Source organism: Bacillus sp. GZB (assembly GCF_001975995.1).
Taxonomy (GTDB): Bacteria; Bacillota; Bacilli; order Bacillales; family Bacillaceae; genus Bacillus; species Bacillus velezensis.
Window position 1 is genome coordinate 1 of sequence record NZ_MTQG01000010.1, and the last position, 461,373, is coordinate 461,373.

The window sequence follows — 461,373 nt, forward strand, 5'->3', positions numbered from 1 at the left end:
CATTCCGCAAGGAAGTAAGATCCCTGAAAGATGATCAGGTTGATAGGTCTGAGGTGGAAGTGTGGCGACACATGGAGCTGACAGATACTAATCGATCGAGGACTTAACCAATTTGAATGTATGCTTATTGTTATCTAGTTTTGAGAGAATTTTTTCAAAAAAACTCTTGCTTTTTCTGAAATACATAGTATAATAATACATGTCACTAAAACGTCTGGTGATGATGGCGAAGAGGTCACACCCGTTCCCATGCCGAACACGGAAGTTAAGCTCTTCAGCGCCGATGGTAGTCGGGGGGTTCCCCCTGTGAGAGTAGGACATCGCCAGGCAGACTTCATTCCGCAGTAGCTCAGTGGTAGAGCTATCGGCTGTTAACCGATCGGTCGTAGGTTCGAATCCTACCTGCGGAGCCATTTATGGAGAGCTGTCCGAGTGGCCGAAGGAGCACGATTGGAAATCGTGTAGGCGGTAACCCCGTCTCAAGGGTTCGAATCCCTTGCTCTCCGCCACTAATTATCAATACATAACAAACGAAAAAATACCAGGGCCCGTTGGTCAAGCGGTTAAGACACCGCCCTTTCACGGCGGTAACACGGGTTCGAATCCCGTACGGGTCACTTATATGATGGAGGATTAGCTCAGCTGGGAGAGCATCTGCCTTACAAGCAGAGGGTCGGCGGTTCGAGCCCGTCATCCTCCACCATTATCATCGCGGGGTGGAGCAGTTCGGTAGCTCGTCGGGCTCATAACCCGAAGGTCGCAGGTTCAAATCCTGCCCCCGCAACCAAAAAAATGGTCCGGTAGTTCAGTTGGTTAGAATGCCTGCCTGTCACGCAGGAGGTCGCGGGTTCGAGTCCCGTCCGGACCGCCATTTATAAAAAGGCTCGGTAGCTCAGTTGGTAGAGCAACGGACTGAAAATCCGTGTGTCGGCGGTTCGATTCCGTCCCGAGCCACCATTTGCCGGTCTAGCTCAATTGGTAGAGCAACTGACTTGTAATCAGTAGGTTGGGGGTTCAAGTCCTCTGGCCGGCACTCTAAATGATGGAGGGGTAGCGAAGTGGCTAAACGCGGCGGACTGTAAATCCGCTCCCTCAGGGTTCGGCAGTTCGAATCTGCCCCCCTCCACCATTTTATAAATAGGGGCATAGTTTAACGGTAGAACAGAGGTCTCCAAAACCTCCGGTGTGGGTTCGATTCCTACTGCCCCTGCCACTATTTTATTTATTCATCTTCAGATTATGGCGGTTGTGGCGAAGTGGTTAACGCACCAGATTGTGGCTCTGGCACTCGTGGGTTCGATTCCCATCAATCGCCCCATTTTATCATTGGGCTATAGCCAAGCGGTAAGGCAACGGACTTTGACTCCGTCATGCGTTGGTTCGAATCCAGCTAGCCCAGTTGCATTTTTTTAAAAACAACAGCATAAGATGTATTAAGTTCTTTTACATGTTGCGGAAGTAGTTCAGTGGTAGAACATCACCTTGCCAAGGTGGGGGTCGCGGGTTCGAATCCCGTCTTCCGCTCCAAATTACGGCGGCATAGCCAAGTGGTAAGGCAGAGGTCTGCAAAACCTTTATCCCCGGTTCGAATCCGGGTGTCGCCTTTCTATTGCCGGGGTGGTGGAATTGGCAGACACACAGGACTTAAAATCCTGCGGTAGGTGACTACCGTGCCGGTTCAAGTCCGGCCCTCGGCACCAATTTAACTTTGAACGAACTATGTTAAATTGGTCATCAATTTTCACATTATAAAATATATATGAGAGTGATTTGCATATTGCAGATCACTTTTTTTATATAATAAAAACGTAATGACTATCAATATAAGTTTCTTGCTTGTATCGTATATACTGCATTACCATTAAAAAAACTTTGCTAAAATCGTTGACGTTTTATGAAATACATGTTATATTTATATACGTCGGTTGAACACGACGCATTACATGCCGGTGTGGCGGAATTGGCAGACGCGCACGACTCAAAATCGTGTTCCTTCTGGAGTGCCGGTTCGACCCCGGCCACCGGTATACAAAGGCTTCTACAATATGTAGAAGCCTTTTTTGTTGTATGAAAATATCCTCCAAAGCTTGTGAAAACATGATACGCGTGCAGATTGTATAAATCCGCTTTTTTCAAAGATACTAACAGCAAGTTCTTTGAAAGAGGTGTTTTTTATGGAAGGGACTTGGGCTTGTCTTATCCCATTTATTCTGGTCATTCCCATTTCAATCATTACAAAGCAAGTGCAATCCGGTCTGTTTGTCGGTTTGCTGGTCGGAAGCTATCTTTTGCATCCCAGCTTGCTTGGCGGGATTGAACATATGGTTCAATATATAATCAGTAATATTGTCGTCACCAATAATATTAGAATCATTGTGTTTCTATATTCATTTGCCGGTCTTGTAGGGATTATAAAGCTGACCGGCGGGATAAAAGGATTCGTCCATTTGATCAGTAAAAAAGTTAAAACCAAAAAAGGTGCGATGCTGCTTGCATGGCTGTCGACATTTGGCACGTTCAGTGAACCGGACTTTCGCATCGTCACAATTGCACCGATCATGAAAGCTTTAAGCAAGCGTCTGGACCTGTCGAAACAGAAAATTGCGTATGCCATTGAGTTTACGGCAAACCCTGTCATTGCCTTGATTCCGATAGCAACGGCATTTGTCGGCTACATGGTTTCCATTATCGGACAGGCCCTCAAAACGTCAGGAATAGATCAGCCGGCTTACACGGTTTATGTGAAAAGTATTCCCTTCAATTTTTTCTCCATTGTGATTATATTAGTCGGAATTTATTACTGCTTTTTTAAGAAACAAAAAGCGGACGAAAGCTTAGAAAAAACAGAAAAGAACGGACAAACTTCTGCTCGCAAACATAACAAAAACACGGAACCGATTCCGCGGAACAGCGGTGTGTTGCTTTCAAAAGGCTCAGGTTCATTCAACATGGAAACAGGGACGATCTCAGATATTCACGGTGGACATACGGGAATGTTCAAAAGTGATGAGCATGCTGACCAGCAGGAGGAGCTGGATTCGGCGCACCGTGCTTATATTAAGGAAACACCGATTCGGCCGTGGAATTTAATCATTCCGATCGGGCTGTTTTTGCTATTAACACTCTTTCTCAGCTGGTGGGACGGCCATTCAAAAGCACAAGGGTTTTTGAATGCTTTTATCAAAAGCGATATGCTTGGCGTCATGTTAACCGCATTATTGGCAGCGGTTATTGCAGCATTTGCTCTTTTTATGTTTCAGCGTTTTCATGCAGGCGAGCTTGTTACCCATTTTATTAAGGGCGGAAACGAATTGGTCAACGTTATTATTATGTTATCGCTGATTTGGGCCGTAACAGCAGTATCTGAAGACCTGGGATTCTCGAAATATGTTACTTCTCATTTAACGTCCTGGATCCCCCATATGTTTATTGCGCCGTCTCTTTTTATACTGGGGGCTGTTATATCCTATTTTATCGGGTCATCCTGGGGGACTTGGGGGCTTTTAATGCCGCTCGGCGTAACGCTGGCGGTTCAGTCACATACCAGCTTATTATTAGCGATCGGGGCCGTGTTTGCGAGCGGAACATTTGGAGCGTTTGCTTCTCCTCTCAGTGATAATACGGTGACAACCTGTACGGTGTTGGGGATCGATGTTGTGAAGTATGCCCGTTCGAAGCTTGTTCCGGCGCTTATCGCCGCTGGGATCTCCGTTGTGTTATACGGTGCGTTTTCATTTTTTAGATAACAAATACTTTTTGAAGGCGTTATCCGAAATTGGGATAACGCCTTTTTATGAGCTGTTATACTAGAGGAAAAAAGAGGTGATGACATTGAAGCAAATTATTGCAATGGGCGGCGGGGGGTTTTCCATGGAGCCGGATCATCTTGTGCTGGATCAGTATATTTTAGAGCAGTCGGCGCGGTCAAAGCCGAAAGTTTGTTTTTTGCCGACGGCAAGCGGAGATTCGGAGAATTATATCGGCAGGTTTTATCAGGCCTTTCAAAAGCTGCGGTGTGAGCCGGATCACTTATCGCTGTTTAAACCGCCGGGTTCTGATCTCAGATCCTTTCTCATGAAGAAAGATATTATATATGTCGGAGGCGGAAATACGCGCAATATGCTTGTCTTATGGAAAGAGTGGGGGCTTGACCTTATTCTTCGTGAGGCTTGGGAAAACGGCATCATGTTGGCGGGTCTCAGCGCCGGGGCGATTTGCTGGTATGAAGAAGGATTGACGGATTCAGCTGGAGACTTGAGAGAGTTAAGAGCTTTAGGATTTTTGCCGGGCAGCTTTTGTCCGCACTATGACGGAGAAGCGGAGCGCCGGCCGGTGTATCACCGTCTGATTTCAGAAAAGAAACTCAAGGAGGGCTATGCCGCTGATGACGGCGCTGCGCTTCATTATAAAGACGGTCAGCTGTTCCAGGCTGTCTCTTCCCGGGAAACCGCAAAGGGTTATCGGGTTTTTAATACCGAAGAAGGCGTTCGGGAAACAGAGCTTATGACTGTCCCATTATCTGAATTTTGATAATATGCTTTTTTTTGTACACAACTTGTGTTACGATGAGAGCGAAATCAATAGTTACTGGGGGTGCCCGTCTGAGCGGGCTGAGAGAGAAGCGGCGGCTTCTTAACCCTTTGGACCTGATCTGGTTCGTACCAGCGTGGGGAAGTAGAGGTTTTATTATTGTTGAGGACAACAATAATAGTTTCTTTCTGACTGCAAAACCGGGTTCTTCTTTGAACCCGGTTTTTTTATGCTGGTGCTGAGCTTGGTTCTGTTATTCAAATGATAAAGGAGAGATTTGTATGCAAAATCAATCAGTACAGCAAGCGAACATTTCCATTATGTCGAGTTTTTCCGGCAGTAAAAAGGTTTATGCAGAAGGTTCTTCGCCCGATATACGAGTGCCGATGCGGGAAATCAGTCTGAGGGCGACTACGGGGGCATTCGGGGAAGAGGAGAATGCGCCGGTCCGTGTTTATGATACGAGCGGGCCGTATACAGACCCGGATGTACAAATTGATATTCATGAAGGGCTGGGGGCGCTCCGCACAAAGTGGATTACCGGGCGCGAAGATGTAGAAGAATATAACGGACGGACCGTGAAGCCTGAAGACAACGGTTATAAAAAAGAAGATCATGCTGCCGAATACCCAGGCCTACAGCGGAAACCGCTTCGGGCCAAGCCGGGGAAAAATGTAACACAATTGCATTATGCGAGAAAAGGCATCATTACGCCGGAAATGGAGTTTATCGCAATTCGCGAGCATGTGTCTCCCGAATTTGTCAGGGAAGAGGTGGCGAGCGGACGGGCGATTATTCCTTCTAACGTCAATCACCCGGAAAGCGAGCCGATGATTATCGGCCGGAATTTTCATGTGAAAATTAATGCCAATATCGGCAACTCGGCTGTTACATCTTCTATCGAAGAAGAAGTCGAAAAAATGACGTGGGCGATTCGCTGGGGCGCCGATACGATGATGGATTTATCAACGGGAAAAGACATTCATACGACGCGTGAATGGATTATCCGCAACTGCCCCGTGCCTGTGGGGACGGTGCCGATTTATCAGGCGCTTGAAAAAGTGAATGGCATTGCCGAGGATTTAACGTGGGACATTTATCGTGACACATTGATTGAGCAGGCGGAGCAGGGCGTGGATTATTTCACCATCCATGCCGGCGTACTGCTTCGTTACGTCCCGTTAACAGCCAAACGCACGACGGGAATCGTATCCCGCGGCGGGGCGATTATGGCGCAATGGTGCCTCGCTCATCATCAGGAAAGCTTTCTGTACACGCATTTTGAAGAAATTTGTGAAATCATGAAGGCCTATGATATCGCTTTTTCACTTGGTGACGGGCTTCGCCCCGGTTCGATTGCGGATGCCAATGATGAAGCGCAATTTGCGGAATTGGAGACTCTCGGAGAATTGACGGAGATTGCGTGGAAGCACGATGTGCAAGTGATGATCGAAGGACCGGGTCATGTGCCGATGCATAAAATTAAGGAAAACATGGACAAGCAGCTGGAAATTTGTAAAGAGGCTCCTTTTTACACGCTCGGGCCATTAACGACGGATATCGCTCCGGGTTATGACCACATTACTTCAGCAATCGGCGCGGCGATGATCGGCTGGTACGGGACGGCGATGCTTTGCTATGTCACGCCGAAGGAGCATTTGGGGCTGCCGAATCGTGATGATGTAAGAGAAGGCGTCATTACGTACAAAATCGCGGCACATGCCGCAGACCTTGCTAAAGGGCATCCGGGTGCACAGATCCGTGACGATGCTCTGTCTAAGGCGCGGTTTGAATTCCGTTGGCGTGATCAATTTCATTTGTCTCTTGATCCTGAAAGAGCAATGGAATATCATGATGAAACGCTGCCGGCTGAAGGCGCAAAAACGGCTCACTTCTGTTCGATGTGCGGTCCGAAGTTCTGCAGTATGAGAATCTCTCAGGATATTCGTGATTATGCGAAGGAAAACGGACTTACTGAAGACGAGGCCGTCAATGAAGGGCTGAAAGAAAAAGCAAAAGAGTTTGCAGAGAAGGGAAGCCGCTTATATCAATAAAAGAAAAGATGAAGATGGAGTTTGCCCATCTTCATCTTTTTTAGAAAAACGGTGAACGGCGAAGCGGCGGAATGCTCTGCTCAAAGCGGAATATATTTTCGGGATCATATTTCGTTTTGACTTGACGGAGGCGGTGAACATTTTCTCCGTAATATGTTTGCAGCCAGTTTCTGATTTCTCTATCAGGCCAATTCACGTAATCTCCCATCGTTTCTCTTGATAGGGACGTTCTCAATCCTTCGATCCAGCGGACATTTTGTCTTTCTTCTTCAGCAGATGTCCAAGTTGTAATATATTCTTGGGCAATGATTGCGTTGCGATAGTAGAATGCCGTTTGGTCCGGAGCGATCCGTCCGGCCGCCCCGCCGAGAGATTGCTGCCAGACACTGGCGTTTTCGTTCGGAGCGTGCTCTAAATAGCGCTTTAAAGTGGAAATCGCGCGTGTTGATAATGGTTTTTCAATAAAGGATCCTGACCGCTTCATCTTTTGCGGCTGATTGCCTCCCGGGCTGTTAAAAAAGGCTGCCGCTTTAATAAATGGCACTGTCTTGACCATGCCGCTTGTCGGTTTTCCCGCTTTCATTAACGGAGCCAGCAGTTCTTTCAGCTCATCCTTTGTCCCGGTAAATTGACCGAGCGCTTCTATGCGGTTTACTTCCTTAGGCCAAAACTGAATTGATGAGGTAAGCCGGTTGTCTGTAAATGGAGCCCAGCGCTGCCATGTGTTAAATACTTCCTCAAAATCATCCCAGCCCCAAGTGACAGAAAAAACAGATACGCACGAGATCGGCACGGCTTTAAACATCATGGATGTGACAATGCCGAAGTTGCCTCCCCCTCCTCCCTGAGACGCCCAAAATAGATCAGAGTGCTTTGAACGATTGACTGTGATCAAGTCAGCACCCGCTTTTTCGTCTGCTATGATCATTTCGAGCTGGAGGAGACGATCGCAAGTAAGTCCGGCTGTCCTTGTTAAATATCCGATTCCTCCCCCGAGCGTCAGCCCCGTGATTCCCACATTCGCAATGGTTCCCGCAGGAAGGGTCAAGCCGTACCGCCAGAGTGTCCGGTAGACTTCCCCCAATTCGGCTCCCGCTTCAATCGAGACCAGCCGCTTATCCTCATTTACTCTTATTTTCTTCATTTCACTGAGATCAATGACTAGTCCGTCATTTAACAGGGAAAAATTTTCGTAGCTGTGTCTTCCGCCTCTGATACGGAAAGGCACATTGTTCTCACGTGCCCATCTCAGCGCATTGAGGGCGTCATGTTTATTTTGACAAAACACAATGATGTCTGGATATCTTTGCAGGCTTAAATTGATATTGGTTCTCGCAGCATTATAGTCCGGGTCATCTTTTTTGACGATGCGACCGGTCAATGTTGTCTTTTCCACATTCTCACTCACTTTCACTTGTAATCTGCTATGTTTTCTAGCATATGCGGAAAAATGAGAGAGTGTATGAGGAAAACCCCCGGAAGGAAACGATATTTTAAATTATAGTTGACAGGTAGGGATTGTGTGAATTAACATAATCATTACATATTTCCAAACGATGGCTGATCGGATCACCGAAGGCTCTTATCTTTTAAACAGATAAGGGCCTTTTTTGCGTGAAAGTCATTGAATGAAATGAAAAGCGGAGGGATGAAAAGTGGCGTTAAAAAAGGTATCACATGTGCGCAAACAGAGCAAAAAACGAAAAAAGTACAGAAAACGCACATTGAATTTCGAACTGCTTGTAGAGAAAAACAAACGGGAGATTATGAGAAATGAGGAACAGATGGAGCAGATTTATATAAAGATAGATGAAAAGCATGCGGGGGTTCGATAAAGATGAAGGAGAGAAAATGGAGGATAAAAACAACGGTACTCGGGCTGTCGGTATCCATCATGTTATCAGGGTGCGCGTTAGGGAGTGCTGGAGAAGAACCGTCATCTGCGGCGGATAAAAAGGATGAAACACGTATCGCCCATGTCAAGACAAAGGAATTTAAAGCTTCTCATCCGGCGGCGATTCCCGCTAAATCGAAAGCCAGAACTGACACTTTTGTTGCTGGGATTTCCGCGCCGGGCGGCGTGTTTCTGCCGTACTTTTACGAAAACGGCTGGGACGGAAATGCGACAGATCCTATTTTTGAACCGTTAGTCAAACTGGATAAAACGGGGAAGCCTGCCCCGGCTCTTGCGGAAAGCTGGAAAATTTCCAAAGATCAGCTTACATACACGTTCCGTTTAAGAAAAAATCTCGTTTTCAGCGACGGTTCACCGCTGACCGCAAAGGATGCCGCATTCACTTTAACACTGCTGCATGATCCTGCATACGCGGGCTATGAAGATATCACCACGGCCTATATTAAAGGCGGCAAGGCTTACAAAGAAGGAAAGGCAAAGACGATAGAAGGCATTCGCGTCCTTGATGACAGAACCATTCAAATCACGACTGAGAAAGTCAGTGCGAAGTCGCTGCTTCTTTTAGGCGGGCAGGTGCTGTCAGAAGCTTACTACGGAAAGAATTATCGATTCGGCAAACTGGACTATTTAAAAGAGCTTTATGCCAAACCGCTCGGAGCGGGGCCTTACCAATTTACAGAATATCTTCCGGGACAGGAAATACGCTATCAGGCTAATGAACACTATTATGCCGGAAAACCGAAAACGGAAAAGCTGATTTATAAAATTATCGATCCGTCAACTTCCCTTCAGCTGTTTGAAACGGGTGACCTTGATTACGCTTCTTTCTCACCTGATGATGATACGGTTCAGCACTTAAAAAGTCTCGGTTTTGCCAATATAAGCGTATCTGTCGTGAATGATTACGGGCTTGTGTACGTCAATCACAAGCGTCCGCCTTTTCAAGATAAGAAAGTGTCCCAGGCGCTTATTTACGGACTTGACCGTCAAAAAATCGTCGATGTCCGCTTTAAACGCTACGGAGAGGTCGCAAATGTTCCGGTGTCTCCGGTTTCGTGGGCTTATGATGACAAAGGTGTCAATCGGTACGCGTTTAACCCTGAAAAAGCCAAAAAGCTTCTCGATGAAGCAGGCTGGAAAACGGGCAAAGACGGTGTACGTGAAAAAAACGGCAAAAAGCTTGAAATCAGCTATTACACGTCTAAAGCGGATGATGATTTCATCCCGATCGCGAAAGAAAATTACGCGGACATCGGAATCGCATTAAAACCGGAAGTGATGGATTTTAATACGGAAGTAGCGAAAATAAATGACAAACAATATGACCTTGCCGCCGTTTCCACCTCGCAGATTCTTGATCCGAATGACACGGTGGAAAAGCTGGCTTCCGGCCATCCCAATAATGTAACGGGATATTCCAATCCGAAAGCGGACCGGCTGATAGAGAAAGGAGCCGGCACGCTTGATATCAGCAAAAGAAAAGAGATTTATCACCAGCTGTACCGGGAGCTCGGGGAAAACCCGCCTTACATTCTGATTCATTACCGTCAGAGCGCAAGGGCGGTCAGCGGAAAAATAAAAGGGCTTGAGCCTGACAATTATTCTGGAATCAGTTCAAGTCTCTCAAATGTCTCAATTCAATAGAACGGTTGGGCAAAATACCCGGTGCATCCTGGGGATTTTGCCCTTTCAGCGGAAAGGAGGGGCTTTTTATGAAACGGTATGCCGCAGAACGATTCATTCAAATGCTTGTGATCTTATTCGGTACGTCCTTTATTATTTTTTTCTTATTCGCCATGCTGCCGGGCGACTATATTGATTCCAATGTCAATCTGACTCCGGAAAGAGCGAAGGAGTTAAAAGCGCTTTACGGGCTGGATCAGCCGATTTGGCAGCGCTATGTGACGTGGCTCGGAAATGTGCTCAGCGGAGATTTTGGGTTTTCTTTGAAATATCAGGAGAACGTCCTGTCACTGCTTCGGAAATATGTCTGGAATTCGTTTTTTGTCGCGTTTTTGGCGTTGCTTGTCACATGGTCAGCCGCGATGATAACGGGTGTCATATCCGCTGTCAGGAAATACTCATGGTTTGACGGGAGCGTGACGTTTCTTGTTTTTGCTTCCATGGCGTTCCCGTCTTTTTTTATCAGCCTTCTGTTTATTAAGTGGTTTGGGGTGGATTTGAAAATATTGCCCGTCGGCGGGATGATTGATACCGGAAGCACGAGTACAGGTTTTTCGTACGTGCTTGAAGCCGCCAGACATATGATTCTTCCGGTCGTGATTTTATCTATGCTCGGCATCGGCGCGCTGACAAGGTATTTCCGCTCCGGCATGCTGGACGTGATCAGACAGGATTATATCAGAACGGCGAGAGCGAAGGGATTGAAAGAGCGCACCGTCATCTGGAAACATGCGTTGAAAAACGCGCTCATTCCGGCCATCACCCTGCTTGCTTTTGAACTGCCGGGACTGTTTTCCGGAGCCATCATTATTGAACAGATTTTCGGGTGGCCGGGTGTCGGACGTATTCAGCTGGAATCTGTGCATTATCGTGATTATCCGGTTTTGATGGCGTTTACCTTGTTTTTGTCTTGTTTAACGATTGTGGGGAACTTCTTGGCGGATATCGCTTATGCCGCGGTTGATCCGCGGGTCAGGCTGAAATAGGGGGTGTTCGGAATGAAAAAACAAAAAGGGGTGCCGCCTTCTCTTTGGAAGCAGACGTACCGCCGCCTGCTGCAGCATAAGCTGACGGTCGTCAGTCTTCTTTTCTTATGTTTTATGTTTTTATTGTGCTTTATCGGGCCGTCTTTTTCTCCGTACATAACAGATCGGACGGATATTTCAAATGCCAATCAGCAGCCGGGAATCCATCATTGGCTGGGAACCGACCAGTACGGGAGAGATGTGCTGACGAGGCTGATGCTGGCGGGGCAGATTTCTCTGACTGTGGGGCTTGCTTCAATGGTGCTGTCGCTTGTCATCGGTTCTTTACTCGGGGCTGCGGCCGGATTTTATCGGGGAGCCGCTGATATGATCATTATGCGCATCGCTGATATGCTCATGTCCATCCCGGGACTGCCGCTGCTTTTGATTTTGGCTGCGGTGATGTCGGAGTGGAAAGTGCCTTCTGAATACAGAATGTACCTGATTATGATGATGTTAAGCCTGATCGGATGGCCCGGTTTGGCGCGGCTTGTACGCGGACAGATTTTGTCGCTGAAGGAGCAGCCGTTTATGATGGCCGCGGAAGTTTTGGGGCTTAGTGATAAACGGAAAATCCTCTATCATTTGCTTCCCAATACATTGCCGTTATTACTGGTAGCGGCGACTTTGCATGTGGCGGGAGCGATGCTGAGTGAATCGGCGCTGAGTTTTCTCGGGCTTGGCGTTGCTCCGCCGACACCTTCTTGGGGAAACATGATGGAAGCGGCGAATCATTTTATGGATTTTACACTCCGCCCGTGGCTGTGGATTCCGCCGGGAACGGCCATTTTTCTGACCGTTGTGGCGATTCATCTGCTTGGAGACGGTTTAAGAGACGCTTTTGATCCTAAGGTAAAACGGCAGGTGAAAATGAAATGAAAAAACCGCTTTTAGAAGTAAGGCATTTGGAAACGGCTTTTTATACAGAGGAGGGGGCGGTAAGGGCCGTGGACGATGTCAGCTTTACGATACATGAGGAGGAAACGGTTTGTATTGTAGGGGAGTCCGGCTGCGGGAAAAGCATGGCGTCATTGTCCATTATGCAGCTTCTTCCCGAGACGGGGAGAATCGAACGGGGAGCGGTGCATTTTTCCGGACGGAACCTGTTGGAATTGAAACCAAAAGACATGCAGAAAATCCGCGGCAGCGAAATCGGGATGATATTTCAGGAACCGATGACATCTTTGAATCCGGTGTTTACGATCGGTGAGCAGCTGACCGAACCGATTCGCGAACATTTGTTGCTGAGTAAGAAAGAAGCGTGGCGGAAGGCCGTTGAACTGATCACGTTAGTGGAGATCCCGCATGCCGAGCAGGTTATGCACCGATATCCTCATGAGCTGAGCGGCGGCATGCTGCAGCGCATCATGACGGCTGTCGCGCTAAGCTGCGAACCGAAATTGATCATTGCCGACGAGCCGACGACAGCGCTTGACGTAACCATTCAGGCGCAGATATTGGATTTATTGCGGGATATGAAAAAGCAATTTCGCACGTCTATTTTATTCATTACTCATGACCTTGGCGTGGTTGCTGAAATGGCTGATTATGTGATTGTCATGTATGCGGGAAAAATTGTGGAGGAAGGACCGGTTGCAAAGCTGTTTTCTGATCCGAAGCATCCGTATACGAAAGGGCTGCTCGCGGCCAAGCCGGTTATCGGTCAAAGAAGGGAGATGCTGTACACCATTCCGGGGCAGGTCCCCGAGCTTGCGGACCTGTCGGGATCGTCTTGTTATTTTGCGGACCGATGTGAACACAGCACGGAAATATGCTGGAAATCGAGCCCGAATTTTACTGAATTCGGGAAGGGGCATCAGGCGGCGTGCTGGCTTTATAGAGAGGAGAAAGCGGATGAGTGATGTGTTGCTGGAGGTCAAGGGGCTGAAAAAATATTACGAGGAGCATGGGGGGATGAGAAAGACCCGCAAAAATCCCGTAAAAGCAGTTGACGGTGTCAGTTTTACGATAGGAAAGGGAGAAGTGTTCGGCTTAGCGGGAGAATCGGGCAGCGGAAAGTCATCAATCGGCAAGACCATTTTGAGGCTTCATGAAAAAACAGAGGGAGAGGTGTTTTTTCAGGGGCGTGATGTGTTTCGGATGAGCCGGCGCGAGCTCAAAACTTTCAGATCGGAAGCGCAGCTCATTTTTCAAGATCCGTTCAGTTCTTTAAATCCCCGGCGCCGGATCGGAGAAGCCATCGGTGAAGCGATGATCGAGCATCAATTGGCGGTAAAGCGGAACGCGCGTGATAAAGCGGCGGAAGTTCTTGAAGCCTGCGGACTTTCCGCAAACTTTATCGATCGATATCCGCATGAATTTTCCGGAGGGCAGCGGCAGCGGATCGTGATTGCAAGAGCGATGGCGCTCAAGCCGCAATTTATCATTATGGATGAACCCGTGGCGGCGTTAGATGTCTCCATCCAGGCGCAGATGATCAATTTGTTCAGCAGCCTTCAAAAACAGCACGGGCTGTCATATTTGTTCATTTCTCATGATTTAAGCGTGGTGGAGCACTTATGTACGAAGGTCGCCATTATGTATTTAGGGACGATTGTGGAATACGCGTCAAAGGAGGAGCTCTTTTCACGGCCGCTTCACCCTTATACGAAAGCGCTGTTATCAGCCGTGCCTGTTCCTGATCCCGGAGCGAAAAGGGAGCGGATAATTTTAAAGGGTGATATACCGAGCCCCTCTGATCCGCCTTCAGGCTGTAAATTCCGAACGAGATGCCCGGCAGCCAAGAAGATATGTGCTGAGAAAAGTCCGGCGCTGTCAGAAAAAGGGCTTCATCATTTTGCGGCATGCCACTTCGTGTAATTGAGAAAAAAACGGTTTTATTGATAATAAACAGGAAAAACCTGCCGGGCAGACCGGCAGGTTTTTTGATGTTATTTTGGTGATGGCAGTCCGAGTCCTTCGGCAACGCGTCTGCCGTACTCAGGATCAGCCTTGTAGAAGTGGCCGATCTGGCGCAGCTTAATTTCTTCTTTTTCCACAGGTTTCATCGCACTGACGATATTGGCGACAAGGCGCGCGCGCTCTTCCTCGCTCATCAGGCGGTACAGGTCGCCGGCTTGTGTGTAATGATCATGATGATTATAGCTTACACTGTCAGCGAAACCTGATACAGGATATGCCGCCTGTTTATCTTCAGGTGACTCTTTCGGGCCGCCGAAGCTGTTAGGCTCGTAATAGACGGAGCGGCCGCCGTTATCATCAAAACGCATTTGTCCGTCACGCTGATAGTTTTTCACTTCATTGCGGGAACGGTTGATCGGCAGCGCCTGATGGTTCGCGCCGACACGGTAGCGATGCGCGTCATGGTATGCGAACAACCGGCCTTGAAGCATTTTGTCAGGTGAGACGTCGACGCCGGGGACTAATGTGCCGGGAGAGAACGTCGCCTGTTCTACTTCCGCAAAGTAATTTTCCGGATTGCGGTTCAGAACCATGCGGCCGACTTCAATGAGCGGATAGTCTTTTTGAGACCATACTTTTGTGACGTCAAACGGATCAAAGCGATATGTGTTTGCGTCTTCTAACGGCATGATTTGAACATATAATTTCCATGCGGGGAAATCGCCGTTTTCAATCGCATTGAACAAATCTTCCGTATGGTAATCGGGATTTTCGCCCGCGATTTTTGCGGCTGTATTAACATCAAGGTTTTTCACGCCTTGCTCTGTTTTAAAGTGATATTTAATCCAGACGCCTTCGCCTTTATCATTTGTCCATTTAAATGTATGGCTTCCGAATCCGTGCATATGGCGAAGAGTCGCCGGAATGCCCCGGTCTGACATCAGAATGGTTACCTGGTGCAGGGATTCCGGCGACAGAGACCAGAAATCCCAAACGGCCGTCGGATTTTTCAGATGTGTTCTCGGATCTCTTTTTTGTGTATGGATAAAGTCAGGGAACTTGATGGCATCGCGGATGAAGAACACGGGTGTATTGTTTCCGACGATGTCGTAGTTTCCTTCTTCTGTATAAAACTTAACGGCAAATCCGCGCGGGTCGCGCACTGTGTCACTAGAGCCCAGTTCGCCCGCAACGGTTGAGAAACGGATGAAGAGCGGCGTGCGTTTACCGACTTCTGACAGAAATGCGGCTTTCGTATATTTTGTAACGTCATTTGTGACTTCAAAATAACCGTGTGCGCCCGCGCCTTTTGCGTGAACGACACGCTCGGGAACGCGTTCTCTGTTAAAGTGCGCCAATTTCTCAAGCAGATGGACGTCTTGTATTAAAGCAGGACCGCGATCGCCGGCCGTCATTGAGTTTTGGTTATCTCCGACAGGAGCGCCCCAGCTGGTTGTCAATTTATTTGAACTCATGTGATCACCTCTTTAGATTTATAAAAATATAATATCACCTATCAGTAAAAAGTCAATATTATTTTATAATGATTATAAAATAATTATTTTTATTATCGAAAAAAGAGTCTGGTTTTGAAAACCTACTTGACTGACGGGAATAATGAGTTTAAGATGAGAAAAAATAGAAACCGCTGACTTGGACACAAGAGGCTCTTATTCTTCACTGGATAAGGGCCTTTTTCTATTGTCAGGCGGTTAGGGAGGCGGCGATTGTATGCTTTTCCGGCAGCATTTTAAACCTGTCGATATTCACGGTCATCTGCCGTACAGCCTTTATTTTGGCAAAAACGATAAGACATTTTCCGATTATAACCGGGAGCGGTCAGAAAGAATGAATCTGACTTGGGACTTTCCTGATCCGCATGATGTTGATGGCGATGAGGGCGAAATCGCTTTGATGACAAGATGGGAGAATGAATTAGATAAGTACGGCATTGACGTGCTGAATTTTTTAACAGCAGAGAGCAATGACCGGATGGCGGCGTTTATTCAAGCCAATCCCGCGAGATTTACCGGATTTGCATATCATCCTTTGGAGCGGGAGGATGCGTATGAAGAGCTGAAAAGAGCGGTAGAAGAGCTCGGTCTGAAAGGATATAAACTGTTCGGGCCGCTGACAGACATCGATTTTCATGATCCGTCGCTGAAAAAGCTGTGGACTTATTTAGCTGACAAAAGGCTGCCTGTATTAATTCACTTTGGGCTTTTAGGAAGAGCGGGGGGCATTGTCAGCCATCGCAACATCAACCCGCTCTCCATCTATCGCGTCGCGAGAGAGTATGCTGATATACCGTTCATCATTCCGCATTTCGGCGCCGGATATTATCAGGAACTGCTGCAGCTGTGCTGGAGCTGCCCGAATGTGTATATTGACACGTCCGGCTCAAATCAGTGGATGAGGTGGATGCCGTACCCGCTTGATTTGGAAATTCTGTTTCGAAAGACATCTGAATTAATCGGTGCTGAACGGATCATCTTCGGGACGGATTCGAACGGATTTCCGAGAGGATATGTATACAGATATCTTCAGGAGCAGGTGAGGACCTGCCGGGAAATCAATATGCGGGAAGAAGATATAGAAAACATTTTCGGCAACAACGCGCGGACATTATTGAAAATCGCCCGTCAAGAAAAGGAAGTAAATACGTGATACAGCCGATGCGCTCTCTGGCGGGGTTATGCCGGAGGGCGTATTTTAATCCTTATAAAAAACAGTTGACAAGTCGGAATAATTTGAATTAACATGATATTCAAATTTAAAAACAAACGGGTTGCCGATCGGACCGCCGAAGGCTCCCATCTCTGCAAGCAATCGGAGATGGGGGCCTTTTTGTTTTTCGATCGCACGCGGCAGAAAGAGAGGGGAAGACAGATGGCTGTAACCATCAGCATACAAGAAAAAGCTTTTGAGCATGAAGGCCGGAAAACGCCGGTGCTGAATGATATTGAGCTGTCAATTGCATCGGGAGAATTTTTGACTGTCATCGGTCCGAGCGGATGCGGCAAAAGCACGCTTTTAAAATTGATTGCCGGTCTTGATACCGATTATAAAGGCTCTGTCACAATAAACGGCCGCAATGTGTCGGGACCGGGCATCCGGCAGGGATTTATCTTTCAGGAGCACCGGCTGTTTCCCTGGCTGACGGTAAAACAAAACATCGCTGCCGATCTCAATATGAACGACCCGGCCGTTCGGAAAAAAGTGGATGATCTGATTGAGGTTGTCAGGCTGCAGGGAGCGGAGAACGCTTATCCGCGCGAATTATCCGGCGGCATGTCGCAGCGGGTTGCCATCGCCAGAGCTCTTTTGCGCGAGCCGGAGGTGCTGCTTTTAGATGAACCGTTCGGGGCGCTTGACGCTTTTACGAGAAAACATTTGCAGGATGTGCTGCTTGATATATGGCGCGAGAAAAAAACGACGATGATTCTGGTCACGCATGATATTGATGAATCCGTCTATTTAGGCGATAAGCTGGCGATCCTCAGGGCAAAGCCCGGCCGGCTGCACAGCCTGATGCCGATTCAGCTTCCGCATCCGCGCAATCGGACGTCAGCGGATTTTCAGGCCGTCCGGCAGAAGGTGCTTTCGGATTTTGAGAAAACGGAAGACCTCCGGTTTGCGGATGGGTCCGGGATATAGAAGGGACGAAGCGAAGTGAAAAAAATCATCATTCTTTTAGCCGCAGCAGTCATGATATCAGCCGGATGCAGTGCAAACGGGACAGGAGGGAGCGGGAAAATGGTGAAAGAAATCCGGATCGGCATCCAGCAGAGTTTAAGCCCGCTTCTCATTGCCAAGGAAAAAGGCTGGTTTGAAGAGGCCTTCAAAAAAGACGGAATAAAAGTAAAATGGGTCGAATTCCAAAGCGGTCCTCCGCAATTTGAAGGTCTTGCCGCCGATAAGCTTGATTTTTCCCAGGTCGGCAATTCACCGGTCATTTCCGGTCAGGCGGCAGGAATTGATTTTAAAGAGATCGGGCTGTCTCAGGACGGGTTAAAGGCAAACGGCATTCTCGTAAACAAGGGCAGCGGGATTCAGAGCCTGAAAGAATTGAGAGGTAAAAAAATCGCCGTAGCCAAAGGCAGCAGCGGCTTTGATTTTCTCTATAAAGCTTTAGATAAAGCGGGGCTTTCCGCCGATGATGTCACCATCATCCAGCTTCAGCCTGATGAGGCGGTTTCCGCTTTTGAAAACAAATCAGTTGACGCATGGTCCATTTGGGAGCCGTATTTGTCGATTGAAACGCTGCAGCACGGGGCGGAAATATTGGCGAACGGAGAAAGCACAGATTTATATTCTCCCGGTTTCACGTTAGTCAGAACGGGATTTTCCAAAGAACACCCGGATGAGGTGGTCCGTTTTCTGAAAGTGTTCAATAAAGCAGTTACATGGCAAAAGGAACACAAAGATGAAGCTGTCTCCTTATATGCGAAAATCAAACATCTTGATCCGAAAGTCGTCAGAAACGTGCTTAACAATACTGAGCCTCTCAATGAACCGATCAATGATGATATTGTCAAAGCCCAGCAGGAAACCGCTGATTTTCAATATCAAACAAAAGCGATTCATAAGAAAATTCATGTAAAAGACGTTGTTGACAATTCATTTATTAAAAAAGCGCTTGAAACGGGGGATGGCAAGTAATGAAAGCAGAAGCATCAACGGCTGCCGGCGCAATAAGCCAATCAGAAAAGAAAGCTCTGGCAAGATCCCGGAAGTATTCATACCAATGGATGAAGGGGGTTGTACTCCCGGCTGCGGTCATCGCAGTATGGCAGTTTATCGCAAGTCTGGGCATCGTCTCGGCCACGGTGCTCCCGTCGCCTGTCGTCATCTTGCAGACGTTTCAGGAACTTCTTCTTTCAGGTGAACTTTGGGGTCATTTAGAGATCAGCTTATACCGGGCGGCTGCCGGATTTCTGCTTGGCGCTGGCCTCGGAATTGTTTTCGGGCTGCTGGTCGGTTTCTCAAAGCGGACGGAAGCATATCTTGATCCGTCTCTGCAAATGCTCAGAACGGTTCCGCACTTGGCCGTGACTCCTCTGTTCATTTTGTGGTTCGGATTTGATGAGACATCAAAAATTCTGCTGATCGCATTGGGGGCTTTTTTCCCCGTGTACATTAATACGTTTCTCGGAATCCGCAGTGTGGACGCGAAGCTGTTTGACGTCGCGCGGGTGCTGGAATTTAACTGGTATCAGCAGATGACGAAATTAATTCTTCCGGCATCTCTGCCGAATATCCTGCTCGGCATCAGGCTCTCTCTGGGCATTGCGTGGCTCGGTCTTGTGGTGGCGGAACTGATGGGATCGAGCGAGGGCGTCGGTTATATGATTATGGATGCCAGACAATTTTCACAGACAAATAAGGTGTTTGTCGGCATTATCATTTTTGCGGCTGTCGGCAAGCTGACAGATGCATTGGTCAGAATGCTCGAACGGAAACTATTAAAATGGCGGAACAGTTATGAAGGGTAACCTATTAAAAAAGGAGAGATTCATATGGAGATTCTTTGGTTTATTCCGACGCATGGTGACGGCCGGTATTTAGGGACGCAAACGGGAGGGAGGACGGCGGATCATCTTTATTTTAAACAAGTGGCACAGGCGGCGGACAGACTCGGGTATACGGGGGTTCTGCTGCCGACGGGGAGATCATGTGAAGACCCGTGGCTGACGGCTGCCGCTTTAGCGGGGGAAACGAGTGACTTGAAATTTTTAGTGGCGGTCCGTCCGGGACTGATGCAGCCGTCTGTCGCCGCGAGAATGGCGTCGACAATGGATCGGCTGTCAGACGGCCGTTTGCTCGTAAATGTCGTAGCGGGCGGAGATCCTTATGAACTGGCGGGAGACGGCATGTTTATCAGCCACGATGAACGTTATAAGGCGACTGAAGAATTTTTAACCGTCTGGCGCGGACTCATGCGGGGCGAAACGGTGACATATGAAGGGGACCATATCAAAGTGGAAAACAGCAATCTGCTGTTTCCTCCAAAACAGTCTCCGCATCCGCCATTATATTTCGGCGGTTCATCACAGGCGGGAATTGAGGCTGCGGCGAAACATACAGATGTCTATTTAACATGGGGAGAGCCGCCGGAGCAGGTAAAAGAAAAGATTGAAACCGTTAAAAAACAGGCTGCCAAGGAAGGAAGGACAATGCGTTTTGGCATCAGACTTCACGTGATTGTCCGGGAGACTGAAGAAGAGGCATGGGAAGCGGCTGAACGGTTAATCAGCCACTTAGACGAAGAGACGATTGTGAAAGCGCAGGCTGCGCTCCGGCGCGCTGATTCATCGGGACAAAAACGGATGGCCGATCTCCATAACGGTGACCGCTCGAAGCTTGAGATCAGCCCGAATCTCTGGGCCGGCATCGGACTGGTCAGAGGCGGAGCGGGCACGGCGCTTGTCGGTGATCCGAAGATTGTCGCTGCTCGAATTTTAGAGTATCAGGCACTCGGCATTGAGTCGTTTATCTTTTCAGGCTACCCGCATCTGGAAGAAGCTTATTATCTGGCTGAACTCGTGTTTCCGCTTCTGCCGTTTCAGAATGAACGGACTAAAAAGCTTGAGCGCAGACTGGGTGAAGCAATGGGCAACAACCATTTTGCAAGAGGAAATAAAGCGACAGTCTGATGACGTCGCAAGGCGGATAATTGACGGCGGGCGCTTTCTGCGGTTTCATTTCCGGGGAAATGCCGGCAGTGAAGGCGGGTATTCACCCGCCTTTTTAAGCGCTTAGCTTGCACGATACTCATATGGATGATATGATACAAAACGTAATTATTACGATTTGTTAGGAGTGCTGAAATGGCAAAAAAATCAAAAGTGATCAAAGAGCTCAAGCGGCAGAAGCTTGTTGAACGATATGCGGACATCCGAAGAGAATTAAAGGCAAAAGGAGACTGGGAAGCGTTGAGCAAACTGCCGCGTGATTCTGCTCCGGCCAGGCTTCATAACCGCTGTACGGTGACGGGGCGGCCCCGCGGATATATGAGAAAATTTAAACTGTCCAGAATCGCATTCAGGGAGCTGGCCCATAAAGGCCGGATTCCCGGGGTGAAAAAAGCGAGCTGGTAATGTAAAAAACTCCGGATCTGTCATGAACCGGAGTTTTTGCCGTGCTTATGAAAAGTGAAAACATAAGCCAAATGCTGAATCATCATCAGAATGAAAATCAAAAGAATTGGAAAAAAGGGTAGATGCGGCTGAATCAGCGGATAAAACAAAAGCAGAACGGCTGCGGCCGGCAATGAGAAGTAAACGGCGATATACGAGGAACGGCAAGCTTTAGCCGTCATCATTCGTTCTCTTTCATCCTGTTCCTCAAATTCATCGGGCACAAGCCTGTGCTTTTTGCCGTTTCGTTTTTTCTTTTCGGCATAGATATACAATGCGGCACAAACGGTAAACAGCAGAAACGGAGTGATATTCAGCTCAAATGAACCGCTCCCCTCCGTTTGGAAAAACTGAGCGATCCGCGGCGCCGCTTCCATTAAGGAAATAAGCGTCCAGCAGGCCAATCCGTAGAGTGCAAGGTGAAAACACGCTTTTATTTTCAAACTCATTTTTTCTCCTCCTCCAGCCAGAAAACTTCCTCCATCGGCAGGGAGAAAGCCCGGCAGATGTTAAGCGCCAATAAAAGTGAAGGCACATAATCTCCTTTTTCAATCGCTGCAATCGTCTGTCTGGTGGCTCCGGCTTCTTTTCCGAGCGTTTCCTGAGAATAGCCGAATCTGGCTCTCAGCTCTTTTACTTTATTTTTCATCATCAGGCGTACCTCAAGTTTTCTTCTTTTTCATATTGTATGATATATTTAACAAAATGTAAACCCAACTTAACATGTGGACAAAAAAAGAATTTTTTTCGACAAATTTTTTAACATTCCCTTGACGAAAAAAAAATATACATGTAATATTAGAAACATCAAATCGCTACTGACAAAAAAGAACTTTGATGCGGGTGTAGTTTAGTGGTAAAACCTCAGCCTTCCAAGCTGATGTCGTGAGTTCGATTCTCATCACCCGCTCCATACATACGTTATTAACGCAGTGTTTCGTTTCTCTGATAAACGAAGTATTGCGTTTTTTTATGTGAAAAAAGACACGAAAGGCGTGTCTTTTTATGAAAGCCAAGAGACGGTATGCGTGCCTCCGTGAATTTGTTCAAACATTTTTGTTAAGGATGATAGCAGCTCATCCGCCGCGTCGGCATGAAATGAAGGCGGGAAAAAGATCAGCTGCAGCATTTTCTTTGTGCCGGGCGTGACAGGGCGGGTATTGATATGTCCGGTGAAGTCGCCGAAAACGCCGTCCGGGCCGGAGAAGGACAGTACGCTTTCTTTTTCTCCGATCGTAATTGAAATTGGTTCATCTATTTCTGCGGCATCATACGCCATGATAGGCAATGAATATTTCAAGGAGAAAAAAAGTATGGTATCATGGGCTGAATTCACACTTTCAATGAATCGTTCCCGGGAAATATCGCCGAGCATAAGCTCCATCGGCGTTTTTTGTCCTGAAAAGGCGGGACTGAGCTGTTCCAATATACGCGCCCACTCTTTTACAAAAGGCTGCTCATCTATACCGCCGTCAGCATAATCAAAGTAAAGAGATTCTTGAAATAAACGGAGGCGGCCTTTCAGCATTTGCGGAGCAGGCCCGACTTCGATCTGTTCATATAAGACGGCTGCCGCTTTGATCCCCGGCACCCGTTCAGCAATAAGTGGATCTAAACTGATGTTCAAGTGTGTTCACTCCATTTCGGGATGATAAAACTCTATTATACCTGTGCGGGAGCCTGATCACAAAGAAAGGAGGCTGTGCAAAAAATGAATATTCATAAACTGAAAGAGGAATTAATCGAATACGCCAAAAGCATCGGAGTCGACAAAATCGGGTTTACGACGGCTGATACGTTCGACAGTCTGCGAGACCGGCTGATTCTTCAGGAATCACTCGGCTATTTATCCGGGTTTGAAGAGCCGGATATTGAAAAAAGGGTCACTCCGTCTTTGCTTCTCCCGAAAGCCAAATCGATTGTCGCCATCGCCCTTGCTTATCCTTCCAAAATGAAAGATGCCCCGAGGAGCACAAGGGACGGGCGGCGCGGCATTTTTTGCAGAGCTTCCTGGGGGAAGGATTATCATGACGTGCTGCGCGAAAAGCTTGATCTGCTGGAGAATTTTCTCCAAAGCAAACATGAGGATATCCGCACAAAGTCAATGGTGGATACAGGAGAATTGTCCGACAGGGCCGTGGCTGAACGGGCGGGAATCGGCTTCAGCGCCAAAAACTGCATGATCACCACGCCTGAATACGGTTCTTACGTCTATCTGGCTGAAATGATCACCAATCTGCCCTTTGAACCGGATGTGCCGATTGAAGATATGTGCGGTACGTGCACAAAATGTTTAGACGCGTGTCCGACCGGCGCACTCGTCAATCCCGGACAGCTTAACGCCCAGCGCTGTATTTCGTTCCTGACCCAGACAAAGGGATTTTTGCCGGATGAGTTCCGCACGAAAATCGGAAACCGTCTGTATGGCTGTGACACGTGCCAGACGGTCTGTCCGATTAATAAGGGGAAAGATTTTCATCTTCATCCGCAGATGGAGCCTGATCCGGAGATCGCAAAGCCGCTGTTAAAGCCGCTTTTGACCATAAGCAACCGCGAATTTAAAGAAAAATTCGGACATGTATCGGGATCATGGCGCGGCAAGAAGCCGATACAGCGGAATGCGATTTTAGCTTTGGCTCATTTTAAAGATGCCTCGTCTCTTCCGGAATTAACGGCCTTGATGCACCAAGATCCGCGTCCCGTCATCAGGGGGACGGCCGCCTGGGCCATCGGGAAAATCGGTGACCCTGATTATGCGGGGGAATTAGAAAAAGCGCTTCAAAAGGAGCAGGATGAGGAAGCCATACGGGAAATTGAAAAGGGACTGGAGCTGTTATCGGTTTCTGATAAGACTAAAACCGGCCGGTCCTGACATATGTATAGAGAAAAAGCACTTGGCCGGAGTTCAAGTGTTTTTTCTTTATAAAACAGTATGGTGGGTGGAGCGCTTGAAGCATATTATTGAAGATTTAGCGGAGGCCCGGCTTCATTATTTAATCAACGGAACCGAGATGAGGCACAATGGGCAGCCCGGCGATCTTGAGGTCCTGACGAGAAAAAAAGAGCTGTTTGAAAAACGGAAAGTTGACATCGTGAAAGCGAAGGCAAAAGCCGTCATTGTCAAAAGCAGCCTTGAGGACGACGGCACGTTATGCGTCATGTACACGATTCATTTCGAATATTTGTGCAAGGAGCATGACGGACACCTTTACTTAGAAGAGCAGATTGAGGAACGGACTGCATTTCTCTATGATCAGCTGTTGATTAAAGACCGGGAAGTAAAGAAAAAACCGGCGGGATTTTCTGACGGAAACAGCGTAATTGAATATGAGCGGAGTGAACGGGAAGATTTCGGGCGGGCGTTTCAATACGACCGTCTGGCTGCCGTGCAGTACGCGGAGAAGTTTTGGAATAAACGAAATCCCGCTTATAAAAATTTCAGCGATAATTGCACCAATTTTATTTCCCAATGTTTACATGCCGGAAAAGCACCGATGCGGGGGCATCCGAACAGAGGCTCAGGCTGGTGGATGAAGGCAAGCTCGTGGAGCTACAGCTGGACGGTCGCGCATTCGATGAAGATGTATCTGGCCCAATCCAAGGCAGGGCTTCGCGCGGTGCAAGTATCGAGAGCTGAAGAACTGATGCCCGGAGATATCATTTGCTATGATTTTGAAGGAGACGGGCGTTTTAATCATACGACGATCGTTGTCGCAAAAGATAAAAGCAATATGCCGCTTGTCAATGCCCAAACGTATGACAGCAGAATGAGATATTGGTCATATGAGGATTCAACGGCGTATACTCCTTCCATCAGATATGCGTTTTTTCATATTACGGATGATACGACAAAAGAGTAATTAATGATATAATGGTGGGCGGAATAAAAAACAGAGGTGAACATCGTGGCATTACATGTCGTTTTATATCAACCCGAAATCCCGGCCAATACGGGAAATATCGCACGTACTTGTGCGGCAACAGACACAACGCTTCATTTGATCCGCCCGCTCGGATTCTCAACCGATGATAAAATGCTGAAGCGCGCCGGACTCGATTATTGGGAGTTCGTCAACGTCGTATATCATGATTCATTGGAAGAGTTATTTGAGGCATATGAGAACGGAAAGTTTTTCTTCATTACTAAATTCGGCCAAAAGCCGCACACATCATTTGATTACTCAAATACGGAGGAAGACTTTTTCTTCGTATTCGGCAGAGAAACGAGCGGACTTCCGAAAGAATTGATCGAAAACAATATGGACCGCTGCCTGCGTCTGCCGATGACCGAGCATGTGAGATCATTAAACCTGTCCAACACGGCCGCGATTCTTGTATATGAAGCGCTGCGCCAGCAAAATTACAGAGATTTGACGTGAGAAAAAACGCCCGCATCCGGGCGTTTTTTTATTGAATAAAAAAGACGGACAGCAGCTGTTCACGGCATTTTTATATTTCCAGGCTTAACAACGTAACAGTGTTATGTTACAATACATTCATCGAAGGAGCTGGATTCATGGAGGAACAACTGATTTCTAAAAAAGAATTGCTGGAAGAAACATCAATTTCATACGGACAGCTGTACCGCTGGAAACGGAAAAATTTAATCCCTGAAGAATGGTTTATCCGAAAATCAACATTTACAGGCCAGGAAACATTTTTTCCGAGAGCGGAAATATTAAAACGCATCTCAAAAATACAGAAAATGAAAGAAAATCTGTCTTTGGATGAAATGAGAGAAATGCTGTCTCCGCAAATGACTGATGTCAATATAACGTCTGCGGAACTGCTTCAAAAAGGACTGATTTCAAAGGCTGCGCTGCAAGTTTATGGCGAAGACGGCGTGACATTCACGTCCCGCGCGCTGCTGTCTTTATATGTGCTTGAAGGACTTTTGCGATCGGGCAATATCAGCCTTGAGGAAGGAAAATTGGCGGCAGGGGTGCTGAAAACGTATGAGGCTTCCGAACTGAAAGCAAATACGGAGCTTGTCATGCTCCGAAAGCTTGGCGTAACGACGTGCTTCATCGCAGACGCGGAACATATTTTATTTGAACCGACTGTCAAAGTGGTTGAACGGGTGGCGCTTGCTGCGGCATCGGAAGAATTAAAAACGAAATGGATGCAGGAGGACCACCAATGGAAGTAACAGATAAATTAATCATCAACGGTTCAGGAAGTTCAAAAGGAGGCCGTTTTCATACAGTGGAGATCAACGGAAGCGGCACGGTGTCAGGTGATGTGGAGTGCGCGAGCTTTTTGTTTAACGGCAGCGGAAAAACAGACGGACATGTCAAGACGCAAACGCTGACGATCAGCGGTTCGGGGAAAATTTCCGGCAGTGCCGAAGCTGAATCCATCCGTATCAACGGAACGGGTGTCATTAAAGGTGATGTCAAAACGGAGCGGCTGAACGTCGCGGGATTTTCATCTTTCGGCGGCGGTGTGAAAGCTGATGATATTTTCATATCCGGGAAAGCCGGGATTGAAGGCGATTGCGAGACAGAGACGTTCCGTTCGGAAGGCAAATGCAAGATCGGCGGCCTGCTGAATGCCGATGAAGTCAGTATTAAGCTGGCGGCGGGAGAAAGCCATGTGAAAGAGATCGGCTGCCGCCATTTGAAAGTGATGAGCAGAAAGAGCGTGCTTACGCGTTTTAAGCTGATGCCGGCCCCGGTGCTGACAGCGGAGCTGATTGAAGGTGACATCATTGAATTGGCGGACACGAACGCGAAGACAGTCCGCGGAAATCATGTGCGGATCGGCGCAGGCTGCACCATTGGGACTGTGGAATACAGCGGCGATTTTACATGTGATCCTTCCGCTTTGGTTAACAAAGTCGTGAAACGATAGGAGGAACTGCGATGGAAACGACAAAAAAATTGAGTCATTTAAAAATGTACGGAGCCGGACACGCCTCCGGCGGCTCCTACCAAAATGTAAGCATTAAAGGGGAAGGAACTGTCGGCGAAGGACTTCAAAGCGAACGCTGCCGGATATTCGGTACGGGACTCTTTCTCGGAGATGCCGAGATCAACAGGCTGAAAATTTTCGGAGAGCATGAAGTTGCAGGAGATTTATCAGCACGTTCAGCAAATGTGATGGGCACATTGAAAGTCGGCGGCTCCATGCGTTTCGCCACGATGAGGCTGAAAGGACTTGCTGAAATTGGCGGCGGGGCCGCGGGAGAGCGGTGTCATTTAAAAGGAAGTCTCACCGTCGGCGGCGATTGCGAGACGGAGCTGCTTCATGTAACAGGATGTATCAATGTGGCGGGATTGTTAAACGCGGGGGACGTAAACATCCATTTGCGTTATGACCGAAGCCGCGTGAAAGAAATCGGCGGCACATCGATCACCGTCAGACGGAAACCCGGTTTTCTTAAACGGAAAGCCGGCACGCTTTCTGCTGAATTGATCGAAGGAGACGCAATTTACCTCGAATACACGGAAGCGGACATCGTCAGAGGAAAGCATGTGGAAATCGGCCCGGGCTGCAAAATCGGAAAAATCGAGTATCAAACAAGCTGCAAATCTCATGAAAAATCAACTGTCCAAGAACATATTCAAATATGAAACATTGTTATGTTGTGCAGGAAAGGGTGCTCTTTATGAAGAGCACCCTTTTTCCGTTATTTGTTTTCAGGTTTGCTGTCGTAACCCGCCGTAAAAATGGATACTAAAAAAGTGAGAATGACCCCAAGTAAAATGATCGTTTTCATCATTTCTCCTCCTCATTGCTTTTCCATTTGATGTCCGAGTCTGGATGAAACTGTATTTCTTTCATTATGAACGGTGCACCGGACCCTTGTCAATGACGGCCTTATAACGTCTTTATTTTTAAGAAACGAAAAGCATGTATTATCACGTCACCGCATAGATTGTAACAAAGTACCTTATTTCTAGTGCATTAACCATGATAGAGGAGGTTCTTATGGATATATTAAAGAAAATTGAAAAGTACAGAGAGGAAGAGCAGCGTCTCAAATGGGAAGGGACGTTCGCTGATTATTTGGAGATCATAAAAGAAAATCCATTGGTCGCGCAGTCTGCTCATTCTCGCGTTTTTAATATGATAAAAGACAGCGGAATCGAGGAGGATGACGGTAAAAAGACATACAGCTTTTTCTCGCGGGAGCTGTTCGGCCTTGAGGAATCTCTGGAACGGCTCGTGGAGGAATACTTTCACCCGGCTGCCAAGCGGCTCGATGTAAGAAAACGGATTTTACTATTGATGGGACCCGTCAGCGGCGGAAAGTCAACTCTTGTCACCATGCTGAAAAAAGGGCTTGAAGCCTACTCATTGACAGACAACGGCGCTGTTTACGCCATTAAAGGCTGCCCGATGCATGAAGATCCTCTCCATCTCATTCCCCATCATCTGCGCGACGACTTCTACAGAGAATACGGCATCAGAATTGAGGGCAGCCTTTCTCCGCTTAATGTCATGCGGCTTGAAGAAGAATACGGCGGCAGAATTGAGGATGTAAAGGTTGAACGTATATTCTTCTCGGAGGATAAACGTACCGGAATCGGAACCTTCAGCCCGTCTGATCCGAAATCACAGGATATCGCCGACTTGACGGGGAGTATTGATTTTTCAACAATTGCCGAATACGGCTCAGAATCAGATCCGCGCGCTTATCGGTTTGACGGTGAATTAAATAAAGCGAACCGCGGAATGATGGAGTTTCAGGAAATGCTGAAATGCGATGAAAAATTTCTGTGGCACCTTCTGTCACTCACGCAGGAAGGGAATTTTAAAGCCGGACGGTTTGCGCTCATCTCAGCCGACGAATTGGTTGTTGCGCATACGAACGAAACGGAGTACCGCTCGTTTATTGCCAATAAGAAAAATGAAGCCCTTCACTCCAGGATCATCGTGATGCCTGTTCCTTATAATTTAAAGGTGTCAGAGGAAGAACGGATTTATGAAAAAATGATTTCTGAAAGTGATGTTTCTGACGTACACATCGCCCCCCATACATTAAAAGTGGCCGCGATGTTTTCTATTTTGACCAGGCTGAAGGAACCGAACCGTTCTGATATTGATCTTGTCAAAAAAATGAGGCTCTATGACGGAGAAAGCGTTGAAGGTTACAATTCCGTTGATCTGGAGGATATGAAGAAGGAATTCCACGATGAAGGAATGAGCGGAATTGACCCGCGCTATGTCATCAACCGCATTTCCTCAACGATTATCCGAAAAAATATGGAATCGATCAATTCGCTTGACGTGCTGCGTTCCTTAAAAGAAGGACTTGACCAGCATCCGTCGATCTCCGCCGAGGACAAAGAGCGGTATATGAATTTTATTTCCGCCGCCAGGAAAGAGTACGATGACATCGCTAAAAAAGAAGTGCAGAAGGCGTTCGTCTATTCATATGAAGAATCCGCGAAAACTCTCATGGACAATTATTTAGATAATGTGGAAGCGTACTGCAATAAAAATAAGCTCCGCGATCCGCTGACGGGAGAAGAAATGAATCCTGACGAAAAACTGATGAGATCCATTGAAGAGCAGATCGGCATTTCAGAAAACGCGAAAAAAGCGTTCCGCGAAGAAATCTTAATCCGCATATCCGCCTATGCAAGAAAAGGAAAACGCTTTGACTATAATTCGCACGAAAGACTCCGCGAAGCGATTCAGAAAAAGCTGTTCGCAGACTTAAAAGATGTGGTGAAAATTACGACCTCAACCAAAACGCCGGATGAACAGCAGCTTAAAAAGGTCAATGAAGTTGTTGCAAGGTTAATAGATGAACACGGTTATAATTCGACTAGCGCTAATGAACTGCTGAAGTATGTCGGAAGCTTGTTAAACCGCTGATGTTTGATTTCATTGAGAGGCCCGTCTGTATAAGGACGGGTTCTTTTGGCTGTTTTTCGCAATTGTTTGTCAATTGGAGAGTCCGTCCGGCATAAGATGAAAATAAATCTTTTCGCCGGACTTGTTTCATAAACAGGACCAAGCCGGAATACACATGTAAAACGACCATAACGGTTAAGGAGGGGAATTCATGTCCCGTAATGACAGCGGAAATTTTTTGATTTCAGAGGAAGACTGGTCCCTCCATCGCAAAGGCTTTGACGACCAGCAGCGCCACCAAAAGAAAGTACAGGAAGCGATAAAAAACAACCTTCCGGATCTTGTCACTGAGGAAAGCATTATTATGTCCAACGGAAAAGATGTCGTGAAAATCCCGATTCGTTCGCTTGATGAATATAAAATCCGTTATAACTATGATAAAAATAAACATGTCGGCCAAGGCGACGGCGACAGTGAAGTCGGCGATGTCGTCGCAAGAGACGGCGCAGATAAAAAGCAGGGTGCCGGAAAAGGCCAGGGAGCCGGCGATCAGGCAGGCGAGGATTATTATGAAGCGGAAGTTTCATTGATGGATCTGGAAGAAGCGCTGTTTCAGGAATTAGAGCTGCCGAATCTGCAGCAAAAGGAAAGGGACAATATCGTCCATACCGATATCGAGTTCAATGATATCCGGAAAACCGGGCTGACAGGGAATATCGATAAGAAAAGGACGATGCTGTCGGCCTATAAACGAAACGCTATGACAGGCAAGCCGTCGTTTTACCCTATTTATCCGGAAGATCTGAAATACAAAACATGGAATGATGTGACGAAGCCGGAATCGAAAGCTGTCGTTTTAGCCATGATGGATACAAGCGGTTCGATGGGCGTATGGGAAAAGTATATGGCGAGGAGCTTCTTTTTTTGGATGACACGATTTTTACGGACAAAGTATGAAACGGTTGATATCGAATTTATCGCCCACCATACGGAAGCGAAGGTCGTGTCCGAAGAAGATTTTTTCTCGAAAGGCGAGAGCGGGGGCACCATCTGTTCCTCCGTTTACCGGAAGTCTCTTGAATTAATTGATGAAAAATATGACCCCGCCCGCTACAACATCTATCCGTTTCATTTTTCAGACGGAGATAACCTGACTTCGGATAACGCCCGGTGCGTAAAGCTCGTCAATGACATCATGAAAAAATCGAATCTGTTCTGTTACGGTGAGGTCAATCAATATAACAGGCACTCCACCCTCATGTCCGCCTATAAAAATGTCAAAGATGATAAATTTAAATACTACATCCTGAAACAGAAATCAGACGTATTTCAAGCGCTGAAAAGCTTTTTTAAAAATGAGGAAGCCGGTGTAAGCAAAGCATCGTATTAAATATAAAGCCGAGTGAAGAATCGTGGGCCGCGGTTCTTCGCCCGGCTTTTTTAAATTAAAAATAAAGAGAAAAAACGGCATAAAAAAAATCCTTAAAAAATGAAACTTTTCTCTTTACAAACCTTCTTTCATTTATTAATATTTTATCTTGTGAACTATTATTAAGGGAATGAGGTGAAAATACGGTGATTGAATCAGAGCTCGCTTTGCTCAGTTTTGAACAACTGTTTGATACTTCCAGATCGATTTACAAAAAGCAGAAAATGATTCTGGAGACAGTGCTTGAACCTTTTGATATTACAGTGCTGCAGTATCTGCTGATGTTCAAAATACATAAGAGCAAAAGCACGCAGCTTTCAAGGCTGGCTTTGTCGCTTGATCTGAAACCGGCGTCTGTCACGAGAATGACCGATATTCTGTATAAGCGCCGCCTAATGGTTCGGAGCGACTATCACGACGACCGGCGTGTTGTTATGATTCAGTTAACCGAAGAGGGGGAAGAACTTCTAAAGAAAGCTGCTGTTCAATATGCCGAAAAAGCGGCGGTCTTATACCGGCAGCTCAATACCGCTGAACTGCAGTACCTGCGCAAGCTTGCGGAAAGTTTAACGAAGCTTGCAAACGGCTGTGCAGTGAAAAACGGAAAATAAAAAAATCCCCACATATTTTTATCATCATTCCACAAAATGATAGAGGAAGAAACGAAAGGAGAAAACAAAATGAACAGAGGACGTTTAATTCTGACCAACATTATCGGTTTGATTGTTGTTCTTGCAATTATAGGCGGAGGTGCTTACTACTATTATCAAAGCACACACTATGTAAAAACCGATGAAGCAAAAGTTGCCGGCGACATGGCTGCTATCACAGCTCCTGCTGCGGGTAAAGTAACTGACTGGAACCTTGATGAGGGGAAAGAAGTAAGCAAAAACGACGTTGTTGCAAAAATCAAAGGACAGCAAAATGCTGACGTAAAAGCCATCATGGATGGAACAATCGTGAAAAACGAAGTGAAAAACGGCCAAATGGTGCAAGCCGGTACGACAATTGCCCAGGAAATTGACATGAAACACCTTTACATCACTGCAAACATTAAAGAAACAGACATTAGAGACATTGAAGTAGGAAACAAAGTAGACGTAATTGTTGACGGCGATCCTAATACAACATTTGACGGAACAGTAGAAGAAATCGGTTATGCGACAAATTCAACATTTGATATGCTGCCTTCTTCAAACTCAAGCGGCAACTACACAAAAGTAACGCAAAAAGTTCCTGTTAAAATTTCACTCAGCAACCCATCTGACAAGGTGCTTCCTGGTATGAACGCATCTGTAAAAATCTCTGAATAATACAGATCAGTCATCAAACCATGAAGGGAGGTTGTCTTAGGTGGCTAAATCAGATAATCAAGTAAAAAGTCCTAAAACATTGCTTATTGTGCTTATGGCCGGGTTATTCCTGGCGATCTTGAACCAAACGCTTCTTAACGTGGCGATGCCGCACTTAATGACCGAGTTCGGTGTGAGTGCGACGACGATTCAGTGGCTTACGACCGGATACATGCTGGTCAACGGTGTTTTGATTCCGTTATCTGCGTTCTTAATTACCCGGTTCGGACAGAGAAGCCTCTTTCTCGTAGCCATGTTCTGTTTTACAGCGGGAACGTTAGTCTGCGGAATCGCGCCTAACTTCTCAACCATGCTGATCGGCCGGTTAATTCAAGCGGTCGGCGGCGGTATCCTGCAGCCGCTGGTCATGACAACCATTCTGCTTATCTTCCCGCCTGAAAGCAGGGGGAAAGGAATGGGGATTTTCGGTCTTGCGATGATGTTTGCTCCGGCGGTCGGACCGACTCTTTCCGGCTGGATCATCGAGCATTACACATGGCGCATTATGTTCTACGGCCTTGTTCCGATCGGGGCAATCGTTATTATCATAGCGTTTTTCCTCTTTAAGAACTTGGTGGAACCGCAAAAAATCAAACTCGACAGCTTGGGTGCGATTCTATCCATTGTCGGATTTGCCTCATTGCTCTACGGAGTCAGTGAAGCGGGCAGCGACGGCTGGGGAGATCCGATCGTGCTGTCTACCGTCATCGTCGGTGTCATCGCGATTGCCGCGTTTGTCATTCAGCAATTGCGCTCTGAAAAACCGATGCTCGACTTCCGGGTATTTAAATATGATATTTTCTCACTTTCCAGTGTGATTAACATCATTATTACCGTTGCGCTTTACACAGGAATGTTCCTGCTTCCGATTTACCTGCAGAACTTAGTCGGCTTTACGGCGCTGCAATCGGGTCTCTTGCTATTGCCGGGCGCGATTGTCATGCTGATCATGTCGCCGATTTCCGGTATTCTGTTTGACAAAATCGGTCCGAGACCGCTTGCGATTATCGGGCTGGTCATCACGGTCGCAACGACATTCCAGTACACAAAATTGACAATTGACACACCTTACACGCACATTATGCTTGTCTATGCCATCCGCGCATTCGGTATGTCACTGTTGATGATGCCTGTTATGACAGCCGGAATGAACCAGCTTCCGGCACGGTTGAACAGCCACGGCACGGCGATGAGCAACACGCTGCGCCAGATCAGCGGTTCAATCGGAACAAGTTTGATCACAACGATTTATACGAACCGTACGACAATGCACTATTCGCAGATTGCGGATAAAACGAGCACGGCTGATCCGAGCTTCATGCAGTCGTTCCAAAGCGCGGTTTCGAATTTAATGGTCAACATGAACATGTCGCTTGATGCGGCGAAACAAACCGTTTATTCTTATCTCTACAAAACAGCTTCACTTAATTCCAACGTTATGGGGATTAATGACGCGTTTATGTGGGCGACGATCTTTGCGGTTATCGGCGTAGTCCTGAGCCTGTTCTTGCGTGACGTACGGAAAGACAAACAGCGGGCGAAGAAAAAAGAGGAGCTGTCATTGCTTCCGGCCCCTAAAGAAGTGAAGGAATCTTAATCATCTGAATGGGAGGTTTCCTGAATGAAAATTTACGTAGTGTACGATAGTGAAGGCGAACATACAAAACACCTTGCTGAAGCCATTGCCGAAGGAGCACGAGAAAACGCTGAGGCTGAAGTCCTGATCGACCATGTCGATCAAGCAGACATCCGCAAGCTGAAAGACATGGATGCCATTATCTGGGGATGCCCGGGACACTTTGGCACCATCAGTTCAGGCTTAAAAGCGTGGATCGACAGACTCGGCTATCTGTGGGCTGAAGGCGAGCTGATTGATAAAGTCGGCGCCGTATTCTGTACGACGGCGACAACACATGGCGGATTAGAAATGACAATGCACAATCTGATCACTCCTATGTTTCACCAAGGCATGATTGTTGTCGGGCTTCCCGGCAACGTTCCTGAAAACGCGCTGTACGGCTCTTACTACGGCGCGGGCGTCACATGCCCGGTTGACAGCGATGTGCTGATGACGGAAGAAGGCCTTCAATTAGGCCGTGCGCTTGGCAGACGTGTCAGCCAAGTCACAGGTAATCTAACTGCCGGACGACAGTAAGGAGAGGGTTATATGGCCATTATTATAGCGGTTATTGCTGCTGTCATTGTGATTGCACTTCTTATCACATTCAATGTCCGCAGCACTTCTGCAGGACAGAATGTCAAAGAAGAAAAGAGAGAAGCGATCGGCACTACAGCCGAACAGCCGGAAAAGCATGATCCGGCCGAGGAGCGCTCAGCCGAGCATGCTCCCGTCGTTGTAAAATCTGAATCTCCCCGTGAGAAAAAGAATACAATGGGCGATGATGTGTACCGTCAGGCGCTTCAGAAGTTTAAGACTTCTGAGACGGATCAGGAACCAAACGATCCTGATAGCGGCGGCAAAATGCAGGATAGCAGCTATCGTGATGCGCTGCTCTCCTTAAAAAACAAAAAGAAGTAATTGAAAAGGCAAATCTGCGTAATAGCGGATTTGTCTTTTTTTTATTGAAGATATTGTAATACATGATGATCTAGTGTACTATGTTACTCATACACTTGATCCGAATGGAGAGAGCAAGAATGACATCGTTTTTAGGTTTGCTGAAAAAAGATGCGAAAGTTTCATGGATTTGGCTCGCGGTGTGGCTTTGCGGCATGATTTGCTGGGCGTTTGCAGCCCACGTCATCGCTGCCCGTCAGAAAGAACCGCTCGTCATTTTCGGCTTTTTTGCGGCAATGGGGTTTTTTCAATTTCTTGTAGCGCCGCTGTTTATGTACTATCACCTTCATAAAGAAGGAAAAAACCAGCTGTGGCTTTACAATCCGAATGGAGGATTTTATCTGCTGGCTTCCAAGCTGACGGCCTCACTGCTGTATCAGTTGATCGGGCAGCTGGCGCTGACCGGCTACGGCATTTGGATGTACCGGATGCTTTCTGCAAAAGGAGCGCTGGAACACACCATTCCCCTGGCCGGCACATTAACCGGACTGAATGCTTACCTGCTGATCAGTTCAGCGTACTTATCTGTGATCGTGGCCGTATTTTGGACTGTTTTTCACTCATTAAAACATGTTCCCGTCCTCCGTTGGGTGATCTGCATCGTGCTTGCGTTTGTCTGGACCTATATTGACGATAAAATCATTACGCCTTTCACTTCATCTCAACATGATTTATGGCCGGTAAAAGTGTATGCGAATTTTGATTTTCATTATACAAAATTGACCGGATGGACGATGGAGCTGAAAGCCGTCCACATTTCGCTTTTCAGCTTCCTGGCAGTGATCGTGCTTGCGGCGCTCTGTCTCGCGCTGGCCTCTATGCTGCTGAATCGAAAGGTTGAGGTGTAATGATGGAGAATGAATTTCAGTCATCCAAGCCGATTTATCTGCAGATTGCCGATCGTGTATATTACCGGCTGATCCGAAGTGAGCTTTCACCGGGGGACAAACTGCCGTCCGTAAGGGAGATGGCCGTACAGATGAAAGTGAACCCGAACACGATACAAAGAACGTACAGTGAAATGGAAAGGCTGGGGATCGTGGAGACGAGAAGAGGACAGGGAACCTTTATAGCGGAAAGATCCGATCTGAAAGCGGAGCTGAAAGACAGGCTGACAAAAGACGTTTTCAAACGCTTTATTCAGGAAATGGCGGAACTGGGGTTATCTCCTGAGGAAATGCTCGACGGGATCAAACAATATGCGGAGGAAGCAAACGATGAATCTTGATTTTGAACGCGTAACAAAAAAATACGGCCGCAGGCTCGCGGTCAGCGATGTATCATTTTCATTGTCTCCGGGTAAAATCTACGGAATTTTAGGGCCGAACGGAAGCGGGAAATCAACAACGCTTAAAATGCTTGCCGGGCTTGCGTTCCCGACATCGGGCGCCGTCCGGATGGGAGACTGCGCAGTAAGCAGGAACATGCTGTTTCGTACAGCATATTTAACCGAACATGATATGTTTTCCGCCCGGACGACTGTCGGTGATATGCTCACATTTTATCATTCGCAATTCCCGGATTTTCAGCTGGAAAAAGCACATAACCTATTAACGGAAATGAATCTTTCAGCGAAGCAGAAGATAAAAGAGCTGTCCAAAGGCAGCCGGGGCAGGCTGAAAATCGTTTTGGCCCTGTCGAGAAAAGCATCCGTCATTCTGCTGGATGAGCCGTTTTCAGGTCTTGATCCGGCGGTCAGAGAGTCGATTGTCAACAGTCTCGTATCTTATATTGATTTTGACAGCCAGATCGTCGTCATCGCCACACATGAGATCGGCGAGATTGAGACGCTGTTAGACGAAGTGATGGTTTTCATAAAAGGGGAAATCGCTGAACGGCGCGAGGTCGAAGAAATTCGGGAACAAGAAGGAATGTCCGTGCTGCAATGGTACAGAAGCGTCATGCAGGCGCACGAAATAGAAGGGGGATTCTAATTGGAAACGGTATTAGAACTGCAACAGGTAAAGAAAACGATAAAAGGACGAACGATTATTCATGATCTGAGCTTCTCCGTCCGGGCGGGCGAAGTGTTTGGATTTTTAGGGCCGAATGGAGCGGGGAAAACCACTACGATCAGAATGATGGTCGGATTAATGAAACTGTCTCAGGGAGACATCGTAATCTGCGGAGAATCCATTACGAAAAACTATGCAAAAGCGGTCAGGCACGTCGGGGCCATCGTGGAAAACCCGGAGCTGTACAAATTCCTGAGCGGCTATAAAAATTTACAGCAGTACGCAAGGATGGTAAAAGGCGTTACGAAAGAAAAAATAGATGAGGTCATCGAGCTCGTCGGGTTGCAGGATAGAATACATGACAAAGTAAAAACCTACTCTCTCGGAATGAGACAGCGTCTCGGCCTTGCCCAAAGCCTGCTGCATAATCCTAAGGTGCTGATTCTGGATGAACCGACAAACGGCCTTGATCCCGCGGGCATCAGGGAAATCAGGGACCATCTGAAAAAGCTGACACGTGAAAAAGGAATGGCTGTCATCGTCTCAAGCCATCTGCTGTCAGAAATGGAGTTAATGTGCGACCGAATCGGCATTCTGCAAAAAGGGGAGCTTGTCGATATTCAAAAAGTAAGGGATGAAGGAAAAGAGGATAAAGATACATACTTCTTCCATATTGAACAAAGAGAAGAGGCTCTTGCCGTTCTGAGTCAGTTTGACTGTGTGAAGAAGACAAACGGCATTGAGATCAAGCTGTCAAAACAGGAAGTGCCTGATGTGATATCACTGCTCGTCCGTGAAAACATCCGCTTATATGAAGTGAAAATCATGACAAAATCTTTGGAAGACCGTTTCTTGGAAATTACCGGCGGGACGAAAGAGGAGGTTCAATATGTTTAAGCTGATCTATAATGAATGGATAAAAATTTTCAGCCGCGTCGGCACGTGGGCTATGATTGTAATTTTAGGCGTTTCGATGATCGGTTTTGCGCTTCTGTCAAACCATTTCACCTCCAGCGAAGCCAATCCGAATTGGAAACAGGAGCTCCAGGCTGAAAACAAAGAAATGAAACAGCAGATGAAGGAAACCGGAAATCAGACTCTCATTGATAACCTGAAACAGAATGTCGCGATAAATCAATACCGTATGGATCATAACATCCCCGAGGATACAGGGTACACAGTGTGGTCATACGTAGCTGATTCTTCGATGATGACTGTTTTGACCGGGCTGTTTACGATTATCATTGCCGCAGGCATCGTGGCGAATGAGTTCAACTGGGGGACGATCAAGCTGCTGGCTATCCGTCCGCTCAGCCGTTTTCAGATTTTGTTATCTAAATATATGACGGTGCTGCTGTTCGGACTGCTGATGCTTGTGATTTTATTTGCCGGCTCCGCTCTGTTGGGATTGGTCTTTTTCGGTACAGGCGGAGATACTGCGGCTGATGTTCATCTCGTATACAAAGACGGCCATGTTTTTGAGCAAAATATCATCGCTTTCCTCGCTAAAACATATGTCTATGAATCTGTCTCCGCTTTTATGCTTGCGACGATGGCGTTTATGCTGTCTGCGGTATTCCGGAACAGCTCGTTAGCAGTCGGATTTTCTATTTTTCTATTGGTTATGGGGAACACGGCGACGGTATTTCTTGCTGCGAAATTTGAATGGACCAAATATATTTTATTTGCGAACACGGATTTGTCGCAATATATGAACGGGACTCCTTTAGTAGAGGGGATGACGATGACATTTTCGGTTGTGATGCTTGTGATTTACTTCGTTATTTTTCTGGCGCTCGCATTCGGCGTCTTCTTAAAACGCGATATTGCCACCTGATATAAAAAAGCTGTTTTGCCTTTGCAAAACAGCTTTTCGTTTTAGATGAAAAAAAAACCTGCCGGCGTACACCGGCAGGTTTTTTAAACAATTTATGCTTTTGTTACGTTAGCAGCTTGTGGTCCGCGGTTTCCTTCAACGATTTCGAAAGAAACAGATTGGCCTTCTTCTAAAGTTTTGAAGCCTTCGCCTTGAATAGCAGAGAAGTGAACGAATACATCGTCTTGACCTTCTACTTCGATGAATCCGAATCCTTTTTCAGAGTTGAACCATTTTACTTTACCTTCTAACATGAAATTTCCTCCTAAAGCGACATAACGCTTAAATTCACTATTCTTGCTCTAAAACAAACTTCCAAGACGAAAACTCTTACAAAACTTTCTTCTTAAAGATAGTTCGAACAAAAATAATTACCTTTACTCTACCAGTAATTCGAAGAAAAAACAACTGCTAAATGTAACTTTTTTCGAAATAACATGTTTTAAGAGGAGAACGCTCTGATACGGAAATCTGATTTGAGACTAGAACAGCCCATTTTCAGCTGATAAAAACCGCTTTACAGCCTCTTAAGGAAGCAATTGACAACCCTTTTTTAAATCGGTATTGTATGTAATCATGAGCCCGAATATCATGGTGCAGCCTCTGTACATAAAAATAGATAGGGAGTAGGTCAACTTGAACCTGCGGCTTATAAACAGTCTGTTTCTTTTCATTTTGATCATATCACTTACTTCATGCCATTATCCTGACGGGAACCGGACAATTACTATCGGGATCAATGAATCTGATCAATCGATCTGGGAGTTTGTCGCGGAAAAAGCCGGTGAGGAAGGATTGCAGCTTTCTTTGGTAACGTTTTCGGATTATGCCGAGGCCGATTTGGCGCTTGCCGGCGGGGATCTCGACGCCAATGCGTTTCAATCCGTTTCTTATTTTCAATCTTTGCCGCCTCATGTGAAAAAGAAGCTGGCTCCTTTAGGAACGACATATGCGGCATCGCTGGGGGTGTATTCCAAGCAACATAAACGGCTGAAGGATATACCGGACGGAGCGGTCATTGCCGTGCCTGGTGAAGCGGCGGACTTCGGAAGGGCGCTTTTTCTCATGCAGGAGGCCGGACTGATGACATTGAAAAAGGGATTCACCGGTACGGGTTCAACTGATATGATCAAGGACAACCCGAAGCATCTGACCTTAAAAACGGAAACAAAAAAGAACGCATATCAGGCGGCGGAACATGCTGACGCAGCAGTTCTCAGTCAAAGCGAGGCGAAAAGAGCAGGATTTCATGCGGAGAAGGACGCGCTGATCCGATCGGCGCAAATGAAGGAAGCGTATATTCATCTGATCGCCGTCAGGGCTGAGGATAAAGATGATGAACGGATGCAAAAACTCCTGTCTTTGTATCAATCAGATGATACCGCGGCGTTTATTGAAAAAGAATATGAGGGCAGCCTGATTCCTGTTTTCCTGAAAGGCGGCTTTCTCACTGAAAAGAAAGAATGATTTCCTCTTCGGGCGATCATTCTTTTTTTTCAGTGCTGCACACTTGATTGCGCCCTGATGTTTTCGCTTTGTACAGCATCCGGTCCGCGATCAGGGGCAATGTCTGAGGATCCGATGTATTTGTCGGATAATGCGCGATGCCGAGGGAAACGGTCACGGGAATTGTATCTCCGCTCGTCAGCAGAATCGGGTTCGCGTCAATCGTGTGCCTGATTTCTTCTGCGAGGTGAAGCCCTTTTGTATACGTGCAATTGGGCATAAGCACGGCAAATTCTTCGCCGCCGATGCGGGCTGACGGGTCAGAACTGCTGAGTAAGAACCTCAGACGCGTCCCCAGTTCTTTCAGTACTCGATCCCCTTCATAATGGCCGTATTGATCATTGATCTGCTTAAAGTGATCAATATCCAAATAAATAAGCGCGAGCTGAGACGAGGGGGATTGAGACGCCCGATCGTACAGAACGCGCGAGACTTCCTCGAATTTTCTCTTATTAAAAATCCCCGTCAGAAAATCATAATTCGCTTGAAACTTGTATTGCTTGAACAAAAGGCGGGCATCGGCTTCGTGTTTGATGATATACAGCGACAGCATTCCGCCCAAGGTGGAAATAAGCCAATAATAAACGAGGGCCCCGGCAGGCTGTTCAGGCATAAGAAACAGCAGCGTCAGGGTGAAAATAACATTTGAAAAAAGCAGCATAACGAACGCCATTTTGTGATCCGGCTTTTTTCCTCTGAGGACGGCCGCAGAAAGTATCGCAATAACCCCGACGGCGGCGATGGAAAAAATGGCGCTTGTATTGAAATTGATCAGGATACGGCCTGCGACGATAATCGCAAAGGCGGCTGCCGTAGACACCCAGCCTCCGTAAAGAGCGGCGATGATAATGGGGATATTTCTGAGATCAATGATGGAATCGGAGTAAGAAAAGCCGAAAGCAATCAGAAAAACCCCTAAAAGCCCGCAGACCGTCCCCTTCAGTAATTGAAAGATCAGACGGTCTTCTTTATACGAAAGCGACTCTTTAAAAAGAAGGGTGAAGAGATAATTAAATGTAATTAAAATCGTTAAATTAAGAAACAGTTCCTTCAGCATAACAATCACCCTTATATAAGTTACTAGAGAAAGGGTGGAAAGAAAAGAGAAAAGTCTATAAAAATACATATTTTGTCAATTCTTACTTGACCGATCGGAATTCATATAATATAGTGTTAAAGGATAATGAGCAAGGGAGTGTTTACCTGTTTTGGAGAATTTATTTATAGTCTTACATGTTTTCATTATGCTTTTGCTTATAGCAGGTCTGTTTGTCATGCAAAAGAAACACGTTTCCTTTTCTAAACGTGTCTTTACCGCGCTCGGACTAGGCATTGTATTCGGTTTTGCACTGCAATTGATTTACGGGCCGGCTTCACATATCGTGACACAAACGGCCGATTGGTTTAATATTGCCGGCGGCGGTTATGTCAAATTGCTTCAGATGATCGTCATGCCGCTAGTCTTTATTTCTATTCTCGGCGCATTTACGAAGCTGAAACTGACCCATAACATCGGGAAAATCAGCGGACTGATCATCGGAATTTTGATCGCTACGACAGCAATTGCTGCGGCAGTCGGAATTGCTTCGGCGCTATCCTTTGATCTGAAAGCCGTTCATATCGACCAGGGAAGCACCGAGTTATCAAGAGGCCAGGAGCTGCAGCAAAAATCTGAGGATATGACGGCCAAAACGCTGCCTCAGCAAATCGTTGAGCTTCTGCCGGGAAATCCGTTTCTTGATTTCACGGGGGCCAGACCGACTTCCACCATCGGAGTCGTTATTTTCGCCGCTTTCCTCGGCATCGCTTTTCTGGGCGTGAAACGGAAACAGCCGGAGCACGCTGCGACTTTCAGCGGAATTGTCGATGCGGTATACGCGATTATTATGCGCGTCGTGACATTAATTTTAAGACTGACGCCTTACGGGGTATTGGCGATTATGACAAAGACGATCGCGACAAGCGACATCGACAGCATTACGAAACTGGGGATGTTTGTGATCGCTTCATACGCCGCGCTTATCGTCATGTTTATCATTCACTTGCTGCTGATTACGTTCAGCGGTTTAAATCCGATCACATACGTGAAAAAAGCATTTCCTGTCATGGTGTTTGCGTTTACGTCCCGCTCAAGCGCAGGGGCTTTGCCGCTCAATATTAAAACACAAAAAAGCATGGGCGTCCCGGAAGGAATTGCGAACTTCGCCGGTTCATTCGGCTTATCGATCGGTCAAAACGGCTGTGCCGGCATTTACCCGGCGATGCTCGCGATGATGATTGCGCCGACATTAGGGCAAAACCCGTTTGAACCGGGATTTATCATCTCCGTCATCGCCATCGTGGCAATCAGTTCATTCGGTGTAGCAGGCGTGGGAGGCGGCGCGACATTTGCGGCTCTGCTCGTCCTATCCGCTTTGAACATGCCTGTCGCGCTTGCCGGGCTGCTCATTTCAATTGAGCCGTTAATTGACATGGGGCGCACCGCCTTAAATGTCAGCGGCAGTATGACCGCAGGGCTGTTAACAAGTAAAATGACGAAGGAAACCGATACCGCGGTGTACAATGATTCCTCAATCGTCATTGAAGCTGAAGAAGCTTAAAACGAGGTTCATTCTCTTATAGAAAAATAATAGATAGAGCGCTAAAACGAAAAAATCCTTCATCGTTGAACGAATGAAGGATTTTTTCGTTTCTAATGATTTCCGGGTTCAATTTCTTCCAGCATATTCATCACGGTGCTGTCATTTAAAACATTTACCGCGCTTTCTTCGAAGTGAATCGGCTCGGTATAGTGAGGCTTCGGCGAAGTTTCTTTACTGCGGCTGCGGTCTGCCTGTCCGTCCGTATGGGATGAGCCGGAGTGATTGCGGGAAGTCTGCTCATGCTGCTGTCCGCCGGATTCCCCGCCGAAAGCCTGTTTGATCAGCTCGGCAGGCTGTAATGAGCCGGTTTGTGAATGCCGGGCTTTGTCCGTGTGCTGCTGTCCGCCGGATTCCCCGCCGAAAGCCTGTTTGATCAGCTCGGCAGGCTGCGTGGAGCCGGTTTGTGAATGCCGGGCTTTGTCTGTGTGCTGCTGTCCGCCGGATTCCCCGCCGAACGCCTGTTGAATCAGCTCAGCAGGCTGCATGGAATGTGTACCATCTTTATGCTGCATTCGGCCTGAAACCATTCCGGAGATTTTCCGGCGGATTTCGGGTGATAAAGCTGCAATCAGAATCGATGATCCGATCAGCAGCGCTGTCGGGCTGACGCCGCTTTTTTTTCTGAACAAGTTAAATCCCTCCTCATTCAATTGATTACGCTTACCTTTCCCTTTCCTTCTGATATTTATCCAAACCGCTCAGAATGCAAACGGCGTGCATAAATCCCGCCGAATAGAAAAACCTATACGTAAAGTGAGAAAGGAGGAATTCACATGATAAAAAAGCAAGCAGTTATCTCTGCCCTTCTTCTGCCGATGCTGATTACCGCAGGGTGCAGTATGGGGAACCAGGGAGAAGGAAAACGAAATGACAACCGCACCCAGAATGTAAATTACCGCAACACGCCTAACGACGGTGCGACAAATATGAATACAGTGAACCGTCATAACCAAAACACCGATCACAATGACAATCGTAACCTGAGAGTGGCTGATAAAGCCGCCGACAAGGTGACTGATTTAAAAGAGGTTAAAAATGCGACTGTGATCGTTGCCGGAAACAGCGCTTATGTAGCCGTTGTTTTGACAAACGGACAAAAAGGCGCCATCGCCAACCATTTAAAAAATAAGATTACCGATAAGGTGAAATCGGCCGATAAACATGTCCGGACTGTATATGTATCAGCGAACCCGGACTTCGTTGAACGTATGCAAGGCTACGGAAAACGAATCCAAAACGGACATCCTGTATCCGGTCTGTTTGATGAATTCGGCCAAATGGTGCAGCGTGTATTCCCAAACCCCAATAAATAAATGAATGGAAAAGCCGCATTTGATGCGGCTTTTTTATTTTATCTGCCGTCACGACCCAGCGCTCCTGAGCATAAAGTAAAGAATGAGATGAAAATTAAAGGATCGGGGAGGGGAGCTTGTTTGCATGACGGCATGGGGAAACGGGCGGCATTCACTCTGATCCTGTGCGGAGTCCTTGTCATATTGGCTGTCAGTTCAGCCGTTTCAGTAAGTATGATGTACGTCCTGTCAGGCCAAAACAGCCGCTCTGTTCCGACGAAGGAACAAGTGACTGAACACATGAATAAAGAAATTTACAAACATACAGCGATTTACTATACGGCGGATGAAAAACCGCTCTTGGATCTGACCAAGCTTACCCTGGACCACGCAAAGCGTATCAATCAAATCATTGTCGGCTATAAAGGTGCAGCGCCACTTGAACTCATTTTCTTTTCGGATGAAGCTGAAATGGAGCAATATTCAGGATTGAAAAATGTAGTCGGTTTTTATTCAGAACAGGAGCAGATGATGGGGCTTTTGCCTGAAGAGAAAAAACAGCTTTTGAAAAAAGATGAGCTGGCCGTTTTCATGTATAAGCAATTGATTATACATGAATATACACACTACGCCTTTCATCAAAAAACGCGGCAATTGGGGACGGATACGTCTGTATTTCCGCTTTGGTTTCATGAGGGGCTGAGCGAGTGGGTCGCGCATTATGATGTAGTCATTGATCCGATTGCATTTTCCGTCGTGCCGTTTGATCAATTAACGACCGACCGAAAATGGCAGAAATCGCGTATGGAATATGAAACAGATGTCTATTTGCAAAGCTTCTATATGATAAAGGACTTAACCGAAACATTCGGAGAAGGCATTATCTTAACCATTATCAACAAAACCGCCGAAACACAGGATTTTGAAAAAGGCTTTGAAGCGGCTACGAAAGAAAGCCTGAAACAATTTGAACATGATTTCACAAAAGCATATGAAAAAAAGAAAACGGCATTGGAGAGTCAGGTTTCCAACGCCGTTTTTTAATCAATGGAGGTTTTGCTGCTGCTGTCCCATTTGTCCTTTAATCGGAGGCATTTGCGGCTGTCCCTGGGCCGGTGCAAATGAATTCAGCATAGTCTGCATATCTTGTGCATTGAGCTGAGGAACCTGATAATAACCGTGTTTATTTTGGTATAAGAAGATTTCAAACGCCATTTCGACATATTGCTGAATTTGCGCGGAGAGCACTCTTCTTGTGACGGGATTGGTCATTTCAAGCGAGCTCATCGTCAAGAGAGAAGCTTGAGCTTTAATCAGGCCGAGCATATGGCCGCTGATCCCGAGATCTTTGACATCATTTAATGATTGATTCGGTTTTTTCGGCTGAGTCGGTTTTATACCGTAGACGGCCTGGTTCTGTTCCTTCATCATATATGTCGACGTTTCCTGAGAAGGCTTTTGGCCGGTCTTAAAGCATTCTGCCGTCAGATTATAGAGTCCGAGAATGAATTGATACTGGCGGTCAAGGATGTCGGCCAGCTGCTGATCCTGTATAAACTGTCTGAGCATCATAAATTGATCCAAAACACCGACTGTTCCGGCCAGCACTTCATGCATATCGAAAAGCTCATGTCCTCCGTGATTCACTTGCGGTGAACCCGGGATCCCCTGATTTACTGGCGGCTGCTGCTGATTCTGCTGCTGTTCCACTGGTTGTTTTCCTCCTTCATGTCAAATCATCATTAAGATGTGAAAAAAGCCGATCCGTTATACATCAAGACCTATTTCGTTACGTGGGGATTATTTACTATTTTGCGCCAACGAAGACAATCTTTACAAAAAAGTGATGTGATTTTTAAGAAAATAAGCTAACGTATTTCTTAGAAGACAGGGGGGAAATGAATGAAGAAAATAAGGGGTATGCGTCTTTCGTGCTGTCTGCTGACGGTTTGTTTTATGATGTTCAGCGTGAAAGATGCGGAAGCAATCGGACAAGCAGGATCACTGAATGAAGCTGGAACGGATAAAGCGTATAAAGAACGGCAGACTGAAGACTCCGGCCGTGTCCCGCTCAGAATCATCAGCATGAATGATCTGCACGGAAAAATTGATCAGCAATATGAGCTTGACCTTAACGGAGACGGTAAACCGGATGGCACTTTCGGGCGGATGGACTACGCCGCAGCGTACATTAAAAAGGCGAAAGCCGAGAAAGAACACGCCCTCGTGGTACATGCGGGCGATATGATCGGGGGCAGCTCTCCCGTGTCAGCCCTTTTTCAGGATGAACCGACAGTAGAACTGATGGAAGACATCGGTTTTGATGTCGGAACTGTCGGCAATCACGAATTCGATGAAGGAACGAATGAGCTTAAACGGATCATCAATGGAGGAGATCATCCGGACGGTAAGGGGACAAGCGATTATGACGGCCAAAATTTCCCGCTCGTCTGCGCCAACTGTAAACTGAAGTCAGGGGAGTCCTTTCTGCCGCCGTATGAAATCAAATACGTTTCGGGAATTCCGGTCGCATTTATCGGGGTTGTAACCAGATCGGCGGCAGGCATGGTCATCCCGGACGGAATTAAAAATATTACGTTTACGGATGAGGTAAAGGCTGTCAATGACGCCGCCGCTGACCTGAAGAAAAAAGGAATTAAAGCAATCGCCGTGCTCGCCCATATGTCTGCTGAACAAAATGGCTCAGCCATCACGGGAGAATCCGCAAAGCTTGCAAGCGGAACAGACTCAGAGATTGATGTGATTTTCGCCGCGCACAATCATAAAGTCGTAAACGGAGAAATCGACGGCAAGCTGATCGTGCAGGCATTTGAATACGGAAAAGCAATCGGAATCGCCGATCTTGAACTTGATAAAGAGTCGAAGGATATCGTGAAAAAATCAGCGGAAATCCAATATATCGATCAAAGTAAAATCAAGCCTGACCCGGCTGCGGCAGGCATATTAAGCAAATATGAAGAGAAAGTGAAACCGATTATCAGCGAAACGGTCGGGGAAGCGGCCCATGATATAACGGGCGGATATTCAAATGACGGCGACACGGCGCTCGGAAATCTGATTGCCGACGGTATGAAAGCGAAGATGAAATCCGATTTTGCGCTTATGAATGGAGGAGGCATCCGGGACGGCTTAAAAAAAGGGCCGATCACATGGGGAGACCTTTATAATGTACAGCCGTTCGGCAATGTGCTGACGAAGCTTGAAATCAAAGGAAAAGATTTGCGGGAGATCATTAACGCGCAAATTTCTCCGGTGTACGGACCGGATTACAGCATCAGCGGATTTTCCTATACATGGAACCCGGAAACCGGACAAGCGGTTGATATGAAAATGGCGGACGGTACAGACATACAGCCCGAAAAAGGATATACAGTAACAGTCAATCAATTTATGGCGACGGCAGCGGGGGCAAAATACGGTCCGATCGGGAAACTCGGCAAGAATCCGGTGACGGGGCCTGAGGATTTGGAAGCGACAGCAGACTATGTCAAAAGCTTTTCCGCACCGATTTCTTATCAGACCGACGGCCGCATCCGCAAGGCATCAGCCGCCGAAACACCTGATGACACCGGCAATCAGCCGGGAAGCGGGGAAACACCGGGCGGCACCAGGCCTGATAAAGGAGAAAAACCTCAAGCGGAAAAACCCGCTAAAAAACCGGATGCAGCAGAACAGCCTGATCAAACCAAAAAACCTAAACGTCCTGTCGTAAAAGAAACAGCATCTGATACAGTGCAGCCAATTCCCGAATCCCGTCCGGCGTCTGCCGCAAATTCGAAACAAAGCACAGAACAGACTGAAAGCGGCACACAAAAAGGCCGCCCATTGCCTGATACTTTAGCGGGCAGCCATCAGACGGCATTGGCCGGACTGGTGATCACGGGTGCCGGCGTATATTGGCTTTTCAGAAAGAAAAGGGGAACCCGCACACGATGAACAAACTGAAACATATTCCGCTTCTCGTCATCATCGTCGGTATCATCATCACATGTTACGGAAGCTGGAAGATCATTGATTCACATATGAAAACGAACCAATCGCTTGAAGAAGCAAAAAAAGCAACAGAACCTGTCTTGGAAAAGAAAAAAACAAAAAGCGCTGTGCTGACACAGCGCAAAAAAGAATTTCACCCCGAAACGGGTGAGGCAAGCGGCATTTTAGAAATCCCTGAAATCGACGCTGAGCTCCCGATCGTCGAAGGGACTGACGCAGATGATTTAGCAAAAGGCGTCGGACATTATAAGGACAGCTATTATCCGGGCGATCACGGCCAAATTGTGTTATCCGGCCACAGGGACACGGTGTTCCGCCGGACCGGCGAACTGAAAAAAGGAGACAGACTGAACGTGATTTTGTCTTACGGCACGTTTTCTTATAAAATCAGCCGTACAAAAATCGTCAGCCGGGATGATACATCTGTCATCACCCTTCAGCACAAGCGGGAGGAACTGATCCTGACCACTTGCTATCCGTTTTCTTACATTGGAAATGCGCCGAAACGATATATTATATATGCCGACCCGGTTTAAGAAAAATACGTTTCGGTAAAATGAGCCAGATCAGCCGGCATCGGCGCCTCGGCAACGATTTCTTCTCCTGAGATCGGATGGACGACACTGACTTTTTTGGCGTGAAGCGCCTGCCTGTGAAACAGCGTCCTGCTTCCGCCGTACAGCTCATCGCCCGCCAACGGATGGCCGATGCTTGCCATATGCACCCTGATTTGATGTGTTCTCCCGGTTTCCAGTTCAAGCTCTGCCAATGTAAGCTGCGCACCGGGATGATAGCCTTTCACTTTGTAATGGGTGACGGCGGCTTGTCCGCCGGGTGAGACGCGCCGTCTGACGGAATGTGACCTGTCGCGGCCGATCGGCGAGTCAACCTTGCCTTTTTTAGGCGTCACTTTTCCTTCCGCCGCGGCGATATAGGTGCGTTTTAATGTTTTGGTTTCGAGCTGACGGTCAAGGATTGCATGGGCCAGGCGGTGTTTCGCGAAAACGACCGCGCCTGACGTGTCACGGTCAAGACGGTGAACGTGGCGCACTTTCGCCTGCTCGCCGTTGATTTGAAAATGGTAAGCGATCAGGTTGCTGAGGGTGCCGGTCTGACCCTCTTCATTTGGATGAGTCGGCATTCCCGCCGGCTTATTTGCAATCAGCATATGATTGTCCTCAAATAAAATGTCCGGCTCTCCGTATTCAGGAGTCACCGAAGAACCCGTTTTTTCCTGAAGATCAATGAATAAGCGATCTCCGGTCTTCAGTATGATATTGTTTTTCGGAGATGTCCGATTGACCTGAATGCTTTCTTGGTTCATCCATTCCGTAATTACGGGTTTTGACGCCTGGAATTCAGATTTCAGGACTGAAAACAGCCATTGTCCGGCGTGCTTTTCCGTAATCAGGAGTTCCAGACCGCGGTCATTTTGTTTCATTTCATAAAGCTCCTTTTCAAGCGGAAAGCGGCTGTTTCAATAGGAAACACTTACCTTAGCTTTCGCGTTTTTTTCTATGCTATTCTTGATAAAGATTAAGGATATTCACATGGCAAGAAAGGTGATTGATGTGAGAATTGTGAACGCAGCGACTGACGGACAAGAAAGCGCGATACAAGAGCTTTCCTCTGAATTGTTTCAAAATGTCTTTCCTCTTTATTTCTCCGAACTGGAAATTCAGCGCTTTAAAAAAAGGGGCGTATTATCATTACAAAACCAACGTTACCAAGGAACTTTAAAAGAAGCGTTTCAAATTATGGCTTGTCTGCAAACGGTACATATCATGCTGTCAAAGCCGCACCTGGTATATGACGTCAAAGAGCGGGCGCTGTTTGATAAAAATTGCACTTTGCTGAACGAATGCGGAATGAATTTTCCGTTTACCTATGATGATTTCGAGACAGGTGCCGGATCAGAAGCCTGCGGTCGCAGAAGGCTGATCTGACGGGTGTAAAGAGCCTTTTTACAGGCTCTTTTTTGCTTCTTTGACATGATACCACAATTTCTTTCCTCTAACTCCCTTTATATTGAGACAAATCCCCGAGCATAATAAATGTCGAAAGGGGTGCTTTACAATGAGTTCAATCAAACAATCAATGACTACCCACGTGGCTACCGTTTCTCCCAATCAAACGATCCAGGAAGCGGCTGCGCTGATGCACCAGCATAATGTCGGAGCAATTCCCGTCGTTGACGGAGGGGAATTAAAAGGAATGCTGACAGATCGTGATATCGCATTGAGAACAACGGCTCAAGGCCGCGACGGCCAAACACCTGTTTCACACGTGATGTCTTCTGCAGTTGTATCCGGAAACCCGGAAATGAGTCTTGAAGAGGCGTCACATCTGATGGCCCAACACCAAATCCGCCGCCTTCCCATTGTCGATCAAAATCATCTGGTCGGGATCGTTGCGCTTGGAGACTTAGCGGTCGATCAGCGTTCAAATGAGTCTGCGGGAGCAGCTCTTTCCAATATTTCCAGTCAAAACACACAGTAACGGATGAAGAGAGCTTGCACTTATGCAGGCTCTTCTTTCCGTCAGAATGTTACATTTTGAATGCGAAAGAAATTCACGGTATAGTGTATACATAGGTCAGTACGTTTAGCTAAAGGAGCTGTAACCATTGATAAAAGCATTAATCTTTGATTTTGACGGGTTAATTTTAGATACAGAAACCCATGAATATGAAGTGCTGCAGGAAATGTTTGAAGAACACGGTTCAACATTGCCTTTATCCGTCTGGGGAAAGGTGATCGGAACGGCCGCGGGGTTTAAGCCGTTCGCATATTTAGAGGAGCAGCTGGGAAGAAAGCTCGATCATGATGAACTGACGGCGATCAGGCGCGGGCGCTTCGAACAGCGGATGAAGACGGAAACGGCGCGCCCCGGGGTGGAGGCTTATTTAGCCGCGGCAAAAGAATTAGGATTGAAGGTGGGGCTCGCTTCCAGCTCAGATTTTAAATGGGTGTCGGGTCATCTGAAGGAATTAGGCCTGTTTGATGAATTTGAAGTGATTCAGACGGCTGACGACGTAGAAGAAGTGAAGCCGAATCCGGAGCTCTATCTGAAAGCTGCGGAACATTTAGGCGTTGAACCATCTGAATGTCTGGCCTTTGAGGATTCGGTCAACGGCTCAATCGCAGCCAAACGGGCCGGCATGAAATGTGTCATCGTCCCGAATAAGGTAACAAGCGCCCTGTTATTTGAAGAGTACGATCACAGACTGGAATCGATGGCTGAAATGGAACTTGAATTACTCTTAAAGCGATTGAACGATCAAAACGAACCGGCAGGGGGAAGCAGCATTGTCTGAGAAACTTGATCTGACCCGTTTTGAAAAGAAAATGGTCATACGGAATATGGAAGAGAAAGATATTAACAAAATTATTGAGCTGCAAAAGGATTGTTTCCCGGGGATGGAGCCGTGGGAGCCTGAGCATTTAATCAGCCATCTCGCGCACTTTCCGGAAGGTCAGTTTTGCGCGGAGTATGAAGGGGAAATTATCGGTTCATGCTCAAGCCTGATCATCAATTTCGATGAATATGATGACCGCCACACGTGGCAGGACATTACAGACGACGGTTATATCACGAATCACAACCCGGACGGATTGAATCTGTACGGGATTGAGGTAATGGTTCACCCGGAATACAGACGGATGAAAATCGGACACCGGCTGTATGAGGCGAGAAAAGACTTGGCGAGACGATTGAATCTGAAAAGTATCATTATCGGCGGGCGGATTCCGAATTATCATAAGTATGCGGAAGAAATGACGGCGAGAGCCTATGTCGAACAGGTGACGCGCCATCAGATTTATGATCCGGTGCTTTCTTTCCAGCTGATGAACGGATTTACGCTCATGCGGATCAATCCGAATTATCTCCCGGATGACACCGCGTCCATTAAATATGCGACATTAATGCAATGGAACAATGTCGATTACCTGCCGCAGTCGAAGCGCTATTACAAATCGGCATTTCCGGTGCGCATCTGTGTCATTCAATATGAAATGAAAAAGATTTACTCCTTCGAGGAATTTGCCAATCAGGTTGAATATTATGTCGATGTGGCTTCCGATGCGAGATCTGATTTCGCGGTGTTCCCGGAAATTTTCACGACGCAGCTCATGTCATTTCTCGAGGAGCGTTCTCCGAGTCTGGCCATTCAGAGGATTACCGAATATACCGAGGACTATATCAGCCTCTTTACAGATCTCGCGGTGAAATATAACGTCAACATCATCGGCGGCTCTCACTTCGTTGAAGAAGAGGGGAAAATTTATAACATCGCCTACTTATTCAGACGTGACGGCACGATTGAAAAACAATATAAGCTTCACATTACGCCGAATGAGCGGAAATGGTGGGGCATCAGCGCCGGAGACAGGGTGCGCGTATTTGATACGGACTGCGGAAAGATCGCCATTCAGATCTGTTACGATATCGAATTTCCGGAACTTGCGAGAATTGCCGCGGATCAAGGGGCGAAAATTATCTTTACGCCGTTCTGCACTGAAGACCGCCAAGGCTACTTGCGCGTAAGGTACTGCTCTCAGGCGAGAGCGGTTGAAAACCAAATTTACACCGTCATCTCAGGTACGGTCGGAAACCTGCCGCAAACAGAAAATATGGATATTCAATACGCGCAGTCAGCCATTTTTGCTCCGTCGGATTTTGAATTTGCCAGAGACGGAATCGTCGGTGAAACGAATCCGAATATCGAAATGGTCGTGATCGGGGACGTGGACCTTGAAATCTTAAGAAGGCAGCGTGAAAACGGAACCGTGCGCCAGCTGAAAGACCGGCGCAAAGATATTTACCGGATTACGCACCTGAAATAAAAAAACGCCCGCTCCGCTTAAGGGGCGGGTTTTTTTATAAAAACACTTGCACCGGCCCCGGTTTCGGGATATGCTCTTGTAGCCCTTTCGCTTTCTGGGAGAAAGCGTTTTTTTAATTGCCGCCGCTTTATTGACTCGCCCATGCCGCGCCTTTATATTCTTATTAAGAGGAAAACTTCACCAAGAGAATCGGCGTCAGAAGCCGGGCAGCTTTCGATACAGTGCAATGATATTGAAAGGGAGATGAGCGGGGTGGAACATGTACAAAAAAATCAGTCACTCAAACAAAAGGATAAAGAGCTGATTTGGCACGCGATGAAAGGGGCGGAGCCGGATGACAGCATAATCGTCCAAAAAGGGGAAGGCGCCTGGGTTACGGATATTGACGGCAGACGGTATTTGGACGGCATGTCAGGACTGTGGTGCGTCAATATCGGATACGGGAGAAAGGAGCTTGCCGATGCGGCTTACAGCCAATTGAAGGAGCTTCCTTATTATCCGCTGACCCAAAGCCATCAACCCGCGATTGAGCTTGCGGAAAAACTGAATGAATGGCTCGGCGGCGATTATGTGATCTTCTTTTCCAACAGCGGATCGGAAGCAAATGAAACCGCGTTCAAAATTGCCCGCCAATACCACATTGAAAACGGCGATCACAGCCGCTTCAAATTCATCTCCCGGTACAGAGGCTATCACGGCAATACGATGGGGGCGCTCGCCGCTACCGGCCAGGCGCAGAGAAAATATAAATATGAGCCGCTCTCACAAGGTTTTTTGCACGCGGCGCCGCCTGATCTTTATCGGAATCCCGGCGATGCCGTCACATTGGAAAGCGCGCATGAAATCGACCGGATCATGACGTGGGAGTTAAGCGAAACGATTGCCGGCGTTATTATGGAGCCGATTATTACAGGCGGAGGGATACTGATGCCCCCGGACGGGTATATGGCAAAGGTAGAGGACATTTGCTGCCGCCACGGCGCGCTTCTGATCAGTGATGAAGTCATTTGCGGTTTCGGCCGCACGGGAGAGCCGTTCGGATTTCAGCATTACGGCGTTTCACCGGACATCGTCACAATGGCAAAAGGCATTACGAGCGCTTATCTGCCGCTGTCGGCAACGGCGGTAAAACGGGAGATTTTTGAGGCGTATTCGGGCGGTGAGCCGTACGGCCGCTTCCGGCACGTGAATACATTCGGAGGCAATCCGGCAGCCTGCGCCCTGGCTTTGAAAAACCTGCTATTGATGGAGGACGAAAATCTGATCGCCCGCTCCCGGGAGCTTGGAGAAAGGCTGCTCCGTGAGCTTGAGCCGCTCAGAGAACATCCGGCGGTCGGAGATGTACGAGGCAAGGGCCTTCTTACCGGCATTGAGCTCGTCAAGGACAAAATCACGAAGGAACCCGCTGATGCCGCCCTTGTGCAGCACGTCATCACCGCGTGCAGAGAAAAAGGCCTGCTTGTCGGGAAAAATGGTGATACTGTAGCGGGATATAATAATGTCATTCAGCTGTCTCCGCCTTTTTGCCTGTCGGACGAGGAGCTCTCTTTCATCATTTCGACCGTCAAGGAAAGCGTGATGAGCATTGATTTTTAATGTAAAGGAGTAAAACATGAGTTTTCACAACCAGCAGATTCTACCGGCTATCCGGAACATGAAGCAATTCGATGCATTTTTAGAGAGTCCGTTCTTATACGGCGTCATTTTAGATATCCACCTTGGTCAATTAAAAGGTGTCGTGAATGAAGCAAAAAAACACGGAAAACTTCTGATGGTTCACGTCGATTTAATTCACGGCATTAAGCATGACGAATACGGTGCGGAGTTCATTTGTCAGGATATCCGGCCCGCGGGCATCATTTCGACGAGATCATCAGTCATCGTCAAAGCGAAACAAAAGAAAATATACGCGATCCAGCGTCTGTTTCTCTTGGATACGAGCGCCATGGAGAAAAGCATGGAATTCGTCGGAAAGCATAAACCTGACTTTATCGAGGTTCTCCCGGGCATTGTTCCGACTTTAATCAGAGAAATTAAAGAAATGACGGGAATTCCTATTTTTGCCGGCGGCTTCATCCGCACGGAGCAGGACGTTGAAAACGCCTTGCAGGCAGGAGCCACGGCCGTGACGACTTCAGACACCGAACTATGGGCTAAATATGAACATTCTATGACAAAAAAAGATTGACACCGCTTACACCCATTGTTACAATAGACCTAGGTTAATACTATGTGATGGAGATCCGGAGACCCACAACAGCTCTTTACGGAAGCAATAAAGCGTAAAGCGGTTTGTTGTGGGTTTTTTATTCTCTATAACTCTGTCAAACCTGCTATTTTGTCATTTAGGAGGAATGATGATGACAGCATTTTGGGGAGAAGTAATCGGTACAATGCTGCTTGTTATTTTCGGCGGCGGCGTTTGTGCGGGAGTCAATTTAAAGAAATCGCTTTCATACCAATCCGGATGGATTGTTATTGTATTCGGCTGGGGATTGGGAGTAGCCATGGCGGCATATGCCGTCGGCAGCATCAGCGGCGCCCACTTGAATCCGGCTTTAACGATAGGCCTTGCGCTTGAAGGCAGCTTTCCTTGGAAAGAGGTCCCTGTTTATATTGCGGGACAGATGATCGGAGCAATGATCGGTGCGGTTGTTGTGTTCCTTCATTATCTGCCGCATTGGAAGGCGACGGATGATCCGGCCGCTAAACTGGGCGTTTTCTCGACCGGCCCGAGTATTCCTCATACATTTGGGAATATGATAAGTGAAGTCATTGGTACGTTTGTGCTTGTGCTCGGCATTTTGGCAATCGGAGCGAATGAATTTACAAAAGGGCTGAACCCGCTGATTGTCGGATTCCTCATCGTTGCCATCGGAATTTCTCTTGGAGGGACGACCGGATATGCGATCAACCCTGCGCGGGATTTGGGGCCGAGAATCGCTCACGCCTTTCTGCCGATTCCGAAAAAAGGGCCGTCAAATTGGAAATATGCCTGGATTCCCGTAGTCGGTCCGATCATGGGCGGTGCGTTCGGCGGCGTATTTTACAATGCCGCGTTTAAAGGAAATGTGACACCTAGCTTTTGGTTTGTAAGCGTTATAATGGTTGTAGTACTTTTCATACTCTATATTTATACCAAGAAATCTCAATCACAGAAAACATTATCAAATTCTAAATATATTTAAAAAGGAGAGCGGCATCATGGAGACCTATATTTTATCAATTGACCAAGGCACAACAAGTTCAAGAGCGATTCTTTTTAATAAAGAAGGAAAAATCGTGCATTCCGCTCAAAAGGAATTCACACAGCATTTCCCTCAGCCGGGCTGGGTGGAGCACAATGCGAACGAAATCTGGGGATCGGTGCTCGCCGTTATCGCGACTGTGATCTCCGAGTCCGGAATCAGCGCTGATCAAATTGCCGGCATCGGCATCACGAACCAAAGGGAAACGACGGTCGTATGGGATAAAGATACCGGAAAGCCGGTATACAATGCGATTGTGTGGCAATCGAGACAAACATCCAGCATTTGCGAAGAGCTTCGTGAAAAAGGATATAATGATACATTCAGAGAAAAAACGGGACTTTTGATCGACCCTTATTTCTCAGGAACGAAAGTCAAATGGATTCTTGACAATGTAGAAGGCGCGCGGGAAAAAGCGGAAAACGGAAATCTTCTGTTCGGAACGATTGATTCATGGCTCATCTGGAAAATGTCCGGAGGGGCGGCGCACGTAACGGATTATTCCAACGCTTCAAGAACGCTGATGTTTAATATACATGAATTAAAATGGGATGACGAGCTGCTTGATATTTTAGGCGTGCCGAAATCAATGCTGCCGGAAGTGAAACCGTCTTCTCATGTGTACGCGAAAACGGTTGATTATCATTTCTTCGGTAAAAATATTCCGATTGCGGGAGCGGCCGGAGACCAGCAGTCTGCGCTGTTCGGTCAGGCGTGCTTTGAAGAAGGCATGGGGAAAAACACATACGGCACAGGCTGCTTTATGCTGATGAATACCGGAGAAAAAGCCATCACTTCTGATCACGGCCTTCTGACGACAATCGCCTGGGGATTAGACGGAAAAGTCGAGTATGCACTGGAAGGAAGCATCTTTGTCGCAGGTTCTGCCATCCAATGGCTGAGAGACGGCATGCGGATGTTCCAGGATTCAAAAGAAAGCGAGACATACGCAGAGCGTGTGGATTCCGCTGACGGTGTTTATGTCGTGCCCGCTTTCGTCGGATTAGGCACACCGTACTGGGACAGCGACGTGCGCGGCTCAGTTTTCGGCCTGACACGCGGAACGACGAAGGAGCATTTTATCCGGGCTACGCTTGAATCTCTCGCTTATCAGGCGAAAGATGTGCTTGATGCCATGGAGGCTGATTCAGGTATCTCTTTAAAAACATTGCGTGTAGACGGCGGAGCGGTAAAAAATAACTTCCTCATGCAGTTCCAGAGCGACTTGCTTGATGTACCGGTCGAACGTCCGGAAATTAATGAAACGACGGCGCTCGGTGCTGCGTATTTGGCCGGAATCGCTGTCGGCTACTGGAAGGACAGCACTGAAATCGCTGATCAATGGAACCTTGATAAGCAATTCAAACCGGAAATGGAAGATGAAAAACGCGATGAATTGTACGGCGGATGGAAAAAAGCAGTAAATGCAGCTATGGCTTTTAAATAAGATAAAAATGTGGTATACTGAAAACAAGTTAATAGGAACGGTCCTGAGATGAGGAGAGACCACAGCACCAAAGTGATGACATGCGCTTTGGCTGTTGTGGTCTCTTTTTCTATACCGTGACAACAAGGAGGAAACGTAATGATGAATCACCAATTTTCAAGTTTGGAACGGGATCATATGCTGGAAGACATGACTAAAAAAACATACGATCTGTTTATTATAGGCGGAGGTATTACAGGTGCCGGCACGGCGCTTGACGCAGCTTCAAGGGGAATGAAAGTCGCTTTGAGCGAAATGCAGGATTTCGCGGCCGGCACATCAAGCCGATCCACAAAGCTTGTCCACGGCGGTTTGCGTTATCTGAAGCAATTTGAAGTCAAAATGGTTGCAGAAGTCGGTAAGGAACGTGCCATCGTGTACGAAAACGGCCCGCACGTCACGACGCCGGAATGGATGCTGCTTCCGTTTCATAAAGGCGGCACGTTCGGTTCATTCTCTACTTCCATCGGCCTGCGTGTGTATGACTATTTAGCGGGAGTAAAAAAATCAGAGCGCAGAAGCATGCTGTCTGCTAAAGAAACGCTGCAAAAAGAGCCGCTCGTCAAAAAAGACGGCTTAAAAGGCGGAGGCTATTATGTAGAGTACCGGACGGACGATGCGAGACTGACGATTGAAGTCATGAAAGAAGCCGTTAAATTCGGTGCGGAGCCTGTCAACTATTCTAAAGTGAAAGAACTGCTTTATGAAAAAGGAAAAGTTGTCGGCGTTTTAATTGAGGATCTGCTGTCAGGCAAGGAATACAAAGTTTACGCCAAAAAAATCGTCAATGCGACAGGTCCGTGGGTCGACGAGCTGAGAGAAAAAGACCATAGCAAAAGCGGAAAACATCTTCAGCACACAAAAGGGGTCCATCTTGTATTCGACCAATCCGTATTCCCGCTTAAACAGGCGGTGTACTTTGATACGCCGGACGGCCGGATGGTGTTCGCCATTCCGCGTGAAGGAAAAACATACGTGGGTACGACCGATACGGTTTACAAACAAAAACTTGAGCATCCGCGCATGACGGTGCAGGATCGCGATTATGTCGTCAGCTCCATCAATTATATGTTCCCGGAACTGAACATTACGGCGGACGATATTGAATCAAGCTGGGCCGGCCTCAGACCGCTTATTCACGAAGAAGGGAAAGACCCGTCTGAGATCTCCCGTAAAGATGAAATCTGGACATCTCAATCAGGCCTGATTACGATCGCCGGAGGAAAACTGACGGGCTACCGTAAAATGGCTGAGCACATTGTCGATCTTGTCCGCGACCGCTTGAAAGAAGAGGGCGGCCAGGACTTCGGCGGCTGCAAGACGAAGACGATGCCGATTTCTGGCGGACATGTCGGCGGCTCTAAAAACTTCGAGTCATTTGTGGAAGCAAAGACAAAAGACGGCTTGAAAATCGGTTTATCACAGGAAACGGCTAAGCAGTTAGCCATCAGATACGGCTCTAACGTTGAAAATGTATTCAGCCGGATTGAAGGTCTGAAAGACGAAGCGGAAAAACGTCAGATTCCGGTTCACATTTTGGCGGAAGCGGCTTACAGCATCGAAGAAGAAATGGCTGCGACACCTGCCGATTTCTTCGTCCGCAGAACGGGAAGACTGTTCTTCGACATCAAATGGGTGCAAACGTATAAAACGGCCGTGATTGATTACATGAGCGACCGATTCCAATGGAATGACGAAACGAAAGAAAAACACACTGAGTGGTTAAATACGCTGCTGCACGACGCGGTTGTCCCGCTCGAACAATAATAACCGGAGGGCTGTGCCGAAAAGGCATGAGCCCTTCTTTTATCTGTTTACATAAAGCATTTGGTTAAGTTATCAAGTGACACGGGCAGCCGCTTCATATTAAAATATGGTCATAAGCTGAAATTATAGGAGGACGAACATGAGTTGGAGTAAGAGTTACGAACGCTGGAATCAGGCCGAACAATTAGATTCAGAATTGAAAAAATTATTGGCGGACGCAGAAGGAAACGAGCAGCTGCTGGAAGATTTTTTCTACAAAAATCTTGAGTTCGGAACAGGAGGCATGAGAGGAGAAATCGGACCGGGTACGAACAGGATGAATATTTACACGGTCCGCAAAGCATCCGCCGGACTTGCGGCGTATATCGCGAAACAGGGGGAAGACGCGAAAAAAAGAGGGGTTGCGATCGCATACGACTCCCGTCATAAATCTCCTGAGTTTGCGATGGAAGCTGCAAAAACTCTTGCTTCCCAAGGCATTCAAACATACGTATTTGATGAGCTCCGCCCGACGCCTGAGCTGTCTTTTGCGGTGAGAAAGCTGAACGCTTATGCCGGTATCGTCGTGACGGCCAGCCATAACCCGCCTGAATATAACGGATATAAAGTGTATGGCGATGACGGCGCACAGCTGCCGCCGAAAGAAGCGGACATCGTCATTGCGGAAGTGAATGCCATAGAAAATGAATTAACGATTCAAGTTGAAGATGAACAGTCACTGAAAGAAAAAGGTTTGATTAAAATAATCGGTGAAGAAATTGATAAACCGTATACTGAAGAACTGACTTCCATCTCCGTACATCCCGAGCTTTCGGATGAAGTGGATGTCAGCGTCGTGTTCACTCCGCTGCACGGCACGGCAAATAAACCGGTGCGCCGCGGTCTTGAAGCACTCGGTTACAAAAACGTCACCGTCGTAAAGGAGCAAGAGCTGCCGGACCCGGATTTTTCAACCGTCAAATCGCCGAATCCGGAAGAGCACGCGGCATTCGAATATGCCATTAAACTCGGAGAAGAACAAAACGCTGATATTCTCGTCGCTACGGACCCGGATGCCGACCGTCTCGGCATTGCCGTAAAAAACAGCGAAGGCAAGTACACAGTGCTGACGGGAAACCAGACAGGCGCGCTTTTATTGCATTACCTGCTTTCCGAGAAGAAAAAACAGGGCGCCCTTCCTGAAAACGGTGTCGTCATGAAAACGATTGTCACGAGCGAATTGGGCCGCGCCGTCGCTTCATCGTTCGGATTAGATACGGTTGACACGCTGACAGGCTTCAAATTTATCGGTGAAAAGATCAAAGAATATGAAAAATCAGGCCAATACACGTTCCAGTTCGGGTATGAAGAAAGCTACGGCTACTTAATCGGCGATTTCGCGCGTGACAAAGACGCGATCCAGGCTGCGCTGTTAGCCGTCGAGGTATGCGCCTTTTATAAAAAGCAGGGCATGTCGCTTTATGACGCGCTGCTGTCCATTTTTAAAGAATACGGATATTACCGTGAAGGCTTGAAGTCATTGACGTTAAAAGGAAAACAGGGAGCCGAGCAGATTTCCGCTATCCTGACTTCCTTCCGAAACGATCCGCCGAAGCAGATGGCCGGAAAACAAATCACGCAGGCTGAAGACTATTCAACGGGAAAACGGACTGTATTTGCCGATCATCATGAAGAGGATATTAATCTGCCGAAGTCAAATGTCCTGAAATATTTCCTTGAAGACGGCTCTTGGTTCTGTCTTCGTCCATCGGGAACGGAGCCGAAAGTGAAGTTCTATTTCGCCGTGAAGGGAACTTCTTTACAAGACAGCGAACAGCGTCTTGCCGCATTATCTGAAGCCGTCATGAAAACAGTGGATGGCATAGTGGAAAAAACGAAATAAACAACAAACCGCCGGAAGCGACATCCGGCGGTTTTTTTATACGCCTCATCCGAAAGTATGAGGAAAATTCATGCTGAAAACAAAGGAATATACAGAAAAGAATTGATATAATATGGATAATTCTGATTGGCCGGAGTGAGGGAAATTGACGAAAACGACGGTAGAAACGTTAAAAACGTTAAAAGCGATTGCGGAAACCTTAAACCAAAGCCACGATTTAAAGGAAGCGCTTGATAAAGTGCTCCGCGAACTGCTCAGCCTGACCGGGCTGCAGACAGGGTGGATTTTTCTGATTGAGCCGGACGGATCTTATACGCTCGCCGCATCCGCTTATTTACCGCCGGCTCTCGGTCAGCGGGAAAATGCACTCATGTGCAGCGGGGAATGCTATTGTCTGACCAAATTCAGCAATGGCGGATTGACAAAGGCCGTAAACATAATGAATTGTAAACGGATTGAATTTGCGGAACAGACGACGAACTGCCGCGATACGGAGGGCATTACCCATCATGCGACCGTACCGCTTGAGGACGGCGGCCGGAAGTTCGGTTTATTAAACGTCGCCGCAAGTGAAAAGACATTTTTCAACGAAGAAGAATTGCATCTGCTTGAAGCGGTTGCATTTCAAATCGGAACGGCGATCCAGCGGATGAAATTGGCCGAATTTGAGCAGCAGAACGCCCTGTTGGTGGAACGAAGCAGACTTGCGCAAGAGCTGCATGATTCCGTCAATCAGATGCTGTTTTCTGTCAGCTTAACGGCAAAAGCCGCAAAGAGCTTTACAGATGATGATCGGCTCCGGCAGATGATTACGTTTATTCAAGAGCTGTCTCAGGATGCGCTAACAGAAATGAGGGCGCTTATTTGGCAGCTGAAGCCGGAAAGTTTGACGAAAGGGCTGTATGCGTCGATCAAAAGCTATGCCGCTCTTATCGGCCTGGAAGCCGTTTGTGAAATGGAGGATGAGCTGGAGCTTACGGATGAACAGGAACACGCGCTTTGGCGGATCGCCCAGGAAGCCTTGAATAACTGTAAAAAGCATGCGGGAACGGACCGGGTTATCATTTCCGCCGTTAAAAAACCGGATTGCGCCGAGCTTCACATTAGCGACCGTGGAGCGGGCTTCAGCGCTGATGCGCATGCTGTGCTCCCATCGCTCGGCGTGGCCGGCATGAAAGCGCGCGCCGAAGCAATCGGAGGCCGCTTTACATTGCAATCCGAGCTTGGCGCCGGAACGATTGTCTCCGTTCGGCTTCCGTTTCGGGACAGGAGGTCTGATTGATGAAAATTGTGATTGCTGATGATCATCACGTTGTCCGCAAAGGACTGCGCTATTTCTTCGCCACTCAGGAAGACATTGAAGTTGTCGGTGAGGCGTCCACCGGTGCTGAAGCGCTTCAGCAAGCTGAAAAGACGGAGCCGGACATCATTCTGATGGATTTATCAATGCCTGATATGGACGGCATAGAAGCGGCAAAAATTGCGGCTGAACGATTTCCGGACATCAGTATCGTCGTTTTGACGAGCTATTCTGATCAGGAGCATGTCATTCCCGCCCTTAAAGCCGGCGCAAAAGCGTATCAGCTGAAAGACGCCCAGCCCGATGATTTAGTAAAAACGCTCCGGGAAGTATATTCCGGACGTTACCGGCTGTCGGCGGATATTGTGCCTCATGTGCTGACCCATATGGTTCAGGATGATCAGGATAAGGAAAAATATTATCACCTGACCCCTCGTGAAAAAGATGTTCTTCAAGAAATAGCCAAAGGAAAAAGCAATAAGGAAATTGCGGCGGCACTGTTTATTTCAGAAAAAACAGTGAAGACCCACGTGTCCAACCTGCTGTCAAAGCTGAATCTTTCCGATCGGACGCAGGCGGCATTGTATGCGGTAAAATATAATATTTTTGGAAAGGCGGTAAAATCATGAGCATATTAGTGATCAGCGGAACACCGAGAAAAAACGGGCGGACTAGAATTGCCGCTTCTTATATCAGAGATCGGTTTCATACCGATTTTATTGATTTGAGCGAAAGTGATCTGCCGCTTTATAACGGTGAAGTAGAACAGAACGAGCTGCCTTCAGTGCAAGAGTTAAGGCGGCAGGTGAAAAAGTCGGCGGCCGTCGTCTTATTATCTCCCGAGTATCACAGCGGCATGAGCGGCGCTTTAAAAAACGCCATCGATTTTTTAAGCAGCGATCACTGGGCATACAAACCTGTGGCAATCATTGCCGCGGCGGGCGGAGGAAAAGGAGGCATGAACGCGCTGGCGAATATGCGGACGGTCATGCGGGGCGTTTATGCAAATGTCATCCCGAAACAGCTGGTCTTAGACCCGATTCACATTGACATGGAGCGCCGGACCGTATCTGAGGATATGGCGGTCAGCCTGAAAGAGATGATCGAAGAGCTGAATATGTTCACAAATACAAGAAATCCCGGCGTCTGACGCCGGGATTGTTTTTATGTCAGCATGGCTAATTGATCTTCATAAGCGAGCTCTGTCGCATGATCAATATACCCGAGAAGAGAATACAGCTCTTTTTCAAGCACCGCATGATCATATTCGAAATGATACGCGTGCAGAAAGTGCTCAATACGCTTTGATAATAAATCATCTTTTGTACGAACCATCAATATTAACAAATTGTCCCATTGAGATCGGTGTGTGTAATACAAGGCTTTGTCATAATCGGCATGATCCATCTAACGCTTCTCCTTTCAATGAGAAGTTCTCCGTTAGTTTATGCCGCTGAAGCCCGGATGCAACGGGGGAAAAGTTGGTGTCCTTATCACTGCGGCATAGCAATATGAGGGAGACATAAAATAAAACCGCATATCCGTCTCTTCTTTGGACACGCTAAGATTGACAAAAAACGACTCAGGAGAACATAAAGATGAAATCCCTTCCATTTGCGCTTGCCCTCTTGTTTTGCGGCATTCTCATTGCCTCTATCGCTGAAAAAGGGCATACAGAACACCTTGATCCATCAGTTGAAAAATGGGAGCAGCTCGCATGGAACCAGCTTGAACGTGAATACAAGGGGGCCGAGCTTACTGATTATTCGTACATGGGCCGTACAAAAGTGAACCGGGAACAGACGAAAGATGTGTTTCGCGTAACGGTGCAAACAGCAAAAGAAACGTTTTCATCCCGTGCTGAAGTGTATTTCCATCCGGTGACAAAGCATGTGATCAGTATTAATATTTTCAGACTGTAAAAAAAGCTGCACAGCCTAATTGAGGCCGTACAGCTTGTCAGATATCAGAAGAAACGTTTTGCGCCGAGGTAGCGCTGTTTCCAATAGGAATTGTTCATGCTGGAAATAACGACACCCGAATCGTTGGCATTAATAAACTGGCCGTTTCCGAGATAAATACCGACGTGGGAAGGTCCGGCTTTATAAGTTGAGAAAAAGACAAAGTCACCGACCGCCGGCTGGCTGACTGATGTCATCGTATTCCAGTAGCCTGCGGCTGAAAGTCTGGATACAGAAGTGACCTTATTGAGAACGTAATAAATGAAACCGCTGCAGTCAAAGCCTCTCGGCGTTGTCCCGCCCCATACATACGGTACGCCCAGTTGAGCTTTTGCGGCATCAATCATTACATTAATCTTCGCGCTTGTTGAACCTGTGCCGCCTGTGTTGCCGGACTGATTCGGTGTCGTGTTTGTCTGCTGTCCGGTAATCGTCAGCTTTTGTCCGATTTGAAGAACATCTGTTTTCAGATTGTTTTTCTCGCGGATCTGCTGGGCCGTCACATTGAACTTTTGGGCGATCACCCATAAAGAATCCCCGCTTTTCACGGTATATGTAGTGGTTTTCCCTGTATCTCCGGACTGGTTCGGAGTTGACGGTGAAGTCGAAGAGCCGGAAGATGACGTTTTTGTCAGCTTAAGCACTTGTCCGACCCGCAGCATGTCTGACGTCAGTTTGTTGATGCTTCTGATTTGCTGAACCGTCATGTTGTATGCGTTTGCGATTTTCCAGAGTGAGTCTCCGCTTTTTACTGTATAAGAGGACGTTTGCGTCTGGTTTTTATTTTGGTTTGAATTGTCTTTTGACGGCGTGTTTCCCGAAGAAGACGTTCCTTTTGTTTTCAGGACTTGGTTTACGTAGATCGTATCCGTTTTTAAGTTGTTTAATACTTTGAGTTCCGCAATGGTCATATTGACGCTGTTTGCGATCTTCCATAGTGAATCGCCGAGTTTGACTTTATACGTCCCGGAAGATGATGACTGCTTTTTGCTGCTGTTTGAGCTGCTGCCCGGTGTGGTTTTTTTCTGATCGGTGCTTGAGGAAACTTTCCCCGTCACTTGCAGCTTCTGTCCGGCGCGGATTAAGTCGCTTGTCAGACCGTTCAATTTTTTCAGTTCCTGTACGGACATTTTAAAATCAGATGCGATCAGCCACAGCGAGTCGCCGCTTTTCACTGTATAGACGCTTTTAGTCGTGCCGCTGTTCTTTGAAGATGGCTTTGAGCTGCCGGAATCTGATTTGCCGTTAGGAATGTTGAGCGTCTGCCCGATAGAAATAACGGTGGATTTTAGATGATTGGCTGATGTAATGGCATCCACGCTTGTATTGTAGTTTTGGGCAAGCTTCCATAATGAATCTCCGCTTTTAACCTTAATCGTTTGTGCTTCTGCCGGGGTTACAGCTAACGCAGACCCGACGATCGCAGATGCAGTCAAACCGACCGCTACCTTTTTTTTCATAATGAATCTCCCTTTTCCTGCGATGATTTTACTATCCCCATTCGTTGCAGCCGCAAGGTGAGGATATCAGTAATGATAATCTTTATATCGGCACTTGTCTGCAATCGTTTATCATATTAATAGAAATAGTCCTTTTTTCTTACGCCGGCATAAAAAAAAGAAGGAATGCGGACATTCCTTCAGCTTCTGAGCAGTCTCATAATCTCCTCTTTGTTTTTGACCAGATCCCTTAACGTATATTTGTCTAAAACGGCCAAGTAAGCTTGCAGGGCTTCATTCAGAAGGTTCTTTAAGTTGCAGGCGGGAGATATGATACAGAGATTTTTTTTGGAGTCAAAGCATTCTACGATGTTAAAGTCGTCTTCTGTATTTCGAACGACTTCTCCAATGTTTATGTCTTCCGGTGTCATTCCTAATCGGATTCCGCCTCCCCGGCCCCGGATCGTTTCGACATACCCGAGCTGGCCGAGGCGGTAAATGACTTTCATGAGGTGGTTTTTAGAGATGGAATAAGTATCTGCGATTTCTTTTATGTTGGAAAGTTCGTCGGAATGTTTGGAAGCCAAAAAAATCAAAACGCGTAAAGAATAATCGGTATAGTTCGTTAATTTCATAGAATGACCTCGGAAAAAGAGATTTTGCTTCTGTTACAGTCTATCATATATGAATCTAAAATGAAAAAAAAGGAATTTGCCCCTTTAACTCAAAAAAAAACGTGCGCTCCTTCTGAGCACACGTTTTTTTGTTAAGACATCGGCGGCTTACGATCGTCAGCCGATTGATGTTTTTCAATTTTGCGATCCAATTTTGCGAGATAACGGGAGGCAAATTCTTTTCCGCCAAGACCGAATGAAAGTCCGAAGGCAAGCGCGAAACCGCCCAGAATCAGAATAAACGCGGCATTTACGATCGTGTCGGCGACACCGAGCTGATCCAGCGCCATAAAGATTGAGAGAGTGATAATGGTATATTTCGCAAGCGGCGCCAGGAATCTGAATTCCTTTCCGCTCAGCATGCCGGCAAGCAGCCTGCTGACGAGCTGTCCGGCCAAAAGCCCGATTCCGAGAATAAATACAGCGGCCAGAACATTAGGCAGGTAAGCGATAATACCTGTTGCGATAACAACGAGAAATTCAAGATGGACAAGCTGCAGCGCCTCTGCCGTAAAGAGCAGGACGATGATGATCTGAACAATCATGCCGACCGTCTGAGAAAGCGTCAGCTTCGGGGTACCCGCCTGTTCAAAGCCCATTTTACCGAGAAGAGAGTCGAAACCGGCCCGGTGCAAGAGCCCGGATACAATGCTGTTGCCCCATTTTCCAATCCAGATGCCGGCGATGATCAGCACGATACCGATGATGATATTAGGGAGCATTGTGAAGACCGTGTGCAGCATGGCTGACGCCGGTTCAGAAATACCCGCCACATCAAGCCGGTCAAGCGCAGAAATGATCACCGGAATGAAAATCAGCACGTAGACAATCGTTCCGATGATTGCCGACAGGCTTGTATCCTTCAGATAAATAGAAAGCCCCATACGTGCGGCGAGCCTTTCCGTGCCGATACTCGCCAGAAAGTTTGTGACGATATCACGGACGAGACGGGCAACAAGCCAGCCGATTAAAACAATCAGCGCCGCGGCGAATACTTTCGGTATAAAGGACAAAACGCTTTGGATCATATTTGTAAACGGCCCTGATACTCCTTTGATTTGGAGAGCGGCCAAGACGCCGGGCAGGAACAAGAGCAAGACGAAGTAGAAAACGATTCGTGAAGCGGCCGTAACGGATCTGCTCATCTCCGCTTCTTCAGAAACCATTGTCCATTTTCTGAACCGGCCGTTTTCAGCGAGTTTCATGCCCGCTTTTTTGACGAGATAGCTGAAAAGCGAAGCGGCCGCCCAGCCCAACAGCAGAATCAGGCCGGCTTTTAAAATGCTCGGCACAGCCGCCGTTATCGCTGACAGCATGCTGACAAAAGGCGAAGCCACGGTTGTCAGATGCAGAATGTTAAAGAATAGAATAAAAACGATGATTAATGCGATAAAATAAATGACTTTACTGATGACTTTTTCTGAGGAATAGCGCGCCGGCTTTTTTTCGGCGAACAGTCTGTCGTCAATTTTTGTTTTTTGCAGGCCTTTGTATACGGCTTTTTCAATGATTTTGGCAATGCCCCAGCCGATAAGCAGGACGAGCAGTGCAATGACCAGATTCGGGAGTTTGCTGAGATACGTCGTAAGCATGTCTGCTGTATTCAAGTAGAATCGCTCCTTTTCTTTTTGGGGTATGGTGTGTGTTTTACCCACTTACATATAAAGCAAACGGCGCGGATGTGCCGAAAGTTTTCAGCCGGAAACCGGTCTGTTATTTCATCTTTTGAGAGGAGGGGTCATACATTATAAATAAGTCCAAGTAGGGGGGATTCGGTTGAACGCGGAGGAGACAAAAGGTTTACAGCGGGCAATTGAGGAAATAACCGACATTGCGAAGGGTTTCGGCCTTGATTTCTACCCGATGAGATATGAAATTTGCCCGGCTGAAATTATTTATACATTCGGCGCGTACGGCATGCCGACGAGATTCAGCCACTGGAGTTTCGGCAAACAATTTCATAAAATGAAACTCCATTATGATCTCGGTTTGAGCAAAATTTATGAACTTGTCATTAATTCCAACCCTTGCTACGCTTTTTTGCTGGACAGCAATTCGCTGATCCAAAATAAATTAATTGTAGCCCATGTTCTTGCCCATTGTGATTTTTTCAAACATAACTGCCGCTTTCAAAATACGAACCGGGACATGGTTGAGAGTATGGCGGCTGCGGCGGAGCGGATTAAGCATTATGAAAGAATTCACGGGATAAAAGAGGTGGAGTCCTTTTTAGATGCCATTCTGGCGGTTCAGGAGCATATCGATCCGTCGCTCGTCAGGCCGAAGCTGCTGTGGAGCGTCGATGACGAAGAGGAGGACGAAGAAGAAACCGCACCATCGCCTTACGATGATTTATGGGGAATGGGTAAGCCGAAGCAGGTGAAAAAGAAAAAAGGGAAAAAACCGTTTCCGCCCCAGCCGGAAAAAGATATTCTGCTGTTTATCGAAGAACATTCGCGGGAGCTTGAACCGTGGCAGCGTGACATTTTAACCATGATGAGAGAAGAAATGCTGTATTTCTGGCCGCAGCTGGAAACGAAAATCATGAACGAAGGCTGGGCATCCTATTGGCATCAGCGGATTATCCGCGAGCTTGACCTGACTTCAGATGAAGCCATCGAATTTGCGAAGCTGAACGCAGGCGTCGTTCAGCCGTCAAAAACGGGAATCAACCCGTATTATTTAGGGCTGAAAATTTTTGAAGACATTGAAGAGCGTTATGACAACCCGACAGATGAAATGAAAAAAACAGGAGTAAAGCCCGGTTCCGGACGCGAGAAAATGTTTGAGGTCAGGGAAATTGAATCGGATATATCATTTATCCGCAATTATTTGACGAAAGATCTCGTAATGCGTGAGGATTTGTATTTATTCCAAAAGCAGGGCAGGGACTATAAAGTGATCGACAAAGAATGGAAGGCCGTGCGAGATCAGCTCGTGAACATGCGGGTCAACGGGGGATTTCCTTACCTGACCGTCAATGACGGGGATTACCTGAAGAATAATGAGCTTTATATTAAACATTGGTATGAGGGAATTGAGCTTGATCTGAAATATTTGGAGAAAGTGCTGCCGTATCTGTACCAGCTGTGGGGCAGGAGCGTGCACATCGAATCTGTTCTTGAAGACAGAGAAGTGATGTTTTCGTATGACGGCAAAGGAGTGCACCGGAGATATCTGTAAAAGAAGAAAGGATGCGGGGAACCCCCCGCATCCTTTTTTATTTTCCGTGTCTTAGGATCTGAAAGATCTTTTTGGCCTGATCCGTGTTGTTTAAAAGCCCCGTAAATGACTCTCTTCCCGGACCGTATGCGTAAACGGGAACTTCTTCGCCCGTATGATCGCCGGTTGTCCAGCCGCTGTTGGTTTTCGCATTAAAGAGCTTAATGATCGCTTTGTAGACGCTCTTGTCAGCATCCTGTTTTGAGGCCGTTTCGATCTGTTTGATTTCCGCTTTTGACCATTTCAGGTCTGTATAACGCGCAAGCACGGAAGATACGGATTTACCCGCTTTGATTTGGTCAGCCATAAACGCCGGTGTTTTTTTGGCGGCAAGAATCGGTTCAACATGCCAGTTTTTATCGTCATTCGCGCCGATCGTCAATCCGCCGGTGGTATGATCAGCCGTGGCAACGACAAGCGTATGTTTGTCCTTTTTGGCAAATGCGATTGCTGCTTTATACGCTTTTTCAAAATCCTTCATTTCACTCATTGCGCCGACTATATCATTGTCATGTCCCGCCCAGTCAATTTGGCTGCCTTCGACCATTAAGAAAAACCCTTTTTTATTCTTGTTCAGCCTGTCGATCGCTGCCGTTGTCATGTCTTCTAATGAAGGGACGGCGTTCGAGCGGTCGATTGCTTTGTCGAGTCCGCCATCGGCAAACAGGCCGAGAATCTTCTTGTTACGATCCTTTTTGAGCTCCTGTTTTGATGTCACGTAGCTGTATCCCGCTTTTTTGAAATCCTTTGTTACATTGCGGTCTTTACGGATAAAGTTTGACTTGCCGCCTCCAAGGAGCACATCGACTTTCTGTTTTCCGTTGATGCGGTCATCAAAGTAGCTGCTTGCGATGTCATCCATGTTCTTTCGGGATTTGTTATGGGCTCCGAATGCCGCAGGGGTGGCGTGCGCAATCTCCGAAGTTGCGACAAGTCCGGTGGATTTCCCTCTTTGTTTCGCTTCTTCGAGGACGGATTTTACCCGCTTTCCTTTTTTATCGACTCCGATCGCCGCGTTATACGTTTTCACGCCTGTGGCCATGGCCGTGCCAGCCGCCGCGGAATCGGTAATATTGGAATCAGGATCGTCAGGATAAGTCATCATCATACCGGTGAGATTGGGATCGAATGCCGTCAGTTTCATACCATCCGAAGGCTTTCCTTTGTTAATGACCGAACGGTAGGCGTTCATATAGGGAGCGCCCATTCCGTCGCCGACCATGAAGATGACGTTTCTGATCTCGTTTTTGTCAGGCTGTTTTTTTGCCGCAGCCTGTTCGGAGTGCTGAAGCACCGCGCCCGCAATCAGACCGGCTGTCAGTACAGATACGGCTGCCGCCGGCAGAAGTTTTGATCGAACCTGTTTAAATAGACTCATTCTCACTCGTCCTCCTTTAATCGTGTCTGCATGTCTAATGGTAGGGGGTGTTTGTAAAGAGCGCCTGTTTCTCCTGTAAATTTCAGGTGAAACATTGTTAGAAATGTAAATTCCGGTGTAACTTATGTTTTCAAGAAAGAGTGAAAACCATTCACTTTTTTGAAAAAGATGAGGATTTTTTTAACAAGGAGTTATTTGGAAAGTAAACTGCTTTGTTTTTCCAAAATACGATGATCACAGGAAAAAAACATGACAAATTGACTCGTTTTTCGTCACGTTTGAAATCAAATTGAAATATTTAATACCCTTAAAAACTTTTTTCTAAAACGAATTAGTAAGAAATTTGTCACGGGAAGTCAAGTCTATTTCTAGTGGAAATTGAACCTTATAATAGGAAACAGATAAAAACTTTAAAAAAGAGACACATAAAATAGATAGAATCATTCAGGGAGGAAAATATGAAAAAGCAACTTGTTACAGCAACAACGGCAGTGGTTTTGGGAACGACTTTGTTTGCGGGCGCGGCATCTGCGCAAACGATTAAGGTAAAAAAAGGCGATACATTATGGGGACTTTCAAATCGGTATGGAACGTCAATTAATTCCATTAAATCTGAGAACAAATTAAAATCGGATATCATTTACATCGGTCAGACGCTTTCGATTAACGGAAAATCATCCTCAGGTTCAAGCTCAAGCAGCAAGTCATCATCGTCTACATATAAAGTCGTAAAAGGCGACAGCCTTTGGAAAATTGCGAATAAATATAAAATGACGGTAAACCAATTAAAAAGTTTAAACGGTTTAAAAACGGACCTGATCCGCATAGGACAAGTTCTTAAAGTAAAGGGATCAACTTCCGGTTCAACGTCTTCAGGATCTTCGTCATCAAAGCAGCCTTCATCCAGCCATAATGCTGCACAGACGAGCCTGAATGTAAACAAGCTGATTTCTGATGCGCAATCTTTAATCGGCACGCCGTATGTATGGGGCGGAACAACGACTTCCGGCTTTGACTGCAGCGGATTTATCTGGTACCTGTTAAACAAACAGACGAGTGTCGGCAGAACAAGCACTGCGGGATACTGGAGCTCAATGAAGAGCGTGTCCAGCCCGTCAAGAGGAGACTTCGTCTTCTTTACAACATATCAGGCCGGCCCTTCACACATGGGTGTGTACATCGGAAATAACAAGTTCATCCATGCCGGTTCTGACGGCGTCACAACAAGTGATCTGAATAACAGCTACTGGAAGCCGCGCTACCTGGGCGCGAAAAGATTCTAGCAGTGAGAGAAACCCGTTCATCCGAACGGGTTTTTTATTTAGACGGGGCAGAGCTCCATTTGTTTCACCTAAAAATGAAAATGTGATAAAAAATCTAAAAAGGTTTTCTTTTTTTCATTTTCATAGAGGGCGATGGCGTACGCGCCCGCGCTCGGCATCTGGGCGAATTCGCACGGAATTTCAATCATGCTGCCTGCGGCGAGTTCGGACCGTACCGCTGACAGCGGCAGAAATGAGACGCCCAGCCCCTCTTTAATAAATCGTTTCGTAATATGCGTCTGTGTCACCTTCATTGTTCTGACGAAAGGGAACTGTATTCTGACCTGGCGGAGCAAATCATCCCAATAGTCAGGATGGTTATGGGTCAAAAGCAGATATTGTCCGAACAGGTCTTTCACTTCATCCGCCTTCCCTGTCCCGGGTTTTCGGCCGGGTGGCGCGACGAGGACAACTGGGTCATTGTACAGGGGACGGCAAGTGAGGGAAGATGATTGCACCTTTAAGCAGCTCAGTCCGATATCGGCTGAGCCGTTTCTGATTTGAGAGGCGATTTCTTCCGATTCGAAAATGGTGACCGTCATTTCGGTTTCTTTATTGTCCTCTGTATAACGCTTCATGACAGACGGGAGAACGGTGTCGGCGATAAGCGGCGAAACAGCGAGTGTCAGCGTGTGCGAGTAGCCCTGGCGCACCCTGTGCAGCTCCGCCATGCTGTTTTCATAGTCTTCCAAAAGTCTCATGGCAAACGGCACGTATGCTTTTCCTTCTTCCGTCAATTGTATTTTCCGGCCGCTCCGCTGAAACAGCTTGCAGCTGATTTCTTTCTCTAATAATTTTATATGAACGGTGACGGTCGGCTGAGATAAAAAAAGCGTTTCCGCCGTTTTTCTGAAATTCTCGTATTTTGCCGCGGTGACGAAGGTGTGAAGCCATTTAAAATCCATAGATGCACTCCTCTGATTAAAAGTTTTAATTAATTCCCTTAAAAATATTCATTATTTTTTAAATATTATATTTACTATAATAACAGAAAGAGGATAAGGGGGAATGAAATTGATTTATCGTGGATTGAAAGGGATTACTTGTGCAGAAACGGCGATCAGCCACATTGACGGAGAAAAGGGGCATTTAATATATCGCGGCTATGACGCGAAGGATATCGCATTGCAATTCAGTTTTGAAGAAGCGGCGTATCTCATTTTGAACGGGGCGCTTCCTGATGAGCGGCAATTGCTTGCGTTTCAGGAAGAACTTGCAGCCGAGCGCGGGCTTCCGAAACATTTGATCGGCTTACTGGAAACGCTTCCGGATGAAATGGACGACATGGCGGTGCTGAGAACGGCTGTTTCGGGTTTGGGCACAGATTCATTTACATATCCGCCCAAGCCGGAAGAAGCGATTAAACTGATTGCCGTCACACCGACGATTATTGCGTACAGATACCGCCGTAAACAAGGGCAGGAAGCGCTGTCACCTGAGGCGCGATACGGACACGTTGAAAACTATTTGTATATGCTGACAGGCAGGCAGCCGTCCGCAGCCCAAAAGAAAGCGCTTGAGACGTATATGATTCTGGCGATGGAGCACGGGATGAATGCATCGACTTTTTCGGCGAGAGTCACCGTTTCGACTGAATCGGACTTAGTGTCTGCCGTCACTGCCGCACTGGGTACGATGAAAGGGCCGCTGCACGGAGGCGCTCCTTCAGGTGTCACGAAAATGCTTGAAGACATCGGGGAAAAAGAAAATGCAGAAGCGTATTTGACAGCGAAGCTTATGAGGGGAGAACGCCTGATGGGCTTCGGGCACAGGGTGTACAAAACAAAAGACCCGCGGGCGGAAGCGCTGCGCATAAAGGCTGAAGAAGTGGCAGGAAATGATCCGTCGCTTGACTTGGCGCTTTATGTGGAGAAGGAAGCCATCCGCTTGTTAGAGCAATATAAGCCCGGACGGAAGCTGTATACGAATGTGGAGTTTTACGCAGCGGCTGTGATGCAGGCCATTGATGTCGACAATGATTTATTTACGCCGACCTTTTCAGCAAGCAGAATGGCAGGCTGGTGCGCACATGTGCTTGAACAGTCCGCTGACAACATGATTTACAGGCCGTCTGCGAAATACACCGGCGCTTTTCCCGAAACGGCTCAGCAGCTTTAATTACCGGCATATTTGTCCGTTTAACTCCCCGCACTGCGTGGTATCGTCTCAGTAATACCAATTGCAGGAGTGTGAGAATATGAATCCGATGGACAGACAGACGGAAGGACAAAAGCCGCAGGTGCAAAACCGCCAGCCCGGCATTGAGTCAGACATGGAGCCAAAACCGCTCTTGGAGGACCCGGATGTAAAAGGATCGGGCAGATTAAAAGGAAAAGTCGCCGTCATCACGGGCGGAGACAGCGGCATCGGCGCAGCGGCTGCGATCGCTTACGCGAAGGAAGGGGCGGATCTTGCCATCCTGTACCTAGACGAACATGCCGATGCCGAGAGAACGAAAAAGCGTGCGGAAGAATACCAGGCCGAATGCCTGTTAATTCCGGGAGACGTCGGTGATGAGGCGCATTGTCAGAAGGCGGTCCGGCAAGTCTTAGATCACTACGGAAAAATAGATATTCTCGTTAATAATGCGGCTGAGCAGCATCCGCAAAACGGGATTCTTGATATTACGGCTGAACAGCTGGAGAAGACATTCCGTACAAACATGTTTTCTATGTTTCATATGACTAAAGCTGTGCTGCCTCATCTCAAAAGAGGGAGCGCCATCATTAATACAACGTCGATTACCGCTTATCAGGGAGACACATCATTGATCGACTATTCGTGCACGAAAGGCGGCATCGTTTCCTTTACGCGTTCAATGGCGATGTCATTGGCCGATCAGGGGATCAGAGTAAATGCGGTGGCCCCCGGGCCGATCTGGACCGCCCTGATTCCGGCAACGTTTACTGAAGAAAAGGTGGAAAAGCACGGTCTGGACACTCCGATGGGAAGACCGGGACAGCCTGCGGAACACGCAGGAGCTTATGTGCTTCTGGCTTCAGACGAATCTTCCTATATGACTGGGCAGACCATTCACGTAAATGGAGGCAGGTTTATTTCAACATAATAAGCAAGTCTTATCCCGCGCTTTTAAAAGGGCGGGATTTTTATTTGATTACATATGAATACGATTTTTAAAAAATAGAAGCCGCCAGCTGAATTACTAATGTTAATATTTCACAGCGGAGAATCCGCTGAGTTCTGTTTTATGAAAACTGAAATAATATATAGAATTTTCAAAAAAGTTATTTTCATTTTTATATTTTTCGCTATAATATGGTGTAGGAGAAAGGAATGATGTGCTGAAACATTTCATGCGAAAAATAAGAATTTAGTCATTATTGCTATTGTTGTCTGAATATTCTAACATATATTGATTTACAAGGAGTGAAGCAGATGAAGGGGAGCATATTCAGAAAGAAAAGCATTCAGGACCTGCTTGCCGCAACGGGCGGGGAAAAGTCGCTGAAAAGAGAGTTAGGGGCCTTTGATTTGACCCTTCTGGGGATAGGGGCCATCATCGGAACGGGAATTTTTGTATTAACCGGAACAGGCGCTGTCACGGCGGGGCCGGGGCTGACCGTTTCATTTGTCATCGCCGCTCTTGCGTGTTTATTTGCGGCTTTATCATATGCCGAATTTGCTTCAAGCGTCCCGGTTTCCGGTTCCGTCTACACGTTTACTTATGCGACACTGGGTGAACTTCTCGCATTTATCATCGGATGGGATTTAATCTTGGAATATATGCTCGCCGTCAGCGCGGTTTCGGTCGGCTGGTCCGGCTATTTTCAATCATTCTTGGCGGGCTTCGGCATTCATCTTCCGACCGCATTAACGGCCGCGCCGGGATCCATTAAAGGCACGGTCACATTCTTTAATCTCCCCGCATTTGTTATCGTGCTTGCGATTACATTCCTCCTCTACTTAGGCATTAAGGAATCGAAGCGGGTCAATAATATTATGGTCATTTTGAAGGTTCTGGTTGTTCTATTGTTTATCGCCGTTGCGGCCGTATATGTCAAACCTCACAACTGGCAGCCGTTTATACCGATGGGGTTCGGCGGTGTTTTCAGTGCCGCGGCGCTCGTTTTCTTCTCTTTTATCGGTTTTGACGCCGTCTCTTCCGCCGCTGAAGAAACGAAAAATCCGGCGAAGGATCTGCCGAAAGGAATTATCTTTTCATTAATCGTCTGCACTGTGCTGTATGTGACCGTATCGGCGATTATGACGGGCGTCGTTCCGTTTGCCCGCTTTGAAGGCGTTGACCATCCCGTGTCTCTCGTCCTGCAGATGGCCGGACAGAATTGGGTGGCCGGGATTATTGATATCGGTGCAGTGTTGGGAATGACAACGGTGATGCTCGTCATGCTGTACGGCCAGACGAGGGTGATGTTTGCCATGTCCCGTGACGGTTTGGTGCCGGGAGCGCTTTCAAAAGTCCATCCGAAGCATAAAACGCCGCACGTGGTGACATGGGTGTTCGGCATCCTGTCGGCATTACTCGGCTCACTCGTCCCGCTTGATGAGCTGGCGAAGCTGGTGAACATCGGCACGCTTGCCGCATTTGTCCTGATTTCAGTAGCGGTTATCGTATTGAGAAAGAAACAGCCTGATCTGCCAAGAGCTTTTAAATGTCCGGGGGTTCCCTTTATTCCGATATTATCCATTCTGTTCTGCGTATTTTTGATTATTAACCTTGGCGCCACCACCATATTCCGTTTCTTTATCTGGCTGATCATCGGTCTGGTGATTTATTTCTTATATTCGAGAAAGCATTCGAAATTAAACGGAGATTTGTAAGGAGCGGCACCCGCCGCTCCTTTTTATTTTTCGGAATAATGAAACATATTGAAATGGGCTTAAGTTATCGCAGCGAATAAGGGATAATATAGGGCGGAAGGGAAGTGGAAAGTCGTGTCTGACCAAAAAAGGGTTCAATGGGCCTCAAAAATAGGATTTATTATGGCCGCTGCCGGTTCGGCGATCGGCCTGGGAGCCATTTGGAAGTTCCCTTACGTAGCGGGTACGAACGGAGGAGGCGCTTTTTTTCTTGTATTCGTCCTCTTTACCGTGCTTTTAGGCTATCCGCTTTTGCTCGGTGAATTTATTTTCGGAAGACGGAGCCAGACAAATGCGATTGATGCCTACAAACAAGCCGCGCCGAAGTCGGTATGGCACCTCACGGGTTATGTGGGTGTGGCGGCCTGTTTTTTAGTTTTGTCTTTTTACAGTGTTGTCGGCGGGTGGATTTTGCTTTATGTGTTAAAAGCTGTTACGGGTTCTTTATCCGGGCTCACTCAGGAGCAGTACGGAACGGTGTTCGGGACGGTCATTGAAAATCCGATCCAGACTCTCGCCGCGCAGCTTGTATTTATGATCTTGACAGTGGCGGTCGTCGCAAAAGGCGTGCAGAAAGGGATTGAACGTGTCAGTGCGGTGCTGATGCCGGTTTTATTCGTGCTGTTTCTATTGCTTGTGCTGCGATCAGTCACGCTCGATCATGCCGTTGAGGGGATTAGATTTTTATTGGTTCCGCACTTTGAAGATTTGACGCCGGAATCCATCCTATATGCTTTAGGACAGGCGTTCTTTACATTAACGCTCGGCGTTTCGGTCATGGTGACATACAGTTCGTATCTGCCGAAAACCCAAAACCTTCCGGGATCGGCGGGTTCCATTGTTGTGATGAATGTGCTCGTCACGCTGTTTGCGGGACTGGCCATTTTTCCGGCGGTTTTTTCGTTCGGCTTTAAACCGGATGAAGGGCCTACACTGCTGTTTACCGTACTGCCGGCTGTGTTTGACCGGCTGCCGTTCGGCTCGCTGTTTTTTATCAGCTTTCTGGCGGTCTTTTTCTTCGCCGCGCTGACTTCGGCCTTTTCGATGGTGGAAATTATCGTAGCGACTGTCGGGAAAGGTGATGAAACGAAAAGGAAGAAGCTGTCGTGGACAAGCGGTCTGCTCATTTTCTTAGTCGGAATTCCGTCGTGTTTATCATACGGTGTTCTCGGTGATGTTCATTTGTTCGGAAAAACGTTTTTTGATCTAGCGGATTTCACAGTGAGCAATGTGCTGATTCCGCTCGGCGCTTTATTAATATCAATCTTCATCCCGCTGAAAATACCGAAGCGGGAGCTGTTCGCCGAGATGAAAAGCGGTTCCGCCATCGGCTATCGTTTCTTTCAGGTGTGGTATTTCCTTCTGAAATATCTCGTGCCGCTGGCTATCATCGTCGTATTGCTGCATTTAATCGGCGTTCTTCCATTTTAAAAAAACAGGCCCCCGTAAAAGGGCCTGTTTTTATGTTTAAAAACCGAATTGCAGATTCGTATCAACGGCAACGATCGTATATACACAGACAATGACGAAAAGGTTGAGGATGACACCGAGCAGTCCCGGGCCCGTCCGTCCTTTTTTAATAAACAGCTCAATGATGCCGAACGGCACGGCGGCCATCGCAAACGGCAGCATCTGATAAGAATAGAAAGTCACATTGCTGATGATTGCCACGTTCAAAAGCAGCAGCGACAAAATCGCGGTACCGACTGATATCCAGCCGAAAACATTATGCTCTTTAAAAATTCTTACCAATTCCATAATTCCACCTCACCGATGTTTGCTGCTTTTACTGTTTTGTTTTTCAGCAGACGTTCGATTTCTTTTGTCGGCCCCGTCACGACAGAGCCGTATACGTTCATTCCGTGATGTTCAACATAATCGATTCGGCTGCCCAGATTCATGTCTTTGCGTTTCGATATTGCATGAGCCCATTTTTTATGGCGGGACATAAATTCAAGGGCATTGATAAATTGTTCACGGTCTGTCTGTCCTTGCGTTTCGAAAGAGGACACCATCTTGGAATCTTTCCCGGGAAATCCTAACGGCTCGGCATAAGGACTGTCTTTCAGATTTTTCTCCGTTTCGACCGCGTTCCATAAAAACTTCACATCGTATTTTTTAAAAGTTGAATATACTTGAGAAGAAGGGTAGGCCCGGTCATAAGAAAGATAGACCTCCGCCACGCTTCCTTCAGGCAATTTTTTTAATGTCTGTCCGGCTTTGTCAATCGTGCGTTCCTTTAAGCCGGAAGGATGGGCGAAATAATGTTTTGACTGTGCCGCGTCTAGATCATAGTAGTTAACGGCAGGCGATTTGACCTTATCTAAAAACATTTCAATCCGTTCCCCGCCGACGGATTTCGTTTTTGTGCCGATCTGCTTTTGCAGCGGAAACTCTGTATTCATTCCAAACAGCTTCACCTGGCTTTTCAGTCCGGAGGTATCGACGAGGACGTTCGGCATGGTGGTCGCCACCGTCACGGCTGCGGTTTCCATTAATTGATTGCCGGTGCTTTCTTTTCCTCCCAGACCGTAATAGAGGTAGCTTCCCAAAGTGCAAAGCGGCAAAATCATCAAAGTGGAGATGACGGCGAGAACTGAAATCCGCAAATACGATTTGCGTTTTCCGTATGACAAAATGGCCTTCTGTTTTTCCGGGCTGATGCCGACGTCCCATTCCCGGTCGTCCTGCATTTCGCTTTCAATCAACTCCTGATAGACTTCAAGCTTTTCCAGCTCTTCTTCAAAGGCGGCCATTTCCCGGTCGCTCATTTCTCCATTTTTGTATTGGTAAAAACGCTTTTTAAATTCTTCATTCATCATTAACACCTCTATTATAAAGTGCTTTCAGCCGCTGTCTGGCACGAAATAAAACACTTTTAAAATTAGCCTCTGAAATATTCATAATATGGGATGCTTCTTTGTAATTCAGTTCTTTTAAATAATACAGTGTTAAGGCCTCCCGATAATTGTCGGGAAGTTCGGACATATACCCTGTCAGCACTTCCTTGATTTCAATCTGATGAGCCGGGCTTTGAACAGCCGTCTGAAAAAGGCTCCCAATTAAGTCATCGGAAATGGTCACTTCCTTTTTATGTTTTCTGACATAATCTATAAACGCATTTCTCGCCACTTGAAAAAGCCATGGCTTTACTTTGCTGTGGTCGTAGGAGTGAATGTGTATGTATGCCCTCATAAAGGTTTCCTGCAGCAAATCTTCAGCGAGATGCTTGTCTTTTGTCATGGAGAGCAGGAACCGGTAAACATCATTCATATACATTTGGTAAATTTCATCGATCGTCACTGCCTTTTCTCCCCTCTATGTTATACACGCATAAGAAAGGTTTAAAGTTGCACGTTCCATGCAAACGGCTTAAATTCATTTTCACCTCATCAAACACCATTTCTCTATAGTACCCAAAATCCGTCATAAAAGATAGAGATCGGCGGAGGAAAAATATATTTATTAGTACCAGGTAATAAAAAATATTGTTATAATAGAGAGAGAACACTTTTGATCATTACAACAAAGGAAGTGCGTTATGTATAAGTTTTGTGCAAATGCCATCAAATTCATTCTTTCTCTGCGCGGAGGAGTCAAAGTATACAATAAAGAGAATCTTCCGTCTGATAAAGGATTCGTTATCGCGTGCACGCATGCGGGCTGGGTGGACGTCCTCACGCTCGGTGTCGGGATATTGCCCCATCAGATTCATTATATGGCGAAAAAAGAGCTGTTTCAGAAAAAGTGGATCGGAAGTTTTTTAAAGAAGATTCACGCGTTTCCGGTTGATCGTGAAAATCCGGGTCCGAGCAGCATTAAAACGCCGATTAAGCTTCTGAAGGAAGGGAAGATTGTCGGGATTTTTCCGAGCGGCACGAGAACTTCTGAAGACGTCCCGCTGAAAAGAGGGGCCGTGACCATCGCCCAAATGGGGAAAGCGCCGCTCGTTCCGGCCGCATATAAAGGGCCGTCTACGGGAAAAGCGCTGTTTAAAAAGGGAAAAATGCGGCTTATCATCGGCGAGCCGATTTTTTTGGAGGACTTTTCCGATCTTGCGCCGAAGGAGAGGCTTGCGGCCATGACAGAAGAGCTGAATGCCAGAATTAAAGAGCTTGAGAAAAAACTTGAACAACTGTAAATGAAAAAAAGCTTGCCGTCTGTATCAGACGCGCAAGCTTTTTTGTTATGCTTCTTTTTGTTCGGCGGTTTCCAGCAGTTCATCAAACGCCAGTTTTTTCACTTCGATATATGCGACGTGGTGGCCGTCAATTTCATTAATGATAAATTCGCAGCCTTCTTCGATAATCGAGTCGTATTGTTCGACGTCGTATTTCTGGGTAAGGAACCAGCCGCCGATGGTGTCGACCTCGTCATTTTCTAAATGGATGCCGAGGAGTTCGTTCACTTGATCAATCAGAACCTTGCCGTCAAGCATGTAATGGCCGTCGCCGAGTTTGCGGATTTCATTGATTTCATCGATATCAAATTCATCACGGATTTCCCCGACGATTTCTTCAATAATGTCTTCAACGGTGACAAGCCCCGCGGTTCCGCCGTATTCATCCGACAGAATCGCCATATGAACCCGTTCCTTCTGCATTTTTACAAGCAGATCATGAATCGGTGCCGACTCAATCACATGGATGATCGGATTGACAAAATCCGTAATCGGCGAGTCGACTGATACTTCGCCGCTGATGCAGGCGGTCAGCACTTCTTTAATGTTAATAACGCCGATAATATTATCTTTGTCACCCTCTTCGACAGGGTACCGGGTATATTTTTCAATCTGAATGATATCCATCATTTCAGAAATTTTGATATCATGCGGCAGACTGACGATTTCCGTACGCGGAATCATGATTTCTTTTGCAAGTCTGTCGTCAAATTCAAAGATTTTGTTCACATATTTAAATTCAGACTGGTTGATTTCACCGCTTTTATAGCTTTCCGATAAAATGATGCGCAGCTCTTCTTCAGAGTGGGCAAGCTCATTTTCAGACACCGTCTCCAGACCGAACATCTTCGTTAAAAGACGGGCGGAGTTGTTCAGAAGCCAGATAAACGGGAACATGATGCGGTAAAACCAAATGAGCGGTTTCGAAAACAGCATTGAAACGGCTTCCGCTTTCTGGATGGCGACTGTTTTCGGCGCCAATTCTCCCACGACCACGTGTAAGAATGTAATGATCGCGTAGGCGAGAATAAATGAAATAATATGCGATAATGAGCTTGGTACGTTTATCTTTGTGAAAAGCGGATGAAGCAAGCGTTCAATCGTTGATTCGCCTAAGACACCAAGACCGATGGAAGTCAATGTTATGCCGAGCTGGCACGCCGATAAATACTCATCTAAATGCGTGGTCACTTTTTTGACACCGATTGCGGCTTTATTTCCTTCTGCTATAAGCTGGTCAACCCGTGAGCCTCTGATTCTGATTATCGCAAACTCAGATGCTACGAAAAATGCCGTCAGCGCGATTAAAACCGCGACTAAAATCAAATTCACAATGTCCAATTAGAACCTTCACTTCTTTTGGGAAGATGAAGGTAACACCTCCTGTTAGTAAGATAATGGTTTAACTTAACAGCAGCATAAATGATTGAAGCACTGCAAGCTTTTCAGGAGCCAGCCTTTTTTTCAGCTGGGCGCGCTCCTCTGGTTCAAGCTTTTCAAACCGATTCAAGATCACGGAGATGTTTTGATTCATGTGATCAATTTCCGATGCCAGATTTCCAATATCGTCAGGCAGGGCTGAAGAGGGAAACTGGTTCTCCAGTCGATCTTTTATATCAGACAGGGCCAATCGCTGCTTTTTACAAGCGACTATAAACTTTAACCGATTAAGTGCAAGTGTATCGTAGTAACGATAGTTCGAACAAGACCTGTCAGGCTTTAAAAGCCCGAGGTTTGTGTAGTAATCCACCGTGCGTTTCGTTACACCGGCAAGCTCTGCTAATTCACTGATGCGATAAGTCTCAGCCCCATCTAAATCCCTCCCCAACCATCACGTTATAGTTATGAGAATAGTTTAATATATGAAGGGGAGTTTGCACAAGTTTATTGTTTTCCGTCTTTCTCCTGAAACGGCGCGGCGGGCTGTCTGAAAAAGCGTTGACTGCGCCATGTAAATCTTTCATAATCATTGTAAATAGAAACGGAAGAAAAAGACAGAAGGGACAGATGACAGTGGCCGGTTTATCACGGGAAGTGACACAGAATCTGGAGAAAGGTTCATGGATACGCAAACTATTTGATGAAGGCGCTCGGCTGAAAAAAGAGTTCGGCGCCGATAAGGTATTTGACTTTTCGATAGGAAATCCGGTTGCGGAGCCGCCTGAAACATTTAAAAAGGCGCTTTGCGAAGCGGCTGAAACAGGGCGGCACGGATACATACAAAACCAGGGGCTTCCGGAGGCGAGAGAAAAGGTTGCGCGCTTTTTGTCAGAGCGGTTCCAGACAGAAATTTCCGCCAGGCATACAGTCATGACGGTCGGAGCCGGCGGGGCGCTGAATGTCGCGCTGAAGAGCATTTTAAACCCGGAGGAAGAAGTCATCCTTCTTTCGCCTTATTTTGCGGAATATAAAGCGTATGTTGAAAATTACCGCGGCAGACCCGTCATCTGCCCGCTGACTGACTCATTTGAGATTGATATTGAAGCGGTTAAAGGTGCGATCACCCCCCGTACGAAAGGACTGATCGTTAATACGCCGCATAATCCGACGGGGACTGTGCTCAGCCAGAAAAACCTTAACGAATTAGGCGCCTTATTAAAAGAAGCCGAAGAGCGGAACGGCCAAAGCATATTTATTTTATTTGATGAACCGTACAGCCAGCTGATCTACGGAGAAGAGCAGGCGAATCCGTTTCAGGCGTATCACCGCGTGATTTTAGTCAGTTCGTTCAGTAAAGATCTCGGCATTGCGGGGGAAAGGCTCGGGTATATCGCGGCAGACGCCCAAATGCCTGAGGGCGATCTTCTGACGGATGCGTTCGTTTTCTGCAACCGGACGCTCGGCTTTGTGAACGCTCCGGTCATGATGCAGCGCGCCGTGGCGAAAATGGATGATCTTTCGATTGACGCTGAACCTTACAGAAAGCGGAGAGACCTTATGGTGGACATCCTCACAGAAGCCGGCTTCGAATTTGAAATGCCGAAAGGAGGCTTTTTCGTCTTTCCGAAATCACCGATTGAAGACGAGGTGGCGTTCTGCATGCATGCCGCACAGAAATACAAACTATTGATCGTACCCGGCAGCGGATTTGGAAAAAGCGGCTATTTCCGATTATCTTTCAGCGTGCCTTCAGAACAGATCAGACAGTCGCGCGATATTTTCAAAGCACTGTATCAAGATTTTTCTTCATAGCTTCCAATACATAAAGATGGGAGAACGGACAAATGTCGAGGAGAAATAATGGCACGTCAGACATCAGCATTACAGGAATCGGAGTCTTAACCGCAGTCGGACAAGGCAAGGAGGCGTTTCTCGATGCGCTTATGGAGGGGCGGCACGCCTTTGATGTGATGAAACGGCCCGGCCGGCAGAAAGGCAGTTCGTTTATCGGCGCGGAGCTTAGCGAATTAACGCCGCCGGACGCGCTGTCCAAGCGCTTGTACCGAAGGGCCGCATTATCAGGAAAGACGGCGCTTATCGCTTTATATGAAGCGTGGCATGACGCTCAATTAGACGGCGCTGACCACAGCCGCACCGGTCTGATCATCGGCGGCTCGAATATGACGCAGCGCGAATTGCTGCAGACCTTTGAGAAAAACGGTGAAACGCCGCAATTTGTAAATCCGACTTACGGGCTTTCTTTTATGGATAGTGATTTGTCGGGGCTTTGTACGGAGCAATTCGGGATAAAAGGGCCGGCCTTTACGGTCGGCGGCGCGTCGGCAAGCGGCCAGGCGGCGGTTATCCAGGCTGCTCAAGGAATCAAAGGAGGCCTGTTTGACCGATGTATCGTGATCGGGGCGCTGGCCGATCTGTCGTACATGGAGTGTCATGCTCTCCGTTCTTTGGGAGCGATGGGCACTGATACATACGCTGAACGGCCTGAAGCCGCCTGCCGCCCGTTTGACCGGCATACGGACGGGTTTATATTCGGAGAGGCGTGCGGGGCGATTGTGCTGGAACGCGCTGAATCTGCCGAAGAGAGGGGCGCCCGTTCGTGGGCCGGCTTAAAGGGCTGGGGGATGGCTTCCGATGCGAACCGCAACCCGAATCCTTCAGCAGAAGGCGAAATGACGGTGATCCGCCAGGCGCTGGAGCGGGCCGGTCTTTCAGCAAAAGAGATCGATTACATCAACCCGCACGGCACCGGTTCACCGATCGGTGATAAGACTGAATGCCGGGCGCTTTCTGAAAGCGGCCTGTCGCACGCGCGGATTAATGCGACAAAATCGATTACCGGACACGGTCTGAGTGCGGCCGGAACGGTTGAAATCATTGCTGCTCTCTTGCAAATGCGGGAAAACAAGCTTCATCCGATCCGAAACTTAACGGAGCCGATTGACGATTCATTTCAGTGGGTGACCGACGGGCCGAGCGCCCATACCGTACACCATGCGTTAAGCTTAAGCATGGGATTCGGGGGGATTAATACGGCGCTTTGTTTAGAAAATCATTTCCGAAGCAGATAACGGCAGCCTTCTTTTTGAAGGCTGTTTTTTATATGATAAAAAAATCTGAAAATGATGAAAGAATGGAGTTGTGATACAATAAAATATACAAATGACAATCATGCTTTGACTTAGGAGGTGGCAGGATGGGGCCCTCTGTGTAGTCAATCACCCATTTCGTTCCTCTCGCTTAAGAAAAAACGATGAAATCAGGAGGTGACGTCCTTATCCTTCAATTCGGGATAAGGTGAAATGGACGATATTGACAGTTTGATTTTAATCGGTGTGCTCATTGCGTTAACGGCATTTTTCGTGGCGAGTGAATTTGCGATCGTCAGAGTGAGAAGATCCAGAATCGATCAGCTCATTTCAGAAGGGAACAGACGGGCGGTGCTCGCAAAGCGTATCATTACGGATCTTGATGAGTATTTATCCGCCTCGCAGCTTGGCATTACACTCACATCCATCGGGCTCGGCGTACTGGGAGAGCCTGCATTTGAACGGATGCTTCATCCTGTGTTTCAGGGCATGGGGCTGCCGGATTCTGCTGAGCATGTGATTGCTTTTGCGGCGGCGTACGGGCTGATTACGTTTTTACATGTCGTCGTCGGTGAGCTTGCGCCTAAAACGGTTGCGATTCAAAAAGCGGAAAAGCTGACGTTATGGATTGCCGGACCGCTTCGGTTATTTTACGTGTTCATGTTCCCGTTTATTTGGGTGCTGAACGGCTCCGCGAGAATTCTGACCGGTTTGGCCGGATTAAAGCCGGCATCTGAGCATGAAGGCTCCCACTCTGAAGAAGAGCTGCGGATCCTGCTGTCAGAAAGTTTAAAAAACGGAGAAATCAATCCGTCTGAATATACGTTTGTGAATAAAATTTTTGATTTTGATAATCGGATCGCCAAGGAAATCATGATCCCGAGAAAAGAAATCGCGGCTGTTTCCACTGATATGGACGTGCCGGAAATGCTTGATATGATGCTGAAAGACAAATATACGCGCTGGCCCGTAACGGACGGGGACAAAGACAGTGTCATCGGCATGATCAATACGAAGCATCTCTTTTCAGATCTGCTGTTTATGACAGAAGATGAAAAAGCGGAAGTATCCATCACGTCTTACGTCCGCCCGGTGATTGAAGTCATCGAGACGATCCCGATACACGACCTGCTGATAAAAATGCAGAGAGAACGGATTCATTTGGCGATATTGTCTGATGAATACGGCGGAACGTCCGGTCTTGTGACGACCGAAGACATCCTTGAAGAAATCGTCGGCGATATCAGAGACGAATTTGATGAAGACGAACAGCCGCAGATTCAAAAGCTGTCCGAACGCCATTATGTGCTGGACGGAAAGGTTCGGATTGATCAGGTGAATCATCTTCTCGGCGCAGGGATTGAAGAGGAAGTGGACACGATCGGTGGTCTTGTGCTGAAACGGAATATTGACATCTGTGCGGGTGAGTCGATACAAATCGGGGGATACACTGCCCTCATATTAGAAATGGACGGCCGGTTTATTAAACAGCTTGAACTCAAAGAAGAACAGGGCCGCCCGGGCGGTCAGGGAACAATAAACCGCCAGCTGCCCGTGCCTGAAACGGTCATGCTTCATAACGCAACCTTGAGCGAAAAATAAGCTCAAGGTTTTTTTAAATGGACATGATAATGAAGCCGCACCAGAACCCCAAAAGGCTTCCGGCTGCTGAAACAGCGATGTAGAGCAGGCTTTCCTTTATGCGATTGTTCATCATCAGCTGCACGGCTTCAATACTGAACGTGGAAAAGGTCGTAAACGCACCGAAAAAGCCTGTCGCGATGATGATGCCGGGGGAAGGATTATCCAGGCCCAGTCCGGTGAACATGCCGAGGCCGAAGGAGCCGAGCAGGTTGACCGCAGCCATTCCAAGCGGAATCGGAAAACCTTTTGTTCTTTCTGAAATTGTTTTACCCAGCAGAGACCGTAATACCGCTCCGATACCCGCTGCGATAAGCATCAGGACAATCGTCATGGCGTATCATGCCCCCTTCCCGCTGCGTGAAGGGCAATCCGCCGTCCCCAAAAAATGCCGGCGTATGCAAGGGCAAGACCAGCGAATAAAGTCGCGGCAGCATAACAAAAAGCCGCTGCGGGAGACGATTGCAGCAGAAAAATGGTTTCTTTTGCGAAGGTTGACATCGTCGTGAAACCTCCGCAAAAACCGGTTCCTAAAAAGGCGGTCAAAAGAGGGCGTTTAGCCCGAATAATGAAATAACCCGTAATAAGACCGAGTAAAAGGCTTCCCGCCGCGTTTTCGAGGAAAGTGGCCGCCGGGAAAGAACCGCTGTGAATGTGCGCGTTCATTTCAAAGCGGAGCAAAGCGCCAAGCGCGCCTCCGATAAAAATTGCGATGTATTGTTTCATATCAGCCATCCTTAGAAATAAAATCCGGAAAATCAGTTACAATGCCGTCAACTGCCATCATTTGCAGCTTTTCGGCCGTCTTTTGATTTCTGACCGTCCAGGCAAATACTTTCAGGCCGTGTCTGTGAGCGGTGGAAATCAAGAACCGATTCAGACGGGTATATTTAATATTGACATAATTTACGGCTGATTTGTAGGCGTTCAGCTGGCTTTTGGAAAACATCCCAAAGCTGGGTCTTGCAATAATTGCAGTCGGAACGGACGGATACATGCCGTGAAAGGTCTGAATCGACTTGAGGCTGAATGATTGAACGATAGGGTGGATGGAAAAGGAAAACCTGCTTAACAGCTGGCCGACTGCTTTTTCAAGACCGACTTGAGAAACGTGCCCTTTCAGCTCAATTAAAAATCCGATTTCAGAATGATAACGCTTCAGAACCTCTTCGAGCAGGGGAATCCGCTCCCCTTTAAATTCAGCCCCATACCAGCTGCCGGCATCCAGAGACTGCAGCTTCTTCAGCGTAAAATCTTTTACAAAACCGGAGCCGTCCGTCGTCCGGTCGACTTTGTCATCATGGATGACGACAATCTGACCGTCTTTTGTAAGCTGGACGTCAAGCTCAATGAAATCAGCGTTCATTTCGGCAGCGATATCAAATGCCGCAAATGTATTTTCGGGCGCGTAACCGGATGCGCCGCGATGAGCGATGGTATACAAGCTTGTCAGCTCCCCTCATGGGCATTTCTGTTATTATATCAGATTCGTATATGCACAGCGATTCAAACTGGTGAATGTGCAAAACAGTATTTTTTTGGAATAAAGATAGTGCTTTTTTCGGTTTACAATCCGCATTGATGATTTATAATGGCAAAAAGGAGGCGAGATCATGGGAAAAGGGAGATTGAAAGTGGAAGAAAGAATTAAGGCCGAAACCGATGCTGAAATCCAAAAAGCGACTCTCCTGAAACAGACACAATCAAAGAAGAAATAGTGCCTGACCCTGTTGTATCTGGCTGAAAGATGAACGAATGTGTGAAAACCCCGGCTGTGCTCTGATGCCGGGGTTTTTCAGGCTGCCTAAAGACATTAAAAGAAGCTGATGTCCGAATGTTTTAGTATAATAGATTTTCGACAAGACAAAGGAGCATATGCCATGATGACACAATTTCAGAGCTTTTTTACGCTTGACCATATTTCGCAGATCAGTATCAGCATCGGAATTTTAGCGGCTTTTCTCGTTTTGAGAAAACTGTTTGTCAAATACTTTTTTCAGCTCATTTACAAATTGGCGAACAAGCCGAAAACCGACATATTCAAGCAGATTGCCGTAGCGTTTGACAAGCCGGCCAGATGGTTTTTCGCGGCGCTGGGTCTGTTTTTGGCGATTGAGTATTCACCGTTTTTAGACGGGCAGATGGACATTGTCAAAAAATTGTACCGCTCTCTGATCGTTGCGCTGATCGCCTGGGGGCTTTGCAATCTGACATCGGCGTCTTCGTTTTTATTTCATAAAGTCAATCAGCGCTTTGAGCTTGATATGGATGACATTTTGGCGCCGTTTTTATCCAAGGTGCTGCGCTTTGTCATTCTCGCGCTCAGCGTCAGTGTGATCGCGCAGGAATTCAATTATGATGTAAACGGGTTCGTGGCCGGACTCGGACTTGGCGGATTGGCCTTCGCGCTTGCGGCTAAAGATACGATCAGCAATTTTTTCGGCGGCATTATCATCATTACGGAAAAGCCGTTTACGATCGGCGACTGGGTCGAGACGTCATCTGTGACGGGGGGCGTTGAAGATATCACATTCCGAAGCACAAGGTTCCGGACGGCGCAGGGGGCGCTTGTTACCGTACCCAATTCAACGCTTTCCATGGAAGCCATCACAAACTGGACGAGGATGACGAAGCGCCAGGTCACGTTTTCCGTTCGTGTTTCTTATGCGACGCCGATTGATCGTTTAGAGCGGTGTATCACAAGGCTCAGAGAAATGCTTCGTGAACATGAAGGCGTGCATGATGATACGATTATGGTTAACTTTGACGTGTTTGCGGACAGCTATTATAATCTGTTTTTCAACTTTTACACAAAGACCATTGTCTGGGCGGAAAGCCTGGACGTGCGGCAGGATATCAACCGCCGGATTATTGATATTTTTGCTGAGGAAGGCGTGGAGTTCGCCTATCCGGGCCAGAATGTATTCGTAAAACAGAAAAGCCACGATGATCCGGTTCATGTGAAGGATCATTCCGGAGAAAAAGAACGGGCATAACAGGCGCCGTTCTTTTTTCATGATATGATAAAAAGAAAAGGCGGTGGAAGAGTGGAAGCGTTTATGACATTGATCAATCAGGCGGAACGTATCGTGGTGCTGACGGGGGCGGGAATGAGCACGGAATCCGGCATTCCTGATTTTCGTTCGGCGGGCGGTATATGGACCGAAGACACCTCCAGAATGGAAGCGATGAGCAGGGAATACTTTGAACGCCGTCCGCGTGAATTCTGGCCTAAATTCAAACAGCTCTTTCAGATGAAAATGAGCGGAAGTTATGAGCCGAATGCCGGCCATACGTATTTGGCGGATCTTGAAAAGCGGGGAAAGCAGGTAGACATTTTCACGCAGAATATTGACGGGCTGCATAAGAAAGCGGGAAGCAGCAGTGTCTATGAGCTTCACGGTTCAATTCAGACCGCCGCATGCCCCCGCTGCGGAGCGCGCTACGGGCTTTCTCATCTGCTGAAGGACGAAGTGCCGGAATGTACGGCGGAAATCGGTGATCATGCGGTATGCGGCACCGTATTAAAAACGGATGTCGTGCTGTTCGGCGATCTCGTTCAGCATTTTGAAACCCTTTATGAAAAGCTTGATAAAGCTGATCTTCTTCTTGTGATCGGCACTTCGCTTGAAGTGGCGCCGGCAAGGTTTGTCCCTGAGGATGCGGGCCGGATTCCCGGTTTGAAGCAGGTGATTATTAACCTTGAGCCGACATATTGCGACCATTTATTTGATCTCGTCATCCATGAGAAGATCGGTGAATTTGCAAAACGGATCAGCGCCGCGACATAAAAAAGCCGGATCTATACAGATCCGGCTTTTCTTATTCATGGACGGGAATCATTTGATCCGTCAGAACATCAAAGGAGTAGCCCTGGGCTTTCAGTTTTTGGATCAGGCTAGGCAAAGCGTGCACCGTCGCAGGCAGATCGTGCATTAAAATGACATGCGGCCTGCTCGTATGAACGCTTTCCAAATATGCGAGCTGATTCAATACTTCCGGCACGTACCGTGCGTTTTTGTACTTCCAGTCTTCACTGTCTATCGTCCAGTCCCAGTACACGAATCCGCCTTTTTCGAGATTCTTAATCTGGGCATCCGTCAATGACGGTTTACTGCCGTAAGGCGTGCGGACAAGATCCGTTTTTACTCCGGTGATTGCCTCGAGTGTATCGCGTCCCTGCTGCATTTCGTTCAGCGGTGATGTCGGTGTTTGATAAAACAGGTGATTATCGTGCGTCACGCCGTGCAGGCCGAGCGCGATCCCTTCCTGCTTCGCTCTTTGCACGGAATGCTGATAGGCTTTCATCCGCGGTTCAAGCATAAAAAAAGTGGCCTTTGCGCCATTTGCCTTCAATACATTCAACAGCTGTTCAGTATATGGAGACGGCCCGTCGTCGAAGGTTAAATATACCGTTTTTTCCCCTGGGTCACGTTCTCTCTGCAAATGTTTCATTAAGACGTCGGGAGAATCATTTTTCAGCCGCAGGCTTTCTGCTTCATCCCGAAGCTGCCCGTTTGCGGTCACGGTGACCTGTTTGTTTTTTGCGGCGGAAGCGGAATATCCCATTATGACGATTACCAGAAGCAGTCCGCACAAAACTGCTAAACTCGTAAGTTTAAAAGCCAATGAAAACAGAGAAGGGGAAGCACCTTCTTTTGTGTTGCGCATAACAATCTCTCCAGTAGCATAAGTTTCTGCATAATGCCGATAACAGCGGAGGCTTGCGAAGTGCCATAAGTTAACAGCATATGTATGTCGAATCAAGTATACAGGAACAAAACTGGAAAAGACATAGAAAAGATGTCGAATAATAAGATTTTAAGAAAAAAATAAACTCCGCAGCCGGCTCGTTCAGTATGATAGAATAGTTGACAATAACAGCTGAGAATGCACATCACGGCAGATAACGATGAGGAGGGTTTTACATGAAGACATTAGTAAACGGCCAGTTGATTGATCGTGAAGAAGCGGCAGTTGATATTGAGGACCGCGGATATCAATTCGGTGACGGTGTGTATGAGGTCATCAGAGTGTACAACGGCGCCTTATTCGGTCTGCGCGAGCATATTGACCGTCTTTTCAGAAGCGCCGCAGAAATCGGCATCACCCTGCCGTTCTCCGCAGAGGACATAGAATGGGATCTGCAAAAGCTCGTACAGGAAAACAAACTCATTGACGGCGGGGTCTATATACAGACGACGAGAGGGAAGGCGCCGCGGAAGCACCAGTATGACGAAGGATTGGAACCGCAGACGACGGCATACACCTTTTCAGTGAAAAAACCGGAAAATGAACAAAAAGCCGGAGCGCAGGCCATAACGGCGGAAGACAAACGCTGGCTGAGGTGTGACATTAAGAGTCTGAATTTACTGTATAATGTGATGATTAAACAAAAAGCCTATGAAGCAGGCGCTTATGAAGCGGTGCTGATAAGGGACGGAGCGGTCACGGAAGGAACCTCTTCCAATGTATACGCCGTCATAAACGGCACTGTCCGGACGCATCCTGCAAATGAGCTGATTTTAAACGGCATTACGCGGATGAAACTGTTAGAGCTGATGAAAGAAAACGGGATTGAGGTGCGGGAGCAGGCTCTTACCGAAGACGAACTCAGGGATGCGGATGAAATTTTCATCTCGTCAACGACGGCTGAACTAATCCCGATCGTAACCCTTGACGGAAAACCGGTCGGAAGCGGAGTGCCGGGACCTGTAGCCAAAACGATTCAGGAGGCTTTTCAGTCGCACATTCAGCAGGAGCTCGGCGTTCAGTCATAAGCTGAAAAAAGGCCGGAACACATCCGGCCTTTTTGCTTCAGTCAGATAAAGAGAGATTCGATATGCTGAACGAGCACACGGGAGATCTTCTCTTTTGAAAGACGCTCAGGTTCAAGCATGGCATGCAGCGCCAATCCGTCGGCGATGGCGTACATTTTCTCCGCTTCGATCTCTTTATCAAGATTCGGTTTCAGAAGCTTATTTTCATCCAGCCAGTCAATCAGACCGCGGATATATGCCAAGATCCCGTCCTGCTGGGGTTGAAACTCTTCTCCCTTATGTCTGGCATAAGCTGTGAAAGCGAACCATACCTCCATTTCAGCCATCGTTTCTTCATCTGTCGGGATGATTTCAAGCATCAGACGCACCGCTTTTTCTTTCGGCGGCAGATCTTTCATGGCAACTTCGTTAATTCTGGCGGCCGCTTTTTCTTTTACGAGTGTCATCGCATACCCTAAAAGCTCATCCTGGGTGGTGAAATAGTGCCTCAGCGCGCCTAAAGAAAGACCCGCTTCCTGGGCGATGTTTCTCACTGTCGCTCCTTCCATTCCCCGCTCCAAAATCGTCCGCCAAGTGGCTTCGGCTATTTGTTTTCTTCTTTTTTCATGATCGATTATTTTAGGCATGGTTCCAGTGTAACAGGAAATATTTTTTCTTGCAATTTTGTAATACAGTTGTATTAAATAAAAAGCAGTGATACAATGCATTTTAGAAAACGATAAGGGGGAACCAGATTGAACGCGATTGCTTGGTTGATTGTCATTTGTGAGGCTGCTTTTTGGGCGGCTGTCATCTTTGGATTGGCGGCGCGCTATATATTCAGGCGGCAAAAGCTCGGAATGTTTTTTTTCGCTCTCATTCCTTTATTGGATGCCGTACTGTTTCTGGCGGCCGCAGCTGATTTATACAGAGGGGCGGCGGCGACTATGGCGCATGCGGTGGCGGCCATTTATATCGGAGTGTCTGTCGCCTTCGGGAAAAGCATGATTCAATGGGCGGATGAGCGGTTCCGCTATTATGTGGTCAAGGAAGGGGCAAAACCGGTCAAACGGTACGGACTGGATTATGCCAAACATTATGCGAAAGGGTGGGGAAGACATGTATTAGCATTTGTCATCGGCGGCGTTCTTTTATCCGGAACGGTATTTCTCATTCAGGACGCTTCCCGCACCGAAGCGCTCAGCGTACTGTTAAAGGGCTGGTCTGTCGTATTGTGCATCGATTTTTTGATCATGGCGAGTTTTTTTGTGATGCCGAAAAAAAGAAGAAACAGCCGGGAGCTGTAAAAAAAGCAGCTTTTGATTAAGCTGCTTTACAGAAAGAATTATTTTACGATAAGCACGGGAATATCGGATTTCGATGACAGTTTTTCACTGACACTTCCGAATAAAAGTTTTTTCAGCCTGTTCTGGTCCCGGCTCCCCATGACGATCAAATCCGCCGATATACGGTCGGCATGCTCGATAATGGCATCAGCGGGATCACCTTCTAAAATGTCGATATCCCCGTCAATCTGGCTGTCGTTCATCAGCATTCTCGCTTCCGCAACGATTTCTTCCGTACGGTCTTCATAAATCATCGGATCAGGGGAGATTCTTTCCGCCTGGAGCGGGTCAGGAACGCTTGCAATCCCGCCGCCGATATACGTTGCCCCGGCTCCCGGCCTCGGGGGATCAACAATCGTCCGGGTATCTTTTGCATTGTGGGAATGTACGACCGTTAAATCCGCGTGAAACGTTTTTGAAAGGTCTATGGCTTTTTGGAGCGCTTTTTTACTATCATCACTTCCGTCAAAAGCTGCTATCAACCGGTCCGCGTGAAACATCGGCCTCATCCTTTCAGTAAAAAAGGTTTGTTTTACAATACCCGAATGGCAGAAATGTAAAACCTGCGTTGACAAAAAAAGGATTTGTTTATATGATGAAGGAACAATATAGGGAAAAAGGAGGTATGGATCATGTCAAAACTAATGCTTGTCAACTCATCTTCAGCTGAATACCGGCGTGACTCCCATACAGCTTCCGTTTTCTGAACATTTGCTTAAAAACGGGGCAGTCGCGCATAAACGGCGGGTCTGTACCTTATTTATAATAATAAGAGGCATGGAGCTGAGGCTTCATGTCTTTTTTTATACAAAAAAATGAAAGAAAGACAGGTGTGATGCATGTGGCGGTATTAGCGAAAACAATGAAAAACAATCCGGAAAAGCTTGAGGGCGGCTGATTGATGAAAGGGGATGACGGTATTTGTTTACTGTATTAAAAAAGCTCGCGTGGTTTTTTAAAGCCTATTGGCTGCGCTATACGACAGCGATTGTTCTGTTATTGATTGTGAATGTCATTGAAATGTTTCCGCCTAAACTTCTCGGTAACGCGATAGACGATATGAAGGCGGGCGTGTTTACAAAAAGCGGGATGCTGTTTTACATATGTGTTTTTCTCGCATTAACGGCAGCCGTCTATTTACTGTCTTATTTTTGGATGTATCAGCTTTTCGGCGGGGCGAATGTCATGGAGAAGATTCTCCGTTCAAAGCTGATGGGAAGGCTTCTTCAAATGTCACCGCCGTTTTACGAGAAATACAGAACGGGCGATTTAATGGCGCGGGGGACAAATGACTTGCAGGCCGTCAGTATGACGACGGGCTTCGGGGTCTTAACGCTCGTTGATTCAACGATGTATATGCTGACGATATTTTTGACAATGGGGCTTCTCATCAGCTGGAAGCTGACATTTGCCGCGATTATTCCGCTGCCGATAATGGCGGCTGCGGTCAGCCTGTACGGAAAAAAGATCCATGAGCGGTTTACGGAAGCGCAGGATGCTTTCGGATCATTAAATGACAAGGTGCTGGAGTCGGTATCCGGCGTCCGGGTCATCCGGGCTTTCGTGCAGGAAAAAAATGATGTCAGCCGGTTCGGTGATATGACGGCGGATGTATACGAGAAAAATATGAAGGTGGCGTTTATCGATTCACTTTTTGAACCGACTGTGAAACTTCTCGTCGGCCTCAGCTATCTCATCGGTCTCGGCTACGGCGCTTATCTCGTTTTTCAAAACCGGCTGACGCTGGGAGAGCTGGTATCGTTTAACGTGTACCTCGGAATGATGATCTGGCCGATGTTTGCGATCGGAGAATTAATCAATATCATGCAGCGCGGAAATGCCTCCTTGGATCGTGTCAATGAGACGCTTTCCTATGAGCCTGACGTGACAGGACCCAAGCATCCCGCCGGCATCAAGGAGCCCGGGCGTCTTGTTTTTGAACAAGTGACTTTCACGTATCCGAGCGGAGCGGGCCCGGCGGTGTCCGATGTATCTTTTTCCGTTGAAAAAGGGCAGACGCTCGGCATCGTCGGGAAGACGGGAAGCGGAAAGACGACGATTATTAAGCAGCTGTTGCGTGAATATCCGCCCGGTGCGGGAGCAATCACATTTACAGGCGTTCCGATTCAGGAGATTCCGCTCGAGGAGCTCCGCGGGTGGATCGGCTATGTGCCGCAGGATCATATTTTATTTTCAAAGACTGTAAAAGAGAACCTGCTTTACGGCCGGCAGGATGCAAACGAAGAGGAAATCGGCAGCGCGCTGAAAGATGCGCATTTTGAAAACGATATCGGTATGCTTTCCGACGGGCTTGAGACGCTTGTCGGCGAGAAGGGCGTAGCGCTCTCTGGCGGACAAAAGCAGCGCATCTCAATTGCGAGAGCGCTTTTGACTGATCCTGACATTCTCATATTAGATGATTCGCTTTCTGCCGTAGACGCGAAAACGGAAGCCGCCATCATTGACAGCATCCGTAAAAAACGGCGGCATAAAACAACGATTATCACCACCCACCGGCTCTCGGCAGTTGAACACGCAGATCTCATTCTCGTCATGGATGAAGGCCGGGTGTCTGAAAGAGGCACGCACCGGGAGCTATTGGCGCAGAACGGCTGGTATCGAAAACAATATGAGAGGCAGCAGCTGTCCTCTCTTGAAGAAGGGGGGACGGGCGCATGAAGACCGGAAGAAGATTATGGAATTACGCGCTTCAATATAAGAAGCTGCTGATATGGGCGGTCGTCCTGCTCATTATTGCGGTCGGCACTGAGCTGACCGGCCCGTTTATCGGAAAAAAAATGATTGACGACCACATTCTCGGCATTGAAAAAACATGGGTTAAAGCCTCTGCGGACGATCCGGGCGCCGTCAGGTTCCGGGGGCATGATTATGTCAGGGAGGACCGGCTCAAACCGGGGGCGGACAAAACCGGAGAGGCGCACATTTATCAAGTCGGTGCGGGCTACTATTTTGTTGACCGTCCCGTCAGTTTTGACGGAAACCGTTCGGTGTCTGACGGCCGGCTGACGATATCAAACGGTAAAGAAAGCAGGTCATATCCCGCCATTACGTTATCAAGACAGGAGATTTTTCAATTTTACCGTCCGGAAATAAAAGGATTGCTGACGTTGACCGCCATTTACGCGGGACTGCTCATGTTTTCCGTATGTTTTCATTACGGCCAGCATTATCTGCTGCAGATGGGAGCGAACCGGATCATACAGCGCATGAGGCAGGATGTATTTTCACACATTCAGAAAATGCCGATCCGCTACTTTGATAATCTGCCTGCCGGAAAAGTCGTGGCCCGCATTACGAATGACACAGAAGCGGTCAGGGATTTATATGTAACGGTGCTGTCGACATTTATCACAAGCGGCGTTTATATGCTCGGCATTTTTACAGCGCTGTTTATGCTTGACGTCAGGCTGGCCGCCGTTTGCCTGCTGATTATTCCGATTTTAATGGTCTGGTCGGTTGTGTACCGCAAATACGCATCCGTCTTCAACCAAAAAATCCGTTCCATTAACAGTGACATCAATGCGAAAATGAACGAGTCCATTCAAGGGATGCCGATTATTCAGGCGTTCCGCCGAGAGAAGGAAACGATGAAGGAATTTGAAGAATTGAATGAAGCTCATTTCCGCTACAAAAACAAAATGCTGTCCTTAAATTCCCTCATGTCCCACAGTCTTGTCAATGTGTTGCGTAATCTGGCGTTTGTCGGGCTGATCTGGTATTTCGGGGGCGCGAGTCTGAGTGCGGCCGGAATTGTTTCAATCGGTGTTTTATATGCATTTGTTGATTATTTAAACCGTTTGTTCCAGCCGGTTACGGGGATTGTCAACCAATTTTCAAAGCTTGAATTGGCCCGTGTCTCTGCCGCCAGGGTATTCGAGCTTTTACAGGAGGAGGAAACGGAAGAAGAAGGCGCTCCCGCAGACAGAAAGGCGAAAGGAACTGTGGAATTCCGCGATGTTTCTTTTGGATATCGAAAGGGAGAAGAGGTGCTGAAACACATCAGCTTTACAGCTGAAAAAGGGGAGACGGTCGCCCTCGTCGGCCATACGGGGTCCGGCAAAAGCTCCATCCTGAATCTTCTGTTCCGTTTTTATGATGCTCAAAAAGGGGATATTCTGCTGGATGGTCAGAGCATATACGGCATGTCAAGGCAGGAGCTGAGGTCGCATATGGGCATTGTGCTGCAAGACCCGTATCTTTTCTCGGGCACGATCGGCTCCAATGTAACACTCGATGATCAGCGTATTTCTCTGGAGCAGGCGGAAGAAGCGCTTCGCCAAGTCGGTGCCGCAAGCCTTCTGCAATCTTTGCCGAAGGGCATCAGAGAGCCCGTCACCGAAAAAGGCGGCACACTGTCCTCAGGCCAGCGTCAGCTGATTTCTTTTGCTAGAGCGCTTGTGTTCGATCCGGCCATTTTAATTTTGGATGAGGCGACGGCGCACATTGACACCGAAACAGAAGCAGTCATTCAAAAAGCGCTGCAAGTGGTTCAAGAAGGGCGCACGACATTTATTATCGCCCATCGGCTTTCCACGATCAGACACGCAGACCAGATTCTCGTGCTGGAAAAGGGCCGCATCATTGAAAAGGGAAGCCATGACGAATTAATGGCGCAAAAGGGGCAGTACCACCAAATGTATGAATTGCAGAAAGGAACTGCGAAGTCCGCGGTGTAATCGGAAAGGGTGAATCTAAAGATTCGCCCTTTTTTTCATTCAGTAAGCCAGTCCCACCCGTTTTCTGACAAACTGAGGGCTGATCAGCTCACGGTACAGAAAATGCGCCGTGTCTCCGACGGTGATTTCAGCGCCGTCTTCAGGAAGGCGATCCTGTTCGAACCGGTAAACTCCGGCAGCATCTCCGTCAGGAAGGTAGGTGGGACAGATGATCGTCCAGTCAAGATCCTCTGCCAGCAGCATCTCGTATACGCGGGCGTGTTCCTTTGCGGCTTTTGTTGATTTTCGTTTTGATTCTGCCGATTCAAAACGGTATTGATCAGGCATAAGCCGTGACTGAAGGATACCCGCGGTGCCGATCGTAATCAGACGCTGAACATGATGCCGTTTCATGCCGTCTATTATATGGGTCATAGCGGCTGAAAGGGTATCGTCACCGTCCGTGCCGAGACAGCTCACGACTGTGTCCGCTTTGGAAATCAATCGGCTTACATCTTCCCGCCGCCTCGCATTCCCTGTTATGATTTGTTTTTCAGGAATGGGAAGGACTGTTCTGGCTGATCTGACAAGAGCGAATATCTCCATATGTCCATGTTTCTGCGCTTCTTTTATAAAAGCCTGTCCGACTCTTCCCGTTGCTCCGAGTAAAGCGATGTTCATGTAAAAAACCTCCTCGCCGCTCATTATATCATTCAAAGCAGCGGGGAAAAGAATACCTGTGAATAAACGGGAAATGGTGGGCAACATATTCATTGACCAAAGAAACACTTACGAACTGAAACAGCTCCCAATTGACTGAGGCAATGAATGACATGTTTTCCCTCCTTTTTTCCTAGGGTATGTGGAATAGGAAAAAAGGGTGACGGCATAAAAAAAGACGCGGTATCCCGCGCCTTCTGTAAGCCATTTATTGAGTTATTGTACGCCTTGGCCGCCCATGTTCTGCTGTGCGAAAGATACTAAGCGTTTAGTGATTTCTCCTCCGACAGAACCGTTTGCACGAGAAGTTGTTTCTCCGCCAAGGTTTACGCCGAACTCAGAAGCGATTTCGTATTTCATTTGGTCGATTGCTTGAGCAGCGCCGGGTACTACTAGGTTGTTTGAAGAGTTGTTGTTTGCCATTTGTATGATCTCCTTTATAAAGTAATATGGTTGGGTTTGCTGGAATTGCACCAGCCGATGGTTTTCGGAATGAAAACCATTGCCAGCTCGGCTTCACCCAATGCTTGTTTGCTGCTTTGTACTACGTATTATGGTAAAGCAAACGGCATCTCATTCGGAAAACGGTGTGGTAAATAGCGGAAGGAAAAAGAAAAGCCCAGCCTGGTGCGGCTGAGCTTTTAGCTTTCAGTCATATATGTGATAAAGCATTAATTCATGCAGCTCTTTTACGAGAGCCGGTTCTTCTTTTCCCGGATGTGTGTGTCCCCATTCAATGTCTCCGGACTTATGGTAAATCCCTTCGTAATGCGTACCTTGCCAGTAAAATGAAATCCGCCATCCTGGCAGTTTCTCTTTTTTGAATAACGGTTTCCAGCTGAAGTGCGAAATCATGACGTTCACGCTCCTTATGGGAAATGTTGATCTTGTTCATTGTAGCTCATCGTTCATTGCCTGTCCCGGGTAAACCTAAAAAAAGACAGCCTCACCGCCAAAGTTTTTCCGGGGCGGTGATGGACCGTTCTGATAAATACGACGCGTATTCAAAATTTCTCCGTTTTGTCAGGTAATCGACCGATCTCAGCTTCGGATGGGAAAAAATGCTGCGCCCGGGGCGGGAATTGGCTTCAAACATCCAAACTTTCCCTGAATGATCGACGCCGAGGTCAAAACCGATTTCGCCGATAAAACCTTCAATGTGCTCATTTAACACTCGGCTGACCGCCAAGGCGGCTTTTGAAAGTTTCCGCATCATGCCGACTCTCTCTCTCGGATCGCCGTATAATTCAGCTAACGTCATGACTTCTCCGCCGGTTGCCAGATGCGTCGTGATGCTGTTTTCACCTGAAATTTTTGCCGCAATGGCCGTCACTGTCCATTTCCCCTCGGCGTTTTTATTCGTGTGCACCCTGAAATCGACGGGGCGCCCATCCAGCCGGATCAGGTCAATGCCTTGCTGAATTAAAAATGCGGACGGGTCATTGTTTTCTTTAAATGCTGTCATGAAGGATGCCGCATCTGAATACTCTGCCGTCACCACCGTTTTTTCCTCATTCGTGTGTTTGACAGATAAGCCGGCATCTGTTTTTTCCACCTTGTAAATCCCCGTGCCGAGTGCGCCGTCTGCAGGTTTGATATAGACGGTGTCAAACGTGCTGCATAACGTCTCTAACGCTTCTGCATTCGGGTGCAGGACAGATTTTGGCAGAAGTGAAGCGGTGAGGCTGTTTTTTTCCAGAAGCTTATGAATGTCCCATTTATTAAAGAATTGCGGATTAAACCACGGAATCTGATAGTCATTCATCAGCCTCTGTTTTGTCTGCTGTAAAAGCGGAACTCCTTCTGTTTTTCGGCTGGGGAGCCTGTCATATACGACATTCGGAAGCGGGACGGCCGTCCGTTTCCAGCTGTTTTCTTTATAAATCAGCGCTTGGACGGTGCCTTCTTCCCAGTTGATCTGATGGGCCCCGAAAACGAAACAATATCCGTTCGCCTGTTCATGAAGAGAGAGCATCTTGGAAAAGAAGGCTGTACGGTCTCTTAATGGGCGGGACGGCGATGATGTGAACCCGGCTGTGAAAACGCCGATCAGCGGTCCGATGTGCACCGTCTGGCCGTGTATGAGAAAGTCAGCCCGGCTTTTATGCGGTATCAACAGCTCCTCAAACAAATCTTCAGAAAGGAGCGCGCTTTTTTCAAGTGATTGAGAAAAGGCTACACGGCATTTGACAACCTTGGTCCCGAAGGCAGCGGATAAAAGCCCTTCCCGTTTCATGGAGGAGGGGAGAAACAGCGTATTTTTGCTTTTTTTATCGATGCCGACAATCATCCCTTTATGATTCACGCGGTAATACTCCTTTCCGGCTTTCCTGTGACTGAAGTTCGCGGAAGCGTCTCAGCGGACCCGTATACAAATCCTCTTTCGCCTCCGGAGCCACGCTTAAAATAGCTTTCCGTCCCGGCTTTGAATTGACATCCAAAAGCCAGATGCGTCCGTCTTTGGCATAACAAATATCGAGCCCCAGCTCAAACAGCGGTCCGAACCGTTCATCAAGGAAATAAGGGACGGATTGGGTGATCGAAAAGACATCATCCAATAAAACGGCCTGCTGCTTTCTCGGAATTTCCTCAAACCATGTGTCAAACTTAATCGGTTCGGATCCTCCGGGCAAATGAGATAAAAGACCGTTCTGATAACCCCTTCTGACCGCTTTTCCGACCGTTTCCCAAACGCCTGACTCAGTTTTACGCATGAAAATGCGGATGTCGCACGGATGCCGCTCTTTATCCTGGATATTTAAGTAGGATTGAAGCAAATAGCGGTGCTGCAGCACTTTTTTGCACCAAGACTTAAAAGACACGTGATTGGAAAATGATTTTGTTTGTTTGTTTTTTCCGATATAGTAAGTGGCCGTAATTGATTTTTTGCCTGTTTCAAGCAGGATGATGCCTCTGCCTCCCGCGCCGAAAGCGGGCTTAAGTATACATGCTTTTTCCTTGGCTAAGTATGATTGCACCTGTTCATAGCGGCTGACTTCGGCCGTTTCAGGAATATAGGGACTGATCAGATGATGCTTTTGGAGCGCATCCGTGATCGTCCATTTATCAGGAAGCCCCCGGCCGATAAATTCCGTTTTCGGATATTTTTTCAGCCATTCGACGATCGGTTTGGCTTTTTGCGCTTCAGCGGATTTTCCGTAAAAACAGCGGTCGTAAATATATTCGGGAATATCGATTTCCGTTTCGTTCCACTTTCCGCTTTGCGGGTGATAGACGAGCGCTTTCACGCGCAAAGAATCCGGAAATATATCAAACGGTGTAAAGCGGGCTAAGCGCACATTATATTGAGGCGCTCTTTCAGCCAATTCCCCGGCGTAATCTTCCTCGTGCCGGCGGGATACAGACATAAAACCGAGTGTTGTCATATTATTACTCCCCCTTTATTCAAAAAGCCGCTGATGGAACGGCCCTTCCATCCATGCTAAGCGCATCATAAAAGATGATCTACTGTAAAGAGTACGAAACAGCATCTTGCCTTATTCCTCACAAACAACAATTCAGGTTCTTCATTTGCCCGCATGCCCGCCAGCCTCTATAATACGAATAGATATATCATCAAGAAAATAGAACATAAGATGGAGGCAGAAGAAAAGGAATGGGCATAGCAGGAACGTTTCTATTTATGATTGTGATCGGAGCCGCGATCGGCGCGGTGACGAATCATCTTGCCATTCAGATGTTATTTCGTCCGTACCGGCCGTATTACCTGTTCGGAAAACGGGTTCCGTTTACGCCGGGGCTGATCCCGAAAAGACGGGATGAATTGGCAAAACAAATGGGGCTCATGGTGACGAACCACCTTTTAACCCCGGAAGGAATAAAAAAGCGGCTTTTATCAGATACCGTTAAAAACCAGGCGCTTCTTTTCGCCGAACAATTCACGCAAAAAATGGCCGCTTCCGAGATGACGGTGCACGAAGCTTTGGCCGCCGCGGGCATCCGGAATCCGCAGGAAAAGACGGATGCCTGGATTGACCGTTTTACCGATGAAAAGCTTTCGGAACTGTACCGGAAATATGAGCACCGCGCCATAAAAGACTGGCTTCCTGATGAGCTTCAGGAAAAGCTGGATGAAAAAGTCCCGCTGGCCGCAGATTATATTCTGAAGCGGAGCATTGATTATTTTGAGAGCGAAGAAGGGAAAGAAAGGCTCGGAAATATGATTGACGACTTTTTGAATTCCCGGGGGATGCTCGGCAGCATGGTGCAGATGTTCCTCGGCAATTCAAGCTTGGCAGACCGTGTGCTGCCTGAGCTGTTAAAGTTTTTGCGCAATGAGGAAACGAAAAAGCTTCTGGCTGATCTGCTTTCTCAAGAATGGGGCAAGCTCAAATCTTATACACTTTATGAGGCCGATGAAAAGTGGAATGCGAAAGATCTGCTGTTCAGCATGAAAAAGCGGGCTTTGGCCGCACTTCAAACCGCGCCCTTTTTCGAATGCCGGCTCGGTGACATCATCTCCCGTTATGAAGGGGAGATTACGGGAACGTACGCGCCGAAGCTGCTTGATGCGGCACTCGGCAGTATTGCCGCTCATTTGGAGGATGTGCTGAAACGGCTGCGTCTTGAGGAAGTGGTCAAAGAGCAGGTTGATCAGTTTCCCGTTGAACGGCTGGAGGAAATGGTGCTGTCGATTTCCAAGAGAGAATTTAAGATGATAACGTATTTAGGCGGTCTGCTCGGCGGGATAATCGGAGCAATTCAGGCTTTGTTTGTCATTCTTTTCTAAGGAAAACATACGCCGATGATGAAAGTCGCTCCGCAGTCTGTTATAGTGGAGTGGTATGTCCGAAAGGAAGAAAGGAGCGGTTACTATGGCAGTTCATTTTTATGATGCAGCATATGATCTTGAAAAAGCTTTGCGAAACAGTGATGAATACAGCCGTCTGAGAGGGCTTTATGATCAAGTAAACGCAGATGAATCCGCAAAACGCATGTTTGATAACTTCCGCAATGTACAGCTGCAGCTGCAGCAGAAACAGATGTCAGGTGAAGAAATCACTCAGGAAGAGGTAGAGCAGGCACAAAAAACGGTTGCTCTCGTACAGCAGCATGAATTGATTTCTCAGCTGATGGAAGCGGAACAGCGCATGAGCATGCTGATCGGCGAGTTAAACAAAATCATTATGAAACCTCTTGAAGAGCTTTACGGCAGCCCGGAATAAGCTCCACACCCCTCCATCTATGAAATGGAGGGGTTTTTTTATTCAATAGAAAAATCAAGCGAACCTTTTACCGTACCGTTAATGATGACAGACAGAGTGTGAATTCCCCGATAATGCTTGCGGGTGGTTAAATCTTTAAGGGAATGATGTTTGCTGAAGGCTTTTACGTCTCCGTTATCCATGGCGGACTCCGACACCTTAAACACCTTGCGGCTGCGGTGCCCCCTTTTCTTTACAAAATCAATCGCGTATTCAACCCTGACTTTTTGCCGGGCGGATGAGCGGATCTGAAAAGAAAAATGTATGCTTGTTCCGATGGCGGCCGTTTCCGAATTCAATGTAAAACGTTCCAATGAAATCCGGGAGGCGTCTTCAAACCCGAAAACCGCAAGTGCCTGTTTGTCTCCTCTTTTTAACAGTGTCCTGCAGGCGTGCTTCAAAATCCAGTCCGTGTGTGGACAGCTTCCGAACCGCTCGGCTGCGATCTGTACCAGAAGATCCGGATGTGTTTTGGAGATGTCATTCAGGTTATTCGCCACGCTTTTTCTGACATATAACGAGTCATCCTGCATCAAGCGGTCCAGAACAGGGAGAATCGGAGAAGGCTCGTCAAGAAGAGCCGGAATAGAGATTCCCCATGGCAGGCGCGGTCTTGAGCCTTCGCTGGCAAGCCTTCTGACATGTTCGTCCGGATGCTCCGTCCAGGAAAGGAACTCTTTGAACATCCGCTCCCGGTCAAGCCTGATATACGGGCGGACCGCAAATTCGGAAGTGGAAAAACGAGTGAAATACTGAAGCGCCTTCATTGATTCGTCCCAGTGATCCGTTCCGTACTGTTGGACATAATCGGGAAAAATAATCCCGGCGAGCCCTGAGAAGTGGGGAGCTGTCTCGTATAAGACGTCAAGCGCCCGTATGTAATCCTTCGGCAGTGTTTCATATAAAGAGTCTGTGATCCGGCGCATCCGCTGTTTTAACGTCAGTCCGGGCCAATCTTCCTGAAACATCAGCGCCCGGCACTTGTCCCGCTCAAAAGCCGGATACGCCGATTTGATTCTGTTCAGAAGTGCTTCTGCAAATTCTTCGTTATAAATATCTTTTAATAGAGACATGACAGTCACCGCTTTTTTTCTTTTATTATATGAGAATGTACGTTCCCTTTCAACTTTATCATACATTCAGCATAGATATATCCTCTGATTTTTTTAGTTAAAAAAACCCTTGTTTTTTAACAATATAATTGAGATAATAACTCTGAAAGCGCCTACACTTACAGATGATCTAAGGATACGGTCGCCTATACTGCCTGGTATGTTAAGGGGTAGCAACAGAGAGTAAGTGAAACGAGCGCATCAACGGTCAAATAAGGGGTTCCTGATATATTTCGTAAATAGAAATACACATTGGGGAGAAGGCAGCAAATCGATCGTATCCCAACAAAACGACAGTTCAAAGTCTGCTTGAGGCAGGCTTTTTTGCTGCGGAGAAAAGGTTGTTCTAAACAAAGAGACAGGGTCATATCCTAATGACAAGTACAGTCATCAAGGAGGGGGACTTCTCTGTGTCAAAACAAATGCTGGCGTTAAATATAGACGGAGCGCTTCTTCGCTCCAACGGCAAACTTCATCAGACGACAAAGGATGCCATCGAATACGTCAAGAAAAAAGGAATTTACGTCACACTGGTCACAAACCGCCATTTTCGCTCCGCTCAAAAAGTGGCGAAAATATTAAAGCTGAATGCGAAATTGATTACCCACAGCGGCGCATACATTTCTGAAAAAATAGATGAGCCGTTTTTTGAAAAGAAAATATCAGAAGATCACACGTTTAATATTGTTCAGGTGCTGGAAAGCTATCCATGCAATATCCGGCTTCTTCACGAAAAATATTCGATCGGAAACAAGAAGAAAGTGAACTCCAATCTGGTCGGGAAAACGATGATTCACCCGTCTGACCCGATTTTTTATCCGGTGCAGTTTGTCGAATCATTAAGTGACCTGCTCCTTGATGAGCCGGTTTCAGCGCCCGTCATTGAAGTGCATGCCGAAGATGGCCTGCAGGCTGATATAACGGATACGATAATGAAAGCATTCCCGGCCGTCGATGTGATCCGCGTCAACGGAGAAAAACTGAACATCGTGCCTAAAGGGGTTTCAAAAGAAAGCGGACTTTCGATGGTCGCCGCTGATCTCGGACTTTCAATGGAAGAGGTTGTGGCTATCGGCCATCAGGAAGATGATCTGCCGATGATCGAGCTGGCCGGTCTCGGCGTCGCGATGGGGAATGCCTCAAATGAATTAAAAAGAAAAGCGGACTGGGTGACAAGGTCAAATGATGAACAGGGAGTCGCCTATATGATTAAGGAATATTTCCGCATGCAGCACCGCAAAGGCTTTCTCGATAAGTTCCATATGAAACGGCCGTAATCAAGAGCCGCAGACGCGAACCGCCGGTCTGCGGCTTTTTCGCGGATTGATTTTAGCCTGTTCTTTCTGTACACTAAAGAAAGTTTTGAATCTGAAAAATAAGGTGATCACATTGCAAATAAAAATAGACGGCATCACGGATGACAGGCTGCATCGTCCGCTGCAAAACATCGCGAATTTGTTTTTTGAAGAGTGTGTTCTTGCGTACGGCGAAACGGAGGAACCCTCTGATCTCGTCATCTCACTTGCCATTTCTCAAGATGCAGACAGCGTGTCGGTATCCGGAGAAATCAAAGGAACCGGCGAAAAGGAACATCATACGAAACCGCTTCTTGCCGGATGGAGCGAAAAAGAAGTATTTAAACAGGTGAAAAACACCCTGTCGTACGTCTACTTAAATCTTCTTCAATCGCATACGGGCATGACACAAAAATGGGGAATCTTAACCGGCATCAGGCCTACTAAACTTCTTCATAAAAAGCTGCAGAGCGGCCTGACAAAAGAAGAGGCGCACGCCGATCTGAAAAAAGATTATCTGATCCATGATGAAAAAATCAATCTGATGCAGGAGATTGTCGACCGTCAGCTCGCGGCGGTTCCCGATCTGTACCGGGTCAAAGATGAAGTCAGCATATATATCGGCATCCCGTTCTGCCCGACGAAATGCGCCTACTGCACGTTTCCGGCTTATGCCATTCAAGGACAGGCGGGAAGAGTCGGCTCCTTTTTATGGGGGCTTCACTATGAAATGCAGAAAATCGGAGAATGGCTGAAACAGCATGATATCAAAGTGACGACCATTTATTTCGGCGGCGGCACGCCGACAAGCATTACCGCTGAGGAAATGGATCTTTTATATGAAGAAATGGTCCGCTCTTTCCCGGATGTCGCGAATATCAGGGAGATTACCGTTGAAGCGGGCCGTCCCGACACGATTACGGAGGAAAAGCTGGCCGTTTTAAATAAGTATAAGATTGACAGAATCAGCATTAACCCGCAATCTTATGAAAACGAAACGCTTAAGGCCATCGGCAGACACCATACAGTTGAAGAAACCATCGAAAAATATCATCTTTCCCGCAAACACGGCATGAATAACATCAACATGGACCTGATCATCGGCCTGCCGGGAGAAGGGACGGCTGAGTTCAGGCACAGTCTTGAGGAAACGGAAAAGCTGATGCCTGAATCTTTGACCGTTCATACGCTTTCTTTTAAACGGGCGTCAGAAATGACGAGAAACAAGCATAAGTATAAAGTTGCCGACAGACAGGAAGTGTCCCGCATGATGGATGACGCCGTCCGCTGGACAAAAGAGCACGGCTATACGCCGTACTACTTGTACCGGCAGAAAAACATTCTCGGAAACCTTGAAAATGTCGGCTACTCCTTCCCTGGTCAGGAAAGCATCTACAACATTATGATTATGGAAGAAGTGCAGACGATTATCGGTATCGGCTGCGGCGCGGCAAGCAAATTCATTCATCCGGAAACCGGAAAAATCACGCACTTCGCCAATCCGAAAGATCCGAAATCATATAATGACCGATTCGAGCATTATACAGAAGAGAAAATCAAATACTTAGATGAGATGTTCGTCAAATCTGCATTATAATATCAAAAACGGCACGGAATCAGCGTGCCGTTTTTTTTATGTTTAACCGTCTGCAAAAACGGGAAAAGACCATCAGACTGTTATTCGTAAGAGGTGTAATTATGTATGATGTCATAGGAGCGGGAATCGGGCCGTTTAATTTAGGGCTTGCCGCATTGTTAGAGGATATACCAGGAACAGACGCTCTTTTTTTCGATAAAAAGAAAGAATTTGCGTGGCATCCCGGTCTATTAATTAAAGGGACGGATTTACAGGTGGCGTTTCTGGCGGACCTGGTCACGCTCGCCGATCCGAAAAGCCGCTACACGTTTTTAAACTTTCTCCATGAACATGACCGGCTGTACCGGTTTTATACGTTTAATGAATTTGATATTCCGAGACGGGAATTTAACGACTATTTGAGCTGGGCGGCTTCAGAAATCAAATCATGCCGTTTCGGCTCAGAGGTAATCGGTGTGAAAAATGCCGGCGACCATTATGACGTCAGCGTCAAGAACATTGAGGACGGAAGCATCAGTGTCTATCAAACGAAGCATTTCGTCATGGGGACGGGGTCTGAGCCGCTTATTCCCGCAGAGATTGCTGACGAAGCGCGTCAGGACACGATGGTCAGCACGGAATATTTGTTTCGGAAAGACGAGCTCGCCGGCGCCGAATCAATTACAGTGGTCGGTTCCGGACAGAGCGCCGCGGAGATCTTTTCTGACTTATTGCACGATGAACAATACCGCCGCAGCCGGCTGCAATGGGTGACACGCTCCGCCGGATTTCGAGAATTGGAAACCGCCAAGCTCGGGCAGGAAATGTTTACACCTGATTATGTGGAATATTTTAACCGCCTGCCTTTTAAAGAACGGCTGAACACACTCCCTGAGCTGGACGGACTGCGCCACGGCATTGATTCTGACACACTTGCCGCCATTTACGATGCCCTGTATCACAGATCGATCAGCGGAGGTTCGCCTGACGTGTATATTCAGCCGATGGCGGAGCTTGAAAAAATCGAAAAGCAAAACGGGCGCTGCGTACTGAGCTTTCATCAATGGCAGATGGATGAAACCTTTACGGCCGATTCAGAAAAAGTGATATTGGCGACCGGTTTTAAACCTCATATTCCGGAATGGTTTACGGCAATTGCCCCCGATATCGAATGGGAGGATGAGAAACGGTTTAAAGTGACGGCAGATTCCCGTCTTGTCTTTAAGGACGACAGGCGGCATCATTTTTTCACATTAACGAATCTTGATCATGCTCACGGAACGGGCGCTACGAATTTGAAGCTGTCTGTTTACAGAAACCAAAAAATCATCAATACCATTCTGGGAAAAGAGCATTTCTCCATTAATAAAAAAACGGCTTTTCAGCAATTTCTTCCCGCTCAAAAAAACTGACCTCTTATGAAGAGGTCAGCTTTTTTTTATGATTTCTGCTGCTTCTTTTCAGGCGTCTTCCATTTGAACACGCTGTTCAACAGGAGATATATCCGCTTCGATTCTTTCGTGAGTAAAGGGCCGAAGATGGCCAGTATCAGAACATATAAGGCGGCGAAAGGTTTAAGTGAAGCGGACAGGCCGCCGGCGATGCCGAGATTTGCGACGATAATAGAGAATTCGCCGCGGGACACAATGGTCAGCCCGATATTGGACGATGCTTTATGAGAAAGCCCCGCCCGGCGCCCGGCGATCATGCCGGCGATAAAGTTTCCGGCAATCGTCAGCAGAACGGCGCCGAGGGCGAGCCATACCGCATCTCCGAGTGAAAACGGATCAATGCTCAGACCGAAGCTGAAGAAAAACATGGCCCCGAAAAAGTCACGGAACGGCACGACAAGATGCTCAATCCTGTCAGAATGGGCCGTCTCCGAAAACACGAGTCCGAGCAAGAGCGCGCCGATCGCTTCAGCGACATGAATCGTTTCGGAAAAGCCGGCAATGAAAAAGAGCGCGGCGAAAATGACGATGGAAAATACCTCGTTTGAACGGATATCAAGCAGCTTGTTCAGCAGAGGCGGCAATTTCCGAGCGGCAATGAAAAACAGCAGCATATATCCGAAAGCGATCACGATTGACATCAGCGCGCCTCCGACAGACGTCGCGTCTCCCAGAACAAGCCCGGAAACGACGGATAAGTAAACCGCCAGAAAGATATCCTCAAACATAATGATGCCGAGAATCAGCTCCGTTTCCGGATTGGCCGTGCGCTTTAAGTCGACAAGCACCTTTGCGACAATGGCGCTTGATGATATCGTGATGACGCCCGCCAATACAAGCACTTCCAAAAAGGAAAAGCCCGTGATAAAGCCGTAGATCAGCCCTAAACTGAAATTAATCAGAATATAAATCGTTCCGCCGGCGGCGATTGAACGTCCGGATTTGACTAATTTTCCGACCGAGAATTCAAGCCCGAGGTAAAAGAGGAGGAACAGGACGCCCATCCGTCCGAAAAATTCAATCACTTCCCGGCTTTCGATAAACGTCAGGTCAATGATGCCCGCTTGGGGCGCGTGCGGCCCGACGAGCATTCCTAAAATGATCAGGAAGGGGATGATCGAGAATTTAATTTTATTGGCGATGACACTCGCAATGGCCACAAGAACTAATGCCGTACCGACTTCAAATACGAGATGGTCCATAAACAGATCACACTCCGTCTCTGGAGAGGAAGTCTTGGATCAGCTTTTTCAGATGCTTTCTTTCACCTGAGAGGACGAGTGTATCGTTTGTTTCAAGGAGCGAATCAGCGCCCGGGTTTAAAAACTTTTTCTGGTCATGCTTAATGATGGCGATGACCGTCACGTCATAGTTTTGGCGCACATCCAGTTCGCCGAGCGTACGCCCTGCCGCTTTTGCCCCTTTTTCAACTTTAAACCATTCGATAATCAGATCGCTGAACGCCATTTCAATCGATTCAAGCGCCTGCGGTTTGTACACCATCCCGCCGATAATCGCGGCAATCTGTCTTGCTTCCGCATCATCAAGTGAAATGCTTGCCAGAAGCTCATCAGGGTCGCGGTCATCAAATCTGTAAATTTCCCGCCTGCCGTCATCATGAATGATGATCGTCATTTTTTCATGATTTCTCGTTTCGATTTCGAATTTTTTCCCGATGCCGGGCAGATCGTTTTCTTTAATATTCATAAAAAATCCCTCCGGAATATACTGTTTTTTACACCGTAAATACAGATTGGCAATGAGAAATGGTCTGATGCCGGAGGTAATTTGACTGGTATTGTATCGGAATGGCGCATGTCCTTTCCATTGTGGAATCAATGAATTGATCAAGAGGTTTGACAGATAACAGGGAGATCATTCGGGATAACGCACCGTATCCTTTTGACAGGCCTTGCGGAGCGGTTTTGGTTTGAACCGGCGTCTTTGCCGAATCCGTTTCCTGCGGGTAAACCGAAATTTGTACATGGCTGTCTGTTTCTGTCACCAATTGGGAAGGAAGAGCGACATCCGAAGGGGGGAACAGCACCATAAAAAAGCTCAGTAACAAGCTGAGTATCACATATTTCATTATCGGTGTTTTTCCCCCCCTTTTGTTTTGTATATCAATTTCACTATATAAAAATGTATGTTCAGTTTCAAATGATATGCATTTTTCGGTATCCGTTGACCTTGAAAAATAAAGGAGTTTCGCTTCGGGGAAAGGAATATATCATTTGAACAAAATATGTAAGCGGATTCAAGGGGGATGTAAACATGCAGTATATTCGTTATGAAGAAAAGGGAAAGATCGCAGAGATTGTGCTGAACCGGCCTGACAGTTACAACGCGCTGAATGAACAAATGCTCCGGGAATTGGAAAATGCATGCGTGATGGCAGCCGACAGCGAAGCGCTTATCGTGCTTTTACGGGGGGAAGGCCGGGGATTTTCCGCGGGCGGTGATATTCAGATGATGACGTCGGATCATGATTCAGGAGAATATGAACGGCTCATGAAAATGATCGAATCCATTACGCTGACCCTCTATGATATGAAAAAAATTGTGATTGCCGCCATCCACGGAGCCGCGGCGGGGCTCGGGCTGAGTTTCGCGCTGTGCGCCGATGTGGTGCTCGCCGAAGAAAACGCCCGCCTCGCGATGAATTTCATCGGCATCGGATTGGTTCCCGACGGAGGAGGCCATTATTTATTAATGAGACGCGTCGGTGAGGTCGAAGCGAAAAAACTGATTTGGAGCGGTGAAAAATTGCCGGCTGAAAAAGCGGTGCGGCTCAAGCTGGCCGACGGGCTGTTCAGCGGCGGTCCTGCGGAGGGGGCACAACCGTATATCGACCGATTGCTGCATGCGCCGCTGTCAGCGATGATTGAAACGAAGGCTATTTATCAGAGCCTCCATATCAGCCGGTTAAAAGACGTTTTGTCTCTTGAACGAAAGGCCCAGGAAAATATGAGAAAAACGGATGATCATAAAGAGGGCATCCGCGCCTTTTTAGAAAAACGGACGCCGCAATTTAACCGGTAAAATACAGAAGCCGGAAAGCTTCTGTTATCTGTGGAATAAAATCAGCTTTCCGGCTTCATTTACCAAGCGATGAGTACTGTTCTCAAGCTTTTTTTCCTTTAATAAAGCCTCTCCGGCGGCCTTCGCCTCCGCCTCATTATCTGCTTCGATCCGTTCATTCAGCAGCGTTTCTCCCGACGTATGGAATGCGGTCAATACATATTGTCCCATCATGTCACCCCCTTTATAGAATGATATTCTAATAAAGAATTTAAAATCCTCCATTAATTTTTACCCATTAATAGTATATAATGGGTCAAGGAAGGAGTTGGATTCGTGCTTACAATTGAAAACGTAACGAAAACATTCGGCAGCTTTACCGCTGTTGACAATTTGAACCTGCAAATACCTGAAAGGGAAATGTTCGGGCTGCTCGGCGCAAACGGCGCGGGAAAAACGACGACCTTTCGGATGATTTTAGGTCTTTTAAGCCTGACTGACGGGCATATCACCTGGAAAGGGCAGCCGGTCAATTATTCCATCAGTGAAAAAATCGGCTATCTCCCGGAAGAGCGGGGGCTGTACCCGAAAGTGAAGGTGAGTGACCAGCTTGTCTATCTGGCGAGATTAAAAGGAATGGGCAAAAAAGAGGCGGAAAAAGAGCTCATGACATGGCTCGAGCGGTTCGGCATTACAGATTACAAGAATAAAAAAGTCGAAGAGCTGTCGAAAGGAAACCAGCAGAAAATCCAGTTCATTTCGGCCGTCCTGCATAAGCCTGAACTGCTGATTCTCGATGAACCTTTCAGCGGTCTTGATCCGGTGAATGTCGAGCTGCTGAAAGAAGCGGTTATTTCTTTGAAAAACAGCGGCGTTTCTATCGTTTTTTCAAGCCACCGAATGGAGCATGTGGAAGAGCTTTGCGAGAATTTGTGCATTCTCCAGAAGGGAAAACCCGTCGTTCAAGGCAATCTGAAAGACATTAAGCGGTCTTTCGGCAAAAAAAATGTCACCGTTCATTCAGATGATGACCTCAGCTTTTTAAAAACGCATGAAGGTGTCGTGAAATGGAAGGAAACAAATGACGGGATCAGACTGCAGGTCGCGAATGAACCGGTTTCTCAGGATATTTTCCGGGCGCTGCAAGGGAAAGGTTTTATACGGAAGTTCGAATTGGAAGAGCCGTCACTGCATGATATTTTTATAGAAAAGGTGGGGGCCGTTTATGAATAAATTTTGGATTATGCTGTTCCATACATATAAAAACAAAATTACGACAAAGTCATTCATTATTTCGACCGCCATTACCGTTTTATTAGTATTAGCGGTGACCAACCTGCAGTCGATTATATCCGTGTTTCAATCGGATGACGGCAAGCAGCAAATCGCGGTGATTGATGAAACGGGCGGGCTGTACCCGGCGTTTGCAAAACAGCTTAAAGCGGCGGATACAGACAATGATCTGCAGGCAATGGAGACGAAGGAGTCCGAAAAAGATGCCGTAAAGCGTGTCAAAGACGGTGAATGGGACGGACTGTTTATCATCAGACAAGATCAAAAAGGTACGATAACAGGAGCCTACAAGGCGCTGACCATTTCCGATGAATCAGCGTATAAACTGCTCAAGCAGGCTTTAACCCAGACAAAAACCGCTGTCGAAACCGCCAAGCTCGGCATTTCGGCAGAAAAAGTCAGCAGCCTCTACACTCCGCCGGAAGTCAGCAAAGACGCGCTGGAAAAAGGGGCGAAGTCTGAGGAAGAGCTCGGTCAGGTAATGGGGCTTGTATACATCATGCTGTTTGTCATCTACTTCTCAGTTATCATGTACGCAAGCATGATTGCGATGGAAGTGGCGACGGAAAAATCGTCCCGCGTCATGGAAATTTTAATTTCAAGCATGCCGCCGATTCAGCAGATGTTTGCCAAACTGTTCGGTATCGCGCTCGTGGGGATCACACAGTTTGCGGTGCTGATTGCAGCGGGTTATCTCTCACTGAAGCTGAACCCTCAAAATGATGCGTCGTCGCCGATCAGTGCATTTCTCAATTTTACGGATGTTCCCGTCTCAACGATAGTCTATGCCGTCATTTTCTATTTGCTCGGCTATTTTCTTTACGCGACGCTTGCCGCGTTTCTAGGCAGTGTTGTCAGCCGGATAGAGGACGTGCAGCAGACGATTCAGCCGATGGTTTTTTTAGTCGTGGCAGGTTTTATGATCGCCATGTTCGGCATCGGCAATCCTGACGCCGGTTTTATTACCGTTACATCTTACATTCCGTTTTTCACGCCGATGATTATGTTTTTACGCGTCGGGATGCTCGATATCCCGTTTTGGCAGGCTGCGGCCGGAATCGCCCTGACACTGCTCACTATCGTGATCTTTGCGGCGGTCGGCGCGAAAATTTACAAAGGCGGCGTTTTGATTTACGGAAACGCCAGCGGATTCAAAGCGATCAAACAAGCGCTGCGCATCTCCAAAAAATAAGTGAAACAGCCCGGAACAGCCGGGCTGTTTTTTTATTTTTCAGAACGTGCATTCGTATAAAAACGGTGCTAAAATAAGGGTAATTCAATTTGCAGAAAGGGGAGGGCGAGATGGCTGATCTGACGTTTATTCATGCCGCTGACCTGCATCTGGACAGCCCGTTTTACGGCATTTCGAATCTGCCTGAACCGGTATATGCGCGTATTAAAGAAAGCACATTTCACAGCGTCCGCCGACTGACGGACGGGGCACTCCGGGAGCAGGCAGATTTCGTGCTGCTTTCGGGGGATCTGTTTGACGAAGCCAACAGAAGTTTAAAAGCCCAGCTGTTTTTGAGAAAACAGTTTGCGAGATTACAGGAAGCGGATATCCAAGTGTTCGTCATATTCGGCAACCATGATCATTTGGGCGGTAAGTGGACGCCGATTGAATGGCCGGAAAATGTACATATCTTCACCTCGGATACACCGGAGGAAAAATCTTTCTTTAAAAACGGGGAGCTTGCGGCAAGCATATACGGATGCAGCTATCAGGAAAGAAGCGTAACGGTCAATCAGGCGGCCCGTTACCGGAAAATGACCGGCGCGCCTTATCATATCGGCATGCTCCACGGCATGTTATCAGGAGCGGAAGGGCATGACCCGTACTGCCCGTTTACGAAAGAAGACCTTGAAAAAAGCGGCATGGATTACTGGGCGCTCGGACACATTCATAAACGGCAGGTTCTGTCCGCCCAGCATCCCGCCGCTATTTACCCGGGGAATATTCAAGCCCGGCATTTAAAAGAAACCGGGCCTAAGGGATATTATCTCGTCCGGGCGGCAAACGGTGAGATGTCTTGGGAATTCAAAGAAGCGCATGATGTGTTATGGGAGGAAATTGATCTTGATATCTCCGGAGCTGAACATATGACTTCACTTCTGAAAGCCGCATCGGATACATTCTCCGGCTTGCGCGCGGCGGGCCGCTCGGCATGTGTCAGGCTGGTGCTTCGCGGCGCGGCGCCCCGCTTTTGGACGGAGGCGCCCGCAGGCATCGCGGAGGAGCTTCTTTCCGCCTTACAGGAGGAAGAGGCCGAAGAGGAATGTTTCATCTGGCCGCTTGCGCTTGAGGATCGGACGGACGAAACAGACAGCGTGCCGCCCGATCCGTTTTTTAAAGGGCTGCTTCAGGACATAGAACAATGCGCGGACATGAGCGGTGTATTTGAAGCCCTTGAGCGTCATCCCGTATACCGGCGTCAGATGGCTTCATTTACAGATGAAGAGATACTGGATATTAAGCGGCAGGCTCAAGCCGTTTTAAGACGCCAAATGAAGGAGCTTCAGCGATGAAAATAACGGCGATGCATATTTACCAATATGGAAAATTTTCTGACCGAAGTTTTCAGCTGTCAGATTCTCCCGTGCAAGTGATCTACGGATTAAATGAAGCGGGGAAAACGACATTGATGTCCTTCATCAAAAGCGTGCTGTTCGGTTTTCCGAAATCAAAAAAATACGAACCGAAAAACGGCGGGGTTTACGGCGGCACTGTGGAATTGAAGCATGGCGATCACGGTGCCGTCAAAATCGAACGGACAAAAGGCGCTGCCGAAAAAGTCAGAGTGTATACGGCTTCAGGCGAAATCAAGGACGGAGAATGGCTCAAACAGCTTCTCTCCGATACAGACCGGGCGCTGTACGAAGCGATCTATTCGTTCGATGTATTCGGACTGCAGGAGATTCAAGCTTTTAACCGGGACAAAATCGGCGAGTTTCTCCTGTATTCGAGCTTATTCGGGTCGGAAGCGGCGGCAAAGCTTGACGGGCGACTGGCAAAAGAACTTGACAGGATGTATAAGCCGAACGGGCGGAACCCCCGCTTAAATCAGGAGTTGGATACATTAAAGCGGCTCAGCGCCCAGCTGAAACAGGCGGAAGCTGCGGAAGCGGGCTATCACAGCCTTCTGGAAGAGAAAAAAAGCGCCGGCGGCCGTTTGCAGGATGCCGAAGCACGATTGAAAGACATAACTGAAGAAATCAAAACAGTAAAATCGGCGATAGAAGCAAAGCCGCTCGCAGACAAAAAAACAGCCTTGGAAAGCGAACTTTCTTCTTATCCGGAAGCATTGAAGCAATTCCCGAAGGACGGAATGCATCAGCTTGAAAAATACGAATCGCATCTCCATCCGAAAGCGGCCCGTCTTGAGGGACTTCGGGCAAAAGCGGCTGAACTCAGGCGGCAGGCTGATCTGCTCGCTCCAAATGAGGACTTGCTGCAAAAAGAGCGGCAGCTGCAGGAGCTTTCCGGCGAGCAGCATATGTATGAATCGCGCGGCGAACAGCTTGCTGCCATCCAATCACAGATCCGGCAGACATCTGCCCGCGTTTCGTCAGGATTGCAGCAGCTCGGAAGACATGAGGAAGACGGCATTCTTTCACTGAACACCGATTATGAATATGAATGGCGGCTGCAGGAAGCCGTGCAGAGCGCCGGACAGGCTAGAGAAAGAAAGACACAGCTTGATGCGATTTTCGAACAAGCGCGGCTGGAGCTGGAAGAAGCCGAACGAAAACATGCCGTGACGGCGGAAAACATTTTGGACCCCGCTGTCAGGAAAGAAAAAGAAGCCGCTTTACAATCATATAAGCAAACGGCTGATACAGAAGGAAACGAATGGCAGGCACATGTTCAGCATCTGGAAAAACAGCGCGCCAAACAAAAAAAGCTCTTTCTCGGTGCGGGCATTCTGTTCATTGCGATTTTCGCTATGTTAAAGGAATGGCTGCCCGCCGCCCTTTTTACCGGTGCTCTGCTGCTGTATATGCTGTCCGGCATGCAAAAACCGCTGCCGTCAGCAAGAGGAGGGCCCGGACACAAGAAAAAGAAGCCGGCGATCTCCAAAGAAGCGGCTGATCTTCTGCAGGAAGAGCTTTGGCGTGACGGCCGGCACCGGCAGCAGCTGATTGCGGATCAAGCCGTGCTTGAACAGAAAGAAGCGGCATATGAAAGAGTCATCCGCCAATATGAAGAATGGGAGGCCGAAATGGCGCCGTCTGAAAAACAGGCGGAACTTTTTATGGAGGAACTGGGGTTTTCAGGAAGCCCTTCCCATCTTCTTGACGCATATCATGTGATGAAAGATGTCAAAAAAGAAATCCTTAACAAGCATGAGCTGACCATTGAAGCGGGCAGGCTGCAAAAGCTGCAAAGAGCATTTGAGGACCGGGTCAAAAAGCTGAGTCCTTCAGACGGAAGGGAGCTGTCCGTAAAAGAAAGACTGCACGTTTTGCTGGCGCAGGCGGAACGGGCCCGTGAGGAAGCAAAACGAAAACAGGCGCTCGAAACGGATCTGCTGCATGCACAAGAGCAAATGCGTGAATTAAACGAAGAAGTTCATTACTACGAACAGCAGGTCAAACAGCTTTTCATGGCGGCAGGCGCAAAAAACCGCGAACACTTTTGTGAACTCGCCAGGCTGAATGAAAGCCGCCGGGAAACAGAGCGGCAGCTGCGCGAAATCAAAACGCACTTGTCCGGCATAGGCGGAAAACAGCTGGAGACGTACATGAGCCGCACAGTGTCCGAACTTGAACATACAGTCGTTCAGAAGGAAACAGAGAAAAAAACGCTTGAGGAAAAAAGCGCCCAGCTCCGTGAGCAAACCGCTTTATTAACGGTGAAAAAAGAGCAGCTGGAGTCCTCGGGGCTTGTATCCGATTTAAAACAGCAGACAGAAATGCAGAAGGAGCGCGTGAAAAAAACCGCTAAAGAGTGGGCTGCATTACAGACGGTCAGACACATTATAAGGGAAAAAATGGAGCGGCATAAAAAAGTGACGCTTCCCCGTCTGTTAGAAACCGCCGGCGCATTATACGGACCGCTTACGGACGGACGCTACCACAAATTGTATTTCTCCGAGGCTGATGATTCCATTATGGTCATGCGGAAAGACGGAACGGTGTTTTCTGCAGGCGAACTCTCACAGGCGGCATGCGAGCAGCTTTATGCGGCGATTCGTTTTGCCCTTGCGTCAGAGAGGGAATCTGCGGTATCACTGCCGTTTTTACTTGATGACAGTTTTGTCCATTTTGACAGGCAGCGGCTGCAGCGGCTGTTTGATGTGCTGAATCAGCTTTCAGAAGGCGGGCGGCAGATACTTTATTTCACCTGCCATGAGCATGTCAGCCGGTCTTTTCACAGCGGACAAGTCATGCGGCTCCTGTCATAAAAGAGTTTATTTTCAAAAAAGAGGTATGTGCTATACTGGTATTATGTAAGATATGGAGGGAGCTTTTAATAGAATGGCAAAAGGTATTATGCTGCACGAGGTCGGCGAGCAGGTCGATCAATACTTTCTGATTAAATCTTCGACTAAGGGAATCGCAAGCAACGGAAAACCATTCCTGACGTTAATGCTGCAGGACCAATCGGGAGATATCGAAGCGAAGCTGTGGGATGCCAAGCCGACTGATGAAGTAACATACGCGGCGCAGACGATCGTGAAGGTGATCGGAGATGTCCATCACTATCGCGGACGAAACCAGCTTAAGCTGAGAAACATCCGGCCGGCCGGCGAGAACGAAAATGTCAGCATTGATGATTTTCTGGAAACGGCGCCGATTCCGAAAAATGAAATGATGGAAACCGTCACTCAATACATTTTTGAAATGAAAAACCCAAACATCCAACGGATCACAAGGCATCTGGTCAAAAAATATGCGGCTGAGTTTATGGATTACCCGGCTGCGGCTAAAAACCACCATGAGTTCGTCTCCGGGCTCGCGTATCATGTAGTGTCCATGCTGAACCTGGCAAAAGCGATTGCCGATCTGTATCCGTCTCTTGACCGGGATTTACTGTATGCCGGAGTCATTCTGCATGATCTAGGCAAAGTAAAAGAGCTTTCAGGCCCCGTTTCCACAACGTACACCGTGGAAGGGAATCTGCTCGGGCACATTTCGATCATGGTGACAGAGCTTTCAAAAGCAGCCGAAGAGCTTCAGATTGACGCTGAAGAAGTGCTGATTCTGAAGCATTTGATTTTAAGCCATCACGGAAAAGCGGAATGGGGAAGCCCGAAACCGCCGATGGTGAAAGAAGCGGAAATTCTGCACTACATTGACAATCTGGATGCAAAAATGATCATGATGGACAGAGCGCTGGAACGGGTGAAGCCGGGCGAATACACAGAGCGTGTATTTGCGCTTGAAAACCGTTCTTTCTACAAACCGACTTTCCATCAATAAGATAAAAAGGCCGATTCTCTATGATCGGTCTTTTTTACGTTCAGCTCTCATAACTTGTCTTTATCAAGCATAGCTTAGAATAAAGACTCTGGGTGAAAAAGGGAGGAAACCGACGTGCTATTTTTTCCTTGGTGGGTATACCTTTGCATTATCGGAATTATTTTCAGCGCTTATAAGCTTTTCACAACAGCTAAAGAAGAGGAAAAGCTTGATCAGTCGTTTATTGAAAAAGAAGGAAGGGTGTATATTGAACGGATGGAACAGGAACGCGAGCGCCGTATGGCGGCGCCCGCAAGTGAAAACGGGGATGCGGAAGAAAACTCCAATCATTCCATCGCATAAAAAAACTGTGCGGCTCGCCGAGAGCCCGCACAGTTTTTTTATTTAGATTGAGAAGATGATGATGTTGAAGTGTTAAACGTGTCTTTTAAGTCCTTGTCTTCAACTTTTACGTCAGCTTTTTTCATGACTTTTTGAATCGCCGCCTGTACAGCTGAGTTGTCGTTTAATTTCTGCTTAAGAACTTCTTCTTTCAGTTCTTTTTTCATGTCATCATATTTGCCGCGTTCTTCTGTCTTTTTGATGATATGATAACCGAATTTTGTTTTGACCGGATCGCTGACTTGTCCGACTTTCAGACCGAATGCAGCTTTGCTGAATGTTTCATCCATTGACTTTTTATCGAACCAGCCAAGGTCGCCGCCGTTGTCTTTTGAGCTGTCAGTTGAATATTCTTTCGCAAGCGTTTCAAACTTCTCGCCTTTTTTCAGCTTTTTCTCCACTTCGTCAGCTGTCTTTTTGTCAGCGACAAGGATGTGGCTCGCGCGGATTTTACCTTTTAAGCCGTCGTAATATTCTTTCGTATCGGAGTCAGTCACTTTGATGTTGTCTTTCGCCGCTTTTTGCGCAAGCAGTTCGTACTTCACCTGATCTTTCAGGTAATCTTCGCCGTACTGCTGTTTAAGGGCGCTGTACTGATCACCGAGCTGCGTTTTGTACTCTTTCAGCTTGGTATCGATTTCTTTATCCGATACTTTGTATTTTTTTGCTAATACTTTTTCTTGTACGAGCTGTGTCAGCACACTTGCGCCCGCGGTTTTTTTCATGTTCGTGTAGAGCTCGCCTTTTGTTACATTTCCGGCATCCGTCTTGGCAATCACGTCGTTGTCGCCGCTGCTGCAAGCGCTGAGAGCCAGGACGCTCGTTGCCGTAATAGCTGCTATCGCGATTTTCTTCATTCCATTAAACACTCCTAATCATCCAAATTAAATTGCATATGCGTATCATAACATATTGTGGCTTTCTGTAAAAAGATTTTAAATAAAGGGCATTCGTCTAGTCAAACTTTTTCCTGATACATACAAATATATTGATCATGAAAAGGAGGTAATGAACCATGGGCGGAGGATATTCAAACGGTTTCGCACTGCTCGTAGTACTGTTCATATTGCTTATCATCGTAGGTGCAGCTTACATTTGTTAAGCGAAACGGATCGCTTTTTCTAAAAGCGGTCCGTTTTCTTACCCGGGCGCCTAATCGTTTCAGAAGTAAATTGCATATGATGTAATTGGAAAAATAAAACGTTTTGTAGGAGGTGCTTTTGGAGATGGGTGAAGTATTTGCAGGCGGTTTTGCATTATTGGTTGTTCTGTTCATCTTATTGATCATCATCGGCGCTTCTTGGCTTTATTAAGAAAAAAATATGGCTGTCGGGGGTCAGACCTCCGTCAGCCATATTTTTTTGCCTGTTTACACAGTAAAGGAGATCTCGACGAATGAAGAGATCAGTAAAATTAAAATAGATACATTAATAAAACGGAATACCTTATCCTGCCGGTCTTCAGGAATCTCTCTGACAAGGCATAATGTATTTGTGAGCCTGTTTATGAAATAAAGAATAAACAGGGCAGCCACGATAAAATAGAATAAAATGATGGGAGATTCCCCCTCTCTCTGAACTGCTCCCATATTACATTACCAAATATTTATTAAAAAAGATAGAATGTAACCTGAAAAATCAGCGGGACATCAAGACTCCGGCACTTTTTTTACTAAAATATCAAAACCGTCGGATTCCTGGTCAATCAGACATGATTTGGGCGCTTTGACCAGATGGAGCGCAAACAGAAGATCAGGCAGGCAATACCCCGCATGAATGCTCGAAATCATATAAAAGTAATGAGCGTGTCTCGGAAAAGCCAGTCCGGCATAAAACAATAACGGCGTAATGAATAAAAACGGGCTGATCGTTGAAATCAGCATCGTCGTTTTCGGTATGCCTTTCCATATCGGCATCCGCAAGAAGTACATTTTCATTTCCTTTTTTCTTTTTTTACAAATCATCGGCAGGACATGTATGACTTTATGTACAAATAAAGTAACAACGAGCAGAACACAAAAAGCAAACACGTGCCCGTCACTTAAACTGATATTCGGACGCAGCAGCCCGAATGCCAAGAAGTTGCATATAAAAAACAGGATCATAAAACCTACAGCAGTCAATAATAAACGAACCGCACCATAATCTTTGATCAGATTAATGGTTTTCCAGCAATTCATCAGAGTCATCCTTCCGTACAAAGATGGAGTACAATCTCAAAATAATTTACTCTCTTCAGGAGAAAAAATCAATCCTTTTTTAAAGAAAAAAATAAACCTGGAAAGAGAAGAACAGAAGAGCTCGATGAAACATGGAAATGTACGGTTTAACCTTTCTTCTCCATTCATTATCAGCTAAAATAAGATTAAAGATAGAAAGAAGTGAAACGGATGGATTCAATGGATCAGCGTATCGGGCGTTTAGAATATTACATACAATTGCTGGTGAAAACGGTGGATATGGATAAGTACCCTTTTTATGCGATGATGATTGAAAAAGGGCTGACCGAAGAAGAAGGAGAAGAGGTCGGGCGTATCTGCCGCGAATTGGAGGACGAGCTGGAGTCGCAAAAAGCGCAAGGCTTTGTGACGTTTGACAAGCTCCTTGCGCTTTTTGCGGGACAGCTGAACGAAAAATTAGATGTTCATGAAACGATTTTTGCTCTGTATGAGCAGGGGCTTTATACAGCGCTGATGGAAGAATTTATTGAGATTATGAAGCACTTTGATTAACTGTTGATCGGTTCCAGCTCTTCAGCCGTTTCATGGGCAGCCGATTCGTCTGTTTTTTTCTTCAGCCTTCCGTCTTCACTATCAAAATCATTGTTTATGTTTGTCAATGATTTCTCGAATATCTCCATAAAATCTTCTCCGTAAATGTGGCGGATGACACAGGTTAATTCTTCAACCTCAGGAAACTTCCCGAATAAGTGGTAGATCGGCTGTGAGCCTTTAAACACAGCGTTTCTCGACGGATCAAACTCCTCAAGCAGGCTTTCGAATACATTTTCCCCTTCTTCTGTTAACTGAATGTACGTGTTCCGTTTATCATTCAGCCGCTTGGAAAATTTCAGATATCCCCGTTCTTCAAGCTTTTTTGAAAAGTTAAATGCAGTTGATACGTGCATAACGCCGAATTTGGCGATTTCTGAAATAGAAGCTCCTTTAAGCTGATAGGCAATCCATAATATATGATGCTCATTAATATTAAGGTCGTACGGCTTCAGCCAATTCTGCCAGTCTTTCTCGATAGATTTCCAGAGCGCTTTGGACAGCTGCGCCATTTTTTGGGTATAGATTAAAGCTTCTTTTAGATCGTAAGGCGGTTCAACACGATTCAATACAGATCACCTGCTTCACATTTTCTTTTCCTCTATTATGCCAATAAAATAAAGATTAATAAAGATGAAAATTTAAGAATTTTATAATAAATTCTTGATCCGTTGCTGGGAAAGGCTTTAAACCGCAAAAAAAAGTGCGGAACGCAATATGTCCGCACTTTTTTTGGTTGTATAGGATATTAGTTTTGTAAGGTTTTCTCCAGCTGTCTGATTTTCTCTTCGATATCAGCGATTTCCTTTTGGAGATCCTGCTGGTGCGGCTTGATTTCCTCCTGCCACCTTTTAATGCTGGTCTGAAGCTCTCCGCCTACGTCTTTAATGACTTCTGCGCTTTCTTTCGCCGTTTGGACAAGCTGGTCCTTAAGCGCCATTCCGTCTTTTTTTAACCGTTTGATTGTGTCCTCAATTGAATTGCAATTCGCTTTGATTTTGCCCCGCAGCTCTTTTCCGGATGAAGGAGCCGAGAGTAACACCGCTGCGCCTCCGATCAATCCGCCTACGAAAAGGCCTGTTAAAAGGGAACGTCCGTCAGCCATTTGAAATCACCCCGTTTTTTTTCTCATAACTTTTATCATTTTTGTTCAGAAGAATAAACTTCTATACATAGCTTGCTTTATTTTAGCATATTTTTTAAGGGAAAAGGAGGGAGAAGGTTGTCTGTCTTTATGATTGTTTTATCTTGTATGGCTCTTGTCTTTGCGGCGGGCGCCGTTTATTATCTGAAACTGCTCGGCCAGGCCGCTTCTTATCCGCCGAAGCGGATCGTCCGCCAGAAGGCCATTGTCTGCTCAGCAGGAACCGCCCTCGCATTGTTCCTTATCTTTTTCACAAAACTTCTCGTATAAAACATGCTGAAACACATTAAAAAACCTCTTCCGGCCGGAAGAGGTTTCGGTATGCGGTTATTTCACCGTTTCAATCATATTGGACCGTTTTAAGATCGTCTGCACAATCGGATGCATAATGATAATGGCGATCGTATTCAGCGCAGCCGCCGGAAGGACGACCGCGAGCACCAATGCGGTGAATCCGCCCGGCAGGCCGACAATCAGAAGGGCCAGCGCCAAAAAGAGCAAACCGGAGATGAAGGTGCCGGCTATCGTAATGACGGCGGCGGCCGCTGTTTTCACGCTCTTTTTCACCAAAAGCGCCAGCGCGAGAAACAGAAACGCCGTTACCGGTTTTTCAATGATATTCGGAAGCTGTCCGCCCGGAAAAGATGTCGTGAGTGCGGAAATGATTCCCGTTACAATCCCAATCATCAGCACGTTCTGCACACGGGGGAATAACAGAATACCCATAAACATCATCACAAGCATCATATCGGGTTTCATTCCGAATAATACCGGCGGCATAATGGAATGAAGCACCGCTCCGATTGCCGCAAACAGGGCCATAATGACTAATTCTTTTGTTTTCATACTAAGCTCTCCTCTGCTAAGCTTTTTCGCCATCCAATAATATGCTCGTCATTTATTGCGATGGCCGGAAAAATTGATATGCAAACAGTATATCAAAGGAACCGTTATGTTAGAAGAAATTTATTCGTTTTCCTGCTGGAACTTTCTCATAAACTGAGCCAGTTTTTCACAATCAGCCAGGCTGACGGCGTTGTAGATAGACGCCCTGCAGCCTCCGACTGAGCGGTGGCCTCCGAGTCCGGTCATTTTAGCCGCTTTCGCTTCTTCAACGAATTTTTTCGTGAGACTGCTGTCTCGGAGAGTGAACGTGACGTTCATGTGAGAACGGCTGTCTTTTGCGGCATGCCCCGCGTAAAACCCGCCGCTTGCGTCGATTGTGCCGTACAGGACGTCGGCTTTTTCCTGATTGCGCCGTTCAGCCGCTTCGACACCGCCGTTTTCAGCCAGCCATTCAAGGACGAGGCTCAGCATATAAATCGCAAATGTAGGCGGCGTATTATACAGTGAATCGGCTTTTGTGTGAGTGGAGTATTTCAAAATTTTAGGGACGTTGGCGTTTTCGTTTTCAAGCCATGATTTTTTCATGATGACGACCGTGACGCCGGACGGCCCGAGGTTTTTTTGGGCTCCGCCATAGATGACATCAAACGTTTTGACATCAATTTTTCTGCTCAGGATGTCGCTTGACATGTCCGCTACGAGCGGGATCGGTGAATTCGGGAACTCTTTCCACTGCGTTCCGAAAATCGTGTTGTTGGACGTAATATGCAGGTAGGCGCCGTCTTTGATTCCTGAGAGGTCCGCTTCCGGTATGTGGTTGTGGTTTGAATCTGCGCTTGTTGCCGTGAAGGATGTGTTTCCGAACAGTTTCGCCTCGGCGAGTGCTTTTTCAGACCATGCGCCCGTTACGATGAAGTGCGCCGTTTTTTCCGGTGTTAAAAAGTTCATCGGCAGCATGGAGAATTGAAGGCTTGCGCCGCCTTGAAGAAATAAAATATCATAATCGTCGGGAATATCCATCAGTTCTTTCAGAAGGCTTTTGGCTTTTTGGTGCACCGCGTCATATTCTTTGCTCCGGTGGGACAGCTCCATGACGGACATGCCGGTATCATTGAAGTTGACAAATTCTTTTTGTGCTTTTTGCAGCACATCCAGTGGAAGGGCTGCGGGTCCTGCATTGAAATTCGTTGTACGTTCCATGTTTACGATCTCTCCCTGTTTTCCGCTTTAGTGTAAGAAATAATACAATTATCCTATCACAATTTTTTGATTTTTTTGATATAAAAAAATATAATTTATGTTTTTTGTGTTTCCGGACGCAAAAAAACCTCATCTTTAAGATGAGGCAAGCCGTTTTCTGACGGTTGAAGCGATCTCCTGAAGATCGTCAGGCGTATAGTCTTCGGCGTGGGTCTTCCAGACAGCCCCGAAACCGTCTCCTTTTCCGTAACGCGGAATGATATGCATGTGAAAATGGAACACCGATTGGCCCGCTTTTTCACCGTTGTTATTGAGAATATTCAGCCCGATCGGCTCGAATTCATCGCGGATGGCGCGTGCGATTTTCGGCACCGCTTCAAAATATTCTTTAGAAAGCTCAGGCGTAAACTCGTACACGTTTTCGATATGTGTTTTCGGAATCACGAGCGTATGGCCTTTTGTGACCTGGCTGATATCAAGAAACGCCACGACGTGTTCATTTTCGTATACTTTTGAAGACGGAATGTCACCGGCAATGATTTTGCAGAAAATACAATCGTCCGCTTTGTGCATAGATGGGTTTCCTCCCTGAAAAGAAATATATGTATATTCTCATCGTACCACAAAAACGGCCAAAACAAAAAACAGGATGAACGGCTGCGCGTTCACCCTGATGCAGAAGTACGAGCTTTATCAAAGAAAATTGAATATGCCTTTTGTAAGCACCTCATTTGTTTTTAAAATGAAGACTTATGGGTCTGCTTAATCATTCCTGGGACAAACACCTCATTTGATTATTTCATCATGAATGAAGAACATCATCAAAGCAGTGTGTGAAGAAATTGTAAGCACAGGACATGTTGATTTTCATCCAACTGTTCTAAGACGTCTTTTATAAACACCTCATTTTCAGTTGATTAAAGCTGTTTCCTTCTACATACATTATGATGTCCGCCAAAACGATAACTATGCACACTTTTCACGTGAGAAAAAAAGGGAATCGTTTCAAATCAGACTTTATTTTTGGTACTATGAAGAAAAACGAATCAGAAGGGGAGAAATTATGTCTCTGCTATCGGTAAAAGACTTAACCGGCGGTTATACGAGAAACCCGGTCTTAAAAAATGTTTCATTCACCCTTGAGCCGAACCAGATTGTCGGACTCATCGGATTAAACGGCGCGGGCAAAAGCACGACGATCCGGCATATTATCGGATTAATGGACCCGCATAAAGGCTCGATCGAGCTGAACGGCAAGACGTTTTCGGAGGATAAGGAAAGCTACCGCTCGCAATTTACATACATCCCAGAAACGCCGGTGCTGTATGAAGAACTGACGCTCAAGGAGCATTTGGAGCTGACGGCCATGGCGTACGGCCTTTCCAAAGAAACGCTTGAAAAAAGGCTTCCTCCGCTTCTGAAAGAATTCAGAATGGAAAAAAGGCTGAAATGGTTTCCCGCTCACTTTTCCAAAGGGATGAAGCAGAAGGTCATGATCATGTGCGCGTTTCTCGCGGAGCCTTCGCTTTATATCATTGACGAGCCGTTTCTCGGCCTTGACCCGCTTGCGATCAATGCATTGCTGGAGCGGATGGACGCCGCGAAAAAAGCCGGATCAAGCGTGCTGATGTCAACACATATCCTGGCTACGGCAGAGCGCTACTGTGACGCTTTCATTATTTTACATAACGGCGAAGTGCGGGCAAGCGGCACACTGGAAGAACTGAGAGAGCAGTTCGGCATGGAAGACGCAGCTCTTGATGACTTGTATATTGAACTGACGAAGGAAGACGCCGGCCATGAATAATATGTCTACTATTTGGCAGTCCCGGCTTGAAGAGCATATAAAGGAAACCAGAATGTATATGAAATATATGCTCAATGATCATCTCGTCATTGTGCTGATCTTTTTTATTGCCGGCGCGGCGAGCTGGTACAGCAAGTGGGTCAAAGACATTCCCGTTCATTTTCCGTCATTTTGGGTGATGGCGGTGCTCTTTTCATTTGTGCTGACCGGTTCATACGTCCGGACGCTGTTAAAGGAAGCGGACCTCGTGTTTCTGCTGCCGCTTGAACCGAAAATGGGGACATACTTTAAGCATTCATTTAAGTACAGCTATCTGTCACAGCTGTTTCCGCTTATTGCCCTGTCGCTTGTATGCATGCCCCTGTTTTTCGCGGTAAGTCCGGGGGCGTCGCTTGCGTCGTATGCCGCCGTATTTATTCAGATGCTGGCGGTAAAAGCGTGGAATCAGGCCATGGAGTGGCGGATGACGTTTATGAATGACAGAAGCATGAAAATGATGGATGCGGTCATACGCTTTATCTGCAATATGCTGCTTTTATACTTCGTCTTACAGTCGTTTTATGTGTACGCTGCCGCCGTCTACATTGTGATGGCCGGCCTTTATGTGTATTTCACATCGGCCGCAAAACATAAATCATTAAAATGGGAAGCCCATATTGAATATGAATTAAGAAGGAAGCAGCGGTTTTACAGAATCGCCAATCTGTTTACCGATGTGCCTCACCTGAAAAAACAGGCAAAACGCCGGGCGTATCTCGACTTTTTGCTCAGAATGATTCCGTTTGAACAGCGGAAAACGTTCTCCTATATGTATGCGCGGGCCTTTCTGCGTTCAAATGATTATCTTGGCATTCAGGTCAGGCTCACGATTATTTTTATCCTGATTATTATGCTCGTTTCCGCAAATCCGTGGATAACGGCGGCGTTAACCGTATTTACCGTCTTTATTACGGGAATACAGCTTCTGCCGCTGTTCGGGCATTTTCATCATCTTTCTCTGCAGGAGCTTTACCCGGTCAATCAGAAAGCGAAGCTGCAAAGTTTCTTTTCGCTGATGAAATCGGCATTAACCGTGCAGGCGCTGCTGTTCTGTGCAGCGTCAGCCTATGCCGCGGGAGTCAGCGGGGCGCTGTATGCGGCTGTTGCTTCAGCCGTTCTGATTTTTGTGATCATGCCTTCGTATATGGGCGGAAGATTGAAAAAGTACGGCAAGCTGTAATCAATCGGGTTTTTGAAACCTCAATGAAAGAAGGAGACACAGATGACCGACGATCAGCAGCTGATACAGGAAGCACTGCAATGGAAAGCGCGTTTTTTGCGCAAAGATTCTATGCTTGAACGTTTTTCTAAAGGAATGCAGGCGAAAATAAATGAGCGGATTCCCGATAAAATTCATGCCGTTATCACAGAAAGCATAAAAAAAATGACCGAAGCAACAATGGCGGGTTCAAATCTGGTGAAAAGCAAGCGGGATACAAACGGTATGACGCTTGCTGAAAAAGATGCCCTCGCCAGACAAACCATCGCATCGTACCAAAAGGTCGCGGCAGCCGAAGGTATCGGTACGGGGGCCGGCGGAATTTTTTTAGGGATGGCTGATTTTCCTTTGCTGCTATCCATTAAAATGAAATGTCTGTTCGATCTTGCCTCCATTTACGGCTATGATGTGAAAGACAGGGATGAGCGATTGTTTTTGCTGTTTATTTTTCAGCTGGCTTTCTCAAGCGGTGAACAGCGGAAACGCATATACTCAATGATTGAACAATGGGATTCGAAAAAGCATGATGTCGATTGGAGAGTTTTTCAGCAGGAATACCGCGATTATCTGGACGTGGTGAAGTTGTTTCAGCTTTTGCCGGTCGTCGGAGCCGCCGTGGGCGGAGCGGCCAATTATAAACTGCTGTCACAGCTCGGTGAGACGGCAAGACACGTTTTTCATTTAAGAATCACAGCAGCCGGTACGTAATGTACCGGCTGTTTTTTTTATGTCAGCGGGGGTAGCTCACCGCGGCACCGATAAGCACCTTGGCGGCCGTCAGCATCGCTTTTTCATTAAAATCAAATTTCGGATGATGATGAGGATAAATGGTTTCCGCGTTTTCTAAAGCGGCGCCCGTAAAGAAAAATGCGCCTTTTGTATGCTGCAGATAATAAGAAAAATCTTCTCCGGCCATCTGCGGCTCTCCTTCAATGACCTTCGTGACGCCCTCTGTTTCCGCTGCGGCTGCCGCAGCGTGCGTCGCTTCCTCAGGATGATTGACGACGGCGGGATAGCCGCGTTTGAAACGATATTCATAGGAAGCGGAGTGCATGGAACAGATTCCTTTTACGACGGCTTCTATTTCTGCTTCGAGCAGGCTGCGCACACTTTCGTCAAACGAGCGGACGGTGCCTGATATGACTGCCTGATCGGCAATCGCATTAAACGGATTTTCAGCGATGAACGAGCCGGCTGAGATGACGGCCGGCTGCACCGGATTTACCCGCCGGCTGACGATATGCTGAAGAGCCGTGACGATTTGTGAGCCGATTAAAACGGCGTCCTTCGTATCGTGAGGAATCGCGCCGTGGCCGCCTTTGCCGATGACTTTAATCGTAAAGCCGTCAGCGGCGGCCATCACTGCGCCCGGGCGGCATAAGACCGTTCCGACGGGTTCAGTCGCCCATAGGTGTGTGCCGAAAATGGCATCGACATGCTCGAGGCAGCCATCCTCAATCATTGCTTTTGCTCCGCCGGGAGATAATTCCTCGGCGTGCTGATGGATCATCACAAATGACCCTTTCAGTTTTTCCCGGTTGCGGTACAGCACTTTTCCGACCGCGAGCAGAGCCGCCGTATGGCCGTCGTGCCCGCAGGCGTGCATGACGCCGGGAATTTGTGAAGCATAGGGCACATCTTTTTCATCCTGTATCGGCAAAGCGTCAAAATCAGCTCTGAGTGCCACGACCGGTCCCGGTTCACTCCCTTCAATATAGGCTGTGACACCGTTGCCCCCGACATTCGTCCGGATGGGAACGCCGAGCTTTTCATAAAATGAGGCGATGAACGCCGGTGTTTTTTTCTCCTTAAAGGATGGCTCGGGATTCATGTGAAGGTGACGCCTGATTTCAACCATTTCCTCATACAGCCCGTCAAGCTGAGCGTTTAAGCTTTTTTGAAGTGTCGTTAACGTCAAAAGCGATGCCCCCTCGTCTGCTTTTCCCATGATTGTATAGAAAATGTCAGAAGATTTCAATCCTTTTGCTACGGGAGAATGATGATGGCGGCGATCGTTGTGACGACTAGCCCGGCCGCAACCGGGATAAAGTTTTTTCTGGCAAGCTCAAACGGATCAACTTTACAAATAGCCGCAGCGGGAATCAGTGCCCAAGGGACCAATGTTCCGCCCCCGACCCAGATCGCTGAAATCTGTCCCAGCGCCGTTAAAACGGCCGGGTCCGTATGAAGCGCGGCGGAAAACAGCTTTGCCATCGAGCCTGCAAGAGATATACCGGAAAACCCTGACCCGTCGAGCCCGGTAATCGCACCGACTGCGGCCAGGGCGATGCCGGCGAATTCTCCGGACATCGGAAAAGAATGGGACAGGGCCAATCCGAGGTCATTGACGATCCCCGCAGATCCTTTCGGCAGCGGGGTGTTCAAAATACTTTTAAACCCCGCGTCACCGAGATAAAAGAAGGCCGCGATCGGAATGACGGGGCCGAATACTTTAAAGCCGAATTGAAAACCGCCGATAAAATACTCGGTGATCTTTTCTAAATGCCGCTCTTTATATACAATGAAATGAATGATCAGGAGAATGCCGATCGCGGTTCCTCCGACGAGTGCCGTCGCATCGTTTCCTTGCAGACGGTATACGATCATGCAGATAATATCGGCGAGAAAAACAAGCGGAATGAAAACCGCCAGGATCACCCTGAGTTTTTTCGGCAGATACATACTTGTGTCCAAAGAACCGGAGCTGTCCAAGGAGAGGGGGGCCTTCGTTTTTTTTCGATCCCGCATGATGAGGAAGAAAGCGGTGATTGTCGTCGTTAACCCCATGATCAAAACGAGCGGAATACTTGCCTGCATGACATCGCTCACGGGAATGCCCGCGGCATCGGCCGTTAATTTCGGGGCCGCCTGAATGACGTAATCCCCCGATAAAGCGAATCCGTGGCCGAACAGGTTCATCGCCATTGCCGCGGCGATCGGAGAAAGGCCCGCCCGGATCGCTGCGGGAAGCAGCACAGCGCCGATCAGCGCCACCCCGGGTGACGGCCAGAAAAAAAGAGAGATGGCAAACATCAGACAGCCGATAACCCAATACGCGACAGCCGGCCCTTTCATCAGCTTTGCAAACGGAGAAATCATCGCTTCATTAATACCGGTTTCGGTCAAAAGGCCGCTCATCGCCACGATAAAACAAATGATAAAAATTGTCGGCAGCAATTCTCCGGCGGCATACGTGAAGCTGTGAAACAGGCTGCTGACCGAAGCGGAGAATGAATGCGTCGTCCATAGCGCAATCACAAAAATGCCGGCGAGTGAAATAAAGGTTGTATCTTTCCTGAGAAGCATAAAAACGATAATGGCCGCGATAAAAGCAACATAAAGCAGATGTACCGAGTAGACGCCGATCCCCAATTGAACCACTCCGTTTATAAATAGGATTGCTACAGGTTATTCATAGGCGGGCGGAAGGTGCAAAGAAGGATGCGTAAAATCGGGACATTAAAAAAGCCGGAGAATCTCCGGCGGTTTTCAGTCTATTGCGTAATAAGCGGTTACATAAGACGGACGGGAGAAAATAGACGTCGTGTCGATGCCGGCAGATGTTCCGCGTTTTTTATGAGCTTCCTGATAAGAGTTTGACTGCTGCCAATCCTGAAAGGCTTTTTCCTCTTCCCACAGGGTCAAAATGACATACGTATCGCCTTCGAGCGGTCTTAATACGCGGATGGCTTGAAAACCGGGTTCATTTTCCACCTTTCCGGCGCGGTTTTTAAACCGGTTTTCAAACAGCGGACGGCCTTCCTGGGTAACGGCGATGTTATTGAGGACGGCGTAGCCCGGCTTTTTGATTTCCCCGACGCTGTCGATGCTCTCATATGAATGGGGCGCCTGAAAAACGGTTTCTCCATTTGTTTCATGAATTAAGACCGCATTTTCCTCCCCTTGCATCAGCACCATATTCTCACTCGGGTGTTTCTTTGCAATCGTCTTTAAAAAATCGGCTGTCCCGTATGTAATATAAACCTTCATATCAGCCACCTCCTGCTTGCTAGTATATCAAAAGAGTGGTATAAGTTTCTATTGGCGACTCATTCTGACATAATTCGAAACAATATTTCCCATACTACAAGTTAAGAAAGGCGAGGTGACTTATGCTGAAAAAGAAAAAAAGATTCTTTATTCCGGCTGTAATTGCGGCGGCAACCGCTTTTCTCGCGTTAATCGGATACATTATCATCATATTTCTCGGTCATTATGTCATCGATGAAAAGAAATTAATACTGCACGCATCTTCAAAAATCGTCGATCAAAACGGTGATGAAATCGCGAGCCTCTATACGGAAAATCGCGAGCCGGTATCCATTCAGCAGGTTCCGGAAGATGTGAGAGATGCCTTTATCGCCGTTGAAGATAAACGGTTTTACGAACATCACGGCATTGATGTGAAGTCTGTCGGCCGGGCGGTGTTCCGGGATGTTTTAGCAGGCGGCAAGGTGGAAGGCGGAAGCACGATCACCCAGCAGCTGGCGAAAAACATTTTTCTGACTCATGATAAAACATTTTTGCGCAAGACGAAGGAAGTCATTATCGCCATCAATCTTGAGCGTGATTACAGCAAGGACAAGCTGCTTGAAATGTACCTGAACCAGCTTTATTTCGGCCATGGCGTTTACGGCATTCAAGCCGCGTCCCACTACTACTTTAATAAAGAAGTAAAAGATTTAACCGTTGCGGAAGGAGCCGTTCTGGCAGCGATTCCGAAGGCGCCATCTCTTTATTCGCCGATTCAGCATCCGGATAAAAATAAAGAACGCCGCGATACGATTCTTGCAATGATGAACGATCAAGGCTATATCAGCGCCAAGGAAGCCGTCAGAGCCCAGGGCCGGACATTGGGGCTTCATGTCAAGAAAACATCAGAAACGCCTTGGTTTGACAGTTATATTGATCTTGTCATCAAGGAGGCGGAAGACCGTTATTCGATGTCAGGTGAACAGCTGCTTCAAGGAGGCTATACGATCCGGACGTCACTTGATTCCAAGCTGCAGAAAACGGCATACACCCTCATGAAGGAAAGCGGCTATTTTCCGGGGACGGATCAAGCGGCAGAGGGAAGCGCCGTCTTTATTGATAATAAAACCGGAGGCGTGCGCGCGGCGGTCGGCGGACGCGACTACGTGACAAAAGGATACAACAGGGTTACGGCGAAGCGGCAGCCGGGCTCAACGTTTAAGCCGATTGCCGTATACGGGCCCGCCATGCAGGAAGACAAGTTCAAACCGTATTCGCTTCTCCAAGACAAACTGACGTCCTACGACGGGTATGAACCGAAAAATTATGACGGACAGTACAAGGGGGAAGTGACGATGCAGGATGCGATCACTTACAGCATAAATGCGCCCGCTGTCTGGACATTGAAGCAGATCGGCGTAGATACGGGAAAATCGTATCTTGAGAAAAACGGCATGAACGTTTCTGACAACGGACTCGCGATTGCGCTGGGCGGTCTGTCTGAAGGTGTTACTCCGCTTCAGCTTGCCGGAGCTTATCATACCTTTGCGGCAAACGGAATGTATACGAAGCCATTTTTTATAGAGAACATCACGGACGAAGACGGAGAAACGTTGTCCGGGCCTAAAAACGGCAAAACGCGCGTCTTCAGCGGACAGACGGCATGGAATATGACGAGAATGCTTCAGCAGGTCGTAAAAGAAGGAACCGCTTCACAAGGCAGCTATCAAGGTGACCTGGCGGGGAAAACCGGCACGACCACATTTCCCGGCGTCCCCGGCGCGACAAAGGACGCCTGGTTTGCGGGATACACTCCCGGACTGACGGGAGCCGTCTGGATGGGCTATGACAAAACGGATAAAACCCATTACCTGAAAGGCGGAAGCCAATACCCGGTCAGACTCTTTAAAGATATCGTCACAAAAGCGGGAGAAAACGGGGAGACATTCAAAAAGCCTGAAAATGTGAAGGAACTGGGCAGCCCGATTGAGCTGGAGGCGGTAAAGTCCCTGTCGGCCCGTTATACATTTAAGGCGATGGGACTGATTACGGTTCAATTAAAATGGGATATTCAAAAGGATGATCGGGTTGTTTACCGAATATATGAGAAGAAAGACGGAAAAGACAAGCTTCTGGATTCTGTGAAAGGAAAAGGCAGCTTTGACATACCGTACGCCAATCTGTTTTCAGGGGCTTCATACAAAGTCGTTCCATATAATTCACAGACGGATCAAGAAGGAGAGGGAACGGAATACGTTCAGCCGAAGCTTTTTTCTTCTTAATCATGAATTCGGCGATTTTTTGAACATTAAGCCTCAATTCTATACGCTTTTGAAAAAACAAGGTATAGTGTAATGGGCGAAGAACACGAACGTATGGTTGCAGGAGGAAAGGTGGAAATTCAGATGAGTAAACGAGAAGCGTTTAATGATACGTTTTTAAAAGCGGCACGGGGAGAAAAAACAAATCACGTCCCTGTCTGGTACATGAGACAGGCGGGGAGGTCTCAGCCGGAATACCGCAAGCTGAAGGAAAAGTACGGCTTAGTCGAAATTACGCATCAGCCCGAGCTGTGCGCGTATGTGACGAGGCTCCCGGTCGAGCAGTACGGAGTGGACGCTGCCATTTTATATAAAGACATTATGACGCCGCTTCCTTATATCGGAGTGGATGTTGAAATAAAAAACGGAATCGGCCCGGTGATCGATCAGCCGGTGCGCTCTGCTGCAGATATTGAAAAGCTCGGCGAACTGAATCCCGAACAGGATGTTCCTTACGTGCTGGAAACGATCCGATTACTCGTAAACGAACAGCTGAATGTTCCGCTCATCGGTTTTTCGGGAGCGCCTTTTACGCTGGCCAGTTATATGATTGAAGGCGGGCCTTCTAAAAATTACAACAAAACAAAAGCGTTTATGCACAGTATGCCGCAAGCGTGGCAAATGCTGATGGACAAGCTCGCGGACATGATTATCGTTTATGCGAAAGCGCAGATTAACGCCGGCGCAAAAGCCATTCAGATTTTTGATTCATGGGTCGGCGCGCTGAACCGCGAAGATTACCGGCAGTTTATAAAACCGGTGATGGACAGAATTTTCAGGGAGCTTTCAGCAGAGCAAGTTCCGCTGATCATGTTCGGCGTAGGTGCAAGCCACCTGGCCGGGGATTGGCATGACCTTCCTCTTGATGTCGTCGGTCTTGATTGGAGACTCGGCATAGATGACGCCAGAAAACAAGGCATTACAAAAACGGTTCAGGGCAATCTTGATCCGTCGCTTCTTCTTGCGCCTTGGGAAGTCATCGAGAAAAAAGCGAAAGCGATACTTGATCAAGGCATGAAAACGGACGGGTTTATTTTCAATTTAGGGCATGGCGTATTCCCTGATGTCAATCCGGCAACGCTGAAAAAGCTGACGGCGTTTGTACATGAATATTCCGCGGCCAAAAAAACGGAACAATCTACCTGAGCAGATCGTTGGTTATAAGAAGATTTTCCTGTCAAAATCAAGGTAGACAGACCATCAAAAGAGGTGTTTAACAAAATGAGCAGCAAAAAGAAAATGGGACTTCTTGTCATGGCTTACGGAACGCCTTACAAAGAAGAGGACATAGAACGTTATTATACGCATATCAGACGCGGAAGAAAGCCGGAGCCTCATATGCTTCAAGATTTAAAAGACAGATATGAAGCGATCGGAGGCATTTCGCCGCTTGCAAAAATTACGCAGGAGCAGGCGGAGAAGCTCGCACAGCGTTTAAATGAAATCCAGGATGACATAACATTCAAAGTGTACATCGGATTAAAACATATTGAACCGTTTATTGAAGACGCGGTGGCGGACATGCATAAAGACGGCATTACAGAAGCTGTCAGCCTTGTGCTCGCCCCTCATTTTTCAACATTCAGCGTTCAGTCATACAACAAACGCGCGAAAGAAGAAGCGGAGAAGCTCGGCGGCTTGACCATCAAGTCTGTTGAAAGCTGGTATGATGAACCGAAATTCGTTGATTATTGGGTCGGCCAGGTGAAGAAAACATATGAATCAATGCCGAAAGAAGAACGGGATGACGCGATGCTGATCGTCTCAGCGCACAGCCTCCCTGAAAAAATAAAAGAATACGGCGATCCGTATCCTGACCAGCTGGAGGAATCCGCAAAACTGATTGCCGAAGGCGCCGGAATTACCGATTACGCAGTCGGCTGGCAAAGCGAAGGGAACACCCCTGATCCGTGGCTCGGGCCGGATGTGCAGGATCTCACGCGCGAGCTGTATCAAAAGCATCCTTATAAAGCATTTGTATACGTGCCCGCAGGCTTCGTTGCCGATCATTTAGAGGTGCTTTACGATAATGATTATGAATGCAAAGCAGTGACCGAAGAAGTCGGCGCAAGCTACTATCGTCCGGCTATGCCGAACGCACAGCCTGAATTTATCGACTCGCTTGCAGCGGTCGTGCTGAAAGAGCTGGACAAGTAGAATTAAACGGTAAAGAAGGCGATAAAAATGAGTGGCGATAAAAAACATCTGGTCATCATCGGCGGCGGCATAACGGGATTAGCCGCCGCCTTCTACATGGAAAAAGAAATCAAAGAAAAACAGCTGCCGCTTGAGGTCACCCTGATCGAAGCAGGCCCGAGAGCCGGCGGCAAAATTCAGACGGCGCATAAAGACGGCTACATCATTGAGCGGGGCCCGGATTCTTTTTTGGAAAGGAAAAAAAGCGCGCCGCAGCTCGTCAAGGATTTGGGGCTTGAGCATCTGCTCGTCAACAATGCGACCGGACAGTCTTACGTGCTCGTCAACGAGACGCTTCATCCGATGCCGAAGGGCGCGGTGATGGGCATTCCTACCAAAATCGCTCCGTTCATCTCCACCGGTTTATTTTCTGTTCCCGGAAAAGCGCGGGCGGCGCTTGACTTTGTCCTGCCTGCGAGCAAACCGAAGGAAGATCAGTCTCTGGGTGAATTTTTCCGCAGACGCGTCGGTGACGAAGTCGTTGAGAATTTAATAGAACCGCTATTATCAGGGATTTATGCCGGAGATATTGATAAGCTGAGCCTCATGTCCACGTTTCCGCAATTCTATCAGACTGAGCAGAAGCACAGAAGCCTGATTCTCGGTATGAAAAAATCACGTCCGCAGCCTTCGGGACAGCAGCTGACGGCCAAAAAGCAGGGCCAGTTTTTAACGCTGACGACAGGGCTTCAAACGTTGGTGGAGGAGCTGGAAAAGCAGCTTACGCTGACAAAAGTGATGAAAGGCACGAAAGTCACCCATATCGGCCGCGAGGAGAAGGGATACTCCGTGACGCTTGATAACGGCAAAGTGCTTTATGCGGAAGGATGCATAGTGACAGCCCCGCATAAAGCCGCGGCGAAAATGCTTTCTGATCTGCCGGCGGTTTCATGTCTCAAAGACATGCATTCTACGTCCGTTGCCAACGTCGCCTTAGGTTTTCCTGAGGGTGCCGTCAAGATGAAGCATGAAGGTACGGGATTCGTTATCTCAAGAAACAGCGACTTCTCCATCACGGCCTGCACATGGACGAATAAAAAATGGCCGCACGCGGCGCCGGAGGGCAAAACGCTTCTCAGGGCGTACGTCGGAAAGGCCGGAGATGAATCCATCGTAGATCTTTCAGATAACGAGATCATTAAAATCGTAATGGAAGATTTGAAAAAAGTAATGAAAATAAATGGCGAACCGGAAATGACCTGTGTGACCCGCTGGAACGAAAGCATGCCGCAATACCATGTCGGCCATAAGGAGCGCATCAAAGAGTTCAGAGATGCGCTGAAAGCTTCCTATCCGGGCGTATACGCGACGGGCGCGTCTTTCGAAGGGGTGGGCATCCCCGACTGTATCGACCAGGGAAAAGCCGCCGTATATGATTCACTGGCTTATATATTTGAAACGTACCAGCCTCCGTTATCGTAAAACGGAGGTTTTTTTGCATGTTCCCGTTCTGTAAAGGGAACACAAATAAAGAGAAAAAACATTTGAATCTTCTTTGCGACTGTGATAAGTTATCTTATGTACAAAATGACTAAAACGTTCAAACGGTCAATTTAACGAGGTGGGAAACATGTCCGTCGATCGGAAAAAGCTCATTCTGGAAGCGGCAACGAAGTCTTTTACACAATTCGGCTACAAAGCAACGACAATGGATCTGGTGGCAAAGCTTGCAAATGTGGGGAAGGGAACCATCTACACGTTTTTCAAAAACAAAGAAGAACTGTTTGATGATATTTTCACCACTATTTTAAGAGAAATGAAGGAACACGCAGACGAAGCGATGAAACCGGAGCTTTCATTTCACGAAAATGTCCACCGGGCGCTTGTCGCGATTTTGGAATTCAGAAAAACACACCAGCTGACTATTAAAATTTTTCAGGAGAACGCCGAGATTGGTACAATAGCCGTTCAGGATGTCATTGTGAAAATGGAGCGGGCCATTCTGTCATACATTAAAGAAAAGATAGAAACAGCCATTGAAAACGGAAGCATTAAACCGTGTGATCCGGAACTGACCGCTTTTGTGATGCTCAAGCTCTACATCGCACTGATATTTGACTGGGAAAAAAACCATCCGCCTCTTGAAAAAGAGACGATCGCTGAATTGCTGGAAATGTATGTTGGTCAAGGATTATCTAAATAATAGATGATCCTTCACTTTTTAGGTGCCGTGACCGTTTTGTCAAATGAGTCAGTTTGCGGAAGGAGGCAACAGGGTTGAATACAATAAAAAGCCAGTGGAAAGACATTGTAACGAACAAGAAACTGTTAATCCCCATCATTGCCATATTATTCGTTCCGCTGATTTACAGCGGAGTGTTTTTGAAGGCGTACTGGGACCCGTACGGCACGGTGGATCAGCTGCCGGTTGTCGTTGTCAACCAGGATAAAGGGGCGGACTACGAAGGGAAACATCTTCAGATCGGTGACGATCTTGTGAAAGAGTTAAAGAAAAATGATAATTTTGATTGGCATTTTTCAAGCGATCTTGATCAATCGTTAAAGGACTTATTAAATGCTAAATATTATTTATTGGTCGAGATTCCTGAAGATTTTTCTAAAAACGCCAGCACGGTAATGGATAAAAATCCGAAGAAGCTGGATCTGAAATATCATACGAATGCCGGATCAAACTATGTCGGCGCGACAATCGGGGAAAAGGCGATCGACAAACTGAAAGCCTCCGTGTCGAAAGAAGTGACGGAGCAATACGCAAAAGTCATTTTTGATAACTTTAAAGATATTGCCAAAGGGCTCGGCAAAGCCAGCAGCGGCGCCAAGAAAATAGACGACGGCACGAAAAACGCGAAAGACGGCAGCGCCAAGCTGAAGGAAAATTTAGCGAAGCTTACTGAAAGCACCGCCACCATCAGCGATAAAACGCAGCAGCTTGCAGACGGAGCGGTGAAAGTGACAAGCGGAATTCAAACGCTTGACAGCTCTATCGCAAAACTTCAGAGCGCAAGCGCCGAAATTCAAGATAAATCAGGACAGATTGCTTCAGGAGGAGGCCAAGTGGCCAGCGGGCTGAAAACGAGCCTTGACGCACAAAAGCAGCTCCAACAAAAGCTTCCGGATTTAACGAATGGATTAAGCGCGTTAAACAGCAAGGCGCAGGAAGTGTCGCAAAAAGCGGCGGCATTTGAAGATGCGATCAATTCAGTCAACCTGTCAGACATTGAAAACGCGGTTGGGCAGCTCGAGCAGACTGAAAAGGATCTGCAGCAGTTTAAGAAGAAGCTTTCTGATCTGAAAAACAACCTGGATGCCCGGGATGACGCGGTCAAAAAGGTGATTAAGGACAGTGATTTCTTAACGGATGAGCAAAAAGCGAAACTTGTTCAGCTTCTGAATGAGAAGCTTCCGAAAGCCGACCTTCCGGATTTAGACAATATCGTCAGCCAGCTTCCGTCCGGCGGAGATATTCAGCTTCCGGATATGTCAGTCATAAAAAGCGCGCTCAAAGATGTAAAAGCGAAGGCTGATCAGCTGAAAGCACTGCCTCAGTCCACATCGAAACTGTATAACGGCGCAGCGGCGGTACAAGACGCGATTAACCAGCTGACGGCTGGAACTGATAAATTGTACAGCGGAGCGCAGACCGTTTTTGAAAGCCAAAACAAACTGACAGCCGGCATCGGCGAATACAACAGCAAGTTCGGACAGCTCAAATCAGGATCAGAAGCGTTAGTGTCAGGGAGCGGCCAAGTATCAGACGGCTTAACGAAACTGCTGGACGCGCAAAACAAAATCCATGACGGCTCGTCCAAAATTGAGCAGGGTCAAGCGTCTCTCGGCACCGGTTTAAGCAAGCTTTTAGACGGCACCGGACAATTGTCCAGCCAGCTGAAAGATGCGGCCGATCAAACCGGGGACATTAAGACAGATGACAAAACGTACAGCATGTTTGCCGATCCGGTAAAAACGGACGATAACGCGATTCATTCCGTGCCTAACTACGGTACCGGACTGACGCCTTATATTCTCTCTATGGGCTTGTATGTCGGCGGCTTGATGCTGACGGTCGTATTCCCTCTGAGTGAAGCTTCAGGGCGTCCGAGAAACGGTTTTGAATGGTTCCTCAGCAAATTCAGCGTTATTCTGCTCGTCGGACTGATTCAATCCGTTATTGTCGCCACGGTTCTGTTGAAAGGAATCGGGCTTGATGTGGAGAGCACTTGGAGATTCTATCTCTTTACGATGATTACCAGCATCGCGTTCCTGTCCATGATTCAATTATTGGCGACAACGATGGGAAATCCGGGACGCTTTATCGCTGTCATCATTCTGGTGCTCCAGCTCGGGGCAAGCGGAGGAACCTTCCCGCTTGAACTCCTCCCGGGATTCTATCAAGTGATTCACGGGGCACTGCCGATGACTTACAGCATCAACGGGTTCCGCGCCGTCATCTCAAATGGCGATTACGGCTATATGTGGCAGCAGGCATCCATTCTGTTGGGCATCGCCGTTGTCATGATCGCGCTGACCATCGTGTATTTTACGGTGCAAAGCAAAAAAGAACACAAAACGGAAGAAGAAATAACAGCATAAGAAAAAGAGGCTCCTGAGCAGATGCTCAGGGCCTCTTTTTTTTAGATTTCGATCGTCGTATGATTAAAATCCCCATCTCACCAACAGTCCGGTATACGTTAATCCTCCGCCGAACCCGAATAATACCAGCGTCTGGCCTTCCGACAGTTTTTTTGCTTTCACAGCTTCATCCAATGCGAGAATAATAGAAACCGATGAAGTGTTGCCGTAATATTCAACGCTTGTCAATGTCCGTTCAAGCGGGAAGGGCAGTTTTTCGCAGATGGATTCGATCATCCGCATGTTGGCGCTGTGAGGAACGAACCAATCCAGATCGTCTTTTGAAAAGCCGGCTTTTTCTAAAAGGGCATTGCATTCCTCAGGCACGGTTCTGGCCGCCCATTTATATACTTCGCGCCCGTTTTGCACCATATTTCCTCCGCCTTTAAGCGGCTCGCCGTTTAATTCTGCGCTCAGTCCCGTGCGATACAGCACGTCCGCGCTGCCTCCCGCTGTTCCTTGCACGGCTGCCAAAAAGCCCGGCGCTGATTCGTCGCGTTCCACCAATAGGGCGCCAGCAGCGTCTCCGAAAAGAACGCAGGTCGTCCGGTCAGTATAATCCGTTACCTTTGATAATGTTTCGCCGGCAATGACAATCACTTTTTGATGGGAACCGGCGGTAATTAATGCGTCTGCGAGCTGAAGGCCGTAAGTGAGTCCGGCGCATGTGGCGTTAATATCAAGCGCCCCTGTGTGCGGCCAGCCGAAGTAAGCCTGCACGCGTGCCGCGGTGCTTGGAAACGCATAGTCCGCCGTCGTTGTGGCGACAAGGATCATATCGACATCATCAAGAGTTCCGCTGTATCGTTCTGCAAGGTTTTTCACCGCTTCCACACACAAATCCGATGTGAATTCATGTTCGCCGGCAATGCGTCTTTCCTTCATACCGGTGCGCTGGACGATCCATTCATCAGATGTATCGACGATGCGCTCCAAATCCGCGTTTGTTAATCGGCGTGCCGGAGCATATGTACCGATTGCTGTAATTTTAGATTTTGACATGAAAAAATCACTCCTTTATATCAGATTATAACACCTGATATTATTACTTGGTACTAATTTTAATAAAAAAACCCAAGCAGCATCCGCTGTTTGGGGAGCATGAGAATCTATTTGTAAAACGGGCTTGTGTGAACGATTACCAATGACGGCAGCGGCAGCATGAATGATGATGCTTCTTTTTTTCTTTCTTCTTTTTTTCTTTCTTCTTTTTGCAAGGGTCTTCTTTTTTCTTTTTACAGTGATCTTTTTCTTTTTTACAGCCCCAGAAGGCTGCACCAGACCAATCATCCTCAAACCAATCCTCAAACCAATCATTATGAAATCTTTTCCGCTTGTGCGGTTTACGGCTGATCATACATTTCCCTCCTATGCTCATGCTCCCTTCATTCTATGAAAAAAGAGAAGGAAAAGATTGGACGGGTTGTGGATCAAAAGAGTATATTTTAAGAAGAATAAAATTGATAGGAGGAATGACCTGTGGAAAATATGAAACATACGATGGAACTGATTAAAGAATTGGTGTCGATTCCGAGTCCGACGGGCAATACATACGAGGTTATCGCCTATACAGAAAGTCTTTTAAAAGAATGGGGCGTCTCCTCTTACAGAAACCGCAAAGGCGGTCTTTTTGTCACAATTCCCGGCCGTGATGACAAGAAACACAGATTGCTGACGGCGCATGTCGATACGCTCGGCGCGATGGTAAAGGAAATAAAGGCGGACGGCCGGCTGAAGATTGACTTGATCGGCGGCTTCCGCTATCACTCGATTGAAGGGGAATATTGCGAGATCCAAACTTCTTCCGGCAAAACCTATACAGGCACCATTTTAATGCATCAGACTTCAGTGCACGTCTACAAGGACGCCGGCAAGGCAGAGCGGAATCAGGAGAATATGGAAGTCCGCCTTGATGAGCCTGTCCGGACGAAGGAAGAGACGTCTGATCTCGGCATCAGGGTCGGCGATTTCATCTCATTTGACCCGCGTGTGCAGATTACGCCGAGCGGCTTTATTAAGTCCCGTCATCTTGATGACAAAGCGAGCGTGGCTCTGCTCTTGAATTTAATCCGCCGCATCACGGAAGAGAAAATCGAACTTCCGTATACGACGCATTTTCTGATTTCTAATAATGAAGAAATCGGCTACGGCGGCAATTCCAACATTCCTCCTGAGACCGTCGAATACTTGGCTGTTGATATGGGAGCGATCGGCGACGGCCAGTCTACGGATGAATATACCGTCTCCATTTGCGTGAAGGATGCGAGCGGCCCGTACCATTATCAGCTCAGAAAACATCTGGCCGGGCTTGCGGAGCGCTATGGCATTGATTATCAGCTTGATATTTATCCGTATTACGGTTCTGATGCCTCAGCAGCCATCCGTTCGGGCCATGACATCGTCCACGGGCTGATCGGCCCGGGAATTGATGCTTCACACGCTTTTGAACGCACGCATGAATTATCGCTTCTTAATACGGCGAAGCTTTTGCACCGGTACGTTCTATCGCCGATGGCATAAAAAACCCTGCGCGGAAATCATTCCGTGCAGGGTTTTCATTTTAACCTGAGATGGTTGTGTTTTGTTCTGTTTTGGCGAGGCTCATGACCTTCGCGCCTTTAACGGGATCATACTGGCCTTCCCATTTTGACATCACAACGGATGCCAGCGCGTTTCCGGTCAGATTGACGACCGTACGGGCCATGTCCATAATCCGGTCAACACCGGCGATGAATGCAAGGCCTTCTGCAGGAATGTTGAATGCGCCTAATGTCGCAAGCAGGACGACGAAAGAAGTCCCGGGCACGGCAGCCATTCCTTTGGAAGTGACCATCAAGACAAGCACAAGGGTAATCTGCTGCCAAATGGACAAGTCAATGTGGTATACCTGAGCGAGGAATAAAGCGGCGATAGATTGGTACAGCACAGATCCGTCTAAGTTAAAGGTATATCCGATCGGCACAACAAAGGAAACAATACCTTTCGGACAGCCGATTTTCTCCATTTTTTCCATAACGCGGGGGAGTACGGTTTCGGAGCTTGACGTACTGAACGCTAATAAAATTTCATCCTTCATATAGGCGAGGAATTTGAAAATGTTTACTCCGGCAAGCTTTCCGACGATTCCGAATACAACAATGAGAAAGAAAGCCAAAGCTACATATACTAAACCGACCAGTTTACCGAGTGAAAGCAGGGAACTGAGCCCAAATTTGGAAACGGTAACACCAATCAACGCAAAAACACCAAACGGCGCAACTTTCATGACGAGGTTCACAACATGGAACATCGCATGAGAAACACCTTCAAAGAAGGCCAAGACAGGCTTTCCTTTTTCACCGATTGCCGAGATGCCGAGTGCAAACAGCACGGTAAAGCAGATGATGGCAAGCAGATCTCCTTCGGCTAATGATTGGAAGAAGTTTGTCGGTACGATATGCAGGAATGTGTCTGCGATAGATTTGTTATTTTGTTCTTTTTCTGTTTCAACATATTGACTGATATCTGTCTTTTGAGCTTCATGTATATTAACGCCTGCTCCCGGCTGAAACAGATTCGCCAAAGCCAGTCCGAGAATAATGGCAAAAGTGGTAATGATCTCAAAATACAAAATCGTTCTGAAGCCTAATTTTCCGACTTGTTTTCCGCTTCCCGCACCGGCAACGCCGATGATTAAGCTGGAGACGACAATTGGAATCACTATCATTTTGATTAAGCGTAAAAACAAATCGCCGATAGGCTGTAAATATGTTGGAATGGCGGGATTGCCGTACCAGATGACACCGACTACAACCCCTAGTATGAGTCCGACGAAAATTTGCGTCGCTAGTCCAAAGCGTAATTTTTTCATAGATTACCTCCCGAAGAAAAAAGTGCAATAAGTATCTAAAAAGATAGCTATTAGAACAAATTATAATAGAAAAGAAAACAATCCGTCTATAGAAAAATATAGATTGAAAATACTGAATCTTTTAAAACGTACAGATAATTGCTAATAATGGTGAATAACGCCCTATTCAGAAAGTATGATGACGGCCGAAAAAACAGGCGCCGCACAACTTAGAATTGTGCGGCGCCCTATTGTCACATATCCTTAATTTTCAAGCAGTCATTGCACAGATTAATGTGACACTCATACTGCTCAACAATCTCATTTCCGCATTCTTCGCATTTCTTACCGGGTAAATTTCTGAAAAAATCCGACATCTTTTCCAACATACCCATCCCTCTTTCGTTGTTTTGTCTTTATATTGTATTATAACAGTTTTGGAAAATCAACGGCTGTTTTGGCACAATGTTTAAAACATGCAATTTGTACGAAAAATAGGTATATTGGAGGAAAGGATCTTTTTATCATAAACATTCGGAGGACCATATGAAAATTACAGTTATTGGATGCTGCGGCGGGTTTCCGGCCGCAAACGAAGCAACTTCAGGCTATCTGTTTCAGTCCGGCGGCTATTCTCTGCTCGTCGATTGCGGAAGCGCCGTATTATCAAAGCTGTTTGCCTATGTTCCGGCAGAAGAGCTTGATGCCGTCATTTTGTCCCATTATCACCATGATCATATCGCTGATATCGGGCCGCTTCAATTTGCCAAACAGGTCGGCTCCTTTCTCGGAAAAGGGACGCATGCACTGCCGATTTACGGGCATGATGCTGATATAGAACAGTTTGAGCGTCTTACATATAAAACGCATACAAAGGGAGTGGCCTATCAGCCGGACCGCCCGCTTTCTGCCGGGCCGTTCACCATTACCTTTCTGAAAACGGTGCATCCGGTCACTTGTTATGCGATGCGGATTACTGACGGTTCAGCTTCTGTTGTGTATACGGCTGATTCAAGCTACCAGGACGCGTTTATCCCGTTTGCCGAAAATGCCGATCTGCTGATCTGCGAGTGCAATTTTTACGCAGACCAGGACGGCACGTCAGCCGGCCATATGAACAGTTTGGAAGCCGGACGTATCGCGAAGGAGGCCGGAGCGGGGGAGCTGATTCTCACGCATCTGCCTCATTTCGGCGAGCACCGGAAGCTGAAAGAAGAAGCGGAATCCGTGTTCGGGGGCGAAGTGACAATCGCCGCTTCCGGATTGAAGTGGGAGAAATAAAGGAGGAGCACCATGTTATTTATCGACAACCAAAACATAACCGATCCGAGGATCAACCTCGCGATCGAGGAATATTGCGTGAAGCATCTCGACCCTGAACAGACTTACCTGCTGTTTTATGTCAATCAGCCGTCGATTATCATCGGGAAGAACCAAAACACAATAGAAGAAATCAATACGAAATACGTAGAAGATAACGGAATTATCGTCGTCCGCAGGCTGTCAGGAGGCGGTGCGGTTTACCATGACCTCGGGAATCTGAATTTCAGTTTTATCACCAAGGATGACGGCGACAGCTTTCACAATTTTAAAAAATTCACCGAACCCGTTATTCAGGCGCTGCGTCAGCTCGGTGTGGAAGCTGAATTAAGCGGCCGAAACGACATCGTCGCGGACGGCAGAAAAATTTCCGGCAACGCTCAATTTTCGACGAAAGGGCGTATTTTCAGCCACGGAACATTAATGCTGGATTCCGCCATTGATCATGTTGTGTCAGCCTTGAAAGTGAAAAAAGACAAAATCGAATCAAAAGGCATTAAGTCAATCAGAAGCCGTGTCGCCAACATCAGCGAGTTTCTTGATGACAAAATGACGGCGGACGAATTCAAAAAGCACCTGCTTCACCATATTTTTAATACAAATGATCTCTCCGAAGTACCGGAATATAAACTGACCGATGAAGACTGGAAAGCGATCCGGAAGATTTCCGAAGAGCGCTATCAAAACTGGGGCTGGAATTTCGGCAGGTCGCCCGCATTTAATCTTCAGCATTCGAAACGTTATCCGGTCGGATCGATTGATCTGCGTCTTGAAGTGAAAAAAGGAATCATTCAGGACTGCAAAATTTTCGGTGATTTCTTCGGTGCAAAAGATGTGAGTGAAGTCGAACAGGCGCTGACCGGAAAACAGTATGACAGAACCGCTATCAGGGAGGCTCTGGCCGGAATCGATCTGAAACAGTATTTCGGCAAAATAGAGCTGGAAGATTTCCTCGAGCTGATTTATTAGAACATTTGCCGAACGCATGATTTGAATCAGCGCCCGTTTTTGTGAAATGATAGAACCATAATGAATGGGGAGGGATCATGATGAAAGTATTTCTCATCGGAGCAAACGGACAGATCGGACAGCGGCTGACCGGACTGTTTCAAAAAGACGGCACGCATACGCTGCGGGCGATGGTCCGGAAACAAGAGCAGAAAGAAGCGCTTCAAGCCGCGGGAACAGAAGCCGTTCTTGCAGATTTGGAAGGAAGCACAGAAGACATCGCGAAAGCCGCTGAAGGCTGTGACGCGATTGTGTTTACCGCCGGATCAGGGGGAAGCACCGGATACGATAAGACGCTTTTGATTGATCTTGACGGAGCCGCGAAAGCGATAGAAGCGGCAAAGAAAGCCGGCATCAAGCGGTTCATTATGGTAAGCGCCCTGCAGGCTCATAACCGCGGCAATTGGAATGAAGCGCTGAAGCCGTATTACGTCGCAAAGCATTATGCGGACAAAATTCTTGAAGCGAGCGGTCTGACGTATACGATTATCCGGCCGGGCGGGTTATTAAATGATCCCGGCACGGGAAATATCAAAGCCGCGGCCGATTTAGAAAGAGGCTCCATTTCAAGAGACGATGTCGCCAAGACCGTTATCGCATCCCTTGATGAACCGAATACGTATGAAAAAGCGTTCGATCTGACAGCGGGCGGCACGCCGGTCAGTGAAGCGCTGAAACAATTATAGTTTCCGGTTTTACGGCACTCGGGGCTTTTTGCCCTTGAGTGTTTTTCTATATTTTTCTATAATAAAAGTGAACGTTTATTCCGGATAAATGAATGACTATTCATTCATTACTTTTTTAAAGGGGTGGGAAAATGAATCTGGTTTCCAAATTGGAAGAAACGGCATCGCAGAAACCGGAAAAACCAGCTTGTCTGTTTCAAGATCAGTACATGACGTATGAGGAGCTGGCAGGTAAAATCAAAGCATTTGCAAACGGCTTGGAGGACAGGGGGCTGAAAAAAGGGGATCATCTCGCGCTGCTGCTCGGAAATACGCCTGATTTTGTTATTGCGTTTTTCGGCGCGTTAAAAGCGGGAATTGTCGTCATACCTGTTAATCCGGCATATACACCTTCAGAAATCGCATACATGCTGAAAAACGGCGATGTCAAAGCGATCGCCGCCATCGACCTTTTAATTCCCGTATTTGAAAGCCTGCACGGCTCGCTGCCGCTGTTGGAGCATATCATTATCAGCCAGACAGCAGAGAACGCTCCATCGACAGAAGACCCTCAATTGCGCTTAAAAATGACAACGTTTACAAAAATGCTCCGCCCGGCGGAGCGCAGCAGAACTTATCCGACATTGTCCAAAGATGATACTGCCGTCATTTTATACACCTCAGGGACGACCGGAAAACCGAAAGGCGCCATGCTCACCCATCAGAATCTTTTCTCCAATGCAAATGATGTCGCCGGATACTTAGGAATGAATGAGAAAGACAAAATTGTGGCGGCATTGCCGATGTTTCACGTTTTTTGTTTAACCGTTTGTATGAATGCGCCTCTGATGAGCGGAGCGTGTGTCTTAATCGAGCCGCAATTCAGCCCGGCTTCTGTGTTTAAACTGATTAAAAGCCGTCAGGCAACCATTTTTGCCGGAGTTCCGACGATGTATAACTATCTGTATCAATACGAGCACGGCAAGGCGGAGGATTTTGCGTCCGTCAGACTGTGCATTTCAGGCGGGGCCTCCATGCCGGTCGCTCTGTTGCAGACGTTTGAACAAACCTTTGACGTCACCATTCTGGAGGGGTACGGACTTTCTGAAGCGTCTCCGGTTACTTGTTTTAATCCGTTTGACCGGGGGAGAAAGCCCGGCTCGATCGGGACGAATATTTTACATGTCGAAAATAAAGTCGTCGATACACTCGGACGCGAATTGCCCGACCATCAAGTGGGAGAATTGATCGTGAAAGGGCCGAATGTAATGAAAGGCTATTACAAGATGCCCGAGGAGACGGAGCACGCGTTGAAAGACGGCTGGCTGTACACGGGTGATTTGGCGAAGCGCGATGAAGACGGTTATTTTTATATCGTCGACAGAAAAAAAGATATGATTCTCGTCGGCGGATACAACGTCTATCCGCGCGAAGTAGAAGAAGTGCTCTACAGCCATGAGGGCATTAAAGAAGCCGTGGTCATCGGCGTTCCTGACGCCAAAACGGGGGAAGCGGTGCATGCTTATATAGTGCCTGGGGACGGTGAGCTGACAGAGCAGGCGGTTTTTGATTACTGTGAAACACATTTGGCAAAATATAAACGGCCGGCGGAAGTGGTTTTTCTTGATGAGATTCCGAAGAACGCGACCGGGAAGCTGCTGAGACGGGCGGTCCGGGACATGCTTCCGAAATGACGGACGAAAAGCGAAGCCGGGGGGCTTCGCTTTTACATGCTGATCCGGTCAGCTCTGTGATTCTTCCTTAATGATGCTTTGCACAAGCTTCGTATCATGCCGGGTCAGTTTGTAATACGTGTTTTTATACTTGTACATCATATAATTGCCGCTTTCGAGCCACATGCTGAATGAATCAAAACGGTCTTCATGGTATTTGACCGTTCCGTCATAATCGGGAGATACGCTTTTGGTCAGTTTGACTTGTTTTCCTTGGTTCAAGATATCGAGCATATCTTTTACATTCTGCCTGTCTTTAATTTTGATTTCTTTTTTTCCGTGCTCTGACAGAATAATCAGATCTGCGTTGCTTGATGGAAACACATCGCCGGTCCGGCTGTATACATAGAAGAAAGCAATAACCAAAAGGGCGATTACTACAATAAACGCGATTATTTTTTTCATATTCATCACTCCGTCTTTTAGTCTTTCCCGCTTCCTGTTGTTCCATTCTTTTCTGTTGTGAAAAGATTAACATCCGTTTCGGAGGCTTGGTTCTATTTATTTGCATTTATGCTTACAATAGGAGTAAGTCATAAGGCTAAGGAGGGAGACTTCCATGCGCAAATGGATAGCGGCAGCGGGGCTTGCCTATGTGCTGTACGGCCTTTTTTTCTATTGGTATTTCTTTATGACAGGAGACTCCGCCGTCCCGGAGGCCGTAAAGGGAACGAAAGCCGATCCGTCCTCGTTTATGGACCCGGGCCGCCTGGCAGCCGCTGAAAACTTTTCAAATGTAAAGGATTTTTTATTTTTCATCGGAGCGCCGTTAGATTGGTTTTTATTTTTTCTGCTGCTCATTACGGGGCTTGCAAAAAAAATAAAGCACTGGCTCGAAGCCGCGGTGCGCTTTCGGGTGCTGCAAATCGTAAGCTTCGTATTTGTGATTTCACTCATCGTTACGGCGGCTTCGCTTCCGCTTGAGTGGATCGGATATCGGGTTTCGCTTGCGTATCATATTTCGACGCAGGCAGCAGCAAGCTGGATAAGAGACCATGTCATTGATTTCTGGATCAGTTTTCCGCTGTTTGCCGTGTGTGTGCTTGTGTTTTACTGGCTGATCACAAAGCATACAAAAAAATGGTGGTTTTACGCTTGGTGTCTTACTGTGCCGTTTACCCTGTTTTTGTTTTTCCTGCAGCCGGTCGTGATTGATCCTTTATACAATGATTTCTATCCGCTGAAAGACAAGGAGCTGGAAAGCAAAATTTTGTCGCTTGCCGACAAGGCCGACATTCCGGCCAGCCATGTTTATGAAGTAAATATGTCGGAGAAAACGAATGCGCTGAATGCGTATGTGACGGGAATCGGTTCGAATAAGCGAATCGTTTTGTGGGATACGACGCTTAACAAACTGAAGGATCGGGAAATTTTGTTCATTATGGGGCATGAGATGGGGCACTATGTGATGAAGCACGTGTACATCGGACTGGCCGGGTATCTGCTGCTGTCATTAGCCGGGTTCTATATCATTGACAAGCTTTATAAGCGGCTGTCCAAATTCTTCGGCCGAATGCTTCATATAAAGGGGCCTGAAGATCTGGCCGCCCTCCCGCTGTTATTGCTGCTCATATCCGTTCTCAGTTTTGCTTCTGATCCGATTACGAATGCCGTCTCCCGGTATCAGGAAAACGCCGCCGACCGCTACGGCATCGAGCTGACCGGAAACCGGGAAGCGGCGATTGAGACGTTTCAGGACTTGGCCGATACGGGACTGAGCCGGGTCAACCCGCCGTTTCTCGTCAAAATTTTTAGAGGGAGCCACCCGTCGATCATGGAGCGGATTGAACATGCGGAGGAAGAAAAATAATAAAAAACCGGCGGGGCCATGGCCGACGCCGGTTTTTTTATGTTTTACTGAGCTGCCGCCTGTACGTTGATCAGCCCTTTTCCGTAGTAGAAAGCATCACCAAGTTTTGTAGTGGTGTTTTCTAAACTGCTGCGGACTTGAGTGTTTGTCCAGTTCGGGTGCTTAGAAAGAATCAAAGCAGCCGCTCCGGCAACGTGCGGAGATGCCATTGACGTACCATTGTACGCGCCGTATTTGTTTCCAGGAAGCGTGCTTTGGATAGAGACGCCTGGTGCCATGACATCAAGCTCAGAACCTACGCTTGAGAAAGAAGCTCGTTGGTTGCTGCTGTTAACAGCGCCTACCGCGATGACAGAAGGGTATTTACCAGGGTAGCCCACTGTGCTTGAGCCGCCGGAAGTGCCTTCGTTACCGGCTGCCGCAACCACTACGACGCCGGAAGCAACGGCTTTGTCAACTGCCGCTTTTAACGCTGCAGAACCAGAAGGTCCGCCTAGGCTCATGTTAATAACGTCCATATTGTTTGCGATCGCCCACTCAATTCCGTTAATGATCCAGCTGTACTGGCCGGAACCGTCAGCGCCGAGAACTTTTACAGCGTAAAGAGATGCGCTTGGCGCAACGCCTAATACACCGACTGAGTTATTAAGAGCCGCAACTGTACCGGCAACGTGAGTTCCGTGAGAGTTGTTGTCTTGGAAAGGATTTGTTTCAGAAGGAACCATGCTGGCTCCGCCTGCTACCTTTAAATCAGGATGAGAAGAATCGATGCCGCTGTCGATAACCGCTACTTTAACATTTGATCCGGTGAAGCCTTGGGAGTGCAGAGCAGGGGCTTTAATCTGTGATACGCCGTAAGGCACGGACTGCGCGTACGCTTTTGCAACGTGATCTTCTTCAACATAAGCGACGCTAGGGTCTTTTTTCAGCTCTTTTACAGCTTTTTCATTTAATGTAGCTGAAGCTGCGTCTACATATTTGAATTGCTTTTGAACTTTCCCGCCTTTTTCAGAAATGACATCTTTTTTCTTAGCGGCGCTCATCGTGCCCATTGTCTGTTTAAATCCGACAATGTATTTCTTTTCCCCGTTTGATTTCCCTGCCGCCTGGGCAGGAGACGTGCTGCCGAACGCCATCGTAAAGATTAACGCTAAAGCAAACAGCAAACTGATCCATACCTTTTTGCCTCTCACTCTTTATCCACTCCTTTTTTCTTTTGCAGAACAACCAATAGACAGATTATTCTGTGGATTAATTGTATAGCATGGAATAATATTTTAGTAGACCCAATTTTTTTCAGTTTGTTTTATTTCTATTTAGGTATATCATCTCTCTTTCGTTTAATAGGAACCCGAAATATTTAAATTTTAATGGAAAAAACCGATGGAAGGACATGAGTATTTGTACACAGCCGCAATCGCTCTCTTGTTTGCTGGGTCGAACGGTTTGATTCCATTTTTGGAAGCTGAGGCAAAAACAGGATAAATGTCACCTTTTGTTGAATGCAGAAGTCTGATGGAAACGAAAGCGGAATGAAATAAAGCGGCCGGCATGAATCAGTCTTCGGCTTTCTTGACGGAGAAAAGCTGTGAAACCATTTTATAAAAATAATGATAATGAATATCATTGATACTTATATTGTCAATGATATAATTGCGGAAAAACGAAAGAGGGGGAACAGATGAAACCAATTTTCAGTATGCTGATGATCTTATCCGTTCTCTTCATAACGGCATGCTCAGAACAGGAACATGAAACCGCCGTCAGGCACGATCTGGGGACCGCGCATGTGACTGCGCACCCGCAGCGCATCGCCGTATTGAATGAGGGCTTTATTGACACCCTCCATGATCTCGGCATAAAGCCGGCGGCCGCGGCGGATAACCGGACGGAGCGAAACGACGGCAGTCCGTCCGTCGGGCCCCCGTCACATCCCGATTTGAAAAAGATCACTTCGTTAAAACCCGATCTCATCATTGCAGACTCAAGCCTTCACAGGGGGATATACCAAAAACTGACAAAGATCGCTCCGACAATCGCTTTAAAAAATGAAGCTGCGGATTATCAGGATGCGGTTGACGCTGCCCTTACTATTGAAAAGGCGGTCGGTAAAGAGGGCATCATAGAGAAACAATTGTCGGCTCAGGAAGAAAAGCTGAATGACATCAAAAGAAAGCTGGATGCAGAAGGCGGCACGATTTTATTAATTGACGCTGCAAATGGCAGCATTTCCGTAAAGGATGACCGGTTTTTCACATCCCGGCTTTTGACGCTCGCAGGGTTTACATATGCGGTCCAGACGGATTCCGGCGGGAAATCAGACTCTATCAAAATGACGCCCGGGCAGCTTTTGCATATCGATCCTGATTACATCGTGCTGCTGGACGGTGAGAAAGAACCCGAAAAAAATCACCTCTGGAAACAGCTGACAGCTGTAAAAAACGGACACGTTTACCGCGCGGACAGGGCGGTATGGACGGAGCGCCGGAGCATTGACGGTGCGGACGCCATATTACATGATCTGCAGAAAAAAATGCTCGCCAAAAAGGCCCAAAACTGAATTTGGGCCTTTTTGTTATGATTCTGACAGGTGGCTGCTTACATTGTAATCTTTGACGCGCCACTTATTTTCAATTCGTTCGATATTGCTCAGGCACGCATTGACAAGCTTAGCGTTTTGTATGTCGGTATCACCGTCTGAAATGGCGGACAAGAGGGCGTGAATGGCTGCGCCGTGAGCGACGATCAGTACTTTTTGCTCAGGAAACCGCTCCTGAACTTTCACTAAACCGGCAAGCATTCTGTCTGTCAGCTCTTCTGCGGTCTCCATGTTCGGGTAGTTTTTATCCGGGTAGCGCTTCGACCGTTCCGGTAAAGACATTCCTTCCGCATCACCGTAGCTCCGTTCTCTGAAATCTTCCATGACGACAATGGGAAGATTCAAAAACCCGTTAATAATGTCAGCTGTTTTTCTGGCCCGTTTCATCGGGCTTGAGACGATGACATCCCATTCGGACCCCTTTAAGTACTCTCCTGTTTCTTTCGCCTGACGCTCTCCCGTCGCATTTAACGGAATATCCGATTTGCCTTGAAGTTTCTTTTGGGCGTTCCAATCAGTCTCTCCATGTCTTACTAAACAAACGGCAGTCATAAAGTCTCCACTCCGATCAATTTTTTATCGATATCATCTATTATACTGCCGTTACGTTAACACTTCAAAGAGAAGCGCCAGTCCGACTCCCCCTCCGCTGCCGATTGCTGCTGCTGCGTAGCGGGCATCCGGGTGTCTTTTTGCTTCATAAAAAAGCCGGGTGACAAGCGCCGCCCCGGAAGCCCCGTACGGATGCCCGACCGCCAGAGCGCCGCCCCGGACATTTATTTTAGAATACGGCACTCGAAGCTGCTGTGAAAAAACGCATATTTTGACGGCAAACGCCTCGTTGATTTCGTATATATCAATATCATCCGGTGACAGGTCCCGTTCCTTCAAAAGCTTTTTGACGGCATACACCGGAGCTGATGACGGATAATGCGGATGGACGCCGCTTACCGCGCTTCCGATAAAACGCAATCCCGGCTTTAAACCGAGAGACCGCGCTTTTTGTTCTTCCATCACACAAACTGCCGCCGCCCCGTCAGAAATTCCGCAGCTGTTGGCGGCGGTGACAGAGCCTCCGGACTGAAAGACGGGTTTGGCACGGGAGATGAGAGGCTCCATGTTCCGCTTTTTCAGCATGTTTTCGTCAGCGGCGAATCCGTGACAGGGAAGAATTTCCCGGCGGTACAAGCCGTCTTCGTGCGCTTTGACGCTCCGTTCATAGCTGAGAAGGGCATATTCGTCCTGCATCTTTCTCGTTACGCCGTAAGCCTGTGCCGTATATTCGGCCGCTATGCCCATATCAGGATCGCCGATGTGTTCAGGAGAAAAGCGCGCCCGGGATGAGAAAGGGGAACGGCTGCTGCTCTCCGCTCCTCCCGCGATGTACGTGCTTCCCGCGCCGGCTTTGACAAAGTGGCACGCGACCCTCACGGCGTCCAGTCCGGAGCCGCACTGCCTGTCGATGGTCGTACCGGACACGCTCAAAGGAAGTCCGGCGGCCAAGGCTGACAGCCGGGCGAGATTCCCGCCGCGGCCCGTCGCGTTTCCGATCAGGACTTCATCAATGTCTTCGGGCGTGTTCCGGCTCAAATGGCGAATCAGCGGAGCTGCCAAATCTTCTGGGAGACAGTCTTTTAACAGGCCGTTTTCCCGGGCGAAAATCGTCCGTTTCGCATCCGTAATTACAGCTTCCATTCCATCATGTCCTTTGCCAGCTTTTGTACGGCGGCACGGGCGATCTTTCCGCCGGCTGTTTCCGGTATTTCTGAAAACAGCCATTTTTTCGGGATTTTATATGCCGCCAGATGCTCGCGGCACTGTTTCTTCAGTTCCTTTACATTTGCATGTCCGTCGATCACCGCAACGGCGATACTGCCCCAATAATCATCAGGAATGCCGATGACGGCCGCTTTTCTGACGCCCGGACAGCGGTTGAGCACACGTTCTATCTCTTCGGGGAATACATTCAGGCCGCCTGATACGATCATCCCGTTTTCACGTCCTTCGATATAAAGATAGCCTTCACGATCGATATATCCCATGTCATCAACCGTCATCCAGCCGGAATCATCAGGTTTTGCGCCGTTGATGTATCCGGAAAATTTCATCGGGCTGTTCACAAAAATCTTCCCCGTTTCGCCCGGTATGCAGCGCTCTCCTCCGGGGCGGCGGATTTCGATTGTAACATTTTCAAACGGACGGCCCGCGGCGTCAGGCTTTCGGGCGCTGTCTTCAGGCGATAAGAACGCCACGAAACTCAGCTCAGACGTTCCGTAAAAATCGTACAACCGCAAATGGGGATAGCGCTCTGACAGCGCTTGTTTTGACGAAGCGGGCCAGTCTGCACCGGAAGAAATCACTTTGAGCGGTGTATCCGGAAACGCCTCTAGTGAGAGCAGGGCGTCCGTCATTGTCGGAACGGTATATAGAACGTCAGCTTGTCTGAGCCGGTCTTTCATTCCGGCCGGATTGAATTTTCTTTGAAGGATGACGGTTCCGCCGATAAACAAAGTGCTGACGGCGCCGTATAAAAAGTGTGACGAGCGAAGCGTGCCCGGTACCAGCACTTTGTCATCAGGGGAAATGCCGAATTCACGTTTCGTACAAGAAAAGCTCTCCAGCCACGAACGGTGAGAGCGGGTGAAGGCTTTCGGCTTACCGGTCGATCCCGAGGTGAATCCGATATAAAAGGGCAGGCCGGCGTTTTTGATCAAAGCGCCTTCCGTTTTTTCCGCCTCGATCAAAGGCCTGCATTCATCCCACAGGATGACAGGCGTTTTGACGCCGTCCAGTCTGCCGCTCAGCCGGCGGTCACAGATGACGAGGTCGGTTTTGCTGATGTTCAGCTGATCCGCGAGTTCCGCCGCTGCCGAGCGGGGATCTAACGGAACCGCCGTGCAGCCGGCATGCGCCGCGCCTGCGAAAAGTTGTAAAAATGGGATGCCGTTCGGCAGTAATATTGCAATGTTTTCCGGCTTTCCTGAAAGGCTGCCAAGCCAGTTTGCGGTTTGGTTGACTAGCCTGTTCCAAGTTTGATAGGTGATCTGTTCTGTTTCTGTCTGAATTGCGATCTGTTCCGGCGCTTGTCCGGCTGTATCTGAATATGATGATGTAATCATGATGACTAAAATCAGCTTCCTTTCGTCGGCAAAAGCCGGCTTGCTTGAAGAGTTTTTCTGATTCTTACGGCTGCGAATGAGGCTGCGGCCGCTTTAAGCAGATCTCCGGGCACATAGATGAGGCTGAGCTTTACGGCAGTCAAGATATCAATGTGCATTATAAAAGCCTGAACGGGAATGCCGATGACATACAAAAACAGCACGCCGAACAAGAACTGTCTGATAAACAAATGGGGGACAGCAGCTGAGCGAAGGCCTTGGATGCTGAGGCTCAGCAGTAATGCCGCCAGCGGATATGCGATGAGATATCCGGCGCTCGGCCCGAAAAAAACCCCGAACCCGCCTCTGCCGCCTGAAAGGAGAGGCGCTCCGCATGCCACAATCAGCAAAAACAGCAATTGGCTTAAAAACGCCGCTTTCGGTTTTAGGATGCTTCCCGATAAGAGCACACCGATCGTCTGAAGTGTAATCGGAACCGGCGTAAAGGATAAGAAAAGCGGCGGGAGCATCCCCAAAAGTCCCATAATGGCGGTAAACACGGCAATATGCATCATTTCTGTCAATTTCATTATGTATTCCTCCAGCTTATCAAAATATGTTTATACAATAAAGCGAGTCTTTATATATGTCAACTCTATTATATTTTAAGTTAACATTAAAAAGACCGGCCCTTTTTGAAAAAGGCCGGTCGGTTTATCTTTATTCTTCTGTAAGGATAACAAGTGAATCAACGGATGATGCAACGTGGGATACGGCGCGGCTGACTTCTTGAAGACCGCCGAGAAAGGCCTGCAAATCAACGTCGATTTTGCCTGTCTGGTCTTTGCTCGTTTTCATGCTTTGGACGATGTCATCAAACAAACGGTTGATCTGCGCCATTTTTTCTTTCGTTTCACTTACAAGTCCGTTTACATCTTTAATATGTTTGGACACGATGTCGATTTGTGTATTGGTATTGTTCACGAGCTCTGATACGGTGGAAACGGTTTTTTTCGTATCCTCTGAAAGCTTTCTTACCTCCGTCGCGACAACGGCGAACCCTTTGCCGTGCTCACCGGCTCTCGCAGATTCTATTGAAGCGTTGAGTGACAGGAGATTCGTTTGCTCGGCGATCCCCGTCACGATGCCGAAGATTTTTTCGATCTGCTGGGCGATGTCATTCAGCTTGTCCATTTCTTCTTCAATCTGCAGAAGGCTGGCGTCGATTTTATTCATCTGCTTCTGCTGGCTTTCAAGCTCTTTTTTTCCGCCGATTGATTTTTCTTCGACATGTACGGAAGTGACGGTTCCGGCTTTTGACGCCTCGGAAATGCCCTCGGATTTATCGACCAGCTCCTGCACGGCTCTGCTCGTTTCTGAAAACAAATCAGCGAGTGATCCGGATGTTTCCTGGATTTTTTGATGAAGACGGGCTTTCTTTTCCTCTTGTTCGTCACGCTGGCAGTTATATTCAGTCTGGAATGCTTCAAGAACGAGCTGTTGTTCAAGATTCAATATTTTCGTCGTCGCTTTGATCGCTTTTAAAAGCTCGTGCAAATCCGGGATTGCTGCCTCATATATGTTCATCATCGACAGAAGCAGATCCTGAAACGCTCCCATATACCATTTCGGTTCAAGGCCGATCCGCAAGTGGATGGAAGCGATGCGCTGTCTTTTTTCAATGAATTCATCATCAATCGTGCCGGCAAACATCTCATGGATATGACGCCGTAATGTTTTTTTCAGGCGCTCGACCGTGCTGTGGTCATTAATGATCGTCATTAATGATTTTTCGTGATCTAGATTTCGGTAAAAGGAATCGACGATTGTTGAGATATGTTCTTTAATTAACGGCTGCAGCTCTTCAAGCACATGAAGTTCTTCGTTTCCAAGCCTGACCATTTTCAGCTGTTTTTGGACATCTGCATATTGATTTGAAAGCGCGATGCGTTTTTTTCCATCGGCTTCTGAAAAATAAGCTGTTTCTTTTTTGCGGTCTTTTTTAAATAACAATATAAGTTCCCCCAGATATTCTCTTTTTCTTTTTATCGGTATGGAAGGAACTTGAATGAAGGAATCTGATAAAAATATTTTAATGCAGAAAAAAATAAAACCATTCGTACAGAATGGTTTAGTCAATCTTGGCTGAGGCGTTTCAGCGGCTTGATGGCGGGACCTTCGGCAACCGCGCCGTCGGGTGTGAACCGGGACCCGTGACAAGGACAGTCCCACGTCCGTTCGCCGTCATTCCATTCAACCTCACAGCCTAAATGGGTGCATGTCGTATCGACAAGATGCAGACAGCCTTTTTCATCTTTATAGGCGCCGGCCCGTTTGCCGTTTACCGTAACGATTTTTCCCTCCCCGGGCCGAAGAGTCTCAGGTGAAGCGTCCGGCCTCTCAAGTTTGCCTGAGATAAGGTGTTTGGCCACGTCGGCATTATAAGAAATCAGTTTTTTCAGTCCCGGATCTGCGTGGAAGCGTGACGGAATAAACAGGCCGGAAAACGGGTTCTTTTTGTTTTGAATATGATCAGCCAAAAGCTTCGCGGCGAGCGCTGAGCTTGTCATGCCCCATTTTTTAAAACCGGTCGCCGCCAAAATATGTTCTTCATCGCCTGAGATGGGACCGATGAACGGAATTTTGTCAATGGTGACAAGGTCTTGTGCAGACCAATGATATGGGATGCTTTCAACCCCGATTGTGTCTTCCGCAAATTGTTTCAGCGCTTCGTAATGCTCGGACATTTCTTTTCCTTGGCCTGTTTTGTGGCTTTCGCCGCCGACAAGAACCAGTTTTTCACCGTTCAAATCGGTGTATCGCAGTGATCTGGACGGCTTGTCTATGCTGAGATACATCCCGTCCGGATACGCTTGTTTCGGTTTTACCGCGAGTACGTAGGATCTGCTGGCATACATTCTGGCGGCATAAAGCCCGCCTCCGTCATAAAAAGGAAAGTGGGAAGAGCAGACAATGTAGCTGCACTTGATGCCGTGTCTGTTTTTCGTGACCACTTCCGGCTGCGGTTCTTTTTTTATGTCGATCGCAGCCGTCTGTTCAAAAATCCGCGCCCCGTTTTTAACGATCTCTTTGACGAGCGCCGCACCATATAAAAGCGGATGGAATTGCGCCTGATTCTTCATGGCGAGACCGAGCCTGCAATCAACGGGGACGGGAAGTTCTTTCACAAGCTCGTGTTCAATGCCGAGCTTGGTATAAGCTTCCTGCTCGCTGCGGATTTTTTTGGCGCCTGATTCTGTATTGGTGTAAAGATATGCGTCTTGTTCAGCCAGTCTGCATTCAATCGAAAGGTCCTGCATAATCTGCTTCATGTCTTCCATGGCGCGGAGATGGGCTTCGAAATACAGCCTTGCGCTGGTCAGGCCGATCTGCTGAATAAGATCGGCATAGATGAAATCATGCTGGGCGGTGATTTTTGCGGTCGTTCCCGCGGTCGTCCCGTTTAAAATCCGGTCTGCTTCAATGACAGCGACACGGAAACCTCTTTTCGTCAGTTCGTATGCCGTTGTCAGGCCCGTAATTCCTCCGCCGATAACCGCAACGTCACATTCCGTATCTTCAGTGAGAGCGGGAAAGGAAGGAATGTCAGCTGTTGCTTTCCAATAGGAAGCCGGTTCCTCGTTTGAAAAAGTAGTCAATTCAGATTTACCTCCTCTGTTGTATATTCTTAATTTTTCCAATAAGACTCTGTTCATACATGAAATTCGTATAAGTTGCTCAAATTACTCATAATATAGTAATTAATGTAAAGGAGTGATCAAAATGGCTAATCAGAAGAAGAAAACCTTGCCGCCGCAGCATCAAAACCGGCAGCCGGGCTTTGAATATGTAATGGACCCGCGCCCCGTTTTTGACAAACCGAAAGCGGTGAAAAAACTTGAAGGGAAAACGGCGATCATCACGGGCGGAGACAGCGGGATCGGCCGCGCCGTATCCGTTTTATTCGCGAAGGAAGGCGCTAATGTGGTCATCGTTTACTTTGATGAGCATCAGGATGCCGAAGAGACGAAGCAATATGTAGAAAAAGAGGGGGCGAAGTGTCTGCTGATCGCAGGGGATGTCGGCGACGAAGCCTTTTGCAACGATGTCATCCGCCAGGCGGGCCAAGCCTTTCCTTCCATTGACATCCTGGTCAACAACGCGGGTGAGCAGCACGTGCAGCCGGGGATTGAGAAAATCACGAGCCACCAGCTCATCAGAACGTTTCAGACGAATATTTTTTCAATGTTTTACTTAACGAAAGCCGCGCTCCCTCACCTGAAAAAAGGAAGTTCAATCATTAATACGGCTTCCATTACCGCCTATAAAGGCCACAAAACATTGATTGACTATTCAGCGACAAAAGGGGCGATCGTCACGTTTACAAGATCTCTTTCCCAATCTCTTGTCACTCAGGGCATCAGGGTAAACGCAGTGGCGCCGGGGCCGATCTGGACGCCGCTGATCCCGGCGAGCTTCTCGGCGAAGGAAGTGGAAGTCTTCGGCTCAGACGTGCCGATGCAGCGCCCGGGAGAGCCTGTTGAAGTGGCGCCGAGCTATTTGTACTTAGCAAGCGATGATTCTTCCTATGTCACGGGACAGACGATTCATGTGAACGGCGGCACCATCGTAAACGGATAATGTAAAAAAAGCCAATCCATATGGATTGGCTTATTCACTCTGTTTGAGTGCTGCATATTCTTTTGAAAGCGTGAGGAACGCTTCTTTATTTTTATCATCAAGCGCCTTATTAATCTGCATTGTCAGTATGGCGATCCGGCGTTTATACAAGGATTCATCAAGCACCATTTGAATGTAAATATCGGCCATTGTCACATCGAATTCGTTTGCTTTTTGCGTGTTGCGGGACTTCATGAGCTCAGTGTACGACTTTTTCTCTTTCATAAAGAATCCCCCCAATGCCTTTTTTATAGTATATGGATAACGGCCGGAAAAATCAATTAATTTTTATAATCTTTAGACAACTAATACTTGGAAATATATCGACATATCCTGCAAATTGACGAAAAAACGAAAATGATCGTTGTATAAATGAGGTGAAATGAAAAAGAAAAATAATATTTAAATAGTAATTTAAGACTAAATTACATCTTTAAAAGGTGATTTTTAGCTATATTCAAAAAAAACCTGTCGTTTTTCAATGACAGATGATAGATTATTAGTATAAATTTTCAAGAAAAGGATTGGAGGCTGCACATCATGTGCCAGAAAACACACGCACCCTTAGAAAGCTATGAAGTAAATCGTTCAACCATCGCTGTTTTGCCTGAGGAAATAGACGGTAAAATGGGGTCGAAGGTCATTGAAAAAGACTGCATTCTGTATGTCAGCATGAAGCCGATTCACATCATCGACAGAAGCTGCCGCTACTTTGGCTCCAGCTATGCCGGGAGAAAAGCGGGAACATATGAAGCGATTAAAATTTCTCACAAGCCGCCGATTATGGTGGACCCTTCAAATCACATCTTTTTATTCCCTACACTTTCTTCTGCAAGGCCTCAATGCGGCTGGATATCGCATGTGCACGTTAAAGATTTTCAACCGACGGCATTTGATGACACAGCGGTCACGTTCTCAAACGGCAAAACGATGGAACTGGAAGTATCCTATCATTCTTTTGAAAATCAGGTTTACAGAACCGCCTATCTCAGAACCACTTTTCAGGACAGGATGGGCAGTCATATCCCGAAGCGGCAGGAATTCATGCTGTATCCGAAAGAAGAGCGGACAAGAATGATCTACGACTTTATTTTGCGGGAGCTGGGGGAGAGATATTAGAGAAAGCTGTGATGTGAAGGGACGGGTCCTCTCCTTTTGGGGAGGGCTTTTTTCGATTTACATGCCCGGGCAGAGTTGTATCGTGTCCGTCTGTTGGCTATGATGATGTAAAGAGTAATGATATTTCATTTTAGGAGAGATGGGCATGGATGTGTTTGCAAAATATGTATCAGGAATCGATAACCCGGATCACCGTCTCAAAGCAGAGGAAATTTTGTCGTGGACGGCTGGCCAATTTCCGAACTTAGAAGCGCAGATCAAGTGGAACAAACCGACATTTACCGATCACGGCACCTATATCATTATGTTTGCTGCGGCAAAAAATCATTTGAGCATTTTGCCTGAAAAAGAGACGATGGAGCATTTTGCCGATGACATCGCCCAGGCCGGGTACAGCGCTTCTTCGCGCCTGTTCAGAATTCGATGGACTGATCCGGTGCACTATGATCTGCTAAAGAAGATCATCGAATTTAACATCAAAGAAAAAGCTGAAAATCCGGGGTTTTGGCGCTAGCGGACGTGATGTTGAAGGAGGAAGACATGGACGTTTTCAAAGACTATTTATCAAGTATCGACAGCCCTGATCATCGTCTGCGAATGGAGGAAATCCTGTCGTGGACGGCTGACCAATTTCCGAACTTAGAAGCGCAGATCAAGTGGAACACGCCGATGTTTACCGATCACGGCACCTTTATTATCGGCTTTGCGGCAGCAAAGCATCATGTAAGTGTTTCCCCCGAAGAAGCGGGAATTGCGCATTTTGCCGACGAGATTGCCCGTGCCAGCTACAGCGCCACTTCCCGTTTGTTCAGAATTCAATGGAGTGAACCGGTGCATTATGAGCTGCTTGAACGCATGATTCAATTCAATATTCAGGATAAGGCGGACTGCTCAGTATTTTGGCGGAAATAATGAAAGAAATGTTAAAAAAACAACCCTGAGGAGGGCTGTTTTTTTATTGGAAACACATGATCAGCCCATTTTAATCAAGAAGCAATGGATGACGTACTATAAAAAATAAGGAGTACGAAGCAGTGAATGGATTTTATAAGGCGTTAACATATGTAAATAAAATTTTTTATGAACCAAATCACTTAACGATACATGATATTCAAGAAGAAGCTCAAAACTCAGAGTATGGGGCCGGTATGTTTCAACTGAATTCAACATCAGTTCGATTCAGAGTCGCAAAAATAACGCCAAACAAGATAGGACAGTTTGTTGCTTTTTGGGAAAAAGACGGAGATGGTAAAAACCAAGCCTTTTCATATGAAAAAGCTGCTGATTTATTGGTTATCAATACTTTTGCCAGTAATCATCATTTTGGACAATTTGTTTTTCCAAAAGAAGTTCTTGTAAAGCAAAATATCCTTAAAACAGCCGCTGCAAAAGGAAAAATGGCAATTAGAGTTTACCCTGAATGGGAAAATCCCACTAGCAAACAAGCTATCGAAACACAAAAATGGCAGTTGGCATATTTTGTTGAAGCGAACGATGCAGATCGTTTTCCGGCACAAGACCTGTTAAAGCTATATTCTAACTAAAATTGGACAGCCCTGAGCCGGCTGACAGTATGTGAAGTTAACCGGTGCGTGAGTTGGAGAATAACGGGGAACCTCAGCAAATGAGGTTCCTCTAATTGTTATATAGAAATCGACATTTTGAATGTAACAGAGTTTGTTTATTAAACGTCATCCGAAAAATAAGGGATTTGCGTATCCGGCAGACCCTCACGAAACGCACGATGTCAGAAATCGTGCGTTCAACATTCTTTATTTGACGACAGACATGCTGACGCTGCTGCCTGACACTGTCAATTTGGCAAAATCCTGTGTATCAATCACAGGTGTGACTGCTTTATTGTCGATCGTGATGTTCGTAAAGGCTGTTGAGAAGTTTGATTTGATGTAAGGGCGCTGATCCTCTGATGTGACCGCGACGGTGGCGAGCGCTTTCCATTTTGAAACAGAGCCTACATTTGTTTGGGCGAGTTCTGAGATGATGCGGCCGGTGTATCCGTCATTATTCGTGCCCCAATATGTGGCGCGGGTATTGCCGTTCAGATTTTTGTAAATGGTCAGCTGTACGGTGCTGCCGGGCCGGAAGCCTTTCGTATAGGTGAATTGGCTTTCTCCTTCCAGATACCGGACCTGGCCTTGTCCCTTTGAACCGACTTTCATGATCGGTTTCCATACATGATAGGTGTCACTGTACTGAAGTCCGATATCAGCCTCTGTGCCTCCGGTAAATCCTGAGTAAATATAGGCTGTCCCATTTGACACCTGAATCGAGCTTGGAAGCTGAATTTTCGTGACGAGAACTGAGCCCGTGCTGTTCAGGTAGGCCCTTCCGCCGATTCCTTTGCTGAGCTGGGACGCCGCTTCCGCCGTATTGGGACTGATCAACCCCGGAATATCCGCCGTACATGCGCCGAATAGAACGGCTGAAGTGAGAACACCCGCAAGAAGCCCTTTTTTCATCATCATTTCTCCTCCTATCATCATAGTCAGATAGCGCTATCAATTCATATTATAAAAGGTTTTGGGAAAAATTCCATAAAAGATATACGGGCGGACGTAAATTAAAACTATTTTCCTATTTATCTTGTAAATGGAGATTATTTGAACTATGATATGTTCAGCAATACAGCATGATTCAGGAAAGGGGATAGGATAGAAATGAAAAAGACGGCAGCTGTTCTTTTGTCTTTCGGTCTGGTGTTCGGTTGTTCATACGGAGCGGGGCAGACGGCAGAAGCGAAAACAAAGGTAAAAACGTATCAAAACTGCAAGGCGCTGAATAAGGTGTATAAGGGCGGCGTGGCCAAATCGTCGAAAGTGAAAAACAAGGGCGGCAGAACAAAGTACAAGCCGTATGTATCAAAAGCGCTTTACAATGCAAATAAAAAACTTGACCGAGATAAAGACTATATCGCATGTGAGAAATAAAAAAACAAGCCTCTTTAAAGAGGCTTGTTTTTTTAAATGGATTCGGCGGTGACGGCGGTTCCGTATCCGATTAATTCGGATGTGTTCTGTCCTGCGGTCAGTTCGAACCGCAGGCCGACGATGGCGTTCGCTCCGAGCTGCTCCGCCTCTCTGATCAGCCGCTCTTTCACCGCTTTTTTGGAGTCTTCCAGCATTTCAGTATAGCTTTTCAATTCGCCGCCGACGACAGATTTTAAGCCTGCAAGCAAGTCTTTGCCGATGTGTCTGGACTGGACGATACTGCTTGTCACCAAGCCTTTCACTTCTGTAATCTGTTTTCCGGCGACGGTTTCGGTCGTTGTCATGATCATGCGTTTTTCCCCTTTCGTGTATCTTACCGCTATCTTACCATTTAAGCCGCCTTTTCGGCTGCGCCGATTTGTTTTTTTCTGACTGCGGCGCTGACTGCAAACATGACGGCAATGTTCAGAACCAGTGCGATGATGCCTGTATTCATATCCTTAACGATCTGCGGGAGAAACGGAAAGAGGGTTCCGATGGTTGATTCGGTCAGCGTAATGAAGGCCACCGTTCCGACCCCGGCCGTTATGCCGGCAAAAGCGCCGTGGCTTGTGATGAAACGCCGCTTCGGCAGGCTGAATAAGAGGGCGGGGAAAAGCTGGGTGACAAGGCTGTAGCCCATTAAAAGCAAGGTGACGATGGTATTTCCGCCTTTCAGCGTAAAATATACGGATATCAGCGCGATGACGGGTACGGCGTATTTTGCGAGCCGTGAGACTTTTTTGTCAGTCGTGCCGGGCAGAATGGCTTTGTACACATTTTTGGCGAACAGCGTGCTTGAGGCCATTAATATCATTGAACCGGGTACAAGCGCCGTCAGAATGCCCGCCGATCCGATCAGTCCGACAAACCAGGGATCAAAGGTTTTCACAGACAGCTTTAATAAGGCGAGATCCGTGTCCGCCCCTTTTAAACCGGGCACCTGCAGAATCGCCGCAAATCCGGTAAAGATGACAAACAGCAGGACGAGCTGATAAAGAGGCATGATGATTGCGTTTTTCCGAAACACCCGCGGATGCTCCGCCGAATAGGAAGCGGCAAATGTATGGGGCCACATATAAAAGCCGAGGGCGGTCAGCAAAACCGTTGAGCTGAACCAGGAAACGCTCTGTCCGGTTTCCGGCAGCGTGAGAAAACCGGGTTTTGCGGCGTCAATTTGTTTGAACATCTCCGTAAACCCGCCATAGTAATGAATGGGCAAGTAAATGCCTAAATACAGGACGATGCCTAAAATCATGATATCTTTAACGACTGATATCCACGCCGAACCGTGGATTCCTGATATCATCACATAAATCGTGATGGAGACAGCGCCGATCCAGACAGCGGCTGAGGGCGGAATCTGTCCGTATGACGTTGCTGAAACAATTAATCCGAGCCCTTTCAGCTGCAGGACGAGATAGGGGATGAGGGATGCGATGCCGACGAGCGATACGAGAATGCCGAGGAGCGGGCTGTTGTATTTTGAAATGAAAAAATCTGATTGCGACATCAGTTTGTGTTGTTTGGCGTAAGTCCACACCGCTGGCAGAAGCCAATATGACAAAATGTAGGCAAGGCAGCCGTACGCGATAATATAAAAGGCGGGGCCTCCTTTTCCGTAAGCCCATCCGCTTCCGCCGAGGAATGTAAAGGTCGTGTATATTTCTCCCGCCATTAATAAAAAGACAAACATCGTGCCGAAGCCGCGTCCGCCCACCGTCCATTGTTCAAGGTCCATATTTTTTCCTTTTCGGGCCCGGATTCCGAGATATACACAAAACAGGAGCACGGCGGCCATTACGGGAAATGCTGCGTTCATTCCGCCTCACCCGCCTTGTTTTCTTTGTCCAATTTGTAAACGGCGGCCATCAGAACGGAAGTCAGCACCGCCCAGATGACGACATACGCGAGAATGAAAGGCATTCCGAAAACATAAGGCGTCACCCGGTTGGCAAATGGAATGCCGGCGAGAATTCCGAAAAAGGGCAGGGCGGCGAGAACATGAATCAGTTTCATAACATTCCTCCTTTTCATTGAAAACAGCGTGTCCCGATTATAAAGAAAATCATGTCGAATGTATAGTGTGAATAGTCTGAAATTTATCAACTGAAAAGGAAAAGCAGTCCCGGCTGCTTTTTAAATGGTCGCAAGAGACAGGTAATATTCTAATAAGGCGGTTACCTGTTCCCGTATTCTCGGGTTGAAATAACGGTGTTTTTCTTCATAGCCGTTAATGGTGCATATATAAAGCGTAAATGCTTCGTCTCTTTCCGCTTCGTATATTTTAATTTTACGCTTTCTTAACTCTTTTCGAACATCACTCAAATCCTTTTGTGCTAATTTTAAAGAGCAGCCGATAAGCTGTTTATAGGGTTGTTTTAATTTGAACGGGCACGAATCAAGCGCTTCGAGGTCCCGGTTCAGGATGGCAGCCGCCATGGGCAGAAACAGCCCTTTTTCGATGAGATCGCGGGTGCCGCTCCGGATGTCAGGCATAAATACTCCTTCTTTCTTAAAAAAGAGAACGTTTGTTCTTATTTTATACTCGCTTACACGATATTTCAAGGCGGAAAATCTCGTAAACATTTTCGTTTTTTGGAGATAATGTGTAGAATAAGGATAGACAAACTCGTTAAGGAGTATAAACGTTGGAGCATTTTTTATCATATTTGACTGAGGAACAGCTGACGGAATGGTTCCAAAGCTATAGAGCTTTCGGCCCGGCGGCTGCGGCTGCACTGCCTTTTATTGAAGCGTTTCTTCCGTTTTTGCCGCTCGTTGTATTTGTAGTGGCGAATACGAATGCATTTGGTTTGTGGGAAGGTTTTTTTCTGTCATGGCTCGGGTCTGCGGCAGGATCGATGCTGATGTTTTATGCCGTCCGCCGTTTCGGACAGAAAAGAGCTTTCAGTTTCATCCGCAGGCATCAGACCATAAGGCGGATGATGCTCTGGGTTGAGCGGCACGGTTTCGGTCCGCTGTTTATTTTGCTTTGCTTCCCCTTTACGCCGTCCGCTGCGGTTCATATCGTTGCCGGTCTGTCACGGGTGGGGGCGCTGCAGTTTATATCAGCAGCCGCTATGGGGAAAATGGTCATGATCTTTATGATCAGCTTTATCGGGTATGATCTTCACGCGCTCATGACACAGCCTATCAGGATGGCGGGCGCCATAACGGTGATCGGGGTGCTGTGGTATGCCGGAAAGCATATCGAACGGCGTTTACAGACGAGAATCAGTCAGCATGAGAAAGACGGAGGGAGACAGGAATCTTGAAAAAACGATTTTGGTTTATAGCCGGCGTGCTTATCGTTGTTTTGGCCATACAATTAAAGAATGCCATTTTTATTGATTATAAAGTCGAAGGAATCAGCATGAATCCGACCTTTAAACAAGGAAATGAGCTGCTGGTCAACAAGTTTTCTCATCGTTACAAAACGATCCGCCGTTTCGATATTGTCCTGTTTAAAGGCCCGCATCGCAAAGTGCTGATCAAACGAGTTATCGGGCTCCCCGGCGAGTCAATCGCATACAGGGAGGATCAGCTGTATGTGAATGGAAAACGGGTGGCGGAACCGTTTTTAAAACCGTTAAAGTCATCATTGTCCGCCGGGAGCCATGTGACCGGTGATTATACGCTGAAGGAAACGACCGGGCGCAAAAGCATACCGAAGGGACAATACTTTGTTATTGGCGACAACCGCATATACAGCCTCGACAGCCGTCATTTCGGTCCGATTAAGGATAAAGACATTGTCGGAGTCATCAGTGAATCAGACGCCAAGTGAACGGCGTCTTTTTTTTCAGAAATGATTGTAAAAAAGCAGAGGAAAGACTATAATGAAAATTGTTACGCGCGAAACAAAAAAAGAAGCGTTTATTTTTTTAGTGATTTTGTTACGTGTGTAACAAAAATATGAAAGGGGGCTGATGAGATGAAAACACAGGCTGCCATTATCGGGGGAGGTCCGGTCGGGCTTATGCTTGCATCAGAACTGGCGCTGGCCGGAGTGAAAACGACTGTCATTGAACGATTGAAGAAGACGGTGCCATATTCCAAAGCGCTTATCATGCATCCGCGCACACTTGAGCTTTTTGCCATGAGAGGCATATTGGAACGCTTTTTGGAAAAAGGGACGAAGGTGTCTTCCGGCCATTTTTCCATGCTGGATACACGGCTGGATTTTTCTCGGCTGGATACGAAGCAGAATTATTCGTTAATGCTGCCTCAGGCAGAAACGGAGCGGATTTTGGAGGAGTATGCATCAAGTCTCGGCGCAGACATCATCCGCGGGGCGGAAGCGGTGGCTGTCACCCAGACGGATGACGGAGTGGAGACGGTGTTCCGGGACGAAAGCGGGGTCCGCACTCTTCACAGCTTATATGCCGCGGGTACAGACGGAGCGGGGAGCATTGTCCGGAAACAGGCAGGCATCGCTTTTTCGGGCACTGATGCCGACTTAACAGGAGCCCTCTGTGATGCCGCTTTGAAACACCCGCCCGAATCTTCCTTTTTTTCAACGTGCCGCCTGGAGGGATCGGTTGTGATTATCCCTCTTACGGACGGACTTTTCCGCGTCCTCATCGTTTCTCCGCACGTCCCGCAAAAGCGGAAGGAAGAGCCGGTCACCGAAAATGAGCTGAAAGAAGACCTGCGGCGGATATGCGGCACTGATTTCGGATTGAGTGATCCGGTATGGATGTCGCGGTTCGGCAATGCCGAGCGTCAGGCTGAGCAGTACCGCTCCGGCCGGGTTTTTGTGGCCGGTGATGCGGCGCACATTCATTTTCCCGCAGGCGGCCAAGGGCTGAACACAGGGCTTCAGGATGCCTTCAACCTCGGCTGGAAGCTGGCGGCGCAAATGAAGGGGAAAGCGGCGCCTCACCTTCTGGACAGCTATCATCAGGAAAGGCACAGCACAGGAAAAGAAGTGTTGCACAATATCAAAACGCAGATAAAGCTCATGGATTTTACCGAGTCGGGGATGGCATTAAGAGAAACGATGACCGATTTGCTGGATGTTCAGGAGTCCAACCGTTTATTGGCGGGAAAAGTATCCGCGCTTGATCTGCATTATGAACCGGATGCGGAGCTGCCGCCGCATACCCTGAACGGAAAACGTCTGCCGGATATCGAATTGACCCTTCATGACGGGCGGCCGGCCCGGCTGTATGATTTTCTTCATAAGGGCGCCTTTGTGCTTCTGTCATTAAGAGGGAGCATTCCCGCCGGTATTGATAAGGACAGCGTGGCAGCTGTCAGGGCGGAGCTTGCTGAAACACGTGCCGATTGGAGTGACGTCCACACCGTTTTAATCCGGCCGGACGGCCACGCTGCATGGGCAGCCGGCGGCGCGGGACGTGAAGCGGAAGAAGCCGTTCTGGCCGGTTTGGAGAGATGGGGGTTCATCTGATACCCTTTTATGCGCCTGTGTGATTGTTTCTTATGTAACAAAACGTTATAGTAAAAGAAACAATCAATACGGAAGGGTGACTCAGCAGTTGGACAGAAGACAGCCAGACCATGCAAAACACATGATTCTTGAAAGGCTGACAGATATTTTTCACGAGCAGGAGAGGTGTCAGGAGGACATCAGGGCGTCGTTGGCCGGACGGATGGACGAACTCCGTGAAGAAAACGGGAAAAAATTACAGCTGACCTTGACGGAAATTCACATTTTGTCGTGTATCGGAGATCATGAACCGATCAATGTCACGTCAATAGCGGAAAAAATGAAGACGACAAAGCCGACCGTGTCGAGAAGCTGCGCGAAGTTTTTGGAAGCCGGCTTTCTGCGCAGGACCCGGCTGAGCGACAATAAAAAAGAAGTCTATTTCCGGCTGACTCCTGCCGGGAAAGAGCTGCATTCCCTTCATCATGAATATCATGAATTGATAAAAAACCGGCTCTTGGCGTTTTTAGACCGCTATACAGATGAAGAACTGTTATTTGCTGAACGGCTGTTCCGTGATCTTTCAGCAAACTGGCGGTCTGTAAATGGCGGCGGAGAGCTGTTCAAATAAAAAACACGCATCCATATGCGTGTTTTTTATTCGGATCATGTTCCTCTTTCTGCCCGGCCTCTTTCGCCGTGTGCCCGTTTCAGCTGAGAAAGGTGGTGCAGCAGCCGATAGAAGGGCGGAAGCATGGCGATGACGAGAACGATCCGGATGACCTGAACTGCGACGACGAAAGTCGAGTCTTCGTGCAGGGTGATCGAAGTCGCCGCCATCTCGGCGATCCCGCCGGGAGAAAAGGCGAGAACAGATGTAATCATGGAGATGCCCGTTAATTTAGAAACCGCAACCGCGCTCAGAATCATGGCGGCGATTAATCCGACGGAAGAAATAAATCCGACGGTCAGCACTCTCGTCACGCCGGTGAACATGCTTTTGTACATTTTTGATCCGATTGTGGCGCCGAGAAAAATTTGTGACAGCTGGTTCGCTTCCGGCGGCCACCAGGCCAGCATGTCTTTGCCCGCCAAGGCGGACACGCCGATTTCCGCAGCAGCAACGCCGATCATGCTGCCGAGCAGCCAAGGGGCCGGAAATTTCAGCCGTTTTGCGCCTTTGCTTGCAAGCCAGGCAGCCAAAATAAATCCGGCCGTTAACAAGACGGGAGTAAGGCCCGGATGTGAAGCTCCTGCCGAAACGGCTCCGGCTGATGTCTGAGCCGCACCGTTTTGTTTGGTAAATAAGAAAATGACGAGAAACGGTATTGTCATGACGACCAAAAGGACGCGCGTCAGCTGAATAAGGCTTACAATCGCGGTGTTTGCGCCGACTTCCTGGGCGATACCCGGCATGGCGGATAAACCGCCCGGCGCCGTGCCTACAAAGCTTGTCATCATGTCCGTCCGGCTGAACCGAAAGAGCACATATCCGGAAACAAGCGCCATCACGATAGAGAAAATCAGCATGAAGCCTACCGGAAGCCAATGCTCCCGTAAAACCGACAGAACGGACAGGTTCAGTTTCTGGCCGAGTTCGATGCCGAGGATCATTTGTCCCGCCGCAAGCCATCTGCGGTGAATCCCTCTTCTGTCAGGCGCCATGAACAGCCAGCGGGGCCTCGTCATGGAGAGGATGCAGCCGGCGGCCAGCGTTCCGAGCATCCAGGCGATCGACATCCCTGTAAGCGAAAGAAGAAACCCCCCTGCCGCACTGATGAGAATAAACCAGATATCCGTAAGGAGATGTTTGTCTTTCTTCAATGAAAACCCTTCTTCCTGAAACATTCATATTAAATTGTTAAGCTCGTTAACCTTACTATTACTATAGTATAGATTTTGAGATAAATAAATAATGAATTATTTCTCATAATCCATTCATTTTTCTTATCACAAACATAAAAAAAGCTCCGGAGGTGGGTGAGTGCACCCTACTCCGAAACCTCGCCCGCTTTTCCTTTCCACATAAAGGTCAATCCCAGACCGAGAAATAAAACCACACCTGCGAACAGAAACGGGAAATGAATATTCATATCAAATAAAATACCGCCCAGAGCCGGGCCGAAAATGGTGCCCAAACTCGTGTATGTTGAGTTCATACCGGCAACAAACCCTTGCTGGTTTCCTGCGATTTTCGATAGATAAGTAGTCAGTGCCGGGCGCAGTAAATCAAACGCAAGGAAAATGATGCAAGTGACAGCGAGCACCGGCAAAAATCCTGACATCACCGTAGAAACGAAAGCCAGCACAGCGCCGATGACCAGACAAAGCTGGATGACTTTTTTCTCCCCGAGGAAGTTGACAAGTCTGCCGAACGCGAGCACTTGAATGAGGACCGCCACAATGGAGCTGAACGTAATAATAATGGCGATATCCTTTGGTGTGAAGCCGAATTTATGGTTTGTAAATAAGCTGAATACCGTTTCGTACGCCGACAGTCCGAATGCCAAAACAAAAACGATGATAAAGGCGATCAAGTAGTTTGGATGAATCGACTTTTTCAAATCTTTTAAGAAGGTTGATTCTTTGACGCTTTCCAGCTGCTTTGCGCGTTCTTCTTTAGTTAACGGCTCTTTCAGCATAAAGACAGAGGAAATCACTGCGATAAATGCAATTCCCGCCGCAAAGAAAAACGGCATACGAACGCCGTGATCGGCAATAAATCCTCCTATGCCGGGCCCGATGATAAACCCTGTGCTGATGGCGGCAGATACATAGCCCATCGCCTTCGATCTTTCCTGCACCGTCGTAATATCTGCGACATACGCTGTAACAGCGGGCATGATAAAAGCGGCACTGATGCCCCCCAGCACCCTTGCGAAATATAAAATGGAGACATGTGTGCCCAATCCGAAGGTCAGTTCGGATAATGCGAATAAAAACAGTCCGGCGAGAATCATGATTTTTCTGCCGAAGCGGTCAACCCATCTCCCCGCAATGGGGGATGCAATTAATTGCGCGACGGCGAAGGCAGCGACAAGGTATCCCATTGTGCTCCCCGTCAAGTGCATCACATTCATAAACAGCGGCATAACGGGAATGATCAATCCGATGCCTAAAAACGCAATAAATATGTTGCTTAATAAGATGATGAGTACAGCCTTTTGTTCTCTGATCGGTTTTTGCATGTTGTTTCTCCTTTGTCAGCTGTCTTGATTCTGTTGATTAGCATTGATGACTCCGTGAATAAACACGGAGATGGCTTCTTTTTGCAATTCGATTCTTTGCTGAATGGTATCGTTTTTATATAACACATCTAAACCGTAGAAGACGGACAGCAGGATTTTCACTTTTGATTCGACATGATGAATGGACCAGCTGCCGTCTTGATTTCCCTCTGTTAAGATCTCTCTCATCACATCGTCGTATTCAATATCAATTTTATTGAGACGTTTTACGACCTCCTCTGACGTAAACGCACTCGCATAAAACTCTTCGCTTGCTCTCATAAGCGGGTAATTAATGCTCATCCGGCTGAGCAGCTCCGCAAAGCCCGCCAGCTTTTCGGCAGCATCTTTCAGATCAGCTTCCATTTCCCTCCACGTCTCGATCATCACGCGGTGATCCTCTTCCATGATATGAAGAAACAGAAACTCTTTTCCTTTAAAATGGTGATATAGATTGCCTTTACTGATTTCGGCCGCCTCTAAAATATCCCGAATCGATGTTTCTGAATATCCTTTTTTTGCAAATAAGTCACGCGAAGCGGATACGAGCCTGTTCTTCGTCTTTTCGCTCTTTCCGGCACCGCCTTTTGTATTTGTCACTTCACACAGATCCTTTCCGCCAAATGAGGTTCGGCTTCTTAGAAACCGACCGGTTGGTTTATTTTATTATAAAAGGTTTTTGCTGATTATACAATGAAGAAGTTATCCGTTTTTTAGAGAGTATCACGCAGCTCGAAAAGTAAACCCCATTCTCTCATGTTGAAAGAACGGGGTTTGTCTGCGGTCTGAAGACTCCCGGCGGGGGAGCGTGATCTGCCTGAACGGTTATTTTCCGGTATTTACCCCGGTGTAGCTTGTGTTCGGCGCGTTTGATACTGTTCCCCCTGTATGGTGGGAAGGAGAGTGGGCCATATCGTATAAAAACCAGACGGCATGACGCTGCTCGTCAAATGCCGTGCGGGCAAATAACTGCTTCGCTTCCGGATGCACCGCTCTATCGGATGCCTGCAAATAAAAATCATTCGTTTTCTGCTCATCATAAAACGCCGCCCTCAGTCCTTCTCTGTATGTGTGCGGACAATGCTCCGTCTGTTTCGGCGTCAATTGTTTTCCGGTAATTGACGTATACAGAGAAGAAAAAGCGTGCAGGTGGCGCACTTCTTCTTCTCTGATATGTTCGATTCGTCTTCTGATTTCTGCGGTCGGCGCTTTTTCGGCTAATATTGAGTAGCAAATCACAGCGCTGTATTCACCGTTTATGGATTTTACCAGATCCTTGATAAGCACAGAATCGTCACTGCAGATGGCTGTATAATGAAAAAAATTCTCGTGCATTGGACTCACCCCCGGATGTTTATAGGGTATTATACGGCGGCAGCCCGTGACATGTGCGGATGTCATTTTTATTCTTGATCTAGCGGCGATGTAATATGGTCGTCGTATGTGTCGACAAAAAGCCGGCCGTTGCTTCCGCGCACAGCGTATACGACGTCTTCCGGTTTGAGGTTTCTCTTGTCCAATTCTTCTCTCAGCCATTTTTCCGATACGTGGTTTTCCTCCAGGTTTTTCATCACCAGCCGGCCGTCCATAATCAGCTCAACGGCAAAGTTCTTTTCATGTCCGGCAAAGATGCCGAGATCCTGTCTTGTAACGGGCGCAAATTCCGGTTTGACCTCCACTGACATGCTGCCGTTTGTTTCAATGATGGCAGTCTGAACCTGAGAAATGTCAAATACGTCATTTACACGCAGCTGCTGGTTCAAGTAGTCGATGGTATAACGCATCGTTTTCATATTATGCTCAAGTATTTTACCGTTTTGAATGATAATGGTCGGTTTGCCTGCAAAGAAACCCCTAAGAACCCTGTTTTTCATAGAAAGATATGCGACAAGGTAAATGATTGCCACGAAAATAATGTAGGCAATGACATTATAATGAATCGGCAGCTTTGTATTAAACGACAGATTTGCCGTGATGGCGCCGAGCGAGATGGCCGCAATGAAATCAAAAAGCGTCATCTGTGAAATGGTTTGTTTACCGAGTATCCGGGCGCCGATAAACAGAATGCTGAACGACAGAGCCGTCCGTACAATTACTTCGGGATATTCTGACATCATCATTAGTCCTTTTTTCTTTATTTTGGTCAAAAACGAAATTTTTTAAAACAGTCATCCCGTTTTTACCAGCAGATGAGATTGGTCATTTTCGTCAACTTTCGATAAAATGTAGAAAGATAAAAAGAGAGGGGTCTTTTAATTTGGGTGTTGAGTTTTTAGTAGGCAGATCGGGGAGTGGGAAAACGAGGCTGATTATCGACAGCATTCAAGATGAACTGCGCCGGGAGCCGTTCGGGAAACCGATCATTTTTCTAGTCCCGGATCAAATGACGTTTTTAATGGAATATGAGCTTGCTAAAACGCCGGATATCGGCGGCATGATACGCGCTCAAGTGTTCAGTTTTTCGCGTTTGGCGTGGCGCGTGCTTCAGCATACCGGGGGCATGAACCGCCCGTTTGTGACGACGACGGGTGTGCAGATGCTTTTAAGGAAACTGATTGAAGAATATAAGCACGAGTTTAAAGTGTATCAAAAAGCGAGTGACAAAACCGGGTTCACTGAGCAGGTGGAACGGATGCTGACAGAGTTTAAGCGGTACTGTATTGAGCCTGAAGACGTCCGCCGTATGGCGGAAAGCGGAACGGCGTCAGAATATCGCGGAGAGCGGATGCTGTCTGAAAAACTTCATGATTTAGGCATTTTATATCAGCAGATGGAAAGAAGCCTCGCCGGACACTATTTGCATTCAGAGGACTATTTGACGCTGCTCGCTCAGCAGATTCCTTTGGCGGACGTTGTAAAAGGCGCCCGTGTTTACGTCGACGGATTCTATCAATTTACGCCGCAGGAATTAAGGGTGCTGGAGCAGCTGATCATGCATGCTGAACATGTCACATTCTCGCTGACGGCGGACAGTCCTTCGGCGGAACAGGCACCGGATGAGCTCGATCTGTTCAGAATGACGGGAAGCACATACTATAAGCTTTATCAGACGGCAAAGGAATTGAATGCTGATATTTCCTGCAAGGAACTGCATGGCACGAAGCGGCATCAGCATGCGCCGGAGCTTGCCTGTATAGAGTCGCAGTACGATGTGCGTCCCGCCGCGGCGTATACCGGCGGACAGGAAGCTTTTACCGTCATGCAGGCGCAAAACAGAAGAGCTGAGCTTGAAGGTATTGCCCGGGAAATTCAATCGCTTGTCCGGGACGGAGGATACCGGTACAAAGATATGGCGATTCTCATCCGTCAGCCGGAAGATTATAAAGATTTGCTGAAGGAAGTGTTTGCCGATTACGGGCTTCCTTATTTTATTGACGGAAAAGCTTCTATGCAGCATCACCCGCTTATTGAATTCATCCGTTCAAGCCTCGATGTCGTGAAGGGGAACTGGAGATATGAAGCGGTGTTCCGCTGTGCGAAAACCGAACTGTTATTCCCGCTTGATCAGCCGGAGCAGAAAATAAGAGAGCAGGTTGATCAGCTTGAAAATTACTGTATCGCCTACGGCATTAAAGGGGAGCGCTGGACGAGCGGCGAGCGGTTTGTATACAGGCGCTTCGTATCGCTCGATGAGGATTTCGCGCAGACGGATCAGGAAATAGAGATGGAACAAATGCTGAATGAGACGAGAGAGTGGATAGCCGCGCCCCTTGTCCGGCTTCAAAACCGGATGAAAAAAGCGAAAACGGTTCAAAGCATGGCGGAGGCTCTTTATCTCTTTTTGGAAGATACCGATGTTCCCCTGAAGCTGGACCGGAAAAGGCAGCGGGCCGAAGAAGCCGGAAACATGATCGAAGCGCAGCAGCACGGCCAGGCGTGGGATGCCGTTATCCAGCTTCTCGAGGAGTTTGCCGGCATGATGGGTGAAGATGAAATATCATTGGCGCTGTTCCAGCAAATGCTTGAAACGGGAACGGAATCGCTTCATTTTTCTTTAATTCCGCCTGCGCTTGACCAAGTATTTGTAGGGAATATGGATCTCTCAAGAATGTACGGCACGTCCTGCACATTCGTCATCGGAGCCAATGACGGTGTTCTTCCGGCGCGCCCAGATGAAAACGGCGTGCTGTCTGATGATGACCGGGAGTGGCTGAAAGCGGTCGGAGTGGAGTTGTCTTCCGCGGGGCGTGAGCGGCTGCTTGATGAGCATTTTCTCATCTATATGGCGCTGTCGAGTCCGTCTGACCGTCTTTATGTGTCATACCCGATTGCCGATGCGGAAGGAAAAACGCTCCTGCCGTCAATCGTTGTAAACAGGCTTGGCGAGCTGTTTCCCGATCATCAGGAAAAGCTGTCAGCGGCTGATCCCGAGCAGGTAAGCGAAGAAGAGCAGCTTCAGTATCTCGTCAATAAACAGGTGGCTCAGACATATACGGCAAGTCAGCTCAGGCTGTGGACAAGAGAGTACGAGATCAGTGACGTATGGTGGAGCGCATACAATGTGCTGATGAAAGAGCCTGATCACCAGCGGGCGAAAAAGCTGTTTTCAAGCCTGTTTTTCCGCAATGAGGCGAAGCGTCTTGAACGGCCTGTTTCGCGCCAGCTTTACGGCGAGCATATTAAAGGAAGCGTCTCACGGATGGAGGCGTTTAATGCCTGCCAGTTCTCTCATTTTGCATCTCACGGGCTTCAATTAAAAGAGCGGCAGTTTTTCAAGCTGGAAGCGCCGGATATCGGCCAGCTGTTTCACTCCAGCCTGAAGCTGATTTCAGACCGGCTTCGTGAGCAGAAGCTGGAATGGCGCGATCTGACGAAAGATCAGTGCCGGAATTTCTCCTATGAAGCGGTGGAACGGCTTGCGCCAAAGCTGCAAAAAGAGATTCTGCTCAGCTCAAACAGACACTTTTATGTGAAGGAAAAACTGCAGAAGATCGTCACGCGTGTTTCAGGCATATTAAGCGAGCATGCGAAGGCGAGCGGTTTCGTCCCGGTCGGTCTTGAACTCGGTTTCGGCGGAAGCGGGCCGCTGCCTCCGCTCACTTTCACGCTGAAAAACGGCTGTACGATGGAACTCGTCGGACGGATCGACCGCGTGGATAAAGCGGAAAGCTCAAAAGGCCTGCTGCTGAGAATCGTTGATTATAAATCAAGCGACAGAGGGCTTGATCTGGCTGAGGTGTATTACGGGCTCGCTCTGCAAATGCTCACATACCTTGACTTATCGATTACACATTCCGAAGATTGGCTCGGCATGAAAGCGACCCCGGCAGGCGTTTTGTATTTCCATATCCATGATCCGATGGTTCAGGCCAGTCTGCCGATGGGGCTTGATGAAATCGAGCAGGAAATTTTCAAGAAATTTAAGATGAAAGGCCTTCTCCTCGGTGACCGGGAGGCGATCAGCCTGATGGACACGACCTTGGAGGAAGGGCGTTCAAATATCGTCAATGCCGGTTTGAAAAAGGACGGTTCTTTAAGATCCGACTCAGCCGCGGTCAGCGAACAGGACTTTCATCTGCTGACAGACCATGTGCGGCGGACATTTGAACAGGCGGGCGAAGCGATAACGGACGGGCTTGTGTCCATTACCCCGTATAAGCTGAAAGATAAGACGCCTTGTACGTACTGTGCGTTTAAGTCGGTATGCCAGTTTGATGAGTCACTTAAGGAAAATGAATACCGCAGCCTGAAAGCGGAAAAAGACGGCACCATACTGGATTGGCTGAAAAAGGAGGCGGATGATGATGCAAATTCCTAAACCGAAAGACAGCATATGGACGGATGACCAATGGAGCGCCATCGTTTCTTCCGGCCGCGATATTTTGGTCGCTGCCGCAGCCGGATCAGGTAAAACGGCCGTGCTTGTGGAACGGATGATCAGAAAGATAACTGCGGAAGAAGATCCGGTTGATGTTGACAGGCTCCTTGTGGTGACCTTTACAAACGCCTCAGCAGCGGAGATGAAGCATCGGATCGCGGAAGCATTAGAAAAAGAGCTCGCCAAAAATCCGGGATCTCTGCATATCAGACGGCAGCTCTCTCTATTAAATCGGGCGAGCATTTCGACGCTTCACTCTTTCTGTCTGCAAGTGCTTAAAAAATATTATTATATGATTGATCTTGACCCCGGTTTTCGGATGGCTGACCAGACGGAAGGCGAATTGCTCGGAGACGAAGTGCTTGATGAGCTGTTTGAAGATGAATACGCAAAAGGGAATCAGGCGTTTTTTGAGCTTGCGGACAGGTATACGACAGACAGGCATGATCTGGATCTTCAAGACCTTGTCAAACGGGTGTACGAGTATTCCCGGTCGCATCCTGACCCGGAAGCGTGGCTGCAAAGCTTTGTCCGCCTGTATGACGTGACGGAAGAAAGCAAAATGGAAGAGCTTCCGTTTTACCAATATGTGAGAGAAGATGCTGAAATGGCGCTCTTCGGGGCAAAGCAAAAGCTTGAAAAGGCGCTTGAACTGACAAAAGCGCCCGGCGGGCCGGCCCCGCGCGCTGATAATTTTCTGGATGACCTTCAGCAGATAGAAGAGCTGATCAGCTGCCGGAATGACTTCGATGCGCTGTATGAACGGGTTCCCGCAGTCTCATTTAAGCGGGCGAAGGCGGTAAAGGGTGATGAATTTGACAAAGCGCTTTTGGACGAAGCGACCGATTTGCGAAACGGCGCGAAGAAACTGATCGAAAAGTTAAAGAATGATTACTTTACAAGAAGTCCGCAAGATCACTTAAAGAGTTTAACAGATATGAAGTCTGTCATCGAAACGCTCGTTCAGCTCGTGATATCGTACGGAAAACGATTTGAAGCGGCGAAACAAGAAAAATCAATTATTGATTTCTCAGATTTGGAACATTACTGCCTGGCGATTTTAACTGCGGTTGATGAAGAAGGCCGGCGGGTGCCGAGCGAAGCGGCCGTTTATTATCAAGACCAGTTCCATGAAGTTCTGGTTGATGAATATCAAGATACGAACCTTGTGCAGGAGTCTATCCTGCAGCTTGTTAAAAGCGGGAATGAAGAGACGGGAAATCTGTTTATGGTAGGCGACGTCAAACAATCGATCTACCGTTTCAGACTTGCTGAGCCGCTGCTGTTTCTCGGGAAATATAAAAGGTTTACAGAAAGCGGGGAAGGCGCGGGGCAGAAAATTGATCTGAACCAAAATTTCCGCAGCCGCTCCGATATTTTGGACAGTACGAATTTCTTGTTTAAGCAGCTGATGGGCGGAAAAATCGGCGAAGTGGACTACGATGAACAGGCGGCATTGAAGCTCGGCGCATCGTATCCGCCGAATGACGCGGCAAAAACGGAACTGCTGCTGATTGACAGCGCTGATGACGCAGACAGCTCCGAGGATGCTGAAGACTTTGAAACCGTGCATTGGGAAGCGAAAGCGATAGCCGGGGAGATCCGAAAGCTTGTCTCATCTCCGTTTAAGGTATATGACGGCAAAACAAAAACACACCGGAATATCCAGTACCGGGATATCGTAATTTTGCTGCGCTCCATGCCGTGGGCGCCGCAATTAATGGAAGAGCTGAAAAACCAGGGCATTCCGGTGTACGCCAATTTGACGTCGGGTTACTTTGAAGCCGTGGAGGTGGCTGCGGCGCTTTCAGTCTTGAAGGTGATTGATAATCCGTATCAGGATATTCCGCTTGCTTCCGTGCTGCGCTCGCCCATCGTCGGATGTGACGAAAATGAACTTGCGCTGATACGCCTTGAAAAGAAAAAAGCGCCGTTTTATGAAGCGCTTAAAGCATATATAGCGAACGGTGACAGGCATGATGACCTGTATCAAAAACTGAGAACCTTTTATGATAGTCTGCAAAAGTGGCGGTCATTTTCGACGAATCATTCGGTGTCAGAGCTGATTTGGGAAGTATACCGCGATACCGGATATTTTGACTATGCAGGCGGCATGCCTGGCGGAAAGCAGCGCCAGGCCAATCTGCGCGTCTTGTATGACCGGGCGCGCTCGTACGAAGCGACGGCGTTCCGCGGGTTATTCCGCTTTTTGCGGTTCATTGAACGGATGCAGGAGCGCGGCGATGATCTGGGGACGGCCCGGGCGCTCAGCGAGCAGGAGGATGTCGTTCGGCTGATGACGATCCACAGCAGCAAAGGACTTGAATTCCCCGTCGTTTTCACCGCCGGACTCGGCAGAAGTTTTAATATGATGGATCTCAACAAATCATACCTGCTTGATAAAGAGCTCGGTTTCGGCACGAAGTACATTCATCCGGAACTCAGAATCAGCTATCCGACTCTTCCGCTTGTGGCGATGAAGAAAAAGATGCGCAGAGAGCTCTTATCCGAAGAATTGCGCGTATTGTATGTGGCGCTGACCAGAGCGAAGGAAAAGCTGTTTCTCGTCGCCTCCTGCAAAAACCGGGAAAAACAGCTGGCCAAATGGCAGGCGCAAGCAGACCGGGCTGATTGGCTTCTTTCTGAATTTGACCGCTACCAGGCGTCATCTTATTTGGACTTTATCGGGCCTGCGCTCATCCGCCACCGTGACATGGAGGCGCACAGGACGCCGGGACTTTCCTCATCTGAGGATATCGCGCGCGATCCGTCGCGTTTTCACATCCGAATGCTGCAGCAAAGTGAATTGCTGGAAGAGAATCCAAAAGAACGTGCTGAAGAAAAGAGCAAACGTCTCAAAGCGATTCAGCAGGGCGAGCCGATTCCTGATTCGTTTTCATTTGATGATCAGGCGCGCCGTCTGCTTGAATGGGAATATCCGTACCGAGAGCTGACGGCTATCAGAACGAAGCAGTCAGTTTCTGAGCTGAAGAGAAAGCAAGAATACGAGGATGAATACAGCGGTCGCTCTCTCATCAAACCATCAGGAGACACGCTTTTATACAGGCGTCCCGGTTTTATGATGAAAAAAGGGCTGACAGCCGCCGAAAAAGGAACGGCGATGCATACGGTGATGCAGCACATACCGCTGACGCACGTTCCGACTGCCGAAGAAGCGGAGCGGACGGTCCGGATGCTTTACGAAAAAGAGCTGCTGACAGAAGAACAGCAGGAAGCCATTAATATAGAAGAAATTGTTCAGTTTTTCGGAACTGAAATCGGGAAAGATCTTCTCGGGGCGCTGCGGATTGATCGGGAAGTGCCGTTCAGTATGGCGCTTCCGGCCGGTGAGGTGTACAAGGATGCCGAAACGGCCGGTGAACCGCTGCTCGTGCAAGGGATTATTGACTGCCTCTACGAAACTGCGGACGGTCTCTATTTGCTGGACTATAAAACAGATCGGATAGAGGGGAAATTCCGGAACGGATTTGAAGGCGCGGCTCCGATTCTGCAAAAAAGGTATGAAACACAAATCGAATTGTATACAAAAGCGGTTGAACAAATTACAAAAACGAAAGTGAAAGGGCGTGCGCTCTATTTCTTCGATGGAGGTCACGTTCTTACACTGTAACAAGATCCGAAGCTCCTTTTTGGAGCGGATCTTTTTTTTCTATCAAAAAGTGAGGTGAATGCGGTATGCGCATTTTACATACAGCTGACTGGCACCTCGGCAAAACGCTGGAAGGCAGAAGCCGGCTGAGCGAGCAGGCCGAGGTATTGGAAGAGCTGAATACCATTGTCAAAGAAGAAAACATTGATGCGGTCATTATGGCAGGAGATGTATTTGATACGGTCAATCCGCCTGCGCTCGCTGAACAATTGTATTACGAAAGTCTTTCCGCGCTTTCTGACGGCGGAAAGCGCCCGGTTGTCGTCATTGCCGGAAACCATGACAATCCCGACAGGCTGGCGGCGGCTTCTCCGTTAACAAATGAGCGCGGTATTCATTTAATCGGCTATCCGCGGACAGAACCCGTGCATATTGAGGTGCCGTCGGCGGACGAGCTGTTAGCCGTAGCCGCGCTGGCATATCCGTCAGAGGCGAGATTAAACGAAGTGCTTTCTGATACGTTTGAGGAAAAGCTTCTTCGCGATCATTACGATGTCAAAATCAGAGAGGCGTTTACTCACATGTGCGGACTGTGCCGGGACGATGCCGTGAAAATCGCGGCGAGCCACATTTATGTCGCGGGGGGAAATCAGACCGATTCAGAGCGTCCGATTGAAGTCGGGGGCGCTTACACGGTCGCCGCTGACAGCCTGCCGGCTGATGCGGCTTACGTGGCTCTCGGCCATCTCCACCGTCCGCAAACGATCAAGCGCGCCAAGACGGCTGCCCGTTATTCAGGCTCTCCGCTCGCATACAGCTTTTCAGAAGCCGGTTATGCCAAATCGGTGACGGTGGTAGAAGCGAAGCCCGGCGGAGAAGCGAAGTGGGAAGAGATTTTCCTGTCTTCCGGTAAACCGCTCGTCAAATGGAAAGCGCAGGGGCTGAGCGAAGTTCACGGCTGGCTCGATGAAGGGCGTGACCGGAATGCCTGGATCGATCTTGATATCCATTTGACGGATCAGCTTTCTCTCGAGGAAATTCATCGGCTGAGAAAGGCGCATCCCGGCTTTATCCATATCAGGCCGGTTTTTGAAGAAAAAGAGACCGAAAATGACCGGATTGAAGTGAAACACACATCAATTGAGGATCGATTTAAGAAGTTTTATGAAAAACAAACGGGCGGCGGCGTGCCGGATGAGGAGATGATCAAGCTGTTTTTAGAGCTTGCGTCAGCAGATGATGAGGAGGATGCGACATGAAGCCGATTCTGTTAACGATAAAAGGGCTCCACAGTTTCAGGGAGGAACAGACCATTGATTTTGCCGGACTGTCAGGAGCCGGGGTGTTCGGGATTTTCGGACCGACCGGAAGCGGAAAATCGTCGATCCTTGACGCCATGACACTCGCTTTATACGGAAAAGTGGAGCGCGCCGCAAATAATACGCACGGCATCCTGAATCATGCCGAAGATCAGCTCGCCGTCTCATTTACATTCGCGCTTCAATCCGGCCACCGGGTTTCCTACAAGGTCGAGCGCGTTTTTAAGAGAACGGATGAAACGAAAGTAAAAACCGCCCTCTGCCGCCTGATTGAAATCAAAGACGAACAAACGGTGCTGGCCGATAAAGCGAATGAAGTGAACAAAAAGGTAGAGGAGCTTCTTGGCCTGACCATTGACGACTTTACAAGAGCCGTCGTGCTGCCGCAAGGAAAGTTTGCCGAGTTTCTGTCGCTTAAAGGCGCGGAAAGAAGACATATGCTCCAGCGCCTGTTTAATCTGGAACAGTACGGGGACAGGCTTGTCAAAAAATTGCGGCGGCGGGCGCAGGAAGCGGCAGCGAAAAAAAATGAAATGCTGGCCGAACAATCCGGCCTCGGAGACGCAGGAGAAGATGCGCTGAAGCAGGCTGAACAGCAGTTTCACGAAGCGAACGAACGGCTTGAAGCAGCTGAGAAGAAACGGGTCCGGGCAAAAGAGCGTTTTGAGAATCACCAGGAAATTTGGAACCTGCAGACAGAAAGAGATGAATATGAGCGCCGGGAGAAAAAGCTTGAGGAAAGACGCCCGTACATCACGGATTTGACTGAGCGTCTTAAAGAGGCGGAAACAGCTCTCGCCCTTGAGCCGTACGCAGACCGCTACACAGAAGCCGTCCGCCGGAAGCAGCGCACCGAACAGGAACACGAACTGGCCAAACGGAAATCAGAGGCGGAAACCGTTTCATTTACCCGGCAAAATGAAGCCTATGAAGCATGGCGGGCCCATAAGGCCGAACAGGAGCCGAAGCTTGTCAAGGAAGAAGAGCTGTATCAAAGACTTTCAGCCATTGAACAAAAACTGCTTGAAGCGAAAAAAGAAGCGGAAAAAACAAATGCGGAACACAGCAAAAAAGAGGAAGAATACGAAGCCGCCTCGAAACAGCTGGCCGCAGTGAAAGACCGCCTGACCCGCGGCCAAAACAGGCAGAATGAGCTGAAAGAAGAGCTGAAAGCAGTTCAAGTCACCGCCGATGAACGGAAAAAATGCCAGACCGCAGCACAGCTGGCGGCGGGCTTTCAGCAGACACAGGAACAAATCACGAAAGAACGGGCCAATCTGACAACGCAGCTGAAAAACATGGAGAAGCTGAACGGAGAAAGCGAGTCGCTCACAGCGAAAGCGAAAACGGAAGAGGAAGACATTACGCGCGCTTATCAAACGCTTCAAACCGTTTACCATATGGTCTGTGAAACGGAACGTTCACTGAAAGCCGCAGCCGAACGGGCTGACAAAACGCAAGCCGATCTCCGCAGGCGCTCAGAGGAAGCGAGAACGGCTGCATTAACAAAAGAATTATCGGAAAAACTAATCGAAGGAAAGCCTTGTCCTGTATGCGGCTCAACGCAGCATGACCGCCCGCGATCCGCTCATGAAACATTCTCGCCTGATACAGCTGTACAGGAACAGTTGCAGCAGGTTGAAGCGCTGCTTTCTGAGGCGGCGGCTCTTTCTCAGGAAGTGCTGACAGCCAAGGTTGCATTAGAAGAACAGTCGGGGCGTTTTACCGAAGAATGTCCATTTCTGCAAAGCGCCCGGGTTCCGGAGCTGGAAGCCGCTTCTTCCATCAGCGGACGCCCGCTTGATGAAACGTTCAGCGCCGTCCGCTTGGAATGGAAACAAATGAAACAGGATATGCTGTCGGTAAAAGAGAAGGTCACAAGACTGATCAGCGCGCATCAGCAGACGGTGAGACAAGCTGAGCAGCTTGCCGAACGAATCCGCTACGAGGAAAAAGAAGCCGACCGTCTCAGACATTCATTAGAAGAGCTTGAATCGCTGTCAGAAAGCCGATTGAATCAGTACAACGAAGTCTGCGGTGATATTCCGCCAAACCGGATTGACGCCTGGCAGGCTTCGATAGATGAGAAGGACAGGCAGGCAGAAGAATGTGAGAAGCGCATTGAAACAAGCATCGCATTCCTCAAGGAACATGAAGAGGAGAAAGAACGCCTGCAGGAGATGAAGCATCGGCTTGAACGGGAACGGCTCGAGCTTCACTATGCGTCTGAGCGCCTGCAGCAGGTGATTGACGGATATGAACAAGAGCTCGGAACAGCAGCTGAAGAAACATCAATTTCCGCAAAGCTTGAAGCGGTGCGGCAGGAATTACAGCTGTTAAAATCGAAAGAACAGTCCTTATTCGACTCGCTGAAGCAGGCGCAGCAATCACTGAATGACGCAAAAGGCCGGGAATCCGGCAGTCTCATGTCACTCAGGGATGCTGAGACTTCCCTTGAGAAAGCGCAAAACGACTGGCGCGTGAGGTCAAAAGACACCGGGTTTGCCGACCCGGACCAAGTCAAAAAAAGTCTGCTTCCGCAAGGGCGTGCAGAGGAAATGAAAAAAGAAATTGATGAGTTCCTGGACACCTCAAAACAGCTATCGGCAAATATCAGCCGTGTTACTGATAAATTAGCCGAGCGCCGGATATCGGAGGAAGAATGGACAGCATCCGTTTCTCTGCTGAAGCAGGCAGAGGCTGAGTCAGGCGCCGCCATGGAGGAAAAAGGAGCACAGGCAAAAGCCTTCGCGGTTATGCAAAAACAGCATAAGCGCTTTAAAGAGATTGAAGCCGAACTGAAAAGCTGGCAGACACAGATTGACAGGCTTGATAAGCTCCAGTCTGTATGTAAAGGCAATACATTCGTCGAATTTTTAGCGGAAGAACAGCTGGAAAGCGTGGCTCGGGACGCCTCTGCCCGTCTCGGAGCGCTGACAAGGCAGCGGTATGCCATATTAGTCGATTCAGAAGGCGGTTTCGTCATGCGTGATGACGCGAACGGAGGCGTCAAACGGCCCGTATCAAGCCTTTCCGGCGGGGAGACGTTTCTGACATCGCTGTCGCTTGCGCTTGCCTTGTCCGCCCAGATTCAGCTGCGGGGGCAATACCCGCTGCAATTCTTTTTCTTAGATGAAGGATTCGGGACTCTTGACCAAGGGCTCTTAGACACCGTTGTCACAGCGCTCGAAAAGCTGCAATCGGACAACTTATCCGTCGGAGTGATCAGCCATGTGCAGGAGCTGAGAGCGCGTCTGCCGAAAAAATTAATCGTTCATCCGTCCGAACCGGGCGGGAAAGGCACCCGGGTCACATTGGAGATCATGTAGAAAGGAGAAGGAATTATGACCGGTTCTGCCGAGGGCACATGTGAATTATGCGGCCGCCATCATGTGCGGCTGACGGAGCACCACTTAACGCCTAAGGAAGAAGGCGGGACATTCCTTCCGACCGCAATGCTCTGCATCCCTTGTCATAAACAGGTTCACGCGCTCTATACGAATCAGGAGCTTGCGGCAAGGCTCGCGGGAATAGAAGAGCTGCGGCGTGACCCGAAACTCGCGCGGTTTGTGAAATGGATCAGAAAACAGCCGCCGGAAAAGCTTGTAAAAACAAAAAAAGCAAATGAACGAACATAACGCTGAACCAAAAGCAGCCCTCTTCTGAAAGAGCGGCTGCTTTTTAGGCGTTTCCTACCACATTTTGATCGCTGACATCGGGGTCTATATAGTTTGTCGCATTGACAACGTTGTTTAATAACAGGAAATCTCCGGTATTGCCTGCTCCCGAACCGAGCGCAGATTTAGAAGAGCTTTTTGGAGAAAGGTAAAAGGAATCACCAAAGTTTACGACTCCGCCCGATATGGAATTGATAGCTATAGGTCCGGTAATTGCTGGCATAAACGACACCCTTTATAGAAGTCTCACCGTCATTATATGTCAGGGCTGCTGTGATTGTGAGCTTGACGTGACAATCTGCCTAATATGTTTCAGCCGCGAATCTCCCAGAACGATCGACGTCGATCCGATTTGAACCACGGACGCTGACGATACCCCTTGAACTTTCACATTCCTTACCCGAATTGAAGGGTTTTCATGGCAGAATGCGCTTTGGACTCCCGTTTCCGGTAACGGCATGACGGCCGGCTGCCGAAAGATCTGGTATTCTTTTTTGTTAAATGAGCCTTCATCGTCTCTGTATAAGGCAATAGTACGCTGATCGGCCAATACTTTGACCCGCATATTGATTTCATTCGTATCGCCTGCTTGAAAGACACTCGCAATCCCGACTGAATTGATTTTGGCGTTCCGGAGGCGTGAAATGCGCTTTAACATTATTCCGGCGCCAGCGGCACATAAGGCCCGATAATAAGAGATTCAGGAGGCGTGTCAAAGATGGAAGACAGATAGACGGAATCGGTGTCGCCGATTAATAATAAGGAAGAACTGGACACACCGGTAGACCGGATGTCGCCGACTTCAATATTCCGGTTAATCACTGTAAAAATCATGACGGATCATCACCTTTCATTTCACCAGGTATGTGCTTAATAAAGTGCTCAACGGCCCTGACAATATCACGCTTCACATGTTCGGCAATCTGCTCGGCATATTGCGCGGGCGCCGTGTTTTCTTCTTTCGGGACATGGGACAGATAATACTGAATCCGGCTGTCCATCTGCTTTCTGATATCTTCAATAATATGATATTTGTTCGTTTCGTCCAGCCTGCTCTCATACTGAGTTTCGAGCTGCTCTAAAAGCGCGGGGATTTCTTCATTCAGGTACATATCGACGTTTTGGCGGATTTGCTGCATTTGCTGGCCCGCCTGTTCCTGCTGCATCATTCCGACCTGCGGAGATGTCTGGCCGACTTCGAAGTTTTGCACGGCATTCGGATCAGTCGGATTCAATCCGATATTCAGCGTTCCTTCCAGCCGTTCAATTTTCAGCTGATCAAATTTATACTCGAGCCGATCGATTCTTGTAGAAGGCTGCTGTTTCAGCGTTGAAATTTCATTTTGGAATTCTTTCAGCTGCCGTTCGAGCTCCTGAATCTGCTGCGCCTGCTGCTGGACGAAAGAATTTAAATTCTGCAGGTAGGATGAAACGGATTGATCATACATGACATTCACCTCGCGTCTCGTTTCCTTCATTAAAACTACCGGCTTGGCGGCTGGAGCGGTACAAATGATGAGGTGCCGGGACCTCCCCCTGTTGTTACAGTCTGCTGCCCCGCGGTGACAGGCGGCGCCGGCTCAACATAACTCCCTGTGTTGTACAGATTGGAAAGAGATTTAATTGAACCGGCGCTTCCGATTTGCAGTATGGAGGAATTGCTGACAGATTCTACACGCATGTAATTGATATGGATCGACTGATTGACGTAAAAATTCATACGGCGCCTCCTTTATGCGTTTCCTGCCATCGGCTGATCGATTACATCATTATCGTACACATTCGTTGAATTCCTGTAATTCGTCAGTGTGAGATTGTCTCCGGTATTGAAGCTGCCCGCTCCGGCAAATGTCTTAACCTCTGCTTTTGGAGAAATGGTGATGCAGTCGCCTATATGAACGACTCCGCTCGTACCGACGGCATTAATTTTAAACGCTCCGACAATTGCGGGCATACGAGCACATCCTTTTCGTGAAGATTTTCATGACTGCACTCCAGGAGCTTATCTGGGCTGCCTGCCTAAAATAGCTTATGACAAATGCACATTTTTGTGAGCGGAAAAAACTTTAGACGTAAAAACACCGGCGCTTTACGCATGCCGGGTCTTATACATAAATGATACAGATTTATATACATATCACGTTTATGAGAAAACCTCTTTTTTTCCTGCGGTGCGGCCGCGCTCAATTTGTGCGGCCGGGTTCAGCCCGCTGTCTTTCGTTTGTTGGATGAGCCCGCCCCGGCACCCGTTTAAAAGGCTGTCCAGCTCCTGGCTGCACCTGATGGTCTCCGTCGCATTGATTCCGAATTTTTGCGCTGTCTCGAATAAAGTTAATCTTTTTTCTTCAATTTTGTTCATCGTGTGATCTCCAATTCTCGATTATTTTGGAAAACATAGGATGATAATAGTATAACCCATTTTGTGCACGAAGGTTTTATTTCGTCAATATGACTAAAAAAGTGACAATTTTTGATACTCTTTTACACTTATTTTCAGCCTGTTTAAAAGAGGAATTTCCCGCCTGGAGGAAGAATACATAAAGGAATGCCAGATTTAAAAATGATGGGGGATTAACATGAAATTTGCGACAGGGGAACTGAACAGCCGAACATTTGTCGGTCTGATCATTGATGATGACAAAATCTTAGATCTGCAAAAGGCTGAAAAAAAATTGTTTGAACTTGAGACGATTCCGGGTTCGCTGATCGAGTGCATTCAAAAAGGAGATAAGTTTGTTGCGCATGCCGGACAGCTTGCGGAATGGGCGAAAAAACCGAATGACGAGTCGGGTTCATTTATGTATGCGCTGTCAGACGTAAAGCTTTGCGCGCCTATTCCGAGACCTTCAAAGAACGTGATCTGCATCGGGAAAAATTATCGTGATCATGCCGTTGAAATGGGGAGTGAGGCGGATATACCGGAGCATCCCATGGTTTTTACGAAAGCCCCGGCTGCCGTTACAGGACACGGAGAAACAGTGAACAGCCACTTGGACGTAACGGAGCAGCTTGATTATGAAGGGGAGCTTGCGGTAATCATATCAAAAAGCGGATCGCACATCTCCAAAGAACATGCGCTTGATCATATATTCGGCTATACAATTGTAAATGATATAACAGCGCGCGATCTGCAGAAAAAACATAAACAGTTTTTTATCGGCAAAAGCCTCGATACGACATGCCCGATGGGCCCGGTCATTGTACATAAGTCGGCCGTCAGTGATCCGCAAAGCCTGAAAGTTGAAACGCGGGTGAACGGAGAACTGCGCCAATCAGGATCAACGGGTGACATGATTTTTCCGATAGCTGAATTAATCGAGACGCTGTCAAAAGGGATGACGCTTGAAGCCGGTGACATTATAGCGACGGGAACGCCGTCCGGTGTCGGAAAAGGGTTTAAGCCGCCGAAATTTTTAAAGCCGGGGGACCGCATTGACATTACAATTGAACCGATCGGCACGCTGTCGAACCAAATCGGATAATTGTGTGTCTTTCGCACGATTGATAATGCTCCGAGCGGCTTGTTGTGGTACCATAAGTGAGGCAGATTGATCTGATAGGGGGAATTGAACATAATGACACATTGGCATATTACTTCATGGGTCGTTGCGCTTATCCTGGTGTTTGTCAGCTATGGGCTGTACGGTTCCGGAAAAGCGAAGGGCGCAAAAATTACGCATATGATTCTGCGCTTATTCTACATTATTATTATTCTGACCGGAGCTGAGCTTTTCGTCCGTTTTGCGAATTGGAACGGAGAGTACGCCGGAAAAATGCTGCTCGGCATCATTACCATCGGACTGATGGAAATGCTCGTCATCCGCAAGAAAAAAGGCAAATCAACCGGCGGACTGTGGATCGGTTTTATTATCGTGCTCGTCCTGACGGTGCTGCTCGGCCTTCACTTGCCGATCGGTTTTCACGTATTTTAATCAATCGCTTGAAAAACCCGGATGCATCCGGGTTTTTTTAGTTGCGCATACATTTTGCGCAACTGTGCCGCTGAATGAGAAATACCGTGACAGGGGGATGTTGATGAGGCGAAGGAGATGTGCAGGATGCCAAAAGCGCCAATCACTCTTGTTACCGCAAAAGCTACGGCTGTGAAGGGTAAAAGCAAACGCCGGCCGTCAATCAGCGTGAAAAACAAAGCTAAATACATCAGGCGGCACCTATTTAAAAGGTGCCGCCTGTTCGTTACGCGGTTCCGTCTCGTCTTGCCGCTGAATACATAATGGAGCGCCGCCCGTCAGATGCCGTCCATTCAAATCTGTCGTGTTTACCCGAGCTGCCGCGGTGATGCTGCAGGGCGCATTGTGCGTCATCCGCCGAGAAGTGATAAAACGAAACGCCTTCACCGGAAAACAGCGCCTGATTGTAGGAAAATACGCAATCATATACAGACAGGCCGAACCCGTGAAGATGGCTGAGAAACAGCAGAAACGTTTCATCGTCCAGCGAATCGAGCAAGGTTAACAGCGGCCGTTTGACCGCCTTTTCATAACGGATTTCTTCCCCGCCGAGCAGGGGGATGGTGTCTGCGCCGATTTCGGCCGCACCGCCGCAAATCCGTGCCGGCTGCCATCTGCCGCCGCGTTTCATCAATACGTCTGCGTTTCCTAGACTGTCTGCAAGCAGGATATCGCCTTCATCGTTTTCGACGAGGCAGATGCCGTCCTCTATCATCAGGGTGCCGCGCCCCCATTTGTTTTTTTGTGAGAAAAGCTGTTTTCGTTTCATAACCGTGCCGGTCTCCTTTGTTTGTTTCTTCTCTTCCGTTCTTTCCAAATCGGGCTTGTCTCATACAACTCTTAGTGGGACAAATCAACTATCTGCGTTTCTTTGCATAAACTGGGTAAAGTGCTGATAGAAACGAATTTGATACCGACAGAAACGGGATTGGAGCTGATATCACATGTGTGGAATTGCGGGTTGGGTCGATTTTCAAAAGCAGCTCGTCCAAGAGAAACATATTATGAACAATATGATAGACACTCTTTCAAAACGAGGGCCTGATGATTCAAACGTCTGGGGAGAGCCCCATGTTTTATTCGGACATAAAAGACTTTCGGTCGTTGACATTGAAGGCGGCCGCCAGCCGATGGCCTGCACGCATCAAGAGGAAACGTACACCATCATTTATAATGGCGAGCTGTATAACACGGAGGAATTGCGGAAGGAGCTTCAGGCGAGGGGCCACCGTTTTGAGAGGACCTCTGATACAGAAGTGCTGCTGCACAGCTATATTGAGTGGCGGGAGGAGTGCGTGGACCGCTTGAACGGTATTTTCGCTTTTGCCATCTGGGATGAAAAGCGCAAGCGGCTGTTTGGGGCAAGAGACCGGCTCGGCGTCAAACCGTTTTTTTATAAAGAACACGGCTCTTCCTTTCTGTTCGGGTCGGAATTGAAAGCCATCCTTGCTCATCCTGATGTGAAAGCCCGTACAGACAGCGGCGGACTTGCGGAAGTATTCGGACTCGGGCCGTCCAGAACTCCGGGCTGCGGGGTGTTTAAAGGAATTCACGAGGTACGTCCCGCCCATGCGTTCACTTTCTCAAAGGACGGTTTGTCCATATGGCGTTATTGGAATGTAAAGAGCGAAAAGCATACAGACAGCCTCGATGAAACCGCGGCTCACATTCGGTTCTTATTTCAGGATGCAGTGACACGCCAGCTCGTATCTGACGTGCCGGTTTGCACGTTTTTATCAGGGGGGCTTGATTCGAGCGCGATAACCGCGATAGCCGCCGCTCATTTTGAGAAACAAGGCAGAGATCCCCTTCATACTTATTCAATTGATTATGAGGAGAACAGCAAATTTTTTAAAGCGAGCGCCTTTCAGCCGAATGATGACGGCCCGTGGATCGATAAAATGACAAATGCATTCGGCACACAGCATCATAAGTGCGTGATTACGCAGGATCAGCTGGTTGAACATCTGGAGGAATCCGTTCTCGTCAGAGACCTTCCGGGCATGGCTGATGTTGATTCCTCGCTATTATGGTTCTGCCGGGAAATTAAAAAAGATTTTGTCGTGAGCCTTTCCGGAGAATGTGCGGACGAAATTTTCGGCGGATATCCGTGGTTTCACACCGCGGCAGAAGAAGACGGATTTCCTTGGATGAGGTCGACTGAGGAGAGGATCACGCTCTTGGATGAAAAGTGGCAAAAACGGCTGAATCTTAGAGAATACGTGAATGCGAGATATGAAGAAACCATTGCGGAAACGCCGCTGTTAGACGGTGAGACGGGAACAGATAAAGCGAGACGGCAGCTGTTCTACTTAAATATGCTTTGGTTTATGACAAATCTGCTTGACCGCAAAGACCGCATGAGCATGGGCGCAAGTCTTGAAGTACGGGTGCCGTTCGCCGACCACAGACTTGTGGAATACGTTTGGAATATTCCTTGGGAAATGAAAATGCATGGCAGCCGGGAAAAAGGCATCTTGCGGAAAGCGCTTGAAGGACTGCTTCCTGAAGATATTTTGTACCGCAAAAAAAGCCCTTATCCGAAAACGCATCACCCGAAATACACGCAGGGGGTCACAGAATGGCTGAAAACGATTTTACAACAGAAAGATTCCGTGCTTCACACCCTGCTTGACAGAAAGAAGCTGGAAATGCTGCTGGAGACAGAAGGTTCATCTTTTCAGGTTCCGTGGTTCGGCCAGCTGATGAAAGGCCCGCAGCTGATCGCCCATCTTGCCCAGATCCATACATGGTTTGAGGCGTACCGTATCGATATAGAAGAATAACAGTGCCGCGACCGGTTTCCGCTGAAGGATATCGGTCTTTTTATTGTGAAACATGTGGTACACTAAAAAACAGAGGAGTGATACCATGACCGAATACGAAACATGCGCCCAGCTTGCCGAGGCGCACTTTCCTTTATATAAACGGACTTTCTCATCCCTGCCGCCAAAAAACAGGCGGGCCGCATGGGCGGTGCTTGCTTTGTTTCACGCAGCTGATCGGCTTGATGTGCAGGAACTTGGAGGATTTGAACAGGCGGCACAAGACTTTCTGAACGGGACACGCGCCGACGGCTTTTTGTGGGAGGCGCTCACCGATGTGCGGCAGCAATTTGCGCTTGAAGAAGAGCCGTTGCGTGAGTTTATCGCCGGCCAAATCTCTGACAGAGAAAAAGTAACTTATCAAGAGTTTGATGACCTGCTGATGTATGCGGGCCAAACAGGCGGAGCCCTCGGCCTGCTGCTGCTGCCGGTTTGTGCGCGCCGGAACCAAGAGAAACTCCGCCATGCAGCCGTTTCATTAGGAGCAGCCATTCAGCTGACCCGGGTGCTTCTGGGGGTCCATACGGACGAGCGGGCGAAAAATCGTCTCCCGCGCCAGGTGATGAAGCAATTCGGCTATACGGAAGAAGAGCTGGAGAGCCATACCGTCAACAAAGCTTTTATGAATGTATGGGAGTACATCGCATTCGAGGCCGAGGCGTATTTCGAGGAGGCGTCTGAAGAGCTGGAGCTGTTTCCGTTATACTCAAGGCCCGCCGTTACCGGTTTGCTGGCACATTACCGGTCAGAGCTCGGTGACATGAGACAACGGCTTTCGCAAGCATAAAAAAACGCCCGGCTTCATAACGAAGCTTCGGGCGTTTATGCAATCCCTTTTTGAATCCAAATCCGCGACCGCCATCTTCTGTACATAAGAATGCCTCTGACCCATTCATCCGCGATAAATGAAATCCAGATGCCCATAAGCCCTAATCCGAAATGGATGCCGAACAGATAAGCGAGCGGCAGTCCGATACCCCACATGGAAATCATCGCCATGTAGACGGGGAATTTTGCATCTCCGGCAGCCCGCAGCGAGTTGATGATAATGACATTGAATGAACGGCCGGGCTCAAGAATGATCGTCATGGCGATCAGCATGCTCGCCGTCGCAATAATGTCAGGGCTGCTTGTGAAAATTCCGATCAGCTGCTTTGAAAACAAGGTCATGATCACGGATGTCAAAGCGGCAATGCCAAGCGCCCAGTACAGACTTTTCATGCAGCGGTCATAAGCGTCGTCAAACCGTTTGGCGCCGATATATCTGCCGATTAAAATCTGTGTGCCCTGGCTGATCGCCGTTCCGAACAGCAGGATAAACATGGTGATGTTTTGTGTATAAACCTTTGTTGTAAGCGCCTGAGCGCCCATAATGGCGATAAAATAAGTGACAACCATTTGTGAAATGTTGTAAGACAGCTGTTCGCCGGCAGACGGAATCCCGATTTTCAGGAGTTTCCGCAAGTGCTCTTTATGGACGTGAAAAATCTTTTGCCATGTCAGACCGAGTCCGATGCGTTTTTTGACGATCACAATCATCGCGACCAGTCCGATGATCCGCGCGAAGGACGTTGACATCGCAACACCGGCGACGCCTAACACCGGAAGGCCGAGCGGCCCGAAAATGACAAGAAAGTTTCCGGCAATATTTAAAATATTCATCCCGATCGTAACGAACATCGTATCCTTCGTATGACCGTAGCTTTTTAAAATGGCGCTGAACGTCATAATCAAAGCCTGAATGAAGGACAGCCCGCCGACCACCTGCAAAAAGACTTTGGCATCCGGCATCAATTCATTGGAAAGACCCATCACATGAAGCAGCGGAACGGCCGCAAAAAATATGGCGGCGCTGATGGCGAGACTGATGACAAAGTTCGCTCCTATTGATACATAAGCCACTTCCTGCGCCTCTTTTTTCTGTTTAGATCCTAAAAACTGTGAAATCACAATTGTCGTACCCGTTGCGATAAAGCTGAACATCACGATAATTAAATTTAAAATCTGATTGCTGACACCCACGGCCGCCACACTGTTGTCAGAGTATTGGCTAAGCATAAGAGTGTCGGCGTTTCCCATAAACATATATAATGAAACCTCAATAAATATCGGCCAAGTCAGCGCGTATAATGAGAGTTTGTGATCAGAGGATTGTTTGAATGCAGCCCGTTTTAAAATCGCTTGTTTCATTTCTTTTAACCCCTTTCCTGAAAAAATCAACGTTTAAAAGTGTACCTCCATTTTCTTATAATAAAAAGGGAGAGAAACGAAACTTCTTGCAAAAATCCGACTTAAAAAGGAGGGCCGAAAATATGTCCTTTCTCGAGTTCACAGTTCCTCCGTTCCCGGTCTTTATCGCTGCGGGAGAAGGAGTGTTCAAAAAAGGCGAAACCCATGTGAGACGGGTCTTCCCGGTGTTTGATCTGCTGTATGTGAAAGAAGGCGTCCTCTACATTACAGAAGACGAAAACGCCTTTTCCGTTGAAGCCGGAGAATATATTCTGCTTTCTCCCGGCCTTGAACATTACGGGACAAAAGGCAGTGAAGAAACGACATCCTATTCGTGGCTTCATTTTGAAGGAGCGGATTATGAGGTGACGGAAACAACCGGGAACAACTGGTCAGAGCTGAGGCGAAAAAAAGGGAGCTTTGAAGAGCCGTCCCGCTACCGCCTGTCCCTGCCGCAAAAAGGGAAGGTGAGACGTCCGCAGTTTATGGCCGGGCAATTCAGTGTGCTGACCGATGACAGCGCCGAGAATTCCGATCTGCCGCTCAGAAAGCAGATTCTGTTTGAAGAGCTGCTGCTCCATCTTCAGAAGGAAGCGTTCCAAATCCCGTCCGCAAAGGAAAGAGTCGCATGGGAGGCCGCCCGGTACCTGCAGGAGCACTATCAGGAGAAAACAACCATCAAAGCGCTTTCATCGGCTCTTCATTACAACCAAGACTACGTGACCCGCTGCATGCAGCAGGTGCTCGGCGTCACGCCCGGCCAGTATACGAATAAAGTCAGAATGACGGAGGCGAAACGTCTTTTGTCCGCAACCAATGACAAAATGGGGACAATCGCGGATGCCATCGGTATGGAAGACCCGACCTATTTTTCCAAACTGTTTAAACAGATTGAAGGCATTTCGCCGCTTGAATATCGCAAATTCGTAAGCCGGAAAACGGACTGACCTAAAACCAGAGAACAAAAAGTAGGAGGCGGTTTATCCGCGCCGAAGTGATCGGGACGGCGGGAAGCATCTTGGTCGGTACGCTGCGGAAAAGCCATGTCACCGTTTTAACGGAGTCAGGCAGCAGCTGCGAAATTATTCCGGATTTTCAAGCACGTTTTAAAGACGCTTACCGTCTGGAGCTGGAGCACTTTGCCGAATGTGTGAAAAAAGGGGAAACGCCGATTGTGACAGACATCGATGCCGCGATTAACTTAGAAATCGGGATGCCGCGACGGAATCTTTTAAAACCGGAAGGCCTGTAAAGCTCACCCCGGGCGCCTCCGGCTATGCCGGATTATGATAGATTCGAAGTAAAAAAGCAAAGGCCCGGGAGGCCTTTGCTTTTTTATGATTCGTATGAGAAAAAAATGTAGTCAGTCGGCACGCCTTTATAGCCCATTTGGTGAAGCATCGCGGTGATATTGCCGCGATGGTATGTGCCGTGATTCACAACATGCCGGATCACATCGGCATATGTCGTCTGAAGCGTCCCCAGGCGCGGATGAGAAATAGAGAGCGGACCTTCCGGGTTCTCCATTTCTTTTAAAAATTCGTTGAATTCTTTGTCCAGTTCAGTCATTCTATGTTCAATCGCCTCAAAATCTCCGTCAAGCTTTTCAAATTGATCAAACTGCGAGACGATTTGTTCGAAAGTTTCTCCGTAAAGCACGTGAAGCCAAATGTAATCAGCCCGGTATATATGCACAAGCACGGCGTTCACAGTCGGAAAAACACTATCCAGTTTCTGCTGTAAGCTTGCCGCGGGCAGGGTCTTCAGATGCTGAATAACTTGCTCATTTGCCCATCTGTGGTAGTGATACAGCTTTAAAATGTCTGACATTCCAATTCCCCCTCTTCCTTTCGGTACATTCAACATGGTCTGGCCGAATTCCTTTTATCGAAACAAAAGGGCCGCAAAATAAAAAGCAGCACCCCACATCACCAATGCCGAGCATTTATTCAGGATGCCGAGGAGCCGGCCTCCTGTATCCGCCGTTTGAACGAGCCGTCCCGCGAATGCCAGTCCGGCGAACCATACCCAGGAAACCGCGATACAAGCACCGGCAAACAGCCATTTATCAATTCCCGGATAGGCGGCGGAGCTTGTGCCGATGACACTGACGGTATCCAAAATCGCATGCGGGTTTAAAAGGGATACCATGGCGGCCGTGACCGCCTGTTTTTTTGCCGAGAAAACCGTTTTTTTCACCTGTTCGGCCTGCGGTTTGCTTCTCCAAGTCTGCCAGCCTAAAAAACTGAGAAACAAAAAGCCGCCTATAAGCATGCCGGTCTGAAAAACGGGAATCTCTGCAATAATCATGGACACGCCTGCGACGGCCGCGCTGATGAGAATCGTATCGCATACCGCGGCTGCAATCACTGCGGGAAACGCCTGCCACACATGTTTTTGCCAGGCTCCCTGCTGAAAAATAAACACGTTTTGCGCGCCCAATGGCAAAATAAGGCCGAAAGCGAGCATCACTCCGTGAAGAATGGCATTCATTTCGTAAAACCCTCCAATCGTCAACTAAATCTCATTGTAGCCGCACTGTGTGCTGATGTCTCCGGCCATTTGGCTGGTACTTGAACCAGCCAAATGTATAATAAATAAAGAAGGAGGGATGACGTATGAACCGCTGGCGTCCGGATCGGGAGTCGCACATACCGCTTTATCTCCAGATCGAACAGCATATAAAAGAAAAAATACTTCATGGCGAATGGACCATCGGCACGAAAATTCCCTCACAAAGAAAGCTCGCCGAGGAGCTTCAGGTCAACCGAAGCACAGTGACGGCAGCAGTTGATGAGTTAATCGCCCAAGGTCTTCTGGAAGGAAAAAGAGGGGGAGGCACAAAGGTCGTCAACAATACGTGGAGCATCATGGCGGCGGTTAAGCCCCTTGATTGGAGCACATACGTTACATCGGGGAGTCATCAGCCGAATTCATCTTTGATTCAGGCCATTAATCAAAACGAGCCGCGTCTGGATCTGATCAGGCTGGGGACGGGTGAGCTGAGTCAAGAGCTGCTGCCTGAGCAGGAGATGGCCGAACTGTTCCGTGGAACTAACATTTTTGCGCTCGGCTATCAAGAACCGAAGGGCAGCCCGCAGCTTCGGCAAAGCGTCGCGAAACATTTGAAAACAAAGGGGGTTCACGCGTCCCCGGCATCCATCGTAATCGTCTCAGGCGCGCTGCAGGCGCTTCAGCTTATTTCAATCGGGCTGCTAAAACCAAACTCCGTCATGCTGACTGAAAACCCGTCGTATCTCCATTCCCTGCGTGTGTTTCAATCAGCGGGCGTCAGGCTTAAGGGAGTGCCGATGGATGGGAGCGGAATCAAAACGGATCATCTTCCCGCTTACCGTCGGCAATACGAAGCAGGGCTGCTGTACACCATTCCGTCATTCCATAATCCGACCGGAACGGTAATGTCACTTAAGCGGCGGCAGGAACTCATCGCGCTCGCAAGAAATCACCGTCTGCCTGTCATTGAAGATGACGCATACGGTGATTTATGGATCGATAAAGAACCGCCGCCTCCGTTAAAATCGATGGACGGTGAGGGGAATGTACTGTATATCGGCACGCTGTCAAAAACCGTAAGCCCGGGTCTGCGCATCGGATGGGTCGTCGCCCCTGAGCCGGTTGCAGACAGGCTCGCCGATATTAAAATGCAGACGGATTACGGCTCCAGTGGTTTATCTCAATGGGCGGCATGTCAATGGCTGTCAAGCGGCCGCTATGAAGCGCGCCTTTTGCGTCTCAGAAAGGAACTCAAAATCAGGAGAGATGCGGCATTGCGTTTTCTTGAAAGATACGCGGGAGATATTGCGGAGTGGCGTGTGCCGGAGGGGGGCTTTTATATTTGGGTCACCTTCCATAAAGCATTCACTGTTCAGACGCTTTTCATCCGTGCCTTGGAGGCCGGCGTACTGATCAATCCGGGAGCTCTCTATCTTCCCGAAGACCGGCAAAGCCTGCGTCTTTCCTATTCGTACGCATCCTTACCGGACTTGGAAAAAGGCATTCAAACGATAGCGGACATTGCCCGCCGTTTCGTTTAATAAAAGATCACGTCACAATGGCTCCGAGCGCTTCTGCGAATGTCACGGCATGAGACGGAGCGATGCGGCATCCTTTCAGCTTCTCAAGTGAGACGTGCAGGTGATCAAATGTGCACGTGCTGATATCCATATTAAAAAGAGACGTGCCGATAAAATTTGAGCCGTTCAAATCACAGGCGTCAAGATCTGTGTATTCAAGAACGGCATCATTCCACTCACTTTCTGAAAGGCCGCACGAGTCAAACCGGACATGCTTCATATTGGAATAGCTGAAGGAGCTGTAAGGTGCGAGGCAGTCTTCAAACCGTACATGACGCATGGCGGAATCCGCCAGATTCAAGCCGAGAAGTTTTGAATGCTGAAACGCCGTTCTATGGATGATGCTTCCGCTGAAATCAGCGTTTGAGACATCACATTTGTCAAACAGGACATCCGTACATTCCATATGTCTGAAAGAGACATCCGTAAAAACGGTGTTTCTGAAAATGACTTTTTCGGCGCGCAGGCCGTCCAGTTTGCCGCTTATCACGGCGTTTTCTACGACGACTTCTTTGATGAGGTCGTCCTGAAGCGCTTCTGTGAAAGAAAGCACCGGCAATTCTTTCGGGATTTTCGGTTTTTGGATCGTATTCATCTCATACTCCCTTTTCTAAACATAATAGCTGAAATCGGCAATTGACAGATATCGTTTTCTGCCTGCCATTCTTGTTGTTGCGTAAAAGCGGGAAGGCGTCAATAATGTCGCATATAAAAGCAGACGTGACATTAAAAGTAATGCCCTTAGAGACATGTTCCCAAGGGCATTTTTCTGTTTCAGGCGAGTTCTTTATACATGATCACATGCGGGCCGATGCCGGGTATGTCAAAGGGGCTGCCCGTGCTTTTCCAGCCGAGCTTTTCGTAATATCCCTTTACGTGACATCTGGCGTTGCACCAGACAAGCGCCGCCCCCATTTCTGCCAGTTTCCGTTCTGCATAGGCCATTAACGTGCTTCCCGCTTTTTGAGTCCGGTATTCCTCAAGCGTCGCCATGCCGCGCAGCTGATAGGCGGGCGCTGCCTGTAAAGCCTGCTGGTTCTGCGGGTAGAAAGAAGCGATGCTGATCAATGTCCCGTCGTAAAAACCTCCGAGATGAAAGGCTCCTTTGACGCTGTCCTGATCATATTTACAATCCTCAATCGTCTGATGGGGGCGCAGCACACTGTGTCTGATCGCGTATGTGTCTTCTGCGGTGATGGGTTTTACTTCAACCATGAAAAAATCCTCCTTTGCTTGATTCTTTTTCTGTATCGTACCATGAAAAAGCCGCCTGTCATATCAGGCGGCCTCTTCCGCGTCAATGCAAATATACACCAGCCCGCTTTTCATCCTTTTGCTTAATATAAGCTGCAAGCTCTGACGTCAAATCAGAACGGAGAAACGGGGTGATTAAATAAATTCCGTTAAACAGTTCGCACGCCGTGTCGAGAAGCGATTTGGCGATGGCGAGGCCTTCGGCTTTCTGCTTTCGCTTGTCTTCGCCGGCGAGCGCCATTTTTTCGCGGATGCTGTCTGACAGCTTAATGCCCGGGATTTCATGATGAATGAACTCTGCGTTGCGGCTGCTCGTTAACGGCATGATTCCGATATACACCGGTGTTTTGAGATGCTTCGTTTCTTGATGAATGTCAATGAGCTGCTGCTCCGAGTAGACAGGCTGGGACACGAAGTAGTCAGCTCCGCACTCGATTTTTTTCTCCAGCCGTTTTACTGCTTTATCAAGATGGCGGACATTCGGATTAAATGCTCCGGCTACGGAAAAGTTCGTTTTCTTGCCGAGCGGTTTCCCTGATAAAGAAATGCCCTCGTTGAATTGTTTAATCAGCCTGATCAAGTCAAAGGACGTTAAATCATAGACGGAGGTAGCCCCCGGAAAGTCGCCGATTTTTGAAGGATCGCCCGTGATGGCTAAAATGTCGGTGAGCCCGAGCGTATCCAGCCCCATTAAATGTGATTGAAGGCCGATGATGTTGCGGTCTCTGCATGTAATGTGAACGAGAGAACGGATATCAAGGCGCTCTTTCAGCAATGAACCGCAGGCGGCATTGCTGATCCGCGGTGTCGCCAATGAATTGTCGGCGAGCGTCAGCGCTTCTATGCCGGTTTCTTTTAATTCAGCCGCTGCTTGCATAAATTTTTCAAAATTCAATTTTTTCGGCGGATCGAGCTCCACGATAATTGACCGTTTTTTAGCGGCGATTTCGTTTAAACCCGGCTCGGTCCGTTCGTTGCTGACTGAGATGATTTCTTCTTCCCGTCTGATTTTCACTTCTTTATCAGTGACGGGGGAAAGGCCTTGGACCGCTTCAGCCATGGCTCTGATATGGTTTGGCGTCGTACCGCAGCAGCCGCCGATAATGCGCGCGCCCTGAGTGCGGAACTGTACGGCGCTCTCCCGGAAATAGGCATCGTCCGTATCATAAACAAGCCGGCCTTCTTCTAAAGACGGAAGGCTGCTGTTCGGATAGACCGATAAATAAGCGTCACGGAAAATCGGCACTTCGGTGAGCGCTTCAATCATGTGGTACGGGCCGAGCCGGCAATTGATTCCCGTTATGTCAGCGCCGAGATCGGCAATGGACCTGAGGGCTTCCCGAAGCGGCGTTCCGTCCTGCAGCACGCCCTGTTCGTGCATGGATACGTTCAGCATAATCGGAAGTTCCGTTTCTTTTCTCGCTATCTTCAGCACTTCGCGCGCCTCTTCTAAATCATAGTATGTTTCCAGAAGCAGACCGTCCGGCTCTTCGTGCAGCAATAAATAAAGCTGCTCCCGAAAGCTGCGTTTAATCTCCTCCAGGCTGTAGGCGTTTTTGTTAAAGGTGCGGATACCGCCCATCGTTCCCAATACATAAGCGCCGTCTGAGGAAGCGCGCGCGATTCTGACCGCCTCCTGGTTGATTTTTTTCGTTTCATCCTCAAGTCCGTATCTTGAGAGCTTAATAAAATTCGCGCCGTACGTATTTGTCTGGATGATGTCTGCCCCGGCTTCCACGTAAGCCTTATGTATCCGCTTGATTTCCTCGGGCTTTGATACGTTCAGTTCCTCAAAACATCTGTCAATGCCGTAGGAATAGAGGAGAGTGCCCATCGCGCCGTCACCGATTAAAATCCGTTCTTTTAAGTCTTGTAATAGTCCCATTGTTTGCCTCCTTCGTCACATTCAGCAAGGAAAAAAGAGAAATAAAAAAAGTCTTCTTAAGAAGAAGACTTTGTAATCATTTGTCTCTCTTCTTATCTTCCAAGCTGTTTTTAGCTTGCTGGATTTAGCACCTTGGTCATGGTTTGGGTAAACCACTACACCGGTTGCTGAAGCGTCGTCGGGCCAGTCCCTCGGCTTCTCTTGATAAGAACGTTCATGTAATTGTAATGGGTTTCCAAAACTCAACTGTGAAAATCCCTTTCTCCAAATTTACCGAAAATAGAGACAATAATCAATAGGAATCACATAATTTATCTAAAATTAATAAATTGAACGTCAATCGGCAGGTCTGCCCCGCGGACGGCTGCGATAATCTGCTGCAGATCATCTTTATTTTTTCCGGTGACGCGCACTTGGTCGTCCTGAATCTGCGACTTGACCTTCAAGCCGGAGTTTTTAATCACCGCGTTGATTTTTTTGGCGCTGTCTTTATCAATGCCCTGTACAAGCTTCGCGCGCTGGCGCACCGTGCCTCCTGAGGCATTTTCGATTTTGCCGTATTCAATGTTTTTCGTCGGCACGTCCCGTTTGATCAGCTTGCCGCTCAGCACATCTTTGAGCTGATTCAGTTTAAACTCGTCATCAGAAATCAGGACAAGTTCTTCCTTTTCTAAAGTTACATCGCTTTTCGATCCTTTAAAGTCATAGCGCGTGCCGATTTCTTTCAGCGTCATCTGAATCGCATTCTGCACTTCGGGAAATTCTACTTTCGATACAATATCAAAAGAACTTTCTTTTGCCATGAGAAAACCTCCTATAACATTTCACTTATGAGTTGATTATAGTAGAATAAAGAGAAATGTCCAACAGCATAAAGCATGAATTTATGCATATTGGAAAAAATGAGAAAAACATCAGCCTCATACGGGCGAATCAGGAAGGACGATAACATGAGACCAGGGCAGCAGCTCACGCTTAGTATAGATCACCAAACCGATTTCGGTTATTTTTTAACCGACGGCGAGGATACGGTTCTTTTACATAACAGTGAAATCACAGAGGATATCGAAGACAAAGATGAAGTGGACGTATTTATTTACGTCGATCATCAGGAAAGACTCGCGGCGACGATGAAAAAGCCGCTCATCAGCTTTTATGACTACGGATGGGTGGAAGTGACGGACGCTGTGGAAGATATGGGCGTATTCGTCGACGTCGGTCTGTCAAAAGACGCGCTCGTCGCAACGGAGCACCTGCCTCCGTACAAATCCGTCTGGCCGCAAAAAGGAGACAGACTGTATTGCATGCTGAAGGTGACAAGCCGCGGGCGCATGTTTGCCAAGCCGGCGCCTGAAGATATCATCAGTGAATTATTTACGGATGCAGAGGAAGACGTCATGAATAAAGACCTGACAGGCACGGTGTACAGACTGATCGCATCAGGCTCTTTTCTGATTACCGATGAAGGCATCCGCGCGTTTATTCACCCTTCAGAAAGAAAAGAAGAGCCGAGACTCGGCAGCCGCGTGACAGGGCGTGTCATCGAGGTGAAGGAAGACGGCTCGGTCAACATGTCTCTGCTGCCGAGAAAGCAGGATGCGCTTTCGGTTGACGCGGAAGAGATTCTGACCTATCTGAGATCAAGAAACGGCGCGATGCCATACGGAGACAAAAGCCATCCTGACGATATCCGCGAACGGTTTCATTTAAGCAAAGCCGCCTTTAAGCGGGCGCTCGGGTACCTGATGAAAAACGGCAAAGTGTATCAGGAAGACGGCTGGACATACGAAAAACAATAAATTTTCTGCAAAAACATCGGTGAACCAAAACCGATGTTTTTTATTTTCTCAAAAGCTGCTATATTCCTCATTTGTTTATCACCCTGCCGAACATACATATTTTATTGAAATAAAATATTCTGACATCCGAACCGATATATAACTATAGAAAAAAACAAAAGGAGAGTTTCAATGAAAAAAATGGCGATATTTGCGGCTGTACTGCTGCTTGCGCTCAGCACGGCGGGATGTGCCGGCAAATCTGAGGAAACGGCGGCCGAAAAAACGAAAACAATCGGCATCATGCTGACAGACAACGGCCTCGGCGACCAATCATTTAATGATTCAGGCTTTCAAGGTTTGATGAAAGCGAGAGACGAGCTCGGCATCACATTTGATTACCGGGAAATAAAAGATACCGGTACATACGAAAAAGGACTGACCCAGCTTGTCCGGGAAGGCAATGATCTTGTTGTGGGGCTCGGTTACAGCATGCAGGCGGATTTAGAAAAGGTCGCCAAAAAATATCCGAAGCAGCGGTTTGTGCTGATTGATTCCGTATCAGACCTGGATAATGTCACCTCCGTCACGTTTAAAGAGGATGAAGGAAGCTTCTTAGCCGGAGCGCTGGCGGCTATGACGAGCAAAACCGGCACGATCGGATTTATCGGCGGTTCAGATGCCGACGTCATTAAACGGTTTAAGAAAGGCTACCTGAAAGGGGCGGAATCAGTCAAACCGAATATCCGCGTACTGTCGGACATCAGCGGTACGTTTGATGATGATAAGCTCGGGAAGGGCATCGCCCAAAACATGATCCGAAAAAAAGCCGATGTCCTGTTTACGGCGGCCGGCTTCACGGGTGTCGGCGCTCTGAAAGAAGCGGAGGCGCAAAAAGTATATGCCATCGGTGTTGACAGCGATCAATATTACACCGCCGAGCACGCCGTTATCTCTTCTTTAGTGAAAAACGTCGACCAAGTCATCTATGAATTGGCGAAAGATTTAAAAGACAACAAGGAGATCAAAAGCGGAGAGATCGTTTACGGACTGAAGGAAAACGGCATGGACTTAGCTAAGATCAGAGTTGTCAAAAACGCAGGCGGGCTGACGAAAAAGATCACGGATATGAAAAACAGTCTGATTGAAAAAGGAGGCGATCTGAAGTGACATTACGGACAAGGCTGCTCGTTAACGCAGCCGTTACGATGATTTGCTTCGCCGCCGTCATCGGCTTTACCATTGTAAACATGATGAAGATTCAGGCTTCAAATGAAGATGAAGTGGACGCGCTGTTAAACGTCCAGGAAGCAAAAGCTGACCTTAATACGTTAAAAGAAAGCATCACCGGCTATTCCTATACGCTCGCAGACGCCCAGAAAGAAGATGTACGAAGCTATATGAAAAGCAGCTCATACAAACTGGCGGCCCTCAAAAAAACGATGACGGACGATGCGGACAAAGCCGCTTATGACAAACTCGCCAAAAAATACGAAACATGGCAGGCGGAGGCGGACGCTGCTCTTGATTCGAAAAGCCCGGCTGAAGCGACAAGGACGGCGGCCCGCATCAACGGTCTTCTGAATGATATTTATATGCTGAATCTGAAAACCCGGGATCACTATGAAGACATGCAGAAGCAGACGGCTGACCAGATTCAGTTTATCGTTTACAGCGCAGCCGTGCTGACCATCGTGATACTTACTGTTACCGTCATATCTTCCATCAGGCTGACGAAGAGAATTGCAGGGCCGATCCGCCGTATGGCTGAAAATGCCCGTCGTATTGCAGGAGGGAACCTTGCTGTTGAAATGCTTGATTATAAAGGGAAGGACGAACTGAAAGAGCTGAATGACTCATTCGGAATGATGGCTGAACAGCTCCGCACCTTAATTCAGGCGATCGGAGAGGTCGGCCGTGAAGTCGAGACTTTCGCGGAAGGTTTGACGAAGGAAAACCAGACGCTGAAGGACATGACCGAGCAGGTGTCCGTGTCGACGGAAGAAATGGCGCAAGGCTCCCAAACCATTTCAGAAGATCTGCAGCATGCGGTGCAATTCATTGAACAAATGGATGAACATTCAAAGGCGAACGCCGAACGTTCAAAACAAACGACGAGAAGCAGTGAAGAGACGATTGCGGCGGTGGCTGCGGGGCGCGGTGCTTTAGCCGAAACCAAGCAAGCCATTGATAAAAGCAATGAGACATCAAAAGAGATTTCCGAAGCCGCCGATCTCTTCATAGAGCATGCGGCAGGCATCAGTATGATGGCGCAGACCGTTTCTGACATTGCGGGCCAGACCAATCTGCTGTCATTAAACGCCGCAATTGAGGCGGCCAGAGCAGGCGAGGCCGGAAAAGGATTTGCCGTCGTTGCCGAGGAGATACGGAAGCTCGCAGACGGATCAGCCAAAGCGACCGCGCAGATTTTCGATATGGTAAAGCAAATTGAAGACGGCATCACGTCTATTACCGGAGCTGTCACGACCGGCGTCGCTTTAGCGGACAGACAGCAGGAGCTGATGGAGAAAACATCAGAATCATTCGCCCATATTGAACAAAAAGCCGCCCATATTAAAGCGGAGCTTACTCAATTGGACGGACGGATCAACGAATCGAAACAGCTTGGTGAGCAAGTGCTGCATCATGCCGAAAGCATCAGCGCCGTCGTTCAGGAAACGGCTGCGGGAAGCGAAGAGATTTCTGCCTCCGCGCTTGAGCAGCTGTCTTCTTTTCATAAAATGGCGGAAAGCGTCAATAATCTGGTGAGTCTGACAGAGCGGTTAAACGATCAGGTCCGCCGGTTTACTTTGTAACGGGCTTTTGCCCCGCCCCTGATTTTTGCAGCCTGACATGAGTAACTTCTGAATGAAACACAAATACTGAATATACATGTGTTTATATTTATTCTTTTTCGTGAAAGGTGAAAAAAGAAGGGAGGAATCGGGATGGATGAACAAATTCCGCAGGAAAAGGGTCTTGATAATAGTCTGGCTTTATTACGCGATGGTTATGTATTTGTGAAAAACCGAGCGGAGAATTATCGCTCAGATGTGTTTCGCGCCCGTTTATTAGGGAAGACATTCATTTGTATGAGCGGAGCGGAAGCCGCAAAACTTTTTTATGACACAGAACGATTTCAGCGGCAGCAGGCCCTCCCCAAACGGGTGCAGAAAACGTTATTCGGAACAGGGGCAATCCAGGCAATGGACGGTGAACGGCATAAGCACAGGAAGCTTCTATTTATGTCACTGATGACGCCGCCCCGGCAAAAACGGCTTGCGGAAGCGGTGGCAAAACAGTGGAAAGCATCTGCGGAAATGTGGGAGGGTTCAAACCGAATTGTCCTTTTTGATGAAGCGAAGAAAGTGCTGTGCCGGGCTGCCTGTGAGTGGGCCGGCGTCCCGCTGAAAGACTCAGAAGTGAAAGAGCGGGCGGAGGATTTCACCGATATGGTAGACGCATTCGGCGCTGTCGGACCGCGTCATTGGAAAGGCAGAAGGGCGAGGCTGAAAACGGAGAAATGGATAGAGGAGGTCATTGAGGATGTGCGGTCCGGCAAGCTGCAAACGCCGGAGGGCTCAGCCTTGTATGAAATGGCTTTTCATACAGAACTTGACGGGAACAGACTTGATTCTCACATGGCTGCTGTTGAGCTTATTAATGTTCTGCGCCCGATTGCCGCCATTTCTTACTTTATTACGTTTTCAGCTCTTGCATTGCATGATTACCCTGAATATCGGGGCAAACTGAGATCGAGAGATGATCAGGAGGCCGAAAGATTTGCACATGAAGTTCGGCGGTATTACCCGTTTGCCCCGTTTTTAGGAGCCGTTGTGAAAAAAGATTTCGTATGGAAGAACTGTGAGTTTAAAAAGGGTGCCTCCGTCATGCTTGACCTATATGGGACAAACCATGATTCCCGGCTCTGGGAGAATCCGAATGAATTTCGCCCGGAACGTTTTCAGGTGCGGGAGGAAAATAAATTTGATTTCATTCCCCAGGGCGGAGGTGATCCGGCTAACGGCCACCGCTGTCCGGGTGAGGGAATGACCGTGGAAGTCATGAAAACTTCCCTTGCGTTTCTTGCCAATGAAATAGAGTACGATGTTCCGTCCCAAGATTTGAGCTTCAGCCTGTCCAGAATGCCGGCATTGCCTGAAAGCGGATTCGTGATAAGTGATGTTAGACGCATATAGAACAAAAAACAGCCCTCTATCTCCATACACAAGAGGGCTGTTTTACTTTTACAGATGGTCCGGTTTTTTGGAATTCTGGTTTTTTCCCGCCTGCCGGTTTTTTTCGGCAAGCCGATTCTTTTTCTGATTTACGGCGTTATTGTCCAACGGTTTTTTGTCATCATCTTTCATGCGGCAAAGCCTCCCTTCTGTCCGTTAGGATGCCCGCCCGCATTGAAATTATGGCTTCAGGAAAAAAATCGCGAGCGTACCCGGCCCGGAGTGCGCGCCGATCGCAGAGCCGATTGAATGAAGAATGATCTCTTTCGGATGGAACGCTTCTTCAATCATTTCCTTCATCCGAAGCGCCGTCTCCTCGTTATCTGCATAGCTGATCCCCACGGTTTGATCCGCCCAATCGCCGCCTTCTTCCTTCATCATTTCTATAATCCGTTTAAACAGTTTCTTTTGTCCGCGCAATTTTTCGAGCGGCACGAGCCTGCCGTCATCCACATGCAGAATCGGTTTGATGTTCAAAAGCCCCCCGACAAAAGCGGACGTTTTTGAAATTCTGCCGCCCCGCGCGAGATAAGCGACATCATCGACCGTAAATATATGTTTCGTCCGTGCGCAAAAGCTCTTTACAGACGTTTCGATTTCTTGTATTGTATTCCCGTTAACACAGAGTGTTTGCGCGTGCATCACCGCGAGGCCGCAGCCCAATGAAGCGCATTTGGAATCTACAATCCGTAAATCAAAATCGGGAAATTCCTCTTTTACTTCATTGGCAATCATTACGGCCGTCTGATAGGTGCCGGAAAGACCTGAGGAAAAGGCGATGTATATCGCCGGTTCTCCCAGTTCCGCGTATTGTAAAAATACTTTTTTTATCGTATCCGGTGATGCCTGGGATGTTTTCGGAACTTTCCCGTCCCGCATCGCTTGAAAGATATGATCCGCCTGAATGGTGACCGTGTCCTCATATTCGTTTCCGTCAAGTGTTACGTGCAGCGGAATGAACCCGATCCGGTTTTCTTCAATATAAGATTTCGGCAGGTCAGAGGCGCTGTCAGCAATAAGGTGAACTGTCATCATAATTCCCTTCTTTCCGATTGGTGAGAGTGATGCCAACTATATCATATAAATGTGGCAAAATAGTGTTCAAAACTTTGTTTTAAGGGAAAAGCTAATAATGAAAATGAGCGGAGGAGCAAGCCATGGTACTAGAACAAGCAAAAAAATTAGCAATCGTCGTCATCGGCGCGTTTCTGTATGCGGCGGGACTGAATTTATTCCTGATACCGGCGAATGTATATGCCAGCGGTTTTACCGGTGTCGCCCAGCTGCTGTCAAGCGTCGTTGATCAATACGCCCCCTTTTATATTTCGACAGGAGTTCTCATGTTCCTCTTAAACATTCCCATCGGTGTGTTAGGGTGGCTGAAAGTCGGCAGATCATTCACCGTATACAGCATATTAAGCGTAGCGATGACGTCCGTCTTTATGGGAATTCTCCCGGAAATGAGACTGTCGCACGATATTCTTCTGAATACCGTATTCGGAGGAGTCATCTCAGCTATCGGCATCGGTTTAACGCTGAAATTCGGCGCTTCGACAGGCGGTCTTGATATCGTGTCGATGGTGCTGGCCAAATGGAAGGATAAACCGGTCGGCACATATTTCTTCATTTTGAACGGGATTATCATTTTGACGGCAGGATTATTGCAAGGATGGGAGAAAGCATTATATACCCTTGTCGCTCTGTATGTCACAACAAGGGTGATTGACGCCATTCACACCCGCCACATGAAACTGACCGCCATGATCGTTACGAAAAAAGCCGATGAAATCAAAGAAGCGATTTACGGGAAAATGGTCCGCGGCATTACGACGGTGCCGGCAAAAGGCGCTTACACAAACGAACAGAAAGAAATGATGATCATCGTCATTACGCGGTACGAATTGTATGACCTTGAGAAAATCGTGAAAGAAGTCGACCCGAAAGCCTTCACAAACATCGTGCAAACGACGGGGATCTTTGGTTTCTTCAGGAAAGACTGATAGGAGCGGATAGAATGAAGTGGCTGTTTGGCCTGTTATTACCGGTCATTTTACTGATCGGATGCAGCAGTCAATCCGGGCAAAAGGAGCCCGCTGAGGAGGTATCCGGAGAGATGAATGAACAGCAAGCGGAATTAGCCGTAAACCCTGTGCAGACGGATCAGCAGATCGAATTTCAAATGTCTTTAAAAAACAAGAGCGGCAGCCCGATCGATTTCACATTCAGCTCAGGGCAGAAATTCGAATTGACCGTACATGACCAACATAACAAAGAATTGTACCGCTACTCAAAAGACAAAATGTTTACTCAGGCGTTTCAGACCGTGACTTTAATGCCGAATGAAACGTATGACTTTTCAGATGTGTGGAAGAACGTGCCCGGTCCGGGAACATACACGGTGACGGTGACGTTTTTAGGGAAGTCCGATCAGATCGGAAAAAGACTGAAAACGGTAAAAACATTTGAAGTAAAATAAAAAAGCGGCGCCCTCATCTAAACAGGGCGCCTTTTTTTATTGCAATTTCTCCAGCTGATCCTGAAATTGGTGCAGCTGCTGACGTTCTGCATCCGTCGAATTGGCGTACGCGGAAGATACGGCATTTTTGGCGCGTGAGACAGCTTTTTCCTGATCACCGTCTTCGAAACCGTTAGCAATCATGACGGCCTGCTGGACAAATGACTTGGCTTGAGAAAACAGTTCGTTTCTCATTAAAAGTCAACCTGCCTTTCAGCCGAATCTTTTGCTGCATCATGCTGTGCTTCCTCTAATGTAGACCGATATGGAAATCTTGCGTCATGAAGACTGACAGAGTCCTTGCCTTGCTGAATAAACCGTTTTGATTTGTTTCGTTTACCCATTGCAATGTCCCCCTTCCATATTTAGACGAGATGAGTCGTCTGTTTTAGTATGGGCGGAAGGCTTTGTGTTATGAGCGGCAAAACCTCACAGGGAGAAATAGGATTTTAAAAATTCGGCGATTCCGTCCGCTTCATTTGATCCCGTGACACGATCGGCGGCCTGTTTGACTTCATCCGTGCCGTTTCCCATCGCTACGCCGCACCCGGCAAATCGGAGCATTTCAAGATCGTTGTCTTCGTCGCCGAACGCGATGATCCGTTCTCTCGGCACTTGGTAATAGTCGCTGATTTTCTTCAGGCCGACCGCTTTATTCATCCCGTGTTTAATAATTTCAATCACATGCCAAGGAGCCGCCCATCTTCTGTGGTCAATGACCTCGGCGTGCACATCGGATAAATGCGCGCGTATGTCCGCGACGTCCTCTTCCTTCGCGTGAATCAATACGGACGTCACATCCTCTTGGACCGTTTCGCGCAGATCGCCGAATGTGACATTCGCCGTATTCATATGAAACGCCTCAATTAAATGCTCATCATGATAATGGAAGTACACATCATCAATGATCTCAGCGAGCACATTATGTATTTGATAGGTCTCTGTAAGTTCGGCAAGCTGTCTGACCACATCGACAGATAAAGACGTGTGGTAGCGTCCCCATGACTCGTCTTTCGGGTGGTGGACAAACGCCCCGTTAAAATTGACAATCGGCGTTGTCAGCCCGAGCTCGTCATAATACATCGAACTGGAACGGAAAGGGCGGCCGGTTGAGATGCAGACATGATGGCCCGCTTCTTTCAGCGTCTGAATCGTCCGTGCCGTTTCAGGGGAAATGGTTTTATCATCTTTTAATAAAGTTCCATCCAGATCTAAGGCGATGAGGTAAGGTTTTGTCTCCATAAATAACTCCTTTTGTCATGTAATTTGCTGTTTTTCTCTTATGTACAGTGTAGCTTTTTACCATCTTTATTGTCTACATGTTACACTTATGATTATGGTTATCCTAAGGAGGGAGTCAACGTGATTCTTATTGATCATCAAACCGTATCAGGCATTCCGTTTTTACATATTGTAAAAGAAGAAAATCGGGACCGTCCCGCTCCCCTTGTTTTCTTTATTCACGGTTTTACAAGCGCGAAGGAGCATAATCTTCATTTCGCTTACCTGCTTGCTGAAAAGGGTTTCAGAGCCGTGCTGCCGGAAGCTCTTTACCACGGTGAACGCGCTGAACAGCTGTCAGCAGAAGAGCTCGCCGTCCATTTTTGGGACATTGTATTAAATGAAATCGAGGAGCTTGACGCGCTGAAAAAGGATTTTGAAGCGCGCGGTCTGATTGAAGACGGGCGGATCGGTCTTGCGGGCACGTCAATGGGCGGAATTACGACATTCGGCGCGATGGCCGCGTATGATTGGGTCAAAGCCGGCGTCAGCCTGATGGGAAGCCCGAACTATACGGCATTTTTTCAGCAGCAGATTGACCACATTCAAAAGCAGGACATCGACATTGACGTCACAAAAGAACAGGTCGATGAACTGTTTGCGCGGCTCAAACCGTTTGATCTCAGTCTGGAACCGGAAAAACTCCGGAGCCGCCCGCTGCTGTTCTGGCACGGCGTTCAAGACAAAGTCGTTCCGTATGCACCGACCCGCGGCTTTTATGAAACGATTAAACCTCATTACAGCAGCCGGCCTGACCATCTTCAGTTTCTGAAAGACGAACGGGCTGACCATAAAGTCCCGAGATACGCCGTTTTAGAAACCGTCGCCTGGTTCGATAAGCATTTATAAAGCACAAAGGTGTTAACAAAACCCGCTTTTACGTTATACTGAGGAAAAAGGAGTGATGGAACGTGGAAGAAGCATTAAAAGAAAACATCATGGGCGCCTTGGAGCAGGTTGTTGACCCTGAGCTCGGCGTCGATATCGTCAATCTCGGCCTTGTATACGCCGTTGATATGGATGACGACGGCCTGACGCACGTTACGATGACACTGACATCAATGGGGTGCCCGCTCGCTCCGATCATCGTCGACGAGGTGAAAAAAGCGCTCGCCGACATTCCGGATGTAAAAGAGACGGAGGTCCACATCGTCTGGAATCCGCCGTGGACAAGAGACAAAATGTCACGCTACGCAAAAATCGCATTAGGGATTCAGTAATAAGAAAATGCACCTCGGATTTTAGGTACATCCTAAAGTTTGGAGGTGCTTTTTTTTGTCTGCATATAAGCGACAGTGAGGGTTTGTTTTGGATCGCAAACAAACCTTTATATATAAAATTTCATATGAGGTTTATCTTTTTTGTAATAGGACAGCCTGTCTTGGAGTGTACCTGTGTGGAATTCAAATTTATGCCCATCGGGATCAGTAAAATAAATTGACTTTTGATCTTGTTTATCTCTTGGACGTCCATTTAATATATTTACATTTAGATTTTTTAATCTTTGATGTATTGCATCAAAATCTTTTGGATCAATTGAAAAAGCCATATGTGTGTAGGATTTATGTATTTCATTTCTTGGTATATCCGCCTCTAAGTTAAGTGCAAGCCAAAGCCCGTTCAGATCAAAATATGCTGTCTTTTGCCCTTTAACCAGGAGTTGTGCATGAAATACTTTCTCATAAAATTCTATAGATTTTTCCAAATTTGAAACAGAAAAAAGAAGATGATTGATTCCTTTTATGTTTATTTTCCCCACCTCATTTAACATGTTTGTTTTAAACAATCCCTTTGGTAATACATCTGCGTATATATCGATTATATACTGACCAAAAAATCATTTTAAGGATTTCTGTGTATTTTTATGCCCGGTGTTTTCCGGCTGACCGTTTCGAGCTGTACTAAACATGATTCTGTCGGGCGCCGTTCTGTCTGCTTTGTCGCTAGAGACCGGCGTGCGGAAAGAAGGGCAAGTCACTAAAAAACCCCGAGTTTCCCGCCATTCGGGGTTTTTTGCGGTATCGGGTTAAAAAGGAAAAAAACGGACGTGAGGCATGATATAATAGACCGGCTGCATGCGAGGGAGGAATCCATGAAGAAAAAATTACTTCTCATTATCCTTAGCATTCTTGTTTATACGGCGCTGTTCGCTGTTTCCGCTTTTCACAAAGAGCCGGAGCAGCAGGCTGGGACAATGACGGATGTCAGCCGTCTCATGCCCGTGAAAATTAAGCAGACGGTCAAAGGAAAAGAGAAAGAAACATTGGTCGAAACCATTAAGGAAGCAAAGAGAAAGCATCTGAAGATCTCAATCGCAGGCGCCCAGCATTCAATGGGCGGCCAGACGTATTATGAAGACGGTATCGTTCTCGACATGACGGGCTACAACAAAATACTCGGTCTCGACCGAAAGAAAAAAATCATCAGGGTGCAGGCGGGAGCGACGTGGAATGATATTCAGCGCTATGTCAATCCGTACGGGCTCGCGGTAAAAGTCATGCAATCGCAAAACATTTTTACGATCGGCGGCTCACTGAGCGCCAACGCCCACGGCCGGGATATCCGGTACGGTTCGCTGATTGATACAGTCAAATCGTTTCATCTTTTAAAGGCGGACGGCAAAGTCATCACCGTTACTCCTAAAGATGACCTGTTTTCAGCTGTCATCGGCGGCTACGGCCTGTTCGGCGTCATCCTTGACGCGGATATTGAGCTGACGGATGATGAGCTTTATGAAATGAAAACGAAACGCATGAACGCTGATACATACAGTCAATATTTTACGCAGCATGTTCAGCGCAACCCCGCCGTGCGCATGCATCTCGCGCGGATCGCAACAGGGGATAAAGGCTTTTTGCACGATATGTATGTGACTGATTACACACTCTCAGACAATCAGAAAGAATTAAAGCGGCACAATGAACTGAAAGAAGATGAGCATCCGGCGCTGACGAAATTCGCGCTCGGCCTCTCCCGCCGGTATGACTGGGGCAGAAATTGGTTCTGGTCAACTCAGCAGTCTTATTTTCTCAGCCAAAACGGCGTGAAAGTCACCAGGAACAATGTCATGCGGTCAGAGTCGAAATTTTTGGAATATGAAAACACGGACAACACCGACGTGCTACAAGAATACTTCGTACCCGTCGGCGAATTTGCGCCGTACATTCATGACTTACGCAAGACGCTGTCACATGAAGATCTCAATCTCGTAAATATTACGATCCGCTACGTGCAAAAAAATGAAAAAGCCGATCTGTCATACGCAAAGGAAGACATGTTTTCACTCGTTCTTTTAATCAATGAAGGGTTTTCAAAAGACAGCCAGGCGAGTGCGGCGCGGATTGTCAGAAAAATGACGGATACGGCATTGCGCCACCGCGGCAGTTATTATCTCCCGTATATGCTGTATCAAACGAAAGAGCAGATGCGCGAGGCATATCCGAAAAGCGATATGTTCTTTCAGAAAAAACACAAATATGATCCGGATGACTTGTTTATGAATTATTTTTATCAGAGGTACAAATCATGAAACACAATCATTTAAAATGGCTGATCCTGTCTCAGAGCAGTGTCTTTTTTGCCGGCAGCCTGATCTTTCCGTTTTATATTTTATTTATTAAAAACATCGGTTCCAGCTACACGCAATTCGGTCTCTCATACGGCTTGTTCGGGCTCAGCGGCGCATTGATTCATCCGCTGCTCGGCCGGCTGTCGGCAAGACTGGACCCCCGCTGGTTCCTTATGGCGAATTCGTGGGGGATGGCGGTGCTTCTTCTGACGCTCCCACACATTACCGGCGTGCACCAGGTTTATGTTGTGCAGGTGCTTTTGGGCCTGTTCGGCGCGATGCAAAAACACGGCGAGAAAATCATGATCGCCGATTACACCGACGGCGGGGAGCGGGGAAAAAAAGTCGGCAGCTATCATTTCTGGACGGCCGTATTTTCAGCTGCTGCCATTATTCTCGGCGGGTTTCTCGCTGATTTCTTTACGGTTTATATTATTTTTTACGCCAGCTCCGTGCTGTTTTTTATAAGCGGGCTGATGATGCTGAAAAAAACAGGCTGATCCGATCAGCCTGTTTTTCTTATGGAACTCCCTCGATCGAGAGGGGGTTTTTTTGTCAGCGAAAACAGATGGGAAATGAATGAAAAAATATTAAATATACAATTGAATTAATTTTTATTCATGTTATAATGTTAAATAATTTCACAAAAACCAAGAAGGTGAACCCGTTGAAAATAGGTATTATAGGCGCTACTGGTTATGGAGGCGCCGAACTTGTCAGGATTCTTAACCATCACCCTTATGCAGAGGATTGTATATTATATTCATCGAGCGGCGAAGGGAAAGAATATGCCGCTTCATATCCGCATTTGAGGAATATAGCGTCACAATCACTTCAGCCGCTTCATATAGAAACGATCCGAAACGAAATTGATGTCATGTTCATAGCCGCGCCGCCCGGCGTCTCCGGAGAGTGGTCGCCCAAGCTTGCGGAGGCGGGCATCCCGGTCATTGATCTATCCGGCGATCTGCGGATTCAAAACCCGGCCGTGTATGAAAAGTGGTATAAGCGGAAGGCCGCTCCGAAAGGAACGATTCAAAGCGCGGTTTACGGTTTAGCTGAACTGCAAAAAGAAGAGATTCAGACTGCAAAGCTGATTGCCAATCCGGGATGTTTTCCGACGGCTGTGCTGCTCGGGCTCGCCCCGCTGGCAAAGAATAAGCTTTTACAAGATTCATTTCTGATTGTTGATGCGAAAACAGGCGTATCCGGCGCCGGCCGAAAAGCATCCATGGGCACTCATTATTCTGAGCTGAATGATAATTTCAAAATTTATAAGGTTAATGAGCATCAGCATACTCCGGAAATTGAACAGCAATTAGCGGCTTGGCAGCCCGGCACAGGCCCGATCACGTTTTCCGCTCATTTGGCGCCGATGACAAGGGGCATTATGGCGACGATGTATACGGAGGCTCCCCCGGGTATGTCTGCTGCACAGGTAAGAGAATTGTATTCCGAATTCTACAAAGATTCATATTTTGTCAGAATCAGGCCGGAAGGTGAATTTCCGGCGACGAAAGAGGTATACGGCAGCAATTTTTGTGATATCAGTGTCACCGTGGATGAAAGAACAAACCGTGCCACCATCGTTTCTGTCATAGATAATCTGATGAAAGGCGCCGCAGGGCAGGCGGTTCAAAATTTAAATATCATGAATGGCTGGCAGGAAGAAACGGGACTTACGATGACGCCAGTCTATCCATAGAACGAAAGAGGGATTCGAAAATATGATTCAGCTAAGTGAGGAAATCACGAAAATAAAAGGCGGCGTATCCTCGCCGAAAGGGTTTGAGGCAAAGGGCGTGCACTGCGGTCTGCGCTATTCAAAAAAAGATCTCGGAGCGATTATCAGCGAAGCGCCTGCAGTCAGTGCAGCGGTATATACGCAGAGCCATTTTCAGGCAGCGCCGCTGAAAGTGACGCAAGCCAGCCTGAAAAAAAAGGGTGTGCTTCAGGCGGTTATCGTCAACAGCGCGATTGCCAATGCCTGTACGGGAGACCAAGGATTAAAGGACGCCTATGAAATGCGGGACGGCTTCGCGAGCCAGCTCGGCATTGAGCCGGAGCTTGTTGCGGTTTCGTCAACCGGGGTGATCGGCGAGCTTTTAGACATGAAAAAAATTCAAGCGGGCATCGAACAGCTCGGTCAAGCACCGTCCGTGTCCGGAGCATTTGAAGAGGCCATTTTGACGACGGATACAGTGACGAAACAGACGTGTTATGAACTGGTGATCGGCGGAGACATCATCACGATCGGCGGAGCGGCGAAAGGCTCCGGCATGATCCACCCCAACATGGCGACAATGCTCGGCTTTGTCACAACGGACGCGGCCGTGGAAGAACAGGCGCTCAAAAACGCGCTCAGAGAGATTACGGATGTTTCATTTAACCAAATCACCGTTGACGGAGAAACATCGACGAATGACATGGTGCTTGTGATGGCGAACGGCTGCGCGGGGAATGATTGCCTGACGGAGGATCACCCTGACTGGCCGGCTTTTAAAAAGGGGTTAAAGCTTGTATGCGAAGACCTTGCCAAAGATATTGCCAGAGACGGTGAAGGAGCGACGAAATTAATTGAAGCCAGAGTCGAAGGCGCGAAAAATAACCTTGAGGCGAATATTATCGCCAAAAAAATCGTCGGTTCAAGCCTTGTGAAGACCGCCGTTTACGGCACAGACGCCAACTGGGGGCGCATCATCGGCGCAATCGGGCACAGTGCGGCAAGCGTAACGGCCGAACAAGTGGAAGTTTTCCTCGGCGGCCAGTGTCTGTTTAAAAACAACGAACCTCAGCCGTTTTCGGAAACCGATGCTAAGGAGTACTTATCAGGTGATGAGATTACGATTGCAGTCCGCCTGCAGGAAGGCTCCGGCAGCGGCCGGGCATGGGGCTGTGACTTAACCTATGATTATATCAAAATCAATGCGAGCTATCGCACATAACAAAGGGGAGCGGCATGAAGAAAACCATCGTTTTTAAGTGCGGCGGAAGCGTAATCCGCGAGTTATCCGCCGATTTTTTTCAAAATGTAAAAGAGCTTATGCAATCGGGCTGGAACATTGCCGTCGTGCATGGAGGCGGCCCGGACATTTCAAGAATGCTGAAAACATTGCAGATTGAAACGGAATTTGTCGATGGACAGCGGAAAACGACCAAACCGGTGCTGGAAACAGCGGAAATGGTCTTGTCAGGGACGATCAATAAATTTTTCGTAACCGAACTCGCGAAAAACGGGCTGAAAGCCGCGGGAATATCAGGAAAGGACGGCGGTCTCCTTCAAGCATCTTACCTTAATCAAGACAAATACGGAGAAGTCGGTGAAATACAAAAAACCGATCCGTCAATCATTCACGCATTAATGAAAGAAGGCATCATTCCCGTTATCGCTCCGCTTTCCATGACAAGTGATTTCGAAACGCTGAACGTCAACGCAGACGCCGCGGCATCGGCCGTTGCTTCAGCCTTACACGCCGACAAACTTTTATTTGTCACGGATGTCGAAGGAATTATGGACGGAGAGAACAGGCTGGATACTTTGACGCCGCAAGAGATTCAGGCCCTCATAGATGACGGCGTGATTTCAGGAGGGATGATTCCGAAGGTAAACTCGGCATTATCGGCACTGAGTGAAGATGTCGAGGAAGTGATGATCGTAAACGGAAAAGGAGCGTTTTTCACCGATCAAGCCTTCCAAGGAACAAAAATCGTCAAAGAAAAGGAGAGCGTGTCATGAGCAGCCTATTTCAAACCTACAGCCGCTGGCCTATCGATATCAAAAAAGCGAAAGGGACAATCGCAGAGGATGAAAACGGAAAAACGTATCTCGATTTTATTCAGGGCATCGCCGTTTCCAATCTCGGCCATTGTCATGATGAGGTCACAGAAGCGGTGAAAGAACAGCTTGACAGCGTATGGCACGTTTCCAATCTGTTTGAAAATGATCTTCAGGAAAAAGCCGCGGCAAAGCTTGCCGGACATAGCGAGGGGGATCTCGTTTTCTTCTGCAACAGCGGAGCCGAAGCGAATGAAGGCGCCATTAAGCTTGCCCGTAAAGCAACGGGAAAGACAAAAATCGTAACATTTCATCAATCCTTTCACGGACGGACCTATGCGGGGATGGCCGCCACCGGACAAGACAAAATCAAGACCGGTTTCGGACCGATGCTTCAAGGCTTTCACTATCTTCCGTTCAATGATCCGTCGGCATTCAGCACGCTTTCAAAAGAGGATGATATCGCCGCCGTCATGCTTGAGACGGTGCAGGGAGAAGGGGGAGTCAATCCCGCCGATCCGGAATTCATCGAAGCCTTACAGACATTTTGCAAAGACAAACAGGCGCTGCTTATCGCAGACGAGATTCAAACCGGAATCGGCCGGACGGGCAAGGCATTCGGCTATGAGCATTTCGGCATCTCTCCGGACATCATCACTGCTGCGAAAGGGCTTGGAAACGGTTTTCCCGTCGGAGCCGTGATCGGCAAAAAGAAGCTTGGCGACGCCTTTACGCCGGGTACGCATGGTACGACTTTCGGCGGCAATAAGCTTGCCATGGCAGCTGTGAAAGCAACCTTGGACATTGTGTTTCAGCCGGACTTTCTCCAGGCGGCGGCAGACAAAGGATCATTTTTAAAAGCGCAGCTGAACCGTGAACTGACAGGGCCTTTTGTAAAAGAAATCCGCGGAAAAGGGTTATTAATCGGCATTGAATGCGCAGGTCCCGTGTCTGGCATCATCGGAGATCTGCAGGAACGCGGACTTCTCGTGCTTCCGGCTGGACCGAATGTCATCAGGCTGCTCCCGCCGCTTACGGTTTCTGAAGAAGAAATGCTGTCGGCCGTCAGTATGCTGAAAGCAGCGATCGAAGCGCATTCGGCAGTGAAACGGTAATTTTTTTCGATATAAGAGTATAAAAATTCATATTTTTAATTAATTATTCATCAAGAGGTGGGCTTTAGATGAAAGGCTATTTAGTATTGGAAGACGGAACATCATTCGGCGGTGAACTTGAAAAAGAGGCCAGCTGTGTTGGCGAAGCTGTTTTTTTCACCGGTATGACGGGCTATCAGGAAGTGCTTACAGACCCGTCATATAAGGGCCAGATCATCGTCTTTACGTATCCGCTGATCGGAAACTACGGAATTAATGAAAAAGACCTTGAAAGTAAAATTCCTCAAGTCAAGGCTGTTGCCGTCTATGAAGCGTGTGAACATTTTTCTCACCATGAAGCAGTCTCAAGCTTGAGAGAGTATTTAAATAAATGGAACATCCCGCTCTTAACCGAAGTGGACACACGGGCCGTCGTCAAAACCATCCGCTCCGGCGGCACGATGAACGCTGCCGTGTCAACAACAGGAGAGATTCCCGCAGCATCCGGAACAGAAAACCCGGCGGAGCTGGCGCAGTCTGAAGACATCACGTCAATGGGGAACGGAGACCGGCATATTGCGCTGATTGATTTCGGTTATAAAAAATCAATCGCCTCATCACTTGTAAAGCGCGGCTGTAAAGTAACGGTCATTCCGTATCAGCAGATGAACGCTGTTTACGACATTCAGCCTGACGGAATCGTGCTCTCAAACGGCCCGGGCGACCCGAAAGCGATTGCGCCGTACATGAACCGGATTACATCATTACTCAGTGATTTCCCCGCACTCGGCATTTGCCTCGGGCATCAGCTGATTGCCCTGGCTTTCGGAGGAAATACGTATAAGCTGCCGTTCGGCCACAGGGGTGCCAACCATCCCGTCATTGACCGGAAAACGAAACGGGTGTTTATGACAAGCCAGAACCACAGCTATGTCGTTGATGAAGCATCAATTGACGAAAACGAGCTGTCCATCAGATTTCATCATGTCAATGATACATCAGTGGAAGGGCTCATTCATAAGCGCCTTCCCGTATTAAGCGTCCAGTTCCACCCTGAAGCTCACCCCGGACCGGCTGAGAGCGAGTGGATATTTGATGAATTTCTAGAGAAAGTGATACCAGCAAGGAGAGAAATCGCTCATGCCTAAAGATACAACCATTTCCAGCATATTAGTCATCGGCTCCGGCCCCATCATCATCGGCCAGGCGGCAGAATTTGATTATTCAGGAACGCAGGGCTGCATGGCTCTGAAAGAAGAAGGATACCGCGTTATTCTAGTCAACAACAACCCGGCAACGATTATGACGGATGAGGCGTTTGCCGATGAAATATATTTTGAACCGCTCACAACCGACAGCATCGAGGCCATTATTGAAAAAGAAAAACCGGACGGTCTGCTTGCCAATTTGGGCGGCCAGACGGCATTGAATTTAGCCGTTAAGCTTGAAGAAGCAGGCGTGCTGAAGAAGCATCACGTCAAGCTTTTGGGAACATCGGTGGAAACCATTCAAAAAGGCGAAGACCGGGAGCAGTTCCGCGCCCTGATGAAAGAGCTCGATCAGCCCGTTCCGGAAAGCGAAATCGTCGACAACGAAGAAGACGCCCTCCGCTTCGCTGAGTCTATCGGATTTCCGGTCATTCTGAGACCGGCGTACACGCTAGGCGGAAAGGGAGGCGGAATCGCCAAAACGAAAGAAACGTTTCAGACGCTTATTAAACAGGCGCTGTTAGCAAGCCCGATCAGCCAATGCCTCGTCGAAAAAAGCATCGCCGGTTTTAAAGAAATCGAATATGAGGTCATGCGCGACAGCAATCATACATGCATCACCGTCTGCAATATGGAAAACATCGATCCCGTCGGCGTGCATACAGGGGACTCCATCGTCGTCGCACCGTCCCAGACGTTAACGGATGAAGAATATCAGATGCTGCGTTCAGCAAGCCTGGCGATTATTTCGGCGCTGGATGTGGTCGGCGGCTGCAACATTCAATTTGCGCTGGATCCGTTCAGCAAACAGTACTATGTCATTGAAGTGAACCCGCGTGTCAGCCGCTCTTCAGCTCTCGCGTCAAAAGCGACCGGCTATCCGATTGCCAAAATGGCGGCGAAACTTGCCGTCGGCTATACGCTTGATGAACTGAAAAATCCGCTGACGGGCTCTACTTATGCAAGCTTTGAACCGGCGCTTGATTATGTCATCGTCAAATTCCCGCGCTGGCCGTTTGATAAATTTAAACATGCCGACCGCACGCTCGGAACGAAGATGAAAGCGACGGGGGAGGTCATGGCGATCGAAAGAAATATGGAAGCGGCCATTCAAAAAGCGGCGGCCTCCCTTGAGCTGAAAACGATCGGCACCCGCCTGCCTGAACTCGGCGGCTGTACGATCAATCAGCTGTGGGAATTAGCGGTAACGCCGGATGACCGGAGATTTTTCGTCGTCATGGAACTGTTAAGCCGCGGTGAAACGATAGAAGACATCCATGCCAAAACAAAAATTGACCCGTTTTTTCTCCATGTATTCCGAAATATCATCACATTGGAAAACAAGCTGATGGAAGAAGGGGATCATCTGTCTGTCCCGCTTTTAAAGCAGGCGAAGGTAAAGGGCTTCACGGATGTCATGATCGCATCTCTCACGGGAAAAACGGAAGAAGACATCCGTGCTCTCAGAAAGAAATCAGGCATCGTCCCGTCGTTTAAAATCGTAGATACATGCGCCGCTGAATTTGATGCCAAGACGAATTATTTCTACTCCACCTACCTCGGGGAAAGCGACGGAGATATCAGCCGAAAAGAGAAAAAACGCGCCCTCATCATCGGCTCAGGCCCGATCCGCATCGGTCAGGGAGTGGAATTTGATTACAGCGCCGTCCACGGCGTTCTGACCCTGCAAAAGCTGGGGTATGAAACGATTATGATCAATAACAATCCGGAAACAGTAAGCACGGATTATGAAATCGCCGACCGGCTTTATTTTGAACCGCTGACGACAGAACATATTTTAAACGTGGCGGAACATGAAAACATTGATTTTGCCATCGTCCAGTTTGGGGGACAGACCGCAATCAATGCCGCTGAACCGCTGGAAAAAGCGGGCATTCCGCTGCTCGGAACATCCTTTGAAACCCTTGATGCGCTGGAGGATCGGGATCTGTTTTATCAGCTGCTTGATGACCTTGACCTGAAACATGCCAAAGGCGAAACCGCTTATTCAAAAGAAGAAGCAACGGAAAAAGCAAGCCGAATCGGCTACCCCGTGCTGATCCGTCCGTCTTATGTCATCGGTGGGATGGGCATGATTATCGTTGATTCAGAAGCGCAAATGTCAGAACTGCTGGAAAATGAAGCGCGCATGCCGTATCCGATTTTGATCGATCAGTACATTACAGGAAAAGAATTGGAGATCGATCTGATTTCCGACGGACATGAAGTATTCGTGCCGACTTACACAGAGCACATTGAGCGCGCCGGCGTCCATTCGGGCGACAGTTTTGCGATTCTTCCGGGTCCGTCTGTCACACCTGATATGCAGCGGAATATAAAAGAGGCCGCCGAAAAAATCGCGGTAAAACTGGCTTTTAAAGGCATCATGAACATTCAGTTTGTCATTGATGACAAAGGGGATATTCTCGTTCTTGAAGTGAACCCGCGGGCAAGCCGCACAGTTCCTGTCGTGTCTAAGGTGATGGGGGTGCCGATGATCCCGCTTGCCGCCAGATTGCTGGCCGGCGCTTCCCTTAAAGACATCAAGCCCGAGGTTCAAAATCAGCACGGAACGGCAGTGAAATTCCCGGTTTTTTCTTCTCACGCCATTCAGGATGTGGACGTAAAGCCCGGGCCGGAAATGAAGTCGACCGGAGAAGGCATGTGTGTCGCGTTTGACGCAGAAAGCGCCCTGAAAAAAATCTACGCGCACGTCTGGGAGAAAAAAGGCAGCATCTATCTGGAAGGCTGTGATGCGGAATTGGAACGTCAGGCTCAAGAGGCGGGATTTACCGTATGCAAAGATGCGTTCCCGGCATGGGCAGAGCGAAAGGATAAAGCGGTCCATATCAATTTCAATCACTCTGAAGAAGCGCGTAAACAACGGATCGAAGCCATGACGCACGGTGTGACGGTCTTTACTGAACCGGAAACCGTAAAGGCATTTTTAGCAAGCGGCTCCGGCAAACCTCAGCCTGTATCGCTCAAAGATCTTTATCAAAAGGAAGTGGCATCATGCACACAATAAAAGCGGAACACACATTAACCCATTTGTACGGCAAAGATTTTCTTTCCTTAAAAGATGTCAGCCCGTCAGACATCAATGCGCTTCTGACAGAAGCTTCATTATTAAAACAACATCCGATACAGCCGATTTTCCAAGGGAAAACATTGGCGATGATTTTTGAAAAATCTTCAACCCGCACACGCGTGTCTTTTGAAGCGGGAATGGCCCAGTTCGGGGGAACGGGACTATTTCTTTCAAGCAGCGACCTGCAGCTTGGGCGGGGGGAGACGGTCGCGGATACGGCGAAGGTGCTGTCCGGATTCGTTGATGCCATTATGATCCGCACCTTTGAACATGAAAAAGTCGAAGAGCTTGCCGAGCATGCAGACATTCCCGTCATAAACGGGCTGACCGACCGGTACCACCCGTGTCAGGCACTCGCGGATCTGTTAACGATACAAGAAATAAAAGGAGAACTGAAAGGAGTAAAAGTTGCCTATATCGGTGACGGAAATAATGTGGCGCATTCACTTATGATCGGCTGCGCAAAAATGGGCTGTGACATTGCGGTTGCTTCGCCGAAAGGCTATGAAGCAGAGGAAGAGGCGGTGAATGCCGCAAAAGAAGCGGCGGCTGTTTCCGGAGCGAAAATCACCCTTACCGAAAATCCGCAGGAAGCGGTGCGGGATGCAGACGTGATTTACTCCGACGTCTTCACGAGCATGGGGCAGGAGGAAGAGACGCAGCAGCGGCTGAATGTGTTTGCCCCGTATCAAGTCAACGCCTCACTCGTCAGTCTCGCCAAACCTGACTATACATTTTTGCATTGCCTGCCCGCGCATCGGGAGGAAGAGGTCACGTCCGAGATTATCGACGGCCCGAACTCTGCGGTATTCCAGCAGGCGGAAAACCGGCTTCACGCGCAAAAAGCGCTCCTGAAAGCTCTTCTTTACAAACAGGATGAACAAAAAAACCGCTGAATCTCATTCAGCGGTTTTTGATATTTCTCCGCATACAAGCGCATACTACATAAAAAAGAAAAAGGAGGAAATGACGTGGGACAGCAGCATCAATTCCGCCCGGGACAAAAAGCGCCGAATAACGGTGTGTACGTTGAAATCGGCGAAACGGGAAGCATGGTCAAAAACCCGCAAAAAATCAAGCTTACGGTGGGAGAAATGTTCCCTGAAACTTCAAACCACAACAGATTGTGGACGTATCAACGAAAACCGTGAACACAAAAAAACCTGCTGAATAGCAGGTTTTTTTATTTAATGCTGGCTTGCATCCTGTTTGACAGGCATGATCTCCGCAAGAACAAAGACAAGCACCGCAATAACTACGGCAATAACGGATGATTGCTTGAAATTGTACGCCGCGCTGTTCATGGAGGCGACCAAATAACAGGCCATATGTGTTAAAAGGAACGTCCAAATAAAACCGATAATAAACCGCACGTTTCCACCTCGTCCTTCATTTTATTCTACGTTGTATCATACCATACATAAGGCGCGGGCGGAAGGTCATTTTCTCATCAAAAAGCGCGCCTGAAACTGACATGTGCCCGCCTGTCCGGCCGTCTGAAGGAAAATTCGGTTCCTGTGCTTGGGATAATAGCCAAAACATAGCAGCAAATAGGAGTTTATCCGATCCGTTTTCATTCTTCTTACATATGATAGCCAATAGAGAGATTAGGAGTAAAAGGAGGCGGGCAGGCATGGGGATTACGGAAAGATTTTTCCAATTCGGATCTGAGCCGAACGTCATCCATCTGCCGTATCGGCCGAACGGCTTCTGTATCTTTATTCTGGGGGACAGAACCCACTTTGTCAGCCGGGACTCAAGCTTTTGGCTCGAACATGAAGGGAGAAAGCAGCTGTTACATGTGCTGCTTGACAGAGGGTACACCATTTTTAACAGCAATTTATACGGACGGCATTGGGGTTCGGAAAAAGCCGCTCTTTACGCCAGACAGCTGGTTCATTATGTGCTGAAACAAGAAACCCTCAATCCGAAAATACACTTGCTCGCAGAAGGCATGGGCGCCCTTATCGCCGATCAATTGCTGCAGTCTTCACCGGAGCATATCCGTTCAGCCGCAATGTTAGATCCTTGTCTTGATCTTCAAGCCCATTTTGAATCAGAGAAAGAAAATAAGTTTTTTTATAAGCAGTTTCTGAGGGAAACGGCACAAAGCTTCGGTGTTTCTGAAAAAGAGGCAAGCTCACTGAGCTATCAGACCATTACCGGCTGCCGCACCAGCGTGCCGGTACATATATGGCAAAGAACGACCGGAGCGCCGTACCCGTACACCCTGCATGCGAACGCGTATAAAGAAGCCCGGGAAAAGACCGGAAGCAAGACTGATATCACGTATCACCTGCTTGAGAACCCTGCGCGTATGTACAGAGCCATCTGCCGGTTTTTCCGCAGTCATGAAAAAGACCTGTAATGAATAGAATACAACAGCCATCTCTTTTCAGAGGGCTGTTTGGCTTGTGTGCGAATGAAAAACCGGAAAGGCGGCAGATGTGATGAAGACAGCGCTGATCATTGGAGCAGATGAATTTCTCGGCCTTTCATTGTGCGAACGGTTGATGGATGAGGGTGTGCATGTCGATGTCATTTTGGCAGAACCGGAGGACAAAACGAGGCAGCTGTATTTAGAAGAACGTTTAATGTGGCTCGCGAGAAACGGGCTTTTTCAAATAATAGATGAAATCGGTGAAAAGGAATACGATCGTATCTGCGTTCAATACGGGAGCGGGTGTCTGCCTGAAGAAAGGGCTGAGCCTTTATATTGGATTGTTTACAGTGAGGATCACGGAGACTGGAAAAAAAACGGTCAGCGGGATACGGCAAAAGCGATTATCCTTCCTCCCCTTTACGGTCCGTGGACAGAAGCAAAAGAAGATGGCGAAAGCAGGATCTTTTTAGAAGACGCAGTCTGCGGGCTGATGAATCAGCTTGAGGCTGACGGCACAGAAGGCGAAAATCAGATTATTACCCTGGAAATAAAAGAAAAAACGCAAAAAACGGAAGCGGAAGAAAAAATTAAAGAATGGAAAAGACAATTTTCATCAATATTCGACATTTTTTAAGAAATACCTTCCATGTTATGTGCATTACCGCTACAATAAACGTATATCAATTATACATGTTATGAGTTTGAAAAGGGGTTGAACATGGCTTGATCACCAGGCTTGTCATGATCTTTTCTGTCCTCCTTTTATTGAGCGGATGCGCACAAACTCCGTTTAAAGGAAAAATTGAGAAGGTCGGAATGCTTTTTCCCGATACCATCAGTGACTTGGTATGGGGCACAAAAGGTTACAAAGGTTTATTAGCGATACAATCTGAATTTAACGTTGACGTTTATTATAAAGAAAATATCAGATCCGATGAAGATATTTTAAAAGCGATAGATGATTTTCATAAAAAAGGAGTCAATCTTTTATACGGGCACGGAAATGAATACGAGGAAATCTTCAATATGATCAGCAAGGATTATCCCGACATGGAATTCGTCGTCGCAAACGGAACGGCGAAAAGCGATAATGTCACAAGCGTTCACCTTATGGGTGAAGCAATGGGCTTTTTCGGGGGAATGACGGCCGCCCATATGTCAAAAACCAATGAGGTCGGCGTCATCGCCTCCTTTTTGTGGCAGCCTGAAGTAGACGGCTTTATCAAAGGGGCGAAATATGAAAAACCCGATATCACCGTCAATACTGAATTTACGGACCACTGGGATAACGGCAATGAAGCGCTGCATCTTTACGAAAAGTTAAAAGCGGAAGGCACGGATGTTGTATATCCGGCCGGAGACGGGTATAATGTTCCTGTCATTCAGCAAATCAAAAAAGACGGGCTTTACGCCATCGGCTATGTGGCCGAGCAATCGAATCTCGGCAAAAACACGGTGCTGACAAGCACGGTGCAAAACGTAGATAAAGCCTATACATTAATTGCCGAGCAATATAATAAAGGTACGCTCAAGAGCGGAGATCACAACTTTGATTTCAGGGAAGGAGTCGTTGAAATGGGAACGTTCAGCCCTCTGGTGGACAAAGCATTTCAAGACAAAATCTCAGACCTTGTAAAAACGTATAACCGAACAAATGAACTGCCGTCAAATGAATAGAGGTGGATACACATGCAGCATGAAAAGTCTCTTGAATTTATGCAGATCGCGATGAAATACCTGCCGGAAGCAAAGGCGGAGCTTGAGAAATCCGGCATAGATCTGTCTATGGAAATGATTCAGCCGTTTATGGACCTGTTTACATCGGTCATGGCGGAAGCGTATGAGCTTGGCAGATCTGATGCCGGGGAGCTGAATAAATAAAGAGAGCCACTTTTCATGAAGTGGCTTTTCACATGATTTTTTTCTTTATAGCGGACACCATCGGCGCGAAGTCTTTAAATACGGGCTTTAATTGATCCAGAGAGTTCATGATGGACCCCAGCTGATTCATCACGTGGTTGTAATCGATCTCTTCTTCGTTTTCAGCCTGAGGCTGCTCAGGGGTTTCTTCCGGTTCTTTATCCCGGTCTCTGGAATCGCCGAACATCATTTTGGAGAAAATATCCATAGTGAAGCCTCCTTTCGTCTTCCTTTTATTCTATGAGGAGCAGCGTCCGATAGTTTAGACGAATATATTGCCAACAGAAAAAAAATAGGGTAGAATTAGTACCTGATACTAATAATTGATCATAACTAATTAGTTTTAAATTCATTATAAAAAAGGAGTCTTTTCCAATGAAAGCTGGAATTCTTGGCGTCGGCCGTTACATCCCGGAAAAAGTGCTGACAAATCATGATCTTGAACAAATGGTAGATACATCGGACGAGTGGATTCGTACGAGAACAGGTATAGAAGAAAGAAGAATCGCCGCGGAAGATATGTATTCATCCGGCATGGCCGCTGAGGCTGCGCAAAAAGCGCTTGATCAGGCCGGCATTTCCGCTGAGGAGCTTGATATGATCCTCGTGGCGACGGTTACTCCTGACCAGTCTTTCCCGACCGTTTCCTGTATGATACAAGAGAAGCTCGGGGCCAAAAAAGCGTGCGCGATGGATATCAGCGCCGCATGTGCGGGTTTTATGTACGGTATCGTAACCGCCAAACAATTCATTGAATCGCAAACATACAAACATGTCCTCGTGGTCGGCGTGGAAAAGCTTTCAAGCATTACCGACTGGGACGACCGCAATACGGCTGTGCTGTTCGGAGACGGAGCCGGAGCGGCGGTCATCGGACCGGTCAGCGACGACAGAGGCATACTGTCATTTGAGCTCGGAGCAGACGGTACAGGCGGCCAGCACTTGTACTTAGATGAAAAAGGGCATACAATCATGCATGGAAGAGAAGTATTCAAATTCGCCGTCCGGCAAATGGGTGAATCGAGTGTAAATGTCATTGAAAAAGCCGGCCTCTCCAAAGAGGACGTAGACTTTTTGATTCCGCATCAGGCAAACATCCGCATCATGGAAGCGGCACGGGAACGTTTGGAGCTTCCGGTTGAAAAGATGTCTAAAACAGTCCATAAATATGGAAACACATCCGCAGCATCCATTCCGATTTCATTAGTAGAGGAACTGGAAGCAGGCAAAATTAAAGACGGCGACGTCATCGTCATGGTCGGTTTCGGCGGAGGATTGACATGGGGCGCCATAGCAATACGCTGGGGACGATAAAAAAAGTGAGGTGCACACAAGATGAGTAAAAAAAGAGTAGTCGTTACAGGGCTTGGAGCCCTGTCTCCGCTTGGCAACGACGCCGAAACAAGCTGGAAAAATGCAATCGGCGGCGTATCCGGAATCGGACCGATCACACGTGTGGAATCGGACGAGTATCCGGCGAAAGTAGCTGCTGAACTGAAAGATTTCAATATTGAAAATCACATGGATAAAAAAGAAGCGCGAAAAATGGACCGCTTCACGCAATACGCTGTCGTAGCCGCGAAAATGGCCGTTCAAGATGCTGGTCTTAACATCACAGACGAGATCGCGCCGAGAGTCGGCGTTTGGGTCGGGTCCGGAATCGGCGGTCTTGAAACGCTTGAATCCCAATTCGAAATCTTCCTGACAAAAGGGCCGAGAAGGGTCAGCCCGTTCTTTGTTCCGATGATGATTCCTGATATGGCGACAGGCCAAATCTCAATCGCTCTCGGAGCAAAAGGAGTCAACTCCTGTACGGTGACGGCATGTGCGACGGGAACGAACTCTATCGGTGACGCGTTTAAAGTCATTCAGCGCGGCGATGCCGATGCGATGATTACGGGCGGAACAGAAGCGCCGCTGACAAGAATGTCATTTGCAGGCTTCAGTGCAAACAAAGCCCTTTCTACAAATCCTGATCCGAAAACGGCAAGCCGCCCGTTTGATAAAAACCGTGACGGCTTTGTCATGGGAGAAGGCGCGGGGATCATCGTGCTTGAAGAGCTGGAGCATGCCCTTGCCCGCGGTGCGAAAATCTACGGGGAAATTGTCGGCTACGGCTCAACGGGTGACGCCTACCATATTACCGCGCCTGCCCAAGACGGGGAAGGCGGTGCGAGAGCGATGCAGGAAGCAATCAAAGATGCGGGCATCAAGCCTGAAGAAATTGACTACATCAACGCTCACGGCACAAGCACGTACTACAATGATAAATACGAGACAAAAGCCATTAAGACCGTTTTCGGTGATCATGCGTACAAGCTTGCCGTAAGTTCGACAAAATCAATGACGGGTCATTTGTTAGGCGCTGCCGGAGGAATTGAAGCAATCTTCTCCGTCATGGCCATTAAAGACGGCATTATCCCGCCGACGATTAACATCGAAACACCTGATGAAGAGTGTGATTTAGATTATGTACCGGACAAAGCGCGCGAGCAGGATGTCAACGTCGTTCTCAGCAACTCGCTCGGCTTCGGCGGACATAATGCCACTTTGATCTTTAAAAAATATCAATAATACAGTTTTGACCGGCTGCCTGAAAAAGGTGGCCGGTTTTTTTGTGCGTGCATATGATAACAACAAGAGGAGGCGAACCGGTATGAGCGTCAAGCAGACATATCAATGGATGGAAAAGGCGGCATCCGTAAATGATCTGGCCCCGCATCTTTTGCCGCTTTTTTCAGGGGCCGATAAGAAAGAGTGGAAGCCGATACTCGGGATGCTGCAAAACCACGGCATGTTCCGCCATTTGAAGGATGGCGTCAGGACCAGTAAACGGCTGAAAGAAAAAGGATGCTACAGTCATATTCAAAAGGAGGAAGCCTATTTAAAGGAGAAGTGGAACGGGCCGGACGTGCCGATCGTAGTTTTGCCCGTCGATGAACGAAACCGGAAAATCCGTCAGGAATTCGGATCAAAATCCGGTCTGGCCTTTCGGGACAAAATGTTCCTCTTTCTATCGTCGGATAGTTCCAATTCAGCTGTATCCGCCCTTATGACACATGAATATAATCACGTCTGCCGGTTAGAACATGTGACAAAGGACGAAAAAGATGAGACATTTCTTGATACAATCATGATGGAGGGGCTGGCAGAATATGCTGTATATGAGCGGTTCGGCTCAAGTCTTACGGCGGAATGGACGTCATACTATACGCCTGAGCAGCTTGATTTTCTGTTTGAAAAAAGAGTCAAGCCGAACCTCCGCTTAACGAGAGACAGCAGAATGTTTTCCCAGCTGTTATACGGAAAAGGATACTTCCCCTCAATGCTCGGCTATGCTGTCGGATTCAATATAGTAAAAAAATATTTAACCGACCATCAAAAAACAGTAAAAGAAGCATTGGCCATCCCTTCAAAAACCTTTCTGGAGGCAACGCATTAATAGATTAAAAGAATGGAAATTATTTAAGGATATTACATTTATCCTAAAAAATTCTTGCTTTTGTAATAATGATGTAATAATATACAACTATAAAATTTTTCGACTATTCTATATTTTGTGATAGCGAAACGTATGTTTCCCTCTGCTTCAGCGGAATGAGAAAGGGGCGTATCATGAGCACACTATTAGAAGTGAATAATTTAAAGACCTATTTTTTCAGAAAGAAACAGCCGATCCCCGCAGTCGACGGGGTTGATTTTCACATTAACAAAGGCGAAACCGTCGCTCTTGTAGGAGAATCCGGCTCGGGCAAAAGCATCACCTCGCTTTCTATTATGGGACTTGTCCAAGGCTCGGGCGGAAAAATTATGGACGGCTCGATTAAGCTTGAAGGCAGGGACCTGGCCTCCTTCACCGAAAACGAATATTGCAAAATCCGCGGAAATGACGTCTCTATGATCTTTCAGGAGCCCATGACTTCCCTGAATCCGGTGCTGACCATCGGCGAACAAATTACCGAAGTGCTTGAATACCATAAAAAAATGAATAAAAGAGAAGCGGCTAAAAAAGCCGTTGAGCTTCTGGAACTCGTCGGATTCTCCAGAGCGGAACAAGTGATGAAAGAATATCCGCACCGTCTTTCCGGAGGGATGAGACAGAGGGTGATGATCGCCATCGCGCTCAGCTGCAATCCGAAGCTTCTGATCGCTGATGAGCCGACGACGGCGCTTGATGTGACGATACAAGCCCAAGTATTGGAGCTGATGAAAGACCTCTGCAAAAAATTCGATACTTCCATTCTGCTGATCACTCACGATTTAGGTGTGGTTTCCGAAGCCGCCGACAGGGTGATCGTGATGTACTGCGGACAAGTCGTAGAGAGCGCGAGTGTGGAGGACTTATTTTTAAACCCTCTTCATCCGTATACTGAAGGGCTGTTAAACTCCATACCGGTGATAGATGGAGAGATTGATACATTAAAAGCGATCAAAGGCAGTGTCCCGACACCGGATAATCTTCCGGAAGGCTGCCGATTCGCCCCGAGGTGTTCAAAAGTGATGGACAAATGCAAAACAGGGCAGCCGGAGCTGATAACGCATGAAAGCGGCCGTTCTGTAAGATGTTTTTTATATGAGGAAGAGGGTGCCCAATCAAAATGACAGCTGCAGGCCAAGAAACGATTTTAGAGCTGAAAGACGTAAAAAAATATTTCCCGATCCGCTCCGGTTTTTTTCAAAGGAAAGTCGGTGATATAAAGGCTGTTGACGGCGTTTCTTTTTCACTGAAGCGCGGGGAGACGCTCGGCATCGTCGGTGAATCAGGATGCGGCAAATCAACGGCGGGAAGGACGATGATCCGTTTATACAAGCCGACAGACGGCCGAATTCTTTTTAAGGGTCAGGATATCTCAGGCTTATCTGAAGAAAAGCTGAGAAAAAGCGTCCGCAAAAACATCCAGATGGTCTTCCAAGATCCCTTCGCATCCCTTAACCCGAGGAAAACGCTGCGTTCAATTATTAAAGAGCCGTTCCAGACTCACCATATGTACAGCATGAGCGAGCGGAACGAGCGAGTGGAGGAGCTGCTGGCGAAAGTCGGCCTTCATCCGAGCTTTGCAAACCGCTATCCGCATGAATTTTCCGGGGGGCAGCGCCAGCGGATCGGGATTGCGCGGGCTCTGACGTTGAATCCCGAGCTGATTATTGCGGATGAACCCGTTTCCGCACTCGATGTCTCCATTCAGGCCCAGGTCATCAATCTGATGGAAGAACTGCAGGAAGAATTCAACCTGACCTATTTGTTTATTTCTCATGATTTGAGTGTTGTCCGCCATATCAGCGACAGAGTCGGCGTCATGTATCTGGGAAAAATGATGGAGCTGACCGATAAACACGAGCTGTACGGCAATCCGCTTCACCCTTATACGCAAGCGCTTTTGTCTTCAGTGCCCGTCACGAGAAAAAAAGACGCCGTCAAGCGGGAACGAATCATCCTGAAAGGAGAACTGCCAAGCCCGGCAAACCCGCCGAAAGGCTGCGTGTTCCACACGCGGTGCCCAATGGCCAAACCGATCTGCAAGGAACAAATCCCGGCATTTGAAGAAGCCGCTCCCGGCCATTACGTCGCCTGCCATTTATATGCCTGAAATGACAAGCATCGAGAGGGGGTATGCCGGATTACATAACCAGTTTGCTGCATATATATCACAAAGGGGGAATTGATATGAAATTACGTAAAAGCGCACTGATGATGCTAAGTGTTTTTATGGCGCTCGCCATCTTCCTGTCCGCCTGCTCCGGCTCAAAATCCACAAGCACCGAATCCAAACCGGCAGGAAAACCGCAAAAAGGCGGAGATTTGGTTGTCGGGTCAACCGGGGAACCCACACTTTTTAATCCACTTTATTCTACCGATGTTGCAAGTTCTGATATTGAAGGAATGATTTACAGCACATTATTGGAAACTGATGAGAAATTAAACGTCAAGCCGTCGCTGGCTGAAAAAGTAACAGAAGCTGACGGGGGATTAACGTATGATGTAAAACTGAAAAAAGGCGTTAAATTCCATGATGGAAAAGAGCTGACGGCCGATGATGTTGTTTTCACCTACAGCATCCCTCTTAACAAAGATTACAACGGTGAGCGTGGCTCGGGTTTTGAGTCCCTTAAATCCGTAACGAAAAAAGGAAAATATGAAATTCAGTTTAAAATGAAGAAAAAAGATGCCTATTTCTATAATGTCGTTCTCGACAGTTACGGCATTTTGCCTAAACATATATTGGGTAAGGTCCCGGTTGCTGATCTGGGAGAGAATGAATTTAACCGTAAAAATCCAATCGGCTCCGGTCCGTTTAAGTTTGTTGAGTGGAAAAAGGGCGAGTACGTCAAACTGGAAGCAAATGATGATTACTTTGGCGGCAGACCTTACCTTGATACAGTGACAGTAAAAACAATACCTGATTCTAACGCTGCCGTGGCTCAGTTAAAAGCGGGGGATATTGATTTCTTCGTTGTGCCGGGCACAGATTTTGATACGGTTAAAACGTTTGGAAATGTGAAGGTCAAATCTGATCTTGGCTTAAACTACAGCTATATCGGCTGGAATGAGAAAAAAGAGATCTTTAAGGACAAAAAAGTGCGTCAGGCATTGACTTACGCTCTTGACAGGCAGGCAATGGTGGATCAAGTGCTGAACGGAGACGGTAAGGTAGCAGATGTTCCTGAGAGTCCGCTGTCATGGAATTATCCGAAGTCTAAAGTGCCGACATTTGATTATAATCCGAAGAAAGCAAAGCAGCTGCTAAAAGAAGCCGGATGGGAAGACCATGACGGTGACGGCTACCTTGATAAAGACGGAAAAAAATTCTCGTTTGAAATTAAAACGAACCAAGGCAATAAAATTCGTGAAGATTTAGCTGTTGTCGTTCAGCAGCAACTAAAAGAAGTGGGAATTGAGGCTAAACCGCGAATTGTTGAATTCAGTGCGTTAATTGAACAGACAAGTGCCCCTAATTGGGATTATGACGCTCTTCTTCTCGGATGGAGTCTTGCAACGTTCCCGGATCAGTTCTCTATCTTCCATTCAAGCCAATCGAAAAACGGGCTGAATAATATCTGGTATAAAAACCCGAAAGTCGACAAGCTGCTTGAAGAAGCGAAGACAATTACAGACAGAAAAGAATACCAAAAGAAATATGAAGAGATATACAAATTGATTGCTGAAGATCAGCCGTACAGCTTCTTATTCTATTACAATTACCACAGAGCGATGCCGAATAATTTACAAGGCTATGTATTCCACCCTAAAAATGACTTGTACAATATTGAAAAATGGTGGCTGGATCAAAAATAGCAAAAGCCCTGGAGAGGGAAGGAGGTTCCTTTCCTCTCTTATCCTATTTAAAAAGGGGACAAGAATATGGTTACATATATTTTACGGCGAACATTAATGTCCTTGCCGATTCTCTTAGGCATTACAATTTTGTCGTTTGCCATCATGAAAGCAGCGCCGGGAGATCCGATGTCACTTATGATGGACCCTACAATCAGTCAAGCGGACAGGGAGAAATTCATTGAAAAATACGGGTTGAATGATCCGGAACCTGTTCAATATGTGAAATGGCTGGGGAATATGCTGCAAGGGGATTTCGGGACTTCTATCGTCAAGAAAGGCACTCCAGTTTCTGAACTTATTTTATCCCGTTTACCGAATACGATTGTGCTAATGCTTTTCTCAACCCTTGTCGCTCTTCTTATTTCTATTCCATTTGGCGTTCTGTCAGCGAAGCGTCCTTATTCAAAATTGGACTACGGGATAACTGTTACTTCATTTTTAGGGCTTGCCATACCGAATTTTTGGTTCGGTTTGCTTTTAATCATGGTTTTATCTGTAAATCTGGGGTGGTTTCCCACTGGCGGAGTAAGCACTTTGAATGCTGACTTTAACATATTTGACCGATTGCATCACTTGATTCTGCCTGCTTTTGTGCTCGCCACGGCAGACATGGCAGGGATAACGAGATACACAAGATCCAGTATGCTTGATGTGTTAAAACAGGATTATATACGAACGGCGCGTGCGAAAGGATTCCGAGATAATAAAGTGATTTTTAAACACGGTTTGAGAAACGGACTTCTTCCTGTCATCACTATTTTTGGTCTGATGATACCGTCATTTATCGGGGGAGCGGTAGTGGTAGAACAGATTTTTACTTGGCCGGGTCTCGGCAAATTGTTTATTGATTCAGCCTTTTCGCGGGATTATCCGGTTATCATGGCCATGACAGTCATTTCAGCTGTTTTGGTTGTAGTGGGGAATTTAATTGCGGACATCTTATATGCGCTGGTTGATCCCCGCATTGAATATTAACAAAGAGAGGTGAGAGTCAAATGTTACAGCCAAATACCGGCACACCCCCCAGCGAAGTAAAATTAAAGGAAAATATTCAATCCAAACCGGAAACAATGACGAAGATTTTTTTCGAAAAGTTCTTTCAAAATAAACTAGCTGTAATCGGAGCCGTTATATTAACCATCATCATCTTGTCAGCCTTATTCGCTTCGGTAATCGCTCCTTACTCTCCGGAGAGTCAATCTCTTATCAATCGTTTGAAGCCGCCGAGCTTAAAACATCTAATGGGAACTGATAAATTCGGAAGAGACATCTTTACGAGGGTTCTGTACGGGGCGCGCGTCTCCTTGCTTGTCGGATTCGCTTCTGTGATCGGCGCGATTACAATCGGGACAGTTGTCGGAGCCGTTGCCGGATATTTTAAAGGGATTGTCGATGCCGTTCTCATGAGAACCGTTGATATCGTATTATCCATACCTGATATATTTTTGCTTATTACACTTGTTACGATTTTTCAGCCCGGAATGGATAAATTAATTTTAATTTTCTCCCTTACAGGCTGGACAACAACGGCACGTCTTGTCCGAGGGGAGTTTTTATCGCTTCGTTCCAGAGAGTTTGTATTAGCTGCAAAGACGATCGGTACAAAAAATCATCACATCATCTTTTCTCATATATTGCCGAATGCGCTCGGACCGATTATTGTCTCAGCCACATTAAAGGTGGGAACGGTTATTTTGGCGGAATCTACATTAAGTTATCTCGGTTTCGGGATTCAGCCGCCGATCGCAAGCTGGGGCAATATGCTTCAGGATGCACAGAACTTTACGCTTATGATTCAGGCTTGGTGGTATCCGTTATTCCCGGGTTTGTTGATCCTTCTTACCGTATTGTGCTTTAACTTTGTCGGAGACGGGCTGCGTGATGCGCTTGATCCGAAAAATGTGAAATGATCTCCCGGACGGAACGGGAGATTTTTTTGTTGCAATGCAGTCGGAAATCCAGCTCCGTATTGCGGAAATCTCATATTAAAATGGAATAATTTATCTACCCCTTGCCTATACTGTGGACAACAGTTTTTATAAAGTGAGGGGTCGAATATGTTATTTCTTCATGATGTATGGGTCAATTGGTTTGAAGGGGAAGAAAACGGCTACAATGTATGCCATTTTCACGAATGGCGGAAGGAAGACACGGTTGAGCTTTTGGATCAGACGCCGCTGCTCAGAGTGCCGTCGGTATTATTTCATTACATAGAAAACGACTTATCAGAGCTTCCGAAAGAGCTGCTTGACCAAGTCCACCAAAAGTCATACGTGCGAAAAAATCATGAGCGGACAAAGCTGGAGTACTGTTTTGTCGTGACAGACGGGATCGGCATCATTGCCGTGGATACGATCGGATATACCATTCCGGTCAGAAAGAGCCGCCTGATTCCGAGACAGGAGCAGCTTGTTTATGAAATGGTAAAGGATGTAGAACCGGAATCGTTTCAATTTGTGCCGGCGCAATTGGAGTCTTCAAAGGAATATCACATTTTGTCATTGGCGCCGGAGCACGTCAGAGGGCTGACGAGAAAAGAGCGGCAGATCAAGCAGCTGATGTTTATGGCGCTCGACCAGCTGAAAGGGCTGAAAAACCGTGCGGAAATTGTGTATTGGTACACGGAATGGAATCCGCATATGTATGAGCAGATCAAACGGATGAGCTTTGAAGAGATCTGGGACATGCTTTACAATGAAACAATTGAAGGCTGGTCGGATAAACATCTTGCGTTCTGTGAAAATTTGATTAAAGGGCAGCCGTTTTTCGAAAAGCTTTGGGAAATGGAGCAGGAATCAAAAGTGAACTAAAAAAAGAGGCGGGAGAATCCCCGCCTCTTTTCTTTATCTTCTTTTCCGTCCGAGACCCATGGCGTTTTCCATTTTCTTCACCATTTTGCCGGCCGTTTTGTTTGCGCGCGCCGCTCCTTCGTCGAGAATGCGGTCAAGCTCGTCGCTCTCAATTAATTCACGGTAGCGCTCTTGGATCGGTGTCAATGCGCCGATAACGACTTCGGCTAAATCGCTTTTGAATTCACCGTACCCTTTGCCTTCATATTTAGCTTCTAATTCTTCAATTGATGTGTTTCCTAAAATAGAATAGATCGTCAAAAGATTAGAAACACCCGGTTTGTTTTCTTTATCATACTTTACAATGCCTTCAGAATCAGTCACGGCGCTCTTGATTTTCTTCTCGAGCTGCTTCGGCTCATCAAGCAGCGTGATAAATGCCTTTTGGTTCGGATCTGATTTGCTCATTTTTTTGAGCGGATCAGCCAGTGACATGATGCGCGCGCCTGATTCAGGAATTTTCACCTCAGGAATCGTGAAGATGTCATTGTATTTTTTATTAAAGCGTTCCGCCAGGTTGCGGGTCAGTTCAAGATGCTGTTTTTGATCTTCTCCGACCGGAACAAGATCCGTTCCGTACAGTAAAATATCGCCGGCCATCAGCGGCGGATAGGTTAACAGTCCTGACACGACGGCTTCTTTGCCCTTTGACTTATCTTTAAATTGCGTCATCCGCTCAAGCTCGCCGATATATGCGACGCATTGGAGCATCCACCCCGCCTGGGCATGAGCGGGAACCTCCGACTGGATAAAGAGGGTCGCTTTCTCGGGGTCAAGTCCGACGGCCACGTAAAGAGCCGCGAGATTGCGAATGTTCTTCCGCAGTTCAAGCCGATCCTGCGGAACCGTAATCGCATGCTGATCGACAATGCAGAAGTAGCCGTTGTAGTCATGCTGCAAATCGACAAATTGTTTCATTGCGCCGATGTAGTTGCCGAGGGTAACGGAACCGCTCGGCTGAATGCCAGAAAAAATCGTTTTCTTCATAGTTCTTACCTCATTTCTTAAAACATAATAAAAAAAGCCCATTCTTCCCGTAGAAAAAAGGGACGAATGAACCGTGGTGCCACCCTGATTATTCCATTACAATGGAATCGCTCGAGACGTTGGTAACGGAGGCTGCTCCGGCTGGGCCTACTAACGTTCGGTCAGCTGCTCAGAAGTCCATTCCACATTGCCCGTTACCTGCTCCCAGCACCGCAGACTCTCTTCAAACGGGTGAAAATGTGTACTATTCTTCATCATCGCAATCACAACAAATGTATTTGATTGATCTATTATAAATCAATTATAGCCAAATGTCATCAGAGGAATACAAGCTTATTTCCAGTTTGCTTAAGGGATGGAAATCCTCAAAAAGAACTGAAAATGCTTAAATGATAACGTATATCAACATTTCGTATAACGAATATTATATGTAAAAAGCAATATGAACTGGAAATTGCAATAAAAAAATTTAGTTAGGTCATGCTTTAAACTATAGAAGTGTATCACCTTTTTGACAGAAAAACTGACCAAATTTAAATATTTTAAATTGAGAAAATAGTATTGCAATAAATTATTCATTTCATTATAATGAACTTGTTCACTCTATTGTTACAGCTTCTTTACATAAAATAATCAGAAAAGACGGAACACAATTAAAGTTTAGAAAAATATTAAGTTATTTTGTCTGATATTTCTGAGTATTTAGTAGTAAAGGCTGAAAAATTTGATTAGGGGGTTAGTGCATGAAAAAGCGTTGGTCTATTGTAGGTTTGATGCTTATCTTTTCGCTTGTATTAAGTGCGTGCGGCGGATTCAGCGGTGGATCAGGCGGCGGTAAAAAAGACACCAAAGGACAGACTTCACTTAATATCAATATTAAAACCGAGCCGTTCTCACTGCATCCGGGTTTAGCGAATGATTCCGTGTCAGGAGGCGTAATCCGACAGACTTTTGAAGGATTGACACGCGTAAACTCCAAAGGTGAGCCTGAAGAAGGAATGGCATCTAAAATTGAAACAAGTAAAGACGGAAAGACCTATACATTTACGATTCGTGACGGTGCGAAATGGTCTAACGGCGACCCTGTGACGGCGCAGGATTTTGAATATGCGTGGAAATGGGCGCTTGACCCGAACAACGAATCACAATACGCTTATCAGCTCTACTACATCAAAGGCGCTGAAGCTGCCAATACAGGAAAAGGCAAAATTGATGATGTAGGCGTAAAAGCCGTAAATGACAAAACATTAAAGGTTGAACTGAATAACCCGACACCTTATTTCACGCAATTAACTTCATTCTATACGTATATGCCGGTCAACAAGAAAATTGCGGAAAAACATAAAAACTGGAACACAAACGCGGGCGAAAATTATGTGTCAAACGGCCCGTTCAAAATGACGGCCTGGAAACACAGCGGTTCCATCACGCTCGAAAAGAACGATCAATATTGGGATAAAGACGCTGTGAAATTGAAGAAAATCAACATGGTGATGATTAACAATAACAACACCGAACTGAAAAAATTCCAGGCCGGTGAGCTTGACTGGGCAGGAATGCCGCTCGGCCAGCTTCCGACTGAATCTCTGCCGACATTGAAAAAAGACGGATCTCTTCATGTTGAACCGATCGCAGGCGTGTATTGGTACAAATTCAACACCGAAGAGAAACCGCTGAACAATGTCAACATCCGTAAAGCCCTTGCTTATGCGATCGACCGCTCGTCCATCGTGAAAAATGTAACGCAGGGCGAACAAATCCCGGCCATGGCTGCGGTGCCGCCGTCAATGAAGGGATTCAAGGATAACACAAAAGGTTATTTCAAAGACAATGACGTCAAATCAGCTAAAGAATTCTTAAATAAAGGACTGAAGGAATTAGGCGTTAAGAATGCCTCTGACCTTCCGGCGATCAAACTGTCCTTTAATACAGATGACGCGCATGCGAAAATCGCGCAGGCCGTACAGGAAATGTGGAAAAAGAACTTGGGCGTCAAAGTTGAGCTTGATAACTCCGAATGGAATGTTTACATCGACAAGCTGCACAGCCAGAACTACCAAATCGGGCGTATGGGCTGGCTCGGCGATTTCAACGATCCGATCAACTTCCTTGAATTGTTCCGTGATAAAGAAGGCGGAAACAATGATACCGGATGGGAAGATCCTGAGTTTAAAAAGCTGCTGAACCAATCTCAACTTGAAACGGATCCGGATAAACGTATCGAAGAGCTGAAAAAAGCAGAAAAGATCTTTATTGACGCAATGCCGGTCGCGCCAGTTTATTTCTATACGGATCCTTGGGTGCAGGATAAAAACCTCAAAAATGTGATCTTGACAGGAACAGGCGAAGTTTACTTCAGAAACGCTTCTTTTGAATAAAAGACGGTTCTGAAAACAAAAGACCCAAGGTATATGGGGAGGATGTCCCCATATACCTTTCTTGCTGATTAAGTATAAAATTGTAAAAAACATGGAGGTGTTCACCTTGCTGAAATATATCGGTAAACGTTTCATTTACATGATCATCACATTGTTTGTGATTGTGACCGCCACATTCTTCTTAATGCAGGCAGCGCCGGGCGGACCATTTTCCGGCGAAAGAAAGCTGCCGCCTGAAATTGAGGCAAACTTAAACGAACACTATGGCCTGGACAAGCCTCTTTTCGTTCAATATGCCAGCTACTTAAAATCTGTGGCGATGTGGGACTTCGGACCTTCTTTTAAATATAAAGGCCAAAGTGTTAATGATTTAATCAATTCAGGCTTCCCCGTTTCATTCACTCTCGGTGCAGAAGCTATTCTCCTCGCTTTAGCGTTCGGTGTGCTTTTCGGGGTGCTTGCTGCCCTGTACCATAATAAATGGCAGGATTATACCATTGCGATTTTAACGATCTTTGGGATCTCAGTTCCGAGCTTTATATTGGCGACGATTTTGCAATATATTTTCTCAATTAAATTAGAACTGTTCCCGGTCGCAGGGTGGGAATCCTGGGCATACACCTTTCTGCCCTCTATTGCGCTCGCTTCCATGCCGATGGCGTTCATTGCCAGACTCTCCCGTTCAAGCATGATTGAAGTGTTAAACAGCGATTACATACGGACTGCAAAAGCTAAAGGACTTTCCCGTCCGTCAGTCACCGTGCGCCATGCGCTGCGAAACGCGCTTTTGCCGGTCGTGACATATATGGGGCCGATGGCGGCATCCATTTTAACGGGAAGTTTCATCATTGAATCCATTTTCGGAATTCCCGGATTAGGCGCGCATTTTGTAAACAGCATTACAAACCGTGATTATACGGTCATTATGGGAGTTACCGTGTTCTTCAGCGTGCTCCTGCTTTTATGCGTATTAATTGTAGACGTGCTGTACGGATTAATCGATCCGAGAATCAAGCTTTCCAAAGCAAAGAAAGGAGCCTAGACCATGCAGAACATTCCTAAAAATATGTTTGAACCAGCTTCAGCTAATGCCGGCGATGCCGAAAAAATAAATAAAAAAAGCCTTTCCCTCTGGAAAGACGCCATGCTCCGCTTCCGCAGCAATAAGCTTGCGATGGTCGGGCTCGTACTGATCGTTCTTATTATTCTGATGGCGATTTTAGCGCCTTTCTTTTCAAGGTATGATTATGCCACTACCAATCTATTAAATGCGGATAAAGCACCGTCGAAAGATCATTGGTTCGGCACGGATGACCTTGGAAGGGATATATTCGTCCGTACATGGGTGGGCGCGCGGATTTCCATCTTTATCGGTGTCGCAGCTGCCGTGCTTGATTTATTAATCGGCGTAATCTGGGGCAGCATTTCCGGATTCCGCGGCGGACGCACAGATGAAGTGATGATGCGCATCGCCGACATTCTGTGGGCTGTTCCTTCCTTATTAATGGTTATTTTGCTGATGGTTGTCCTGCCGAAAGGATTGCTGACCATTATCGTCGCCATGACGATCACGGGCTGGATCAATATGGCGAGAATCGTCCGCGGACAGGTGCTGCAATTAAAGAATCAGGAGTATGTGCTTGCTTCACAGACACTCGGCGCCAAAACCGGCCGGCTGTTGTTTAAGCATATCGTCCCGAACGCGATGGGCTCTATCCTCGTAACGATGACACTGACGGTTCCGACGGCGATTTTTACAGAAGCGTTTTTAAGTTATTTGGGCCTCGGCGTACCTGCGCCGCTTGCGAGCTGGGGAACGATGGCCTCAGACGGATTGCCTGCATTAACCTATTACCCTTGGCGTTTGTTCTTCCCTGCCGGCTTTATCTGCCTGGCGATGTTCGGCTTTAACGTTGTCGGCGACGGGTTAAGAGACGCGCTGGATCCTAAGTTACGCAAATAAGGAGTGATATGAGTGACACGCTTGCTAGAAGTAAAAGACTTAGCCATTTCATTTAAAACATACGGCGGAGAGGTACAGGCAATCCGCGGCGTGAATTTCCATTTGAATAAAGGAGAGACGCTTGCGATCGTGGGGGAGTCGGGTTCCGGAAAAAGTGTGACCTCCCAAGCGATTATGAAACTGATCCCGATGCCGCCGGGCTACTTTAAAAGAGGACAGATTCTTTTTGACGGACGCGATATCGTGCCGATGTCTGAAAAAGAAATGCAGGCTATCAGAGGAAAGGACATCGGAATGATTTTCCAAGATCCGATGACCTCTCTGAACCCGACGATGAGAGTCGGCAAACAAATTACGGAAGTGCTTTTCAAACATGAAAAAATCTCAAGTGAAGCGGCGAAAAAGCGCGCCATAGAGCTGCTTGATCTCGTCGGAATTCCGATGCCCGAAAAACGGATCGGCCAATTCCCCCATGAATTTTCAGGCGGAATGAGGCAGCGTGTCGTCATCGCGATGGCGCTTGCGGCAAATCCGAAACTGTTAATTGCCGATGAACCGACAACGGCGCTTGATGTGACGATTCAGGCACAGATCCTTGAGCTGATGAAAGATCTGCAAAAGAAAATTGATACGTCTATCATTTTTATCACGCATGATCTCGGCGTTGTCGCCAATGTCGCCGACCGGGTCGCCGTCATGTACGCAGGTCAAGTCGTCGAATCGGGCACGGTGGATGAAATCTTTTATGATCCGCGCCATCCGTATACGTGGGGACTGCTTGCCTCAATGCCCAGCCTGGACAGCACCGATCAGGAAAAACTGACGGCCATCCCGGGCACGCCGCCTGATCTGACGAATCCTCCGAAAGGGGATGCATTTGCGCTCCGCAGCTCATATGCGATGAAAATCGACTTTGAACAGGAACCGCCGATGTATAAAGTGTCAGATACGCATTTCGTGAAATCGTGGCTTCTGCATCCTGATGCGCCTAAGGTCGAGCCGCCTGAAGCGGTGAAGGCTAAAATCCGTCAGCTTCCGAATACGTATCAGCATCCTGTTTTAATGAAGGAAGGTGAAAAAAATGACTGAGAAGCTTCTCGAAATCAAACACTTAAAACAGCATTTTTTCACGCAAAAAGGAACGGTAAAAGCCGTAGATGATTTGTCATTTGATATTTATAAAGGCGAAACGCTCGGCCTTGTCGGAGAATCAGGCTGCGGTAAATCAACGACGGGCCGCAGCATTATCCGGCTGTATGAGGCAACCGGCGGGGAAGTTCTCTTTAACGGGGAAAATGTCCACGGGAAAAAATCCCGCAAGAAGCTGCTGGAGTTTAACCGGAAAATGCAGATGATTTTCCAGGATCCGTACGCATCTTTAAATCCGAGAATGACAGTCGCCGACATTATTGCCGAGGGAATAGATATTCACCGCCTGGCAAAAACGAAAAAAGAGCGGATGCAGCGGGTTCACGAACTGCTGGAAACGGTCGGTTTAAATAAAGAGCACGCCAACCGCTACCCGCATGAATTTTCGGGCGGACAGAGACAGCGTATCGGAATCGCCAGAGCGCTGGCGGTTGATCCGGAGTTTATCATCGCGGACGAACCGATTTCGGCGCTTGACGTCTCCATTCAGGCGCAAGTCGTCAATTTAATGAAAGAATTGCAGAAAGAAAAAGGGCTCACTTACCTGTTTATCGCCCATGATTTATCAATGGTCAAATACATCAGCGACCGCATCGGCGTCATGTATTTCGGAAAATTGGTGGAGCTTGCGCCGGCGGATGAGCTTTACGAAAACCCGCTTCACCCATACACGAAATCATTGCTGTCCGCTATCCCGCTCCCTGATCCGGACTATGAAAGAAATCGCACGCGAAAGAAATACGATCCGGCAGTTCATCAGCTGCAAGACGGAGAAAAAATGGAATTCAGAGAAGTGAAACCGGGACATTTTGTCATGTGCACAGAAGCTGAATTTAAAACCTATCTATAAACGTATCATCCTCCAAGACTCAGTCTTGGAGGATTTTTTTGCGCACATTCAAGTTTATTAAGCCTGCTCCCGTTTTTCTATAATGGAAAAAAAGGGGGAGATCAGTATGAAAACCATTTTGTGCGCCATTTGTGCGGGACTGTTTATCAGTGCAGCCGCTTATCCGGCCCACGCCGCTGCGAAAGAGGAGCAGCCGCTTGTAAAAATAGCGCTGGCCGAAAAAGAACTGCCGAAATCAAATGCACGGTTCGCTTATCCGTCAGGCCTGCATTTTTCACATCCTGATAAGGTGCGGGGCATTTACGTCACAGGGCATTCAGCGGGAGGAAGCAAATTCGGGGAGCTGACAGACTTTGTGGACAAAACGGAGCTCAATACAATGGTGATTGATGTCAAGGATGACAACGGAAACCTCACCTTTAAGCCGGACGGCCATTCTGAGTATGCCAAAATCGCCAAGCCGTACATCAAAGACCCAAAAAAGATGATGAAAAAGCTGGAGGAAAAAAAGATCTATCCGATCGCGCGTATTGTCGTATTTAAAGACAGCGAACTCGCGAACAAAAAGCCGGAGTGGTCTTTTAAAGAAAAAAACGGAAGTGTCTGGAAAAACGGCCGCGGCGAATCGTTCGTCAATCCGTTTATGAAAGAAGTATGGGATTACAATGTAAAGATTGCAAAACAAGCCGTAAAGATGGGTTTTCAAGAAATTCAGTTTGATTATGTCCGTTTTCCTGAAGGATTTGAAAAACGTGATGACGAACTGACATACGGTCACGGCGATTACGGAAAAACAGCAGACAGCAATGTGCAAAAACGCGTTCATGCCGTCACCGATTTTGTCGGTTATGCGAAGAAAAAACTCAAGCCGTACGGTGCGGATGTGTCGGTTGATATTTTCGGCTATTCAGCCACGCTGCCGGAAGCGCCTGGTATCGGCCAGAATTTCAGCAAAATTTCAGAACAGGTCGATGTCATTTCATCCATGATTTACCCGAGCCATTGGACAAGCTATTTCGGCATTGATAAACCGGATCTTGAGCCTTACAAAGTCGTCAAAGAATACGCAAAGGTGGAAAATAAAAAACTGTCTAAGCTGAAACACCCGCCTGTATCGCGTCCGTGGCTTCAGGACTTCACGGCATCATATCTCGGCAGCGGAAATTATCAAAAGTACGGGAAACGCCAGGTGGAAGACCAGGTTAAAGCGCTGCATGATGAAGGAATTGACGAATTTTTATTGTGGGACGCGGCAAACCGCTATACCAAAAACGTCGATTACACACCATTTTAAAAAAATTGAAACCATGTTAAAGGATCACACGTCTTAATAGATGTAAGATTGTTTAAACAATCGGAAATGGGGTATATCTAAAAGTGTGAAGACAACGAACCCATAAGGAGCAAATGAATGAACTGGTACGAAAAGCTGAGTGAATATTTTCCGATTGAAGAAATGAAATCAAAAGCGCATATGGAAGCTCTGTTAAAGGAGCAAAGCGATGTTTATCATAAAGAAGAGGGGCAGTACCACGTGCTGATGTATGCGGAATTTGACTCTTTCATCTTTATTGATTACCTGTTTGTGTCAAAGAAATCCAGAGGACAAGGCCTCGGAAGCAAGCTGATCGGCAGGCTGAAAAAGAAAAACAAGCCGATTCTGCTTGAGGTGGAGCCTGTTGACGAGGATGACACGGATACACAGAAACGCTTGCGTTTTTATCAAAGAGAGCATTTCAAGCACGCGCAGTCAATCGGGTATCGGCGCCGGTCATTGGCTACGAATGAAGTGAACAAAATGGAGATTCTGTACTGGTCACCTAAGACGGAATCAGAAGAAGAAATGTTTGAAGCAATGAAACAGACATATGAAAACATTCACACTTATAAAGATGAAAAATGGTACGGAGAATCATACGAAAAAACGGATGAAGTTCTCAAAGTCATTGATGAGAAAAAACGAAAAAACATTTTCGATCAGCTGAGCTAATTGAGAATGGGGAAACATCCGCCAGCCGTAAATTTGCCGGATTGACACATTTTTTTCTCAGGAGACTGTTCACACTTACTTTTTTATAGTATAATACCTATAAAGATTCCTTTTTTAAAGTCATTTCAATTTGAGAATACAAACATGTTCATCCTACTAATTAGAGGAGTGAAGATTAATGGTTACATTATACACATCACCTAGCTGTACGTCATGCAGAAAAGCAAGAGCTTGGCTTGAAGAGCACGAGATTCCTTTTGTAGAAAGAAACATTTTCTCCGAGCCGTTATCAATTGATGAGATCAAGCAGATTCTGCGTATGACTGAAGACGGTACGGATGAAATTATCTCTACCCGTTCTAAAGTATTCCAGAAACTGAACGTAAATGTTGAATCTATGCCGCTTCAAGACTTATATACTTTAATCAATGAGCATCCGGGACTGCTCCGCCGTCCGATCATCATTGATGAAAAACGTCTGCAAGTCGGCTATAACGAAGATGAAATCAGACGATTCCTGCCAAGAAAAGTGCGTTCTTTCCAATTAAGAGAAGCACAGCGTCTTGCCAACTGATATAAGCTTACGATAAGCATGGAAAAAGCCCAAAACCATCGCGGTTTGGGCTTTTTTTATTTTTCAGTCTGCTGGTAAATCATACTGGCGAGGATAACAAATACGACGGTCAAAATCGGCAGCATCATTTGTATAATGCCGTGTTCTGCCATGAAAAATGACAGCTTGCTGTCTCTGGCAATCATTTCACCGCCGGTAAATGCGAGAAGACCGCTCCCGGCATACATCAATAAAGGCATTTTTTCCATGGCGGCATGAACGAGCTTGCTGCCCCAAATGATAATCGGCACCGAGATGAAGAGACCGATCACTACAAGTGTCAGCTCACCGTGAGAAGCGCCGGCTACTGCGATGACATTGTCAAGCGACATAAAGATATCAGCCAGAACGATTGTGCGGATGGCTTTCCAAAGAGAAGAACTGCTTTTCACATGCTGCGCATCTTTCTTCTCAATCAGAAGCTGATAGCCGAGATACAATAAAAATACCCCGCCTGCGCATTGCAAAAAAGGAACATTCAATAAATAGACCGCAGCGCTCGTCAGAACGATCCTCAAGACGACTGCGATAAATGTTCCGAAGATGATCGCTTGCTGTCTTTGTTTATGGGCCAGATTCCGGCTGGCCATCGCGATGACGACGGCATTGTCACCGCCGAGAATAAGGTCAATCCCGATAATAAGCAGAAGGGACAGCAGGTAATCGTGCGGCATGGTAACACCTCGCTTATAGATCGATTGCTTGTACAGCTAATATATGAAGCAGTGCGCTATTTATGATGGGAACCGGGAGAAAGCCTGTTTTTCGCTGTGAAAATGCTTTTTTATTTCTTTTATAACTGTTTTATCATAAAATAGAAATATAAAGAATTTGCGCTGTCTTCTATAAGGTTAAGATGTGGACGGAATGGGTAAAGTGTAGTAAAGTACTATTCATCGGGAGCTTAGATGTCCCTTCAACATCTTATAAAGAAGGGAAGGTTGGCAAAATGGAAATAGAAAGAATTAATGAGCATACTGTAAAATTTTATATGTCTTATGGTGATATTGAAGATCGCGGTTTTGACAGAGAAGAAATCTGGTACAATCGCGAGCGCAGTGAAGAACTGTTCTGGGAAGTCATGGATGAAGTGCATGATGAAGAGGAATTCGCTGTCGAGGGTCCTCTTTGGATTCAGGTTCAGGCATTGGACAAAGGACTGGAAATAATCGTAACAAAAGCCCAGCTTTCCAAGGACGGACAAAAACTCGAACTGCCGATCCCGGAAGATAAAAAACAAGAGCCGGCAGATGAAAATCTCGATGCTTTACTTGATGATTTCCAGAAAGAAGAGCAGGCCGAGAGCCGGGAAGATAAGGAGCAAAAGCTTCAGTTCACTTTGCGGTTCGATGATTTTGAGGATCTCATCTCGCTATCAAAATTGAATCTTAACGGAATTAAAACGACCCTGTATTCGTTTGAAGACCGATATTATTTATATGCAGATTTTTATGAGCAAACTGATGAAGAGGTTGAAAATCAGCTAAGCATCCTGTTGGAGTACGCGCACGAGTCATCAGTCAGCATTCACCGTCTTGAAGAATACGGAAAATTGGTGATCGCTGATCATGCGTTATATACAATAAAAAAACACTTTGCATCATAACAAACCGATTTCTCTCAGCAGAAATCGGTTTTTTTTGTTCTGAATGACAGGATGAACGGCTGAAAACCGTATAATGGCTCTCATCCGCAAACAGGATTATATCTTCTTCCTGCTGAATACAACAAGATTCAGGAAAGGAGAAGATGCAACATGTTCAGTGCTGTGACTGCCGATGGACGGCTCATTCAGCTGGCCGGAAGCTATTCAAAGGAAAAAGCGGCGGAGCTGAGAAAGAAACACTGGTTCTGCCCCGTTTGCAAAAGTGAGCTTGATATCAAACTGGGACGGGAGAAACTGCCGCACTTCGCTCATAAAAAAAGCAGGCTGTGTCCCGGGGAATCCGAACCTGAAAGCGAATACCATCTTGAAGGAAAAAGACAGCTTTTTCTCTGGCTCAAGACACAAGGGTGCAGTGTCAGCCTGGAACCGTATCTGACTTCCGCGGGACAGCGGCCTGACTTGACGGCAGAAAGCGGAGACGAGAGGCTGGCTTTTGAATTTCAATGTGCGAACCTTTCGGCGGACTCTTTAAAGAGCCGGACGGCAGGCCTGAAAAACGCCGGGTACCGGCCGGTCTGGATCATCGGGGCAAAACGGTTAAAACGGATGGCCGCGCAATTTTTCCGGCTTTCTGCTTTTCACTGGCAGTTCTTTGAAGTCAATTCATTTTCCTCCTTACTGTTTTACTGCCCCGACGCCCGCTCCTTTTACAGGCTGCATTCCATCACTCCATTTTACACCGGCTATTCTTATGCCGGCTTAACCACAATCCCTCTTCACAAAGCAAACCTGAAAGACATTTGTCATCCGGAAGGGCGGCACAGCGTCAGACTTCCCTCGTGGGGACGTGCCGTAGCCGGCTTCCGCAACAAAAGCGGGCGGTTTTTATCTGAAGATGCCGGTCTTATCCGGCGTCTTTTTTACGAAAGACATCAGGTTGCATTTCCATTTCTCCCATCTGAAGTGTTTATTCCCGTTTCAGCGGGCTTTGTGTTTGCAAGTCCCGTTTTTGTGTGGCAGGGCCATTTATACTTACGGCTTGCGGAACTTTCTAAAAAAGGCGCGCCGATCCGATTATCCGGCATGGTTCATGATTTACGGCAAAAAATCAGGCATAAGGAGATCCGGATGCGGTATGGTTCCCAAGATAGCCTTATCAGAATGGCGGTAAAACAATATGCTGATTTCTTATGCTTGCAGGATTTTTTAAGGGAAATTGAGAATGAAGTATATATACCCTCATCTCAACGGAAGCTCCCTCAAACGGCAGAAGAGCTGCGCCGGCGGGATCTGCTCTTTTTTGGGGAATGAGAATGCTTCATTTCGTTCACCCTAACGTCAAGGTGGTGGCGAATGTGAGGGGCGTACAAGCATTTTGTTTTCGTTTTTTCACTGTATTATTGGTATGCTCGGTCTTATATGCCGCATATGATTTGACAAAAGGCAGTGAAAAGCCGGAAGATAATCACAACACAAGTTTTTGGAGAAACAATCGTTTTTTCAATTGGCTTGAAGTAAAGAAAACGAGGGGGATCACCATGACTGAGGAAAATAAAGCAGCACAGCTGCCTGACAGAAGTGAAGTAAAGGCAGAGCATACATGGAGACTAGAGGATATTTTTCCTAGTGATGAGGCCTGGAATAAAGAATTTCAAGCAGTTAAAGAATTAATTCCGAATTTATCTTCTTTTAAAGGCACGCTTGCTCATTCGGCTGATAATTTATACGCTGCGCTTACGGCACAGGATGAAGTGACGAACCGCCTTGGGAAACTTTATGCATACGCGCATATGCGCTCAGACCAGGATACGGGAAATTCTTTCTACCAAGGGCTGAACGACAAAGCCGCAAGCCTGTATTCTCAGGCTGCCAGCGCGACTGCTTACATTGAACCGGAAATTCTGGCGATTCAGGAGGACAAGCTGCACCAGTTTATTCTGGAAAAAGAGGAGCTTAAGCTTTACTCCCATGCAATTGAAGAAATTACAAAACAGCGTCCGCACGTGCTGAGCGAACAAGAAGAGGCCCTGCTTGCGGAAGCCTCAGAAGCGCTGTCGTCGCCTTCCAATACATTCAGCGTTTTAAATAACGCCGATATTACGTTTCCGTCGATTAAAGATGAAAACGGCAAGGAAACTCAAATCACACACGGCAACTTTATTAATTTCCTGGAAAGCAGCAATCGTGAAGTCCGTAAAAACGCATTTGAAGCCGTATATAAAACATACGGACAGTATAAAAACACGATGGCGACTACACTCAGCGGCACTGTGAAAAAAGATAATTTTTACGCCCGTGTGAAAAAGTATAAATCAGCACGGGAAGCGGCTTTATCCAATAACAGCATCCCTGAAGAAGTTTACGATAACCTTATTAAAACGATCAATAAACATCTTCCGTTATTACACCGTTACATTGACCTGCGGAAAAAGGTTCTCGGCCTTGATGAAGTCCATATTTATGACCTTTACACACCGCTTGTAAAAGATTCGGGAATGAAGGTCACATATGAGGAAGCGAAAGATTATATGCTCAAAGGACTTGCTCCGCTGGGCGAGGAATACGCGTCTATTTTAAAAGAAGGACTTGAAAACCGCTGGGTCGATGTATACGAAAACAAAGGAAAACGCAGCGGTGCTTATTCGTCCGGTACATACGGCACGAATCCGTACATCTTGATGAACTGGCATGATAATGTCAATAATCTGTTTACGCTCGTTCACGAGTTCGGCCATTCCGTGCACAGCTACTATACGAGAAAATATCAGCCGTATCCGTACGGTAACTACAGCATTTTTGTCGCTGAAGTCGCTTCAACGACTAATGAAGCGCTGCTCGGTGAATATATGCTGAACAGCTTAAAGGATGAAAAACAGCGTCTGTACCTGCTCAACCACATGCTTGAAGGATTCAGAGGCACAGTGTTCAGACAGACGATGTTCGCTGAATTTGAGCATCTGATTCATACGAAAGCGCAGGAAGGCGAGCCGCTAACGCCTGAACTGCTGAACGAACTTTATTATGATCTGAATAAAAAGTATTTCGGTGACAACATGGTGATTGATAAAGAAATCAGTCTGGAATGGTCAAGAATTCCGCATTTCTATTACAATTATTATGTGTATCAATATGCGACAGGCTACAGTGCGGCCCAAGCGCTGAGCAGCCAGATCTTAAAAGAAGGCAAGCCTGCGGTGGAGCGCTATACCGAATTCTTAAAAGCGGGAAGCTCGGAATATCCGATCGACATACTGAAAAAAGCGGGAGTCGATATGACATCGCCTGAACCGATCGAGGCGGCCTGCAAAATGTTTGAAGAGAAACTGAACGAAATGGAAGAGCTTCTTTCGAAAGTGAACCCTTCGTAATTCAAAAAAGCCTGTGCATAAGTTGCGCAGGCTTTTTCTAAAACCCTTTAAACGTTTTTCTGTGATTCAGCCGGTACAAGGCAAACAATATGGACAGAAACAGCAGGGGAGATGTAATGTAAATCGGCAGCATGTGCATCATGGCCAGCAGATTTAAAAAGAAGAAAAACACAATCATTCCGATGATCAATACGGTGCGGAGCATTGATTTCCCTCCTTGTTTTTCATTGATATATTCTATGAAAACAAGCAGTCAGTTATGTTTTGTGACAAAAATATGAACATTAATCTTATGGCTTGTCAAAACTCGACAAGATTTGATATGATAAGGATGTGAAATTGATCACAAACAAACATTACCCCTTTGTTTGACCGTGAAAAATTTCTCCCATCCCCTTTGTTGTCGTTAAGACATATGAAACCGCGCTTATCCCGGCGCGGTTTCTTTATTTGCACAAAAAAAGCCGGCTCCGTAAGGAATCAGCTTTTTTTAATGATCACAACAGGTGACATCCTCCTGGGTGCCGGAAAGAGACTTCCAAAACAGACCGTGCTTTGCTTCCACTCTGGCGACCTTTTTCGCGAATGCCAGTTTTTTCATTTCTTTTTCAACTTCTTCTAGACTCAAATCATAAACGAGTGCGATTTCTTTCGATGCGACAAACCGGAAATATTCAATGAAACATTCCAAAGGCGGCGTTTCAGAAGGCTTCGGTTCATCCCCGAGCATTTCGAATAAGATCTCTTCGTACACGTCATAAGAATAGTTGCCGGGAACCTTCAGCCCTTCATCATCATGCAGGCTGTTAAAGAACGTCAATGTCGGGTTGACGGTGACATCCATTTCCGCCGCGATTTTCATATCGCACTGAAGCGCTTTTACCGCGCTTTGCGAATGGAGGTCGCGCTTGAATTCTTCAACATCTAATTTCGTCTTTTCGGCAATTTCTAAAAGAACGTCTTCATCCGTAATATTCTGCTTGGAAACAAACAGGCTTTCCTGCATGCTGCGGAGAAACAGAATGCCCGCTTTTCTTCCCTGCAGTTCGGCCGCTTTTAAAGCGAGTGCGGCAAGGTAGGGCGATGAAAGAGGCTGATCTTGCTCAAGCCAAAGGCTTCCGTCACAGGGCATCCCGGAACGGTTCGCAATTTTTTCCCAAGCTTCGGCAAGAAGGTGTTTTTTCCGCTTTTGCTTATTCAGCGATGTAATGCTCGCGGAAACAATGATCCGCAGCGTAAAAAAACGTCCGTATTTGATTTTTAATTTTTTTATGGCGGGCTCCAGCGACCAGCATTCAGGACATAAAGGGTCGACAAACATGTAAATTTCGAGCGGTTTTTTTGGATGTCCGTGGCAATGGGCGAAGTATTGCTCATGCTGATAATTCGTCAATATGATCGATCCTCCGCTTCTGACTGGTTTACCATATGCCTGGCCGTTAGTTCCAGACGCCCGTACAGAAATTCACGAATATCGCCCTCCAGCCCGACATCATCCATCGCTTTGCTCATACAGCTTAGCCACGCATCAGCCCTCTCGTCCGTAATCGGAAAGGGGAGATGCCTTGCCCTGAGCATGGGGTGTCCGTGCTCTTCAGTATAAAGAGGAGGTCCGCCCAAATACTGGGTTAAAAATTGCTTTTGTTTTCTGGCCGTTTCAGTCAAATCACTTGGAAATATCGGCTTCAGCAAGGGATGAGACGAGACACGCTCATAAAAAGTATCAACAAGTTGCGATAGAAGTTCCTCTCCAATCGCTTCATATGGTGCGTTAAACGATTGTCCCATGTTGACTACTCCTTTATATGGCTAATAGGAATCATAATTCCCATTGCGAATTTATCTTTCAGTTTTACTATCTTCAGTTACTGTATATTTTAGCAATAACATTTTATTTCTACAAACAAAGTGCCTTTCTGTCAGGCGCTTGTATTTCATATCATATCACATCGCCTTCATTCATGTGTAAGATTTCACTCCGCAAAAAAACCAGAGGGCGAAGGAAGCCTCTCTGGTTTACGCGTAATACTGTTTGGTTATGTTTTTAACATATTGCTGTGTTTCCTTAAACGGCGGAATGCCTCCGTACCGATCTACGTTGCCGGGGCCTGCGTTGTAGGCGGCTAACGCCAGAGATACATTTCCGTCGTATTTCGTGAGCATCTGCTTTAAGTACTTTGTACCGCCCTCAGCGTTCTGGACGGGATCAAGCGGGTTTGACACCCCGAGTGATTCTGCCGTGGAAGGCATGAGCTGCATCAGTCCCATTGCCCCCGCACCGCTGACCGCTTTCGGATTAAAGCCTGATTCCTGTTTAATAACCGCGCGGATCAGCTTTTCGTCCACTCCGTATTTTTCGGCCGCTTTCTGAATGGCGCTGTCTATTGAAAAGTTTCCGGTGCTGATATCAGAAGTCGCATCCGGAGACTTTATGCCCGGGGAAGCGGTCTGTGAAGCAGCCGCGGAGCCGGATGAAACGGGAATTCTCGGTGAATATGAAGCGTGAGCGGTCCGCACACCGTTTAAAATTCCTGATTCCGGCTGCTGCCGGACGGCTGTGTCCGTATACTGGCTGAGAAGCGCGCTGAAATTGGCAAGCGGGCTATCTGAAGATTGTCCGCCTGAAGCCGTGCTTGTATGAGAGATTGATTGCAGCGCCATTGATTGCAGCTGGAGAAGGGCCGCCCAATTCGTTATATTCACTGTGTCATTCCACCTTTTTTTGTTTCTGTTCATAAAAACGCTGGATTTTATTTTTCGTGATCCGCTCTGGGATGCCGAATTGCTTGAGCAATTGTTCAAACGCCCGTTTTCCTTCATCCCAGTCAGCAGCTTCGAATTCCAATTCAAAGTCTTCTTTCTCTAAATATCGGCTGTGATCTAAAATGATTAAGCCTTTTTCTGATTCTTTTTCCGAGCGTGCGGTCGACAGCGTCCCGAAATAGCAAATGTGTTCTGAGTTGATTCCGAGACCTTCCAGCTGACGTTTGACGGGGCCTTCCGGAATCTTGAAGACGTCAAGATCAGGTGCCGCAAGCTCTTGGTGGGTTTCCAGCAGACCGACCGCGGCAGGCTCTTTTAACGTCAGAACGAACGCGCCGTCTTTTTCTCGGATGCGGAGTGCTGATTTTTTTTGTTTCAGGGAAAAATCTTTCGTGTCGAAATAATGATTGACCTGCTGTTTAAAATCATGTTCTTTCATGCAGAGTGCTTCACTCAGCTTCAGAAATTCTGATTTTGTCAGCAGGTTTTTGAATTCAATTTCTATTTCTTGGGTCATGACAGTCTTCCTTTCAGGACGAAAAATTGTATAATTCCCATTATCTCTTTAGAGGTTACGTTTATCAATATCGACCTTGATATGATAAAATAAATGCTGTACTTTGTTAAAAAAGGAGAACATTATGCAAAAGAGAATTGAAATCCAAAATGCATCATTAACAGAAGACGCGCTCCGCTTGAAGTGCGGAGAGGACTTAAGCGGAGCGGAACGCAAAGCCTCAGGTCAAATGCTTGTTGATTCCGATCACTTTGCTTTTGTATACATACTTGAATCAGCTGACTCTTTTGAATATGTCTTTATAAAAGAACATATCTGGCCGGATCTGAAAAAAGCCTTAGACCAAAGAAAACCGGCGGTCCTTGAGGCCGGCGGAAAAATGGTTGAACTTTCAGGGCTGCATGAAGAACTCGATTATCTTCTTGAAAATATTAAAGATAATGCAAACTACGGAGATATGGAAGAAAAAGTGAAAAGCGTATTTCTTTAGAACAGGTTCGGAATTGGGGGATGTACGATGGATGACAAACAATGGGAGCAATTTCTAGCGCCATACCGCCAGGCTGTTGAAGAATTAAAGGTGAAGCTGAAAGGCGTCAGAACCCTTTATGAGTATGAAGATGACCACTCACCGATTGAGTTTGTGACAGGCCGCGTGAAGCCGGTGGCGAGCATACTTGAAAAAGCGAGACGAAAAAGCATACCGCTTCATCAGATTGAAACGATCCAGGATATCGCGGGGCTGCGTATTATGTGCCAATTTGTCGATGATATCCAGATCGTCAAAAATATGCTGTTTGCCAGAAAAGATTTTACCGTTGTCGATAAGCGGGATTACATAGCAGAGCATAAGGAAAGCGGATATCGGTCTTACCACCTTGTCGTTTTATATCCTTTACAAACAACGTCCGGAGAAAAGCACGTTCTTGTGGAAATACAGATTCGGACGCTTGCCATGAACTTTTGGGCAACCATTGAGCATTCACTGAATTACAAATACAGCGGGAACATTCCCGAAAAAGTAAAGCTGAGGCTGCAGCGGGCCTCAGAAGCCGCATCACGGCTCGATGAAGAAATGTCAGAAATCCGCGGAGAAATCCAGGAAGCCCAAGCCGCGTTCTCGCGAAAGAAAAAAGCGGGAGACCACCAGTAGGAAAGGAGGGGAATGGCATGAAATTTGCCGTTTCTTCAAAAGGAGACGAGGTTTCAGATACACTGAAAAGCAAAATACAGGCGTATTTACTCGATTTTGATATGACCTTGGATGAAAAAGAGCCGGAAATCGTTATTTCCGTCGGCGGTGACGGAACGCTTCTTTACGCATTTCACAGGTACAGCGACCGTCTTGATAAAACGGCGTTTGTCGGAGTTCACACGGGGCATTTGGGTTTTTATGCCGATTGGGTTCCGCAGGAGATAGAAAAGCTCGTTCTGGCCATTGCCAAAACGCCGTATCATACCGTGGAGTATCCCCTTCTTGAGGTGATTGTCACTTATCATGATGAAGAGCGTGAGGAGCGGTATCTGGCTTTGAACGAATGTACGATCAAAAGCATAGAAGGCAGTCTCGTCGCTGACGTGGAAATTAAAGGCCAGCTGTTTGAAACGTTCAGGGGAGACGGTTTATGTCTGTCCACGCCTTCCGGAAGCACGGCTTATAATAAGGCGTTAGGCGGCGCAATCATCCACCCTTCCATCAGAGCGATTCAGCTTGCGGAAATGGCCTCCATCAACAACAGAGTGTTCAGGACTGTCGGCTCGCCGCTTTTGCTTCCCGATCATCATAACTGTGTCATCAAACCGAGAAACGACGTCGACTTTCAAGTCACAATTGATCATTTAACCTTGCTGCATAAGGATGTGAAGTCCATTCTATGCCGTGTGGCAAATGAAAAAGTCAGATTTGCAAGATTCCGTCCTTTTCCGTTTTGGAAAAGGGTGCAGGATTCCTTTATCGGAAAAGGCGAATAGAAAGAGGAAACGGATTGGACAACTTTTTTATCCAAAAGAACATGACTGCCCGGGAAGCCGGCATGACGGTAAAAGAATATACGGCGCAGCTCGGCATTTCAAAGCGGCTTCTCGCTGACATTAAATTCGGCGGGGGAGACCTGCTTGTGAACGGAGAGCATGTAACCGTCCGCACCGTGTTAACGGACGGAGATGTGCTTAAGATTGAATTTCCGAAGGAGCATGTGAGTGAAACGCTTTTGCCTGAGCCGGTTCCGCTTGATATTCTTTATGAAGATGACCATGTGCTTGTGGTCAATAAACAGCCGTATGTCTCCTCAATTCCATCAAGAGAACACCCGTCGGAAAGCATCGCTAACGGAGTGATCAGCCACTACCGAAAAAGCGGCGTGCAATCAACGGTTCATCTTGTCACCCGCCTTGACAGGGATACATCGGGGGCGATGCTCATCGCCAAACATCGGCTTTCCCATTCTCTTTTGTCGGCAGCGCAGAAGAAGGGGCTTGTCAGCAGGCGGTATCTCGCTGTCGTACACGGGATCATGCTGCAGAAGGAAGGAACGGTGGACGCGCCGATCGGAAGAAAACACGACAGTATTATTGAGCGGATGGTAACGCCGGAGGGACAACGAGCGGTGACGCATTTTCAAACGGAAAAAGCGGGACATGCGTTTACGCTTGCAGCCCTGCGGCTGGAAACGGGGCGGACGCATCAAATCCGGGTGCACATGAGCTACCTCGGCCATCCTTTAGTCGGTGATACACTGTACGGCGGAAAAAATGAGGGAATTGCGCGGCAGGCTCTTCACAGTGAGCGGCTTTCATTCGTACACCCCATGACCGGAGAAACGCTCGTTTTTCACGCTCCGGTGCCTGACGATATGAAAACATTAATTGAACACATGTAAAGCCCGAACCGTTTACCGGTTTCGGGCTTTTTTTCATGCCTCCCTGCCGTGATCCTCGCGAAATCGTGAAGCGTCATAGGGCATTGAGCTTTCCACAGAGACGGTTTCATGCTCCGGAAAGCGAAAGCCTGTCAGCTGATTGCCGAAGACGCATCCTGTATCAATGTTGATCGTACGGTTGATGATCCGGGGGCGTTTTACCGGGGTATGCCCGTAAACAATCCATGCCTTGCCTTCGTAAGCGGCGGCCCAGTCTCTTCTGACGGGCCTGCCGTCGGGATACGTTTCACCCGTGATATCGCCGTACAGAACAAATTCTTTTACCTTACGCGAGTATTTACCGATATCGTCAGCTTTTATGCCGGCGTGGGCGACAACGAGATCGCCATTATGTAAAATGTCATAAAGCGGCGCTGACTCATATAATCGGATGAATTGTCTGGAGACTTCCGTTCTGTCGGCGGGAGACAGCTCTTTCAGTTCGGCTGCCGTCGTTTCCAGTCCGTGCATCACTTTTACGGGGTTTCCTTTTAAGTAACGATACAGTTTGTTGCAATGATTTCCCGGGACATAACGGACGGCTCCTTTTTCATATGCTTTTGCCGCAAAACGCATCACTTCTACGGATTTTGGGCCTCTGTCCGTTAAATCCCCCGCAAAGACAAGCGTCCTGCCTTCAGAATGAACGGGCGTTCCGTCTTTGACTTCATATCCGAGCTTTTGCATTAACGCGATCATTTCGTCATAACATCCGTGTATATCGCTGATGATGTCATAAGCCATTCGTGTCAGCCTCCTTATTAACGGTTTTTTATTTATTATGGGGCTAATTCCTATACCTAATTACGCTGTTTTTGCACAAATTAAAAAAAGAATTAAAGAAATAAAGCCTTATCACTTTTTTTTCGCGTTCAGCCTTGTTAGAATATGCGTTATGTTTTTAAAAAAAAGTAAGGTTTCGCCCGCTTTAAGCGGGCTTTTATAACCCTTGTTTTAAGGAGGTATTTACGAATGGAACACACATCAGTCGCATCTTTAGTCGTCGTTCTGATCGTCGCTTTTTTGACGCCGCTCCTTTTACATCGGTTTAAGCTCAGCATCCCCGTCGTCGTCGCGGAGATCATCATGGGGCTTATTATCGGAAAAAGCGGCCTGAATCTTGTCGTTCAGGGAGATACGTGGCTGGAGACGCTGTCTGTTCTCGGCTTTATCTTTTTAATGTTTTTAAGCGGCTTGGAAATTGATTTTTCTTCATTTGAGAAAGGGAAGAAAAAACAATTCCTTCCGAACGGCAAGGAGGCGCCCAACACGTTTTCTGCCGCACTGATTATCTTTTTCGGCATCTTTATTTTATCATTGCTGCTGTCCTATGCCTTTGTATTAGCCGGTTTTATACAAAACGCATTTTTAATGACGCTTATTATTTCGACGATATCACTCGGTGTGGTGGTCCCGACTTTAAAGGAAGAACGGATCATGAACTCCAATATCGGCCAGATCATCCTGCTTGTCGCTGTTATCGCGGACTTGGCTACGATGATTCTGCTCGCTTTCTTCTCTTCTCTTTACGGAGAAGACAGCGGAAATATGTGGCTTCTGTTGATTCTCTTTGCCGCGGGGGTCGTGCTGTATTTCTTCGGCAGGATCTTTAAACACCGTTCATTTGTGCAGTCGATGTCCAAAGGCACCGTGCAGATCGGCACGAGAGCCATTTTCACACTGATTATCGTGCTTGTCGCTTTATCGGAATCTCTCGGGGCGGAAAATATTCTCGGCGCGTTTTTGGCAGGCGTTCTGGTATCGCTTCTGTCTCCGAATAAAGAAATGGTGGAACAGCTGGATTCATTCGGCTACGGGTTTTTAATTCCGATCTTTTTCGTCATGGTCGGGGTGAAATTGGACATTTGGACGCTTTTCCAAGATCCGAAAACATTAACGATGATTCCGCTGCTTCTGCTTGCGCTGTTTATCAGCAAAATGTTTCCGGTGTTTTATTTAAAGAAATGGTATGACAAAAGAACCGTGTTTGCTTCGGGCTTTTTGCTGACGTCCACGCTGTCGCTTGTTATCGCGGCGGCTACGATCGGAGAAAGGCTCCACATTATCAGCGCCAATATGTCCGGCGCGCTGACTTTAGTTGCGGTTATTGCCAGTATCATCACGCCGATCGGCTTTAAGAAATTATACAAACGGCAAAGTGCGCCGCAGGAAAAAAAGCGCATTACATTTATCGGCGCCAACCAAATGACGCTTCCGGTTACGCTGGAATTGCCTGAGGAGGAATATGAAGTACGGGTCGTCCATGTGTATCAGGAAAATGCCGGGGAAACACTTGCGGAATCCGTTTTTTCGGTTGACACGATTTCTGATTACGAGCCCGGCACGCTTGAGTCGCACGGTATTTTCAAAACGGATATTCTTGTCGTGGCGACGGGAAATGAAGATGTGAACGCCGAAATCGCCTTAATAGCGAAAGAGAAAGGGACTGAGCGTATCATCGCAAGCGTCGGCTCGGTTGAGCATGAAACAAAACTGAAAGAAGAGGGCATCAGTATTTTTTCTATCCTTCTGTCTACAAAGACGCTCTTGCGCGCATTAATTGAGGCGCCGGGCGTGATGAGCCTCCTGACGAATGAGGAGTCTTCGTTATATCAGATCAATCTGGAAAACCCGGCGTATAACGGCATCATTCTGCGGGAATTTCCGCTGATGGGCGATGTGATTTTCGTCCGGATTTTCAGAGGTGTGGACAGCATCGTTCCGCACGGAGACACGCGGCTGAAAACAGGAGACCGTCTCATCGTCACGGGCTCGCGCAACTACGTGTCGGAACTGAGAAAAATTCTTGAAGCTTGACCAAATTGCAATTCGTGATAATATAGAAGGCATAACAAATAAATCATTAATCGTATGACCACTAGGGGTGTCCTTCATAAGGGCTGAGATAAAAGTGAGACTTTTAGACCCTCATAACTTGAACAGGTTCAGACCTGCGTAGGGAAGTGGAGCGGTATTTTTTTGGGGTTCCTTTTATCCATTTAAATTCCAAACCACTTTTCCGATGCGGGAAAGTGGTTTTTTTATTTTAACAGGGGGGAAGACATGATAACATTTTCTAAAGAATGCAGACTGGCGGCTGCCGAATGGTGGGACGGAAGTTTTGTTCATCCGTTTGTAACGGGAATCGGTGACGGAAGCCTGCCGATAGACCGTTTCAGCTATTACGTGCTGCAAGATTCCTACTATTTGACGCATTTTGCAAAAGTTCAGGCGTTCGGCGCCGCATATGCCGAAGACTTGTTTACGACGGGCAGGATGGCGGGCCACGCTCAAGGGACATATGAAGCGGAAATGGCGCTGCACCGCGAGTTTACGGAGCTTTTAGGGATTACGGAAGAAGAGCGTGCGGCATTTAAACCGGCACCGACCGCCTATTCTTATACGTCTCATATGTACAGATCGGTGATGAGCGGCAATTTTGGAGAAATATTAGCTGCGCTTCTGCCCTGTTATTGGCTTTATTATGAAGTCGGCGAACACTTAAAAGAGTGCAAACCGGAGCATCCGATTTATGAAAAATGGATCGGTACATACGGCGGAGACTGGTTCAGACAGCAAGTCGAAGAACAGATCAGCCGTTTTGACGAGATTGCTGAAAACAGCACAGAGGACATCCGTGCGAAAATGAAAGAGAATTTTGTGATTTCAAGCTATTATGAATATCAATTTTGGGGAATGGCCTATCAAAAAGAAAGCTGGTCCGAGAAGGGCGGGAAAGAGGTGGAATCTTTTGGAGCTGCACGCGGTAACTGATAATCGCAAACCCGTTGCCGAGCTGGCCGAGGATATTCTTTCGATTCAGCGCGAAGTAAGCTTTATCCATATCCGTGAGCGGGATAAAACAGCGGGAGAGATCATGCAGCTTTTGTCCCTTTTGAAAAAGGGCGGTGCGGATAAGGACAAATTGATCATCAATGACAGGGCGGATATCGCGCTTTTTGCCAATATACATCGTGTTCAGCTTCCGTCCCGCAGCTTTTCCGTAAAGCAGGTGCGAAGCAGATTTCCCCATCTTCATATCGGACGTTCGGTTCATTCGCTGAAAGAAGCCATCCAAGCTGAAAAGGAAGATGCGGATTATGTGGTGTTCGGCCATGTATTTGAAACCGAATGTAAACAAGGACTTGAAGCAAGAGGCATCAGCCTGCTTTCAGAGATCAAACGCACGCTTTCCATCCCCGTCATCGCAATCGGCGGAATGACACTGCAGACGATCGGACACACAAAGCAGGCGAAACCGGACGGAATTGCCGTCATGTCAGGTATTTTCTCAGCTGAAAATCCTGAGGAGGCGGCAAAACGGTATGCACGCGCGGTAAGGGAGGCCGATTATGAAGAAGCACTATGATACGGCGGTGATCGGCGGCGGAATTATCGGATGCGCCATTTCTTATGAGCTGGCGAAGACGCAGCAGAACGTTGTCTTGCTTGAAGCCGGAGAAGTCGGCCGAAAAACGACAAGCGCTGCCGCGGGAATGCTGGGCGCTCATGCGGAATGTGAAAACCGGGATGCGTTTTTTGATTTTGCCATGCACAGTCAAAGGCTGTATGAAGCTGCGGGGCAAGAGCTTGAGGAAGCTTGCGGCATTGACATCAGGCGCCATAGCGGCGGAATGCTTAAACTGGCGTATACCGAAGAAGATATCGCCCGTCTACGGAAGATGGATGATCTACCTTCCGTCACTTGGCTTTCAGCGGAAGATGCCCTTGAAAAAGAGCCTTACGCTTCAAAAGACATTCTCGGCGCAAGTTTTATAAAAGACGATATCCATGTCGAACCTTACTATGTTTGCAAAGCGTATGCAAAAGGAGCGCGGCGCTATGGCGCTGATATATATGAGCATACACAAGTCACCTCCGTAAAACGGGTGAACGGAGAATATTGCATCACAACGTCCGGCGGGGATGTTTACGCTGACAAAGTCGCAGTTGCAAGCGGTGTATGGAGCGGCCGGTTTTTCAGCCAGCTCGGCTTGGGACAGCCTTTTTTTCCTGTGAAAGGAGAATGCCTTTCCGTGTGGAATGACGATACCCCGCTGACCAAAACTCTTTACCATGATCATTGTTATGTTGTCCCGAGAAAAAGCGGCCGGCTTGTCATCGGCGCCACGATGAAACAGGGCGACTGGAGCGATACGCCTGACATCGGAGGAATTGAGGCCGTCATTGCAAAAGCGAAAACCATGCTTCCCGCCATCGAACATATGAAAATAGACCGGTTTTGGGCGGGTCTCAGGCCGGGAACAAGAGACGGAAAGCCGTTTATCGGGCGGCATCCTGAAGACAGCGGCATCATCTTCGCCGCCGGCCATTTTCGGAACGGCATCCTGTTGGCGCCGGCAACGGCTGAAATGGTGCGGGATATGATCATGGAAAGACAGATTAAACAGGAATGGGAAGAAGCGTTTCGAATCGATCGCAAGGAGGCTGTTCATATATGATCCTTCAGCTGAACGGAAAACAAATTGATTGGAATCGAAAAGAGGGGACGGTTCAGGATTTGCTTGAATCGTACCAGCTTGACCAAAGAATCGTAGTTGTGGAGAGAAATAAAGAAATCATTGAAAAAAAGAATTATGAAAATACGAGTTTGTGTGACCGCGATGTCATAGAAATTGTCCATTTTGTAGGAGGCGGATGAGGATGTTAACAATAGGCGGAAAACAGTTTCAGTCAAGATTGCTGTTAGGAACGGGAAAATATCCGAGTTTTGAGATTCAGAAAGAGGCGGTGGCCGTCTCGGAATCAGATATTTTAACCTTTGCGGTGCGGCGGATGAACATCTTTGAAGAGTCTCAGCCTAACTTTCTCGAACAGCTTGATTTGTCTAAATACACGCTTCTGCCGAATACGGCCGGCGCCGCAACGGCTGAAGAGGCGGTCCGAATCGCAAGGCTTGCCAAAGCTTCAGGGCTTTGTGACATGATAAAAGTAGAAGTCATCGGATGCAGCCGGTCACTTTTGCCTGATCCGGTTGAAACGCTGAAAGCATCAAAACAGCTGCTCGAAGAGGGATTTATCGTGCTTCCGTATACGTCAGACGATGTCGTGCTCGCAAGACGTCTTGAGGAGCTCGGAGTGCATGCCATTATGCCGGGCGCTTCGCCGATCGGTTCCGGTCAGGGAATTTTAAATCCGCTGAATCTTTCCTTTATCATTGAACAGGCGAAGGTGCCGGTCATTGTCGATGCCGGCGTCGGATCTTCAAAAGACGCCGCCTACGCGATGGAGCTCGGGGCAGACGGCGTGCTGTTAAATACCGCTGTGTCAGGCGCTGATGATCCGGTCAAGATGGCCAGGGCGATGAAGCTTGCCGTAGAAGCGGGCCGCCTTTCTTATGAAGCCGGGAGAATTCCGGTGAAAGATTACGGAACTGCAAGCAGTCCGCGAGACGGTCTTCCGGTATGACGGACAGATATTCCAGACAGGAGCTGTTTCAGCCGATCGGTCCCTCCGGCCAAGAGAAGCTCCGGTCGTCTCACGCCGTGATTATCGGCGCGGGTGCGCTTGGGACGGCAAGTGCGGAGATGCTAGTCAGAGCAGGGGTCGGGAAGGTAACGATCGCTGACAGAGATTATGTGGAGTGGAGTAATCTTCAGCGCCAGCAGCTTTATACTGAAGATGATGTCAGACAGGAAATGCCGAAAGCCGCGGCGGCTGAAAAACGGCTTCGATCTATAAATAGTGATGTAGGGGTCGAGGGATTTGTCATGGATGTCACTGCGGAAAACGCACCCGGATTGATTCGTGATGCCTCCCTCATCGTGGATGCCACTGACAACTTTGAAACGAGGCTGATTGTGAATGATGCGGCTGTACAGAAAGGGATTCCCTTTCTGTACGGCGCCTGTGTTGGCAGCTACGGGCTCTCTTTTACCGTCATTCCCGGTGTCACGCCGTGCCTTCACTGTCTGCTTGAGACATTGCCTTTAGGCGGTATGACATGCGATACGGCGGGAATCATCAGCCCGGCTGTATTGCAGACGGCCGTTTTTCAGGCAGCAGATGCGCTGAAGCTGTTAACGGGCGGATCTATCGAGCATGTTCTCCGCTCCTTTGATTTATGGAAAAATGAACGGTCAGAAATAAACGTCGGCCGTCTTAAGTCGGCTGATTGCCCAAGCTGCGGCACAAACGATTTTCCGTTTTTATCTTATGAAAATCAGACAAAAGCGGCGGTTCTGTGCGGGCGGAACACGGTGCAGATCAGAACGGGGATCTCCGAACAGTTTGATCTGCAAAAACTTGCGGGACAGCTCAGACAGGCAGGGCTTGATGTTTCAGCCAATCCGTATTTAATTTCGTTTTGCACAGACAATTTCAAGATGGTACTGTTTCGTGACGGCAGAGCATTAATACACGGCACAAGTGATATCAGCAGAGCGAAATCCTTTTATCATAAATGGATCGGATAATGCGAAAGGAGAGAAAAACATCATGAGCATATGCAAAGCATTGACGATTGCCGGATCAGATTCAGGAGGCGGCGCCGGTATACAGGCGGATCTCAAAACCTTTCAGGAGCTCGGCGTTTTCGGGATGTCAGCCATTACAGCGGTAACCGCCCAGAACACTTTGGGCGTCCACGGCATTTATCCGCTCACCCGGGAAGCGCTGGGCAGCCAGATTGACGCGGTGGCGGAAGATTTGCGGCCTGACGCTGTAAAAACGGGAATGCTGTGGAGCGCGGAAATGATTGCGGAAATTGCGGAAAAAACGGATCAGTACGGGCTTGATCATGTCATCACCGACCCCGTCATGATTGCCAAAGGAGGCGCTTCCCTGCTGCGTGAGGAATCTCAGGCCGCGTTAAAAGAGCTGTTAATTCCGCGCAGCTATGCGGTGACGCCGAATGTTCCGGAAGCTGAGGTATTGACGGGAATGGAAATCCGCACGTTTGAGGACCGGAAAAAAGCGGCCGAACGCCTTTGCAAGCTTGGTGCAAAGCATGTCATCATAAAAGGCGGACACCAGCCTGAACAGGGGAGGATCGTTGATTTATTATTTGACGGTTCGTCTTTTACCCAAATCAGCCACGCTTATATTGACACCAAACACACCCACGGAACAGGCTGCACGTTCGCAGCCGCGCTGACGGCGGAAACGGCAAAGGGGAAAAACATTCAGACCGCGTTTGAGACAGCCGTCAATTTTGTGCGGGAAGCCGTGGAACATACGCTCGGCATTGGAGAGGGACACGGCCCGACCAATCATTTTGCCTTTAAAAGGAACAGTCTGCAGACGAGATAAAAAAGAGACCGCTTCAACATCCGCGGTCTTTTTCCCATGCTTTCAATCTGGACAAGGTTATGATATGATAAAAATTAAGATCAGGTACTAAAACTATGTCTTTAAGACGATTACAGGAGGCTTTATACATATGAATTTCTCACTTGAAGGCCGCAACATCGTTGTGATGGGCGTTGCCAATAAACGCAGTATCGCATGGGGAATCGCCCGTTCGCTGCATGAAGCCGGAGCGCGCCTCATTTTCACTTACGCGGGAGAGCGCTTGGAAAAATCAGTTCATGACCTTGCGGCTACATTAGAAAGAAATGATTCCATCATCCTTCCGTGTGATGTGACAAATGACGCTGAGATCGAAACTTGCTTTGCGAGCATTAAAGAGCAGGTCGGCGTGATTCACGGCATCGCGCACTGCATCGCGTTCGCAAACAAAGAAGAGCTTGTCGGCGAATATTTAAATACGAACCGCGAAGGATTCCTGCTTGCGCATAACATCAGTTCTTACTCTCTGACAGCGGTCGCAAAAGCGGCGCGTCCGATTATGACTGAAGGCGGAAGCATCGTTACACTCACTTACCTCGGCGGAGAGCGCGTCGTTTCAAACTATAACGTAATGGGTGTGGCAAAAGCGTCTCTGGATGCGAGCGTCAGATATTTAGCCGCTGACTTAGGAAAAGAAAACATCCGCGTCAACAGCATTTCAGCAGGACCGATCCGTACGCTGTCTGCAAAAGGAATCAGTGATTTCAACTCTATCCTGAAAGAAATTGAAGAGCGCGCGCCGCTGCGCCGCACGACAACACCTGAAGAAGTGGGCGACACGGCTGCATTCTTGTTCAGTGACCTGTCAAGAGGCATCACGGGCGAAAATCTTCACGTTGATTCAGGATTCCATATTACCGCACGTTAAATAACAAGCAGTCCCTTTCAGGGATTGCTTTTTTCTTTCTTCTGATTTTAATCATTCCGTCATATAAATAAAACATGACAGAATCGGAGGGATGAAGATGTCAAAACAAAACAGAAACGCGGAAAAAAAACCGCTCATGTATATTGTTCAGGCGGATTATTCAGACACGCAATCATCAATGCAGGACATATTAATCAAAAAAAGGAAAGCGCCTCAGCCGCCGGAAGAAGAGCCGATGCATGGAAAGCGGGAGGAAGAATGTCAAACTCAGCCTGAAGGAGCAGTGGCTGTCGAGCCAGAAAAGCAAGTACCTGAACAGCACAGCCGCGCAGAAGAAGCCGTTCAAGAAGTTCCGGCGCAAGCGGAGCAGGACACTGCCAAGCCTGACGCCGCTAAAAAAGAGCCTGATGCCGCTAAAAAAGAGCCTGATGCCGCTGAAAAAGAGCCTGAAGCGGTTCACAATGCCGCCCCAGAGGAAAAGGTTCCGCCAAAGCGCGTGAAAAAGCCGATGAGCAGAATGTCCATTCTTGAAAAAATTGATTTCTTAACGAAGCTGCCGCATAATATGCCGCGGACCCTTTGTCTGATAGAAGCCAACGGGAAAACCTACAGAGGCGTAATCGTCGGCAGAAAAAATAATGCGATCTTCCTGCGGACGACAAGCAACGGAGCGCCGGCAGAACTCGCAATAGACGATATTACCTCGCTGCATCCGCTTGGATTTTAACCATACAAAAAGCTGCCTGAATTCTTTCATCCGGCAGCTTATTTTTATGCTTTTTGATTTAAGAATGTGTGCGGTTGATCAGTCTCGGGTTCAGGCAATTGATGGCGCAGAAGCTATGGAGATCGACTTCAACGCAATAGTTCGTTTTTTCTAAACGGAATACATCGCAGAGAGAGTCTTTATCTGTAAAATCAAGAATGTGCTTATGCTCGTCAAAAGCAATAAGCAGGCTTAATGTGGCACAGCCGTCACAGACCCTTTCAACTCTGAAAAAAACGGTATTAAAGCACGGACCGTTATCCAGCTCGCCGACGTTTCCGAATGCGGTGAACGGTTTCGATTTTGAGGTGAAGATGGCGAACGGCACTGTATCGCCTAATGTATAAGCCGGAGATAAAAGGTTAGAATAACAGCCTGTCGGGCAATCTTCTTCAACCGCATTTTGCAGGTCTTCAATATTTTCTACCGCTTCACGCACACAGTATGTTGTATGCTTGCTCATAATATCCCTCCTGACTTCACGTTTTAAATGGTACCGGTTTAAACGATAGCGGAGAGTCAGCCGCCCGGAAGTCCGGGCGGGCTGATGATTGCATCTGTAATAGAAGGTTGGAAGGGGATTCTTCTTTAGGAAAGATGCGAATCAATGACTATCCGTGATGCTTTTTCTCTTTGTGCGGCGCAGGCCGGTTAACAAGCTCGGGTGAAAGGCACTGAATGGCGCTGAAGCAGCTCAGATCAACTTCAATGCAAAATTCTGTTTTTTCTAAACCGAAGAAATCAGGATCACAAGGATGGCAGACGCTGAGGGTGTCGCCGTGCACATCTACGGGGCGCAATACTGAAAGCGTCGCGCAGCAATCGCATAGTCTTTCTACACGAAAGAAAATGGACTCAAAGCACTGGCTGTCATCCGCAAATCCTCCGACGTTCCCGAATGTGGAGAACAATCCGCCTTTTTTATCAAATACGAGAAACGGAATGGTGTCTTTACCTGCAATCGTCGGGCTCAAAAGATTCGTATAGCATCCAGTCGGGCATTGTTCTTCAACAGCCTCTTGTTCTGCTAAAATCTTCTCGACTGCATCGCATACACAATTTTCATCTCGGCCATGGTGTTTTCCGCAGCTCATGGATTTCAGCTCCTTCTTTTAGGGTATTTGACTTTTGTCTTTAACAACATATGTACGCGAGCCTCACTTGGTGTGGGTGAACGTCTATATATTCATCATATGCGGAGAAAATAAGAAAAAGCAGAGCATTTTTAGCTCTGCTTTTTCTTTTTAGAGGACGAGGGTGATGACTAAGATGGCAATCAGTGTATTTGTTGCTGTTGAGATCAATGTTGCGATATCGGCATCTACTGTTGTCACGTTTACGCCGCGGGAGTTTTCGATGAGCAGTTTTTGACGGTTGATTTGTTTGTTAGCTGTTAGCTGCAATAAGTCTTGTGCGACCAATTCAGCGATGACTCCGTCAGCGATTGAAGTGAGAGTGGCCGTTACGACTGCTGCATTAATCGCTGTCATGACTGAAGTGACTGCCTGAATATCTGTCGATGTCACGTTAATATCACAAGAATCTCTGATAATAATCGCTTCTTCAGAAACTTGTTTGTTGAGATTCGCCTGTGCCAGGTCTTGGTCGATGAAGGCATTATCTTCGCCGAACCCGTGTCCGTTACAGCAAACATTACATCTTCTGCCTTCTTTTTCTTCTTTTTCTTCTCGCGGATGTTCACATTCAGGATCAAGTGCAACCCAAGAGTATGGTCTGCTTTCCATATCTATTCCTCCTTTTCTTTTACTAATATTAAATGAGCCGGCCCCTTACTTTGACTCAGGCATCTATCCTGATAAAAATCACTATTTTTAGTTATTGACCGGGATTTTGGCGTCTTTGCCGGAGCTGTTCGATTAATTGTTCTCTGCGGGTTTGCTGCTTTGTCTGCTGTTCTTGCGCTTTCTGCTCTTTTTTCTGTTTCTGGCTTTCAAGAAAAGCTTCTGATTTCGCCTGCATGTCTTTCACTAATGCGATCAGCATTTCTTTTTCTTCATCAGGTATTTCCCGCATTTTATCTTTTGTCACGCCGTGTTTTTTGAAGACATTGCTGACAAGCACTTTTAAAAGCGGATCCACTTCTGGTAGATTTGCGAGTTCTTCTTTGAATTTTTCGTTATCTGCCATTTGTTCTCACCTCTATTTTAAAAATTTGAAAAGAAAGAGTTAAAGGATGTCTAGTTCAGCAAAAAGTATATTTAATAGCTGAAACAAAGTTTGTACAAAGGCCATGATATCGTCTGCTGTCAGTGTGATTTTAATATTGCGGCTGTTAATGACTTGAATGAGGGTTCGCTTTTTTATTTGGCAATCCTCGAGGATCAGCAGTTCGGTTGCCATTTGATCGGCTGTGTCTTCATCTGCGATCACGAGCTGTGTCGCGAGGATAATCGCCGCAGTAACTGAAGCTTGTATAGAAAGAGCAGCCGTTATATGTGTTGTATCTATTGTGACATTTTCGCAATCAATCACTTCGATCTTCTGCTCGAATTCGTTAGATAATTGTTCGAATATTTGCGGTTGCAGTGTTTCGACTTTTTCTTCAAACGACATAACCTTCACTCCTTTCTCATTCATACTCTATATAATGCAAATGAAACGCCGAGCGGAATAAGAAAAACAACTAAACCGCACCTATTTTTTTACCGGACAAGGTGCGATTCATGAAGATCAGGGTTTTCGCATATGTATAAAGAGGTCAAGTTTTGAAAAGGAGTGAACAGGTGGTTATCAATTGGCTTTCATTTATTCTGTTATCGTTTGCCGTTTTCCGGCTGGCCAGGCTTTTCGTATTTGACACTATTATGGCGCCGCTTCGGAGCCTTTTTCACGAGGAAAAAACAGAAACCGCACCCGACGGCACGACAGAAACCTACATTGTCATAAAAGGCAAAGGGATCAGGGCATTTATCGGTGAACTTCTCAGCTGCTACTGGTGTACGGGCGTATGGTGCGCCGCCTTTTTAATTGCCGTGCAGATTGTGATACCCGAGACCGCGCAATGGCTGATTTTACTGTTAGCCATAGCCGGCGCAGCCGGGATCATTGAAGCTGCGGTTTCTCGTCTTCTGCAGGAATAAGGCGGTTCCACCAGCAACTTACCGTCACCTTCGGCATAAACTGGCATATATGACATAAGGAAAGGAAGGATCACCATGAGTCAATCAAGCAAACCTTCCCAACACTCTCCATACAAATCAACTGAGCATCAGCCTTACGAAAAAAAAATTAAGAAAAAAGGCTGCGGCTGCGGGCAAAAGAAAAAACCGAAATAGCCGTTTTCTAAAAAACCGGAACTTCCGGTTTTTTTGTTTTTTGCCGAACGCCGGCCCCTGTTCGGCATAGACCATAGGAGGAGGGGATGTTATGAATATATTTGAATCATTCATAAACGGTAAATACCGCCGGCACAATCAAAATCAGCGGGAGCATGACAACTATATCTTATCTATTGAAAAACAGCTCTCTGAGTTTGATGAAGCGGGATCGCGCTTTGAGGAATGGATAGATGTGTTTGCCGCCGAGACAGAAGCAAAACTGAAGAAAAATGAGCATTCTCAATAAAATGAAATGAAATCCGCACCGGCCCTATGCATTTATCCAAGCCAAACAAGTCGGCTCACATAGAGTATACAGAGTAAAGGAGGTGCTTAAATATGGGATTCGGATATGGCGGATTCGGCGGCGGCTACGGCGGTTACGGCGGCTGCGGCGGATACGGAGGCGGCTATGTCGGAGGCGGATACGGCTCAACATTTGTTCTTGTTGTCGTATTGTTCATCCTTCTGATCATTGTCGGTGCATCCTTTTTTGGCTAAACCTTAGCAAGACCTTGGATAAGCGCGGGACCGTTCAGTCCCGTGCTTCCCTGATGTATGAAGGAGTATAGAGACGGGGCACTCGGAATTTTTTCCTTGTCTTACGGGCACATGTTCCGCTCTTTATTCATACAATATCGTATTACTCCACAAAAGGAGGCACACCATGGATAATCAATTTTTCAAAAATATTGAGAAGAAAACAGGCGTCAGCATGAAGGATGTCATGAACCTTGCAGGATCATTGCAAAATGCCAATTTCAAAGATGAAAACACGGTGAGAGGCGTCATTCAGAAGGTGTCCCAGCTGGCTAACAAGCGTGTTCCGAAAGAATTGGAAGACAAAATCGTTCAATCTATTACAAGCGGTAAAGAGAAACTTGATTTTGGCACCATTTCTAAAATGCTGAACAATAAATAGGCGTCAGCCGGCCTTGCTAAAAAGGCCTTTTTATGTGAGAAGAACCCGGCAGTGATCTGCCGGGTTCTTTATATCCTGAGTACGCTCCGTCTGTCCGTCCGAAGAAGGGGCTCGAGAAATCTTGAGCTGCGCGCTGTTTTTCCCCGTCTGTACGCGGGACAAGATACATATAAATGCTGCATGGCCCTTGTCATAGCGACATACAGAAGCCGTCTTTCTTCTTCGAGCGGAGCGGGATCGCCCTGTCTCGCCGTCTCAAGCGCGAAGTCATGGGGGATCGAGCCGTCAGCCGCGCCTAAAATATAGACCGTATTGAATTCAAGACCTTTAGAGCGGTGAATGGTCAGCAGTTCGACGCCGTTTTCATCGGTTTTCAGATTCTCAGCGGCGCGCATATGATCGACATGCGCAAGAAAATCGGGAATCGTTTTGAATTTTTTGGCGGCCACTTTGACATCCCTGAGATCATCAGAGCCTTTTTCCAGTTTGTTTCCCTCATTGCCCCGTTTTTTTAAATACTCGGAAAAACCTATTTTGCTTTCTGCAAAGGTGATGGCTTCAACCGGCTTCATTGTCCGGATGCTTGCGAAAAACGGAACGATCTGCTTGATCTTCCCTATTTGAAAAGGCTTCAGGTCAGGCAGTTTCGTCAGTGCCTTAATCATCGTGCAATCTTCCGTGATTGACAGCGCCTTTAACGTTTGCAGGGCGGATTGCTTTAAAAATAAGGCGGGCAGCAGGTCTTTCACCGCATCCGGATCATCTTCATTCTGACTCGCATATAAGTAGGCGAGGATCTGGCGTACGATTCTGCGGCTGTAGAACGTCTGCACGCCCCGGTCGGCATGATAAGGAATCGATGATTGGTGCAGTCTTTCATATATGGCCCGTCCGGCGCTGTTTGTCCGGTAAAGCACGGCAAAATCGTCAGGACTCGCCCCGTTTTGAATTTTCTCTTTCATATCCGAAACGATCATGGTCGCTTCTTCTTCTTCATCGTAAGGATAAAACATCACGGGATTGTGAACGCCGTCTTTGACGGCAGAAAGTGTTTTTTCATACCGTTTTTTATTTTTCTTTACGACGGCATGAGCGCTTGAGACGATCGGATGCGGCGATCGGTAATTTGCCGTTAAGTAAATGGTCTTTGCTGCCGGATAATCTTTCTGAAAATCTAAAATGAAAGACGGGCTGCTGCCGCGGAACGCATAAATGGATTGGTCGTCATCACCCACGCAGCACAGGTTATTCTCTGGGCTTGCGATCATTTGCATAATGTTGTACTGGACAGGATTGATATCTTGAAATTCATCAATCAAAATATGAGAAAATCTGTTTTGGTACTGCGCGAGAATATCAGGCCGGCTTTGAAACAGTTCATAACAGCCTTGAGCCATGTCATCAAAATCAAATTGCCGTTTTTCCTGCTTCTGCCGTTCGTAATGTTCGTAGAGCCTGTACACTTTTTTCTCCCAGTCGTCCGCAAGCGGAATGGTCTCATGGGGGAGATACGTGTTTTTCCAGCAGCCGATAAGCTGAAGCGCCTGGTCGACGGGAAACTCTTTTTCATCCAAGTTTTCTTCATAGAGCGCCTTTTTCACATATTGCTCTTTTTGCCACTCCATTTTTAAAAGCTGGCTGCCGTTCCATTTTGAAGAATCATAATGATAGAGTATTTTATAGAAAAAACTGTGGAATGTTCCGGTCACGAGACGGGAGACTTTTCCGGCTGCCAGACCGTACTCATTCGCCATCCGCTCTTTCATTTCGGCGACGGCTTTTGTCGTAAAGGTCACAAGCAGCATATTTTCAGGTGAAATGCCGAGGTGTTCAATCATATGGGCGGCGCGTGCTGTCAGCACCCTTGTTTTTCCGCTTCCCGCTCCGGCAAGCACTAATAAAGGCCCGTCCGTTTCAGTAACTGCCTTCATCTGTTCACGGTTCAGGCCGATGCCGGGGAACAAAGATGTATCAGCCGCCTCGGATGTTGGTGAAAACGGTTCGGCCGCAGGCACTTTTTTCGGGCTTTTCCATTCTGAGACGATCGGTTTCGGATTCTCTGAAATCGCTTTTCCTTTCGGCAGGCGGAACATGCCGGCTTCCTTATACTCTTCTTTTTCTTTCTCCGCTTGTGGTGCCTCGGCCGCGCATGCTTTTTCACAGGCGGTGAAGTCTCCCTTTTGCCGGTGATAAAATGCCGGCTGCTCTAAAATCGAAAGCCGCATCAAGACGGGCTGCTCACAATGTGCGCAAAAAATATTTCCTTTCTGAGCTTCTTCAAAAAGGAATTGGTAATGTTCTCTAGAATATGTATGTAAATGTATCGTTCGGTTATTCAGTCGGGCGCATTTCAAAAAGGGGTCCTCCCATTAAAAGGTGTTCATCCATTTGATAGACAAAGAATATCATAACAAAAGAACAGCGTTTCAAAAAGTAAGATTAAGGGAAATGAAAGCGAAGGGGAGGGGTACATATGATTTATGCAGGACGGATTCAAAACCAGCAGTATTCTCAATACGCAAACCGGGCAGCGGGTTATAAGTCTGATTATGCCGGCATTACGAAAGCGGCCACCCTTGCCAATGACAGGGTGTACAGAGAGGTGGAGCGCCGCCAGGAAAACACCGCAGCCGCAGAAAAGAAAGTACATGAGGAAAAACGTAAGCGCTCTCTTTCCCGTCTGCCGCAAATCATGGGAAAAGGCCGGTTGATAAATCAATACGTGTGAAAAAGCCCGGATATATCCGGGCTTTTTTGAGTCGTATATATGAAAGATGCGGAAAGGAATGATTCAATTTGAGAAAGCTTTCATTATTAATTGCGGGGTTATTTCTATTCGGCCTCTTTACTGCCGGAATGAAACCGGCACACGCGGCGGAGAGCTCCGCAGCAAAAGATGTCACTCTCACACAGCTGGCGCCGCATGTTTGGATGCATACAAGCACCGGTACGGCAGACGGAAATCCCGTCCCTGCGAACGGATTGCTTCTTGAGACTTCCAAAGGAATCGTACTGATTGATACTCCGTGGAATGACAGTCTCACAGAGCAATTAATGACACAAATAAAAAAGCGGTTTCCCGGCAAAAGGATGACCGATGCCATTGTGACACACGCCCATGACGATCGCATCGGCGGGCTGAACACACTGTACAAATACAGCGTAAAGGTGCACAGCACGAAGCTGACCGCCAACTTCGCCCGAGAGCAGGGATATGACCGGCCGCTCGGAGATTTGAAAAACGTGACAAAGCTGCAGTTTGGCGATATGAAAATTGAAACGTTTTATCCGGGAAAAGGGCATACAGAAGACAATATTACCGTCTGGCTGCCTGAGGATAAGCTCTTATTCGGCGGATGCTTAATCAAGGCTTTGGAAACAAAGGAAATCGTGCCTACTCCGGGTTTTTATCCGGATCAGTGGCCGCGCGCCGTCCGCAAAGTCATGAAAAGATATCAGGACATCAGCATTATCGTTCCGGGCCATGGCAGTCCGGGGGATGACCGTCTGCTGCCGCATACGATAAACCTTCTGAAAGAAACGTAATAAAGAAGACCGGCGCTCCCATTACGGAGTGCCGGCTTTTTTTATCTCTTCCTGATTTTCATAAAACTGAGGAAAGCAAGTGCAAGCGCCAAAACGGTATATCCCGCTATCGGCCAAATATGCTGATGAAAGGAAGAATAATCTCCGGATATGACTTCCTGGGCCAGCTCGATTATGCTGAATCAGTTCTTGTCGTAAAAGCACTCCTGCCATATCAACAGGAGTGCTTTTGATTTTATCGTTTGTGTTTCTTTATCATTTCCAGATGGGGGATGCCCGCATCGAGAAATTCTTCGCCGGATGTGACGCGGTATCCTTGTTTTTCGTAAAACGGAACTGCCTGCGTCTGCGCATGTAAGATAAAGCTGTCGGCGCCCTTGGCTGCCGCCGCTTTTTCAAGCGCCTGCATAATGATGGCTCCGACGCCTGAAGAACGATGGCTTTTCATCACGCAGATGCGTTCTAATTTTCCATGCCCGTCTTTCATGCGCCATCTGCCGGCTCCGACCGGCTGGCCGCCGTCATATATGACTATATGCTCTGACGTGTCTTCGAATTGATCAATCTCTTCTTCTTCCGGAACGAGCTGTTCTTTAACAAAGACCTCTTTTCTGACGAAAATAGCGTCGTTCAGCTGTTTTTCAGTTTTTGCGATGATGGATTCCAAACAGTTATTCTCCTCCGCCTAATAAAAATGTTTCGTACACAGTCCATGAGCCGTTATCCAGCTGATAGAGCAAGTGAAAACGGTCGATGACTTCTTCGTGGGAAATGTCCTGCATTTTCAGCTGTCCGAGTACGTCGGAATGTTCATCTGACGACAGCTTCTGGCCGACCGTGACATGCGGAACGAAGCTGTATTCCGGCTCGCCGGATAATGCTCCTGAGTAGCATTTCTCACTCAGAGATTTTAATTCCTCCGACGGCTCTGCTTTCATATATATCACATTATTCACAGGAGAAAACGAGCTGTATTTTGTGATTTTCAGAACGAGCGGATGCGACTCTTTCGCCGTCTGTCTCAGCTGTGATACGACCTGCTCGATTTCCTGTTCTGTCGCTTCAAACGGATCTCTTAGCGTCAGGTGCGGAGGAATGAGCGCGTAGCTCGGGTCGTAGCGTTTCCGGTACGAATTTGCGAGATCCTGTAATTTTTTTGATGGAAATAAAACAATACCGTATTTCATGAAAGTTCCCTCCTTAAATGAATGGTTACAGCATTTTTTTCAGCGCCGGCGTGATGAGCGGCTGCCAGTAGGTCCATTTATGATCCCCGTCGAAGGTTTCATACGTGTATTCGGACTGTTTGCTTTCCAGCAGCTGTTTGAGCTCTTCGTTCGGCGCGGTGAAATCAAGAACCTGGCCGTCCGTCGTGTGAACGCCGGTTTCTTTTTCTCCGATTTGATGATAAACGGAAATCTGTTTGAGATCCTCCGACTGCCGGACGGCATCCAGCACGTGTCCGTCAACATACGGAGACTGCATGATGACGTTTCCAAACATGTTCGGATAGTCAATCGCCGTCATGAGCGAAACGGTTCCGCCGAGGGAATCCCCGATCATGGTGCGGCCGTATCCGACTTGATAAGTCGGGTATTCTTTGTCGATAAAAGGAACGAGCTCATTTGCGATAAACCGCTTATATGAGGCGAACTTAGAGCCTTCTGGATGGTATGTGTTTCTTCGCTCCCGCACGTTTTTATAAGGGACGCCGATAATGATGCAGCGGTCAATTTCCCCTTTTGACATAAGCTCTTCCGCCTGCCGCCCGATTCTCCCTAATCTGAAATAATCATGGCCGTCCTGAGCGATGACCGTATGATATTTATACAGGGGGGAGAAGGTGGCGGGCAGGTAGACCAAAACGGTCATTTCCTCTTCAAGCTCATGGGAGAAAAGTTTTTTCTCATGAATGATTCCGTTTTTTGATGCCACATCGCATTCCTCCAGGCCGCTTCTTGTCTTGATGGTTTTTTCCTATTGTACCATGAATTATTAGAAATTTCTTTCTTCAGATGCACTTCTTGCGAGAGTTCAGATAAATAAAAAGTTATTGAAATTCATTTTATAGTGCGTTAATATAGAACAATCAGAAAATACAAAACAATATTCTTATCACGAGAGGTGGAGGGACTGGCCCTTTGAAACCTCAGCAACCGGTTTGCTTTGCCGCGGGAAGGCAAAGTGCCAAGGTGCTAAATCCAGCAAGCGATTCACATGCTTGGAAGATAAGAGGAAGAGAAAAGCTCCTTCTTCTTATGAAGAGGGGGCTTTTTTATTTTTGAAAAAGGATGGTGCTTACTGATGACGCAGCATGTTGATACAAAATTAGCCCAAATCGGAAATAGAAGCGAAGAAGCAACGGGAACGGTCAGTCCGCCGATTTATCTGTCCACCGCTTACCGCCATAGAGGAATAGGAGAATCTACAGGTTTTGATTACGTGCGCACGAAAAACCCGACACGCCAGCTCGTCGAAGACGCCATCGCCGTGTTGGAAAACGGTGCGAGAGGATTTGCTTTCAGCTCGGGAATGGCAGCCATTCAAACCATTATGGCTTTATTTAAAAGCGGGGATGAATTGATTGTATCCTCCGATTTATACGGAGGCACGTACCGTTTGTTTGAAAACGAATGGAGAAAATACGGCTTAAGCTTTATTTACGATGATTTCAGCGATGAAGACTGTTTACGCTCCAAGATAACGGAAAACACGAAAGCGGTATTTGTTGAAACACCGACAAACCCGTTAATGCAGGAGGCGGACATTGAAAAAATCGCCCGGATTACGAAAGAAGCCGGCCTGCTTTTAATTGTGGATAATACGTTTTATACCCCGGTGCTACAGCGCCCGCTTGAACTGGGAGCGGACATCGTCATTCACAGCGCCACAAAATATTTAGCGGGGCACAATGATCTCCTTGCCGGTCTGGCTGTCGTTAAGGATGAAGAGCTCGGCGAGATCATGTTTAATCACCAAAATGCGATCGGCGCGGTTCTCCCGCCGTTTGATTCGTGGCTTTTAATGAGAGGGATGAAAACACTCGGACTCAGAATGCGCCGTCATGAAGAAAACGCCCGTGAACTTGCAGAATTTTTAGAACAGGAAGAAGAAATCGCCGACGTGTTATATCCCGGAAAAGGCGGGATGCTGTCTTTCCGGCTGCAAAAAGAGGAATGGGTCAATCCGTTTTTAAAGGCGCTGAAAACGATCTGTTTCGCAGAAAGTCTCGGCGGGGTAGAAAGCTTTATTACATACCCCGCGACACAGACGCACATGGACATTCCGGAAGACATCCGTATCGCAAACGGTGTCTGCAACCGTCTGCTGAGATTTTCAGTGGGCATTGAACATGCAGAAGATTTGAAGCGGGATGTAAAGCAGGCATTACAGCAAGTAAAAGAGGGGGCCGTGTCATATGAGTAATCACAATTGGACGCTGGAAACCCAGCTCGTGCACAATCCATTTAAAACAGACGGAGCCACCGGAGCCGTCAGCGTCCCGATCCAGCATGCTTCCACATTCCATCAGTCTTCATTTGAAGAATTCGGGACATATGACTACAGCCGCTCAGGCACACCGACAAGAACAGCGCTTGAAGAAACGATCGCAGGTCTTGAAGGCGGAACGAGAGGTTTTGCTTTCAGCTCAGGAATGGCGGCGATTTCAACGGCGTTTCTGCTTTTATCCCAAGGCGACCATGTCCTCGTCACGGAGGATGTGTACGGCGGAACATTCCGCATGGTGACTGAGGTTCTGTCCCGTTTCGGAATCGAACATACCTTTGTCGATATGACGGACACAGAAGCTGTCGCCCGCGCCATCCGGCCGAACACGAAAGCCATTTATATGGAAACACCGTCAAACCCGACGCTCGGCATCACGGATATTAAGGACGTCGTCAAACTGGCAAAGGATCACGGCTGTCTGACATACCTTGACAATACTTTCATGACGCCTGCTCTGCAGCGTCCGCTTGATCTCGGTGTAGATATCGTGCTTCACAGCGCGACGAAATTTTTAAGCGGCCACAGTGACGTGCTGTCAGGCCTTGCCGCCGTAAAGGATGAAGAGCTCGGCAATCAGTTGTATAAGCTGCAAAACTCATTTGGAGCGGTGCTCGGCGTTCAGGACTGCTGGCTCGTATTGAGAGGCTTAAAAACATTGCAGGTCAGGCTGGAAAAAGCGAGCCGGACGGCTGAACGGCTGGCTGCCTTTTTTGACGGGCACCCCGCCGTCAAAAACGTTTACTATCCCGGCCTTGACGGACACCCGGGAGCCGATACCCATAAACGTCAAGCGAGCGGAGCGGGCGCCGTCCTGTCTTTTGAATTGGAAAGCAAAGAAGCCGTCAAAAAGCTGGTCGAAAACGTATCGCTTCCGGTATTTGCCGTCAGCCTCGGCGCCGTCGAATCCATTCTCTCATATCCTGCAGCCATGTCGCATGCCGCCATGCCGAAAGCAGAGAGGGAGAAACGCGGCATCACAGACGGCCTTCTGCGCTTGAGCGTAGGAGTCGAAAACGCCGAAGATTTAGAACGGGACTTCGAACAGGCATTGAAAAAAATAACCCCCGCCCAAGTGAGATCATAAACGAAAAGGGCGCCGTCAATTTTATGACGCGCCCTTTTTTTATTTTAGATAAAAAAAGTGTTGACGAATGAGAAATCAGGATATATAATTGTAAATGTCAGAGAGACAACAACATACCCAGCAACACATACATATCATGATTCCGTAGCTCAGCTGGGAGAGCGCTACCTTGACAGGATTGTGACATCATATTGCGAGGCGTTAGTTCAGTGGGAGAACGCTTGCTTGACAGGCAAGAGGTCACTGGTTCGAACCCAGTACGCCTCATAGGTTGAAGGCACTTTGTTTGACAGAGCAAAGTGTTTTTTTGTTTTCCCTTTTTCGCTCCCCTCACCTAAACAAGTTGGTTTTGGCGACGGATTGGCGACGAAAAATCTGATGTTTGGTGATCACATCTCATGTCAACCCTATCAGTGACAGCTGGTAGGGGACACTCAAAGAAGGTTGTACATCACCTCCTTTGGTGGGTAGACATAACTCATTACCCATTCAATACTTCTGCCAGTTTGGCAGGAACCTCTTTTTGCATGTTAGGTAAAACGTGAGAATAGGTATCCAGCGTAACACTTACCTTAGAGTGACCAAGCCGCTCAGCGACAATTTTAGGGTTTTCTCTTGCCAGTAGAAGCAAGGTGGCGTGAGTGTGCCGCATATCATGGAACCTTATTTTCTCTAGTCTAGGGACGTCGATATTATTTACATCTTTCATCTTGTCCGCTAAAGCATTGTACTCTTTAACAAGTCTGTCAAAAGAGCGGTTTGTGTTTCTGTGGAGTAGGGGTGTTCCTTTAGAACTCGGTAAAATCAAACCGTGGTCCTTATATTTGTCTCCCGCTGCGAATCGCTCTCTTGCCAGCATTTCTCTGTGCTTTTGAAGTAATTGTAGAGTTTCTTCCATTAAAGTGACTGCTCGGGTTGCGGACGCCGTCTTTCCTCTAGGTTTTAGTTCTCCGTCTCTTGTCAGGACCTGTGTTATTCTTAGTACCCCTTGCTCTGTATCCAGATCCTTCCAACGCAACCCTAATAACTCGGATTGTCTTAAACCAGTGGTGAATGCTAAATGGAAGAGCATAAACATCCTGTCTTTCTTGGCGAAATTCAGGAACCTCACTACGTCTTCTTTAGACCACACCGTCATTTCAGAACGAGTAATTTTTGGTTTGATCACAGCATTAGCAGGATTTTCGCGGATATAGCCCCTCGTAACAGCTCGATCTAATGCAATTCTTAGTGGATCAAAGATCCTCTTGACTGAAGAGGCTTGTAAGCCCTTTTCTTCTAAAAGCTTATCTATAAACCTTTGTAAACGATCTGTAGTGACCTTCCCTAAAGGTAGCCTGCCTAGTTCAGGTAATATATGTGTTTCCATATTACCTTTCTCCGTTTTGAAAGTGTCACCTTCCAATTCGGTCGCACGGATCTTTAGGAACTCCGATAAATAGGTGCTGAGCGGCACTGTGGAGGGTTCTAGATACTCGTTTTTTTGAATCTCTGCAATGAGTTCGATAAGAGCTTTCTGCGCCGCCTTCTCTGTATCGAATCCTCTCTTCTTCTTGCGTTTTCGTTTCCCTGTAATAGGGTCTGTACTTACCGTTACTTCGTAAAACCACTTCTTCGTCTTTTTATCTTGCTTAACTGAACCTCTCATAGAAAGTTCCTCCTTCGTTGGTAGATGCAGGAGGGCTTTCGCTGGAATAATATTAACATTGCCCTCCTGACAGAGTCAATTAGAAGCGTGGTCAACTGACTCTGAGTTCTCTTACATCGAGAGGTAACTACTACGTGTGAAAACATGCGGTGTCGGAAATATCAACTAGTAGGTAGTGTTTTGTGGCAGGGTTAGGTGCAAGTTAATTACGGGAAAGCATGATTACCTTTTCTTTATGTTCCACCAGTCAGAAAGAGCACAAACTACTAAGGGTGTTCCAATAAAGCCTACTAAAGCTAAAGTAGGAAAGTAATTAATCCACAAACCCAAAACCGTACATAGTCAATACATCAATAACGCACTCAACACTTTCCCTGACGTACTGACCGCTGTCTCCTTGTAAAATCAGAGTTACCCCTTCATCGTTTTGTCGTACACTGGTGATATCATCAGCCTTAATGTACGTAGGTTTTCCTGTCTTCTTGTGGGTGAGTTTGATAAAAAGTGGTGTAGTATTTTCCATTTCCCTTCGTCCTCCTTATGCTAGAGCCTTATAGTTATTCAGTAGGTCGGCCATTGTTTTATCGTTATCCGCTAAACTCTGATAGACTTCCAACTCTTCAAGCTCTTTTCGGCGGTTCTCCATTTGGATCTTTAGAGAATTTTTCTCTTTTTCCTTTTCTAAACGTTCTTTGTGACCTTCTAAATCTACTCTTTGGATGACCCACCTGTCCGCTAGTTTGGAGTTGTTTTTGAACCCGACGACTGTACCCGCTCTGACTCCATTCCTTGTATCTACAACAACGCTGTCACCTATAGAAATGCCTTCAAGACAGTTTTTGAAATCGTAATGTTTGAGTGTAGGATCGAACTCTACTACGACAATTTCTCTAATTTCCTGTGGATTTGCTGACATAATAAATCTCTCCTTTAGATTTCTCTAACTTCAAAATAGTTATCGTTCAACAGGCTTAAATAGTTGCGAAAAATTTATTGGCTGCACAATAAAAGGTGACCCTAAGGCCACCTTACGCTGCTTGATCTTCATCTTCGTCCTCATCTTTTTCTGTAAACAACCCTAACTCGTATTCGTGTCCTAATTCTTTCTCCATTTTCTTTTTGACTTCCTTGGCAAAAGTTTCTCTCCAGTCTAGATCACCGTTGGCAATTTGACTTAATTCCTCAGGAGAGAAATTCCCACCCCAATACGGAGAGGCTTCAATGTCTGACTTAAACTGTACGCCTAAATGTTCCGTAGGGATTACATTCTGCATGATTTCAGCTAATTCTTGTAGAGCCGACCACTCGACTGTTTCAGGAGCTTCAAATACTAACTCGTCGTGTACCTGTAACAGGAGATTGACATCATGTTCTTCTAATTTAGATTGATAACCGTTCTCCAACCATTCAGTACGGTCAAAACATACAGTTCCATCGGGGCGCTTAGGGTAAAATAACTCGACCATAGCTTTTTTAACCTGGTCCGCAGAGGTACCCTGGATAAGTACGTTCGTTGATTGCCTTTTGCACTTTTCGACTAGCCAATGCCATTTGCGTTTTCTCCATAGATCGCTAGAGTAAGCCTCTTGCAATGTTTCTCCGAAGCGGCGTTTTCTCCCTAACCAGGTTTCCACATAACCGCTTGCAAGAACCTTTTTATGGGTTTCAGCCTCCCAGCGGAGGTAGTAAGGCAATCCTGCTTTAAATCCATCGATTAGAGCTTTGGCCTCTTCTTTGGTACCTTGAATTTGATCAGCTAGACCGATCTCTGTGATACCGTAAACTGTTCCGAATACAACAGACTTAGTTTTTTTACGAAGTAATTCAAAAAAGCTTGCTAAGGTAGTTGTAACGTTATCGTCCAAAACATCAGAATCTAAATTCGTGCTGTAAGTGGCGTTATATTTGGCGATAGCAAATTGAATTTCCTCAGTGTATTTCCAATTATCCATGGCTTCTTTGAGATTTCTTTCTGTCTCTTCGGCGGTATCACCTTTATAGTTACGGATTTGTTCAAACATGTTATAGTCAAACCCATGCACTTGACAAGTTACTCGGCTATGCATGTCTAGTCCCTTACTGTATACCTCTATTAAAGAAGGTTCTTGGGTAAAGATTGCTAACCACCGCAACTCCTGCTGTGAGAAGTCGATTGATACTAACGTGCGGCCCTCATCGGCTCTGAACCCGTACCGTATTAAGTCAAACTTAGAAGGTATTTGTTGTAAGTTTGGATTGGAGCAGGACATACGGCCTGTCCGAACCAATTGGTTATAAGAACAGTGAATTCGGCCGTCAATTGTGCCTTGGGGTTCTTTAGGGAGTTTATTGCAAAAAGCGTCAATCAACTTAGATAGCCCCCTATACTCCAGTATTAGAGGTATGACAGGGTGTGCGTTTTTGTTCCTAGTAAGTGTCTTCTTATCTGTTTTGTTTTTAGGTACCTGTTTCTTACTTTCCTTGTCATATTCCATGACCGGCTCTAGGATCTTATTATCGACATAGAGCTTACGTGAAAGTTGAGCGGGGGAACCTAAGTTAAATTCCTCGGTTACTTCGTAATGATCTTTATATTTAATCCCGTTCTTTTGTCGAGTTTTAGTTTTCTGTAACACAATTGTCGACCCAAGATGATCGTAGATACCTTGCTTTATCTCTGCAAGTTTCTTTGATAGGGCATACCCGATATCTTTTTCTAGGAAGTCCCCATCTACTTTAATACCTTTACGTTCTGCGGTGGCGAGGACTGGGATTAACGGCATTTCTACTTCTTTAAACAGCTTCATCACACCATCGAGACCGAACGTAGGGTCTTCTAATATAGATTTTTGATATTGGAAAACTGCTTTGGTCATAAAGGTATCGTGACAAGCATAGTAGGTTGCTAAATTGTGCGGGACTTCATCGAACGGGATCTTGTCGAACATACTACCGAATTTGAAAGTAGGCAATTTACGTTCATCTTCCATTAATCCCCGAGCTACCAGGTCAGGTAATGCGTATGTTTTGTACCATTCTTTAAGACCCTTAGGCATATTTTCATTTAGGAGGCCAGCAGCAACCATAGTATCCCAACAAACATTAAATGTGATATCAATATCACACCAGTTATAGAGGACATGGATATCAAACTTTGCGTTAGCTAAGACAAGCTTCTTGTCTTGCTGTAAAAGCTGCCGCAATGTGTCTACTGTCGGGGTGTGGTCTAAAGAAGGGACATCTACAGATGACGGGTGTTTGAATGGTTTGATCGGTAAATCGAAGTGATTGTCGTCCATAAAGCCGATGGAGATTGATATAATCTCATCCTTAAACGGGTTAACCCCATAAGTCTCTGTATCAATGAACACGTAAGGCTCTTGATACATAGTCTTATACATCGTGTAATGTTGTACGAATTTCTCAAATAATTCAGGTGTATTAATTAAATGGTAGTTGTCAGGAACCTTTATCGAGTTTGCTATATCAATTATCTGTTGTTCTTTCTTGGTGACTTTTTTGGCTTTCTTTTTTGGCTCTGACTTTTTGGTGCGTGTCTTTTTTGCGCTTTCTTTCTTTTCTCGTTTGTCCAGCGCACCTAAGATATCGTCTTCTACGGTGTTTTGGTCACTCATTATAAGACCTCCCATAAATAAAGGGGCGATATACTCGCCCCGTTGGTTAGTTTGATAGCGTTAGTTCGGTAAATTGAATCTTTCTTTAGAACGGAAGCTTGCGGCCGGATGTTTGTCCTTGCTGCCCATGGTTTGCAGAAGGGAATCCATTTTGTTGCTGGAATTGGCCTTGTTGCTGGAATTGCTGGCTTTGTGGAGGGAACTGTCCTTGCTGTTGCTGGTACTGCCCTTGCTGGAATTGTTCCTGCTGTTGCTGCATTTGCTGGAACTGGTCTTGTTGTTGTGAAGCACCTGCAAGTAAAGCGTCCATAAATCCTTGGATAGCCTCGGGAGTATGCGGTGTGATTTGATCTTCTAGCGACGGTACTTCAATACCCATTTCATCAAAGTTAGGGATTTGTAGTTCAGGTTTATCTTGACCGTTTGGTTTGTAAGCTCGGGCAGAATAGCTAGTATCGGAAGCACCTTTCCCGGAGCGGTAAATGGTTACGAAATTCTTAGTGGGGTCGATCTCCTCAAGGTTGAACTCTGTGTTGAGTTTTTGGATATGTGTTTTAGCAAGAGAGACAAACTTAACTTTTTGATCTTTTGGATCAAATACACGGAATTTAATTTTGAATCCCGGGTATTTCCCTGGATTCGCTGCGCATAATGGGCAAACATCTTTACCAGGGCAACGTACATATTTTGGGTTTAGCGTCGATTCGTAGTGTTCACGAATTCCGACCAAGTCGTCATACCAGTCAATGAATAAAAGCGTTAAAGGCTTGCCGTCCTCGAAAGTGATGAATTGTGTTCCGCCGCTCAGAATTGCGTCTAATCCTTTTACTGCTGTCATAGTTAACTTCCTCCAATGTATGTGTTTATTTTTTGAGCTTTTGAGGTCTCTGCTCTCACGCTCACAATAATGATCGTTGCTTCTGCTATAACAGTTGCGGATTTTAAGAAAGTTGTTTTAACAAAAGAGGGAAGGGGTACAGTTCACCAAAAACAATCACAATTGTGGGGGTGGGAGCCATTATATTTCCTTGGACTAAACATACTCACAGCCCGCAGATGGGGAATTTAAAAAAACATCTAAACTTTTGAAGAGATGGTGCGATATACCACAAAAATAGAGACAAGTCAAAGGGTGTTTGCAAAAGTTGTTGTGATGATGTATAATGATCACGTGATATTAGAACACCAGTAACCCAAACAATAGTTATCGTTTTGCGTAACCGATTAGTTGCGTTCTGTAACAAAAATGTAATGAAAAACCCAACTGTAAGACATTTACATAGGTGTGTTACGATGATATACTTTTGTTTAAGATGTAGAGATTCTTAACAGGGACACCTGTAGGTCTTAGGACCCACAGATATCACGTAGTTTTTTGAATGCACGAGTAGTATGGGACTTATTGATCTGTAATTCTTCTGCTATTTCTGCTAAACTTAAAGACATAGACACGTGGTTTGAAAGCATGAATTCAATTGCGTTTTGCTCAGTGGGAGTAAAACGATGTCTGTTTGTCTCGAAATCATGTTTCACGTTGAAGATATCGTAACCATGCTCGTCCGAACTCACAACAAATGTGCTGGTGGTTGAGTTATTGTCATCTTGTTGATCTTCTGCCCTAATCCCATCACAAAAGAAGACCGTAGAGGAATTCTGTTCTATCTTTCTATTAGTTTTCCGGTAGTAGTCTACTACTGTTCTTCTAATAATAGTGTGGCAAAAGGATTGTAGATTGTCAGGCGTGACTTTTTGTTTTTTTAGGGCACTTAAAATTTGAATAATGCAGTCTTGTTTAACATCATCTTTATCTTGTAACTTGATCTTGAATAACTCAAAGTTGAATACTTTTTTCATATATGTAGAGTTTAATAGATCCATGATGATTTCATTGATATTGTTTGAGTTAACGGTAGCTGTTGACATAGTTAATTTCCTCCAGTAATTTGAAAGTTTTTGGTTTTTGGGCGTACTTAAAGAAGGCCCTGCCGAATGCCAAATTTCGACAGACCTTTGTAGTCAAATCTTCACACCATCTATAGGTGGCAAAAGTATGACAAGAATCATTAATTTTTAGAGGTCGTACCCTAACAAACTCACAGGCTTACTCTCTAACTTATCTAGCCAACCTAGTTTGAGCAGATCGTTTGAATCAACTTTCGTGCCTCTGCTAAACTGAGAAGGGTAAAGGGTTTGATTAACGATGAACCCCGCTCTCACTAGATCGTTTGTGGCTTGTACAGTGGCGTCCCAACCGGCTTTGTCGTTATCAAAGAAGGTATCAACAATTTCTACTCCTGCTAGTTGGAGTTCCCTAATCTGATTCTTGAAAAGAATTTTACCGTTAGTTGCTACGGCTGCTATGCCTACCTGGTAGTTAGACATAGCGTCAAGAGGTGACTCCACCATCCGTACTCTTTTGATACGGTTTTTTGAGGTTCTAAGTTGATTAATGAAGTTAAGGCCGAAGAGTATATCCTTTTTTATGGGGGACCCTTCATTGATGAACTTAGCACCTTGGTATGAACTCCCTATCTTTCTTTTTTGGAGGAAACGTAGTTCTCCAGTTCTGGTTCTTTGTGGGAATACGATACACTCATTATCAACATCTACTTTAATACCGTAGGTGTTCAATGTATGAGGGGTTATTCCACGCTGGTTGATTAGATACGACGTAGCTACATCGTATGTCCATTTATTCTTAGATGGTGAGTTGTCGAACTTATAAAGTTCACTCTCGTTGAGGAAGGGGATAGTTGTACGCTCTCTCCCATCGTTTATAATCCCATCTACGTTTACAGGAGCACGTGTCTCTTCAAGGATATAGTCAGACAGTAAGATCTTGATGCCCTCACCGTCGTCTAAACCAAAAGCGATCTCTACCGCCTTATCTAGCGTCCCTAAGTAACCGCAATAGAAACAATTTGTATGGTAGGGGGGTTCTTTGGATATTCCAAAGGACGCCCTTGTTTCTGCATGGTTAGGACAACAAGACATGACCCAATCACCTGTATCGTTTTTATGAGAAAAAGCAGTAGGGTTTATACCGAAACTTGAAGAGTGTTGATACTCAAACCTCAGTTCATCGATAATATCCCAGACATCGAGTTGGACGTTTTCTAACATCTCTAAGCTTCTCTTGGACATTTAACTCACTCCTAGAAAAATTGCTCTCCAATTTCACCGTTAAGTACATTTACAAGACCAGTGTCAAAGTTATACCGGACTAAAAAGCTCTGGTTACTTGCATTCCCTCGGTTTTTGATTACTTGGACTTTAAAAGTATTATCGTTTATTTTAATGATCGAGATCCCTTTACTGGCGTCTTGGAAAATAGCATATGTTTCGCCAACATCCTCGCCTTGAACTTCACTATTCTCCAAGCTTTTCTTAACTCTCTTCGCAGAGTCACGGTTTGCTTGGGCAACAATGTACCCTGGAATCCCTGTACCTAAAATCATTTCCCTGACTTCTGCGGAAACATCGAATAATCTTTGTCGGAGATCTCCGTTCCCGAGTGAATTATTCAATCTAACCTTCGATAACTGGTCTAAAACAAATCGATTGTGGCCTTCTGATTCGAGAATACGTTGGATTTCTGATATAGTGTACGGCCGTCCTCCATTACTTTGAACATCATAAACTACCATGTCTTTTTGCTTTTGTTTTAGGCAATCAAGAAAATCAATGTACTTGTCTTTTTGTTCTTCCGTCATTGTCCCGCGTTGCATTGCTAAATTAGATACCCCGGCAAGGACATTATCCCAGTTCCTTGCAATCTCTTCCGCTCTTTGTTCAAGTGCAAAGTATGCCGGGAAATCCCAATCCAAAGAACTATTCCACTGAGACTGTAACATGAAGGAAGTCATCAAAGTCTTACCCATATTGGAAGGGGCGAAGACTAAAAAGTAATCCGTCTCCTCTCCGCCACTGACCATTCCATTAGTTGCCAAGTCTAAGGGAGCAAAGCCTGTTGTGTATCCGAGGATGTCGTTCTCGTTTCTTCCATGGATAGAAAGGTATTTGTCTTTACGTTGCTCTGCCATCCCTATGTATGAATACCCTCTACTTTGACTGCCTACCAACTTCAAAAGATTGGTGGATTGGATTTTCATCTCTTGAAGAGCGTCAATAGTTTTCTTTTCGGCCACTAATTCTGCTGATTTTTTCAAAACAGGTTTATATTGCCTATGTAGCCAATCCTCCCTTAAAGAATCGACGACAATCTCGACTTTCTCTATTTCGACTGGTTCAAATTCTTCGAACTTGTTCATGACAGTTTCAAGGGTTGGTAGCTGTCCGTTGGTTTTTTTAAAACTGCTTATGAAATTAAAAGCGTCTTTATGGACAGGGAAATATTCCTCATTAAACCCATTCTTATCTACAACATCCCAATCTTTTGTTTCGAGGGAATAATTCAATAATTGCAATTCTTCGATACTCGGCATAAGGCGGCCCTCACTTTCTCTATGATCACATTAGTTATCGGAGGAGGTACCTAGCTAGTTGCGAAAAAATATTTTTTTTATTTTTAATCAAATAAGAACGTATGTTTGGTTTTTGATTAAAAAGGGGAAGGCGGCCATTTAGTGGGATTGGTGTATACACACTGTGTTTCGGTTTTGTTTCAAAATCGTAGGTTCATTCCTATACGTGTGATGTAATTTCCCTATTGGGCTACCTTCCAGTAATAATCTTTTAATATTAAACTATGTTGGTTTATTGACGTATTCAAGTTTTTGAAGGGTTTGCTGTTTGAAGTAGTTTTTATGAAGCTGGCAAAGTTGATCCAAAGATTATCTCTCCTTTGTAACTAACTCGATGAAATAATTATAACACATTAAAATGGTATTGTAAATACTAAATAGGTATGTTGTTTCGGTTCTTTTGTCCTACTCTTTAAGGTTTCTCCAAGTCTGCCCGTTAGAATCATATTCACTATTCGGGTTTCTTTTTTGGGAATAGTACCTAAAAAGATAAGGCTCTTATTTGAGCCTTGGTACAATCTCAGATATATCAACTCCTGCGTGATCGAGATTCTCTATGACCATCTGTTGGGACCTTGTGTCTGAGAATCCTCGATTAAAGGGAACTTCCCAGTAATGAGGGTCATTTATCGAAAATTCTTTTGTTCCTTTATCCCATTCAATGACCCTTAATTCAGTTAATTTATCTAGTTCTTCAGCTATTTTCGTCTTGCTAACCCCACATAATTCAAAATCCTGCATGTTTTTAATAAGTGCTACTTTTTTGTTGTAGGGGAATGAGAACGTATAAATAAAAGTAATAATTTTCAACTGTCTTTTTGTGAAATCCCTTTTTAGCATTTCCCTGCTTATGTGTATTTCACTCGCTACGATATCAGGGTTTCTGTTCATGTATTGGCTGCCTACAATCCCATTAAATGCCCGATCGATTTTTTCGTTAGCTTCGTATGACCATTTCTGCAATACTTACCACCCCTAAGTTTTATTCTTGGGTTTATGGGACTATTCGGGTGATACTATTGAACTAAAAGATAAAGGAATGAACCAATTTAAACAAAATTTTGAATAATTGTCAACTATATTTTAGAAAAAATGTGTAAAAGTATATAAAGATCCCCTAGATCTATCCTAAGAGTAGGGGATCAAGGGATCTTTTAAGGAATTATGATTGTTTTTTCTGTCCTTCTGTTGCGGCCACCTAACTGAAAAACAGTAGTATTGTATAACAGCCGGGAAGTAATAATATCTCCTAAACAGTCTTCGCTCTCCAGTTGCGGGATACCTAAATTGGAAGTGAAGAAGGTCGATAGTTTATTCTCTTTCCGGTAGTCGATGAGATCATAGGTTAAGTCTCTCACATACTTAGTGAGCCGGCCGCTGCCAATATCATCAAGAATTAACAAGGGGACTTCTTTCATTTTTTGCATGTCTTTTAGAATTTTCAAACTGTAGTCTTCGTCGTTCAGTTGATACACTTGACGTAACTCATTAGCCCAGGTACCGTACTTGATGTAGAGGACAAGCGGATTTTCAAAATCAAACATCAAAGGATTCATTACATTGTTTAATAAAAATTCCATAGCAAAAGAGATGGCCGTATAGGTTTTTCCTGTACCTTTCTGGGGATGTACAAAACCTAAGTTGTTTCCTTTGCTTACTTGCTCATTGACTGTGTCGAAAACGCCTTCGAAGTATGATTTAAAGCGTTCATTATCTTGATCGTACGCAAACCTCCCACGATTTGCATTTCGGTATTCAGGAGGGATACCTGATAAGGAAAATGCTTGTTCTAACAACACGTACCCATTACATTCAGGGTTGACGTCATAATCAGAGGGGAGGGGGGTTTTTCCGCTTCTTCGGCCGCACCAATCCTTCACTAGGCAGGAAGCACATGTGGTATAAGGATCTTTTTGTTGAATCATTAATCGTTTCCTCCTAACATCTTTTTAAGCATTTCTTCACTTGAGAGTGTCTCTGTAGGCTGTACTAGAACACTGTCGGTTTCTCGCTTTTTCGGTTCCTTCTTCTCGATATAGAATGGCTTCTTACCGTTAAGGAGGTAGGTCTGAACCTCCCCAATCCGGTTAGATGAAAGGTAATCAAGAGTTAGGTTGTCATACCCAATATCAAAAACACCGTCTATATATTTTTTTAGAAGCTCTTTGCCACCAGTGTTTCGGATAACGTTTCTCATCATTCCGGTGTGTTTCTTTATATTGCGTGGGTGGGCATGGCCGGTCTTATCTAAATACTTGTCGTAATAATATTCTTTAAACTGTTCGACGCCCCAGTCGGACACCGTCATTAACCCCCAATGGTTTTTCTTGTCTCCTACAGGGACATTGCGTTTTCTCCTTGAATTCTGTGCATTTTCTTCCTCCGCTGCTGTTGAAGAAATTGTTTGTTCTTCTTTAGCGGTAGGCTTTTGAAATTTCATGTTTCTAGGAAGTAGACCCACTTCTAAATCTCCCCCTCTCAGGACATGTTTTAAAAGCTCGATTAACTGTTTTTCAGAGTCCTCCTCCGTACTCATGTCTTGTAGTCGGTAGCCGTTCTCCTCCATATACTTTAGAATTTTATCTTTCGCCGGAAGTATTTTCCTCCAACCATAGAGGTGAGTCAGCTTAGACATGCTTCTCCAAAACATCTCAGATACGAGTAGGAGAGGGACCTGGTGAACGTCCTTTACGTGATAGTGGTTACTCCTTCCTCGTCCACGAGTCTCTTTTTCGATTAGCCCCTTACTGACTAGTTCGTTTATATAAGAGACGACACTGTTGACGGAGCAAGAACTCGAAATAGCTAACTTATAAGTGCTGGGAAAGGCGTAATGCCCTTTCTCATAAACGTGGTTTAGAATATTTGAGTAAACGGTTTTTGCGTCATTGCTTAGATTGAGGCAGTTCTCGACCATACTAGGTGTTTGAATATGCCCTTTATTAAAAGAATCACGGTATATGAATTGTTTTTCATCTGATACGCTTACTTTGGTTGACAACAGTTTCACCCCCTCGTTGTATTTATCGTGGTGGGTAAGGGGATAGTTGCGATAAAGTCAAAATGAAAAAGGCAACCCCCATGGGGTTGCCTTTATTTAGTCCGATTCACACTATTTCCTTTTGTTTAAGGTGATCTGCAAAATCTGCAATATCGTCAATGCCTGTCTTTTCATCGTACCAGGAAACCCATTCCTGTAACTCCTCATCAAACATTTCTACAAATGTCACGTTTGCGTAATCTCCTTTGATCCTATTGTTGTATTGAAATAAGTCATAATCACCTAAAACTTTACTGACTAGTAAAGCCTCCTCTAAGTTTTTCACTTCAACTTTGAAAGCTTTGCAAGGCAATTGCGGTATATGGCATACTCTTAATATATTGTTCACTATTGTACCTCCTACACAAATAATGGCGAATGGTTAAATAAATCTTTCGGTAACGTTTACCATTTGAGTTATCTTGATGTTAATCGCATTCCTAGAAAGCAGGTAGTCTATTCGCGGCTTGACCTCATCTTCTTTAAGCCAAAGGTTTTATGGTTGTATAGATAATAAATTTTGTACATGCTTAACCTCTTCCGGAAGATTTAGTTTTGTTGTTTAGCAACTGCCAATAACTTAGAAGGGGTAATTCTCTTTTACCTCACCAATAAGTTCTAAAATCTCTTTCTTGGTCGTACTGCTGCCTATGCTGTTAAGGATTGTCGAAAGTAGAGAGGAGGCTGTATTTAATTCGGAAGTTAATACTTGTATCTTCTCTAAAGCAAGGTCTAATTCGTTTTTTCCTTTTTGTTTCCTCTGCCATCCGTCCGTTTGCTCAAGATCTTCAACATAAAGGAGATCATGGTGGATTTTGCTTAGCACTTCTAGACGTTGGTTGTTGCCTTCTCCTTTGTGTATCTCATATCGAATTAGCCCAAAAATATAGTCGATAAATTTTCTTCGTTCGAGATGTGTTTCGTCTTTAATCCACGCGCCCAACTAAACCAAACCTTTCAATAATTGGTGGCTAAAATAAATTGTTGATTCACTTTCACACACGTCACAGGATACTTCATTGAAGTTTTGGAGTCAACCTACCTCGGATAATTTCAACTCGAATGTAATTCCAGTACCGTTGATATCAAGGGGCTTGGCCCCATCCTTAGACATTGTAATCCAGTAGTCCATTTGCCAACCATTATAGTTTTGTTCTGAACTACTATAGCCAAGACCCTTCAGTAATTGTTCCAACGTATAAGGGTTGAGAGCGGTATCGCTTAGATCGATTTCTAATAACTCCTCAGTGTCTTGTGAAGTGGCTGCTTCAACCTTATCGATAAACTCCTGAATGACTGGAGTATACTTCTCCTTCACTTCATCAGTTAAAATCCATGTACTCATTCTAAATTACCTCCCTGGCGGCTTTTTGGTTTATCTCGATAAGTAGGTTGCTGACCTTTCGGTAATCGGGCTTATCAGGCAGAGGTGATCTTTTGGAAATTTTCTTTAAGTTATTGTCTAATTCCTCGATCATTTCCAATGCTTCCTCAAAAGTATACGCTCCGTTCCTACAGTCTAAGAGTAGTTTCCTGTTTGGTCGGTGGGTGCTGAAATCACAAGTTTCTAGAATTTCAATAGCGCTCGTAAGCAAGCGGACACTGTGCATAAAGAGTTTTGTATCGTACCCAAACTTTCCGATTAAATCCTGCCTGCCTGCGCCGTTTGAGTTTTTTGCTTTTAATTTCTGGATTTGTGAGTAGGCATAGCCACCGAACTTTTTCTGTATGTTTTTAGAGAGGAACAGATGGCGATTATCTACTAGAAGTTCACCCAAAGAGGATATCCTAATATAATCCTCACGGTTAATAAAAAGAATTTCAATGTTGTTAGGGACACCTTGCATAGCGTCTCTAACAAATTTGTTAATGTGTATGATACTGATATCTACATCATCTTTTGTGTTTTTGAAATTCTTTCCTCCGGTATTGTTGTACTCGTTGAATGACTCTAAGCCGAAATAATACTCGATAGGGGGGACACAAATCCCTTTGAAATCTCTATCAGAAGAATCGGTATTTGTCCCGTAAGCATGACTACCTGTAGGTGCTAGAAGAATGGTTCTTTCCTCTAACCACCCTACGTTGGATTGGTGTAAATCTACTTTAGTCATAATGGTCCTCCTTCTTTCGATCTTAATGGTGCAATCAAATAGGTTATATGCTTACGGGTCTTGAAATAGCCAAATCGCCTTGAAGATAGAAATCTATACCGTCGTCAACTGTCTTGAATGGTGGTTTCATCTTATCTTCGATACCCCATAGATCAAGTTCTCCAACGGCTTCGACCATAGCAGATATTTCATCGGGGGCATTGACAATAACAACTTCAAGGTCTTTCTGAAATCTATCGACAGCTACCGCATACTTGCTCATAGTAATCTCTCCCTAAGTAAATTCTGTTTAGTTATTTGGATTGGACCGCCTGACGTTAGGCACACTTGCAATCTCTAGTTTTCTATGGGACTTTCTAAAAATGTAATCTAGGTTTTCACCTTTCTTTATGGTCCCATCCTGTTCAAGGTGTTTGTTAGGTATCCATACGTTTTGGTTAGTGTCATTAATTAAAAATCGCTTCGCTTTATACTGTTTGTAATTACGCTTAATCAGTCGCAGCGGGATACCGTTATAACTCTGTTGTTCTGTATTCAGTTTCATAGTGTACCTCCGAGTTAAAGGGGAGTTAGCCCTGTGGTGAATTAATACGGCCGCCTAAAGACCTTTTGGTGAAGTGGGTTGCCCGCCTAAGCGGAGGCGCCATCAAGAACACTAAGGATTTTCTGTGTCCCTAACGGTTGTTCTACTGTGCTATCAATAACAAACTGTTTTTCCTCTAGAAGCTTTTCGATTCTTTCGTCGATAGTGCTCCGGCTAATGAGGGAGTAGACGTTAATTGACCCTGTAGCTCCTCCGGTTTGCCCGAACCTCCAGGCCCTACCGATACATTGAGAAATGTAACTTGGAGACCAAGGCTTGCTAGTGAAAATGACATTGTTGGCCTTGGTACCAGTCCAGCCTTCCCGGCTTGCGGATTCAGTGCAGATAATTACTTTACAGGAGTCGTCTTCTTGAAATTTATCGACCATCATTTGTCTCTCTGATACCTCTTGACTGCCTTTAGCCTGGGTACCAACATCCCCAGTGATATAGGAGGGGTTATATTGAGAGAAGTGCTCCACCATAACGTGAGTCATTCGTTTAGACCTTGTAAACACTATAGCTTTCTCTCCGCGATCTGTAATCTCCTCAAGGAGATTCTCCAGCTCTGTAAGTTTTCCACTACCTTTTTTACCTGAATCTCCGCCCACAATTTCAGCTGATTCTGCAACCTGAGCTAACCGAGCGTGCTTCGCTAATTCAGACGGTACGTCTTCAAAGAACATGTCCTCAAAATCAATACCCTCATAATCACCTTTTTCGATAGCGTTATACAGCTTTCTTTGCGGTGGAGTCATCTCGACATAAATAGGTTTAGATACAACAGGGGGGAGGTCTTTTAGTACATCTGTCTTCAAACGGCGTAACATGTTCGATTGCAAGATTGTTTTAATTTCCCAAAGATTTTTATATCTAGCTATGTTACCCCAACCATCCAACTCACAGAATTTATTGCGGAAATGGAAATAGTTATACCGAATTGCCCCCATCCAAAACAGCATGTTGTACATATCGATTATTTCATTTATAACTGGGCTGGCAGTAATTGCATACCTTTGTTTGGGTCCGATCCTGTGGATGAGTTTTCCAAGAGAAGTGTCAACATTTTTAATTTTGTGACATTCGTCGATATACATAATGTCAAAAGGTTTCGCTTTATTGATGGAGATGAAGTGTTGGATGTCTGTACGGAATGTCTCGTAAGAAACCACTACCAGTCCGACGCTATCATCTCTTTCTAACAGCTCGTACTTTTTGACTCTCTGTTTTGCTTTACCTTCAACCGTAACTACATTTAAATGCGTGAACTTTTCTGCCTGGTTTTTAACATCGTAAATGAGACCAGCTTTGGTAACATATAGACCCCACTTAGCGATACCGTTTTGAATTTTTGCGTCGTGTTGGCACAGTATGGGTGGTGTTTTTCCTACACCTTCTTGATCTGAGATCAAAAGGAAGTCTCGTTGTAACATAAGATTAAAGGTCACTATCTGATGTTCTCTGAGCGGCAACTTTGGTTCGTAGTCGACTATGCACTCGGTAGGGATATCTCTTGTGTCAATGCCTCTGGCTAGAGTGCCCATACTATCTGCATTACTTTTCCAAACAACCATGTAGTCCTTTGTCTTCTGAAAAAACTCACCTAAAGCGGAGTAGGGGAGGCCGTAACACATAGGTTCTTGAGCTTTACCCCAGCCATCGATTGTCATGATTATGTTTACGATTTCGGGGTCTAATTTCCTTAATTTTATTTTTAAATAGTCTTGATTATGGGATGTAAATTTAGATACTTCAATCATATGATCACCTCACCTACAATAAGTGGTCGCTTTTAAGCTGAGTTGAGTTGCGATTTTAGGGTGCTAATCTTTCGAGTTCTAAAAGCTTTTTGACTCGTTCGATTTCCTTATCCGAATGGACCGTCCCGCCGCTATTGAGTTGGATATACCATTCCAAAACTTCTTCTCTTGTTTTGAGGCTGTTGACGTGGATTCGCAGTCTAGCAGAGTGGGGGAGTCTATCTTCGAATTCATGGTGATAGTGACCGAAAACTTTTATCTCGTTGTTTAAAAACCTGAGGCACGCCGTAATACGTTGAAGTCCATCTACGCAAACAAACCACCCATCACCACCGCCTTGCCAGTTTGGGTGGTTGAGGTAAATATCTAACCCTGATCTTCCACCCCTGAGTAAAAATTCAACAAATTTTGTTTGCTGTTTTTCGTTCCAAACATGGCCTCGCTGGAAGTCAGGGTTAAGTTCGAGTCCGTATTCCAAGTATTCATCAATTGTTGTCTTGAGATAGTTTAATCCAACATCAATAGCGTACCCACCACTACTAATGAACGGCTTTATATCCCTGAAACGCAAAATAATCGACCTCCTGTTGTTAAAACCCTAGATTATATAATCTAATTGCGGGGACAAAGGGAACTGTATCAAGTAAGTTTATTAGCCAACTCGAATGCTAAACTTTTAATGTTATCGAGGCTTCTTTGCTCTCCTTCTACTAAATCGATTAGATTGAACAATGCTTCCTCTAGTTCTTTATTTTCGTCCCCAAATTTTCGGATGATGTTCATTATTTCTTGGGTGATTTTAGTAAACTTAATCTTTTCGATGTTGTTTGTATCCATTAGTGAACCTCCGTATTTTACTCGTATTGAAACCCAAGTGTTTCAATGTATTCTTTGAAAGATAACCCTTCTTTTTGTGCCTGGTGGGAAATAGCCATATAAAGCTTTTTATCACGCTTGTATAGCCCTGAAATTTTTTGCTGCCCTTCATAAAGTGCGCCTAATAGTTCCTTGAAACGGTTCGGAGAAATGGTGCTGCTATAGGTATAGTCAAGCCCCCAACGAAGGAGGACCTCTGAGGGTGGCCCGTAAGTTTGCAATTTCCTATACCTGCTTGGGTAGTCTTCTTTTAAGGTGGAAAGATTAACTCTAAGTCCAAACTTTCTCTGTAGAGACCTTTTAAACTGCTTTTCAGGGTTATCTACCTGCCTGGGTACCAGCAATTCCAGTTGAGGGTCAATGTCGAACAATGCAGATCTTATCTTATGGTTGATTGTCTTGTCCGTTGCTAGGCGGCGGAGAGCGACATCTAATATTTCGTCAGCATGGATAACTTTATTTTTGTCTGCGTACCTAACAAGGCGGCTAGCAACGTGCTTCAATATTCAGCGTCCTCTTTTTTACGTTCGATTTGAAATATATCTTCAACAGCTACCCCGAGGTATTCAGCAATAGCCATAGCCACAATCAGAGATGGGTTGTAGTTTTCTGACTTAATAAAAGTCACTGAGCTATGGGCGACACCTACATAGTCAGCTATCTCTTTATGCACTTCCTGGAGGCTGACAGGTTTGTTTCTTTTGATAGTTAACTCTGCTTGTTTGATTCTTAAATAATGTCCCAAGTTGTTCTTTAATTTAAATGGGTATTCTTTTCTAACCAATTCGATTTCCTCCTGTGACCTATTTGAGACTGTGGGGTGAACAAAATGAGTTTACAGCTATCTTGAGTTCTTTGAGTGCAGTCTCGTCGAAAAGCTCTGAAGCTGTTTCGTTAAATGTAAACTCTCCTGCATTGTCGTAATAACCTATCAATACTTGCAGGACGTGCTCATAACCCCAATAATATTGTTTACCTAGCTCGTTGTCATTATAAATTTCAGCACTTATGTAGTCGTAATAGAAAACTCTGTGGTAGGGATTCTTTTGCATCACTGAAGCTTCCCCTTCTTGGTTGACGCTAACAAAGACGTTATTTCCTGATCTTTCCTTGATGTTACCCTCTAAAGCGACCGCATTACCGTTGAAATTGTCCACGGTCAGTTGGCCTTTGCCGGCGATGTTAAATACTTCACTCTGTAGTGTCATTTTCACCCTCCGTGGGAATTAAACTGCGTATAGGTACGTAGATTCTGAATTGAACTATTCTTGAATCTGTTCACTTAAAACGTCTAAGTTATATTCGTTCTCCATTAACTCCTTTAGGTACATCATCAAAACAAGGTCCATATCGCTTGAGTTTGCTAAAGTTCCTATCATCCTAGTTACTTTGATGATCCCATATTTACCCATGAGGTTTTGAATAACACTGCGGGCCTTATGTTTAACCTCGAATCCGGTAACTTCTTGGAAATAAGCGACCAGTTCGTCTTCCTCCTGGTTCGGTATATGTCCAAAACCATGCTTCATCCAAGAGCGTAACATACCCACACAATAGCCAAAGGTACGTTTCGATCTCTCTTTTTTCGAAGTAACGTGGAGACATTCAGCAATCCAAATATAGGCGTCTAACTCACGACTACATAAGATTCGATAATATTCCGCTATGCCTTCTTTAATTTCCTGTTTTGGAACTTCGTCGAAAAGGTCACCGTACATTGAAACTAACTTGCTTATTGCGTCACTTGAGTTTATAGGGGTTCCGTACTTCTCAGTATAGTAAGAAGACATTGTTGAAAATTGATCTTTTGTCATAACTTTTTGCACCTCTTAAATTATGGTCTTAAACCAAAATAGTTATCGTTTTAGCAGTATGGCTAGTTGCGGCCAAGTTGGTAATTTTATTATAACATATTATAATAGTATTGTAAATACTATTATTTTGAGTTTTTAAAGGAGAAGGTGTGACCCTTCTCCTAACAAAGATAGATTACTCATTATCCTTTAATTCAAATATCTCTTCGACAGGTAAGCTAAAGTATTCACCCATTTTCAGGGCCACTTCCAAGGATGGTTGATTTACGTTTCTTTTGATAAATCTAACCGTATCAAGAGATACCTCGCAATACTCAGCCAACTCTTTTTCGACGTCTGCAATTAAAACCTTTCTCCCTGTCTCGAGAGCTTTTTCAGCTCTTTTGATTGAGATGAAGTGTTTTAACTTGTTTTCACTCTTGTAGCTGTATTTTTTTGTTTTTGCCATGGGGTGACCTCCGATCTTCCGTGCTACTTTGGTTTGTAACCGTCTTTATATGTTTTAACATATTTAAGATTGTATTGTAAATACTATAAAGTACGTTACAAAAAAAAAGAGGAGGCATTAAGCCCCCGGTTTTAAATAGCTCTTGTAACAGTTTGGCGAGACTCGAATTCTTCTACTGCGGAGAGGATTGTTCTTATTTGGCAGCACAACACATCTACTTTCCGCCCTCTATCTTGCACCTCACCTGATGAATTAATTCTGTCTAATGTTCTGTCAGCAATATATTCCCTTACACGGCCTAAGTCTTGAATAAGGCTTTCCAGGCTCCGGTTAAGTTCCTCAGCTAGTAGGTTTACTCTAACTTTTTGAACGTCAGTAAAAGACATCTCACTCATTTTATTACCACCTTTATTATCCCATTATATACTTGCACCATGCGGGCAGTCTTTATTTCACCCCGACCATCTGTGAAAATCTGCTTAGCCGGATCGTACATCACGCCGATCCCGTCACTTATGTTCAGACGCTCTTCCTCAATCTTGCCCTTATAACGACCTTCTAAAGTAGGGAGGTCATCTATTAACTTAAAGTTGACATTGTGTAAGTAAACTCCCACGCCGTCCTGGAGAGTCAAGCCCACAAGGTCACCCTCTTTATTCATAATCTTGTACGGCGGTCCATCAGATACCAAAATCTGAACGCTGGTATCTCTTTTAAGGTTTGATGGTTTGCTCATTTAATTCGCCCTCTCTACAATTTATTGCTTTAAGTCTCCGCTATTGCGGTGGATTCGTCAACCCGATATCATTTGCTTTTCTGTTAATTGATCCGTCTCTCAATGTCATTTCAGTTACAATGGTGGTCAGCAGTTCGCGACCTTCTTTTTCCGTGTAGTATTCAATTTCGTTTAGACATTCCTCAATGTCCATTTGCTTCTTGCGGATAAGCCTCATATTCTCATATGACGGATGTTTCTTCGGGTACTTATTTTGAGTGACGGGGAGGAAGAGTCGCTCATGGTACAAACGACTTAGATCGACTAATAAACCTTTCCGCTCTTTTTTATTTACTCCGTGTATCCAAGCATGATTGTATTCCACTTTCCGACCTTTAACGATATCGGAGAAGTCGCCATCCCAAACTGTCCATTTATACTCAGGTAATAGATGTCGGAGGATGGCTGCACCGAAAATTGCAGTTTGCCGGCATGCGTTACCTCCCCATTGTCTATAGGCTCGTGGATTCGCTTTTTGAAGTATACCGTGGAGAGTAGGGACGAATACGTTTTCCATTAGATTTTTAATTTCCAGCTCTTTTTTATTTAAGTTCAACAATACCACCTCACCCTTCGAAGAACTCATCGTGCGCTTTTTTCAGTTCCTGGTATATGTGTTCGGGCAGGTGAGGCTTGAAAAACTCAACATCCATTTTATTACACCCGATAATAGTATTCTTATGTAGGTTAACCCAACCTTCGTCGATAACCAAGTCATCTATATGGTAAGCTTTTATGGAAATAGGCTCTACAGAAAAGTCATCCATGTATATTGTCAAGGCTTGGCCCTCGTGCATAAAGGTCTTCAAGTAGACCCAGTAGGCGTATTGGTGTTCTAGGCGAACCCAACCATTAGGTAGGTGGCTTACCTCTGTATTTTGATCATCGTTTCTAAGCATATTATCCACTCCAAAATATATTTTGAATTCAATCTTATGTACGGGCACGGGTTGCTTAACCCTATTCGTGATATTTCTTGACCACTTTGATTGTAGAGTGTAACTTGTGTTCAATTCCTTCAGATAAGTCCTTACGTAAACCTCCCAAAAACAGTCTGAATTCCTTTACTGTACCTTTGAAAGATAATAGCCCTTGATTCAAATTACCATCTCCCTATGAATAAATGGTGGTTAGAATACCATGGAAGCCATACCCCTGTCCTTTCTGTACCATTTAGTAGGGGTATGGTCATAAGATTACCTAATCAGAGACTCAAAAGAGCACAACATAACACCCAGCCTGCCACAAGATTTGAAAACTAGACGGAATATTCGGATATCTATGGCAGCAGAGACAGCAGGTTTATCAAAATGTTCCTATCTTCCCGTGTTTTTCGATTACCACTTTCTCTGATTCACTTAGCCCGCTGGTAGAGGGGAGGTGGTTGTCTACAAGGTAAGAATTATATGAATTTGCCACTTTGTTTCTTTCATAAGCTTTTATAATATTTTCAAATGTGGATTTAGAGATATACAATTCGTCTAATGACTGACCTACACGCTGTGTGATGCAGACGTTGCCGTCGACAATAGAGGAGGTAACCGTACCATACTGATCTCGTCCTTCCCACAGGTCTTCATACTGATCGGAGTAGTCACCCCACATTTCGGAATACATTGTTTCGTCAAAACCTTCTATCCAATCATTGCTAAGCGGGACATCCCCGAAACTCCCTGCGAAATCATTGATTGTCGCAAAGGCTTGGAGTATAAGCTTGACGGTTCGTTGCATGTCTTTAAATACTACGTATTCTTTCTCAGTGTGTTCGTTCAGATAGCCAGCAGAAAGATTGACAGCATTTACGTTTAATTCAGCAAATGTACATGCGTCTGAGATACCACCTTCTGTTGCTTCCCAGTTCATATCCTGAAGAGCGGAACAGTCTTCGAAGAATTTCCCAACTGCGTTTGAGCAGAACGCTTGACTGTAATTTCCTACTACAATATCCTTGTTACCTCTTCTATCGACTACAATAGCTAGATCTGACCCTTTTATCCACTCGGGATCAATATTTTGAGAACCTACGCAACCAATCTCCTCTTCACGAGAGAAGGCAACTTTAATGGTACCTTCGAAAGCTGTTTTATCCACGTTTCTAAGAACAGCCAATAAAATTGCAATCCCTGCTCTGTCATCGGCTCCGAGAATACCTTTAGTGGTGTAAAAAGTCCCGTTTGATTCATAAACTACCCGCTCTTTTGCTATATTGCTGACGCTGTCCATGTGAGCTGAAAGAATAATTGTTGCGCCTTTCCCGGAACCGACTTTTTTCTCAGCGAGAAGGTTTTTATAGTCATCGAGCCATACCTTATCACAAAGACTTTTCAATATTGGTTTCACGTACTCTACTACTTTGTGCTCTTCACCTGATGGGGCCTGGATATTTAATAGTTTGATTAGTTGTTTTTTCATTTTTTTCATTGAGCATGTCCCCTTAACGTTTATCTTATCAACTATAATAATTATAACATATTTTAATGGTATTGTAAATACTATTTTTATATTTGCGGGTTACTTAAACCTTGTAATATTGATCTCTCCAACGCTGAGAAATCAACCGATACAATTCTTGGCCCGGACGAAGCGCTTGGCCTTGAAGCATTGAACTTGAATGTCCTTGTCCCTCGAAGGTTATGTGGTTCGTCAGCAAGCAAGGTATGGTGTCGAGGGAGACACCTCTTTCTTGCGGTCTTTCATATACCCCTTGGAGATTAAATACCCCTTCGGTAGTGATATTTTTACTTGATCGCTGAAGAAAGTGAGGAACTCAGGATCATCTACGTAAGGGAAGAAGGCTTCACCATCTCCTGAAATTAAGCCCGTCCCATCGCATTCATCGCATTCCTTATCATCCCACGTAGTCCCGTCTCCCTCACAGTCGTCGCAAGTAAGCTTAATTCCTGGGTTTGACCACCCAACCTCAGTGAATGTTGAAAAAGAAGACATGTGAGACCCATACAAGTCTGTATACTCTTTTCTGAGATCGTCACACTGAACAAAGTTATCGAATTTTGCTTTAAGACCCTCAACCAAATAATTCCTAGTTTCATTGTTTGTATAAAATGGTCGGAAGCCTACCATTATGTATTTATCGTCTGCCACCTTGACAACACGGACTAAAAGCCTTGCTTCAAAGCGAGGAGAAAATAGATCGTCATTTTCAACTGATGTCAGGTACGCTACGGCAAGCGTGGTATCAAGTAGGTTAGGCGGTAATTGATTAATGCAGTCGCCGGAACCGTTCCTAGATGTATCCATGCAAGATGTGTTATTCCAGCCTGTAATCCATTTGCTGCCGCCCCAATTGTAAGGAGCATAATAAGACATTCCTGCGATATGGTGAGGCAAGATTGAAAGGTGCACTTTATAGTCTTGAACCACCCCTTTCTCTAGTTTTTTAGGGCACTTGTTAGTGAACCACTTAACCACACCACTCGTTTCGCCGAATAACTTCACTAGCAGTTTTGAAAGCTTTGGTGAAGAAAGACCTTTTATATCCCTGGATTTAATGAAATCAGTTACCTTCCCTGGGATAGTATTGTTCAAAAGGTGATCGTTTGTAATGTTGTCGTATAGCTTGCTTGACAGCATGTATTCCTTATACGCTTTCTGCTCTTCCTCGTAGCTGTATTCGGATAAGTAGGCTTGATGTTTCGCTGAAACTTCGGGTGACAGATGGTCTATAAAGTCTATAGTCAAATCTTTTTCTATGACAGGGTGAAAGGAAATATGACCTTTTTCTCCTAACATCTCTTCAAGATATTGTTCACGTTTTACGTACAAGTCTGAATTAACACCCGCTTCACGAATAAGGTCGGACTTGTTAAGTATTTCAATAGCTTTCTCCATTGATTGTTGCATAAGGTTACCTTTAAACATGTTTGAATTTCCCCTCTCAGTTTATCCTTCGATCACGGTAATGATCGTGCCAACTTCTGAGATAGTTGCGAAGATTTTTCAAAAACTTTCAAATGGTATTTAAAATACTATTTTGTAATCAAAAAAAAATAAGCCTCCTCTTGAGAAGCGGGAGGGAAGGGCAGATACCCCTCACCCTTTAGTTAAGGCTCCGTTGAATTTTCTCCATGTACTGGCTATCTCCATTGTTGTCTTGTGGTCGAATACGCTATTGGGGGACGGATCTATAATTTCGTTGTCATCATCATCCCAAGAAATATCGTCGCTTGTTAAGATTACTTGTTCGTGCTTTTTGAAAGTCTCGTCCTGGCTTTCAGCCATTAGCGATTTATTTAGTTGGCAGTATTCTTCTTTCGAAAGGAACTGATTATTTTTATTGTAAACAATAACGGATTCCTCCCAAATCAATACTCCGGCCCGTTCGCCATTCTTTGCGGGGAATTCTACGAAAAGGTTAAAGCAATTCCCGCTAGTATCCAAAAGAATACCTTGAGGAAAGTGAGATTGAATGCGGTTAAAAGTTTTCTCCGAACTCATGTAAATACCTCCGATTGACTTAATAAGTTAATTATAACATTTAATAATGGTATTGTAAATACTAAATTATATTTAAGATTTTATCCTGTATTGTCAACGCCTTATAGGGTAATTTACTAAATCGTCCGTAACTTTTCCTTTAAGTGTTAGGTTGATTCTATTATAATAAAGTAGGCGAGTGATCCCTGGATTACCGTCTCCTATTATTAGGACATGTTTTACCTTCCAACCAAAGCCACGAAAATATTGGCGGTCATCTATGGGCGGGCTATTTGATCCGCCTAATAGATGTTTTTCGGCAAACTGAAAGGCCCGCCTAATAGTATGTAAGTTATTGGCATAGGTACTATTAGTTAAATTCAGCTGTTGCTTCGGCTATACCGTTAAGTCGGTTAAGTAGAGATGAATCCGAAGCTCAAACTATACTAGAAACGCTTTTTAGTTATCCACAACCATACATAAATTATAGCACACTTATCCACAGGTGTCAATGTTATCCACAGGCGTGTGGATAACTGGAGACGTTCGGCAAATTGCCGGACGTCTTTTTTTTACCCTTATATAGAAGGAAAAAACAATTATAACTAAATATAAAAATAGTATTGACAATACTATTTGCGAGGTTTATAGTAGATTACAGAGCAGGACGAAAAACGTATTTACTAGTTTTCCCGCCGGGTTTTGTGTCTCTACAGTGCTAGACCAAAATAAAAGAAAAAGAGGTAAGAAAAAATGAATAATATTTCTATTTTAGACTGGGAACAAACTTTTCAAAATTCAAAATCAATGTACCGCACCGTACTTACACACAAAAGGAATGTGCTCCATCGAATTAAAGAGTACAAACGGTTAGGGATTTTCAGCGGTACAGATAGAGAAGACTTACTTTACTACTACAATCGGGACAGTTTGAATACCGAGCGCCATCGGAAAAATGCATTAAAGTATTTCATTAAAATAAGCTTATTTAATTCTTTATTTTCCGGTGTAGGGTTTAACAATGCAGGTGCAGGAATAAGAATCCCTCTAACTGTTGAACAAAGTTATTCGGAGGCTGACGACATCTTAGAAAGTGGCAACATTACTGAAGAATATGCAAATAGTGAAATCTATTACAGTGAAAGAGTAGAAAACAACTTTATCGGAACTTACCCCGTAATAATAGAACGTGTGGAGGACTACGGGGATTTCTTAAAAGTTTTAGTGGACGATATTGTTTTGATGAATAAGTCTATAAATTTTTCTATTAGTTATGAGGAATGGAAAACAGGGTACAAGGTGGACGGAAAAAGGAAGGTAAAGCTAAATAAATTTTTAAGAAAACAAGGGTTTTCCCAATACACACTAGACTATTATAGTCAGCAGATTAAAACAGAAAAAAGCCTCTATCTAACGGTGTCTGACAGGGTACAGCATATTGCGGGAATGTCTTTCTATAGTACAGGTGACTGGAATAGCATGGGCGGAACTTCATGCCAAGACCCTCGAAACGAGTATGAAGAATGCCTAGATTTATTGCCTAGTATGTACGATAACAAGTTATTTATTGCCTTTCTGCATGAGGATGTTGAGGACGTAGCGGATACATCTGAAAAAATGTTAGCCCGCACAATGTGCAGACTTATAAATATAAATGGAAAACAATTTCTAATAGGTTCGCAACTTTATGGGAACAATGAAACTAAAGACGAATTAGACAAGGCATTGAGTCTATTAAATTCCTATAATGTTTTCAGTTTATCTCAGATGATTGAAGGCACCACGGTTCATATCGAACAAACAAACGGACAGTTTTTACTAGAAGGGGAAGATGAAGTCTATTTATGTAATGACTTTGAAGAGCTTGTAAACTGCGAGTGTCCGGCTTGTGGCGGAAGTGGTGAATACACAGTCGAAAATAATAGAGGTAGTTCAGTAGACATAGAATGCCCCGTCTGCGGTGGTAGCGGTGACTATGAAACTTTTGTGCACGCTTCTGTGGATACTTATGTCACTGTTAGTGATGAAAGAGAACTGGAACCCTATAGCGAAGGGTACACCCATTTCGGAAACTCTATAAAAATTAGGATAGATGAAAAAGTGTTGGGGCTTAAATAGCCCCGATACATCCAGTACAAAAAGAAAATAAAGGATGGTAAACAACATGAATAAATTAACATTAGATCAAGCGGTTAAAAAATGGGTTTGGGAGTTTAATGCTATTCCGTTACAGCTTATAGAAAAAGCTTATCCAAACTTTTTAGATGAGGTAGAAATACTTACTACAGATAAAGTATGCGGGCATTGTGAAAGTGAAGACATTGTAAAAAATGAAGACGGGGAACCATATTGCCAACATTGTAATAATGATGATGATATATATGATAAGTATGACCTTCCTATGTGGGGGACTGTGTGGACATTCGGGGACAGTCTCGACAATGATTGGATAAGAAACAATCTTGATGTTGTGGCTGACTGTGGTATTTGGGTTTATGAATCAGACGAACTAGGCATATTCTTTGGAATTGACGGGGCGGGCTATGATTTTTATGAGCAACATTGGAAACCTCTCTATAAGGCTAGGGGCTTAAAATGGCATAGTGAAGAAAAAGAGAACCCGTCCCCCATCAACTTTAATAAAATGGATAGTTTTGTGGATGTTGTTGAAATGTTGACTATTCTTTTATCAGAAGATTGGGAAATTATTTCGGGCGAAGGATGGATTAGGTTAAAGCGAAATGAGGAAGAAGGGGAAGACTATCTATTTTATAATGTAGAGGAGGTTAAAACATTTTTAAATGAATTTAAGGAGGGTATCTGATCAGATGTATAAAGATGAATTTGTATTCCCTATCAGTTCGGGCGGGAGTGTCACATACTACAAGACAGACGCCCCTATAAGTGTATTAGCTCGAGTAAGGGAGGTAATGCACGAACTAACGGACTTTATAGAGTACATAGAAGGGTACGGCTATTATATACAGGAATACTATTCAGGTTTTACAATAATGTTCGATTCATAAGGAGGCTTAACCATGGGATTACTGGGAGATAAGGGATGGCAGGCGCTAGAATACTATAATCTGTATTTAGATTTAAAGGTCGATATTTCCGAAAGGGTGCAAAGCCTAGAGTACATAAAAGGTGAAGGTAACGTAACAGGTGAAGCTTATAGTTACAAAGAGGATAGACTGAAAGAAAAGGTTAATCAATTAAGGTTTGTTTTAAATGAGCTTAAAAACGCTGGGGTGTCAATGGAAGACCTTATATTATTATCTTGTGGCGTAGATAGTAAAGAAATGTTATAAGATGTGAAAGCCCTCACAGGGCTTTTTGTTTGTCTTTCTTTATTCTACTCGGCGGGCTATCTCCCCTGATCACACGATAACACTAATAGTATAAGGGATAGTAACAGTAGTATAGGAGAACAACACACACAAAGAACCCTATAGACATACACGAATAACCCCATAGACAACCCCTGTATAGAGAGAGATAAACAATCCTATACAAATACACCAACATGTTTTAAGACCCCTCTAAACGAATGTAAAGCACTTTAAAATAGATGTCCTATAAATAAGAAGAATAAACACATACACCAAAACAATACAAGTGCAGACGTAACAAGCCCTTTTTACTGTATTCAATATGGTTAGATACCTTTATTATCTGATGATTTTTATATACGTTCGCCGTCCCTCTTTGCTTCGATAAAAATAAAACATTGCGTACAAATGTAGAACAAGAAAAGCAAAAACAATAAACGCCGCAGAAAAGGACGATAACAAATAATCTTAAAGTCGGATCTGTTATACAGGGGAAGCAGAGCACAAATAAAGTGGATGACAGTCCACGACATAGGTTTTATTTCTTTTGATTAGCTAGAGGATTTCAATTGACCCGTTTATTGAGGGATGAAATACGTCATTTTATACTGTTTGACTTAACATAATAATTAATTATGATAAGTCAGAAGCAACATAAACCCCTACCCGGTGCCGAATGGGTTGCGTTTTTGTCGCTGCGCGCCGGTATGGTTCGTGAGATCTGTGGGAAATTTTTTCGGATGTTTCTGTGCGTACACGGGCCGCTGCAAGATATAAGGATTGGAGAGTTGAGGTGGCTGAGGTACCCATGTGATCTTCTTTTTATTGGGGAGGGTTCTGACACATGGGGTTTTACCTAGTCGGGGTATAGGTAGTTGAAAATTTTCGAGAAAATTTTTTGTGAATACTTGGTGTGCGTACAACGGGTAATCGCAATTCTACCAAGGTTTAAAGCGATTACTATGATGGTTACTTATATTATCAAATGAAGAGGTGAATCAGTTTTTTAGATGAGCGGCTATACAGGCCATTTAAAAGATCTACTTAGGAGGAGATTGAGTATGGAGAAAAACTATGAACCGCGTCCACTCGCTGAGTTAGGTGATTTAATAGGTCAGGCAGTCCTTATTGTATGTGAGCACGGAGCTTTTGAAGGAGGCCTAAAAGACATCTCAGAGGAGGACATCCATATTGAGGTCGGAGAAGGGCAGGTAATTGCTGTGGATCGTGCAGTATTAGATGAGGACTTAACTGAGCTTTACGTTGTCGAAGTCTGAGTATCTGTTTGGCAGAACCTCTCAGCGAGAGGATTACGCATTTCACATACCGACTTTACGATAGGAGGTGAAATACTTATGTCTATGCCAGCGTTAACTGAGGGTACTATTAGTCGTATAAGCGTTGAGTCTGCTCCGCTGCCTGGTCCTCATCCTGACCCTAATATCGGTAAGAGAGCCAAACCCCTAAATGGGGTTTATTCTTCCCTGACAGGGATAATTTATCCATCAACCGAGAACTATTCAAATGCGACTACGCACCTTAAAGGATCTAAAGATTACTTGCTTATGTTCTTCTATGACGACGGCTCTTTATTCTGCGCAATTGAAGCGGATATCGGTGATATGTCTGTTTTAGATGGCACGCAGCCGGTACCTGAAGGTGAAGGGACTCCGGCCGCTCCGTTTGGCTGCAATTTACAAGTGGCAGATAACAGTATCAAAGGGTTAGGTGACGGAAGTTATGTTATTTATCATGAATTGCCAAATCAAATAGGGGATGTAGTAGTAACATACGATTTTCTTAATGAGCCTGACTCAATGTCTATTTACTGGAGTGGAGAAGAAGAGACTCCAGTAGCTTCCACAAATGGTAAAGTCTCTAAAACAGGGAGTTTAAGTTTTTATTACGATCCGGCGTATAACCCTACAAAGGTAGTTGTTAAGGTCAATCAAGAAGGGGCTAAAAGTAACTCTACTGCTTGGAAATATAAGATGTCTTGCCCTAAAAGCAGAAAATAGTTTTGATCAGGTAGCGCCTTGCTGATTAGCGGAAGAAAAATTTTTCGGCAAGGCGTTTTTAAAGATAGCGGAATAAAAAAAAGACCCACCCTTAATGACCAGAAAAATTAGAGGGGTGGGTCTATCTATGCCCTTCATGGCACCCTCTGATCTTGTCGACCCGAAGGGAAGGTCTAAATGATCAATTACCTTAAATAGACCTCTGCATGGAAAGCGTTTAAAAACCAAGCAAAGTTCTAGGCTCAGGGCGACCTATAGTCCGATTATATTATCTAATGGTAAAGAATTCAATAGAACGCTAAAAATTGTCAAGTTGTCCTTAGAAAGTCCTGCTCATTTTGGTTTTTCTAGTTCTTTTCACTTTCAGTTGCTTTTTATCCAAGCTTTCAGAACTTGCTTGAAGATGTAATACTTCCACTTGATTCTTCAAAATTTCTAAGTCTTTTTTTGTAAGGTTTGCAGGTACCGAAATTTTTGCTCTTTTTCCACCCGTAAGAGAAAGATCGAATGTCTGATGGCATGTAAGCTTCGACACCTCGTGAAAGAATTTCTTTTTTAATTCATCCTTTTCTTCTTCATTCATCCCCAGTAGAGGGAGATAAACAGATATATTTTCTGAGTCGATACCGTCTTGCAGGGCTTTTGAGTATGCTTTTGCCGCCTCCACAGGACTAGGGTAAGTAATGTATTCTGACCCTTCGTAATGAAGTACCAATTCTTCTTTCATTGCTAAACCTCTCTTCTTTTACACGAATATATGTGAACGGATCTTGGATATTGTATAATACTGATTCTAAAAATAAAAGCTCTATAGTGAAAAACTTGCCCTCAACCACCCTCTTAAAGTATTCAAAGGATAGTTTTGGGCAAGTCTAATTTTTTTAGAGGCTTTGTCATTTTAACTGAACGGTATTTTAGCGGACTCAAACGCCTTCTTAATAGACTGCGCGTCTGCTCTAACTTCTCTCTGAGCATGGTTTGTGTCCCGCAAGTCCAACAGGTGCTTCCATTGACGCAATGGCCGGCAGTTGATGATTTTGGTTGTCATCGCATTTGGTAATGTAGAACGAGCTATCTCTTTTGCCCGACTTTTACGGACACCGAAACTTACCAGCTTGTCTCTTAATTCGGCGTAGTCAGTAATAGTGCCTTCAATATTAGAGTACACTTCCTCTACTAAATTATCATAAGCGGACTGGGCTAGTCGTTCTGATTGACCCGTCGCAGCGGCATACTTTTCTTCCAAGTTGTCAGGGTAAACACCGCTCTCGAACCCTAACATCTTTCGGTATTCTGCATTCTCCCGGTCTACATAACGTTGAGATAGCTCCGTTCCCCCGGCCATGTCTGCATGTCGCCAAATCTGTAGTCCGGTTGCTCTATCGACCTTCAAATTCATCGTTATAGTAGCATGTACGTCTAGTTCGTAATCTGTGAGACCTTTCTCCTTTAAATCGGTGTAGTCTTCGGTAAGGATGATGGGATTGTACAGCTCAGGTTCACCTTTTGCAGTGTACTGATTTTCTTTAGGATCGAGTTTTGTCTTATCATTAATGAACCATTTCATCTCAGGGACACGAACCACGAGCCTTTTGAACAATTCGAACAGGTTAGTGCTAAATTCATAGTCATTGGCTTGATTATTAATATCCAGGAAAGTAAGCATGTTCATTGAAACGATTACGCCAATCTTACTATCGGGGTTTTTCTTAGGGTCAGGGGAAGTCCAACGGATGTAGTTGTTAATTTCTTTCATGGTCATAAGATCTGACATAGAATTCATATACTCTTCTGCACCTGTAAATCCAGCTATACCGAATACGATATTTCCTGTGCTGGCAATAGATATATGCCCAGCCGCCATTATACCTTTGATGAAAGTGTGAGATTCCTCTCCTAGCTTATTGTATGACTGATAACACTCTCTGGCAGTCATTTCAACTAACTTGTGGTAATCTTCTGTATAGTGGATTAATCCGACTTTCATTTCTTATCACTCCCATGCTCTTTTAACCATTCCGAATACTCACTCTTTACTATTTCGACCCTTTTTCTGTGGGCTTTCAACTGGATCTCGTTTAGGTCGGAAATTTTTTTATGGTTGTCAGAGAGTTCTCGATGATATGAGATTACTCTTTCCAACTGTTTTTCCAATAGCCCATGCTCTGTAATCCAGCCTTCCATCTGAGAAATGTATAATAGATCCTCTTCGTGATGACTCATTGAATGTCACCCTTCAATGTTGTATTTGAGACAATAGCTAAGGTCACTTTCTCATCGAATTTGTCGGCCATACTAATTACCCCTCCGGCTAAGAACTTTAATAGATATGCGGCAGGAGTCATCCATAGCTTCGATAGAAAGGACAGCTTATTTACCCTGTGCCTACTTGAGAAAAATACCATTTTGTTCACACTCCAATTACTTAGTTTAAATCTACACAATAATGATCGTTACATCCTGTATACCAGTTGCGAAAAAAGAAAAGAGCAGATATTAGATCTGCTCTTTTTGATCGGTGAAATAGAAATCTTCATCTTTTACTGGTTCTACAGTTGCTTTCTTATACCCGTTCCCTTTCATGGAAAAGAAATCATGGGATTTGGTTTTTGTGTTTAGCCCATTTAGGACAATGGGATTAATTTCTTCTTCTTCGAAGTATGGATCAAATCCCAAATTCATGAGAGCCTTGTTTGCGTTATAGCGGATAAACTTCTTTACGTCACTTGTTAGGCCGACCTTGTCGTAAACATCCTCAGTATACTCTAATTCGTTTTCATAAAGAGTTAGCAGGAGATCTTTTGCAAACTTATTTAGTTCCTTTTTTGTCTCTTCATCCTGCTTGTTGTATATCTCTTGAGCGAGAAGCCCTACATACACTCCATGAATGGCCTCATCCCTAATAATTAAATTTATAATCTCTCCCGCTTGCATGAGACGTCCTTGACCATAGAAGTAAAGAGGGTAGTAAAATCCACTGTAGAACAAGAAACTTTCCAGGTAGGTGGAAGCAACCATTGCTTTATAAAGGGAGAGTTCATCGCCTTCTCTAATGCTGTTGTAAATCTCCACGATTATTCCAGCCTTTTTTTGCAAATACTTGTTGTTTTTAACCCACTCGAAAACCTCGTTAATTTCTTCCGTGGACGCTAAAGTCATGAAGATATTGGAGTAGGACTTTGCATGGACGGCATTTTCCATCATAGCCATGAAGTTTAGAACGGCTTTGCGTTGATGCCCCTCGACATTTTCCTGGATTAGCGGCATACCTGTATTACCTTGTTCTGTATCTAGAAGAGTGAGTCCAGCCAGTACCTTCATATAGGTGTCCTGCTCATTCTTTCCGAGGTATTTCCATGTAAGCAAATCTCCGGTTAACGATATTTCTTCAGGCAACCAAAATTGCTTGACGTTTTGGTTATAGAACATTTGGGTGAAATCATCTTCATGCTTTGACCAGTTTGCTGCGTCATAAATTTTTGTCAATTATTTGCCCTCCTCTTCAACAAATACTTCTTCATCCGATACAGCTTTGAACACCCACTCATGCGGAAAATCCGTCTGACTCAACAACCAATGATCGATTTCATGCGTTACACATGATCCATGAATTAACTCATCCTCGTTATAAATCACGTAACCTTCGATTTTAACCTTTCGCATATATCTTCGCCTCCTCTTCGTTTAAACAACGCAGGACAAGCAACCTTCCTGACCAGTATCCTTTGTCCGGGCATAGTAGATTGTCTTGATACCCTTATGGTGAGCGTATAAGTCAATTTTGTTAAGGTCACGTGTTGTCATGGTATCTTTTAAGAAAAGTGTCAGGCTAATCCCCTGATCGACATGCTGCTGGATAGTAGAGATCATGTCCACCAATTTAAACATATCCATGTCATAAGCCTCTTTATATAAGAACCAGTTGTTAGGTGACAGCCCTGGCATTGGGTAGTAAGTTTTTGAATTTCCATAAGTTCTTTCTTCGATACGCTCCATGATAGGCATAACCGAAGCTGTTGCAGATTGTACATAAGAGATAGAGCCAGTAGGGGCAATACATAGGCGATAGCTATGGTACATCCCGTGCTGGCTAACGAAATCCTTTAACTCTTTCCAATCACTCTTCGTAGGGATTTCCATACCTTCGAATAACTTTTTGACCTTGTCTGACTTCGGAGTGAAATCATTATCAAGATACTTGTTGAAGTATTCACCCGTTGCGTAAGTTGAACCCGCATAACCATGGTAAGTCTCACCTTCGTCACAAGCGATCTCGGAAGATCTTTGGATAGAGTAGAAGTTAACCATCATAAAGAACGTATTTGCAAAGTCCCTAGCTTCCTCACTCTCATAAGGGATACCGTTTTTAGCCAGGTACCCATGAAGATTCATTGCCCCTAGCCCGATAGACCTCATGAGTTTATTTGCACGTCTGACTGCCGGTGCATTCCGGATGTCTGTAGAAGTTGCTACTTTTGTTAGTGCGTCTGTTGCTAATCTCACCGCTGATTTAATAGACTTTCTCTCCATTACGTTGATGATATTTAGTGACCCCAAATTGCAGGAAATATCCAAACCGATATCGTCTTCTTCGTCGTAGTCTGTGTAAGTAGAGACGTTTGACGCCTGTAGCACCTCAGAGCAAAGGTTCGAGAATTTCACTTTTGATACGTGGTTATTAGCGTGTTCTCTATTCACATTGTCCTGGAACATAATGTACGGATAACCTGACTCAGAACGTAGAACGGCGAGCTTTTCAAGCAATTTGCGCGCATTCACTTTTTCTTTTTTGACGCGAGGATTGTCGACAAGCTCCTCATACATAGCCGTCATGTCCATTTCATCCATATACTGGCCGTATTCTTTATATATTGTATGTGGATAGAACACGTACATTTCTTTATCTTCTCTCGCCAATTCAATGAATTTGTCAGGGAGGACGACCCCAATAGATAGCGTCTTAACCCGTACATCTTCATCGGCTGATATTTTCTTAGTGTCAAGGAAATCGTTAATATCTCTATGGAAGATGTTTAGGTAAGCCGCACCCGAACCTTGGCGTTGCCCCATTTGATCTGCATACCTAAAGGCGTTATCTAGAAGTTTCATCACGCCGACGACACCTTTTGTGGCATTCTCTACATCCTTAATAGCTTCGCCTTTTGCTCTTACTTTCGATAGGTTGAGGGAAACACCTCCACCTAACTTAGATAGCTGCATTGCTGTTTCAATTGCTTTTGAGATATCGTTAAGCGAATCTCCAACCTCCAATAAAAAGCAACTGACTAGTTCCCCACGTCTTGTTCTTCCGGTATTAAGGAATGTAGGAGTTGCGGGTTGGTATTCTTGATTAATCATTAAACGGACATAGTCTTTTGCTTTTTCAGCGTCACCGTCTGCAAAAAATAGGGAGATGATTACAATACGGTCCTCATAACGTTCTAAAATTTTCTTTTTGTCATTAGTCTTGAGAGCATAGTCGTTATAGAATTTGAACGCACTCATGAAAGAGGGGAAGCGAAACTTCTTCTCATAGGCGAGGTTGTAGATATCAACCAACTCTTCCTGCGTATACATCGAAAGTATGCTTTCCTCGTAGTAGTCGTTTTCCACTAAAAAGTCGAGCTTCTCTTTTAGATCATGGAAGAAAACAGTTTCTTGGTTAACGTGATCTACGAAATAGCTTTTTACAGACTCTCCATCTTTATCGAATTGGAACTTGCCATCTTTCTTTACCATAATCTCATTATTCAATCTAATCCAACTAGGTACTTTATCTTGTGTCAACTTTCTGCCCCCTTTTGAATTTGAGTACCAATATTATAAGAAAGCAACAAGTAATATTAACAAATTAACTGCAAATTGTCTTATGCATTGTATTAATCGTTGCGTGTGGGTTGGTTGTTGTGGTTATAAATAAAAATGCCCTATTCCAGCAACCTGTCACGGCTACGCTGGAATAGAGCATTTCAGTCTTTGTCGAAGGAGGGGCCGAAGCCCCTTGAGAAGGGAAATGGTGGCTAGTTGTGGAGTTGAACCACTTGGCGGGGAAGCGACCACACTTTAAACGGAATTGAACCGTAACCCCGCTTTACACCGTTGACTAACCAGTCAAAAACACTAGAGTAAAGGATCAAACTCTAGCCCGTAAAGGGGACTTTTTGAAGTACACCCCTCACTCAGACTCCCCTCCAAGGACACCTCAGACAAACCGTTAACAGTGCTTTCGGAATCGAACCGAAGGAATGAGGGAATATCTATCGACGTACCGTACACTAACGGATTCGAACCGCGAACGATAGCAGAGCCTTAGTCAGGGGTGAACACCACTCACAACCTCAGATAGGTTGTATTTATGGTATACCACCCTGTAATTCTATTACCCGTCTATTTTAGATTTTTTGTAAAAAGGTTTAGGTAGTATGCTGAAGAACCTACAAGGATAGCGAATGGTACAAGTGTTATATCAACACCAAATACAATCATGTACCCGAATAGACCTGTCCAAAAACCATTACAGAATGGGCAATCTAGGAAAATCTCAAATAACTCATGTCTTTCTCGAAGCCAATGACGAGTATACGAAAATTTAATTTCAAAAAGGAAAGATCGGACAGCTAAAGTTATTAGTAATAAAACAACTAACTCTAATCCTAAGTTCAAGCTAGTCACCTCCTACGCCTTAGTTATCGATGTTCACCTATTCAAAGTTGCGGTAAATGACGTACAAAAGTTAAAAAGACGCACAATTTTCTTATATTGATAGTGAATAATCATTGAAGTAATCTAGATAGGAGGTTTTGACCGCGGTGGGGACTAAGGATGAAAGACTCTATATCCGAACAACTGCAAAAAAGAAGAAGTTTATTGAACAGCTTGCAGAAAAATATACAAAAGGGAACGTTAATGCTCTTTTTGATAAGCTGGTCGAAGAACTTATGGAGGAAGAAGGTGAGGATTGATGGGGGAGCTAAGGAAACGAGGAGCGCAAAGTAAAATAGAAAAGTATGACCTGGTAGCCCATGCAATCAGTCTTCTAACAGTCACTCCAAAAATGAGTTATAAGTCTGTTGCAGAAGAATTAAATACAATCGGTGATGTGCCTGAAAGTGATCTAATCTCCGTTCAAAATGTTTCAGATTTTGCTAAGAATTATCCAGAGGTAAGGAAAGAGATCCTTTTAGCTAATCGTCAGCATATGAGAAAAATGGTCATGGAAAGTGCTGAATTTGACATGTTAGGTACGCTAAAAGACATGGCAGCAAGGTTGACTTTTATGATTGACTCTGCGGAGATGATGGCATTAGAAGAAGGTATGCTCCCTGATCCTAAAGGTTATAAGGCCTTATCAAGTGAATTGAGAGAGACCTTAAAACAAATAGAAGGGATTCATAAAGAAGTGTATGACATGGAGGTAGTCAGAGAATTTCTAGTAGAAGTGATCAAGACTTTGAAAGAGGTTTCTCCTGAGGCTCTCCCTTCTTTTATAGCTAAAATGAAAGGAAAACGTGAGAATAGTCACATCGTTAGTGAATTGCTAAAAGGAGGATTATAGCATGGCGGGAAATCTAGTAACTACTGTAGGTGTAATGGGTTCAGGAAAAACAAAAAAGTTGATCCAATTGTACAGAGAATTAAAAAAGAGCGGGTTGGAAGTCAAAATTTTCAAACCTACTAAGGATATCCGTTCCGGTAATTTTAATGTGGAGTCGAGGGACGGAGATATGGCCCCAGCTCAACCAATACAAAATATTAAAGATATTTTTGAGTACGGGGGTGATACGCAGCAGGCTATCCTGATAGATGAAATTCAATTTTTTGATCAGACGGACTTGGTACATTCCTTGGTGTCTGTTTGTTTATTAGGGATTGACGTTTACTGTTTTGGTTTGGACCTTACATCTGACGGTACTACGTTTGGGCTAGTTGGCGATGTTATGGCTAAGTCGGATGAAGTCATTAAATTAAAAGGAGCATGCGCAAGATGTGGCAGCCCAGCTAGAGTAACTAGATACAAAGGTCAGGATAAGACTACTGATATCAGAATAGGTGATCTAGATGTGTATGAACCTGTTTGTATGGGTTGCTTTTATTCGTCGGATGTTAAGGGGATGAAAAGCAGTGACAATGATTTTAAAGACCCTTTATATGCCTTTAAAGTTACAGACGGAGAATCAGGGTTTTCTATGGAACTCCAAGTTAAAAAAAGTAGGTTGATGAAGGCTGGATACACCTACGAAGACGTGGCTGACATAGTTACTGAAGAGGGGGCTAAAAATCTGCTCGCTGACTTAGGTATTGTAGAAGAAGGGAGGTAGGTGACAGATGAGTGATTTACTAAGTGGTCTCTTCGATGACGTCATTGCAATGGCAGAGTCTGAGAACAACTCTATGGGTCTATGGCGTGAAAAGCCAGTAGGACTCGTAGAGTTTTTTATAGACTTCCTAGGGGAAAAACCTTTCGACGGTAAACAAACCGAACTACTGCATACTGTGGAAAAGATACTGGCTAAGGATGAATTATCGGAGAATGATAAATTAAAAAAAGTTACAGAAGTTGCGGCCATGTGGGGTAAAGGTTCAGGGAAAGACTTTATCATCTCTGGGATTGTCTCGTATATCCCTTATAGATTAAACTGTATGAACAATCCTCAAGCATACTTTGGTTTCGGCCAAGGGGAGCCAATTGATATAATCAACCTCGCAAAAAACGCCAAACAAGCGGAGAACGTATTCTTCACTAAGCTAAAGGCTCGACTCAAGTCGTGTAAGTGGTTTAAGAAGGTTGACCGCAAACCATTGGCCTATAACGAATACCAAGAGAAGAAGGATACGATCGTATTTTACAACGAAATACGTGCTTTTTCTGGTCACTCGGAGGCAGGTTCTTTTGAGGGCTTTAACCCGCTTGTTGGAATTTTTGACGAAGTAGGCGATTTTGAATGGGATCTTGCAGAGTTCTGCTATGACACTATAAGATCATCAGCAATGTCCCGATACGGTAAAAGGGCGCTTTTGATGTTCATCTCTTTTCCTCGGTCCAGTGAAGATTTTATGATGTACAAGTACAACCAAGGACAGGACGATGATTTTGAAGAGGTAATTTCTTCACGCGGGGCTTCGTGGGAAATCAACACTAACATTAAACGGGAAGATTTAGAAATGGATTATAAAAAAGATCCCGAAGGCAGTAGAATGCGTTACGAATGTATCCCACCAAAACAACGAGGCGGTTTCTTTCAATACCCTGAACGGATTGACGATTGTGTCAAAGTAGGAAAAGGAGATCCGTGTATCTTAGAACAAACTGTCCTTACTACTACTTTAGATAATGGTGAGGAACGTCATTTTGTCGGCTACAATGTAGAGCTGATTAAGGAGACATTGGAGTTAGACCAATCTAAGACATACTACTTGGGACTCGATGGTGGTATAGATAAGGACATGTACACACTTTCCCTGTTTCATGCAGAGACTATCTATGACGAGGTGGTAGAGGGTGGAGAGTCCGTCCTTAAACCAAGAAACAAACCTGTAGAGGATTTATTGATTAAGTGGAAGCCTGACCCAGTAAACAAATTGCCTGTAAATGTACAAAACACTATCGACATTGTCGAAGCGATTTGTGAGAGCGTCTATGTGAAAAAGTCACTCATGGATAAATTCAACTCGGGGGCTATGGTTCAAAAGCTACAGGAATTTGGGGTCGAAGCTGAAGATAAGGTCTTCTCAAACCCGTTCCAGTTGGCTATATACACTCAGCTAAAAAATCTTGCTTATACGGGGCACTTGGAACTTCTTGACCTAGATGAAGAAGGAAGGGACAAAATGGATAACCCTAACGATAACCTAAAACACATCCTATTAGTGAATGGTACAAAGATAGATCACGAAAAGGATCGTGAAAAAGATACGTGCGACGCTCGTGCAACAGCAGTGTACCTATGTGCAACAGATGATCCAGCAGACGACACAAATTACTCAATGCCTGCAATTGTTGGGGCAAGTAGAGCGTATTAATTTACGCTCTTTTGTTTTACCCAATTAATAAAGTCTAACCTATTGACCTCACTACTCCTAGCCCTGTAAACCATGCAACGCAAGCCTTCTAGATCCACTAAGATATACCTTTGTGGGTTTTGCCCTTCTGTAAAAGTCAGCACTAATTCGATTTTGCTTCTGTCATCGACAGATCTAGTTAAGCTGAATGGGTTACTGACGCCAAGGACGTGTTTAGCGATATCATGAGCCAGGAATAGTACAGTGCCGTCAACGACTTCTACTGCTCTTATAGAACGTACCTTACCGCAAGCACCTTCATAAAAAAGTTCCCCGACCTTAGTTAGCTCTAGATTTTCAGTATTCATAGACGTCACTCCTTTATTCGATTCACTAATTAATGATCGTTATTAAATGCCTCAAGTTGCGAAATAAAGCTTTTAATTTAAAAGCAGTTGCTGATTACAAAGTTTTTGGTACCTACTTTTTAATTTAAAAGCAGTTGCTGATTACAAAACTTTTGGTACCTACTTTTTAAGCTTAACTTACCGGCAGTTACCCAAAATTTGAGGCCGAAGTATATTAATTAAATAAAACATAAAAATTAAAAAGAAAATAAATACTAAATAAACAATATTACAGACTTTCTAAGTTAAACGTAAAAAGTGTTTGGCTGCGCCAAGAGACTTCGCTTCGCTCGTCTCTATTACGTTTCTTGTTAATCTGTACGTCACCGTTCTTATAATGAGCTTTAGCCAAGTAGCTTATCCAGTTAATTTCTTGGTCGGTATTGCGAGAAAGGTGGTGGAAAAGGTTGTCATTTTTAAATAGAGTAAGAAATTTCTTTTCGAAGGCTGCTACTGTAGTTTCCGCTCCCTTTTTGTCTAATTCATATAGTTCTAGTTCAGAGAGTTCAACTACAGAGAGGCCTACTCCAAACAAGGCGTTCGGTGGTAGCAGGAAGACAGAATCTCTAGATGAGGGTAGCGTGTACCGGTACGGTAAGTACACAAAACTAAGCGAGAACGTTTTTACAAGAGTCTCCCCCAAGCGTCTTTTGTCTATTTTAAAGCACAATCACCCTGACGTATCCCAAGCGATTTGGAACTTTAAAATTATAGGTAACTCAGGATACACTGCCAGGGTAACTAAGCTAGACGGGAGATCGGAGCATGAATCAGGACAGAAACTAATTGATAATTTCATAAGAAAGCTAGATTTCTACAGCAGTGACGGTTTTGAAAAGTCCAGGAGCTTAGATAGGCTTATCGATCAAATGTTTGATTCCGCTTTAGTTCGAGGGGCAATTTCCTTGGAGATGGTAATGGACAGTGAATTTACAGATGTAATGTTTTTAGCCAATGTTGACCCTGACACGATTGATTTCAAAGTAGAGCAGGGAAGACTTATCCCTTATCAAAACAATGTAAAGCTAGACATACCTACTTTTTTCCACGAAGGTCTAGATGAATCTGAGGTAGATCCTTACGGGACGTCCCCTTTCCTGTCAGTGATTCAGACTTTAGCTTTTCATCAGCAGGTTATGGAGGACATAAAAATGGTAATCCATAATCAAGGTTACGGGAAATACGATATCAAAATCGTTGAAGAGGTTTTATTAAAACGAATGCCTATCCAAATCCGTAACAACGAAAAGAAAAAGCAACAGTGGCTTAACGAACAATTAGACTTGATTATCAGCATGTACCAAAAATTGGACCCTGACGCTGCATTCGTGCATTTCGATAGTGTTGAAGTTGATATGGTAGACGGGGCAAACGCAACGCTTGATCCTCAAAAAATAATGGCTGTTATTGATACGCAAATTCTTGGTGCCTTGAAACAGTATTCAACATTAATGGGTAGACGATCCCAGGGTCAGACGGAGCAATACGCTAAACTTGAAATTAAGATCTTCATGAAGTCAGTAAAACGAGTTCAATTTATGATTGAATCTATTTTATCTCGTGCTTTGACAAAGCTTATCAATATCCACGGAATGCAGGGATTTGTATTCTTTGAGTTTAATGACACAGAGATCCGCACAGAGTTGGAGAAGGTTAATTTCGAACAGATAGCGATTCAAAACGCACAGAAAAAACGGGATAACGGATGGGTAACTCAAGACGAGGCCAGTATTGAAGTGACCGGTACTAAGGCTGCGTCTGATCCTGATAAAGAAATGCTGGGGGTCACAACATCAGAACCTAAAGGATCTCCTGATGAGCGGCAACCGGATGATCCGCAGAGCGGTGACAGCACTTCTAGCGACTAGTACGCACAGTTGTTAGAAGTGTTTTATTTATTCCTTATAATTTTGTCAGTTCGGTAACAAATACCAGGAGGTGTTAAAAATGCCAGTGCCAACAAAAGATCAGTTAAGGAGAATTAATAAACTTTCTCATTCTACTTTAGATGAAGACCAAGTATATGTTTTCCGCAGCCTGTCTGCTGACACGTTACCTGTACAGCGTTTCGGATGGTTCGGAGAATATAACATTATCATGAATGGTAATATGCTCAACTCCCTAAAGAAGGATTATAAGGCGGGTGTGGGTTTGCTGGCTTCCCATGATAACGGTAGGTTGCCTTTCGGACGTACTTTTGACGCTGAGGTGACTGTTGATCATGTTAATGGGGAGCCGGTAGAGACTATGTATGTTGATCATTACATAGTAACTCATATGAAAGACGGAGAGGGAAATAAAGTACCTCTGCGGACAGAGATCAATGGAATGACTACTCAAGATATCGTTAACCACATAGATGTGGGCCATACCTTTGATACCTCGATAGGGTTTGCTATTACAGAATCTAAATGTTCAATCTGTAACCATGACATACGCGATTACGAAAAATGTTCTCACTTGCCGGGACGAACTTACGATGTTCAGGTAGGAGAAGAAGTTGAGCAACGTCGCTGTGACATTGTAGCCAACAAAGGTGAAGGTTTAGAGAATTCCCTAGTGTATTCAGGTGCAGTTAATAGAGCGATAATCACCCATGGCCATTTTTCTGAGGGGGGTCAATCATTCTCAGAAAGATTACAAGGGTCTGTTAAAGAAGACGAAACTACTTTCTATAATGTAGACGACATCAAGACAGTCCCTTTACATTCTCAGATATTATGTAGGATGTCAAAAGGAAATATGGAGTTGTTTACTACGACTTCCGAACGTAAGGATATTAACTACCTGAAAGGAAGTGAAGAAATGCCTACTAATAACCAATCATTATCGGCAGCGGACGAACCTAAAGATGTTGTCTCACTAGCTGAGTACAACAAAGTTGTAAGTGAAAAAGAGGATTTATCTGCCAAGCTGTCAGAGGCTGAGGGCAAACTCACTAAATTTGAAGATAAAGTTGAAGCTTTAGACGAAAAATTGAGTGCGGCTGAGCAGATGAATGTTGAACTGAAGGCTAAATCTGAATTAGCAGATAAATTCACTAAAGATTTGATTGATTCTGTAGTTGAGGCTGGAGTTAAGGCCCGAGGGAATGCGTTTAACAAAGACCGTTACCAAAAATACGCCGAAACTTTAAGTGTCGATGAGCTAAAAGAAGAACTTACAGCTTTTCAATCGGAATTCCCAGGTTCTGTTGAAGAAGCTAGAGTAACTTCTGTCGAACTTCAAGAAAACAACGATCAGACCGAGATCCTCTCTAAAACAAGAATGCGAGAATTAGCGGCCAAGAACGCTATGGAGATTTACCGAACAAAAGGCGGTAACTTAGAAGAACTGACTCGCGACGAATTCGCTAAGTTGCAGTCAAAATCACAATCAGAGTGAGGGGGAAATAAGAGATGGCAGGTAACGTAACTGGTTTTCAGAGACCTTATACATTCCGTGCTAACGAGACATTTACAACAGTTGGCATTGATCAAGCTGTTGTTTATAGCGGCAAAATGCGTGAGGTAGAGGTTCCTAAGGAAGATAATTTAATCCCTGTAGGCATTGTCTCTTATCAATATGAGGACCGAGATGGCGGGACAGTAGCTGTTCAGTTAGACCGTATTGCTCAAATCGAAGCTGTAGAACCAATTGCCTTCGGTGAAGAGGTTATTGTAGCCGCTGGAGGCAAAGCAAAACGGGCGGCAGGTCTAACAGAAGGAACCGTCGCAAATATTCTAGGCGAAGCACAAAATTCAGTGAATGCGGGGGATAAAGTCCAAGTCTTGATTCGTCCTCGTGCTAAAACTGTTTAAGGGAGGTAACAATTAATGCCAACACATGGTCAGCATAATATTAAGAACACACACTACGATCAGTTTTTGACCAACATTTCTGTTTCTTATACGGATACACAGAACTTTATTGGTGAGCAGGTAGTACCGATTGTCGAGGTCCAGAAACAATCAGACAAGTACATGGTTTTTGATTATCAGGACCACATGGTTGCGGATGACGACATCCGAAGAGCGCCTGGTACAGTCGCTTCTGAAATGCGTACTGGATGGAGCGAGGACGCTTACTACGCAGAAGGATATGCAAAACGTTATGCACTATACGATGAAGAGATCGCAAACGCTGACGAAGACGCCATCTTCAACTTGAAAGAGATGGCTGCAAAACAGGTTAAAGCGAAGTTGCTTCTAAATAAAGAGATTAATACGGCAAATCTGATGACAAATCAAAACAATTTCCATAAGGACCTTAGGGTATCTGTTGGCGAATCCGGAACAGCTGACTTGATTAAATGGTCTGACTATGAAAATTCCGATCCAATGAGGGATGTCTTTAAACTTCGAGAGAAGGTAGAGCGTCTCGGCGGGATGGACATGAATACACTTGTGTTATCAAAACCTGTGTACAACATTCTAAAATTCCATCCGAAGTTGAAATCTACCTTGGCTGGTTTTACATCTCCTGAGATGGTATCTGATGAAGCCATCAAACAGTTACTTGGGGTGGACAACCTAATTGTAGCTAATGCTCGTAGAGCGACAAGCAACCAACGTCGAGTTGGGCAAGGTGGTATGACTAACTACATTTGGGGCAACAATGCCGTTCTTATGTACTTACCGAAGGGAGCAGCACGTGATGTCCCTGCCGCTGCCTACACGTACCAATGGACAAACCCGCAAGCCAATGTTGTAGGTAATCAAAAGACTCGTGAATACTACTCAGAAGATTCTAAAACCCTATGGATTGAGACTGAGGAATGGTACGGTCAAAAGATTACATCCGATCTTGGCGCTATCGTACTACCTGACATCGTTAACCCATTAACGTAATAGAATATGACATTCTTTTGACATGGAAGAGGTGGGCAAAGGGTAGACTCCCTACCCACCTCTTTTTTGATAACGATTGAACAAGGAGGAATAACAAATGGCGACAAAAACAGAAATGATTGAAGAGCTTTATAAAGCGGGGGTAGATACTAAAACAAACCTAAAGAAATTGGAGACTGAGACTTTAGAGGGAATGGTGCAGGAGCTAGAGGCGTCGACAGAGGTTGGTGACGAAACAACTGAAACTAACGAGGTTTCTGAAATCACCGAAGACGCCCCTACGAGCGAAGAAAGTGAAGAATCCGATGACAAGGTTGTAACTGAAACAGTCCATCAGCTGGGTATCTTTACAGAATTTATTTACCATGCAAAAAACGAAAATGTCTCATTGAAGGTTGAAAATTTAGGTAATGGGGATGTTTACGTAAATGCAGGTAAAGTTCAGGTGGGTGACAAGGGCCAACGTCTTCTTAAAGGTGAGGGAAAAGTCTTCAAAGATGTTGCTGTAGTCAATTTAATGGCCGCAAGTCAACCTGAGGTGAAAATTTCCGAATTAGAGTAGGTGGTTTAGATGGCTTTGAACATTGTCATAGATCCCGTGACTGACTTATCCTTCATCGAATCGGTCCGTAGGTTGTTAGGAGGAGTAGATTCTGAGACTTTGTCTGATGAAGATATCTTAGATCCGGCATTCTTCGATTTAGCGGAATTGGAGGTTCTAAGTCTAGTCCCATGTCTGGACCGTACTGATGTACCCAAGGCAGATAAAGAAAAAGCACGAATTGCCATGATCCACTTAATAGCTTCAAAGTTATGCTCTACTGTCAAAGGTCGTGTGGAGTATGAAGTGAAAACAATAGACGTTACCTGGAGACGATCTCCTGTTAAATACGACGATTTACAGGACGATCTTCTTGCTACAGCGGACAGTCTTTTAAATAGTATCGAATGCTACACAGGTACCGGAACCACCAATACGTTTGTGGTTGCTCCTTCAAAAAGGGCGGTGAGAGAACGTTATGAGTAAAGGTTATAAGTCTACAATAATTCGAAAGTACGGAACCGCTGTTCAAGTTCAACGGTATATTGACGGTTCACCTGAAACACTCATGGAGACCAAAGCTCTTTTAGGGAGAGCAGCACGATCAAACTCTAATTTGAAGATGTCTGAGAGCCAAAAAGAAGGAATTTTTCTTCCTGATTTTGATATTGATTCAGGGGACTTCGTCCTTAATAAAAACCACAGAGAAGATTATGTCGTCGTCACTACACACCAAGAGTACGACGGCAACAGAGCTTTATCTATAGTCGCTAACCTCATGAAATGTAATCACAAGATAACATTGAGAGGGAATTCTAAGACTGCTGATGATAGAGGGAACATTAAGACAAGTTTTGGAGAAAAATACACGGGCATACCGTGTTACCTAGAGGATGTGGGGAGTGAATTAAGACAGTTTGACCCTGGACTTAATCCTGAAACCGAACATCGTATATACACGACCGCTTTAAATATAGATTTGACTGATCAAATTACGATTGGTTACAGATCAAAGACCCTCTCACTAAAAGTAGTGTCTTTAGACTACACCTCGTTCCCTAATCTAGTGGTTATTGAAGTTGCAAAGGATATCAGGAAGTGATTGTATGGGTAGGTTTGTAAGTTTCAACCAATCTGATTACATTAGAGCAATAGAAGCGGCCGTAAAGATAGCTTTAGATAAAGTGGAGAAAGAGGTATTTGAATCTATCCTAAGGAATTTTGGAGCACTCACTTTTAGGGAGCTGGATTCGAAATACGTAAGTGCAATGAAAAGTTCTATTAGATTTGCGTCTGTTAAAACCTCGCACTCAATAACCTCTCAATTTAGGGCTGGCTACGAAAGCCAGCCCAATCAGTCTTTTAGATTAGTTTACTACGAATATGGTACTGGCTCCTTAATGAACCCCCCTAAGAGCTACAGCCCAACCGATGATCCAAATTGGAATATCGCTCGTCCTAAGCGAGTGGGCGAGAGAGTGTGGACACGACCTTTCGGAAAGTGGAAGGACGCTGGAGGAAATGAACACTTCTCCAAGACGAAAGGGAAGCCCAAACCTTTATCTGCCATGTCCAGAAGAGGGGAGCCGGTAAAAGCTAGCCACTGGTTTGAACGAGGTTTTTGGACAGGTGCTAAGCATTTGGATGAGTATGTTCTCGAAGCTGTTAAATCTGTGCCGATCTCTTCTTATATTAGTGTTGCAAACATCTACAAAAGGATGTGATTGGATGGCCTTCTTGTACATCTCTGATGTCTATGCTTGTATCCATAAGACATTGAGGGAGGATGAAGTCATTCGGAAATTAATGGGGTTTGATGAATCAACCTCCTCTACAGACATGGCTTTACGAATTCAAAAAAGAAAGAATCCTGTTGAGCTGGTTGACGGTAAATTACCATTAATCACGTTTTACAAACTGCCGGGGCAAAGGGAGTTAACGAATTACTTATCTTACGTTACTGCATTTGACTTCGACATTTACACGAATGATGACGTAGAGTCGGCCATCGAGATAGCAGATCGAATTAACTTTCTCTTTGATGGTAAATACCTACCGTTGTCTAAAGGAAGCAGTTTTAAAGGTCATTTTGTAACCTCGGCGGAGGATGGGACTGACCTTGAAAACACCTACAAGTATTTTACACAAGTAGAATTTACATTCGGAATTGAGGGGTGAGCCAAATTGTCACAGTTTGATAAGTTCTCCGGTAAAAATAAAAAGATGATTATTAAGGGTGCAGGTAAATTCATGGCTAAAATCCCAGGTTGTGATGACTTAATCACATTGGGGCACATGACTAATATGCGATTAGATATTCAGTTAGATATGGTCGATGTTGAAGGTGGGGATACATCCGCTCCAATCGACACACTGCTGCGTAAAAAGGTCATTGATATTACAGCCGAGGACGCTAAATTCGACATGAATATGGTCCGTTTGGTGTTAGGTGCCAAGCTACGAGAAGGTGTGAGTGGCCTGCCTTACGAACTTAAAAACGAAGCTGTTACAGCTACTGACGATGGTGCGGGCAAAATTACAGTTACAGTGTCTAATCCTATCCTGACTAGCTCAGGGGCACCAAAAGTACAAGCGTTCAACCAAACAGCAGGATCTTTTGTATCAGAGAGCGATATTAAATCTTCCGGCTCTACAGTTACGCTGTCTAGTGGCGCTGTAGCAGGTGATGAGGTTGTTGTTTATTACCCGGTATCTGCTTCTTCTATTGATCCTGATGGATTTGTGTGGGTCTTAGAAGAGAAGCATGACGTCAAAGGAAGCAAAGTTCAATTGAAACACCCTTTGTTTGGTGGGGCATTAGGGTCTGCTTCAAGTAAAACTGAGCACGTCTCTATCCGCTTAACCAAGGAGAACAAACTACTAAAGAAAGTAACAGGTAACCCTGGTGAAGGAGAGTACGTCATCGATCCATCGACTGGTGAGGTAACCTTTAACGACTACTTGGATGGTGAGCAAGTATACGTGAACTATAAACGTCCTGAGGTGGTCGACGTAATGGCTATCGGAGCGAAAGATTTTCCTCTCACTGTTTCAGTAGTGCACGATGGTCAATTTGAACAGAAAGATGGTTCTATTCAAGGGTACCAAACTGAGTTGTACGCTTGCCGTGTAAAATCCAACTTTACATTGGACGCTGCCCGACAAACTGCCGCTACTCATTCGGTAACGCTAACAGTAATTGATCCCGAACGTTCTGATGAACGCCTTGGTTCAATGAAACGTTATCAAATCAATGCAGATGGGGACATCTGCTAAAAGTAATCAAAACCCTGCATACGGTGCGGGGTTTTTGCTTTTCTTGAGGGTGTTACGATTTGTACGTACTTCCTTATATTGATCCTGAGAGCATTTGAAACTCCCCTGCTTTCGCTCTTTTGTGATAAATGGGGGATTAATTAATAGGAGGGAATAGATATGGCTGAACATCGTAATATTGCAATTCCTAACAGGACCGGAGAACGACCGGTTGTAAAAAGCCAACAAACAACAGTTGATATACAGAATCAAGAAGGCGACATGCAAGCAACACAAGTTAAAGAAGAGACACCTGCGCCTCTATCCAAAGAAGAATCAGAGATCATCGAAAAGGTATTCTTTGAGGAAGACGAGTCAGTACGACTCAGGGACGGTATCAGTTATAAAATTCCTCCGCTAGGGCTACTTGACGCTAAAAATTTAATGAAGAAACTAAACACTATCGATACAGGTGTAATTATCACTAACTTAATTGCGGATGATGAGGGGAAAGATAGTTATGAGGAGCTTCTTGATGTACTGCTTATGGCTTTTAAACCGTACTACCCCAATATGACTGCCGAGTATCTTGGGAAATATGTTGACATTGTTTCTGCTAAAGAGATTATCGACATCATGATTGGTCTGAATGGGCTAAAAAAGTCGTTATAGACTCTGAGGAGGAAGAAAAAAATTATGATGAACAAGCTCATGTCGATTGGGCGGAAATATTTTTCAATTTAGGTCATTACCTAGGATTCAAAAAGCAAGATGTTTGGGAGCTAACTTTACCTCAGCTGAATTACTACCTTAAAAAGTGTCGTAAGCATATCGAGTTTACTGTGAAAGTCAACTCTATGGCTTTTTCAGGACTGTTTGGAGGAGGTTCTTCAAACTCCACTGAACAGACAGGAACGTATGTAAATGAGGATGGAAAACAAGTTATTGACGGGTACGAAGTAGCTGATGTTGAGGACATGGAATGGTTAGCAAGTATCTTGTAATTACCCCTGCTTTTCTAGCTACTGGAAAGGCAGGTTTTAGTTTATAGACGGGGTGGTGAGGAAAATGAGTGATGAAATGCAAGGAAAAGGAATGGGTATTGGGGCAGATGTTGTCCTTGAGTTCCATAAGTCTATTGCTAATATACAAGCATTTGGTGAACAGATGGAGTTGCTTGACGCTCGTTTCGGAAGACTGGACCAACGTATCGACGCCATGAAAAATTCCCTGTCTGCTCTTTCTACTCAGGCCTCCAAATCTACAGGGAGTAATCTTAGGAAGCAGCTTGAACAAGAACTAAGTAACATCGTGGCCGCTAACGGAGCAGCTTTATCTTCTATAGGTACAGCACCTCTCCGAATTAGGCAAGATACAGTCCGTAACTTGTTTGCGAGAGTGGACGCTGAATTGAATCGGGCAATCCTAAAACAGATTGGGAACATAAATGTAAAAATAGACCCGAACTACAACACTGGGACAATCCCAATCGGAAAAGATGAGTTCGATGAGCTAAATAAAGAGATTGCTAGGTTAGTAAAGATCCAGGTTAAGAACCTAGTCTCGTCACTTCGGAAGAATGGCGGGGAAATGATTAATAAAGATCACTTATCAGGCCTTGAAATGGACGTGTCCAAAGAGACTGTTAAACATATTCTGCTTAGTATAAAGGAACAGCTAAAGCCTTTGTTGCTAAACCCTGATGTAGATATTGATGGGCAGACATTAAAGATCTCACAGCGCGACATCTCACAGATGGTTTCGAAGATAAAGGACAAGGTTAAAGAATCCTTGAATTTTAACTTTGAAGGGGTCGTTAAGAAGGACAACAAGGTAGAGGATGAGATTCTAAGAACAACTAAGAGAATCGACAATGTCGTTGAAAACTACGCTAAATCCATGCGTAGTGGTATCGAAAGAATTGATCCCCGTACAGTAGAAGTCCCGATGAAGACTTTGTCTAAGAGATTGCAACAGTATATCGCTGATGACTTGAAGGTGTCGCCAGCAGAGTTAAATAAAACACTAGGGACAATTGATACAGGATCTGCACGCAGTTATGAGTTGCAGAGACAGTTCGGAAGTTTGGAGAGAACTATAAACAGTAAGATAACATCGGGTACTAGTAAACTGATGACTCAACTAAAGCAATCAGTTCGTGCTGTAGAGATTGAACCAAGCGACAGCATTAAACACTACCTGATCCATGAGATTAATAAGTTGAATAACGACATTGTCAAAAAGATTAGAGAGTCTATTGACAAACAATTCGAGTATATGAGATCAGAGGTAGGTTCCGTTACTGCTGAGCCAAGAGCAATTAACCGGAATGGACGTTTACGCTCTATGTCTAACAGCGGTAGTGGTGGAAATGTTTACAATAACACGGTAATAAACAACAACAGCACTAAGAAGGATTCCGCCCCGACATATTCTGACCCATATGCTCGACGAGACGACCACTTCAATAATTTTGGTTTAGAAGGGGCAGTGACAAACACTGTTCGTCACATAGTAGCAGGTTCGATGGTAGGTGCTCCTATGATGGCGATGTATCAGGCTGTCGAGACATTCCGAACTTCCCAAGAAGAGCAACTTAAAATCATGCAGAACATGTCCCTAAAAGACGCATACACTAACAGTAATGGACAAACAGACTGGGGTTCAGTCGATACGGACCTTAAAGAAATGATGGGCGACGTCAAACAAATGTCTAATTTCTATGCGCTAGACTATGGGAAGATGTCTCAGGTAGCAGCGGTAGCTTCTCGTCTGACAGAGGATAAAGAAGAGGCCAAAATGTTTACTGACCAAGCAGCAAAAATTTACCGATTAGATAATGAGTCTGATTTGGTTGGAACTATTGCACCGGGTTTAGAGGCAATAATGGCGCAGTTTAAGTTATCTGTGTGGGAGCTAAATGATGTCGTGTCCGCTTTCGCGGTGGCTACAAACAAAACTAAGTCTACCTCCGACGAAGTAATGAAAGCAATGACACGTTCAGGATCTGCTTTAAATGCTTCGGGAGTATCCGCAGACCAAGCAGTAGCTTTAAACGCCATCGCCATCCAAAGATCAGGGCAAACAGGTGAAGTAGTTGGTAACATGTTCAAAACACTAGCTTCTCGAGTGACCTTACCGAAAGTTGTAGACGACTTGGAGGGCAAAGGTATTGATGTGTATAAAACCAACGACCTTGGTCTAAAAGAGCGACGAAGTCTGATTGACATACTTAAAGATACTGCCAAGGTTACTAATGGTGGCCGTACAGGTGAAGACGAAATTGCCAAAATTATGCTAGATGAAGGTGGCGGCTACCACTACTCTAAAATCATGTCCTTTTTAGATGACATGAATGCTATGGGTACAGGAGATTTAAATTTCTTCAACATGATGAAACAAATTGAAGATTTTCAAAAGAATCCTGATAAATTGGCGACAATGCTATCGAAAACGATGGACGCTCCTACGGTAAACATGGAACGTGCGGGAATTTCGATGAACAACGCTTTAACGTCCATCCTTGAAGAGATGAGTCCTGAAATTCAAATGTTATCAAAAAATATTACTAACTTAGCTCATGGTTTGGAAGATAATGCTGAAACTATTGCTAAAGTGATAGGTGTTTTAACCAATGCGCTTATTGGCTTCGGTGCCATGTACGGAGTTAAAAAATTAGGCCAGTGGGGAAAATACGATGAGCATAAAACCAATGCAGAGATGAGAAGGAACTATTTTGGCGAAACTGGGTTATCAGGTAGGCAGAAGTACGGAGCAACCCGATTTATGGATGAATACATCTTAGATAAGTCCGACACTGGAAAAAAAGCATCACAGGACATGTCAGATAGAAAATACTTTAATGCTGCCATGAAGAATGACACTTTACGCCCTTACTTCGAAGAGCTGGCAAACATGGACAGGGATAGACAAAGGGAGATTAGGCAGTATGTAAAAGATAATGGAAGGGCCGGTAATATAACAGACCTTTTAAGTATTATGGATGAGTCAAGGGGCTACAGGCAAAATAAGCCCGGAATGACTGTTGATGAAGTACATCGCCGCTCCTCCTTTAATGCGGCCAATCTAATGAATTCCAGGAAGATGGAGGCGATCTTTGATAGAGAATTTGCAACAGAGTTAGTAAATTCTCTGCAAGATCGTAATAAATTCGATAACCTTGGTAGGAAAGATCAAAAAATTGCCGGGAAGCTGGCAGACATGGACGACAGTAAAAGAAAAGACTTCGAATCATTCCTTAGTGAGAATTACACAGGCACAGGAAAAGCTATCAAGGATATGGATGAGCTGAACCAAGCAATGCAGAAGTATGAAGAACGGACTCGGAGAAATGCCTCGGCTACAAGACAGGGGACGGAGTCCTACAGAGATCTTAGTCGAGCAGTGCGTGATGTAGGGAATGAGGCTGAAAGAGCTTCTAGAAATAGAATGGACTCTTTTTTAAACATGCTGGATTCTATTCCGGATAGAGCAAAGGGAGCCGGTGGGGCAATTATGGGCATGGCTCGTAATATCGGAAGCTTCGCCAAGCAGCTTGGTGTTGCTCTGGCTGTCGGAGATGTTATCGGAGAAGTAAGTCAGAATTCTTTACTTACCGATGGACAAAAAGATATCCGTGATTACAGGAACTCGAAGAATGATGCCGCTAAGGAATACGCTTCCTACGAAGAAGGTGGCGGATGGTTGGGGGAATTTACGAGCCTCTCGCAATTCAGTAAAGGTATCATGCTTGACTGGAATCAACTAAAGGATATGTTTCTTGGGAACACTTCTGTAGGTAGGGACGATGTCGAAAATTTCAGGGGTGAATTTGAAGGTTGGATGAAAGAGAAATATGGAACATCTGACTGGAAAAAGGCGGTTAATAAAGCGAACGAAGAGGCGAAAGCTAACGACAAGTATGCTGCCCCTGTCACCCTTGACGATTTGACTAAGAATTACCTTGATGAGTCCGGTTCTAACAATAAACTACAAAAAATGGAAGAAAAAGAGTTCATAAAACAGTACAAAGAGTATGCTATTTCAGAAGCAGAACAGTCCGATCGTAAGAGGAAAGCTGAGGAAGCTCGGAAAGCATGGGAAAATCAAATGTACGATGACGGCCAGCTACAGTGGTTCTCTGTAGATCAGATGAAGACTCGGATTGATGAGAGAGTTCAAGGTGTACAGAGTCAAAATTCCTTAACACAAATGAACGCACTACTGAATGGGATGAAATCAGATTCCGAAGAGTATCTGCAAATTCGACTCGAAGCTATACGAAAAGAGAGAAGAGCGTATCAGGAAGAGATTGACGCACTCAACCAATTTGTCAAAGAGCGGGAGGAAGCTTTACGGGATCTTCAATCAAAAGGAAAAGGGAAAGGTTCTAAGGAATACACTTCCGCAAAAGACGCCTTAGATGAAGCAAAGTCCAAACAGAAGGAAGTAAATAAAGAGTTCGAGCCTAAGATGAAGGAGCTGGCCCTTGACGAGCAACGCACAAAAGTTGAGGGGTATCTGACAATAATGCAGAACAATGTATCTAGATCGTCGGCCCAAAAACAGTTCATGGACACTCTAAATAACATTTCCATGAATACCGATACCCCGCAATTCTATGACGCACAGATAGGGAATAACCAGTCTTTAATAGCTTCGCTTCAATCTGAACTGTCAAATTTAGAGGCTCAGAATATGGCCGACCCTGACAACAAGCTCGGGGACGCTATGCAGAGTTTACGTCAACAAATTGCAAGTGCTCAACTCGAAGTGAAAAATTTGAGGCTACAGAGACTACAGGCTTGGAAGACTCCGTTCAATAACTCAATGGATGACATGGAGATTAAGTACATGCAGGAACGTGTCAATCTTGGGCCTGGCGTGTCGGACGATAGTATTTTATCTCGAGATCTGAGAATTAGGGAACTTCAAGAAAGAAAATCGCTTGTAGACAAGACCCTCGCACAAAGGAGAGCGGATCTGGGTAACTATTCAAAAGGTTCATCTGAATACGAGCAAGTTATGAAAGACATCAGGGATCTGACAAAACAGTCACTTCAAGCTCAACTCGGTATCCACCAAGAGTTGAAGTCCCAAATAGGAGGGACATTTAACCTTCCTGACGGGGTCAGCGCAATGTCTCAATATGATTACATGGCCCGGAAAGGATCTCACTCCAACTTCACCGTGCAATCGGGAGACATGTATGTCAACATAACACTGCCCAACGTCACCGATAAAACTGGCAGCAAGCAGTTATCTGATTTAGGTCAGTCATTGGGCAAAGGTTTGGCTGATGGCCGTTCCCAAGCCCTACGCACACAGTTAAATAGCGGCCCCTTAGGTTACAGAAGTTTTTAATTTACAAGACCCCATCTAATTTTAGGTGGGGTTTTCTTATAATGCTTTGGGGTGATTTTATGGCTCAACAAAAACCTAATAAAACAAATGACGATGTTTTTAAGCGAAAGTTATTTTACGATAACGGAGTTCGTTTCGTTCAAGTTAGAGGGAGACTCACGGGGGAATATAAACCTCCGGTACCAACAATGCTGTCAGGGGTAAACACGAACGTCCAATCCTCCGCAGGATTAGTGGGAAAGGGTACTTCATATTACCAAACTACACTACAGTTTCTTTTTTACAGTAAGGAGGAGTTTGCTGACTGGTTGCAGTTCATAGGCGCAGAGCACAAATACTATGATGAAAAAGGAACAATATATGTCGGAGTAGTAACCGGAGAGCTTGATATAGAATCAGTCGAGTTTGAATCAAAATACCTTGTAACTGTCAGCCTGGCCCTCATTAGAAAACAAGACTTTGAATTTAGACATGAATATCCATATATCGATATAGAAAATCATTGGGCGCAACAGTATATCGATGAAATGCAACAAAGGGGTTTGATTGCTACTTACGCTAGTGACGGTACAGAGGTACAGTTTTTCCAGCCTGAAGTTTGGATAACTAGAGCACAGACAACAGCATTTATGACAAGGACATATAAATACATTGAAAAAATACTAAGGGGGTACTGATGTGACAAAGAAGTGGTTAGATGTCCGCCCTAAAGATTGGTTTTACAGATCTGTTTTGGAAGCTGACAAAATTTTCTTGGACTCTAAAAGAGAAGAAACCTTATTTACCCCTAAGTTGTACAACAAGTTTGTCACAGGTAAATCTAGAAAGGTGTATAACTTTACTACGACAGGAGGGCAGACGAAGTTCCATATAAAAGGGTATAAGCCTGATTCAAGAGAGACTGTCGTTGTATATGTAGACGGTGTTCCATATAACCCCACTAAACTGGAGAAGGATTATGTCCATGTGGGATTCCCTATGGAAGGTAACAAACAGGTAAGTATTTGCCTTTCAGGGGTTGTGCAAATGCACCAAGGAGACCACACACCGAAAAACTGTCAAACTTATCCACTGACTAACACTTGTTCATTAGCTTACCCGAGCAAAAAACTTGAAATGTCCAAAAAATATGTTTTTGATTTGCGGTATTCACTTAATGAAGTAGCAGTCTGCATGAGTAAGAAGTTAACAAGAGTCAATGTCGATAAGGCGGAGGGAGAATCAATTCAAGCGGCCCTTGTTAGATCAATAGGGAATAAAGATGATTGTTTCACAATCATAGATGGGATACTTTACGTTTCATATAATCTTAATCAATTTCCGATCTATGTTAACTACAACTATAAATCGGGAGCTGTTGTGAAAAATAGACAAAAAGAAAAGGTGGTCCCGTCTTCAAAATGTGTGATGAATAACGATAGATTCTTCCCAAACATTACTGTTTCAAGGGCGGAATTCTTTGTCATTTTACAACGAATGAGAAAGAGTCTGTATGGGAAATACACAGATCGCGGTTATCATCCAAATAGTGTCGACAAGACAGAAAGACACGTATCTGACAGGAAAAAAATTATCGGTAAATGGTACTCGGAAGATGTTTTAAACATATTGGATGAGAAATTCAACGATGGGTGTTACGTTTTTCCGTTATACGAGGATAACTCATTCCAGCCCGAAGTCTGTGTGACTAAAGCGGAAGCTGTTGTCTACCTTCATAGATTTTCTGAGTGGGCCTTAGAAAGATTCAGATAGGGGGATTTTAAGTGACAAACGTTTTTGATAAAGACACTCCTGCTAAGCAATTACTGCATGATGTTATGAGGAGAGTTAATGCTCTAGGTCATGAACCAAGAGTTGTTATCGAATTAGATAAAGTATCGTACGTACCCGGTATGCGAAGTAAGTTCGAAGTATGGGATAGAATACGATCCGCCTCCCTTGAAAAAGTACAGTCGAATGCAGAGATGACATCCCCCTTAACGGAAGAACCTACAACAGTAACCTCAGGGGGAGAATCAGGAGACCGCTTCGAGTACATAAAATGTGCTTTTAATAGGTGGGTGAAAGCATACAGATTACCGAACCAAGCTTATTATTTCTTTCTAGCTGTAGCTAAGCATGAGACTGCATTCGGGACACTAGGGCAAGGTAAGCCTGAAAAAGGTAGTTTCATTGTCGGCTACGGTTGTCCTGGTGCCTGTGACTACACATACTCTGGTATCGATACTCAAGCAAAATTCGCTGCCAAAAGATATGCCGACGCAATGGGAAGTAGGTTTTCTAAAATAAACTCCAGTAATAATATGACGGCAAGCGATATCGATTATTTCCACGAGGGGGGAGATAAAGGGTACGGAAAATGGGTGTGGTCTGCTGACGGAGCTAACTGGAAAATCAGAGTTAAGCAGTATTACGATACAATCAGAAGCCAGGCATTACAGGGGTCAAGTAAATGGGGCTGTAAAGAAGCAGGTTCGATAGGCTCTGCTAGTAGTTCTTCTATAAGCGCCAATACAATTAAGAAAGAATGCCCAACATGCGGAGAAGACGAAGTGTATTCTATTGAAAATGAAGGTGTACAAATTTACAATTCTACGTCCGACTCATCCAAACCAGTATTCCCTATTGAGGGTATGAGTTTCTCCGGAGACGCGAAGCTTTCATCACCACACGGCCTACGCGGAGGGAGAATGCACAAAGGCATTGATATCACCAGTAAAAGCAGTGGGTCAGCCGGTGTTGATGGCCGATGGGTAGTTGCTGCATGGGACGGCACTGTCCAAAGAGCATATAAAAGTACCACTTATGGGAATGTTGTAATGATGAAGCACCCTAACGGATATGGGACAGTCTATGCGCACATGAAGGACGGGTCCCTGCAAGTACGCTCCGGTCAAAAAATCAAGGCGGGGACGCGAATCGGAAAAGTGGGTAATACTGGGGGTTCTTTTGGTTCTCACTTACATTTTGAAGTTTGGAAGAACCAGTGGGTCTATGGGGGTAACGGACACCTTGACGGATACCCTATTTTGACCGGTGCTCAAAAAATTGCCGCAGGTGGTTCGGGGGGAATTGAAAAGGAGATTGTCCATAACATTAAATTTAATAAATGTTTTGATAAGAACGCCGACCTTAGCAGTAACTGGATTGGTAAAGAAAATATAAAACACTTTACCTCGCTCACAACAGGAGAAAGGTATATCGGCTTTAGCGGCAACGTGAAAAAGGGGCAAGTTAAAGATTTCGGGTATAAACATAATTTCTCTGCTGATGGGTACTATGAGTTCGCTTACTTTGCAAACTTAAAGGATGAGGATTCAGTAACAGTGACATACGACGGGCTGGTTGTTAAACGGTACACCAAATCTAACAACACTGCTAAACCAACTTACGAGTCACCCATATATGGTAAGTATTCAGTGAGTGACCAGAAAGGTGTTAATTCCCATATCCTTGATTTCACTATAGATAATGTAAGCGGCGAAGCAGAGTTCGGCATCAAGTGCTTTAAAGTGGTCGAGGTTGAAAATGCGTATGTAAAAGAGAGCATTGTTGCACGTAAGCGTGACGTGTGGTTAGATACGGGAGCATTTGCATACGAAACCACTTTTGCTATAGAGAACGACATAACTGAATGGGAAGTAAACACTCATTTTGATAGCAGGGTGGGGACCGCAAAGTTTACGCTTGACAATAAATTGGGTACGTACTCTCCGACCTACACTAGAACAACAGTATTTCCCGAAAACAGAAAGCCTTCTGATATGTCATATTACGAGCAAGGGGCTGTAAGGCATGTCCTTAGTGAAGCAACTCCTGTACGGATATATGCGGGGTACGGTGAAAACTTAGTCAGGGTCTTTACGGGCCGGATTAAAGGTGAAATAGAGGAAGACTCTGAGGCAAGTACGGTTTCAATAAATTGTGTAGATATGTACGATGAGTTGGAGGAGCATGTTTTTGATAGAATTTTAACATTCCCTAGACGAGAGGAAATCCACGGAGATGAAAAGGACCCAGCGGTCATGTGGGTAAAATCTGCAATTGTACACAATATCGTTAACGAATCCGGACTCATTGGGTGGAGAGTAGTAGAGGACGACTTAGAGTATCCTGACGCAGTCATAGAAGAAACTTATTATATTGACATTGACCGTGGTGGCAAGACTGCCGTTGTTTGGGACTCTAAAAAGAGAGAATATGTCAAGAAAAAGATCTCTACTGTCAAAGACGCATATGGCTATAAAAATCCATACGTACAGGCGATAGACTTTACTGAAGGGACGAGAGCTTCCGACGCTATCCAAGAGCTGATTGGCGATTTAATGTACCGTGCGTATTGCGACAGGTACGGCACATTTCGTTTGGAGAACATAAGGAATTTAACAGCAGCTGACGCAAAATGGGAATTCACTGATAGCGATAATCTCCACTCCCTGACCTCTTCCGTTGACCACTCTCGTGTCCGAAATCACCTTATGATCGTAGGGAGTGGAGGGCAGATTGAACATTTTGTTGACCACGATTTGTTAATCTCCACTAAAGGTAAAATGAGGACTGCGAAGGTGGTCTCAGAGTGGGTAGATGAAAGTTACGGATCTACCGCTAGGGGCATGAAAGAAGATATTGCTGAAAAATTGTTTTTTGACATGAAGAGGCAGGCTAGGACCTACAACGCTGTAGTAAAAGGTAACCCAATGATCGAAGTGTTAGATGGAGCCTACATGTATGATGCAACGACCTCGACCGCCGGTTACTACATCGTTAAAGGAAATAGGCTTGTCGGAAATAAGGAAGGCATGGTTAACTTCTTAGAAATGACTTGGCAAGATACGGATTCATATTATAAGGATAAGCCGATTTATAACATCCCTCCTGAAACTTCGCCTGAGGACGTAGAAGGTGAAAACAAAGTTGCTTGCGGCCAAACTGTAAAATCAGGGAGTGGTTCTTCCTCGTTCACACACAAAGTGACGAAAGCCGGCTACGTTTACGTTTCGTGGGAGATGTACGAAGCAAAGGATAGGATAGCTATTTACACAGGCAGCAAGAAAAGGTTTTCACTTGATAAACCGGTTAGCCACGGAGACGGTGGGCCGATTGGGTTTTATTACAGACCATCGGATGGGGAAATTAAAGTAAAGATCAACGAAGGAGGGGTCAGTTATGGGACCGGGTGGAAATACACTTTGTACTGTCCTGGAACTGCACCTAAAAGTGTCACCAGTAAAGCAAGGGTAGTTTAATTAGGTACTGTCTAGCCAGGTATTCCTACGTTCTGTTAGGAATACCTTTGTTTTTTCTTATAATGCTTGGAGAAAGTTGGTGAGTAGATGGCTCAAAGTAACTACATGAATGTAAACGATGTGTACCCGATTCTTGACTTAATAAATCGAAAGTTAAATCAAGGTAAAGGGATATCCCATCAATTTGAAAGCCCTCTGTTGAAAGGAGAGGTGGATGGGGATATTTCAGATTCAGCAACCTTAAATGCTTATGAATGGCAAGTAGAAACATTTCAGGTTGAACGGGATACTACAAACATTATTGACCCTAGGGTTATAAAAAAAGTGTTCATAGTATACCGAAATGGGGCAATTGATACCATTTCTTTAGTTCGTGGGCTAGATCCGCCTGTACCTGAAACAGTCCCTGATCATGAATACATCAACCATTTAATGATTGTTCAAGTGGATATAGCTACGCAATTCCTTGAAAGGACTCAGGGCATAACTGCCAACATTGTAAGAGAAGGCGGCTACAGGGATTTTAAAAAAGTCGACCTGACATATTACGAAGATAACCAGTGGATCGAATTAGACGTAGAACAGGACGATACTGAAACATTTGATGATCCTAACGAGTTTTATGACGGTGGAGGATCTGACCAAGGTTATGACACAGAAGTTGATGAGGCTGAGGATTATGCGGATACAGAATATCTCCCTGAAGACGACATTGAACCCCCTGAAGACGGTTGGGCTGACGGATTCGATCCTTCCGAACCCGAGGACATACCTTTAGATATCGAGATTGAAATGACTGAGGATTTTGCTGGTTCGGAGTACGAAGAAGACCTGTATGGAGAATTCGATGAAGAAGAAAGTGAGGTGTAACCAATGTCCTTTGGTGCAAATATAATTGTCGGCGGTGAGTTAGATAGAGTAGGTCAGGTCGGACACCTTAATGGAGGGCGTTTAGATTACCCATTCATGCCTACTAAGACTGTACCTTACACTGAGGGGATTTTATTGGAGATCCCGGGGCAAGTTGGGGAATTTGTTACAGAATACACGCCTCCAATAGATATAGAATTGACTAGCATTGCTGTAGGTGCAAACAGATACCATCCGACCGACAGCTGGAGCGTGTTTGTTAAAGATGATCAACCTATCAATTACATCTGTAAGAATATCTATACCAAAGATGTACCGGAAGGAATTCAGCTAATGGCAGTAAAGTCAATTAAAGCTGGTGAAACCATAACTTTTAAATTCAATAATCGTGGCGGGCAGTCTAAGTATGCTTGGGTCAATTACCAAGGACTCAGGGATGACATAACCGCTCAAGGGGGTTAATTCTATGCCTTTTGTCGAAGAAACACTTAGACATGATAGTTTCTTAGATGATTTGTTTGATAAAGTGTTTAGACGCTTTAAAGATAAATCAGGTAACTATTGGTGGCAAGACTTTAATAAGAACGCTGCTAAAGTTGACCTTTATAAAATCAGTTTTGAAAAAGGTCTGTTTGTAAAAACTAGTAAAGGGTACACTCCTCCCGAGCTACCGACCGAAGGAATGCTATGCATAACAAGACACCTTATCTTTAGAAGATGGGACAATCAGTTACTTGCTTTTGCTCAATCAACAGGAGCAGTGAAAATTTCAACAGAGGACCTGCCGACAAATAAAAAGGATTTACTTAAATGGTTTGTGGATTTTTATAAGGACTTTGTTGACTACACAACCGTTTATGCATACACATTGGATAAGTATGAGGGTTATACCCATTTTATTAGCGGAGGAAAGGCAACGCCAGTAACTGTTCTAGGTGACGACAGTGGTGCTGGGGTTCATAAAGCAAGTTTAGATATTGAGTACCATAACAAAAATGACTACCACCCTGATATGAGACAGTCACCTATAATCACTATGAAACTAAAAGGCGATACTGGAGAACATGTAGCGTCCATTGGTAAATTGAACTACAAAACCAACACAAACTGGTGGGCCGATTCTTTAATACAACTTAGAGGCGTTTTTGATGAGACCAGTGCCTTCTTCACATTGAAAGTTGACTCTGCACCGATGTGGGAGGATAACGGAGTAACCTTGGTCCCTTTCTTTTTCGGTAACCTTATAACCAAAAACACAACTAGGTCCAATGAAACTCCGATAGCTATGTTAGGGGGGACGCAGGTCGGGAAATTCTTCGACTTCGATAACGTAGAAGAAAAGACTGATACACTTCAGCCGATTACCCGCAATTACGTTCACCATCCTTCAAACGGAATTGATTCAGTTATGGTGAAAAAGACAAAGTATGGTTCTAGATACCAGGAACATTTTCTTCGTTGGAATGCTCCGCCTAACCAAATGCCTCCTACTAGAGAAGAGTTAAGAAAGGTTAAAAAATCTTTAGGAACTGACCAAGAAGAAGAGTTTGCAAGAAAATACCCTAGAGCATGGAACTACCTACGTTACGGTTACTATAACTACGGTTTCCATCCTTCAAGATATAGTGAAAAGATCCACTCATCTAGGGCGACAGTTATGCACCCTGAGGACGGCGTCATAGGGCATATACCTAACATTGTATTAATCCCTCTTATTAATTTAATGGAAGGGGATAGGCTGAAATTTCCTCACTGGTGTGGGGATTGTGATGAATTGCCGTACAATCCTCAGACCCCCACCGAATCAACCCAAAGCCCTTGGAGTCCCCAGCCAAATGACGAGGAACCTACCGATCAGGGAAACCAACCGGAGGAATACCGGTTCAATTATTTATGTGATGGTTCGGTGCCAGTAAATACAATTAGCAATGTTTATTGGAAACCTTCCCCCGCTACTCAGGAGTACATGCTAAATAATGAGCACGGTATTGGCCGGGAATTGAGTGTTACGTTTTGGGAAGGGCGAAACGATTGGATAGACTTCTTTTATGACGATTCCTCAAAGTACAAGCTTACCAACTCTAAAATAAATGTAGAGGATTATCACAAACTTCTATGGAAGACCATCTCCGACGCCCAGGCTGGAAAAGTAAATTTAGACAAGACATGGTTAGAATTTAGGGACTGGTCTGCTGATAATTTATCGTGCTTGTCAGATCTACAAAAAGCCTCGATCTATATGTCAGTAAAGTTACAAAAACCAGTGAGCTTTTTCCCTGGTTCGGAGGGGTTTTTGTCAGGAGATACATTAGACAAGATGGCCCCATTGATCAGCAAAGTACCGGGCGAGGTTTATGACTGGATGGATTTCAACAACGTATATGCGGAAGATGAATCTGACAGTGGGATAGTAGGTGCTTGGGTTTTGGATAATGCGGTAACTGTGTCTTACACAGATGGTACAAAAGAGAACATTCTTTCTACATTCCGGTCACTAGTTAATTTCGAACCAGAACTCTTGAAATATCCTTTATCAGCAGCCAAGGCACACAGACCTTATGACTACATTAAATCGGCAAACGGTTTCGGGAATCCTGCGGTAGGTGGTGAGTATTTAACCTACTATAAAGAAGAAATGACAGATGATAATTTTGTTCCATTTGTAGCAGCAGAGGTAGCAATTCACGAGATGGGTCACGCTGTATCTAACTATGGCTTGGATAAGTTAGGGGTTAAGTTGCACGAAATGGATGAATGGTTAAAAATCAGCGGTTGGGTTAGAAAGTCTGATGGTACTTTTGATGAACTTACCAAAAGCAGTGCAGGGACTGTCTTAGACAATGGCAAGCTGGCTCCCGTATCTGACTATGGTTGCATTGGGCCAGCAGAGGATTTTGCGGAAGCCTTTATGATGTATGCCATTAACCGCCCTTTCTTGCGTGACAAGTTCTCGGCAAAGCATGACTTTATTATGGATCAGTTAAAGGCAATGGGAATAGACCCTAACCTTTAGAATAGGGGGATTACGATGATACTTAAAATCACAAGAGGTAAGAACTTCGCTTTCATTGACAATGAGGGCGAAGTCCTACACCAAGTGAAGATAAGCGGAAACAACGATGTGATTGTGAAGTCTCTGAATAACATTATAAATGTAAAGACAGGTGTTCGATTTAAAGGCGAGCTTGTAGGAATTCCCGATGAACTGGTTTTGAGAAAGGAAGGCCAACCTGTTGAAGTAAATAAGGCGAGTAATATTTATTTATCAGAGTATTTGACGAGAGATTTAAAGTTGCAAGGTTTTGATGTAGAAGTAATAAAAGAATAGAGGTGGAAGTCTATGGCGATTACTCCAATTCCTGATTTAGCTATTCCGCAAAACGTAGGGTACACAGATACCGATTCAAACCCAATCATTCACTCCATAAGATGGAGACACCTACCTTCAAGGCACATATTCCCTGATGTGCATGATGTAATAACTTACCACCAAAAAGGTCCGCTTGTAATAGATATACAACTTCATAGTGTATCGTATCTTGATATTTATTGCTTAAAGAGTGCGGGAATCGTGTCTGCCAAGGCCTTCTTGCGATTCGTTACAGAAACAGATAATACCTTGGTCGAAGAACCTTACCTCACTGGGGAGGGCGGTAAAACAATTTCTTTGGAGAGTGACCCCAATAATCCTGACCTTCTTGTAATGAGGGGTATCGCCTTTACTCAGAAGGATCTAGGAGACGGTACCCCTATGTACGACTTCATGAGTATGACAAAGGAAGGTATATACGAGGTATGGTTAAAATGTGTTACAGACACAGCCAAAGAGCTTCATATTCGTATCCCATTTCAATGGGCAAACCTATACGGTGAAGACCCAAGTACGGGAGGAGGGGAGGTTCCATCAGAATCAAAAGATCCACCGAAAGTGGAAGGACCTCTTCATGTACAATTTGATGAATACTATTTAACAATAATTGAGGGGGACTCACCTTTCACCAAACGACCGTCTACTCAATTTAGGATGGCAGCCATAGGGATTCTGCAAAACGCCTACTGCTACGAAAGGATTGCAACACCTCCGTTGGAGATCATAGATAAACCTGCTGAAGACCCTTTAATTGGAGATGAACCTCCGGAGCCATGTGGGCTAAAGATAACACCTCAGCATTTAGAAGTTATGCTTGGAGAGAAAGTTAAGTTTTCTTTAATCCACTCAAATAAATCGGGAGTTTTAAAGGTGGCCGTTAAAATTGACAAAACAGCTTTAGAGGACCTAGGGGAGAGGGAGTTTAAGACCCTGCGGCCTGGGACGTTTTCAGTAAAGTTTATTGTAACGTATGAAGATGGTCAGCAATGTACGGTAACTTCAACTGTTGTCGTAAAATCCAAACCTAATGGAAGCGACGGTAACGGCGGAAATGGAGGGTCAGGGGAAGATGGTGGACCAGGCGATACCGGTACTGGTGGAGATGGCGGCACTGGCGGAGGCGGCACTACTGACCCTGAACCTGATCCAAAACCAAATGACCCGGCTCCAACCGCCTATTGCAGCGATGTCATCAATGGTGACTCAGGGTACAACAGTAGGAAGTTCGATGTCACAGAATCAGGAGTATACTATATTGAATATAATTTCTTTAGTGAACCTGATGAGATGTTTATATACGTGGGCGGAGTATTAAAACATAGGACAGGGTTTCACGCATATTCAGAGAAAAGCCCGTTCGGTTTTAAGTACAAACCTTCTGATGGAAAGTTAAAAATTACAATGAACAGAGAAAACGAAGGCACTAGATGGTCATATACATTGTACTGCCCTAGTTCCGTTCCGGATGAGGTTAAGGCCAATGCATCAATTGTTTTTTAACGATAGGTCGTTAAGCGATGGTTTGTGGAAACTATAATGTTTGAAGAAGTTGACCGCAACTTGGGGTAAGTCAATAACGATAAATATGGGTGAAGGGGGCGAGGACATAACTTCCTCGCCCTTTTCGCGTAAAAACTATTGAAAGTAGGTGTATGTATGCCGTATATCGATAACGCTCCTGCGCTCTCCCCCTACAAAATTCAAGAAGGCGAGTTACAAAAGGGCTTCAAGAACCTGTTGGTTAAGCATGGTTGGACTGTAGCGTTAGAGTTTAAAAAAATGGTTACCTCAGTTCATTTTGTAACGGAGCACGACATAACAGGTCGCCATAATGACAGATTCTTAGTAGCAAACCACGTTGTTTTAAGAAATGCAAGAGGGGACTTGTTGGGGGTAGCTGTTGTCGCTGATTGGGAAGACTACACAGATCATGTGAATGGGTTCCCATACTACAACGTCTTTAATTCAGCAGATTCAGAAAAAGAAACCCTTATTACTTACATGTCGGAAGCATTTGAGAAGCATAAAAAAGAAACCACTCTTTACTTCTATATGTTGGATAAGGTACCTAATATCGATGAGAGTGGCGTCGTATTCACCCCATGGGGGACTGAGTCAGAAGACGAGAAACGTCTAAGAATGGTGCTTGACGTGGAAGTTACAGGTGTCGGCTTTAAATCAACTAACGCTGGATCAGAGTTTGTAAAGACTGCTGACCCGTTAGTTATGCAGTCTCCTATAGTAGAGACAGCGCTTCGTGCGAAATTTTTAGAGAACCTTGAATTTCCTTTTATGGACACTAATTGGTGGGGAGATTCTGAGATAAGTGTTAGGGGGCACTTGGATAGCAAGAGCATGTTTTTGACTCTACAAGCCGATGTAACTCCGATGTGGGAAGACAATGTTGTTCCATCTGTACCTTTCTACTTTGGTGACATTGAGGCAGTGGATGAAGGCGATCCAGCAGTTGCGATGTTTGCAGGGACAGTGCCGATGGGTTCCACATCTACCGAGGTATCCCACTATGATTTTGACGATATTACGTCAAAAGGTGGGAAACATATAATGCCCTTGCTTAAAAAGTATCCGTCAAACCCGTCAAATGGAATTGATTCTGTTTTAATAAACAGAACTAAGCTAGGGGCTAGATACCAAAGTTACTTCCTTTCATGGAGTACCGCGGCTCAAGATATGCCCCCAACCAGAGATAACGGTAACCCTGACGATTTGAAAGATTACCCACGTGCGTGGGGGAGAAACGGATACCAATTCAATCCTTCTAGATATTCGGGAAAGGTTCAAACTTCTCACATTTACCTTATCCACCCTGAAGAAGGGGTGCGGGGACATCTAAGTAAAGCAGTTGGGTTGAATGCAACAAACCTAAATTCTAGTGAGCTGCGTATCCTCAGAGACAGTTCACCTGATACGGTCTATGACGTGTACCAGTGTGTACCTATAAGCGCCGTATCCCCTCTGACAAAAAGACCAGCAACTCACTTCCGACCTATGGGTTTGGGGATTTATAAAGAAGAATTAAAGCAGAACGGTACTGTTAAACCTAACCTCACAGACAAAAAGACGCCAGGGAACGTCAACGAACTTAAACTCATCAATCCTCAGCCCGGTCAAGTTAAACTGTCGTGGATTAACCCCAGCGATACCGATTTGGCAGGGGTGGAGATATTCCTTAACGGTGAGAAGTACGTTGAGGGTGTAACTGGTGTGACTGAATACGTCTTCAAGGGATTAAATGCAGGTGAAGTTACTTTTAAGGTTGTTTCTGTAGATTATTCAGGGGATAAGTCAACAGGTAGCGAAGTCACTAGTGATGTCTCATAGTAGACAACCAATGGTTATATCTAGACAGGTGTTCCCTATAATAGGTTTACCTGTAGTGCTAGAGGTATCTAAATTTTAATACCTCTAGCATTCTAATAATTAGAAGAGAAGGTGAAGTTAATGCCGTATATTGACTCGACCCCCAAGGAAACTCTTTTAAAATTCGAGGAAGACAATTTACAGGATGTTTTCGGTAAAATGCTTGCTGAAAATGGGTGGGTCAAGGCCAGGTCTTTTTATAAAGCTGTAGTAGACGCACGAGCTTATGTCTCAGGTTCTAGAAAAGCAAATTACGCTATTGCTAAACATGACATCTTTAGGAATGCTGACGGTAAGCTACTCGGTTTTGCAACAGTAGCTCAGTTTTATTTATCCTACCTGACTGATAAAACAGATCCAATCAGGAGAATAAATGATGAACAAGACCCTAAAGATATAAATTTTGGTAAGACACCTTCGTGGGAAGAATGGGTTAAGAATAAGTTTGCTGAAGCGTCTAGCAAAACTAACCTATATTTTTACATGTTAGAGAAGTTACCGAATTCTAATTACGCTTCTAACGATAGTATAGTATCTATCATTACTGCCCCTGGTATGGGAGGAACTGCGTACAATTTTTCACGAGACATTGACCGACTTAATTGGTACGAATGGTGGTACGGATATTCGAGTGAAGACAGCGCAAATGATCCTGAAGGTTCTGATATGGAATTTGATGGACATTATACATCAGCGTCACCTTACCATGTTATCCGATCTGCTCTGGATATTGAGGTGCTTGGGACCGAATTTTCAAGAGGTTTAGAGACATCCTCATTAGAACTTGCAATCACAAAGGCAGATCCCCGTGTAATGCAGTCACCGATGGTTAAAACAACATTGAGAGCACAATTTCTAGAACACATAAATAATCCAGTTTGGCATACCAACTGGTGGACGGATTCAGAGATTAGGGTTAGAGGGTACGTGGACAGCAGGACAATATTTCTAATCCTGCAAGCGGATAACGCACCTGCGTGGGAGAGTAATTTAGTTCCTACTATCCCTCTTTATTTCGGGAGAATAAACTCTACTGAAGGAGAAGGTGACGAAGGGTACGCTTTATTCGGAGGAACTGTCCCTCCAGCTAGTAAAACCACTGCTGCGAATGAGGCCACGGCTTTAGCTCGGGACATTACATCAAAATCGACTCAGATACTAGTCGACAATGGGGAAAGATTACCTGAAGCACCGACCTACTTGGTTATAGGAAACAAAGGGACAGGAGAAATTGTAAAACTGCTTCAAAAATCAGGAAATCTGTTGCTTGTAGAGAGGGAACAGCAAGGCACAATAGCACATGCAATCGACACTAAGAATACAGTTGTGCAAAAGCTCACCACAAACAGCCAAAGTGCTGACAACGAAACTATCGTTTCAACTTTTGATTTTGACGATCCAGGGGCGAAGGTTGGCGAGACGATTCAACCGTTGCTGAAACTTTACCCGAATCACGCGTCAAATGGTGTAGATTCTGTTATGGTTTCTCGCTCTCGTTTTGGTGCCCGTTACCAAGCTCACTACCTCTCGTGGGGCGCACCGCCTAATCAGCTACCTCCCACAAAGATGACAGCTCGAAACAGGAAATACCCTAGGGCTTACGAGTCTATGGAAAACACCAGTAATTACAAATACCAATTCAATGCTTCGCGATATTCGAATAAAATTCACTCTTCAAGGATTGCTGTAGTCCATCCTGAGGAAGGGGTGAGAGGGTATTTAGACAAATCAATTGGTTTCAATGCACAAAGTGTTAACGCTGCTAATTTAAGAGTCAGAAAGACTAATTGCCCTGAAAAAATTTACGAGATGTATAGGTACTTGAGTATTGGGGCTGTCTCTCCGCTTACAAAGGTTCCTGCTACACCGTTCCGTCCTGTAGGGTTAGGGATATATGCCGAGGACTATAACCCAAACGCAGTGCCTCACGACATCGAAAACGATATAACACCTCCTGATGAAGTCGTAATCACAAAGTCAAGTAGCCCCCAGGCTCAGACAATAATTTTGGAGTATACGTTACCAACTGACGCAGACTTGAGTTATATCAATATCTATGTTGACGGATTGCTTTATGCAAAAGGTATAACAGGAACTAATCGGTACATGGTGACGGGATTGGCCACAGGATTTTCTCCTGAAATAAAAATTACAACCGTAGATCTAGCTGGCAACGAGTCAGTTGGTGTAGTAGCCCCGACAGTGGCAGTTTCTTAACAACAAAAAGAGGTGATCAAGAATGTCGAAAATAAATGTGGATGGGTTCTTTGATGTGGATTTGTCGGTTCAATTACTTCCGACTGATCTAGAGGCATTGTTTAATGCGGGGGGATGGAGCACCTTAGGCAAATACCGATCATTTGCGCCCTTGACTAATAAAAATGGAGTTAAGGACCCTTATCGTAAAACTTTTGCAGAGACCTACTTATTTGAATCAAAGGGCAGTGATAATCAGCACCGTTACTTTGGGTTTACAGCAGGTTACGGTGGAAAAGTAACCCCGTTTGGTGAGGAGCCAGTTATCTCTAAGGACACGTTTTTAGGGAAGTTGAGTGATGTTACACCAAGTGGTGCAAAAAAACCAAATACAGTTTTTGAAGTAAAGGTTAAACCGGCAGTACCATCCAGCGTCATCTTGTACCGAGAGAACGGGGAAATGTTGAAACCGACCGAGACTCCCTATGTTGTGGACGGGGAAAAAGGGACAATAACCTTTGAAGAAAGTCAGTCAGGCGTACTTAGATCTACTTACGCACTGACTGACAATGCCCCCGACGTCGTCAAAAGGTTGTGGTTTTTTACTTTCGAGGGGTTTATTCCAACTAAGTTAATACTTCGATCGGAAAATCCAAATCAGGCAGAACTGTTAGATGAAGCAGAAAGAGTTTTTAGATTTAAAATCTTGCCCGGGAATCAACGGATCAGGGAAAACTCTTACAAGTTTTACGAAACTGTTGACGGTACTGATCCTATCGATCCTTCTGATTATACGGTCAACCATGATGAAGGTACTGTAACATTTAATGAGGGGACAGAACCTTTAGCGGTATACGCTGATTACGAAATCGAAGCGATTAAAGATTCTAGCGGCAGTTACGGTGATATAGAAGTAGTACCTTTCAACCCAACAGTACCGACGGAATTGATGGGTGCTGCTTATAATGCAGTCCGTTTTATTTATCCATCCATCCCTACAGCGATTTCCTTCATACCTCAGGAAGAACTGGGGTTAGGGTGGGGACGAGATTCTCAAGTCTATTTTTGGGGGAATATTACTAAAGACCGTATCGTATCTTACTTTAGGCTGGACCCTGCCCCTGACCCCGAGAGCACATATTTCGCACCATTGTATATTGGACGTCTCTCCACTATCGGGAAGACTCCTAGGTTAAACAACGTACTTATCGGAGGCTCTAGATCCGAAGATGAAATAGAGTACAGCTCAGGATTGAAGATCGGGAGAAATAAAGTGGATTATGGGGTCAATACATCTAACGGAAACAGTTCGGTTATGGTGCAGCGTACTGTAGGAGGGGCGATGTACCAAAAACATTATCTTGCATTTATTACACATGACGCTGATGTTGACCCGAGTAACGAATCTCGATTTAACCCGTCAGTGTACTCAGGTAAGTACCATATTTCCCCGATGTATATTGTCCATCCCGCTGACGGGTACGTTGGGAGGCTAGACGAAGTTTACGCTATCCATCCTAAGAATATTGCTCAGCTCGATGAATTAGAGGTTAAAGAGACATCGAACAGCGAGCACGTTGGTACAGGTGATGGAGTCACTAAGGAATTTCATTTATTCCATAAACCCGTAATAGACGGTGACATTGAGATTCGTCTTGTCAGTGACACAGGATGTACAACCCTAACTCAAGCTGAATATGTAGAGTTTGATCCTAACACTCCTCCCGAGGAAGGAAAGTTTACAGTAGATGGGTCTAATAAAAAACTAATTCTAGGGGCAGCGCCGATTGACGGCATTGAAGTCATTATGGACTATAACTACGAACAGACTTATCGGTACACCTTAGCCGATACCCCAAGAACGCCGTTTCTCTTAGCAAATATGACTCCTTATGCACCGATTGGGCTTGGGTTTTTGAAAGAAAATTTATAATAACCTCAACAGAATAAACTCTTGGTTCGACCACTAGTGTGGAAGCAAGGGATATTCTTTGGAAAGGTGGGTGGTGGACGATGAGTAAAAGCAAGCGCTATTTACTCAGTTTCACTACCCTTTTTTATACTAAAAAGGGTTATGTACTAATGTTTAACCGCCACGAAAACATCTCCAATACTAACCACGTACCTGTATCTTTCGAACCTTGGAATAGGTATAGCGCTTGGGTGGCGAGGGACATCAAACTAGGTACTAAAGTGAAACGAAAGGTAAATACTGATTCCGAAGTTAGCGTTGAAATGGAAAGTATAATTGAAGGGTCTCAACCTACAATATTGAATCTTGGGAATGCACATTCTATAGCAGATACCGACAGTGAAATCGAAAAGGGAGCCAAGACCTCCAACAAAGGTTCTTTATTTAAGCAGGAGGTCAGCCATCCCCTTAATCAGAAATATGTATTACTCGCAGACCAGGTAGCTGCGAAGAACATAAAACAAACTTCCTCAATGGGGTTCCAGACGGAAGGTGTTAAACAAGGTGACGGCCAGATAATTGAACAGGACATAGTCGATTACCTTAAACTCAACCTGGAAGCGAGATTGCCGTCGGATTTGACGGGTTTCAGCCCAATACCCTTTTACGGCTTTGATCAGTCACCTGATACTGGACTATCAATGTTTACTGGAGATAAGCCGCATGAAGTAAACGATCTACTTGTGGTAAGGGTTGGGGAAGTTCAGTCAGATACAGAAAAAACTGTATTTGTCGTTGATAGAATGGAGGCCATTACTCACCGGCTATACAGTAGTAATCTAGAGGCCGTGTACAATGCTGGGTCAAGATTTAATACCATAAAGACGGAGACTGCAAAGGGGTTTGAGAAATCTGAAATAATTGAGCTGAGCATATCCGACTCAAGGACGTTTATCCATCGATCGGAGGTAGATGAATTAAAGGGAGGCTCCAAGTCCATACCTATAATTCTAAGCAGTGTAAGTGGAGTAGTTAATTCAAGGATTTCACCTCTATTGGCCTTTGAGGATAAGGGTTCTTTCTCCGACCTTGTTAAAGTTGCGAGATTCAACGAACCATTCACCACGCCAATAGGGATCACCTATGGTTTGGAAGAATCAGACCAACAACAATCAAGTTTAGTAAAGCAAAGTGAGAAACTTTACACTGAGGGGTTAGATGTCAATGTAGTCAACTACACAGGTCCGCCAAAAGACATGAGTGAGTCACAAGCGACAACGCATGTTTTGTGGAGTGAGCAAAGGCCGACAAAGTTGGAAAACTCTTCAACTTATGTGCAGCAGTCGGGTAGCTCGAAGATCTCGAAGGGTTTTGAATATAAAAAGATCTCATCAGGTAGTGGTGAGGCATTAGATAAAACTCAACCTAAAAGGGCGGGTTCAATAGAAGACACTTATTCAATGAGTGACGGAAACAATGCCGATAAAGGTGAGATTCTCATCGGAAGTAGAGGAGAAAATAAAGTAACTGCCGGAGTAACCCTAAAAGCAGAATATACAGAGCTTACGGAAAATTTTCAAGATGTGGAGCTGTATATCAGAGAGGCAGGGGACTTAACTGACCCGTTTTTTGATGTAACGCTTGAATCCTCTGAGCACATGAGTCAAAACTCTTCTGGCGATGGGTTACTTGAGTCAGGGATTATAGGGGAAGCGGCAAGTAGAGAAAATGAAGTTCTCATTGACCAAGGTGAGAATTTTAATGGCGCATTAGAAAAGGAAAGTAAAATTGAATACGGTTCGTTAGTGGATTATACGGATGAAGAATTTGCAAGTGAAGTAACTACAGAGGAAAAGGCTCTGCCTCAAACAAGGGTATTTGATTGGGGGACATTAGAGTTTAACTCCAGCTATGCTGCTGATAGTTATCATGGTATAGAAATTGAGTCGGGTTTGTCATCTATAGTAGACGAACAATACCTCGAAAGTGAGCTGAGTAGGTGGGATACACCTCATAAGAGAGAACCATCTGTCGACGTTGTTATTCAACATAGAGAAAAAAATGAAGAATCGGAGATCGTGTCGGAAGCACCCCTATTCTCGCAAACCTCTGCGTATGCCGTTGAAGACGCTCAGGATACCTTCACCACCTATTTAGAGGAGAGTTTAGTATCAAACAATGTACTTGATACTTCGCTACTTGAGACAGATTCCCTCAATACCCGACTGTCCGATTCTTGGATTGAGCTGGAGAGTCAAGATCAACTTTACTTGAAAAGCTACTCAAGTGAAGCGGATATAGGTAGACAACCTTTAGCGGTAACTAAGGGCGATAGTGATGTTCTTATTGAAAACGCCAAAAATGCAATACTGGGCTATACGGAATTTGAGGTAACGACTGAGTCTCAAGATATACCATCTCCTGGAGAGAGTATACGCACTACCGTGATTGAAGGTTCAGGGAGAAGTACAAAACGAAGCACAACAAAAGAAACGATAGTAAGATCTTCCGTTGAAGCTGAATCATCCGAACCGAGTGAGAATGTGGAGGTGGATGGGGATGATGTAAGTACCCTGAATCAACTAACTTTAGTTTCGAGTATAGAGGAGGAAGTAACCGAAGCTTCTCATGTAAGTAGTTTAGACGTCCTCTATGAAGATCTAGATAGCTACTACTTAGATGAAATTGAGAAAACTTTATTATTAGATCCTACCCTAGAGGCTGTTTCAATACAAGATAGCACAGACATCACCTTAGACAGCTACAAAAAAGCAGAGGGTAAGGAAAGTGTCGTAGACCTCTACAATCAATACCACTTAACGTTATCCAATTTAGAGGGAACAGAAGACTTCACTCTTGACTTTAGCATTCTGGGTCAGACTAAAAAGGATTTAGACTTTGTGATAGTGAATCCTAATCACGGTAAAACTGAATCCACATCCGATATTACATTAGAATCAGGAGACAGATGGACACGAGAGAGTGAAGAAGTAGACCTTGTAGTCGAAGGAACTGATAGATCGGGTGCAACAAAAGACGAAGAAATCGAAGCGGTAGATTTTAGTTTATCAGTTTCAAAGAAAGAGTCAGAAGTCACTCTAGTTGTGCAAGATAACGCTAACCCTAGTATGGAATTAGACTCGTTTGTTGAAGAGCATTCTCTGTTTACATCGTCTTACACATTTGAGGATGGCGTATTAAATAAAGATGAGATCGTCGAAAAAGGTAGCCGCCGGTTAATAAGTATCACAGAGGAGGAAGAGTCTGAGAAAAACACTGAACGAATCTTAGGGCTTTACGAAGATGACGAAGCAGATAAGAGTAGGTCGTCTATAATGTCTATGGATATGGAGAACACGGCAAATAGTTCTTCATCATACCGTATTACAATCGAGGATGAAGAAAACAGTAAACGAGAATCCGCAGGGGAAATCCATATAAATGTTGACGAAGTAACAGACAAAGCCAAATCATTCTTGATTTCTGTCTCTGGTGAGGACGAAGGACAGAAAGACCGTCTATCTATCTTAGAGTTAACTAGAGAAACTTTCTCAGAAAAACCAAATAGGGAGTATTCAGTAGAAGAAGTTGATGATGATTTAGGTATTGGGTTATTACCTCCTGAACCGCCTTGGAAAGATCCTGGAACTGACTTGAATAAAAAAGGTAAGGTTTGGCTGCTAATGGGTAAGAACTACCCAGCGTGGAATAATTGGGACAGCAAGAAAACTAGATAGGGGGAATTTGAATTGAGTATCCATAGAGTACAGAGTGGGCTTATTTTCGACGACAATTTTGAAACACTTGACACACGTTGGACTGTGTCCCCCTCTGACTCCTATGATTACAGTGAAGTGGATAAACGGTTAACTCTAAACCACAACCCTACTGACAGAAGTACCAATGCTTTATTCGCTCTACCTCAAAACGAGTCTGAACTTCTAATCCAGGTCCATGCTAACTATAATCCTCAATATTTAGGAGATGAGGGAGGGTTAGTCATTTGGAAAAATGCTCTTGAGAAAGTGGAGTTCTTAGAGAGTGAGGATAGCGTTCAGTCGGGAGCCTACAACATTTGGCGTGCCGTAAAGAGGCAGAACCTTTGGACGTTTTTCGCAGAGAAGAATAAAGCATGGGAACTCTTCGACTCGACAATTTGTATTGACCCATCTATGGCGGGAGTAGTGTTGAAAGGTACCCCAAGAACTGGATATACTCCCCTCTCCATTGATAGGGTCATTTTATGTAGGGGTACTCACATTAGCGTAGGAAACGTTAGTAGTATGTGTAAGGTCGAGTTGCTTGACGCTGATTCAATGAGTCCAGTAAGTAAGCAAATTGTTCCGCAGGGGTATTCAGGAATTGATATTGAATTGCCTAGCGTACCTTTTAAAGGGAAAATCAACATCTATGACAAAGATGGAAACGGAAATTATATATTGGTAGATGAACAGGCAGAAGTAGCAGAAATGTACGGAGGCGACGTATTCCTTAGAGGTACAGACCTGAAAGTTTCTTGGAAGGGGCATGACCTAAGTGAGATTAATCCGACTAACATAGGCCCGCTTAAAAACGGAATTAATGAGCAAAAGATGACAATCATTAATGATACCACTGGAAATATTGCAGAAAATGTACGGATAAGTATAGCAGCTTATGGAGAAGAGTTTGGTTGGGAGTGGTGTGACCTTGCACCTGATAACTCCGGTACTCCAGGGACTTATGAGGACTCTTCTCTTGCAGTAGGTACATTAGCGGCCGGACAATCAAAAGATTTTTGGGTGAGGATAGCTAAATCTACGGTTGCGGTCGATGAGGATATAAAACAGGGAATGCGCCCGACGCACTTCTTCTTAGAAATCAATAACGATTAGGGGGAGAGGATATGGGTACCAAAATGACATTACACAGGTATAGCCCTGTAACGAAAGACTGGGAAGAAACACTTCTATTTGTGGATCAGAATTTCCTTGATACTTACGGAAAAGTTAATCCCACCATACCTACAGGGCACACTTACGAAATAAATAAGGGACTTCTAAAAGTGTACCTAAACGGGAGACGATTAAATGAAGGTATTTCCTACAATGAAGTTGATGATCAACATATCCAGTTATTGCTCGGTGCCGATGATAGTGGGAATCAGCTCAACCTTAAAATAGGCGATCAGATATTTATTGAGGTGTATAAAAACCAATATTGTAGCAGAGGACAGGCAACAGTCAGCGGCACCGAATTCTACGAGTTAAAGAAGGAAATAACAGACGCTCGTAGATTTAAGGATGGAGATGAACCGTCTAGAACTCTTGATGAACGGTTAGATGAGATACAGAGACAGCTAGAGGTCGTGTACGGAGGAACTGCTGAGGTAGACATAGCCTATGAGCACAATTCAAGAGATCAGATCACACGTGAAATAATTACCGGTGACTACTCCTTGGTCCGGGAATTTACTTACTACGAAGATGAAGATCCACACATAAAAGGTGAGATGAAGACCGAAATCATATACTACACCGATAGCTCAGGAAGCCTGCTAAACAAGGTGACTAAAGGGTATTCATACGATCCGGCAACAAGGAGACTATTACGTACTTCGGTCAGAGTAGACACTTAAAAACAATATAAAGTAATTTAAACCCTCCTACTTAGGAGGGTTTTCTGTTAAGGGTTAATATTATCAGTTTCATTCTTATAATGTGTATATCCTGCTGAAAGGGGGAACGAACTAATGGATTACATGGGATATAACAGGGAACAACTCAACTCAAGGAGAATCAGAAAAGTATCGAGAAAAGTAATGGTTTTTATTATCCCTTCCCTTGTAAAAGTGGGGCCTGTTCAGACAGAAGTCCGTTTTCCTTATAAAGGGAGGCTAATAAATTCCTACGCCTCATGTGGAACCTCAGGAACCACACCTACCACAATCGATATTGAGAAATGTGCTCAAGAGGCTTATGACACCACACCTAGGTGGGAGAGTGTATTTCAAAACAAGATTTCTATTAATGCTAACAACAAATCAAATAGGACTTCTACAAAACCCTACTCTTTTAAACCCTCTTTTGAAACTGTGTATGAAAATGACCATTTTAGGGTTAATGTCATTGAAGCAGGAGAAGGTGTAAGAGATATAACGGTTGAGTTAGTTGTTGAATTAGACGTGGAGGAAGAATAGCCATCCGCAACTATAGAGGTGTGTGCAGCGATCATTAGGCTGTAGACACTATATTTTTAATTTAGGGGGTAATTATCTATGGCAGCACCGCAGGTCAATTGGAGAAAGCAAGATAACTCAGGAGCAGTAAGTTCTTGGAATATTGGAACGATAGACGCAGGAACACCTTCATCAGATTTCGGAGTTTTAATTTGGAACAACTTTGGCGGCACGACAGACCTTTCTACGATGACGAACTGTACTATTACTACCAAGGATAGTGCTGGAGGCAATACAGGGGAACTGGTAACTAACCAGTGGGTTCAGGTCACTGTAGTTTCTGCGGGAGAGACAGGACGGACAAACATTGGGGGACTCACTACACACCCTATCCAAGCAAGTGGAAATACCACAAACGATGACGGTACATTCTCCCCTAACGCTAACGAAATTTTGGGAGTGAAGAATAGCGGAAACAAGGAAAGTGCGAAAGGTAACTATGCAGAGGTTATTTTACGTGCAGATGTTCCAGGTAACGCAACAGCAGGAAACGTGGCCTTCTTAACACGTGTGGCTTACCAGTACGTTTAAGATCAGACTTCAATGCAATGAGGTAAGGGGAGATAAAATGTTTATGCAGAGTGAACTATATTCAAAATCTCCAGTGGCGCAGGACTTTATTTGGATGGCTGAGTACCCTGACGGTACTCACCTATCTGAATTTGACTTCGCTACTAAGGAAGAAAATAGTTTTTATGATATCGACAGGGACAGACTCTTTCGCTTTGGACTCGTAGGGCATGGTCAGAAAATCTACTTTGAACGGGATGGAGTCCTAAATGTGGCTGGTCGTCGTATCCACGTGGCCTATGAAGTGGACGGCAAAATGCTGCCTTTGAACGGAGTCTTTAAATACGATATTAACGATATCATAACTTATAAGGACGCTCAGGCGTCGGGGCTAACTTCGGGTTTTAAAGGACAAGGTACCTTTTCTAACCGCATTCTACAGTACAATGTAGGATTTAAGACCAACTTAAATATTGACGGTGTCTCGTTCCATTTTAAGGCTATTGTTCACCTGCCTTTAAATGAGCCAGCCTACATTACTTTTTGGCTTGTAGCAGACAAGGATTTGGACGGCAAATTTATTATCGTCAGCAATGGAAGAGACGTGCTAGAAACACAGGCACCTTTAAAACAAAATGTCGGGGGTGAACTAAAATGGGTAGTTCAGTAAAGCTGACTAAAGAAGAGTTACTAAATATTATTTACGGTGTTAACTATAACTTAGACGGAAGTATCGTTAAAGATTCAGAAAGAATCCGCAACTATACTATGGAGGTTATTGGCGATAAGACACACCTAAAGACATACAACTACCCCGTACAAATACTAGTGGACCGTAATTGGGAAAACATATCCGAGGTCGTTAACCAGGAAGATTTAGGACTTCTTTATGACGTGTTTCAGGAAACCCACATGATCAGTGAGATTATTCTAGATACTGACGATCCATCTCCAATATCAGTGCGCAGTAGAGAACGCGTTAGCAACCTACCTGAACAACTAGATGAAGCAGGAATACATTACCCGCGCGAATTTACTTGGGTAGATGGGGCGTCTAACACAAGCGGGGTCATAATTCTGCCGAAAGACGATTATGACAAAGTCTTTGTAGCTACAGATCCTGACAAAGACGGTAACCCTGAAATTTTATTTATTGGACCTAAAACTCAAGATAATCAAGAACGGCCATATTATCTGAAATCGGAGGGTAAAACTTACATTTATGTGGATCACTTTTCCGGCGGTGGCGGGACACAAAGCGATCCCTACATCATTTCAACAGAAGGTGATCTCTCGTTACTAAGCACCAACCCAACAGCGTATTTTATCCAAGATCGAGATATAATAATGACTGCTCACCAAACAGGTGCAGGGTTTAACCCAATAAAGAATTTTTCAGGCTACTTTGATGGTCGGGGGTTTGAAATTAAAGATCTATACATTAATTCGTCTGGGGATAATGTTGGTTTGTTTGCAATTCAGACGGGTGGAGTAATTAAAAGAGTTAAACTTACCAATGTAAACGTCAACGCTGCTGGGAATTATGTAGGTGCGTTGGTAGGTCGCTCTGGTGGAGATGTATATGATTGCGCGGTTATCTCGGGAACGGTTGAGAATAAATCCAAAAATGGCCTGTACACCGGGGGCTTGGTTGGCTATAAGGATTCAGGAAGCATACACAGATCTTACTCTCATGTCCAGGTAAAGTCAGGTGGGGAAAGCTTAGGCGGATTTATCGGCAGGTTGGAGAATGGCAATATTTTCAAATCATTCTCAACCGGTAAAGTTATTGATGCCACCATAGCTCAAAACTTATCGAATATAGGTGGATTTGCTGGTTCCTATAAAGCAGGAACCCTTGGAGACGACAATTTCTATGACACAGATAAGTCAGGGGTTACAATCTCAGCCGGGGCGGCCCAGGGAAGAAAAACCTCTGATTTAAAGAGAAAAGATACCTTTGAAGGTAAAGGTTTTGATTTTTGGAACGAGTGGCATATGGGTGACTATAAGGTGAATAACGGCTACCCTGAAAACAGACGATTCATTAGGTATGCAAAAGGTAAGGGGACAATAGAGGAGCCTTTCCTTATCCAAAATTCCTTTGACTTAGAGCAGGTAAGGCACTACTTATACGCAAACTTTCGGTTAGAGACAGACTTGGTACTTGAATACCCTACCGTAGGCAAGGGGTGGCTCCCTATCGGCCACGAAGGTAAAGAAATTGGATGGGCGCATCAAGCCTTTTACGGAACTTTTGACGGCAACGGTAAGGCTATTGGAAACCTTTACATCAACAGGCCCGATGAGAGTTACTGCGGTCTTTTTAAGTATGTAAATCAAGGGATCATTAAAAACCTTGAGTTGGTGGATATTAAAATTACTGCTGGAGGCCCATCGGGTACATTAGTCGGTTCTCTTTACTCATCCCAAAAGGGAGATGGAAGAATTGAAAACTGTAAGGTTACTGAATTCCAAAACTTTAAGTTGGACTTTAAAGGGATTGGTGGCGGCCTAGTAGGTAGCTTGGAGACATACGCAGAAGTTAGAGATTGTACGTTTAACGGGACTCTGACTATGAATGCCGATTATGCGGGGGGAATCGTAGGTCAAATGGACAGCTACGCCAAAATTTACAGAAGTTCCGCTAGAGGTCAGTGGATTCAGTACGGAGGCATTTTGGGGGGGATTGTTGGTAGGTATATTAACTGGGCTACAGGCACTGTTATGGAAGACGTAATATCAGCAGCCGACATGGCAACACAATGTTCTAAAAGTGGAGGGGTGTTCGGCTATTCTAACACCTATACTAACGATAGCACGTTTACGTTCAGGCGTGTATTAGTTTTAGCTAAAACCGTAGCAGGAAATGCAATGTACTACAAGGCAGATTTTTATTCGGGTTATTCCTACAAATACAAAGTAACTAGGGAGCAAGTATATTACGACCAGCAGCGGTCCGGTAGTGGAGCAATGAAAGAGTTTGAGATAACACCTAAATACACAGCTGAAATTAGGCACCCCGGAACATACCCACCTACGAGCTGGGACTTTACGAGTACCTACTTCTTCGATGGAAACTACGACGAAGACCCTAATCTACTGCAATTCAAGGAACCCGAATTACCGATACTAGGTTTCCGAAATCAAATAGGTAAATACTATACTGATGAGAAGGGTAATGTTTTGCGTTACCTAGATTATGGTACGTTAGTGGCCGGAACAACTTCACGTTCTTTCCCTGTATGGTTGCAGAATAATGCTGACTTTCCGGTCGTCCAGCTAAAGACTTGGGTTGATAGTGAGACTGTAAAAAACGGTATCACAGTTGAGCTTAGCTTGACTGATAACCCTTTTGTCCCAACAACTGATATTGCTTTCAGCGGGACAGTCCCTATCGGAGATTCTAAAAAATTCTTTGTTCGCTTTAGCTCGGATGTGACTGTACAGGAGGGCGGGACTTTCGATTTGAAGGCAAAGGCTAGTCCTGCTTAACGAGAAAGTCATCTCAATACAATGGGATTGGACGTGATATAGATGTATCCTTTGAATGGGTTGATACTACACTTACATGCTGCTTTAGCGGACAACGGCAAGAGTCAGGGTTTCAATAGCCGCACTACAGTGACATGGTTTGATTTGACGTATAAAAAACATAACGCGACTTTAACTGATTTTGATTTCTCAACGGACAGAGGTTGGACCGGGGAGAATATAAATGGAGACCCTTACTCGCTTAGTCTAAATGGTTCGTCTAACTACATGACTGTAGATAGATTTGACGAGCTAATACCGAGAAATGGAGGATTTACCCTTGAGGCTTGGATTAGACCATCCAACACAGGGTATATCCTTTCTTTTGGTAAAGGCGATGAACAAGGGTTCTCTTTATATTATGATCAAAGTTCCAATGAGTTTAGGGCACAGATTACAACGGAGTCGCATAACTGTCGCTTTACTTTTAATGGGGTGCCAGTTAAAAAATGGACTCACATTGCATTAGTTTTTGACGGTGAGAGACTTTGGGGATTAAGGAATGCAGCTCCCGAGGGGTTCAGTTTACCTGAGGCAGGTAACTACAAGGCTAACTCTTATGACCTTGTAGTTGGAAAAGATTGTGCCGGAAACCAATCGTATTTTGAAGGACAGCTATCCGTCCTACGGTTGTACGAAAGATCCCTAACGTTCGACGAGATATCTGATAGCTATAACCAAGGGATGTTAAGCGGTAGCCAGGAAAGTGAGATAAGAGGTAAGGGTTTAATCCTTTACAGGGATGAACTTCAAAGTACACTCCGAATAGGTATAACTGGTAACCTGGAAAGCAAATACCAAATAACAAAAAATAAATTTGATGATTTATCGTCAAATGCAAACGTCAAGGAATGTAGTGATTTAAAAGGAATAGTAGTCGTAAATCCCATTACCTATGTGCGGGGGAAGTACGGGACTCAAATTTTTACAGGGGATGATCTACAAGGCTCCCTAAGTGTGGCTAAACACAATAATCTGATTTCAAGCATATCCGTCGCACCTATTGCAAGGTTTAAATCCAGGTACGGAGTTAACCCACTACATGTAGAGAATTTAAAATCTACACTGAACGTTGTTTCACCTAACCTGCTTTCAGACATTACAGTAAGTTTGCAAGAAATAAAGATGGCCGCTAGGTACGATTCTCAGCAGGTAAGTAGATCAGATTTGGGTGGGGAAGTCTTAGTCAAGACTGGAGCAGACTTACCATCGGTAGTTGGTGTAAACCTAATAACGAATAGGTACATGGAAATAAAGTACGCTGTTGACGGTATAACAAAAGGTGACATGCTGTCAGAGATTGCAGTTTATTCCACTAAGGATATGCAGGGTGTTATTAAGGTTAATACAAGAGCTTTAATCACAGCCGCTTATCAGATTCAGGGCATATACTTAGATGACTTAAAGGGAGACATCACTGTACCGGCCAAAAAGGATATTCACTCGACTATCTCAATAACCATCGAGTCAGCGATGAGAGCTAAATACGACTTAACCCCTACCTACTTAAATGAACTCCCGACATATTTAGGTATCAAGGAATTCAGTGATCTTCCTTCTGAAATTTTTATAAACCTAAAATCACATTTACAGGCAGAGTACAGCATAACCCCTATCTATTTTGGTTGGTTAACTTCTAAGCTCAGCATTAAAGAAGTTTCTGATCTGAAATCTATGATCAGATTGACGCCAAAAGGCGGTATGGTGGCTAGGTACGACTTGAGAGAGCGACCAAAAGTTATAAAGACCCTTTATTCTGTGAGAGACGCTTTTGTACGATCGTATCTTCCTAAGATCAATTACGGAACCGAAACGCAGATGTATGTAGGAAAGGTTGAATCACCTTTCCCTGAGACGTTTAGGTCTCTTGTTGGATTCGATATTAATGAAGTACCTCAGGCCAACACAGAGATTGGTAAAGCAACCCTCCGTATCTACAATGACGGGAGAGGCGTAAGCCAAGCAGTTCAACTAAATGAATTAATGGACCAGTGGAATGAGCTTAGTGTAACCTGGGATTCTCAACCTAGGGTCGCTAAAGAAGGGTTCTCTACAACCTACGTGCTCAACAATACGACTGGAAAGTACACAGAAATTGATGTAACTCCTCTTGTTAAGGATTGGCATAGCGGCAAAAAAGCGAATTTCGGTTTTATGCTAAAGGCGGTAAATGAGCTAGGAAGCCTCATGAAAGGCTTTTATACTAGAGAAAACACCGAAAGACGGCCTGAATTGCTAGTCGAGTATTATGACATGGTTGTATACACAATCGACGATAGCCATCTATTATCTGAATTGAGCATTAGGAATTCAACAGAAAAGGACTTAAAATCTCAAGTAAAGGTCAAGCAGTACAACTTTTGGGAAGAAGTCCCGGGAGACATGTATATCAAGGCTCCAGGAGACATACCCTCACGAATTGTAGTCAGTCGTCCCCAATTAAGTGGATCTGTAACACCTCGATTTGGAGGGCACTACGATTTTAAAGATGGGCGTATTTCCATTAGACAGAAGAGTTCGGTGGATCTATCGAGCTTTATTGCAGCCAATGAGAAGGATAAACTCGGTGAAGTCTATGTCCTGTACAGAAATGATCTAAAAGGTAGTCTACAGGTCAGAGTGTGGGGAGACCCAGATCAGGACGGAGGACAGCTAGTTTCAGGTCTCAGTGTATCTGAGGCAAATAAAGATTCAAGTATCTACGTACTGAATAGGGAAGATTTCGATTCACTATTAACGGTACGGGTAACATCTAACGGAGAAAACACTAGTGATAACCTGACTGCTGATTTTAGGGTAACAAGAAATTTTGAACTCTATGGATCACTGGAGATAAAAGAGAGTGCTCAGTTTATTTGTTCAATTGTAGTACGGGCAGAAGGTGAAGGAGACCAACACTCTTCCGTTTATGTCCGTTATAGAAATGATCTTCCAGGGAAAGGTAACATAGGAAACCCTAACTTAAAATCGCATATTAAAGTGTATGAAAAATCTTTATTAGGCGGGCAAGTTGTCGTTCGAAGAAGCCCCCATAACGATTTGGTTTCTGCAATAAATGTTCCACAGGGGGACCGAGAAGAGTTACCTTCAACTGTAAATCTACGAACGAATGCTGATAAATATTCCACGGTTACTATTCTCTCAGGCAATCTTCAATCTTCGTTGACTGTTCCCAACAATGGGTTTAAAAACTTAGTTGGCGCACTGTCAGTGCGGGTGAGACGTGTATCTGATTTGATGTCTTATCTAGGTATAGCTTCTGGTAACCTAGGATCTAGTGTTGGCGTCCGTGTTAATGAGGGTCACGAGTTATCTAGTAACATTCTTGTCCGGTTAGCTCAGAACTCTAACCTGTCGATCGGTGGGTTTATTAAGTATACGGACAGTCTACCTTCCAATGTGTCTGTGAATAAATCCAGGTATCAAGATAAATTAGGCTTAATTGATATCAGAAAATTGGATTCGTATGATGTAGCGGCTTCCGCAGAAATTAAGGCATGGAATGACCCTTGGGGCGACGGAGGCCAATTATGTGCTTCAATTTCAGTGCGTAATTGGTGTGCCGGCGACCTACCATCTCAGGTGTCTGTTCGATTCTTTGGAGCTGTTGATATCTATGGCTCCCTTACAATAAACCAAGTAAGTGAATTAACCGGATCAGTAGAAATACAGTCATTCGGCGAAGGTAATCTTGTTAGTGCAATTGATGTGTATGAATACTCCGAATTAACCGGGGTAATCAGAATTAGGGTTAGTGACAATTCTGATCTTAAAGCGATATCCGTGATAAAAATATCTAACGATTTAAGTGCCGGTATCGAGGTAATAACAGCTTACCCTTACGCCTATATTATGTGAATATAAATAGCCTTACCCTTCGTAGGTAAGGCTATTTTTTAATTCAATTAAACTATAATGCTATCAGGCAAGAGGGTGAAATTTTTTATAGTTATTTGATTTGTTTCCTCTTGTAACCTTGGCATAAATCTTAGTTGTTGAGATGTCCTCATGCCCTAAAAACTCTTGGACAATGGCCATGTCACATCCATTATCCAACAAGTGTGTGGCGAAACTATGCCGGAAAACGTGAGGGCTGACAAGGTTTTTGTCTATACCAGCTTTCTCTGCGATATTTTTTATATTGAGGAATATAGCTTCCCTTGTTACATGCCTAGATTTATCAAACCTATGCGGGAAGAGGAACCCTGAGGTTATGCCTCGATCTTCGATGTATTGCTGTATGAGTTTGACACAGCTTTCGTGTATTGGGTTGTCTCTTTCCTTGCTTCCTTTACCGCGCAAACGGATATACCTTCCTTCAAAATCAATATCCTCGACACGTAAGGCAGCGACCTCAGCAACACGGCCACCTAATCCATACAAAAGCTCGGCATAAAGGTGACTTCTTACTCCACTTTTGCTTGCAGTTTCCAAAAGACGTAATACGTCCTCTTTAGAGAGATATTTAGGTAATGATTTTTCGCGAGAGCCAACCTTTATTCCGTCAGTGGGGGAGGTTTGTACCACACCTTCAACCTCATTTAGGTACTTGTAAAAGGATTTAAGCGAGTAGAGGGCACGGTTAATGGAATTACGTTTTAGGCCATTTTGAGATAGGTGGGAAATAAAGGATCGAACATGGTCCGGAGAGACGTTTATCAAATCGACATCTATGTAGTCGATAAATTTGCTAAGATCCCTCATATAATTGGAAATTGTGTTGTTAGATAAGTCTTTTTCTACTCTCATGTGTGTTTCGAATCTGTTTATGTAGCTCAAAAAATCAACCCTTTTCACTTAACATAATACTATTATATAAAAGATTATGTTAAGTGTCAATTGTTAGCAATGACCACACCAGGTCTTATATATATACATTTAGTGTTAAAGGTAGGTGACGGTTGAGATGAAAGACAGCTTAATTTCCGCTATTGCTTCTGTTCTAGGCATGTTTGTCACAGGGGGATTCGGTTACCTGGTGGCACATAACTCTAGCAAGAAGGACCTGACCATCAATGATCGTCAGTTACTTTCTGAGGATGAGAAACAGTTTAGGACGGAGTTAAAAGAGATGATGTTAGCCTACCAAGATCAGGTGAAAGGCCTAACCTCGGAGGTGGAACGTTTAACAAAATCTAACCTTTCTTTAGAAACTCAAGTGCAGCAATTAACTACTCGGAACGAAGCATTAGAGAGACAAGTACACACCTTAACTATGGTCAACAACCAACTAAGAGAAGAGTTACAAAGGAGGGAGTAGCTTGAAGAAAGACAGTAAAGGTAGCTATTGGAAAGATGGGTTGTCGGTAAATGAGACAAGATTTTCAGTTTTGGTTGTGATGGCATTAGCAGGATTCGGCTACGCTCTCTATTCTCATTTTGATACAGGAGACATTACAGCTAATCTATTAGATCTAGTCAAGGTTCTTATTTTTAGCATAGTAGGCATGAATGTGGCAGACTTTGTCACAGAACCTTTTCGCAGTAAACGAGAAGATAACAAAAGCCCTACCTATAATGTGGATACTGATCAGGAAGAAACTGTTTTTAAGACAGATCCTGACAATAACAAGTAGAAGGGGTTATGCTATATGGGTTTTGAAATGAAATATGATATTATTTCAGATCTACTGCCTTCAGGAACTAAAAGACGTCCTGGAGGGAAGATAAATGTAAAATTCCTTGTAGCGCATGATACTGGTAATCCAGGATCAACAGCTAAAGGGAATATAAATTATTACAGAAACTCACCAGATGTCGCGGCTGGCGCTCAAATTTTCGTTGATGACGTTGGTATTAGGGAGTGTATACCCGCTGTACTCGGTACACCGGAGAGGGCTTACCATGTCATTTATAATGTGACCACCGATAATCAAATGTACGGAGCTGACGCAAACGACGCGGCAATCGGAGTAGAGCTTTGTTGGGGGAAGGGTATAGATGGGGAGAAATCTTACGCACGCTATGTTTGGATTTTAGCGTACCTTTGCTACAAGTTCGGACTAGACCCTAAGAGGGATATTGTAGGCCATGAGATTTTAGATCCCAAACGGAAAATTGATCCATCGAACGGCCTGAAACATATTGGAAAAACATACAATCAATTAATCAGCGATGTGGCTGCTGAGTACAGTGAATGCTCCGGTAAGACCGCAAAGCCACAACCTTCGACAGCGAAGATCGGGAAAACATACAAAGTCGTGTCGGGAGATACTCTTTGGAGTATCGCAAAAAAGTACAACACGTCCGTCGCAAAACTGAAAGTATTAAATCCTGAAATTGATGTTCTTGCTCTCCAGGTAGGCAGTACATTACTAATCCAGGAAGGTGAGAAAAACGAAGGCGGGACAAGCCCTGTTTACGGCACAATCTCTAAGAGTAGTCCTACAATCTCTCACCTAGCGGTTGATTTTAAAACTACCGTAGGTAATATTGAAAAACTTAATCCAGGAATCGATCCAAGAAAACTCCAAATTGGACAGAAAATACTCGTAGGCTATACAAACTCCGCCTCTTCGCCACGAAACGTAGAAAAAAACACACCTGCAAAAAAGGTAGATAGCCGTTTAGCTGAATACCTTAAACAAAAACCTGTAAGGCCTTATCCCGGTTCTCCTGTCAAACGTGGAGCGCGCGGTAAAGACGTTGAAGCGATTCAGCGAGCTTTAAAAGTAAGTGTGGACGGTAACTTCGGAGCGGGGACAGAGAAAGCAGTAAGGAATTATCAATCAAAGTTTCCTTTCCTAGGGGTTGACGGGATCGTTGGATATAACACTTGGAATGTAATGTTTTAAGATTAAAACCACCTCTATAGGTGGTTTTTTAATCTTTGAAAAAAAAATTTAAAGGCTGCTATAAACATTCAGGAAGTGGTGTCGATATATTAATTGTCAGGACGAACAACAAATTCTAAGGAGGGGATACTGTGGCACTTGTGTTGTCTAGAAAGTTTGAAGAATCCGTTGTAATCAGTGACTCTGAAGGCAATGAAATAAGCATTAAGGTTATTGAAGACAAAGATTCACGTAACCAAGTCCGTTTTGTTATAGACGCTCCAAAGGAATTTAGAGTTCTCCGGGCGGAAGTCAAAGAAAGGGAAGTCTTTGATTTCTAAAATACCAAACATTACACGGAGGTAAAGAAAATGAGAATTAATCACAACATCGCGGCTCTTAACACTAGCCGTCAGCTGAATGCAGGTTCAAGCTCTGCCGCAAAAAACATGGAAAAATTATCTTCAGGTCTTCGTATCAACCGCGCTGGTGATGACGCAGCGGGTCTTGCGATCTCTGAAAAAATGCGTTCTCAAATCCGCGGTTTAGACATGGCGTCTAAAAACGCTCAAGACGGAATCTCTCTTATCCAAACTGCTGAGGGAGCATTAAACGAAACTCACAGCATTCTTCAGCGTATGAGCGAGCTTGCAACTCAAGCGGCGAACGACACGAACACTACTTCTGACCGTGACGAGTTACAGAAAGAGATGGATCAGCTTTCTTCTGAAGTGACAAGAATTTCTACAGATACTGAGTTTAACACAAAGAAATTGCTTGATGGCACGGCTGACAAACTGACTTTCCAAATCGGTGCTAACGAAGGTCAAACTATGAGCCTTTCAATCAACAACATGAACGCTGATTCTTTAAAAGTTATTGGCCAAGTTGGCGAAAAGACAGCACTTGATGGAAACTCTGAACTCGAAGTAAGAAACGATCAAGGCCAAGCCGTGAAAATTTCATTCGCTGCGGCTGGAAATGCTGATGTAGATAAAACAACTGCGTCTTATGATGAGACTAGCAAAACAGTAACTGTAACATTAGCGCAAAAAGCTGATGGTACTATTACTGCATCACAAGAAGACGTTCTAAATTCTTTAAATAAAACAGGGGCTGTTAAAGCTACTGCTATTGATGGCGCAGACTTAACTAAAAAAGCTACTGCGGGAGCTGACACTACAACTTCTACTACAGTAAATAAAGACGCTACAAAAGGTATCGATATCTCATCTTCTGCTAAAGCTGCGTCTTCAGCTCTTACAACAATCAAAACAGCTATCGACACAGTATCTAGCGAGCGCGCTAAACTTGGTGCGGTTCAAAACCGTTTAGAGCACACAATCAACAACCTTGGTACTTCTTCTGAGAACCTGACTTCTGCTGAATCACGTATCCGTGACGTAGACATGGCTTCTGAGATGATGGAGTACACGAAAAACAACATCCTTACTCAGGCTTCTCAAGCAATGCTTGCGCAAGCTAACCAACAACCTCAGCAAGTTCTTCAATTGCTTAAAGGTTAATAATAAAAAAGACTACCAATTTGGTAGTCTTTTTGTTTTGGTTATCTTAGAATCTCAAAACGTTTTAAGAATCCATTTACGTAGTTGGCACCACGGCTGGCGATGATTCCCATGAGAACCTTACTTACAATTACACCTACGCCGTCTAAACCAAAAGGTTCAAGATTAAAGACAAAAGCGAGTAAAATACCAACAGCTATGGATAGGATATATGTTAGCTTATCCTGAATCAACCCCTCAGGGAAGAGGTTTTTAACCACCTCTGTGATTGATTCAGTCAAGATTGCAACAAATAATAGAAGAGTAGCACTAGCAAATAGAGTTTCCGCCATGTTATTTTACCTCCTGTTGAATGGAATTGATTAGATCTTGTACTTTTTGGCCTTTCGCCTGGAATTCAGTTTTGCGGGTGCGGGCCTTTTCTTGGATCTCTAAGTGACGTTCAACAATCTCAGTTGAGGATTGCTCAGCATTCTCTAATTCAGACACACCGTCATGGATACGCTGAGCCAATTCAACCAGTTTATCTTCGGCTTCTTGGATCTCTTTTTCAGCCCAATCTACACGCTCAACCACATCACCTAAAGTAGTGATATCCCTTTTCTTACCCTTGATTTTAGAAATGACTTTTTTCATTACACATACCTCCAAAGGGTTTTAATTACTAACGTCTGCACGTTTTACACTGTCAGCCGAGTTAAAACCGTTAGGGAAACGTTTTTGAAGTTTTTCAATGTTTTTATCAAGAATCGTTTCCATATCGAGTCCTAAAAGAGTAGCCAGTCCTACAACATAGTGCATTACATCGCCAATCTCTTTTTCAGCCTCCTGCTTGTCTAGGGGGTGCCCGTGAAAGACACTTTTCTTAAAAAGGTCAGTAACCTCGCCAGCCTCTCCCGCCAGACCCATAGCGTAATTGGCAGTGATAAGCGGTTTTGTCATTGTTACCACATCACCCCCGACTTTTACTTGAGAACCAATAGAGGGCATTGTTCTCAGCGATAGCTCTTGAAACTTCTTGATGTCCATTTTTTAACATCCTCCTTTCACAATAGTGATCGATCTTAGTTGGCCGATAGTTGCGAAAATTTAATGGCACTGTATTTCTAAATTCTTTGTCTTGGCCCACAATTCAATGAAAGCTCTTTCTTCAGTGTTAGGCCGTCTGTTGAATTTTCCTCGAACTTGGCGGATAACGTCGCCTCGGACCTCAACAGTAACTAAAGATTCGTCTAGCTGCTTAGTATCCCGAAGAAAGAGTATCTTGCACTTCCTTTTTATGATGTCGTCTACATAGGAGGAAACACAGTGGGATAAGGATTCACCTTCTTTTATCACCTCTCTAACATAGTTTGGTCCAACAATAGAGAAGGTCTTGCCGGTAAAGGCCAGTCCTCTGTAATCCGGGTGCTCCGTTACCTTTACAAACTCTTTTTGTTTGTACTCGCTTTCTCTTGTTTTATAGTTTGCTAAGGCTACGTCATGGTCCTTTTTCAGTGATTTAGGGTATTTAGTGAACGACTTTTCCATAGCATTACTCATTCTTGCTAAGTCACGTAAGAGAGTAATAGCTTCGGAGGGATCGACGATACCCTGCTCAAGTTTGACTTCTCTAGTGATATAGAGAATGGTACGTCTTAGATCTGAATAGTCATAATCCTTGTTTAATTCGATTAGAGTTTCAGCTATATTGTAGACTTTGTCTATGTCACTCTCTTCGTCGAATATTTGCATTACAAGTTTGACGCTATTACCGTCGAAATGCTGGCACAACTGCCTGATCCGTTCATGTTTAAAGGTGGGATAAGTCCTCATACGGCTTATAAAATCAAGCATGAACTTTGGAACTCCTAAAAGTTTGTAGGGGGACATTGTTTCTTTTGATCTCGTGAGAGTTTTGTGGGACATCCAAAAGTCATCAAGGTGATTGACCAAGGGGCTTAGTCCTATTGTTTCAATAACAGGGTAATTCTTTAAACGTGTAAGGCCTCTGCCCCACATTTTGTTACGCTCATAACCCATACAGCTTAGGCGGTTATAGCAAAATCTATATAGCTCTTTATTGCGGTCGGTTGAAATTGCGTCCAGGACTCTTTCTGTTGAAGCTCCTTTAAAGAATGGGTTTATATTAGAGTCTGTAGGCGACAATTTTTGTCCGTTCTTTGACAAATGAATTATCTTATCCTTTAAGCTAAAGGATAAGGATCTAACATTTTTCAATACGGGTGTAAATTTCTTTTCAGGTAAGTCAAACGAGATTAAGAATTCCTCTCCTTTGATGTGAAATTCTTGATCTGTTTTACTGATGACTTTGAGTAAGGTATCTGTATACGTGTAACCCGTATAGATGTAGTTGATTTCCCTTGTCTCAGTAACCCCACAATTTGGGCAACATCCTGCTTCTTCTTGATACTTTACTTTCCTATTGTGTCCACATGTGCAGTAAATGTCCTTATCTACTGCACGACCATTTGAAACAACTAATTGTACTCGGTAATCCAACTTCATCCCTCCATTAATACTGGCCGCAGCAGTCAATTAGAGCCTCATTTACGCGTTTCATTGCTTTTTGTCTAATGTAGTAGAGAATGCGTGGGGTGTAGGTGGCTATTGCGTAACCGCACACATCCAACAGATCCTTGATATCGTCGATATGCATTATGCAGTTTCGTTCTTCCATTTCTTCTGCTATTAATTCAATTTCTTTTTCATATTTTGATATCCGGCGATCGTCAAAATCATTCTCCACTTTACTGCGAATTCGTTCTATCGCTCTATTTATAGTCATTGGATAAACGCCAAGGGTCTCGGCGATCTTTGAGTTGTTTAGCCCATCCATAATGAGTTCAGCCACTTTTGATTCAAACTCATCTAATCCTGATTCTTTTAAAAGACTTTGTACGTAGACTTTGTCATGGACCTCTTTCTCATAACCGATCGTAGAATCCTCAATGTCGAAATCTTGTAGGGAGTCTATATAAGTAAGGTCTTTTGCAAACCTCAGGACTTCCTGGATCTTGTATGAAGGGACCCCTAAGATATCGGACATTTCATCAGGTTTGGGAAAGTAGCCTAATTCATTCTCTACTTGCTCCATTTTCTTTACTAAGCTGACAGCACTTCTACTCAATCGGACTAGGCGTGAATCGTTATACAGAAATTGATTAATCTCCCAAAGGATGGGGCGATACGCAAAAGTAGTAAAGCGGACACCCCTTGTAAAATCAAAGTCTCTTAGAGCTGTAAGTATGCCTATGTAGGCGTGTTGCAATAGCTCTTCTTCTGAAATGTTGAAGCGATCTTTAAGGGATTCAACATTACCCTTGTAATGGGCAATGATAGAGAAGATAAAATCTTTATTCCTCTGTAACAGTTCAGCTAAGAGGTCTGAATCATCAAGGCAAGCCTTTAAAAGGTCATTGTTGTGGAGGTCAGGAAGACCATCTTTTCTGAGTTGCTCATATTTGCTTGAGGTCATTTACTTCACCTCAAACTTTCTCTCTTGTGGGATTACTTTAATGAAGTCCAAAAACTCTCCGGTACTCTTGTCTAGGACTCTACCATCATCGGTTACAGCAAGATTCTTTTTCAGCTCGGCCCAATTTACATCAGGCTCTACTGCTGGTTTTAACAAATTATTTTCTTTTGCGTACGTTCTGTAAGTCGGAACGTCGGCCACCTCGAATTTATCAGCTTGCGCTCGGGATTTAAGAGTAACCCCATACGGTAGTTTGATGGAGGTGAGTTTTTTCTGCTCTTTCTCTGTTTTAGCGGTGTTGTATTGATTAATGTGGTAAAGCTGTAGGTGTGTGGCTAAGTGTTCCTCTTTTGCTTTTAGAGGAGTCAGCACGTCTCTTAACCATTCTTCAACTTCTGTAATTTTAGACCGCCAATTTTCGATTTCTTTTTCCGCAACCTCTTGAAGTTCCTTGATAGATTTTCTTGTTTCCGCTAGACCGTAGGCGTAGCGAGCTGCTTCATCCAAGTTCGAAACTTTTACGTTGGTGTTATCTCCTTCGAACAATTCGTCAAAATCTACAACGTCCTGCGAGTTGTAGATTTCTTTGGATAACTCTTTAATGTTAGGCATTGACATCTTCCCCCTAAATATGGTGTGTTACTTTCCAAATTAGTTATCGAAACGAGGGGTGAGTTAGTTGCGGCGTGAGTCGTAGGACTGTATTTGACTTTCGACATGTACTGGTAAATAGGGAACAAGGGAAGGCAAGTAAGGGAGGACTGCCGCTCTTCATGTGCCACCTGAGCTAAGTGCCGCTTGAAATAAAAAAAAATGGAAATGGATTATGTAGTCACTAAGCCGGCAGACCAAAATAAAACTCTCAAAATATAAGCTTGTCGGGGATAAAAGAGGTAATAGACAACAAAAAAAAGAGGGTGTAGACCCTCTTTATTTTGCGAATGGGGATTTAAGTTTTCTTTTCATTGCCTTGGTGGGTTTGCAGAGAATGGTACGGTATGGAGCGATTACCATAGGCTCGCCGGTTTGTGGGTTCTTTGCTTGTTTCGCGGCATAATCTTTCGGCTCTAAGTTAACAAAATCAATAAGGTAAACTTTATCCCCATCGATGGCAACCTTGTCACCAATTATGTCGAAAGCAGTGCGTAGGGTATTCTCCACAATATCTTGTGTATAGCCGAGCTTTTCTGCTACGTCTTTCTTTAAGTCTTTAAGGAAATAGTCTGCCACAGTAGTCACCTCTTTCGTTTGTTTGACGTAAACATTATAAGAATATAGGTACTGAAAATAACATTTTGAGGTTGTCCTACTATTTACCGTAGCGGATTATTTCAACTTTCTTGACCTGCCTCCCTAGTTGGTTTGCTTCTTCAACTGAACCCACAAGCATGTCAATTTTGTTACCTTTAATGTAGCCTCCTGTATCCAATGCTATTGCCCTGACAGGTTGCCCACCCATATCAAATTGTACGATGGACCATGTGGGTATCACAGTCGGATCTGTAGCAACTACCCGCATTCCTTGATAATAAACTGTGTTGGTGACATCTATACCTGTTGCTGTCTGTCCTGTGCAACCTGAATCACACATTGCTACATAATAAGAAAATTCTATGTTTAACGTGCCCTTACTTGTTGCGGGTACGGTAGACTTGCGTGGTTTAGGGACTCTTGGAGGCTGCTCACTTTTTGGCGTTGTTTTCTTTCTTTTGTCTGGCAGTCTTGTTTTACGTTGTTGTTCAGCTTTTACCGCAGCAAGTTGTTGTGCCCTTTTTTCAGCAAGTTCTCTTTGTCGTCTCTCTTCTTTAATTCGTTCGCGTTCTCGTTCTTCTTGTTGTTTTCTAAGTTCTTTACGTTCTCGTTCATCTTCTCGCTTTTTAAGAGCATCAAGTTGTCGATGGAGTACATTGTAATCATTCACCTCTTTATAATTTTGTTGTGGCAGGGGGAAATCTTTCTTAGCTTCCTTTCTAAAGACTATGGGACTGCCTGAGGTTTTATTTTCAACCTCCTTGTCTTCTGCTTTTTGCTGTGCAAATTGGGCAGAATTAAGTCCAAGGCTCGTAGCAATTACCCCTAGCAGTAAAAGGTTCTTCAACGCTACCAACTACCTTTCGTTTGTTAGTCTTTCGAGCACCATGTCGATTTCACTGAAATAATTTTGATCGTATCCGTTGTAGAGGACTAGATCTGTGTCAAAACTATCAACATAGGACTCTGTCTTATCCTCTAAATATTTTAAGGCTTCTTTCCCGTCATTCTTTACTATGACTTTTTTTCGTTCCTCTTCATCAGATTCGATACGGATAGTTAAAGCCCCCATTGACTTAAAGAAAGTGAATTCATTAGGTTTTCTTACATCGGAGATAACAAATTTCATCTTGTTATTGCCTTTTATAAAGCGATCAATGGCTTCCCGAAGCCAAACTTTAATCCAAGTATGGGGGTCTTTTTCACACATGGTCTCGCCAATCAATATAAGTCCCGACCTGTCTTTTATATCGCAGGGACCGTAGATGATTTCGTGGACCTTTTTTACAGGGTGGGCTAGAGGAAGTTTCATATAACCCTTCGAATTGACGATTTCATCTGCAAGGAGATCTTTCCCGCTACGGGCTTTGCCTGAGATAGTGATGATGGAGGCTTTTAACATAGATCTAAGTATTGGGTAGCAGTGCGAGAAACCCTCTAACTGTGTTTCGCTTAAATCATTAAAACTTTTTACCGGATATGCATATTGGTTAACGCTGTCAACTTGCCCGGTTTGTAAGTTAATACCGATACCTGATTGTGTAGTACCCCCAATGAAGTCTACGGATTCTGAAACACCAAAAACCAAAACAACCTTTTCGCCTGACTGAAAAACTGATCCTACTTTTAGATCCATTACAGCACTTCCTTTCTTTTGTGGGTCACCGTAGTGATCGAGATGACGTACTGTATAGTTGCGGGTTGTAGAAAAGTAAAGCAAAGAAGAGGCAGACTTAACTGTCTCTTCTTTGCTTTAATTCATAGGCCCATTCAAAATCCCTTATATCGAGGGCGTAGTTTATTAAATCATTAAGATCTTCTCTAGTAAGGTTATGAGTATAGTTTTCCTGAATAGTTTCTTCCAACACCTTGTATTTAGCGGTACCTATCCTTGCCTTCAGTATCAAGGAAGAGGGGAGGAAATCAATTAATTTTCCGTAAAAGTCGACAGTTATTTTAATGTAGGTTTTTTTAACGACTTTTCCGATACGGCCGTGGAATTTATGACCATACTCTATGACCTCAACTAGATCACCGACCCTGCATGTGTGAGGTAACATTAATCTAACCTCCTTGTTACTGTGTGTGCTGCAATCCAGTTCTTTTTCCAAACGCTCTAGCCTTTAATAAGACGTTTTGAAGAATGCGGCTTACGTGAGTCTGAGAAACACCCACCCGCTCTGCCACTTTTACCTGGCTTAATTTCTCATAGGCGTATAAATGCCATACATTCTTCTCTGTATCAGTAAGTCCACCCTTTAAGTAAAAACTCTCTATAAGCTCTTTATTTAAGACCTCCTCCTCTAAATCAAAACCATCAGGAACAGCTTCGCTGTAGATTTCCTTAGTATCTTGGTTGTTATCGGAGGGGGTAGAAAAAAGATATAGGTAAGAGGGGGAGTACCCTAAAGCCTTTTTGACATCCTCCTTGCAAACATTAAAATGAGCCGCAATAGAAGAGATCGAGTCATGGAGCATATCGGCTTTAATTATCTTTTGTCTTAGGTCATGTATGCCGCGACTTACTTTAATTTTAGAGTTATCTCTTAGTGCTCTTTGTATCTCCCCTTGAATCAAGGGATGGGCGTATGTACTAAAGGCATACCCATAAGAGGGGTCGAACTTCTTTCTTGCTTTACATAAACCGATGAATCCAATTTGGGTTAAGTCTTCATACTCAAGGTTAGTATTCCTGGATACAATCGAGAGCGCCCCAGGTGAGAACATTTTCTTTATAGCGTAGGGGACAAGCTTTCCATATTTAGCAATAAACTCGTCATCTTCTAAAGCTCTAAAGCTTTCATCGTTGTTATTCATTACACCACTCCTTCAGCATTAGTTATCGCTGATAAAAATGCAAAAGTTGCGGGAATAAAAAAAAAGACAGGGTGAACCTGTCTTAAACAAAGATTTGAAAAACCATTTCTACTTCGGATTTAGTTGTTTTTGCGACTTTCGGGTACGTTGTATTTTTACCGTCGACAGCCCTTGTGAGGGGAGCCGAAGAACTCATTGGTGTACGTGAAACTAACAATACTTTACACGCCATAATTTTTTCTTTTTTATATTTCTTCTGCGCCGGTTCATTAAGGACTACTTCCACTTTGCTGATGTTCCCAAAGTTAGTCACGGTTCCGCCAGGGGTTGTATTAAAGCCTTTAATTGAAACACCTTTTCTATAGGAATCCCAAGTAATTACGTACTTTTCTTTGTCTTTAGTCGTAATCTTGTACGGCATGGCGCTCTTAACAAAATCGTAAGAGGTAGTTTTTGATGAAAATTCATGTACAATGACTCGCTCAATATCGCCCAAGGATAGCTGCACTCTTTTATTTCCACAGGTACTGGCTACAGCAATAGGGGCTGGTGCGATGTCGGAAAAGTTTCCGGTAAATTCAATGCAATGTAGACATCTCTCTATAGATTCAACAATCGACACAAAGTTGAGTTTTTCGAAATCAAACTCTGTTAGGCTAAGGTCATAATATTTTTGCTCCAACATTTCAAGTTCGTTCTGTAAGATACACTTTGTGTCAGAATCACAATCAGCATTTTGGATGTCGACTTTCATTCTTTCGATGGCCTCTTCAAGGGTTACCATCTCTTCGTAAAGATCTCCAAATCTAACCGCCATTGGTTGTCCTCCTTATTTCTTTTTAGGTGCTTTTGTTGGGTCTAGCGTCCAAGCTACCCAATCCTGGATGTCTGATAATTTACTAGCTTTAAAATACTCCCTACATTGACGAAAGAATTTTTGGACATCCTTGTTTTGTTCGCTTCCCAATTTACCCCATTTTCCTGTCACGTATCTTGTAGGTAAACGTGTATAACCGTATTTCATGGGGATTAATGCGTAGCGGTTTTGAATCTTCAACTTATCGAATTTACCGTCTAATTGGGCAAGAGTCACTTCGTTAGGGAAGCGTGGGTGAGGAGGGTACTGAGAGTTCTTCATTTTTTGACGTTCATCAGAAACCAAGATTATAGAATTCTCTACAGGTTTTCCATTTACAATGCTTTTGTCAATGACCTTATCTATTGTTTTATACATACAAGTCATTCCAGCTTCGTGCCAGTCGCCGCCTCGTGCCCATTTACCTCGGTTGATTTTGCTTATAGCGCCGTCCAGTTTGCTTGGGGCGGCTTTATTCAATTCTACGGTGTAGTAGATAGGCCTGTTCTTTCCCCCTATGTCTGTAGGGTCTGTATAAGTCACTAGAGATACTTTACAAGGTATCTTAGCCATTTTTGCATAACGTTCCACTTCACGTGCAAAAGCAATTAGTAATTTACGAACTCGTCCGCCTTTTTCAAGGCCTCCACCTTCAAACATAGAGTCAGAGATATCGCATACCAGGATAAGGTTTACCCCTGTCACTGTAACAGGCGGTTTCCAAGGATCAGGTACCGGTTTAGGGAGCACCTGCGGTTTTCCTGAGTAGGAAGGGCGCAAGCATTCGCGCACGCACTCTCTTAATTTATCCATTAGTCTGTCAAGGTTTTCTCCTGACTCTAAGTCAGAATTCATTATCTCATCACGAGCATATTCTAATTCATCCAAGTAGTAACGAAGGGCATCAACAGAGTAGGGATGACCATGTTTCATACCTTTACGCAAGTCTTTAATGAAACCGTCAACTTCTTTGACGTATTTCATTACAGTCCTAAGTTGGGCCATTTAGTAACCTCCTATCTAGCGATTTTGCAATGACATTATAAGAAAAGGTGTACCTTAATGGCACACCTCTTTGTACAATTATTCAGTTCTCATCATTACGTTCTTTAAGTTCTCTTCGAGTTCGCTACTGGGCCTGAAGCCCACATCTTCGCTGAATAGTTTACCGTCTTTAAAGATGAGGACAGTGGGGATGGTAGAGACATTCAACCTAGTTAAGATATCAACACCTGTTTCTGAATTGACTTTAAGGAATTTGACGTCAGGGTATTGTTCTGATAGATCAGCCAAAACAGGCGAGATTACTTTACAAGGGCCGCACCAAGGAGCGTAAACATAAACAAGAGAAACGCCATCTTTAGTCTCTTCATTGAATGAGTTTACGTCAATAGCGTCAAGCATGTTAGCTTCCACATCCGCAGCCGACTTTTCGAGCGACAGTATAAGTATTGCCGTCGTCCCAACTTTGAGCAATCTTCAATGCTTCACGGGCACTGGACGCCCAAAGTTCCCCCTCAACGTAGTCTCCTTTTGGGTCATGTCCAGATACATGGTATTTACGTTTTCCTAACATTTCTCTTCCTCCTTAGATCTAAGTTCTCCAAGCTCTGTCTCAGCAGATATGAGACGATCAACTAGACCATAAAAGTCTAGGTCATCCATTATAATGAAATCCCGTCCATCGCCGAACCCGACAATGTACAGAGGTATTTTGTTTTCCTCTATGGCTTCTAATTTAAGCTTATCGAAGGTGTCTTTGTGAATGGTACGCTGCTTTGATGGGGTCGCCTTATCCTTGGCTTCAACTAAGAACATACTGCTAATGGTATCTCCTTTGGCGTACCACTTTGAGCCTGAACCTCTTCGGCGGTGGGCCAAGTCACCCGCATTGCTGAGATTAGCAGCGATACGGTTATTCTGTACTTTATCAATATTCCGATAGTTCATTCTAGGTCTGTTATTCAATGTTAAACAACTCCTTAATGGAACGTAAGAAACTCAACTTCTCCTCGTCGCTTTTGTAATAGTAGTTATGCTTGTGGAGTTCTATGCTAAGGTGGGATAATTTAGCCACAACCCACACAGTACCATCACCACCATGCCTGATACTGCTTAACTCTATACCTTTTGACGTAAGGTAATTGAGCAATTCCTCGTAGGTTGGAGGGGAGGACACGGCTTCTATATCTTCTTTAACGATATTGTATAAGTCCTCAATAAACTCATAGGCATGTTCATTAACCTGGTCACTTTGACTGATCGCCTCTTCGCAGGTGATTTCGTTATCCTTCATAAACTTTACAACGCAGTTTTTGAGTTTTTGTTGCATTATATCACCCCAATATGGCTTTAAGCCCTCTCACAGGCTGTTGTATTTTTCCTGTCTTTATAGGTAGCTTGTAATCCGTTAGACAACGAATACACCGTTTTAATAACGAGTTTTCTACTAAGATTGCTTGCTTACCCTCTAGAGAACACTTGGGACAACAATAAATGAGGGAAGCACTGAACTCTTTCTTCACCCTGAACCCTCCTTCTTATAGAAGCAGAACGCCATTTTGTCATTACCGTCCATCACTTCGGGACCTCCTTCTTCGGAGGCCACCACCCACGAACTAAGTACCCGCAGATAGCCGCGGTGACCGATATAAAATTTATCCTCAAATTCGGATTGTCGAAATAATACGCTAGAATTATTCCTATGGAATCGGAAATAACCGGCAACAGAATAATGATCAATATTCTAAATGCATGCTTCACCCCGCACCCTCCTTAAAAAATGTCTTTTCACACTCTTCACATAAAGGCGGGTGAATGGGAAGCCCCATACACCCACACTCCCGACCGTCACAACACACGGTTACGTCTGCATTCGTCATCTTTTCACATTTGATACAGTGTGCTATCTCACTCATTCCGTTGGATTCTCCACCAATGCATTACCTTCGTCTAGATTAAGCTCAGTTGCTTTTATTTCTTCCCACTCATCGACCACTGACTTTGGCTCAAGACCTCTCAGGACGTAGGTCAGCATATAGTCAAACTTAGCGTAGAGTTCTTCGTCTTCGAGGACGGTATTTTTCATGTTTTGCATTCCTTGTTTTTTAACAACTTCTTGACCCGTAGCTACATCGATCATAGATAACCAGGTAGAACCGACGATGATGTTGTGCATTTGACCCACCTGGATAGCATTCTGTGCAAGGTCAAGCCCTTCACCGTATACAAAGTCAACTGAAGCTGTGGCGCCGTCTCTGCCGCCAACCTTTGACTTGACCTGTTTGAATTTAATCTTCTGCCCTGTGTACATAGCCTCTCCTGAGTTTTCCTTTTGAGAGTTGTATGCAGGGTTTTTAAAGTCTGCGCCACGAGTTCGGGCCACCTCTACCCGCTGTGCGGCGGTAAAATGAACTTTTCGACCCCCAGGAGTTCGATAGGGGTTATACATGTCACCGATGTTGTCACGGACTTGATTTAACATCAGTAGATGGGCGTCCGCTTCATACAGTAGACCGCTATCTACCACACTACGAAGGAACATCGAGAGAACACCTGAAATTCCCCCGACTCGGGCAGCTTTATCCCACTTCTTATCGTTTTCTCCTTCGGTTTTTGATACGAGTGCACCGATTGAATCAATGCCGATAATTCCTATTCTGCCTTTTAGGTTAGGGTGGCGAAGTATCCATTCGATCCGCTCAAATATGTCCTCCGCATATAGAGGTTTTCCTTCCTGAGGAGCGATAATATGGACTTTAGAAGTATCAACTCCTAATAGCTCCATGTGTGCTTTTGCGTCTGATGAAGAGTTCTCGGGATCAGCAATAACATGGTAGTCATGAAACCCTTCACGGTGCCGACGTTGAGATTCAGCGATAGCGGAATAAAGCAATGTGCTCTTTCCTGATCCTTCTAATCCGAACCACTCCGACATCCGACCCCCAGCAAGTCCACCGCCTAAAGCTACATCTAATGTCATTATCCCAGTTGAATACCAAAGCTTAGGTATGTCTTTTCTATAGTCCGATAGCCTTTGTGCTGGATTACTACGAAATTTTTTATTAAATTCCTTATCCATCAGACTGAATAAATCATCAGTACCGATAGAATCTCCTGTGCTTGGTTTTCTAGTATTCTCAGACATGTAGTCACCTCCAATTTTTAAGATACTGGTTGAAGCAAGTTAGACACACAAGGCCAACCACAGGCATTAATTCCATATCCGATCTAGGGTGTTTTTCTCTACACTTGCAGCATTTGTGCATTTTAGGTCGTCTTCGAAACAACTTGACACCTCCAAATAATCTATTCAGAAGGAAAGAGCCGTCATAGGTTGACGGACTCTCCTGTATAAGCGTAGTGGTAGTTTCTTGAAACGTAGTATCTAATGCCGTCATCATCATGAGTTTTGATGATGACGACGTCTTTGTATGCGTCTGATGCAAAAGAATGAAGTGGGACGTCGACATCTTTCATCTCTTCGATCATTTCATTAATTTCTTGGTCTGTAACCTTATCGTCGGGGTGGGTGATAGTTGCTACATCTGAGAATGATCCAGGGAAAACTAAGTCTTTTTCCGGGACGTGGAACTGATCTCCCAATTTGAGTAGTCCCCTAAGCGCGTTAGCGATAGCTTTCTGTTCTCCTAATTTTTTAGACATACGGTCAATGCACCCATCCTTGTGTTCTAATTCTTTCTCTAACTTATCAATGCGTCTCAGCAAGACTGTTTCTTTGCTGTCGTTGGTCGTGTTATGTGCTTTCTCCTGTGAAGGGGGAGGTGTTTTGGTCTTTTTAAGTAGCTCTTTTGCAGCCCCCTCATCCACACTTAACTTACCTCCGTCAAAGCTAACAATACTTCTGATTCCGTGCGCTTCAGGTGAGTTGGAGATTTGAGAAAGTAAAGAGGATAAGACAGGATCGTTCCGGTACTGTTTTAGAATTTCTAGCTGCTCATCCTGACTAAATTCAACACCGTTAATCCCTACAAATCCGTTTTCTAAGTTGACGCTGACTTGGTAGTCATCTTGGTTGAGTAGAGTGGTAACAAGGCCGTTTACTTTCTCTGTAATGTTTTTCATTGTGAGTTCCCCCATATCATTTGTTATTATTACTTACACTTTTAGTAATCGCTGTATAGGCTTGTATTGTTGCGGTTTTCTTCGCTTGCGTCGTAAACATCGGTCCATGACAACAACTTAGCAAACAGAAATCTATATCGATCAGCACTAATAGACTTATTTGCGAATTTCCTGTTCAGGATAGCTATATATTCTTTAATCCTGCGGTCGAAAAAATCATCAAAGATGTCGTTCATCGTAAGGGCCTCCCGGCTCTATTGGTGATTGCACGGGAAATAGAGAATTCAATCTTTTCCCACTTGTAGATCATCCCATTAAGTACGGACAGCTGTTCCTGAGAAACTGTTAGTCTCTCTAAGACAGTTCTGTAGAGGGGGTGACTACCAGCAACAGCTGATTTTTGCTCACGACCGCCTTGAGCGTGTGCAAACACGTAATCCTTTACATAGTTAGCACAGCGATCTAAAATGTTGAAATTCGCTTCTCGAATACCTCTGACCCAATAGGCGTAACCAAGTAAACGAAGCCACTTCTCTAAATACTTAGATAACTCGTGATCTTCTAGATTGACAATCCCTTGTTGCTCCATCATCCTATCCCACTGATCCGGAAGAGTATCCCACTCGTGGGGGAGTCTATCAGGGAAAAGCACCCCTGAGTTAGTTAGGTGGCCGAGATCAGGTTCATCAATCTTGGAAAATTCATTGGCGATAAAATCCTCCAACAAGATGTGTTGCTCATTGGTTAGACATTCAAAGGGATTATTCACACCATCACCCCTAGGCATTGACTTTTCGTACTTGGACTTGTTCGGATGTTTCTTCGTAGAGGTAACCTAGGAATTGATTATGAGTTAACCGCCCTTCTTCGACTTTCTTGATGAGTACGTCTTTTTTACCTGCTGCTTCGGCAGAAACCCCTAAGTCAGCAGCAAGCCCCTCTTTATCGACCTTTTTAGTTTTTCGCTCATTTAGAGTGATCTTTAAATCAGAGCTTCCGTCTAAAGGAAGCATGTGTTCTGTTAATTTATTCTCTTTCATTGCTAACCGGATGGAATTCTTTAAAAGGATTTTTTCTTCCTCAGCCGCAGCCTGTTGTCTATTAATTTCAAAAATACGGAGAGCTTTCTGCTCAATAGTTTGCAAAGATTGATTATTTACTGCCATGGTTACCCATCTCCTTTTTTAATGTGTTCGAGGTAGCCGGTATAAGCTACACCCAAGGCGTCACTTACATCTAATGTTTCAAAATGATTCATTGTAATATCGAAAACTTCTGCCAAGTGCTCGGCTACATCTTCTTTTTCGGCTTTCCCATTCCCAGTAATGGCTTTCTTAACTTGCGAGGGTGGGTATTCTTGGATATGGTTTCCGACAAGTTCGGATTCTAGCGCACCCCTTGCTCGGAAAACAGCTTGCGTGTCGTTATTGAAAGGTCCTGTGTGACCTCGCTCTAAAAACACGATAGGGAATATAGGGTCGTATTTTGCTCTAAGCTCCTTGGCCTTTGCCTGAATAAGTGCAAGCTTAATTTGATAAGGTGTTCCAGCAGGCCAGGTTTTAGTTCTCCCTTTTATAACGCCCATCTCTGCAATGCGTGGGGTTTTATACCGAACGTCCAGGACTGCGTACCCTGTACCATCAAGAGAGGGGTCAAACCCAACCAGGAATCGATATTTCTTTTGTTTGTCAATACTCGGCGTTTGTTTCTTTTTGTTAGGCATTCTGCACCTCCTACACAGTAATGATCGCTGTATGGGAGGGGCTAGTTGCGGCGATTTTGTTTCTTCTTTAGCGTGAGATAAATATCTAATAGATTCACTCCAATTAGGAGTGAGTACACCACAAATAAGAAGTAATCAGCTTCTTTAAGTCGCGTAAGTGCAAAAAGCAAGAGTAGGATGATCCAGTAAGTGTAGTACGGTATTGGAAAGACTTCCGCGAATCTTTTATATTCCTTGTAGTCAGCCGCTAGTTTTTTAACGATTATTTTAAGCATTATCATCAATCCTCCATCTGAGTGATATGTAAATCCGCAGCAGGGTCAGCTCTGTTACAGACAAAAGCATAAATAAGGATGAGAAAACAGGGTGTCCTTCATAGAGGGAGAATGCAGTAGCCGTGCTAAGCAAGCTTAGAATTACAGACATAGTAGGGATACTTGTAAATTTCATCTAGTCACCTCCGTTACAAATTATTGATCGCTATGTTGCCGTGTATAGTTGCGAGCAAAATAAAAACCCCAGGCACGGCCAAGGGTTTTAAGGGTTATTCTGTTGTTTCGGCGGAAAGTGGGGCGACTTCTACTGCGGGAGATTGCTCGGATTCGTTGCCGCTACCGTCGACAGCACTCAGACTAACTAAGTACGTTGTTTCTCCGTCAGCTGGTACTAATTCGATAGAAACAGCGTTACCATCATACAAGACACCTGTTACTTTCTGTACACTGTCGACATAAATGTTGTAGGAAACAACGTCGGTAGATGTGCTCGGGTCAAATAAGATCTCTGCACCTCCAGCCAATGGAGTTATTGTTTTGATACTTGGCGGCTCAGGCGGAATCGTGTCTACAATAGTTAGAGGAACATCTACTAATTGCTGCCCGTTTCGGACTGTTATATTTACTTCTCCTCCACCCAAAGCAGTCACTACCCCTGACTCGTTAACACTTGCTAAGGAGATGTCATCAACCTCATAAGTTGTACCTGTACCAACTAAATAAATATCAACTAACCAGTTGTCTCCAACAGCTTCTTCTCCGTTAGTTGTAAATGTAATCCCGATAGGTGACCCTACTAAATCAACAACCGTGTACTCATTTGAATTCGATGTCGAAATTACTTGAAGTCCCTGCGTATCTGAACTGTCATCTATATCGAATCCACCACTTGTCTTTACAATTTCAAAAGTTTTGTCTTCACCTAGATAACCTGTTATATCTATAGAAGTAATAAACCCCTTGTTGTCAGCCAGTTCATTAAAGTCCCTAAAGAACATCACGGGCTTTCTCGGGGAAGTCACGTCTTTAGTGGTTCCGTCACTGTAGGTGGCGATCACAGACAGGGGAGCTGTGTCTTCTGCGTTCATCGCTAGGGTGGAAGGAGTCACTGTAAGGTAAAGAAGTGTAGCGGCCGGCGCAAATTCAGAGTTAAGAAATGTTGTTAGTTTTTTATTTGTCTTTTCTAGCCCCTGTTGCAGAACAATCTCGGCCTCCCCTAATTCTTTTTCTTCTGTTGTAGCATCAGATAAAACGGATTCAATGTCATTTCGCTTCTTCTCTAACTCTTCTAACTCTAAAAGAATATCTGCAACTTTCATTATGTTTCCTCCCTTATAAAATAGTCCCTACCATTATAGGCAGAGACTAATGCTTGTTATTTTCGTGATGAACTCATGACATCTAAGGCTGATATTAGTAATCCGACAACAACAAAGAATAGCCAATAAACATTAATGGAATAGTTAGTGTGGGCCACCTCATTGAATCCGCTTAACAAGACTTGGTCTAGATTAAATTCGGTAAGAATCCAGGCCGCAAGCAAGGTATAAATAAAGTACATCGGTTACCTAGCCTCCTTAATGTAGTCTCTAACAAGCTCCCTTTTATCGATAGTACCACCGCCAGTCAGATTACACATGGAATAGAAGAAGTCCACTGTGTTTCTCCTTTTATAAACCCTCGGGATTGTTATTCTAACCTTAGGATCTTCTCTGTTTACCCAAAAACCGTTTAGCCTCTCTGTCACAAGTGTTAACCTCCATTGAACTGTTTGTATCTATCACAGAGCCTATTAAAGCCACAGAAATTCTTACAGTAAAAATCTTGGTACTGTGCGGGGAAGGACCCTTGGCGTTGATATGCAAGCATCTGCATGTATTTGAACTTAATAACATTCTTAACTTCAGTTAAGCGTTCTATAGGGATCTCTACCTCAACGACCCTCCCAAATCTGACAAAGTCGTAACGGTACTTGTATGGGAGTTCCCCATACATTAAGAAGCAAGCCATGCCGTAAATAGGGAGCTGTGGCTTTGCCATTATGGCGTTATGGCTATATGGCTTAGATGTTTTATAATCGGTCACTATGAGACCTTTATCATCTCTTTCGACTTTATCGATAAACCCCTTTATAGGGACGACCCCGTTTTGTAAGTCGATCTTGAATTTTGCTTCTAATCCGATCACTTTTGACCAATCCATTGCAGGGATGTTTTTTATATAGGTCAACCCTTGATCGTAGTATTCATCTCGCTTTTCCTGACTAGGGAATTGAACCAGGGGGAATAGTTCGTCATATATAATCAACATCTGCTCTAAAGTGAGCGGCTCTTCTCGCTCCATTAGCTGGTTAGCGAAACCGTTGAGAATGCCGTTAATATCACCATCATCAACGAAGTTGCTAGGCTTAAATGGGAGGGAGTCCTTATAGAGGTTTGTTCTTGGATACATCTCGACTAAGAAATGCATTAGAATCCCGTAATCGGCGTAAAAAGACTCTACGCCTTCTTGTCCCGGTCTTTCTTCGTTCACATACTGGTGAAAGAAAGAGAGGGGGCATTGGGTAAACCTCTCCAATGCCGAGTTTGAGAGTTTTCTAATTTCTCTCATATTAGCCCTCCTTAATAAAATGATTCGAAGTGTTCAATTTCTTATTTTCCGTCATCTTCTAAGGCTTTTTTGAAATTGAACTTTTCCCGGTTTTCTCTCTTAGACATAAGAAAAGAGAAAACCATACCGGATAATAAAGAGAGGATTGTCAGCCCTAAATAAATAAGGGCTACATAAAGTATCTGAATGTGAGTTAGTCCTAACCCTTTTAGCATGATAGAGCAAAGCCAAACCATAAAAGCAGCAACACACGCACTAAAGAAAAGTTTTATAGGATTTTTCATATGGTCACCTACTTAGTATTGGTATCCGCTGATGAAGTCTGTGTGGACTAAATTCTTTCTGCTGGCTATGTAGTCAGCTAGATGTACAACATACTGGAGGGGTGTCTCAGGTCTGACCCCTCCGACAGACGTCCATTCACCTGATATGATATTCCCCATATGACGCTCAATAGCTGTCATGATCGTGTCGAATTCAGGGGTTTTAGAGTAGTCGCCGACGTATCCGGGAGATTTATAATTTCCGTAGTATGACCGTGGCATAAATGGGTGCATGTCCATATATCGATCATCAAAGTCTAAGCCGTATTTGATGATGTCGTGGCCTATCATCGCTGCAAGTGCCATATCAGTCTCTTTGTCATTTAACCCAAATGTCCGTGATAAATCGTAAGCTACTTGACAACCCATTAGGACGTGCCTGACTAGACCGCCTTTGTCGGTTGACCAGGGGGCGTGCCATTTTCCTGAAACTGAGGCAGGGATGATGAAGAAATAGTCGGGGGCTTTCTCCAACATGAATTTTGCGAAATTCTTAATTTCAGAGCTAAGAGACATTAAATCTAGGTACTTTTGAAACTGTGTCAAACCTTTTTCTCGGTAGTTCTTCAATTCGGCAGCAGATACCTCTACATTTTCACCACGAACGGTAATTGTTAAGTTCTCCATTCTTCAACCTCTCCTTATCTAACAATTATTTTTTATACGCTGGGTGATCCTCAATACGGGTCCACTTTTCAGGTGCTGGGGGAGTAGGGAGGGGTAAATCTCCGTTATCTTTGAGATCTTCTTCGCCCTCTGTTGTTAAACTATCTTGGCCCAAGAGTGTAACAGAAACTGTCACGTACTCTACACTTGAAAAAGGAATTACTGAGGTTTCTTTTTTAGCGTTTTTACGGACGACGGTTTCACCGGTATCGACCCATTCTTTAAATTTTCTTTGAAAGTAAAGGTCAGCTTCTTCTAAAGTGAGGGGTTGAGTGATCTCTTCCGTTTCCTTGTCAATTTTCTTTACTAAACGTTCCTCCACCCAATCGACTTTTTTTGAGAGTCCGCTTTTAAAGTAGAGGACTGTTGAGATTTGGAATTTATTTAATTTCACGCTTTACACTCCTTGTGGCCTTAGTGACTCCCTTATAACTAATGTTGGCTCCAACTTTTTCAGCAATATCCAAAAGCTCCAGCGCATCAACCGAACCACCGTAGTTTTCTTCTATTTCTCGAATAACCTTATCTAAAATGGTTTGGTTTTGTGGGAGGCTGGTTTGTTTACCAATTAACGTATACTTGTAGGTCCCTTTGCTTACCCTACAGACAGATATTTGGTACCCTTGCTCTACTAGTTCATGAACTCTCCGCTGATAAGACATCGCGATCTTAGCCAACTCGAAGTTATAGGCGCCCCTCGATTCTCTTTCTTTCAGCAAATCTAAGATTTTACTTTGTTGTGAACCGAGTCGCCTCAATGCAGATTTATATAACGACATCCAATTACCCTCCTAACGAATGGCCTTCCGCTTAAAGCAGATATTATTTTGTTTTAGTACAGAGAGAAGCTGAGAGGTAGAGACTTTGTCGTACTCTGCGACTAGGTCAAACAGTCTCTCATAAGCACTTACATGGTTATGAGGAGATTCGAACCCAACTAAGACATAGTTAAATCGCCCTTTACCTTTATCGATTACTTCAATTAGGTAGCCTTCCTTACGAAGTGAGTGCAAGATACTTGAAAATCTTAACGCGATTTTAATTAATTCAGTGTTTTCGACACCTTCTTTTCCTGACTTTTTAAGCATATCTAACACCAAAGTTTTCTTGGCATTTCCGTGGTAAATGTCTGTTTTCTCTGATCCATTACTACCCATGCTGTAGCCTCCTTTTTACTCCTTACGACCTAGTAATCGAAGGTGCCTAGCATAAAGTTGCGATTGTTTTTAAAGGGGGTGTTGGGGTGTTACGGAAAGAAAGGAACCAAGGTCATGCTGTTCCGGTACCCGTGCGGAAAGGCTGGAATTTAATTGAGAGTGCTCATTTTTCCGAATAGCCAAAGCACTGACCATGTGAGTAGCGTTAACAACACTTGCACTTCCTTTTATCGAGAGTGACTCTGAATTTCGAACGGATACCTTATTTGGAAGGTCAGATTTTGCTGATAACCTTGCAGCGATAGTTGACCGGACTTCGCTCGATCCTGGGTTAACAATTAAAGCTTGAGCGACAATGTCAGTAACCTTTTTGAACGTACCGTCTTCATGTTCATCGAAATAATAAATACCTTCTATTAGCTGTGCGTAGGCTGATCCTCCAAGTACGTCTATGTCGTGGTGTTGCTTGGTATCCGTATGTTCGAAGACCAGGACAGTTCTGTTGTTTTCATAGTCGTGGATTCCCCCGAGCTTACAGATAAGTGGGATGTGTTTGAAAGATAAAGCTTCTGTAATCATGGGAGGGAGGTCACTGTAAAACTGGTCATGCTTAGTTAGGTATGCTCCTGGAAGTAGGGCGATTGAATATCTCTGTCCATCCACTATGAACTCCAATGTTTCTTCGCCTGTAAGTGCAGCCTCAGAAGGAAGTTTTTTATTACAATAAACCCTGGAACCGTGGGGGTATAAAGCCAAACTGAATCACCTCTATGAAAAAGGGCCGCCAAGGCAGCCCTTATAATTAATCCTCATTTATTACACAGTCTTTCGCATTCTTGTCGGGACGTAAGCGTAAAAACTGAGGATGGCGGAAATAACCGTCTTTAGTTCGTTCCATAGCAGATATCTCCATACACGTTCCGATATACTTATCGGAATTTTCTGTCATGTCTTTGCGTAATTCATCTCTAATTCCTGAGCAATGCCCTACATGTTTAAGTTCGCCCTTATCATCGTATTGAGCAAACTCAATTGCTCCAATCCAACCATAAAAATAAAACCTGGTTACTGGGTCTACTTTTATACCGTTTGACCAACACTCTTCCTGAGCTTCTTGTTGCCCGTTTAAGGTGTATAGAATTCCATCCTCAGCCTCCCAATAAGGCCAATTATCTAATTCTTCGCCCGTATATTCACGGACCGGTTCTTTAAAGCCAGTGATAATTACATCGGAAGTAATCTCTTGTTTCACTTTGATCCAATTCCATCTAGGTTTCTTATCAGGGTGGTACTTACCGTTAATGTTTTTCAGCATAACTCCTTCACCACCACGTCTCATAATTTCTGCGTTGTATTCCTTTTTATTATGTTTGACGTACTTTGATATTGAGATATGAGTAGTGTCAGGGTGGTCAGTGAAAATCAATTCCATCTGCTCTTCTAAAATACCCCTACGATCAATCCAAGGAAGGTCAGTTAACCAATTACCGTCCATATCACGTAAGATATCATAGGCCACAAAGTTCACATAGCCACGCTCTTCTTGGCGTGCAACTGCTTTTTCAGGCGACGAACCCATGATCGATACAACATCACTGGACTTACCACCCTCAATATAAACTTCTCCGTCTAAGATCAGTAGAGGATAGTCAGACAAGACTTTATTTAGATGAGGTACATTCGCAGTTTTTTCAACAGGCAGCTTAGTGACAACTGAGACATGTCTAGAAAAGAAACGGCCACCTATAGAGAGGTAGCGAGAGCCATCGTACTTTTCTTCTGCTACATAATTATCGTTCTCCCACAGCTCGTCCATTTTGCGTTGATCCTTTACAGTAGTTCCGCCCATAGGTAATAAAATTTCATCTAACGGATACCCGTTATTCATCTTTAGCACCTTCTTTAAACAAGTTTTTGAAAATGTCCTCAAGTACATTAACGACAATAGAATTACCTGCCATTATGTAGATTGTTGACTTGGAAATACCGGCACTGATTAGCTTTTCGTAGTCTTCGGAGTCAAAGCCCATCAGTAATAGGCACTGTTTCGGGGTGATTCCGCCAAGTTTTCCTTTATGGGCCAAGACAGTGAAATTCCCTCCGCCAGTGCCGTAATAAGAAGTGATAGTGGGGTGATGCGGGTTTGATTGAAACCGTAAGCCTGAAGTTCTGTGGCTGATAACTGTACGATCGAAACTAATCTCGCCTTCAATTTTTACAGAGGGGTCTTGAATTTCCCCTTTTGCAACATCGATGGCCCGCTGCTGACGTTTCGTAATGTTTCGTGTGTCATCAACATCTAAAAAAATCCCACCAGCACGAAGTCCCCATTAAAATAGGGCGAGGAGAAGGGAAGAAGAAGTTACCATCGTCGATGTCTTTCCGAATAGATACCACAAAAACACGGAGCCTCTCCTGGGGGATATTAAAATCTTTTGCGTCCAAAACACTTCAGTAATTGTTGTAGCCCATTTTTTCTAGTCGCCTGAGCATGTCTTCGAAACCTTCTCTGTGCTTGCCGATAAGGTTCTTTACATTCTCAGCGATCATGTACTTGGGCTTACTGAATTCAGCGATACGCAAAGCTTCAAAGAGGAGGCTTGACTCACCGCCTTTGAGTCCCTCACCATGTACTTTTGCTACAGACACGTCTGTGCATGGGAAACCGTAAGTCATGAGATCGAATTCAGGAAGTGTGGATGGGGAAACCGATCTAATATCGCCTAGATTTTTCGATTCAGGGATGTTGTGCAACGTCGAGTATGCTTTAGCTATTGCGGATTTCTTTTCGCAAAAATTAACTATTTCAAAATTCACTCGAACTTTTTTGAGAGCTTTCTCAAATGCACCAAGGCCTGAAAACAAGCTTAAAACTCTGATTTTATTCAAATAGTGACAACCCCCTTCGCACCGTAATGATCGATACATGTGCGGAGGGAGTTGCGGTTTAATTGGAGGGAGGGGAATTTATACGAGAGGAAAAAAAAAACAAAAAAAAGAATAAGGGGAATCCCCTTATCCGTAAAATGAATGCTTTAAATTAATTAAGTTTCTGCCCTTTCAGCAACCTTGTACGTATCGTTTTGCTGTTGGAGATAAGAAGCACCTATACCGGCGACGCCAAGTACCAGTGCAGCACAGATTAACAGTTTTTTCATATTGACTCTCCCCTTTTAATTTGTATTCTTGCCTCATTTGCTAAACGATAAAACTCAATTGCACCCCACGAATCTTTTTTTCTTGCGAGTAGTTCGGCTACTGAAATCGCATAACTTTCCATGTCCGGGTACAAGCTTTTATTCTTTTTGAAGAACTGGAATGTTTCCCTTACTAGGTCTAGATCGTCAGAAAGGAATAATCCCTTCACCATTTTTAGCTTTTCCATCACCACTTCGTTTCCATTACTTTCGGCTAAATATTTAGACTTATTGTAATATTCCCAAGCTGTTTCGGTATCATTTTGCTTTCCTTTTAGAAAGGCGATAACGAATAGGGTTTTTGCAAAATAGTCATGATTTTCCGGTTCAGTAATTTGAAGTGATTTGTGGAAATTGATGAATGCTTTGTCGGGTTCTTCAAGGTGATTATAACATAAACCCTTGTTGAAAAGTGCGGAACGAATTAAATGATTTCTGTCTCTTTCGTGGTTACCTAATTCTTTAGCGTCTTTGTATGCTTTGTATGCTTGTTTTAAAGCTTCATCTGTCTTCATACTGTCCAACAGATTCCCGAAGATCACGAATTGACAACGAACATTCATAACTCCATAGAAGGGTTGTTTTTTAAAAATTTCATACGCTCGTAATGCATTGTTCATTGAAAAGTACGTTTGCTTCATGTGATAACACACTTCCGCCAATTTAAAGTAGAATTCAGCTCTTTCTACTTCAGCGTTTTCGGAATCAACAGTATTCAGAAAGTTTTCAGCTTTCCGGTAACAATCGAGGGAGTATGTAAGCTCTTTCTGCCTGAAGTAATACATCCCCATAAAGAAATAGTAGTAGTATTCCAACATACCGGTTAAGTTTACTTCGCCCTCATACTGCTTCAGCTTTTTAAATCTGTCGTTGATTCCTTTGGCAGCATTCGGAGTCTTGTACGCTATCATCATCTCGTGCCTGAATTCTAACAATGAGTAGTATACAAGAACATCCTGATTTTCCTCCATGTACTGTAATTCTTTTTCGACCTCTTCCTTCATTCGGTTGGCCCGCGACTCCCAATCCATTTTTATCATGTTGTACCAATGATTCATTTTTGTCGCCACTAAATCATAAGGGATGATTTGATCGTTTTTCAAAATCCACAAACCCCTTTCTTATGCTAAGTCTATCTAATTATATAGTTACATTCGAGGAAAGAAATGTAAAGTGAAAATAAGCGTATATCGTCACAATTTTTAAAAATCTTGAATAGAGAAACATCGCATGGAAAACCGTTATTGAAGACCTAGGACTTTACATCGATTTTATCCCATTTTTTGTAGAACTTTTTAACCATTTGATGAAAAAAATGTTTATTAATGGGTGTTTAGTGTGTTAGTGTTTTTTTGGGGGAGGGTTGCTTATAGGATTATAGAATTAGTGCTTGGAGTTCAGTTGTAGGTGTAAGTTAACTCTTGGACAAAACTAGGTTAAGGGAGAGGGAAAAAAATGAAAAAAATGATTCTATTGTTTGTGATCGCTATTGCAACTATTGGATTATCTTTGCCGCAACAGGTAGCTGCCCAAGACACTCAAGACACTAATCCTAAAGAGCAGCTCGGTTTTACCAAGGAGCAGTTAGACAAGGTTAAGCAAAACATGGAAAGTGAAGGTGTAGTATCATCGGATACTCAGAGCAAGCTTTTGGACAAACTCTCTAAAGGAGAAGCCCTAGACTCTTTTGTTTTGCCGGAAGAAAAAGCTGTTGACACAATCAAAAAAGACACGGATAATGGTTATGAAATAACTTACATTTTTGCCGATGGTTCCTATACTCAGGCGGCTGTAGATGAGCCGGATTTCTCTGTAGCTGGCGTAGGCATTAAGGATGGAAAGTGCCAAGGTGGCTCAGGTTACCAAAACTGCACAAGCAGAAAAGTTTATTACAACAATAACGGTACATTCTCTTTAAGCTTCAAGGCCAGTTATTCATTAGTGCAGGGTGGATTTGATTCAATTACAAGCGCTGGAAAGTGGAACATATGGACAGTAACTGGTAGCTACTCTAATCCGAAGATGAGAATCATTAGGAAAAAAGAAACCGATTTCAAAAAAGCAGAGGCTAGGCTATCAGCTACATTAAACATCGGTGGAGGAATCGGAAGTATAACACGAAGTGTTTCCCTCATCGTAGGTAAAGATAAAGCTAAAGCACAGGGCAACACTTACTACTAAGATTACTTGGGGGTTATCGAATGCCAGCAGGAGATATTGTGTATCAAGTATTTGCTTACGGTGTACCGGCTTTGATTATAGTAGGAATCGCAACGTTTACAATAAAAAGATATAGAAACAAAGGCCAAACTGACTGATCAAAAGAGGGGTTCCTAGAACCCTTCTTTTTTAGTCCCTCTCTGTTTTCCTTTTATATGGAGAAACTGTTGAAAATTAAAATAACTTCCTGTAAAATGAAAAGATCAGGGTGCTACCAACACCCCGGCTCTGTACAAAAAGCTACCCATCAAAGGGCTTGCTCAGCGGTTATTCGTGATAGACCTGTCCCTTCAGGTTCTGAGGCTCAAGGGAGGCTGTAAACGGCCCATCAAAGGGCTTGCTCGATGTATTTTCTACGTAGACCTAACCCTTCAGGTTCTCAAGCTCAAGGGAGGGTCTATTTTTTTGTTCCGAGGGAAGAAAAAGGTAGAGTTTGAAGCTTAGTCCATAAATATGGTACAGTAAGGATAGACTAGAAAACTCGTAAAATTTGCCATAGTTTTTTCTTAGGTTTACCGTAAGAGGCAGTTGATGAATGGGGTTCTTCGAAGCTTCCGGAAACTGGTTTATGCGATAAATTCTTAACTATAGCTCTAAGTAAGATCGTCTTTAACTAGACGGTCTTATTTTGGGCTATTGGCGGTATAACGAGAAAACAAAATAACAGGGGGAAAGATATGTCAGTAAATACGTATTTAACAACATTATCGAGCAATCTTGTCTTAACATCGACTGAAAATGAAAATATTAAGAAATCGATTAACGCCTTGAGTAAAAACCTTAACTATTATTTCGACAGTAACGATCTCCATGAACATTTCCAGTTTGGGTCAAGTACAAGAGGGACGATCCTCCCGAGAAGTGCAGACTCAGGGTCTGACGTTGACTACATGGTTGTTTTCAAGAACCCGGATGGGTATAAACCTCAAACATTGTTAAAATATCTCAAGGCGTTTATGGAAAAATACTACTCCAGGTCTGAAATTTACAGAGACAGCCCTACAATGGTGCTTGAGCTAAACCATATAAAGTTTGAATTAGTGCCTGCAATAAAGGATGATTGGGGGAATTTATCCATCCCGGCCCCTACTAATATTTTATTTGAATGGACTTCAACAGACCCTGTAGGCTTCAATTCAGAACTAATCACTGCGAACGTCAACAACAATTATCAACTAAAACCATTAATTAGGTTGATGAAATACTGGAATACTGATAAATTGAAGGGCTACTATTCGTCTTATTTATTAGAGAAATGGTTAGTGAATCGGTACAATTATTTCACTAAATCATCCTTAAAGGAGTATGTGTACGATAGCATAGAAGGTCTATACTACAACTATGATGCTAGTCAGACTTTTAAAAATAGGCTGGACTACGCCAAAAAGGTTGTAAGTAACTGCAAGTCGTATGAATTAACGGGTTATCCTGGACTAGCAGAGACAGAAATCAAAAAACTATTCCCTGAACTATAGGAGAGCAGCCTGTGAGTGAACGTTTCGATTCGTTAGATAAATACTATAAGATTATAAATAATTTTGACTTAGCCTCAAGGGTTCTCTTTTGGGTTAATACTATTCTGACTGTTGTAGTTTATTTTTTAGATGGAAATGATCAGGTCAAGAGTATTTTAACGGGGTTATTCATAATCACAACACTACTTTATTTTATAGTGGACAACTCTTTAGGGATTTTTTTAATCCCGGGAGCAGAAGAGAAAAGGAGAACCCACCTACTTACAAACTCTTTCGGTGTACCTTTAGACAGTGAAAGAACAAACAAGTATTATAATAACACCTTAGAGCCGTCGCTACTAAAGTTGGGAGCGAACATATTTGAAAATTCTCTGTTCGCCTCTAGAGTAACCTCTGAGATGGCAAAACAAGAAAGGTGGAAAATTCTTTTCTTAGCGTTGGTTTGGTTGGTCTCATTAATAATCAGGAATACTGATATAGAGTTTATTTCAATAGTTGCTCAGACACTTTTTGCCAGCACATTGCTTTCTGCATGGTTAAGGTTAGAGGTGCTTCGTAAAAAGAACCACGATATCTACAAATGCTTGTATGATGTTTTTCTCTTACGGAGCAGGGGCGGTGCGAATGAAGAGAGTATCTACGCCCGCATTCTTGATTGCTGTGTTCAGTACGAGTCAGCAAAAGCATATTCAGGTGTTAAGCAGTCCTCTAAAATCTTTTTTAAGATTAATGGTGAGGTAACAGAAGAGTGGGAACAAACCAAGCGCAACTTAAAGATCGAAGTAAGAGAGGACGAAGTCGAATGAAAAGAACGCCTTATTTAGGCGTTCTTTTCAATATCTATATAAAGTTCGTATTCAGCGTTCTTTCCTGTTAAAGGGGTGGTGCGGCTTCCAGCTATACGAAGCTGCTTAATCCCGTCTTTTTCAACTATTTCTCCGTCCCATGCACCGTTAACCACGTAGAATTTAGTACCCACCTCAAGGGTGCTTATCTTAGTTAATGTTCCTCCATACCTATTCATTAAATCACCCCAAAATGTGCTTTAATAATTTCAAAGTCAATTGGACGGTAGTCGGTCAATTCAACTGATACACATCTATATTTGGTTTGGTCAAGCCCCTCAATCTGGGAATGGACGTGACCATGTACATTGCCTTTAATTAACCCGGTATACGATAGTTTGGAATGAACTTCGTCATCAAGGGGGTAGTGTGATAGGCATAAGTCATCCAGGAGGATGTCGTCCTCGTAAACTTCATCGAAGTATTTAAGCCATTGGGTCTTAGAGGTCCGGGAGTCATGGTTGCCGAGACGAAGTATTTTATATCCGTTTAAATGAGGTAGGATACTGTCACGAATAGCTCTTCCTCCAAAGGATACATCCCCTAAATGGTAAACGGTGTCCTCAGGGGCTACTGTTTCATTCCAGAGTTTGATGAGTTCCTTGTTCATTTCATCCTTGTCCTTAAATGGGCGGTTCTCATAAATAATAATGTTACTGTGGTTAAAGTGTGTGTCGGCTACAACCCATGTCTTAGGCATTCGAAGCCCTCCCTTATTTATTGTGTCTTATTCTTTAAGCCATTTGTGCCCTGGTCTAAAAAGTGCCGTGTACATACGGACAAACTCGTGTTTTATTGACTAGATCTATTAAATCATCCAGTGCTTTTTTGGCCCCGATATAATGAACCGTTTCTTTTTTTTGCTTTACATCTAGCCATCAACCACAATTTCGTTACCTGTACGGAGAAAATTGATAAACACACCTAAGGCTTTGAAACACCTAACAATTTGTACAAGGTTTTTTTATCAACGATATTCACATTTCCATCTCCATCTCTAATTGTAAAGTGAGTTTTTTCCAAATCACAACTCACTCCGTACAGTTCTACAATTTCTTTTACGGTTGAATCGACATCATTGTTCATCGTCAACGCCCCTTAACCTAAAAACTGATTTTTATCAAATTTGGTCCCTGGCTCCCTTAAAGCCTTCCAGCGTTATATTCGTCCCACCAATCCTGGTACATATCGTGGATCTCTTCATGACAGTGATCGCACATCCAATAGTAGTTGGAGAGTTCGTTTGCATAGGAGCAGTTCTGATGAATCAATGTTAGGTGTCCTCTATGACCACATCGAGAGCACTTCCGGGTGAAGAAATACCATAGATGTCTGCCTTTAGACTTCTTAATTGCAAGGGTGTGAAACTTAAACCAAATGCGGACAAACCGCTTTTTATGTTGCCAGGCATGAGAAGAAAAGAATCCTGTTGTGTACATTGCTAGAAGTAACCCGGTAGCACTTATGCCTAAAATCCAAGAAAACAGGCCCATCAGCATTAGAAGCTTGTCCCACAATTTAATCACCTACTTTTGAAAAACTAATAAGATGTTGGAGTCAGGAAAACGAGTTCGGCGGCCTTTTTCATCAAATAGTTCCACCTTTCTAGATAAGTGACGGTTATGTCCTTCTTGTAAATAGTGGTTGTATGTTACCAGCTCTAAATCAAGTAAATCCTTAACAGCTGCTATATACCCTTTAGGTGTAAAGAGACCATACTGCTCTTTAACTTCACGTTGGTAATCCTTATCTCCCCAAGTGTACGTGTAAAGGAATTCCATAGCGTCGTTCATCGGCATAGCAACTGAATCGTAGGCCCCTACGGTCAATACGATCTTTCTTGCTTTAAAATCCGTTGCGAATTGCTTAGCTTTTTGCACGTCTTTAGGGTTTTTAAATCTAATTAGGACTTTACTGTTGTCTTCCATTTTCACACCATCTCTGATGATGATACGCCCACCCTTAGGGATAATGTTATATGCACTTTTTAACGCTTCGTACACCGCTTCAATAGAGTAGTCGTTGTATGAAAAAACCTCGTGTAGTACAGATGAGAATATTACTGTATCCACTTCACCGACATCAATTTTCTTTTGAAGTTCTCGTGCGTCAATTTCGAAAACATCATGGTAAAAGCTTAAACCCTCGTTGTAATCACGTATTCTCTTATCTACACCAATCACGTTCACGCATGGCTTGTGGGAGCGGATCAACTTGCCTAAAACGCCTCCGCCAATGCCGACATCTAGGACGGTATCTCCGGCGATATACTGAATCATTTGAACCTTGTCGTCGGCACTTGCATTCATTTGCTCTAAGTATTTTTTCGTTATGGCGATCATTTAATCTCCCCTCTCACCGATAGTGATCGCTGTAGGGGGGTAAGTAGTTGCGAAAAATGTTTGTTGGGTGGGTATTGACTTTAAGACTCTTGTTGGTTAAATTGGTTAGCGCAATTGAAAGTAGGGGTGTCTGAACTTATGAATGACTTTGAGAGGAAGCTTTATCAGATAATGGTTAACATGCGCCTGTACGGAAAAATACCATCACTAGAAGAGTTAAAAAGAAAGACAGGCAAAACAGAAGCGGAGATAAGGGAGGCAACCAAAAGTTTAATTATAAAAGGCAAACTGTCATGGGATAAAAATAAAAAGGTTTGGAAAATATAAAAACCCTTCTCGGAAGGAGTAGGGCTTTATTGGTCATAGGGGCGGTATTTTTTTCGGTTAGCCTCCGATTCTTTCTTTTGTGCTTCGACATGACTTCGGAGGTATAGACTTATCAGGCCTACTTTTTTAACTGGTTTGAGTTTGCCTGAGTCTACAATCTGACTCAGGCGTTGTTTTGAAATATCAAGTAACTCCCGGACTTCGACTGCGGTTAAAACCTCATCCTGGATAAATTTTATTTTTTCATCCTCGGTCATTTTTCCTTTCCCTCCATGCAAGGATAAAGCCTTTTAAAATAGTAGCGAATACTGCGGTATATAGGAGCACACGTGCGATTTTTCCAATGGGGCTGACCGCTCCGGCATCAATCGCTACAATCCCAGCCATTAGTATGATCAAAGTGACTAAATCTGATGTACTGTAGTTTTTTAAAAAATTTTTCATATACACCGTGGACGTGGTATAATATTTGAGCAAGGGGATTTCTCCCCTTCACTCACTTTGTATCAGCGCTTCTTGCTTTGCCGGCGGGAGCGCTTTTTCTTGTTCTTTTCTCGCTTTTCATTCTCCTTCTGCCATATGTCGTAGATATGTTTTACGATGGAGACGATTGAAGCGATTATTAGAACTATGTTCCTTAGATCGTCCACTTTAGCACCTCCTTTCTATACTTTAATTATACCAAATCTCTTTACCTTAGTCAAGAGATTTCAGGGGTGAAATAACCTTAAATTCTCACCAAGACCAGGTTTTTCTTGTATAATAAGATAAAAAAATAGGTGGGATTAGGGCAATGGACTTTAATTTTAATTTAAAAGATAAAAAGTTTTGGCTAAAGGTTATAGTAGCAATACTATTGATACCTTTTGTATTAAATATGACGTTGTTTCAATTTAATACGAGATTTACATACCAAGGGGGAGACTGGCTTTCGTTTTGGGGGAGTTACTTAGGGGGCTTCTCTAGCGGCATTATCGCTTTAATTGTAGCCCTTGCAACAATCAGAGAAGACAGGAAGAAATATTCGTACGATATGGTCTTAAAACAGTTACCCGTCATGGTCAGAATCAAAATGGAACTAGAAAAAATAATCAACAATGTAGATAGAGCCACTACAGTTAAGAACGACACTGAAGAGTCGCCTTTATTCCCCGAAGTAAACGAATCCCTATACATGGTGGATGTGGAATTGGTCGATAAGGAGAAGTGGGATTCCTTAGATAAGTTACAAGATATTGATTTACAGGTAAAGCTTTTAGAATTAAGGCAGTTTTATGAAACGTTTTCAGAATCCCTTCGTTATGACATGGCAGCTAATAAACAAGACCTAACTTGGCGGAGGAAGGCTTTAGAGCAAAAACGCAAACAAGCTGTTACAATCATGGACCCTATAGAAGAGTATAGGTTGGGTAATGAAATAGCAACGCTAGGTAGGGATATAGACTACCATTGTCAAATTAGAGAGACGTGCTTCAATGCACTGGAGGAGGGGTATCGGAATAAAATCGAACAAATATTAAAAGAGTTATTAAGTGCAATGAACGAGATCCAACAAGAAAAGAAGAACTTCGAAGAAGATTAAAAATAATCACAAAGAAAGAGAGTGTCACTGTTGGACACTCTCTATTTGATTTACAGCAGTAAATTTACCCTCCAAGTCTGCTAACTTTTTGTCTAACTCGTACTCGTGAGAGTAACGCACCTTTTGTTTCTGGCCGTTCAATGTTTCTGAGGTTCTCATGAAAAATTTAGTGGAGGGTACTTCCCCTACCCAAGCCAAGTAAACCTTATCTAACTCTAAACAATAAGCTAAAAACCCCTCTATCTCCTCGTGTCGGTATTTTCTTTCATAATAACCTTTAGACTTAGTTGAATTTGAACTTACTGTTTTAAACACCATTAAACCATTTTCTTCAGGTTTATAGAGTATCGTTTTGACCTGCATGCGGTAGAGCTTTCCATTGTAATCCATTACTAAGTCGTACCGTTTGTTGTCGGTTGTCGGTACGGCAACGCTTATCCCTTTCTTAGTTAAAGCTGCTATCACACATGCCATTGATATGTCACCTTTTATATTGCTGTCCATTGTCGCCACCGTCGCCACTCCTTTTTTAGATGTAGTTCTTGTCACCGCCATTAAATCACCCCCTTTCAAGGGGATTAGCGAAAGCCCTGCTGTATCAGCGTTTTAAGGGGTGTTTTGTGGCGACCAAACTACATACTTACTTTGGCGACGAGGTGAAACAGTGGCGACCAAAATGGTGACGATATTGGTGACGATATTGGTGACGATCTTTATATAAGGTACTACCTACTGATTTTAAATTTCGATAAATCCTTGATACCACTGACTTTCCCGCATTTTCTTAGGTACTCTCTGGATAAGTTAAACCAGCAAAAATACCTTGTCACTACCTTGACAGGGTAGAGGTCGCTGGTTCGAGCCCAGTCGGAATCATAGCCAAAACCCTTGCTACGCAAGGGTTTTTTATTTTTTATTGAAACAGCTCTAGAGGCTTACATTATTCCAGTAAGAAGAGCAAGGAAATGGCATTGATTGCTATTATGCACTGAAAACCAAAAATTCGTCAGACCGTTCCTAATGAGTTCTCCAGATAGTAACTGCGGATCGAAAACAAAGTGAAACTTGAAGCGGTATTAAGTAATAAAAAGGTCCCTTGAATTTCAAGGGACCTAAAGTTTCAATCATCACTCTTATACCTTTGGGGGATCTTGTCTCTCCAATCGAGTATAAGTTTTTTGAATTTTTCTGTCTCCATGGAGCTTCTATCGTTTTCATTTTCTGTATAAAGGTGTTCTATGACTGTTTGATCTTCTTTTATATATGCAATGGTTGTATTTAGTTGAATCTCATATTCTTCAGAAGAACCATCCAATACATCTTGAATCATTTTCAAGTATTCATCAGCTTCATCTACCGAAACAATGTCTTCTATGAAATCAGAAAAGTATTCTAACTCTGCGGGGAGAACTACTCGTAAGTATCCTAAATGGTCTCTTTTACATTCAAATGAATATTCCATAATAAAATCAATCATTCCCTTGGTTTTTTATATAAAGGATATGCAGTAGCTATTGAGCCATCTTTATTAATATACATCTCTACATCTAATACAGCCGATATGGTTTAGCGACTTTTTGTTCATCAGAGAGATGGGAAAAATCCCATAAAATGAGATTAGAAGAATATAAATTAAGTCCATTATTATGGTTTTTTTTTATTACCCTCTTTTTCTGCAGTTTATACCACTTCAATTTATCTGTCATCAAAAATGCGGTCGAACGATTCAGTCCATGTTTGTTTTGAAGACATACGGCATTTACGGACTAAAAACGAAAGCGGAGCGAGAAGTGAAATTGAAATTATAAAAGAAGCCCTTCTTATAAGAGGGCTCTTTTTCTAACTATGTTGTTTTAAGGTGTTTTTTAATTTGTTCAGTGACTTGCTTAAGCCATTCTAATGGTGTTATATCATCTTCTGGAAAGTATATGCCATCCGCTGCTTCTTCTATAAATTCATTCTTATCTGCTTCAGAATAATCACTATTTACAAACTCAGTTAGTGCTATTAAATCTCTTTCTTTTAGTTTTTGTGATGCTTCATTTAAATATTCATCAAGTGCATTTTCCGGAGACTCTATATCTTGGTGGAAATGTCCACCGAGAAATCTAAATACAGGATCAGAAACTTTAATTTCAATCATTGCTTACCACCACCAAGAATCGTTATCTTCAAATATAAGAGATGGTAAGTATATTATTCTATATAACTTTCTGCTATATCAATATCATTTGTCATTTTTAGGCCAGGGTATTTTTCATCTAATTTTCTTAAACAATCAATAAGTTCTTTACTTTGCAAACTTTCAGCTAAATCTTCAAATACCTCACTGACCCAATATAAATCTGCTTTATTACAATTTTCTAGATAGCTGATTGTATTTTCTTCGTTTTCTGAGAGCACTTCAATTATTTCATCCCAACTTTTTTGAATGCCATAGTCATCATTAAGATTAAGTTTTTTTCTTTTAATTAATATATCTTTCATTTTTTTCTCTAAATTCATATTGATTCTCTTAACTAAGAAGGGCTAATATTTTCATATTGCTTTCCCTATTGTTACATCTCCATCATGGAAAAATTCAATAACATAACCAGATTCGCTGAACATGAAGGTATCTGAACCTACAGCAGTTACATCATCAATTACGTTTAAGGCGTTGTCTAAGCTGGTTTTTACAGCTGGATAATCACCGTAAGCCCAAAGGAGAATAACAGTTTTATTATCTATTTTATTCTGAACTAACCATTCATCAATATCTTCAGCGTAATCAATAGATCTGTGATAAGTTACTTCATCCCATTTAATTCTTCCCCATGATGTGAAGGGGAAACTTTCGCCAAGTTGCTCATGATATTTACGTGTCTCGGAAATAGTGAGGACTTCTTTGTTATCTCCAAGAGCTTCTAGACATTCTTCGTATAAGGTCATATTAACACTTCCTATTTATTTAAATGTTTTAAAAGGGATTTATAAGTATCTTCGTTTCCGTTAAAAGGTATATAATATTTCTTTGCCTTATCTCCTTTTCCATTTCTATAATCCTCAACATTTATATGAGGTCCCTTTTCGGGGTCATAATCTAATCTCCAAAGGACTTTATTATCTCCAGACATTCGGCCAGTAACTTTACCAAAGCCTGCGCTTTTAGACAAAGTACCTATAAAAGGTTTTGAATCTATTCCTAAATCACCAATTAGATTTAGCGCCTCATTTCTAGCTTGTTCATATGTGTCTACCTTTGGAAGCGCAACTTCTCTTGATTTTTTGGAAAGGCCTTTTTTAACTGTCTTGCTTTTTGATGACTTACCATTGATTGATTTAAAGAGTACACTATCTTTAGTGGAATCGGCTACTCTTTTTAGGAGTGGTGTATTCTTCACATTAATAGTATTCTCAGCATCTTGAAGGATTCCTTCTAATGCAGGAGTATACCGATTGACAGGAGATTTGTAAAACTGTTTTACAGACTTTCCGCCTTTCTTAATTGTGCCACCAGCTTTAGCAAGATCTTTCGAGCCTGTTGAGACAGAGGACTTTCCGCCTTTCAATAACAGAAGGCTTCCGCCCAAGTAAGTAACATAGTGCATCCGTGTATATGCATCCCCGTGAATCATCTTTTTATCCCAATCATCCTTCAATGTGTCAACCATACTTTGAAAGACACCTAGATAGTCGTATTCCAGAACAGTATCCAGAACTTTTTGAGGATCTTTGTTTAAGTTGTCAATTGTCCAACCGATATTCCGTCCGAGTTGAAGTGCTCCTTCACCGGTATCCTTGGCAAGATCGTATACACCAACAAGCAGACCTTTGGCGCCATCACCTATGATTTGCAATGCTTCTTTTCCTTTATCCATGAAAGCTTTACGCTGTTCCAGAAATGAAACAAATTCAAGCTGTTCAGGGGTGAGATTCTCATAGCCGATCTTTTTCGCGATTTCCAAATATTCATCCGGATCGCTGACACCATCGGCCAGCTTTTTCTTCAGATCCTTGATCTCCCGCTCTTTCGCTTCTTCCTTTTTAATCGTCAAATAAGCATCCGAATGTCTTGCAATCTCGCCTTTTTTCTTATGGATGTCGCTTTCACGGTACGCTTTGGCGTTGTAGTGAAGCGGCGTGGCGCCTTTTCCTTTGCCTGTGGCGTTTTGAAGCTGTTGAAAGTCGGCTTGGATGAACTGTTCGTTCGCTTCGGTTTCTGCGTATTCTTTCGTTAGATCGTGATCAAGTTTGCCGAGTTTATGTATCGTTTCGCTTCTTTTTTTGTCAGCTGAAGAAAGCTTCTGATCTGTGCTTTCGGTTGAAAACAGATCAAGCGAGATGATGTCTTCGATCTCTCTGAGGATGGACCCCATGTCCTTTTTTTGCCCTTCCATAATTGCCTTTGATTTACTGAGGGCGTGGGTGAGCTCATGCTCCAGAAATGATTCCTCCACATGTGAACCGGAAAGTCCGGCGTCTTCGACCTTGCCGGGGAGGCTTGTGAGAAATGCGATTCTCATATCGATCAGATCAAGCCAGCTGTCTGTGACGCCGGAGTGGTCTTGGAAAAAGGCTTTGATGTTGTCTGCGCCCCGGCCGGAGAAATCATTGTCACCAAGATCAGCCATGCCTTGAAACGCTTTTTTCAGATTGACCATCTGGCCGCGCAGTTTTTTGTATTCACCCGCGCGCTGTTTGGCAGCGGCCAGCAGGGTGGTTGCTTCGAAAACTTTCATGACCATATCCTTTCATTCGAAATACTTTAACAAGATATTATCATGTAGGAATGAAGGGGAAGACAAATAAGTATTTTGAAAGTGCAAAATGATTAATTTGTTCTGGGTAAATTTACTTATTTTATGATCGGGAATTGGGGAAGAGTTAGCTTCAGGTTGAATCGGTTGTTGGAACATCATGTGATGCATCTCCTTTAAAAAACATACACACATATTAGAGGGCTGAAATTCACCCGTATGAATTGGGATACGGCGGCCCAAACGGCTTTTCGCATGGAACCAACATGAGGCAACTGGTCAACAGCTTTAGAAACTTCATCCTAACAGGGAAGTGCGGCAAGCATTGGGAATATAAAGGAATATAAGCTTACAGCTATGAAGGATGTATGAAAATCCGTCAGACGGCGAAGGGAAGGCAAATCTCCATGTATTGTGACGGTTATAATGCGGGTGCATGGAACTTCCGTTCATCCGGAGTTATGTGAGAGGGACGAAAAGACTTTTTTTGAGGAGGAAGCGGAATGATTGAATTTACACGGCCATCACCTATGAAGAAAACATGCACGATGCACCCGGAAAAGGAATCTGTCAGATCGGTTTCGTTTACTGATTTTAACGGCAATTCTGTAACAGTAACCCTTTGTCAAATGTGTCTGGCTGAATTAAAAATGAAAGCCGCGACTGAATACAGGAGCATGACAGAGGAGCGGGCCAAACTGAATCGTTTCAAGATTGGTGATCATGTGTATTTAGAGCATTTGGGAGTAGTCAGCGAGATAAAAAACATGGAAGGCGCTCAAGTGGCAAACAGGACAGACGCAGACGGAGTCCGGAAGGCTACCCCTAAGGAAATCGCAGAATATAAAAAGCAGGGGAAGCAATGACGGTGAAAAACGATTCAGTCAATCATTTATCAGTTGTTTTACTTACAGGAGCGGCGGCCGGATGTTTACGGATGCGCGACTTACACGGCCGGAGCCTCCACGGTGAAGTGAAGGAAAATTCAAACCAAGAATGTGAATTGATCAAACGCAGTTTCATGAATCTCCGAAGGCTTTCATCCGAAATTTAGGTGCAGTATGGAAAAAAATTTATGGAAACTTGACATAATGCTGTCAGGTCCCTATTGTATGATTAAATGAATGGCCAGTAAAATGATAGGAGGCGTTCAATATGAAATTGCTGCAAATTAGACTATTGGTTAATGACTTTAAGAAAAGCGTCGAGTTTTATAAAGATTCATTAGGACTTCCAATAAGTTGGTTAGAGAAGGAAATGGAATATGCACTCTTCGATAATGGAGAAACGAAAATAGAGCTTTTATCTCGAGAAAATATGGCTGAAATAGTTGGAGAAGAAAGAAAATCTTTAGACGGAGATGCGCAATCAAGTTTTTTGCTTCAGTTTAAGGTAGAAGATGTTGATAAAACGTATGACTATCTGCACAAGCAAGGGATTAAATGCGTCAATGAACCGCATGATCGTCAGGAATGGCGTGCACGAGTGGCTCATTTCAGAGATCCAGATAATAATCTTATTGAAATATATAAAATGATATAATTTTTTGACTGGCAGGATTAAGGTAATGCGTTTGTTAACTTACCTTATGATTTTTATAGTCTGCAAGAGAAACATATATAGGTCCAAGACGGAAAGCCTGCGGACACTGATCATTGCACAGCATCACTGTGCTCTGACTGGTGTCCGTTTTTATTTGCACGGAGGGATAACAAATAGATGATGAACACGAAGCGGAAATGCAAACATTCAGACGGCAAGGGCGGCGCATTTAAGCGCAAATAAGGGGATGAATCAGAATACAGGATTTAATCATTCAAAGGAAATATATTGACTTTCATCCTGTTTGTAATGTTAATTAGAAGATGTATACAAAATCATTTTAATGAGGAGGTCTGGATGTGAAAAATAAAGCGAGAATACAATTTGGAATATGCATTGGACTTTTATGTTTAAGCTTTACCGGTTTCAATCCTTTATTCGGCTCAGCGCATGCTGAAGCGAAATCTATAGAGGACGCAAAAATGACAAGCTGTATAACGAATCAGAAATTTGTTCAGCTTGAGAAAAAATTTGATGCCAGGCTCGGCGTTTATGCGATTGATACAGGTTCAAACAAGACAATCGCCTATCGGCCGAATGAACGGTTTGCTTACGCATCAACCTATAAAGTTCTGGCTGCAGCTGCTGTTCTGAAGAAAAGCTCAAATGAAAAACTTAATGCCATCATCCGCTACAGCAAAGACGATTTGGTTACATATTCTCCAATCACAGAAAAACACCTGGATACAGGCATGAGCCTGAAAGAAATCTCAGAAGCCGCTGTCCGTTACAGCGATAATACCGCCGGGAACCTATTGCTGCAGCAGCTTGGCGGTCCCAAAGGTTTTGAAAAATCACTGAAACAAATTGGGGATCATGTAACGAAAGCTGATCGATTCGAGACGGATCTAAACTCTGCGATTCCCGGGGATCGTCGTGACACAAGCACCGCAAAAGCACTGGCAACTGACCTTAAGACTTTCGCTTTGGGTAACACTCTCACGGCTGACAAGCGCACGATTTTAACAGATTGGATGCGGGGCAACGCTACCGGCGACGAACTGATTCGGGCAGGCGCTCCTGCAGGATGGGAAGTCGGCGATAAATCCGGAGCCGGAAGCTACGGCACACGAAACGACATTGCGATCGTTTGGCCGCCTGACAGAGCCCCAATTGTTTTGGCAATCCTGTCAAACCGGTTTACGGAAGATGCCAATTATAATAATGCTCTTATCGCTGAGACTGCAAAAGTCGCTCTAAATGCTCTTAAATAAACATTGCCGTTCATTTTTTATGGACGATTTTTATATGTTGAGAATGCGGTATGCCGGTTTCGTTTTTCGATAAATGTTATAATGTAAAGCCATAAAAAGATGGGAAGAGGGGGAATTTCGATGCATTACATAACGGCATGCTTAAAAATCATCAGTGATAAAGACCTTAATGAAATAATGAAAGAGTTCAAAAAACTTGAGGAAGAAACGAACAAAGAAGAAGGCTGTATTCAGTTCCATGCTTATCCGCTCGAACCATCAGAACGCAAAATCATGCTTTGGGAGATTTGGGAAAACGAAGAAGCTGTTAAAGTCCATTTTACGAAAAAACATACAAAAGACGTTCAAAAACAAGAATTAACGGAAGTAGAATGGTTAATGAAAAGCAATGTGAATGAGTAAAAGGCTTTGTCTGTTGTTGGCTGACTTTGCCGGCAACAATCATCAGTTTCATTCACTAAAACCCTTGCTGTGCAAGGGTTTTTTACTTTAAAAAGTTCTTTATATGGCAGTCTTTTTATGGGTAAGGAACAGATTTGGAATGAAGATGGCCGCAAGGATGATGACGGATACTAAGAATCCGGCATGGTAGCCTTTTAAACTGTTCGGAATCGTTGGCTGCAATCCATGTATGACAGTTGCGGTAACGGTTGCGATCACAGCTGACCCAAAGCTGGAACCGAGGTTTTCAATCATATGAATACCGACACCTGCTTCCGGAAGCTGTTTGCTGTCAAGACCTGTATAAGCGTCACTCATCAATGGGAGCATAATTCCTCCAAAACTGGTGCCGCGGATAAATAATACGACGGAAATCCAAATCATACTTGTGTTATCGGTGATAAAAATAAGCGGGATAGATCCGATCAGCGAAAGAACAAGACTGACCGTAACCACGTATTTCGCACCGATCTTATCAATCATTTTTCCGATCAGCGGACGAGTCACGAGCATTCCGACTCCTTGAGGGATTAAAGCGAGTGCTGCTCCGGCTGCCGTGAAATGACGAATGTTTTGAAAAAACAGCGGAAGTATTAACATCGGCCCCATGATGGCAACATTCGCTAAGAACAACCCGATCGAAGATGATAAGAAGCTCTTGTTTGCAAACAAATTCATAGGCAGCACGGTTTGGTTTTTCTGGATCAGATTATATACAAGATAAATGACTGCTGAAACAAGACCGATGCCCACCCATAAAATGGTGTCGCTATTGTTAAATGATGCATGATCCGCCGCTTTCGTAATACCGTACATCAATGCCGCGCTCATTAATGACAAATTGATAATCCCGAAAATATCGAGTTTGCGATCTTTGTTGAATGGTTCAAAGTCTGGAATGGTTTTCATCATAAGCGGTGCGGCAACCAAAACGATGAACACGTTGATGTAAAAAATCCAATGCCATGAAGCGCCTTGGACGATGAAGCCTCCGATGACAGGTCCTAAGATCGGGCCGAAGATCATAGGGGTGCTGACGATTGCCATTACTTTTCCCAGGTTTTCCGGACCTGCCGTTTTAACCAAGAGTGTTGACATAAGCGGAGTCATAATGCCGGCGCTGAATCCTTGAAGCAAACGGAAGAAGATGAAGCTGGAAACGTCACGGCTCATTCCCGCAAAAACAGAAATGACACCAAAGGCGATGACTGAGCCGATGAAGATTTTCTTACCGTTATATTTATTCATAAGCCAGCCGGATACGGGTACTGCAATCGCAAGTGCTAAGACATAGCCTGTAACGGACCACTGAATGGTATCCAATGTCGTGTTGAAGTCTTTGGTCAGTTTGTCGATGGCGATGTTTACCATCGTAGAGTCAAGCATTGGAGCGATTGCTCCCAGTGCAATAGCCCAGGCGGCTGTGAGAACTTCTTTTGGCAGCCGAAGTTCCTTTCTTTTATGTGTTGACATAGTATTCTCCTCTCAAAATTGCTGTCTTTGTTTCCTTGTCAACAAAATAATAGAGTGATTTTGTTTCTTTGTCAACAATAAGAGGGATATAAAAAGGCAGCCCGTTTTCATGGAGCAGGGCTGCCTATGGTTTTATTCATATTTATTCCGATTTCATGTCTGCACCAAGTTTCTTTATTTCTGAACCCAAATGCCTGCTGTATGTTTCCACGAAGTTCAGCATCGTGTCAAATTGTTCATCAGTTACTTGTTCAAACACGATTTTGTCCCGTTCTTGAAACTCTTTGTGCAATTCCTCGTGAATTTTATAAATGACTTTTCCTTGTTCGGTAAGCCTGAAATAGATTTCTTTCTTGTTAAGCGGCTTCTGATAGCTTTCGATAAGGCCTTTATTGATAAGCTTCTTCGTTAATTTACTTATGGCGCCTCTTGTCATATAAAGGGACTCCGCAAGTTTTGTCACATTGGCGTCTTCAATTTTTTCGATGAATTCGATGCAATGCACTTCAGAAGGTTTATGCCCCTTAAGGCTTTCTTCCATCTTCAGCCTATTAAGCCACACCATCTTGTTAAAAAAGTCCCTGAAATCCGTGAGGAGCTGTTCTTTTTTGTCCATGTCCCGTCCTCCTGCTCGGTGGTGCTTACACAATATTATAAAATGTTTGTTTCTTTTTCAACAATCGTAAAGTTATGATTTAGGAACTGAGAGATAGTGCGCAGAAATAAGAAGGAGGGGGAAGAGAAGAAGTATTCTATTTAAAAAGCGGTTTTTAACCGAAACGTGGGTTTTTGAGTATTTTTCTTTCCGTATTCGTTACTTGCTCTGTTTCATAACAGGCCAACACTACAGCCTTATAAAAAAGCAGGCTGCGCAATGAGCCTGCTTGAGATTCGCATCAATCATTTTCCTGTTGCGGCATCATGAAAAGCGTCGATTGCGGTTGTGTATTTCAAGACGTTTTTAGACACTTTGGCGGTTGCGCCTAATGGATACGCGTCTGACAGAACGCTGGAGTGAGCTTCGGGTTCCCAGTAAAATACGCCGGTTCCTTTGCCGTTCGGAACGGCTTTCACCAGTTTTATGGTGTCTTTTATGGTCCAGTAGGAATCTTTCGGATTGTTTTCATCTCCGCCCAGTTCAACCACCATGACTTCCTTGTTGTAGCGTGAGGCGATGTCATTCAAATTAGATGATAAATGGCTGGTGAGCTCCCAGTACGGCTTACCTTCCCAATAGGGATAGAATGAAACGCCGATGATGTCGGTTTTTCCGCCGTTTTTAAAGAATTGATCAAACCACCATCTGAATAGGCTGTTGTCCGTGCCGTGTGCCAAATGGCTGATGACCTTGGTGGCCGGGCTGACGGATTTCACGGCGTCATAGCCTTTGTTCAGTAAGGCGGTCAATTTGCTGAAATCGTTCGTGCTGCCGTCGGGCAGTAAAATTCCTGAATTCATTTCATTTCCTACTTGCACCCAATCAGGGGAGATGCCGTGATTTTTAAGTTCTTTCATGACATCGTACGTATGGTTATACACGGCTGCCTGCAGCTGGCTGTTTGAATAGCCGTTCCATTGGTTCGGCTTGATCTGGTGGCCGGGATCAGCGAACACATCACTGTAATGGAAGTCAACCATTACCTTCATTCCTAACGCTTTTGCCCTTTTTGCCGCTGCAAGTACGCCCGCTTTGTCACTATAGCCGAGCATGGTCCATGTTGTGCCGTCTTTCAGCCAATAATAGCTGCTTGGCGGATTCACAAACACTCTCAGTCTCACGGCATTTATTCCGTGATCTTTAAGAATCTGCAAGGCATCTTTCTGTTTTCCGCCGTCATCCAGCCAGCGCACACCTTCGTCCTCCATTTGTTTCAGCCATCCTATATCAGCGCCATAGGCAAACGGGGCTTCCGCTTTTGCTTTAGGAGACTTCTCAAAGAATGTAAAAGCAGTGAAAATGAGAGAAAGACAGATTGCGTTTACAAATACACGTTTCAATCGGTTTTTGAACATCACAATACCTCCTGATAAAAAAGATTGTTGATTGATTTCACTCTGAATGTTTCAGCTGCCATTCTCCAATAACGTCGTGAAACGCTGAAACGCCTGAATTCCTTCGGGTGTCATTTTAAAAACGCCTGCATCGGTCAGCGCGCGTAAAAATACATTCGCGGTTTCTTTTTGTAAAACAGCGGCTGCATTTTCCGGTGTCACGTCTTCATCCGCTTTGATGTTTTCGGCCCACGGAAGATGAATGTCTTTGATGTCATGAGGTTCATTCAGTAAATACTTTTTCACTTCTGCCAGCTCATCTTTCAGGCGGGGAGGTAAAACGGCGAGTCCCATCACTTCAATCAGACCGATATTTTCTTTTTTGATGTGATGGACATCTTGATGCGGGTGAAAAATGCCATCCGGATAATTTTCGGAGGTGCGGTTGTTTCTGAGAGCGAGATCGATTTCAAAATCCGTTCCCCTGCGTCTGGCAATTGGAGTGACGGTATTATGGGGTTCATTCGTTTTTGCGATGATGCTGACGGTTTCGTCTGAATATTCCCGCCACTTTTCAAAAACATACGCAGCGGCATCGGTCAGCAAATCCGGATCTTTTGCGCGAAGGCGGATCACTGATACCGGCCACTTCACGGCTTCGGCCTGAACGTCTGGAAAATGACGCATATGAAAAGGGTAGAGGGAACCCGCTTTTGCCATCGGAAACTCATGGGCGCCGCCTTGATAATGATCGTGAGAAAGAATGGAACCTCCTACGATCGGCAAGTCTGCGTTTGATCCCGCGAAATAGTGGGGGAAGATTTCCGTTATGGCCAGAAGCCTTCTGAAGCTGTCGCGGCTGATGTTCATCGGCTTGTGCACGCTTGATAGAAAGATGGCATGCTCGCTGTAATACGCATAAGGGGAGTATTGAAACCCCCACTGTTCTCCCGCTAAGTCAAGCCTGATGATGCGGTGATTTGAACGGGCGGGGTGATGCGGTGTTCCGGCATACCCCTCGTTTTCCATACAAAGCAGGCATTTCGGATACCGGTTTTCCGGACTGTTTTTTACCGCGGCGATGTCTTTAGGGTCTTTTTCGGGCTTTGATAAATTAATGGTGATGTCCAATTCCCCAAAAGGTGTTGGTGAGCGGTACACGATATTTTTTCGAATGGCCCGCGTCTTAATATAGTCGTTGTTTTGGCTCAGTCGGTAAAAGTAATCTGTTGCTTTTTTCGGGCAATCTGATAACAATTTGCTGAATGCGGCGTTGATCAGAGAAGGGGCCGGTGTGATCACGTCCATGATTCTGCTTCCCAGCATGTCTCTTTCAGCCGGCGTATCGTTAATGATTGACCGTTTTACCGCGTCTTTCACCATTTCGTCCAAATAGTGAAGCCTGTTTTGTTTCTTGATATGTTTCGGTTCTGCATAATCCGTCAGTCCGAGCAGATCGAGAAGTCTGTTTCTTGTATAAATCACATCTGTTTCATTTATGTCGCCTAAGACAGTGCTTTCTTTCAGAAACCCTGCCACTGATTCAAAAACTTCAATGACCGCCGCCTCCATTTCATTTGTCCTTGTATCCGTTTGGATGTTGCCGATGCCAATTCCATGCTGACGCAATGATTTCCGATATGTCCGTTTGTTTCGGATTCCAGCCCAGAATGTTCCGCGCTTTATCGCTGGAAGCGATGAGGGTGCTTGGATCACCGGGTCTTCTTGCGGCCGCTCTTACTTTTATGTCTCTTTCGGTCACTTGCCGGGCCGCTTCCGCCATTTCTGATACGGAAAACCCGCTGCTTGATCCTAAATTGAAAATGCCGCTGTCTCCGCCGTTTTGCAAATATTCCAGAGCGAGAATATGGGCATCGATTAAATCGGAAACATGGACATAATCGCGGATGCACGTGCCGTCTTTTGTATCATAGTCAGTGCCGAATATCAAAACCTCCTCGCGCTGACCGAGCGCGGTTTGTAAAAGGATAGGGATAAGGTGGGTTTCCGGATGATGATCTTCTCCGATGGAACCGTCCGTTTTCGCGCCGGCAACGTTAAAATACCGAAGCGAGACATATTTTATGCCGCAGGCGGTTTCACACCACTTCAGCATTTTTTCTGCCATGAGTTTTGATTCGCCGTATGCGCTTTCCGGCTTTTCCGGCATGTCTTCTGTGATGGGCACTTTTTCAGGTTCGCCGTATACAGCGGCGGATGAAGAAAACACAATGTGTTTCACCCCGAATTCCTGCATGACCTCCAGTGTAATTTGCGTACCGTACACATTATTATTGAAATATGAAAGAGGGTCTTTCATTGATTCGCCGACAAGGGATTGAGCGGCAAAATGGAGAACGCCTGTTACGTTCTCCTTCGCAAACACAGAGCGAAGAAACGGTTTGTCACGGATATCTCCATGGTAAAAAACTGCTTTTTCATGAACAGCTTTCCGGTGGCCTGTCTGCAGATGATCCACAGCTATCGTTTCAAATCCTTTGTTTAATAATTGATCAACCGCATGAGAACCGATATAGCCGGCTCCGCCGAGAACGAGAATCGCCATGATTTATTTTTCCCTCCATTCAGCCGCGCCATCGCTTATATCCGCGATGTAGAAAGAAGCTTCAAGACCTGTCCTGCTGCGGTAGTGAGATGAAACGGCCCGGATAAAGCCGGCGGTTTCTTCATTTTCCACAATGGCTATGGCGCAGCCGCCGAACCCCGCGCCCGTCATCCGCGCTCCGAGTGCTCCTTCTTTCCAGGCTGCTTCAGCGAGCGCGTCTAATTCGTCACCGGTCACTTCATAATCATCGCGTAACGAACGGTGGGACGCATTCATCAGCTCGCCGAACGTTTTCAAATCATTCAATTTGAGAGCCTCCGCGGCTGAGAGGGTCCGCTCGTTTTCGTTGACCGCGTGCCGGGCTCTTTTACGCAAAGTTTCACAGGAGAGAAGGGATTCGAGTTCGTTGAATTCTTCTCCTGTCAATTCCGCAAGTGATGCGATATTCCGATATTGCCGCAGTTCTGAAAGAGCCTCGTCACATTCGCTGCGGCGTTCATTATATTTTGAAGCCGCCAGCTCCCGGCGCTTGTTCGTATTCATAATGACGATTTTATATCCGTTAAAAGCAGCCGGAATCATTTCGTGCTCAAGCTTATCGCAGTTTAACAGAATGGCCATGTTCTTTTTGCCTTTTTGCACTGCGAATTGATCCATAATGCCTGAATTCACGCCGATAAAATCATTTTCGACTCTTTTTCCGATAAGCGCCAGTTCAGTATCGGAAACATCCAGGCTGAATAACTTTCTTAAAATGGAACCTGTTAACATTTCAATAGAAGCGGAGGAGCTTAAACCGGCTCCGTTTGGAATCGTACCGTGAAAAAGAATATCCATTCCGCTGTCTATTTGGCCGCCGGCTTTAAGAAGGTAATGGATCATCCCCTTCGGATAATTGGCCCAGCCGTCTTCTTTTTTGTATGCTGTGGCGGAAAGATCAAGGCAGACAATGCCGCTGTCAGGAAAGTTTTCTGAGTATAACCGGATCTGGTGATCTCCGCGTTTTGCGCATACGGCATATGTTCCGATCGTGATCGCGCATGGAAGAACGTGGCCGCCTATATAATCCGTATGTTCCCCGATCAGGTTGATCCGGCCGGGTGCGAAAAACAGTTCTCCGTTACTTCTCTTGAAAATGTCTTCGAATCTTGATTTTAAAAGTTTGGCATCCATGATAAACCTCCGATTCTATTTTGAGGTATGCTCCAGTATGAACTGAATGGCTTTTTGTGAATTTCTGGTGAGGCTGATATATTCCGCTCCTTTCGTTGCGATGAGTTTCACTTGCAGGCGGTCCGCATCTTCTTTAATGTCATCATAATAAGAGCCGACTTGCGGAGCCAAAATGATCATATCGAAGTCTTTCATGATGTCGTAATGGGATCCGTAGGCGCCTGCTGAGGCGGTAATCGGCACGTTATATTCTTCGGCTCCTTCTGTCAGTGCGTTCGCAAGCATGGCGCTCGTTCCCGCTCCGGCGCACAGCACTAACACATTGGTGCTGTGTTCCAAGGCGGATGAGGATTCCTGAAGATTTGTGCTGATGACGGAGGACGCGTCTTCGGAGGCGCCGGCCATGGCGGGCTGTAATGTTTGCGGCGCGGTTTCAGGCTCGGTGTGTTGGGCTTCTTTCGCCGCTAATACTTTGTCATAAGCTTTACAGAATGGCAGGTATATCAGGAAATCGACAATGATTAATACAGCCGTCAGCACAAAAGCCGAGAGCCCCATGCCGGTTCCGAGAATCAAGCCGGCGGGCGCCGGGGTGGCCCACGGAAGAACATACATAAAACTGTTCATTCCGATGACATCCACGAAAAATTTAAACAGACAGACATTCACCATCGGCGTTACAACAAACGGAATGAAAAAATAAGGATTTAAAATGATCGGCGCAGCAAAGAGCAGAGGTTCGTTTACTGCGAAAGACACCGGAACCGCGGATGCTTTTCCGACTGCTTTCAATTGCTTGGATTTCGCGAAAAGAAGAAAGATAAACGGAACAACAAGGGTTGCGCCGGTCCCTCCCATTGTGCCGACGAAGTTCCCGAGTCCGACGGTCAGCACGTTGGACGCCTGCTCACCGGCATTATGAAGCTGAAGGTTCGCCTCCACATTTGCGTAAATAATAGCTGCGATGGCCGGTTCCACAATAGAAGGACCGTGAACGCCGACAAACCAGAACAGCGCCATCATTCCCCAAATGACACAAATCCCCAGATAACCGTCTGCGGCGGTAAAAAACGGCGATAAGAGAGAGGAGAGAGCCTCTGCAAAAGATACGTTCAGCGTATTCCTGATCAATAAATCAACGATCACCATGGCCAGAACGGAAAAAGCGAACGGAAAAACATCTTTAAATGTTTGTGAAATGGTACCCGGTACTTCTTTAGGCATTTTAATCGTAATATTTTTCAGCACGCAGAATCTGTAAACGTTCACTGTTATGAAAGCGGATACAAAAGCGGCTAAAAGACCTTTTGTGCCGAGGTATTCCGTGGAGAATCCGCCATCGATTTGAGTGACGCTTAAAATGAGAAACCCGACGACTGAAGCAAGCATCGCTGAAACGGGGTTGATCCCTTTGTTTTTCGGCATTTTTCGGTTCATTGATTCACTCAGGCATTTCGCACTTGTTGCCGCAACGATCAGACCGAGGGCGCCCATTGAATAGTTATAAACTTTCCAAAGCCATTCAGAAACACTTTTAGGCCAAGTGAAACCCAACACTTCCGGCACAGCGGCGGTGAGGATGAAAATGCTGGCGAATAAAATAACAGGCATGGCCGTTAAGAAGCCGTCGCGGATCGCGCCTAAATAAATGTTTCTTGAGATTTTTTCAAAAAACGGTTTTCCCTTTTCGATTTGCTTGATGATACCGTTCATTTTTCCACTCCTTATCGGCGGCTTCGGTAGAGTTCTATAAAATCCTGAATAAGATCACGGAGCAAAAGGGTTGTCATCAAGTGGTCCTGACCGTGAACGAAAATAAACCCTAATTCCATGTCCTTGCCGTCAGCTTCTTCAGCTAACATTTTCGTTTGCGCATTGTGGGCGAGGGTTAAATTTTCATCGGCGCTTTTCAATGCTGCTTCCGTGTTTTCGAAGTTTCCGGCACGGACTTCTTTCAGGACTTTCAATAAAGTGCTTCTGGCGTCGCCGGCATAGGCGACGATTTCAAAACCGAGCATCTGCAATTCTTCCTTTGTCATGAAAAAAACCTCCTAAAGACGGCACACATGATGAAAAGAGACTCTTTTCACCATGTATGATCGTTAAATGATTGTTTTTGTTTCACTTACAAGTTTGTACCAGTAGGCCGATTCTTTCGGATACCGTTTTTGGGTGTCAAAGTCGACGTAAAAAAGACCGTAACGTTTGTTGTAGCCGTTGGTCCATGAAAATAAATCCATTAAGGACCATAAGAAGTACCCCTTTACATTGACTCCGTCGGTAATCGCTTTACTGACGGCTTCTAAATAGACTTTTAAATAGTCGATTCTTGCCTTATCCATAATGATGCCGTCTTCAAACTCATCTTTATAGCCCATGCCGTTTTCGGTAATGTACATTTTGTTATATTGCGGATAGTCCCGTTTGATGCGCATCAGCATGTCATACATGCCTTCAGGATAAATGAGCCAGTCCCAATCGGTCCGCTTCAGGCCTTCTTTGTAAATTCTTTCGCCGATTCCTTTTACTTTATAGACCGAAGTGCCCTTATCGCCCGTTCCGTTATGGTGAATAACGGTTTCTCCGTCGTACGCTTTGACGAAATGGCATTGATAATGATTGATGCCGAGATAATCATTGCGCGTTGAAGCTTTTTTCATCACGTCAAAGTCACTGTCTGAAAACTCGTATGAAGCGCCGTTTGCCTCACAGATTTCATCCAGAGCCCGCATGGTTTCCTCGGAGTAATAGCCGAGGTAGGTGGCGTCGAGGAGAAATCTCACTGATAACGCGTCATCCAGAAAACAGGCGCGGCGGTCTTCTTCTGAGTCGCTGGCGGGATATTTTGTTTCCAATGAGTGGACGACACCGATTTCTCCCGGATAGCCGCCGTCTTTAAAAAGATTGACGGTCATCGCATGCGCTACCATCATATGATGGAGGCATTGAATGACTTTTGTGATATCACTTTTAATTGATGGCGGGAAAACCCCGAGTAAATACTGGTTGGTGGCTGTGGGATAAATTTCGTTAAACGTGCTCCAATATCTGATTTCGCTGAATTCTTTAAAGCAAAACTCCGCATAGCTGACGAACGCTTCTATTGCAGCGCGGTTGAGGAAATCTCCCTGGTCAAATAATCCTTTCGGTGTATCGAAATGATGCAGCGTGACAAAAGGGGTGACGTTGCGTTTATGGCACTCTGAGAAAATACGATGATAGTAATCAACACCTTCCTGATTGATTTTGCCCGTGCCGTCAGGGAAAATTCTCGTCCAGGCTATAGAAAGGCGGATGCCATTTATTCCGAATTTTTCACATAGTTTAATATCTTCCGGAAACTGGCGGTAAAAATCACTTGCCGGATCAGGGCTGAATCTTCCCTGTTTTTCAAGGAATTCATCCCAGGCCACAGGCCCTTTGCCGCCTTCTTTTGTGGCGCCTTCCGCTTGATATGCCGCAGTCGCCCCGCCGAAAATAAAGTCATGAGGTAATTTGAGCATTACTGAATCCTCCTTCGCCAATGTGGGAATTGAAGTTTGTTAATGTTTGTAATTGTTATCTTTTGTTTAATAGTAAACGCATACATTTTTGTTGTCAATAGCTTCATAAAGAAATAACATCTGTGTTCATAGGGCTTTTATGAGTTTCTTGTTGTTTTATATGTTGATTATGTTGTTTGTTAGTGTTTGTTTTTGTTGACCGGAGTGCCGCGATGTGTTAGATTGTGTGTAAAGTTGAGGGGATGATTGAACATGTTAAAAAAAGAGCGTCTTTTAAAAATCATCGACATCGTAAACTCGCGGGGGTTTATTACGGTGAGTGATATTATCGATGAACTGGATGTTTCTGATATGACAGTGAGAAGAGATCTGGACGAGCTGGATAAGGCCGGAAAAATCGTACGTATTCACGGAGGCGCACAGAGCATATCTTATTCCATTGATCACGAATTATCGCATAATGAAAAACTGGGTGTTCAAATGGATGAGAAGGAGAAAATCGCGGAACTCGCAGCTTCATATGTAAATGACGGCGATACCGTTTTTTTAGGGCCCGGCACGACGATTGAACTTTTAGCCAAACACCTGCTGCATAAGCGAATCAGGATTATCACAAACAACTATCCCGTATTTGATATTTTAAAGCATGGTGACACTGCGGATACCATCCTGATTGGCGGCGATTTCCGGAAAAATACCGGTGCCTTCGTCGGGCCCATCGTGAACGGCAATCTGCAGAAATTCAATTTTACGAAAGCCTTCATCAGCGCCAACGGCATACATAATGATGAGATTTCTTCTTACAGCATTGAAGAAGGGGAAGCCCATCAAATTGCGCTGAATAATTCGCGGACGAAATTTTTGCTGGCGGATAATAAAAAATTCAACCGGGAAGATTTTTACGTGTTCTATAACTTGCACGATATGGATTATCTGATTACGGATGATAAAGTGATGAAAGATGTTCAAATTCATTACGAGCAATATGTAGATGTCAAAATCGCAAAAAAATAAAAAGGCGGGCGGTTCGATGAAAGGGGTTATTTTTGATTTCAACGGCACGATGTTTCAAGATTCGCATCTGCACGAAAATGCATGGTTTTTCATGGTGAAAAAATACGCGCCGAAAACCATTTCTGATGAAGACATTTTCGTTAACATTCACGGGAGAACAAACAGTGAAATCCTGACGTATTTTATTTCCGGCGATTTAACAAATGAAGAAATCAAGAAGCTGTCTTTTGAAAAAGAAGCCTACTACAGAGAATTATGCCTTGAAAACAAAGATGAGTTAAAGCTGACGAAGGGACTGACCGGCGTATTGAACCATCTGAAAAAATCAGAAACGCCAATGACCATTGCCACGGCTACGGTAAAGGAAAATGTCGAGTTTTACTTTGACGTCTTTCAGTTGGATCGGTGGTTTGATTTTGACAAAGTCACGTTTGATGACGGGAGCTTCCCCGGAAAACCGGCGCCGGATATTTTTCTCATCGCATCGGAAAAGTTAGGCCTCAGGCCTGAAGAATGCTTAGTCATTGAAGATGCCTTTTCGGGGCTCACAGCGGCGAAAAAAGCAGGTGCAGGCAAGATTATGGCCATTGACCCGCTCGGAAAAAACCGCGCGCTATTTGAAGAAAAACAGCTGGCGGATGACGGGATACTGACAGATTTCACCTCGTTTTTTGAGGTGATTGCCGGACATTCTGTTTGAGAGATCAGCCGGTTCTTCATGCCGATATGGCTGTACAGGCTGCGGACTCCGTTCGCAACACGGGATGTTTTTGTGTTCGGCGGTGTCTGCTTCTCGTGAAGAAAGGGGTTTCGCTTTTTAATCGGAGTCACTTTTAAGACAGGGGTATCCCCTGTTTTTTTAATTCCTCGTATTTACAAACAAGCGCTAAGGTGCTTATTGCTGACTGTTTATATGTTTTACGATAAAATCCTGAGCATACAAGAAAACCAGCCATCCTGTAAGTCCAAGCCCTGATGCGGCAATGAAAGACAGTGAATGGCGAAGGGCGATGCCGATAATGACCAGCATAATGACTGTGGAGGGAATGCCGGAAGCCACGCTGAATGCAAAGTGACTTAATGTCTCCTTCGTTTCGCCTTGGATGTACAGCCAAACCATGCTCAGCATACTGACAATTGGTAAAGCCGCTATCATACCTCCATAACTCGGGCTTCTTCTTGATATTTCAGTGATAATCCCAATAATAGCAGCGGAGACAATGATTTTAACGATCGTAAACATCTTCAGCACGCTCCTTCATCAAACTGAATGCTTTTAAGACAAGTGTTCTTTCTTCATTATTCATGCTGTCAAAAAGAAGCTGTTTAAGCTTTTCTTCATCAAGACCGGAATGCCGGTAAAGGACATCCGCCCCCAAACTGGTAAGTTTTAAAATGACTTTCCGCTCATCCTCAACACTTCTGGTTTTATAAACGTACTTTTTCTGCAGCAACCGCTTTATATGTTCCGAAGCGGTATTATGTGATACTTGAATCGCTTCGGCAATGTCTTTTATTCCGACTGCCTTCTCTTTTTGAATGACTTGCAGAATCCGTACACCTTGGTGAGTAATTTTTTCATGGTGCTGATAACGGAGACGGTAGTAAATATCTGTCCAGAGGTCATTTAATCGCATGATTTCGTTTGACATCATCATCCACCTTCTATCGTTTATTAAGATTATATCTTATATTACGATATATTTTTGCGGATTGAAAGCAATTTTTGAGCATGAGGGAGCGGCATTCGTTCTGTTTTTAGAAGATTGGAAGAGACAAGCGGCCGCAGCTTCAACGAATAAACTTGTTTCATATACTCTCAATAAGTTATTTCCTTTATTTTGGAAACGCCAGCTTAATACCTTCCGCATATAAATAAGGGCGCTGACAATATGATAAAGAACCAAAGTATATATTCAAATGCAGTTTTTTTCAGCAGGGCAGTCTTGTGCTGATAGAAAAAGATACGGGGGGATAAAAAGCGGGTAAGAAGATAAGGAAAGGAGAGAGACGGATGGAACTTGATTTTGTGATTCGTCTGGCGGTTGCGGGTCTGCTTGGGGCTCTTATTGGATTGGAGAGAGAATTCAGGGCGAAGGAAGCCGGTTTGAGGACGCATTTTTTAGTGGCCGTCGGCAGCGCCTTGATGATGATCGTTTCCAAATACGGCTTTTTTGATTTGTTATCCAACAGCCATACGTCCTTTGATCCGAGCCGGGTGGCGGCGCAGGTCGTCAGCGGCGTCGGATTTTTAGGAGCCGGCACGATTATTTTGCAGCGGCATGTCGTGCGGGGGCTTACGACGGCCGCGGGGATTTGGGCTACGTCGGGCATCGGGCTGACGATCGGGGCAGGTATGTATGTCATCGGCATCAGCGGCACGATTTTGGCGTTAATTGGGCTTGAACTGTTAAATTTTCTGTTTAAACCGGCGGCGCATTCTTTGTCTGTCAGTTTCAGGATTGAGGAGAAAGCCGTCATGCATGATATTTTAACTTCTCTTGAGGAAAAAGGAATTCTTATTACGTCCTATGAATTGAATAAGGCGGTGCTTGAAGTGAAGGGAAGGGTGAAAAGCAAAAGCGGGAAAGCGGCGGTAATGGAAAAAGTTCAAGCCCTCCCGTATATCCTGTCGGTCAAAGTTGAATAGCAGACAGGGGAAGCCTCCTGTCTGCAGTCATTTCTTTTCAAACATTAATACCAAGGATAGAACGGGATATACGGCCGCGGATAGTATGGATATGGTCTAGGATAATAATAAGGCGGCCGCGGATAGTATGGATATGGTCTGGGGAAATAATAAGGCGGCCGCGGATAATGATATGGCACCCGTTCGTGGCTCTCGGCTGTGTATTCATGATAGAAAGGATCGTACAAGAGGAAAACCTCCTTTTCAAATGTTTGGTTCCGTTTACCTTATTCCTGTATGCCCGGTATGGTGTACGTACAACGCAAAAAAAAGACGCCGGTTATCATCCGGCATCTTTTTTTACACTTTCACATCAATTGAATGTCCGGCAGTCGGGTGCTGGGACGGCAGCATTTTCACTGTTTCTTCCGCCGCAGCCTGTGCTTGCTGCATGACCGTTTTTGTTAAAGCGATATTTACATTCTGCGCCAGAGATGCTTGGTGCATAGCGATTGATAACGCAGGGATATCCATAGCTCCACCTCCTTATCCCTTCATATCGGCGGCATGCTCTGATTATGAAGGAGACTGGCGGTTTCTTTTTACGGCCCATTCTAAAAATGCGGCAGCGCATACCCCGAGGGTATAGGCGAAAATGTCACTCCAGACAAATTGCCAGCCGAGGATCAGCCCGCCGAGCGTGCTGCTTCTGATTGCGTCAATCCAAGGCGCGTGATACAGCTGGCTGCATTCAATCAGACAGCAAAACGAGAGGCTCAAAAATGCGGCTGTTTCCGTCCGGATGTGCCGAAACAAAAGCCCGAATCCTGTAAAAATCATTGCCGCCCACAAGGCATCTCCTAAATAAGCTTTTATGATGCCGGGCAATAGGGCGGTGATGTATGCGGTTCTGGACAGCAAACCGAGGGCGATGATAAAAACAGTACATATTCCGTATGTCAATGGATGTCTATTCACTTCACACTGTTCCCCTTTTTTTGTACTCCCATGTATTGTAAGGAACGACGGAGAAGCTGTCTATGAAAAAACGGCCCGGGAGGCCGCTTTTTTTGCGTTATCTGGCTTTTAGGTTGACATGGTCTGCTTTTTGGTCACTGCCGATGACGAAGCGGAGCTCATACTGCCCCGTATGGTAGACGTAATCTGTTTCGCCCGTTTTTGGCACTGTCAGGATTTTGTCAGCGCTGCCGATTTGTTTGCTTAAGACGTCAGGTGTGACGCTTCCGAGGTTTAAGCGCCGCTCGACCCCTGTTCCGAAATAGCGTATTTCCGAGATTTTTCCGTTTTTATGATAGGAAAATCCATAACCGGGGTTTCCCATGTTCCAGCTGTATAAATCAAATGGATTGCGGCTGTCTGCTTTTTGTTCCGGCTCGCCGATTTTATCGTAAACGTCCTGTCTTGTGCTTTGGTTGATTTTCAGGCCTTTCACATTTTGCGGCATTTCCCCTTTAAACGCCGATTGGTAAAGGCTGTTCACCAGTTCTTGTGCACGTTGGTTTTCCGTTTTTGAAGCGGCTGCGGCATGGACGGGCTGTGTATCTGAAAATGCTTCTGCGCCGAATGCGCATCCCGTGAGCATCACTGCCGATAATCCCGTGGCGAGTGTTTTTTTCTTCAACATATGTGAACGCCTCCTTTTTACCGCTCATACCCGTATGTTTCCTGAGATAAACGAGATGTTTTAGTGAAAGGCCGGCTGGGAATCATAGAGGATGTATAGAGGGGTACAGAAAGGGGAAAAGAAAATGGCTGATACAAAGAAGGTTACAATCAATGGGGTTGAAATGGAAGCGCCGGACGGTCAAACCGTTTTGCAGCTTTTGAACAATAGTTCAATTGACGTGCCGCATGTGTGTTATCACCCGAGTCTCGGGCCGATTGAAACGTGCGATACCTGTATCGTCAATGTTAACGGGGAACTGGTGCGTTCGTGTTCCGCGCAAATAAAGGACGGAGATGTCATCGATACGCTTTCGTCCGATGTGAAAAAAGCGCAGATTATCGGCATGGACAACATTTTGCACAACCATGAATTGTACTGCACGGTCTGTGATTACAACAATGGGAGCTGCGAAGTACATAATACCGTAAAGGAAATGAAAATCAATCATCAAAGCATTCCGTTCGATCAAAAACCGTATCCTAAAGATGAATCAAATCCGTTTTACCGATATGATCCCGACCAGTGCATTTTGTGCGGACGCTGCGTCGAAGCCTGTCAGGACGTACAGGTAACCGAAACCTTAAGCATTGATTGGGAGCGGAAACGCCCGCGGGTCATTTGGGATCAGGATGTGCCGATCAATGAATCATCATGTGTTTCCTGCGGACATTGTTCGACGGTATGTCCGTGCAATGCCATGATGGAAAAAGGCATGGAAGGCGAAGCGGGGTATTTAACAGGCATTAACCAAGAGACGCTTCGGCCGATGATTGACATCACAAAAGGGGTCGAAACCGGGTACGGATCGATTTTAGCCATATCGGATATGGAATCGGCCATGCGGGATGAAAGAATCAAGAAAACGAAAACCGTATGCACTTACTGCGGTGTCGGCTGCAGTTTTGATATATGGACGAAAGGAAGAGACATTTTAAAGGTAGAACCTCAGGCCGAGGCGCCCGCAAATGGCATTTCGACGTGTGTGAAAGGGAAATTCGGCTGGGATTTCGTCAATAGTGAAAAGCGCCTTACCAAGCCGCTTATCCGGGAAGGAGACTCGTTTCGGGAGGCGGAATGGGATGAAGCGCTGCAGCTGATCGCTGATAAATTTACCGATATAAAAGAACATTTCGGCCCGGACGCACTTGCCTTTATCACATCTTCCAAATGCACGAATGAAGAATCATACGTGATGCAGAAGCTTGCAAGAGCCGTCATCGGCACAAATAATGTCGACAACTGCTCACGCTACTGCCAGTCTCCCGCCACGGCCGGATTGTTCAGAACGGTCGGATACGGCGGTGATTCAGGGTCGATTACAGATATAGAAAAAGCTGAGCTCGTGTTGATAATCGGTTCAAATACGTCTGAGTCTCACCCCGTCCTGTCCACACGCATTAAACGTTCTCATAAACTGCACGGACAGAAGCTCGTCGTCGCTGACTTGCGAAAACATGAAATGGCCGAGCGCTCCGATGTGTTTTTCCAGCCGCGTGCCGGATCAGATATTGTCTGGCTGAATGCCGTATCGAAATATCTGCTTGATCACGATTTGGCGGATGCTGCATTTCTGAAGGAGAGAGTGAACGGATTAGATGAATTCGTGAAAAGCCTTGAACCTTATACAATGGAATATGCGGAAAAACATACCGGTGTGGACAAGGATACCCTAATCAAAGTGGCCCGGATGATTCATGAAGCCGGCAGCGTGTGCGCACTGTGGGCGATGGGGGTCACCCAGCATATCGGAGGAAGTGATACGAGCACGGCCATTTCCAACATGCTTCTTGTGACCGGAAATTACGGCAAGCCCGGCGCAGGCTCATATCCGCTTCGGGGCCATAATAACGTGCAGGGAGCCAGTGATTTCGGCAGTATGCCTGACAGCTTCCCCGGCTATGAAAAAGTAACGGATGAAAAAGCCCGCAAAAAGTATGAGCAGGGCTGGGGAACAGACCTGCCGAAAGAAATCGGAATGACAAATCATGAAATGATCGAAGGCATCCACTCAGGAAAACTGAAGTCCATGTACTTAAAAGGAGAAGAAATGGGGCTTGTCGACTCCAATATTAACCATGTTCATGCCGCATTTGAAAAGCTTGATTTCTTCGTTGTGCAGGATATCTTTCTTTCGCGTACGGCCGAGTTCGCCGATGTCGTGCTTCCGGCAAGCCCGAGCCTTGAAAAAGAAGGGACGTTTACGAATACGGAACGGAGGGTGCAGCGCCTTTACAAAGTGTTTGAACCGCTGGGCGATTCAAAGCCTGATTGGCAGATCATTACGGACATCGCCAACCGTCTGGGCGCTGATTGGCACTATGAACATCCGGCAGACATTATGGAAGAAGCGGCAATGCTTTCGCCGCTCTACGCAGGCGTCACTTACGAACGTCTCGAAGGCTACAATTCACTGCAATGGCCGGTTGCAGCGGACGGAACCGATTCACCGCTTTTATTTACGGACAAGTTCCCGTTTTCAGACGGCAAAGCGATTCTATATCCCGTTCAGTGGACCGAGCCGAAAGAATTTGATGAAGAATATGATATCCATGTGAATAACGGGAGGCTGCTCGAGCATTTTCACGAAGGGAATCTGACTTACCGATCAAAAGGAATATCCGAAAAAACACCGAGTGTGTTCCTTGAGGTCTCGCCCGAACTCGCCGAAGAAAGAGGGCTGGAAGACGGAACGCTTGTCCGTCTGACTTCACCGTACGGAAATGTGAAAGTCAAATGTGTCATCACAGACAGGGTAAAAGGCAAACAAGTCTATCTTCCGATGAACGATTCAAAAGACGCCGCCATTAACCTTTTGACAAGCAGCTATGCCGATAAGGATACCGATACACCAGCTTATAAAGAAACATCAGCGAAGATGGAGATTTTGAAAAAAGAAGGCGTTAATCCGCTTCCGAAAATCAATTTCCGTTACGGAAACCCGCAGCCGCAGATCGGTGTCCGGGTTGATCGGAAATGGGCGCGTAAAGATTATGTATTTCCGGGAGACGCCGTAAAAAGGGGGAAACAGCAAAATGGCTAAAGCAATCAGCGGCATCCGAAAACAGACCGTCACAGAAGAAGACAAACGAAATAAGGACTTAGAAGAGATCGAGACGGCTCTTTTACGAAATAAAGACGCGATTTTGGAATCTCTGCACATTCTTCAGCACATGAACGAGCGCGGCGTTTTGGCGCTTCTGCGCGGTCTCTTCGGCCAGGGAGACAAAGTGATGGATATCCTCGTGAAGAAGGCGAATACTCCGGAAACGGCCAATATGCTGAAAAATCTCCTGCTGTTAAGCGGCGTTCTCGGCATGCTCGATGTAAAACAGCTTGAGCCGTTTATCGTTAAAATCAATGCGGGGGTCACAAAGGCCGTCGAGGAAAAAGACAGCGGCAGGAAGACCGGGTATTTTGATATCGTCCGCGCTTTAAAAGACCCGGAAATCAACAAGGCCGTCACTCTGCTGTTTTCTTTCCTGAAAGGCATGGGCGCTGATACGGACGATATGGAAAGAAATACGCAGCCTCCTGAAAACCAAAAGCAGCACCAGAAACCGCAGCCGAATGAGTGAACATATCTCCCGAGCCTGGCCGAAGGCTCGGGTTTTTTGTGCGCTTCTGCTGTTTTCTTGGGAGAAATTTCACCTCCGGATTCATGACTTTTGTTGTGTTATGTTAATAGTTAAGGTTATGAATAGAAAAAAATTGAAAATATGTGCTAGGATAAAATTCAAGGTACGTCAACTATTCAAATATGAAACAATCAGGAGTGATGAAACATGAGTAAGCTGAGGAGCACGAGAGAAGCCATCCAAAGAACCCTGATGAAAGGAAAAAACGGCCTGGACGTATACAACCCTTTTCCTTGGTACGAAAAAATGAGACGGGAAAGCCCTATACACTTTGATGAAGAAACGAAGGTTTGGAGTGTGTTTTTATACGATGATGTCAAAAAAGTCATCAGTGATAAAGAGACGTTCTCAAGCCTCATGACTGATGTGAAAAGCTCGATTGCAAAGTCCATGCTGAATATGGACCCGCCGAAGCATACCCAAATCAGATCCGCCGTCAATCGCGCTTTCACTCCCCGCGTCTTGAAGGAATGGGAGCCGAGAATTAAAGACATTACCGATCATCTCCTGAAACAGGCAAAGAACAAAGGGCGGATTGATATCGTTAAAGATCTCTCTTACCCTTTGCCGGTCATGGTGATTTCAGAATTATTAGGCGTTCCGTCCGAACGTATGGATCAGTTTAAAAAATGGTCGGACATTCTCGTCAGCATGCCGAAAGATGCGAGTCCTGAAGCGGCGGAGAAAAATCAGCAGGAACGTGACCAATGTGAGGCGGAGCTGGCGGCGTTTTTTGCGGAAATAATAGAAAGCAAACGAAAACAGCCCGGCCAAGACATTATTTCTATTTTGATAAAAGAGGAAGAAGAGGGAGAGAAGCTCACGGCAGAAGATCTGATCCCGTTTTGCAACCTGCTTTTAGTGGCGGGAAATGAAACAACGACTAATCTCATTTCAAATGCGGTTTACAGCATATTAGAGACGCCCGGCCTTTATGAAGAGCTGAGACAGGACCCTTCTCTCATCGCGCAAACGGTGGAAGAAACGCTGCGTTTTCGCGCTCCCGCTCCGTTTGTCAGAAGGACGGTCCGGCACGACACTGAACTGCGCGGACGCCGCTTGAAAAGCGGGGAGATCGTTCTCTGCTACGTTGCATCTGCCAACCGTGATGAAAACAAATTTGAGAAGGCGGGCGTATTTGATATTCATCGCCAATCGAATCCGCACCTTTCCTTCGGATTCGGCGTACACTTCTGCTTAGGCGCTCCGCTTGCCAGACTTGAAGCGGAAGTGGCGCTGAAAGGAATTGTAAAAGCCTTTTCACACCTTGAGCCGGTCCGGATTGAGCCGATCCGAAACAGTGTCATGTACGGGCTGGAGTCTTTAGAAGCGGAGATAAACGAAAATGAGGGAGAAGAAAAATGATGAGAAAAACACACATCGCCATTATTAATGTGGCCGCTCACGGTCATGTCAATCCCACGCTGCCCGTAGCCGAGGAACTTGTCAATCGCGGGTATAAAGTGACATTCGCTACGACTGAGGAATTCGAAGCTTCCGTTGCCAAAACGGGCGCCATTCCCGTTTTATACCGCACAAGCATAAAGGCGGACCCGGAGACGATAAAAGAACGGGTAAATAAAAATGACGCGTTTGTGATGTTTCTGGAAGAAGCGGTTGAAGTGCTTCCGCAGCTGGAAGAACTGTACAAAGACGACCTTCCTGACATCGTCCTGTTTGATTTTTTAGCTCTTGCCGGAAAATTGTTTGCGGATAATAGCGGCATCCCGGCCGTAAAGTTCTGCCCGAGCTATGCAATGAATGAGTATTTTCAATTAGGAAGAGACGAAGAAACACTGGAAGCGGCCAAACAGGCGATAGAAGAATATCAGGAGCAGATTGAAAATGAACAATTGAAACGGATGACAATGGAAGAATTTTTTATGCCTGAAAAACTGAATATTGTCTTTATGCCAAGGGCCTTTCAGCCGAAACAGGAAACCTTTGATGAACGATTCTGTTTTGTGGGTCCGTCTCTTGGAGAACGCACAAATACGGGAAGTCTGGAAATTGATGCAGCCGATGACCGTCCGCTTATGCTCATCTCACTGGGAACGGCGTTTAACGCCTGGCCTGAATTTTACCAGATGTGTATTGACGCGTTTCGGGACTCGGACTGGCGAGTTATTATGTCAGTCGGCACAACAATTGATCCGGAAAGTTTTTCGGATGTCCCCGATCACTTTATCATCCGCCAGCACGTTCCTCAGCTTGATGTGCTGGAGAAAGCAAAGCTGTTCGTATCTCACGGCGGGATGAACAGTACAATGGAGGCGATGAATGCGGGTGTCCCGCTCGTTGTCGTTCCGCAAATGCACGAACAAGAGGTTACCGCAAAGCGTGTGGATGAATTGGGGCTTGGCGTGCATCTGCCGCCGAAAGAAGTCACTGTGGCCCGTTTGCAAAAAGACGTTCAGAACGTATACAGCGATAAAAACATCCTCAGCCGCGTGAAAAGCATGCAGCAGAAAATAGAAGAAACCGGCGGCCCCAAACAGGCTGTTTGTGCCATTGAAGAATTTTTGAAAAAGGCGGCCGTCGAAAATTGATTGAGAAACAGGCAGCGCACCGGAAGACGGCTGCCTGTTTTGTTATATGTTTTTCTTCATGCCGCATCTCCGGCATTCCCTCAAAAATTTTCCGCCCTTCACTGAGCTTTTAAACAGCGTGTAGTCGCAATTGTCACATCGGCCGCTGTGAACATCAGGATATTCATTGAACTCATAAATGACCGAAGTATCGTATCCTTTTGTCTCGAACTCTTTTTTTGTTTCCATGATTGAAAGTCCCTCCGCGAATCAAATCGTTCTGCCCGGTTAATGATACAGCAACTGCACGGGGGATTCAACGGGAGCATAGCTTGATTTTCCCGGCTGATTGCGTAACAATAATAGAAATAAATGACGGCCTGCCATAGGGCGCCCGGCATCTGAAGGGAAGAAGAAAACAGCGATGGGAAAAGGATTGAACGGGAAACGGATTGCCATCGGCGGTTCGCGGAAAACAGAAGAGATCACAAAATTAATAGAAAAGCAGGGCGGAACGGCGGTCGTCCGTTCCCTCCAAGGAACCGTATACCTGGCGGAGGATCAAATTGAACCCGACGTAAGAACATTTGCCGGGCAAAAAGCCGACTGGGCGATATTCACCACAGGCATCGGTACGGAAACGTTATTGTCGGTATCGGAAAAAATCGGTCTGAAAGAAGAATTTTTAGCGGCCGTTCATGAAGCGAAAATCGGCTGCAGAGGCTATAAAACATATGCGGCCTTAAAAAAGCTCGGCATCACGCCGCATGCCTCAGATAAAGACGGTACAACAAGAGGGCTGATCCGCTCCTTGGAACGATTTGACTTTAAAGATAAAAAAGTCATGATACAGCTTCATGGCGAAAAAGCGCCGGTCTTAACGGAGTTCCTTGAGAAAAACGGAGCGGAGGTATTCCCTGTTCTCCCGTATCAGCATATTCCGCCTGAAAGGGAGACGGTCGATAAACTGCTGGGAGAGCTGTTAAACGGAGAGGTCGATGCCGTATGTTTTACGACAGCCATTCAAGTGCGCTCTCTCTTTGATTATGCAAAAGAAAAAGAGTTCACAAAAGAATTGCAGCAGGCATTCGAAAAACAAGTGCTTGCCGCCGCAGTCGGCAAAGTGACGGCTGAAGCGATCCGGGATGAAGGGGTAAAGAGGCTCCTTGCTCCGGACATTGAGCGGATGGGAGCGATGATTATTGAATTATCCCGTTACTATGAATCTCTGACCTTGTCATAAATAATCATTCAGCAGGGAAAAAGCCTACGCTTCCCTGCTGAATTTTTTTAATTGCCAGTGTTCCGTGAAAAGGGAAGGATATGTCAAGGCGCTGAGTATGATACATGTAAGAAGAGCGGAGGCCATCGTTGTAAAAACGATCAGCAGCTGAAAGCGCACCGCCTGTATCGGATCAGCCCCCGCTAAAATCTGCCCCGTCATCATGCCGGGAAGCTGAACGAGACCCAATGTTTTCTGGCTTTCAAGCGTCGGGATCATACTGAGCTTCATACTGGACGTCAATATCTGCCGGACGGCCTGCTTAGGCGTTCCTCCGAGAGAGAGAATCAGTTGGATTTCTTCTTTCCGCAGATCCGCTTCCGAACTGAGCCGGCTTAAAAACAGGCTTGAGAGCACCATGGAGTTTCCGATGACCATGCCGCTTATCGGAATGACATATCTTGAAGTGAACGGAATGATATGCAGGGTCAGTAAAAGTCCCTGCGTCACAACTTCCGCGATCGCCAGTGTCAGAAAAACGCGCCAAAATGAGCCGATCCGCATTTTTTTCCGTTTGGCGACATTGTGCGAAGCGGCCGTGAGCATGAGAAGCACCATTAATATGATAAATATCGGGTGATCACCGCGAAAAATCAGCGACAGCACATAGCCGATGATAAGCAGCTGAATGACGGCCCTGACGGTTGCGACGATCATATCCTTTTCGACGCCGGCTTTAAAAGATTTAGACAGGAATAAAGCGATAATGACAAATATACTTGTCAATAACAGAGAAAGATCATTCATATCAGCACCCGCTCCCTTGTAAAAGCGCCCGGGCCTTTTCATGTTTCGGTTCCTTAAAGAACGTTTTCGTTTCCGCGGTTTCTAAAAGCCGTCCCTCATCTATAAACCATACTGTATCGGATAATCGTTCCGCTTGTTCAAGGTTATGGGTGATCCACAGGACCGTCAGCTGTTTTTGCCGATGGAGTTTCGTAATCAGTTTCTCAATGATGAGAACGGATGACGGGTCCAGCGCCGAGGTGATTTCATCCAGCAGCAGGATGGACGGCAGTCCGGCGAGGGTTCGCGCTAATGAGAGCTTCTGCCGCTGCCCGCCGGATAATTCTTTTGCATTCCGATCCAGAAGCCCGCGCGGAAGATCTGTAAAATCTGCGAGCTCTTCAGGCGTATAGTGCTGTGCGCCGTGGAGTTTTTCTGCGAGCAGAAGGTTGTCCCGCACCGTGCCGTCCATGACGGGAGCTGATTGAAATGCAAGGCCCGCGGTTTTTCTGAGCTCTCTGATGTCCCAGTGTCTTATTTCTTTTCCGAATACAAGCACTTCCCCTTCATCAGGTGTATTCATCAGATTGCACAGCGACAGCAATGTGCTTTTTCCCGCGCCGGAAGGCCCTATCAACGCCGTGATAGAACCTTTTTGAATATGTCCGGTTACACGGCTTAGGACCTCAAAGGACGTATTGTTTTGTTCAAAGCGTTTGCCGGCTGACAGAAAAGATATTGCCGGAATTTCTTCTTTCATACAGGATGACACCTTTCGTAAAAAAATCAGGAACCGGTGAGATTGGCTGACGTTTGCTCAGCCGTTTTCTGGTCTGTCTGCCGGGAAGCGAATGTATGCATGACCATTCCCGCAATAATAATGAACAGTCCGGCAAATGAAAGAAGTGACGGAAACGCCGCGGATAAAAAGACAATTTCGCCGATCAGTGCAAAAAGAACCTCTCCGGATTGCGTCGCTTCAACAGCAGCGAGCTTCTGCGGCTCATTCCTCACCATATCGGTGGCGCGGAAAAATAATACTGTTGCGATAACGCCAGAGCTGAGTGCGACGATAAAGGATTGGAATGTCTGTCCCATTGACGGAAGCCCGTCTCTATGCCAGCCGAAAGCGGCGATCAAAAGCCAAAACGGAAGGCTTGCGAGCGTCATGCCGAGCACCCGCTGAAACGTATCGAGTTTTCCGCCGTATTGTTCCAGCATTTTGCGGTTGCCGAGCGGATAGGCAAAAGCGGCGATGACGACCGGCACAACGCTGAATAGTATCGTGCGGCCGGACAGAGAACCCGCATGCTGAAGCTGAATCAGCCCGGCTCCGATCAGGATGATGACGGAAGTAACCAGCGAAATCAGCGGGATCTTTTGTCTGGCGGAAACCGGGCCCGTAGGTGAATGTTTTGTTTCGTAGAAAAACGGCGACAGAAGCACACCCGCGACAATTGTAATCTGCCACGTGCCGGCGATCAGCCAGCCCGGCCCATATGCCGCCGCAAACGTAATCGGGGCATAAAAAAGCACGAACCCGGTAAAACTCCACTTCAGCCAAAAAAACGGTTTTTTTCGGATTTCATGCCAGAGCGGCGCCCATTTTCCTTTCGCATAAACGATCAAAAATAAAAACGGAATCATAAAAAGAAAACGCAGGGAAGAGCTCCACATCCAGCTTCCGCCGGAAAGCTCCATCGCCCTGTTTAAAATAAATGTGACTGCGAAAAACAGAGATGCCAATATTCCGATCACGATGGCTTTCATTAAATCCCTCATTTTGACACATATTTTTTTATACTATACTATTCACCGGCAGGCTTCGCAATGGAATATGAGAAAATAGCGTTTTAACAAATGATGAATGGGAAACAGACATATACGGAGGTGAACACAATGCAGAAAGAGGATATTCAAGTGCTTTATTTTGAAGGTGACGGCCGCATTCCGAATAACCCGAATCTTCCGCTTGTTATTTATAAAGCGGTATTTAATGAAGAAACGGTACAGAAAGCAGAGTCCGTCCTCCGCCGGCACGATTGGTCGAACAGCTGGACGGGCGGAGTATTTCCGTATCACCATTTTCACAGCACCACGCACGAAGTTCTTGTTGCGGTAAAAGGAAACGCGGTTTTGAGGTTCGGCGGGGAACAAGGAGCAGACGCCGTTCTTCAAATGGGAGACGCAGCGGTCATTCCGGCCGGCACCGGACATAAAAAACTGTCGGGCAGTTCTGATTTTACCGTGATCGGGGCTTATCCGGGCGGCCGGCAGTACGATACAAAAACGGAGAAAAATGATAGAACTTCAGAAGAAATCAGCCGTGTCCCGCTCCCGGAATGCGACCCCTTTACGGGAAAAACGGGCCCGCTTTTAAAATTGTGGGAAAAATGACAGGGGAAAAGCGGATGGTCTGTAAAAAAATAGCCTAAAAGAAACGTTATTACACCCCCGCCATATAAATAATTTCATAAACGAAACAATTCACGTTCAAATTTTGTTCAAAAAGTGTTATTATATAAGAGTAAATCAAATTGGGGTTTTTTATGTTTGCTATTTTCAGAGAGGAAAAAGAAATTTTGACTTATTCAATTGTTTTTGTTGATATAAAAATAATACTGGATATGGCAAAGTGAAAAACTGGGTAGTAAACATTTATTTTTGTAAATGATTGTGCATGAATTCACAATCTTGCTTTTTCATGCTTTTCTGCATGAAGGGGGAAAGGCTACCCTTTCCAAAAAAATCAGCATACTGCTTATAGTAAAGGAGAATCGGATATGCCAGAAACAATCGATCAAACAAATGCATCTGTCAGCCAAGGCCAACGCGATCTTATTGATCAGCTGCTAAAACCTGAAGTTCAAGAATCACTGACTGTTTTAGTGGATCAGCTTCCAAAACTGACTGAGTTAGTAAATATTTTAACGAAGTCTTATGATTTTGCACAGTCTATAGCGACAGACGAAGTATTGAAGAGCGATACAGTGGGTGCGCTTACAGAAATTCTTGAGCCGGTGAAAGAAACAGCGAAAGAAGTGGCGGCTACTGCGATCGAAGCAAAAGACCGCGCGGATGCAAGCAATGAAACGATCGGACTTTTCGGCCTGCTGCGCATGCTGAAAGACCCTCAAGCTCAAAAGCTGTTCCGTTTTGCTAACAGCTATCTTGAAATCATGAACGAAAAACAAAAATAATCTCAGATTCAAATTGATATAAAGGACGGAGGATATACGATGTCAAAACATATTGTCATTTTAGGCGCTGGTTACGGCGGAGTTCTTTCTGCTTTAACCGTTCGCAAACATTACAGTAAAGATGAAGCACGCGTAACCGTTGTGAACAAATACCCGACTCACCAAATCATTACGGAACTGCACCGCCTTGCAGCCGGCAACGTGTCTGAACAGGCTGTTGCTATGCCGCTTGAAAAACTTCTGAAAGGAAAAGACGTCGACATTAAAATCGCAGAAGTCAATTCTTTCTCAGTTGATAAGAAAGAAGTTGCCCTTTCTGACGGTTCTAAGCTGACTTATGACGCGCTTGTTGTCGGACTTGGTTCTGTTACGGCTTATTTCGGCATTCCTGGACTCGAAGAAAACAGCATGGTGCTGAAATCTGCTGCTGATGCCAACAAAGTATACAAACACGTGGAAGACCGTGTGCGTGAATACGCTAAAACGAAAAACGAAGCTGATGCAACGATCCTTATCGGCGGCGGCGGCTTAACAGGCGTCGAGCTTGTCGGTGAGCTTGCTGACATCATGCCGAACCTTACGAAAAAATACGGCGTAGATCCGAAAGCAATCAAACTGAAATTAGTAGAAGCAGGTCCGAAAATTCTTCCTGTTCTTCCTGATGACCTTATCGAACGCGCGACAAAAAGTCTTGAAAAACGCGGCGTTGAGTTCTTAACAGGTCTTCCTGTTACAAATGTTGAAGGAAACGTTATTGATCTGAAAGACGGTTCAAAAGTCGTTGCCAACACATTTGTATGGACAGGCGGCGTACAAGGCAACCCGTTAGTCGGCGAATCCGGCCTTGAAGTGAACCGCGGCCGTGCGACGGTTAACGATTTCTTACAATCTACTTCTCACGAAGATGTATTCGTTGTCGGAGACAGCGCTGTATACTTTGCGCCGGACGGCCGTCCGTACCCGCCGACAGCGCAAATCGCTTGGCAGATGGGTGAACTTGTGGGTTACAACCTGTTCGCTTACTTAGAAGGAAAAACGCTTGAAACATTCAAGCCTGTAAACTCTGGTACGCTTGCAAGCCTCGGACGTAAAGACGCGGTTGCCATCATCGGAGCGAACTCTACTCCGCTGAAAGGTCTTCCGGCATCTTTAATGAAAGAAGCAAGTAACGTACGTTATTTAACACATATCAAAGGATTATTCAGCCTCGCTTACTAATCCTTAAGATCACACAGAAGACATTGCCGGACTTTCTCGGCAGTGTCTTTTTTTTTGTATGAAAATGTTAACGGATACAATTTTCTGAAAAATAAAATAAAAATGATTGATATGTGAGAAAGAGGAAGCTAAAATAAAAAAGAATCATTTTGTTAACGTTAACATTTTTAAGAGGGAGGATGAAAATGTGAAAGCTTTTATGGGTGATGATTTTTTACTGGATAGTAAAACGGCCGTAAAGCTGTACAGGGAATACGCCGAAAACATGCCGATCATTGATTATCACTGTCACTTAAGCCCAAAGGAAATCTATGAAAATAAAACCTTCGCAACGATTACGGAGGCATGGCTTTACGGTGACCACTACAAGTGGCGGATCATGAGGGCCAACGGCATTGAAGAGCGCTGCATTACCGGAAACGCTTCAGATGAAGAGAAGTTTTTCGCCTGGGCAAAAACGGTGCCGATGGCGATAGGCAATCCGCTGTACAGCTGGACGCATTTAGAGCTGCAGCGCTGGTTCGGCATTTATGACGTATTGAATGAAAAAACGGCCGCGGCCATTTGGAAAAAAACGAATGAGCTCCTGCAGGGAGACGGGTTTGGCGCAAGGGATCTCATTCTGAAATCAAATGTCAAAGTCATTTGCACAACTGACGATCCTGCCGATGCGCTGACATACCACGAACTGTTGAAAGAAAGTGATTTTCCGGTTCAAGTGCTGCCCGGATTTCGGCCTGACAAAGGACTGGACATCAGCAGCCCGGGTTTTGCCGATTGGGTCCGTTCGCTGGAGAGCGCTTCCGGAATGGCTGTCACCACCTACCAATCGTATTTAGATGCGTTAGAATCCCGCGTCCGCTTTTTTCACAATGCCGGGGGCAGAGTGTCGGATCATGCGTTAGATCAAATGGTTTATGCCGAGACGACCGAAGAGGAAGCGGCCCGGATTTTTGCAGCCGGATTAAGCGGAGAGCATGTGTCTTTTGAAGATGAAAAGAAATTCAAAACACGGACGCTGCAATATCTTTGCGGTCTTTACGCCGAACTGGACTGGGCGATGCAGTTCCATATTAACGCGTTAAGAAATACCAATACAAATAAGTTCAGCAGCCTCGGTCCTGATACGGGATATGACTCAATTAATGATGAACGTATCGCAAAACCGCTTGCCCGGCTGTTAGATTCCGCCGAAAAAAAGCGGCAGTTGCCTAAAACGATTTTGTATTCTTTGAATCCGAATGACAACTATATTATCGCCAGCATGATCAACAGCTTTCAGGATGGGAAAACACCGGGGAAAATTCAATTCGGCACAGCCTGGTGGTTCAATGACACGAAAGATGGAATGCTCCAGCAAATGAAAACGTTATCAAACATGGGCCTGTTCAGCCGTTTTATCGGGATGCTGACGGATTCAAGAAGTTTCCTGTCCTATCCCCGCCATGAATACTTCAGGCGGCTTGTCTGCACGCTGATCGGCGGCTGGGCGGAACAAGGCGAAGCGCCTTACGATATGGAGCTTTTAGGAAAGATTGTCGAGGGGATTTGTTACCGGAATGCTGAGGAATATTTCTGCTTTTAAAAAATGGAATGAAAGAGGTGGCCTATGAGTAATATGCCTGTCGTGACAGCACCTGCCGCAAAAGTGAAGGAGCATAAGCTGAGTCTGAAAGAAAAAGTATCCTATGGTTTTGGAGATTTTGGGAACGGATTTATGTTTGATCTCGGGCAGATCTATTTGCTGAAGTTTTTCACAGATGTCGCAGGCATTCCGGCAGCGTTCGCCGGCAGTATTTTTTTGGTCAGCAAGCTGTTTGCGGCTTTGACTGATCCGATTGTCGGCTCGGCCATTGACTACAGAAAAAAGATCGGACCCCGGGGTAAATTCAGGCCGTACTTATTATTCGGAAGTATTATTCTTGCGGTCATGACCGTATTGATTTTTGTGTCACCGGACGTGAGCGTCACCTGGAAGCTTGTGTACGCCTATGCTTCTTACATGCTGTGGGGGGTCGCTTATTCTTTCGTCAATATTCCGTACGGCTCCCTCGGCGCGGCCATTACACAGGATGCGGAGGACAGAACGGCGCTTTCCGCATTCCGCCAGATCGGCTCCCTCGGCGCGCTGCTCATTACAAGTGTCATCGTCATCCCGATTCTCGTTCATTTTGATAACGTTCACATCGGCTACCCGGCAGTCATGGGAATGATGGCCGTAATCGGAATCGCGGGATTTATGATCTGCTACCGAAACTGCAAAGAAAGAATTATCGTCCGTGAAGCGCCGAAAGAAAAGCTGTCCGTTATGTCGGTTTTCAAATGCTTTATCGGCAACAAACCGCTTCTGACCGTCGTTTTCATGACGATTTTCTCAATATCGGCATATAACATTAAATCCGCTATGCTTGTTTACTTCGCCCAGTACAATCTCAACAATGCGGAGCTGATGTCCTACATGAGTTTTATCATCATCGGTTCTTCATTTTTAGGTGTTTTGTTTATGCCGAAACTCGTCAAACGTTTCGGAAAAAAGCAAACGGTGATGATCGGTTTTGCCGTCAGCGCCGCGGCTGATGCGCTGAATTTCTGTCTCCCGTCAAATGTATATATCTTTACGGCGTTAGCGAGCATTGCTTTTATAGGGATCAGCATACCAAACGGCATTACATGGGCGCTTGTGTCGGACATTATTGATTACGGAGAGTGGAAGACGGGTGAACGGAAGGAGGCGACGACATATTCGCTTTTCAACTTCTCCAGAAAACTCGCCCAATCTTTATCAGGTTTTCTTTCAGGCATCGGGCTGAGCGTTATCGGCTATATCCCGAATGCATCTCAGACAAAAGGCACGCTGATCGGGATTAAAGGGCTTCTGCTGCTGTACCCGGCTTTCGCTTTAGCGTGCGCCATGCTGATTATCGGTTTGATGTATAAGCTGACGGACCGGCAGCATGCCGAGCTCGTTCAGGACTTACATCATGCAAAACCTCAACTTTAGTGATTTTATGGACTGTCCGTTAATGGTACAATAGAAATAAATGACAGCATACAGAAAGAAAGGAAAAACGATGGTAACCATAAAAGATATCGCAAAACTCGCCAACGTATCCCACACAACCGTATCCCGTGCGCTTAACGGCAGCCCCTACATTAAAGAGCATACAAAACAGAAAATATTAGAGCTCGCTTCACAGCTGAATTACACACCGAACGTAAATGCAAAAAGCCTTGCCATGCAAAAGTCCCATACGATCGGACTGTTTTTTACAAGCATCACAAACGGAACCTCACACAGCTTTTTTTCCGATACCATCAAAGGTGTAAACCGCACAATCAGTGAGGAATACAATTTGTTCGTCCGCGCGATTGACGACCTGAAAAGCTTTGAAACCATTACGCCCATGAGATATGACGGAATCATTTTAATGAGCCAAAGCGACAGTGATAATTCATTTATTTATCATATCCGAGAGAAAAACATCCCGCTTGTCGTGCTGAACCGGGACATTGATGACCGGAGCATCACGAATATCCTGTCAAACGATAAAGAAGGCTCCAGACAGGCGGTCGACTGCCTGATCGCAAACGGACACAGAGATATCGCGATCATTGAGGGAAAGGAAGGATTCAGGTCAACTTCTCAGCGGAAAGAAGGCTATTTGACATCTTTAATTGATCATTCTATTCCGATTAAGCATGAATACAGTGTAAAAGGCCGCTATGATATGGAAAGCGGCAGTCAGGCGATGGAAAAACTCTTGGCGCTTCAATCACCGCCTACGGCTGTTTTTTGTTCAAACGATGATATGGCGATCGGGGCGATGAATGCCATTTTCGCCAAAGGCCTGAACGTTCCGGAAGATATATCCGTTATCGGGTTTGATGACATCGGCATTTCCCAATACATGACGCCGAGGCTTTCGACAGTAAAACGCCCGGTTGAAAACATCAGCATCCTCGGCGCAGAGAAGATCTTGGCGCTAATCGCCGACCCGGATACGGCGGCGGAAAAAATATACGAAAACACCGAGGTGATGATAAGAGATTCAATTAAAAAACTCACATAACGGCCCGTCTGATTATCCGGGTTTTCGTACGGGAAAATGTTAACGCGTGCATAAACACAGAAGGAGGCGGACAGCTTGCGGCAGCTGAATAAAAAGATGTGTGGTGAATACATTCAATATCCTGAAAAAGTCCTTCAGTTCGGCGAAGGCAACTTTTTGCGGGCCTTTGCAGACTGGCAGATCGATCAATTGAATCAATTGACGGATTTTAACGGAAGCGTTGTCGCCGTACAGCCGAGAGGCTCTGAGAAAATCAAACGTTTAAACGAGCAGGACGGTTTATTTACGCTTTTTTTGCAGGGGATAAAGGACGGGAAACCGGCTGAAGAACACACGATCGTCAAATCCATCAGCCGCGGCATTGATCTTTTTTCTGACTATGATTCCTTTAAACGGCTGGCAGCACAAGAGGAGCTTCGTTTTATCATTTCCAATACGACAGAAGCGGGAATTACGTTTGAGAAAGGCGACCGGCTTGAGGATAGACCTCAAAAAACATTCCCCGGGAAATTAGCGGCGTTCCTTTATTTCCGCTATAAGGCATTTGCGGGTGACGCCGAGAAAGGGTGCATTGTGCTTCCATGTGAACTGGTCGAAGAAAACGGACGGAAACTGAAGGCTGCCGTGCTTCAATATGCCGGGCTGTGGGAGCTGGAGCCTGATTTTACTCAATGGATTCATGACGCGAACATCTTCTGCAATACCCTCGTGGATCGGATTGTTCCCGGATTCCCTGTTGATACCGTAGAAGAACTTACCAATTTTCTTGAATACGAAGACCGTCTGCTTGTGGTCGGTGAGCATTATTATTTGTGGGTGATAGAAGGGCCGGAACAGCTTCAGAATGAACTTCCTTTTGCTGAGGCCGGGCTGAACGCACTGATTACGTCTGACCTTACGCCTTACAGGACAAAAAAGGTGAGAATCTTAAACGGCGCTCATACGGCATTGGCGCCAGTGGCTTTACTATACGGACTGCAAACCGTCCGGGAAGCGGCTGAGCACGAGGTGACGGGCAGGTTCATCGAAGAGCTGATCAATGAAGAAATCCTCCCTGTGCTGCAAATGGAGGGTGTCACCCAATACGCGGCAGATGTGTTACAGCGGTTTAAAAACCCTTATATCCAACATTATCTGCAAAGCATTACCCTTAACGCCGCCGCGAAATTCAAAACAAGAAACCTGCCGACGCTGAAGGCTTATATCGAACAGGAGGGCCGGCTACCTGAGAAGCTGGTATTTTCGTTCAGCGCCATGATCTATTCATACTGGAACGGACCGAACAAACCGGCTGACGGCGAGGAGGTTCTTCACCGTTTTCAAATGGCGCGGTCCCGTTGCAAAGATGATATGTTTCAAGCGGCATCTGCCATATTAGGAGAAGAGCGATTGTGGGGGGAGAATCTGAATCATCTTCCGGGGCTGACTGAACGAACGGCTTTTTTTCTGTCTGTCATTCATAAGCGGGGTATGAAGCATGCGTTACATGAATGCTGCGGCAAAAAGGGGGAAGTAAAATGAAAGAGGTCATAAAAATCCATAAAAACGATAACGTGCTTCTCGCCATGCGCCATTTTAACAAAGGGGAGCGGCTGCATACAGACGGACTGACAATTGAAGTGAAGGACCCTGTAAAGCGGGGGCATAAAATCGCGCTGCAAAGCATTGAAGAAAACGGCAGCATCATTAAATACGGTTTTTCGATCGGGCGTGCAACAAGACGGATTTCGGCCGGCGAGCATATTCATACCCATAATCTGCAAACGAATTTATCCGATTTGCAAGAATACACGTATTCACCGCGCTTCGAGGACAATCCTTTTACAAATGAGAACCGGACATTTAAAGGCTACAGAAGAGAAAACGGTACATCCGGCGTCCGGAACGAACTGTGGATCGTGCCTACAGTCGGCTGCGTAAACGGCGTCGCTGAGAAAATCCTGCAGCGCTTCGTAAAAGAGGCGAAAGATATTGCGCCCTTTGACAATGTGCTGGTTTTAAAGCACCAATACGGCTGCTCCCAGCTTGGCGATGATCATGAGAATACGAAACAAATGCTGATGAACGCCATCCGTCATCCAAATGCGGGCGGTGTGCTGGTTTTAGGGCTCGGCTGTGAAAATAATGAGCTGGCGGCGATTAAGGAAACACTTTCTGAAGTGAATGGAGATCGGGTGAAATTTCTCGAATCACAAGCTGTCACAGATGAAATTGAAGCGGGTACTGCGCTTCTTAAAGAGATACACCTTGCGGCAAAGGGAGATAAACGTGAGGACATTCCGCTGTCAGAATTGAGCATCGGATTGAAATGCGGCGGGTCGGACGGTTTTTCCGGCATCACCGCAAACCCTTTATTAGGGAGATTTTCAGATTACTTGATTGCACAGGGAGGGAGCACGGTCTTAACGGAGGTGCCTGAGATGTTCGGCGCTGAGACGATTCTCATGCAGCGTGCGGCGAGTGAAGAAGTGTTTCATAAAACAGTCCGATTGATCAATGATTTCAAGCAATATTTTATGAAGCACGAGCAGCCGATTTATGAAAACCCGTCACCAGGGAATAAGGAAGGCGGCATTTCAACGCTCGAAGACAAGTCGCTCGGCTGCACCCAAAAAGCCGGTCTTGCACCGGTTTCTGATGTGCTGACATACGGTGAAACACTGAAAACAAAGGGATTGACACTGCTCAGTGCGCCCGGCAATGATTTAATAGCTTCTTCAGCGCTCGCCGCGGCGGGCTGTCACATCGTTTTGTTTACAACCGGAAGAGGCACGCCGTTCGGCACATTTGTCCCGACTGTGAAAGTATCAACAAATACCGATTTATTTCAATCAAAGCCTCATTGGATTGATTACAACGCGGGCAGATTGGCGGAAGACCAAACAACAGAAGATCACATTGTAAGAGATTTTATTCAATACATTATTAAAGTTGCAAGCGGAGAATTCGTCAATAACGAAAAAAACGATTTTCGGGAGCTTGCAATCTTTAAGTCCGGTGTGACGTTATAAGGGAAAAGGCGATCTGACAACAGACCGCCTTTTTTATATTAGTTTTATTCCGCTGATTAAAATAATCGCCGCCATCACAAACTGCAGCGGGCGCGGTGAGAATTTCGGCGAAAAGAAGCTGCCGAGAAGCACACCCGGCACAGAGCCGATCAACAGATTCAATACAAGCAGGTAATCGACGCTTCCGAAGCTTGCGTTTAACAGACCGGCAGCAGTTACGAGCAAAAAGGCATGTGCGATATCCGTTCCCACCACTTCTGCCGTTTTCATTCTGAACAGGTATAGCATGGCGATCGCAAATAATGAGCCGGACCCAATAGATGTCAGGCCGACGATGAAGCCGAAAATGACGCCGATCAGTATCATGAGCGTCCGCTTTTCTTCAAGCGTTTTTTGCTGCCAGCGGTTCGGCCGCAGTTTTTTATCGAAAAAAAGGCGGGCGATAATGGAAATGGCGACAAGGGTCAGTACGTAGCCGAGCGCCTGTTTGATAATCTGCTCCTGATGCTGGTGAAAAGCGGGAAACAAGTGAAGAACACCGATGGCGGCTGTTGCGCTGGGAATGCTCCCGAGCGCCAAATAGCCGACAAGTTTAAATTGAACGGTGCGCTGTTTCCAATGAGAAACGACACCGAACAGTTTGGTGATGGAGTTATATAAAAGGTCAGTGCCGACGGCGATTGAGGGGTTGATCCCCAAAACGATCAGTAAAGGAGTCAAAAGCGCCGCTCCTCCCACACCCGTCAATCCGACCAGCGTTCCGACAAAGAAACCCATAAACACAATGCTTACAGTCATCTGTGTGCCTCCTGAATAATCCTACTATTTTTATCAGATTATATATGATTAAGAGGCGGTAATCAATTAAATTTTCGGAAAATTTTATACAGAACAAAAAAATCCGCCAGCCTGCTGTTATGTCGCAGACCGGCGGATGGCCGGATTATGATTTTTGCTGATAAAACGGAAGTTCCGTGTGGCCCATTTCTCTGACATACACGAAAAGATTGCCTTTATGATGAATTTCATGCTCCATGGCAAGCTGAAGGAGAGCGGCGCCGGTTACTTTTCTGCCGAAAGAGGCGGTCAGGTCAATTTCGCGGTTCAGCTGCTCTTCAGTCAGCTGTGACAGGATGTCTGTCGTTTTTTCAGTACATGCTTCCGCCAGTTTGACGAGGTCTGTTTCCGCTTCTTCTTTCGGTTTGTTCTGGATGGCTGATCCGTTTCCGTCGTTAATGACGTTTGCAAACATAAGAAAAGAATAAACGATGTGTTTTACAAGTTCCTGAGCGGACATTGATGTCTCTGCCGGTTTGTAGTCGTAATGCTCGCGGCTGATTTTTTCGGCCAGTTCAATCGTCACGTTTCGATGTGACAGAAAGTGGCTGACCAATTGATTTTGTGCTGTCATGTGAAAACCCCCATTTAATACAGAATAAAAGCTGCAAGGATATGCTATATCAACGGCACGGAAGAAACAAGCAATAAGCTTGTGACGGAGATAAATCGTTGCGGATATCCGAAATTCGACAATTGCGGTCTTTTTGCGTTCTTCTTTTTCTAGCAAATATGATAAAATATGACATATCTCGGTCATTCCAAAAGGGGGGATTTATTGAGGATGAAGCAGACTATTCCGTCCTCTTTTGTCGGGCTCAAAATTAATGAATGGTATACCCATATCCGGCAGTTTCACGTCCTTGAGGCGGAGCGCGTCAAACGTGAAGTAGAGAGAGAGATCGAGGATATGGAAGAAGATCAGGATCTGCTGCTGTATTATTCATTAATGGAATTCAGACACCGTGTCATGCTGGATTACATCAAGCCCTTAAAGGAGGACCCTTCTCAGCCTGAGTTTTCAGAATTATTGGAAGACATTGAAGGCAACCAGTATAAACTGACAGGACTGCTTGATTACTACTTTAATTTTTTTCGAGGAATGTACGAATTTAAACAGAAAATGTTCCTAAACGCCATGATGTATTACAAACGGGCTGAAAAAAACCTTGCACTCGTTTCTGATGACATCGAGAAAGCTGAGTTTGCTTTTAAAATGGCCGAGATATTTTACAACCTGAAACAAACCTACGTCTCCATGAGTTATGCCGTTCAAGCCCTTGAAACGTACCAATCGTATGAGACGTACAACGTCCGCAGAATCCAATGTGAATTCGTTATTGCAGGGAATTATGATGACATGCAGTATCCAGAAAGAGCATTGCCCCACTTAGAACTTGCTTTAGATCTTGCAAAACAAGAAGGCAATCCCCGTCTTATCAGTTCAGCCTTATATAATCTCGGAAACTGTTACGAAAAAATGGGAGACCTCTCTAAAGCAGCCGAATATTTTGAGACATCCGTTTCCATTTGCAGGTCAGAAAAGTTCGATAATCTTCCGCATTCTATTTACTCATTAACACAGGTTCTTTATAAACAGAACACTACAGCCGAAGCAGAGAAGCAATACCGCCTCGGGCTCAGTATCGCCCGCGAATACAATGATGAATTGTTTGTGAATCTGTTCCAATTTTTACATGCGTTATACGGCAAGGAAATGGATAACGCATCCGTCAGGCACACGTTTGATTTTCTGGAAGAACACATGCTGTATCCGTATGTGGAAGAATTGGCGCATGACGCTGCCAAATTTTACATGAAACACGGACAGCCTGAAAAAGCGCTCACGTTTTATGAAAAAATGGTGCACGCCCAAAAACAAATCCAGAGAGGAGATTGTCTATATGAAATCTAAACTGTTGTCAGGATTGCTGCTTGTTGCTGTCGGGTTCAGCTTTACACAGGTGATCGGCCATGAAAGCCATTTGGAAAACCAAGCGGACGGCACATTCCATATTGCCGCGCGCAACCAAACATAACATAAAGACCCTTCTTTGGAAGGGTCTTATTTTTTGCATGCGTATCCATTCCATTTTTATCCGAATGCAGAGTCTATATGCTCAAGTTATCTGTCCTACGAATGCCACCTATTGATGAAAAAGGCATAAGGAGAGATGAAGAGTGGGGATTGAAGTGAAAAAACGGCTCGTATCGGCTGATAAATATGCGTTAAAATGTCCGAATCCGATGACACCGGAGTATATTACCATTCATAACACGGCAAACGACGCATCCGCCGCTAATGAAATCAGCTATATGACGGGAAACAGTGAATCAACGAGCTATCATTTTGCGGTTGATGACAAAGAAGTGATCCAGGGAATTCCGTTGGACCGGAATGCCTGGCATTCGGGAGACGGCACGAACGGTACCGGAAACCGAAAGTCGATTGCTATAGAAATCTGTTACAGTAAGTCAGGCGGCGAACGGTACAGAGCCGCAGAAGAACTGGCGATTGCGTTTGCGGCGCAGCTTTTGAAAGAACGGGGCTGGGGGATTGACAGAATCAGAAAGCATCAGGACTGGAACGGAAAGTACTGCCCGCACCGCATTTTGTCTGAAGGCCGCTGGGATGAAGTGAAGGCGAAGATTGAAAAGAAATTAAGCGGGAGTATGCCGGCGAAAAAAGCCTCTATTTCTTCTTCCGCGTCTGAATACCATGTGAAAAAAGGCGACACCTTATCGGAAATCGCCGCATCGCACGGTGTCAGCGTAAAATCGCTGCAAAGCATCAACCATATCACCGATCCGAATCACATTACAGTCGGACAAGTGATCAAGCTCGCTCAGACGGGTTCTTCTTCAAAAAGTCAGGCTGTGTCTTCCTATCCGCTTCCATCCGGTGTGATCAAAGTGACGAAACCGCTGACGAAAGGGACAAACGTAAAACAAGTGCAAAACGCTTTATCCGCTCTTTATTTTTATCCCGATAAAGGAGCAAAAAATCATGGGGCGGACGGCGTTTACGGCCCGAAAACGGCAAATGCTGTAAAACGTTTTCAAACCGTCAGCGGATTAACGGCAGACGGAATTTACGGCCCGAAAACGAAGGCGAAAATAGAAGAAAAACTGTAATCAATAAAACGGAAGCTCCCCGGGCTTCCGTTTCTTCTTACATACAAACTGCGGCAAGGGCCTTTTGAATATCATAAATGCTTTCATCTTTTTTAAACTGCTTTGAGACAGCGGGAAGTTCCGCGCCTGAAATCCAAATTTTCAGCTCTGAATCAAGGTCAAAGCGGCCGGCGGTTTCTACGCTGAATCTGGAAATGCTCTTGTACGGAATGGATTGAATCTCCGTTTTCTTCCCCGTGAGTCCCTGTTTA

479 protein-coding genes, 18 tRNA genes, 2 rRNA genes, 5 pseudogenes, 4 riboswitches and 1 other annotated feature (1 of these 509 only partly in view) are annotated in these 461,373 nt (G+C 45.5%); of the genes and pseudogenes, 281 read left to right on the forward strand and 223 right to left on the reverse strand.

The window, feature by feature from the left end:
- The 21 genes from BXO87_RS00105 to thiC all read left to right on the forward strand — a co-directional run.
- Positions 1 to 111: ribosomal RNA gene (locus BXO87_RS00105) — 23S ribosomal RNA — on the forward strand; the annotation flags it as partial.
- A 102-nt stretch (positions 112 to 213) separates the two neighbouring features.
- A 5S ribosomal RNA gene (rrf, locus tag BXO87_RS00110) occupies positions 214 to 329 on the forward strand.
- 9 nt (positions 330 to 338) lie between these two features.
- Positions 339 to 413 (forward strand) — tRNA-Asn (locus BXO87_RS00115).
- Positions 414 to 418: 5 nt separating this feature from the next.
- Positions 419 to 509 (forward strand) — tRNA-Ser (locus tag BXO87_RS00120).
- Between the two features lie 36 nt (positions 510 to 545).
- Positions 546 to 617: transfer RNA gene (locus BXO87_RS00125), tRNA-Glu, on the forward strand.
- A gap of 10 nt (positions 618 to 627) precedes the next feature.
- A tRNA-Val gene (locus BXO87_RS00130) sits at positions 628 to 703 on the forward strand.
- A gap of 7 nt (positions 704 to 710) precedes the next feature.
- A tRNA-Met gene (locus BXO87_RS00135) sits at positions 711 to 787 on the forward strand.
- A gap of 7 nt (positions 788 to 794) precedes the next feature.
- A tRNA-Asp gene (locus tag BXO87_RS00140) sits at positions 795 to 871 on the forward strand.
- A gap of 10 nt (positions 872 to 881) precedes the next feature.
- Positions 882 to 957 (forward strand) — tRNA-Phe (locus tag BXO87_RS00145).
- A 3-nt stretch (positions 958 to 960) separates the two neighbouring features.
- Positions 961 to 1,033, forward strand: a tRNA-Thr gene (locus tag BXO87_RS00150).
- An 11-nt stretch (positions 1,034 to 1,044) separates the two neighbouring features.
- Positions 1,045 to 1,129 (forward strand) — tRNA-Tyr (locus BXO87_RS00155).
- 10 nt (positions 1,130 to 1,139) lie between these two features.
- A tRNA-Trp gene (locus tag BXO87_RS00160) sits at positions 1,140 to 1,213 on the forward strand.
- Between the two features lie 29 nt (positions 1,214 to 1,242).
- Positions 1,243 to 1,318, forward strand: a tRNA-His gene (locus tag BXO87_RS00165).
- A 9-nt stretch (positions 1,319 to 1,327) separates the two neighbouring features.
- Positions 1,328 to 1,399 (forward strand) — tRNA-Gln (locus tag BXO87_RS00170).
- A gap of 53 nt (positions 1,400 to 1,452) precedes the next feature.
- Positions 1,453 to 1,527, forward strand: a tRNA-Gly gene (locus BXO87_RS00175).
- A 6-nt stretch (positions 1,528 to 1,533) separates the two neighbouring features.
- A tRNA-Cys gene (locus BXO87_RS00180) sits at positions 1,534 to 1,604 on the forward strand.
- A 7-nt stretch (positions 1,605 to 1,611) separates the two neighbouring features.
- Positions 1,612 to 1,700, forward strand: a tRNA-Leu gene (locus BXO87_RS00185).
- 245 nt (positions 1,701 to 1,945) lie between these two features.
- Positions 1,946 to 2,027 (forward strand) — tRNA-Leu (locus tag BXO87_RS00190).
- A 147-nt stretch (positions 2,028 to 2,174) separates the two neighbouring features.
- The gene (locus tag BXO87_RS00195; RefSeq protein WP_038457379.1) at positions 2,175 to 3,746 is read left to right on the forward strand and encodes a Na+/H+ antiporter NhaC family protein; all 1,572 of its coding nucleotides are present in this window, start codon (positions 2,175 to 2,177) and stop codon (positions 3,744 to 3,746) included.
- Positions 3,747 to 3,831: 85 nt separating this feature from the next.
- The gene (locus BXO87_RS00200) at positions 3,832 to 4,530 is read left to right on the forward strand and encodes a Type 1 glutamine amidotransferase-like domain-containing protein (RefSeq protein ID WP_038457381.1); all 699 of its coding nucleotides are present in this window, start codon (positions 3,832 to 3,834) and stop codon (positions 4,528 to 4,530) included.
- A 49-nt stretch (positions 4,531 to 4,579) separates the two neighbouring features.
- Positions 4,580 to 4,690, forward strand: a riboswitch (TPP riboswitch).
- Positions 4,691 to 4,811: 121 nt separating this feature from the next.
- Complete coding sequence (gene thiC, locus BXO87_RS00205) at positions 4,812 to 6,584, forward strand: phosphomethylpyrimidine synthase ThiC (RefSeq protein WP_038457382.1); 1,773 nt, start codon at positions 4,812 to 4,814, stop codon at positions 6,582 to 6,584.
- Between the two features lie 40 nt (positions 6,585 to 6,624).
- Here the strand turns inward: thiC and BXO87_RS00210 are convergent, their stop codons facing one another.
- The gene (locus tag BXO87_RS00210) at positions 6,625 to 7,980 is read right to left on the reverse strand and encodes an FAD-binding oxidoreductase (RefSeq protein ID WP_038460670.1); all 1,356 of its coding nucleotides are present in this window, start codon (positions 7,978 to 7,980) and stop codon (positions 6,625 to 6,627) included.
- 259 nt (positions 7,981 to 8,239) lie between these two features.
- On the opposite strand from BXO87_RS00210, the gene BXO87_RS00215 reads away from it, so the two are divergent.
- The 6 genes from BXO87_RS00215 to BXO87_RS00240 all read left to right on the forward strand — a co-directional run bounded on the left by BXO87_RS00215 (position 8,240) and on the right by BXO87_RS00240 (position 14,027).
- On the forward strand, positions 8,240 to 8,419 hold the full coding sequence (locus BXO87_RS00215) for an FbpB family small basic protein (RefSeq protein WP_038457383.1): 180 nt from the start codon (positions 8,240 to 8,242) through the stop codon (positions 8,417 to 8,419).
- A gap of 2 nt (positions 8,420 to 8,421) precedes the next feature.
- Positions 8,422 to 10,143 carry an ABC transporter substrate-binding protein gene (locus BXO87_RS00220; protein ID WP_038457384.1) on the forward strand — a complete coding sequence of 574 codons (1,722 nt, stop codon included), beginning with the start codon at positions 8,422 to 8,424 and terminating at the stop codon, positions 10,141 to 10,143.
- A gap of 68 nt (positions 10,144 to 10,211) precedes the next feature.
- Positions 10,212 to 11,168, forward strand: coding sequence for an ABC transporter permease (locus BXO87_RS00225; RefSeq protein WP_038457386.1), 957 nt, complete (start codon positions 10,212 to 10,214; stop codon positions 11,166 to 11,168).
- A 12-nt stretch (positions 11,169 to 11,180) separates the two neighbouring features.
- Complete coding sequence (gene opp4C / locus BXO87_RS00230) at positions 11,181 to 12,086, forward strand: oligopeptide ABC transporter permease (RefSeq protein ID WP_038457388.1); 906 nt, start codon at positions 11,181 to 11,183, stop codon at positions 12,084 to 12,086.
- Complete coding sequence (locus tag BXO87_RS00235) at positions 12,083 to 13,069, forward strand: ABC transporter ATP-binding protein (RefSeq protein ID WP_038457390.1); 987 nt, start codon at positions 12,083 to 12,085, stop codon at positions 13,067 to 13,069. The genes opp4C (BXO87_RS00230) and BXO87_RS00235 overlap by 4 nt, the downstream gene beginning before the upstream one ends.
- Positions 13,062 to 14,027 carry an ABC transporter ATP-binding protein gene (locus BXO87_RS00240; RefSeq protein WP_015417084.1) on the forward strand — a complete coding sequence of 322 codons (966 nt, stop codon included), beginning with the start codon at positions 13,062 to 13,064 and terminating at the stop codon, positions 14,025 to 14,027. Before BXO87_RS00235 ends, BXO87_RS00240 begins: the two co-directional genes overlap by 8 nt.
- A 71-nt stretch (positions 14,028 to 14,098) precedes the next feature.
- Here BXO87_RS00240 and katA read toward each other — a convergent pair whose 3' ends face one another.
- Positions 14,099 to 15,544, reverse strand: coding sequence for a catalase KatA (katA, locus tag BXO87_RS00245; RefSeq protein ID WP_003155420.1), 1,446 nt, complete (start codon positions 15,542 to 15,544; stop codon positions 14,099 to 14,101).
- Positions 15,545 to 15,800: 256 nt separating this feature from the next.
- On the opposite strand from katA, the gene BXO87_RS00250 reads away from it, so the two are divergent.
- The 6 genes from BXO87_RS00250 to rpsN all read left to right on the forward strand — a co-directional run bounded on the left by BXO87_RS00250 (position 15,801) and on the right by rpsN (position 21,169).
- Positions 15,801 to 16,736 (forward strand): amidohydrolase family protein, encoded by a 936-nt coding sequence (locus tag BXO87_RS00250; protein ID WP_032874194.1) that lies wholly within the window; start codon positions 15,801 to 15,803, stop codon positions 16,734 to 16,736.
- A 222-nt stretch (positions 16,737 to 16,958) separates the two neighbouring features.
- On the forward strand, positions 16,959 to 17,726 hold the full coding sequence (locus BXO87_RS00255; protein WP_038457391.1) for an ABC transporter ATP-binding protein: 768 nt from the start codon (positions 16,959 to 16,961) through the stop codon (positions 17,724 to 17,726).
- Between the two features lie 15 nt (positions 17,727 to 17,741).
- On the forward strand, positions 17,742 to 18,731 hold the full coding sequence (locus tag BXO87_RS00260) for an aliphatic sulfonate ABC transporter substrate-binding protein (RefSeq protein ID WP_038457393.1): 990 nt from the start codon (positions 17,742 to 17,744) through the stop codon (positions 18,729 to 18,731).
- The gene (locus BXO87_RS00265; protein ID WP_007610243.1) at positions 18,731 to 19,564 is read left to right on the forward strand and encodes an ABC transporter permease; all 834 of its coding nucleotides are present in this window, start codon (positions 18,731 to 18,733) and stop codon (positions 19,562 to 19,564) included. The genes BXO87_RS00260 and BXO87_RS00265 overlap by 1 nt, the downstream gene beginning before the upstream one ends.
- A 24-nt stretch (positions 19,565 to 19,588) precedes the next feature.
- Positions 19,589 to 20,725 carry an FMNH2-dependent alkanesulfonate monooxygenase gene (gene ssuD, locus BXO87_RS00270; RefSeq protein WP_038457395.1) on the forward strand — a complete coding sequence of 379 codons (1,137 nt, stop codon included), beginning with the start codon at positions 19,589 to 19,591 and terminating at the stop codon, positions 20,723 to 20,725.
- A gap of 174 nt (positions 20,726 to 20,899) precedes the next feature.
- Positions 20,900 to 21,169 (forward strand): 30S ribosomal protein S14, encoded by a 270-nt coding sequence (rpsN, locus tag BXO87_RS00275; protein ID WP_038457396.1) that lies wholly within the window; start codon positions 20,900 to 20,902, stop codon positions 21,167 to 21,169.
- 20 nt (positions 21,170 to 21,189) lie between these two features.
- Here rpsN and BXO87_RS00280 read toward each other — a convergent pair whose 3' ends face one another.
- Positions 21,190 to 21,657 carry a hypothetical protein gene (locus BXO87_RS00280; protein ID WP_038457397.1) on the reverse strand — a complete coding sequence of 156 codons (468 nt, stop codon included), beginning with the start codon at positions 21,655 to 21,657 and terminating at the stop codon, positions 21,190 to 21,192.
- Positions 21,654 to 21,857 (reverse strand): helix-turn-helix transcriptional regulator, encoded by a 204-nt coding sequence (locus tag BXO87_RS00285; RefSeq protein WP_003155407.1) that lies wholly within the window; start codon positions 21,855 to 21,857, stop codon positions 21,654 to 21,656. Before BXO87_RS00285 ends, BXO87_RS00280 begins: the two co-directional genes overlap by 4 nt.
- Positions 21,858 to 22,047: 190 nt before the next feature.
- Between BXO87_RS00285 and BXO87_RS00290 the strand changes: the two genes are divergently transcribed.
- Positions 22,048 to 22,121: transfer RNA gene (locus tag BXO87_RS00290), tRNA-Gly, on the forward strand.
- Positions 22,122 to 22,211: 90 nt separating this feature from the next.
- Here BXO87_RS00290 and BXO87_RS00295 read toward each other — a convergent pair.
- Positions 22,212 to 22,835 (reverse strand): hypothetical protein, encoded by a 624-nt coding sequence (locus BXO87_RS00295; protein WP_038457399.1) that lies wholly within the window; start codon positions 22,833 to 22,835, stop codon positions 22,212 to 22,214.
- A gap of 84 nt (positions 22,836 to 22,919) precedes the next feature.
- On the opposite strand from BXO87_RS00295, the gene queG reads away from it, so the two are divergent.
- From queG to BXO87_RS00390, 18 genes are all read left to right on the forward strand, one after another.
- A complete protein-coding gene (gene queG, locus BXO87_RS00300; protein WP_015239452.1) occupies positions 22,920 to 24,080 on the forward strand; it encodes a tRNA epoxyqueuosine(34) reductase QueG in 1,161 nt (386 codons plus the stop codon).
- Between the two features lie 76 nt (positions 24,081 to 24,156).
- Positions 24,157 to 25,068 carry an amidase domain-containing protein gene (locus BXO87_RS00305; RefSeq protein WP_032875156.1) on the forward strand — a complete coding sequence of 304 codons (912 nt, stop codon included), beginning with the start codon at positions 24,157 to 24,159 and terminating at the stop codon, positions 25,066 to 25,068.
- A gap of 36 nt (positions 25,069 to 25,104) precedes the next feature.
- Positions 25,105 to 25,587, forward strand: coding sequence for a tRNA (uridine(34)/cytosine(34)/5-carboxymethylaminomethyluridine(34)-2'-O)-methyltransferase TrmL (trmL, locus tag BXO87_RS00310; protein WP_007610253.1), 483 nt, complete (start codon positions 25,105 to 25,107; stop codon positions 25,585 to 25,587).
- Positions 25,588 to 25,724: 137 nt separating this feature from the next.
- On the forward strand, positions 25,725 to 26,357 hold the full coding sequence (locus tag BXO87_RS00315; RefSeq protein WP_007408428.1) for a YhbD family protein: 633 nt from the start codon (positions 25,725 to 25,727) through the stop codon (positions 26,355 to 26,357).
- Entirely contained in the window at positions 26,348 to 27,061 is a 714-nt protein-coding gene (locus BXO87_RS00320; RefSeq protein ID WP_017417324.1) for a polymer-forming cytoskeletal protein, read from the forward strand. Before BXO87_RS00315 ends, BXO87_RS00320 begins: the two co-directional genes overlap by 10 nt.
- An 11-nt stretch (positions 27,062 to 27,072) precedes the next feature.
- Positions 27,073 to 27,783 (forward strand): hypothetical protein, encoded by a 711-nt coding sequence (locus tag BXO87_RS00325; RefSeq protein ID WP_032874211.1) that lies wholly within the window; start codon positions 27,073 to 27,075, stop codon positions 27,781 to 27,783.
- Between the two features lie 358 nt (positions 27,784 to 28,141).
- Entirely contained in the window at positions 28,142 to 30,037 is a 1,896-nt protein-coding gene (prkA, locus tag BXO87_RS00330) for a serine/threonine protein kinase PrkA (protein ID WP_003155391.1), read from the forward strand.
- Between the two features lie 190 nt (positions 30,038 to 30,227).
- Entirely contained in the window at positions 30,228 to 31,406 is a 1,179-nt protein-coding gene (gene yhbH / locus BXO87_RS00340) for a sporulation protein YhbH (protein WP_017417325.1), read from the forward strand.
- A gap of 185 nt (positions 31,407 to 31,591) precedes the next feature.
- Positions 31,592 to 32,056 (forward strand): MarR family transcriptional regulator, encoded by a 465-nt coding sequence (locus tag BXO87_RS00345; protein WP_003155389.1) that lies wholly within the window; start codon positions 31,592 to 31,594, stop codon positions 32,054 to 32,056.
- A 36-nt stretch (positions 32,057 to 32,092) separates the two neighbouring features.
- Positions 32,093 to 32,758, forward strand: a complete 666-nt coding sequence (locus BXO87_RS00350) for an HlyD family secretion protein (RefSeq protein ID WP_007610259.1) — start codon at positions 32,093 to 32,095, stop codon at positions 32,756 to 32,758.
- Positions 32,759 to 32,798: 40 nt separating this feature from the next.
- A complete protein-coding gene (locus BXO87_RS00355; RefSeq protein ID WP_003155387.1) occupies positions 32,799 to 34,394 on the forward strand; it encodes an MFS transporter in 1,596 nt (531 codons plus the stop codon).
- A gap of 24 nt (positions 34,395 to 34,418) precedes the next feature.
- On the forward strand, positions 34,419 to 34,952 hold the full coding sequence (locus BXO87_RS00360; RefSeq protein ID WP_003155386.1) for an NAD(P)H-dependent oxidoreductase: 534 nt from the start codon (positions 34,419 to 34,421) through the stop codon (positions 34,950 to 34,952).
- A gap of 12 nt (positions 34,953 to 34,964) precedes the next feature.
- Positions 34,965 to 35,336: a hypothetical protein gene (locus BXO87_RS00365; RefSeq protein ID WP_025284468.1), complete on the forward strand. Its 372-nt coding sequence runs from the start codon at positions 34,965 to 34,967 to the stop codon at positions 35,334 to 35,336.
- A gap of 119 nt (positions 35,337 to 35,455) precedes the next feature.
- A complete protein-coding gene (locus tag BXO87_RS00370; protein WP_038457403.1) occupies positions 35,456 to 36,223 on the forward strand; it encodes a hypothetical protein in 768 nt (255 codons plus the stop codon).
- Between the two features lie 2 nt (positions 36,224 to 36,225).
- Positions 36,226 to 36,603 (forward strand): GntR family transcriptional regulator, encoded by a 378-nt coding sequence (locus tag BXO87_RS00375; RefSeq protein WP_025650314.1) that lies wholly within the window; start codon positions 36,226 to 36,228, stop codon positions 36,601 to 36,603.
- Positions 36,593 to 37,309 (forward strand): ATP-binding cassette domain-containing protein, encoded by a 717-nt coding sequence (locus tag BXO87_RS00380; RefSeq protein ID WP_038457404.1) that lies wholly within the window; start codon positions 36,593 to 36,595, stop codon positions 37,307 to 37,309. Before BXO87_RS00375 ends, BXO87_RS00380 begins: the two co-directional genes overlap by 11 nt.
- Entirely contained in the window at positions 37,310 to 38,227 is a 918-nt protein-coding gene (locus tag BXO87_RS00385) for an ABC transporter ATP-binding protein (RefSeq protein WP_012117151.1), read from the forward strand. It begins immediately after the preceding gene.
- Entirely contained in the window at positions 38,220 to 39,167 is a 948-nt protein-coding gene (locus BXO87_RS00390) for an ABC transporter permease (RefSeq protein ID WP_003155377.1), read from the forward strand. Before BXO87_RS00385 ends, BXO87_RS00390 begins: the two co-directional genes overlap by 8 nt.
- Before the next feature lie 92 nt (positions 39,168 to 39,259).
- On the opposite strand, the gene cspB is transcribed toward BXO87_RS00390, so the two are convergent.
- Positions 39,260 to 39,460, reverse strand: a complete 201-nt coding sequence (gene cspB / locus BXO87_RS00395; protein ID WP_003155376.1) for a cold shock-like protein CspB — start codon at positions 39,458 to 39,460, stop codon at positions 39,260 to 39,262.
- 382 nt (positions 39,461 to 39,842) lie between these two features.
- Here cspB and BXO87_RS00405 point away from each other — a divergent pair, with 382 nt between their 5' ends.
- Positions 39,843 to 40,673 (forward strand): MetQ/NlpA family ABC transporter substrate-binding protein, encoded by an 831-nt coding sequence (locus BXO87_RS00405; protein ID WP_038457405.1) that lies wholly within the window; start codon positions 39,843 to 39,845, stop codon positions 40,671 to 40,673.
- A 16-nt stretch (positions 40,674 to 40,689) separates the two neighbouring features.
- Here the strand turns inward: BXO87_RS00405 and BXO87_RS00410 are convergent, their stop codons facing one another.
- The gene (locus tag BXO87_RS00410; RefSeq protein ID WP_038457408.1) at positions 40,690 to 41,769 is read right to left on the reverse strand and encodes a GGDEF domain-containing protein; all 1,080 of its coding nucleotides are present in this window, start codon (positions 41,767 to 41,769) and stop codon (positions 40,690 to 40,692) included.
- A 151-nt stretch (positions 41,770 to 41,920) separates the two neighbouring features.
- On the opposite strand from BXO87_RS00410, the gene BXO87_RS00415 reads away from it, so the two are divergent.
- Positions 41,921 to 43,312, forward strand: coding sequence for an L-cystine transporter (locus tag BXO87_RS00415; RefSeq protein WP_038457411.1), 1,392 nt, complete (start codon positions 41,921 to 41,923; stop codon positions 43,310 to 43,312).
- Between the two features lie 92 nt (positions 43,313 to 43,404).
- Here BXO87_RS00415 and BXO87_RS00420 read toward each other — a convergent pair whose 3' ends face one another.
- Complete coding sequence (locus BXO87_RS00420) at positions 43,405 to 43,983, reverse strand: hypothetical protein (RefSeq protein WP_038457414.1); 579 nt, start codon at positions 43,981 to 43,983, stop codon at positions 43,405 to 43,407.
- 144 nt (positions 43,984 to 44,127) lie between these two features.
- Between BXO87_RS00420 and BXO87_RS00425 the strand changes: the two genes are divergently transcribed.
- Together BXO87_RS00425 and BXO87_RS00430 are read left to right on the forward strand one after the other, a co-directional pair.
- Positions 44,128 to 44,667, forward strand: a complete 540-nt coding sequence (locus BXO87_RS00425; protein WP_003155362.1) for a YhcN/YlaJ family sporulation lipoprotein — start codon at positions 44,128 to 44,130, stop codon at positions 44,665 to 44,667.
- Between the two features lie 120 nt (positions 44,668 to 44,787).
- Positions 44,788 to 45,690, forward strand: a complete 903-nt coding sequence (locus tag BXO87_RS00430) for a hypothetical protein (protein WP_038460673.1) — start codon at positions 44,788 to 44,790, stop codon at positions 45,688 to 45,690.
- Here BXO87_RS00430 and BXO87_RS00435 read toward each other — a convergent pair whose 3' ends face one another.
- Positions 45,691 to 46,356 carry a spore coat protein gene (locus BXO87_RS00435; protein WP_007610275.1) on the reverse strand — a complete coding sequence of 222 codons (666 nt, stop codon included), beginning with the start codon at positions 46,354 to 46,356 and terminating at the stop codon, positions 45,691 to 45,693.
- Positions 46,357 to 46,548: 192 nt separating this feature from the next.
- Here BXO87_RS00435 and BXO87_RS00440 point away from each other — a divergent pair, with 192 nt between their 5' ends.
- Positions 46,549 to 48,603 carry a bifunctional metallophosphatase/5'-nucleotidase gene (locus BXO87_RS00440; protein ID WP_038457417.1) on the forward strand — a complete coding sequence of 685 codons (2,055 nt, stop codon included), beginning with the start codon at positions 46,549 to 46,551 and terminating at the stop codon, positions 48,601 to 48,603.
- A complete protein-coding gene (locus tag BXO87_RS00445; protein WP_032874231.1) occupies positions 48,600 to 49,196 on the forward strand; it encodes a class D sortase in 597 nt (198 codons plus the stop codon). The genes BXO87_RS00440 and BXO87_RS00445 overlap by 4 nt, the downstream gene beginning before the upstream one ends.
- Here BXO87_RS00445 and BXO87_RS00450 read toward each other — a convergent pair.
- Positions 49,193 to 50,101, reverse strand: coding sequence for an RluA family pseudouridine synthase (locus BXO87_RS00450; RefSeq protein ID WP_038457420.1), 909 nt, complete (start codon positions 50,099 to 50,101; stop codon positions 49,193 to 49,195). The genes BXO87_RS00445 and BXO87_RS00450 overlap by 4 nt on opposite strands.
- 109 nt (positions 50,102 to 50,210) lie before the next feature.
- Between BXO87_RS00450 and BXO87_RS00455 the strand changes: the two genes are divergently transcribed.
- From BXO87_RS00455 to BXO87_RS00515, 13 genes are all read left to right on the forward strand, one after another.
- Entirely contained in the window at positions 50,211 to 50,606 is a 396-nt protein-coding gene (locus BXO87_RS00455) for a DUF5365 family protein (protein WP_076851072.1), read from the forward strand.
- Between the two features lie 130 nt (positions 50,607 to 50,736).
- Complete coding sequence (locus BXO87_RS00460) at positions 50,737 to 51,159, forward strand: CBS domain-containing protein (protein WP_007408449.1); 423 nt, start codon at positions 50,737 to 50,739, stop codon at positions 51,157 to 51,159.
- 127 nt (positions 51,160 to 51,286) lie between these two features.
- Positions 51,287 to 51,976, forward strand: a complete 690-nt coding sequence (locus tag BXO87_RS00465) for an HAD family hydrolase (RefSeq protein ID WP_038457423.1) — start codon at positions 51,287 to 51,289, stop codon at positions 51,974 to 51,976.
- Entirely contained in the window at positions 51,969 to 53,507 is a 1,539-nt protein-coding gene (locus BXO87_RS00470) for a bifunctional GNAT family N-acetyltransferase/carbon-nitrogen hydrolase family protein (protein ID WP_007408451.1), read from the forward strand. Before BXO87_RS00465 ends, BXO87_RS00470 begins: the two co-directional genes overlap by 8 nt.
- A 243-nt stretch (positions 53,508 to 53,750) precedes the next feature.
- Positions 53,751 to 55,103 (forward strand): aspartate aminotransferase family protein, encoded by a 1,353-nt coding sequence (locus tag BXO87_RS00475; RefSeq protein ID WP_139337712.1) that lies wholly within the window; start codon positions 53,751 to 53,753, stop codon positions 55,101 to 55,103.
- Positions 55,104 to 55,119: 16 nt separating this feature from the next.
- Positions 55,120 to 55,695, forward strand: a complete 576-nt coding sequence (locus tag BXO87_RS00480) for a glycerol-3-phosphate responsive antiterminator (RefSeq protein ID WP_007610287.1) — start codon at positions 55,120 to 55,122, stop codon at positions 55,693 to 55,695.
- Between the two features lie 172 nt (positions 55,696 to 55,867).
- Positions 55,868 to 56,695 carry an MIP/aquaporin family protein gene (locus tag BXO87_RS00485; RefSeq protein WP_038457426.1) on the forward strand — a complete coding sequence of 276 codons (828 nt, stop codon included), beginning with the start codon at positions 55,868 to 55,870 and terminating at the stop codon, positions 56,693 to 56,695.
- 16 nt (positions 56,696 to 56,711) lie between these two features.
- Entirely contained in the window at positions 56,712 to 58,202 is a 1,491-nt protein-coding gene (gene glpK, locus BXO87_RS00490) for a glycerol kinase GlpK (protein ID WP_032874246.1), read from the forward strand.
- 138 nt (positions 58,203 to 58,340) lie between these two features.
- On the forward strand, positions 58,341 to 60,008 hold the full coding sequence (glpD, locus tag BXO87_RS00495; protein WP_003155341.1) for a glycerol-3-phosphate dehydrogenase: 1,668 nt from the start codon (positions 58,341 to 58,343) through the stop codon (positions 60,006 to 60,008).
- Between the two features lie 139 nt (positions 60,009 to 60,147).
- Positions 60,148 to 61,890: a phospho-sugar mutase gene (locus BXO87_RS00500; protein ID WP_038457427.1), complete on the forward strand. Its 1,743-nt coding sequence runs from the start codon at positions 60,148 to 60,150 to the stop codon at positions 61,888 to 61,890.
- Positions 61,891 to 62,035: 145 nt separating this feature from the next.
- Positions 62,036 to 63,172: a GAF domain-containing sensor histidine kinase gene (locus BXO87_RS00505; protein WP_038457428.1), complete on the forward strand. Its 1,137-nt coding sequence runs from the start codon at positions 62,036 to 62,038 to the stop codon at positions 63,170 to 63,172.
- Positions 63,172 to 63,819, forward strand: coding sequence for a response regulator (locus BXO87_RS00510; RefSeq protein ID WP_038457430.1), 648 nt, complete (start codon positions 63,172 to 63,174; stop codon positions 63,817 to 63,819). Before BXO87_RS00505 ends, BXO87_RS00510 begins: the two co-directional genes overlap by 1 nt.
- Positions 63,816 to 64,340, forward strand: coding sequence for an NADPH-dependent FMN reductase (locus BXO87_RS00515; RefSeq protein ID WP_038457432.1), 525 nt, complete (start codon positions 63,816 to 63,818; stop codon positions 64,338 to 64,340). Before BXO87_RS00510 ends, BXO87_RS00515 begins: the two co-directional genes overlap by 4 nt.
- 14 nt (positions 64,341 to 64,354) lie before the next feature.
- On the opposite strand, the gene BXO87_RS00520 is transcribed toward BXO87_RS00515, so the two are convergent.
- Positions 64,355 to 64,597 (reverse strand): YhdB family protein, encoded by a 243-nt coding sequence (locus BXO87_RS00520; RefSeq protein WP_003155335.1) that lies wholly within the window; start codon positions 64,595 to 64,597, stop codon positions 64,355 to 64,357.
- 191 nt (positions 64,598 to 64,788) lie between these two features.
- Between BXO87_RS00520 and BXO87_RS00525 the strand changes: the two genes are divergently transcribed.
- On the forward strand, positions 64,789 to 65,112 hold the full coding sequence (locus BXO87_RS00525; protein ID WP_003155332.1) for a DUF3889 domain-containing protein: 324 nt from the start codon (positions 64,789 to 64,791) through the stop codon (positions 65,110 to 65,112).
- Positions 65,113 to 65,156: 44 nt separating this feature from the next.
- Here BXO87_RS00525 and lytF read toward each other — a convergent pair whose 3' ends face one another.
- The 3 genes from lytF to BXO87_RS00540 all read right to left on the reverse strand — a co-directional run bounded on the left by lytF (position 65,157) and on the right by BXO87_RS00540 (position 68,871).
- Positions 65,157 to 66,611 (reverse strand): peptidoglycan endopeptidase LytF, encoded by a 1,455-nt coding sequence (lytF, locus tag BXO87_RS00530; RefSeq protein ID WP_007610305.1) that lies wholly within the window; start codon positions 66,609 to 66,611, stop codon positions 65,157 to 65,159.
- Positions 66,612 to 66,790: 179 nt separating this feature from the next.
- Entirely contained in the window at positions 66,791 to 67,225 is a 435-nt protein-coding gene (nsrR, locus tag BXO87_RS00535; protein ID WP_032874275.1) for a nitric oxide-sensing transcriptional repressor NsrR, read from the reverse strand.
- A 131-nt stretch (positions 67,226 to 67,356) separates the two neighbouring features.
- Complete coding sequence (locus BXO87_RS00540) at positions 67,357 to 68,871, reverse strand: mechanosensitive ion channel (RefSeq protein ID WP_038457433.1); 1,515 nt, start codon at positions 68,869 to 68,871, stop codon at positions 67,357 to 67,359.
- 169 nt (positions 68,872 to 69,040) lie between these two features.
- Between BXO87_RS00540 and BXO87_RS00545 the strand changes: the two genes are divergently transcribed.
- Entirely contained in the window at positions 69,041 to 70,447 is a 1,407-nt protein-coding gene (locus tag BXO87_RS00545) for a SpoVR family protein (RefSeq protein ID WP_038457436.1), read from the forward strand.
- 37 nt (positions 70,448 to 70,484) lie between these two features.
- On the opposite strand, the gene BXO87_RS00550 is transcribed toward BXO87_RS00545, so the two are convergent.
- The gene (locus BXO87_RS00550; protein ID WP_038457437.1) at positions 70,485 to 71,864 is read right to left on the reverse strand and encodes an alkaline phosphatase; all 1,380 of its coding nucleotides are present in this window, start codon (positions 71,862 to 71,864) and stop codon (positions 70,485 to 70,487) included.
- Between the two features lie 458 nt (positions 71,865 to 72,322).
- Between BXO87_RS00550 and BXO87_RS00555 the strand changes: the two genes are divergently transcribed.
- Positions 72,323 to 73,147 (forward strand): C40 family peptidase, encoded by an 825-nt coding sequence (locus BXO87_RS00555; protein ID WP_007409272.1) that lies wholly within the window; start codon positions 72,323 to 72,325, stop codon positions 73,145 to 73,147.
- Between the two features lie 68 nt (positions 73,148 to 73,215).
- Here the strand turns inward: BXO87_RS00555 and BXO87_RS00560 are convergent, their stop codons facing one another.
- On the reverse strand, positions 73,216 to 74,091 hold the full coding sequence (locus BXO87_RS00560; protein WP_015239479.1) for a LysR family transcriptional regulator: 876 nt from the start codon (positions 74,089 to 74,091) through the stop codon (positions 73,216 to 73,218).
- A 109-nt stretch (positions 74,092 to 74,200) separates the two neighbouring features.
- Here BXO87_RS00560 and BXO87_RS00565 point away from each other — a divergent pair, with 109 nt between their 5' ends.
- The 4 genes from BXO87_RS00565 (at position 74,201) to BXO87_RS00580 (ending at position 79,456) form a co-directional block, all read left to right on the forward strand.
- Positions 74,201 to 75,304, forward strand: a complete 1,104-nt coding sequence (locus BXO87_RS00565; protein ID WP_024085068.1) for a citrate synthase/methylcitrate synthase — start codon at positions 74,201 to 74,203, stop codon at positions 75,302 to 75,304.
- Between the two features lie 79 nt (positions 75,305 to 75,383).
- Entirely contained in the window at positions 75,384 to 76,253 is an 870-nt protein-coding gene (locus BXO87_RS00570; protein ID WP_014417296.1) for an SDR family oxidoreductase, read from the forward strand.
- Positions 76,254 to 76,582: 329 nt separating this feature from the next.
- A complete protein-coding gene (bcaP, locus tag BXO87_RS00575) occupies positions 76,583 to 77,986 on the forward strand; it encodes a branched-chain amino acid transporter BcaP (RefSeq protein WP_014304702.1) in 1,404 nt (467 codons plus the stop codon).
- Between the two features lie 114 nt (positions 77,987 to 78,100).
- A complete protein-coding gene (locus BXO87_RS00580) occupies positions 78,101 to 79,456 on the forward strand; it encodes a sodium-dependent transporter (protein WP_070081565.1) in 1,356 nt (451 codons plus the stop codon).
- A 36-nt stretch (positions 79,457 to 79,492) separates the two neighbouring features.
- Here BXO87_RS00580 and BXO87_RS00585 read toward each other — a convergent pair whose 3' ends face one another.
- From BXO87_RS00585 to sigM, 3 genes are read right to left on the reverse strand one after another with little or no spacing between them, the layout of a single operon-like run.
- Positions 79,493 to 79,783 carry an anti-sigma-M factor gene (locus BXO87_RS00585; RefSeq protein ID WP_003155315.1) on the reverse strand — a complete coding sequence of 97 codons (291 nt, stop codon included), beginning with the start codon at positions 79,781 to 79,783 and terminating at the stop codon, positions 79,493 to 79,495.
- Positions 79,771 to 80,847: an anti-sigma factor gene (locus BXO87_RS00590; protein WP_109955173.1), complete on the reverse strand. Its 1,077-nt coding sequence runs from the start codon at positions 80,845 to 80,847 to the stop codon at positions 79,771 to 79,773. Before BXO87_RS00590 ends, BXO87_RS00585 begins: the two co-directional genes overlap by 13 nt.
- The gene (gene sigM, locus BXO87_RS00595; RefSeq protein WP_003155312.1) at positions 80,837 to 81,328 is read right to left on the reverse strand and encodes an RNA polymerase sigma factor SigM; all 492 of its coding nucleotides are present in this window, start codon (positions 81,326 to 81,328) and stop codon (positions 80,837 to 80,839) included. The genes BXO87_RS00590 and sigM overlap by 11 nt, the downstream gene beginning before the upstream one ends.
- Positions 81,329 to 81,566: 238 nt before the next feature.
- On the opposite strand from sigM, the gene BXO87_RS00600 reads away from it, so the two are divergent.
- Positions 81,567 to 82,166 (forward strand): lysophospholipid acyltransferase family protein, encoded by a 600-nt coding sequence (locus tag BXO87_RS00600; RefSeq protein WP_003155309.1) that lies wholly within the window; start codon positions 81,567 to 81,569, stop codon positions 82,164 to 82,166.
- Between the two features lie 45 nt (positions 82,167 to 82,211).
- On the opposite strand, the gene BXO87_RS00605 is transcribed toward BXO87_RS00600, so the two are convergent.
- The gene (locus BXO87_RS00605; RefSeq protein ID WP_017417354.1) at positions 82,212 to 83,546 is read right to left on the reverse strand and encodes a hemolysin family protein; all 1,335 of its coding nucleotides are present in this window, start codon (positions 83,544 to 83,546) and stop codon (positions 82,212 to 82,214) included.
- Between the two features lie 61 nt (positions 83,547 to 83,607).
- Positions 83,608 to 84,033: a MerR family transcriptional regulator gene (locus BXO87_RS00610; protein WP_007409263.1), complete on the reverse strand. Its 426-nt coding sequence runs from the start codon at positions 84,031 to 84,033 to the stop codon at positions 83,608 to 83,610.
- A 179-nt stretch (positions 84,034 to 84,212) separates the two neighbouring features.
- On the opposite strand from BXO87_RS00610, the gene BXO87_RS00615 reads away from it, so the two are divergent.
- The 3 genes from BXO87_RS00615 (at position 84,213) to BXO87_RS00625 (ending at position 88,294) form a co-directional block, all read left to right on the forward strand.
- A complete protein-coding gene (locus BXO87_RS00615; RefSeq protein ID WP_015417125.1) occupies positions 84,213 to 85,397 on the forward strand; it encodes a pyridoxal phosphate-dependent aminotransferase in 1,185 nt (394 codons plus the stop codon).
- Positions 85,398 to 85,429: 32 nt separating this feature from the next.
- Positions 85,430 to 86,674, forward strand: coding sequence for a beta-ketoacyl synthase N-terminal-like domain-containing protein (locus BXO87_RS00620; RefSeq protein WP_038463734.1), 1,245 nt, complete (start codon positions 85,430 to 85,432; stop codon positions 86,672 to 86,674).
- A 231-nt stretch (positions 86,675 to 86,905) separates the two neighbouring features.
- On the forward strand, positions 86,906 to 88,294 hold the full coding sequence (locus BXO87_RS00625) for a hemolysin family protein (RefSeq protein WP_007610337.1): 1,389 nt from the start codon (positions 86,906 to 86,908) through the stop codon (positions 88,292 to 88,294).
- A gap of 13 nt (positions 88,295 to 88,307) precedes the next feature.
- Here the strand turns inward: BXO87_RS00625 and crcB are convergent, their stop codons facing one another.
- Genes crcB through BXO87_RS00640 form a run of 3 tightly spaced genes read right to left on the reverse strand, consistent with a single transcriptional unit; the run spans position 88,308 to position 89,777 of the window.
- Entirely contained in the window at positions 88,308 to 88,667 is a 360-nt protein-coding gene (crcB, locus tag BXO87_RS00630) for a fluoride efflux transporter CrcB (protein WP_038457448.1), read from the reverse strand.
- The gene (locus BXO87_RS00635) at positions 88,664 to 89,059 is read right to left on the reverse strand and encodes a fluoride efflux transporter FluC (protein WP_038457450.1); all 396 of its coding nucleotides are present in this window, start codon (positions 89,057 to 89,059) and stop codon (positions 88,664 to 88,666) included. Before BXO87_RS00635 ends, crcB begins: the two co-directional genes overlap by 4 nt.
- Before the next feature lies 1 nt (position 89,060).
- Positions 89,061 to 89,777: a glycerophosphodiester phosphodiesterase gene (locus BXO87_RS00640; RefSeq protein WP_038457452.1), complete on the reverse strand. Its 717-nt coding sequence runs from the start codon at positions 89,775 to 89,777 to the stop codon at positions 89,061 to 89,063.
- Between the two features lie 169 nt (positions 89,778 to 89,946).
- Between BXO87_RS00640 and BXO87_RS20400 the strand changes: the two genes are divergently transcribed.
- The 3 genes from BXO87_RS20400 (at position 89,947) to BXO87_RS00650 (ending at position 92,124) form a co-directional block, all read left to right on the forward strand.
- Positions 89,947 to 90,051, forward strand: a complete 105-nt coding sequence (locus BXO87_RS20400; protein ID WP_003155299.1) for a YhdX family protein — start codon at positions 89,947 to 89,949, stop codon at positions 90,049 to 90,051.
- Between the two features lie 162 nt (positions 90,052 to 90,213).
- The gene (locus BXO87_RS00645) at positions 90,214 to 91,329 is read left to right on the forward strand and encodes a mechanosensitive ion channel family protein (RefSeq protein WP_032874303.1); all 1,116 of its coding nucleotides are present in this window, start codon (positions 90,214 to 90,216) and stop codon (positions 91,327 to 91,329) included.
- Between the two features lie 63 nt (positions 91,330 to 91,392).
- Positions 91,393 to 92,124: an NAD-dependent protein deacylase gene (locus BXO87_RS00650; RefSeq protein ID WP_301294548.1), complete on the forward strand. Its 732-nt coding sequence runs from the start codon at positions 91,393 to 91,395 to the stop codon at positions 92,122 to 92,124.
- A 31-nt stretch (positions 92,125 to 92,155) separates the two neighbouring features.
- Here the strand turns inward: BXO87_RS00650 and BXO87_RS00655 are convergent, their stop codons facing one another.
- A complete protein-coding gene (locus BXO87_RS00655) occupies positions 92,156 to 93,004 on the reverse strand; it encodes a polysaccharide deacetylase family protein (protein ID WP_038457455.1) in 849 nt (282 codons plus the stop codon).
- Positions 93,005 to 93,261: 257 nt separating this feature from the next.
- Between BXO87_RS00655 and dat the strand changes: the two genes are divergently transcribed.
- Positions 93,262 to 94,113: a D-amino-acid transaminase gene (dat, locus tag BXO87_RS00660; protein ID WP_029325975.1), complete on the forward strand. Its 852-nt coding sequence runs from the start codon at positions 93,262 to 93,264 to the stop codon at positions 94,111 to 94,113.
- Between the two features lie 41 nt (positions 94,114 to 94,154).
- Here the strand turns inward: dat and BXO87_RS00665 are convergent, their stop codons facing one another.
- A complete protein-coding gene (locus BXO87_RS00665; protein WP_012117186.1) occupies positions 94,155 to 94,739 on the reverse strand; it encodes a TetR/AcrR family transcriptional regulator in 585 nt (194 codons plus the stop codon).
- Between the two features lie 108 nt (positions 94,740 to 94,847).
- On the opposite strand from BXO87_RS00665, the gene BXO87_RS00670 reads away from it, so the two are divergent.
- Entirely contained in the window at positions 94,848 to 95,399 is a 552-nt protein-coding gene (locus BXO87_RS00670) for a hypothetical protein (RefSeq protein WP_038457458.1), read from the forward strand.
- 38 nt (positions 95,400 to 95,437) lie between these two features.
- On the opposite strand, the gene BXO87_RS00675 is transcribed toward BXO87_RS00670, so the two are convergent.
- Entirely contained in the window at positions 95,438 to 95,938 is a 501-nt protein-coding gene (locus tag BXO87_RS00675) for a universal stress protein (RefSeq protein WP_007409250.1), read from the reverse strand.
- A gap of 421 nt (positions 95,939 to 96,359) precedes the next feature.
- Here BXO87_RS00675 and bmrC point away from each other — a divergent pair, with 421 nt between their 5' ends.
- Both bmrC and bmrD read left to right on the forward strand, forming a co-directional pair.
- Positions 96,360 to 98,117: a multidrug ABC transporter ATP-binding protein BmrC gene (gene bmrC, locus BXO87_RS00680; RefSeq protein WP_007409248.1), complete on the forward strand. Its 1,758-nt coding sequence runs from the start codon at positions 96,360 to 96,362 to the stop codon at positions 98,115 to 98,117.
- A complete protein-coding gene (bmrD, locus tag BXO87_RS00685; protein ID WP_038457461.1) occupies positions 98,114 to 100,135 on the forward strand; it encodes a multidrug resistance ABC transporter ATP-binding protein/permease BmrD in 2,022 nt (673 codons plus the stop codon). The genes bmrC and bmrD overlap by 4 nt, the downstream gene beginning before the upstream one ends.
- A 39-nt stretch (positions 100,136 to 100,174) precedes the next feature.
- Here bmrD and BXO87_RS00690 read toward each other — a convergent pair whose 3' ends face one another.
- From BXO87_RS00690 to BXO87_RS00715, 6 genes are all read right to left on the reverse strand, one after another.
- Positions 100,175 to 100,795, reverse strand: coding sequence for an NAD(P)-dependent oxidoreductase (locus BXO87_RS00690; RefSeq protein WP_038457462.1), 621 nt, complete (start codon positions 100,793 to 100,795; stop codon positions 100,175 to 100,177).
- Between the two features lie 28 nt (positions 100,796 to 100,823).
- A complete protein-coding gene (locus tag BXO87_RS20910) occupies positions 100,824 to 100,949 on the reverse strand; it encodes a hypothetical protein (RefSeq protein WP_007610363.1) in 126 nt (41 codons plus the stop codon).
- Between the two features lie 101 nt (positions 100,950 to 101,050).
- A complete protein-coding gene (locus BXO87_RS00695) occupies positions 101,051 to 101,257 on the reverse strand; it encodes an alpha/beta-type small acid-soluble spore protein (protein WP_007409244.1) in 207 nt (68 codons plus the stop codon).
- A gap of 225 nt (positions 101,258 to 101,482) precedes the next feature.
- Entirely contained in the window at positions 101,483 to 101,698 is a 216-nt protein-coding gene (locus tag BXO87_RS00705; protein ID WP_012117190.1) for a YheE family protein, read from the reverse strand.
- Between the two features lie 82 nt (positions 101,699 to 101,780).
- On the reverse strand, positions 101,781 to 103,139 hold the full coding sequence (locus BXO87_RS00710; protein WP_038457465.1) for a YheC/YheD family endospore coat-associated protein: 1,359 nt from the start codon (positions 103,137 to 103,139) through the stop codon (positions 101,781 to 101,783).
- Positions 103,129 to 104,220: a YheC/YheD family endospore coat-associated protein gene (locus BXO87_RS00715; protein ID WP_038457467.1), complete on the reverse strand. Its 1,092-nt coding sequence runs from the start codon at positions 104,218 to 104,220 to the stop codon at positions 103,129 to 103,131. Before BXO87_RS00715 ends, BXO87_RS00710 begins: the two co-directional genes overlap by 11 nt.
- A 230-nt stretch (positions 104,221 to 104,450) precedes the next feature.
- Between BXO87_RS00715 and BXO87_RS00720 the strand changes: the two genes are divergently transcribed.
- Both BXO87_RS00720 and BXO87_RS00725 read left to right on the forward strand, forming a co-directional pair.
- Positions 104,451 to 105,584 carry a DUF445 domain-containing protein gene (locus BXO87_RS00720; protein ID WP_038457468.1) on the forward strand — a complete coding sequence of 378 codons (1,134 nt, stop codon included), beginning with the start codon at positions 104,451 to 104,453 and terminating at the stop codon, positions 105,582 to 105,584.
- An 85-nt stretch (positions 105,585 to 105,669) separates the two neighbouring features.
- Entirely contained in the window at positions 105,670 to 106,020 is a 351-nt protein-coding gene (locus BXO87_RS00725) for a YlbF/YmcA family competence regulator (protein ID WP_014720937.1), read from the forward strand.
- Between the two features lie 38 nt (positions 106,021 to 106,058).
- Here BXO87_RS00725 and BXO87_RS00730 read toward each other — a convergent pair whose 3' ends face one another.
- Complete coding sequence (locus BXO87_RS00730; protein WP_079891844.1) at positions 106,059 to 107,198, reverse strand: DNA alkylation repair protein; 1,140 nt, start codon at positions 107,196 to 107,198, stop codon at positions 106,059 to 106,061.
- Between the two features lie 383 nt (positions 107,199 to 107,581).
- Between BXO87_RS00730 and BXO87_RS00735 the strand changes: the two genes are divergently transcribed.
- The 3 genes from BXO87_RS00735 (at position 107,582) to BXO87_RS00745 (ending at position 111,454) form a co-directional block, all read left to right on the forward strand.
- Complete coding sequence (locus tag BXO87_RS00735) at positions 107,582 to 108,448, forward strand: Cof-type HAD-IIB family hydrolase (protein ID WP_007409237.1); 867 nt, start codon at positions 107,582 to 107,584, stop codon at positions 108,446 to 108,448.
- A gap of 112 nt (positions 108,449 to 108,560) precedes the next feature.
- A complete protein-coding gene (locus BXO87_RS00740; RefSeq protein WP_038457470.1) occupies positions 108,561 to 110,063 on the forward strand; it encodes a coproporphyrinogen III oxidase in 1,503 nt (500 codons plus the stop codon).
- 101 nt (positions 110,064 to 110,164) lie between these two features.
- The gene (locus BXO87_RS00745) at positions 110,165 to 111,454 is read left to right on the forward strand and encodes a lysine N(6)-hydroxylase/L-ornithine N(5)-oxygenase family protein (RefSeq protein ID WP_038457471.1); all 1,290 of its coding nucleotides are present in this window, start codon (positions 110,165 to 110,167) and stop codon (positions 111,452 to 111,454) included.
- 26 nt (positions 111,455 to 111,480) lie between these two features.
- On the opposite strand, the gene BXO87_RS00750 is transcribed toward BXO87_RS00745, so the two are convergent.
- From BXO87_RS00750 to BXO87_RS00760, 3 genes are read right to left on the reverse strand one after another with little or no spacing between them, the layout of a single operon-like run.
- Complete coding sequence (locus BXO87_RS00750; RefSeq protein ID WP_038457473.1) at positions 111,481 to 112,695, reverse strand: cation:proton antiporter; 1,215 nt, start codon at positions 112,693 to 112,695, stop codon at positions 111,481 to 111,483.
- A 7-nt stretch (positions 112,696 to 112,702) separates the two neighbouring features.
- Complete coding sequence (locus BXO87_RS00755) at positions 112,703 to 113,200, reverse strand: cation:proton antiporter regulatory subunit (protein ID WP_032874321.1); 498 nt, start codon at positions 113,198 to 113,200, stop codon at positions 112,703 to 112,705.
- A 28-nt stretch (positions 113,201 to 113,228) separates the two neighbouring features.
- Positions 113,229 to 113,582, reverse strand: a complete 354-nt coding sequence (locus BXO87_RS00760; protein WP_014417322.1) for a hypothetical protein — start codon at positions 113,580 to 113,582, stop codon at positions 113,229 to 113,231.
- Between the two features lie 185 nt (positions 113,583 to 113,767).
- Between BXO87_RS00760 and BXO87_RS00765 the strand changes: the two genes are divergently transcribed.
- Complete coding sequence (locus BXO87_RS00765) at positions 113,768 to 114,535, forward strand: enoyl-CoA hydratase (RefSeq protein WP_038457476.1); 768 nt, start codon at positions 113,768 to 113,770, stop codon at positions 114,533 to 114,535.
- Positions 114,536 to 114,559: 24 nt separating this feature from the next.
- Here BXO87_RS00765 and BXO87_RS00770 read toward each other — a convergent pair whose 3' ends face one another.
- On the reverse strand, positions 114,560 to 114,745 hold the full coding sequence (locus tag BXO87_RS00770; protein ID WP_038457478.1) for a YhzD family protein: 186 nt from the start codon (positions 114,743 to 114,745) through the stop codon (positions 114,560 to 114,562).
- 105 nt (positions 114,746 to 114,850) lie between these two features.
- On the opposite strand from BXO87_RS00770, the gene BXO87_RS00775 reads away from it, so the two are divergent.
- The 6 genes from BXO87_RS00775 to BXO87_RS00800 all read left to right on the forward strand — a co-directional run bounded on the left by BXO87_RS00775 (position 114,851) and on the right by BXO87_RS00800 (position 122,572).
- The gene (locus BXO87_RS00775; protein WP_007409231.1) at positions 114,851 to 115,747 is read left to right on the forward strand and encodes an ABC transporter ATP-binding protein; all 897 of its coding nucleotides are present in this window, start codon (positions 114,851 to 114,853) and stop codon (positions 115,745 to 115,747) included.
- Positions 115,740 to 116,999 carry an ABC transporter permease gene (locus BXO87_RS00780; protein ID WP_032871100.1) on the forward strand — a complete coding sequence of 420 codons (1,260 nt, stop codon included), beginning with the start codon at positions 115,740 to 115,742 and terminating at the stop codon, positions 116,997 to 116,999. The genes BXO87_RS00775 and BXO87_RS00780 overlap by 8 nt, the downstream gene beginning before the upstream one ends.
- 110 nt (positions 117,000 to 117,109) lie before the next feature.
- On the forward strand, positions 117,110 to 118,333 hold the full coding sequence (locus tag BXO87_RS00785; RefSeq protein WP_076851074.1) for a metallophosphoesterase family protein: 1,224 nt from the start codon (positions 117,110 to 117,112) through the stop codon (positions 118,331 to 118,333).
- Positions 118,330 to 121,212, forward strand: a complete 2,883-nt coding sequence (locus BXO87_RS00790) for an ATP-binding protein (RefSeq protein WP_038457483.1) — start codon at positions 118,330 to 118,332, stop codon at positions 121,210 to 121,212. The genes BXO87_RS00785 and BXO87_RS00790 overlap by 4 nt, the downstream gene beginning before the upstream one ends.
- Positions 121,213 to 121,285: 73 nt before the next feature.
- Positions 121,286 to 122,230, forward strand: coding sequence for a 3'-5' exoribonuclease YhaM (gene yhaM / locus BXO87_RS00795; protein WP_003155251.1), 945 nt, complete (start codon positions 121,286 to 121,288; stop codon positions 122,228 to 122,230).
- A gap of 114 nt (positions 122,231 to 122,344) precedes the next feature.
- Positions 122,345 to 122,572 (forward strand): sporulation YhaL family protein, encoded by a 228-nt coding sequence (locus BXO87_RS00800; protein WP_012117207.1) that lies wholly within the window; start codon positions 122,345 to 122,347, stop codon positions 122,570 to 122,572.
- Between the two features lie 38 nt (positions 122,573 to 122,610).
- Here BXO87_RS00800 and BXO87_RS00805 read toward each other — a convergent pair whose 3' ends face one another.
- On the reverse strand, positions 122,611 to 123,468 hold the full coding sequence (locus BXO87_RS00805) for a peptidylprolyl isomerase (protein ID WP_007610390.1): 858 nt from the start codon (positions 123,466 to 123,468) through the stop codon (positions 122,611 to 122,613).
- Positions 123,469 to 123,626: 158 nt separating this feature from the next.
- On the opposite strand from BXO87_RS00805, the gene yhzE1 reads away from it, so the two are divergent.
- Positions 123,627 to 123,713 carry a sporulation protein YhzE1 gene (gene yhzE1, locus BXO87_RS00810; protein ID WP_017417375.1) on the forward strand — a complete coding sequence of 29 codons (87 nt, stop codon included), beginning with the start codon at positions 123,627 to 123,629 and terminating at the stop codon, positions 123,711 to 123,713.
- A 124-nt stretch (positions 123,714 to 123,837) separates the two neighbouring features.
- Positions 123,838 to 123,924 carry a sporulation protein YhzE2 gene (gene yhzE2 / locus BXO87_RS00815; protein ID WP_003155248.1) on the forward strand — a complete coding sequence of 29 codons (87 nt, stop codon included), beginning with the start codon at positions 123,838 to 123,840 and terminating at the stop codon, positions 123,922 to 123,924.
- 56 nt (positions 123,925 to 123,980) lie between these two features.
- Here yhzE2 and BXO87_RS00820 read toward each other — a convergent pair whose 3' ends face one another.
- Positions 123,981 to 124,199, reverse strand: a complete 219-nt coding sequence (locus tag BXO87_RS00820; protein ID WP_003155245.1) for a hypothetical protein — start codon at positions 124,197 to 124,199, stop codon at positions 123,981 to 123,983.
- Between the two features lie 60 nt (positions 124,200 to 124,259).
- Entirely contained in the window at positions 124,260 to 124,790 is a 531-nt protein-coding gene (locus BXO87_RS00825) for a DUF3267 domain-containing protein (protein WP_038457485.1), read from the reverse strand.
- A 210-nt stretch (positions 124,791 to 125,000) separates the two neighbouring features.
- Here BXO87_RS00825 and BXO87_RS00835 point away from each other — a divergent pair, with 210 nt between their 5' ends.
- On the forward strand, positions 125,001 to 125,342 hold the full coding sequence (locus BXO87_RS00835) for a YhaI family protein (protein ID WP_003155243.1): 342 nt from the start codon (positions 125,001 to 125,003) through the stop codon (positions 125,340 to 125,342).
- Here the strand turns inward: BXO87_RS00835 and BXO87_RS00840 are convergent.
- Positions 125,339 to 125,950, reverse strand: a complete 612-nt coding sequence (locus tag BXO87_RS00840) for an HTH-type transcriptional regulator Hpr (protein WP_007610395.1) — start codon at positions 125,948 to 125,950, stop codon at positions 125,339 to 125,341. The two genes, BXO87_RS00835 and BXO87_RS00840, sit on opposite strands and share 4 nt — an antisense overlap.
- A gap of 179 nt (positions 125,951 to 126,129) precedes the next feature.
- Entirely contained in the window at positions 126,130 to 126,486 is a 357-nt protein-coding gene (locus tag BXO87_RS00845) for a YtxH domain-containing protein (protein ID WP_007409224.1), read from the reverse strand.
- A 117-nt stretch (positions 126,487 to 126,603) separates the two neighbouring features.
- Here BXO87_RS00845 and yhzF point away from each other — a divergent pair, with 117 nt between their 5' ends.
- The gene (gene yhzF, locus BXO87_RS00850) at positions 126,604 to 126,795 is read left to right on the forward strand and encodes a membrane protein YhzF (protein WP_038457487.1); all 192 of its coding nucleotides are present in this window, start codon (positions 126,604 to 126,606) and stop codon (positions 126,793 to 126,795) included.
- A gap of 57 nt (positions 126,796 to 126,852) precedes the next feature.
- Here yhzF and BXO87_RS00855 read toward each other — a convergent pair whose 3' ends face one another.
- The 3 genes from BXO87_RS00855 to BXO87_RS00865 all read right to left on the reverse strand — a co-directional run bounded on the left by BXO87_RS00855 (position 126,853) and on the right by BXO87_RS00865 (position 129,144).
- Entirely contained in the window at positions 126,853 to 127,371 is a 519-nt protein-coding gene (locus tag BXO87_RS00855) for a tryptophan transporter (protein WP_012117208.1), read from the reverse strand.
- A gap of 120 nt (positions 127,372 to 127,491) precedes the next feature.
- Positions 127,492 to 128,571, reverse strand: coding sequence for a 3-phosphoserine/phosphohydroxythreonine transaminase (serC, locus tag BXO87_RS00860; RefSeq protein ID WP_038457490.1), 1,080 nt, complete (start codon positions 128,569 to 128,571; stop codon positions 127,492 to 127,494).
- A gap of 135 nt (positions 128,572 to 128,706) precedes the next feature.
- Entirely contained in the window at positions 128,707 to 129,144 is a 438-nt protein-coding gene (locus BXO87_RS00865) for an HIT family protein (protein WP_007409220.1), read from the reverse strand.
- Between the two features lie 490 nt (positions 129,145 to 129,634).
- On the opposite strand from BXO87_RS00865, the gene BXO87_RS00870 reads away from it, so the two are divergent.
- From BXO87_RS00870 to BXO87_RS00880, 3 genes are read left to right on the forward strand one after another with little or no spacing between them, the layout of a single operon-like run.
- The gene (locus tag BXO87_RS00870) at positions 129,635 to 130,378 is read left to right on the forward strand and encodes an ABC transporter ATP-binding protein (protein WP_025284506.1); all 744 of its coding nucleotides are present in this window, start codon (positions 129,635 to 129,637) and stop codon (positions 130,376 to 130,378) included.
- Positions 130,371 to 131,597 (forward strand): ABC transporter permease, encoded by a 1,227-nt coding sequence (locus BXO87_RS00875; protein ID WP_007409219.1) that lies wholly within the window; start codon positions 130,371 to 130,373, stop codon positions 131,595 to 131,597. Before BXO87_RS00870 ends, BXO87_RS00875 begins: the two co-directional genes overlap by 8 nt.
- A 42-nt stretch (positions 131,598 to 131,639) precedes the next feature.
- Positions 131,640 to 132,344 carry an EcsC family protein gene (locus BXO87_RS00880; protein WP_020955586.1) on the forward strand — a complete coding sequence of 235 codons (705 nt, stop codon included), beginning with the start codon at positions 131,640 to 131,642 and terminating at the stop codon, positions 132,342 to 132,344.
- Positions 132,345 to 132,366: 22 nt separating this feature from the next.
- On the opposite strand, the gene BXO87_RS00885 is transcribed toward BXO87_RS00880, so the two are convergent.
- The 3 genes from BXO87_RS00885 to hmoB form a co-directional block, all read right to left on the reverse strand.
- On the reverse strand, positions 132,367 to 133,554 hold the full coding sequence (locus tag BXO87_RS00885) for a M20 family metallopeptidase (protein ID WP_038457493.1): 1,188 nt from the start codon (positions 133,552 to 133,554) through the stop codon (positions 132,367 to 132,369).
- Positions 133,555 to 133,622: 68 nt separating this feature from the next.
- The gene (locus BXO87_RS00890; protein ID WP_038457495.1) at positions 133,623 to 135,008 is read right to left on the reverse strand and encodes a hypothetical protein; all 1,386 of its coding nucleotides are present in this window, start codon (positions 135,006 to 135,008) and stop codon (positions 133,623 to 133,625) included.
- Between the two features lie 117 nt (positions 135,009 to 135,125).
- Entirely contained in the window at positions 135,126 to 135,626 is a 501-nt protein-coding gene (gene hmoB / locus BXO87_RS00895) for a heme-degrading oxygenase HmoB (RefSeq protein ID WP_038457497.1), read from the reverse strand.
- Between the two features lie 122 nt (positions 135,627 to 135,748).
- On the opposite strand from hmoB, the gene BXO87_RS00900 reads away from it, so the two are divergent.
- The 6 genes from BXO87_RS00900 to BXO87_RS00925 all read left to right on the forward strand — a co-directional run bounded on the left by BXO87_RS00900 (position 135,749) and on the right by BXO87_RS00925 (position 144,676).
- The gene (locus BXO87_RS00900) at positions 135,749 to 137,890 is read left to right on the forward strand and encodes a transglycosylase domain-containing protein (protein ID WP_007610416.1); all 2,142 of its coding nucleotides are present in this window, start codon (positions 135,749 to 135,751) and stop codon (positions 137,888 to 137,890) included.
- Between the two features lie 123 nt (positions 137,891 to 138,013).
- Positions 138,014 to 139,075 (forward strand): uroporphyrinogen decarboxylase, encoded by a 1,062-nt coding sequence (gene hemE / locus BXO87_RS00905; protein ID WP_038460680.1) that lies wholly within the window; start codon positions 138,014 to 138,016, stop codon positions 139,073 to 139,075.
- A 75-nt stretch (positions 139,076 to 139,150) separates the two neighbouring features.
- Complete coding sequence (hemH, locus tag BXO87_RS00910) at positions 139,151 to 140,086, forward strand: ferrochelatase (RefSeq protein ID WP_038457499.1); 936 nt, start codon at positions 139,151 to 139,153, stop codon at positions 140,084 to 140,086.
- A 27-nt stretch (positions 140,087 to 140,113) separates the two neighbouring features.
- Positions 140,114 to 141,547 (forward strand): protoporphyrinogen oxidase, encoded by a 1,434-nt coding sequence (gene hemY / locus BXO87_RS00915; protein ID WP_038457501.1) that lies wholly within the window; start codon positions 140,114 to 140,116, stop codon positions 141,545 to 141,547.
- Positions 141,548 to 141,695: 148 nt separating this feature from the next.
- Positions 141,696 to 142,268: a TetR/AcrR family transcriptional regulator gene (locus tag BXO87_RS00920; protein ID WP_007610428.1), complete on the forward strand. Its 573-nt coding sequence runs from the start codon at positions 141,696 to 141,698 to the stop codon at positions 142,266 to 142,268.
- 74 nt (positions 142,269 to 142,342) lie between these two features.
- A complete protein-coding gene (locus tag BXO87_RS00925; RefSeq protein WP_038457502.1) occupies positions 142,343 to 144,676 on the forward strand; it encodes a YhgE/Pip domain-containing protein in 2,334 nt (777 codons plus the stop codon).
- Between the two features lie 63 nt (positions 144,677 to 144,739).
- Here the strand turns inward: BXO87_RS00925 and fabHB are convergent, their stop codons facing one another.
- Together fabHB and BXO87_RS21180 are read right to left on the reverse strand one after the other, a co-directional pair.
- The gene (gene fabHB, locus BXO87_RS00930) at positions 144,740 to 145,717 is read right to left on the reverse strand and encodes a beta-ketoacyl-ACP synthase III FabHB (protein ID WP_003155217.1); all 978 of its coding nucleotides are present in this window, start codon (positions 145,715 to 145,717) and stop codon (positions 144,740 to 144,742) included.
- 136 nt (positions 145,718 to 145,853) lie between these two features.
- On the reverse strand, positions 145,854 to 146,072 hold the full coding sequence (locus BXO87_RS21180; protein WP_038457505.1) for a hypothetical protein: 219 nt from the start codon (positions 146,070 to 146,072) through the stop codon (positions 145,854 to 145,856).
- 131 nt (positions 146,073 to 146,203) lie between these two features.
- Here BXO87_RS21180 and BXO87_RS00940 point away from each other — a divergent pair, with 131 nt between their 5' ends.
- The gene (locus BXO87_RS00940; RefSeq protein ID WP_007409206.1) at positions 146,204 to 147,235 is read left to right on the forward strand and encodes a M42 family metallopeptidase; all 1,032 of its coding nucleotides are present in this window, start codon (positions 146,204 to 146,206) and stop codon (positions 147,233 to 147,235) included.
- A 40-nt stretch (positions 147,236 to 147,275) separates the two neighbouring features.
- On the opposite strand, the gene BXO87_RS00945 is transcribed toward BXO87_RS00940, so the two are convergent.
- Positions 147,276 to 148,565, reverse strand: coding sequence for a cation:dicarboxylate symporter family transporter (locus BXO87_RS00945; RefSeq protein WP_038457508.1), 1,290 nt, complete (start codon positions 148,563 to 148,565; stop codon positions 147,276 to 147,278).
- A 233-nt stretch (positions 148,566 to 148,798) separates the two neighbouring features.
- A complete protein-coding gene (gene yhfH / locus BXO87_RS00950) occupies positions 148,799 to 148,939 on the reverse strand; it encodes a protein YhfH (protein WP_012117221.1) in 141 nt (46 codons plus the stop codon).
- A gap of 151 nt (positions 148,940 to 149,090) precedes the next feature.
- Here yhfH and BXO87_RS00955 point away from each other — a divergent pair, with 151 nt between their 5' ends.
- From BXO87_RS00955 to BXO87_RS00970, 4 genes are all read left to right on the forward strand, one after another.
- Complete coding sequence (locus BXO87_RS00955; RefSeq protein WP_007610443.1) at positions 149,091 to 149,825, forward strand: MBL fold metallo-hydrolase; 735 nt, start codon at positions 149,091 to 149,093, stop codon at positions 149,823 to 149,825.
- A 12-nt stretch (positions 149,826 to 149,837) separates the two neighbouring features.
- Positions 149,838 to 150,833 (forward strand): lipoate--protein ligase, encoded by a 996-nt coding sequence (gene lplA, locus BXO87_RS00960; protein ID WP_038457510.1) that lies wholly within the window; start codon positions 149,838 to 149,840, stop codon positions 150,831 to 150,833.
- Positions 150,834 to 150,913: 80 nt separating this feature from the next.
- On the forward strand, positions 150,914 to 151,558 hold the full coding sequence (locus BXO87_RS00965; protein WP_038457512.1) for an SDR family oxidoreductase: 645 nt from the start codon (positions 150,914 to 150,916) through the stop codon (positions 151,556 to 151,558).
- A 131-nt stretch (positions 151,559 to 151,689) separates the two neighbouring features.
- A complete protein-coding gene (locus BXO87_RS00970) occupies positions 151,690 to 153,231 on the forward strand; it encodes a fatty acid--CoA ligase family protein (protein WP_038457514.1) in 1,542 nt (513 codons plus the stop codon).
- 48 nt (positions 153,232 to 153,279) lie between these two features.
- Here BXO87_RS00970 and BXO87_RS00975 read toward each other — a convergent pair whose 3' ends face one another.
- On the reverse strand, positions 153,280 to 153,675 hold the full coding sequence (locus BXO87_RS00975; protein ID WP_003155199.1) for a YhfM domain-containing protein: 396 nt from the start codon (positions 153,673 to 153,675) through the stop codon (positions 153,280 to 153,282).
- A gap of 154 nt (positions 153,676 to 153,829) precedes the next feature.
- Between BXO87_RS00975 and BXO87_RS00980 the strand changes: the two genes are divergently transcribed.
- Complete coding sequence (locus BXO87_RS00980; RefSeq protein ID WP_038457515.1) at positions 153,830 to 155,080, forward strand: M48 family metallopeptidase; 1,251 nt, start codon at positions 153,830 to 153,832, stop codon at positions 155,078 to 155,080.
- A gap of 44 nt (positions 155,081 to 155,124) precedes the next feature.
- Here the strand turns inward: BXO87_RS00980 and BXO87_RS00985 are convergent, their stop codons facing one another.
- Positions 155,125 to 156,273 carry a S8 family peptidase gene (locus BXO87_RS00985; protein WP_038457516.1) on the reverse strand — a complete coding sequence of 383 codons (1,149 nt, stop codon included), beginning with the start codon at positions 156,271 to 156,273 and terminating at the stop codon, positions 155,125 to 155,127.
- A 488-nt stretch (positions 156,274 to 156,761) separates the two neighbouring features.
- Here BXO87_RS00985 and BXO87_RS00995 point away from each other — a divergent pair, with 488 nt between their 5' ends.
- Entirely contained in the window at positions 156,762 to 157,640 is an 879-nt protein-coding gene (locus BXO87_RS00995) for an ABC transporter substrate-binding protein (RefSeq protein WP_038457518.1), read from the forward strand.
- A 15-nt stretch (positions 157,641 to 157,655) separates the two neighbouring features.
- On the opposite strand, the gene BXO87_RS01000 is transcribed toward BXO87_RS00995, so the two are convergent.
- The 7 genes and pseudogenes from BXO87_RS01000 to BXO87_RS01025 all read right to left on the reverse strand — a co-directional run bounded on the left by BXO87_RS01000 (position 157,656) and on the right by BXO87_RS01025 (position 164,436).
- Positions 157,656 to 158,231: a histidine phosphatase family protein gene (locus BXO87_RS01000; protein ID WP_007610462.1), complete on the reverse strand. Its 576-nt coding sequence runs from the start codon at positions 158,229 to 158,231 to the stop codon at positions 157,656 to 157,658.
- Between the two features lie 51 nt (positions 158,232 to 158,282).
- On the reverse strand, positions 158,283 to 159,374 hold the full coding sequence (locus BXO87_RS01005) for an acetyl-CoA C-acyltransferase (protein WP_038457519.1): 1,092 nt from the start codon (positions 159,372 to 159,374) through the stop codon (positions 158,283 to 158,285).
- Positions 159,362 to 160,798 carry an acyl-CoA synthetase gene (locus tag BXO87_RS01010; protein WP_038457522.1) on the reverse strand — a complete coding sequence of 479 codons (1,437 nt, stop codon included), beginning with the start codon at positions 160,796 to 160,798 and terminating at the stop codon, positions 159,362 to 159,364. The genes BXO87_RS01005 and BXO87_RS01010 overlap by 13 nt, the downstream gene beginning before the upstream one ends.
- 11 nt (positions 160,799 to 160,809) lie before the next feature.
- The gene (locus BXO87_RS01015; RefSeq protein ID WP_038457524.1) at positions 160,810 to 161,367 is read right to left on the reverse strand and encodes a biotin transporter BioY; all 558 of its coding nucleotides are present in this window, start codon (positions 161,365 to 161,367) and stop codon (positions 160,810 to 160,812) included.
- Positions 161,368 to 161,497: 130 nt separating this feature from the next.
- Positions 161,498 to 162,013, reverse strand: coding sequence for a methyl-accepting chemotaxis protein (locus tag BXO87_RS21225; RefSeq protein ID WP_369878811.1), 516 nt, complete (start codon positions 162,011 to 162,013; stop codon positions 161,498 to 161,500).
- A 243-nt stretch (positions 162,014 to 162,256) separates the two neighbouring features.
- A pseudogene (locus BXO87_RS21230) lies at positions 162,257 to 163,009 on the reverse strand (protoglobin domain-containing protein); the annotation flags it as partial.
- Complete coding sequence (locus BXO87_RS01025; protein ID WP_038457530.1) at positions 162,913 to 164,436, reverse strand: FAD-dependent oxidoreductase; 1,524 nt, start codon at positions 164,434 to 164,436, stop codon at positions 162,913 to 162,915. The pseudogene BXO87_RS21230 and the gene BXO87_RS01025, both read right to left, overlap by 97 nt.
- A gap of 124 nt (positions 164,437 to 164,560) precedes the next feature.
- On the opposite strand from BXO87_RS01025, the gene BXO87_RS01030 reads away from it, so the two are divergent.
- On the forward strand, positions 164,561 to 165,418 hold the full coding sequence (locus tag BXO87_RS01030; RefSeq protein ID WP_038457531.1) for an SDR family oxidoreductase: 858 nt from the start codon (positions 164,561 to 164,563) through the stop codon (positions 165,416 to 165,418).
- A 30-nt stretch (positions 165,419 to 165,448) separates the two neighbouring features.
- Here BXO87_RS01030 and BXO87_RS01035 read toward each other — a convergent pair whose 3' ends face one another.
- Positions 165,449 to 165,682, reverse strand: coding sequence for an IDEAL domain-containing protein (locus tag BXO87_RS01035; RefSeq protein ID WP_032874382.1), 234 nt, complete (start codon positions 165,680 to 165,682; stop codon positions 165,449 to 165,451).
- A 315-nt stretch (positions 165,683 to 165,997) separates the two neighbouring features.
- Between BXO87_RS01035 and BXO87_RS01040 the strand changes: the two genes are divergently transcribed.
- From BXO87_RS01040 to BXO87_RS01055, 4 genes are all read left to right on the forward strand, one after another.
- Entirely contained in the window at positions 165,998 to 166,576 is a 579-nt protein-coding gene (locus BXO87_RS01040; RefSeq protein WP_003155179.1) for a competence protein ComK, read from the forward strand.
- Between the two features lie 145 nt (positions 166,577 to 166,721).
- Positions 166,722 to 167,090, forward strand: a complete 369-nt coding sequence (locus BXO87_RS01045) for an iron chaperone (protein ID WP_012117235.1) — start codon at positions 166,722 to 166,724, stop codon at positions 167,088 to 167,090.
- A 26-nt stretch (positions 167,091 to 167,116) separates the two neighbouring features.
- A complete protein-coding gene (locus BXO87_RS01050) occupies positions 167,117 to 167,488 on the forward strand; it encodes an iron chaperone (RefSeq protein ID WP_038457532.1) in 372 nt (123 codons plus the stop codon).
- 122 nt (positions 167,489 to 167,610) lie between these two features.
- Positions 167,611 to 168,120: a MepB family protein gene (locus tag BXO87_RS01055; RefSeq protein WP_038457534.1), complete on the forward strand. Its 510-nt coding sequence runs from the start codon at positions 167,611 to 167,613 to the stop codon at positions 168,118 to 168,120.
- A gap of 228 nt (positions 168,121 to 168,348) precedes the next feature.
- Here the strand turns inward: BXO87_RS01055 and BXO87_RS01060 are convergent, their stop codons facing one another.
- Positions 168,349 to 169,059, reverse strand: a complete 711-nt coding sequence (locus BXO87_RS01060; RefSeq protein WP_029325960.1) for a YrpD family protein — start codon at positions 169,057 to 169,059, stop codon at positions 168,349 to 168,351.
- 195 nt (positions 169,060 to 169,254) lie between these two features.
- Here BXO87_RS01060 and BXO87_RS01065 point away from each other — a divergent pair, with 195 nt between their 5' ends.
- Positions 169,255 to 169,524 carry an excalibur calcium-binding domain-containing protein gene (locus tag BXO87_RS01065; RefSeq protein ID WP_038457536.1) on the forward strand — a complete coding sequence of 90 codons (270 nt, stop codon included), beginning with the start codon at positions 169,255 to 169,257 and terminating at the stop codon, positions 169,522 to 169,524.
- 32 nt (positions 169,525 to 169,556) lie between these two features.
- Here BXO87_RS01065 and BXO87_RS01070 read toward each other — a convergent pair whose 3' ends face one another.
- The 4 genes from BXO87_RS01070 to BXO87_RS01085 all read right to left on the reverse strand — a co-directional run bounded on the left by BXO87_RS01070 (position 169,557) and on the right by BXO87_RS01085 (position 172,062).
- A complete protein-coding gene (locus BXO87_RS01070) occupies positions 169,557 to 169,874 on the reverse strand; it encodes a YbjQ family protein (protein ID WP_003155166.1) in 318 nt (105 codons plus the stop codon).
- Between the two features lie 41 nt (positions 169,875 to 169,915).
- Positions 169,916 to 171,385, reverse strand: a complete 1,470-nt coding sequence (locus BXO87_RS01075; RefSeq protein WP_038457538.1) for a sodium:solute symporter family protein — start codon at positions 171,383 to 171,385, stop codon at positions 169,916 to 169,918.
- Positions 171,382 to 171,582, reverse strand: a complete 201-nt coding sequence (locus BXO87_RS01080) for a DUF3311 domain-containing protein (protein ID WP_007409181.1) — start codon at positions 171,580 to 171,582, stop codon at positions 171,382 to 171,384. The genes BXO87_RS01075 and BXO87_RS01080 overlap by 4 nt, the downstream gene beginning before the upstream one ends.
- Before the next feature lie 120 nt (positions 171,583 to 171,702).
- Positions 171,703 to 172,062 carry a YhjD family protein gene (locus tag BXO87_RS01085; protein WP_029325958.1) on the reverse strand — a complete coding sequence of 120 codons (360 nt, stop codon included), beginning with the start codon at positions 172,060 to 172,062 and terminating at the stop codon, positions 171,703 to 171,705.
- A gap of 152 nt (positions 172,063 to 172,214) precedes the next feature.
- On the opposite strand from BXO87_RS01085, the gene BXO87_RS01090 reads away from it, so the two are divergent.
- The 4 genes from BXO87_RS01090 to BXO87_RS01105 all read left to right on the forward strand — a co-directional run bounded on the left by BXO87_RS01090 (position 172,215) and on the right by BXO87_RS01105 (position 175,589).
- The gene (locus BXO87_RS01090) at positions 172,215 to 172,841 is read left to right on the forward strand and encodes a TVP38/TMEM64 family protein (protein ID WP_038457539.1); all 627 of its coding nucleotides are present in this window, start codon (positions 172,215 to 172,217) and stop codon (positions 172,839 to 172,841) included.
- The gene (lepB, locus tag BXO87_RS01095; protein WP_007610493.1) at positions 172,838 to 173,353 is read left to right on the forward strand and encodes a signal peptidase I; all 516 of its coding nucleotides are present in this window, start codon (positions 172,838 to 172,840) and stop codon (positions 173,351 to 173,353) included. The genes BXO87_RS01090 and lepB overlap by 4 nt, the downstream gene beginning before the upstream one ends.
- A 147-nt stretch (positions 173,354 to 173,500) precedes the next feature.
- On the forward strand, positions 173,501 to 174,979 hold the full coding sequence (locus tag BXO87_RS01100; protein ID WP_038457541.1) for a monooxygenase: 1,479 nt from the start codon (positions 173,501 to 173,503) through the stop codon (positions 174,977 to 174,979).
- 88 nt (positions 174,980 to 175,067) lie between these two features.
- On the forward strand, positions 175,068 to 175,589 hold the full coding sequence (locus BXO87_RS01105) for a MarR family transcriptional regulator (protein ID WP_007610496.1): 522 nt from the start codon (positions 175,068 to 175,070) through the stop codon (positions 175,587 to 175,589).
- A gap of 35 nt (positions 175,590 to 175,624) precedes the next feature.
- On the opposite strand, the gene BXO87_RS01110 is transcribed toward BXO87_RS01105, so the two are convergent.
- From BXO87_RS01110 to BXO87_RS01130, 5 genes are all read right to left on the reverse strand, one after another.
- On the reverse strand, positions 175,625 to 176,782 hold the full coding sequence (locus BXO87_RS01110; protein WP_025284526.1) for an AbrB family transcriptional regulator: 1,158 nt from the start codon (positions 176,780 to 176,782) through the stop codon (positions 175,625 to 175,627).
- A 167-nt stretch (positions 176,783 to 176,949) separates the two neighbouring features.
- Positions 176,950 to 178,146 carry an MFS transporter gene (locus BXO87_RS01115; protein ID WP_038457542.1) on the reverse strand — a complete coding sequence of 399 codons (1,197 nt, stop codon included), beginning with the start codon at positions 178,144 to 178,146 and terminating at the stop codon, positions 176,950 to 176,952.
- A gap of 15 nt (positions 178,147 to 178,161) precedes the next feature.
- A complete protein-coding gene (locus BXO87_RS01120; RefSeq protein ID WP_038457544.1) occupies positions 178,162 to 178,785 on the reverse strand; it encodes a TetR/AcrR family transcriptional regulator in 624 nt (207 codons plus the stop codon).
- Between the two features lie 225 nt (positions 178,786 to 179,010).
- Positions 179,011 to 179,520: a ferritin-like domain-containing protein gene (locus tag BXO87_RS01125; RefSeq protein ID WP_038457545.1), complete on the reverse strand. Its 510-nt coding sequence runs from the start codon at positions 179,518 to 179,520 to the stop codon at positions 179,011 to 179,013.
- Positions 179,521 to 179,588: 68 nt separating this feature from the next.
- Entirely contained in the window at positions 179,589 to 180,302 is a 714-nt protein-coding gene (locus BXO87_RS01130; protein ID WP_079891809.1) for a DUF421 domain-containing protein, read from the reverse strand.
- A 140-nt stretch (positions 180,303 to 180,442) separates the two neighbouring features.
- Between BXO87_RS01130 and addB the strand changes: the two genes are divergently transcribed.
- The 5 genes from addB to BXO87_RS01155 all read left to right on the forward strand — a co-directional run bounded on the left by addB (position 180,443) and on the right by BXO87_RS01155 (position 192,570).
- Positions 180,443 to 183,943 (forward strand): helicase-exonuclease AddAB subunit AddB, encoded by a 3,501-nt coding sequence (addB, locus tag BXO87_RS01135; RefSeq protein WP_038457546.1) that lies wholly within the window; start codon positions 180,443 to 180,445, stop codon positions 183,941 to 183,943.
- Positions 183,930 to 187,634 carry a helicase-exonuclease AddAB subunit AddA gene (gene addA, locus BXO87_RS01140; RefSeq protein WP_038460685.1) on the forward strand — a complete coding sequence of 1,235 codons (3,705 nt, stop codon included), beginning with the start codon at positions 183,930 to 183,932 and terminating at the stop codon, positions 187,632 to 187,634. Before addB ends, addA begins: the two co-directional genes overlap by 14 nt.
- Before the next feature lie 65 nt (positions 187,635 to 187,699).
- Positions 187,700 to 188,872 (forward strand): exonuclease subunit SbcD, encoded by a 1,173-nt coding sequence (sbcD, locus tag BXO87_RS01145; RefSeq protein WP_038457547.1) that lies wholly within the window; start codon positions 187,700 to 187,702, stop codon positions 188,870 to 188,872.
- The gene (gene sbcC / locus BXO87_RS01150; protein WP_038457548.1) at positions 188,869 to 192,261 is read left to right on the forward strand and encodes an exonuclease subunit SbcC; all 3,393 of its coding nucleotides are present in this window, start codon (positions 188,869 to 188,871) and stop codon (positions 192,259 to 192,261) included. Before sbcD ends, sbcC begins: the two co-directional genes overlap by 4 nt.
- A gap of 15 nt (positions 192,262 to 192,276) precedes the next feature.
- Entirely contained in the window at positions 192,277 to 192,570 is a 294-nt protein-coding gene (locus BXO87_RS01155) for a hypothetical protein (protein ID WP_038457549.1), read from the forward strand.
- A 43-nt stretch (positions 192,571 to 192,613) separates the two neighbouring features.
- Here the strand turns inward: BXO87_RS01155 and BXO87_RS01160 are convergent, their stop codons facing one another.
- The 7 genes from BXO87_RS01160 to BXO87_RS01190 form a co-directional block, all read right to left on the reverse strand.
- Positions 192,614 to 192,832 (reverse strand): spore germination protein, encoded by a 219-nt coding sequence (locus BXO87_RS01160; protein WP_003155143.1) that lies wholly within the window; start codon positions 192,830 to 192,832, stop codon positions 192,614 to 192,616.
- A gap of 39 nt (positions 192,833 to 192,871) precedes the next feature.
- Complete coding sequence (locus BXO87_RS01165) at positions 192,872 to 193,267, reverse strand: spore germination protein GerPE (RefSeq protein ID WP_038457551.1); 396 nt, start codon at positions 193,265 to 193,267, stop codon at positions 192,872 to 192,874.
- Complete coding sequence (locus BXO87_RS01170; protein WP_003155141.1) at positions 193,267 to 193,443, reverse strand: hypothetical protein; 177 nt, start codon at positions 193,441 to 193,443, stop codon at positions 193,267 to 193,269. The genes BXO87_RS01165 and BXO87_RS01170 overlap by 1 nt, the downstream gene beginning before the upstream one ends.
- The gene (gerPC, locus tag BXO87_RS01175) at positions 193,440 to 194,057 is read right to left on the reverse strand and encodes a spore germination protein GerPC (protein ID WP_003155139.1); all 618 of its coding nucleotides are present in this window, start codon (positions 194,055 to 194,057) and stop codon (positions 193,440 to 193,442) included. Before gerPC ends, BXO87_RS01170 begins: the two co-directional genes overlap by 4 nt.
- A gap of 35 nt (positions 194,058 to 194,092) precedes the next feature.
- A complete protein-coding gene (locus BXO87_RS01180) occupies positions 194,093 to 194,329 on the reverse strand; it encodes a spore germination protein GerPB (protein WP_007409164.1) in 237 nt (78 codons plus the stop codon).
- Positions 194,330 to 194,341: 12 nt separating this feature from the next.
- Positions 194,342 to 194,563, reverse strand: coding sequence for a spore germination protein (locus tag BXO87_RS01185; RefSeq protein ID WP_003155135.1), 222 nt, complete (start codon positions 194,561 to 194,563; stop codon positions 194,342 to 194,344).
- Positions 194,564 to 194,752: 189 nt separating this feature from the next.
- The gene (locus tag BXO87_RS01190; protein WP_038457554.1) at positions 194,753 to 194,968 is read right to left on the reverse strand and encodes an aspartyl-phosphate phosphatase Spo0E family protein; all 216 of its coding nucleotides are present in this window, start codon (positions 194,966 to 194,968) and stop codon (positions 194,753 to 194,755) included.
- 217 nt (positions 194,969 to 195,185) lie between these two features.
- Between BXO87_RS01190 and BXO87_RS01195 the strand changes: the two genes are divergently transcribed.
- Both BXO87_RS01195 and BXO87_RS01200 read left to right on the forward strand, forming a co-directional pair.
- Positions 195,186 to 196,091, forward strand: a complete 906-nt coding sequence (locus BXO87_RS01195; RefSeq protein ID WP_007409162.1) for a fumarylacetoacetate hydrolase family protein — start codon at positions 195,186 to 195,188, stop codon at positions 196,089 to 196,091.
- A 93-nt stretch (positions 196,092 to 196,184) separates the two neighbouring features.
- Positions 196,185 to 196,541, forward strand: coding sequence for a YisL family protein (locus tag BXO87_RS01200; RefSeq protein ID WP_007409161.1), 357 nt, complete (start codon positions 196,185 to 196,187; stop codon positions 196,539 to 196,541).
- On the opposite strand, the gene BXO87_RS01205 is transcribed toward BXO87_RS01200, so the two are convergent.
- Both BXO87_RS01205 and BXO87_RS01210 read right to left on the reverse strand, forming a co-directional pair.
- A complete protein-coding gene (locus tag BXO87_RS01205; RefSeq protein WP_228842187.1) occupies positions 196,538 to 196,771 on the reverse strand; it encodes a hypothetical protein in 234 nt (77 codons plus the stop codon). The genes BXO87_RS01200 and BXO87_RS01205 overlap by 4 nt on opposite strands.
- Positions 196,772 to 196,806: 35 nt before the next feature.
- Positions 196,807 to 197,349 carry a DUF2777 family protein gene (locus tag BXO87_RS01210; RefSeq protein ID WP_038460687.1) on the reverse strand — a complete coding sequence of 181 codons (543 nt, stop codon included), beginning with the start codon at positions 197,347 to 197,349 and terminating at the stop codon, positions 196,807 to 196,809.
- 175 nt (positions 197,350 to 197,524) lie between these two features.
- On the opposite strand from BXO87_RS01210, the gene asnB reads away from it, so the two are divergent.
- Together asnB and BXO87_RS01220 are read left to right on the forward strand one after the other, a co-directional pair.
- Positions 197,525 to 199,366 carry an asparagine synthase (glutamine-hydrolyzing) gene (gene asnB, locus BXO87_RS01215; RefSeq protein ID WP_038457555.1) on the forward strand — a complete coding sequence of 614 codons (1,842 nt, stop codon included), beginning with the start codon at positions 197,525 to 197,527 and terminating at the stop codon, positions 199,364 to 199,366.
- Positions 199,367 to 199,451: 85 nt separating this feature from the next.
- Positions 199,452 to 200,192, forward strand: coding sequence for a squalene/phytoene synthase family protein (locus BXO87_RS01220; RefSeq protein ID WP_038457557.1), 741 nt, complete (start codon positions 199,452 to 199,454; stop codon positions 200,190 to 200,192).
- Positions 200,193 to 200,227: 35 nt separating this feature from the next.
- On the opposite strand, the gene BXO87_RS01225 is transcribed toward BXO87_RS01220, so the two are convergent.
- Positions 200,228 to 201,595, reverse strand: coding sequence for an MATE family efflux transporter (locus tag BXO87_RS01225; protein WP_033574567.1), 1,368 nt, complete (start codon positions 201,593 to 201,595; stop codon positions 200,228 to 200,230).
- 122 nt (positions 201,596 to 201,717) lie between these two features.
- On the opposite strand from BXO87_RS01225, the gene BXO87_RS01230 reads away from it, so the two are divergent.
- Entirely contained in the window at positions 201,718 to 202,581 is an 864-nt protein-coding gene (locus BXO87_RS01230; RefSeq protein ID WP_032874405.1) for an AraC family transcriptional regulator, read from the forward strand.
- Positions 202,582 to 202,616: 35 nt separating this feature from the next.
- Positions 202,617 to 202,924: pseudogene (gene iolX / locus BXO87_RS01235) on the forward strand (scyllo-inositol 2-dehydrogenase); the annotation flags it as partial.
- A gap of 45 nt (positions 202,925 to 202,969) precedes the next feature.
- Here iolX and BXO87_RS01240 read toward each other — a convergent pair.
- Together BXO87_RS01240 and BXO87_RS01245 are read right to left on the reverse strand one after the other, a co-directional pair.
- Positions 202,970 to 203,464, reverse strand: coding sequence for a DinB family protein (locus BXO87_RS01240; protein ID WP_038457561.1), 495 nt, complete (start codon positions 203,462 to 203,464; stop codon positions 202,970 to 202,972).
- 54 nt (positions 203,465 to 203,518) lie between these two features.
- Positions 203,519 to 204,127, reverse strand: coding sequence for a LysE/ArgO family amino acid transporter (locus tag BXO87_RS01245; protein WP_038457562.1), 609 nt, complete (start codon positions 204,125 to 204,127; stop codon positions 203,519 to 203,521).
- A 125-nt stretch (positions 204,128 to 204,252) separates the two neighbouring features.
- Here BXO87_RS01245 and pdxR point away from each other — a divergent pair, with 125 nt between their 5' ends.
- Complete coding sequence (pdxR, locus tag BXO87_RS01250) at positions 204,253 to 205,689, forward strand: MocR-like pyridoxine biosynthesis transcription factor PdxR (protein WP_038457564.1); 1,437 nt, start codon at positions 204,253 to 204,255, stop codon at positions 205,687 to 205,689.
- Positions 205,690 to 205,696: 7 nt separating this feature from the next.
- On the opposite strand, the gene BXO87_RS01255 is transcribed toward pdxR, so the two are convergent.
- The 4 genes from BXO87_RS01255 to BXO87_RS01270 all read right to left on the reverse strand — a co-directional run bounded on the left by BXO87_RS01255 (position 205,697) and on the right by BXO87_RS01270 (position 209,670).
- A complete protein-coding gene (locus BXO87_RS01255; protein ID WP_038457566.1) occupies positions 205,697 to 206,323 on the reverse strand; it encodes a pentapeptide repeat-containing protein in 627 nt (208 codons plus the stop codon).
- A 179-nt stretch (positions 206,324 to 206,502) separates the two neighbouring features.
- Positions 206,503 to 206,943: a GNAT family N-acetyltransferase gene (locus tag BXO87_RS01260; protein WP_038457567.1), complete on the reverse strand. Its 441-nt coding sequence runs from the start codon at positions 206,941 to 206,943 to the stop codon at positions 206,503 to 206,505.
- Between the two features lie 82 nt (positions 206,944 to 207,025).
- Positions 207,026 to 208,867, reverse strand: a complete 1,842-nt coding sequence (locus BXO87_RS01265; RefSeq protein WP_038457569.1) for a bifunctional homocysteine S-methyltransferase/methylenetetrahydrofolate reductase — start codon at positions 208,865 to 208,867, stop codon at positions 207,026 to 207,028.
- 89 nt (positions 208,868 to 208,956) lie between these two features.
- Positions 208,957 to 209,078: riboswitch (SAM riboswitch) on the reverse strand.
- Between the two features lie 100 nt (positions 209,079 to 209,178).
- Positions 209,179 to 209,670 carry a YajQ family cyclic di-GMP-binding protein gene (locus BXO87_RS01270; protein ID WP_003155112.1) on the reverse strand — a complete coding sequence of 164 codons (492 nt, stop codon included), beginning with the start codon at positions 209,668 to 209,670 and terminating at the stop codon, positions 209,179 to 209,181.
- Between the two features lie 99 nt (positions 209,671 to 209,769).
- On the opposite strand from BXO87_RS01270, the gene BXO87_RS01275 reads away from it, so the two are divergent.
- The 4 genes from BXO87_RS01275 (at position 209,770) to cypC (ending at position 214,844) form a co-directional block, all read left to right on the forward strand.
- On the forward strand, positions 209,770 to 210,666 hold the full coding sequence (locus BXO87_RS01275; protein WP_193427905.1) for a CvfB family protein: 897 nt from the start codon (positions 209,770 to 209,772) through the stop codon (positions 210,664 to 210,666).
- A gap of 171 nt (positions 210,667 to 210,837) precedes the next feature.
- The gene (locus BXO87_RS01280; protein WP_038457573.1) at positions 210,838 to 211,815 is read left to right on the forward strand and encodes a BMP family lipoprotein; all 978 of its coding nucleotides are present in this window, start codon (positions 210,838 to 210,840) and stop codon (positions 211,813 to 211,815) included.
- Positions 211,812 to 213,461 carry a methyl-accepting chemotaxis protein gene (locus tag BXO87_RS01285; RefSeq protein ID WP_038457574.1) on the forward strand — a complete coding sequence of 550 codons (1,650 nt, stop codon included), beginning with the start codon at positions 211,812 to 211,814 and terminating at the stop codon, positions 213,459 to 213,461. The genes BXO87_RS01280 and BXO87_RS01285 overlap by 4 nt, the downstream gene beginning before the upstream one ends.
- Before the next feature lie 132 nt (positions 213,462 to 213,593).
- Positions 213,594 to 214,844: a CYP152 family fatty-acid peroxygenase CypC gene (cypC, locus tag BXO87_RS01290; protein WP_038457575.1), complete on the forward strand. Its 1,251-nt coding sequence runs from the start codon at positions 213,594 to 213,596 to the stop codon at positions 214,842 to 214,844.
- A 48-nt stretch (positions 214,845 to 214,892) separates the two neighbouring features.
- Here cypC and BXO87_RS20405 read toward each other — a convergent pair whose 3' ends face one another.
- Entirely contained in the window at positions 214,893 to 215,015 is a 123-nt protein-coding gene (locus BXO87_RS20405; protein WP_003155105.1) for a hypothetical protein, read from the reverse strand.
- A 48-nt stretch (positions 215,016 to 215,063) separates the two neighbouring features.
- On the reverse strand, positions 215,064 to 215,915 hold the full coding sequence (locus tag BXO87_RS01295) for a DegV family protein (protein WP_038457578.1): 852 nt from the start codon (positions 215,913 to 215,915) through the stop codon (positions 215,064 to 215,066).
- Between the two features lie 125 nt (positions 215,916 to 216,040).
- Between BXO87_RS01295 and BXO87_RS01300 the strand changes: the two genes are divergently transcribed.
- On the forward strand, positions 216,041 to 216,883 hold the full coding sequence (locus tag BXO87_RS01300) for a YitT family protein (protein WP_007610547.1): 843 nt from the start codon (positions 216,041 to 216,043) through the stop codon (positions 216,881 to 216,883).
- Between the two features lie 14 nt (positions 216,884 to 216,897).
- Complete coding sequence (locus BXO87_RS01305; protein WP_038457581.1) at positions 216,898 to 217,359, forward strand: BsuPI-related putative proteinase inhibitor; 462 nt, start codon at positions 216,898 to 216,900, stop codon at positions 217,357 to 217,359.
- Between the two features lie 36 nt (positions 217,360 to 217,395).
- On the opposite strand, the gene BXO87_RS01310 is transcribed toward BXO87_RS01305, so the two are convergent.
- From BXO87_RS01310 to BXO87_RS01315, 3 genes are all read right to left on the reverse strand, one after another.
- On the reverse strand, positions 217,396 to 217,593 hold the full coding sequence (locus BXO87_RS01310; RefSeq protein WP_003155097.1) for a DUF3813 domain-containing protein: 198 nt from the start codon (positions 217,591 to 217,593) through the stop codon (positions 217,396 to 217,398).
- Complete coding sequence (locus BXO87_RS20750; protein ID WP_003155094.1) at positions 217,593 to 217,742, reverse strand: hypothetical protein; 150 nt, start codon at positions 217,740 to 217,742, stop codon at positions 217,593 to 217,595. Before BXO87_RS20750 ends, BXO87_RS01310 begins: the two co-directional genes overlap by 1 nt.
- An 85-nt stretch (positions 217,743 to 217,827) precedes the next feature.
- Positions 217,828 to 218,640, reverse strand: a complete 813-nt coding sequence (locus BXO87_RS01315) for a Cof-type HAD-IIB family hydrolase (RefSeq protein ID WP_007610550.1) — start codon at positions 218,638 to 218,640, stop codon at positions 217,828 to 217,830.
- 120 nt (positions 218,641 to 218,760) lie between these two features.
- Between BXO87_RS01315 and BXO87_RS01320 the strand changes: the two genes are divergently transcribed.
- Positions 218,761 to 219,528, forward strand: coding sequence for a prolyl oligopeptidase family serine peptidase (locus BXO87_RS01320; protein WP_038457584.1), 768 nt, complete (start codon positions 218,761 to 218,763; stop codon positions 219,526 to 219,528).
- Between the two features lie 62 nt (positions 219,529 to 219,590).
- Complete coding sequence (locus BXO87_RS01325) at positions 219,591 to 219,899, forward strand: metal-sulfur cluster assembly factor (protein ID WP_038457586.1); 309 nt, start codon at positions 219,591 to 219,593, stop codon at positions 219,897 to 219,899.
- 107 nt (positions 219,900 to 220,006) lie between these two features.
- On the opposite strand, the gene fosM is transcribed toward BXO87_RS01325, so the two are convergent.
- Positions 220,007 to 220,450 carry a FosM family fosfomycin resistance protein gene (fosM, locus tag BXO87_RS01330; protein ID WP_038457588.1) on the reverse strand — a complete coding sequence of 148 codons (444 nt, stop codon included), beginning with the start codon at positions 220,448 to 220,450 and terminating at the stop codon, positions 220,007 to 220,009.
- Positions 220,451 to 220,771: 321 nt separating this feature from the next.
- Here fosM and BXO87_RS01335 point away from each other — a divergent pair, with 321 nt between their 5' ends.
- From BXO87_RS01335 to BXO87_RS01380, 10 genes are all read left to right on the forward strand, one after another.
- Positions 220,772 to 222,208 carry an FAD-binding oxidoreductase gene (locus BXO87_RS01335; RefSeq protein ID WP_038457591.1) on the forward strand — a complete coding sequence of 479 codons (1,437 nt, stop codon included), beginning with the start codon at positions 220,772 to 220,774 and terminating at the stop codon, positions 222,206 to 222,208.
- On the forward strand, positions 222,205 to 222,747 hold the full coding sequence (locus BXO87_RS01340) for an MFS transporter (RefSeq protein WP_003155082.1): 543 nt from the start codon (positions 222,205 to 222,207) through the stop codon (positions 222,745 to 222,747). Before BXO87_RS01335 ends, BXO87_RS01340 begins: the two co-directional genes overlap by 4 nt.
- A 167-nt stretch (positions 222,748 to 222,914) precedes the next feature.
- On the forward strand, positions 222,915 to 223,952 hold the full coding sequence (gene argC / locus BXO87_RS01345) for an N-acetyl-gamma-glutamyl-phosphate reductase (RefSeq protein WP_038457593.1): 1,038 nt from the start codon (positions 222,915 to 222,917) through the stop codon (positions 223,950 to 223,952).
- 22 nt (positions 223,953 to 223,974) lie between these two features.
- Positions 223,975 to 225,192 carry a bifunctional ornithine acetyltransferase/N-acetylglutamate synthase gene (gene argJ / locus BXO87_RS01350; RefSeq protein WP_038457596.1) on the forward strand — a complete coding sequence of 406 codons (1,218 nt, stop codon included), beginning with the start codon at positions 223,975 to 223,977 and terminating at the stop codon, positions 225,190 to 225,192.
- 14 nt (positions 225,193 to 225,206) lie between these two features.
- The gene (gene argB / locus BXO87_RS01355; RefSeq protein ID WP_038457598.1) at positions 225,207 to 225,983 is read left to right on the forward strand and encodes an acetylglutamate kinase; all 777 of its coding nucleotides are present in this window, start codon (positions 225,207 to 225,209) and stop codon (positions 225,981 to 225,983) included.
- Complete coding sequence (locus BXO87_RS01360) at positions 225,980 to 227,137, forward strand: acetylornithine transaminase (protein WP_038457601.1); 1,158 nt, start codon at positions 225,980 to 225,982, stop codon at positions 227,135 to 227,137. The genes argB and BXO87_RS01360 overlap by 4 nt, the downstream gene beginning before the upstream one ends.
- Before the next feature lie 68 nt (positions 227,138 to 227,205).
- Entirely contained in the window at positions 227,206 to 228,264 is a 1,059-nt protein-coding gene (locus BXO87_RS01365; protein WP_038457602.1) for a carbamoyl phosphate synthase small subunit, read from the forward strand.
- Complete coding sequence (locus tag BXO87_RS01370) at positions 228,257 to 231,352, forward strand: carbamoyl phosphate synthase large subunit (protein WP_038457605.1); 3,096 nt, start codon at positions 228,257 to 228,259, stop codon at positions 231,350 to 231,352. Before BXO87_RS01365 ends, BXO87_RS01370 begins: the two co-directional genes overlap by 8 nt.
- Entirely contained in the window at positions 231,340 to 232,311 is a 972-nt protein-coding gene (gene argF, locus BXO87_RS01375) for an ornithine carbamoyltransferase (protein WP_038457606.1), read from the forward strand. The genes BXO87_RS01370 and argF overlap by 13 nt, the downstream gene beginning before the upstream one ends.
- A 75-nt stretch (positions 232,312 to 232,386) precedes the next feature.
- Entirely contained in the window at positions 232,387 to 232,566 is a 180-nt protein-coding gene (locus BXO87_RS01380; protein WP_003155070.1) for a YjzC family protein, read from the forward strand.
- 36 nt (positions 232,567 to 232,602) lie between these two features.
- On the opposite strand, the gene BXO87_RS01385 is transcribed toward BXO87_RS01380, so the two are convergent.
- Positions 232,603 to 232,788: a YjzD family protein gene (locus BXO87_RS01385; protein ID WP_007409129.1), complete on the reverse strand. Its 186-nt coding sequence runs from the start codon at positions 232,786 to 232,788 to the stop codon at positions 232,603 to 232,605.
- Between the two features lie 260 nt (positions 232,789 to 233,048).
- Between BXO87_RS01385 and BXO87_RS01395 the strand changes: the two genes are divergently transcribed.
- From BXO87_RS01395 to BXO87_RS01410, 4 genes are all read left to right on the forward strand, one after another.
- A complete protein-coding gene (locus BXO87_RS01395; protein ID WP_038457610.1) occupies positions 233,049 to 233,783 on the forward strand; it encodes a lipase family protein in 735 nt (244 codons plus the stop codon).
- 82 nt (positions 233,784 to 233,865) lie between these two features.
- Positions 233,866 to 234,432, forward strand: coding sequence for a Rossmann-fold NAD(P)-binding domain-containing protein (locus BXO87_RS01400; RefSeq protein ID WP_038457612.1), 567 nt, complete (start codon positions 233,866 to 233,868; stop codon positions 234,430 to 234,432).
- Between the two features lie 89 nt (positions 234,433 to 234,521).
- Positions 234,522 to 235,475, forward strand: a complete 954-nt coding sequence (locus tag BXO87_RS01405) for a BMP family ABC transporter substrate-binding protein (RefSeq protein WP_007409125.1) — start codon at positions 234,522 to 234,524, stop codon at positions 235,473 to 235,475.
- 12 nt (positions 235,476 to 235,487) lie between these two features.
- The gene (locus BXO87_RS01410) at positions 235,488 to 235,679 is read left to right on the forward strand and encodes a ComZ family protein (protein ID WP_003155061.1); all 192 of its coding nucleotides are present in this window, start codon (positions 235,488 to 235,490) and stop codon (positions 235,677 to 235,679) included.
- 28 nt (positions 235,680 to 235,707) lie between these two features.
- Here the strand turns inward: BXO87_RS01410 and BXO87_RS01415 are convergent, their stop codons facing one another.
- Positions 235,708 to 235,926, reverse strand: a complete 219-nt coding sequence (locus BXO87_RS01415; protein WP_007610579.1) for a hypothetical protein — start codon at positions 235,924 to 235,926, stop codon at positions 235,708 to 235,710.
- Positions 235,927 to 236,093: 167 nt separating this feature from the next.
- On the opposite strand from BXO87_RS01415, the gene BXO87_RS01420 reads away from it, so the two are divergent.
- From BXO87_RS01420 to BXO87_RS01460, 9 genes are all read left to right on the forward strand, one after another.
- Entirely contained in the window at positions 236,094 to 237,032 is a 939-nt protein-coding gene (locus BXO87_RS01420) for a beta-ketoacyl-ACP synthase III (protein WP_007409122.1), read from the forward strand.
- 21 nt (positions 237,033 to 237,053) lie between these two features.
- The gene (fabF, locus tag BXO87_RS01425; RefSeq protein ID WP_007610580.1) at positions 237,054 to 238,292 is read left to right on the forward strand and encodes a beta-ketoacyl-ACP synthase II; all 1,239 of its coding nucleotides are present in this window, start codon (positions 237,054 to 237,056) and stop codon (positions 238,290 to 238,292) included.
- Between the two features lie 82 nt (positions 238,293 to 238,374).
- On the forward strand, positions 238,375 to 239,160 hold the full coding sequence (locus tag BXO87_RS01430; RefSeq protein WP_029325951.1) for a DUF2268 domain-containing putative Zn-dependent protease: 786 nt from the start codon (positions 238,375 to 238,377) through the stop codon (positions 239,158 to 239,160).
- A gap of 173 nt (positions 239,161 to 239,333) precedes the next feature.
- Positions 239,334 to 240,320 (forward strand): ABC transporter ATP-binding protein, encoded by a 987-nt coding sequence (locus tag BXO87_RS01435; RefSeq protein WP_038457614.1) that lies wholly within the window; start codon positions 239,334 to 239,336, stop codon positions 240,318 to 240,320.
- Complete coding sequence (locus BXO87_RS01440; protein WP_007610590.1) at positions 240,317 to 241,306, forward strand: ABC transporter ATP-binding protein; 990 nt, start codon at positions 240,317 to 240,319, stop codon at positions 241,304 to 241,306. The genes BXO87_RS01435 and BXO87_RS01440 overlap by 4 nt, the downstream gene beginning before the upstream one ends.
- A 77-nt stretch (positions 241,307 to 241,383) precedes the next feature.
- A complete protein-coding gene (locus BXO87_RS01445) occupies positions 241,384 to 243,012 on the forward strand; it encodes a peptide-binding protein (protein ID WP_038457617.1) in 1,629 nt (542 codons plus the stop codon).
- Positions 243,013 to 243,078: 66 nt separating this feature from the next.
- On the forward strand, positions 243,079 to 244,029 hold the full coding sequence (locus BXO87_RS01450) for an ABC transporter permease (protein ID WP_038457619.1): 951 nt from the start codon (positions 243,079 to 243,081) through the stop codon (positions 244,027 to 244,029).
- A gap of 20 nt (positions 244,030 to 244,049) precedes the next feature.
- Complete coding sequence (opp4C, locus tag BXO87_RS01455; RefSeq protein WP_007409117.1) at positions 244,050 to 244,964, forward strand: oligopeptide ABC transporter permease; 915 nt, start codon at positions 244,050 to 244,052, stop codon at positions 244,962 to 244,964.
- A 147-nt stretch (positions 244,965 to 245,111) separates the two neighbouring features.
- On the forward strand, positions 245,112 to 245,864 hold the full coding sequence (locus BXO87_RS01460) for a YjbA family protein (RefSeq protein ID WP_038457621.1): 753 nt from the start codon (positions 245,112 to 245,114) through the stop codon (positions 245,862 to 245,864).
- 33 nt (positions 245,865 to 245,897) lie between these two features.
- Here BXO87_RS01460 and trpS read toward each other — a convergent pair whose 3' ends face one another.
- The gene (gene trpS / locus BXO87_RS01465; RefSeq protein ID WP_038457622.1) at positions 245,898 to 246,890 is read right to left on the reverse strand and encodes a tryptophan--tRNA ligase; all 993 of its coding nucleotides are present in this window, start codon (positions 246,888 to 246,890) and stop codon (positions 245,898 to 245,900) included.
- Positions 246,891 to 246,945: 55 nt separating this feature from the next.
- Positions 246,946 to 247,157: a binding site (T-box leader), on the reverse strand.
- A 476-nt stretch (positions 247,158 to 247,633) separates the two neighbouring features.
- Between trpS and BXO87_RS01475 the strand changes: the two genes are divergently transcribed.
- The 8 genes from BXO87_RS01475 (at position 247,634) to spx (ending at position 255,794) form a co-directional block, all read left to right on the forward strand.
- On the forward strand, positions 247,634 to 249,268 hold the full coding sequence (locus BXO87_RS01475) for a peptide ABC transporter substrate-binding protein (RefSeq protein ID WP_038457623.1): 1,635 nt from the start codon (positions 247,634 to 247,636) through the stop codon (positions 249,266 to 249,268).
- Positions 249,269 to 249,374: 106 nt separating this feature from the next.
- Positions 249,375 to 250,310 (forward strand): ABC transporter permease, encoded by a 936-nt coding sequence (locus BXO87_RS01480; RefSeq protein ID WP_014417417.1) that lies wholly within the window; start codon positions 249,375 to 249,377, stop codon positions 250,308 to 250,310.
- A 3-nt stretch (positions 250,311 to 250,313) separates the two neighbouring features.
- The gene (oppC, locus tag BXO87_RS01485; RefSeq protein ID WP_032874455.1) at positions 250,314 to 251,231 is read left to right on the forward strand and encodes an oligopeptide ABC transporter permease OppC; all 918 of its coding nucleotides are present in this window, start codon (positions 250,314 to 250,316) and stop codon (positions 251,229 to 251,231) included.
- A 12-nt stretch (positions 251,232 to 251,243) separates the two neighbouring features.
- Positions 251,244 to 252,320 carry an ABC transporter ATP-binding protein gene (locus BXO87_RS01490; protein ID WP_003155039.1) on the forward strand — a complete coding sequence of 359 codons (1,077 nt, stop codon included), beginning with the start codon at positions 251,244 to 251,246 and terminating at the stop codon, positions 252,318 to 252,320.
- Positions 252,313 to 253,230 carry an oligopeptide ABC transporter ATP-binding protein OppF gene (gene oppF / locus BXO87_RS01495; protein ID WP_020955632.1) on the forward strand — a complete coding sequence of 306 codons (918 nt, stop codon included), beginning with the start codon at positions 252,313 to 252,315 and terminating at the stop codon, positions 253,228 to 253,230. Before BXO87_RS01490 ends, oppF begins: the two co-directional genes overlap by 8 nt.
- A gap of 106 nt (positions 253,231 to 253,336) precedes the next feature.
- Entirely contained in the window at positions 253,337 to 254,524 is a 1,188-nt protein-coding gene (locus BXO87_RS01500) for a putative glycoside hydrolase (protein WP_084191224.1), read from the forward strand.
- A gap of 117 nt (positions 254,525 to 254,641) precedes the next feature.
- The gene (locus tag BXO87_RS01505) at positions 254,642 to 255,220 is read left to right on the forward strand and encodes a GNAT family N-acetyltransferase (protein WP_007409110.1); all 579 of its coding nucleotides are present in this window, start codon (positions 254,642 to 254,644) and stop codon (positions 255,218 to 255,220) included.
- A gap of 178 nt (positions 255,221 to 255,398) precedes the next feature.
- Positions 255,399 to 255,794 (forward strand): transcriptional regulator Spx, encoded by a 396-nt coding sequence (spx, locus tag BXO87_RS01510; protein WP_003155034.1) that lies wholly within the window; start codon positions 255,399 to 255,401, stop codon positions 255,792 to 255,794.
- A gap of 56 nt (positions 255,795 to 255,850) precedes the next feature.
- Here the strand turns inward: spx and BXO87_RS01515 are convergent, their stop codons facing one another.
- Complete coding sequence (locus tag BXO87_RS01515; protein ID WP_007610610.1) at positions 255,851 to 256,507, reverse strand: TerC family protein; 657 nt, start codon at positions 256,505 to 256,507, stop codon at positions 255,851 to 255,853.
- Positions 256,508 to 256,782: 275 nt separating this feature from the next.
- Between BXO87_RS01515 and mecA the strand changes: the two genes are divergently transcribed.
- The 3 genes from mecA to pepF all read left to right on the forward strand — a co-directional run bounded on the left by mecA (position 256,783) and on the right by pepF (position 260,807).
- Positions 256,783 to 257,439, forward strand: coding sequence for an adaptor protein MecA (gene mecA, locus BXO87_RS01520; RefSeq protein ID WP_003155032.1), 657 nt, complete (start codon positions 256,783 to 256,785; stop codon positions 257,437 to 257,439).
- A 150-nt stretch (positions 257,440 to 257,589) separates the two neighbouring features.
- On the forward strand, positions 257,590 to 258,750 hold the full coding sequence (locus BXO87_RS01525; protein ID WP_038457629.1) for a competence protein CoiA family protein: 1,161 nt from the start codon (positions 257,590 to 257,592) through the stop codon (positions 258,748 to 258,750).
- Positions 258,751 to 258,977: 227 nt separating this feature from the next.
- Entirely contained in the window at positions 258,978 to 260,807 is a 1,830-nt protein-coding gene (gene pepF, locus BXO87_RS01530; protein ID WP_003155028.1) for an oligoendopeptidase F, read from the forward strand.
- A gap of 37 nt (positions 260,808 to 260,844) precedes the next feature.
- On the opposite strand, the gene BXO87_RS20760 is transcribed toward pepF, so the two are convergent.
- The 5 genes from BXO87_RS20760 to BXO87_RS01550 form a co-directional block, all read right to left on the reverse strand.
- Complete coding sequence (locus tag BXO87_RS20760) at positions 260,845 to 261,012, reverse strand: hypothetical protein (protein ID WP_003155026.1); 168 nt, start codon at positions 261,010 to 261,012, stop codon at positions 260,845 to 260,847.
- Positions 261,013 to 261,297: 285 nt separating this feature from the next.
- Entirely contained in the window at positions 261,298 to 262,200 is a 903-nt protein-coding gene (gene spxH / locus BXO87_RS01535) for a protease adaptor protein SpxH (protein WP_032874464.1), read from the reverse strand.
- Positions 262,197 to 262,595 carry a globin domain-containing protein gene (locus tag BXO87_RS01540; protein ID WP_007610618.1) on the reverse strand — a complete coding sequence of 133 codons (399 nt, stop codon included), beginning with the start codon at positions 262,593 to 262,595 and terminating at the stop codon, positions 262,197 to 262,199. Before BXO87_RS01540 ends, spxH begins: the two co-directional genes overlap by 4 nt.
- A 228-nt stretch (positions 262,596 to 262,823) precedes the next feature.
- Positions 262,824 to 263,510, reverse strand: a complete 687-nt coding sequence (locus BXO87_RS01545) for a lytic transglycosylase domain-containing protein (RefSeq protein WP_038457632.1) — start codon at positions 263,508 to 263,510, stop codon at positions 262,824 to 262,826.
- A 4-nt stretch (positions 263,511 to 263,514) separates the two neighbouring features.
- Positions 263,515 to 264,087, reverse strand: a complete 573-nt coding sequence (locus BXO87_RS01550) for a CYTH domain-containing protein (RefSeq protein WP_038457635.1) — start codon at positions 264,085 to 264,087, stop codon at positions 263,515 to 263,517.
- A gap of 124 nt (positions 264,088 to 264,211) precedes the next feature.
- Here BXO87_RS01550 and BXO87_RS01555 point away from each other — a divergent pair, with 124 nt between their 5' ends.
- The 4 genes from BXO87_RS01555 to BXO87_RS01570 are packed head-to-tail and all read left to right on the forward strand — an operon-like array spanning position 264,212 to position 266,966.
- Positions 264,212 to 264,577: a UPF0738 family protein gene (locus tag BXO87_RS01555; protein WP_038457637.1), complete on the forward strand. Its 366-nt coding sequence runs from the start codon at positions 264,212 to 264,214 to the stop codon at positions 264,575 to 264,577.
- 27 nt (positions 264,578 to 264,604) lie between these two features.
- Positions 264,605 to 265,240 (forward strand): GTP diphosphokinase, encoded by a 636-nt coding sequence (yjbM, locus tag BXO87_RS01560; protein WP_038457640.1) that lies wholly within the window; start codon positions 264,605 to 264,607, stop codon positions 265,238 to 265,240.
- Between the two features lie 17 nt (positions 265,241 to 265,257).
- Positions 265,258 to 266,058 carry an NAD kinase gene (locus BXO87_RS01565; protein ID WP_003155018.1) on the forward strand — a complete coding sequence of 267 codons (801 nt, stop codon included), beginning with the start codon at positions 265,258 to 265,260 and terminating at the stop codon, positions 266,056 to 266,058.
- A gap of 14 nt (positions 266,059 to 266,072) precedes the next feature.
- Positions 266,073 to 266,966 carry an RluA family pseudouridine synthase gene (locus BXO87_RS01570; RefSeq protein ID WP_038457642.1) on the forward strand — a complete coding sequence of 298 codons (894 nt, stop codon included), beginning with the start codon at positions 266,073 to 266,075 and terminating at the stop codon, positions 266,964 to 266,966.
- A 33-nt stretch (positions 266,967 to 266,999) separates the two neighbouring features.
- On the opposite strand, the gene prpE is transcribed toward BXO87_RS01570, so the two are convergent.
- Entirely contained in the window at positions 267,000 to 267,749 is a 750-nt protein-coding gene (prpE, locus tag BXO87_RS01575; RefSeq protein ID WP_038457644.1) for a bis(5'-nucleosyl)-tetraphosphatase PrpE, read from the reverse strand.
- Between the two features lie 228 nt (positions 267,750 to 267,977).
- Between prpE and BXO87_RS01585 the strand changes: the two genes are divergently transcribed.
- The 10 genes from BXO87_RS01585 to BXO87_RS01630 all read left to right on the forward strand — a co-directional run bounded on the left by BXO87_RS01585 (position 267,978) and on the right by BXO87_RS01630 (position 276,910).
- Positions 267,978 to 269,822, forward strand: a complete 1,845-nt coding sequence (locus BXO87_RS01585; RefSeq protein WP_007610641.1) for a monovalent cation:proton antiporter family protein — start codon at positions 267,978 to 267,980, stop codon at positions 269,820 to 269,822.
- 53 nt (positions 269,823 to 269,875) lie between these two features.
- A riboswitch (TPP riboswitch) is annotated at positions 269,876 to 269,984 on the forward strand.
- 87 nt (positions 269,985 to 270,071) lie between these two features.
- Entirely contained in the window at positions 270,072 to 270,779 is a 708-nt protein-coding gene (tenA, locus tag BXO87_RS01590; RefSeq protein WP_038460691.1) for a thiaminase II, read from the forward strand.
- Positions 270,757 to 271,374, forward strand: coding sequence for a thiazole tautomerase TenI (gene tenI, locus BXO87_RS01595; RefSeq protein ID WP_012117296.1), 618 nt, complete (start codon positions 270,757 to 270,759; stop codon positions 271,372 to 271,374). Before tenA ends, tenI begins: the two co-directional genes overlap by 23 nt.
- Complete coding sequence (thiO, locus tag BXO87_RS01600) at positions 271,358 to 272,467, forward strand: glycine oxidase ThiO (RefSeq protein WP_038457646.1); 1,110 nt, start codon at positions 271,358 to 271,360, stop codon at positions 272,465 to 272,467. Before tenI ends, thiO begins: the two co-directional genes overlap by 17 nt.
- The gene (gene thiS, locus BXO87_RS01605) at positions 272,464 to 272,667 is read left to right on the forward strand and encodes a sulfur carrier protein ThiS (protein ID WP_003155008.1); all 204 of its coding nucleotides are present in this window, start codon (positions 272,464 to 272,466) and stop codon (positions 272,665 to 272,667) included. Before thiO ends, thiS begins: the two co-directional genes overlap by 4 nt.
- Complete coding sequence (thiG, locus tag BXO87_RS01610; protein WP_088462285.1) at positions 272,664 to 273,434, forward strand: thiazole synthase; 771 nt, start codon at positions 272,664 to 272,666, stop codon at positions 273,432 to 273,434. The genes thiS and thiG overlap by 4 nt, the downstream gene beginning before the upstream one ends.
- Positions 273,431 to 274,441: a thiazole biosynthesis adenylyltransferase ThiF gene (gene thiF, locus BXO87_RS01615; RefSeq protein WP_038457649.1), complete on the forward strand. Its 1,011-nt coding sequence runs from the start codon at positions 273,431 to 273,433 to the stop codon at positions 274,439 to 274,441. Before thiG ends, thiF begins: the two co-directional genes overlap by 4 nt.
- A gap of 22 nt (positions 274,442 to 274,463) precedes the next feature.
- Complete coding sequence (gene thiD / locus BXO87_RS01620) at positions 274,464 to 275,276, forward strand: bifunctional hydroxymethylpyrimidine kinase/phosphomethylpyrimidine kinase (protein WP_015417222.1); 813 nt, start codon at positions 274,464 to 274,466, stop codon at positions 275,274 to 275,276.
- A gap of 130 nt (positions 275,277 to 275,406) precedes the next feature.
- A complete protein-coding gene (gene fabI, locus BXO87_RS01625; RefSeq protein WP_003155001.1) occupies positions 275,407 to 276,183 on the forward strand; it encodes an enoyl-ACP reductase FabI in 777 nt (258 codons plus the stop codon).
- Positions 276,184 to 276,280: 97 nt separating this feature from the next.
- A complete protein-coding gene (locus BXO87_RS01630; protein ID WP_032871204.1) occupies positions 276,281 to 276,910 on the forward strand; it encodes a CotO family spore coat protein in 630 nt (209 codons plus the stop codon).
- 58 nt (positions 276,911 to 276,968) lie between these two features.
- On the opposite strand, the gene cotZ is transcribed toward BXO87_RS01630, so the two are convergent.
- The 5 genes from cotZ to BXO87_RS01655 form a co-directional block, all read right to left on the reverse strand.
- A complete protein-coding gene (gene cotZ, locus BXO87_RS01635) occupies positions 276,969 to 277,412 on the reverse strand; it encodes a spore coat protein CotZ (RefSeq protein WP_007409091.1) in 444 nt (147 codons plus the stop codon).
- A gap of 148 nt (positions 277,413 to 277,560) precedes the next feature.
- Positions 277,561 to 278,043 carry a spore coat protein CotY gene (gene cotY, locus BXO87_RS01640; protein ID WP_007610670.1) on the reverse strand — a complete coding sequence of 161 codons (483 nt, stop codon included), beginning with the start codon at positions 278,041 to 278,043 and terminating at the stop codon, positions 277,561 to 277,563.
- Positions 278,044 to 278,193: 150 nt separating this feature from the next.
- Complete coding sequence (gene cotX / locus BXO87_RS01645) at positions 278,194 to 278,694, reverse strand: spore coat protein CotX (protein ID WP_007409089.1); 501 nt, start codon at positions 278,692 to 278,694, stop codon at positions 278,194 to 278,196.
- Between the two features lie 91 nt (positions 278,695 to 278,785).
- Complete coding sequence (locus BXO87_RS01650; protein ID WP_007409088.1) at positions 278,786 to 279,097, reverse strand: hypothetical protein; 312 nt, start codon at positions 279,095 to 279,097, stop codon at positions 278,786 to 278,788.
- Positions 279,098 to 279,136: 39 nt separating this feature from the next.
- Positions 279,137 to 279,523, reverse strand: a complete 387-nt coding sequence (locus tag BXO87_RS01655; protein ID WP_007409087.1) for a spore coat protein — start codon at positions 279,521 to 279,523, stop codon at positions 279,137 to 279,139.
- A gap of 170 nt (positions 279,524 to 279,693) precedes the next feature.
- Here BXO87_RS01655 and BXO87_RS01660 point away from each other — a divergent pair, with 170 nt between their 5' ends.
- From BXO87_RS01660 to spoVIF, 4 genes are all read left to right on the forward strand, one after another.
- A complete protein-coding gene (locus BXO87_RS01660; RefSeq protein ID WP_007409086.1) occupies positions 279,694 to 280,050 on the forward strand; it encodes a DUF1360 domain-containing protein in 357 nt (118 codons plus the stop codon).
- A 286-nt stretch (positions 280,051 to 280,336) separates the two neighbouring features.
- Positions 280,337 to 280,534, forward strand: a complete 198-nt coding sequence (locus BXO87_RS01665) for a hypothetical protein (protein WP_003154990.1) — start codon at positions 280,337 to 280,339, stop codon at positions 280,532 to 280,534.
- Positions 280,535 to 280,626: 92 nt separating this feature from the next.
- Positions 280,627 to 280,788, forward strand: a complete 162-nt coding sequence (locus tag BXO87_RS01670) for a YjcZ family sporulation protein (RefSeq protein ID WP_007610678.1) — start codon at positions 280,627 to 280,629, stop codon at positions 280,786 to 280,788.
- Positions 280,789 to 280,954: 166 nt separating this feature from the next.
- Complete coding sequence (gene spoVIF, locus BXO87_RS01675) at positions 280,955 to 281,209, forward strand: sporulation-specific transcription regulator SpoVIF (protein WP_003154986.1); 255 nt, start codon at positions 280,955 to 280,957, stop codon at positions 281,207 to 281,209.
- Between the two features lie 68 nt (positions 281,210 to 281,277).
- On the opposite strand, the gene BXO87_RS01680 is transcribed toward spoVIF, so the two are convergent.
- Positions 281,278 to 283,563: an ATP-dependent helicase gene (locus BXO87_RS01680; protein ID WP_061046894.1), complete on the reverse strand. Its 2,286-nt coding sequence runs from the start codon at positions 283,561 to 283,563 to the stop codon at positions 281,278 to 281,280.
- 119 nt (positions 283,564 to 283,682) lie between these two features.
- On the opposite strand from BXO87_RS01680, the gene BXO87_RS01685 reads away from it, so the two are divergent.
- Positions 283,683 to 283,937 carry a hypothetical protein gene (locus BXO87_RS01685; RefSeq protein ID WP_061046893.1) on the forward strand — a complete coding sequence of 85 codons (255 nt, stop codon included), beginning with the start codon at positions 283,683 to 283,685 and terminating at the stop codon, positions 283,935 to 283,937.
- A gap of 68 nt (positions 283,938 to 284,005) precedes the next feature.
- Positions 284,006 to 284,755, forward strand: a complete 750-nt coding sequence (gene bla, locus BXO87_RS01690) for a subclass B1 metallo-beta-lactamase (RefSeq protein ID WP_076851077.1) — start codon at positions 284,006 to 284,008, stop codon at positions 284,753 to 284,755.
- Positions 284,756 to 284,796: 41 nt separating this feature from the next.
- On the opposite strand, the pseudogene BXO87_RS20915 reads toward bla (BXO87_RS01690), so the two are convergent.
- From BXO87_RS20915 to BXO87_RS01710, 4 genes and pseudogenes are all read right to left on the reverse strand, one after another.
- Positions 284,797 to 284,928: pseudogene (locus BXO87_RS20915) on the reverse strand (ABC transporter permease); the annotation flags it as partial.
- Between the two features lie 62 nt (positions 284,929 to 284,990).
- Positions 284,991 to 285,422, reverse strand: coding sequence for a GNAT family N-acetyltransferase (locus tag BXO87_RS01700; protein ID WP_038457660.1), 432 nt, complete (start codon positions 285,420 to 285,422; stop codon positions 284,991 to 284,993).
- A gap of 4 nt (positions 285,423 to 285,426) precedes the next feature.
- Positions 285,427 to 285,942 (reverse strand): YjcG family protein, encoded by a 516-nt coding sequence (locus BXO87_RS01705; RefSeq protein ID WP_038457662.1) that lies wholly within the window; start codon positions 285,940 to 285,942, stop codon positions 285,427 to 285,429.
- Positions 285,943 to 285,967: 25 nt separating this feature from the next.
- Positions 285,968 to 286,690: an esterase family protein gene (locus BXO87_RS01710; RefSeq protein ID WP_007409075.1), complete on the reverse strand. Its 723-nt coding sequence runs from the start codon at positions 286,688 to 286,690 to the stop codon at positions 285,968 to 285,970.
- A 174-nt stretch (positions 286,691 to 286,864) separates the two neighbouring features.
- Positions 286,865 to 286,990: riboswitch (SAM riboswitch) on the forward strand.
- 69 nt (positions 286,991 to 287,059) lie between these two features.
- On the opposite strand from BXO87_RS01710, the gene BXO87_RS01715 reads away from it, so the two are divergent.
- From BXO87_RS01715 to BXO87_RS01725, 3 genes are all read left to right on the forward strand, one after another.
- Entirely contained in the window at positions 287,060 to 288,181 is a 1,122-nt protein-coding gene (locus BXO87_RS01715) for a methionine biosynthesis PLP-dependent protein (protein ID WP_007610693.1), read from the forward strand.
- Positions 288,174 to 289,349, forward strand: a complete 1,176-nt coding sequence (gene metC / locus BXO87_RS01720) for a cystathionine beta-lyase (protein WP_038457663.1) — start codon at positions 288,174 to 288,176, stop codon at positions 289,347 to 289,349. Before BXO87_RS01715 ends, metC begins: the two co-directional genes overlap by 8 nt.
- A gap of 195 nt (positions 289,350 to 289,544) precedes the next feature.
- Positions 289,545 to 289,616 (forward strand) — tRNA-Val (locus BXO87_RS01725).
- Positions 289,617 to 289,830: 214 nt separating this feature from the next.
- Here the strand turns inward: BXO87_RS01725 and BXO87_RS01730 are convergent.
- The 32 genes from BXO87_RS01730 to BXO87_RS01885 form a co-directional block, all read right to left on the reverse strand.
- On the reverse strand, positions 289,831 to 290,997 hold the full coding sequence (locus BXO87_RS01730) for a tyrosine-type recombinase/integrase (protein ID WP_076851078.1): 1,167 nt from the start codon (positions 290,995 to 290,997) through the stop codon (positions 289,831 to 289,833).
- Positions 290,998 to 291,310: 313 nt separating this feature from the next.
- A complete protein-coding gene (locus BXO87_RS01735) occupies positions 291,311 to 291,520 on the reverse strand; it encodes a hypothetical protein (protein WP_076851079.1) in 210 nt (69 codons plus the stop codon).
- A 15-nt stretch (positions 291,521 to 291,535) separates the two neighbouring features.
- The gene (locus BXO87_RS01740; RefSeq protein ID WP_076851080.1) at positions 291,536 to 291,913 is read right to left on the reverse strand and encodes a hypothetical protein; all 378 of its coding nucleotides are present in this window, start codon (positions 291,911 to 291,913) and stop codon (positions 291,536 to 291,538) included.
- Positions 291,914 to 292,025: 112 nt separating this feature from the next.
- On the reverse strand, positions 292,026 to 294,611 hold the full coding sequence (locus BXO87_RS20920) for a DNA polymerase (protein ID WP_076851081.1): 2,586 nt from the start codon (positions 294,609 to 294,611) through the stop codon (positions 292,026 to 292,028).
- Positions 294,612 to 294,696: 85 nt separating this feature from the next.
- Entirely contained in the window at positions 294,697 to 295,449 is a 753-nt protein-coding gene (locus BXO87_RS01750) for a hypothetical protein (RefSeq protein WP_076851082.1), read from the reverse strand.
- A 509-nt stretch (positions 295,450 to 295,958) separates the two neighbouring features.
- Positions 295,959 to 296,534 (reverse strand): RNA polymerase sigma factor, encoded by a 576-nt coding sequence (locus BXO87_RS01755; protein ID WP_076851083.1) that lies wholly within the window; start codon positions 296,532 to 296,534, stop codon positions 295,959 to 295,961.
- Positions 296,535 to 296,681: 147 nt separating this feature from the next.
- Entirely contained in the window at positions 296,682 to 297,755 is a 1,074-nt protein-coding gene (locus BXO87_RS01760) for a toprim domain-containing protein (protein ID WP_076851084.1), read from the reverse strand.
- 11 nt (positions 297,756 to 297,766) lie between these two features.
- Positions 297,767 to 299,056, reverse strand: coding sequence for a DnaB-like helicase C-terminal domain-containing protein (locus tag BXO87_RS01765; protein WP_076851085.1), 1,290 nt, complete (start codon positions 299,054 to 299,056; stop codon positions 297,767 to 297,769).
- Between the two features lie 537 nt (positions 299,057 to 299,593).
- Positions 299,594 to 300,058: a replication protein gene (locus BXO87_RS01770; RefSeq protein WP_076851086.1), complete on the reverse strand. Its 465-nt coding sequence runs from the start codon at positions 300,056 to 300,058 to the stop codon at positions 299,594 to 299,596.
- A 191-nt stretch (positions 300,059 to 300,249) separates the two neighbouring features.
- Positions 300,250 to 301,020, reverse strand: coding sequence for an ATP-binding protein (locus BXO87_RS01775; protein WP_076851087.1), 771 nt, complete (start codon positions 301,018 to 301,020; stop codon positions 300,250 to 300,252).
- Positions 301,020 to 302,096: a helix-turn-helix domain-containing protein gene (locus tag BXO87_RS01780; protein WP_076851088.1), complete on the reverse strand. Its 1,077-nt coding sequence runs from the start codon at positions 302,094 to 302,096 to the stop codon at positions 301,020 to 301,022. The genes BXO87_RS01775 and BXO87_RS01780 overlap by 1 nt, the downstream gene beginning before the upstream one ends.
- A 106-nt stretch (positions 302,097 to 302,202) precedes the next feature.
- Positions 302,203 to 302,484, reverse strand: coding sequence for a hypothetical protein (locus BXO87_RS01785; RefSeq protein ID WP_204514285.1), 282 nt, complete (start codon positions 302,482 to 302,484; stop codon positions 302,203 to 302,205).
- A 231-nt stretch (positions 302,485 to 302,715) separates the two neighbouring features.
- Positions 302,716 to 303,078, reverse strand: a complete 363-nt coding sequence (locus BXO87_RS01790) for a hypothetical protein (RefSeq protein ID WP_076851090.1) — start codon at positions 303,076 to 303,078, stop codon at positions 302,716 to 302,718.
- A 90-nt stretch (positions 303,079 to 303,168) separates the two neighbouring features.
- Positions 303,169 to 303,480: a hypothetical protein gene (locus tag BXO87_RS01795; protein WP_076851091.1), complete on the reverse strand. Its 312-nt coding sequence runs from the start codon at positions 303,478 to 303,480 to the stop codon at positions 303,169 to 303,171.
- Between the two features lies 1 nt (position 303,481).
- The gene (locus BXO87_RS01800) at positions 303,482 to 304,249 is read right to left on the reverse strand and encodes a nucleotidyltransferase domain-containing protein (RefSeq protein WP_076851092.1); all 768 of its coding nucleotides are present in this window, start codon (positions 304,247 to 304,249) and stop codon (positions 303,482 to 303,484) included.
- A 43-nt stretch (positions 304,250 to 304,292) separates the two neighbouring features.
- Positions 304,293 to 304,511, reverse strand: a complete 219-nt coding sequence (locus tag BXO87_RS01805) for a hypothetical protein (RefSeq protein WP_076851093.1) — start codon at positions 304,509 to 304,511, stop codon at positions 304,293 to 304,295.
- Between the two features lie 27 nt (positions 304,512 to 304,538).
- The gene (locus BXO87_RS01810) at positions 304,539 to 304,793 is read right to left on the reverse strand and encodes a hypothetical protein (RefSeq protein ID WP_076851094.1); all 255 of its coding nucleotides are present in this window, start codon (positions 304,791 to 304,793) and stop codon (positions 304,539 to 304,541) included.
- Positions 304,794 to 304,879: 86 nt separating this feature from the next.
- The gene (locus tag BXO87_RS01815) at positions 304,880 to 306,592 is read right to left on the reverse strand and encodes a DEAD/DEAH box helicase (protein ID WP_076851095.1); all 1,713 of its coding nucleotides are present in this window, start codon (positions 306,590 to 306,592) and stop codon (positions 304,880 to 304,882) included.
- A gap of 55 nt (positions 306,593 to 306,647) precedes the next feature.
- The gene (locus BXO87_RS01820) at positions 306,648 to 307,163 is read right to left on the reverse strand and encodes a DUF262 domain-containing protein (RefSeq protein ID WP_076851096.1); all 516 of its coding nucleotides are present in this window, start codon (positions 307,161 to 307,163) and stop codon (positions 306,648 to 306,650) included.
- A 68-nt stretch (positions 307,164 to 307,231) separates the two neighbouring features.
- Positions 307,232 to 307,429, reverse strand: a complete 198-nt coding sequence (locus BXO87_RS01825) for a hypothetical protein (protein ID WP_076851097.1) — start codon at positions 307,427 to 307,429, stop codon at positions 307,232 to 307,234.
- 17 nt (positions 307,430 to 307,446) lie between these two features.
- Positions 307,447 to 307,971 carry a hypothetical protein gene (locus tag BXO87_RS01830; protein ID WP_076851098.1) on the reverse strand — a complete coding sequence of 175 codons (525 nt, stop codon included), beginning with the start codon at positions 307,969 to 307,971 and terminating at the stop codon, positions 307,447 to 307,449.
- Positions 307,968 to 308,252 (reverse strand): helix-turn-helix transcriptional regulator, encoded by a 285-nt coding sequence (locus BXO87_RS01835; RefSeq protein ID WP_076851099.1) that lies wholly within the window; start codon positions 308,250 to 308,252, stop codon positions 307,968 to 307,970. Before BXO87_RS01835 ends, BXO87_RS01830 begins: the two co-directional genes overlap by 4 nt.
- A 19-nt stretch (positions 308,253 to 308,271) precedes the next feature.
- The gene (locus BXO87_RS01840) at positions 308,272 to 308,676 is read right to left on the reverse strand and encodes a hypothetical protein (protein ID WP_076851100.1); all 405 of its coding nucleotides are present in this window, start codon (positions 308,674 to 308,676) and stop codon (positions 308,272 to 308,274) included.
- A gap of 54 nt (positions 308,677 to 308,730) precedes the next feature.
- Positions 308,731 to 309,282 carry a hypothetical protein gene (locus BXO87_RS01845; RefSeq protein ID WP_076851101.1) on the reverse strand — a complete coding sequence of 184 codons (552 nt, stop codon included), beginning with the start codon at positions 309,280 to 309,282 and terminating at the stop codon, positions 308,731 to 308,733.
- 175 nt (positions 309,283 to 309,457) lie between these two features.
- Positions 309,458 to 309,730, reverse strand: a complete 273-nt coding sequence (locus BXO87_RS01850) for a helix-turn-helix transcriptional regulator (protein WP_076851102.1) — start codon at positions 309,728 to 309,730, stop codon at positions 309,458 to 309,460.
- Between the two features lie 131 nt (positions 309,731 to 309,861).
- Positions 309,862 to 310,125 (reverse strand): hypothetical protein, encoded by a 264-nt coding sequence (locus BXO87_RS01855; protein WP_076851103.1) that lies wholly within the window; start codon positions 310,123 to 310,125, stop codon positions 309,862 to 309,864.
- Positions 310,122 to 310,466 carry a hypothetical protein gene (locus BXO87_RS01860; protein ID WP_076851104.1) on the reverse strand — a complete coding sequence of 115 codons (345 nt, stop codon included), beginning with the start codon at positions 310,464 to 310,466 and terminating at the stop codon, positions 310,122 to 310,124. The genes BXO87_RS01855 and BXO87_RS01860 overlap by 4 nt, the downstream gene beginning before the upstream one ends.
- A 40-nt stretch (positions 310,467 to 310,506) precedes the next feature.
- The gene (locus tag BXO87_RS01865) at positions 310,507 to 311,061 is read right to left on the reverse strand and encodes a hypothetical protein (protein WP_076851105.1); all 555 of its coding nucleotides are present in this window, start codon (positions 311,059 to 311,061) and stop codon (positions 310,507 to 310,509) included.
- Positions 311,062 to 311,071: 10 nt separating this feature from the next.
- Positions 311,072 to 311,404, reverse strand: coding sequence for a hypothetical protein (locus BXO87_RS01870; protein WP_076851106.1), 333 nt, complete (start codon positions 311,402 to 311,404; stop codon positions 311,072 to 311,074).
- 406 nt (positions 311,405 to 311,810) lie between these two features.
- Entirely contained in the window at positions 311,811 to 312,926 is a 1,116-nt protein-coding gene (locus BXO87_RS01875; RefSeq protein ID WP_076851107.1) for a M20/M25/M40 family metallo-hydrolase, read from the reverse strand.
- Between the two features lie 222 nt (positions 312,927 to 313,148).
- Positions 313,149 to 314,384 carry a DnaJ-like cysteine-rich domain-containing protein gene (locus BXO87_RS01880; protein WP_076851108.1) on the reverse strand — a complete coding sequence of 412 codons (1,236 nt, stop codon included), beginning with the start codon at positions 314,382 to 314,384 and terminating at the stop codon, positions 313,149 to 313,151.
- A 171-nt stretch (positions 314,385 to 314,555) separates the two neighbouring features.
- Positions 314,556 to 314,960: a hypothetical protein gene (locus BXO87_RS01885; protein WP_076851109.1), complete on the reverse strand. Its 405-nt coding sequence runs from the start codon at positions 314,958 to 314,960 to the stop codon at positions 314,556 to 314,558.
- A gap of 732 nt (positions 314,961 to 315,692) precedes the next feature.
- Here BXO87_RS01885 and BXO87_RS01890 point away from each other — a divergent pair.
- The 5 genes from BXO87_RS01890 (at position 315,693) to BXO87_RS01915 (ending at position 320,289) form a co-directional block, all read left to right on the forward strand.
- A complete protein-coding gene (locus tag BXO87_RS01890) occupies positions 315,693 to 317,057 on the forward strand; it encodes a DnaJ-like cysteine-rich domain-containing protein (protein ID WP_076851110.1) in 1,365 nt (454 codons plus the stop codon).
- 46 nt (positions 317,058 to 317,103) lie between these two features.
- Positions 317,104 to 317,763: a hypothetical protein gene (locus tag BXO87_RS01895; protein WP_076851111.1), complete on the forward strand. Its 660-nt coding sequence runs from the start codon at positions 317,104 to 317,106 to the stop codon at positions 317,761 to 317,763.
- Positions 317,764 to 317,977: 214 nt separating this feature from the next.
- Positions 317,978 to 318,250 (forward strand): hypothetical protein, encoded by a 273-nt coding sequence (locus BXO87_RS01905; protein ID WP_076851113.1) that lies wholly within the window; start codon positions 317,978 to 317,980, stop codon positions 318,248 to 318,250.
- Positions 318,251 to 319,332: 1,082 nt separating this feature from the next.
- Positions 319,333 to 319,548, forward strand: a complete 216-nt coding sequence (locus tag BXO87_RS01910) for a hypothetical protein (RefSeq protein WP_076851114.1) — start codon at positions 319,333 to 319,335, stop codon at positions 319,546 to 319,548.
- Positions 319,549 to 319,626: 78 nt separating this feature from the next.
- Positions 319,627 to 320,289: a hypothetical protein gene (locus tag BXO87_RS01915; protein ID WP_076851115.1), complete on the forward strand. Its 663-nt coding sequence runs from the start codon at positions 319,627 to 319,629 to the stop codon at positions 320,287 to 320,289.
- Positions 320,290 to 320,608: 319 nt separating this feature from the next.
- Here the strand turns inward: BXO87_RS01915 and BXO87_RS01920 are convergent, their stop codons facing one another.
- The 6 genes from BXO87_RS01920 to nrdE form a co-directional block, all read right to left on the reverse strand.
- Positions 320,609 to 321,016 (reverse strand): hypothetical protein, encoded by a 408-nt coding sequence (locus BXO87_RS01920; protein ID WP_076851116.1) that lies wholly within the window; start codon positions 321,014 to 321,016, stop codon positions 320,609 to 320,611.
- A gap of 171 nt (positions 321,017 to 321,187) precedes the next feature.
- Complete coding sequence (locus BXO87_RS01925) at positions 321,188 to 322,276, reverse strand: FAD-dependent thymidylate synthase (RefSeq protein WP_076851117.1); 1,089 nt, start codon at positions 322,274 to 322,276, stop codon at positions 321,188 to 321,190.
- Positions 322,273 to 322,512: a hypothetical protein gene (locus tag BXO87_RS01930; protein WP_076851118.1), complete on the reverse strand. Its 240-nt coding sequence runs from the start codon at positions 322,510 to 322,512 to the stop codon at positions 322,273 to 322,275. The genes BXO87_RS01925 and BXO87_RS01930 overlap by 4 nt, the downstream gene beginning before the upstream one ends.
- A gap of 273 nt (positions 322,513 to 322,785) precedes the next feature.
- Positions 322,786 to 323,775, reverse strand: a complete 990-nt coding sequence (gene nrdF / locus BXO87_RS01940; protein ID WP_076851120.1) for a class 1b ribonucleoside-diphosphate reductase subunit beta — start codon at positions 323,773 to 323,775, stop codon at positions 322,786 to 322,788.
- Entirely contained in the window at positions 323,776 to 323,952 is a 177-nt protein-coding gene (locus BXO87_RS20765; protein WP_193427902.1) for a hypothetical protein, read from the reverse strand. It lies immediately after the preceding gene.
- 21 nt (positions 323,953 to 323,973) lie between these two features.
- Positions 323,974 to 326,076 (reverse strand): class 1b ribonucleoside-diphosphate reductase subunit alpha, encoded by a 2,103-nt coding sequence (gene nrdE / locus BXO87_RS01945; RefSeq protein WP_076851121.1) that lies wholly within the window; start codon positions 326,074 to 326,076, stop codon positions 323,974 to 323,976.
- A gap of 1,022 nt (positions 326,077 to 327,098) precedes the next feature.
- On the opposite strand from nrdE, the gene BXO87_RS20675 reads away from it, so the two are divergent.
- From BXO87_RS20675 to BXO87_RS01965, 4 genes are read left to right on the forward strand one after another with little or no spacing between them, the layout of a single operon-like run.
- Complete coding sequence (locus BXO87_RS20675) at positions 327,099 to 327,251, forward strand: hypothetical protein (RefSeq protein ID WP_161941447.1); 153 nt, start codon at positions 327,099 to 327,101, stop codon at positions 327,249 to 327,251.
- Entirely contained in the window at positions 327,248 to 327,844 is a 597-nt protein-coding gene (locus BXO87_RS01955; RefSeq protein ID WP_139337714.1) for a hypothetical protein, read from the forward strand. The genes BXO87_RS20675 and BXO87_RS01955 overlap by 4 nt, the downstream gene beginning before the upstream one ends.
- 1 nt (position 327,845) lies before the next feature.
- Positions 327,846 to 328,607, forward strand: coding sequence for a thymidine kinase (locus BXO87_RS01960; protein WP_076851124.1), 762 nt, complete (start codon positions 327,846 to 327,848; stop codon positions 328,605 to 328,607).
- Positions 328,608 to 328,614: 7 nt separating this feature from the next.
- Positions 328,615 to 330,309: a hypothetical protein gene (locus tag BXO87_RS01965; protein WP_076851125.1), complete on the forward strand. Its 1,695-nt coding sequence runs from the start codon at positions 328,615 to 328,617 to the stop codon at positions 330,307 to 330,309.
- On the opposite strand, the gene BXO87_RS01970 is transcribed toward BXO87_RS01965, so the two are convergent.
- The gene (locus tag BXO87_RS01970; protein WP_076851126.1) at positions 330,306 to 330,656 is read right to left on the reverse strand and encodes a BRO-N domain-containing protein; all 351 of its coding nucleotides are present in this window, start codon (positions 330,654 to 330,656) and stop codon (positions 330,306 to 330,308) included. The genes BXO87_RS01965 and BXO87_RS01970 overlap by 4 nt on opposite strands.
- Before the next feature lie 944 nt (positions 330,657 to 331,600).
- On the opposite strand from BXO87_RS01970, the gene BXO87_RS01980 reads away from it, so the two are divergent.
- From BXO87_RS01980 to BXO87_RS02135, 31 genes are all read left to right on the forward strand, one after another.
- The gene (locus tag BXO87_RS01980) at positions 331,601 to 332,563 is read left to right on the forward strand and encodes a hypothetical protein (protein WP_139337715.1); all 963 of its coding nucleotides are present in this window, start codon (positions 331,601 to 331,603) and stop codon (positions 332,561 to 332,563) included.
- 79 nt (positions 332,564 to 332,642) lie between these two features.
- A complete protein-coding gene (locus BXO87_RS01985; RefSeq protein ID WP_076851129.1) occupies positions 332,643 to 334,079 on the forward strand; it encodes a hypothetical protein in 1,437 nt (478 codons plus the stop codon).
- A 14-nt stretch (positions 334,080 to 334,093) separates the two neighbouring features.
- On the forward strand, positions 334,094 to 334,495 hold the full coding sequence (locus BXO87_RS01990) for a hypothetical protein (protein ID WP_024714359.1): 402 nt from the start codon (positions 334,094 to 334,096) through the stop codon (positions 334,493 to 334,495).
- Between the two features lie 15 nt (positions 334,496 to 334,510).
- On the forward strand, positions 334,511 to 335,524 hold the full coding sequence (locus tag BXO87_RS01995) for a hypothetical protein (protein ID WP_076851130.1): 1,014 nt from the start codon (positions 334,511 to 334,513) through the stop codon (positions 335,522 to 335,524).
- A gap of 97 nt (positions 335,525 to 335,621) precedes the next feature.
- Entirely contained in the window at positions 335,622 to 336,086 is a 465-nt protein-coding gene (locus tag BXO87_RS02000) for a hypothetical protein (RefSeq protein ID WP_076851131.1), read from the forward strand.
- Positions 336,087 to 336,095: 9 nt separating this feature from the next.
- On the forward strand, positions 336,096 to 336,551 hold the full coding sequence (locus BXO87_RS02005; RefSeq protein WP_076851132.1) for a hypothetical protein: 456 nt from the start codon (positions 336,096 to 336,098) through the stop codon (positions 336,549 to 336,551).
- Positions 336,544 to 337,167: a hypothetical protein gene (locus BXO87_RS02010; RefSeq protein WP_076851133.1), complete on the forward strand. Its 624-nt coding sequence runs from the start codon at positions 336,544 to 336,546 to the stop codon at positions 337,165 to 337,167. The genes BXO87_RS02005 and BXO87_RS02010 overlap by 8 nt, the downstream gene beginning before the upstream one ends.
- Positions 337,168 to 337,171: 4 nt before the next feature.
- A complete protein-coding gene (locus BXO87_RS02015) occupies positions 337,172 to 337,789 on the forward strand; it encodes a hypothetical protein (RefSeq protein ID WP_076851134.1) in 618 nt (205 codons plus the stop codon).
- Between the two features lie 4 nt (positions 337,790 to 337,793).
- Positions 337,794 to 338,243, forward strand: coding sequence for a hypothetical protein (locus BXO87_RS02020; RefSeq protein WP_076851135.1), 450 nt, complete (start codon positions 337,794 to 337,796; stop codon positions 338,241 to 338,243).
- Between the two features lie 6 nt (positions 338,244 to 338,249).
- Positions 338,250 to 339,341, forward strand: a complete 1,092-nt coding sequence (locus BXO87_RS02025) for a hypothetical protein (protein WP_084191225.1) — start codon at positions 338,250 to 338,252, stop codon at positions 339,339 to 339,341.
- Positions 339,342 to 339,602: 261 nt separating this feature from the next.
- Positions 339,603 to 339,992, forward strand: coding sequence for a DNA polymerase III subunit gamma/tau (locus BXO87_RS02030; RefSeq protein WP_390874560.1), 390 nt, complete (start codon positions 339,603 to 339,605; stop codon positions 339,990 to 339,992).
- A 396-nt stretch (positions 339,993 to 340,388) separates the two neighbouring features.
- The gene (locus BXO87_RS02040) at positions 340,389 to 345,683 is read left to right on the forward strand and encodes a phage tail tape measure protein (protein ID WP_239692958.1); all 5,295 of its coding nucleotides are present in this window, start codon (positions 340,389 to 340,391) and stop codon (positions 345,681 to 345,683) included.
- 59 nt (positions 345,684 to 345,742) lie between these two features.
- Positions 345,743 to 346,360: an S-layer homology domain-containing protein gene (locus BXO87_RS02045; protein WP_076851252.1), complete on the forward strand. Its 618-nt coding sequence runs from the start codon at positions 345,743 to 345,745 to the stop codon at positions 346,358 to 346,360.
- A gap of 1 nt (position 346,361) precedes the next feature.
- The gene (locus BXO87_RS02050) at positions 346,362 to 347,435 is read left to right on the forward strand and encodes a hypothetical protein (protein ID WP_076851137.1); all 1,074 of its coding nucleotides are present in this window, start codon (positions 346,362 to 346,364) and stop codon (positions 347,433 to 347,435) included.
- An 11-nt stretch (positions 347,436 to 347,446) separates the two neighbouring features.
- Positions 347,447 to 350,929, forward strand: coding sequence for a M23 family metallopeptidase (locus BXO87_RS02055; protein WP_076851138.1), 3,483 nt, complete (start codon positions 347,447 to 347,449; stop codon positions 350,927 to 350,929).
- Positions 350,930 to 351,016: 87 nt separating this feature from the next.
- Positions 351,017 to 351,799 (forward strand): hypothetical protein, encoded by a 783-nt coding sequence (locus BXO87_RS02060; protein WP_076851139.1) that lies wholly within the window; start codon positions 351,017 to 351,019, stop codon positions 351,797 to 351,799.
- Between the two features lie 3 nt (positions 351,800 to 351,802).
- Positions 351,803 to 352,261 carry a hypothetical protein gene (locus tag BXO87_RS02065; protein ID WP_076851140.1) on the forward strand — a complete coding sequence of 153 codons (459 nt, stop codon included), beginning with the start codon at positions 351,803 to 351,805 and terminating at the stop codon, positions 352,259 to 352,261.
- Between the two features lie 4 nt (positions 352,262 to 352,265).
- Positions 352,266 to 354,812 carry a hypothetical protein gene (locus tag BXO87_RS02070; RefSeq protein WP_076851141.1) on the forward strand — a complete coding sequence of 849 codons (2,547 nt, stop codon included), beginning with the start codon at positions 352,266 to 352,268 and terminating at the stop codon, positions 354,810 to 354,812.
- A 15-nt stretch (positions 354,813 to 354,827) separates the two neighbouring features.
- On the forward strand, positions 354,828 to 355,127 hold the full coding sequence (locus tag BXO87_RS02075) for a hypothetical protein (protein WP_076851142.1): 300 nt from the start codon (positions 354,828 to 354,830) through the stop codon (positions 355,125 to 355,127).
- Positions 355,128 to 355,139: 12 nt separating this feature from the next.
- Positions 355,140 to 356,669, forward strand: a complete 1,530-nt coding sequence (locus BXO87_RS02080) for a hypothetical protein (RefSeq protein ID WP_076851143.1) — start codon at positions 355,140 to 355,142, stop codon at positions 356,667 to 356,669.
- 156 nt (positions 356,670 to 356,825) lie between these two features.
- Positions 356,826 to 358,511: a hypothetical protein gene (locus tag BXO87_RS02085; protein WP_076851144.1), complete on the forward strand. Its 1,686-nt coding sequence runs from the start codon at positions 356,826 to 356,828 to the stop codon at positions 358,509 to 358,511.
- Between the two features lie 120 nt (positions 358,512 to 358,631).
- Positions 358,632 to 360,767 (forward strand): hypothetical protein, encoded by a 2,136-nt coding sequence (locus BXO87_RS02090; protein ID WP_076851145.1) that lies wholly within the window; start codon positions 358,632 to 358,634, stop codon positions 360,765 to 360,767.
- A 22-nt stretch (positions 360,768 to 360,789) separates the two neighbouring features.
- On the forward strand, positions 360,790 to 362,679 hold the full coding sequence (locus BXO87_RS02095) for a hypothetical protein (RefSeq protein ID WP_076851146.1): 1,890 nt from the start codon (positions 360,790 to 360,792) through the stop codon (positions 362,677 to 362,679).
- 80 nt (positions 362,680 to 362,759) lie between these two features.
- A complete protein-coding gene (locus BXO87_RS02100) occupies positions 362,760 to 366,395 on the forward strand; it encodes a hypothetical protein (RefSeq protein WP_076851147.1) in 3,636 nt (1,211 codons plus the stop codon).
- Positions 366,396 to 366,407: 12 nt separating this feature from the next.
- Positions 366,408 to 367,532: a hypothetical protein gene (locus tag BXO87_RS02105; protein ID WP_076851148.1), complete on the forward strand. Its 1,125-nt coding sequence runs from the start codon at positions 366,408 to 366,410 to the stop codon at positions 367,530 to 367,532.
- An 11-nt stretch (positions 367,533 to 367,543) separates the two neighbouring features.
- Positions 367,544 to 368,275, forward strand: coding sequence for a hypothetical protein (locus BXO87_RS02110; RefSeq protein ID WP_076851149.1), 732 nt, complete (start codon positions 367,544 to 367,546; stop codon positions 368,273 to 368,275).
- 114 nt (positions 368,276 to 368,389) lie between these two features.
- Positions 368,390 to 368,836 carry a hypothetical protein gene (locus tag BXO87_RS02115; RefSeq protein WP_076851150.1) on the forward strand — a complete coding sequence of 149 codons (447 nt, stop codon included), beginning with the start codon at positions 368,390 to 368,392 and terminating at the stop codon, positions 368,834 to 368,836.
- A 78-nt stretch (positions 368,837 to 368,914) separates the two neighbouring features.
- Positions 368,915 to 369,406, forward strand: coding sequence for a hypothetical protein (locus BXO87_RS02120; RefSeq protein WP_076851151.1), 492 nt, complete (start codon positions 368,915 to 368,917; stop codon positions 369,404 to 369,406).
- Positions 369,407 to 369,449: 43 nt separating this feature from the next.
- Positions 369,450 to 370,055, forward strand: coding sequence for a hypothetical protein (locus BXO87_RS02125; RefSeq protein ID WP_414627001.1), 606 nt, complete (start codon positions 369,450 to 369,452; stop codon positions 370,053 to 370,055).
- On the forward strand, positions 370,040 to 372,880 hold the full coding sequence (locus BXO87_RS02130) for a GLUG motif-containing protein (RefSeq protein ID WP_076851153.1): 2,841 nt from the start codon (positions 370,040 to 370,042) through the stop codon (positions 372,878 to 372,880). The genes BXO87_RS02125 and BXO87_RS02130 overlap by 16 nt, the downstream gene beginning before the upstream one ends.
- A gap of 129 nt (positions 372,881 to 373,009) precedes the next feature.
- On the forward strand, positions 373,010 to 376,777 hold the full coding sequence (locus BXO87_RS02135; RefSeq protein WP_161941448.1) for a DNRLRE domain-containing protein: 3,768 nt from the start codon (positions 373,010 to 373,012) through the stop codon (positions 376,775 to 376,777).
- Positions 376,778 to 376,840: 63 nt separating this feature from the next.
- Here the strand turns inward: BXO87_RS02135 and xerA are convergent, their stop codons facing one another.
- Positions 376,841 to 377,698, reverse strand: a complete 858-nt coding sequence (xerA, locus tag BXO87_RS02140) for a site-specific tyrosine recombinase/integron integrase (RefSeq protein WP_084191228.1) — start codon at positions 377,696 to 377,698, stop codon at positions 376,841 to 376,843.
- A 127-nt stretch (positions 377,699 to 377,825) separates the two neighbouring features.
- Between xerA and BXO87_RS02145 the strand changes: the two genes are divergently transcribed.
- From BXO87_RS02145 to BXO87_RS02165, 5 genes are all read left to right on the forward strand, one after another.
- Complete coding sequence (locus BXO87_RS02145; RefSeq protein ID WP_076851155.1) at positions 377,826 to 378,179, forward strand: hypothetical protein; 354 nt, start codon at positions 377,826 to 377,828, stop codon at positions 378,177 to 378,179.
- A 1-nt stretch (position 378,180) separates the two neighbouring features.
- Positions 378,181 to 378,495 carry a hypothetical protein gene (locus BXO87_RS02150; RefSeq protein WP_076851156.1) on the forward strand — a complete coding sequence of 105 codons (315 nt, stop codon included), beginning with the start codon at positions 378,181 to 378,183 and terminating at the stop codon, positions 378,493 to 378,495.
- A 15-nt stretch (positions 378,496 to 378,510) separates the two neighbouring features.
- Positions 378,511 to 379,713 carry a LysM peptidoglycan-binding domain-containing protein gene (locus BXO87_RS02155; RefSeq protein WP_076851157.1) on the forward strand — a complete coding sequence of 401 codons (1,203 nt, stop codon included), beginning with the start codon at positions 378,511 to 378,513 and terminating at the stop codon, positions 379,711 to 379,713.
- Between the two features lie 131 nt (positions 379,714 to 379,844).
- Complete coding sequence (locus tag BXO87_RS02160) at positions 379,845 to 380,033, forward strand: carbon storage regulator (RefSeq protein ID WP_076851158.1); 189 nt, start codon at positions 379,845 to 379,847, stop codon at positions 380,031 to 380,033.
- A gap of 30 nt (positions 380,034 to 380,063) precedes the next feature.
- The gene (locus BXO87_RS02165; RefSeq protein WP_076851159.1) at positions 380,064 to 381,218 is read left to right on the forward strand and encodes a flagellin N-terminal helical domain-containing protein; all 1,155 of its coding nucleotides are present in this window, start codon (positions 380,064 to 380,066) and stop codon (positions 381,216 to 381,218) included.
- 41 nt (positions 381,219 to 381,259) lie between these two features.
- Here BXO87_RS02165 and BXO87_RS02170 read toward each other — a convergent pair whose 3' ends face one another.
- From BXO87_RS02170 to BXO87_RS02370, 35 genes and pseudogenes are all read right to left on the reverse strand, one after another.
- The gene (locus BXO87_RS02170) at positions 381,260 to 381,550 is read right to left on the reverse strand and encodes a hypothetical protein (protein ID WP_076851160.1); all 291 of its coding nucleotides are present in this window, start codon (positions 381,548 to 381,550) and stop codon (positions 381,260 to 381,262) included.
- 1 nt (position 381,551) lies between these two features.
- Positions 381,552 to 381,854, reverse strand: coding sequence for a hypothetical protein (locus BXO87_RS02175; RefSeq protein WP_076851161.1), 303 nt, complete (start codon positions 381,852 to 381,854; stop codon positions 381,552 to 381,554).
- Between the two features lie 21 nt (positions 381,855 to 381,875).
- A complete protein-coding gene (locus BXO87_RS02180; RefSeq protein WP_084191229.1) occupies positions 381,876 to 382,247 on the reverse strand; it encodes a nucleoside triphosphate pyrophosphohydrolase family protein in 372 nt (123 codons plus the stop codon).
- A 60-nt stretch (positions 382,248 to 382,307) separates the two neighbouring features.
- Positions 382,308 to 383,720, reverse strand: a complete 1,413-nt coding sequence (locus BXO87_RS02185; protein WP_161941449.1) for a PcfJ domain-containing protein — start codon at positions 383,718 to 383,720, stop codon at positions 382,308 to 382,310.
- Between the two features lie 13 nt (positions 383,721 to 383,733).
- Positions 383,734 to 384,696, reverse strand: a complete 963-nt coding sequence (locus tag BXO87_RS02190) for a sigma-70 family RNA polymerase sigma factor (protein ID WP_076851163.1) — start codon at positions 384,694 to 384,696, stop codon at positions 383,734 to 383,736.
- On the reverse strand, positions 384,697 to 385,308 hold the full coding sequence (locus BXO87_RS02195) for a host-nuclease inhibitor Gam family protein (protein ID WP_076851164.1): 612 nt from the start codon (positions 385,306 to 385,308) through the stop codon (positions 384,697 to 384,699).
- A 318-nt stretch (positions 385,309 to 385,626) separates the two neighbouring features.
- Positions 385,627 to 385,926, reverse strand: coding sequence for an HU family DNA-binding protein (locus tag BXO87_RS02200; RefSeq protein WP_076851165.1), 300 nt, complete (start codon positions 385,924 to 385,926; stop codon positions 385,627 to 385,629).
- 79 nt (positions 385,927 to 386,005) lie between these two features.
- Positions 386,006 to 386,794, reverse strand: a complete 789-nt coding sequence (locus BXO87_RS02205) for a 3D domain-containing protein (RefSeq protein ID WP_076851166.1) — start codon at positions 386,792 to 386,794, stop codon at positions 386,006 to 386,008.
- Between the two features lie 9 nt (positions 386,795 to 386,803).
- Positions 386,804 to 387,583 carry a nucleoside/nucleotide kinase family protein gene (locus BXO87_RS02210; RefSeq protein ID WP_076851167.1) on the reverse strand — a complete coding sequence of 260 codons (780 nt, stop codon included), beginning with the start codon at positions 387,581 to 387,583 and terminating at the stop codon, positions 386,804 to 386,806.
- A 97-nt stretch (positions 387,584 to 387,680) separates the two neighbouring features.
- Positions 387,681 to 388,007, reverse strand: coding sequence for a hypothetical protein (locus BXO87_RS02215; RefSeq protein WP_076851168.1), 327 nt, complete (start codon positions 388,005 to 388,007; stop codon positions 387,681 to 387,683).
- Between the two features lie 16 nt (positions 388,008 to 388,023).
- The gene (locus BXO87_RS02220; RefSeq protein WP_076851169.1) at positions 388,024 to 388,764 is read right to left on the reverse strand and encodes a sigma-70 family RNA polymerase sigma factor; all 741 of its coding nucleotides are present in this window, start codon (positions 388,762 to 388,764) and stop codon (positions 388,024 to 388,026) included.
- An 82-nt stretch (positions 388,765 to 388,846) separates the two neighbouring features.
- Positions 388,847 to 389,581, reverse strand: a complete 735-nt coding sequence (locus tag BXO87_RS02225; protein ID WP_076851170.1) for a hypothetical protein — start codon at positions 389,579 to 389,581, stop codon at positions 388,847 to 388,849.
- A 12-nt stretch (positions 389,582 to 389,593) separates the two neighbouring features.
- The gene (locus tag BXO87_RS02230; protein WP_076851171.1) at positions 389,594 to 390,625 is read right to left on the reverse strand and encodes a hypothetical protein; all 1,032 of its coding nucleotides are present in this window, start codon (positions 390,623 to 390,625) and stop codon (positions 389,594 to 389,596) included.
- A 78-nt stretch (positions 390,626 to 390,703) separates the two neighbouring features.
- The gene (locus BXO87_RS02235) at positions 390,704 to 391,024 is read right to left on the reverse strand and encodes a thioredoxin family protein (protein WP_076851172.1); all 321 of its coding nucleotides are present in this window, start codon (positions 391,022 to 391,024) and stop codon (positions 390,704 to 390,706) included.
- A gap of 1 nt (position 391,025) precedes the next feature.
- On the reverse strand, positions 391,026 to 391,196 hold the full coding sequence (locus tag BXO87_RS20770) for a hypothetical protein (RefSeq protein ID WP_167330629.1): 171 nt from the start codon (positions 391,194 to 391,196) through the stop codon (positions 391,026 to 391,028).
- Entirely contained in the window at positions 391,190 to 391,588 is a 399-nt protein-coding gene (locus BXO87_RS02240) for a hypothetical protein (RefSeq protein WP_076851173.1), read from the reverse strand. The genes BXO87_RS20770 and BXO87_RS02240 overlap by 7 nt, the downstream gene beginning before the upstream one ends.
- Complete coding sequence (locus BXO87_RS02245; RefSeq protein WP_076851174.1) at positions 391,581 to 391,952, reverse strand: hypothetical protein; 372 nt, start codon at positions 391,950 to 391,952, stop codon at positions 391,581 to 391,583. The genes BXO87_RS02240 and BXO87_RS02245 overlap by 8 nt, the downstream gene beginning before the upstream one ends.
- A 582-nt stretch (positions 391,953 to 392,534) precedes the next feature.
- Complete coding sequence (locus BXO87_RS02260) at positions 392,535 to 393,767, reverse strand: P-loop NTPase family protein (RefSeq protein WP_076851177.1); 1,233 nt, start codon at positions 393,765 to 393,767, stop codon at positions 392,535 to 392,537.
- A gap of 182 nt (positions 393,768 to 393,949) precedes the next feature.
- Positions 393,950 to 394,705, reverse strand: a complete 756-nt coding sequence (locus tag BXO87_RS02265; RefSeq protein ID WP_076851178.1) for a hypothetical protein — start codon at positions 394,703 to 394,705, stop codon at positions 393,950 to 393,952.
- A gap of 232 nt (positions 394,706 to 394,937) precedes the next feature.
- Positions 394,938 to 395,474 (reverse strand): hypothetical protein, encoded by a 537-nt coding sequence (locus BXO87_RS02275; RefSeq protein ID WP_076851180.1) that lies wholly within the window; start codon positions 395,472 to 395,474, stop codon positions 394,938 to 394,940.
- Positions 395,475 to 395,484: 10 nt separating this feature from the next.
- On the reverse strand, positions 395,485 to 395,871 hold the full coding sequence (locus tag BXO87_RS02280) for a hypothetical protein (RefSeq protein WP_076851181.1): 387 nt from the start codon (positions 395,869 to 395,871) through the stop codon (positions 395,485 to 395,487).
- Positions 395,872 to 395,873: 2 nt separating this feature from the next.
- Positions 395,874 to 396,428: a crossover junction endodeoxyribonuclease RuvC gene (locus tag BXO87_RS02285; protein WP_076851182.1), complete on the reverse strand. Its 555-nt coding sequence runs from the start codon at positions 396,426 to 396,428 to the stop codon at positions 395,874 to 395,876.
- Positions 396,429 to 396,972: 544 nt separating this feature from the next.
- Entirely contained in the window at positions 396,973 to 398,022 is a 1,050-nt protein-coding gene (locus tag BXO87_RS02300; RefSeq protein ID WP_076851185.1) for a hypothetical protein, read from the reverse strand.
- A gap of 245 nt (positions 398,023 to 398,267) precedes the next feature.
- Positions 398,268 to 398,450 (reverse strand): hypothetical protein, encoded by a 183-nt coding sequence (locus BXO87_RS02310; protein WP_076851187.1) that lies wholly within the window; start codon positions 398,448 to 398,450, stop codon positions 398,268 to 398,270.
- A gap of 5 nt (positions 398,451 to 398,455) precedes the next feature.
- Complete coding sequence (locus BXO87_RS02315; protein WP_076851188.1) at positions 398,456 to 399,313, reverse strand: RecB family exonuclease; 858 nt, start codon at positions 399,311 to 399,313, stop codon at positions 398,456 to 398,458.
- Positions 399,314 to 399,354: 41 nt separating this feature from the next.
- Entirely contained in the window at positions 399,355 to 399,597 is a 243-nt protein-coding gene (locus BXO87_RS02320) for a hypothetical protein (RefSeq protein ID WP_076851189.1), read from the reverse strand.
- 12 nt (positions 399,598 to 399,609) lie between these two features.
- A complete protein-coding gene (locus BXO87_RS02325; RefSeq protein ID WP_076851190.1) occupies positions 399,610 to 400,263 on the reverse strand; it encodes an HD domain-containing protein in 654 nt (217 codons plus the stop codon).
- A 25-nt stretch (positions 400,264 to 400,288) separates the two neighbouring features.
- Positions 400,289 to 400,696, reverse strand: coding sequence for a hypothetical protein (locus BXO87_RS02330; protein WP_076851191.1), 408 nt, complete (start codon positions 400,694 to 400,696; stop codon positions 400,289 to 400,291).
- Positions 400,683 to 401,081 carry a hypothetical protein gene (locus BXO87_RS02335; protein ID WP_076851192.1) on the reverse strand — a complete coding sequence of 133 codons (399 nt, stop codon included), beginning with the start codon at positions 401,079 to 401,081 and terminating at the stop codon, positions 400,683 to 400,685. Before BXO87_RS02335 ends, BXO87_RS02330 begins: the two co-directional genes overlap by 14 nt.
- 12 nt (positions 401,082 to 401,093) lie before the next feature.
- A complete protein-coding gene (locus BXO87_RS02340; protein WP_076851193.1) occupies positions 401,094 to 401,459 on the reverse strand; it encodes a hypothetical protein in 366 nt (121 codons plus the stop codon).
- A 69-nt stretch (positions 401,460 to 401,528) separates the two neighbouring features.
- The gene (locus tag BXO87_RS02345) at positions 401,529 to 402,215 is read right to left on the reverse strand and encodes a hypothetical protein (protein WP_076851194.1); all 687 of its coding nucleotides are present in this window, start codon (positions 402,213 to 402,215) and stop codon (positions 401,529 to 401,531) included.
- A 46-nt stretch (positions 402,216 to 402,261) separates the two neighbouring features.
- The gene (locus BXO87_RS02350) at positions 402,262 to 403,347 is read right to left on the reverse strand and encodes an ATP-dependent DNA ligase (RefSeq protein ID WP_076851195.1); all 1,086 of its coding nucleotides are present in this window, start codon (positions 403,345 to 403,347) and stop codon (positions 402,262 to 402,264) included.
- Positions 403,340 to 403,768 (reverse strand): DNA cytosine methyltransferase, encoded by a 429-nt coding sequence (locus BXO87_RS21185; RefSeq protein WP_139337721.1) that lies wholly within the window; start codon positions 403,766 to 403,768, stop codon positions 403,340 to 403,342. The genes BXO87_RS02350 and BXO87_RS21185 overlap by 8 nt, the downstream gene beginning before the upstream one ends.
- Positions 403,752 to 404,387, reverse strand: a pseudogene (gene dcm / locus BXO87_RS02365) (DNA (cytosine-5-)-methyltransferase). The gene BXO87_RS21185 and the pseudogene dcm overlap by 17 nt, the downstream one beginning before the upstream one ends.
- A 226-nt stretch (positions 404,388 to 404,613) precedes the next feature.
- Positions 404,614 to 405,759 carry a Rap family tetratricopeptide repeat protein gene (locus BXO87_RS02370; protein WP_076851198.1) on the reverse strand — a complete coding sequence of 382 codons (1,146 nt, stop codon included), beginning with the start codon at positions 405,757 to 405,759 and terminating at the stop codon, positions 404,614 to 404,616.
- Between the two features lie 352 nt (positions 405,760 to 406,111).
- On the opposite strand from BXO87_RS02370, the gene BXO87_RS02375 reads away from it, so the two are divergent.
- From BXO87_RS02375 to BXO87_RS02385, 3 genes are all read left to right on the forward strand, one after another.
- Entirely contained in the window at positions 406,112 to 406,837 is a 726-nt protein-coding gene (locus tag BXO87_RS02375) for a hypothetical protein (protein ID WP_076851199.1), read from the forward strand.
- 716 nt (positions 406,838 to 407,553) lie between these two features.
- The gene (locus tag BXO87_RS02380) at positions 407,554 to 408,351 is read left to right on the forward strand and encodes an SMODS domain-containing nucleotidyltransferase (RefSeq protein ID WP_076851200.1); all 798 of its coding nucleotides are present in this window, start codon (positions 407,554 to 407,556) and stop codon (positions 408,349 to 408,351) included.
- Positions 408,352 to 408,362: 11 nt separating this feature from the next.
- On the forward strand, positions 408,363 to 409,157 hold the full coding sequence (locus tag BXO87_RS02385) for a hypothetical protein (protein ID WP_076851201.1): 795 nt from the start codon (positions 408,363 to 408,365) through the stop codon (positions 409,155 to 409,157).
- 14 nt (positions 409,158 to 409,171) lie between these two features.
- Here the strand turns inward: BXO87_RS02385 and BXO87_RS02390 are convergent, their stop codons facing one another.
- The 4 genes from BXO87_RS02390 to BXO87_RS20685 all read right to left on the reverse strand — a co-directional run bounded on the left by BXO87_RS02390 (position 409,172) and on the right by BXO87_RS20685 (position 411,538).
- Positions 409,172 to 409,375 (reverse strand): hypothetical protein, encoded by a 204-nt coding sequence (locus BXO87_RS02390; protein ID WP_076851202.1) that lies wholly within the window; start codon positions 409,373 to 409,375, stop codon positions 409,172 to 409,174.
- On the reverse strand, positions 409,375 to 409,896 hold the full coding sequence (locus tag BXO87_RS02395) for a metallophosphoesterase (RefSeq protein ID WP_076851203.1): 522 nt from the start codon (positions 409,894 to 409,896) through the stop codon (positions 409,375 to 409,377). Before BXO87_RS02395 ends, BXO87_RS02390 begins: the two co-directional genes overlap by 1 nt.
- 224 nt (positions 409,897 to 410,120) lie before the next feature.
- Positions 410,121 to 410,282, reverse strand: a complete 162-nt coding sequence (locus tag BXO87_RS20680) for a hypothetical protein (protein WP_161941450.1) — start codon at positions 410,280 to 410,282, stop codon at positions 410,121 to 410,123.
- Positions 410,283 to 410,722: 440 nt separating this feature from the next.
- Positions 410,723 to 411,538, reverse strand: coding sequence for a class I SAM-dependent methyltransferase (locus BXO87_RS20685; RefSeq protein ID WP_076851205.1), 816 nt, complete (start codon positions 411,536 to 411,538; stop codon positions 410,723 to 410,725).
- Between the two features lie 138 nt (positions 411,539 to 411,676).
- Between BXO87_RS20685 and BXO87_RS02410 the strand changes: the two genes are divergently transcribed.
- A complete protein-coding gene (locus BXO87_RS02410; RefSeq protein ID WP_076851206.1) occupies positions 411,677 to 411,865 on the forward strand; it encodes a hypothetical protein in 189 nt (62 codons plus the stop codon).
- Between the two features lie 26 nt (positions 411,866 to 411,891).
- Here BXO87_RS02410 and BXO87_RS02415 read toward each other — a convergent pair whose 3' ends face one another.
- Complete coding sequence (locus tag BXO87_RS02415) at positions 411,892 to 412,122, reverse strand: MerR family transcriptional regulator (RefSeq protein ID WP_076851207.1); 231 nt, start codon at positions 412,120 to 412,122, stop codon at positions 411,892 to 411,894.
- Positions 412,123 to 412,658: 536 nt separating this feature from the next.
- Here BXO87_RS02415 and BXO87_RS02425 point away from each other — a divergent pair.
- Entirely contained in the window at positions 412,659 to 413,447 is a 789-nt protein-coding gene (locus BXO87_RS02425) for a hypothetical protein (RefSeq protein ID WP_076851208.1), read from the forward strand.
- A gap of 24 nt (positions 413,448 to 413,471) precedes the next feature.
- Here the strand turns inward: BXO87_RS02425 and BXO87_RS02430 are convergent, their stop codons facing one another.
- The 6 genes from BXO87_RS02430 to BXO87_RS02455 form a co-directional block, all read right to left on the reverse strand.
- Positions 413,472 to 414,002, reverse strand: a complete 531-nt coding sequence (locus BXO87_RS02430) for a group I intron-associated PD-(D/E)XK endonuclease (RefSeq protein WP_076851209.1) — start codon at positions 414,000 to 414,002, stop codon at positions 413,472 to 413,474.
- A gap of 565 nt (positions 414,003 to 414,567) precedes the next feature.
- Positions 414,568 to 414,924 (reverse strand): hypothetical protein, encoded by a 357-nt coding sequence (locus tag BXO87_RS02435; RefSeq protein ID WP_051590108.1) that lies wholly within the window; start codon positions 414,922 to 414,924, stop codon positions 414,568 to 414,570.
- Positions 414,925 to 415,290: 366 nt separating this feature from the next.
- Positions 415,291 to 415,590, reverse strand: a complete 300-nt coding sequence (locus BXO87_RS02440) for a contact-dependent growth inhibition system immunity protein (RefSeq protein ID WP_032874492.1) — start codon at positions 415,588 to 415,590, stop codon at positions 415,291 to 415,293.
- 53 nt (positions 415,591 to 415,643) lie between these two features.
- Positions 415,644 to 415,952, reverse strand: coding sequence for a hypothetical protein (locus BXO87_RS02445; protein WP_032874494.1), 309 nt, complete (start codon positions 415,950 to 415,952; stop codon positions 415,644 to 415,646).
- 33 nt (positions 415,953 to 415,985) lie between these two features.
- Positions 415,986 to 416,378, reverse strand: a complete 393-nt coding sequence (locus tag BXO87_RS02450) for a CDI toxin immunity protein (protein ID WP_032874496.1) — start codon at positions 416,376 to 416,378, stop codon at positions 415,986 to 415,988.
- Positions 416,379 to 416,389: 11 nt separating this feature from the next.
- Positions 416,390 to 418,168, reverse strand: coding sequence for a T7SS effector LXG polymorphic toxin (locus BXO87_RS02455; protein ID WP_038457664.1), 1,779 nt, complete (start codon positions 418,166 to 418,168; stop codon positions 416,390 to 416,392).
- 521 nt (positions 418,169 to 418,689) lie between these two features.
- On the opposite strand from BXO87_RS02455, the gene BXO87_RS02460 reads away from it, so the two are divergent.
- The 4 genes from BXO87_RS02460 (at position 418,690) to BXO87_RS02480 (ending at position 421,404) form a co-directional block, all read left to right on the forward strand.
- Positions 418,690 to 419,052: a hypothetical protein gene (locus BXO87_RS02460; RefSeq protein ID WP_053104226.1), complete on the forward strand. Its 363-nt coding sequence runs from the start codon at positions 418,690 to 418,692 to the stop codon at positions 419,050 to 419,052.
- A gap of 289 nt (positions 419,053 to 419,341) precedes the next feature.
- Positions 419,342 to 419,728, forward strand: coding sequence for a VOC family protein (locus tag BXO87_RS02470; RefSeq protein ID WP_053104228.1), 387 nt, complete (start codon positions 419,342 to 419,344; stop codon positions 419,726 to 419,728).
- Positions 419,729 to 420,081: 353 nt separating this feature from the next.
- On the forward strand, positions 420,082 to 421,002 hold the full coding sequence (gene bla, locus BXO87_RS02475; protein ID WP_113629798.1) for a class A beta-lactamase: 921 nt from the start codon (positions 420,082 to 420,084) through the stop codon (positions 421,000 to 421,002).
- 120 nt (positions 421,003 to 421,122) lie between these two features.
- Positions 421,123 to 421,404, forward strand: a complete 282-nt coding sequence (locus tag BXO87_RS02480; RefSeq protein ID WP_007407331.1) for a putative quinol monooxygenase — start codon at positions 421,123 to 421,125, stop codon at positions 421,402 to 421,404.
- Between the two features lie 99 nt (positions 421,405 to 421,503).
- Here the strand turns inward: BXO87_RS02480 and BXO87_RS02485 are convergent, their stop codons facing one another.
- From BXO87_RS02485 to lacG, 9 genes are all read right to left on the reverse strand, one after another.
- Positions 421,504 to 422,916 (reverse strand): MDR family MFS transporter, encoded by a 1,413-nt coding sequence (locus BXO87_RS02485; RefSeq protein WP_061046858.1) that lies wholly within the window; start codon positions 422,914 to 422,916, stop codon positions 421,504 to 421,506.
- A 142-nt stretch (positions 422,917 to 423,058) separates the two neighbouring features.
- Entirely contained in the window at positions 423,059 to 423,532 is a 474-nt protein-coding gene (locus tag BXO87_RS02490; protein ID WP_061046857.1) for a MarR family transcriptional regulator, read from the reverse strand.
- A gap of 284 nt (positions 423,533 to 423,816) precedes the next feature.
- Positions 423,817 to 424,929 (reverse strand): glycoside hydrolase family 53 protein, encoded by a 1,113-nt coding sequence (locus BXO87_RS02495; protein ID WP_061046856.1) that lies wholly within the window; start codon positions 424,927 to 424,929, stop codon positions 423,817 to 423,819.
- Between the two features lie 51 nt (positions 424,930 to 424,980).
- The gene (gene galT, locus BXO87_RS02500) at positions 424,981 to 426,480 is read right to left on the reverse strand and encodes a UDP-glucose--hexose-1-phosphate uridylyltransferase (RefSeq protein WP_052248590.1); all 1,500 of its coding nucleotides are present in this window, start codon (positions 426,478 to 426,480) and stop codon (positions 424,981 to 424,983) included.
- 1 nt (position 426,481) lies between these two features.
- A complete protein-coding gene (gene galE / locus BXO87_RS02505; RefSeq protein ID WP_032874510.1) occupies positions 426,482 to 427,474 on the reverse strand; it encodes a UDP-glucose 4-epimerase GalE in 993 nt (330 codons plus the stop codon).
- A gap of 3 nt (positions 427,475 to 427,477) precedes the next feature.
- Positions 427,478 to 428,647 carry a galactokinase gene (locus BXO87_RS02510; protein ID WP_076851210.1) on the reverse strand — a complete coding sequence of 390 codons (1,170 nt, stop codon included), beginning with the start codon at positions 428,645 to 428,647 and terminating at the stop codon, positions 427,478 to 427,480.
- A gap of 15 nt (positions 428,648 to 428,662) precedes the next feature.
- A complete protein-coding gene (locus BXO87_RS02515; protein WP_015239654.1) occupies positions 428,663 to 430,360 on the reverse strand; it encodes a PTS lactose transporter subunit IIBC in 1,698 nt (565 codons plus the stop codon).
- An 11-nt stretch (positions 430,361 to 430,371) separates the two neighbouring features.
- On the reverse strand, positions 430,372 to 430,686 hold the full coding sequence (locus BXO87_RS02520; protein ID WP_007407323.1) for a PTS sugar transporter subunit IIA: 315 nt from the start codon (positions 430,684 to 430,686) through the stop codon (positions 430,372 to 430,374).
- Between the two features lie 63 nt (positions 430,687 to 430,749).
- A complete protein-coding gene (lacG, locus tag BXO87_RS02525; RefSeq protein ID WP_015239655.1) occupies positions 430,750 to 432,150 on the reverse strand; it encodes a 6-phospho-beta-galactosidase in 1,401 nt (466 codons plus the stop codon).
- 252 nt (positions 432,151 to 432,402) lie between these two features.
- Here lacG and BXO87_RS02530 point away from each other — a divergent pair, with 252 nt between their 5' ends.
- Together BXO87_RS02530 and BXO87_RS02535 are read left to right on the forward strand one after the other, a co-directional pair.
- The gene (locus tag BXO87_RS02530; protein ID WP_022553515.1) at positions 432,403 to 433,164 is read left to right on the forward strand and encodes a DeoR/GlpR family DNA-binding transcription regulator; all 762 of its coding nucleotides are present in this window, start codon (positions 432,403 to 432,405) and stop codon (positions 433,162 to 433,164) included.
- Between the two features lie 16 nt (positions 433,165 to 433,180).
- Positions 433,181 to 433,864, forward strand: coding sequence for an HAD family hydrolase (locus BXO87_RS02535; protein WP_053104336.1), 684 nt, complete (start codon positions 433,181 to 433,183; stop codon positions 433,862 to 433,864).
- Between the two features lie 195 nt (positions 433,865 to 434,059).
- Here the strand turns inward: BXO87_RS02535 and BXO87_RS02540 are convergent, their stop codons facing one another.
- On the reverse strand, positions 434,060 to 434,407 hold the full coding sequence (locus tag BXO87_RS02540) for a DUF3147 family protein (protein ID WP_046702339.1): 348 nt from the start codon (positions 434,405 to 434,407) through the stop codon (positions 434,060 to 434,062).
- The gene (locus BXO87_RS02545; protein WP_015239656.1) at positions 434,391 to 434,816 is read right to left on the reverse strand and encodes a MarR family winged helix-turn-helix transcriptional regulator; all 426 of its coding nucleotides are present in this window, start codon (positions 434,814 to 434,816) and stop codon (positions 434,391 to 434,393) included. The genes BXO87_RS02540 and BXO87_RS02545 overlap by 17 nt, the downstream gene beginning before the upstream one ends.
- A 362-nt stretch (positions 434,817 to 435,178) precedes the next feature.
- Between BXO87_RS02545 and BXO87_RS21235 the strand changes: the two are divergent.
- Positions 435,179 to 435,575: pseudogene (locus BXO87_RS21235) on the forward strand (MgtC/SapB family protein); the annotation flags it as partial.
- 283 nt (positions 435,576 to 435,858) lie between these two features.
- Here BXO87_RS21235 and BXO87_RS02560 read toward each other — a convergent pair.
- From BXO87_RS02560 to BXO87_RS02575, 4 genes are all read right to left on the reverse strand, one after another.
- Positions 435,859 to 436,041, reverse strand: a complete 183-nt coding sequence (locus BXO87_RS02560) for a hypothetical protein (RefSeq protein WP_076851211.1) — start codon at positions 436,039 to 436,041, stop codon at positions 435,859 to 435,861.
- Between the two features lie 112 nt (positions 436,042 to 436,153).
- Positions 436,154 to 436,327, reverse strand: coding sequence for a YjfB family protein (locus BXO87_RS02565; protein ID WP_007407314.1), 174 nt, complete (start codon positions 436,325 to 436,327; stop codon positions 436,154 to 436,156).
- A gap of 42 nt (positions 436,328 to 436,369) precedes the next feature.
- Positions 436,370 to 436,771 (reverse strand): ribosomal maturation YjgA family protein, encoded by a 402-nt coding sequence (locus BXO87_RS02570; protein ID WP_047935626.1) that lies wholly within the window; start codon positions 436,769 to 436,771, stop codon positions 436,370 to 436,372.
- Positions 436,772 to 436,868: 97 nt separating this feature from the next.
- On the reverse strand, positions 436,869 to 437,438 hold the full coding sequence (locus tag BXO87_RS02575) for a YjgB family protein (RefSeq protein ID WP_061890549.1): 570 nt from the start codon (positions 437,436 to 437,438) through the stop codon (positions 436,869 to 436,871).
- A gap of 124 nt (positions 437,439 to 437,562) precedes the next feature.
- Here BXO87_RS02575 and fdhF point away from each other — a divergent pair, with 124 nt between their 5' ends.
- The 4 genes from fdhF to BXO87_RS02595 all read left to right on the forward strand — a co-directional run bounded on the left by fdhF (position 437,563) and on the right by BXO87_RS02595 (position 443,664).
- Positions 437,563 to 440,520: a formate dehydrogenase subunit alpha gene (gene fdhF, locus BXO87_RS02580; RefSeq protein WP_076851212.1), complete on the forward strand. Its 2,958-nt coding sequence runs from the start codon at positions 437,563 to 437,565 to the stop codon at positions 440,518 to 440,520.
- Positions 440,513 to 441,055: a helical membrane plugin domain-containing protein gene (locus tag BXO87_RS02585; protein ID WP_076851213.1), complete on the forward strand. Its 543-nt coding sequence runs from the start codon at positions 440,513 to 440,515 to the stop codon at positions 441,053 to 441,055. Before fdhF ends, BXO87_RS02585 begins: the two co-directional genes overlap by 8 nt.
- A gap of 207 nt (positions 441,056 to 441,262) precedes the next feature.
- Positions 441,263 to 442,480: a cytochrome P450 gene (locus tag BXO87_RS02590; protein WP_061046853.1), complete on the forward strand. Its 1,218-nt coding sequence runs from the start codon at positions 441,263 to 441,265 to the stop codon at positions 442,478 to 442,480.
- The gene (locus BXO87_RS02595) at positions 442,480 to 443,664 is read left to right on the forward strand and encodes a macrolide family glycosyltransferase (protein ID WP_061046962.1); all 1,185 of its coding nucleotides are present in this window, start codon (positions 442,480 to 442,482) and stop codon (positions 443,662 to 443,664) included. The genes BXO87_RS02590 and BXO87_RS02595 overlap by 1 nt, the downstream gene beginning before the upstream one ends.
- 42 nt (positions 443,665 to 443,706) lie before the next feature.
- Here BXO87_RS02595 and BXO87_RS02600 read toward each other — a convergent pair whose 3' ends face one another.
- Positions 443,707 to 443,892 carry a DUF8096 family protein gene (locus BXO87_RS02600; RefSeq protein ID WP_003154919.1) on the reverse strand — a complete coding sequence of 62 codons (186 nt, stop codon included), beginning with the start codon at positions 443,890 to 443,892 and terminating at the stop codon, positions 443,707 to 443,709.
- A 175-nt stretch (positions 443,893 to 444,067) separates the two neighbouring features.
- Between BXO87_RS02600 and BXO87_RS02605 the strand changes: the two genes are divergently transcribed.
- The gene (locus BXO87_RS02605; RefSeq protein WP_038457707.1) at positions 444,068 to 444,886 is read left to right on the forward strand and encodes a uroporphyrinogen-III synthase; all 819 of its coding nucleotides are present in this window, start codon (positions 444,068 to 444,070) and stop codon (positions 444,884 to 444,886) included.
- 24 nt (positions 444,887 to 444,910) lie between these two features.
- Here BXO87_RS02605 and BXO87_RS02610 read toward each other — a convergent pair whose 3' ends face one another.
- The 3 genes from BXO87_RS02610 to BXO87_RS02620 are packed head-to-tail and all read right to left on the reverse strand — an operon-like array spanning position 444,911 to position 447,421.
- On the reverse strand, positions 444,911 to 445,672 hold the full coding sequence (locus BXO87_RS02610) for an ABC transporter permease (protein ID WP_038457709.1): 762 nt from the start codon (positions 445,670 to 445,672) through the stop codon (positions 444,911 to 444,913).
- A gap of 1 nt (position 445,673) precedes the next feature.
- The gene (locus BXO87_RS02615) at positions 445,674 to 446,411 is read right to left on the reverse strand and encodes an ABC transporter ATP-binding protein (protein ID WP_038457711.1); all 738 of its coding nucleotides are present in this window, start codon (positions 446,409 to 446,411) and stop codon (positions 445,674 to 445,676) included.
- A gap of 26 nt (positions 446,412 to 446,437) precedes the next feature.
- Positions 446,438 to 447,421, reverse strand: coding sequence for a DMT family transporter (locus BXO87_RS02620; RefSeq protein WP_038457713.1), 984 nt, complete (start codon positions 447,419 to 447,421; stop codon positions 446,438 to 446,440).
- 129 nt (positions 447,422 to 447,550) lie between these two features.
- Here BXO87_RS02620 and BXO87_RS02625 point away from each other — a divergent pair, with 129 nt between their 5' ends.
- From BXO87_RS02625 to BXO87_RS02660, 8 genes are all read left to right on the forward strand, one after another.
- Positions 447,551 to 448,048 (forward strand): cupin domain-containing protein, encoded by a 498-nt coding sequence (locus tag BXO87_RS02625; RefSeq protein ID WP_038457714.1) that lies wholly within the window; start codon positions 447,551 to 447,553, stop codon positions 448,046 to 448,048.
- Between the two features lie 386 nt (positions 448,049 to 448,434).
- Positions 448,435 to 448,851 carry a DUF1641 domain-containing protein gene (locus BXO87_RS02630; protein WP_061046851.1) on the forward strand — a complete coding sequence of 139 codons (417 nt, stop codon included), beginning with the start codon at positions 448,435 to 448,437 and terminating at the stop codon, positions 448,849 to 448,851.
- 39 nt (positions 448,852 to 448,890) lie between these two features.
- Positions 448,891 to 450,069: an NAD(P)/FAD-dependent oxidoreductase gene (locus tag BXO87_RS02635; RefSeq protein WP_012117352.1), complete on the forward strand. Its 1,179-nt coding sequence runs from the start codon at positions 448,891 to 448,893 to the stop codon at positions 450,067 to 450,069.
- Positions 450,070 to 450,256: 187 nt separating this feature from the next.
- Positions 450,257 to 451,654 (forward strand): glucuronate isomerase, encoded by a 1,398-nt coding sequence (gene uxaC / locus BXO87_RS02640; RefSeq protein WP_139337718.1) that lies wholly within the window; start codon positions 450,257 to 450,259, stop codon positions 451,652 to 451,654.
- A 33-nt stretch (positions 451,655 to 451,687) separates the two neighbouring features.
- Positions 451,688 to 453,070, forward strand: a complete 1,383-nt coding sequence (locus BXO87_RS02645; protein ID WP_193427906.1) for an MFS transporter — start codon at positions 451,688 to 451,690, stop codon at positions 453,068 to 453,070.
- Between the two features lie 70 nt (positions 453,071 to 453,140).
- Positions 453,141 to 454,139: a LacI family DNA-binding transcriptional regulator gene (locus BXO87_RS02650; protein ID WP_007407297.1), complete on the forward strand. Its 999-nt coding sequence runs from the start codon at positions 453,141 to 453,143 to the stop codon at positions 454,137 to 454,139.
- Positions 454,140 to 454,214: 75 nt separating this feature from the next.
- Positions 454,215 to 455,660: a tagaturonate reductase gene (locus tag BXO87_RS02655; RefSeq protein WP_038457716.1), complete on the forward strand. Its 1,446-nt coding sequence runs from the start codon at positions 454,215 to 454,217 to the stop codon at positions 455,658 to 455,660.
- Entirely contained in the window at positions 455,657 to 457,150 is a 1,494-nt protein-coding gene (locus BXO87_RS02660; RefSeq protein WP_076851214.1) for a UxaA family hydrolase, read from the forward strand. Before BXO87_RS02655 ends, BXO87_RS02660 begins: the two co-directional genes overlap by 4 nt.
- 33 nt (positions 457,151 to 457,183) lie before the next feature.
- Here the strand turns inward: BXO87_RS02660 and BXO87_RS02665 are convergent, their stop codons facing one another.
- Both BXO87_RS02665 and BXO87_RS02670 read right to left on the reverse strand, forming a co-directional pair.
- Positions 457,184 to 457,948 carry a sulfite exporter TauE/SafE family protein gene (locus BXO87_RS02665; RefSeq protein WP_007610763.1) on the reverse strand — a complete coding sequence of 255 codons (765 nt, stop codon included), beginning with the start codon at positions 457,946 to 457,948 and terminating at the stop codon, positions 457,184 to 457,186.
- A 145-nt stretch (positions 457,949 to 458,093) separates the two neighbouring features.
- Complete coding sequence (locus tag BXO87_RS02670; RefSeq protein WP_021494037.1) at positions 458,094 to 458,561, reverse strand: DinB family protein; 468 nt, start codon at positions 458,559 to 458,561, stop codon at positions 458,094 to 458,096.
- Positions 458,562 to 458,765: 204 nt separating this feature from the next.
- Here BXO87_RS02670 and BXO87_RS02675 point away from each other — a divergent pair, with 204 nt between their 5' ends.
- The 3 genes from BXO87_RS02675 (at position 458,766) to BXO87_RS02680 (ending at position 461,122) form a co-directional block, all read left to right on the forward strand.
- Positions 458,766 to 459,902, forward strand: coding sequence for a Rap family tetratricopeptide repeat protein (locus BXO87_RS02675; protein ID WP_087920760.1), 1,137 nt, complete (start codon positions 458,766 to 458,768; stop codon positions 459,900 to 459,902).
- Entirely contained in the window at positions 459,892 to 460,026 is a 135-nt protein-coding gene (locus BXO87_RS20425; RefSeq protein WP_003154881.1) for a PhrA family phosphatase inhibitor, read from the forward strand. Before BXO87_RS02675 ends, BXO87_RS20425 begins: the two co-directional genes overlap by 11 nt.
- Positions 460,027 to 460,168: 142 nt before the next feature.
- Positions 460,169 to 461,122 carry an N-acetylmuramoyl-L-alanine amidase gene (locus tag BXO87_RS02680; protein WP_038457721.1) on the forward strand — a complete coding sequence of 318 codons (954 nt, stop codon included), beginning with the start codon at positions 460,169 to 460,171 and terminating at the stop codon, positions 461,120 to 461,122.
- Positions 461,123 to 461,159: 37 nt separating this feature from the next.
- Here the strand turns inward: BXO87_RS02680 and BXO87_RS02685 are convergent, their stop codons facing one another.
- Positions 461,160 to 461,373: the 3' portion of a PH domain-containing protein gene (locus BXO87_RS02685; protein ID WP_007610770.1), read on the reverse strand. Its footprint extends 164 nt past the window's final position; only the last 214 of its 378 coding nucleotides appear in the window; its start codon lies off the right edge, out of view — the gene reads right to left on this strand; it ends in the stop codon at positions 461,160 to 461,162.

Coding starts and splice junctions, on each gene's coding strand:
- BXO87_RS00195 (WP_038457379.1), top strand. CDS start 2,175: ATGGAAGGGACTTGGGCTTGTCTTATCCCATTTATTCTGGTCATTCCC.
- thiC (WP_038457382.1), top strand. CDS start 4,812: ATGCAAAATCAATCAGTACAGCAAGCGAACATTTCCATTATGTCGAGT.
- BXO87_RS00220 (WP_038457384.1), top strand. CDS start 8,422: ATGAAGGAGAGAAAATGGAGGATAAAAACAACGGTACTCGGGCTGTCG.
- BXO87_RS00225 (WP_038457386.1), top strand. CDS start 10,212: ATGAAACGGTATGCCGCAGAACGATTCATTCAAATGCTTGTGATCTTA.
- opp4C (WP_038457388.1), top strand. CDS start 11,181: ATGAAAAAACAAAAAGGGGTGCCGCCTTCTCTTTGGAAGCAGACGTAC.
- BXO87_RS00235 (WP_038457390.1), top strand. CDS start 12,083: ATGAAAAAACCGCTTTTAGAAGTAAGGCATTTGGAAACGGCTTTTTAT.
- BXO87_RS00240 (WP_015417084.1), top strand. CDS start 13,062: ATGAGTGATGTGTTGCTGGAGGTCAAGGGGCTGAAAAAATATTACGAG.
- katA (WP_003155420.1), bottom strand. CDS start 15,544: ATGAGTTCAAATAAATTGACAACCAGCTGGGGCGCTCCTGTCGGAGAT.
- BXO87_RS00250 (WP_032874194.1), top strand. CDS start 15,801: ATGCTTTTCCGGCAGCATTTTAAACCTGTCGATATTCACGGTCATCTG.
- BXO87_RS00255 (WP_038457391.1), top strand. CDS start 16,959: ATGGCTGTAACCATCAGCATACAAGAAAAAGCTTTTGAGCATGAAGGC.
- BXO87_RS00265 (WP_007610243.1), top strand. CDS start 18,731: ATGAAAGCAGAAGCATCAACGGCTGCCGGCGCAATAAGCCAATCAGAA.
- ssuD (WP_038457395.1), top strand. CDS start 19,589: ATGGAGATTCTTTGGTTTATTCCGACGCATGGTGACGGCCGGTATTTA.
- rpsN (WP_038457396.1), top strand. CDS start 20,900: ATGGCAAAAAAATCAAAAGTGATCAAAGAGCTCAAGCGGCAGAAGCTT.
- BXO87_RS00280 (WP_038457397.1), bottom strand. CDS start 21,657: ATGAGTTTGAAAATAAAAGCGTGTTTTCACCTTGCACTCTACGGATTG.
- BXO87_RS00285 (WP_003155407.1), bottom strand. CDS start 21,857: ATGAAAAATAAAGTAAAAGAGCTGAGAGCCAGATTCGGCTATTCTCAG.
- queG (WP_015239452.1), top strand. CDS start 22,920: ATGAATATTCATAAACTGAAAGAGGAATTAATCGAATACGCCAAAAGC.
- BXO87_RS00315 (WP_007408428.1), top strand. CDS start 25,725: ATGGAGGAACAACTGATTTCTAAAAAAGAATTGCTGGAAGAAACATCA.
- BXO87_RS00320 (WP_017417324.1), top strand. CDS start 26,348: ATGGAAGTAACAGATAAATTAATCATCAACGGTTCAGGAAGTTCAAAA.
- BXO87_RS00325 (WP_032874211.1), top strand. CDS start 27,073: ATGGAAACGACAAAAAAATTGAGTCATTTAAAAATGTACGGAGCCGGA.
- prkA (WP_003155391.1), top strand. CDS start 28,142: ATGGATATATTAAAGAAAATTGAAAAGTACAGAGAGGAAGAGCAGCGT.
- yhbH (WP_017417325.1), top strand. CDS start 30,228: ATGTCCCGTAATGACAGCGGAAATTTTTTGATTTCAGAGGAAGACTGG.
- BXO87_RS00350 (WP_007610259.1), top strand. CDS start 32,093: ATGATAGAGGAAGAAACGAAAGGAGAAAACAAAATGAACAGAGGACGT.
- BXO87_RS00360 (WP_003155386.1), top strand. CDS start 34,419: ATGAAAATTTACGTAGTGTACGATAGTGAAGGCGAACATACAAAACAC.
- BXO87_RS00365 (WP_025284468.1), top strand. CDS start 34,965: ATGGCCATTATTATAGCGGTTATTGCTGCTGTCATTGTGATTGCACTT.
- BXO87_RS00370 (WP_038457403.1), top strand. CDS start 35,456: ATGACATCGTTTTTAGGTTTGCTGAAAAAAGATGCGAAAGTTTCATGG.
- BXO87_RS00375 (WP_025650314.1), top strand. CDS start 36,226: ATGGAGAATGAATTTCAGTCATCCAAGCCGATTTATCTGCAGATTGCC.
- BXO87_RS00380 (WP_038457404.1), top strand. CDS start 36,593: ATGAATCTTGATTTTGAACGCGTAACAAAAAAATACGGCCGCAGGCTC.
- BXO87_RS00390 (WP_003155377.1), top strand. CDS start 38,220: ATGTTTAAGCTGATCTATAATGAATGGATAAAAATTTTCAGCCGCGTC.
- cspB (WP_003155376.1), bottom strand. CDS start 39,460: ATGTTAGAAGGTAAAGTAAAATGGTTCAACTCTGAAAAAGGATTCGGA.
- BXO87_RS00410 (WP_038457408.1), bottom strand. CDS start 41,769: ATGCTGAAGGAACTGTTTCTTAATTTAACGATTTTAATTACATTTAAT.
- BXO87_RS00425 (WP_003155362.1), top strand. CDS start 44,128: ATGATAAAAAAGCAAGCAGTTATCTCTGCCCTTCTTCTGCCGATGCTG.
- BXO87_RS00440 (WP_038457417.1), top strand. CDS start 46,549: ATGAAGAAAATAAGGGGTATGCGTCTTTCGTGCTGTCTGCTGACGGTT.
- BXO87_RS00445 (WP_032874231.1), top strand. CDS start 48,600: ATGAACAAACTGAAACATATTCCGCTTCTCGTCATCATCGTCGGTATC.
- BXO87_RS00450 (WP_038457420.1), bottom strand. CDS start 50,101: ATGAAACAAAATGACCGCGGTCTGGAACTCCTGATTACGGAAAAGCAC.
- BXO87_RS00455 (WP_076851072.1), top strand. CDS start 50,211: ATGGCAAGAAAGGTGATTGATGTGAGAATTGTGAACGCAGCGACTGAC.
- BXO87_RS00460 (WP_007408449.1), top strand. CDS start 50,737: ATGAGTTCAATCAAACAATCAATGACTACCCACGTGGCTACCGTTTCT.
- BXO87_RS00475 (WP_139337712.1), top strand. CDS start 53,751: ATGAGCGGGGTGGAACATGTACAAAAAAATCAGTCACTCAAACAAAAG.
- BXO87_RS00480 (WP_007610287.1), top strand. CDS start 55,120: ATGAGTTTTCACAACCAGCAGATTCTACCGGCTATCCGGAACATGAAG.
- BXO87_RS00485 (WP_038457426.1), top strand. CDS start 55,868: ATGACAGCATTTTGGGGAGAAGTAATCGGTACAATGCTGCTTGTTATT.
- glpK (WP_032874246.1), top strand. CDS start 56,712: ATGGAGACCTATATTTTATCAATTGACCAAGGCACAACAAGTTCAAGA.
- glpD (WP_003155341.1), top strand. CDS start 58,341: ATGATGAATCACCAATTTTCAAGTTTGGAACGGGATCATATGCTGGAA.
- BXO87_RS00500 (WP_038457427.1), top strand. CDS start 60,148: ATGAGTTGGAGTAAGAGTTACGAACGCTGGAATCAGGCCGAACAATTA.
- BXO87_RS00510 (WP_038457430.1), top strand. CDS start 63,172: ATGAAAATTGTGATTGCTGATGATCATCACGTTGTCCGCAAAGGACTG.
- BXO87_RS00515 (WP_038457432.1), top strand. CDS start 63,816: ATGAGCATATTAGTGATCAGCGGAACACCGAGAAAAAACGGGCGGACT.
- BXO87_RS00520 (WP_003155335.1), bottom strand. CDS start 64,597: ATGGATCATGCCGATTATGACAAAGCCTTGTATTACACACACCGATCT.
- BXO87_RS00525 (WP_003155332.1), top strand. CDS start 64,789: ATGAAATCCCTTCCATTTGCGCTTGCCCTCTTGTTTTGCGGCATTCTC.
- lytF (WP_007610305.1), bottom strand. CDS start 66,611: ATGAAAAAAAAGGTAGCGGTCGGTTTGACTGCATCTGCGATCGTCGGG.
- nsrR (WP_032874275.1), bottom strand. CDS start 67,225: ATGAAATTAACGAACTATACCGATTATTCTTTACGCGTTTTGATTTTT.
- BXO87_RS00550 (WP_038457437.1), bottom strand. CDS start 71,864: ATGAGTCTATTTAAACAGGTTCGATCAAAACTTCTGCCGGCGGCAGCC.
- BXO87_RS00555 (WP_007409272.1), top strand. CDS start 72,323: ATGAAAAAGCAACTTGTTACAGCAACAACGGCAGTGGTTTTGGGAACG.
- BXO87_RS00560 (WP_015239479.1), bottom strand. CDS start 74,091: ATGGATTTTAAATGGCTTCACACCTTCGTCACCGCGGCAAAATACGAG.
- BXO87_RS00570 (WP_014417296.1), top strand. CDS start 75,384: ATGAATCCGATGGACAGACAGACGGAAGGACAAAAGCCGCAGGTGCAA.
- bcaP (WP_014304702.1), top strand. CDS start 76,583: ATGAAGGGGAGCATATTCAGAAAGAAAAGCATTCAGGACCTGCTTGCC.
- BXO87_RS00585 (WP_003155315.1), bottom strand. CDS start 79,783: ATGGAATTGGTAAGAATTTTTAAAGAGCATAATGTTTTCGGCTGGATA.
- BXO87_RS00590 (WP_109955173.1), bottom strand. CDS start 80,847: ATGATGAATGAAGAATTTAAAAAGCGTTTTTACCAATACAAAAATGGA.
- BXO87_RS00600 (WP_003155309.1), top strand. CDS start 81,567: ATGTATAAGTTTTGTGCAAATGCCATCAAATTCATTCTTTCTCTGCGC.
- BXO87_RS00615 (WP_015417125.1), top strand. CDS start 84,213: ATGACAGTGGCCGGTTTATCACGGGAAGTGACACAGAATCTGGAGAAA.
- BXO87_RS00620 (WP_038463734.1), top strand. CDS start 85,430: ATGTCGAGGAGAAATAATGGCACGTCAGACATCAGCATTACAGGAATC.
- BXO87_RS00625 (WP_007610337.1), top strand. CDS start 86,906: ATGGACGATATTGACAGTTTGATTTTAATCGGTGTGCTCATTGCGTTA.
- crcB (WP_038457448.1), bottom strand. CDS start 88,667: ATGACGATTGTCCTGATGCTTATCGCAGCGGGTATCGGAGCGGTATTA.
- BXO87_RS00635 (WP_038457450.1), bottom strand. CDS start 89,059: ATGAAACAATACATCGCAATTTTTATCGGAGGCGCGCTTGGCGCTTTG.
- BXO87_RS20400 (WP_003155299.1), top strand. CDS start 89,947: ATGGGAAAAGGGAGATTGAAAGTGGAAGAAAGAATTAAGGCCGAAACC.
- BXO87_RS00645 (WP_032874303.1), top strand. CDS start 90,214: ATGATGACACAATTTCAGAGCTTTTTTACGCTTGACCATATTTCGCAG.
- BXO87_RS00650 (WP_301294548.1), top strand. CDS start 91,393: ATGACATTGATCAATCAGGCGGAACGTATCGTGGTGCTGACGGGGGCG.
- BXO87_RS00655 (WP_038457455.1), bottom strand. CDS start 93,004: ATGCGCAACACAAAAGAAGGTGCTTCCCCTTCTCTGTTTTCATTGGCT.
- dat (WP_029325975.1), top strand. CDS start 93,262: ATGAAGACATTAGTAAACGGCCAGTTGATTGATCGTGAAGAAGCGGCA.
- BXO87_RS00665 (WP_012117186.1), bottom strand. CDS start 94,739: ATGCCTAAAATAATCGATCATGAAAAAAGAAGAAAACAAATAGCCGAA.
- BXO87_RS00675 (WP_007409250.1), bottom strand. CDS start 95,938: ATGTTTCACGCGGACCGGTTGATAGCAGCTTTTGACGGAAGTGATGAT.
- bmrD (WP_038457461.1), top strand. CDS start 98,114: ATGAAGACCGGAAGAAGATTATGGAATTACGCGCTTCAATATAAGAAG.
- BXO87_RS00690 (WP_038457462.1), bottom strand. CDS start 100,795: ATGAACATCGCTTTACTCGGAGCAACGGGAAGAGTCGGACAGGCTTTT.
- BXO87_RS20910 (WP_007610363.1), bottom strand. CDS start 100,949: ATGTCATTCATTGCCTCAGTCAATTGGGAGCTGTTTCAGTTCGTAAGT.
- BXO87_RS00695 (WP_007409244.1), bottom strand. CDS start 101,257: ATGGCAAACAACAACTCTTCAAACAACCTAGTAGTACCCGGCGCTGCT.
- BXO87_RS00715 (WP_038457467.1), bottom strand. CDS start 104,220: ATGACAACACTCGGTTTTATGTCTGTATCCCGCCGGCACGAGGAAGAT.
- BXO87_RS00720 (WP_038457468.1), top strand. CDS start 104,451: ATGGGCATAGCAGGAACGTTTCTATTTATGATTGTGATCGGAGCCGCG.
- BXO87_RS00725 (WP_014720937.1), top strand. CDS start 105,670: ATGGCAGTTCATTTTTATGATGCAGCATATGATCTTGAAAAAGCTTTG.
- BXO87_RS00730 (WP_079891844.1), bottom strand. CDS start 107,198: ATGTATGATAAAGTTGAAAGGGAACGTACATTCTCATATAATAAAAGA.
- BXO87_RS00745 (WP_038457471.1), top strand. CDS start 110,165: ATGTATGATGTCATAGGAGCGGGAATCGGGCCGTTTAATTTAGGGCTT.
- BXO87_RS00750 (WP_038457473.1), bottom strand. CDS start 112,695: ATGGACCATCTCGTATTTGAAGTCGGTACGGCATTAGTTCTTGTGGCC.
- BXO87_RS00755 (WP_032874321.1), bottom strand. CDS start 113,200: ATGAATATTAAAGAAAACGATCTGCCCGGCATCGGGAAAAAATTCGAA.
- BXO87_RS00760 (WP_014417322.1), bottom strand. CDS start 113,582: ATGAAATATGTGATACTCAGCTTGTTACTGAGCTTTTTTATGGTGCTG.
- BXO87_RS00765 (WP_038457476.1), top strand. CDS start 113,768: ATGCAGTATATTCGTTATGAAGAAAAGGGAAAGATCGCAGAGATTGTG.
- BXO87_RS00770 (WP_038457478.1), bottom strand. CDS start 114,745: ATGGGACAATATGTATTGACCGCATTCCATACGTCGGGAGAAACGCTG.
- BXO87_RS00780 (WP_032871100.1), top strand. CDS start 115,740: ATGAATAAATTTTGGATTATGCTGTTCCATACATATAAAAACAAAATT.
- BXO87_RS00785 (WP_076851074.1), top strand. CDS start 117,110: ATGGCTGATCTGACGTTTATTCATGCCGCTGACCTGCATCTGGACAGC.
- BXO87_RS00790 (WP_038457483.1), top strand. CDS start 118,330: ATGAAAATAACGGCGATGCATATTTACCAATATGGAAAATTTTCTGAC.
- yhaM (WP_003155251.1), top strand. CDS start 121,286: ATGGCAAAAGGTATTATGCTGCACGAGGTCGGCGAGCAGGTCGATCAA.
- BXO87_RS00805 (WP_007610390.1), bottom strand. CDS start 123,468: ATGAAGAAAATCGCGATAGCAGCTATTACGGCAACGAGCGTCCTGGCT.
- yhzE1 (WP_017417375.1), top strand. CDS start 123,627: ATGGGCGGAGGATATTCAAACGGTTTCGCACTGCTCGTAGTACTGTTC.
- yhzE2 (WP_003155248.1), top strand. CDS start 123,838: ATGGGTGAAGTATTTGCAGGCGGTTTTGCATTATTGGTTGTTCTGTTC.
- BXO87_RS00820 (WP_003155245.1), bottom strand. CDS start 124,199: ATGGGAGCAGTTCAGAGAGAGGGGGAATCTCCCATCATTTTATTCTAT.
- BXO87_RS00825 (WP_038457485.1), bottom strand. CDS start 124,790: ATGAATTGCTGGAAAACCATTAATCTGATCAAAGATTATGGTGCGGTT.
- BXO87_RS00835 (WP_003155243.1), top strand. CDS start 125,001: ATGGATTCAATGGATCAGCGTATCGGGCGTTTAGAATATTACATACAA.
- BXO87_RS00845 (WP_007409224.1), bottom strand. CDS start 126,486: ATGGCTGACGGACGTTCCCTTTTAACAGGCCTTTTCGTAGGCGGATTG.
- BXO87_RS00855 (WP_012117208.1), bottom strand. CDS start 127,371: ATGAAAACAAAAGAATTAGTCATTATGGCCCTGTTTGCGGCAATCGGA.
- serC (WP_038457490.1), bottom strand. CDS start 128,571: ATGGAACGTACAACGAATTTCAATGCAGGACCCGCAGCCCTTCCACTG.
- BXO87_RS00865 (WP_007409220.1), bottom strand. CDS start 129,144: ATGCACAAAGCGGACGATTGTATTTTCTGCAAAATCATTGCCGGTGAC.
- BXO87_RS00870 (WP_025284506.1), top strand. CDS start 129,635: ATGTCTCTGCTATCGGTAAAAGACTTAACCGGCGGTTATACGAGAAAC.
- BXO87_RS00875 (WP_007409219.1), top strand. CDS start 130,371: ATGAATAATATGTCTACTATTTGGCAGTCCCGGCTTGAAGAGCATATA.
- BXO87_RS00880 (WP_020955586.1), top strand. CDS start 131,640: ATGACCGACGATCAGCAGCTGATACAGGAAGCACTGCAATGGAAAGCG.
- hmoB (WP_038457497.1), bottom strand. CDS start 135,626: ATGAAGGTTTATATTACATACGGGACAGCCGATTTTTTAAAGACGATT.
- BXO87_RS00900 (WP_007610416.1), top strand. CDS start 135,749: ATGCTGAAAAAGAAAAAAAGATTCTTTATTCCGGCTGTAATTGCGGCG.
- hemE (WP_038460680.1), top strand. CDS start 138,014: ATGAGTAAACGAGAAGCGTTTAATGATACGTTTTTAAAAGCGGCACGG.
- hemH (WP_038457499.1), top strand. CDS start 139,151: ATGAGCAGCAAAAAGAAAATGGGACTTCTTGTCATGGCTTACGGAACG.
- hemY (WP_038457501.1), top strand. CDS start 140,114: ATGAGTGGCGATAAAAAACATCTGGTCATCATCGGCGGCGGCATAACG.
- BXO87_RS00920 (WP_007610428.1), top strand. CDS start 141,696: ATGTCCGTCGATCGGAAAAAGCTCATTCTGGAAGCGGCAACGAAGTCT.
- fabHB (WP_003155217.1), bottom strand. CDS start 145,717: ATGTCAAAATCTAAAATTACAGCAATCGGTACATATGCTCCGGCACGC.
- BXO87_RS21180 (WP_038457505.1), bottom strand. CDS start 146,072: ATGATCAGCCGTAAACCGCACAAGCGGAAAAGATTTCATAATGATTGG.
- BXO87_RS00940 (WP_007409206.1), top strand. CDS start 146,204: ATGAAACATACGATGGAACTGATTAAAGAATTGGTGTCGATTCCGAGT.
- BXO87_RS00945 (WP_038457508.1), bottom strand. CDS start 148,565: ATGAAAAAATTACGCTTTGGACTAGCGACGCAAATTTTCGTCGGACTC.
- yhfH (WP_012117221.1), bottom strand. CDS start 148,939: ATGGGTATGTTGGAAAAGATGTCGGATTTTTTCAGAAATTTACCCGGT.
- BXO87_RS00955 (WP_007610443.1), top strand. CDS start 149,091: ATGAAAATTACAGTTATTGGATGCTGCGGCGGGTTTCCGGCCGCAAAC.
- lplA (WP_038457510.1), top strand. CDS start 149,838: ATGTTATTTATCGACAACCAAAACATAACCGATCCGAGGATCAACCTC.
- BXO87_RS00965 (WP_038457512.1), top strand. CDS start 150,914: ATGAAAGTATTTCTCATCGGAGCAAACGGACAGATCGGACAGCGGCTG.
- BXO87_RS00970 (WP_038457514.1), top strand. CDS start 151,690: ATGAATCTGGTTTCCAAATTGGAAGAAACGGCATCGCAGAAACCGGAA.
- BXO87_RS00975 (WP_003155199.1), bottom strand. CDS start 153,675: ATGAAAAAAATAATCGCGTTTATTGTAGTAATCGCCCTTTTGGTTATT.
- BXO87_RS00980 (WP_038457515.1), top strand. CDS start 153,830: ATGCGCAAATGGATAGCGGCAGCGGGGCTTGCCTATGTGCTGTACGGC.
- BXO87_RS00995 (WP_038457518.1), top strand. CDS start 156,762: ATGAAACCAATTTTCAGTATGCTGATGATCTTATCCGTTCTCTTCATA.
- BXO87_RS01000 (WP_007610462.1), bottom strand. CDS start 158,231: ATGACTGCCGTTTGTTTAGTAAGACATGGAGAGACTGATTGGAACGCC.
- BXO87_RS01005 (WP_038457519.1), bottom strand. CDS start 159,374: ATGGAAGCTGTAATTACGGATGCGAAACGGACGATTTTCGCCCGGGAA.
- BXO87_RS01010 (WP_038457522.1), bottom strand. CDS start 160,798: ATGATTACATCATCATATTCAGATACAGCCGGACAAGCGCCGGAACAG.
- BXO87_RS01015 (WP_038457524.1), bottom strand. CDS start 161,367: ATGAAATTGACAGAAATGATGCATATTGCCGTGTTTACCGCCATTATG.
- BXO87_RS21225 (WP_369878811.1), bottom strand. CDS start 162,013: ATGAATAAAATCGACGCCAGCCTTCTGCAGATTGAAGAAGAAATGGAC.
- BXO87_RS01030 (WP_038457531.1), top strand. CDS start 164,561: ATGGCTAATCAGAAGAAGAAAACCTTGCCGCCGCAGCATCAAAACCGG.
- BXO87_RS01035 (WP_032874382.1), bottom strand. CDS start 165,682: ATGAAAGAGAAAAAGTCGTACACTGAGCTCATGAAGTCCCGCAACACG.
- BXO87_RS01040 (WP_003155179.1), top strand. CDS start 165,998: ATGTGCCAGAAAACACACGCACCCTTAGAAAGCTATGAAGTAAATCGT.
- BXO87_RS01045 (WP_012117235.1), top strand. CDS start 166,722: ATGGATGTGTTTGCAAAATATGTATCAGGAATCGATAACCCGGATCAC.
- BXO87_RS01050 (WP_038457532.1), top strand. CDS start 167,117: ATGGACGTTTTCAAAGACTATTTATCAAGTATCGACAGCCCTGATCAT.
- BXO87_RS01060 (WP_029325960.1), bottom strand. CDS start 169,059: ATGATGAAAAAAGGGCTTCTTGCGGGTGTTCTCACTTCAGCCGTTCTA.
- BXO87_RS01065 (WP_038457536.1), top strand. CDS start 169,255: ATGAAAAAGACGGCAGCTGTTCTTTTGTCTTTCGGTCTGGTGTTCGGT.
- BXO87_RS01070 (WP_003155166.1), bottom strand. CDS start 169,874: ATGATCATGACAACGACCGAAACCGTCGCCGGAAAACAGATTACAGAA.
- BXO87_RS01075 (WP_038457538.1), bottom strand. CDS start 171,385: ATGAACGCAGCATTTCCCGTAATGGCCGCCGTGCTCCTGTTTTGTGTA.
- BXO87_RS01080 (WP_007409181.1), bottom strand. CDS start 171,582: ATGAAACTGATTCATGTTCTCGCCGCCCTGCCCTTTTTCGGAATTCTC.
- BXO87_RS01085 (WP_029325958.1), bottom strand. CDS start 172,062: ATGCCTGACATCCGGAGCGGCACCCGCGATCTCATCGAAAAAGGGCTG.
- BXO87_RS01100 (WP_038457541.1), top strand. CDS start 173,501: ATGAAAACACAGGCTGCCATTATCGGGGGAGGTCCGGTCGGGCTTATG.
- BXO87_RS01115 (WP_038457542.1), bottom strand. CDS start 178,146: ATGCAAAAACCGATCAGAGAACAAAAGGCTGTACTCATCATCTTATTA.
- BXO87_RS01125 (WP_038457545.1), bottom strand. CDS start 179,520: ATGCACGAGAATTTTTTTCATTATACAGCCATCTGCAGTGACGATTCT.
- BXO87_RS01130 (WP_079891809.1), bottom strand. CDS start 180,302: ATGATGTCAGAATATCCCGAAGTAATTGTACGGACGGCTCTGTCGTTC.
- addA (WP_038460685.1), top strand. CDS start 183,930: ATGCAAATTCCTAAACCGAAAGACAGCATATGGACGGATGACCAATGG.
- sbcD (WP_038457547.1), top strand. CDS start 187,700: ATGCGCATTTTACATACAGCTGACTGGCACCTCGGCAAAACGCTGGAA.
- sbcC (WP_038457548.1), top strand. CDS start 188,869: ATGAAGCCGATTCTGTTAACGATAAAAGGGCTCCACAGTTTCAGGGAG.
- BXO87_RS01155 (WP_038457549.1), top strand. CDS start 192,277: ATGACCGGTTCTGCCGAGGGCACATGTGAATTATGCGGCCGCCATCAT.
- BXO87_RS01160 (WP_003155143.1), bottom strand. CDS start 192,832: ATGCCAGCAATTACCGGACCTATAGCTATCAATTCCATATCGGGCGGA.
- BXO87_RS01165 (WP_038457551.1), bottom strand. CDS start 193,267: ATGTTAAAGCGCATTTCACGCCTCCGGAACGCCAAAATCAATTCAGTC.
- BXO87_RS01170 (WP_003155141.1), bottom strand. CDS start 193,443: ATGATTTTTACAGTGATTAACCGGAATATTGAAGTCGGCGACATCCGG.
- gerPC (WP_003155139.1), bottom strand. CDS start 194,057: ATGTATGATCAATCCGTTTCATCCTACCTGCAGAATTTAAATTCTTTC.
- BXO87_RS01180 (WP_007409164.1), bottom strand. CDS start 194,329: ATGAATTTTTACGTCAATCAGTCGATCCATATCAATTACATGCGTGTA.
- BXO87_RS01185 (WP_003155135.1), bottom strand. CDS start 194,563: ATGCCCGCAATTGTCGGAGCGTTTAAAATTAATGCCGTCGGTACGAGC.
- BXO87_RS01190 (WP_038457554.1), bottom strand. CDS start 194,968: ATGAACAAAATTGAAGAAAAAAGATTAACTTTATTCGAGACAGCGCAA.
- BXO87_RS01195 (WP_007409162.1), top strand. CDS start 195,186: ATGAAATTTGCGACAGGGGAACTGAACAGCCGAACATTTGTCGGTCTG.
- BXO87_RS01200 (WP_007409161.1), top strand. CDS start 196,185: ATGACACATTGGCATATTACTTCATGGGTCGTTGCGCTTATCCTGGTG.
- BXO87_RS01205 (WP_228842187.1), bottom strand. CDS start 196,771: ATGTATTTAGCTTTGTTTTTCACGCTGATTGACGGCCGGCGTTTGCTT.
- BXO87_RS01210 (WP_038460687.1), bottom strand. CDS start 197,349: ATGAAACGAAAACAGCTTTTCTCACAAAAAAACAAATGGGGGCGCGGC.
- asnB (WP_038457555.1), top strand. CDS start 197,525: ATGTGTGGAATTGCGGGTTGGGTCGATTTTCAAAAGCAGCTCGTCCAA.
- BXO87_RS01220 (WP_038457557.1), top strand. CDS start 199,452: ATGACCGAATACGAAACATGCGCCCAGCTTGCCGAGGCGCACTTTCCT.
- BXO87_RS01225 (WP_033574567.1), bottom strand. CDS start 201,595: ATGAAACAAGCGATTTTAAAACGGGCTGCATTCAAACAATCCTCTGAT.
- BXO87_RS01230 (WP_032874405.1), top strand. CDS start 201,718: ATGTCCTTTCTCGAGTTCACAGTTCCTCCGTTCCCGGTCTTTATCGCT.
- BXO87_RS01240 (WP_038457561.1), bottom strand. CDS start 203,464: ATGTCAGACATTTTAAAGCTGTATCACTACCACAGATGGGCAAATGAG.
- BXO87_RS01245 (WP_038457562.1), bottom strand. CDS start 204,127: ATGAATGCCATTCTTCACGGAGTGATGCTCGCTTTCGGCCTTATTTTG.
- pdxR (WP_038457564.1), top strand. CDS start 204,253: ATGAACCGCTGGCGTCCGGATCGGGAGTCGCACATACCGCTTTATCTC.
- BXO87_RS01255 (WP_038457566.1), bottom strand. CDS start 206,323: ATGAATACGATCCAAAAACCGAAAATCCCGAAAGAATTGCCGGTGCTT.
- BXO87_RS01260 (WP_038457567.1), bottom strand. CDS start 206,943: ATGGTTGAAGTAAAACCCATCACCGCAGAAGACACATACGCGATCAGA.
- BXO87_RS01265 (WP_038457569.1), bottom strand. CDS start 208,867: ATGGGACTATTACAAGACTTAAAAGAACGGATTTTAATCGGTGACGGC.
- BXO87_RS01270 (WP_003155112.1), bottom strand. CDS start 209,670: ATGGCAAAAGAAAGTTCTTTTGATATTGTATCGAAAGTAGAATTTCCC.
- BXO87_RS01275 (WP_193427905.1), top strand. CDS start 209,770: ATGAGAAAAACATCAGCCTCATACGGGCGAATCAGGAAGGACGATAAC.
- BXO87_RS01280 (WP_038457573.1), top strand. CDS start 210,838: ATGAAAAAAATGGCGATATTTGCGGCTGTACTGCTGCTTGCGCTCAGC.
- cypC (WP_038457575.1), top strand. CDS start 213,594: ATGGATGAACAAATTCCGCAGGAAAAGGGTCTTGATAATAGTCTGGCT.
- BXO87_RS20405 (WP_003155105.1), bottom strand. CDS start 215,015: ATGAAAGATGATGACAAAAAACCGTTGGACAATAACGCCGTAAATCAG.
- BXO87_RS01295 (WP_038457578.1), bottom strand. CDS start 215,915: ATGACAGTTCACCTTATTGCTGACAGCGCCTCTGACCTGCCGAAATCT.
- BXO87_RS01300 (WP_007610547.1), top strand. CDS start 216,041: ATGGTACTAGAACAAGCAAAAAAATTAGCAATCGTCGTCATCGGCGCG.
- BXO87_RS01305 (WP_038457581.1), top strand. CDS start 216,898: ATGAAGTGGCTGTTTGGCCTGTTATTACCGGTCATTTTACTGATCGGA.
- BXO87_RS01310 (WP_003155097.1), bottom strand. CDS start 217,593: ATGAGAAACGAACTGTTTTCTCAAGCCAAGTCATTTGTCCAGCAGGCC.
- BXO87_RS20750 (WP_003155094.1), bottom strand. CDS start 217,742: ATGGGTAAACGAAACAAATCAAAACGGTTTATTCAGCAAGGCAAGGAC.
- BXO87_RS01315 (WP_007610550.1), bottom strand. CDS start 218,640: ATGGAGACAAAACCTTACCTCATCGCCTTAGATCTGGATGGAACTTTA.
- fosM (WP_038457588.1), bottom strand. CDS start 220,450: ATGTTAAATGAGGTGGGGAAAATAAACATAAAAGGAATCAATCATCTT.
- BXO87_RS01335 (WP_038457591.1), top strand. CDS start 220,772: ATGAAGAAAAAATTACTTCTCATTATCCTTAGCATTCTTGTTTATACG.
- BXO87_RS01340 (WP_003155082.1), top strand. CDS start 222,205: ATGAAACACAATCATTTAAAATGGCTGATCCTGTCTCAGAGCAGTGTC.
- argJ (WP_038457596.1), top strand. CDS start 223,975: ATGATTCAGCTAAGTGAGGAAATCACGAAAATAAAAGGCGGCGTATCC.
- argB (WP_038457598.1), top strand. CDS start 225,207: ATGAAGAAAACCATCGTTTTTAAGTGCGGCGGAAGCGTAATCCGCGAG.
- BXO87_RS01360 (WP_038457601.1), top strand. CDS start 225,980: ATGAGCAGCCTATTTCAAACCTACAGCCGCTGGCCTATCGATATCAAA.
- BXO87_RS01365 (WP_038457602.1), top strand. CDS start 227,206: ATGAAAGGCTATTTAGTATTGGAAGACGGAACATCATTCGGCGGTGAA.
- BXO87_RS01370 (WP_038457605.1), top strand. CDS start 228,257: ATGCCTAAAGATACAACCATTTCCAGCATATTAGTCATCGGCTCCGGC.
- argF (WP_038457606.1), top strand. CDS start 231,340: ATGCACACAATAAAAGCGGAACACACATTAACCCATTTGTACGGCAAA.
- BXO87_RS01395 (WP_038457610.1), top strand. CDS start 233,049: ATGGGGATTACGGAAAGATTTTTCCAATTCGGATCTGAGCCGAACGTC.
- BXO87_RS01400 (WP_038457612.1), top strand. CDS start 233,866: ATGAAGACAGCGCTGATCATTGGAGCAGATGAATTTCTCGGCCTTTCA.
- BXO87_RS01410 (WP_003155061.1), top strand. CDS start 235,488: ATGCAGCATGAAAAGTCTCTTGAATTTATGCAGATCGCGATGAAATAC.
- BXO87_RS01415 (WP_007610579.1), bottom strand. CDS start 235,926: ATGGATATTTTCTCCAAAATGATGTTCGGCGATTCCAGAGACCGGGAT.
- BXO87_RS01420 (WP_007409122.1), top strand. CDS start 236,094: ATGAAAGCTGGAATTCTTGGCGTCGGCCGTTACATCCCGGAAAAAGTG.
- fabF (WP_007610580.1), top strand. CDS start 237,054: ATGAGTAAAAAAAGAGTAGTCGTTACAGGGCTTGGAGCCCTGTCTCCG.
- BXO87_RS01430 (WP_029325951.1), top strand. CDS start 238,375: ATGAGCGTCAAGCAGACATATCAATGGATGGAAAAGGCGGCATCCGTA.
- BXO87_RS01435 (WP_038457614.1), top strand. CDS start 239,334: ATGAGCACACTATTAGAAGTGAATAATTTAAAGACCTATTTTTTCAGA.
- BXO87_RS01440 (WP_007610590.1), top strand. CDS start 240,317: ATGACAGCTGCAGGCCAAGAAACGATTTTAGAGCTGAAAGACGTAAAA.
- BXO87_RS01445 (WP_038457617.1), top strand. CDS start 241,384: ATGAAATTACGTAAAAGCGCACTGATGATGCTAAGTGTTTTTATGGCG.
- BXO87_RS01450 (WP_038457619.1), top strand. CDS start 243,079: ATGGTTACATATATTTTACGGCGAACATTAATGTCCTTGCCGATTCTC.
- opp4C (WP_007409117.1), top strand. CDS start 244,050: ATGTTACAGCCAAATACCGGCACACCCCCCAGCGAAGTAAAATTAAAG.
- BXO87_RS01460 (WP_038457621.1), top strand. CDS start 245,112: ATGTTATTTCTTCATGATGTATGGGTCAATTGGTTTGAAGGGGAAGAA.
- trpS (WP_038457622.1), bottom strand. CDS start 246,890: ATGAAGAAAACGATTTTTTCTGGCATTCAGCCGAGCGGTTCCGTTACC.
- BXO87_RS01475 (WP_038457623.1), top strand. CDS start 247,634: ATGAAAAAGCGTTGGTCTATTGTAGGTTTGATGCTTATCTTTTCGCTT.
- oppC (WP_032874455.1), top strand. CDS start 250,314: ATGCAGAACATTCCTAAAAATATGTTTGAACCAGCTTCAGCTAATGCC.
- oppF (WP_020955632.1), top strand. CDS start 252,313: ATGACTGAGAAGCTTCTCGAAATCAAACACTTAAAACAGCATTTTTTC.
- BXO87_RS01500 (WP_084191224.1), top strand. CDS start 253,337: ATGAAAACCATTTTGTGCGCCATTTGTGCGGGACTGTTTATCAGTGCA.
- BXO87_RS01505 (WP_007409110.1), top strand. CDS start 254,642: ATGAACTGGTACGAAAAGCTGAGTGAATATTTTCCGATTGAAGAAATG.
- spx (WP_003155034.1), top strand. CDS start 255,399: ATGGTTACATTATACACATCACCTAGCTGTACGTCATGCAGAAAAGCA.
- BXO87_RS01515 (WP_007610610.1), bottom strand. CDS start 256,507: ATGCCGCACGATTACCTGCTGTCCCTTCTGCTTATTATCGGGATTGAC.
- mecA (WP_003155032.1), top strand. CDS start 256,783: ATGGAAATAGAAAGAATTAATGAGCATACTGTAAAATTTTATATGTCT.
- BXO87_RS01525 (WP_038457629.1), top strand. CDS start 257,590: ATGTTCAGTGCTGTGACTGCCGATGGACGGCTCATTCAGCTGGCCGGA.
- pepF (WP_003155028.1), top strand. CDS start 258,978: ATGACTGAGGAAAATAAAGCAGCACAGCTGCCTGACAGAAGTGAAGTA.
- BXO87_RS20760 (WP_003155026.1), bottom strand. CDS start 261,012: ATGCTCCGCACCGTATTGATCATCGGAATGATTGTGTTTTTCTTCTTT.
- BXO87_RS01540 (WP_007610618.1), bottom strand. CDS start 262,595: ATGGGACAATCGTTTAACGCACCATATGAAGCGATTGGAGAGGAACTT.
- BXO87_RS01550 (WP_038457635.1), bottom strand. CDS start 264,087: ATGACCCAAGAAATAGAAATTGAATTCAAAAACCTGCTGACAAAATCA.
- BXO87_RS01555 (WP_038457637.1), top strand. CDS start 264,212: ATGCAAAAGAGAATTGAAATCCAAAATGCATCATTAACAGAAGACGCG.
- yjbM (WP_038457640.1), top strand. CDS start 264,605: ATGGATGACAAACAATGGGAGCAATTTCTAGCGCCATACCGCCAGGCT.
- BXO87_RS01565 (WP_003155018.1), top strand. CDS start 265,258: ATGAAATTTGCCGTTTCTTCAAAAGGAGACGAGGTTTCAGATACACTG.
- prpE (WP_038457644.1), bottom strand. CDS start 267,749: ATGGCTTATGACATCATCAGCGATATACACGGATGTTATGACGAAATG.
- BXO87_RS01585 (WP_007610641.1), top strand. CDS start 267,978: ATGGAACACACATCAGTCGCATCTTTAGTCGTCGTTCTGATCGTCGCT.
- thiO (WP_038457646.1), top strand. CDS start 271,358: ATGAAGAAGCACTATGATACGGCGGTGATCGGCGGCGGAATTATCGGA.
- thiS (WP_003155008.1), top strand. CDS start 272,464: ATGATCCTTCAGCTGAACGGAAAACAAATTGATTGGAATCGAAAAGAG.
- thiG (WP_088462285.1), top strand. CDS start 272,664: ATGAGGATGTTAACAATAGGCGGAAAACAGTTTCAGTCAAGATTGCTG.
- thiF (WP_038457649.1), top strand. CDS start 273,431: ATGACGGACAGATATTCCAGACAGGAGCTGTTTCAGCCGATCGGTCCC.
- thiD (WP_015417222.1), top strand. CDS start 274,464: ATGAGCATATGCAAAGCATTGACGATTGCCGGATCAGATTCAGGAGGC.
- fabI (WP_003155001.1), top strand. CDS start 275,407: ATGAATTTCTCACTTGAAGGCCGCAACATCGTTGTGATGGGCGTTGCC.
- BXO87_RS01630 (WP_032871204.1), top strand. CDS start 276,281: ATGTCAAAACAAAACAGAAACGCGGAAAAAAAACCGCTCATGTATATT.
- cotZ (WP_007409091.1), bottom strand. CDS start 277,412: ATGAGCAAGCATACAACATACTGTGTGCGTGAAGCGGTAGAAAATATT.
- cotY (WP_007610670.1), bottom strand. CDS start 278,043: ATGAGCTGCGGAAAACACCATGGCCGAGATGAAAATTGTGTATGCGAT.
- cotX (WP_007409089.1), bottom strand. CDS start 278,694: ATGGAAAGCAGACCATACTCTTGGGTTGCACTTGATCCTGAATGTGAA.
- BXO87_RS01650 (WP_007409088.1), bottom strand. CDS start 279,097: ATGGCAGATAACGAAAAATTCAAAGAAGAACTCGCAAATCTACCAGAA.
- BXO87_RS01655 (WP_007409087.1), bottom strand. CDS start 279,523: ATGTCGTTTGAAGAAAAAGTCGAAACACTGCAACCGCAAATATTCGAA.
- BXO87_RS01665 (WP_003154990.1), top strand. CDS start 280,337: ATGAATATATTTGAATCATTCATAAACGGTAAATACCGCCGGCACAAT.
- BXO87_RS01670 (WP_007610678.1), top strand. CDS start 280,627: ATGGGATTCGGATATGGCGGATTCGGCGGCGGCTACGGCGGTTACGGC.
- spoVIF (WP_003154986.1), top strand. CDS start 280,955: ATGGATAATCAATTTTTCAAAAATATTGAGAAGAAAACAGGCGTCAGC.
- BXO87_RS01685 (WP_061046893.1), top strand. CDS start 283,683: ATGATTTATGCAGGACGGATTCAAAACCAGCAGTATTCTCAATACGCA.
- BXO87_RS01705 (WP_038457662.1), bottom strand. CDS start 285,942: ATGAAATACGGTATTGTTTTATTTCCATCAAAAAAATTACAGGATCTC.
- BXO87_RS01715 (WP_007610693.1), top strand. CDS start 287,060: ATGACGCAGCATGTTGATACAAAATTAGCCCAAATCGGAAATAGAAGC.
- metC (WP_038457663.1), top strand. CDS start 288,174: ATGAGTAATCACAATTGGACGCTGGAAACCCAGCTCGTGCACAATCCA.
- BXO87_RS01730 (WP_076851078.1), bottom strand. CDS start 290,997: ATGAGAGGTTCAGTTAAGCAAGATAAAAAGACGAAGAAGTGGTTTTAC.
- BXO87_RS01735 (WP_076851079.1), bottom strand. CDS start 291,520: ATGGAAAATACTACACCACTTTTTATCAAACTCACCCACAAGAAGACA.
- BXO87_RS01740 (WP_076851080.1), bottom strand. CDS start 291,913: ATGTCAGCAAATCCACAGGAAATTAGAGAAATTGTCGTAGTAGAGTTC.
- BXO87_RS20920 (WP_076851081.1), bottom strand. CDS start 294,611: ATGAGTGACCAAAACACCGTAGAAGACGATATCTTAGGTGCGCTGGAC.
- BXO87_RS01750 (WP_076851082.1), bottom strand. CDS start 295,449: ATGACAGCAGTAAAAGGATTAGACGCAATTCTGAGCGGCGGAACACAA.
- BXO87_RS01755 (WP_076851083.1), bottom strand. CDS start 296,534: ATGTCAACAGCTACCGTTAACTCAAACAATATCAATGAAATCATCATG.
- BXO87_RS01760 (WP_076851084.1), bottom strand. CDS start 297,755: ATGTCCAAGAGAAGCTTAGAGATGTTAGAAAACGTCCAACTCGATGTC.
- BXO87_RS01765 (WP_076851085.1), bottom strand. CDS start 299,056: ATGCCGAGTATCGAAGAATTGCAATTATTGAATTATTCCCTCGAAACA.
- BXO87_RS01775 (WP_076851087.1), bottom strand. CDS start 301,020: ATGATTCAACAAAAAGATCCTTATACCACATGTGCTTCCTGCCTAGTG.
- BXO87_RS01795 (WP_076851091.1), bottom strand. CDS start 303,480: ATGAGTACATGGATTTTAACTGATGAAGTGAAGGAGAAGTATACTCCA.
- BXO87_RS01800 (WP_076851092.1), bottom strand. CDS start 304,249: ATGACTAAAGTAGATTTACACCAATCCAACGTAGGGTGGTTAGAGGAA.
- BXO87_RS01805 (WP_076851093.1), bottom strand. CDS start 304,511: ATGAGCAAGTATGCGGTAGCTGTCGATAGATTTCAGAAAGACCTTGAA.
- BXO87_RS01810 (WP_076851094.1), bottom strand. CDS start 304,793: ATGAAACTGAATACAGAACAACAGAGTTATAACGGTATCCCGCTGCGA.
- BXO87_RS01815 (WP_076851095.1), bottom strand. CDS start 306,592: ATGATTGAAGTATCTAAATTTACATCCCATAATCAAGACTATTTAAAA.
- BXO87_RS01825 (WP_076851097.1), bottom strand. CDS start 307,429: ATGGATACAAACAACATCGAAAAGATTAAGTTTACTAAAATCACCCAA.
- BXO87_RS01840 (WP_076851100.1), bottom strand. CDS start 308,676: ATGACACTACAGAGTGAAGTATTTAACATCGCCGGCAAAGGCCAACTG.
- BXO87_RS01845 (WP_076851101.1), bottom strand. CDS start 309,282: ATGACAAAAGATCAATTTTCAACAATGTCTTCTTACTATACTGAGAAG.
- BXO87_RS01850 (WP_076851102.1), bottom strand. CDS start 309,730: ATGGCAAAAACAAAAAAATACAGCTACAAGAGTGAAAACAAGTTAAAA.
- BXO87_RS01855 (WP_076851103.1), bottom strand. CDS start 310,125: ATGAGTGAGATGTCTTTTACTGACGTTCAAAAAGTTAGAGTAAACCTA.
- BXO87_RS01860 (WP_076851104.1), bottom strand. CDS start 310,466: ATGAGCAAACCATCAAACCTTAAAAGAGATACCAGCGTTCAGATTTTG.
- BXO87_RS01870 (WP_076851106.1), bottom strand. CDS start 311,404: ATGCTTAGAAACGATGATCAAAATACAGAGGTAAGCCACCTACCTAAT.
- BXO87_RS01875 (WP_076851107.1), bottom strand. CDS start 312,926: ATGAAAAAAATGAAAAAACAACTAATCAAACTATTAAATATCCAGGCC.
- BXO87_RS01880 (WP_076851108.1), bottom strand. CDS start 314,384: ATGTTTAAAGGTAACCTTATGCAACAATCAATGGAGAAAGCTATTGAA.
- BXO87_RS01885 (WP_076851109.1), bottom strand. CDS start 314,960: ATGAGTTCGGAGAAAACTTTTAACCGCATTCAATCTCACTTTCCTCAA.
- BXO87_RS01890 (WP_076851110.1), top strand. CDS start 315,693: ATGAATAATATTTCTATTTTAGACTGGGAACAAACTTTTCAAAATTCA.
- BXO87_RS01895 (WP_076851111.1), top strand. CDS start 317,104: ATGAATAAATTAACATTAGATCAAGCGGTTAAAAAATGGGTTTGGGAG.
- BXO87_RS01905 (WP_076851113.1), top strand. CDS start 317,978: ATGGGATTACTGGGAGATAAGGGATGGCAGGCGCTAGAATACTATAAT.
- BXO87_RS01910 (WP_076851114.1), top strand. CDS start 319,333: ATGGAGAAAAACTATGAACCGCGTCCACTCGCTGAGTTAGGTGATTTA.
- BXO87_RS01915 (WP_076851115.1), top strand. CDS start 319,627: ATGTCTATGCCAGCGTTAACTGAGGGTACTATTAGTCGTATAAGCGTT.
- BXO87_RS01920 (WP_076851116.1), bottom strand. CDS start 321,016: ATGAAAGAAGAATTGGTACTTCATTACGAAGGGTCAGAATACATTACT.
- BXO87_RS01925 (WP_076851117.1), bottom strand. CDS start 322,276: ATGAAAGTCGGATTAATCCACTATACAGAAGATTACCACAAGTTAGTT.
- BXO87_RS01930 (WP_076851118.1), bottom strand. CDS start 322,512: ATGAGTCATCACGAAGAGGATCTATTATACATTTCTCAGATGGAAGGC.
- BXO87_RS20765 (WP_193427902.1), bottom strand. CDS start 323,952: ATGCGAAAGGTTAAAATCGAAGGTTACGTGATTTATAACGAGGATGAG.
- BXO87_RS01960 (WP_076851124.1), top strand. CDS start 327,846: ATGGCGGGAAATCTAGTAACTACTGTAGGTGTAATGGGTTCAGGAAAA.
- BXO87_RS01965 (WP_076851125.1), top strand. CDS start 328,615: ATGAGTGATTTACTAAGTGGTCTCTTCGATGACGTCATTGCAATGGCA.
- BXO87_RS01970 (WP_076851126.1), bottom strand. CDS start 330,656: ATGAATACTGAAAATCTAGAGCTAACTAAGGTCGGGGAACTTTTTTAT.
- BXO87_RS01985 (WP_076851129.1), top strand. CDS start 332,643: ATGCCAGTGCCAACAAAAGATCAGTTAAGGAGAATTAATAAACTTTCT.
- BXO87_RS01990 (WP_024714359.1), top strand. CDS start 334,094: ATGGCAGGTAACGTAACTGGTTTTCAGAGACCTTATACATTCCGTGCT.
- BXO87_RS01995 (WP_076851130.1), top strand. CDS start 334,511: ATGCCAACACATGGTCAGCATAATATTAAGAACACACACTACGATCAG.
- BXO87_RS02000 (WP_076851131.1), top strand. CDS start 335,622: ATGGCGACAAAAACAGAAATGATTGAAGAGCTTTATAAAGCGGGGGTA.
- BXO87_RS02005 (WP_076851132.1), top strand. CDS start 336,096: ATGGCTTTGAACATTGTCATAGATCCCGTGACTGACTTATCCTTCATC.
- BXO87_RS02010 (WP_076851133.1), top strand. CDS start 336,544: ATGAGTAAAGGTTATAAGTCTACAATAATTCGAAAGTACGGAACCGCT.
- BXO87_RS02015 (WP_076851134.1), top strand. CDS start 337,172: ATGGGTAGGTTTGTAAGTTTCAACCAATCTGATTACATTAGAGCAATA.
- BXO87_RS02020 (WP_076851135.1), top strand. CDS start 337,794: ATGGCCTTCTTGTACATCTCTGATGTCTATGCTTGTATCCATAAGACA.
- BXO87_RS02030 (WP_390874560.1), top strand. CDS start 339,603: ATGCAAGCAACACAAGTTAAAGAAGAGACACCTGCGCCTCTATCCAAA.
- BXO87_RS02040 (WP_239692958.1), top strand. CDS start 340,389: ATGAGTGATGAAATGCAAGGAAAAGGAATGGGTATTGGGGCAGATGTT.
- BXO87_RS02045 (WP_076851252.1), top strand. CDS start 345,743: ATGGCTCAACAAAAACCTAATAAAACAAATGACGATGTTTTTAAGCGA.
- BXO87_RS02060 (WP_076851139.1), top strand. CDS start 351,017: ATGGCTCAAAGTAACTACATGAATGTAAACGATGTGTACCCGATTCTT.
- BXO87_RS02065 (WP_076851140.1), top strand. CDS start 351,803: ATGTCCTTTGGTGCAAATATAATTGTCGGCGGTGAGTTAGATAGAGTA.
- BXO87_RS02070 (WP_076851141.1), top strand. CDS start 352,266: ATGCCTTTTGTCGAAGAAACACTTAGACATGATAGTTTCTTAGATGAT.
- BXO87_RS02075 (WP_076851142.1), top strand. CDS start 354,828: ATGATACTTAAAATCACAAGAGGTAAGAACTTCGCTTTCATTGACAAT.
- BXO87_RS02080 (WP_076851143.1), top strand. CDS start 355,140: ATGGCGATTACTCCAATTCCTGATTTAGCTATTCCGCAAAACGTAGGG.
- BXO87_RS02085 (WP_076851144.1), top strand. CDS start 356,826: ATGCCGTATATCGATAACGCTCCTGCGCTCTCCCCCTACAAAATTCAA.
- BXO87_RS02090 (WP_076851145.1), top strand. CDS start 358,632: ATGCCGTATATTGACTCGACCCCCAAGGAAACTCTTTTAAAATTCGAG.
- BXO87_RS02095 (WP_076851146.1), top strand. CDS start 360,790: ATGTCGAAAATAAATGTGGATGGGTTCTTTGATGTGGATTTGTCGGTT.
- BXO87_RS02100 (WP_076851147.1), top strand. CDS start 362,760: ATGAGTAAAAGCAAGCGCTATTTACTCAGTTTCACTACCCTTTTTTAT.
- BXO87_RS02110 (WP_076851149.1), top strand. CDS start 367,544: ATGGGTACCAAAATGACATTACACAGGTATAGCCCTGTAACGAAAGAC.
- BXO87_RS02115 (WP_076851150.1), top strand. CDS start 368,390: ATGGATTACATGGGATATAACAGGGAACAACTCAACTCAAGGAGAATC.
- BXO87_RS02120 (WP_076851151.1), top strand. CDS start 368,915: ATGGCAGCACCGCAGGTCAATTGGAGAAAGCAAGATAACTCAGGAGCA.
- BXO87_RS02125 (WP_414627001.1), top strand. CDS start 369,450: ATGCAGAGTGAACTATATTCAAAATCTCCAGTGGCGCAGGACTTTATT.
- BXO87_RS02130 (WP_076851153.1), top strand. CDS start 370,040: ATGGGTAGTTCAGTAAAGCTGACTAAAGAAGAGTTACTAAATATTATT.
- BXO87_RS02145 (WP_076851155.1), top strand. CDS start 377,826: ATGAAAGACAGCTTAATTTCCGCTATTGCTTCTGTTCTAGGCATGTTT.
- BXO87_RS02155 (WP_076851157.1), top strand. CDS start 378,511: ATGGGTTTTGAAATGAAATATGATATTATTTCAGATCTACTGCCTTCA.
- BXO87_RS02165 (WP_076851159.1), top strand. CDS start 380,064: ATGAGAATTAATCACAACATCGCGGCTCTTAACACTAGCCGTCAGCTG.
- BXO87_RS02170 (WP_076851160.1), bottom strand. CDS start 381,550: ATGGCGGAAACTCTATTTGCTAGTGCTACTCTTCTATTATTTGTTGCA.
- BXO87_RS02175 (WP_076851161.1), bottom strand. CDS start 381,854: ATGAAAAAAGTCATTTCTAAAATCAAGGGTAAGAAAAGGGATATCACT.
- BXO87_RS02180 (WP_084191229.1), bottom strand. CDS start 382,247: ATGGACATCAAGAAGTTTCAAGAGCTATCGCTGAGAACAATGCCCTCT.
- BXO87_RS02190 (WP_076851163.1), bottom strand. CDS start 384,696: ATGACCTCAAGCAAATATGAGCAACTCAGAAAAGATGGTCTTCCTGAC.
- BXO87_RS02195 (WP_076851164.1), bottom strand. CDS start 385,308: ATGCCTAACATTAAAGAGTTATCCAAAGAAATCTACAACTCGCAGGAC.
- BXO87_RS02210 (WP_076851167.1), bottom strand. CDS start 387,583: ATGGATCTAAAAGTAGGATCAGTTTTTCAGTCAGGCGAAAAGGTTGTT.
- BXO87_RS02215 (WP_076851168.1), bottom strand. CDS start 388,007: ATGTTACCTCACACATGCAGGGTCGGTGATCTAGTTGAGGTCATAGAG.
- BXO87_RS02220 (WP_076851169.1), bottom strand. CDS start 388,764: ATGAATAACAACGATGAAAGCTTTAGAGCTTTAGAAGATGACGAGTTT.
- BXO87_RS02225 (WP_076851170.1), bottom strand. CDS start 389,581: ATGGCGGTTAGATTTGGAGATCTTTACGAAGAGATGGTAACCCTTGAA.
- BXO87_RS02230 (WP_076851171.1), bottom strand. CDS start 390,625: ATGGCCCAACTTAGGACTGTAATGAAATACGTCAAAGAAGTTGACGGT.
- BXO87_RS02235 (WP_076851172.1), bottom strand. CDS start 391,024: ATGCTTGACGCTATTGACGTAAACTCATTCAATGAAGAGACTAAAGAT.
- BXO87_RS20770 (WP_167330629.1), bottom strand. CDS start 391,196: ATGTTAGGAAAACGTAAATACCATGTATCTGGACATGACCCAAAAGGA.
- BXO87_RS02245 (WP_076851174.1), bottom strand. CDS start 391,952: ATGCAACAAAAACTCAAAAACTGCGTTGTAAAGTTTATGAAGGATAAC.
- BXO87_RS02260 (WP_076851177.1), bottom strand. CDS start 393,767: ATGTCTGAGAATACTAGAAAACCAAGCACAGGAGATTCTATCGGTACT.
- BXO87_RS02265 (WP_076851178.1), bottom strand. CDS start 394,705: ATGAAAAACATTACAGAGAAAGTAAACGGCCTTGTTACCACTCTACTC.
- BXO87_RS02280 (WP_076851181.1), bottom strand. CDS start 395,871: ATGGCAGTAAATAATCAATCTTTGCAAACTATTGAGCAGAAAGCTCTC.
- BXO87_RS02285 (WP_076851182.1), bottom strand. CDS start 396,428: ATGCCTAACAAAAAGAAACAAACGCCGAGTATTGACAAACAAAAGAAA.
- BXO87_RS02300 (WP_076851185.1), bottom strand. CDS start 398,022: ATGAAAGTTGCAGATATTCTTTTAGAGTTAGAAGAGTTAGAGAAGAAG.
- BXO87_RS02315 (WP_076851188.1), bottom strand. CDS start 399,313: ATGAGAGAAATTAGAAAACTCTCAAACTCGGCATTGGAGAGGTTTACC.
- BXO87_RS02320 (WP_076851189.1), bottom strand. CDS start 399,597: ATGAAAAATCCTATAAAACTTTTCTTTAGTGCGTGTGTTGCTGCTTTT.
- BXO87_RS02325 (WP_076851190.1), bottom strand. CDS start 400,263: ATGGAGAACTTAACAATTACCGTTCGTGGTGAAAATGTAGAGGTATCT.
- BXO87_RS02335 (WP_076851192.1), bottom strand. CDS start 401,081: ATGTCGTTATATAAATCTGCATTGAGGCGACTCGGTTCACAACAAAGT.
- BXO87_RS02340 (WP_076851193.1), bottom strand. CDS start 401,459: ATGGGTAGTAATGGATCAGAGAAAACAGACATTTACCACGGAAATGCC.
- BXO87_RS02350 (WP_076851195.1), bottom strand. CDS start 403,347: ATGAATAACGGGTATCCGTTAGATGAAATTTTATTACCTATGGGCGGA.
- BXO87_RS02375 (WP_076851199.1), top strand. CDS start 406,112: ATGAAAAAAATGATTCTATTGTTTGTGATCGCTATTGCAACTATTGGA.
- BXO87_RS02380 (WP_076851200.1), top strand. CDS start 407,554: ATGTCAGTAAATACGTATTTAACAACATTATCGAGCAATCTTGTCTTA.
- BXO87_RS02390 (WP_076851202.1), bottom strand. CDS start 409,375: ATGAATAGGTATGGAGGAACATTAACTAAGATAAGCACCCTTGAGGTG.
- BXO87_RS02395 (WP_076851203.1), bottom strand. CDS start 409,896: ATGCCTAAGACATGGGTTGTAGCCGACACACACTTTAACCACAGTAAC.
- BXO87_RS20680 (WP_161941450.1), bottom strand. CDS start 410,282: ATGAACAATGATGTCGATTCAACCGTAAAAGAAATTGTAGAACTGTAC.
- BXO87_RS20685 (WP_076851205.1), bottom strand. CDS start 411,538: ATGATCGCCATAACGAAAAAATACTTAGAGCAAATGAATGCAAGTGCC.
- BXO87_RS02410 (WP_076851206.1), top strand. CDS start 411,677: ATGAATGACTTTGAGAGGAAGCTTTATCAGATAATGGTTAACATGCGC.
- BXO87_RS02415 (WP_076851207.1), bottom strand. CDS start 412,122: ATGACCGAGGATGAAAAAATAAAATTTATCCAGGATGAGGTTTTAACC.
- BXO87_RS02425 (WP_076851208.1), top strand. CDS start 412,659: ATGGACTTTAATTTTAATTTAAAAGATAAAAAGTTTTGGCTAAAGGTT.
- BXO87_RS02430 (WP_076851209.1), bottom strand. CDS start 414,002: ATGGCGGTGACAAGAACTACATCTAAAAAAGGAGTGGCGACGGTGGCG.
- BXO87_RS02435 (WP_051590108.1), bottom strand. CDS start 414,924: ATGATTGATTTTATTATGGAATATTCATTTGAATGTAAAAGAGACCAT.
- BXO87_RS02440 (WP_032874492.1), bottom strand. CDS start 415,590: ATGATTGAAATTAAAGTTTCTGATCCTGTATTTAGATTTCTCGGTGGA.
- BXO87_RS02445 (WP_032874494.1), bottom strand. CDS start 415,952: ATGAATTTAGAGAAAAAAATGAAAGATATATTAATTAAAAGAAAAAAA.
- BXO87_RS02450 (WP_032874496.1), bottom strand. CDS start 416,378: ATGACCTTATACGAAGAATGTCTAGAAGCTCTTGGAGATAACAAAGAA.
- BXO87_RS02455 (WP_038457664.1), bottom strand. CDS start 418,168: ATGAAAGTTTTCGAAGCAACCACCCTGCTGGCCGCTGCCAAACAGCGC.
- BXO87_RS02460 (WP_053104226.1), top strand. CDS start 418,690: ATGATTGAATTTACACGGCCATCACCTATGAAGAAAACATGCACGATG.
- BXO87_RS02470 (WP_053104228.1), top strand. CDS start 419,342: ATGAAATTGCTGCAAATTAGACTATTGGTTAATGACTTTAAGAAAAGC.
- BXO87_RS02480 (WP_007407331.1), top strand. CDS start 421,123: ATGCATTACATAACGGCATGCTTAAAAATCATCAGTGATAAAGACCTT.
- BXO87_RS02485 (WP_061046858.1), bottom strand. CDS start 422,916: ATGTCAACACATAAAAGAAAGGAACTTCGGCTGCCAAAAGAAGTTCTC.
- BXO87_RS02490 (WP_061046857.1), bottom strand. CDS start 423,532: ATGGACAAAAAAGAACAGCTCCTCACGGATTTCAGGGACTTTTTTAAC.
- BXO87_RS02495 (WP_061046856.1), bottom strand. CDS start 424,929: ATGTTCAAAAACCGATTGAAACGTGTATTTGTAAACGCAATCTGTCTT.
- galT (WP_052248590.1), bottom strand. CDS start 426,480: ATGGAGGCGGCGGTCATTGAAGTTTTTGAATCAGTGGCAGGGTTTCTG.
- galE (WP_032874510.1), bottom strand. CDS start 427,474: ATGGCGATTCTCGTTCTCGGCGGAGCCGGCTATATCGGTTCTCATGCG.
- BXO87_RS02510 (WP_076851210.1), bottom strand. CDS start 428,647: ATGGATGCCAAACTTTTAAAATCAAGATTCGAAGACATTTTCAAGAGA.
- BXO87_RS02515 (WP_015239654.1), bottom strand. CDS start 430,360: ATGAACGGTATCATCAAGCAAATCGAAAAGGGAAAACCGTTTTTTGAA.
- BXO87_RS02520 (WP_007407323.1), bottom strand. CDS start 430,686: ATGACAAAGGAAGAATTGCAGATGCTCGGTTTTGAAATCGTCGCCTAT.
- lacG (WP_015239655.1), bottom strand. CDS start 432,150: ATGCTCAAATTACCTCATGACTTTATTTTCGGCGGGGCGACTGCGGCA.
- BXO87_RS02530 (WP_022553515.1), top strand. CDS start 432,403: ATGTTAAAAAAAGAGCGTCTTTTAAAAATCATCGACATCGTAAACTCG.
- BXO87_RS02535 (WP_053104336.1), top strand. CDS start 433,181: ATGAAAGGGGTTATTTTTGATTTCAACGGCACGATGTTTCAAGATTCG.
- BXO87_RS02540 (WP_046702339.1), bottom strand. CDS start 434,407: ATGTTTACGATCGTTAAAATCATTGTCTCCGCTGCTATTATTGGGATT.
- BXO87_RS02545 (WP_015239656.1), bottom strand. CDS start 434,816: ATGTCAAACGAAATCATGCGATTAAATGACCTCTGGACAGATATTTAC.
- BXO87_RS02565 (WP_007407314.1), bottom strand. CDS start 436,327: ATGGATATCCCTGCGTTATCAATCGCTATGCACCAAGCATCTCTGGCG.
- BXO87_RS02575 (WP_061890549.1), bottom strand. CDS start 437,438: ATGTTGAAGAAAAAAACACTCGCCACGGGATTATCGGCAGTGATGCTC.
- fdhF (WP_076851212.1), top strand. CDS start 437,563: ATGGCTGATACAAAGAAGGTTACAATCAATGGGGTTGAAATGGAAGCG.
- BXO87_RS02585 (WP_076851213.1), top strand. CDS start 440,513: ATGGCTAAAGCAATCAGCGGCATCCGAAAACAGACCGTCACAGAAGAA.
- BXO87_RS02590 (WP_061046853.1), top strand. CDS start 441,263: ATGAGTAAGCTGAGGAGCACGAGAGAAGCCATCCAAAGAACCCTGATG.
- BXO87_RS02595 (WP_061046962.1), top strand. CDS start 442,480: ATGAGAAAAACACACATCGCCATTATTAATGTGGCCGCTCACGGTCAT.
- BXO87_RS02600 (WP_003154919.1), bottom strand. CDS start 443,892: ATGGAAACAAAAAAAGAGTTCGAGACAAAAGGATACGATACTTCGGTC.
- BXO87_RS02605 (WP_038457707.1), top strand. CDS start 444,068: ATGGGAAAAGGATTGAACGGGAAACGGATTGCCATCGGCGGTTCGCGG.
- BXO87_RS02610 (WP_038457709.1), bottom strand. CDS start 445,672: ATGAATGATCTTTCTCTGTTATTGACAAGTATATTTGTCATTATCGCT.
- BXO87_RS02615 (WP_038457711.1), bottom strand. CDS start 446,411: ATGAAAGAAGAAATTCCGGCAATATCTTTTCTGTCAGCCGGCAAACGC.
- BXO87_RS02620 (WP_038457713.1), bottom strand. CDS start 447,421: ATGAAAGCCATCGTGATCGGAATATTGGCATCTCTGTTTTTCGCAGTC.
- BXO87_RS02625 (WP_038457714.1), top strand. CDS start 447,551: ATGCAGAAAGAGGATATTCAAGTGCTTTATTTTGAAGGTGACGGCCGC.
- BXO87_RS02630 (WP_061046851.1), top strand. CDS start 448,435: ATGCCAGAAACAATCGATCAAACAAATGCATCTGTCAGCCAAGGCCAA.
- BXO87_RS02635 (WP_012117352.1), top strand. CDS start 448,891: ATGTCAAAACATATTGTCATTTTAGGCGCTGGTTACGGCGGAGTTCTT.
- BXO87_RS02645 (WP_193427906.1), top strand. CDS start 451,688: ATGCCTGTCGTGACAGCACCTGCCGCAAAAGTGAAGGAGCATAAGCTG.
- BXO87_RS02650 (WP_007407297.1), top strand. CDS start 453,141: ATGGTAACCATAAAAGATATCGCAAAACTCGCCAACGTATCCCACACA.
- BXO87_RS02660 (WP_076851214.1), top strand. CDS start 455,657: ATGAAAGAGGTCATAAAAATCCATAAAAACGATAACGTGCTTCTCGCC.
- BXO87_RS02665 (WP_007610763.1), bottom strand. CDS start 457,948: ATGACTGTAAGCATTGTGTTTATGGGTTTCTTTGTCGGAACGCTGGTC.
- BXO87_RS02670 (WP_021494037.1), bottom strand. CDS start 458,561: ATGACAGCACAAAATCAATTGGTCAGCCACTTTCTGTCACATCGAAAC.
- BXO87_RS20425 (WP_003154881.1), top strand. CDS start 459,892: ATGAAATCTAAACTGTTGTCAGGATTGCTGCTTGTTGCTGTCGGGTTC.